Genomic DNA, 461,373 nt, shown 5'->3' with positions numbered 1-461,373 from the left:
ATCCATAATAACAGTATGCGTAAAGACAGGCCACTGATTAAAATTAATTGTGCCACCCTACCTAAAGAGCTGATTGAAAGTGAATTGTTTGGGCATAAAAAAGGGGCGTTTACAGGTGCTGTTGCCGATAAAGTTGGTAAATTCTCGTTAGCCGATGGTGGCACCATTTTTTTAGATGAAATAGGTGAAATGCCGATTGATCTACAACCAAAATTGCTACGTGTATTACAGGAAGGTGAGTTTGATGAATTAGGTGGCAATAAAACTATAAAAGTAAATGTTCGTGTAGTAGCAGCCACCAATAGGCATTTGGAAGACATGATAAAAGAAGGAACGTTTCGCGAAGATTTATATTACCGCCTAAATGTGTTTCCTATTCATAATATTCCTTTGCGCGCCAGAAAAGAGGACATCCCTATGTTGGCACAATACTTTTTAGAAAAATATTCGGCAAAAGCCGGCAAAGCATTTAAACGCTTATCGAAAAAAACGGTTGAAGCCTTAATGGCTTATAACTTTCCGGGCAACATTCGTGAGTTGGAAAATTTAATTGAACGTGCCGTAATTATTGAAAATGGTACTACGCTGAATCCTGGACAATGGATACCACAAACTGATAATATCATTCCAACAGAAGATTTTAAACCGTTCGAAACCATGCAACGCGATTACATTATCGATGTGCTAAATTATACCAATTGGCGTGTGAGTGGAAACAAAGGTGCAGCAACCATTTTAAACATGAATGCCAAAACCTTGTTTGCCAAAATGAAGCGTTTGGGTATAGAGAAAGAGGTGCAGTTAAAGCGTTAAACACATTCTATCTCCTATACTGAGATGGCGTTACCCCGGTATGCTTTTTAAACAATCGCGAAAAGTAAGTGGGATAATCGAATCCTAGGTTGTATCCAATCTCCGCAATGGATTTGTCATAGCTCTGTAATTGATGTTTCGCTTCGATTATGATTTTTTCCTGTATAAGCTCGGATGCCGTTTTGCCGGTATGGTGCTTGATCAAATCACCAAAATAGTTTACGGAAAGGTTCAATTTTTCAGCAAAATAATTTACGGATGGCAATTGGGTATTTCCGTCCGAATAATATTTGTTCAGCTCCTTTTTAAAGGTCATCACCACTTTATTGTACAAGGGTTGTCGGGTTTCAAACTGTCTTTTATAGCATTTACCAATGTAGGTGAAAATGAGGTTACTATAGGCAATGAGCAAATCCAGCTCGTAGGTGTCCTTTTTGTATTCCGTTAGAATTTGTTCATAAAGGGTTTCCAACTGTTGCTGCTCATCTTCGGTTAGGAACAAGGCCTCCCCTATCTCATACTGAAAAAAGCTAAAATCAATATTGTATTCCTGCAACAGCACAGGGGAAATGAGCATATGGTAGCCCTTCCAAGGTTCGGTGGCATCCCATTCAAAAACTTGGTTCGGTTTTACAAAATATAAGAAGGCGGCATCCCGATCGAACTCCGTACTTCCAAAACAGTGCAGACCGGTCACATTGCGTTTAAAGGCCATCATATACCAATCTGTGGTGATGGGTTCACTTTTTAAACGTAGATTTTCAAACTCGTCATACTTTACCACATCGATCAACTCCTTTTTTGGAGCGGTGTACCCAACATAATGATTGAATTCCTTTAAACTTTTAAAATGCGTCATCTCTTAAAAACTAAAATAGACTGTAGTACCAAAGATAGCACTACAGTCCAGTATTTCTAAATTACCTTACGAATAAGACTTGAGACTAAAAGTCTTGTACAGTTGGTCTCAACACAATTTCGTTCACGTCTACATCTGCTGGTTGTTCAATGGCAAAAGCAATGGTTCTGGCCACAGAATCGGCAGGAATAGAAATGGTCTCGTACATATTGTCTACCATTTCAGAACTCTCTTTATGGGTACTTCCGTGTTTCAACTCGGAATCAACAGCACCTGGCTCAATGGAAGTGGTTCTGATATTACCTCCTACTTCTGCACGCAGTCCTTCTGAAATGGCTCGAACGGCAAATTTGGTTCCACTATATACCGTACCCCCCGGTGCAAATACTTTTATTCCTGCTACGGAAGATAGGTTGATAAAGTGCCCGGATTCTTGCTTTTGGAAAATTGGCAGAGCAGCTGCTACCCCGTACAATACACCTTTAACGTTGATGTCTATCATACGGTCCCACTCATCTACCTTCACCTCGCTCATGGGTGCTATAGCCATCAAACCAGCGTTGTTGACCATTACGTCAATTTTACCAAATTCGCTTACTGCTTTGTCCACCAAAGCTTGCACGTCTTCTTTTTTGGTCACATCTGTTGCAATGTATGCCGCCTTACCTTCGTTTTTGGAATTGATTTCTTCCGAAATGTTCTGTAAACGATCTTCTCTTCTGGCACCTAATACAACGTGTGCCCCTTTGGCAGCTAAATAACGTGCGGTAGCTTCACCCAGTCCACTACTGGCACCTGTAATTACTACTACTTTTCCTTTAATGTTATTTTCTAAACTCATAAGAATGTTTTTGAATTATTATTTTAATGATGATACAAAGGTATGGGTAGGTGTTTGTGACAGACTTACACAAAAAAGGGAAATAATGAAACAAATCACGGATTAAGAATTATTTAGCATTTTTTTCGACAACCCTTTACTCCTTGAACCCTTACACCAAAACACCGTTAAATAACGGCAACACTACTTCCGCTATTTTATCCAATGCTTCTTTGACCGGAGTGTCCGATTTTCGCAAATGCAACGCCATGTGGTTTACCCCTGCTTCTTCGTAGCGTTTCAGTAATTCCGTAAGCTTGTTTATCCCTATGGCACCTCCAAACCGATGTGGTCTAAAGTCGGCATTGTCGTCCGTAAGTAGGTTTAAATGAAAGGCAGAAATATAGGGTTTACAGGCTTGGTCGTTGTCGTATAAGGCCTCGCACCACTTCTTTTGCTGCAAATAGGTTTCCTCTGGTGTTCTGGGATAATTGAACCAACCGTTCGCTTCTTTAGCAATCCAATCTATGGACTGTCCCGAGTGGCCGGCAACCACCAAAGGAATTGGGTCCTGGGGTTTGGGATAAACGTCCACACCCGGGTTTAAAAAGGGATAAAACTCGGTTAAATCGCTTTCCAATTTCCAAGCCTCTTGCATAATCTTTAAATGCTCCCGAAACAATTTGGGGCGTTCCTCATAGGCTATTTTATACATAGGAAATTCCACGGGCCTGTCCCCTAGCCCTAAACCCAGCAGCAACCTACCCTTGCTTAAATTTTCAATGGTTGCGGCGGCTTTTGCCAAATGTATGGGTTGATGTAAAGGTGAAACGATAGCGGCCGTTCCCAACAATATATTCTGGGTAGCCGCGGATAAATAACCCAAATAACCGATAGTATCGAACAACTGGGCGCCATCCCCAAAATTGGGATCGTAAACCGGTACTTCCCGTACCCAAACCGATGCAAAACCAGCAGCATCTGCCTGTTGTACCAACTCCAAATGATTTGTCATATCCGGAATACCGAAAGGCCTTCCCGTTTCTCTTCGTTTTTTATCCCCTGCCAAGGACCAATCGTTATCGAGCGGAAATTCTATTCCCAAGGTCATTTTACCGGGTCGGTATAGTTTGTCAAAATTTTTCATAGCAATTCTTTTTTAAGCCAAGGGCCGCAGAACGACCCCTGACTTTTTAATTAAGCGTTCCAGATTTCCTCTGCAGTATACGGGCCGCCTTCAACTTCCCAGAATTTTGCATCCACAAAACGATGGTCTTTGTTAAGGGCCACGATCTTCTCCATATCCGAAGCGCTCAATTCAAATTTTAGGGTATCCAAATTTTCTTGTAATCGGGACACATTGGTAGATTTTGGTATTACCGAAATACCGCGTTGTATGCCCCATTTTAAGGCTACTTGCGCCACTGTCATACCATGGGCCTGGGCAATATCCAGAAGCACCTCACTTTTAAAAAGGTTAAGGGTATCATCTTCTGCCCCACCAGAACCAATAGGTGCGTATGCTGTTAGGTGAATACCCACTTGTTTACAGAAATCTACCAAGGTATCTTGCTGTAAAAACGGGTGTATCTCGATTTGGTTCACTTCTGGTTTCTGTTTTGCCGTTTCCAAAAGAGCCTTCAAATATTGGGTATTGAAATTACTGACACCGATATGCTTGGCCAGTCCTTTTTCCAAAGCTGCTTCCATACCGGCCCAGGTATCGGTCAATGGCACTTCTTCCAAAGGAATGAATTGATCTGCCTTCTCTGGCATTTCAACTCTTTTTTTAAAGGCTACAGGCCAATGGACCAAATAGAGGTCCAAATAATCCAACTGTAGGTCTTTCAGGGTTTTTTCCAAGGCCGGTTGTACGTTGTCCATCCCGTGAGAATCACTCCAAAGCTTGGAGGTAATCCACAGTTCCTCCCTGGTTACCACACCAGAATCAATGGCTTCCGCAATCGCCTTTCCTACTTCTTTTTCGTTTCCGTAGGCTGCCGCACAGTCTATGTGCCTGTACCCCATTTTCAAGGCTTCCAAAACAGCGGTATAAACCTCTTTGGGTTCAGAACGAAAGGTACCAAGCCCTAAAATGGGCATTTGATCGTTATGTTTAAATGATAATGTATGCATCTGTTTATAATTTTTCTTTTTTATATAAAGCCAGTGTAAGTATAAAGCCTACCACCACCAGTATACTCCCTACCCATGGCGTTGCTGCTACGCCCAATGTGGACTCTACTATTAATCCGCCAACATAGGCACCAATAGCTATCCCCACGTTAAAAGCCGCAATGTTCAATGCCGAGGCTACATCTTCTGTGCCCGGCAGGTATTTTTCTGCCATTTTAACCACATACAGTTGCAGTGCGGGTACGTTGGAGAACGCCAAGATTCCCATAAAAAACAAAGTTACTATGGACCAAATAGGACTGCTTGCCGTAAAGTATAGTACCACCAGTACCACGGCTTGCAAAGCAAACATGACCATTAAGGCTTTTCCCGGGGTTTTGTTGGAAACCTTACCCCCAATAATATTGCCCAAGGCAATGGCTATACCGTAGACCAAGAGTAGAACACTGGTCATACTAGCGGAAAATCCGGTAACTTCTTCCAACAAAGGCGCCAAGTAGGTAAAGGTTACAAACGTACCGCCATAACCAAGGGCCGTAATGCCCAACACCAACAGAATAGAAGGGTTTTTGAGTACTTTTAGCTGATCTACCAAACGTAAGGGCGGTGATTTTTTAATATTTGAAGGAACCAAAAAGTAACTGGCCAAGGCCCCGATAACCCCTAAAATGGCAACGCCCACAAAAGTGGCACGCCACCCAAAGTTTTGGCCAATGTACGTACCCAAAGGCACGCCCGTAACAATAGCTACCGTAAGCCCGGCGAACATTATGGAAATAGCAGAAGCCCTTTTATCTTCTGGTACCAGACTGGCCGCTATAGTAGAGCCAATGGAGAAAAAGACCCCATGTGCGAACCCGGTTAAAATGCGTGCCAGTATTAACAAGGTAAAACTAGGCGCAATGGTGGCCAATCCGTTACCGATAATGAACAATAACATAATACCGATCAATAACCGTTTGCGTGCTATTTTACTGGTCAAAGCCGTTAAGACAGGTGCACCAATGGCAACTCCCAAGGCGTACAAACTCACCAACAATCCCGCTGAGGAAATAGAGGTGTTTAAATCGTTGGCTACAGTGGGCAACAAGCCCACGATAACAAACTCTGTAGTTCCAATACCAAAGGCACTAATGGTCAATGCCCATAAGGCCGCTGGTAGACTTTTCTTTTCGGTCTTTGCGTTTAAAACTGCTGAATCCGTAGCCATCTTAGTACGTTGCTTTAACCAGTTCCACAATCTTTTGGGCCGTTAATTTGGCAGAAGCAGGATTTTGACCGGTGACCAAACGCTGGTCCACACTCACTTTTTCTTGCCACATATCGGCTTTATCTATGGTTGCTCCACGTGCTTCCAATTTTGTTTCCAAAAGGAAAGGAACCACTTTTTCTAAGCCTACATTTGCTTCTTCTTCATTGGTAAAAACGCTTAGTGTTTTACCGTTTACCAAATAGGCTCCGTTGGACAATTGAATGTTCACCAATGCGGAAGGTCCGTGACATACGGCCGCCACTATTCCATCATTCTCATAAATACGGGCTGCTATTTTGGCTAATTTCTTGTGATTGGGAAAATCCCACATAGTGCCATGGCCACCGGCATAATAGATTACATCATAATCCCTTGCCTTGATTTTTGAAGGTTTTAGGGTGTTTTTTAGTTTTTGTTGAAAAGTGGTGTCGTTCCAGTATTTTTTATTCACCGGATCTTCCAAATCAAAACCATCTACCGGAGGGTTCCCTCCTTCTGGGCTTACCAAGGTAATGTCGAAATTGTTCTCCTCAAAAACTTCGTAGGCGTGGGTTACCTCACTTAGGTAATAGCCCGTTACCTTGCCCGTATCTCCCAATTCTTGATGACTGGACAGTACCATTAAGACTTTTGTAGTCTTATTGTTATGTTGTGCCGTTCCTAATAGAGCAAATAGTAGCATTGCCACTGTTGTGTTAATTCTTGTTTTCATTTTCTTTATCTTAAATTTTATGTGACAAAGGTGTATGAAAACGAAAGGCTGTGCGAGGAGCTACATCACCATTTTAAAGTGAGATAACACAACCCATAAAAGTGATATACATCACAAAATCTAATTTTTAAAACGGCTCAAAGTTTCCCTGGAAACGCCTAGGTAGGCGGCAATCAATTTTTTAGGAACCCGTTGTAATAATTTGGGGAGTTTGTTTAGTAGTTCATCGTACCGTTCTTCTGCAGATAAAGTTAAAAGGGACAGAATACGCTGTTGCAAGTTGATAAAGCCGTTGTTGGACTTAATCCGATAAAAATTAGCTATGGCGGGAATTTGCTGGCAAATGGATTCCCTACTTTCTAAGGACAGGCAAAAGAATTCGGAATCTTCTATACAATCCACAAAGATGGTGGCCGGTAATTGGTGTTGAAAAGCGAAATAGTCGCTAACCCAGTATTGCTCCATACCAAACTGTAAAATGTGTTCGTTTCCCTTTTGGTCTATAGCATACGATTTTACCAAACCGTTGATAATCCAAAACTCACATTCTACTGGCTGACCTGTCTGGATTAGAAATTGGTGCTTTTTTAATTTCCGATACTCAAAATGAGGCGCTATTTGCTCCCATTCCGCATCCGTTAGGTCAACAATTTCCTCAAAATGTTGTCTTAAGAGGCCATAATTTTCTTGCACGCCAAATTTGTTTTAAGAAGTACAAAGGTAAAATAGTAAATGTTAAATTGCTATCAACTTAAATTAACAAACAGAATCTCTTTTACTGAATTATTCCAACTAAAATCAGTAAAAATGCTTTTCTCACAAAATATGATAGGACAAGCTCATGGACCATATTATTAATTTAATAGCCCGGACCATTTGGTTATGATCGACCTCTAATTTTAGGGAGGAATTCAATCGACCGTTGTCTTTAAACAATCGATTGACCTTCTACATGAGCAGCCATTGTTCCTTTTTAAGGAATAGACGCCTTTTCCTCCTTCCTTCCATTCTTAAACCCTACCTCTTATTGGCTTTATCGGTGTTCAATTGGTAATTACCTGGTGTAAATCCAAACGTTTTCATTAATCGTGTCCAAGTGTTTATTTGAGCTACTGCCAATGTGAGCAAACTAATTTCCGGTTTATCAAAGTGCGTTAACAAAGTCTGAAACAGTTTGTCCGAAATTGAACTGCCCTTCACGTTGGTTACCTCCTCCGTAAATTCGAGTGCCACCCGTTCCCTTTCTAAAAAATAAGGGGTCTCCTGCCACACGCACAAGGAGGAGAGCCTCAATTCGGACTCACCGGAATTTTTAAGTTCTTTGTAGTGCATATCTACACAATAAGCACAACCGTTCAACTGTGCTACTCTTAAGCGCATTAATTCCAAAAGTTTAAAATCAATTGTGGATTTATTGATTATAGCTTCGACTGCCATTAAACTTTCGAACATCCCGGAAGGGATATCCTGAAAACTGATTCGTTCCATAAGTATATTATTTATGGAGCAAAAATAACCCTGAAGACAGCTCCGCTTCCTTAAGATTTCTTAAGAACGTAACTTTTGATTTTTTCTGATCGCACTTAAATATTCAGGGGTTATATCCAGATAAGATGCTATCATATAGAGTGGTACACGTTGAAAAATTTGGGGTAAATTATCCAATAATGTTTGATACCGGGTCTCACGTTTTGTTCTCATATAGAGTTCGTCTCGTTTTTGAATAGCAATGAGCATATTGAGATAAACCTTCCTAAACGCACTGTTAAGCTTTGGTACTTTATGGTACAGTTCTTCCAAATCCTCAAATGAGATCCGTAGTACCACAGTCTGCTCCAAACATTGAATCGCTTGTCTGGACGGTTTTTGCTCAACAAAGCTTTCCAAGGAGGTTACCCACCAATTTTCAATGCCAAAACCCTGGACCTTTTCTTGGCCAGAATCATCTATGGCATATTTTCGAACTAACCCTTTTAGGATAAAAAAGTTATATTCACAAACCTGTTCCTGTTCCAATAAATGCTGCTTGTCCTTGTAGTTTTCAACATCACAGTTTGCATATATAACTTGAATTTCCTCTTCATCAAAATTTTCGTATTTACACAGATAATCTCTAAGTTGATTCAAATACATCCTATTGATATGATGTTAAAAAAGGTTCAATTCTTGGCTTGCAGTAAATCTGGTTTAAAATTAACCTATAAAAATTAAAAAGTCATCGGGGATGCAAACTCCAAAAGTTTCGTTAAACTATTTTTTATTTCTAACCGTTTATTTAGTTTTGTGGTGTAGTTAAATATCAAATGCCAAGAACAAAACAATATAACGAGCAAGAAGTAATCGATAAGGCCATGAATTTATTCTGGCGGAATGGCTACGAAACAACATCTATGCAAATGCTTGAAAAGGAAATGGGCATAAACAAATTTTCCATCTATTCCAGTTTTGGCAGCAAAAATGGAGTGTTCCTAGAAAGTTTGAAACGGTATAAAACTAAATTGAACACTTTATTGGTTAAGTTGGAGAAATCTGATTCAGGAATTTTGGGCATTAAACAGTATTTCTATGATTTTGTTCAATTCAGTAAAGAAACAGAGTTTGGAAAGGGTTGTTTGATAACAAATACAGCCAATGAAATAGGTGAAAATGCGGACATCCAAATCAAGGATTCACTGTCGAGTTTTATGGAGCACGTTAGGCAAGTATTCATCTCGGTCCTAAAAAAGGACGCCTCCAAATCCCAAGAATCACTCAACAGCGAAGCGGATTATTTGCTTATTGCCATGTTTGGACTATCCTCGGCCACCAGAGTGTTCAACGCCGAGCAATTGGAACATTACATAGAGAATATATTCAAAGATCACTGACATTTTTTTTGCAATATATCTAACCTTTCGTTTAGTTTAAATTAACTCCCTATTCGGACATTAAAATAAAGCTTCATCCATAAAAATTGACTTTAGCTTTTTAATTACAAAAGGTTATTCAGAAATAAAAAAAATGTGGTCTCCATTTGGAACCGAAAGGCCCTATAAAGTAACAATGGATCTAATAATAACTAAATGCGCAAAGGAGCGCGAAAATTAAATAAGTAAAACAATAAAAATTCGAATTATGACAACTTTAAAAGTCCACAACATTGAAACAGCTCCAGAAAACAGCAAACCCCTATTGGAAAATTCCAAGAAAGCCTATGGAATGATCCCAGGCTTGCATGGCGTATTGGCAGGAGCCCCGAAAATACTGGAAGCCTACCAAACCCTGCATGAGCTTTTTACCCAAACTTCGTTCAACGAGGAAGAATTAACGGTGGTATGGCAGACCATCAATGTAGAACATGCTTGCCATTACTGCGTACCGGCCCATACCGGAATCGCCAAAATGATGAAGGTCGATGATAACATCACCGAGGCTTTACGCAATGAGACTCCGCTAAAGGATGAAAAACTAGAAGCTTTGAGAACCATGACTCTGACCATTGTAAGAAATCGTGGTCATGTAACACCCGAAGATCTACAAACATTTTATGCCGCGGGATATGGGGAGCAACATGTTTTGGAAATCATATTGGGACTATCGCAAAAAGTAATTAGCAATTATACCAATCATATTGCCAATACTCCTGTAGACGCTGCTTTTGAAAAGTTTGCCTGGTCCAAAGAAAATGTAGTTTCGTAGCCCTATAGTACCCTATTTTTATGTATTGCGATAAACTTTCCGGCACATAGGAAGGTTTATCGCATATTAAAACAATTCGATTATGATAAAGTTGACCGTAATGTACCCCAACAGTCCAAATACACAATTTGATAAGGACTACTATATAAACCAACATAGCAACTTATTAAAAGATCTACTTGGCGAAGCGATAATATCATCCGATATAAACCTTGGGTTATCCGGTGCAAGCCCGGAACAAACTGCTCCGTATGTGGTAATTGCCAATCTTGTCTTTACCTCCCAAGAAGCATTTCAAAATTCCTTTGTGCCAATGGCCGAAAAAATCTTGGCTGACCTTCCCAATTTCACCAATACCCAGCCAGTAGTTCAAATAAGTGAAGTGGTATGAATTCAAGATGACCATACGTGGCCACCCTAAATGGCAATGATTTTTAGAAAAAAACGAATTATCCTAGCAAGTTTTGAAGTGGATAGGTAAGAAAACAAATAAAATATGGTCTTGCGCAAAGATCATCTCAAATCTTACTACCTAACTTTTACCGAACTCTACACCTTTTAGATGGTTTTAAATGAATTCAAACGATATGCACAAACAACAAAAAAACACTGAAAATCAAAAGTTTAACAGTTTTTTATTTTTACATAAATAAGGTAAGTTGGGGTGACTGAATCATGAATTTGATTGTATGTTGTTGTAAATCCAAAACTGACACCGATATTTTAAATCCTGCACACCTTATTACTCCTTTCTGTACAGATTAAGAATAAGTACAAGTCCTCAAAGGATAGAAATAATCAAAACTGTTCAAAAAGTATCAAATATTTTAAAAACAATATCCATGTTATGTAAAATTATGGGCAATCCTCTCAATCTCCATGAACTAGTTATGCCAAAAATTGAATGCCCTTCAATACGAATTTCAATCAACAAACATCAAATCTTGGATGGCTCATTTTTTTGTTTTGGGTGGCCACAACCATCCTCCTCAACCAGTAAGGAACATCGTATTTTACCTTAGAATGAAAGATTCCGATAAATCGGCATTGGAATCGGTTCCCACAAAAATTTTGAATTCACCAGGTTCGGAAACAAATTCCAATTGGGCATCATAGAATTTTAAATCATCCGGAGTCAAGGTAATTGTCACTTCCTTTCGCTCCCCCTTTTTCAGCTTTATTTTTTGGAACCCTTTCAATTGTCGTTTCGGCGGGGTAATGCTTCTGACCACATCCCTCAAATATAGCTGCACCACTTCTTCCCCAGTATGATCACCTGTATTTTTCACCGTAACGGTGGCCGAAATCGATTCTCCCCGACCAATTTCCTTTTTGCTCAGCCTAAGGTCGGAGTATTCAAAAGTGGTATAGCTCAATCCATACCCAAAGGGCAATAAAGGTGTGTTGGGCGCGTCCAGATAGTTCGACCTAAATTTTTGAAACTCCCCACTTTCAGGAGCGGGTCTCCCTGTGACCTTCGCACTATGGTATATAGGAATCTGTCCTACATTTATCGGCCATGTGGCAGTTAATTTACCAGATGGATTATAATCTCCAAATACCACATCGGCAATTGCATTGCCAGCTTCCACACCCGGGTGCCAAACCGCTGGCCCGATTAGAACCTAAACGCTGAATCTCAATATTAACGGGAGGTTTGAAGATATTAGGTAAAACCGGACACCCTATAGGACACCTTTATCCTTGGTTAAATTTGGGCACAAAAAAAACCAGAAAATGCTAATTTTCTAGTTTTTAATTATTTACAGTTACATTTAACATCAAATGCACTGTTTTTTGTCGGGGTGGCAGAACCTGAACCCTGCACCTTGACCCCATGTAAACCAGATATTTATGTTTTATTTTCCAAAATAGGACATCCTATAGGACATCTTCGTGTGGAACTTGGTACTTTCTAGCATCAAATTTAAAGGATTCAATTTAAACTAAACCAAGTTCGTATAAATAAAATCAAAACTTACTGTCCATTCCCAACCGGTCCAATTTTAAGTATGATATTAACTGGAATGGAATGTTTAAGGAAGGCTACTATAATGGTGACGGATGAGGTGATAATGGAATACATCAAGAATCAGGACATGGAGCGAGAAGATGGTGATTTCAGAATCGGTGAATCATAAGCCGACTTACAGTCGGTTCCAAATCTTTCACCTTTAGGCGATAGTAGTTTAACTAAGGAATAGATTCCATTTTTTTTGAAAAGAATAGGTTTTGATGTTCATGGTACGATATAAGAACCTAAACCCTATTTTTTGGCTTTAATGTATAAGAGAGACTTCTTTTCAGACATGCTTCCAAAAGGGCAGGGCAAGACTTCTTCAATGGACTAGCGGTACATTTGGGCCATTTCTACCAGAAGTTGATTCAATTGGCCCTTGTTGTACACTTTTGTTTTCTTGATCAGTGTATGTATGGTTTTAGTGGCTCCAATATCTTTTATGGGATTCCTTTCCAAAATCAATAAATCGGCCACCTTGCCCTCTTCGACACTTCCATAGTAGTCCAAAAGATCAAAGTACTTTGGGCCATTTATCACCGATGTCTGCAATGCCTGCAAAGGTGTAAGTCCTCCATCAACAAAGATTTGAAGTTCATCGTGAAGGGCAAACCCCGGATAAATGTAGGAGTTCAAAAAGCCTGCGTCGGTTCCTGCAATGATGTCCATTCCCGATTCCCGTACCAATGGTAACAAATCGACTGTTTTCCGATACCTATCATGTCTGGCCTCTATCTCTTCTTGAGTGGCCTTGTTTGCCCGTTCTATCCTCCAATCATAGGTTTTTATGAGACCTGGCCCCAAATATTTCAGTTCTGGGTCAGAAAGATGGTCATCCTGTTCCAGGTATGAAATAATTTTGCTCCCAATAAATGTTGGAACCACTGCCGTGCCATTATCGGCCAATTTCCGGTACTTTGCAATGGCCGCGTCCCTATCAAAGGTTTGGTCCAGTTGTATTTGTGCAGTTTCCCGGTCAATCCCACCTTTCTTGAACCTATCAATGATCTCGGCCTCCTGTGAGGATCCAGCCTTTAGCATATAGCCCATATGTTCCACGGTGCGCTGTCCTGCTTCCGAAGCTTCGTTGATGGTCAGTTCAAACGGGATGTGGCCCGAGGTCTTATAGCCCCTTTTAGTGGCCTCCTTGATACTTTTCAGGAACAATTGGGGATCAAGGGCATTGTCCGTGATCTTTACGAAATCCACTTGAAGTTTGTCCAAGGAGTCCAGCGCCCGTAACAGTTCCGGCTCATCTTCAATTTCGAGGTCGCCGGGCCAAATGGAATTCTTTCCCTCCAACTTTGGCCCTGCCGTCAATATGGATGGTCCCAATAAAGTGCCCATCCCAACCTGTTCCTTCCACTTTAATACTTCTGGGCTTATGTCTGCTGCACAATCCCTAACGGTGGTTACCCCGTTGGCAATATATAGTGGTAAAAGGTTTTTATTTTCCGTAATCAGTGTATCGCCTCCCCCAAAGTGTACGTGCATGTCCCATAGGCCGGGAATCACATACTTGTCCTTGGCATCCACGGTCTGTGTCCCCATCCAGTTTTCTGCGGCATCGTATGGTGCAATCCGGGCAATGGTATCCTTATTTATGCCAATGTGCTGCCCTTCTATAATATTGCCCGAGCCGGTATCCACAATGTTCGCATTCTTGATCAGAATGTCGAACTGCGTTTTTGAATCGTTCTCACAGGCCGTAAGCAACAAACTGCCCAGTAAAAATAAACCGATCTTTTTCATTTCCATATTTGGTTAAGGTTTTGATAAGCTATTCTACTTGATCTATAGATGGATGGTTTCCGTTGAAAATCCCATCCCTTTTACATAAGGATAAAGAACGACTTAAATTTAGTGGAAAACAATGCTCCATGGCAACATTTCAGAGCCTTGACTTCAACCTGCAGAGGGTATATGGTGATATTCCCAAGTAGGATGCGACCAATTTATTGGAAACGCGAAGTAAAAAATCTGGATGCATCTTCATAAGAAGCTTTATTTTTTCCAAGGCTGAATACCCTAGGTAGCTATAGATCCGTTTCTGATTGTTCATAAAACTATACTCAAGAATCTTTGGAGTTGCTACCTTTATTCGGACAGAAAGTTTAAGACTGTGTTACCAAATAAATATTTTAGAAACATGAAAAAACGATATTATAGTTCCGAATTAAAGGTAGCAACTCCAGGTCACAACCATCAGACTTTTGCTACAGGTGTACCTTTCAAGCCTTCATCGACCAGCCATCCCATGAACTTTGCAAATGGTCCGATATCCTCTTTCACACTGGCCGATTCCAAAGCTTTCATATATATTTGACGTTCTTCCACCGGTATTACGGTCCAAGGGTAGCCGCCTGAGGCCAACATTACATTCATCAGAAATCGCCCCATTCGTCCATTGCCGTCCATATATGGGTGAATGAACACAAATATAAAGTGCCCCAATACGGCCCTTACCGCTGCATTTTCTTCTTTCTGCAACAGTTCGAACAATTCGGGCATGGCATCCCGTATTGCATCCTTGTTCAAAGGAACGTGCATCGACCCTCCTATATATACCTGATCATTTCGATATCCTGCCAGGTCGGAGGCTTTTAGGATACCCGAGGTCACGCTGGGCGCAAAAAGTTCCCGGTACCAATCCCCATGGTCATTGTCCACCACTTTTCCAGAATTCTCCCCTTGTAGAATACTTTTGATACTTTCACGCACGCGCTGGGAAGCCAACCAATATCCACGGGCCGCCATGGCATCGCGTTGCCTTTTGTCTGCCTCATTATCTTTGGGGTCCCATTCGCCGCTCCTTACCCGTTCAATCAGTTCCACGGTAACCCTATAGCGTTCAATGGATAAGGAATGATATGCATCGGTTACGTACATATCCTCAACTTCCTTCATATATTTATCATGATCTTGTGGAATGCCAGGGGCATCCGGAAAATGTGAAATCACCCCATTGCGCATTTTGTGCCACAGTAAACGAATCCTGTTCACATAGGGAGATTTATCCCTTATGGAGAGGACAACCGGGGGTTTATCCCCAAATGGATCGTTTTCTCGAACATCGTAACCGGCCTTTTGCATTGTCTTGACGATTTCATCCGCCAATGCATCACGCCCAATATTTCTAAAAGCTCCCGCCAATCTCCCGGCAATGGTGGAATGTCCCCCGTCCAACAATAAACCAAGTATTTCCGATGCATCCGGTACCATGGCCAATATGGTGCGCACATCCGTGGTGTTTCCTTTAAACATCCCCGGTGAACAATTTACCAGGGCCGAGGCCAAAGTCAACATTCTGATACCTTCCCATACCATAATCTCCGCTTTTGCCGGCAATGTGGATTTCATGGTGAACATTGAGGTGCCATGCAGCAGTTCCGTGTTGGAATTCGTGCCATTGGTCGCACGGATGATCAATTGTTTGGGAACAGTTTGGTTGCCGGCATGAAGCAATAGGGATTGTTCCGCTGAAATACAATAGGAATCCCCATATCGTTCGGCCAGGTACCGGGCACAGAAACTCCAATAATTGGCATACCATGAGGTACTGTCCCCCTGTTGTTCATCGGGAGGTACGATAATGTACCAACCTTGTATGATCTGTCGAATAAAGCCATTCCCGCTCAACCGTTCCCGATGGACACGACTGAGTTCAGAAGTTTTGATTGCGGTGATACCTTGATCTTGCAATGTTTTTAAAGCTTCAAGGGCCTTGGCCAATTTTTCTTGAGGTGTTGCCATTTTTCTGTACCAATCTTATTGGGCAAACATTATATTTCTATGCTGTTTTGTTATTATATATTTGTGATGTGCTAAAATTATATATTTATGACGTATAAATATTATGTTTTTATGTTAAAAATACAGGGGGAGCCAATTAAAACAGAAATCCACATCCAATATGCTTGATTTTAACGTGCAAAAAACGGTGTCATCTGTAATCTTCGACAGAAAAAATGAGCATAGCAAAGAACACCAATAAGACACTGACCCCGGTCCTCTACAGTAAAATATTGGATTGGTTTTATTTTACCGTTTTTAGTGGTTCTCATTATCCCAAGGTTTAGTTCATGGTTTTGTGAATTATAAAAATTCCCAATGGTGTGGATTCAAAGCCGTGATTGCCCAAATGTCATAAATAACCGGAGCGATGTCAAGAATGGGGGGCATTACGGATCCCTGAGCAAAACTTTTCTGCTCCCTTTCCCTTCATGTAGTTCCATTTCTGAATACTCTCCCTTGGCCAATACGAACTTGGGCAATACGTACACGAACCTTTTGGATTCACCCTTCTTGACCAAAGAGGGCATTTGGTATCGGTGTATTGGCAACCTTTCCAGTCTTTGGTGGGATGCCTTCTTCTTTTTGTTCCCGGTAACGCTATAGACTTTTAGATAGTCCACCTCAAAATCAATGTTCGAATTATTGGACACTTGCATGACCAAGTACGTCTCATTTCCATTGTAGGCCATTTTCTGTAACTGAAGTTTAATGCGCCCTTTTCTCTTGGTGGCCAACCTTTCGTTCTTGGCCTTTAAAAGATAATTACAAAAGCGCTCAAAGTATTCCCTTCGCTTGGCAATACTGTCCAGTTCTTCGTCCTCTTGTTCTTCTTTGCGAATTGTAATCGGTCTTTCAGTGCCAATACTCTCAGAACCGGTAACAAAATGGTTCAACCTGCTGAGTTGTTTCCTGTATTTGAGGATATAGGAATATACCCGTCCATCCTTGGTCAACACCAATAGGTTGCTTTCCTCGCCCGGCTTGGCCTGTACCAAACCAAAGTGCTGCTCCTTTTCCCGGTTATAGCTAAACACAAAATTTGGCGCTCCCACAATGCCCTGACGGATGGGTTCCGAAAAGAACAGGGCCACGTTTTTATGCCCGTTGGCGTAGATGGTGTCCAACACTTCCTGTGCGTTCAATACATTGGCCAATGCCAATAACGGTATAAGAATACGTATTTTCATAAGATAGGTTTTACTGTCCCTTTGGGACTTTTAAAATGAGTCGATAATTATCCATTATGGTCACCTTGACCAGACGGTTGTCCCTTTGGAAGAGTGCCTTGATGCCCCTGACCTGTGGTACCCCACCGATATTGATACCATCAATGGCATCCCCCACCACTTCCCTTCCGGCCTCCGCCCGAAAACTGTTCACCACATAAATTCCCTCACCTCCATCTTCAAAATCATAAGCGGCCAAGGTAACGGGACTGTGGCCCATATGGTCAATGGCGATCAGCACCCTGTTGGGCTTAAAGCTCACAAATCCGTAAATGGCCGTATTTCTTGGAATTACAGTGCCATTGATGACAGCATCTGCCAAGAGCCGCATCCGTAACCGGAAATACTGCCTTACCGTTTGGGTGCCATCCACCCTGACCAAGATCTGGGAATCCGTGGTTCTGGTCACCTCCATGGGCCGTTCCATGGGATTTGAGGCGAAGAACAATTGGTGTTCCAACCCCAATTCCTTGACCTCTATGGATGGATCTTTGGTCTCAATTTCTTTTGTGGTGGTGATGGAATCCGATTTGGTATTGCCCAATGCCACTTTCCCAGTCTTGGGTTTCCGGTATGTCCCTTCCGCATAATCAATGCGCCCTTCGTTGTAGATACTGTCAATAATCCGTATCCTTTTCTTTTCCATCAGGTCCGGGTCATAGACCCCTGTGGAATCCAACAGGCTCTCGTCATAAATGCTCGGGGCGTTGGTCTGCCGTTCTTCCTTGATGGCATCCAAGGCCTCCAGTTTGGTTTTGTACTGCTCCTGCTCCTCCCCCAGTTCCGGTACGGGAATCTGGTTGTTGTCAATTACAGGGTCTTCCCCTTCACCCAGTGCCATCATCGCATAGCCCACAATCAACAGGACCACGCAAAGAATGACTGCCGCGAAAACGATTTTATTTTTCTCTACTTTCATAATTTTCAATTCTTTTTAAAGTGTTTTCAAAAAAGTTGGTGATCAACAGACCATGGGTATTGTTCGGAAAGTTCCGGTCCACATGGATCAGGTTCCCCGTGGTGGTCAGCTCATAGGTATCGGTGACCGACCCCCGGTTGATCTCAAATACGGTGACGGTCTCAAACCTATAGGGTTCCGATTGCAGGTCCATCTTGGATGCAATGCTCCGTACTTTCTGTACCAGGGAATATTGCAGCAAACGGTTATAGACCCCTTCCGCTTTTTTCTGCCGGTAGAGGGCGTCCACCGAAGAATTGCCCAACCAAAGGGCTTTCTCTAAGTTGCTCTCATAGTTACTGGCATCGATTCCATAGAAATAGCGGTGGAACAGTTCCAGATGCGCCTTGGCCTCCACTTCGAGGTTTTCCAATTGGGAGACCATTTTTAATGGGATTACGCTTCCATCCCCGTTGACCACAAAGGCATTGTCCATACTTTCCCTGTGGAGCCCTATGACCATCAGCACCGAGACCATACAGGTCAGTACGGCCCCGATGACCGTGACCAGCACGATAAAGCGGTTGAGCTTTAGGATATTGTATATGTTTTTAAAGGGTGTTTTCATTCTTTATTAAATTTTTTAATGTGCATTGGACATTTATAAATGTGTCTTAGCCACCAAAGAGCTTGAAGGTAAAGGAGGTGGCTTTGCGGTACAGTTTGAACTTCAGGAACACGATGAACCCAATGGAAGCCAGTTCGATCAGTGGCGCAAAAAATTCACTGCCCCAGTCCGTCCCGAACAGGTTGTTCCAAAAGCTTGTATTGATCTCCGTGTACAGGGCATTGACAAAGACATTGACCAAAAAGAAGGCCGGTACCAACATATATACCCCGGTATAGAGCTTAAAGAAGTTATAGGCCAGTCCCCTGAACTTTTCAAACACGGCCAAGCTGATCACCAAGGGAAAGAAGGCCCGCATAATGCCCAACAGGAAAAAGCGTTCCGCCAGGAACAGCGGATAGATGAACAGGTCCATCATCCATAGGAAAATCCCGATAACAAAGGCCAGCACCTTCAACCCGTACAAAGGGGTCACCAAGGCCTCGTACAACAGCGCCAACGCCTTTTTGGCGGCCTCCAGTGCGCCCACATCCCGTTCCAGATCCACATCTTGTAGCTGTAACGGGAGGAGCGCTGGGGCCGTATCTCGGTATTGGGTCTCAATGGACACCAAAATAGCATCAAAGACATCCAACACCTGTGTGGAGAAGATGACCAAGATCACGACGGCAAAGTTCTTGGCCAGTTCCGTGGGGGTCAGCCCCCAGGTATGCCCATCGGTAGCTGCGATGCCTTCGTTGTATTTCTTCAGAATGTTGACCAAAAAGAACAGCACGGCCAGTGCCTTCATGCCCGTAATGGTGTACTGGGCAAAATCACTGTCCATGATGGTCCGGTAGACTGTATCCACATATTCCAATCCTATTCCCAAGAACATAATTCCCTAATATTGTGTTTCGCGATTATTGATCCTGTCCTGCATCTTCCTGAAGGAAATGATCTCCCTATAGCGTCTGGTCTTTACCTCCAGTTCGGCGACCATTTCGTGGGACTGGACTTTCTTTTCCATCAAAATGGCCGTGCGTTCCGCATCGGTCATTTTCAAAAAATCACTGGACAGGATCTGGTTCACAAAATCCAGGTCGTCTATGGCCGTGTCCATGATCTGTTCAAATGAGCGGGATACCAGCTCTACTTCCCCCGCTTTGATATAGGGAGAATTCAAAATATCCCTTACATCTTGCTGTACGGTCCTGAACAAAATCTCATTGTTCTTGGTCAGCTCCTGTAGGGCCTTCAATTGTTTGATTGTATTGCTGACCTTGACGACATTATCCTTTTGCTCTTTTAGAAATTGCACCGTCTTCAACAGCTCTGAGGTCTGTTTGGCCGACTCCACCAGCGATTTGGTCATGCTGATGAAGTTCGTATTGTCATACACCGGCATCCCCTGGGCCGTAGCACGGCCGGGCAGGTATAGGGCCAAGGTCAGGGACAATATCAATGTTAGGGTACTTTTCCTGATGGATTGTTTTTTAGCTGTTCTCATAGGATTTCTTTTTTAGGTGAATAAATGCTTTGATGGCCTGTTCCATATCCCCGGTCTTTTCAAACAGTTCCATGATCTGGTTGTTTTCAAGTCCATCGGTGAGGTAGGCGGCATAGACTTCTGGCGGGACTTCCAAACGGAAGATGTTGCTCTCCTTTCCGATTTTGATAAAGATCTCGGTGTACTTCCGTTCCCCGTTCAGGTTGTTCCGTATGGATTTGAGTTGGTTCAAATCATGATTTGACAGATTGAGCCGCTTTTGCAGTTCATCATAGCCCTTCTCGTTCCGAAGGCTGTATATGACCTGGGTGTTTTCAAGAATACTGGCCGAAGTGGAATTCTGCGGCAGTTGGTTGATGGATTGCAGGATGATACCGATGGCCCCATTTTGCTTCCGGATGGCTTGATAGTAGAATTCTACACTTTCCAAAACGTTGGGAAACTTGAGTTGTTTGGCAAACTCATCGAAAAGGATGATGCCCCGCTCGGAACGGTTCCGCCAGATGGTCCGCTGGATGGCCGACTTGATGAGCTTGAGCATCACGGAGAGGATTTCCTTATTGTCCCTGACTTCGTCCAGTTCAAAGATGATGAGCCGTTTATCCTCTATGGTATAGGTCTGATCGGCCCCAGTATTGAACAGAAAACTGTAGGGACCACCTTCCACATATTCCGAGAGGATGTGCAGAAAATCATAGGTGCTGAAATGGGCCTCCTTGATCTGTAACTCTTGGATAAGGGTATCTTTTTGATGGTCCACAAACTGGTACAATGACGCCAAGGAATGGTGTTCCCGCACAGTTTTGTAGTAATGGAGCAGCACCTTTTTCATGGCCACTTTCCTGCCCTTGGACACTGTATTGCCCTCTGCCAAGAGTTCCAACAGGAATACGGCCAGGTCCTCCAGCCTTTCAGGGGTAAAGTCGCCCTCCCCTGAAACATAAAAAGGGTTGATGCCCAGGTTCTTGCCCTGCTCGTACCTCAGGATGATATGGTCATTCGGGTACAGCTTGGCAAATTTGGCGTAGGAGCCACCCAAATCGATAATGACCAGCCGAGCGTCGGCCTCAAAATATTGACGAAGGATATTGTTCGCCAGAAAGGATTTGCCCTCGCCCGTTGGGGCGAAAATGGCAAAGTTCCGTGCCTTGATACGTTTTTTCCGTTCGTCCCAGACATCCTTCAAGACGGGGATGTTGTGTTGGCGGTCATTGAATAAGATCCCCGAATCATCGGATCTGTAATTCGTGTTGTTGATATACAGGCACAGCGCATGTTTGAGATCCGTGACATACAGATCTTCGTTGGAGAAGTTGGTGGCATGGCAGGGATGCGAGTTCAAAAAGTAGTGCTTGCGTTCCTCGCCATTGGGATGATAGGGCACCATGTCCAATTCCTTGAACTCCCCCTTGATTTTGGAGCCTATCCGTTTTACATGTTCGGTTTCCGGATGCCAAAAAATGATATTGAGATGGCCACGGATAATACGGGATGAGTCATCGGTATTGATCTGGTCCAGGATTTGCTGTACCTTTTTGAGGACCACTTTGTTCCGGGAACCGAAATTGGAACTTTTGCTGAGCTCCTCCACTTTTTTGTCCAGTAGCTTACGCCACTTGTGTTTGTCATCCAGATAGAGGATGTGGTTGATGATGTGGTTCTCGTTAAGGTCCAGTCCCAGGCCATCGATAAACCCTTGGTGAAAGCCAAAGTCATCCGAGGTGAATTTTTCATTGATCTTGCTGCTCTGGACCGTTCCGGCAAAACACCCTTCATTGTTGACGGCTATGGCATCAAAATAATGGTCGCCGATCTCGATATGTTTTTTGCCCAATAAAATGTCCGTATCGAAATCTTGGTTGAAACCATTGTAATAATCGTTCGTATGGGTGAGAATGTCAGCGGGTAGCATGGGCACCAATGACACTTTTTGGCAGTTGTTGATATAGGAAACGGCATCGTTCACCGCGGTGATGAATTCCGCTACCTGCGCATCCAATTTTCGATAATAGCCTTTTTCTGTTTTCCGAAAGGGATTCACATACTTGGAAGCGTTCAGGGCCTTGTCCAAGGGCAGCACAAAGAACAGATGGCTTTGATGGCTCAGGTATTCCCTGCCCTTAAAATAATCATGGGTGGCCTTTTCCAAAAAAGTACGATCGGGTAATTGCCCAGCATCATAGCCCACTTTTTGATATATGTCCTTTTTATGGATGACCGTACCAGTGGGCAGGGATTTGAAAGCCTGGAACCACATACTGTGCAGTTCCTCAAAATCGGGCTCGGAAAGGGAATACACTTCGGGAAAATCCACTTTGTAACAAAGTACTACATTGCCGTTGGAGGCAAACACGGTATGCCCCTGGATATCAAGAATGGGATGATATGAATTTAGGTTGATCTTATCCATAGGAAAGCGGACTTAGTTTTTTATTGCTGATGGTTTGGGGGAAGACCTTTTGGATAGCAAATACATTTGGGTTTTTGGCCAACTGCGCCAATGCCCCGAACAACAGAGCATTGAACAACAGCAGGGCTACGATGACACCAAGACTGAAGGAAAAGATGATGATCAGCAGGGAACCGATGACCGATACCATCATCAGGGCAAACAAGGAAATGGGCAAGCCCTTGATCATGGCCTGCTTGCGGATATTTCTATAGACCTCGTACTTTTTCATCCTAGACCACTATTCCGATGAGATAGGTGAAGATGCCCACCACGGCCCCAGCGATCAGCACAAAGACCAGTACCCGGGTAATCCCTTTTTTCAAATCGGAGTTCTCCCCAAAGAAATGACCGGCATTGAACAAAAAGCCCACCAAAAAGATGACTCCGAGGATAATGGGGAATATCGCCCGAATGGTATCGGAAATATCGTTGACCGAATCCTCGATGCCACCAATCTGGGCAAAAACTGTATTGGAAATTAATAGGGATAACAGAGTGAAGTACAGTGCTTTTTTCATATCAAAAAGTGTTTAAAAATTCGTTTGGTTTTGATATTCGAAAATTACTGTATATTGACACATAAATAGTTGTATACCAGATATTTGTGAATAACATATTCATTGTTATGATTTGGTTTTTATTGCTGCGGATTGGCATCAAAATCTATGTAAAAAGCGGAATGCTATGTTGATAACCTTAAAACCCTGGGTCTGCAAATGCTTCAAAAACGTCAAACTTCGACTTCGCTCAGTTCAAGTTTTTGTCCTTTTGATGTGCAATTTCTATCCGCTTTTTGGTCAGCAAATGCCCCGTAAAGAAATTCTGGTCATTGACCCCGGACATGGTGGGGTGGATTCCGGCACCATTGGGATATATGGAGTTAGGGAAAAGGATGTGGCCTTAAGCGTGGCCAGGGAAATCGTTCGATGGAACCATACCTTTTTGGATGGCAAATACGATATCTATCTCACACGGTACACCGATACCTTGATATCCCTTGGAAATCGCTCCAGATTGGCAAAAGCCTTGCATGCCGATATGTTTGTGTCGCTGCATTGCAACCATGCGGAAAACTCGGAAGCAAATGGTATGGAGGTTTTTGTCCATAATAGGTCCGGACAATATTCTAGGGAAAGTATTCTATTGGGATCATTGATCCTGGATGAAGTGGTACGGAACCTTGGCATCGAACAACGGAGCATTGAATCTGCCAACTTTCAAGTGCTGCGGGAAGTTACCACTTGCGCGTCTGTTTTGGCTGAAATGGCCTTTCTGTCCCACCAGGATGAATCAGGCTATCTATTAAAGGGCAAGAACATCAAAGCCATCGCCTTGGCCATCCTATTGGGCATTGACAATTTTAAAAACCTGGAACTATGAAAGCATTTTTAATGGAAATCATCAAGGTCATCGCAAAACTACTGGGAATGGTGTTCAAACGGCAATGACGTTATTTGCGCTTGTCCTTGCTGTCCTTTTCAAAGGCCACCAGATTGAACATCTGCCGCATGCGGCTCCTTACCCGTTTCCCATAGCGTTCCTCCAACTCCTTGGCATTGAGGTTGGTGGTGCAATGGGTTCGTATATTATGGTTGACAAAAAGCTCGTAGCGCGATAAAAGGATCTCCCCCATCACATTGCAATCCTTTCCATAATGCCTTCCCGTGGGTTCCACGCCAAGGTCATCAAAACAAAAGTACTGCCCGTTGCCGTAATCCTCAATGACCTTGAAACCAATGTGGTTGAACCCAAACACGATATTTCGGCTGGGAATGACAGAATACGGTTTTTGGTAGGGCACCAGGAATTTCAATAGCCGCATCAGACTGGTCTTGCCACAGCCCACGGGCCCGGACAGCAACAGGCCCTTGTTGGGGTCGATGCCGTCCTTTTTGCAGCTGTCATAGTCCTTGATGATATAGTTGCAGAGTTTCAACAATATCCCTCGGTCTTCCTTGTAGATCCTGAACCGTTCCCCGAACATCAGCTTGCCCTTGGCCTCCAGATAGATGAGCATCTTGTCAAAATCATACAGGATGTTGTTGCCGCTCAGCTCCCCCAAGCGGTAGGTCAGGTTGCCCTCCGTGATGATATGTGGATGGTCCAGTTTCATAGTGGTTCCCCGTAATCCTTGTCCGAGGTGGTTTTTAGGTTGTCCCGATGTTGGCCAACCCCATTGGGTTTGTTGTCGTTTTCAAAATCCAACGGAATTAAATTTTTTAAATTTTCCGGTTTGTTATTGTTTTTATGGTTTGTTCTAGTTTGTATATGTTTTATTATAGGTACCAGTGCTTGTCCACTGCTTGTCCCGATATGGGTACGGCTTCGGTACACAGCTTGTTCATCACTTGTCCCAAAATCGAACATCTTGATACGGCTCCCCTTAAAAGGGTTATGGGAAGGGATATATAGCAAATAGTTCCAATGGCTCAACTGCTTGATACATTTATGATAAGTGGACTTGGAACCTATTTTTGAAAAGTCCATGACCTCTTCCCTGTTGATATGGAATTCCTCCCTAAAAAAATTATGGTTCCAAAGCTGAAAAAGGGCTACGTACAGACTGATATGGGTCGGGTTCAAACGGTTGTCCTTTGCAAATTGGTCAAAGACACCGTTCAGGTGTTTGATATAGTTGATGTCCTCCAAACCCCTAGAAGTTCTTGTTGACCTTGTTCCGCTCCAACACTTCCATAATCTCCCGCTGATCGTAATAGAGCACCCCTCCTATCTTGGTATAGGGCAATGTGCCATTGATACGCAAATTCTGTAAGGTTCCCGGGGAAATGCCCAGGAGTTCCCGCACTTCATTGGATTTGATCCATTTCTTGGCCGTTGTGCCGTTGTGGTTTTGCAATAGTTCCTTGATGTCTTCCAAAAGTTCCACTTTGAACTCCATTAGGTCTTCCGAGGTAATAATGGTCGCTCCCATAATTTCTGAGTTTTTAAAAAGAAGGACCACCGCATTACTATCATTTCATTTGATGGCCCTTCCATCGATTTGACTTTCACTGACAAAACTCAAAAAGGTTTTTGGAAAAATTTCCCAAGTTGGTACCAACTTGGGAACGATTTTTTTATCCTATAAATTGTATCGATTCAGGGCCATTTGGACTTTGGTGAGGTCCAAAAAAGTTTGAAAATGGGAAAAATCGGTCCCCAAAACCCCCGAAAACCAAAATTCCCAAGTTGGTACCAACTTGGGAAAAATTAGGGAGCTATTCTTCCAGGGATTCCATCCGCTGGTTGAGCATCTCGATGAGCCGTTCCAAGAACCGTGTCCTACTGCTCTTGCGGGAACGGATATCGATAAAAGTGTGGTAGTAATTGCCCAGATCCACATTGTAGAAGTATTCGAAATGGGAGGCCAGTTCCTTGATGTCAACGGTCCCCCCATTGATGTATTTACTGGTGTGAAGGGCATAGAGGAGCTCGATCAGGTCCGTCTTGCTCCCGGTCCAAAATAATTTTGATGGTTTTTCCATAGGTGTGTTCTTTGTAGGTTCCATATTGTTGTTCAGATCGTCCACTTCCTTTCTCAGGTACACGATGAGCATGTCATAGGCCATGATGGTGGCCACCGTGCCGTCCTGACAGGTGGAGAACTGGTCATCGATCAAAAAGTGAAAGGATTCCAGGGGCATGCGCAGGTCCCGGTTGCCCCGGACAAAATACTGCTCGTCCATGGACATGGCCCCACGCCGGTAATAGTTATAGAATTCCAAGTTGTCGTTGAAGAAGGTCTGCAGCTTATCGATCTGTTGCTGTAGGTATTTGACCTGGGCCACATCCTTTCCCCGCGGGCGTTTGCTCTCTATACTGAAGAGGCGGATGTAATAGATGAGCTTGCTAAAGATCTGCGGCTTGACATGCTTGAAGAAATAGATCTCATCCGCCTGTGTCTCAAAGTCCTTGCCCACAATCTGCTTTTGCAGTTTATGAATGCACTTCTCCACCAGTACGATGCCCTTCTCCGCTTTGTAAAGGATATCGCCGTTCCCACTTTCCAAGGCCTCCAACTGGCCCTCAAATTCTGATAACAGTTTTTGATATTTCATGGCACCGCTCCATTATTGCTGTCCCTCCATGACCCCCAAGAGTTCCAAGATAAAGTTATCACGGGTTTGGATGTATGCATATTTTTCCTGTATGGTCGCGCCAAGCTTCCGCTTCTCAAAGGCAGCGGTCATTCCAAAATCAATTTTCGGAATACCAAGGACTATGGCCCGTTCAATGGTATGATAAAGCAATTGACGATAAACGGCGTATTGCTCCAAGGCACCATAATCCATCCCGACAAAGGCAGGGACGCACACCTGATTCGTATTGGTGTAACAGAACATAACGCCCACTACCCTATCCGGTTCATCAGTGGGGCACAGCATAATAAATTCCCATAAGGGGTTCTCGTTCATCCGATCAAAAAGCGCATCGGGGAAGGAATAAGTATTGAGCCCCAAATTGCGGGACTGCACTTCCCCAAACAGTTTTTTGGCCTGGACCAATTGCACAGCAGTTAGTTTTTGGACCGCCCTGCAATGGACCAAGCCAAGATAGGGCTGTATATCCTTCCTAAAATGCCTCCTGTTTCTGGAAGATAGTGCTCCGATATACTGTTCTATAGAAGGTGTTTCCTGTAGATCAACAGTACAGGAATCGGGCATTTGCACCCGGAGAAAGCCATGTCCGTAAAGATGACTGTTCCAATTGCTTTCCTTGGGAAAATCCCGAAGTACGGTCATTTTCGCCCCTAACTTCCGTTCCTCTTGTTCCATGAACTCCAAAAAAATGTTCATGGTCAGATCGCCCAATGGATGCGCGCTGTCCCAATACACATGGTCTCCTTCAGTGAACAAACTGCCCATGGAAAGTATCATGGACGAAAGATGATAGGGATTTAACCTTCGTTCCTCCTCAATGGATCGGGACACCTCGGAAGGGGCCAACATATCGTCCTTCCAAAGGGAAAAGGTCAAGAAGGTCATCAATATCGGATTTCCATTGACATCCCTTATGATCACATAACGGAACGACCAATTATGTTCTTTTTTTGAATTGCCATGGAACACGGACTCCAGGAATTTCATTCCAGCCCAATCATATACACCCTGTCCGCCCAAACAACGGTTCCATGCTTCCCTATCTACCTGGTTTATGGATTCCTTGGCCTCCAAAGTCAGATCATCCAATGGTCTGCGCTCCTCCCGTGTCTTGGGTTCCAATGTAAAGGCATGGTACACCCTTTCCGGGTTCGTCCCCGTCTCTTCCAAGGCCAAGGGAAAATGGTATGCCATGGCATCGACCAGCCCTTTGATCTCGGCCTTTTCATTATGTCTTGAGATGGTGATTCTCACTCCGGTGTTCTTGACCGGAACCGCTGGAAAGATGCCCAGATTTACATAAAAACCCTCCCCCATCAGGCGGTTGACAAAATTATAGCCCGTTTTGGGCATTCCCGTCCCTATGTAAAATACCGGGGATTCGTTCCGGTCTATCAAGGGAAGCTCCGTAGCTCCCAAACAAGCATTGAAATAATCGATCCGTTCCCGAAGTTCCGCTTGCAGCTCATAGATTTCCTCAGACAGATGAATCTTGGCGGAAGCGATGGCGGCGGCCACGGAAGCGGGTTCCAACTGTGCCGAAAAGGTCAAGGGACCACCAAAGGTCTTGATTTTGTCATATAATTTGGCGTTGGAACAGGCCAACACCGCCCCACTGGCCCCAAAGGTCTTGCTCAGCGTACCGAACAGGAGCACATTTTCGGGCAACTCCCCCAATTGGTCCAATACGTAGCCCGTTCCGTTCTGCCCCACCCAACTCATCCCATGCACATCGTCAAAATAAAAATGCAATTGGGGATATTTTTCGGACAGGTCCATCAACTCCTTAACTGGGGCATAGTCCCCGTACATGGAGTAGATCCCATCCGCCATATACCAAATGTGCCGCTTGGAATCCCGGTACTTCTTGATCTTGTCCTCCAACATCTCCAAATTGTTGTGCCGTATCATTTCAATCGGCACACTCCGTGTTTTGAGCATCTTGGCGGCGTTCTGTACGCTCCAGTGCACCTGATGGTCCAAAATGATGACGTCATCATCATCCACGGCACTGGGGATGACGCCCAAATGGCCCAGAGTGCTGTTCTTGGTAATGATAATGGGATGCCCGTACATTTCCCCAATGGATGATTCCAGCGCTTCGTAAAGCGGATTGGAGATATAGGACTTGGAAAGTGGAAACTGGGTCCCGTATTTATCAATGGCCTCCTTGGCGGCCTCTTTTAATCGGACATCCTGTTCCAGCCCCAAATAACCAGTGGTCCCAAAATGGAACATATCCTTACCGTCCACCCGGATGGTACGCCCCGAAAAGGATTCTCCCCCGGCATAGAGGTGCAGCACCCCGGCCTGTTTTGCATCGGTGAACACTTCATGCACGGTGTTCAAAAAATTGTGGTGTTTGATCTTTGCCATATCGTTTGGTTTAAATTGTCCTAAAAAGTAATGGCAATTGTCAGATTAAATGGTATTCTCAAATCATTTACTCCGTTTCAATCAAGTATTATTCCGTTTCAGTCAAGTCAAATACCTTTAATTTGGCACAGTGTTCCCCATGTTACGATACCGAAAAAAGTATTTTTGTAAATTCAGGGTTTTTACCAGTTTTTGCCACATGAAAAGATCACATGAAAACAAATACGCTGTTTATCTGATGACCGAAGCGTTGATGCACATCATTTATCAAAAAGACCTATGTATCGACCTCAGGGCCGCCCAAATGATTGTCAGAGATCGGATGATGCTCCAAAACGGAAGGGAAATGCCCGTGCTCTGCGACATCCGTGAGGTACGGAGGGTCAATAAACCGGCACGGGACTATTTGGCCTTGGAAGGGTCACAATGGATTACCGCCTTGGCCTTTTTGATCGATCCCCCTGTGACGGATGTGATAAGCAGCATATACTTGGGCACCCATGCACAAACGATCCCCACCCGGTCCTTTACCAAAAAATCCGAGGCCTTGGCCTTTTTAAAAAAACATGGCCAGCAATGAAGTCACAGACCATCAAAACGATCCACTGTTTAAAAACCGACAACCATGCCGAACAACGATGATTTTAGGATAAAGCGCATCCAAAAGATGCTTTTGGAAATGGCCAAGGGCAACTTCTTCTATTCCCTTGAGCCTTCCGATAAAAATGACAATATCGCCTCTTTGGTGGTCATGCTGAACATGGTCAATGAGGAAATAGCGGCAGCCTTTATCCACCAAGGTTTTGCCAATGCGCACAACACTCCGCAATGTATCATCCAACTGTCCCTGATCTTGGACGCCCAAGGTCAAATTGAATTGGTCACCAACGGAACCTGCTCCCTGTTGTCCTGTATGCCGAAGGACCTTATCGGAAAACATATCACCGAACTCATGACCGAAAACTCCCAAAGGACTTGGTCAAAAAAGATGACCAAACATTTGAAACGGGACCGATCGGAAACGGTACTCTTCATGGAATTCATCACAAAGGATGGTCTTTTCCTGGCCAAGGATTGTCAAATATCGGTCTACCAGGCCTTGGATGGCAGCGGACAGAAAATCGTGTTGAACTCCGTTTTCTTTTCCAAAGGGGAACCCTTTGAAACGGGACTGCCCAAAAACAAGCTCAAGGTGACCAAGGGCATCAAGGAGCATAAGGTTACGTTGTCCCCGGAGGACATCCAAATGATCCGGGAGGTCCATGACACGATCCTCAACAATTTGGACAAGGATCTTCCCTCGCTCAAGGACCTCGCCCTCCAGATGGGGACCAACGAGTACAAGCTGAAATATGGTTTCAAACAGATCTATGGCACCACCATCTTCCGTTTCCTGACCCAAGAACGTCTTAGAAAATCAAAGATCCTGATCCAGCACAGCAACCTTTCCCTAAAGGAGATCGCCCATATGAACGGTTTCAAGAGTGCCGCCCATTTCTCCAGGGCCTTTCGGGACAAATACGGCAAGACCCCAACCGATTTAAGGAGGTAACCCCTTCAAAATGCGTAAATTACTCCCTTTGGGTCAAGGAATGCTCCGTTTCAAATAAATTGGACTCCCGAACTTTGTCATATCAAATCAAAAGATATGGTGTCCAAAAAAATATATCGAACCCTTGTCCCCACGGCCAGTTTCCTATTGGTCCTGTTGTTCGTATACACGGCCACCAGCAAACTATTGGACCTGGACACCTTCGAATGGCGGTTGGCACAAATGCCCCACCTCGCTGCCCATGCCGATCTCCTCCAATGGGGAGTTCCCTTTTCGGAACTCACCATAACAGGCCTTCTATTGTTCCCCAAGTTCCGCACCCTTGGGCTGTATGCCAGCTTCGCCCTACTTGGCCTCTTCACGATATACATCATCGCCGTCCTGGCGTCCGATCATCCCACGCCCTGTTCCTGTGGGGGTATCATCTCCACATTGGGGTGGCGCGAACACATTGTATTCAATGGGGCCTTTATGCTCATGGCCCTTGGGGCCATCCTACAGTCCAGACGACAGATTAAATGACCGTCAAAACAAAAAAACTGCGCAGCTGAGGGGAAGCCGAAAACCTCACTTAGAGTAGGCATTCATTTTTAATACATAACATTATGAAAGCTAAATTTTTCAAATTGTTGTTACCGGCCTTTGCCATCATCATGGCGGTCGGCATGGCATTTGCCACGGAAGAGAGCAATAGCACCCAAACGGGCTATTACAACCATCCCATCTTGGGGGTTCAGGCCATCCAGACAGATTGCCCTGAAATCGGTGAAGTGCTCTGTATGGAAGGACAGTGGCAGGTCTTTAAGGACCCTGCACTCACCATTCCATTGTACGAAAGGTTTGAATAGATAACCTTTCAAAACTAAAGGTGTCCCCGAGGGGACACCTTTATCACTAACTCAAAACACAACGAAACTTCAAGCTTCGCAGTCCTTTCCATAAGTTCTGCTTCAATAAAAATGATTTCCTACATCCATTAACCACCGGTCAATTCCTCCAACTTGGCCAAGCACCATGCCCAATGCCCCTTGGATTCCAAATGCTTATGGCGTTTTAAGGATTTCCGCAACAGGCGTTGCAGGTCCAGCAGTTGTTCCATGACGACCCCTAAGGAATGATCGGAATGCACAAAGGCCATCTCATCCACCCCTAATTGGAACCGCTCCTTTTGAAAGTTTTGGTTCCATTTTTCCAAGTACAGCGCTTGAATGGCCTGCTTCCTGGCAGGCACCTGCCCTGTACTCTCCAACAATTCCTTAAAAAGCCGCTGCTGCAGCTCCTCGACATACCAGTCCAATGCCCCTTCAAAGCCCTCTAAGGTTTCCAGATGCTCCAAGCGTTTCATCCGTTGTGGTCTCATCAGTTCCATCAAGAGCAGTTTTTGATAGTTTAGCACAAGATCGGGATGGCTCGAATACCGAATGTCCATGCCCAGGTCGGGGTGGGTCAACCATTGGGGAGGGTCAAAGGCCTGTCCCATAAAATAGTCCATGGCCTCCTGCTGCCTTGTAAAATCAACAGGGGTGTACAGGCTTCCCTCTTGATCCATGGATTTGTAAAACACCTCATAACCTCCGACCATGGAAAGCACATTTCGCATGGTATGGTACCAAAGTTCCAACCCCTGGGCATATATGCGTTTGCTCCGCGCCATATCCGTTCTCCCTTGGTTGGTATCGGGCAAGAGGGCCAATGCCCGCTCCAAATTGGCCAAGGCGCGTTTTGCACCTCCCACGGGATCATTGGTCTCCACCACTTCATTGGTGTTTCCCGGGCCAATGATCTCATAATTACTATCGTTATACCTATACCACGGTACGGAATCCTGCCATCGGATCATTTCTTCCAATCGCTCCGATTTCTGCTTTTTGCCCCATCCCGAGGGGAACTCCGTATACGCCCATTGGATATAGTAGTGGTCTGTGGGACCTACCTTTTGGATCAACAAGTGCGGCGGAACACTGTCTTTGGGCTGTGCCATATTATTGTGCCTGGCATAGGACATCACACTGGGCGTATGTCCCATATCCTTGAGCCACTGCGCATCGCCCATGCGCTCCAAGGGATATTGGAACTCCCCAAAGTGGTTATCCTTGATACCGAGGGCATGCCCGGTCTCATGCGCCACCAAAAATTGGATCAGCTCCCCTGTAAGTTCATCGGGAAAAGGATTGGTCCGCGCCCTTGGGTCCAACGCAGCACAGCGCACAAAATACTCGTCCTGTAACCGCTGCAGTGAAGTCCCCAAGAGGATATCCGACTTTACGATTTCCCCAGAACGATGGTCAACGACCAAAGTGACCGTCCCTCCTCCACCTAACGCTTCTCGGCCCCTGACGTTTTGGTTCCTACCCCATCGGATGACGGAGTTCCCCAAACTACGGTTTTCCCACGCATCCAAACTATCCATCTCCTTTACGATAATGGCATTTGTAAATCCTGCCGCCTCAAACGCAGGGAGCCATTCTAGAACACCGGCCTTGACATAGGGCCTCCATTTCTCGGGAATATCAGGTGATATCAAAAATGTAATGGGCTTTTGGGGCACACTCCGTTCACGGTCCTTAAACTTTTTGGCCAATCGCCATCGCCCTATGCTACCAACCTTATTTTCCGTTTGGTCTCCGGTCCTATCCTGGTCCTCGACCCAATAGGCCATACGGTAGTCATAGGGCCTCGGCTCCATGGGTTCGGGCAATACCAGAAAGCTGAAAAACACGGGTTCCAAAAACGAGACACCCTCCTTGGACAACCCTATCCGGGTTTGCACCATCAGTTCTCCTTCTTTATGCTTCACCCCGACCACCTCGGAGAGATGGCCCAACCGGGGCAAGGAGGACATATGCTGCCAAGGAATCGATTCATCCAATACCACTGACGTCATATCGATACGATAGGCATTCCCATCATATGCCATGATCGGAAATTCCCCAAGAAAGATCCTTTCCAAGGAAATATCCCCATTCATGGGCAACCAGATTCCCATCTCCGACCATACCCGAGGTTGCTCCAAATACAGCCGTTCCCCTTCCTTACGGAACTGCACATGCTTGGAGTCATAAAATTCACTATTTCCGTTACTTGTCCATAATAGGGGTTTTTCCAAAAGGGACGAGGGAACATCGACCCATAATTTGCCCTCCACTACTTGTGCCGTAAGAAAAGGAGTTGCTACATCGGATGCTGTACCATCTAAGTCCTTCGCCATTTGCGAGTAGCCGTGCACCGCCCATAAGGGTATCATCCATACTAGCGTATAAACCAACTTTTTCATCCTATGAATTCTTTTGTCAAACATTAATATCCAGGGTTTTGTGGCAAGAGATTGGGATTGATCTCCAATTCGCTCTCGGGAATGGGCAACAGTATATGGGTATCCTCCCAATTGGCCTTTAAGGGTGCCATCTCCTCCGTAGCACGTCCGGTACGTTTCAGGTCCATCCAGTGAAGCCCCTGCTCCGCAAAGAGTTCCACCCGTCTTTCTTGGTATATGGCCTCCAGCAGTTCCGTTTGCCCGACCAAATTCAGATCCCCCAGACCGGCACGATTGCGCACCGCATTGAGGTCCTGTCGGGCCCCGTCCAGATTGCCCAACTGTGCCCTGGCCTCGGCCCGGATCAGGTATTGCTCCGCCAATCGGAACACAATGGAATGCTCCAAGGATGCCGTTTCATTGAACAACGCCTTGTACTTATGGGCATAGGACAGCGTAAGGGTACCATCGGCATCCGATATCTCATCGGTCCAACGCTCCAAACGGCCATCCCCCACCTCAAAAGCGTCCAACATGGAGGGCGTAAGCGCAAAGCGCTGCCCGGGAATGAACTGAATCACCAATTGATTGGCCTCTTGCGTATTTCTAAGGTCTTCCCCTGGCTTGAACTGCCATATGGTCTCCCCCGATTCCTTCAAAAACACTTGATCCAAATCGGGTTCCAAGGGAAAGGCAGCGATCAATTCCCCAGCAGTGGCAGCGGCCAAATCCCACTGCTGCGTATATAGGGCCATTCGGGCCAACAGGGCACGGGCCACATCGGCATCGGGCACCACCCTATCCCCCACGGGGATATCCCCACCGTCCATCAAAGCGACCGCTTGCTCCAGATCCGCAACAATGGCTTCATACACCAACGCTGCCTCCAAACGTGAAGCGTTGGTGTTCACCACATAATCCGTGGTGGTGATATAGGGAACATCCCCAAAAACACCCACCAGTAAACTGTGCACATAGGCCCGGACAAACAGCGCCTGTCCCTTGTAGCGTTCCACTTCCATCGCACTCAGTCCCTCCGAGGCCTCCAATCCCGCAATGATATCATTGGCGGCATAAATGACCTGATAGCCCTGTGTCCACCATCCCAAAAGCACCGCATTCTGTGGCGTCACCGTATGACGGTACAATTGGACAAAATCACCGTTGAAAGCGTAATAATCCAGCTCATCAGCATAGATGCCCAACAGGGTCGTAAATCCCGAATTCCCGGACACCATCCCATCTTCCCTTAGGGAGAAATAGAGATTGGCCAGGGCCGATTCCACCGTGGAGGGGTCATCGAACACCCTTTGGGCGACCAAGGTATTCTTGGGAGGGTCCACCTCCACAAAATCCGAACAACCAAAGGTGCCCAACAGTACCATCCATAAAAAGGCCTTGCACATCAGGCCCATCAAAAATTGTCTATTGCTATAAAATATCTGTCTCATAATTCATTTGTATAAGGTTAAAATCCCAACTGTAGTCCCAAGGTCAACTGCCGTAACTGCGGTAAACGCACGGTGGAGGGCTGCTCCGGATCGGGCCCGGTATAGTCGGTGATCGTCCAAAGGTTCTGTCCCTGTAGGTATACATTGATGTCCAAGCGATTGCCCAGATTGGGGATCCTATAATTGAGGGTGATGTTCCTAAGACGGATGAAGGATGCATCCGATACCGCCGCATTGCTCCTGGACTGCAGTGCTCCCGTGTCCTCCCCGGGAGCAAGTCCGGCAGAGGCCAATTGTACGGTGGCCTCATCACCCGGCTCTTGCCATCGATCCAACAAACGGATGGGCAGGTTCCTGCGCGCTCCTGGCACCGCAAACGCCCGGAGCTCATTATAGGCCTTTTGTTTCTTGAACTGGAAAAAGAAATCCAGCCCCAAATTGCCCCATCGGATATTTTGCCCAAAACCCCCGTAGAATTCCGGGGCAAGGTCCTCCAACCACTCCCGGTCGCCAAGACTGGTGATCTCCCCGTCCCCGTTGAAGTCCTCGAATTGGTAGATGCCCGTTTCAGGGTCCACCCCAAGGGATTCGTACAATCGAACGATGGTCAAGGGCTCCCCGATGATGTAGCGATCGGCAAAGGTGGAATCTTCCAGACCATCAAAGGCCAACAGTTTATTTTTGGGGACCGTCAAGGTAAAGCGGGTGGACCATCCAAAATCCTTTCCTTGGAACATCATCGCATTGAAATCTACCTCCACCCCGGTATTCTCAACCGTGGCATCAAAATTTCCGGTCAGTTCCGAAAAACCAGTTGTCGCTGCCAAGGGGATACCGATCAACTGGTTGCTGGAGCGGTTCCGAAAAAAGGAGGTCTCCAATCGCAACCTATCACGAAAGAATCCCAGTTCCAGACCCACTTCCAATTTTGTGTTCGACTCCCATCCGAACAAGGGATTGAAAATGCCCGTGGGCTCCAAAATGCTGATACCGTTGTAATCAAAACCCGTCACATCATAGGTGTCCAGAAAGCGGTAATCCCCGATATTGTCACTGCCCGTGGTCCCATAGCTGCCACGAAGCTTCCCAAAGCTCAACAAAGGGCTATTGGCAAAAAGCTTTTCCTCCGAAAACAACCAGGCCAATCCAATGGCCCCAAAATTGCCGAACTGCCTGCCCGGCCCAAATCGGGAAGAACCGTCACGCCTACCCGTCAGGTTCAGGATATAACGGTCCAAGAAGTTGACGTTGACCCTACCGAACACAGCCGTATAGGCATATTCGCTATCGGTGTCCCCCAATACCTCCACGGTACTGGCCGCAGCAAGGTTTTGGATCAACAGGTCATTGGGATATCCGGTCCCCCGTTGCACAAACTGCTGGGCGGTCTCCTTTTGAAAGGTAGACCCCAACAACACCTCTACATCGAAGGTGTTCCATCTGGGCTTCCAACTGATCTGGGGCTCCACGATCCAGGATTCACGATCTGCCGAATTCAGCGTCAAAGAAGAATAGGTCTGTGGCGTCAACCCACGTCCAGGGTTCACTGCGGAACTGGGCAAGGTACGGTAGGAATCCAATTGATACCGATTGTAGCCCAAACTCGTCCTGACCTCAAGATCGGGCAGCAAGGCATAGGACAACAAAGCATTGGAAATCAGCGTATGGCTCGCCTGCCCATACTGTTCCTCAAGTGCGGCATAGGGATTGTCAAAGGTATTGTCCTCCCAATTGAGGTTTCCTTCCCCATCATAGATTTCAGGGGCATTGGGCTCCAGGGTATAGGCCACGTTGGTCAGGTCCGACCGAGGCATCAGATTGTCCTCTCGGGTATAGAGCGTGGACAGATTGATCTTGAAACGCCCATTATCCGATTGATGCGAAATATTGCTGTTCACATTGGCCTTTTTATAATTGGCATCCCCGGGGAATACCGTGGTCTCCTTTAGGTAGGAACCACTAATCAGGAACTGGGTGCGTTCACTGCCCCCGGAAACGGACAATTGCAGATTGTTCCGATAGGCCGTTCGCCCGATCAGCTCGTCCTGCCAATCGGTATACCGGTCATTGTCCCAAGTCTTGATATCGGGCCATGCAAAATCAAAGGCGGGATTATCCAAAAAATCCCCAAAACCATCATTGACCACGCCCTCACGGCGAAGTTCCAAATATTGTTGGGTATTCAACAAATCCAGAAAATTCGTGACCCTTCCCAGCGAAGAGCTCATTTGGGCATTGAAACGGGTCTCCCCGACCCGACCCTTTTTGGTGGTGATCAAGACCACCCCATTGGCCCCACGGGACCCATAAATGGCGGTGGCATCGGCATCCTTGAGCACCTCTATGCTCTCAATGTCGTTGGGGTTGATGGCATTCAGCGGACTGGTGTTCCCGCCCAATATCTGCCCAGAAACATCGTTGGACCCCAAGGACTGTGAACTGATGGGCACCCCGTCCACGATGAAAAGGGGATCGGAAGCCCCATTGATAAAGTTCCTGCCACGGATATCGATGGTAAAGCCCCCACCGGGCACCCCGGTGTTCTGCACGATATTGACCCCGGACAACTGCCCTTGCATGGCGGCCAAGGGATTGCCCACGGGCTGCTTTTCCATCATTTCAGCCTTGATTGTGGCAATGTTCCCGGAACGTTCCCGCTTGGAAACGGTATAGTAACCCGCATTGAGCACTACTTCCCCCAATTGGGTGACATCTTCCTCCATTTGGACGTTGACCACATTCCTAGCCTTGATGCCAACTTTCAAGGGCTTAAAGCCAATGATTGAAAAGTATAGAGTATCTTCAGGATTGGCTTGAATGGTAAACGAACCATCCATATCCGTAATCGTGCCCCGTTGGGTATTCACCACTTGAACACCTACCCCGACGAGCGGGTTTCCGTCAGCATCCGTAACGGCACCGGTAACAGTAGCTTGGGGAGGCGAGGCCAGTGCGGCCTCCAAGGTTTCTGATGGCCACAGAGCCAGCAGCATGTTGATGATCAGGAACAGGGAAATTCTGTTCGCATCTATCCATAGTATCTTCATAATTTTGAGTTGTTTGATTTTTAACAGTTAGTTAGAATTGAATCGTGCCTCTGGACAATTGCTACCCTGTCCGGAGGTTTTTTGTTTGCACTGCCCCCGAAGTCCCGACAATGTCGTAACTTACCTTAGGGCATTTAGGTTCGGACATAGGCCATCCTGTCCAAGGAGCAAACGCTCTCGGAAATAGGATTCCTAAACCAAAAAAGACCATGGTTTCGTGATTGGGCCGATTGCCCTAAAAGTGTAGTCGTTGATTGTGGGACAAAAGGATATCGTGAACCGGAAAAATGTGCAACGTGTATCCCACAACCGTGGCCCAAGGATTAGACGGGATTCTTTGGCTTCTTTCTAAACAGGATATCAAACACCGAGTGCGCGGCCCCAAAAATGGAACAAAAACACGGTGTGAATCCCACAGAAAAAAGTTGCCAAATGTTTCCCATAACCCAGTTGGTTGGGCGATGCTCCGAAAGGACCAAAGAAACCAAACGCTAAGAAGAAAGTTGCAATGAACCAATACACCAAAAAAAGGCGCGGGACTCAACTTATCTAAATAGAGGTACTGGTGATACCGTGCAACGATAAGAGAGCCCACGCCCGGGTCGTGAGCAATCTGCTTATTGTCCTGTTGCAAAAATTACCAGTTTTCTATTTAAGGACTCTAAGCGAAAGCTTCAAATATGTTCTAAACGAAGAATCGCAAATGTATGTATTCAGTTCCAAATATAACGAAATATAAAAATGTAAACCAAATGGCCTACATATTTTTTTACAATTAAATGAAAATTGCAATATGGGTAAGCTAAAACCAGAGGATATTGCATTGAACAATAAAATTGCGCATAGAATCAAGGAATTGCGCATAAATGCTGACCCTAATCAAAAAAGGTTTGCAGAAAATAATGATTTAGAAAGGCAAACTTTAAACAGGTGGGAAAGTGTTAATGATAACCGAGGAGTTTCAATACACACAATCAGTAGGTTTTGCAGAATGGTTAATATAAGCCTAAAAGATTTTTTTGCGTCAGACTCATTTAAAAATCAATAATTCTGGCTTCCTTCAACTTATTGATTTTCTCTTTTTTAAATTTCCTTACAGAATTCGACATTTTCTTGTCTTAGAAAATTCTTACATTTATCGTCATCTCCCCCAAAACTTTATTGAACGACAATAAGGCTATGCTTTGCATTCAATTACAAAACTTGGGTATAGCAAGCCTCTTTGGCAGTATGCGTAAGAAAATTCAGTATATATACAAGTTGGGCACAATTAGGAAAAAATGAAAGAACCTGAAATAGAAAAAGACACAGGCAAGGGCGCAGAAGAGGAGTCCTCGAGCTATGTCCCTGGAAGACCTTATTCCAAACTACGAAGAGAACTAGCTGATGAGGACTTGTCTAATCCAGCAGTTCAAAAATTACTTATCAGTGAAATAGATAAGCTTGAAATACAAGTTTCAGAATTACAGCTAACAGAATCAAAATTTCATAAAGTAGATAAAGAAAAAGCTGTTCTTGAAGAAAAATTGAAAACGCATAATTCTCTAGAAGTCCTATATAGCTTTTGCCTAGCTATTGGTTCAGGACTAATTGGTTTAGCATCTCTTTTTGAAATTGACAAAAAAGGTTGGATATTCTTGGTTTCTGGGGGAGTTTTAATTGTAGGTGGAATTTTATCAAAACTTGTAAAAAAATGGAGCTAAAAATATCTGGAATAAGCGACCGTGGAGTTTTGAAAGAAGAACGAATCGGATTTAATGTGGTTAAAGATTGTGAACTCAAATTTTATCAACTCTTTAGAACAAGCTTTGGTTCTTCTGGAGGTTTTTATAATAAAGCCAAATCTGCATATTGGTTCGCACCAAAAAAGGTTAAAGCTGGAGATAAGATAGTAGTTTATACTAAAAATGGAACTAACAGCTCAAAAGAAAATTCTGATGGCACAACTATATATTGGATATATTGGGGACTTGAAGAACCTATTTTCACCGATGATAAATATGGAATTGTACTAGTGAAAATTGATGATTGGGAATTATCAAAAAACAAATAACTGTGCCCAACAATGGCTCCTATGAAGTAATTGCGTGTTGACACCTACTTATAAAAAACCTCAAGGATTTTCAGTTTGGTGCGTACATGCAAAGTTTCGGACTAAATCACGCAACTACTCACAGCCTAACAATTGGAGTAATTTGAACAAAAGAAATGGATAATTATTTAATTGGAGCTCTTGGTGGACTAATTGGTTCGATTTTGACAGTTGTAATCAGTAAAGGTTTGGAAATATTTCAAAAAAGCAAAGAGCACAAATATGAATTGGAGAAACAATTCTTTTTGAAAAAATTATCAGCAGCCGAAGCTGCTGTGATGCAATATAGTTTGTTTTCAGATGCATTATCACAACTTATGGTTTTGTATGGTCGATATGAAGAATATGAAACTGATGTAGGAAAACAATTGAATGAAAATCTGCTCAATCAAATTGACGAAAAGATTGCTTTGGCAAATAACGCCTCATTTAGTATTGCAAATGCTATTAGTCTCTATTTTGATTTGCAGTCAGACTTTTCTAAAAATCAAATCATTTCAAACTTTTATGACACACTAAATTCATTAGGGCCTTATTCTGACAATGTTGAAAAAACCTTTCATCAATATTTAAATTATAAAGGAACTAAACACGAAAAAGAAGCTTACGATATTTATTTGAATGCAGAGAGGTTTATGGGAGCCGCAATGAAAAACATAGCAGATGGATATCACGTATTTGATAATGAGTTACAAAAGCAAATAATGCAAATACGAACTGAAATGAAAAAATTTGAATACTAAAAAACGACCAACAATAACCTTTCCTCCTTCAGCAGACACGTACACAAGCCCTTGAACAGCGGGAACTATGCTTCGCATTTTAGAATAATGGATAAGGCTACACGAATTGGTGGTAAATGCCAAGGAAAGTTGGGGATATAAACAAATTGGCAGTAATTTAAAAATGGATTTATGGCAAAAAAAACCGATAGAAGTAAGTTAACTGGGAAGTTTACCAAAGCTGCTTCGTCAAATAGCAACAGAGTCCACGTTGTTCCTAGCAAAGATGGATGGTCTGTTAAAAAGGAAGGTGCAACAAGGTCAACAGCCGTAAGACCTACGAAAGAAGGCGCTATAAAAGCTGCTAAAAATGTGAAAAGTGCAGAAAGAATAGTCGTACACAAGAAGGACGGAACTATCCAATCCAATAAAAAGAAAAGATAAATATGGATTCAAAAAGCGTATTTGTCAATTGTCCATTTGATAACGAATATTTTAAATTATTAAAGCCTTTACTTTTTACTTTAATCTACATCGGACTAAAGCCTCGCATTTCGGAAACTTCGGACTCAGGAGAAGTTAGACTTCATAAAATAAAAGAAATGATGGAGGATTCTAAATTCTCAATTCACGATTTATCAAGAATGGAACCTTTGACCGAGGATAAATTACCTAGGTTCAATGTGCCGTTTGAATGTGGTATTGATTTTGGAATTAAACTCTCAAATCCACAGAAATACCAAAACAAAAAATTTCTGATTTTAGAAAAGGAACAGTATAGATATCAAAGAGTAATTTCTGATATTTCTGGAAATGATATTAAAGCTCATAAAAACAATCCAGAGAATATTATTAAAGTCGTGAGAGATTGGTTTAAGCCAACAAATAATGATATTCCGAGACATAAAGAAATGTGGCTTGCATTCAACGAATTTGAATTTGATTATGAAGACATTTTAAAAGAAGAAGGCTATAATCCAAAAGATATATATGAATTGACTTTTAGTGATGTAATTGAATATATGACAAATTGGATTACATCATTTAAGAAGCAATAAAAAATAGTACCAATCGAGTGGATGGCTCCGCCCTTAACTAACGGAGTACACCACTCAAACAACCTAGGCTACCCTTAAAACCGAATGTTTCCATATATTTGGGAATAATACGATTTCCCCTACCCAAAATTAAATACACTTCATGTCCGAAGAACAAAAGAAACTGCTGGAAACGCAATTATGGAACATTGCCAATGAGTTGAGGGGCAAAATGGATGCCGACGAGTTTAGAGATTATATTCTAGGCTTTATTTTCTACAAATACCTTTCCGAAAAACAATACCTATACGCCAATACGTTATTGGAAACCGAGGAAATTAAGGATTATCTTTTGGTCACCGATACTGGCGATCTGGAGGCCATTAAAGAGGAATCCTTATTAAAATTGGGGTACTACCTAAAACCTGATGAACTCTTTAGCTCCATCGCCAAAAAGGGCAATGCCAATACCGAGAACGAGAGCAATTTTATCCTGGCCGATCTGGAAAGCATTCTCAACAGTATTGAGCAAAGCACCATGGGTACGGAAAGCGAGGACGATTTCAACAAACTTTTTGAGGATCTGGACCTGAACAGCACCAAACTGGGCAGAAGTACCGAAGCCCGAAACAGCCTTATCTCCAAAGTGCTGTTTCATTTGGATAAAATAGACTTTGCCTTGGAAGATACCGAGGCGGATGTGCTCGGCGATGCTTACGAGTACCTGATTTCCCAGTTTGCCAGTGGAGCGGGCAAAAAGGCAGGAGAGTTTTATACACCTCAGCAAGTCTCCAAGATACTGGCCAAAATTGTGACCACGGGCAAAAAACGCCTTAAAAGCGTGTACGATCCCACTTGTGGCTCTGGCTCCTTGCTGTTGCGTGTGAGCAGGGAAGTGCCCGTGGATGATTTTTTCGGACAGGAACTCAACCGGACTACCTACAATTTGGCACGGATGAACATGATCTTGCACGATGTCCATTTTAGGCATTTTGACATTAGGCAGGAGGACACGCTGGAACAACCCCAACATTTGGATATGCGCTTTGAGGCCATTGTGGCCAATCCGCCATTTTCAGCCAAATGGAAAGGTAAAAATAACCCCTTGAACGAAAACGACGAGCGTTTTAGCCAATACGGGCGTTTGGCCCCCACTAGTAAGGCCGATTTTGCCTTTGTACAACATATGCTGTACCAATTGGCGGAAAACGGCACCATGGCCTGCGTGTTACCGCATGGTGTATTGTTCAGGGGCAGTGCCGAAGGCACGATTAGGGAATACCTGATAAAGGAACTGAATTATTTGGATGCCGTGATAGGTTTGCCCGCCAATGTCTTCTATGGCACCAGCATCCCCACCTGTATTTTGGTGTTGAGCAAATGCAGGGTACACAACGATGACATTTTGTTTATTGATGCCTCACAGGGTTTTGAAAAAGATGGCAATAAAAACAAACTGAATGCAGCACATATTGATGCCATTATTGATACTTACCGCACCCGAAGTGCCCAAGGCAAATTTAGTTATGTAGCGAGTTTGGACGAGGTGGCCGACAACGATTACAACCTGAACATACCCCGCTATGTGGACTCCTTTGAGGAAGATGAACCTGTGGATTTGGATGCCGTAGCCAATGAACTACAAGCTTTGGAAAAGGATATGGCCGAAACCGATGCGGTGATAGCCGATTTCTGTAAGCAGCTTAATCTTAAAACACCGTTTTAATTATGGAAGAACAAAAACGGGTGCCGAAATTACGGTTTGCTGAGTTTTCGGGGGAATGGAATTATGAGCAATTGGAGAATCATATTGATTTATTATCAGGGTATGCTTTCAAAGGGGATGATATTTCAGAAGATAAAACAGGTACACCTTTACTAAGAGGTATTAATATTACCGAAGGACATATAAGACACAGTGAAGATATAGATAGATATTACACTAATGAAATTGAGAAATTGAAGAAATACATTCTCAAAGAAAATGATTTAGTCTTAGGAATGGATGGTTCAAAAGTTGGTAAGAATGTTGCTTTAATTAACGTAGCTGATGAAGGTTCTCTATTAATACAAAGGGTTTCCAGAGTAAGAGCAAAGAAAACTTCTGATATTAGATTTATTTATTTGAATATTTTTTCAAGTAGATTTCATCGATATGTTGATGTTGTAAACACAAGCTCGGGTATTCCTCATATTAGTGCCAAACAGATTAAGGAATTTAAAATTGGTTTTCCATCCCTTACCGAACAACAAAAAATAGCCTCTTTTCTTTCATCTGTTGATAAAAAAATAGCTCAATTACAACAAAAACAATGTTTGTTGGAAGATTATAAGAAGGGTGTGATTCAAAAAATTTTGAGTTACAAAAAAAGATTAGAAAAATTCAAAGATGATGAAATTAGAAAGGGAAAATTAAAGGATTTCGGATACTTTTATTATGGAAAGGGGGCACCAAAATCTACAATTAAACCTGATGCAGAAACACCTTGTGTTAGATATGGAGAGTTATATAGTACTTATGGTGAAGAAATAAAAGAAATAAAATCTTTTACTAATGTTAAGCCTGAAAATTTGAAATTTAGCAAAGGTGGAGAAGTATTAGTACCTCGTGTAGGAGAAGACCCTTTAGATTTTGCAAACTGTAGTTATTTACCCCTATCTGGGGTAGCTATTGGCGAAATGATTTCTGTATATAATACTGCTGAAAATGGATTGTTTTTGACCTATTACATAAATTCAATGTTAAAAAAACAATTGGCTAAACGTGTTGAAGGCGGGAATGTTTCAAATTTATACTTTAGATATGTTGAAGAAATCGAAATAGCAATACCTTCTGTAGAAGAACAAACCCAAATCGCTAACTTCTTAAGTGCCATCGATACAAAAATAGCTGTGGTAAGCACCCAAATAGAGAAAACCCAAAAGTTTAAAAAAGGGCTGTTGCAGCAGATGTTTGTTTAGAATAATTGACATGATTTTCACCAACGAGAAAAAACTTATCCGAGATGCCAAACGAATCATTGCCCACCACAATGAGGTGTCGAGATTAAAAGGGGAAAACTTTAATGTGTTCTCCATCCTAAAAATGGAGCACAAAGAGAATGGCACACATTCTGCTTTTTTAGGGGAACTACTACAACCAAAAGGCTCACATTTAAAAGGAAATTTGTTTTTAAAGCTGTTTTTAGAAACGGTCGGTGACAGTACTATCGACCTAGATAAAGCCCGTGTTAGATTAGAAAAGGATATAGGAAAACGAGACGATGTTAATCTGAAGGGAGGCAGAGTAGATATTTACATTACCGACCAAGTCAACAGTATATGCATTGAGAATAAAATTTATGCAGCCGACCAGAATGTGCAACTACAGCGCTATTGTAATCATAACAAAGAAAACAACACGGTATACTACTTAACGCTTGGTGGTTCAGATGCTTCAGAGGCGAGTAAAGGAGACTTGGTTGCGGACAAGGACTATTATCTCATATCGTATAAGAACGATATAATAGAATGGCTGGAGGCTTGTTTAAAGGAATCAGCGGAGGACCCAATTCTCAGGGAGTCCATTAAGCAATACATCATTTTACTAAAGAAACTGACCAATCAATTAACCGATAAAGCAATGGAAAAGGAAATGCACAGACTTGTCAAGGAGAATTACAACGCAGCTCAGACTATAAGCAATTTAATTTCTGATGTTGAGTTGGAAATGACCAAACAGTTTGTTGATGAGGTTGCGGAAAGACTTAAAAAGGAGCTGAACGATCATTGGAGAATCGTGGTGGATGATGATTTGAGTCAACCTTGGAAGGGCATAACCATAACCAATGACAAATGGCCAGAAAACATTTCCATCAAACTGGAGGGGGAATCCAAAATACCTTGGCAAAAGTCCATATTTGGCATTATAGCAACTAAAGATAAAGTGGAAAGAACGCCATTAAAAGCAGCTTTGGGACAACATGAATATTTTCAGTCAGACTTTAGGGAAAGCAATATATGGCCGTATTATAGATATATCTTGTATTTCGATAATGTAAGTGACCGTTCCAAACTATTTAACGCCAGCGAACGAGAAGATATAATTGAACGTGTTAAAGCGAAGCTTTTAGAGATATGTGAGGTTAGTGAGGATTCTTTGGCGTCGATGAAGGGAAAAAGTTGAAATAAATTACTTTTCATCATGGATAAATACCAACATAAATTTATTTACAATGAGATTTGGACACTCACCTTTGGTGCAGCATTTCAACGGGCAAATGTGTATGTAAAAGGTGCGAAAAGTGATGAAAAAAAGAAGTTCAAAAAGTACCTTCAAGAATATATTGAAATCAACATATTGCCAATGTATCAGGACAATAAGGTTACTGACGATGAAACACATTTGCATCAAATAAAAAGTGTTTCAGATGCTTCTCACAGTTATCTTGGCAGTAAAATACTATCCAACAACAATAGATTGAATTTTGGTGTCAGTCAAAAACTGCTCAATCTCTTGTTAAAATACCTATGGTGTCTTTTTGATTATCCTGAGCCACCCCATTTTCCACTGGATAGACGCATTCAGGAGTCATTAATTGATTTGTCGAAAAATTCAAATGTTTTGCCCAAGGCCATCGTTAACTGGACTCAGATGCCCGATAGTGGTGATTATATGGCTATCATTGAATACATTAGAGCTAATTTTCTAAAAAACCAGACTTTAGCCCAATTTGAACTGGAACACTTTGAGAGAAGAAGAAATCAGACATAAATGACCACCCAACCCGAATACATATTAGAAGAAAATCTTGTTGAACAGCTACAGGACTTGGGCTATACAAAAGTCAGTATAAACAATGAGGATGCACTGGTTACCAACTTAAAAAAGCAGTTGGAAAAACATAACCAGACCAACTTTTCGGAGTCAGAATTTAAGCAAATACTCAATCAACTCTCAAAAGGTAACATCTATGAAAAGGCCAAAACACTTCGTGACCGTATCACTTATGCAAAAGATAACGGAGAAACGGGTTATGTTGAGTTGATCAACCAAGTGCATTGGTGCAAAAACCAGTATCAGGTCACCCACCAAATCACCATGGAGGGTTCTTACAAAAACCGTTATGATGTTACCATACTCATCAACGGTCTGCCCTTGGTGCAAATAGAGCTGAAAAAACGGGGCCTCGAAATGAAAGAGGCCTTCAATCAAATCAACCGTTATGAGCGGCATTCGTTTGGTTCAGGAAGTGGTTTGTTCCAATACGTGCAGCTCTTTGTCATCAGTAATGGGGTCAACACAAAGTATTTTGCCAACAACCCTGTAAAAGCACGTTCCTTTAAACAAACCTTCTTTTGGGCGGATAGGGAGAACAACATCATTACCCAATTAAGTGAGTTTGCCAAAGCATTTTTGGAGCCATGCCATCTCTCCAAGATGATCACCAAATACATTGTGTTGAACACGGCCAACACCTTAATGGTGCTGCGCCCATACCAGTATTACGCCACAGAGGCGATTGTGGAGCGTGTGAAAAACAGCAACAAATTTGGTTATATATGGCATACCACAGGATCGGGCAAAACATTGACCTCATTTAAAGCGGCTCAAATCCTTACCAATTTAGAGGATGTGCTCAAAGTGGTTTTTGTGGTGGACCGAAAGGATTTGGACTATCAGACCATCAAAGAGTTCAATAGCTTTAGCGAAGGTAGCATTGATGCCACGAACAATACAAGTACTTTGGTGAAACAGCTCTCCGATGACACCAAGCTCATTGTTACCACCATCCAAAAATTGAATACGGCCATTTCCAAACCAAAACACATGACCAAAGTGGATAAGCTAAAAAACGAGCGCATCGTATTTATTTTCGATGAATGCCACCGTAGCCAGTTTGGCGATACCCATAATGCCATTAAAAACTACTTTGGCAATGCCCAAATGTTCGGTTTTACGGGCACTCCCATTTTCGCCGATAATTCAGTAAAAAACAAGCTGGGTAGAAGAACCACAAAGGATTTGTTTGAAGAGTGTCTGCATAAATACGTCATCACCGATGCCATACGGGACAGGAACGTTTTAAAGTTCTCTATCGAGTATATGAACACCGTAAAACCGAAAGATGATGTTGTCGATATAAAAGTGGAGGACATCAATACCGCAGAGGTTTTGGAGGCTCCTGAGCGATTGGAGAACAATGTTGATTTTATAATCAACAATCACAACCGTAAAACCCATAATCGACGTTATACGGCCATTTTTTGCGTTCAGAATGTAAAGACGTTGATAAAGTATTATGAATTGTTTCAAACCAAAAAAGAAGCAAGCGAACACGATTTGAAAGTAGCCACCATCTTCTCCTACCAAGCCAACCAATTGGATGAGGACGCACAGGGCTTTATCCCCGATGAGGATTATGATGATTTTGCGGGCGAACCCCAATCAAGGTACGATACAAAACATACAAGGGATAAATTGGAGGAGTTTATAGCTGATTATAATGGGATGTTCAAAACCAATTATTCCACCAATGAATTTTATTCCTATTACAAGGATATTGGAAAGCGCGTAAAAAATAGAAATGTAGATATATTGTTGGTGGTCAATATGTTTTTGACTGGCTTTGACAGTAAACTGCTCAATACCATTTACGTGGACAAAAACTTAAAGTATCATGGTTTGATCCAAGCGTATTCCCGTACCAACCGTATATTGGATGAAGTTAAATCCCAAGGAAATGTTGTGGCCTTCAGAAACCTTAAAGAACCCACTGACGAGGCCATAACCCTATTTTCCAACAAGGAAGCCATTGAAGAGATCATAGTGCAGCCCTATGAGGATTACATTGAAAAGTTCGATGAAGCCGTTGAGCGTGTAAAGGCCATTGCACCTACCTTTGACAGTGTGAACGATTTGGCTTCTGAAGCAGAAGAACTGGAATTTGTAAAGGCCTTTAGGGAATTGATGCGCGTAAAAAATGTACTTGGCACGTTCACCGAATTTAGTTTTGAGGATTTGGGGATGGATGAGCAAACCTTTGAGAACTACAAGAGCAAGTACTTGGATTTATATGACACCATAAGATCAGAAACGCAGAAGGAGAAAGTATCTATTCTAAACGACATCGATTTTGAACTGGAACTGATCCGAAGGGATGAAATAAATGTCACTTATATTCTGACCCTGTTGGCCAAACTCCACGACTCAGAGCCAAAAGAGCAAGAAGAACAGCGGAAAGCGATCTCGGATATATTGGCCTCGGAAACCCAATTGAGAAGTAAAAAAGAGCTGATCGAGAAATTTATAGCAGAAAATCTACCATTGATAACCGACTCGGAACTGGTAGCCAATGAATTTGAATCCTTTTGGACGGTAGAGAAGAAAAAAGCCATACTTCAATTGGCCAAAGAAGAAAACTTGGATTACCAGAAGTTGGTTGATTTGGTCAGCAATTACCTGTTCACGGAAAAAGAACCCTTACGAGATTCGATTATTGCCGTTATGAACGAAAGACCCAGCCTTAGGGAGAGAGCCACCTCATCTGACAGGATATTGGGTAAGATAAAAGACTTTGTGGAAACCTTTATTGATGGGATGGGGTAGACAGTTCAGAGTAAGAAAGTCCTTTATCATCGCCTGTAATAAAGTTGCCTCCAACCCTTTTTCGTAAATTTACCATATAGTTGCCACACCGCGGTCAAGAATGGGCCAGCACCTTGCGGGTGATGGGGGCACAGACGGCTGATAAAGACAGCGTGGTGTGGCAATGAACCCGCTTTTAAATCACCTACTCCTACCATCGGATAGCATTCTGTTCTCCGACCACTACTTATCAGGTTCAAATATCGACCTGACCTCCCGATGGACTTTTAAATAATGTCGCTCCAAATCCCCTTCCTTGATTTCAAGGGGCTTGGGCAAGCCTTTTGGAATATCCGGTCTTGGAAACTGGACCTTTCGGTCCTTCCCGTCCGCAAAGACCACAAACTCCCCCTGCCTTAACCGAAAAAACACCTCTGCCCTGCGCTTGGACACCTCCTTTTCCCCTTCTGTGATCCGTCGCTCCATACTCAGCCCCGAGCTCTTGCTCACGCTCCTTGTGGGTATTTTCACCAACTCAAAAAAACGTTCGTAATATCGAGCTGTATCGGGATCGTTCACCTTTCCAAAGAACTGATAGGACAGATTGGACAAAATGGCCTTACTGGCCTTATCCCCATACATCATATCGTTCTGAACCTTGTCCTGTAGGACATACACGCTCACAATATCATAACTCCGCAGGGTGGCCGGGATGCGGTGCATGTTCAACAAGCGCAGTGTAGAAGCCTCTTCCAACAGCATGAAGGAAGGTTTGCGGTTTCGTCTTGACATTTGTTTGGAAATGGTATGGGTAATGGTGGCGATCACCGGGGACAGGGAAGCATCTTTTTGTGGATTGTTCACTAAAGCAATGACCGAGGGATGCTTTTCATTATTGATGTCCAATGGAATCTCATCGGCGGACAATACCATAAAAATCTTTCGGGTACTGATCTTTTTGATGGCATTCGCCAAGGTACTCATGACCCCAGCGGTCTGCCGCTCCGACCCCACCCCACTGATAAAGGCATCGGCCATAGCGCGTGAGGTAAGATTCTCCCTCAGAAACTTGATCAGGCTCTTAGTGCCCAATTGTTGGTAGAGGGCCATCAAATGGGGCAGCGTACAAAAATCGGGGTATTCGGTCTTGAGCCGCCATATCAGTCCACTAATCAGTCCTTCCGCTGCATCCTTAAAAAAACGGGAGGTACTGTTCTCATCGGAATCCCGGTGTTCCATCAGGTTTTCCAACAATACCCGGGACACCTCGTGGACACTCTCCTCATCGGGCAGGTAGCGGGGGGCTATGGGATTCACCCGATGGTAGATCGGCCCAAAGGACACGATATGGAAGGGCACCTTTTGATCTTTCCAAAGGGGACAGGCCATTTCCGTGATCTCAAAATCCTTGTAATCGTGGATGACCCCTGAGAAACCTTCTTTTTTAAAATGCTCCAAAAAGCCATAGATGACGCTTTCGGTTTTCCCACTTCCGGCAGAGGCCATCACGGACACGCCCCTGCGAATATTCCCCAGGACCAGGGACCTGCCCTTGACCCTTAATCTGACCTCGAACACCTTGGAAGGTCTAGTGGAATCCTTATAGTAATCCACCAGCCCATAGAGGACAGTATGCAGAAAAAACAAGGGGAGCCACAGGCCCAAGGACTGTTCCAAAAGTATGTCCCAACCCTTCATCCATCCTATGGACAAAACGAGTACCATAAGACCCGCTATAAAGTAAATAAATCCGTTTTTGAGATACCGAATAGCCGCGTAGGATAATCCTCCCCCAAACAACAAACCAATTCCAATTTCAATCCATCCCATGTTTTCCATAGCAACACTGTTTTAAATTCCGATCGACCCCGATTCCAAGGCCTTTCCGATTCCTTTTTTGAGCTGCATCATCGCCTTATAGGCCAATTGGGCCTTGTTGGTGGGGATGGTCGGCACCTTGATGCCCGCCTTGAACAACAATTGCTTGGCCGCCTGCCGTTCATTCGTCGGCAAGCCCAAGAGGGCCGAAAAAAAGCGTTTGGGATCCTTGTCCAAGAGGTTGCGGGCATGATAAGTCTCCACAAAATTTCTTTTGTACCCGAACTGTTTGTCAAAAGTCTTTTCCGCTGCCCTGTAGAACTTATCCCGATCAAAGCCCTGTTTGACGTTCTGTCCATGAAGGGTGGTCTCGGAAGTTCGGAACTTGGAGCCCGGGGAAAGGCTATGGGTATTGGTCCTATCCATTCGGCTGACGATGATATGGATATGGCTTTGGTGGCCCTCCTTGGCCATCCCCGGAACGATGCGCTTGCCGTGCTGTTGGTGGGGGGCTTCCCGTTCCAAGATTTGTATCCGCTCTTGAAGTTGGGCGATATCCCCTTGTCCCCGGCCTTGTTGTATGGCCCTGACCTGGTGTTGGAGTTCCAGTATCTTAGTGGCATTCGCTTGGTTCTCCTTGACTTGCCGGTCCTTTTCAGAATAGGTGCGTTCACGTTCCAGCTTGGCAAAATAGAGGATATCCTTGACGGTCACTTCACGGTCCCGGTAAAAGGAGGCCGCATAGGTATTCATAACCTGCCGGGTGTATTGCCTCAGTTTCTCGGGGTCGTTTCCGATATGCTGGAGTTCCCTTTGGGAAGGGCTCACCACCAGGGAATAGAATTTGGGCTCCCGTTTCTTGAGCTTGGCCGTATTGGCGTCGATCTCGGCAATGACCCGCTCCGCATCGATGTTGTTCTCTTCCTGATTGAAATACCCTTCCTGTAGTTCCGGTTCCCTCCCTTCGTTCTCCTTTTCCAGATAGTTGACAAAATCCCGGGCACTCCCCTTAAAATTGTCCCCCAGTTGTTGGCGTGTGATGGCGATGTACATAATTACTTCTTTTTAAGTTTTGTACGGTATTTTTCAATGGCCTCGGGATTGAGGTCCAATTTGAGGTGGTCCTTCCCAAAGCGGTTGTGGTATACGCTCACATGGTCCAGCACATAGGTAAAATCCTCCTTGAGCTCCTCCATTTGTTCTTCCAAACGGTCATAACGGATCTTGGGCACGGTGACCTCCACATCAAAAGATTCCATCTCCTTGGATGGCTTGGCCTCGGTCAATTGCTGTTCGATAAAATCAAAATCGCTGTCCCATTCCTCATCATCGGATTCCAGTTCCTGCTCAAAGAGGGCCTGGATCATGCTAACGGTGGGCAGGGTCTGTTCCTTTTCAATGCTGCGCATAATGGCGACCATGGCATTGAAGCGGCGTTTGATGAGATATTTGAGACTTGCGATGGTCTCGTGCATCCGTTCGTCCGGGGAGATCCCGTTGTGCTCAAAAAACTCCACCATGGCCAATAGCGTCATGGAATGGGATTTCCCTTGCCGCTTGGAAAAGCCCTTGAATTTGGCGAGCACCGATATTTTGATGCACACGGTCCGAAACGCTTCCTTTTCGTATCCTCTATCCATTTTTAGCTTAAAAATTCCTTGGTTTTATTGGCCCCAGCGGATTTTTACGCTAAAAACGCCAAGGACCCTATTTTTTAAAATATCACAAACCCCCATAAACAGGGGCCTTGCGCAGCAACTATGATCGGAAGGACGCGCGAGCGTGCTACCCTCTTGCTCCTCCTTTTTGTGCAGCGGCCCAAAAAAGCATCGCACAAGCCGTCTTGAAAAGACCGCCGTCCCTTATCATATTATACCTTATGGAGCACGGACTTTGGGAAAGTCAAATCAGGTTGGGATGCCGTGCAAACTGTGCTGCGGTGCAGCATCTTAAATATACCCACATTCCCCGGGGTACAAAAATGCGTTCTGTGGGCAAATGGCATCATTTGCCCACGGAATATATGGAACGGGCATTTCTGGGTTTCCACAACGTCAGGTGTTCCCCCGGAACGCCAAAAAAAAAGACCCTTTTTCAAGGGCCTTGTTCCAGTCAGTCCTCCGATGGGACGGTGTCGGTCTGTTCCCTGTAATATTCATACCGGAATATCCAGAGATTGACCACCAGGGAGTAGGTTTTGTCCACCGTGGCATCAGCTGTCTTTTTGACAACGCTTTTCTTTGGGTGTTTCTTTGCCGGGATCTCCAACGACTTTTTTACAATTGCTTTCATAATACATGATTTTAAGTTATCAATTATTTGATGGCATCCCCGCACCTCCCAAAATTTCAGCTCAAAAGGAAACGGAATAAATAGTGAGGTACGAACGGTTTATGCCGTAGTCTTTTGATGGGAACATTTTTGAAGGGCGAACTTGCGGTCAAATAAGGGATAGGTATTCTTTGGGGTTGCCCAGTACTTTACAAACAAGAATTTCCCAAATTGGTTTTTGGGTGTTCGACCCACCTAAAAACCAACCACGAACCAATAAAAAAGCCCATCATAATGGATGGGCTTGGATAGTGTGTTTAGGGTTCACATATTAAATACAAAATCATAATGGTATAGATTTCGCATGGCTTCCCTTCGACTCCGCTCAGGGCAGGCCCAAGAGGGCTTCATAGTCCTTATCATGGATTTCTGCAAATTGGCGCAATTCGGTCCCGGAACGATATTCCACATCTTCCTTGGAACTGGAAAGCAAACGTTCCTGGGTTTCGCTATCGAGGTTTGTAAAATTCAAATAGACCATGTTTCAATGTTTAAAAATTCATTGTTTACAAATCATAAAGGCTCGGATCGAACCCATCGGGATAGTCCCTTGGGTCATGTTGATATGCTTCTGCATTTTCAGGCTCGGATGTTGTTGTCTTTTCGTCCATTTCTACAACATTTATAGGATTCCGTTATCTGCGAAACTGTAATACCGTCCATCGGGTGCCAGAATGATATGGTCCAATACCTTGACATCAAAAAGCTGTGCGGCCTCTTTGATTTTTTGGGTCAATTGTTTGTCCTGGTAACTTGCCTTGAGCTGCCCAGAGGGATGGTTGTGTGCCAGGATGACCCCCACGGAAAGGGTTTTCAGTACTAGGGCAAACAGGATGCGCACATCCACCAAGGTTCCCGTGATGCCCCCATGGGAGAGCGGATAAATGCCCTTGACCTTGTTGGACTGGTTCAGCAATACGATCTTAAAAGTTTCGTACAGGCCTATGGTCTGATTGTCCCAATTTTGGAACAACAGTTCCGCCACCTCCTTGGAGTTGGTCACCGACAGGGATTTGAGGGTAGAGAGCTTTTCCCGATAACTGATCTGTATTTCGTTGACTTTGAGTTCCATCTTTTTCTTGTTACAGGTTAAAAAAGGAATGGGGCGCCCAATCCAAAGAAAGACAGGGCACCCGTAACCTCTATTCCTCGCTGGTGGTTCCACCCAACAGTAAAATCTCACTCGCTACCACTTCGGTCACATAGCGCTTGTTGCCCTCTTTGTCCTCATAGGATCGGGAGGTCAGTTTTCCCTCAATGGCAAGTTCCTTTCCCTTGATTACAAACTTTTCGATGATGTCGGCGGTCTTGCCCCAGGCGGTCACGTTGTGCCATTCGGTATTGGTGACCTTTTCGCCCTTTTTGTTCCTGTAATGCTCATTGGTCGCCAAGGACAAACGGGCAACTTTTTTGTCATTTTCCAAGTTGGTGATCACTGGGTCTTGCCCCACGTTACCGATCAACTGTACTTTGTTTCTTAAACTGCTCATAATAAAAGGTTTTAAATGCCTGCCCTCTTGGCAGACGGGTTACTGATTTCCCCGTATCTCCATGCAATTGTGTGCGGATTTTAAGGGGTGTTTGTTTGCTTCTTGGGTGCGCAGCACAATAAAAGAAGGGGGTTCAGTCAAGGCTTTTGGGAGGAAATCGGGAGGCTCTGCGACGTGGTTTTTACCGAAGGGCTAAAAACTAGGAAGTGGAAACCCTATTTGTGAGCAAAACCCGCTTGGCCTTGACGGGTTCCATAAGGGCCCTAGGAATTCCTTCCGACCCAGACCCGTGCGAGCGTACGGAAAGTTAAGCGAGCTAAGGGGATGGCGTCCTGATTGGAAGTCCTTGGGCACTGCCCTGTTTTTCGATGCCCCGAAAAACAACCAAAGGCTTCTTTTATTATGAACCCCTTAAAATCACCAGACCAACGACAGGGCTTTAGGAATCCACGAGCAAAGCCCCAAGAAGGGTTTGCCGGGGATGACGTGAAAAAGCACTGGACGTTGGGCTTCCTTGTTTGACCGATTCCTGATAGTATTTAAATGCTTTGATGACCGAACAAAAAAACTCCCGATACTTCAGGTACCGGGAGTCGATGTATTGGCAATGGCGATCCCTTCATGGGTTGTGCCCTCTTGATGACCGACCGGGACACTTAGGCCATGTCAAGGACGGTCTGGAAGAGTTGTTTGTCCAGACGCTCTTGACGTGAAAAGCTTCGTTTCAGGGTACCGTGCAATACGGCATTGAAGGCATTGTAGCCCAACCAGAGGTTTGGGGCAGTGCCCAACAATACGGCCTCATTGTCCAATATGTCGATGACCTCACGGGCCTTTTTGGACGGGTTTGCGTTCTTGTCGCTGCACTCATAACGGAACAGTTTGGTACGTTCCAGCACTTCCCTTACGAAGGTCTTGGTGTCCACCAGTTCGACGGCCATCATTTGGCTGAACCTGTCGGAGATGGTATAGAACTCGTTGTCCATGAACTTTTTGAACAGCCCCTCCATCTCGGGCATGATCAAGTGGGCGCCGTTGGTGCTGTGCTTGATGGAAAAGGCAATCTCTGCCTGTGCCACGTGCAGGCCATTGGAGCATACTTGGCGGTAGAACCCAAAATGTCCCGAGGTGCGCTCGCTCCCATCGTAGGAGTTGGTAAACCGCAGCATGGGCAGAATGGTATCCTCTCCATTGCCCACCGAGAACTGGGAGCTGTCGGAAAGGATAAAGTCCATGCAGAAGGTACGGTCCGAGCGGTTGATGGTCTGGCGGTGGTAGTCAAGACCCGCATCGATGAGCATCTGTTCCGCTTTTTTGAAGAAAAGCTCGTTGGCGATGTGCCCATAGCTCTTGGACACAATATTGACAATCTTGCCATTGCTGACAATGGCGCGTTCCAGCCCTTTACGGGAGGGCATTGGGGTCAGTTCATTTAACGGTCTTACCTGGGTCGGTACGAAGACCTCGTCCTGTTGCAATCTGTCTAAATACATAATCATTGGATTTAAGGTTAAACAATATTTGCATGGAAATCCAAACGGGAGGCAGGCTGTGGAGCGGCAAGGAAACGGAATAAAAAGCGATTGGCGGCTTTATGCCGTCCCTTGTCCGGTGACAGGATGCGACGTTTACCTTGGTGCAAAGGATTGGTCGGGGTGTTGGGCCATGGTGTCATTCAAAGTGGAAAACCATATGATCTGAACCACTTGGGTAAAGACCCGAGTATAAAAGTTTGTTCCGATGTTTTCGATTTATCCCAGCAAAGTGAATCAAGTGGTGGGTTGAGCATATATATCTTAGGCTTTAAAATCAAGGATCATTGATAATCCAAAAAAGCTTATCCAACCAGAATACTAAGGAAAAGAACAAAAACTCCAATAGAAGATCATTCGTTTGGATTCCATCCTTAAGAAAAACGGTCGTGGATAGAAATTACATATTTAAGTATTTGCTTAAATTATTATACAATTGTAATTTAGTTGAAAATCGTTCATATGGATATTCAAAATAGTTGTATCCGGGCAGAGGCCGATCATGTTCAAATATTGAGATGCAAGGAAGATTTGAGCGGCGTTACAACTTCTATCGAGGCAATAAGCAAAGTTATGGCACTGGCCGGCAATGAAGTTCGTTTTAAAATATTGTATTTGTTGCAACGGGAAACAGAACTGTGCCCCTGTGATTTTGCCGATATTTTAGTAATGAGCGTACCGGCTATTTCCCAACATTTACGTAAGATGAAGGATGCAAATGTCATTTCTGCCCGTAGAGCAGGACAAACGATATTATATCGTATTTCAAAGGAAAACCAAGCGTTCTTGGCTGCTATTTTGAGCAATGTGGTCTCTGAAAGGAAAATTGCATAACATGAAAAAAACGATGACATCCAACCGAATGGCATTTACTGGATTATTTTCAGCTTTCGTGGCCTCACTGTGCTGTATCACCCCTGTCTTGGCTCTGCTTTCCGGCACTACTGGAATTGCTTCCACATTTTCTTGGATAGAGCCGTACAGACCTATTTTAATGGGTGTGACCGTTTTGATTCTTGGATTTGCGTGGTATCAAAAATTAAAACCACGTCCACAGGATATTGATTGCGCCTGTGAAGATGATAGACCTAAGTTCATACAATCCAAGACTTTCCTGTTTTTGATTACCATTTTTGCAGGTACAATGTTGGCATTTCCCTACTATTCTAAAATATTTTATCCTAACTCAAATGCCGAGAGGCAAATAGTCTATGTATCTGAAAGTAACGTAAGTGAATTGACTTATTCCATAGAGGGAATGACATGTGCAGGTTGCGAGGCCCATATTGAAAACGAGGTCAACAAACTAGAGGGCATTTTGGAAGTAGATGCAAATTATGGGACATCCCTGACTGTCGTAAAGTTTGATAACAGTAAGGTAAGTGCCAATGATATAGCATCTGCCATTAAAAAAACCGGATATAAGATCATCGAATAATGAAAACTGTGTTAGAATCCACCATTACGTGTCCCAAATGCGGACACCGCAAGAAAGAACTGATGCCGACCACGGCTTGCCAATTCTTTTACGATTGTGAAAATTGCAAGGAGGTTTTAAGGCCAAAAGCGGGCGATTGCTGTGTCTTTTGCTCGTATGGCACCGTTGCCTGTCCATCCGTTCAGGAAGGCTCTCTATGTTGCGAGTAAATTTGAAAAATTATTTGGGGACCACCCTGGGAGCCTCATTACTTTGTTACAAAATTTAAAATCAATGATACCACGAGATTTAAGCAAGGACTTAAAACCGAGGTTGCAAAGTATCAATGGGCAAATAAGCGGTCTCGTTAAAATGCTGGATGAGGATACGGACCCGGAGAAGATACTGATACAGTTCAAGGCAGCCCAGAAGGGACTGGAGAAGGCCTACTTCCTGTTGCTTGACGAAACCTATCGAAAGGCACTTGCCATCAAGATTTCAGAAACCGTGGAAGCCTGCCCTGGGAATTGTGGCAATGAAGACCGTATTGAATTTATCAGGAAGCAGTTCCCTAATCTGGAATTGGACAGTCTTACGGATAAAATGAAGGAAATAGCCTCCCTTAAGGCCAAACTGGAAGACTATAGCGACAAATAAACTTTACCAAAAAGCAATACGATCAATGGCCCAAAAAAAAGGGCCATTTTTTTTTAATATTGTTTGGAGACCACCCTACCCTCCTTCCTACCTTTGATTCGTTGTTTGGATCCGATGACAATGGAAAGAAGAAATAAACAATTCAAAAACAGAAAGATGAAACGTCAAGTAGAAGTTTTTACCGCCAATTGCCCGATCTGTGACCCTGTCGTCGAAATGGTTCGGGAACTGGCTTGCGATGAATGTGAAGTAACCACATACGATTTGGTTGAGCAATTCAGCGATAAGACCTGTCTCGCTAAGATGAATGAATACGGAGTACATAAATTACCAGCGGTTGCGGTCAACGGAAAATTGTTGGATTGTTGTAAGGACTCGTCCATTACCAAAGAAAGATTGACGGAGGCGGGCATTGGACAGACCTCATAAAAACCAGCTAAAAATGATTGTCAAAAAAATCACGAAGTTACCGGTAAGAATCAACTATCTGGTATTGATATTCCAATTGGCTTTCACGGGGGTAGCGGTGGCTCAATGCCACGGCCCCTTGTATGGTCTACAGACCCCGACCCTTGCCAAGGGCGGAGTGGATCTGAATGTGGCTGGTATGACCCTAAGCACGGAAGATGAAACCTTGTATATGTTGCGTTATCTATTTTCCTATGGAATTACCGAAGATTTGCAGGTCAATTTGACCACACCGACAATGATCGGGCGTTTGGATAACGCACCGAGGACCCGGGGCAACAGCAATATGCCCGCAAACGGAGATATCGAGGCTTCTCTTTGGTACCGTTTTTTTTCCAACGCCTTTGGTGTGGGCAAGCGCTTTGAGTCAACCGCTGTTTTTGGTGTTTCCACACCCACCGATGATGTACGCGGACAGGTCAACGTCGGCCAATCCGTACACGCCGCCATTTCAACTGGCTATGCTTCACGGACCTGGTATGGATGGCTCGGGGGAGGATACCACTATTATTTCGGGAAAAACGGCGAACAATTGGGGGATTTGCCCTATGCCTCTGCCGTTGTGGGGTATCGCCCCAATATTTTTATGGGTGATTATCCAAAACCCGATTGGCGCATTTTCATTGAATCGTTGGCCGAGTTTCCCGGTGAGGCCATCTATGAGGGAAACCTGAACGATTCTGGCACGAGAAGCACGAAGGTTCTGGTCGGCCCATCTTTTTTGGGACTGTACGGTGCGTGGGGCATATCCTTTGGCGCTATGTTCCCGGCGGTACAGAACCTGACTCCAGGAGCTGTAAGGGAAAATACCGAGTAGCGATAAATCTGAGCTATTGGTTATAGATAGCGATAAATTTTTAAAAAGTTGAGTATGATGAAAAATAGTGTATTGGTGATAATAATGGTCTTGTTGGTTGTGGACACTCTAAGCGCCCAGATAACCTATGTGGATCAGGAAGTGTACGGGATGGATTGTGCCCCTTGTGCCTATGGCCTGGAACGGGGGCTGAAAAAGATGGACGGTCTTCAGAAGGTCCGTGTCAGTCTCAATGATGGAAGGGCCTATCTTGACCTGGCCGCTGAGAACGAACTCACTTTGGGGGCCATTCAAGAGGAAGTGAAAAAGAACGGGGTTTCCGCTAAAAAAGCAGCGGTGACCGTTTCGGGCAAACTAAGTAAAGAAAATGGCCAATGGTTGGTAGCCAGCCCCCGGGAACAATTTTTGGTGTCGCAAGCCACTTCAACAGAATATCTTGAAAAAATGACGGAGGGCAACGTCACGGTGAGTGGCACAGTGGACGATGTGGAAGATGACAATCTTCCAGGCCAATGGATACTTACGATATCAAAAATGGAACGGATTCAATGAGGACCACTTTAAAATTGATGTTGGGCACAAGCTTGCTTACCTCTTTTCTACCCCTGATGTGCTGTCTTGTGCCCGTATTTTTATCGTTCGGGGCAGGATTGGGAGTTTTGGCCGGAAACTTTGAATGGCTGCATCCCGTACAACCCTATCTGAGCACCTTTTCGGTAGTTGTTCTTGGGATTCCCCACTACAAAAATTTCAAAGGTTCAAGAAAGTGCAACAAAGGGAAACCGTGCAAAAATACCGTTGGCAAACGCAGTATCAGTTCATGGTCTTTATGGACGGTTCCCTCGCTTGTCCTGATTTTTATCGTCTTAAACTACTTATATGAATTCTAAACTAGTTAGTATCCTCTCAATTGTTTTCTTGGTTCTTTTCATATCCGGTTGTAAGAGGCACAAAAAACAGTGGCAGTTTGAACGAAAGATTACGCTTCCCGAAGAATCCCGTCCCTTGGCATTGGCAAAGGATAGGGATGTCATCTGGTTTTCGGACCCCGATTATTTCCGGCTGTATAAAATAGACCTGAACGGAAAAGTATTGGATTCCATCACGGGCATCCAACGACCGATGAACATCCATTTTGAAAAGGGTGCACTTTATATTCCAGAGTTTTTGACCGATTCCATTTGGAAATATAAAAATAGCAGGTTAAGCCCCATGAAAATAAATAAGACTCCACAGGCACCGGCAGGTGTTTCCATATATGGGGACACCATTTTGGTCGTTGATTTTTATAACCATCGTATTATTGTGGAGACCCCTAATAAAAGTTTTACCATCGGTAAACAGGGACATAAGGATGGGAAACTATACTATCCTTATAGATGTAAAGATGAAAAACGGCAAGGTTTACGTGGCTGATGCCTATAACCACAGGATCCATATTTTTGATTTTGAAGGCAACCATATTGCCACCATCGGACAAAATGAGAAAATAAACGTGGCTTCAGGAATTGCTTTAAACGTCAATGAATTGGCCATCACCGACCAAGAAAATAGTCGGGTATTAATTTTTGACCATAAGGGCCAACTGCTTCAGATATTGACAGAAAACATCGTATATCCAACTGATGTTCTGTTCGACAGGAACAAACTTTATATCACAAATTTTAAGGAAAACTCAATTTTAATCTGGTCTTTAAGATAGTAATGTATCACTGGTTCCTTAAAAAATACTTTACGTAACAATAGCATCTTTTTATGAAAACATTTGGTCTATTCTTTCTAAAAAATATTATTGCAGGGCACCTTTAATCGGTTTGATAGGCTAAAGGATTATCAAATCTTGCACCACCAAATAGAGGATATATACCGAATGGAGTTCCGTTAGAAGTTATGTGCTACTCTGAAAAATTGAGCGTTCAACTAAAAATTTACTGAAATCAAGGGGCAATTTTCCGATTTGCTTTCTTGGGACGCTCAGGAATCCAAGCTTCCAATAATCAGGCTCTTCATTTCTTTCAACTCTTTTATTTTCTTATCGATCAACCTTACCTTTTCAAGCATTTTTTGTGATACATTCTCACACGCAGCTGTATTGAATTCCAATAGCCCAAAAAAATCTGAAATCTCATTTAAGGTAACCCCAAAGCCTTTCATTTCATCATTGACAAGAAGTTTTTCCAAAGTTCCATCGGAGTAATTCCTATAACTGTTGCATTCATCTTCCTTTGAGACATCGGCATCAAACCCTTCTTTTATAAAAGCATATGGTATCACCGGAAAACCTTGTTTTCTTGGACAACTGGCCCATTTGCATATACCTTAAAAATAAAGTCTACATTTCGCTTGACCGTTGACTATACTCCACGGTCTATATTTGTAAAGAAAACTTAAAAAATAATGAGCACAAACATCGCATACAAAATCCAACCACTTAAAATTGTAGGTGTTCGCAAACATTCTGTTTATTTGGTCTTTTTAAGTATCTCTTTTCTGGATTCGTTGCGTTTCATAAAATGTTTAATTTATGGGGCTGTATTTCTATAAGTCCCTTTATTAAAAGACCTATTGCCACTTCATTTTCTGCAATCTGACGGCATTGAGGATAGCAAGCAACGCAACACCTACATCAGCAAATACGGCTTCCCACATCGTGGCCAATCCACCTGCACCGAGAATGAGGACAATAACCTTTACACCAAATGCCAACCCAATATTCTGCCAGACAATTCTTCGCGTTGATCGACCAATTTTAATCGCTCTTGCAATCTTACTGGGTTGGTCGGTCTGTATGATAACATCGGCTGTTTCTATAGCAACGTCGCTACCCAAACCACCCATCGCAATACCTACACCACTTGCCGCCAAAACGGGTGCGTCGTTAATGCCATCGCCAATAAATGCGACTTTCGTTTCAGGTTGCTTTTTAAGTTCTTCAACTTCATTCAGTTTATCTTCGGGTAACAACCCACCTTTCGCCCAATCGATATTTAACTCTTTTGCAACTTGTTGAGTTATAGAATCCTTATCGCCGGATAGCATTATAATTTTGGAAATTCCTGAATCCCGAATTTGTTTAATGGCTTGGTGCGCATCATCCTTGAGTTCATCTGCAATGGTTACATAACCTGCAAATTCCCCAGCAATAGACACCATAACGATTGATTCTACAATACCATCTGTTTCCGAGGGGACTTCTATGCGGTTTGAGGTCATCAAAGCCTTGTTACCTACCAACACCGTTTTCCCGTTGACAGTTCCTTTCAATCCCTTTCCGGCAACCTCTGAAACATTAGTCGCTTCATAATCCGAGCCGTCAGCTTTATATTCGAGAATCGCCTTGGCGATAGGATGAGTGGATTGCTCTTCCATCGCCATCAAATACTTCATAAACTCGGTTTCCTCAAATGTGATGGAATTGATTTCCTTGATTTTAAAAACCCCTTTAGTAACAGTTCCTGTTTTGTCCATTACGACCGTGTTCACTTGGGTCATTGCATCGAGAAAGGAAGCACCCTTGAAAAGAATACCGTTGCGGGATGCCGCACCCAATCCGCCAAAATAGCCCAGCGGTATAGAGATGACTAAAGCACAAGGACAGGATATCACAAGGAATATTAATGCTCGATAGAGCCAATCCCTAAAAACATAATCATCTACAAAAAAGTAAGGTAGAAACGTCAGTCCGATGGCAAGGAATACAACGATTGGCGTATAAATCCGAGCAAATTTTCTGATGAACAGTTCGGTCTTTGATTTTCTGGCAGTTGCATTCTGTACCATATCCAGAATTCGTGCAATGGAACTATCCTTGAATTCCTTGGTCGTCTCGATTTCGATTACACCATCAAGGTTGATGCTTCCAGCAAAAACGGTATCGCCTTTAGCAATTGTATCAGGTTTGCTTTCGCCTGTCAAGGCAGCAGTATTAAAAGAACCCTTTTCAGAAAGTATAATGCCATCAAGAGGAACTTTTTCGCCTACACGTACCTGTATCTTTTCACCGATTTCAACAGTCTCGGGATTTACTGAAACAAAATCACCATCACGATAAACCAAAGCCTCATTTGGTCTTACATCGAGTAAGGCTTTTATATTTCCCTTCGCACGGTTAACGGCCGCATTCTGGAACAGTTCGCCCACAGCATAAAATAACATTACGGCTACGCCTTCTGGATATTCGCCGATAGCGAACGCCCCTAAAGTGGCTATGGACATCAAGAAAAATTCGGTAAAGAAATCACCATTTTTAATACTTTTCCAGCCTTCTCTTATCACCGGAAAACCAACAGGGATATAGGCTACCGTGTACCATACTATGCGAATCCATCCTTTGAAGAAAGGAAACGCATCAAAGTAATCAATAGCGATTCCGGCTATCAACATCACAAAGCTGAAAATAGCCGGTAGATAGGTTCTAAAATTTGAAATTTCTTCAGGGCTGCTATGGTTATGGCCATCGTCGTGACTGTGCTCGCCTTGTTGTTTTTTTGGTTCTAAGTCACGTAAGTTTATTTTTTTCTTTTTCATATGTTCTAATCAAGTTTGATATCATTTTAAAAACTACTTCGATAATTTCAATATTCTCAATGCACCGCGCATTACAAAAGTGAAAACGATGCCGCCAATCACTAAATCGGGCCATTTACTATTCAGAAAATAAACCAGCACCCCAGCTACTATAACACCACCATTAACAATAATATCATTGGATGTAAAAATGGCACTTGCCTGCATATGAGCCTCTTGACTCTTTGCCTTGTTGATGAGCCAGAGCGATATCAAATTACCTGCCAATGCGAAAATTGAAACGATAATCATCCATTGAAACAAGGGTGTTTCGGTATTGCTAAAAAACCTTCTCAAGACCTCTGCAAACCCAAGTGTTGCCAATGCCATCTGAAAGTATCCGCTGTATTTCGCAACCTTCTTTTTTCTTGAAATGGCACCGCCTACCGCAAATAGGCTTAATGCATATACGATGGAATCTGCCAGCATATCTAATGAGTCTGCCACAAGACCCATCGAAGAAGAAATCCAACCGGTGGTCATTTCGATAACGAAAAAGCCAAAGTTGATGCCCAAGACCCACCATAGGATTCTTTTTTGTTTGGATTGGTCTTCCATTACGGGTGGTTCGGCTTCTGTGGTTCCTTCTAAGGAATCCCCAAGTTTTAAGCTGGCTATAGACGTTTTTATCGCCTTGACGTCGTCCACGTGATATACTTCCAATTTTCTGTTTGGAATATCAAAATCCAAGTGTTTTACTTGAGCATAAGACTCTAACTTCATCCGAATCATCTGCTCTTCTGAAGGGCAGTCCATTTTAGTTATTATAAAAGTGCTTTTTTTCAAAATCAATCTAATTTGTTCGTTTGTTTATTAAAGTAAATTACTGCTGCATTTTTCGCATATTCCCGTAACCACGAGATTAACATCCTCTGCCAAATATCCATCTGGCAAATTGATATGCGGGATTTTTTGTTCCGTTAAACAAACTGTTTCGTCACAGTTAGTGCAATGAAAATGTAAATGCAAATCCTGTTCTATTTCACAATTACAGCCTTCTTCACAAAGTGCGTATTTAGAGATTCCAGTTCCGTCATCTATGTGATGCACCACGTTTTTTTCTTCAAACGTTTTTAGGGTTCGGTACAATGTGGTTCTATCCGCTTTTGCGAAAGCATTCTCAATATCAGTCAGGGCGATGGCGGCATCCCTATCGGCCATATACTTATAAATCAAGATGCGCATTGCGGTGGGACGCACGTTATGGTCATTTAATGTTTTTTCAATTTCAGTCATTTTGTGCGGTGTTATAATTGATATTTTTAGCTTTATTGTAGGCTTCATAGCCTTCTTTTGCAGCGTACGGAACGATAAGTAATGCCGCCACAGGATCTGCCCACCACCAGCCTAACCAGTTGACCAATAGCAATCCTATAAGTACGACCACGGTTTGGTATAAGCAAATAAAGGTGTCTTTAGCATCAGCCAGCAAGGCTGGACTGTCTAATTTCTTTCCATACTTTCTTTTGAAATAGATCAGGATAGGATTTACAACCAGGGAAACCAATAATATAATCAGTCCCATCGTGCTCCAGTTTGCGGTTTCTTTATTTATAAGCTTTGTAATGGAATCGTAGGAAATGAAAATACAGATGAGCGTAAAGGAAACTGCAATTACGTTTAACGTGATTTTTTGTCTTCGTTTTACTTTTTCTTCATCGATACCTTTAATCTCGCCGTGTAGTCGCCAGCCTAATGTTCCCGCACTAACCACTTCAATCGTGCTGTCCAATCCCCAACCTATCAGAGCCGAACTATTTGCCGTAAATCCTGCTATAAGCGAGACCACCACTTCAATAACATCATAAATAACGTTCCAAATCTGTAGTGTTCTGGCTTCTTTTAAATTTCTTTTTCTTGCCTCTTTCATATCTTTTAATGTTCGTGTTCTGTCTCTCCTTTTTTCATTTCTCCCATAAGGTAATAGGCATTATTGAATGCAAAACGCGTGTTGGAATCTGGGGTTTCAAAAAAACGTATGGCTATCCAGTCACCATCCTTCTCGCCCGTAGTGACTTCTACTGGTATAAAACTCCAAGTGTTGCCTTCCCTTTGCGCTTTAAACACATAATCCCTACCACCTTCTGTAATAATGGCACTTTCTGGTAATGCGGTTTCAGCGGTTTCATCGTTATCAACTTCAATCCTACCTTTAATGTACATTCCTGTGATAAGACCACCACCTTTGTTCTCAATTTCTGCGTGTACGTGCACCGCTTTGGGATCTTGCTCGAAGGTTTTTCCTACTGAATAAATTTCGGCAACGAGTTCCGTTCCTGGTCTTGATTGAACGCTAAATCGTACTTGTTGACCTTTTTTTACCCTATCAACATCTTTTTCGAAAACCATTAAATCTGCGTGTACGTGGTCTGTATCTACTATTTCCATTAGGTTGGTCTGTGGCTCCACATATTGTCCAGTTTTTATAAAAACTTTTTCTACAACCCCTGCAATGGGACTGCGCAATGCAACACGCTGGTAGATAGTGCCATTGCGCACGCCATTCACATTGATGTTGTACTGTCGCAATTGTGCTTCCAGCCCGTTTACCATTGCGGTAGATGACTGATAGTCTGCCGTTGCCTTTTGGAAATTCATACCAGATGCCACACCAGCTTCATAAAGCCTTTTTTGACGTTCGTATTCTTGTTTTAAAAACCGACTGTTGCTGTGTGCATTTAAGTAATCGCTCTGTATCTGTATGATGCTGGGATGTGAGAGATAGGCAACCGCTTGATTTTTTTTCACTTCATCACCTTCTATTACTTCTATGGATGCCACATTTGCTCCTGTTATGGCGGTAATGGATGCTTCGTTTTGGGGTGGTACTTCCAGCGTGCCATTTGCTTCTACATAACCGCTCATATAACGTTGTGAGAGCGTGTCAATTTCCATCTGTAAGGCTTCAAACTGCTGTGCCGTGAGCATTACTTCCTTAGCTTCGCCTGCCATATTATCTTCTTCATCTTCCCCTTCAGAGTGATTTTCTTCTGTTTCAGAATGGGTGGCTTCATCGTGGCCATCTTCAGTTTTTGACTCGCCACAGCTGAATAATGTCAATGCCATAAGCATTGTGGTAATCGGTATATATTTTAATTTTTTCATCTTTTTTTAGTTTTGGAAATATTGTAGTTTAAACAAGGCTTCTAAATAATTATCGAGTGCGTCCAGTGCATCCATTTCGGTCTGTATGGCATCACGTATAATTTGCGTGAATGCTGCATAATCAAGCGCACCTTCTTTGTAGGCGAGCAATGCGCCTTTGCGCTGGTCTATGGCAAGTGGCAGAGCTTCGGTTTTATAGAAAAACCAAGTATCTCGCCATCGTGTATAATTTTGCTGTGCTTGTGTATATTGGGATTGCAGCTCGCGTTGTTTGAATGCGGCATTGGTTTCTGCAATCTGTGCATCCAGTTTAGCAGCTTTTGCGCGGCTGCGGTCTGGGCCAGAAAACAGCGGTATGGAAATCCCTGCCTGATAGGTGTAGAAACCACTATCGCCATTTACACGTTGCAGGCCACCTTGCAGATTAAACTGGGGCAGTAAGCTTGCCCTTGCTGCATCATAGCTTGCTTGTGCTTCGTCTATACGCTTTCGCGAAAGCGATAACTCGGGATGTTCATCCAATGTATCATCAGTCTCTAACACCGAAATTTCGGTAGCTTCAAATTCATCAGCTACGGTGTACATCGTATCTGGTGTCAACCAAAGATTGAGTTTTTGTAATGCGATTAAATAATCTGTTTCTGCCTGCTGAAACCTGTTGGTTATCTGTAACGCTTGATTGCGCGCAGCAGCATATTCCAGTCTCGAAATGGCTTCGACTTCAAAATTGAGTTCTACAGATTGTGCAAATTGACCATAAATGCTGTCCAGTTCTCGATAAAGAACAAATTTCTTCTTTGCCTGAAAAGCTTCTGACCAGGCTTTTTTGACTTCCAGTTCTATCTGGATTTCAGATAGGTCAAAAGCTGTTTCGGCTAACTGGATGCGTTGTTGTTGCAAGCGTTTTTTGGCACCTATTCCCAATAGATCAATATTTTGTTGACCGATACCTATCAAGGTATAAATGCCCTGACCATCTGCCACTTCTTCGCCACCTGTAAATACTTTAGTATTACCGAAGTCATAGGCATTGCCCGTGAGTGCGCTCTGTCTTTCTATTTCGAGTTGGCTCGTCTTGAGTGCTGGATAATTCTCTTTGGCAATTTCTACAGCCCGAGATAAGGTAATGGGTGTAATGCTATCCTGAACAATGAGGTCTGGCACAGGTGCTTGTGTTTGTTGCGCTTTCGCCAAAGCGGTACCACCTAACATAAAACCAAGTATTAAAATCGTGGTCAATGCTTGCGGATTAAACGAACCAATCTTGTTCTGGTCTTTGCGCTCACGTCGCTTTTCTATAAAGATATAGAGTACAGGAAGTACTATCAACGTGAGTAGGGTGGCCGTAAGCATCCCACCAATAACTACCGTAGCGAGCGGTTGTTGCACCTCTGCACCGGCTGATGTGGAAAATGCCATAGGTAAAAACCCAAAAATATCTGTGGTAGCCGTGAGCATAATGGGGCGAATACGTTCTTTAGTCCCTTGAAATATTCTATCCTTTATGCTTGTAACACCTTCTTCCTTTAAAGAATTAAATCGGTTAATAAGTACCAGCCCGTTAAGAACTGCGACACCAAATAGCACAATAAATCCTACACCTGCCGAAATACTAAATGGCATATCTCGAAGCCATAAAGCAAACACACCACCAATGGCCGCCAAGGGTATCGCGATGTAAATCATTAGCGATTGTGAAAAGGATTTTAAGGCAAAGTATAACAGTACAAATATCAAGAACAGGGCGATGGGCACAACAATTGTTAAACGATCCTTAGCGCTTTGTAGGTTTTCAAACTCTCCACCATAGGTAATATAATATCCTGATGGCAAGTCCAGTTCTTCATCTAACTTTTGTTGTATATCTTTTACAACAGACTCCACATCTCTGCCTCGTGCATTTACACCTACATAGGTTCTTCTATACGTATTGTCACGTGAGATTTGCATAGGTCCAGGCACGTATTCAATCTCTGCTATTTCAATAATGGGTACCTGGCTTCCATCCTTAAGATCGATGTACATCGTGCGCAGGTCATCAATACTTTTTCTATGGCTTTCATCAAATCGTACCACCAGATCAAATCGTTTCTCGCCTTCAAAAATGACGCCAGCGGTACCACCTGCAAAAGCAGTACTTATGTAATCATTTACTTTTTGAATATCCAGTCCATATTGCGCCATTTTATCTCGTCTGAACTTTACGGTCATTTGTGGTAGTCCAGCTGTACGTTCTGCACTCACATCGCCCGCGCCAGGAACGGTCTTTATAATAGCTGCCATTTCCTGAACCTTGTCTGATAACACCTCTAAATCTTCGCCATATAGCTTTACTGCAATATCCTCTCTTACGCCTTCTAAAAGCTCATTAAATCTTAATTCGACCGGTTGGGTAAATGATAAATTAACCCCGACGAGTTCATCATCCAGTTTATCCCTTATGGCTTCAATCAAACCTTCTTTAGTAGAAGCAGTTGTCCACTCGTCCATATCCTTATTGAGAATGATGTACATATCTGCAATATCCATAGGCATAGGATCTGTAGGTATATCTGCCACACCTATACGTGCTGTTACCGTTTTAATTTCAGGAAAATTTTCTAATAGGATAGTTTCTATTTTCTTTGAAACTTCAATGGATTCTGTGAGCGAGCTTCCTGGTCTTATAAACGCCTGCATTGCTATATCTCCTTCATCGAGCTGCGGCACAAATTCTCCACCCATATTAGAAAATATAAAACCAGCAATAATAAGTAGAACAGCAGAAGATGATAACACGATAAGCTTAAGCCGCAGTGCACCTTTTAATAATGGCTTATAAGCACTATGTATAGCACCAATAATTTTATCACTTATCTTTTCAAGCCAACGCTCAAATTTGCCAAACCAGCTTTTGGTGTTTTGAACTGGTTTCATAAAAAGCGCAGACATCATTGGGACATAGGTAAGACACAGAATAATTGCACCTATCATAGCAAAACCAAAGGTGTATGCCATCGGTTTGAACATTTTACCTTCTACACCTGTAAGGAAAAGTATAGGTGTAAAAACTATAAGGATAATGATCTGCCCGAAAAAAGCAGAACCCATCATCGTGGTTCCGGCATCATAGGCTACTTTATCCATTACGCCTTGATTGAATTTTAGCTTTCCAGACCTAATCCGTTTTTGGATCTCATACACCGTTCCTTCTATAATAATCACGGCACCATCTATAATAATCCCAAAGTCTATAGCTCCCAAGCTCATTAAGTTTGCCCATACATTAAATTGCTTCATTAATATAAAGGCAAAAAGCAAGGACAACGGTATGGTCGTGGCCGTTATGATGCCACCTCTTAAACTACCCAACAATAAAACAAGGGCAAATATCACGATTAGGGCGCCTTCCAGTAAATTGGTTTTAACGGTATCGGTCGTTCTGGCAATTAGCTCACTACGATCAATGATAGGGGCGATAGTGAGACCTTCTGGCAGGGATTTTTCAATTTCTGCCATACGATTCTTAACATTTTGAATAACCGCATTAGGGTTTGAACCTTTTAGCATCATTATTATTCCTCCCACGGCTTCCTTACCGTCTTGCGTAAAAGCACCATAACGTACCTGATTCCCAAAATGGACGCGTGTTGCAACATCTCCAATAGTTACGGGAATGTTGCCCTCGTTAATAATCGAAATATCTTTAATGTCTTCCAAAGAGCGAATAAGACCTTCACCTCTTATGAAATTTGACATTTTATTTTTTTCTATGTAAGCACCGCCTGTATTCACATTGTTCCGAGCGAGAGCCTCATACACTTGTGAAATACTAATACCCAAACTATTCAACTTATCTGGGTTGACAGTGACCTCGTACTGTTTAATACTGCCTCCATAAGAGTTGACCTCTACCACGCCTTCCAGTAATGTGAGTTGTCGTTTGATAACCCAATCTTGCACGGTGCGCAGTTCCATAGGCGAATACTTGTTTTCAAAACCCTCCTCTGGCTTTATAGTGTATTCATAGATTTGACCTAAACCAGTAGAGATGGGACCCATAGATGGACTTCCAAATTTTTCAGGGATAGATTCGCCCAGTTCGTTTAGTTTTTCCTGTACCAGCTGTCGAGGAAGATAGGTTCCCATATCGTCTTCAAAAACGATAGTAACTACGGAAAGGCCAAAGCGTGAGATAGATCTTATTTCTGTAACGCCTGGTAAATTACCCATAGATAGTTCTACGGGATAGGTTACGAACTGTTCAATATCTTCCGTTCCCAGATTGGGCGATTGCGTGATGACCTGCACCTGATTATTGGTAATATCTGGGACAGACCCAAGGTTTACTGTTGCCATTGACCAAATGCCAACTCCTATAAGAGTCAACGTGAACAGACCAATGATGAATTTGTTATTGATTGAAAAATCAATGATTCTGTTAATCATAGATTAATGTATTAATTCAGTTAAAAAACGAGTTTGCGTTTTCGCGTAGCAAAAACATAGTTGAGCATTCCCATTAGGAAAACTTCAAAAAAGGATATAGTTATCCTATGAAAACTGAATTATGCCCGAGGTGGCTGAAAAAGGGAATGGGGAATATCTTTGCCAAGGTCATCGAAATGGGCAAAGAATTCTTGAGGAATAGCAGGCTGTAGCGGTTGAAATGCAACAAGCCCAAAATTTATCGTGTGAACGTGACAACAATGACATTGACAGAAAGGCGAGCATAACTCACAGTCTTGGTCGTGGTCGCCATCAATATCAATTACTGTAACAACTTGGGTATCATCGGCACTATTTGTCGCATCGCTACAAGGCACTACATTGAGTGCCAAGAAATAAAACGATAAAATGATTGCTACAACTTTCACAATGCAAAGATAAAAATATTTTGGTGCAACTGTGTTGCAAATGATTTTTACAACGAATCAATCACACTTCCGCAAGTCAACATTGCATCGCCATAGTATGGATTTCTTATTTCTTCTTCCATACTTAACCATACCGCACCTTTATTGTTATTTGCCATAGGGCATTTCTGAATGTAATAATTTGTCGAGTTTTCTATGCTCATTGCAATAGGCACGATATTCTCGTTTAGAATGACGAAGTGAGCGCGCTGGTTTTCCAGATTATCATTGTTTGCAATGGCATCCAGCATCTCAATACTTTTGGTTAAATGTTGTTTTTCCATCGTACCTAAATCATCAGTCGATATTGCTTTTAATTTTTCTGATGTCGCTTTCGCGAAAGCGGAAACTTGACTTGCATCGCTTGCTACAAGGGCATCTTTCATTTTGAGATATGATGGTAATGCTTTGTCGAAATCAGAACTAAACGCATTGCTGAAACTCATTTCCATATCGCCCATCATAGCCGATTCATCTGGCATCATCTGTTGATTCATCATTGATTTTTTACCCTGTAATTGAGCAGCTGCATCTACTGTAAATGTTCCATTGGTAACAATTTCATCGCCATTATTTAATCCGGCCGATACTTGGTAAGTTTCGCCAGAGCGATTTCCCAAGGTTACCTCGCGCATTTCAAAAACAGGCTCGTTAGGATTGGTTTTAATATATACCAATGAGCGCTCGCCCGTCCATAGTACAGCACTTGCAGGTACGGTAAGGGTATTTTCCATAGTTTGCGTTGCGCCTTTAACCTTGCCCGTCACAAACATTCCTGGCTTAAACAGGTCATTCTTATTTTGCAGAGTTGCACGTACCGTTATCGTTCGTGTCGCATTATTTAGAATAGGGTCGATGAATGAGATAGTGCCTTCAAATTCCTTATTGGGATAAGCATTGGTCGTGATATTGATTTTTTGCCCAATGTTGAATTGCGCTATTTGATTTTCATAGGCATCAAATTCTGCCCAAACCGAATTGAGGTTGCTCAACTTCACAATAGGCTGTCCTTGATTTACATAATCGCCTTGTGCTGCCATTACTTCTGAAACCGTTCCGGAAACCGTTGCATAAATCCGGAAATTCTCACGTACCGTTCCACTTTCCTCAATAGCATTGATTTGCGTATCTGATAGTTTCCAGTTTTTGAGCTTGCTGCGAACAGCTTTGTATAAAGCAGGTTGCGATTCCTTAAGCGATGCTGCGGTAATCAATTCCTGTTGTGCCGCTACAAGGTCCGGTGCGTAAATGGTTGCCAATAACTGACCACGATTTACTTGCTGACCTTGATAGTTAACGTTGAGTTGTTCTATCCTACCTTTGAAATAGCTGGATTGTACGGTATTGTTTTCTTCGTTTGCCGCTATTTTTCCCGAAAGGGATATCATCCCATCATCATCGCCAGCTTTTGCATTTCCTACAATAGTAGTCTGGATATTTGCTAACGCCATTGCGTTTTCAGTCATTTTTATCTCGTTTGCAGCGAGACCATCTGCACCAGCTTCAGCAGGGATTAAGTCCATTCCACATATTGGGCAATCACCAGCTTCGGGTTGCATAATCTGTGGGTGCATAGAGCACGTCCACATCTGTTCTGCGCTCTCGCCAGAGTGGTCGTGGTCGGACATATCAGACGTATCCTTATTTGCTGCATTGTCTGAGCTATTTCCAAAAATGAGCCAGCCTGCGCCCAAACCTATGATAACGGCTATTGCTATATATAGAATGTTCTTTTTCATAATCTTATTTTTCATTTTCTAAACGCTCAATCATTGCTTTCATTTCAGCAATTTCCCTACGTTGCGCTTTAATGATTTCTTCAGCCAATTTTTTGACTTCAGGGTCTTCAATATCTGCCCGTTCACTTGTTAAAATGGCGATGGAATGGTGTGGTATCATTGCTTTCATCCAAAGTACATCGCCTACGGTTGACTTTTGGTCACGTACGAGTCCTAATGCACCTACAAAGAGAACGATACTTCCCAAGACTATGGCGATATTCTTCTTTTTATTTTGGTACATACCACGCATTGCCACAAACATAATGATGGCCATAGCTGCGATACCAAGGCAGACCATATAAAACCTCGTTAGGCTAAACCAAACGTGGTCCCATTCATAAGTGTTTAAATACATCGTAATGTACATTGCTACAAAAGAGCAAGCGAGCATCGCTACAAAACGTGTGTAATGGTTTTTTGATTTTCCTGAATTTTTGTGTTCGTTTGAATTCATAATTTTTGGTTTTTTTGTTACTAATTATTTAATTTTCTTTTTTAGTTTTCTGATTGATGGGGAACTGATGTACCATAAAACGAAACCGCTTAAGACGGTTATCAATCCCAAAAGTGAAAATGCCCTTAACAACAACGTGTTGAAATTATCCCTTCCCTGATAATCCATAGTATGGGTCATCCATAGAAAATCAAACCAGCGCCAATCCCTGTGTCTCACCGTTTGAAAAGCGCCATTTTCAACCGCCACATAGGCTTTTAAATTTTGTGGTGTCTCATACAAGATTTCATAAGCTGGAAGTGGGCGACCGCGATATTCGTGATGTGACCCTACAGAATCGACTAATTGAATTTTTGCTATTTCTAAATCGTCCAACATATACCTATTTGCAACTTGTTGTGCCTCTTCTTTAGAAATTCCATTTTTCCTTTGTCCCGTTCTTGCATTATAAAGCTGTGCTTCATTAATCCAATAATAAGGTTCATTTGCGATTTCCAGTAGTTCCAAAGATTTTACGGATTCTTTTGTAGCCAGTTGGGATGTACCGAGCAAATTATCAAAAGAGGTCTGCACCGGTGCCGATTTCTTAAAATGGTCACCGTGTATCTCGTCGATGTCCGTCCAGCTGAAATACATCCCGCTAATTGTCCACATCAAAAACTGAATACCTAAAAAGATACCCAAATAGCGGTGTGCTTTTCTAATCCATTTCGCTGTTTTTCTATTTACCATTTTACTTTATTTCAAAAGGAAATTCAATCGTTACTTTTTCCCAACTCATTGAGATTGTTCCTGAAGTCTCTGTTGTTTTGTTTACTTTATACTCTAAATGTTCTTTGATATCTTCAGAAGTTTTAGGTGTTACTTTGAATCGTAATACATCATCATTTTCAGTATAGTCGTCCTTACCGTGTTGGTTCCAATTCCTGTTGAAAATGACAGTCCATTCTTCCTGATTCGGAATTACAAAAAACCCGTATTTTCCAGCTTTCAATTCTTTACCGTCGATTTCTAAATCCTTATTTGTTTCAAGCCAAGTAGCCATATGGGCACCAGCCTGCCAGACTTGGTCGTAAGCCAACAATCCACCGAAAATAATTCTATCCCTTACGCCTGGCGACGAATAATCTATATGGATATGAGCATCACCTATCATAGCCATTGCCGATGTGTGTGGACTTAGGGTTTTTTTGTTCTCAGATTTAGGTTCACTCTGGGTATGATTGTGCTCTGTCTCTATTTTGGTATTATTCTTTTCTTCATTTTTACATCCGCTGACAGCAACTACCAATAGGATTATCAAAATTTTATATTTCATAAGTATTCAATTAGTTAGATTATATGTTTTTACTTTTTAGACGTAATGAGTTGGCAATTACCGATACCGAACTGAAGCTCATCGCCAAAGCCGCAATCATTGGCGATAAGAGTATTCCAAAAAACGGATACAGTAGTCCTGCTGCAATAGGGATACCCAGCGTGTTATAAATCATTGCAAAAAAGAGGTTTTGTTTGATATTGCGCATTACTGCATCACTTAGATTTCTTGCCTTTACGATACCGTGTAAATCGCCTTTCACCAAGGTAATGGCTGCACTTTCAATGGCAACATCCGTACCTGTTCCCATTGCGATACCTACATCACTTTTAGCGAGTGCAGGTGCATCATTGATACCATCGCCTGCCATTGCAACCACCTTGCCTTGCTCTTGTAATTTCTCGACTTCCTGCAATTTGTTTTCCGGTAGCATACTTGCTTGAAAATCGGCAAGGTTAAGCTCATCTGCGACAGCTTGGGCGGTGTCGTGATTATCACCAGTAAGCATAATGACCGCAATTCCCTTATTCTGCAAATCCTTGATAGCTTTTGCACTCGTTTCCTTGATTTTGTCGCCGATAACGACGTAGCCTACAACTTGACCTTCTACAGCGAGATAGGAAACCGTTTTCCCTTGTTTTTGGTAGGATTGTGCCTCGTTTTCCATAGCTTCGGTAAGTGTAGCATTTGCCTGTTCGATCATTTTGGCGTTACCTAAAGCCACTTCTTTATTGTTCACTTCACCTTCAACGCCTTTTCCAGTTACTGCGTTAAATCCATCTGCTTTTAAAAACTCTGCGTTTTGTTCTTTTCCATATTTTACGGTGGCTTCCGCCAGCGGATGTTCACTTTGGCTGTTCAAGGAAACAATGTATTGTAGTACTTCGGTTTCGGTAAACCCCTTCTCAAAAGAACCCACTTTCTCAACTGTAGGTTTTCCTTCAGTTATCGTTCCGGTCTTATCGACAATGAGAGTATCGACCTTATCCATTTTTTCAAGGGCTTCGGCATTTTTAATAAGCACACCATTCTGCGCACCTTTGCCAACGCCGACCATTACAGACATTGGTGTCGCAAGCCCCAAAGCACAGGGACAGGCGATAATTAATACGGCAATCGCATTGACCAAAGCATAAACATAGGCTGGCTCTGGGCCCCAAATTGCCCAAACGGCAAATGTAACAACAGCGATTATAACAACGATTGGCACGAAATATCCCGAAACGGTATCGGCCAACTTTTGGATGGGTGCACGGCTTCGACTGGCATCATTGACCATCTGTATAATCTGTGATAACAAAGTGTCAGACCCAACCTTTTCAGCTTTCATCAAAAAGGACTGATTGCCATTGATAGTTCCGCTACTTACTTTATCATCTACTGATTTGTTTACAGGAATGGGTTCGCCCGTAATCATCGATTCATCTATAGAAGTTTCGCCTTCGGTAATAACGCCATCCACAGGAATCTTATCGCCCGGCTTCACACGTAGGATATCGCCCAATTCAATTTCATCGATGGCCACTTCCTGTTCTTCCCCATCAACTACCTTTATAGCCTTGTTAGGTGCCAATTTTAAAAGTTCCTTGACTGCGGAATTGGTCTTGCTATGCGCACGAGCTTCGAGGACTTGACCAAGTAGAACCAAAGTTAGAATCACCGTAGCAGCCTCAAAATAGACGTGAACCGTACCGGCTTCGGTCTTGAATTGGTCAGGGAAAAAATCGGGTACGAGCATCCCGAACACGCTGAAGAGCCAAGCAACGCCAGCACCGATACCGATAAGCGTAAACATATTTAAGTTCCAAGTCTTTATACTGCGGTAGGCACGTTCAAAGAACATCCAAGTAGCGTAGAATACCACAGGAATAGAAAGCGCAAATTGAATCCAGTTCCAATATTTTAATTCTAAAACATCATATAAGGGGTTGTTGGGCAGCATTTCGGACATTGCAATGATAAAAATGGGCAATGTGAAAGCGACCGCTATCCAGAACTTTTTAAGAAGTTTTTTATAGGTCTTTTCCTCTGCGGATAAATCGGGTTCCATAGGCACTAAATCCATCCCACAAATTGGACAGCTTCCCGGTTCATCCTTAATAATTTCGGGATGCATCGGACAGGTATATTGGGTGTCGGAAGTAGCCGTTAGGTTAACTTCTTCAACCAAATCCATTCCGCAAACAGGACAGTCGCCTGGTTTGTCGTAAGTCTTGTCGCCCTCGCAATGCATCGGACAGTAAAATGTTCCCGTTCCTTGACCTTTGGGTTTCTCAACTTTCTTCTTATCGTGGGTATGCTGATGTTCGCCATTTTGATGGATACTGTATTGCCCACCATCGGCTTTAAGCGCCTCTTGAAATTTCTCTATTGGAATATGGGATTCCATTTCTATGGTCGCTTCGGCTTTTTCTAAATCAACTGTTACTTTTGAAACACCATCCACTTTAGACAGCGTTTCCTCTACGTGACTTCGACAACCATTGCAGGTCATTCCGTGTATGTGGTAGGTGTGTTTCATTTTATGATTGGCTAAAAATTATTTAACATTTCTTGATGATGAATGTGTTTTTACTATCTGCCATTTTTCATCTATCTTCTTAAGGATAGAAGTCGCCACCCCTTTTTTCTTTATGGTTCGAGTATTGGCTTTATCATCGGGATTGAGAACTATGGTGTAGACATAAGTTTCGGTAGTAAACGCATAGGGCAAATCTACTTCTGCATCAATTTCATAATCTGAAAATTCAAACTTCTTGAAATGCCCCAATTCTGGACCCAAATGATGTTCTATATAGTGGGCATAGGTGCCTTCAACACCACCAGATTCAAAAACCTCGGAATCTTCTGTAAATAAGTCAAAAGTACCTTCGGTTGTCAAGTTTTGTAGCGCATCTTTGTAGGTTTTCATTACTTTAAGCACGGCTTGCTTTTCTGTGTTTGTATCTTGTCCGAACACTTGGCTTGTTGCTATTATAATTAATGCGAATATTGTAGTTTTTCTAAGTGCATTCATCCTGTTTATTTTTAAGAATTTTTACTCAAATTCATTTATATCATTATTCATTTTTCTAATATTTTTTATTGTGCCTGACAAGGGAAGGGCTACTAACTAACCAACCATCAACTTTCCCTTCCCATATCAGGACTTTATTCCAAACTGTCTTTTAACGCTGTCATATAATCTATTATCATCCTCTTATCTTCATCTGAAAGAATTGCATCTTTATGAATGAGTGTATAAGAATCCAAGGGCATTTTATCTTCTTCGATTTGGCTTATGATAGACCGAAGTTTACTATTCTTTCGCCGGTCTGAATATGTTGCCCATTCATTAAAATTAAGTTCGTCCTTACCTTCTTGTATGTGATCTTCCAGAAACCAAGCCGCAGGCTGTATCTTACTATACCACGGATAATCTGTATTATTACTGTGGCAATCGTAGCAAGAAACCTGCAACCGATTTTTTATCGTTGCAGGCACTTGATTTTCGACCATAAAATCACTTTGCGGTACATAATCGCTCTCGTTCAGGATTATTGGAAAGAACTGAATCACTACCAATGCCACAAGGGCAAGCCACGCTATGATTTTTAAAAACTTCAATTAGTTGATTTCTCGCTGTACTTTACCGCATTTCAACATTTTATCACCGAAATAGGGGTTTCTAATTTCTTCGTTCATACTAAGCCAAGCACCACCTTTATTGTTATCATACATTGGGCAGAATTGCTCATAAAGCTTCATCCCTGTTCCCGTAATGGCAACCATATCTGTAACATCTTTACTCAATACTTTGAAATGCTCACGCTGATGTTTGATGTCACTTTCTGAAATATGCTCTGCGTGTTCCGTAGCATCTTCGATAATGTCATTCAATTCTGATTTTTCACTTTCAGAATATTTTGATGCATCAAAAGATTTAAGAGATTTAACCAATGTGCCTCCCATTTCCTTTGCTTTATCATTATCATCGCCTACGAGGGCATCTTTAAGACTGAAATAGTCATTAAGAACCGCTTGTGCATTCCCATCTCCGTTCATTGCCATTTCCTTTTTCTCGCTATCATGATGCCCATCGGAATTATCGTGGTTCATTTTTGAATGGTCTTCCTCAGTACTCGTTTCAGAATTGGTACTGCTTTCTGTTTTAGCATCTTTACAAGACACTACTGTTAAGGTTACAAATGCTATTGCAACCACTCCTAATACTAATTTTAATTTGCTCATTTTTTGTTTGTTTAAAAGTTATTAATCGTTTTTTTTAAAATCGGGCTAAAAGACCGCCACCCCAGCCATATCTGTTATTATAATTTCCTTGTATTGAAAAGTTGCGGGATAAGATATATGAAGCTCCAATTAACCATTGAGTTTCACCTTCATAAGATTTGTTATTTTCTAACTCATTGACCCATCCAAAATCTGCTCTGTACTCATATTCACCTTCCAAGAAAATTCTTGGAAAAATCAACAACTCCCTGTCCAGACGTATTCTTGGGCGAAGTTGATGGTCAATACTCACATCCACATTAAACCTATAAGGCGTGAAATATTTAACTCCAACCAATCCCACAGTATTGAATGTATCATAAGAATCTGGTGTTGAAGTTTCAGTATTTACGCCTGCGTACACGCGTACCCAATCATTGAGATATCTATTATAATTCACTTCTATCTCGGCATTTTGGTTATAATCAAACTCGGCACGTAGTCCAAATTCGTTGCGGATGTTGCTCGACATCAATAAAAGTTCATTAAAGTTTGAACCTCCACGAAGCATTCCCCACGAATAGTAATGGTCTGTCTCGTCAATTAGGTTTTGTACTGGATAAGGTTTCATCCTTTCATCTCGTGGTGTATCATAGCTAAATACTCTTGCCATACCACCCATCATATGATATAGTACGTGACAATGAAAGAACCAATCACCATATTCTTCGTTATAAAATTCGATGACCACTTTTTGCATTGGTGGTACGTTAACCGTGTGCTTTAATGGTGAACGCTCTCCATTTTCATTAATCACCCTAAAATAATGACCGTGCAAGTGCATTGGGTGGTGCATCATTGTCAGATTATTTAAGGTAATCCTTGTAACCTCATCACTTTTAATTTTAATTTTGTCTGTTTCCGAAAGTGGTACGCCATTCATACTCCAAACATAGCGCTGCATATTACCTGTTAGATTCAGTAAAATTTCATTTACTGGCACATCAGTCTTAAAAGTGGTGTTTTCCTTTGCCTTTAAAAAATCATAATTGAAATAAGTTTTACGTGTATCATAATTAAATGAAGCGGTGTCCTTTTGCATCGTAGACATCTTATGATTCATTGGCGTCGCATCCTTTTTCATTTCCATATTCATTTCATTCTCCATCTTCATCTGTCCGTCTTTCATATCCATATTCATCTTCATTCCATATTTCTGCATTAGGGCTTCGGGTGTATTTCTATTTTTATTTCCCACTAAAGCAGGTGCACCCATCTTCATATCCATTTTTGCCATTTGCTTCATCATAGCCACTTTATCTGGTCTGTCTATTACAGTTGCTGGATACAATTTTCCGCTACCCAAGTGAATGGATGTACTACCAGAACCATCTTGCGCTGTGGCAGTAATTTCTAAAGTGCCTTCTGGAATGGTTACAATGACATCATAGGTTTCGGCAATTGCAAAAAGAAATCGGTTTTTATATTCTGGTGTTACATCCACACCATCACTCGCAACTATCATCGGGTTACCACCACCAAAATCCACCCAATAATAAGATGAAGCAGATGCATTGATAAAACGTAGTCGTACTTTTTCACCTGTTTTAAACTCTGGATATTCTGCAAGTTTTTTACCATTGGACAAGAACGCAGGATAGTAGATGTCTGCAATATCTGCACCTTCCATTCTATCACGCCAAAAATTAAATTGTGCTCCCAGTGCACCTTCTTTAATCACTCTACTTAATGGTACTGCTGTCCCTTTTTTAACCTGATACCATTCGTTTCCTCGTTTAAGGTTTCGCAACACATTCATTGGTTTTTCGTTGGTCCAGTCAGATAACACTACAACCAAATCTTTGTCGTAGTCCAAAGTCTTTTCTTTAGGATGAATGACGATTGAGCCATAAACTCCTTTTTGCTCTTGTAACATCGTATGGGAATGATACCAATATGTACCAGATTGGTTTATAGGTATTCTATATTGAAATGTAGTATTTGGTTTTATAGGTGGCGTAGTTAAATAAGGCACACCATCATAAAAATTAGGAAGTATTAAACCGTGCCAATGTACAGAGGTTTCTTCATCCATTTTATTGGTTACGTTAATAATGGCAAGGTCACCTTCATTAAATTCTAATGTAGGACCTGGAATGCCACCATTAATTGTCATTCCGTTTGCGGTTACACCTGCAAGGGTTATTTCATTTTCTTCGATAGTAAGGTTATATTCTTTTATGTTTCGACCTTCTTCTTTTCTATCTTCACCATTTGTCCCAACTTGGGCGAATGTAATTGAAGTTAAGAATAAGAGAAGTATTGTGTTAAGTGTTTTCATTGTTTACTTAATTAAATAATTAATGATTGTACTTTGCACATAGTAGGTCTTCACAGATTCTATTTGGTTTATTTGAAACTTTAATTGCAATTCCTGAATGTCCAGCACATCATTAAAATCGATAGTGACGGTCTCATAGTTCTTTACCAGAATTTCTTCGGCATCTTTGGCTTGTTTCAGGTTACGAGCTTGTGTGTTGTATGCTATGCGTCCTTGGTTACGTTGTGATTGCGCTTTCGCGAAAGCGGATTCCAGCACATTCAATCGCTGTTCCCGTTGGGTTTCTATTTCTTGCTGTCGCAGTTCATTTTGCCTTGAAATGGATTTGTAGCGATTGTTGAAAATGGGGATGGAAACCGACACCATCGGCATCAATACATCTTTCCCATTATCGCTGAAATTGACATCGCTGCGTTCCGTTACGGGCAGGTAGTCTAAACCAAAACCAATCATAGGCAAACTCTCGCGCTGGTTGAGCAGTTCAGATTGTGCTACCGATTCATAGAGTTTGTCATATTTGAGCAGTTCGGGATTGAGTGATAGCGCTTCATTAGTATAAAATGGGTCTTCCTGTGGAATTTCCATTTCTGGAACAACGTCAACCGTCATCATTGCATCACGGTTGAGCAAATTGTTAAAAGTCGTTTGTTCTGCTGTAAATTCTTCTTCCAGCACTTCCTTTTGTTGTTGTAATTCATTTTGTCTAATCTGAAGTCGCAACACATCTACGGCACTCGCTTTGCCCACTTCTACAGATGTGAGTGCAAGTCGTTCGTAGGTTTCCAGTAGCTGTATATTTTCATCCAGTACGGCTTGCTTGGCTCTTATGGCAAATAGACGATAATAGGATTGTGCGACCGAAAGTGCCAGCTTACGCTTTGCAATCGTAATGTCCACATATTCGGCATCTGCCATTGCGGTGGCATAATTTTCACGAGCTGTAATAGTACCGAACCACGGCAACATCTGTTTTACGCCTATTCGTGCACGTTGCGCACCCACTCTTGTTTCAGGCTCGCTCACAAAGTAGCCGGCACTTACTTCGGTATTTGGAATCCAGTTGGCTTCGTTTACCTTTTCTTCGGCGATGTTGTATCGCAATTCAAAGGCTTGAATTTCTGGATTGTTGGCTTCAGCTTCCTGAATGTAGGATTGTAATTGTTGCGCTTTCGCGAAAGCAGTAACAAACAAGAACACCAGTATATATTTTAATTTTTTCATCTGTTTGCTTTTTTAAGTTGGTATTCCTTTTTCCAGCTGTACAGGACTGGCAATAGGAAATAGGACGTGACATCGATTATCATTCCGCCAAAAATGGGAATTGCCATCGGTATCATTATATCGCTTCCCTTTCCTGTGGATGTGAGTACGGGAAGTAGTGCCAACACCGTAGTTACAGTAGTCATTAAACATGGACGAATGCGTTTACCTGCGGCTTCCAAAGCGGCGAGACGAATGCCCTTTTTATTGTCTGGTTCGTTGCTTTTGAAAGATTGGTCTAAATAGGTGGCCATTACCACACCATCATCCGTAGCAATACCGAAGAGGGCAATAAAACCTACCCAAACGGCCACACTTAAATTGATGGTTTTCATATTGAACAAGTCCCGCAGATTTTCGCCAAAAAAGCCGAAGTTGAAAAACCAATCTTGCCCGTACAGCCATATCATTATAAAGCCACCTGCAAAGGCCACGGCGATTGCAGTAAACACCATAAGAGACGTAGAGACGGACCTGAACTGGAAATACAAAATCAAGAAAATGACGAGCAAACAAAGCGGTACGACAACCGATAGCGTTTTTTCTGCCCGTAACTGATTTTCATATGTTCCCGTAAAACGATAGCTCACGCCCTGTGGTACGACCAGCGAACCCTTATCAATATTTTGTTGAATCAGCGCTTGGGCATTTTCTACCACATCCACTTCGGCAAAGCCGTCGAGTTTATCAAACAGCACGTAGCCAATTAGAAAAGTGTCTTCACTTTTAATGACTTGTGGACCTTGCTCGTATCGAATTTTAACCAATTCGCCCAACGGTACAGGGCTACCTTTTTCCACTGGAACATAGATATTTTTAAGGTCGTCTGGGTCTGCCCGTAACTCTCGTGGATAACGCACACGCACCGCATAACGCTCACGACCTTCAACAGTTTGCGTGAGTGGCATTCCGCCCACGGCCACTTGAAGGATTTCCTGAACTTCCATTATGGACACACCATATCGAGCCAATTGGTCTCGCTTAATATCTATGAGCAAGTAGGGTTTGCCCACGATTCGGTCTGCAAAAACAGCTTGTTCCTTAACGCCTTCGGCTTGTTTTAGGATATCTTCCAATTCCAGTCCAAAACTTTCAATAGACTTTAAATCGGGACCTTTTACCTTGATGCCCATAGGTGCGCGCATACCTGTTTGTAGCATTACCAGTCGTGTTTCGATAGGTTGCAGCTTGGGTGCCGATGTAACGCCTGGTAATTTGGTTACTCGAACTATCTCGTTCCAAATATCATCTGGACTTTCAATGTCCGGTCGCCAGTTTCGGTAGTACTCGCCATCGTCATCTTCAATCAAGTCTTCGCGTGTAGCAGTCGTTTTTAGCGATGTTTCGGCATAGTTGACGCCTTCATCTATCTCATTGTTTGGGTTGATAATGAATTTGTTATTCTTCAGTACAAATAATCCATCGTCATTGACCTTGTAACGTTGTCGCTCGCCAGAACTATTCCGCATATATTCCGATTTATACTGAATCACATTTTCATACATCGAGAGTGGTGCTGGGTCAAGTGCGCTTTCGGTTCTTCCCGCTTTTCCCACCACGGTTTCAATTTCAGGAATGCTTGCCACAGCCATATCGAGCTGTTGCAGCACACGCTTATTTTCTTCTACACCTGCGTGTGGTAAGGATGTAGGCATCAAAAGAAATGAACCTTCATTGAGTGCTGGCATAAATTCTTTGCCCGTATTTCGCATTATGATGATGCCCAGCGTAAGGACCGTAAGGGGAACGATTAAGAATAGATACCGGTTTTGAAGTGCCCAACGTAAAATACGCTCGTAGTATATTCTGAAAATCGAGAATACACCCAGCAGTCCAAAACAGATGATGGAAACAAATATCAGGTTCATCACGATGCTTCGGTCAAAGCCCAATGGTCGCCAGTATTCTGCTAATAAAACTACGATGGCAATAGATGAAATGATAATATCAAGCAGATTTTTGCGCTTTTTGGAAAGCGTACCACGAATCTTTAAGAACGATGTGATGGCAAAGGCGATAAGAATTAGTCCTAACCAGAATCCGTAAATAATGGCGAGAATTCCCAATAAAACAAGCAAGCCATTAATGGCATACTGTGTACGTTCTCGAACACTCGTCTTACGGAAAAGAAATGCCGCAATGGGTGGAATGAGAAATAGCGCAATGATAAGCGATGCCGTGAGTGCCATTGTTTTGGTAAAGGCAAGCGGACGGAACAGTTTTCCTTCGGCACCTATCATTGTGAATACGGGTAGGAAGCTGATTATGGTCGTCAGTACAGCCGTCAGAATAGCACCAGAAACTTCGGCAGTTGCGTTGTAGATGATTTCGTTCGTGGTGTATTCCTTACCATTTTCATTAAGGCGTAGCTTTTCATCTTCCAAGTGCCGTATCATATTTTCGGCGAGTATTACGCCCACGTCCACCATTGTACCGATGGCAATGGCAATACCGGAAAGTGCGACGATGTTTGCATCTACATTAAAGAGCTTCATCGTGATAAAAACCATCAGAACTGCTACGGGTAACAATCCCGAAATTAGGATGGATGCACGTAGATTGAACACCATAATAATAATGACTAAAATGGTAATCAAGATTTCCAAAGTCAAAGCTTCGTTGAGCGTGCCCAACGTTTCCTGTATGAGTTCGGTACGGTCGTAAAACGGCACGATGGTTACTTGCGAGGTGCGACCATCTGATAAAGTTTTTGTTGGAAGTCCAGAGCTTATTTCGGCAATTTGTGCCTTGACATTATTGATGACTTCCAACGGATTTGCACCGTAGCGAGCGACTACGACACCACCTACGACTTCGGCACCTTCCTTATCGAGAATGCCACGTCTGGCAGCAGGACCCAAATGAACGTTAGCTACGTCTTTAATGCGGATGGAAGTAAAGTTTTCTGAATCAACAACCGCACTTTCAATGTCTGCGATTGACTTGACGTAGCCCAATCCGCGCACGAGATATTCGGCTTGATTTATTTCGAGGGTTTGTGCACCTATATCCTGATTGCTTTGCTTTACGGCTTTGACCACATCGCCCATACTTACATTATATTGACGCATTTTTTCTGGGTCGATATCGACTTGATATTCCTGAACATAACCACCAATGGAAGCCACTTCAGAAACACCGCTTGCAGAGGATAATCCATACTTCACATAATAGTCCTGAATGCTACGCAATTCCTGTAAATCCCATCCGCCAGTTACGTTGCCATCTTTATCGCGACCTTCCAATGTGTACCAAAATATCTGTCCGAGACCTGTGGCATCTGGCCCTAATGATGGGTTGACACCATCGGGCAAGAGGTTTGCAGGAAGTGAGTTCAGTTTTTCAAGAATGCGACTGCGCGACCAATAGAACTCGATATCTTCTTCAAAAATGATATAGATGCTGGAAAACCCAAACATCGAAGAACTACGGATGGTTTTCACGCCTGGAATACCCAAAAGGGAAGTGGTAAGCGGATATGTGATTTGGTCTTCAATATCCTGTGGCGAGCGCCCTTGCCACTTGGTAAAAACAATTTGTTGGTTTTCACCAATGTCTGGAATGGCATCAACGGCAACTGGGTCTGTGGGCAGAAAGCCAGTTTCCCAATTAAAAGGCGCGTTGACCACGCCCCAACCCACGAATAGGGCAAGTAGTAGAACGGCAACAAGTTTGTTTTCTATGAGAAATTTAATGCTCTTATTCAGCATAGCATTTGATTATTAGATAATTGGAATTACGTGTTGCAGAATATGGCAAACACGAGTTTTAGCCCACTACAGCATAGCTATTGGGCTTCATTCAAAAAATCTAACAAATCAAATTAAGAAAGTCTGGTGCAGCACTTGCACATCCCGTTTGACAAAGGGTCGCGGGTAATCTTCAAAAGGAACTTCTTCAGATTCGGTTCCTTCAAATAGGTTTATATAAGAGTATGTAAAAGCAGCGATGAACGTTTGCTGCTCAAAAGAAAGCGTGTCAAAAGATATTTTAAGGTCGTCTTTGCCTTCCTTTACAATTTGCTCGTCAGAACAACAAGATTTCTCAGTCATTTTAGGATTCTCACAACTTTTAACTGGTTGTGCTTTTTCCATTCCACAACCTTCAGCTTTTGAGAATAAACTAAAATCGACCAAATTGTCCCCACAATAATGCATATCCACAGTAAATGACATTGTAGAGAACATCACTACAAAAGCCATCGAAATAGATAATATTTTATGGAAAACCTCTTTCATCGTTGCAAAATTACAAAATTTTGGAATTAACCGCATTACTTTAAGTTAAGTTTAAGGCAATCGATCGATGAAAAGTTTTATAAGGGAATGTTTTATGTCGCAAAAAAACCTTGAAAAACAAAAGCTGTTGTTATATGTGTAACCCTCCCTTTTGTCGGGCTATTTATTGGACGATTTTTTGATCTATTATAGTTCGAATGCAAGAATCTCCTGCTCAAACTCCGACTTTCGTTCCTCCAAGGTATTCTGCAATTGTGTGGTCACCAAATTGATGAGATTGCTGTTGGTTGTCTTGAATTCCAATCCATGGGAATCCCTGATGTAAAATGAACTGGAACCGTCCTGGTTGTAGTTGAACTTGGTGAGTTCTCCAAGGGTCTGGTTCAGGCGTTCCCTGTTGGTCGCCAAGCCTCTCAACTTTTCAAACTTCTGGATCTGGCTGTCGATGCTGATTTTGGGAACCACCACCGGTGCCTTGGCTTCTTTGGTCTTTTCAGTACCATTGGCGCTACCAGTAGCCTCCTTGGTCAGTTGGTCTTTGACATCCTTGTTGGATGCTTTTTGTCTTGTTACCGTTTTCTTGGTTCCGGTCTCTTTTGTTTTTGTTTCCATGTTAAATGAATTTTTAATTAAACAATATTTGAGCATGTAACAAGTGGTAGACAAAATTTTGGAGCGGCAAGGAAACGGAATAAAAAGGGACAAAGGAGCGGCTTTATGCCGTCCCTTGTCCGACAAACTTTTGCGGGCTTAGCTTTCGATGATATTGGTTAAGCTATTAAATTTTATCTTATGATCCGCAGGTTGGCCCCAGGTTTCTGGCCATTCACTACTTCCTTTTCGGGACTTTTTTCGAGAACCGCTTTCAACTGGGCCATATCCTTGCTGATCTTTTTCTCCACCACCCTTGCATATTTTTGGGTGGTCGATAGTTTGGTGTGCCCCAATAGCTTGGATACCGTTTCCAAGGGAACATTGTTCATTAGGGTAATAGTGGTCGCAAAAGTGTGCCTGGCCACATGAAAGGTCAGGTGCTTATCGATTTGTGCCTTGGTGGCAATCACCTTTAGGTATTTGTTTACTTTTTGATTGGAATATACAGGCAATAACGTATGGTCATTATCGACATTGGGATGATTGGAATACTTGTCCAATATGGCCTTGGCATGATACAGCAGGGGAATCCTTACAGGTGTCTTGGTCTTTTTCCGTTTGACATTGATCCACTCTTCTCCATCTATTCCTGTTACAATATCACTTCTCTTTAAGAGCTTGACCTCAATATAGCTTAGGCCTGTATAACAGGCAAAAAGAAATATATCCTTTACAATGGCCTTGCCGCTATCCTTGATTTTAGTGGAAATCAAGCATTGTATTTCGGCCTCTTCCAAAAAATCACTGTCGTAATCCTCGAACTTCATGTTGTACTGGTTGAAGGGGTTTTGGGGGATGCACCTGAACTTGAAGGCTATGCCCACCAATTTCTTGAACCGCTCCATGTGCTTCATGATGCCATTATTGGTCAATGGCTGGGCCTTGTTAATCGGAGGGCAATTTCTAAGGAAGCTCTCGAATTCGACCAAAAATGCATAATCTATAAAGGACAATCTTATGTCCTGTGAGTTGAACTTTTTCTTTACGAACCGTTTTAGGTAGGTTTCCGTGGCCGAGTAGTTCTTGATCGTGCCCTTTGCCAATTTTGGCATTTCATGGGTGCGATGGAATTCGATGATATCCTTTAATGTCCTGACCACCTTGTCCTTTCCAAGGTAGCGCAATTTGATGATCTTTGCGTTGATCACCGCTCCCTCCCCTATTAACTGCCGATGGCACTCCAAGAGTTTGGCGTGAACATCGTCTAGATATCGGTTGATGCTGTTCGCTTCATTGGCACGATGATCGATTTTGCCCAAAATAGGACACCATCGTTCTTCAAAAGTTGATCTATGGACACTGAGGTCGGAATAGCGGCCCTCAAATCTTATACGGGCATAAATGGGAATCCGGCCATCTTTTTTTTTGGCCGTTTTTTTTAGCCAAAAGCTGATACTGAATGAATTAGAGCTATTCATGTGTTTTCGCCTTAAGTGGAACAATCCGTTGAGCGAAAGTCAAATCACACGAAATATCAAATCGGGAAATACAAGATAAGGAATTTCCCCCGACAAAAATAGGACATCATATAGGACATCCTCACCCTTGATTTCAGACCAAAACAAAAAAAACCAGAAAAAATTAATTTTCTGGTTTTCAATTATTTATGGTTTAGTTTGTTGTTAAAAAAACCATGTCTGTCGGGGTGGCAGACCTAGCCTAACACACACAATATACTGTTATTCTGTATTTTATACTCAATTCTCAAATTTTGCACACCTAATTGCACAACAAAACCATCAAGAACTTCGGAGATATAATTTGCTCTCTTTTAGTTCCATTAAGATACAAAAAATCGTAGAAACAATTTTATGATAGCCCCACAATGGTCGGTTATTTAAGTGATGGTATTTGGGGGGTCCAAAACTTAGAAAAACATTCATTCTTAACAAGATAAGACTACTTAATATGAATTGATTTCGTAATTTGAAATATATTATTTCCAATAATTGGCGCAGCATACCCTCAAGAATCTTAAAAATTTGGATGAAAACTGTAAAACTAATTGAAGGAAAACAAAACGGTGAAAATGTTATCATCGTTAGCTTCTATACCAATGAAAAATTGGAGAACCATCTTATGCAACTAAAGGAGTTGAATAGAGACAATTCAAGTGGCAAATTTTATATTAAGAACACGGGGCAAAACTTAAGTCTTGTATTCAACCATATGCGTAAGATAAATTGCTATGTGGACTATACCGAATTAAAGCAAAAGCAAACTGATAAACCTAAAAAGAAAGTAAAACTTTATTTACCGCCCATTGATTCGCTGAACAAACAAAACTTGAATAGGTTCAGGAAGTGGTTGGAGGAAAAGAGATTGAGTCCCAACACCGTGGACACCTATATTGAGGTAACCAGTTTTTTTCTCAGGTACACCATCTTGAAAAATTCAAGAAGCCACTCAAAAAGGTTGGTCGAATCCTTTAATTATGAATTCATAGTCCAGGAAGGAAAATCCATATCATATCAAAACCAATGCATCAACGGCGGAAAGAAGTATTTTTTGTTCAAGGGCATCGATATTGGTGCGTTAAACCTAAGCAGACCGAAGAAAGAGAAAAAACTTCCTGTTGTCCTGAGCAAGGTGGAGGTAAGGTCCATCATCGATGCCACCCACAACCTAAAACATAAAACACTTTTATCCCTCATTTACTCTGGAGGGCTAAGAATAGGTGAAGCTATCAATCTCAGAATCGATGATATTGACAGCAGAAGAATGTTGATACACATAAAAGGCGGAAAAGGAAAAAAAGATAGATACACATTACTTTCCGGGAGTTTTCTTAAGATTCTTCGGGAGTATTATAAACAGTTCAGGCCGAAAGATTATCTGTTTGAAGGTCAAAAGGAATTAAAATATAGTGCCAGCAGTGCTCAAAGCGTTTTAAAAAAGGCTGTTATGAGTTCTGGAATACGGAAAAAGGTTACTCTTCACACGTTAAGGCACAGTTTTGCTACACATTTATTGGAAAGTGGAACCGATATCCGTTATATCCAAGAACTTTTGGGACACAATAATCCTAAGACCACCATGATCTACACCCATGTAACCGAGAATAGTATCAAAAACATCAACAACCCATTCGATGACCTGTAATTATCTATATATTGCATACTGAGAAAATAAAAATGGTAACTATACTGAACAATAATTTAAAAAACTTGGGCATAGCCAACCAAACTGGTGGTATATGCCCAACAAAGTTCAGTATATAATCAAGTTAGGCACAATATAGAACCAACCATATGAAAGAACAAAAACCCGAAGAGGAAAAAATTGAAACTTTCGAAGAAAAGTTTGAAAACTTCATTGGAAAAGCCAAGGAAGAAATCTCAACCTTGAAAACTGAATTAAACGATATTACAGAACTTTATAATGATTTCGTTAAAAAACCAAGTTCTGCTGTATTAAGTAAAGCGGAAAAACTCAATGAAACTTTTGAAAAAGTTAATGAATATAATTCCGAAATATCTGAAATAGAAGAAAAAGTAAGCGACTTCCAGACCAAGATTTTTGGAAAAACACCAGAAGATAAAGAATCTTTGAAATTTAAGTTGGACGACTTAAAGACTCAACACGAAGAATTACACGGAGAATGGGAAGGAAAATACGAAACCTTGACAACCAAAATAGAGGGACTTTTACCAGGAGCTACTTCGGCTGGACTTGCAAAATCATATTATGACCAAAAAAACAGCTATAAATGGCCAAATATTATTTGGTCAGCAGTTTTCACCTTAACAATGGTTGGTATGGTTTACTATGCGATTAAGACTGTAACTGAAAGTGCTGACATCGGAAACGCATTTATGAATATTTTATCAAGAGCACCTTTCTTCATTCCTACAATTTGGCTCGCCTTATTTGCCAGCAAACAACAAAGTCAGAATAGGCGACTTGAACAAGAATATGCTTATAAAGAAAGTTTAGCTAAATCCTACGATGGATATAAAAGAGAAATTGAAAACCTGCCTGAAAGTGAGGAAAAGAATGAAATATTGGAAAAATTAGTTCGCACTATGATTGACACAGCTGGATTCAATCCAAGTTCGACTTTGGAAAAACAATCACATAATGACAAACCACCTATTTTTGGGAGTTTATTCGGTCGAAAAGAAAATGATGAAAAGAATTAAAAAATACTGTGCCTAACAACGGCTATAGTTCATTACGGCTGAAATTCCTAATCGGAATTTCAAGCCTTTTTGCTAAATTTATGGTTACGGCGGAATGATACTCGCGTACCATTCCGTAACGAAACCATAGCCCAAACCGTTAGCTGTAATTATCACTCAAACCCTATAAATAAGCAATAAAATATATGTTCGCACAAGAGTTTAAAGAACACATTTCAAAATTTTCAACATCACCCTTTCTATTTATTGGGTCTGGATTTTCAAGAAGATATTTAGGATTACCAACTTGGGAATTATTACTTATGGAAATTTGCGATGAATTGGGCTTAACTAAACCTTATAATTTCTATAAATCCAATGCTGATTCAAAATTACCAAAAGTTGCTTCTATTATTGGAGAAGACTTCAATGAATTGTGGTGGAGCGGAGAGAAATTTGAAGAAAGTCGTAAAGAATTTTCAAGTTTGGCAGAAACGAAATTTTCGCCTTTAAAATTTGAAGTAGCTAAAAAGATAAAAGCTCAAAAAGAATTATTAAAAGATGATTTAATTGACAAAGAGCTAAAACTTCTCAAGAAAATAAATATAGATGGAGCAATAACTACGAATTGGGACGAGTTGTTGGAAAATATTTTCCCTGAGTTTAACAAGTTCGTTGGACAAGAAGAATTGATATTTTCAGAACTATATTCAATTGGTGAAATATATAAAATACACGGTTGCTCTTCAAAGCCAAATTCATTGATTTTAACAGAGGAGGATTATAATAATTACGAAGAAAGAAATGCCTACCTCGCAGCAAAATTGTTAACTATTTTTATTGAAAACCCTATAATTTTTATAGGTTATAGTTTAGATGATAAAAATATTCAGTCTATTTTAAAATCTATAATAAAGTGTTTAACAAAAGAAAAAATTGAAAAGTTAAAAGACAGGCTTATTTTCTGTCAATGGAATCCGGAACCTATCAAAACAAGCATAATCGATAGCACATTACTAATTTCCGACACAGTTATTCCAATTAAATTAATTACGACAAATGATTTTGTAGAAATATTTACAGTCTTAGCTAATAACAAAAGAAAATTACCTATCAAAATTCTAAGACAAATGAAAGGAATGGTTTACGATTTTGTAAAATCTAACAATTCAAAATCAAAAATATACGTTACTGATAATTTAGAAAATATAGAGAATATTCATAACGCTGAATTTGTGTATGGCGTTGGTCTTAAAGACAGATTTTCAGAAGTTGGGATAAAAGGTATTGAGCTTAAAGATGTTCTTTTAGATGCTATCGAATCAAGAAATTGGGAATCTGACAAAATATCTGAATTGTGCTTACCTTATCTAAACGCTAAGTATATTCCATATTTTAAACATTTGAGAAATGCTGGTTATTTAAATGAAAACAATGAAATTGATGAAGACAATGAAATTGTCGAGTTTTCGCCAGAATTTATTAAAAAAGTTAATGAAGTTAACCCAAAAAGTTTTTATCCTTCGGCAAATTACATAAGAAAAACAAAAGAAATTAACGATAAATATTCATCTTTTACTGAGTTAAAAACTTCAAATAATCAATTGCATATTTTGTTATACACACCTCTATTAGCTTATGACAAAATAGATTTAGAAGAATTATTAAAATATTTACAAGAAAATAAAAAACTTCTTGAAAACAGTACAAATGGAACTCACTTTAGAAAATTAATTTGTTTGTACGATTACCTAAAATATAAAAAATAACTACAGCTAACAATGGCTATAATTCATTGCGGTTGAATTCCTTATCGGAATTCAACGCAAATTTGCTATCTTTCGGCTACGGCGGAAAGAATCCTGCGGATTTTTCCGCAACGAAATCATAGCCGAGACCGTTGTAAGTAATGCCGAAAAACCAAGAAACCAAGTGAATAAAACAATATTTGAAATTACCAAAATGGATTGTCCTTCAGAGGAAAATCTTATCCGAATGAAATTGGACGGAATTTCAAGCATTGCGAATTTGGACTTTGATATTCCGAATCGAAAATTGACCGTTTTTCACAGCGGAGAAATTGACCAAATCGAAAAGTCCGTTATCGAATTGAATTTAGGTGGAAAAAAAATCTCAACGGAACAAACCGACCAAACGGAATTTAAAGAAAACGAAAATCAGAAAAAACTACTTTGGTCTGTACTTGCCATAAATTTTGCTTTTTTCATTATTGAAATGACAACAGGAATTATCTCAAAATCTATGGGACTTGTTGCCGATAGTTTAGATATGCTTGCGGACAGTTTTGTGTACGGAATTAGTTTGTTTGCGGTTGGCGGAACAGTAATAAAGAAAAAACGGATTGCCAAACTTGCTGGATATTTTCAAATAATACTTGCGATTATTGGATTTATAGAAGTCTTGAGAAGATTTTTCGGAAACGAGAAACTTCCCGATTTTTCAACAATGATTATAGTTTCGATTTTTGCACTTATTGCAAACGGAATTTGTCTTTATATTTTGCAAAAGTCAAAGAGCAAAGAAGAAGCACATATGAAAGCGAGTATGATTTTCACTTCGAATGACGTGATTATCAATTTGGGAGTAATTATTGCAGGAATTTTAGTGCATTACTTGAGTTCTAATAAACCTGATTTGATTATCGGAACAATTGTTTTTGCATTGGTAATTCAAGGAGCATTTCGGATTTTGAAATTAAGTAAGTGAACTAAAAAAGCACTACTTACAACAACGTGTATAATTAATGGCTGGTTCTCGCCTACTTACGAAAATCCTCGCGGATTTTCTATTCGGTTTTTATTTGCTTAATTAGGTGCTTAAACACGCCACTAATCATACACAAAACCGTTGTGCGTCACCCTAAAAACCCACCGCACATTTAGCACATTTGGTTTTTCCGACACTCAAAGCCAACGCTAAAAAACCAAAAGAGCTAAATCACCCACCGCTGACAAAGAAGAATTGTTAAAAACTATAATTAAGTATTTGCTTAAATAAGAAAACTATTTGTATTTTTGCTGCGTTATTAAATCCTAAACAAGGAAATTATGGAAAACAATCAATCGTGTATCCGTGTGTTTGCCGACAAGGTTCAAATAGACAATTGTAGAGAAATACTTCAAACCAACGACAAGGCATTCAGTCAACTGAGTGGACTTTTAGCATTGGCAGGAAACGAAGTAAGGTTAAAAATCTTATTTCTCTTAGAAGAAGAAAACGAACTTTGTCCTTGCGACCTTTCAGACATTCTCGGAATGAGCATCCCTGCCGTTTCGCAACACCTCAGAAAACTAAAAGACGGAAACGTCATTGAAGGTAGAAGAGAAGGACAAACCATTTTCTACTCTTTGAAACAGGAGCAACTTACTTTACTTCGTCCATTTTTTAAACACATCATAAACAATTCAAAAAAGGAAACAGTATGAACAAGAAAAACAACAGACTTGTCGGAGCGGGTGTGCTTTCGGCAGTAGCAGCATCACTTTGCTGCATTACACCTGTATTGGCTCTTATTTCAGGAGCTTCAGGAGTGGCATCTACCTTTTCATGGATGGAACCAGCAAGACCTTATCTAATCGGTATCACCGTTTTGGTATTGGGCTTTGCTTGGTATCAGAAACTCAAACCACGAACAGCCGAAGAAATCCAATGTGATTGCGAAGAAGACGAAAAAAAACCCTTTATGCAGACCAAAACATTCTTGGGAATTGTAACCGTGTTTGCAGCCTTGATGCTCGCTTTTCCAAACTATGCACACATTTTCTATCCTTCAAACGACAACAAGGAAGTTGTAATCGTCAATGCTTCTGACATCCAAACGGTAACTTTTGATGTAAAAGGAATGACTTGCAATGGTTGTGCTTCACACGTAGAAAATGATGTGAACAAATTGCCAGGCATTGTTAAGGTAGATGCGATTTATGAAGAAGCGATTGCCAAAGTAGAATTTGACCAAACCAAAGTGAGTATCGCTCAAATTGAAGAAGCCATCAACGGTACAGGTTACAAAGTGGTTGGCAAGAAATAGTATTTTTTTGCCTTTTGTATTTAAGAACTTAATTAAATAATTACACAATGAAAAAGAATTTAATTCTATTGAGTGCTTTGTTCCTAATTGGAATTGCTCAGCTCAATGCACAATGTTGCAAACCGACTGACAATAAAGCACAAACAGCAAATACAACACAGCAAGAAGGTAAGACCCTGCAACTGAAAATCACGGGAATGACTTGTGCAGGTTGTTCCAACCATATTTCAAATGCCCTCAAAGAAGTGGACGGCATTATTGAACACAAAGTGGAATATCCGGGCGATTTGGCAACCATCCAATACGACCCAAAGAAAACAAATCCTGACGCTATCATCAAGGTTATTGAGCAGACAGGCTATAAAGCCGAAATCATTAAGGAAAATCAAAAAGAGAAATCATTATGAACAAAGAAATAATAAAACTTGACATCATAGGAATGACCTGCGACCATTGTGCAACAGGCATTGAAAAATTACTTTCCAAAAATGAAGGTGTAAAAGAAGCTAATGTGAGCTATCCAAAAGCTACTTGCGAATGTTCTTTTGACCCTACCAAAACCAGCAAAGAAGAAATCATTAATACCATCAACGGCACAAAAAACTATCGTGTAAAAAGTGAAATCCCTGATAATGGAAACAGCGGAATTAATCAATTTGATTTAATCATTATCGGTGGCGGTTCGGCTGCATTTTCGGCAGCAATCAAAGCCGAAAGTTTAGGATTATCGACCTTAATGGTAAACGGTGGTTTGGACTTTGGCGGTACTTGTGTCAACGTGGGTTGTGTGCCTTCTAAAAATCTTATTCGTGCAGGCGAGTCGGCTTATCACGCTACACATTCCAACTTTGAAGGCATCAAGCCAAAAGGAGTTGATATTGATTTCGCTCAAATCATCAAAGACAAGAAAAAATTAGTAGCCACACTTCAAGAGAAAAAATATATGGATGTGGTAAGCGATTTTGAAAACCTGACTATGCTAAAAGGTTGGGCAAAATTCAAAGACAACAAAACCATTTTGGTTGATGGCAAGGAATACAAAGCCTTCAAATTTTTAATTGCTGCGGGAGCTACGACCAACATTCCGACTATTGAAGGATTGGACAAAATTGACTACTTGACCAACGTTTCCCTTTTCGACTTGGAAGAAAAACCCGAAAGCTTGACCATTATGGGAGCAGGTTACATAGGTTTGGAAATTGCAATGGCGTACAATCGTTTAGGCGTTAAAGTCCGAATCATTGAATTTACCGACCGTGTTCTACGGACACAAACCCCAGACATCAGTGAAGCATTGGAAACCCAAATGCGAAAAGAAGGCATTGAAATCTTACCTAATTTCAGAGCCGTGAAATTCGAGAAACAAGCGAATGAAACCATCATTCACTGTAAATGTCCTGACGGTTCATTTACGCAAATTATAGAAAAAGGTAAGGTAGTAATTGCCACAGGCACAAAAGCCAATACAAGCCAATTAGGGTTAGATAACATTGGTTTGGAACTCACCAAAAGCGGACATATCGCTGTGAATGAAAAAATGGAAACCAATCTACCTAACATTTACGCAGCAGGTGACGTAACCAACACCCCTGCATTTGTTTATACAGCCGCTTTTGAAGGTAAAATTGCCGTTGAAAATGCGTTCTCAGGAACAGATAATAAAGCCGATTATTCTTCTTTACCTTGGGTGGTGTTTACTGACCCACAAATTGCAGGGGCAGGTTTAGATGAAGCACAGGCAGAATCAAAAGGCATTCCGTTTGAAGTGTCAAAATTGGAATTGAAAGACGTACCGAGAGCCATAGCAGCCAACGACACAAGGGGTTTCATCAAACTCATTCGTAACTCGGAAACTGACAAACTTATAGGTGCAAGAGTAGTCGCACCCGAAGGTGGAGAACTCATACAACAATTAAGTATGGCAATCAAATACGGAATAATGGTGAAAGACTTAGCAGACAGTTTCTACCCTTATTTGACTTTGGGAGAAGGTATAAAATTAGCAGCAATAACTTTCGGAAAAGACGTATCAAAATTAAGTTGCTGTGCCAGTTAATCCGCCCCAAAGGCACACACTCTTGCAAGTCGCACCAGCCAACGCTTGACCAAAACTTGCAAGAGAGAGTGCCTTCCCTACCCCAAAAAATCCTACCTTTGAAAATTGACTAAACCGACTGAAAATAAAGGGCGAACGCACAACATTGTGTATAAGCAATAGCGGGTGAAGTGGTAAAATCAAGGTCTGTGCTTTTAATAAGCTTTGTGCTAAACTGAAAGGTTTGTACTTTCAAATCCGCTATTGCTCATACACGAAACCGTTGTAGCACATTTAATAAACGAATGAAAAAATCAATTCTAATTCTGATTTTAATATCTCTTTCTTGTAAAAGCAAAAAAAATGTACAAGAAAGTGTAAGCTCCCCTTAAAACTGGACTGTTTTAAAATAGAACGATAAAAACCCCAAATCTTACCTCCAACTTTTGCGCATGGATCCTATCGGGTTTTTGTAGCGTTCGGGAAGATAAGCGTGAAGCAAAAACACGTTAGGGCGCAACCTACTTCTTGGATTTCAGTATCCCATATCCTCACCCGCTCCCCTGGCCTTATCAATACCCCTACCAAGAGCCTTGATGATCTTGGCCGCCATTTGTACTTTATTGGTCGGTATGCTGGGTGCTTTGACTCCCATTGTCTTAAGCAGTTTAAAGGCCATGTCCTTTTCCTTGGTGGGCAACCCCATCACCTTGGCAAAGAACTTTCCCGGTTCTTTAGCATGGGCCTTTCTCCCAACATAGGATTCCACATAGTTCCGTTTGAAGCCCGTTGTCCTATCAAAGGTCTTCTCCGCTGCTTGATAAAAACTGTCCCGATTAAACCCTCTCTTGACTGTTTTTCCGTTCAGTTTCACCTCGGATGCCTTGTGCTTGGCCATGGGGGAAAGTGTATAGGTGTTCGTTACGTCTTTCCTGCTGACAATGATATGGATATGGGTCTGTGGTCCTTCTTTTTTCACTCCTGCAGCTACTAGCTGCCCGTTCTGTTTGTGCGGGGCCAATCTTTCCTGCTCTTTGATTCTCTTTTCAAGCTCTTTGACGTTCCCGATGGATTCGCCCCGTTCCACTTTCCGTATCTCGTTCCTGAGCCGTGCTATCTCACCACGGTATGGGGCATTTTCCTGAACCTGTTTGTCAAAGCCCCTATAGGTGCGTTCATGCTCTATCTTTGCATAATATTTAAGGTTCTCGGCCTTGACCTCTTGGTTGCGATGAAAACTCTTGGCATAGTCCTCCATAAGCTTCCTTGTATATTCCCTTAGCAGATTTGGGTCATTGCCGATGGCCTTTAGTTCCCTTTGGTTGGGACTGACCACTATGGAATAGAATTTTGGATCCTTCTGTCTTAACTTGGCCGTATTGGCATCTATTTCCTCAATGACCGTTTGAGGGCTTACGCTGTCATTTTCTTGATCAAAGAACTCTTCCCTCTGTTCTGGCAACCTGTCCTCGTTTTCCTTTTCCAGATAGTCCACATAGTTCCCTACACTGGAGTTGTAGGTACTGCCCATTTTCTGTGCTGAGATGGTAAGGTACATATGCGTTATCTTAATTGATGTTTCAAGCTTTCATAATCCCCAATGCCTATATTGATTTTCAGATATGGCTTTCCCATCATCGGCTCCACCTTCTCCACATTGTTGAGGATTTCATTGCAATGCTTTTTATATTCTTTGAATTCTTGCAATATTCTATCGTGCTCCACTTTTGGAACAGTATTCCTAGGCTCCAGAAAATCCATTCGCTCCACCTGTAACTTAACGGGTTCACGTTTAGGTTTTCTCCCATCCTTTACATAGGCCTCATAAAGTATCAGAACCATTTCATAGGTGGGCCGGATACTGGTCTTTTCCATGTTCTTGATAATGGCAATGAGCCTATCGAATTTTTTCATCATCTTCGCTTCCAATTTTTTGAGACTGTCAAGGATGATCTTTGTTCCCTCTCCAAAAGGGTCGAGGTTGTTCTCCTTGAAGTATTGTATCATTCCATCCAATACCTCACTATGCGATTTGTTGAACTTTTTGGAATAACTGCGAAAACGTGTGGCCGTTTCTTTCTTTACGGTGATATTGGAATAACCACCTGTTCCCTTCTTTGTTCTGCCGTTTGGAGATTGCTTTTCCATAGGTGCGATTTTGTTTTTTAGTGAAATTGCGTCAATTTTTTCGTCAAAAATTTCCAGTGTTTATAGGGCTTCCCAAAGGGTTTACTGTAGATTTCGGAAAAGTCTACAGTAGCCCCTGTTTTTGAACAGTATTCCAAAATCTATTCAATTGACTGGTTTTCAACTTGTTGAAGACCAGAAAACAACCGTGATGGCGCAATCTGCGCATCACCCTCTTGCTATTCCTTCGTCCCGCAAGCGGGACCGAAAGAATACAGCATGATTGAAAATCAGCCGCTGTTCTATTTTTGTTTGCTCAGTACGGATTTTGGGAAAGTCAAATCAAAGAATTTAACCGTACTTAAAATTTGTAGAACCACCTTATAAATTTAGTTTGTTATTCTTAAAAACAGAAATTGGGATTATCCACGTTTGGGTCTTTTTGAAGGTAAAAAAAATGGCTTTAAAAAGATTTGGAAAAGAGAACATCAAATAAGCGAATTGTAGATGGTATACATTTAGGTCTTTTTATAAGTATTATTTTTAAATTCCTTCTTACATTACAAATGAATAAGCTATTGGATACCAATGACACGCTTGTTTCCCCTCTGTATTTATTCTGAGTTTGACCAGTAAGCACATTTATGGGCATTAAAAGAGGGTATTGTGTAATAATTAGCAGTTAACCTGTTACTAATCTAAATAAGTTCCCTCAATTCTTATTTCAACTGTGGAATTAATAACTACTGGAACACGACATTATTGAAGAATAGCGAAGCCTTTAAATCTTAAATAATATGACCAGAAGAAATCCAACTATAAAAACCGAAAGACAAGGTGTCAGATACGTTCAGGGGTTGGTAGAGGACAACCATTGTATTTTCCATGAATTTTCCCTAGGAAACGACCAGGGAAATGATTGTTATATTGAATTTGTCAAAAACGGATATGCCACCAACTACGGGATTTTTGTACAAATAAAGAGTGGCAATAGCTATAAGGATAAGTCGGGTTACAAAATCAAGTCTGACCAGGCCCATTTAAACTACTGGGACAAAGCTCTTACCCTTACAATTGGCATAGTCTATGACCCAGATATTGGGAAAGCCTTTTGGGTTGACATTAGTTCCTACCTATCGAAGCATCCACAAGTACTTCATCAACATTACCACACTATACGTATAGAAAAAGATTATGAGCTTAATGAGCAGTCCTTCCTGAAATTCATGGACTACTGCATCATGTTCAGGGAATATTTCTCCAACTATGCAAACTATGGAAGATCCTTGGAACAGTTTGCCAATGTATCAAATCCCAAGTTATGTTATGAAGGCCTAAAGTCTTTGTATTCCAACCATCGAGAGAAGCCCTCCACTTGGTTTTACATTCTATCAACATTTTCCATGATAACAGCAGAAGGTATAAGGCGGAACATCTTGGAACTACTGAGCAATTATATCAATCCTGATATTTTCTGGCATCGGGATAATTTACATTACCTACCGCCAAACGACACGGTGCAATATCTGCGTCGTTTAATGACCATAGAATTTAGGCACGATGAAGTCTTATTGGCCCTACCCTATATGGAGGATGGAATTACCAGAGGGAGTTTCAGTTACCTAGTTTTTCTAGTGCTGAACATGGTTGGGGACATTCACATGATCTTGAGAGATTTAGCATTCAAACCGGAAATTACCGACGAGAGGCGCAATTTCTGTTTTTGGCTTTACCTACAGACCGCAAAATTCCATTCTATTGAAGACACCTTGCATACAGCCAATGAGTTCTTAGAAAATTTCCCTCTGGCCAAGGATGATGAGGCCATTATGGGTGTAAAAGAAGCCATTGAACATGGCGAGCTTTGGCCCGTTGGACAGTGATTGAATTCTAAAATAACCAAAACAAATAGTACTTATGTCAAAGCCACCTAAACTTAATTCTACATACATATGTATTGCAAATAGAGAAGATGACCTATTGGCTGCTGTTGTTTCATCCCATATAAATTCCAAGGGCGAGTATTCTTTGGTTTTTTCATTCTCTGGAGTCACCAAGGAAAAGGATTCAAAAAGCTTAAATGAAAGGGACGAACATCAGTTATCTAGGTCTAGGGCAACTACATTGGATATTGACTTGGGCAATACCATAAGAAGAATAGGAGGATGTGAATATGTTGTTTTAGTGGGACTAAGTAACAACCAAAAATCATATCTATCGTTTTTAGAGGAAAACAATGTCATTGAAATCAACTCGTTTGCGGATATCGATACATTCTTACAGCCCATAAGTAACCGAGAAGTTTTACCCTGCAAATCCGATCAACTTTATGTAGGCTTACAGTTAGCAGCAACACAGGACAAAGCGATACTTATTGATGAAAATGCGGAGGCAATTGAAGTAGAAAAAAGAAACCAAAATGGTTTGATTGTAGTTGAAAATAATCATTCCATATCTACTGTAGTTGCAACAAACTATGCTATTTCCATCAATGCTGACGTAGAACTTGTAGAGTCTTTTGAATTCCACGAAAAGAAATTTTTGGAATTGATCGAGTCATGGAGAGAAGAGGCAAAAAAGGGCACAGAGCAAACCTCTTTTAAAGAATTAAATTCCCTTCTTTATAGCAGAATAGGTCATATCAACTTCCCAGATTACGATTTTGTCACTTTTTTTACCATAGGTGCGCCCTATTCATTGATCATAGAAAACATAATACCATGTACCTATGTCGGCTTAAACCTCAATCCTGATTTTTTCATTTTCAACAATATCTGTTTTCAAGATCATTTCAATATTGATTCAGCTATAGTATTCTCCCCAAGATTTTTTACTAGGGAGGAAACGGATTTTGTGGTCGATAAACTCAAAGAGAACCATTATGAAGTTAACGCATTAATCAAGGAAGATGCCAGTGCGCATAATCTTGACTATTTTGTAAAAGAATTACCTTTCAACATATTACATCTTTGCAGCCATGGCAATCAAACAGAAGGCCAGTTAATAAAAGAAAAATATGTCGATCAATTTGGAGTGGAGCATATCTTTGAATACGGTATGACCATAGCATTAGCACCAGATCCGAACAAAAAAAACGCAGACGGTGAACCTCTTATCAAAGTCTCAAAGAAAATTTTCCCCAAAAAGCTAGATGGTATTCCTTTTAGGACCAAAGCGTTCAAGGAAAAAAATTACGATCCATCAATATTTCCAAAAATGATTGATACAGTCCCCATAAAGGAAAACCAAATAAGTTCACAGAGGCTGATTCTTGAAAATTCTCATGAAATAGTATGTTATAGATTTAGTCATTTAGGATTTTTCAATCATTTGGCGGCTGGGCACTCACCTTTAATATTCAACAACACATGTTGGTCCGCTTATGATATCAAAAACCATTTCATAGCCGTAAGAGCCAGGGCATACATAGGCACATTATGGAATATTGATAATTCCATTGCTATCAAGACTGCTGAATCATTTTACAATTCCCTGTTTGACAAAGCAATATTAGAGGCTCTTCAAGAATCTTTAGACCATTCGAAGAAAACCAAGGACGAAGGGATCTATGTATATTATGGCCTTCATTTCACAAGACTAAATAAAGGAAGTTCCATGGAAAGAAGTAAAAAAAAGGTTACCCTGGGTCTACTTCGTTCATTGGATACTTGGAAAGGCAATTTAAGCAGGTCCAATGATGATTCCATCAAAGAAAATATTCAGGATTTGATTCAATGGAATGTTTCCATAATTTCAAGAAAATATCGTAAAGAACTTTTAGAAATAATTGGAAAAGAAAAACTCATAGAACTGATAAGAAGTTATAGCAGGATTTAGCCTTACCCTTAGGTTAAAATATTCGCGAATAAGGCACACCCAACTATTGAAGTCACATAAACAAAGTGGAAGTAATTTGAAACACGGAATTGATTATAGCATTGGAACAAAGGTGAATTCATTAAAAATAATATCACTTATGAGCTATATAAATGATATTGTAAGATATAAAATAAAGACCTGCTATAATCGATAATCACTTTACAAGATATGATATTAGGGGCTTGTCTCCTTTAATGGCAACAATTCTATTGCCAATTGCAGTACCTCAACTATATTGTAATCGAAGCCGTTTACATGAAGGGGCGGCTCCACGTCCTCCTGTAGACAGGTAACGCCCAACAACAGCAGTGATCTTGCTTTGCACAGCATCTCGAAGCTGTTGTCGAATTCAAGCCTGCGCACATAGGGCTCCGCTTTTGTACGATGTGCATTGGGCGTTACTAAATCTAGTTCTTCCTTATGATTGAAAATGCCATTATCGATATTGCGTTTGAATATGGACAGCTCCCGATGGAACAGGGTCTTGATGTCCTTGGTGAAAAATGACAATTTTTGGGACAGCTGTTCCAGTTCATTTTTGGTAATTGTGTAGCTATGGGTATAGCGGGCGGATGAATAGGCATCCTCTAATAGGTCTAGCAATTTGCTGTCCATATCGGATTCCATTTGGAACGTGCCACCGAACTTGTCCAACATTTTCAATACATAGCCTTGATGGTTCTTGATGCTATGGCATATCTTTGTCCTCCCGCAGATGAAACGCTCCAATATCCTATAGCCCTGTTCAAAGGTCTGGTGCAGCATAAAGGCACTCTGGGGAAGGTTTCCCAATTCCCTAAAATAACTGGCTCCCTTCCTAAAGGATTTCATTCGCGCCATGTTCCGTTTAAATTCCCTTCTGGCCGTTTCGTAAAGCTTGGTCGGCTCCATGTCAGGAAGGATTATTGGGGAGTTGTCCCCTCCATTTTTGTACACAATGCTGTTTCTATTGCAGTTATTCAAAAAGTACAAGTTGCCCTCTTGGGCTTCTTTTCGTGCATAATTGGTTGCAAAGACACTGTAGCCAACATCGGGGTAAGGTTTCATTATGGCATCGATAACGGGCCGAACCTGCTCGGGAAAGTCCCTTTGGGACGGTCTTGCCAGAATGTCCAGCCGATTTTTAAACAAATGTCCATCCCTACCCCTGTTCAGGTGGATGCAATCAATTTCCAGCTCTTGGGTTATTTTGTCGATGATGAGTTGGTCTGATGTTTTCATAGGTATATTATTTAGTCATGGCGAAGGAGGTCAATATAGGTCTATCAAGTCGGCTATCTTTGTTATGGGGACTGACTCCCTGACCCTTTCCCTAAAGGATGACCGCTCCCATATAGTGCCATTTTTGCCATGTAATACCAATTCAAAATCGTCCAGTCTGGACCGTAACATGGTGACCATTCTATCAGGAATGTCCATTTCGTGGATGTCATTTTTTTTGTTGTCCATCCTGAGCAATAGATATTTGGCATTTACACTGTTCCTTGAAAAGATTGCCCATTCAAAATATCTTACAATCGCAATAGGCTCTTGTCCATTAAGCAGTTCTTTGATCCGTTCGGTTTCCATTTTTCTCCAATGATATGGGATAAAGGAAGCAATGGAATATCATGTACCGAAACAGAATGTCATGTATTGTACCATGGAGGGAGTGTATTTTACGGATGCACAGTATTATTAAAAAATCCTATATTTACGTAATGGAAACAGCTACCAAAAACAACCATATCGGAAGGAAGATAGGCCGCATCAGGGAATTAAGGGGTATGAAACAAGAGGCCCTTGCCATGGAGTTGGGCATCAGCCAACAGGCCATTTCAAACATTGAACAATCAGAGACCATCGAGGATACCAAATTGAAGGAAATTGCCAAGGCCTTGGGAGTGACTCCCGAAGCCATTGAAAACTTTTCGGAAGAAGCTGTTTTCAATATCATAAACAATACTTTTAAAGATAACAGTTCAAACAACAACAATTACCTGTGTACCATAAATCCCTTGGAAAAGATCATTGAACTTTACGAACGTCTCGTCCAAGCTGAAAAGGACAAAGTCGCTTATTTGGAGCAACAGTTGAAAAAATAAAGAATTCAAACCTAATCTTGAATTTTATAGTAAAAAGGAGCAATGGTATTTGCTCCTTCTTTGTTTCATGTAACTACACTTTTTTTGATTGCTTTTTCCTTGAACCTTATCAAAAGATTTCCAATATCCTCACTTATCTTGGATTCCACGACCCTGGCATAAATCTGTGTGGTGGACAGTTTGCTATGCCCAAGAAGTTTCGAGACTGTTTCGATGGGTACACCATTTGACAACATGACGGTTGTCGCAAAGGTATGTCTTGCTACGTGAAAGGTCAGGTTTTTATCGATGTCACAAGAATCCGCTATCTCCTTTAAATAGGCATTGGTCTTTTGATTGGAACTGATGGGCAACAAGCCTTCTTTATTTTCCATTTCCGGACATTGCATATACTTTTCCAAAATTTCCCGTGCCTTTGGGAGCAATGGGACCTTAACGGGCTTGTCCGTTTTTTCACGCTTGGTACTTATCCAATGGTTTCCGTCGATCCCCTTTACAATATTGTCACTGTTCAGTTCTTTCACATCCACATAGGAAAGGCCTGTATAGCATGAGAACACAAAACAGTCCCTTATCCTCTCTAAACGTTCGTTACCCATTTCAGCGCTTTCCAATTGCTCCAGTTCCTCTTCGTCCAGAAACTGCCTATCATATTTGTTATATTTCAATTGGAACTGGTTGAACGGGTTCTTGTCCATCCATTCCAATTTGACGGCAAGGTTGAGCATCTTCTTGAACCTTTCCAGATGTTTCATTACCCCATTGTTGCCCAATAAGAGCCTTTTCTTTGAATCTCTGTAATTGCGTAAAAAATGCTCAAAATCCGTGACAAAGGCATAGTTCAACTGTTTTAGGCGGACATCGTTGACCTTTCTTTTCTTAGACAAAAACCTGTGCAGATACTTTTCCGTCGTATAATAGTTCTTCATCGTCCCTTTTTTCAGGACAATTGACATATTCTCATTATGGTACTTTATAAGTTCCCTTAAGGTCTTGCTGTTGTCATCCTCTCCAAGATAACGGGACTTGATGACATCTGATGAAACAACCTTGTTCCCTTCCAAAAGCTCTTTATGGCAGTCTAACAGTCCACTATAAACGCTGTCCAGATAGGCGTTCAATGCCCTTATTCTCTGTGAACCTCCCCTGCCCCGGTTCCTTGAACTGTCCCATTCCTTGGAGGGAATACTTCTTTTTAGGCTTATCTCAGACCTTTGACCATCCACAGTAATTCGAACATAGATGGATAATTGGTTTGGGACGCTTCTTGATTTTCTGGTAAAGAAAATTACGGTGAAAGTGTGTTTTGATTTCATTTTCCATGACTTTGGTTAAACAATAAATTGTAAAGACGAAAGTCAAATCGTACCCTAAAGTCCTTTCAAGTTAGCACATTCCGGATAAATCGCTGTACACCGAATTGCACACCTTTTATTTGGTTTTAAATAAAATCAAATGAATGCATAAAAAACAAAAAACACTGAAAATCAAATGATTAACAGTGTTTTGTTGTGACCTATTTCTAGGTTCGTCGGGGTGGCAGGCCCATCCCTATAAACGTAAATAGTTGATTTTTAATATTTTACACTATTAACTTAGACCAGTTAACCGAACCCTGAACCGTGTTCAAATCGGCACATCCAGAGGCAAAACTTATGGGAGTTTTACACCACTAACTTAGGCATTTTTTTACTTATTCATCTTTGGAAAATGAAATTCAACGAAAAACAGCGTTTAAAAAAGACAGAAATTTCCTTATTAAAAATATTCCACTATTTTTAAAACGTAACTTTAAAAATAGCCTACTAGCCCAACCTCAATGTTCCAAAACCCATTTTCTTTTGATGGCCGTATACGACGGTTAGAGTATGGTCTAAGTTACTTGATCTACATAATCCTTTACCTCTGTGCGTCATTTTTATGGCAAGAGTTTCCGGCAGCAGCACTCTTTTTTTACCCCTTCATCTCGGTATTGATATGGTTTTTGTTGGCACAAGGCGCCAAACGTTGTCACGACTTGGGGAACAGTGGTTTTTTTCAGTTCATCCCTTTTTATGGTCTTTTAATGTTGTTCCAAGACGCTCAAAATGGCATTAACAAGTACGGACGAAATCCCAAGGAAGTGGTCGTTTCGATGAAAGACCCAGAAGAAAATACCCTAAAGTTTCCATTTGGGAAGCTTTCCATTGGCCACTCTTTGCTACGATTAAGTAGTCCAATCCTTATCAATGTGCTACTGGCAGCAATGCTAATGGAATATCTCAATGTCTCCGACATGGAACTGTTTTTGTATATATCAATTTCAGTTATTCCGTGCCATTTTCTGGCTTTGATAATGAACCATAATTCCCAAGCATTGGAGATTGACGGTAAAGGGCAGTTCAAGGAAAGGGTCATTTACTCCAGTACATTTTATTTTTTAGTTCGGCTGTACACCCTTTATTTCCGGGATACCGAAATTTATGTACAAGCCATCTTTTTTGAATTGATTATTATTGGTCTGTTCCTGTGTCTAACCTATTTTTCCTTTCAGCTTTATAAAGTCATTTTTAGAAAATCTTCCCTCACCTTATGAAAATTAAGCACCATATCATTTTATCCATCATTTTGATAGTGGTCATAATGACGTTTGGCTTTACCTATAAATCTGGAAGCGGTAACAAAGCCATTGTAGCTTGGTCGGAAAGACAATTAGACTGGGATGATTTTAAGTTGGTTCGGTTTATGGATGAAGATTTCGTGGCTACCATTTACTCCTATATTGCCAGCCCTAAATTGATAACCGATAAAAACTCTAGGGTCTATGCCTACATGAACCCCAACCTTTCTGAGCGTTTGAGAAACGAATACGAAGGATATAATGTATTGGTCCATGAACAATACCATTTCAATATTACGGAATATTGCGCAAGATTATTAAGAAAAGAGATTGTGGCAAAAGGGCTTGGTGGTTTATCATATAAAACCATGGAATCCTTGCATAAAAAGTATGCGAAAAAATTGGATAGCTTGCAAGATGTATATGATAGTATTACTGATCATAATGCCAATACGGACCTACAAAGATACTGGGAGCTTCAAATAGACGATTGGCTAAGGGAAACAGCTTACTATGAAAATGAGGATATACTCAGTTATTATGATTTCACAAAGAATCGAACACAATTCTATCGACATATCTATTTCACCCATACAAATAAAGTTTTGACCTCATATCCAGTGGGTGAAAAGGATATTAAATTTGGTGAAACCTATGAGGTGTCCTATCGCAATCTCGATGAGAAGGTCATCAAATTTTATAAAAATGGCAAACTGGTCAATGGAGGGTATTTTAATACCGCAATAACAAGGGTCCTTAAAAACAAGGATGATGTATTTGAGGTTCACTATCTCAACCCTGATGAAAGTTACAATCAAGATTTGGAGATCAGCCTATATAAGACCTATGTTAATGAAGATATGGATAGGACCGTCCATTATTTTAACTATAAGGGTGAAAGGGTCAGCCGGAATTTGGTATATGAAACAAAGTGGAAATATAATCAGGATGAACCGTCCTACATTGCCTCGTATTTTAATCGGAATGGAAAAATCATTCCAAATGATGAGGGAATTTATCAAACAAAGAGAATACTCGATAAAGAGGAAAGAACTATAATTATTGAAAATTTAGATAGGAGGAAGAGATTAAAGAACGATACGGATCTGATCGCCAGATACGAACTGGATTTCGATGATAACCATAAAAAAACCAAATACAGGCTTTATGACGAAAATGGGGAATTCGCTTTTCATTTAGGTGACTACCATTTAACATATGATTATGATGAAAGAGGAAATATGATCCGGGCAAGCTCATTGGACGAAAATGGAAATTATACCTATGACGACAATGGCGCATCGATTTACGAGTATACCTATGACCTTTACGATAGGGAGATTCAGGTCAAAAGGTTCAACAAAGATCATAGACCCATTGTGGCCAATGATGATTATTTTCAAAAAGTTTCCGAATACGATTCACTAGGAAAAATCACGTTTCAAGCTTTTTATTACCCGGGTAAAGTACTCAAATACAATGATACCCAATGGGGAGCGACAAGATTTGTCCATGTTGGGGACAGCATTATCTTGGAATACAATATTGATGCCTACGGGGATACCATTCAGAATGAACACAATATTGCCTTGATCAAGAAAAGGCTTGACAAAAAGAGCTTGGTAGTATCTGAAATTTATTTTGATAAGAAGGGCAATTTTGCAAAAACAAATGATGGTGTGGTGGAGTATAGATACCGATATGATGCGCTAGGTAAGCAGACCGAAACTGCTTGCTACGATTCCATTGGCAATCTTAAAGTTTTTCAGTCTGATGTTGCCATTATCCGATGGGAATATGACCAGAACGGAAACAAGGCAAAGACTACCTACTTCAATCCCCAAAATCAATTGGCGTATGCTGTTGACAGCATTACCTATAACATTTACAAATACAATAGCAAAGGAGGCCTATTAGAGCGTAGTAATTACGATATCAATATGAAACCTGGCTTGATCGATGGCGTATTCAAAACACGCTTCCTTTTAAATCATGCAGGTCTCGATTCGGTTAAATATGAGTACAATGCTAATGGAAAATTGAAATCAGGGGTTGCCATAACCCGATTTTATTATAATAAGTATAACAACCTGACGAGAACCGAATATTTCAATTCCTTGAATCAGAGAACCAAGGACCCAGAAGGTATCAGTGCCATTAACACCATTTATAACAAAAGGCAATATATCACAGGTTATGAATATTTGGATGAACAAAACAGATACACCAATAATTCCAGTGGTATATCGATTCTAACTTGGGTTTTGGATGAACTGGGACATACCTTATCCCATAGCTATTTGGATAAAAACCGTGAGCCTGTAATAGGACCATCCGGCTACTATAAAATTGAATATGAATGGGCCGACATGGGCGAAACCTCGAAAGTAAAGCGATTTGATAAGGACTTATCCCTAATAGAGGATGAGTATGGCACCGCCATATATGAATATACCATGAGGCCTTCCGGTCTGTACATCGAGGTAAGACGTTTTAACAAACAAGGCCAACTTGCCGAAAATAGTCTTGGGGTTGCAATCACACAATATACCCCATATCTGGATGGATTATATTATTTGGAGAAAGAGTTGGATGCCAATAGGGAAATGGTAAACGATACAATCAATAAAACGGCAGAGGAAATTCAGTGAATTTTAATAATTTCCAGAAGACATTGAATCAGTTGTCATAAATCGATGGTTTTGTTCCCTTCCCTAACCCATATGATAGGTACACTCATTGGCACTTGTACTTAAGAGTGTAACTTTAGTTCTTTCAGGAAAATTGACCACCATGAAAAAACCTTTACTTCTATTACTCCTAATTATAGGGCTCCAATGTACCACAGCACAAACCAAATACGATAATCTTTGGAAGGAAGTTGAACAATTTGAACTCGATGGGAAGTTTAAAAGTGCCTCTGAAGTCGTTGACAAGATTCTTAAAAAGAGTAACAGAGCCAACGATAGTGATCAAATCGTCAAGAGCTTTATCTACAAATCCAAGTTCGCTCTTTTGCTTGAGGAAAATGCCCAGCAACAGGTTATCAAAGAAATACAGGGATATATCAACACTTCCAAATTTCCGACCGATGCACTTCTTACATCCGTGTATGCAGGTTTTTTGGAGCAATATCTCGCCCACAATCAATATAAAATCCGAAACAGAACGGAAACTTTAAATAGTGAAGAAACCGATGATTTTGAAAAATGGGATGCCAATACTTTAGTAGCCCATATAGGGAAACTCCACAAACAATCATTACAGCATACCAATGAGCTGAAAGAAATACCGATTGATCAGTTTAAGGCAATTCTAACGGAGAGCAATACCTCCAAAAAGTATAGGCCTACCCTCTACGATTTTTTGATGCATAGGGCCCTGGCCTTCCATAAAATTGACCGATGGTATGTAAATAGGTCTGAAGAACGGTTTTTCCTTAACGACCCCGTGATTTTTGAATCCACGGAAGAATTTGTCAAAGAGCCCTTCAAGACCGTTGACAGTATTTTTTCGAATCAAAGGGCCTTAAAGCTGTTCCAAGAACTGGAAACCTTTCACAAAAACAACGACACCATAGCATATGTAGATGTGGTAATCCAAAGATTGAAGTTTTCAAGGAACAACTCTCCGTTGGAAAATAGAAATCGATTGTATTTGAACGGGTTGCAACGGCTATATGAAAAATATCCTGACCATAGAGTCTCCGGAATCATAGCCTATGAAATCGCGGAAAGCTTGTTCAATGCGACCAATAGCAACAATGCAAAAAATGACCCACTACTTGCGGAACAAAGAATCAGGGCCTATAACTTGTGTAAAGAAGTAATCGATAAATATCCAAACTCGGATGGTGGTCTGCTCTGCAAAATTTTAAAGACCAAGATTGAAAAACAAGAATTGGATATTGAGATGGAGAAAAATATTGTCCACAATAAACCATTTCTTGGAAGGGTCACTTTTAAAAATGTAGATTCCCTTTATATCTCCATATATCCTATCCCCAACGAATATTTTACGGACACCTACTCGTATAAGCGTGACAGTCTTGCACTGAACGTGATCAAAAACACGAAACACATTGCCAATAGGTTTTACAGCCTACAAAAGAAAAAGGATTTCTATAGTCACGACATAGAGATCGACTTTCCTGAACTCCCTATGGGCAGCCACTTGATCATTGCATCCAAAGTTGGAAATCCAATGGCACTCAATGAAATATATGCGTATGAAAAAGTCCAAGCCACAAACTTGGTGTTGCTCTCCACAATGGCTGAGAACAGTCTCGATTTTAAATTACTGGACCGGTCAAACGGACACCCAATTCCGGGAGCCAAACTTACCTTGACCGATGACGAGGACTACGTTAAAATTGGAGAGACCGATGCTAAGGGTTCCTTCTCGGTAAAACGACCTAAAAAAGATTTCTATGATTTAAAAGTCATGGCCATCAAAGAGCATGATACCATTGTAAACTATGATCAAAGGCTGTATTCAAAAAGCAACTATTTCAATAATGAGGATGAGCGTCTGGCCAAAATGTCACTCTTTTTGGACCGAAGTATATATCGTCCGGGGCAAACCCTCTATTTCAAGGGAATCCTAACGGAACAAAAAAAGGGAAAAACCAACGTTGTGCCGAATACTTGGGTCACCTTGTTCATCTATGATGCTAATAATGAGGAAATCAAAGAAATCCGGTTAAAGACCAATGAATTTGGTTCTGTCCATGGACAATATGAGATACCCCGTAATGTACTAACGGGTGAGTTCTTGATCGAAATGGATGAAGATTATGGAACCGATGAAGAGGATGAAGACCCCTACTGGTACAAAATCGATGATTTTGAAATGGCCGAAGTCTATTTCTCGGTGGAGGAATACAAAAGACCGCGTTTTGAAGTGAATTTTGAAGAGGTAAAGGAAAACCTTCTGGTCGGTGATTCCGTTGTGGTCAAGGGTAATGCCAATGCACTACTTGGTATGGCCATTAAAAATGCGAAGGTCCAATACACCGTAAAACGAAATTTGACCTCATTGCGTGGTAGTCTGTACTATCAAAGTGAGGCACAGATCATAGCCCAAGGTGAAGTTGAAACAAATGGGAAAGGAAGCTTTGAAATTCCATTTGTATCCATCCCAGATTCCACCATTTTCAAAACGCACAGGCCCATTTATTCCTATGACATCACAGCAGATGTCACTGACATCAACGGAGAAACAAGGTCCGCCGAAACCACTGTCCGGGTAGGCTATCATAATCTACAGGCCAATCTCAAGATGGCCTCTACATTGAACAAAGAAGAATCCAACAGTATAAGTGTAACGGCTCAAAATCTGAATTCCCAACCTATACCTGCCCAACTGGAGATAAAGATATTTAAGCTAAAAGAACCTGATTATGTATTCCGAAAAAAACCTTGGGGTTTACCAGAAGGGCAGATAATGGAAAAAGAAAGGTATCGACAGCTCTTCCCCCATGAACTATTTGATAGTCTCGACCTAAAGGAACATTGGACCAAAAGAGAAATGGTACTCAGAAAACAAATCGAAACCAATGGTGAGGAAGTTATCGCTTTGGGGGATATGAAGGCATGGCAAGCCGGATCCTATACTATCACACTGACCGCTGTGGACCAGTTAAAAGACACGGTCTCAATTGAACAAGGGTTTGATGTATATGGCAATAACGAGGCATTCGTATCCAAAAGTCAACTTTTTGATTACAAACTTGTCAATAGTGCCTATAAAAGAGATGGCTTCGTACACCTTCAAATTAGTACCGCAGCAGAGAACCTAAAGTTTTTCTTGGACGGTTATTGTAATGAAAAGAAGGTGTACAGCAATGAAATTGACATTAAAAAAGGGACTTCATATATAAAGGTTCCCGTTGAGAAAGGCTTTAAGGACAAATTGGAGTTCAATCTGTATTTTGTAAAATTCAATAGTCTTTACTCCACGCAATTTGCGGTAGATTTTCCCGAAGTCACCAAAGGGCTGACCATCGAAACGATAAGCTTTAGAAATAAACTTGTTCCCGATGCAAAAGAAACATGGAGCTTCAAGATTACCAATTCAGATAACAAGGGTGCCAATGCGGAAGTCTTGGCAAGTATGTACGATACTTCTCTGGACCAATTTAAGCCGCACGATTGGGACAACCGATTTGGACATCAATATTACCGTAGTGCCTATGCACCGAGAATAGATGATGGCTATTCGTTTACAACCACGAATTTTAGAAAGTTCCATTACACGCCACGACTAAACGCACTTACTTTTCTTAAAAACTATCATCAGCTCAACTGGTTTGGACTCGATTTTGGAAGTACCCAATATGATAATGACCGTTATCTCCAAAAACTCAAGCTCAAGACATATCAACCCCCAAAGGCTGAAGGTAACATCAGTGGTATTGTGATGGATTCTGATGGGATACCCCTACCTGGTGTGAACGTAATTGTAAATGGTACCACTTCAGGGACACAGACCGATTTTGATGGTTTTTACTCCATTAATGCCCCGATCGGTTCCGAATTGGTCCTTAGCTACATTGGTTTTAAAAGTGAAATGGTTCCCATCACTCAATCGAACTCCGTGAACATAGCTTTGGAAGAGGATTCCCAAGCTTTGGATGAAGTCGTGATCACAGCTATGGGTGTTCAGCTCAAAAAAGATTTGACAGGTGCGGTTTATATTAATGCCTACAGTATAAGTGCCGATATTGAAAACAAACTTGCTGGTAAAGTGGCCGGAATACAGATTACCGAAGCGGCCGGAAACGCAGGTGCAGGAGCTGAAGTCATCATTCGAGGAATGACCTCCTTGAACTCTAAAAATAGGCCCCTCTTTGTCATTGACGGTGTTCCCATCGAATTTGGTCCAGATGGATTGAATGAAGTGACCATTCTTCCTTCCGACATTGAGGATATCACCGTGTTAAAGGGTGATTCCGCCTCGGCCATTTATGGCTCAAGAGGAGTCAATGGTGTGGTCATCATCACAACAAAAAAAGGTCTTGAAAATGCCCTGCAGGTAGAAACCAGATCTAACCTGAAGGAGACGGCATTTTTCTTGCCCAATCTCACAACGGATTCCAATGGTGCCATCAACATCAATTTTGATTCCCCTCAAGCTTTGACCAAATGGCGGTTTATGATGCTTGCCCATACCAAGGATTTAGAGGTTGGTCGATTGGAAAAAACGGCCGTAACCCAGAAAGACCTGAGCCTAGTTCCAAACTATCCACGTTTTTTAAGGGAAAAGGACACTTTGGTGTTTTCTTCCAAAATCAGTAATCTCACTTCCGATCCGCAATCCGGTGTTGCCATCCTACAACTGTTCGATGCGGAAACCATGAAACCATTGGACCAGAACGTCTTTGGAAATGACCAAACACAAAACTTCAGTATTTCCCCCAACAATGATGTAAACGTTTCTTGGAAGCTCCATATCCCTGAAAACACAAACGCAGTTCAGCTTAAAGTGCTGGCCAAATCAGGTGCTAAAAGTGATGGGGAAAGTATGGTCATTCCCGTTTTGTCCAACAGGATATTGATAACCGAATCTAAACCCATTTGGGTGCTGCCCAATAACACTAAAGAAGTTGTTCTGGAGTCATTGAAAACACAAAGCTCCACATCGCTCCAACATCATCGATTTACATTGGAGTACACTTCAAATCCAGCATGGACCGCCATAAAATCATTGCCCTATCTTATGGAATTCCCCTACGAATGCGCAGAACAGACCTTTTCAAGATTCTATGCCAATGCCATTGCGGAACATATTGTAAACAGCAATCCCCAAATAGCCGAAGTATTTCAGAGTTGGGCAGATACTGGGCAAGAGAAAAGTGCCCTAGAAAAAAATGAAGAATTACAATCCATTTTAATTGCTGAAACACCCTGGGCAAGGGATGCTAAAAATGAAAGTGAAAACAAAGCAAAGTTGGGTAGACTTTTTGAAAAGAACGCCCTAACTGACCATCAAACCCAAGCCTTGAACAAATTGAAAGAGCTGCAGTTGGCTTCTGGAGGTTTCCCATGGTTTGCCGGAGGTCGTGAAAGCAATTTTATCACCAGGCATATAGTGGCCGGATTTGGACACTTGAAAAAGATGAACGTCACGAGTGAAAATAGTTCCTATACCAAGGGACTTACGGGAAGGGCTTTGCAGTATTTGGACATGGAGTTTGTCAAGAACTATAAGCAAAAGCTGAAAGAGGCCGTGGATTCCACCCAAATTGCTTTGAACAATGCCGATATCCATTACCTATATGCCAGAAGTTTCTTTTTGGACAGTCATCCCGTAACCGGAGAACTAAAAACCATACAAGCAAAGTACGTAGCGTTGTGCGAGGAAAAATGGTTGACCAAACCGCTTTATGAGAAAGGATTGACTGCGCTCATCATGAACAGGTATGGCAAGAAGGACATTGCAAAAAAAATCTTGGAGGCTCTCAACGAACAAGCAGTGCACAGTGAAGAGAACGGGATCTATTGGAAGGCAAATAAATCAGGATGGTATTGGTTTCAAGCTCCCATTGAAACGCAGGCGTTGCTCATAGAGGCATTTACCGAAATAGGAGCAACCAATGAAACCATTGATGGTTTAAAGTTATGGTTGCTAAAAAACAAAAGGACGCATCAGTGGGACACCACCAAAGCAACCACGGAAGCCATCTATGCATTGCTCATACAAGGAAACGATTGGTTATCGGTAGCCGACAACACCTCCATCTTGATAGGGGACCAAAAGATCCAAACCAAAAAACTGGATCAGACCGAAAAAGAAGCAGGTACCGGTTATATGAAACTTGTTTGGTCCGAGGAGGAGATATCACCGGAAATGGCAGAGATCAAAATTCAAAATAAGAGCAAGGTTTCCGGATTTGGGGGAATATATTGGCAATACTTCGAGAATTTGGACAAAATCGTTGATGCTGAAGATGGTCCTTTGATGATTGGAAAAAACATATTCCTCACCGAAAAAACCACGGATGGCGAAAAGTTGAGGCCTATTGGTCCAGAATTAAAATTAAACCTTGGTGACCTTATCACAGTTCGATTGGAAATTACTTCCACGGAGGAATTGGAATTTGTACACCTTAAGGATTTAAGAGCTTCTGGTTTAGAGCCCATTGATGTACTCTCTGAATACAAATGGCAAGATGGGTTAGGGTATTATCAATCCACAAAAGATGTCGCGACCCATTTTTTCTTCGACCGTCTCCCGAAGGGGACATACATTCTTGAATATCAGTTGAGGGTCAATAACAGCGGGGACTTTGGTACAGGAATAGCAACTTTGCAAAGTATGTATGCCCCTGAGTTTTCAGGACATTCGAAAGGTGCGAGATTAAAAGTAGAATAATAAATTTAAAATGTAAAAAATGAGAATCGTTCTCCTTGTTATCATTCTACTTCCAATAATTCACAGTTGTAAGCCCAAGGCAAAGTCACAACCTAAAGAGCAATCCTTTTCAAGAATTCATAAGGACGGGTCATGGGGCTATATTGATAATAATGGGGATACCTTGATTCCACTGGACAAGTACGAGTTTTTAAACCCAATCGATGCCGAGGGGATGATATTGGCGCACAGCTCTGGGAAGTCAGGTTATATCAATATCCATCAGGACACACTCATCGATTTCATATATGAACATCTGGGGGTCTTTTCAAATGGTCTGGCTCCGGCCAAAAAAAATGGTAAGTGGGGTTTCCTAGATCGTACAGGGAACATAATCATATCACATAAATTCGATAACGAGAGCTACTTTTATAAATGTGGGCTTGCATCGGCCAAAGTGAATGGAAAATGGGGATTTATCGATCGATCGGGAAATACTGTGGTGCCAATCATCTATGATGGCGCTCGGTACACTAAAATTGATAGTCTGGTCTGTCTACGGATGGGTCAAAAATGGGCTTTCTTCTCCTGTAATGGACAACAATTAACGGATTTCCAATATGATTCATTAACAGGAGGATTGCACAACCAACATAATTATACCTATTTCAAGAACGGTCCGTGTTTGGTAAGTATTGAGGGAAAGTTCGGCTATATCGATGAAAATTTTGAACCAATTCTTCCCTTTGGCAAATTTGAAAAGTACAACGCATTTGATGGCTCAAAAAGGGCCATTGTAAAGACTTCCTCAAAGTTTGGCCTGATCGATCGGGAGGGACAATTTATTCTCATGCCAAAATATGACACCATAGAAAGCTTCCCGTATCCACTAGGGAGATATAAGCTTAGATTTGGTGGATTGTACGGAATATTGGACGCAACCGCAGACCAAATATTGCCGCTTACTTATAGGTCCATAACTCCAAACTATTTCAAGAACGATTCCGTAACCATCGGTACACTGATCTTAAAAGATGACAATGGAAAATTTGGTGTGACCGACCACAATGGAACGCCATTGATACCTATGACATATGATTCCATAGATAAGTTCCAAGAAGTCAATGGTGAAAGTTATGGCATAGTACGCCGCGATGGAAAATATGGTGTCATCGATTCAAAAAACAGGGCGGTCATCCCTATCGAGAATGACTTTATTTATTCGGATAGGTGGATGGAATATTTGATTGTGGAAAAGCAGGGATCCTTTGGTCTCTATACCAAAGGTGGCAAAGAAATTCTCCCTCCCCAATACGACTATCTCAGACCGTGTTATTATGATAAAAACAACAGGTTTATTGCGGGTCAATATGGGAAACTTGGGTTGATCTCCAAAGAAGGGAAAACCATCATACCCTTTGAATATGACTATATTTCAAACTGGGTGGAATACGGTCCAAACGAACATTTTGTGGTAAAGGATGGAAAACACGGTCTTATCGATCGAGATGGGAAGACCACAGTACCACCGGAGTATGACCAAATTATCTACAATAACCCAACATTGATCAAGGTGGAACGTGACGGACGATTTGGTACAATTGACCGAAAAAACAATATAATACACCCAATTAAATATGAGAAAATGTATTGGGAATGGCCTTATATTACAGGACGTCCTCTGGATACCATATTTGTAAAATACAACGGAGTATATTTTGCTACGGATACCCAAGCCAATATCATCGATATGGAAATATCGGAGAAATTTATAGAAGAAAAGTTTCGATACCTATCCAATTGAAGACGAATGAAGCAAGGCCAAGAAGTGCTGAAAGCCCAAAATCTTGCAGGACTAACTTTCTGAGTGTGGCAGGTCCATCCTCCTAAACATAAATAATTGAATTTCAAATATTTACATCGTTAACTCAGACCAGTTAACCGAACCCTGAACCGTGTTCAAATCAGCACATTCAGAGGCAAAACTTATGGAAGTTTTACACTTCTAATTTAAGCATTTTTTTGACAAACAATGACATCACATTTATATGCAATGAAATATTAAACAGTGGGCTCTTGGTTAATCTCAATTGCCGTTGAAGGAAATCCCCTTTCTTTGAGAACTTCTTGAATTCTAGTACAAAGAGCTTTTAAGTAATCCTCATCATAATCTCCAGTAACTAACAAGGCTAATTCCTTCCCGAAAGAAGTGAATTTCTGACCCTGTGTTTGCATCTTAAAGTCTCCTGCTGGCTTACCAAGTCCAACTGTGACTTTTCGATTTAAAAGGGAAAATGAAAACTCATTATCTTTTATTGGGAAAACCATGGTAGCAGGAAAATTATAAACTGTTATAAGGTTTAGGTGATCCAAATAGGCCCCTTGTTTTCTATAAGCATAATCACCGAATCTTTCCTTGAAATATTCCCCCATATAACTGGTTGGTAATAGGAATTCACCCATTTCATTTTTTATGGAGTATTCGACTAAAGCCTTAAGGGCTTGCGCTTCCCTGGTTGACATAAGTTTCAAAGCGTGAATGGCCCTTTTGGAAAATGTCCCAGGCCTCTTTACCTCTCCCGCAAGTAATCTTGCCCAAATAACTTGCATTTCTTCACTGGAAACATCTTCTGCAGACTCAAAAAACTGTATTATCCAATCTTTATCAACGGGGTTATCATCAACTTGTTTTCCCATTAATTCCATTGCCGCTTGTCCAGCAATTAAATCTCTATTGGTTTTCTTCCTATGTTCTCGCAACAGTATTTCCTCCTCTAATTCCAGATAGTATTGTCTTATATTCTTATCACTAATTACAAGCGCATCTACCTTTGCTTTAGCAATGGTTTTAATGGCCTCCGCTTCGGCCTTTGCTTTCTTTCTAATTCTGGTCGGTTCATACAAAACCGATACAGCACAGGTGATGGAGTCAATTAATTTGGTTATCGGTTCTGATAACTTACCAAGTTCTGACAAGGATTCGCTTGACATATTTAATTTTTATTCGGTTGCATTTGAATGAAAAATAGTATTCACGCAGTGGATATCAATATAAAAGCGAACGAAGCAAAGCGCAGTGCTGCAAGCGTCCCAAAACTTACCAAACTAATTTACTGAGCGAGGTAAAATCACTTTTTATTTAAAAGCTTTTCCAAGTAAGCGACCTTATCCTTTTCAGCTTGAACAAGTCGTTCATATAACTCAACCACTTTATCCAATGGATTAAAATTTGGTTGAACATTAATTGCGTTGATTGTTGAACTGTCGTTACTGGTAAAAGTGTTTGAAATAATGTTCAGAACATTCTCTTCCGAAAAATTTTCAATACCTTCTTTGGTGACCCCCAATGCCTTGGCAATTTCTTCCAGTTTCACATCATCTACCTTTTCACTGTTCTCTATGTTTGATACTGCCTGTTGGCTTATGCCCAATTCTTCGGCAAGGGTTTCTTGTTTCATTCCACGGAGTTCCCTGATCCTACTGATCTTTCTGCCTATATGGTTGTTCTTGGTCTTTGTCTGCATATCTCAAATATAGGGTGTTTCGTACAATAATCCGATTGTAAAATACAAAACAGGTTCAATAAAATACAAGTGTCCATGGTGGGGTACTTTGGAATGTGGCCTTAATATGGTCAGTAATTCACGAACCCTTTAAACCATATTCTCATGACACATGGCACAAACATACCGGAAAACTTTGAAAGAGCAGAAGAGCTGTCCGAATTGCTCGACAGCATCCTGAACATCATTACCATTGACAGGGCCTTTCTATCTAAGAAACAAATCGAGGGAAACACCGTATATTATTTCATTACCCTTTTTGTGGATGTCAACAATGACCCACTTCCCAATGAGATCCGTTCACTGGTTGCAAAGAAAGGAAAGAAGCATCCTGATTTCAGGATAAGGGTCTACACGGAGAACCAATCCGAAACAGGCCTTGAAAGGGGAGCACTCTATTTCTTGGAACATTGCTGCCTCGGGAAGACCGTCTTTGCTCATCCCGAGGGGGAGAACATTATGGATTATTCAACCATGGCATATCAGACCCTCATGAAGAGGGCTTCTCGCTATCATAAATCGGAACTGGCAAAAGTAAATGCCTTTGCCAATACTGCGGACATCTTGATTAAGGAAGGGGATTATGCCATTGCCACCTTCAACATGCACCAGGCCTTTGAGCTTTCGTTCCGCTTCATTGAACAGATGTGTATAGGAAGGAGTATGGTTACGCATAGTATCATCAGCCATATCAACTACTGCAAACATTTCTTTCCCACCCTACAACCCTTTTTGGAATCTTCTGGAAATGAAAGCAATGAACTGTTGTTGCTGTTGGAACATGCCTATAGTGTTGCCCGTTATGGCAATGAGTTCGAGATCACAAAAGTAAAGACCATGGCCATCCAATCCCAAATGAAGGAATTTATTCAAGAAGTCGAATCCATTTTCCAAAGACACCTTGACCAGTGCAAAGACCAAATTGAGGGAATCGGAAAGGATTTTGATAAAGCATTTCCAAAAGTGAACGAGATCACAGGGAACAATAATGAGGCTTCGTTTATTGGTCAACTGAAGGAACTGGAAAAAATGTATTTCCATGCCTTGAAGCCCTACCTCCCTGAAAAGGGATTGTACAGCACCGAACTCATTACCGAAGGATACTGTGAAACCTCTTTTATGATCTCCAACCTAATAAAGATCTGCATCGTTGCATTGGAAAATGAATATATCCCTACGCGCATTGTTCCCCAACCCCACCACAATGTAAGTGAGGTTTTGGGATACATACTGGATTTGATACCCCATGATGAAATGGAATTCTTGGACAAGGTCAGAAAACTGCTTTCGGAACAAAAGACAACTGTTGCCGAAGAATCCCATTGATATGAATCCAAACGAAGAAAAGCTAATAAAGGATTTGAGACTTCACTCAAATGACCATTCCCCTACCTTGGTTCCTCATCCATGGTTCAAGGATAAGTACCACCCCACGTTCTTTTATGTTGATGGGCATGCAGATCTTTTGTTGACCGTTCGTGCATTGATATATCTTTCCATGAGGGCAATAAATCCAGATCTTGGCTCTGACGATGTAATGGACAGGAACGAAGAGGAATTCATTCATCAGGCGATGACCATTGCAAACCGATTGATGCCAGTTGGGGAAGAAGCATTGATGGACCATTTGAACCTATTTTATCAGGAAGAAAAGAAGGCTAAAGAAGAGGAATGAAAAGGAATAGCAAAAGCATTATTTCCTCAAATAAGGAGGTGTTTTTATGATTTTTACGCTAAAAATTCCTTGATTTTATTAGGCTGAACGCGTTTTTACGCTAAAAATGGGATTAATCCTAAAATTTCAGATGGTCAAAAGTTTGAATACATATCGATGCTTGATCCTAATGCCAAACAATCATTTTTTCATCAAAAATTCATTGAATTTACTGGGCTGAGAGCATTTTTTCACCAAAAATGGGAAAATGGTCGCTAAAATGAATTCCACATAGAGATACTGCTATAGGTAGCCTTGAACAATCCTCAAAAAAGCATTTTTCCGTGAAAAATTCATTGATTTTACTGGGTTGAGGATACTTTTCCGTGAAAAATGCTTTAATCGCAATTAATTAATATTTTCAAAAATCTTCCTAAAAATGGGCTTTTCCGAAGGAAAATGAATCAATAGCGCCGCGCTTGCGCGCTATCCTCTTGCTGTTCCTTTTTCTTTTGCGTAGCAAAACAAAAAAGAAAAGCATTCAAAAAGGAAAAAATTAAATTTTGGATTATGAGTAAAGGTAATTTCTAATTTAAAATCTCCATGAAGGATTATAACTAGTCAATAAATAACAATCAAAAAATAGAAATAATTGTTTTGAATTACTCTATTGCCGTCATAAAATCATAACTCCACAACTTTGGGTCTAATTGAAGGCGATTAGAAAACCTATCATTGTGAGCGGGATGTATGACTAATGATTTTCTTGAGCCAAAAACGAATTCCCATTTCATGGTTCTGGTAAATAGACAAGCTGCAACTATGTCAATTTCATCCAATTTATAGAACCTTGCAGCTTTTCCCTTGGATTCCAGACTTGAATCATCCCGAGAATTACGAGTTCTTTGAAAATCAATTGAAAGTTTAGAATGATTAAACTGGTTCAAAAAATTATCAGGATTTAAACCATCATGAATTGAGGTATACGATAATTGTGAAGCGCTAAATTCATATCTTGGAATACCGGATTCTCTAAGGTTTTGAGGTAAACGGGAAAACAAGTTTTTCAAGTCTTTTAGAGAGAAATGATTGCTCTTATCTAAATTAACTTGTGTTAATTCTCCTTTATTTAATTGGACGTATCTCAAATAATTAAGGAGGTCATTTTTAGTGCTTATCTTTTGAACTTCAACGTTTTTACATTCAACAATTATCTCTCTTCCATCCAATAACGTGACATAGAAGTCCTTTTCAAAATCATTTTCAGCCTCCTTAAAACTGGTGATTACTTTCTTTTCTTGAAGTGATTTAAAATAATCCTTCAAATGCCTTTCAGCAACAGCTCCTTTCACCGCCATATATGCTCTGGGGTTGTTTTCCAGAACTTCCGCCAAATCATTAGGAGATAAACCACAAAGGTTTTTTAATCTATCTATTTCTGTCATTGGTTTTCCATTCAAAATAATCTATAGGATTGATACCAAGAGATATTGAAATTAATGAGATTACTCTAAAAGTAGCATTGTATTCCTCTCTTGTAGCAATAGATTTCAGGGTCTCAACTGAAATATCAGTATCCTTACTTAATTCTTCATAGGATAATTTCAGCCCAGTTTTAGCTTGGTAATCAAGTAATGCTTGTTTTAAATTAAACCTCAACATATAAATGTATTGTCAATACACTTTATTTGTGTATTTTTGATTATCATTTTTAGTAACATGCAATATAAGATAATTAGTCTTTTTAGTGGAGGTGGTGGTCTCGATTATGGGTTTGAAGCAGCAGGTTTCGATACATCTGTTTGTATCGAAATGGACAAGTGGTCATGCAGAACCCTGCGTCATAATAGAGATTGGACTGTAATTGAAGATCGAATAGAAAATGTATCGTCTAAAGAAATTTTAGAAAAAGGAAAACTAAAAAAGGGTGAGGCATCCTTATTAATTGGCGGGCCTCCCTGTCAACCCTTTTCTAAATCAAGCTATTGGTTCAATGGTGATACAAAAAGATTGAATGACCCACGAGCAAATACTCTAGAACATTATATGAGAGTCCTAAATGATACTCTTCCAAGTGCATTTGTTTTAGAAAATGTTTTTGGATTAGCATATAAAGGAAAAGATGAAGGACTTCAATTTTTAGAGAATGCCTTAGACCTGATTAATAAAAACAATAATGTAAACTATTCTTTCAAATGGAAGGTTTTAAATGCTGCTGACTATGGAGTACCCCAAATTAGAGAAAGAGTTTTTATTGTAGGTCATATTGATGGAAAAGAATTTACTTTTCCACCAAAGTCACACTTCAATCCCCAAAAAAATTCTGGGCAAATTTCAATATTTGATGATCTCGAACCATATACAACGGCCTGGGATTCAATAGGAGATTTAGATTTGGTGGAAAAAGTTCCACTGAAATCCGAAGTTGGTGGTAAATGGGGGAATCTACTTCCCTATATCCCACCAGGAGAGAATTATTTGTACCATACAGAAAGAGGGGAAGGAAGTGAGATTTTTAAATGGCGATCTAGATATTGGAGTTTTCTTTTAAAATTACATCCTGACAGACCAAGTTGGACTATTCAGGCTCAACCTGGCACTTCGATTGGGCCCTTTCATTGGAATAACCGAAGATTGACCATGCGAGAAATGGCAAGAATCCAAACCTTTCCAGATAATGTTGAAATTTTAGGAGGCATATCAAATATTCAAAAACAACTTGGAAATGCAGTTCCGTCTGCTCTGGCTGAGGTTCTAGGAAAGGAAATATTGGAGCAGTTTTTCGACAAAAAAAACAGTTCTACAATTACTTTAATCCCAAATAAAAAGAAAAGATACAAAAGGATTGGTTTTAATAACAGTATCCCTAATAAATATCTCGAAATGTCGGCTGTTGAGTAACGAGCTGTAATTACTGTAACATACTCTTAAGCTATAGGAAAACTAATTGCAATTGAAGTATTGAACAATGTTAGAAATAATATGACAGTTTGTTTAGTTTTATGAAAATATATGGAAAGTATAAAAACAACAGTGAAATTGGCGATTTTCCTGAATGCTCTTTTCTATTAGAACATGGGAGGATTTACAATGTAAATGTCGATTTACCACCAATTTTCGCATTTTCTTATCCACCTAAAAACAAATCGGATTTTGAATTTGAAAAACTGCCATCCGAGAAAGGATTAGCTCCTATTGGTTCAAACTATTTAGTTGAATATATTGGGTCGACTGATTCAATACAAAGAATTTATTTGAAATTAAATCCTTTCCAAGTTTTTCGAATCAAATGGCAACTAAAAAAGTATTTAATTCAGGACAAGGCATTGAAACTTTCTTTAATTGGTGCAATTTTGGGAGTTATTGGAACTTTAGCCACTCAAAAATTAAGCGAATATTTTAAGGAAAAAAACAATTCTGGGACGATAGAAATACAGAAATCAACAGAACAGAATAAAACCCTTATAGAATCAAAAATGGATTCAACTCGTTATAATAAGGCAATATTATCTGATAGTTTAAATTAGATAAAAACTTAAGGTAAAAATGGCTTAATTTACCTATTGACACCAAAAATTGTTCTTTGATGCCCTATTCCCATTTTATTCAATTTACCATGAATAAATGTATTTTTCATTAAACAAAGAGCAAACTAAAATCTAGGTGAGAATTTGAATAATAAACTGATAATCAAAGGTTCTTTAATTACCAATGGTAAAAAATGGTATTTTGGTGAAGAATTATATTCATCTGTTTTACTCTCCGCGTCTCAAAGTTGGATTTCAAATAATTACTCGGCACAAGGAGAATTTTTAAGTGAATTAGAACCTTGGAAAAGGCGAGAGTTTGGAAGAATCAAATCTTCAATATATGCTTATGTCAGTGATTTACATGGGATTTCAATAAATTATTGCTTACTAAGAGAGGTATCTGAAAACAATGACATAGATGTTCATAAAAGAAATCTATACGCTGAACAACTTTTAGAGCAATACTTCACTGTAATAAGGAGTCTTTATGACCATCTGACGGGAGTTATAAAAATCATTCTTTCCGATAAAAACTTAAAGGAATTTCCTGAGACCAACTCTTTGAATAGAATTATCAGATTTTCTAAGAAAAAAACAAATGAGGATAAATTGCCGAATAGGATAAAACAGTTTCTTATTAATGTTGAACCTGACTTATCCGATATAAGAATAATCAGAGATTCAATCATACATAAGGGGAAAGAAATCTTAGTTCGAAGAAGTGATAAAGGTTTGTTCATTAGAATACCCAAAAAAGAGCCATTCGGCACTGACACGATATTACCTAATGTTTTAAACTCCAATTCGTATGAATACCCATTGGAGAGTTACCTTCGAAAGATTACAAAATCCTTTTTCAGAAACTCAGAAGACCTTGGCGTTATAGTTTTAACGGAAATGCTGGAAAGAGAAAAATTTAATTGGCACCTTCATTCAATTACAAATTACTGTATGGAGGATTTTACTAAATTTATTTTAGAATATTAAATGACTTTAACCAATTAAGAACTAAGATTAGAAACAACTCTCTTACTCTACCTGCCTTCCATCTTCTCCATTAATATTCTCATGTCCTCACCAACTTTCCTTTCTAAGACCCTTGCATAGATTTGGGTAGTGGTCAATTTGGTGTGGCCTAGCATTTTGGAAACGGTTTCTATCGGAACTCCATTGGATAGGGTTACCGTTGTGGCAAAAGTGTGCCTGGCAGTATGGAAAGAAATATTCTTATAGATTCCACAAGCCTTTGTAATCTCCTTTAAATAACTGTTGGTCTTTTGGTTGCTCAATACAGGTAGCAACTTTCCATGTATCAATCTTTCATTGCAGTTTTTATATTTATCCAAGATTTGTTTTGCTTTGGGAAGTAAGGGAACCTTGACCGCTTCATCAGTTTTTTCCCTTTTAGTATGGATCCAAAGGTTCCCATCTATACCAAATCTCATATTATCTATATCCAATGCCTTTACATCTCCATAGGCCAATCCTGTATAACATGAAAAAAGAAAGGTGTCCTTGACCCTTTCATAACCCCTTCCTGAAAAAGTTGTTTCCTCAATGAGCCTGAGTTCCCTTTCGGTCAAAAAAGAGCGTTCACTCTTCTTATAATGTTTTTTATAGTTTACAAACGGGTCTTTGTCCAACCATTCCAACCTAACTGCAAGGTTTACCATTTTCCTTAAACGCTCCAAATGTTTCATGGCCCCATTATTGGTACACTTCTTTCCCTTTTGCAGATCAGGCCCATTTATCAAATAGTTCTCAAAATCAGTAATGAACTTATAGTTCAATCGCTTTAAATTGATGTCTTGAAGTCTTCGATTTTGCTCCAAAAACCTTTTGAGATATTTTTCTGTACCATAATAGTTTTTCATGGTTCCCGGGCGAAGCTTACTCTTTTGTGATTCGTAATGATACTTGATAAGCTCCATGAGGGTCTTGTGCTCTTCATCCTGTCCCAGATAACGGGCTTTGATGGCCTGCGAGGTTATAATCTTGTCCTCACGCAACAACTGTTTATGGGTATCCATGATCTCGCCATACACCTCATCCAAATAGCTGTTCAGCAAACGGGCCTTGTGGGTAAGTCCATGAAGTCTGCCCTTATTTTCATCCCATTCATTCACCGAAACATAACGTTTCAGACTTATCTCGGCACGTTTTCCATTGACGGTGATACGGGCATAAATGGTCAATTTTTCAGGGTTGTTGGAAATGTCCCTAGTGAAGATTAGAACCTTTAAAGTGTTGGAATTGCGCATAATACATAATTTTTGGGTTTGACAAAACTGGTTTGCAAAACACCCATAAACAGCGTCAAACTGAAGCTAAATTATGCACAAGAAACGTACCGAACCATTCACCGAACTCTACACCTTTTATATGGTTTTATTTGATGTCAGATGAATGCATAAAAAACAAAAAGCACTGTCAATCAGTCGATTAACAGTGCTTTAATACCACCTATTTAGTGGTTCGTCGGGGTGGCAGGATTCGAACCTGCGACCTCCTGCTCCCAAAGCAGGCGCGATAACCGGGCTACGCTACACCCCGAGGTATTATTTTGGAAATAGCGGAGAGACCGGGACTCGAACCCGGGCAGCACTTACGCGCTGACAGATTAGCAATCTGCTCCGTTACCACTCCGGCACCTCTCCTATTTTTTATGAACGTGCACTCTAAAAATGCGGATGCAAATGTACCTTTTCAGAAACAAGATCGCAACTATTTTTTCATTTTTTTATTACAACTTTTATCATCATCCTGCTATTCAGGATATTCCACCCTTAAATGATAGATATTGGTGAGCTTCTGTTTAAGCACTTTCTTTACCATTTCGATTTCTTTGAGCGTAATATTGGCATTTAAAAACTGATCGGCCTGCATTTGTCCTTTTACAATTTTCTCCACAAACGCATCTATTATACCGTAAGTTGGGTTCTTTAAGCTTTTGGAAGCCGCTTCCACTGCATCCGACATCATTAAAATAGCTGTTTCCTTGGAGAATGGCACGGGTCCTGGATATTTAAAGTTTGCCGAATCGGCATCTTTGTCCAACTCTTGTTGTTTTTTAAAGAAATAATACACCAATGTGGTTCCATGGTGCGTTCGAATAAAATCTATGACCCGATCGGGAACATTATTTTTTCTTGCAATCTCAATACCTTTAATTACGTGGTCTATTATAATCTTTGCACTTTCCTTTGGCGGTAGATCGTCGTGCGGATTTACATTGGTAATCTGATTTTCCGTGAAGTAGGTCGGATTCTCCATTTTTCCAATATCGTGGTATAGCGCACCCACTCTTACCAACATTGCATTTGCCCCGATCTCGTTTGCTGCCGCTTCGGCCAAATTGGCCACTTGCAGGGAATGGTGGAACGTGCCCGGTGCTTTATCCGATAATTCTTTGAGCAATTTGGAGTTGGTGTCGGACAGTTCCAATAACGACACGTCGGATACAAGACCAAAAACTTTTTCGAACATATAAATTAACGGTTGCGCAAAAAGAGTCAAAAGTCCATTCAAAACAAAAACCCCGAACAAAACCCACTCTATATTGTCCAGATTCCCCTCGTGTATGGCATGAAAGGCAAAATATCCCACAATGTAGATCAAGGTAATCTGACCTACCGATATAAATAGATTTGCTCTCTTGTAAAGTTCGGAAGCCGTTAAAATAGTAACAATACCTGCGATTATCTGTAAAAAGATGTATTCAAAGCTGTTGGGTACAACAAAACCAAGAATCAGAACTGTTAGCACATGGACAAAAAGACCCAATCTCGCATCAAAAAAATTCTTTAGCACCAAGGGAAGTATGCACAAAGGCACCATGTAAACAAAATTTTCGTAATGTTTCACCATTAATGTTGTAGCGACGACCATCAACAAAATGTTGAAGAAAATAAAAGTAACCTTATTGTTGTTCAGAAAAATATCGCTTCTGTAGCGTTTCAAAAACAGAAACAATATAATGAGCACCAAGGCCACCAATATCGTGTACCCAAGTAGTATAAAATAATAATTGCTTCCCATCCATAATTCGGACTCATACTCATCCCTAAGGGAGCTCAGCACTTTAAAATCTTCATTCTCTACTATTTCACCTTTTGATATGATCAGTTTTCCTTGGTCCACCTCTCCACGGGTATAGGAAATTTTAGAAAGTTCGTCATTCAGGGCACTCTCGGTTAGAACATTATCATAGAACAAATTGGCTTTAAGGTTGTTCCTGATAATCCCTGACAACCTATCCGTGCCATAACTGTTGGCATCGGACAAATATTCGGTCACTGCTTTTTTGGCGAGCTCTACATTCTGGTAATCATTGGGAGCAATGGGTTGTGCCTCATTATTTTTTACCACCACTGTTGCTCGGGACTGGGGCATATTTTGAAAAATCCCATGGTCATATACATCTGTGAGAACTTCTTCGGCTAAATTTCTCAATGATTCCCGTTGGCTTGATGTAAAAATTTCGGTCTGGAACAAGGTATTTATCCCATTCGAGACTTCTGCCCTCACCTCCGAAACAACAGTTGAACTATACGTGTAGTAATCCGTTTTATTGGTTCGAATGGTAGATTGCTCCTCCTCTACCTCTTGTTGGGTCTTATGTATGGAAAAGTCAATGGGAGCGTATAAATTCTCATATTGCCACGGCTTACCTTTCTGGAATTCGTATTTAAATTTTCCTCCTTTTGGAAAAAAAAACACGATCAAGGCCACCGAGACCACATACAGGAAATACTTGTAGACCAGCGATTGATGTTTGTATACATTGTCCAAAGTTTTTCCCATTCCCTTATTCTATTAGCTTCAAAAATAGAAAATATATAACTAAGAAGTCCGTTGACCGAACTCCCCATTGGTTTGCATTTAAATTTAGTATTTTCGCAGGAGTAAAAATGCACATATGAAAAAAGTTGTAATCGTTTCCGCTGCCAGAACGCCAATAGGTAGTTTTATGGGAGCCCTATCCAGTGTTCCAGCCCCTAAATTAGGTGCAGTTGCCATTAAGGGCGCATTGGAGAAAATCGGCCTTAAGCCCGAACTTGTCGAAGAGGTTTTGATGGGCAATGTGGTACAAGCAGGTACTGGACAGGCACCTGCAAGACAAGCTGCCATTTTTGCCGGAATTCCCAATACTGTTCCTTGTACCACCGTTAATAAAGTTTGTTCTTCCGGAATGAAAACCATTATGCAGGGCGCACAATCCATTGCCCTGGGCGAAAACTCCATAGTTGTTGCCGGTGGTATGGAAAATATGAGTATGATCCCACACTATGTAAATATGAGACAGGGCACCAAATTTGGTCCTGCCACTATGGTGGACGGTATGCAAAAGGACGGTTTGGTCGATGCTTATGATCAAAACGCCATGGGGGTTTGTGCCGATGCCTGCGCAACCGAATATAAGTTTAGTAGAGAAGATCAAGACGCTTACGCGGTTCAATCGTACAAACGCTCAGCCGACGCATGGAAAGCAGGAAAATTCAACAACGAAGTGGTTCCCGTGGAAGTTCCACAGCGAAGAGGCGAGCCAATTGTGGTTAGTGAAGACGAAGAATTCAAAAATATAAAGCTTGAGAAAGTACCCGCTTTGCGACCGGCCTTCTCTAAGGATGGTACGGTAACAGCAGCAAATGCATCCACCATTAACGATGGTGCAGCCGCCGTTGTTTTGATGAGTGAGGAAAAGGCGAATGAACTGGGATTAAAACCTCTTGCAACCATTAAGGGATATGCCGACGCCGCCCACGAACCTGAATGGTTCACCACGGCACCTGCCAAAGCTTTACCAAAAGCACTGGACCGCGCCGGCGTTTCCATAGAAGACATTGATTATTTTGAGTTCAATGAAGCATTTTCAGTGGTCGGATTGGCCAACATGAAGATTCTTGGACTAAATGATTCCAATGTAAACGTAAATGGCGGCGCAGTATCCCTAGGACACCCGCTAGGATGTTCCGGTGCTCGAATCACGATTACCCTGTTGAACATTTTGGAACAAAATAATGCCAAACTTGGGGCTGCGGCCATCTGTAATGGTGGTGGTGGCGCCTCCTCAATTGTTTTGGAAAGAAATTAGTGATTCAAGCCGTACAGTAAATGCAATATGGAATTTGTCCTCTAAGTGTTGTTCCTATACGAACAAATCCGGACGATGGTGCCGAAATGACTTCCCAGTTGTTATACGGGGAGCACTTTAAGGTATTGGAGAAAAGGAAGAAATGGAGCAGGATTCGGTCAGCTTATGACAATTTTGAAGGTTGGACACCCAATAATCAGCTAACCTTTATCGAAGAGCAAACTTTTGAAAGGATACATGCAATGGATCCTCAAAAAATATGTGCCGACGTAATATCCCATATTTGCACGGAAAACGGAATGTTACTGCCCATTCTTATGGGCTCCATGATCAATGCCCCGGAATTGCTGAACCACACTTTTGAAGGAAGCATACATACTGGAAAAACTCCAAAGGAAAGCTTGGTGGATACGGCCATTTTATACTTGAAAGCTCCTTTTTTATCGGGTGGAAAAACTCCTTTTGGTATTGATTGCGCCGGGTTTACTCAAATGGTTTACAAAATAAATGGGCATTCGCTGGCAAGAACCGCCGAAAATCAATCCAAACAAGGTGAAGCCTTGAGCTTTATCGAAGAAAGTGAACCAGGCGACCTTGCTTTTTTTGATAACAACGAAGGGGTGATCGATCATGTTGGCATAATCTTAAAGGACAACTACATTATCCATGTCCATGGTCATGTTCGGATTGATCGGATTGACCACACGGGAATCTTTAATTCCGAAGAGAAACTCTATACCCATCAATTAAGGGTCATTAAAAAAGTGATATAAAAAAAGCCCCGTTTTAGCGGGGCTCTTTTTTTATAGAAGAATTACGATTATTCTCCCAAAAGCTTTTTAATTCTCATGTAGTTATCGTTATCACCCAATGCTCCGTAAATATTCTTCAACTGTGTAAGAATACTTTCATTGTCAGGATTGGATTGTAATGCATCTTCCAAAACTTTGGCTCCCTCTCTAAAAAGGCGGTCCTTTTCATCTTTAAGTTCGTCGTACTTGGCTATGTCCGCCTTAGAAGTTCCCAAAGCATTCATTTCATCGATAAGACCGTTTCCTTCGTTTACATATGTAGTGGAAAGGTTTAATAACGCATTGATGTAACCTGGATCAATGGCCAAAGTCTTTTTGTAGGCATCTCTAGCGTCCTCTAAGTTGCCTTGCTCCATATTTATTACTCCAATGTTGTAAAGCAAGTCAGGATTGTCCGGAGCCATTGCGGAAGCTTGCCCCATCAACTCCTTGAATTTATCTTTTTGCCCCATGGCATAGTATAGGTTGGCTTCTCCAAGCACTAGGTTCACATCATCTGGGTTTTCCGCCCTGGCATCTGCATATGCTTCCACCGCCTTCTCGTTATTGCCCATTTGTTGATAGATCAAGGCAATATTCTTTACGATTTCCGGCTTCTTGGACGGGCTCACCTCTTCCTTAGGGTCTTTGTGCGTTCCGGCTTTTACATATAGATCGCGGGTGGCTTTGTCCATAGTTTCTGTTTCACCGGACTCGACATTAACCGCAGTATAGCTTACAGATTCACCATTATAGCCCAATTCCTTTAGTTCATTATAGTACTTTAAGGCCTCTTCGTAGTTTTGACCATTTACTGCACTACTTGCTGCATAGTACAAATAAACCGTATCCTTAGGGCTTAGTTTATACCCCATGTAAAGCTTTTCGGCAGCCTCACCGAACTTTTTGTTGTTGTTGTCCTCTACTGCAGAGTTAACCAAGTCAGCTGTCATTTGAGACATTTTTTCTTGGGCTACAGCAGTAAATTTGGCTTTGCCACTAGCTTCTTCTACAGCGATTACCTTATTGTAGGCATCTACGGCTGATTGAAAAGCAGAAACGTCACCTTTCTTGGCCAAATCGTAATTGGCGTTTCCTAAAAGCGCGTAATACTCGGCCTGTTCCCTTTCCTTGGCCGAATCGATTGTTGAGGCGGCACTGGTCAAGGCTGCTTTTGCCGCAGCCGCATCACCATTTTTAAGTGCTTTCTCCGCCGCCTTCATCTCATCCTTCTGTGCAAATCCCATTGTGGAAATTCCCATGGCCAGAAGTACAATTATTTTTGTTCTCATGTTAAAAATTCTAATTATTTAGTGTTTATCTATTATTACTTAGTTGAAATTATTCTTTATCCTCGGTGTTATTATCAATAGCTGTGCCATCTTCACCGTTCACCTCGATATCCCTAATGTCCACTTCGTCCACAGGGTCATCTTCTTTCATTACTTTGGCTACCGCGGCAATGGAATCGTTGTCCTTTAAGTTGATCAAGCGGACTCCTTGTGTGGCCCTGCCCATTACCCTAAGATCTTCTACACCCATTCTAATGGCGATTCCTGATTTATTGATAATCATCAAATCATCGGTATCGGTAACATTCTTTATGGCGACAAGTCCTCCGGTTTTCTCGGTAATGGAAATAGTTTTTACACCTTTACCACCTCTATTGGTGATTCGGTAGTCATCAATATTGGATCGTTTTCCGTAACCTCTTTCGGAAACCACCAAAATGTCATCCTCGAAATTATGTACGGATACCATTCCTACCACCTCATCGTTTTCATCTGCCAAGGATACACCTCTTACACCGGACGCGTTTCTACCCATTGGCCTAGTCTTGGACTCCTCAAAACGGATGGCCTTACCGGATTTAAGCCCCAAGAAAATCTGGCTTGTCCCTGTGGTAAGTTTTGCTTCCAATAGCTCATCACCATCTTTGATGGTTATGGCGTTGATTCCATTTTGACGAGGTCTTGAGTATTGCTCCAAGGAAGTCTTTTTAACGGTTCCCTTCTTTGTGGCCATGATCACATAGTGACTGTTCACATAGTCTTCGTCCTTAAGGTCTTGGGTACAGATAAAGGCCTTGACCTTATCATCCTGCTCTATATTGATTAGATTTTGGATAGCCCTTCCTTTTGAAGTTCTACTTCCTTCAGGAATTTCATATACACGCATCCAGAAACATTTTCCTTTCTGTGTAAAGAACAACATGTACTGATGGTTGGTCCCAACAAACAAATGCTCCAAGAAATCCTCGTTCCTTGTGGACGATGCCTTTTGGCCCACCCCGCCCCTGTTCTGGGTCTTATATTCGGTTAGCGAAGTTCGTTTAATGTATCCTGCATGCGAAATGGTTATGACCACTTGCTCATCCGGGATCATGTCCTCTATGCTCAAGTCACCTCCTGCATAGTTGATTTCCGATCTTCTATCATCCCCATACTTTTCTTTTATCTCAAGAAGTTCATCTTTGATGATCTGCATTCTTCGTTCTTTCTTCGCAAGAATATCTTTTAGATCCTCGATGGTCTTCAAAAGTTCGGCATGCTCTTCTCTTAATTTGTCCTGCTCCAGACCGGTAAGTTGACGCAAGCGCATTTCTACGATTGCCTTCGCCTGAACCTCTGTCAATTTAAAGCGTTCGATCAAATTGTTACGGGCCTCCTCTACATTGGAGGACCCTCGGATAATCGCAATTACCTCATCTATATTGTCGGAAGCTATAATGAGTCCTTCCAGGATATGCGCACGATCTTCGGCCTTTTTAAGCTCGAACTTGGTTCTACGGACCACGACATCGTGCCTATGCTCCACAAAATGGTGAATGATGTCCTTTAGGTTCAACAGCTCCGGCCTACCATTGACCAATGCAATATTGTTTACACTAAAAGAGGATTGAAGCGCCGTGTACTTGTACAACATGTTAAGTACGATGTTCGGAATGGCGTCGCGCTTTAAAATGTAAACGATGCGCATACCATTTCTATCGGATTCATCCCGAATGGTAGAAATGCCCTCGATTTTCTTTTCATTAACGAGGTCGGCGGTCTTTTTGATCATATCCGCCTTGTTCACCTGATATGGGATTTCGGTAACCACGATACTCTCTTTACCTTGTACTTCCTCAATAGTGGCCTTTGCACGCATTACCACACGTCCACGACCAGTGTGGAAAGCTTCCTTTACACCATCGTAGCCATAAATAATTCCACCCGTTGGAAAATCCGGGGCTTTAATGTGTGTGATCAGTTCATCTATTTCAATATCATGGTTATCTATGTAGGCAACAGTACCATCCACCACTTCAGATAAATTGTGGGGAGGCATATTGGTTGCCATACCCACAGCGATACCGGATGCCCCGTTCACCAACAAGTTGGGAATACGGGTGGGCAATACGGTAGGTTCTTGGATAGTATCATCAAAATTAAGCTGATGATCTACCGTATCCTTGTCAATATCGGCCAACATTTCTTCGGCGATCTTGCGCATTTTGGCCTCGGTATAACGCATGGCCGCAGGGCTATCGCCATCTACAGAGCCAAAGTTACCTTGACCATCTACCAGCATATACCTGAGACTCCACTCCTGTGCCATTCTCACCATGGTATCATACACAGAAGAATCCCCATGCGGGTGATACTTACCTAAAACCTCCCCTACAATACGGGCCGATTTTTTGTGTGAACTATTGGCCCTTACACCCAAATCGTGCATTCCGTATAGCACTCTCCTATGTACAGGTTTTAAACCATCACGAACATCTGGCAGGGCACGTGACACAATGACCGACATTGAATAATCAATGTAGGCAGATTTCATCTCATCCTCAATATTAATGGGAATTAACTTTTCTCCTTCCGCCATGCTTATTTATTATTGTTTTTTTGTGGTTAAATTATCATGGCAATATACAGAAAATACGAGCCTTTATAGCCCTTTACTAAGACTTTATTAAAAAAATTATCAACAGTTCGGATTGATAACCGAGCTGCTAATAAAGCTTTGTTAAATCCGGTTAAAAAAGTTATTTATTCCGACATTTAGCACTACTTTATCGAATAAGGGTACGGTATTTGCCCATCGTAACAATACTTTTATTAATTTTAATTGCTGAAAAAGAAACGTATGGACGATAATTTCTCCCCCCGCGTAAAAGACGTTATAGCATACAGCAAGGAAGAAGCCCTGAGATTGGGCCATGATTTCATTGGAACGGAACACCTTATGCTGGGTCTTTTAAGAGACGGGAATGGCAAGGCCATAAACATATTGGACGCACTGGACGTGGACTTGGACCACCTTCGCAGAAAGGTGGAAATACTGAGTCCTGCAAATCCCAATACAGGAACAATACAGAAGGATAAAAAAAATCTTCACCTTACGCGCCAAGCGGAAAGAGCATTGAAGACCACCTTCTTGGAGGCAAAGCTTTTCCAAAGTTCCTCCATAAATACAGCGCACCTTTTGCTCTGTATTCTTAGGAACGAGAATGATCCTACAACAAAATTGTTGCACAAGCTAAAAGTGGATTACGACAATGTAAAGGAACAATTCAAATCCATGATCACCAGTGACGATGATTATATTGATTCCCCTCAGGCAGAATCTTTCCCTGGGGACGCTGACGATATGGGCGATAGCAAAGAAAGTTCCTTTGGTTCCGGATCCGCTCCAAAAGGAAACAAAAAATCCAAGACACCGGTCTTGGACAATTTTGGCAGGGACCTCACTCGTTTGGCCGAAGAGAACAAACTCGATCCCGTTGTGGGCAGAGAGAAGGAAATTGAGCGTGTTTCCCAAATATTGAGTCGTAGAAAAAAGAACAACCCATTGCTTATTGGTGAGCCAGGAGTTGGTAAAAGTGCCATTGCCGAAGGTTTGGCACTGCGCATTATCAACAAAAAGGTTTCACGTATTCTTTACAACAAAAGAGTGGTGACCTTGGATTTGGCTTCGTTGGTGGCAGGCACAAAATACCGTGGCCAGTTTGAAGAGCGAATGAAAGCCGTAATGAACGAGTTGGAGAAGAACGACGATATCATCTTGTTCATAGATGAGATACATACCATTGTTGGTGCCGGGGGTGCAACAGGCAGCTTGGATGCTTCCAATATGTTTAAACCCGCATTGGCAAGGGGTGAGATACAATGTATCGGAGCAACTACGCTTGATGAGTATAGACAATATATAGAAAAAGATGGTGCCTTGGAGCGTCGATTCCAAAAGGTTATGGTAGAACCCACTTCCGTGGAAGAGACCATCGAGATTTTGATGAACATCAAAGGGAAGTACGAAGAGCACCATAACGTAAACTATACGGACGACGCCATTATGGCCTGCGTAAAATTGACCAACCGCTACATGACGGACCGCTTTTTACCGGACAAGGCCATCGATGCCTTGGACGAGGCTGGATCAAGAGTGCATATCGTGAACATGGATGTTCCCAAACAAATTCTGGAACTGGAAGGCCAGTTGGAAGACGTTCGCGAACTTAAGAACAGCGTTGTCAAAAAACAGAAATACGAAGAAGCCGCCAAACTTAGAGACGACGAAAAACGTCTCGAAAAAGAATTGGCATCCGCCCAAGAACGCTGGGAAGAGGAAAGCAAGTTACATCGGGAAACGGTCTCCGAGGACAACGTTGCCGACGTGGTTTCCATGATGAGTGGAATACCCGTGAACAGAATTGCCCAGACCGAAAGCAACAAATTGGCAGAACTGCCCAATTTGATCAAAGGCTTTGTAATAGGCCAGGACGAAGCCGTAACCAAAGTTGCACGGGCCATTCAAAGAAACCGTGCCGGACTCAAAGACCCTAACAAACCAATAGGTTCGTTCATTTTCTTGGGACAAACAGGGGTCGGTAAAACCCAATTGGCCAAAATTCTGGCCAAGGAACTGTTCGATTCCGAAGATGCCCTTATTCGCATAGATATGAGCGAGTACATGGAAAAATTCGCCATTTCGAGATTGGTAGGGGCCCCTCCCGGATACGTAGGTTACGAAGAAGGCGGTCAGTTAACGGAAAAAGTACGCCGCAAACCCTATTCCGTAGTATTGTTGGACGAGGTGGAAAAAGCACATCCCGATGTTTTCAATATGCTTTTACAGGTATTGGATGATGGATTCTTGACCGATAGTCTTGGACGTAAGATCGACTTTAGGAACACCATAATTATTATGACCTCCAATATAGGTGCCAGACAGTTAAAAGATTTTGGACAAGGTGTAGGTTTCGGAACCGCTGCAAAAAAGGCACAGGCCGATAGCCATCAAAAAAGTGTAATTGAAAACGCCTTAAAAAAAGCATTTGCCCCGGAATTCCTTAACAGGATCGATGATGTCGTAGTATTCAATGCTTTGGAGAGAGAAGATATCCATAAAATTATCGATATTGAATTGAACAAGCTGTACAAGCGAATCAAGGAAATCGGCTATGATCTGAATCTATCCGAAAAAGCAAAAGACTACATCGCCAACAAAGGGTTCGATAAACAATATGGTGCACGACCTCTTAAAAGAGCCATCCAAAAATATATTGAAGATGCCCTTGCAGAGGAAATAGTGAATTCTAAGTTGGAAGAAGGCGACAGTATTTTTATGGATCTGGACGAGAAAAATGATGAACTCACCATTAAAATAAAAAAGGCCGAGAAATCGCCCGAAGCCGAAAAATAATTTGAAACAACACTTAAAAAAAGCTGACGATCGTCAGCTTTTTTTATGCCCTGTAATTACCATACACACGATATTTTAGCGTTTAATCTATTATTTTTCCTCACGGTGCGCAACCCTCATAATTTCGTTGGCGAGACACTATAATTACTTGGGGATGAAAATTACTTCTAATAAGAAGACGGTTGTGGTACGCGAGTATCAACTGGACATTGGAACCGTTCAGGTTTTCAACAATTATATGGTTGCTTCTTTTGATGAAGGAACAACCATTACCCTAGAAAGGGCTTACCAAATGATCGGCATTTCAGAAATCCATTTTAGAGAAAAGGATTTCGCATACATCAGTTTAAGAAAGAACTCGTACGCCATTGACCCAACGGTATACAATTATTTACGGGGCATGGACAACCTTGTCGCTTTCGCCATTGTTTCCAAAAAGGAAATAGACATGCACAATTTCAATATTGAAAAAATGTTCTACAAAAAGCCTATGGAGTTTTTTATTGAATTCGACAACGCTCTGAGTTGGATCCAGAAAAGATTGAAAGCAAGAAAAAGCAGAAACAGTGCTTAATTCTCATGCTTACCTGGGATTTTCTTTTTGCTCCGCTTCAGGTTTACGGAACAGTTCCGAATAAGCACTACCAATATTGCCCACAATAATCGAAGCCTTTAGAGCTTCATATCCATTTTTGGAAGCGCCAATGTCTCCGGCCAGCCCGTGAAGGTATACCCCAAATATTGCAGCCTCGGCTGGTGGATATCCTTGAGCCAAAAGCCCTGCGACCATTCCGGTTAAAACATCCCCACTTCCTGCAGTTGCCATACCAGGGTTACCTGTGGTATTAACATATCCCTTGCCATTGTACAAAGTAATAGTATGGGCTCCTTTGATTACAACCACCAAGTTATATCGATCAGCAAACGACTTGGCCTTGTCCAACATTTCAAAATCTGATGTCCACGGGCCTATCAGTCGCTCCAACTCCTTGGGATGAGGGGTCAAAATGGACATTTCCGGTACATCTTTAAGCAAATCCCGGTTCTCGGAAAGAATGTTCAATGCATCGGCATCAATAACCATAGGAGAACCTGAACCCTTCAAATAAACAGCCAAAGCCTGGACCGTATCCTCATCCTTGCCCATTCCCACCCCTATGCCAGCAGCAGTTGGACTAAAAGGAATTTCTATCCGTGAAATAATTTTATCCCGGGAACCGGTAAGCACCATAGCTTCGGGCACGGCAGTTTGTAGGGAATGGTAACCACATTTCGGCACAACAGCCGTAACCAGTCCACAACCAACACTCAAACAGGCATTGCACGCCAACTGAACAGCCCCTATTTTTCCATAACTGCCTCCAATAATAACCGCATGTCCATAGGTTCCTTTGTGTGAGAACTTCGACCTGGGTCGGTACATTGGCAAAATCTCCGGTCGCCCTATCAGCTCAAAATCCGTTTCCGTTTTTGCGATAAACTCGGCGTCCAATCCAATATCCAATAGTTCCCATTGATTGGCATACGCACCCGTCTCTGGCAAAAAGAAAATTAATTTGGGCAACTGAAAACTCAACACATAACTAGACCTGATCACATAAGATGGTTCCCAAGGAGATCTATCCACGGGTAATCCAGACGGTACATCCACAGATAGTGTAAAGGCATTGGAAGCATTAATATGGGCTATTAAATTACCGACCCAATCATCGGGAACCCTGTTCAGACCAATTCCAAAAATGGCATCGACAACAATATCCGATTCGGAAATATTGGGTAAACCACTATCGTTATTGATAAAATCCGGCCATACCTTTCCATCCTTCAAGCGTTCCAGGTTCAACAGAAAATCTTCCGAGCGCTTATCACTATAGTTTACCACAAATACGTGAATGGAATAACCATGCTCATGCAATTTTCTGGCCAACACCAAGCCGTCTCCCCCATTGTTACCAATGCCGCAGAACAGTTTTATGTTCACCTGGGTGCCCCGTAAGCGAGCATGCATCCATTCGAACAGTTGTGTGGCCGCCCGTTCCATGAGTGCATCGCTGGTTATCTGTTCTTTTTGAATTGTGGATTTATCAGCTTGATATATTTGATGTGAGGAAAAAATTTTCATTCAGCAATAAAAAATGTGTATTCGTAACAATATCGCAAAAACATCACCAATGATTTGATGAAGTATTCAAAAGTACTACTTTTATCATCTCATTTATAAAGCAATGAACTTAAAAGAAACGGATAACAATCTAAAATTGATGAATACTCCTTCATCTATTTCTACGATTACTACCACCACCCCTTTGGGGTAAGTCTGCTATATATAATTCCGTCCGTTTTAATCTATTTTTTCAATTTTCACAATATCATTTCATCATGAAAGTCTTAAAGTTTGGAGGCACTTCGGTAGCCAATCCAGAGAATATAAATAAGGTAAAATCTATCCTAAAATCACAAAAAAACCACTCCATGGCCGTTGTGGTATCGGCCTTTGGGGGCGTAACCGATCTCCTTCTCAATGCATCAAAACGTGCATCGGAACAAGATGTATCCTATAAAAACTTCGTAAAAGAAATTGAGGACCGACATATAGCCGCCATTCGGGAACTTATTCCGGTAAAATCGCAAAGTGCGGCCCTTAGCAAGGTTAAGAGCGATCTAAACGTGCTGGAAACTTTATTGGAAGGTGCTTTTTTGATCGGTGAACTTACTCCAAAACTATCGGATAAAATTGTAAGCTATGGTGAACTTTTTTCGTCGTTTATTATTAGTGAGTTCTTAAAATCTGAAGGGTTGGACGCCATTTTCAAGGACAGCCGACAACTGATCATAACCGATAATAACTTTGGCAAAGCTACGGTAGATTTTAAACTGACCAATGCCAACTGCGAGAATTTCTTTTCTAAAAACAAACATGGCATTACCTTGTTGCCAGGATTTGTGGCATCCAGCAAAAACGGGGACCTTACCACTTTAGGAAGAGGCGGTTCCGATTATACCGCTGCTATAATCGCTGCCGCAACAAATGCCGATATTTTAGAAATTTGGACCGACGTCAGTGGTATGTACACCGCAAACCCCAAATTGGTGAAGCAGGCCAAATGTGTAGCGTCCATAAGTTATCAAGAAGCCATGGAGCTGTCCCATTTCGGTGCAAAAGTACTCTACCCGCCAACCATACAACCCGTGTTGGGAAAAGCCATACCGATCGCCATAAAAAACACATTCGACCCGGAAAACCCGGGTACGCTCATTTCCCAAAACAACAACGGCAACGGAAAAACAGTAAGAGGCATCAGTCATGTAGGCAATATTAGCCTTCTTTCTCTGGAAGGCCCCGGAATGATTGGTATCCCCGGCATTTCAAAGCGCTTTTTTGAAACCCTCTCGGTAAAGAACATCAGTATTGTATTGATTACCCAAGCATCTTCCGAACACTCCATCTGTGTTGGAATTGCAGATGATGATGCAGATTTGGCCGCAGAGGCGGTAAACGAGACTTTTGAATATGAAATTGCCTCAAAAAGAATAAAGCCCGTAATGGTCGAAAAAGACCTTACCATTGTGGCCCTGGTCGGTGATAATATGAAAAGCCACCAAGGTTTGAGCGGAAAAATGTTCAGCACCTTGGGCAAGAACAATGTAAACATTAGAGCTATTGCGCAAGGGGCATCGGAGCGGAACATCTCCGCAGTCATTAAAAAAGAGGATGTAAAAAAGGCACTGAATTCATTGCACGAGACCTTTTTCGAAGAAAACATCAAACAGCTCAACCTTTTTGTTATGGGAGTGGGCAATGTAGGAGCCAAATTCTTGGAGCAAATCCGTCAACAAAAAAAGTATTTAAAAGAAGAGTTAAAACTAAATGTCCGGGTTATCGGAATCAGCAACTCCAAGAAAATGGTATTTGACGAGAACGGAATTTCCCTAAAAGACTGGAAAAACGCATTGGACCAAGGTGTACGGACAGAAATGGAGGGATTTTTCGAAAAAGTTAGGTCACTTAATTTCCGAAACAGCATTTTTGTGGACAATACGGCAAGTGCTGATGTATCAAAAAGCTATGCCAATTACCTAAAAAATAGTATTTCGGTAGTTACCTGTAATAAGATTGCTTCCTCGTCGGACTTTGCAAACTACAAAGCATTGAAACAATTGGCCAAGGAATACAATGCACCCTATTTGTTCGAGACCAATGTTGGTGCAGGCCTTCCCATTATCGATACCCTAAAGCACTTGATCGCATCCGGTGATAAGGTTCGAAAAATACAGGCTGTTTTATCGGGTAGTTTAAACTTTGTGTTCAATACGTTCAACGATTCCATCACATTCCACGACGTAGTGAAACAAGCTCAGAATCAAGGCTATACCGAACCCGACCCAACCATAGACCTAAGCGGTGTAGATGTAATGCGCAAAATTCTAATCCTAGCACGGGAAAGTGGCCATCAATTGGAGATCGATGATATTGAGAACGATGCTTTTCTGCCCGAAGAAAGCTTGGAGACCAATTCCAACGAAGCCTTTTTTGAAAGTTTGAAAAAGTATGAATCCGATTTTCAAAAAATGTACAAACAAGCCAAAGACGCCGATTGCAAACTTAAATATGTTGCCCAATTTGAAGATGGCAAGGCCAAAGTTGGTCTTCAGCAAATTCCTAAGGGCCATGATTTTTATAATTTGGAGGGCAGCGACAATATTGTGCTGTTTTATACAGACCGATATATAGAGCAACCCTTGATCATTAAGGGTGCCGGTGCCGGTGCCGATGTAACCGCATCGGGTATCTTTGCGGATGTGGTGCGAATCGGAAATTTTTAAACCATGGAAGAAATCAAAGTATTTTGCCCGGCAACCATAGCAAATGTCTCCTGTGGGTTCGATGTGCTCGGATTGGCCCTGGACTCGGTAGGTGACCGGATGACAGTTCGCAAAACATCGGAAAACGGAATCCGAATCACCAAGATTACGGGACAGGACCTACCATTGGCAACCGAAAAAAATGTGGCTGGTGTAGCAGGAACGGCCTTATTGGAAAAAAGCGACTACCAAGGGGGGTTTGAGATCGAGATTGACAAACGTATAAAACCTGGTAGTGGTATTGGAAGCAGTGCCGCCAGTTCCGCAGGTGCCGTTTGGGCCATGAACGAATTATTGAACAGGCCATTTTCCGATCTTGAACTAGTTGAATTTGCCATGCAAGGAGAAAAAATGGCCAGCGATGTGGCCCATGCGGACAACGTAGCACCTGCCGTTTTTGGTGGATTCACATTGGTTCGAAGCTATGATCCCTTGGATATTGTTTCCATACCTACACCTTCGGAGCTGTACGCAACGGTCATTCATCCGCAAATTGAGATTAAGACCTCGGATTCCCGAAAAATTTTAAAAACCACGATTTCCATGCAACAGGGCATACAGCAATGGGGCAATTTAGGAGGATTGATCGCCGGACTGTTCAAAAATGACTACGATCTTATTGGCCGTTCATTGCACGACCATATTGTGGAGCCCATTCGTTCAATTTTGATTCCAGCATTTGATGAAATAAAAACCAACGCCCTAAAATCAGGGGCACTAGGAAGTGGAATTTCGGGCTCTGGACCTTCCATTTTTGCATTGAGCAGAGGAGAAAAAATTGCAAGGCACGTGGCTGATTCCATGACCGAGACCTATCAAAATATCGGAGTGGATTTCGATATCCACATTTCCAAAATCAACAACCAAGGCGTTAAAAAAATTAACTAGTCCCATGAGGTTTTACAGCTTAAACAACCCAACTATCCAAGCTTCGTTCAAAGAAGCCGTAATTGCCGGAATCGCTCCCGATAAAGGATTATATTTTCCAGAAAGCATAACTCCCCTATCTGCCGATTTTTTTGAAAAATTGGACGAGTTGTCCGATCATGAAATTGCATTTAGGGCCATCCATCAATTTGTAAAAGAAGACATACCGGATGTAGACTTAAAAACAATCATTAAAAACACATTGGACTTTGATTTCCCCGTAAAAGAAATTGAGGATAATGTTGCTGTCCTGGAGCTTTTTCATGGCCCAACTATGGCATTTAAAGATGTTGGTGCACGTTTTATGGCCAACTGTCTTGGCTATTTTTCTAAAGGAGGAAAACAGGATGTTACCGTTTTGGTGGCCACTTCCGGAGATACGGGCGGAGCCGTTGCCAATGGTTTTTTGGGGGTTGATGGTGTAAAAGTGGTAATCCTCTACCCGAGTGGAAAAGTAAGCGAAATCCAAGAGAAACAATTGACCACCTTAGGTGAGAACATTGAGGCCATGGAAGTGGATGGCGTTTTTGATGATTGTCAACGCATGGTAAAAACAGCTTTTTTAGATAAAGAAATTACCGATTGTAAACAGCTAACCTCCGCAAACAGCATCAATGTGGCACGATGGCTTCCGCAGCTATTTTACTTTTTGTTTGCATACAAACAGGCCAAAGCTAAAGGGAAAGAAATTGTTTTCTCCGTACCCTCGGGGAATTTCGGAAACATTTGTGCCGGGATGGTAGCTCAAAAATTGGGAATGCCCGTAAAACATTTTGTGGCCTCTACCAACGCAAATAATGTGGTGCCAAAATTTATGGCAAATGGAGTTTACGAGCCAGTGCCATCCGTGGCGACCATTTCCAATGCCATGGATGTGGGAGATCCGAGCAATTTTGTCCGAATCCGGGAATTATATCAAAATAATTTGGACACCTTGCGCAATAACCTTTCGTCCTATTCCTTTTCCGACAAAACCACTAAAACTACCATGGAAAAAGTGCACTCGGAGGCGGGCTATGTTTTAGATCCACATGGAGCCGTTGGCTACTTAGGTTTAAAGGAATACCAAAAAGAACATCCGAACACATTTGGCATTTTCCTGGAAACGGCACATCCTGTTAAGTTTTTGGATGTGGTGGAGGAAACCCTGGGAATACAACCAAAAATTCCAACCCAAATACTACAGGTAATGGACAAAGAGAAAAAATCACATAAAATCTCTGGTTACGAAGAGTTAAAATCCTATTTAATGGATAGTTAGCATTTTTATATCACATTTTAACAAAAGGCTGTTCAAAACATTCTTTTGGAAAAAGTTCCATCTGCAACGAAATCGATAAATTTGCTACAAAACCAGAAGGAATGAAACAGACTGCTCTTACCAAAACGCACGAGGCCCTTGGAGCCAAAATGGTACCTTTTGCGGGTTACAATATGCCCGTTTCTTACGAGGGTGTGAACATTGAACACGAAACTGTACGCAAAGCTGTCGGGGTGTTCGACGTGTCGCATATGGGTGAGTTTTTAATAGAAGGACCAAAGGCATTGGAACTGATCCAAAAAGTATCCACCAACGACGCTTCAAAATTGACCGTGGGCAAAGCACAATATAGTTGTATGCCCAACGAAACCGGTGGGATTGTGGATGACCTTATTATCTATAGGATCAAAGAAGAAACCTACCTTTTGGTGGTGAATGCAGCAAATATTGAGAAAGATTGGAACCATATCTCCAAATACAATGAGGCCATAGGAGCCGAAATGCGAAATATATCCGACGATTATTCCCTGTTGGCCATCCAAGGACCAAAAGCAGTGGAAGCTATGCAATCGTTGACATCTGTGGATCTTTCTGCCATTAAATTCTACAACTTTGTTGTAGGTGATTTTGCCGGTGTTGAGCATGTTATCATATCGGCCACGGGATATACCGGCTCCGGCGGATTTGAAATTTATTGCAAGAATTCCGAAGTAAAACAAGTTTGGGACAAAGTTTTGGAGGCGGGTGCCGATTTTGGTATAAAACCCATCGGTTTGGCAGCACGAGATACCCTGCGCTTGGAAATGGGCTATTGTCTTTACGGAAACGATATCGACGATACCACTTCTCCTTTTGAAGCCGGATTGGGGTGGATAACCAAGTTTACCAAAGCGTTTGTGAACAGCGAAAATCTTTCCATAGAAAAAACAACAGGATCAAAACGAAAACTGGTAGCTTTTCAAATGGAAGAACGTGGCATACCAAGAGCGGGATACCCTATATTGGATGCGGATGGCAAACAAATAGGAAAAGTAACCTCGGGAACCATGTCCCCTTCCCTTTCTAAAGGAATAGGTCTGGGCTATGTAGTAAAAGAGAATGCTGCATTGGACAGTAAAGTGTTCATCCAGATTAGAATTAACAAGGTACCGGCCACCATTGTAAAACTACCATTCTATAAAAATACGTAAGCAGCTTTTGGATAAAAAAAAGATATTGATACTAGGAGCGAGTGGATTTGTAGGCAATGCTATTTACAAAGAACTCTGCTCCTATTTTGATACTTATGGCACCTATTACACCAATAGTGCCTTTGCCACAAATAAACAGTTTTTGAGATATGACCTCGAGGAAGATGATATTTTTCAGATACTGGAGCGTGTACGCCCCCATGTTATAGTATCTGCCCTACGCGGTAATTTTCCGGCCCAGATTCAGGCACATCAGCATCTTATGGAATATTTGGTGAAATCTGATGCCAAACTATATTTTATCTCCTCCGCCAATGTATTCGATGCCTACAGTAAATTCCCATCCTATGAAAATGATAAAACCCTGTCCCTAAGTGTATATGGGCGATTAAAAATCAAAATAGAGAATATGATCATGCGATTGCCCAAAGGAAAAGCGGCAATTCTAAGGGTCCCTATGGTTTTTGGAAACACTTCGCCCAGGATAAAGGAGCTCAAGGAGCATTTGGACAGCAAAGAGCCCATAGAGGTGTTTCCGAACCTGATCATTAATGTTACCAACGACGATAGGCTTACCCAACAAATCCATTACCTCATCAACAGGAACAAAACAGGCATCTTCCATTTGGGCAGTAACGACCTCATCCAGCACGAGGAATTCATTAAAGAGGTCATAGCGCATTTGGGAAATTACCACCCTGTTTACAAAAGGGTGTACACCACTAACGAAGATCGTTATCTGGCGGCCTTGCCCAAAGAGAATATCCTTCCCAAAAATCTTCGTATTAGTTGCCAAGAGATTATCGATCATCATTTACCGGTCTAGTTTTCTTTTGGTGGTTTTATTCGCTATCTTTTCTAAAATCCGAATATGAAAACAATGGACCAAAACGAAATTGAACTGGCTTTGAAAGATTTACCGGGATGGATCTTGGAAAATGGAACGATCACAAAAGCATTCACTTTTACCGATTTTAAAGAGGCTTTTGCCGTAATGACAAGAATTGCTTTTGAATGCGAAGCAAAAAACCATCATCCCAACTGGGAAAATGTGTATAACTCCCTTACGATAAAGCTCAGCACACACGATGCGAACGGAATTACCCGAAAGGATATTGACCTGGCCCTAACCATCGAAAAAATTGTAAGATAAAGTTGAAAGCAATCAACTTGACAAAGGGGCATTTTTTGTTAAATTTGCCCTCATCCAGAATTTAAGATTTTATGGGAAGAGCGTTCGAGTTTAGAAAAGCACGAAAAATGAAACGTTGGGCAGCCATGTCCAAAGCGTTTACCAGAATTGGTAAAGATATTGTAATGGCCGTTAAGGAAGGTGGCCCCGACCCCGATGCCAATGCAAAGCTCCGTGCCGTAATTCAGAATGCCAAGGCAGTAAACATGCCAAAGGACAACATTGAAAGAGCAATCAAAAGAGCTTCCGATAAAAACCAAGGAGATTACAAAGAGGTCCTTTTTGAAGGGTATGCCCCACATGGAATTGCCATTTTGATCGAGACCGCAACCGACAACAATACCAGAACCGTGGCCAATATCCGCAGTTATTTTAATAAATGTAACGGAAGTTTGGGTACATCTGGCTCTGTTGAGTTTATGTTCGACCATACTTGTAACTTTACCATAAAGTCCGAAGGACTTGACCCGGAAGAATTGGAACTCGAAATGATCGATTTTGGTGCTGAGGAAGTGTTTGTGGACGAAGATGGTATCCACATTTATGCACCTTTCGAAAACTTTGGAGCCATTCAAAAAGAATTGGAATCGCGCGAGATAGAAATAATTTCCTCCGGATTCGACCGTATTCCGCAAGTAACCAAAGAACTTAACGAAGAAGAAGCGGCAGATGTGGAAAAGCTTTTGGAAAAAATCGAGGAAGACGACGATGTACAGAACGTGTTCCACAGCATGAAGGAATAAATTCCAAACATCTTAAAAGCAATAGGGCGCGATTAAAATCGCGCCCTATTTAGTATGTACAAAGGTGTTCAACTACGAGATGCTCTGTGCCAATTTAAGAATCTTATCGGCCAAAGATTGTATGGCAGCGGCATAGCGCTCGTCCCACTCTTCCAACCTTTCGGAAGAAGTCAAGGAAATCTCATATTCCAAACCTGGTAACATCCAGGATGCGTAGCCACTAAAAGGGTCCGTGGATGCATATATCGACTTAAACCAAGAGCCATAGTACATGCCCTTTTCATCAATAAAGCTTTTTTCCAAAGCCAACAATTGCTTGTTGATACTTTTAATTTCTTTTTTGGACAACGTACCGGATGCCAAAACATCGGATAGGGCTTTGTTCAAAATTTCAGTGTTATTATCCAACACCTTAATAGATGCTTCAACTTTATCGAAGCCCTTAAATTCTGTATCGAATGCCTTGATCTTTTTAACAGCGTTGGCAAAATGTCCTTTTAAATCAGTGGAATATCTTTTCACGTCATACGGAATAACTTCTGCATTGGCCAACCTCAGAGCCATTAAACCTGCGAACTGCTCTATGGTACCTCCCATTTTAAATTCTGGATCTGCAAAGGTTTTATAATAGTGAAAACTATCGTAATTCGTGTGATAAAGTGTTGGTCCTCCTGCTCCTCCACTAACGGATGGAACACCTACGTGCATATAAAATCCGATATGATCGGAACCTCCTCCCAAGTTTCCAATACGAGGCTCCTCTTTATCGCCCCTCCATTGATCATAGAGTGTTTTATCAGTGTAGGGATAATTTACTTTTTTGGACATTTGGGTAACCAGATTCTTTAATGTCGGAGAAGATGAGGCCCCGAAATTTTTACCGGAAACACCACCGTCAAAATTGAGATAGGCTACAGCTTTAGCACCAAGTTCGTCCCTTAATTGTTCTACCCATTCCGATGATCCGATCACTCCATGCTCTTCCGCATCCCAATGGGCAATAAGAATGGATCTTTTGGGGCCCATACCTTTTTTAACAAGTTTACCAATGGATTCGCTCAAGCCCAACAGCATGGCCGTACCACTGTTAGGATCTGTAGCGCCAAAAGCCCAAGCATCGTAATGGCAACCAAGAATAATCCACTCGTCCGGGTATTCCGTTCCTTTAAAAGTACCTACCACATTGCTCACTCGAACAAACTCTTTGGGCTGATCTACTTTTACACGTACCGTGAGCCCATCTCCCCCTTCTAACCTATATGTAAAGGGCAATCCTCCCTGCCAAGCATTGGGAACAGGTTTTCCCTGCATCCTGCCCAATATTTCCTTTGCCGAACCATAGGGCAATGGCAACACCGGAATGGTATGCAAATCCGTTTCGGAGGGGTCCAACCGATCGACCTTCTTTTTGCCATCCAATGGCAATGCAGGTTCAAATGGGGTCAAAGGATCGCCCTGATAATCCAATGTCAGCACGGAGCCCCTCTGAATGCCGCTCTCGTTATAATTATGTCCGTTGGGGTATACAAGGCCTTTCATGTAACCACTATCTTCTGGGTCGGTGTACATAATAAGTCCTGCAGCACCGTACTGTTCGGCAATCTTGGCCTTGTAACCGCGGAAATTACGACCGTAACGGGCAATAACAATTTTGCCCTTTACATTGACCCCCATCTCCTCCAACTTTTCAAAATCCTCTTTGGTTCCATAATTGGCATATACTACGGTAGAAGTAACATCGCCACTACCGGAATAGGCGTTCCATCCCTTTTCCAAGGTAGGATCCGAGGAAAACTTGTCCTCTGCCAAGATATCCTCTTGTTGATTTAGTGGCATACGCAACGGTGTCACCAATTCCACCGCGGAACTTCCACCTGTTGTGGTCATGTAAATATCATAGGGATATAATTTTACGTCCATTCCCGCATTTTCCATCACACCCGCCATGTATGCCGCAACTTTCTCATTGGCAGCTGTTCCTGCTACGTGGGGCCGTTCCGTTAATGTTTTTAGATGTTCCCTAAATTTTGGATAATCCACTTGGCTTTTAAAGGTCTCCTCCAATTTTTCTTGCTCCTGTAATGAGGCTGGTGTATATCCTTGCCAGTCTTGTGCCGAAATAATTGAAGTGGACATTAAACTGGCCGCTACAAATAGTTTAAAGCAATTTTTAGTTGAGTTTTTTTGAATCATAATTTGATTGGTTATTAGTTGCCTAAATATAAGATATTTCGGCGTCTAAGTCCACCCTCGACCCAAGCTATCTTCGGCTAGTGTTACCATCAAAAATCTTTTCTCGATTTAAGTAGTGGAACCGCCTATTTAATGATGATGATTATAAAATAGGGATACAGGGCACTTAAAAGCTATATTCGCGTACTTTTCCTGTTACGCCTTGGTAGAAGGCGTGAATTTTATCGAAATCCTTTTCTTGATAAGTAGTCGTAAAAAATGGTCGACCTATTTTGATTTCCTTTTTTCCAAAGTCAAAGGCAACCATTACAATAGGTACCTTGGCCTTTTTTGCAATATGATAAAATCCGGTTTTTAAATGGGCGACTTTTTTTCGTGTGCCCTCCGGTGCCAGTGCAAACCTGAAGACCTTTCGTTCATTAAAAACCTGAACAATGCTATCCACGGTATTGGAATTTTTGGAACGATCTACCGGCGCACCTCCGGTCCACCTAAAAAACCATCCGAAGGGCGGTTTGAACAGACTCTTTTTTCCGATATAATTGATTTCTTGGTTTATTACCTTTCTGATCAACAAGCCCAAAAAGAAATCCAACCAATGGGTATGTGGAACCACAATTACAACGCATTTATCCACTTGGGGAAAAGAACCGTTGAGTTTCCATCCCAAAATTTTAAAATATATGAATTTGGCAAGCCTTTGCATGGGCTTCATGTTATTTGTCCATAATCAGATCCGGAACAAATTTTAGATTTTTTGATACAATGCCCGTAACCGTTCCGGGGTCATGATGTTTTTCCAATTCTTGCCCAGAGCATTTTCCCAAAGGGGTTCCAATCCCATCGCAACATTCACCATCACATCAAAATCGTTTTGGGTAAGGTCGGCGCAAACACCTTGTGGCAGTGTAATATTGTGTTTATCCATCATTTTATTGAACAGTTGTACCCCTTCCGAATAAAATTCCTCCAGATGCTGGAAAACCAAACAGTTCCCTATACCGTGCTTAACCCCCAATAAATAAGAAAGTCCGTAGCTCATGGCATGCGCAACACCTACTTGAGAGTAGGCAATACTCATTCCCCCATGCCAAGATGCCATCATTAATTTATCCCTTGATTCTTCGGAGGGAATGTCGTTCAGGTACACTTCCAGACAAAGTTCCATGGCCTTTTCCCCATAACTTTGGCTAAAGGCGTTTAAATATGTTCCGGTCAAAGATTCCACACAGTGAATAAAACAATCCATTCCCGTATAAAACCATTGCTCCTTGGGAACACTTTTGGTGAAATCCGGATCTAAAATAACTTGGTCGAAGGTTGTATAGTCTGAATTTATCCCCAGTTTTTTTTCCGGTCCCAGCAATACTGTGGTTCGGGACACTTCTGCTCCGGTCCCGCTAATGGTAGGTATCCCAACATGATAAAGTGCGGGGTGGCCCACCAAATCCCATCCTTGGTAATCTTTGGCCAATCCTTTGTTGTTCAGTAGTATGGAAACGGCTTTTGCCAAATCCAAAAGGGTACCTCCGCCTATACCGATTATACCGGAGGGCGCCTCTTCATATTTTTGACGTATTTGGGAAACCAACGCATCAACTTGAGCGGTTTTGGGTTCTTCTTCTGCAGAAATAAATATAACCTCGTCGTTGAACAACAGGGGCAAAGTTGACAGGAACTCACTATTTTCGAAATAATCGTCGACCAAAAATATAAACGGTGCTTCCGAACTTGTTCGCTTGGGCAACAAAACATCTCCCAATTGCGAAAAGCTTCCCGCCCCAAAGATTACCTTCGGCACCATTGGAAAGTTCTTGTACATAGTTTTACGGGGCGATGAGGTTTGTTGATTTTTCAAGTTGTTCTCTGTCTTCATTAATTATCCAAATACTTCAAAATATCTTTGATGTTGTTTAATTTGAGATGGTTGTTCACCATTTCATCTTCGGCTACCATCTCATGGGCCCAAGTGGTGTGAAAAGGCACGTGCACGGCCTTTGCTCCTATATTGAGAATAGGAAGGACATCTGATTTCAATGAATTTCCGATCATTAAAAATTCGTTGACATCTATATTCAAATGTTCCAACAAATTACTATAATTATTTTCTTTTTTGTCGCTTAGCACTTCTACATGATGAAAATACTTGGAAAGGCCGGACTTGTCCAATTTTCGTTCCTGGTCCAATAGATCTCCTTTGGTAAGTACTATCAACCTATACTTTCCGGCCAATTTGGATAACACTTCCTCTACTCCGTCCAGCAATTCCACCGGGTGTGCAATCATTTTTTTTCCAAGGTTCAAAATCTCGGAAATGGTCTGTTGCGGTACTTTATTATTGGAGAGGTCCAGTGCGGATTCTATCATGGAGAGCATAAACCCCTTTATCCCGTAGCCATAGCTTTCCAAGTTGGCCATTTCCATCTTGAACAGTTCTTGGTCTATCTTGTTTTTGGTCTCATAGCCGTCCAATAGTTCCGCAAATTTTTCTTCGGTGTCCCTAAAATAGGTTTCGTTTACCCAAAGGGTGTCATCTGCATCAAATCCTATTACTTTTATGTTGGAGAAATCTACTTCCATACCTTTCTAGCTCTTTCCAAATCTTCGGGTGTATCTATTTCGATGCCTGTCACGTGGGTTTCTACCATTTTTATTTTTTTTCCATACTCCAAAAAACGTATGGCCTCAATTTTTTCTTTCGCCTCGAGGGGCAACATTTTCAGCCTTTGAAAATCCATGAGCGCCCTTTTTCTAAAAACGTACACACCTTTATGTTTATAGTAGGTCGCATCCACTTCCTTATCTCTTGGATAGGGAATGGGAGAACGGGAAAAATAGAGCGCAAAACCTTGATTGTCCACAACTACCTTAACCGTATTGGGGTTGGATATTTCTTCCCAATCCGTAATGGGTGTCATCAAGGAGCCAAGGTCGATTTCTTTTTCTTCATCATTTTTGAAGACCTTTATGATCTTCGCCAAACTATCTGCATCAATAAATGGTTCGTCTCCCTGCACATTGATCACAATGTCCACCTCCATATTCTCCACGGCTTCCGCTATTCTATCGCTACCACTCTCATGTGTTTTTTTGCTCATGATCACATTTCCGCCTATGTTTTCTATCACTTCAGAAATGATAGGGCTGTCCGTCACAACGTATACTTCATCAAAAAGACCAGTGTTTACAGCTGCTTCGTATGTGCGCACAATTACGGGCTTACCCCCAAGGTCCTGCATTAGTTTTGCAGGAAACCTTGATGCTTGATAGCGGGCGGGTATCATTGATATTATTTTCACTACTATTTATATATGATTGGATGTTATCTTTTGGGTCTGAGCTTCCTGTAGATCCTGAATATGATCAATAATATGATAATTACAAGAATGGCGGCTATGGGCGGCACTAAGATCGACGCAGTACTTACTGCAACGGCGGTCCCGGTCTCCACCGTGGACACCAATGGGTTGGCCAAGCCTCCCGTTGTTCCGCTAGATGCCAGTCTGCCGGCCGCATTTGCCCCTTTGATCATAGTTGCGGTCCCACCACCTGCAATAATAGCCAAAGACCAAGTGACCACAGGGTCTAAATTGGCAGCAGTAGAAACTACAACTGCGGTACCTGCAATCCCTGCCAAAGGTATGGCTAGACTATCCAAGGCATTGTCCACCCATGGAATAAAATAGGCAAATATCTCTACAATTGTGGCAACCCCCAAGGTTATCAATGCTGTTAGACTACCTATCCATTGCCAGCTTTCGTTGAGTTCCCATACCCCTAAATATGCCGCAAAACTTAGAGCAAAAAGTGGTAAAAAAACACGGAAGCCCACGGAAGCCGCTAAACCAATCCCTAGGAACAAACTTATTAATGTATCTGGTTCTATATTCATGCCGATGTCTAAAATAGGATATTCCTAGTCAAGAAAAAAATCATCCTTAAAACCTATAAGGTATAGTTTTCTTTCGGCCCTGGTAACTGCGGTATACAACCATCTCAAATAATCTTTATCCACCCCATTGGGCAAGTAAGGTTGTTCAACAAAAACGGTATCCCATTGCCCTCCTTGTGATTTATGGCAAGTAATTGCATAAGAAAATTTTACCTGTAGCGCATTGAAGAACTTATTGTTCTTTACCCCTAGAAATTTTTTGTATTTGGATTTTTCGTGGGCGTAGTCCTTCATTACTTCTTGGTAAAGTCTATTGCCGTCTTCGTAAGATAAGGATGGTGTTTCGGCCGTTATAGTGTCGAGTAAAAGAACAGTTTCAAAGGGTTTCTGATTGGGATAATCCACCATTTTTACTTTTACCTCGGCAAACTTGAAACCATAAAGTTCTTTGATCGCAAACAGCTCCAGTACTTCGATTATATCCCCATTGGCTATAAAACCAGCCTCGGAGTTTGGTTTTAGCCAAAAGTAATTGTTCTTGACCACCATCATATAATCGCCTACCGAAATCTCGTTGTCAAGAAAAAGAATACGTTCCCTAATATTTTGGTTGTATAGGTTGGCCCTTTTGTTGGAGCGAACTATGATCGCCGTCTGTTCTTTTCCGTTCTCACTGTAAGAGGAATCAATGGCCTCCTGTATCTCGTTCCCTTCCAACAGGCGCACTATATCCGTGTATGTGCCCAATTCAAACTTGAAGCCGTCAAAAAAATCGGACTGTAGTTGCTCCCTCAGATTGGTTGCATTGTATAGGATTCCGGAGTCATCAGCTTGGCGCATGACTTCGTTCAATTCCAAACACGCTACTTCCTTATTATAGTTTAAGGACAAACGATCTTCATCAAGGGCAGGGCTAAGTTCCAATTTTACAGGGGGCAACTGTGCGGTATCCCCAATCAATATTAATTTACAGTTATGGCCAGAGTGAACATAATGCATAAGATCGTCCAACAAGGAGCCGTTCTCGAACAATTTGGAATCGGCGGGCGAGTCCGGAATCATGGATGCCTCGTCAACAATAAAAATCGTATTCCTGTGCTTGTTCGGAGCTAACACAAATTGGATTCCTCCACCGGTTTGTTTTTTGGGGAAATATATTTTTTTGTGGATGGTGTAAGCTGTATTGCCCGAATAAACCGACATAACTTTTGTTGCCCGCCCTGTCGGCGCCATTAAAACAGCACTCATTTTTACCTTCCATAAACTACTCACCAAGGTAGCGATCAAGGTAGTTTTTCCCGTTCCAGCGAACCCTTTTAAAAGGAAGAGCTCATCCTTTTTTCCATCTAACACAAAGTTAGACAGCTTTTTAAGTGCCAGACCTTGTTTTATGGTAGGTTCGTGCGGAAATTTTTCGTTTAAAATCTTTAAAAATCCTGGTGCGGTAAAATCGTTCATGAGCGCTAAATATAGGGCGCTCTTTTTTAAAGCAAAAAGTTTCGCAATTAAAAAAATATTGTAGATTTGTCTGTAACCACTAAATTAACTTTGAAAGACAGTATCAGATATGTTAAATTTAATTCTTATTGTTGTAATCATATGCCTTGTGACCATAGGGCTTGTATTTTTGATCGATAGATTTTTACCTCAAAAAATAAAGCCGGTACTAGTAATTCTTTTCGGTATTCTAAGTATCTTCCTAGGTTTCAAGATTTACGATTCTATCAACGCCCCCATTGAGTTCAATAAGGTAAGGAACGAAAGGTTCTCAAAAGTGATCGACAAGCTTAAGGACATTAGAGATTCCCAAGAAGCGTACAAAACAGTAAACGGTAAATATGCAGGTGATTTTGAGAGCTTGATCAAGTTTATTGACACTGGGAGCTATACCATTACCACACAGAGGGACTCGTCTTTTATGAGATATGACCGAGCCTATCAAATTGATATGCAACAAGATACAATCATCATCGATACATTGGGCACTGTTAAGGTCAAAGATTCCCTATTTGGTGCGGACACCCGCTACAAAAACATGATGGATGTTCCTTTTGCCCAAAACAACGAAAAGTTTGAAATGAAAGCTGATATTATCGACAAGAGCGGATACAAAGCTCCGGTTTTTGAAGCTAAAGTAAAAAAGAACGTTGTTCTATACGATCAACCGCAAGATTTGGTAGAAAAGGAGAACTCTTACCAAAGTGTGGAAGAAGTAAATGGTACAGAAATTAAAGTTGGTTCCCTAACGGATGTAAGCACCAATGGTAATTGGCCCCCTATTTACGATAGGAAAAAGAATAACTAGTTATAGTACAGAAAGAAACAAATAAGACCTATAGAAAATTGTCCATTCAAGCTGGCTTGAATGGACTTTCTTTTTGTGTAATGGATACCATTACAAATAAAATTCTTGCCTTTGAGCGACAAAGTTTTAAAACTCAGCTCACCCCCTACCTCGTACTAAAAGAGTTGAAAGAAAAACTTAGCAATCAGGAAGAAATTGGGCAAAATTTTTCCGAAGTAATGGTAATACACAAGAACAGTATGTTCAGCTTGGTGCCCAAGCCCATATTTAATGAAGGGGAACTCCCAAACTACCTTAAGTTCAATGCCAAAATAATGGCAAACGACCTTATCGCGTACGATGAAGTCCCAAATCAGGATATCATTAATGTGTATATTCCCTATACCAATATCAACAACTATATTTTTGAGCTTTTTGGAGAATTTGAGTTCAAGCATAGCGGAACGGTTCTAATCAATACCTTGCTCAACCAAAACAGACCTTCTTCCGAACCCATCTGTTATGTTCAGATTGCTGAGCGAGAAATGGAGGTAATGGTAATCTCCAACAAAAAACTGTTGTTCTACAATCAGTTCGAGTACAGCACCAAAGAGGACTTTTTGTACTACCTTTTATTCAGTTTGGAGCAATTACAAATGGATTTGGAAAAAGTGCAGCTCAAACTCTTCGGGACCATAGAAGAAGGAGACCCTATTTACGACCTTTGCTACCAGTACATTAAAAACATTTCAGTATTTGTGCCCGGCAATACGGTTTTTCCTGTAGACCAACTGGAGAACGAGAGTATAGATTTTTCCATTTTAAGTTCTCTCTAAATGAGGATCATATCCGGTAAATACAAAGGGAAGCGCCTCACTGCGCCGAAAAAATTACCTGTTCGCCCAACTACCGACATGGCCAAAGAAGCACTGTTCAACATTTTGAACAATAGGTTTTATTTTGATGAGCTCAATGTGCTCGATCTGTTCTCCGGTACAGGCAACATAAGTTATGAGTTTGCCTCCAGGGGATGCAAAAAGATAACTGCCGTGGACGGACATCAAGGGTGCGTCCGTTATATTGCCCGAACAACACAAGAATTGGATTTTCCCATCGCTACCTTAAAATCCGATGTATATAAATTTTTACAGGCCACTCCAGAAAAGTTCAACCTTATTTTTGCCGACCCACCGTATGATTTTGATAAGGGGCAGTTTTTAAAAATCGCCGACCTGGTTTTTGACAAAGGACTCTTGCTCGAAGACGGTCTCCTTATTATTGAGCATTCCGAACAAACGACTCTTTCCGAGCACCCCAAATTCACGGAGCAGAGAAAATATGGCGGAAGTATTTTCAGTTTTTTTGAAGCTCAATAAAAAGCAGGCCATAAGCCGGATTCTGTAGACCCCAAATCAATGTAGGGAGCTCCTTATCATTTATCTAGACAAATGGTTGCCCAAGTGTTCCAACCGCCTACCCTCCAACTCGAGCGTGCAGCCCTCAAGTGTTGGTTTACATGGCGTTTCACCGCATAGAGTTTGCCGATTTCACTACAGCCGAACTGTACTTGCTTTCTGTTGCACTGGTCCTCGTCTTACAACGGACGGGCGTTACCCGCTATGCCGCACTTTGGCGTCCGGACTTTCCTCTCCAAGCTTGGTTGCCCGTACTTGCAGCGATAAGGTGGCCTGCTGTTTACAAAGGTAGTTCAATTGTTAATAAAAAACAGCTTAACTGTGCTCGAGCAGTCCACTTTGCCCGATCCTATTTTTATATTTGTAATAATTCTATTTTCCCAGCATTGGAACCATTTATAGTATCAGCTAGAAAATATAGACCGCAAACCTTTAAGGATGTGGTGGGGCAGTCCTCCATCACCAATACCTTAATGAACGCCATTGAAAACGATCATTTGGCGCAAGCATTATTATTTTGTGGACCAAGAGGCGTTGGCAAAACCACCTGTGCCCGTATTTTGGCAAAAAAGATAAACCAAGATGGTACAGAAAAGGAAGATGAAGATTTTGCCTTCAATATTTTTGAGTTGGATGCAGCTTCCAACAACTCCGTGGATGACATCCGTAGTTTAATTGATCAGGTACGCATTCCTCCACAAACGGGCAAGTACAAAGTGTATATTATTGATGAGGTGCATATGCTCTCACAATCTGCGTTCAATGCTTTTTTGAAGACTTTGGAGGAACCGCCTAAGCACGCTATTTTTATTCTGGCGACCACCGAAAAACACAAAATTATCCCTACCATATTATCGCGTTGCCAAATCTTCGATTTTAAACGGATCACGGTAAAAGATGCAGCGGAATACCTTAAGCACATTGCCGAACAACAAGGTATACAGGCAGAAGAAAGTGCTTTACATATTATTGCCCAAAAAGCAGATGGGGCCATGCGCGATGCCCTCTCCATTTTTGATAGGGTGGTCAGCTTCTCTGGAAAGGAACTTACCCGTAAGGCGGTCACGGAAAACCTGAATGTCCTTGATTATGATATTTATTTTTCCGCAACAGATTTAATTCTAGAAAACAACATTCCAGAACTTTTGATCCTGTTCAACAGAACCCTTTCCCTTGGGTTCGATGGCCATCATTTTATAAGTGGCCTTGCATCCCACTTTAGAGATCTATTGGTTTGTCAGCATCCGGACACTTTACATCTTATGGAGGTTGGAGACGATGTTAAGCAACAATACCAAGATCAGGCAAAAAAAGTTACCAAAGATTTTCTTTTAAAGGCCATAGACCTTGCCAATGATTGCGACCTAAAGTATAAGAGCAGTAAAAATCAACGGTTATTGGTAGAACTTACCCTTATGAAATTAGCATCCATCACTTACGATGGAGAAAAAAAAAACTCTAATTTCATAATTCCGGCATCACGGTTTACCACACAATCCACGCCCAAAACAAGCGACACGCAGGCAGGTCAATCCAAAGTTCAGACTACAGCTTCCTCGGTGGAAAAAAAAGTCCAACCATCAACGACAGAGGTTAGAACCGTCGAAGAGAAAGTTCCTATGCCCCAACAGGCAGAAACAAAAAAAATCGACTCCCCAAAAGAGGATAACCCGACTCAAAAAATAAACATTAAAAGTCCTAAAAAACGTGTTTCGGGACTTTCGCTGTCCAGTATCAAAATAAAAAAAGAGCACGAGAACATTAAATCCCCAACAGTAAACGAGGAGGATTTACCACACGATACGTTTTTAGAGGTGGACATGCAAAAACATTGGGACGATTTTGTGCAACAGTTGGAAAAACAAGGCCGCAAAATATTGGCTAGCAACCTCCAAACAGATGTTCCCAAAATGAAGAACGAAAATACGATTTGGATCGAGCTTCCCAACAGCACCATGAAAAAGGAAATTGAACGGGAACAAAGTCTGATGCTGGATTACCTTAAACAAAAGTTGAACAATTATTCAATTTCACTCCATATTACGGTGAACGAGGAAGTTGCGAAAAAATTCGCCTTTACCCCAGAGGAGAAATATGAAAAATTGAAGGAGAAAAATCCAAACATCGAGCTCCTTCGCAAAGAGTTCGACCTTGATTTTTAAACATACCGCACAATACTTTTATCTTTGTATCCATAAATTTAAAACTGATACATGTTAGGCCTAAAACTACCAACGGACCCACGATGGGTGAACATTGTTGAAAAGAACATCGAAGAAATTTTGACAGATCATGCCTATTGCGAGCAAAAAGCGGCAAGTACCGCTATTTCCCTGATCATTGGTTTTCCAGAAAAGTCGGAATTGGTAAAGGAAATGACGGCCCTCGCCCGTGAGGAGATGGGGCATTTTAACATGGTCCATGATAAAATTATACAGCGGGGATGGGTATTGGGCCGTGAACGCAAGGATGAGTACGTTATAGAACTAATGAAGTTTTTCCCAAAAGGTGGAAGCAGGGAAACACATTTGGTACACAAACTCTTGTATGCTGCATTGATAGAGGCTCGTAGTTGCGAACGTTTTAGATTGCTATCAGAAGAGATTAACGACGAAGAACTGTCCGAGTTTTATCGCAACTTAATGGTAAGTGAAGCCAATCACTACACCATGTTTTTAAGGTTTGCGCGCAAATACGGAAATCGAGAGGAAGTCGATCAAAAATGGGAAGCGCTGTTGGAACATGAAGCTCAATTAATGAAAGACCTCGGCAAAAAGGAAACCATGCACGGTTAATCCTCTTTATGGTACAAAGTTTTGATCATACCATCGGCAAGACCAATTTTTGGAACAAGAATTTTTTTGGCCTTGCTCCACTTTGCTGCGTTTAAGAATATTTTGGTCGCGGGTATAATTACATCTGCACGGTCTTGATTTAGGCCAAGTTCCGAAATCCTGTCTTCGTAGGCCATACTGTCCAAAAAATGGTATTGGGCATTCAACCAAATATAGGAAAGGGGCTGACCGACCTTTCTACCGGACATTTTGTGCAATTTATTTATGTTTCCGCCAGAACCAATAATTTCGACGGTAGCATCCAAAGGGAGATTGGATTTGATCCAGGTTTTTATCTCGTCCCAAACTGCATCATTCACCAAATTGTTTAAAATCCGGAGCGTGCCTATTTTAAATGATTTGGAAAAAATAGGCAACCCCTTGTCGATTATAGTAAATTCCGTACTACCGCCCCCTACATCCACATACAGGTAGAGCCTATCATTTTTAATAATATCCTTAAGATCGGTCGAGGCAATGATTGATGCTTCCTCTTTACCATCGATGATCTGAATATCGACCCCCGATCCCTTTCTTACCCTAGTTATTACCTGCTTCCCGTTTTTGGCTTCCCTAAGTGCCGAAGTGGCACAGGCCATGTATTTTTCCACACCATAAACGTCCATTAAAAGTTTAAAGGACTGCATGGTCTTTACCAATCGATTGAGGTTCCGTTCGGAGATTTCACCGTTCAAAAAGGCATCTTCCCCCAAACGAACCGGCACCCTGACCAATTCACTTTTTTTGAACTTAGTGGGCCTGTCTTGGTACTCGATTACATTGTTAATCAACAATCTGACCGCGTTGGAACCAATATCGATAGCTGCAAATTTCTTTATTACCAAATCCAGTGATCTTAAGATTCCAGTTTTCGCTTGTAATAATCGTACACTTCAAACTGCGACCTAAACTCGGCCGCTCCCTTGGACCGTTTTCTGTAGGCATTGTCTTGTTTGGCCGAAAATATTCTGGCCTTTGAGTTATCGTTCCAGGAAATCTCAAAAGTATCCAGTAGTTCTTGTCGGATGTCCTCATCATAAATAGGGCAACCCACCTCTACCCTAAAATCCAGGTTACGTGTCATCCAATCTGCGGAGGATATATAAATTTTAGGGTCCCCCCCGTTTCCAAAAATAAATAGCCTAGGGTGTTCCAAAAACTTATCCACTACACTTATGGCCTCAATATTCTCGCTCATTCCCTCGACACCGGGAATTAAGCAGCAGATTCCGCGGACAATCATTTTTATTTTTACCCCGGCCCTACTGGCCTCGTACAGCTTATCTACCATTTTATAGGAGGTAAGACTGTTCATCTTTATTTTAATGTAGGCCTCTTTTCCTTCGCGCGCGCAAGCTATTTCCCTATCGATCAACTTCATAAAAGTTGATTTTGTGTAGTGTGGTGATACGATCAAGTGTTTGTACTTGTTGATCTTGTAATTGGTCTCAAAGAATCCGAACACTTTGTTCATATCCTTTAATATGCCCTGATGGGCGGTAAACAAGGTGTAATCTGTATAGATTTTTGCCGTGGACTCGTTAAAATTACCGGTACTTATAAACCCATATCGTTTTAGCCCGCCATCTTCCTCGCGCTCCACCAAACAGATCTTACTGTGCACCTTTAAGCCGGGCACGCCAAAAATCAACTGTACACCTTCGTCCTGTAGATAATTGGCATATTCGATATTGTTCTGCTCATCGAACCTGGCCTGCAGTTCTATTTGTACGGTTACCTGTTTTCCATTTTTTACCGCGTTTACCAATGCTGATGCTATTTGGCTATCGCTGGCCAATCGATAAATGGTGATTTTAATGCTACGGACTTGGGGGTCCAGGGCCGCCTCGCGCAAAAATTTGGTGACATAACTAAATGTATGGTAAGGTGCATAGATCATATAGTCCTTATGCGCGATAATATCCAACAAACTCCCTTTCATGCTCAGCCCTTTTACCGGCAAAGGTTCTATTTTGTCGTACATAAGGTCTTGGCGCCCCAAGCTCGGAAAACCCATATAATCCCTTCTGTTATGGTAACGTCCACCAGGAATAACACTATCGGTATCCATAATGTCCATTTTTTCCTTTAGGAACTGAAGAGTGTCCTTGTCGATACTTTTATCGTAAACAAAACGAACCGGGTCGCTTATTTTTCTGTGTTCTACACTCGAAGAAATTTTCTCGATAAAACTTTTACTTAAATCATTATCGATATCCAACTCGGCATCTCTGGTAATCTTGATCATGTGCGCGGAAATGGATTCAAAATCGAACATGGTAAAAACACTGTCCAAGCAAAAACGAATAAGATCGTCCAGCATGATTACATAGTCCTTATCTCCCTCTTTGGGCAAAACCACAAAACGGTCGATACCTTTTGGAATTTCGATCAATGCATATCGATTGTGTTTTCCTCCGGGCGAACCGTTCTTCATTACGATCTTTACGGCCAAATAAGCTGCCGTATCCTTCAAAAGTGGAAATTCCGTGAGGTCGTTCAAGATAATGGTCATTAATTCTTGATTCACCTTTTTAAAGAAATAGTCCCTTATAAATTCGGCCTGATTTTGGTTGACCTCGGTTTCTCGAATTATAAAAATGTTCTTCTCCCTAAGCTCTCTGTCAATTTCCTTGAAGATAACCAGACTACGGGCCTGTTGATCGATCACTATTTTGGTGATTTCCTCTAACAAATCTTTGGCCTTTTCTCCCCCTAAAACACTCTTTCCCGTTTTTCCGGCGTCCACGATTCGTTTAACCGTAGCATAGCGAACCTTGAAGAATTCATCCAAATTGTTACTGAAAATCCCTAGAAACCGTAATCGGTCGATCAATGGAACCCTAGGGTCTTTGCTCTCTTGCAGCACCCTGGCGTTAAATTGCAGCCAACTGATTTCCCTGTTGATATATTCGTTCTTTGTTTTTACCATCTATTTTTTCAAGTGTTTTGGAAAGACCATTTGCTTTGTAATGCCCTTGGATATTTTGGACCAATCGTCCACACCAAATGTAATGTGTACAAGTCCTGCCGTGGGAACGTTTTCAATATACTGATCTCCCCATGTATTTGCAAGTGAAGTAAAGGCGTAGTTGTGACCAAATATGGCCACTGTTTTCAAATTGTTGTCCAATCGGTGTACAAACCTCTCCACACTATCTCCCGAAAAATCGTATAACTCATTATTTATTCTAAAATTAGAAAGATCAAATTCAAGATTTCCAACAAAAATCATACTCGTATGCAGTGCACGAATCGCCGGACTGGAATATATAAAATCCATTTGCGGAGCGTGGATTTTAAATGTTTTGGACACCAAATGGGCATCGTTGATACCACGCTCCTTTAAAGGCCTGTCCTTATCGGAAGCATCGTAATCCCAAGAGGATTTCCCATGACGCATCAATATCAGTTGTTTCATCGTTTATAGGATTTAGGGGGCCAACCGTTCTATTTTCCAATCGTAATCATCTTGAAGGGTATATCGTATCCTATCGTGGAGTCTGTTGGGGCGTCCCTGCCAAAATTCTATGGATATGGGCCTTACCAAATAACCTCCCCAATATTCGGGTCGTGGCACTTCCTGTCCTTCATACTTTTGTTCCAGCTCCTTTAGTTTTTTTTCGAGATAGTCCCGGGAAGGCACCACTTCGCTTTGGTCGGAAACCACCGCTCCAAGTTGACTCCCAGTAGGTCGCGATTCAAAATAACCATCGGATAGATTCTCGGCAATTTTTTCTGCTTTGCCCTTTATGATCACTTGACGTTCCATATTTGGCCAAAAAAAGGATAGGCATATGGATGGATTGGCCTCGATGGCCTTGCCTTTTTCACTTTGGTAGTTGGTGTAAAATATAAAGCCCTCGAAAGTAAACTTCTTCATCAGCACTACTCTACTTTTTGGAAATCCATCCAGGCCAAGGGTAGATACCGTCATGGCATTAGGTTCGTCCACTCCGTCCGAGGCTTCAACTTCGTAGAACCATTTTTGGAATTGCTCAAGGGGGTTTTCCATTACGGTTGCCTCGGTCAACTCACTTTTTTCGTAAGATTTTCTATAATTGCTCAGGTCTTTTTGCATGTTGTGAAGTTCGTCAAAAATAGATTCAACTCAAAGCCATGCGCCTGTAAAAGAATGGTAATTTTTTATACTCCAAAGTCAAACTCTTTACCGTCGTCGGCGAGTTCCACTACAGGAAAAACCTCTTTGGCCTCCTTTTTAAAAAGCTCAATTGATCTGTACCTAGTGGAATAATGTCCCAACACCAAAAGACTGGCGTTGGCCTTATGGGCAATTTGAGCTGCCTGTTTGGCCGTGGCATGTTTTGTTTTTTCGCACAAATGCGATTCCGACTCAAGAAAAGTGGATTCGTGATAGAGCACGGTGACATCTTTTATAATGGGCAAAATCCCTTCATTATAAACCGTATCGCTGCAAAAAGCATAACTTTTTGGTGCTGGTGGATCTAAAGTGAGTTGTTTATTGGGCACCGTCTTACCAAACTTATCCACACCATCGACCCCTTCCTTTATTTTAATGAACTGACTTTTATCTACTCCATGTTTTCTGGCCGCATCAATATTCAGAGTCCTGGGCGCTTCTTTTTCTTGAAATAGGAATCCATTGGTATACACTCTGTGAATCAATGGAATGGTACGCACGGTCACCTTTTCGTCTTCGTAGACAATTTCGGATTCTTTCGATTCCAATTCATGGAAGACCAAAGGGTAATTGGTCCAAGAATCGCCCAATTTTAAAAGTAAAGTAATGGCCTGTTTAATGCCTTTTGGACCGTAAATGTGCATTTCTTTATCTCTGCCCAGTAATCGGAAAGTGGATATAAGGCCAGGCAAACCAAAAAAGTGATCGCCATGGAGATGTGAAATAAAAATATGGTTGATTCTGGAGAACTTGATCTTATATTTTCTCAATTGGACTTGGGTCCCTTCACCACAATCGATCAAAAAAAGATGGTTCTTTATTTCGAGTACCTGAGAGGTAGGATTGGTAAATGTTCGTGGTGTAGCGGCATAGCAACCTAACACTGTTAGTTTCACAAATAATAAATTTAAAATGGAAAGTTAAAAATTCCCATTACATTTTAGAGTAATTCAACTTGGATGATTTTACGATAGAAGCCAGCAGTCGAATTATTTGCTCTATTTCGTCATCAACCTTACTAAAATCCAAATCTCCAATTGAATCGGATTCTCTTAAAAGATCCAGCCAATACCTTGTCTCATTTGCTTCTTTTAAAGAAATAGACATCTTATGAATAAAATCTTTTTTGCTTTCAGCATGCTCTGCTTCTCTGACCAATGCACCAATTGCGGTTCCTGACCTCAATAACTGTTTTGACAACACAAACTCCTTTTGCTTTTTTTCCAAATACTTGGTAATCCGCAAAATTTCCAAGGCAAAATCAAAACTCTTCTTTTGTATAGTATTTTGTCTACCCAAGCAATAGCATTTTCAATTCTTCATCTTTAATTTTAAATTCCAAGGTCACGTTCAATTTCTTCCATTTCGATCAGGTCTTTGGCTTCTTGCAAGGTGGGTACCACACTGATCTCTTCCGGTATTTCGTCGTAACCCAGTTTATCTGTAACCAAAACAAAAGATTGTCCTGATGCCTTGTGAGTGTTGGAAATATCCAAAAACTCAAGAATGTTGCTCACCGTCAGCTGGTCAAAGGAAAATAGGTTGATAACTATGTTATCATGCTTTAATTCTGGGTAGGCTTTGTTCAAATTTTCCAGAAAACCAGAAAGGGTTGTGTTCTCTTGGAAAACTATGGTTGTTGTGCCTTCTTTATCGAAAATCATGTCTTACTTAATTTTTGATGCCAATAGGTAAAGTACCGCCATTCGAACGGCCACACCATTCTCAACCTGATGCAAAATAATGGACTGATCGGAATCGGCCACATCGCTGGTAATTTCCACACCTCTATTAATGGGACCTGGATGCATAATCACAATTTCTTTGTCCAAACTGTTCAACAGCTCCTTGTTCACCCCAAACTGTTGGGTGTATTCTCTGGTGGAAGGAAAATAACTGATATCCATCCGTTCGTTCTGTACCCGAAGCATGTTGGCCACATCGCACCATTCCAAGGCTTTTCTCAAATTGGTCTCCACCCCTACACCCAAGGACTCTATGTATTTTGGGATCAATGTTTTTGGGCCACAAACTTTAACATTGGCGCCTTGTAATTTTAAGGCAAATATATTGGAGAGTGCTACTCTGGAATGTAGAATATCACCTACTATCACTACATTCTTACCACCTACGTCGCCCAGTTTCTCTCTAATAGAAAAAGAATCCAACAATGCTTGTGTTGGGTGTTCATGGGCTCCGTCGCCTGCATTTACGATGGAGGCATTTACATGTTGGGATAAAAATATTCCTGCTCCAGGGTTAGGGTGGCGCATCACTACCATATCCACTTTCATGGACAGGATATTATTTACGGTATCAATAAGGGTCTCCCCTTTTTTAACGGAAGATTGTCCTGCCGAGAAATTGACCACATCGGCGGAAAGCCGTTTCTCTGCCAACTCGAAAGATAGTTTTGTTCGGGTACTGTTCTCAAAAAAGATGTTGGCAATGGTAATATCCCGAAGGGTAGGCACCTTTTTAATGGAACGGTTGATGACCTCCTTAAAATGGTCTGCCGTTTCAAAAATGAGCGATATATCCTTTTTGTTCAGATATTTTATTCCCAACAAGTGATTTACACTTAACTCGCTCATTATCTATTATTTGCTTACTAAATATACTTTATCTTCGCCGTCGTTTTCTTGCCACATCACTTTTACTTTTTCTTCGTTTATGGCATCCACTTGTCGGCCCCGGTAGGTCGGCTGAATGGGCAAATGCCTGCTAAATCTACGATCGATCAAGGTCAAAAGTTCAATATTGCTCGGTCTTCCAAAGGATTGAATGGCGGTAAGGGCCGCTCGGATACTTCTTCCTGTGTAAAGAACATCATCTATAAACACTACTTTTTTGTCCTCTACCAAAAAATTCATTTGTGTGGAATTGGCCTTAAGGATTTCCCCTCGTCCAAAATCGTCCCTAAAAAATGTGATGTCCAAGAAACCAAGGTCAATATGTTTGACTTTGTATTCTTTTTTGAGGATTTTCACCAATCTTTCTGCCAAAAAAACGCCTCTGGGCTGAATACCTATGAGTGCGGTATTGGCAAAATCCAAATGGTTTTCCATTAGCTGACAGGCCAACCGGTGCAGTATGATGTTGATTTCCTTTGAAGTAAGCAGTACTTTTTGACTCATATGCTGTGTGCGACCAACTCGGTTGACCACAAAAGTAAGCAATTCTTTAAAATGTTCGGAACATAAAAAAGCCCCGACTGTTTCCAGCGGGGCTTAGTATCATTGAAAAGTCCGATTACTTTTTCTTGGAATCGGCTTCCATCTTGTCTTTCAATGCTTGCAACTGTGAGTTAGCATCTCCAAGGGTCGGAGCAGCTTCGTCGCTAGACGTGGCTCTTTTCTTGGCAGCGGCTTTCACATTTCTGTCTTCTTGCTCTCTAAAGATTGCCGTATGGCTGGCCACAACTCTCTTGAAATCTTTATTGAACTCGATGATCTTGAATTCGGCCTCTTCTCCTTTTACCAATTTCTTGCCGTCTTCTTTTTCCATGTGACGTTGTGGAACAAACCCAACGATGTCCTCGTTGAAGTTGATAGTCGCTCCTTTGTCAACAACCTCTGCAATTGCAGCTTTGTGAATTGTTCCTTCAGCAAACTCCTCGGAGTATTTATCCCAAGGGTTTTCTGTGGTCTGCTTGTGACCAAGGCTCAACTTTCGTCCATCCACGTCCAATTCCAATACTTCCACCTCCAAAGTGTCACCTACGGTAACGAACTCGGATGGGTGCTTGATTTTCTTGGTCCATGAAAGGTCGGAGATATAAATCAAACCATCAATTCCTTCTTCCAACTCTACGAATACACCAAAGTTGGTAAAGTTTCTAACGATTCCTTTATGTCTTGACCCTACAGGATATTTAGTAGTAATATCGGTCCATGGGTCTGGGGTCAATTGCTTGATGCCCAACGACATTTTGCGATCTTCCCTGTCCAAGGTCAATACAACAGCTTCAACTTCATCACCTACGTTTACGAAGTCTTGTGCTGATCTTAGGTGGGTGCTCCACGACATTTCAGAAACGTGGATCAATCCTTCTACGCCTTCGGCAACTTCGATAAATGCACCGTAATCTGCGATTACCACTACCTTACCTTTAACTTTGTCACCTACTTTGATCTCATCGCCAAGGGCATCCCATGGGTGTTTCTCCAATTGTTTAAGACCCAACTGGATTCTAGACTTGTTATCATCGAAGTCCAAGATTACCACGTTCAATTTCTGGTCTAGCTCCACAACCTCGTTCGGATGGTTGATACGGCTCCAGGAAAGATCGGTAATGTGAACCAAACCATCCACACCTCCAAGGTCGATAAATACCCCATAAGATGTAATGTTCTTGACCACACCTTCCAATACTTGACCTTTTTCCAATTGGCCGATGATCTCTTTTTTCTGTTCTTCGATATCCGCTTCGATCAAAGCTTTGTGCGACACCACTACGTTTTTGAACTCGTGGTTGATCTTTACTACTTTGAACTCCATGGTCTTACCTACGTACTGATCGTAATCACGGATAGGCTTTACATCGATCTGGGAACCTGGCAAGAAAGCTTCGATTCCGAATACGTCAACGATCATACCACCTTTGGTACGGCATTTAACGAAACCGGTAACGATTTCTTCTTTGTCGTGTGCGTTGTTGACACGCTCCCAAGCCTTAATGGTTCTAGCCTTACGGTGTGACAATACCAATTGACCGGTTTTGTCTTCGCGAATATCTATAAGTACCTCGACTTTATCCCCAACTTTTAGGTCTGGATTATATCGGAACTCATTTAAGGAAATTACACCTTCGGATTTTGCATTGATGTCGATGATGGCCTCACGGTCAGTCATGTGAACAACTTTTCCTTCCACTACTTCCTCGTCCGCAGTGTCCACAAAGTTTTCCTCCACAAGCGTTTCGAACTCTTTAAGCTTTGTATCGTCTACGCGCTCAATTCCTTCTTCGTACTTGTCCCAGTCAAAATTTTCAAGAAATTCTTGTGGATCTTGTTTGGGCTGTGTTTCTTCTTTTACTACTGGTGCTGCGGCAGTTTCTTCTACCTCAACGTTTTGTTTTTCTTCAGCCATGCTGCTGATTTAAATTTGTATTCCACGTTTTACAAGAGTCAAACAATTACCGCGGAAGTGGTTTTAAATAATTTTCTAGATTCCCTTTTCTCTTGCCTCCTTGTTAAAAAGGTGTGCAAAAATACAATTAAATTATTGATTCACAAAGCCTACACATATGGTTTTCAATGAAAAAATGATTACCTGTAAATGCCGTTCAAAACTAAGGCTTGTATTTAATTGGCTATACCCACGGTTTGGATCAAAACCTTGGATCACTGTGCGATGGAATTCCCATACCGGTATGAAACCTTGTCCTAGAAGCAATATATACGGTTGATCCATTAAAGACCATTAAAAGTATTACAAATAATTCATGGTAAAATATAAGCGGATTGCCTATCTTGAAACCTCTAATTATTAACTGTAAAAAATCTTAATTATGAGTGTAAAAGCAAAATATCAGCCAGTATTGGATCTAGGCGAACAATTAGGCGTTAAAAATGGTGATGTAAATGTTGAGGGAGACATTATTAAAATTAAAGGTACGACCCATACCCAATATGAGAAAAATCTACTGTGGGACAAAATCAAGGAAATCGGCGGAGAAAAACCTTCCGACATCAAGGCCAACATCACCGTTGAAGATGAATCTGTTTACCACAGACATACCGTAAAGAGCGGTGAGTCGTTGAGCAAGATTGCCAAACATTATTATGGCGACCCGATGAAGTACACCAAAATTTTTGATGCTAACACCAATATTTTAAAAGACCCCAATGTAATCCACCCCGATCAGGTTTTGGTGATTCCTAATTTGTAAAACATGGTCAGTTCGAGCGCAGTCGAGAACATATTTATTCATATCTCGACTCCGTCCGATGTGATATTATAAACTAAAAAGGCGCCCTTTGGGCGTCTTTTTACTTGTTATGATGACAGTATCAATTGAAAAGGTGGTTCTATCAATTGATTGGGTACATTCGTCAATTGTTTCTTTTTTATTGTTTAGAAAATACAAGTTTTGCACACGATTGCTTTGGCGTTTCAGACCACAAATTTTCTTGATTTGCCGACAATCATCCAAACAACTGTAATCAACAAACATTAAAAGTGAAAAAACAAGTATCCCTAGTAGTACTCAGTTTAATTGCATTTTTAAAAGTAAATGCACAAGACAATGGAGAATTTGAATTTGGAATACAATCCGGATTGAATTTGGCCAATGTTTCTACCATAGATGGTCAAGACAACGCCAATACTAGAATCTCATTTAATACTGGTATATCCGGTGAATATTACTTTTCTGACCGATGGGGTTTAAAAGGAAAGCTTATCTATGATAGTAAAGGTTGGGCCGATGGCTTTATTAATGATGAAGAGAACAATAACTTTACCGCCACAAATTTTAAATTAAACTATTTGTCCATTCCCATTATGGCAAACTGGCATTTTGGTTCCAATAGAAATTGGTATTTGAATTTTGGTCCGTACTTGGGGCTTTTGATAAGTGCAAAGGATTCAGAATTGGGAATAGATGTAAAAGAAGCCTTTAAAAGTACCGATTTGGGTCTTGCTTTGGGCATTGGATATAAATTTAGAATAAACAACAATACACAATTGTTCTTTGAGTTTGACGGTCAATCTGGATTCGTTGACATTTTTGAAGAAAATCTTGGAGAAACCGTAAGAAACACAAGAAGCAGTTTGAACTTCGGTGTGCTGTTTGGGTTATAGGGACTCTAACATTTATATAAACCAGGTTCAAAATTAGGAGAAGAGTTGTTAATTGGTTCTCATCTAAGTTAGAACCCTACATAAAAGATTATTTTTAAGGCGCCCTTTGGGCGTCTTTTGGTTTTTGAAAAAATAAAACTCAAAAAGGTAAGGGACAGCCATTGTAACCGACTCCGAATTTAAACGTATCCCTTTAGGATAAATCAAAAGTTGGGCACACATCAAAACTTACCATGAAAAATTCATTTTTACTTCTTTTTACCATCCTTTCTCTGGTTTTGAGTTGCGGTAATTCGCAGACAAACAAAATAGTCAACAATCAAACCCTGAATGATGAAAGGATAACGGACACACAATCCGAGCTGATTTTTGAACATAGCAAAGTATTTCCCGATAATACCCAACTTGCATTTGCTCTTATTGAAAATGGCAATGTGAAATTTTACGGTGTCGAAAAAAGGAACGACACCATTTTTACCATTAAAAATCAACAAAATGCATTTGAGATTGGATCTATCACGAAAGTTTTCAATGCTACCCTACTTGCGGACTTTGTTCTGGAAAACAAAGTACAGCTGGACGATTCCATAAACCCCTACTATGATTTTGAGTTCAACAATGGGCAAGACATTACTTTCAAGGCCTTGGCGAACCACACTTCGGGCCTTCCACGCATGCCCTCCAACCTTGACTTTGACATTAGTGACCAAGACCCATTTTCCGATTACGATGCAGAAAAGTTAAAAACATATTTGGCCAACGAAATGGAATTATCTTTCGATGAAGGTGGTGAATATGAATATTCCAATTTAGGTGCTGGACTATTGGGCCATACCTTATCTAAAATTGGAAAAAAAACCTTGAACCAGCTGCTCCAGGAAAGAATATTTTTAAAATATAATATGCCCAACAGCACTATCGGGAGCGAAAATGTATCCACTTTTTTAGTCGAAGGCCAAAGTCCTGAAGGAAAACCTGTGAAAAACTGGAACTTGGCATCGCTATCCGGTGCTGGGGATATAATTTCTACCACAGAAGATCTCTCCAAATTTGTTACGGCCCATTTTGATGACGAGAGTAGAGCTTTGGCACTTACCAGAATCAAGACCCATACCATTAACGATAGATCCAGTGTTGGTTTAGGTTGGCACATACGCACGGAACCATTAGGCGAAAAGTGGATTTGGCATAATGGAGGAACGGGCGGTTATACCTCCTGTTTGGTTATGAACACGGAAAACAAGAATGGGGTTATTGTACTATCCAACGTTTCTGCACTCGGAGACCCCATGATACATATTGACCAACTTTGTTTTGGGCTTATGGATACTCTTTAGATTACCACCTTAAATCAAAAAAAACAACTTCATTTAATCGGTAAACACCAATTTTTATTTGATCAGTGTATTCAAATGAATTATACCTTTACCTTTAAAACTGTACTAGTAGACAGGCTCCTAGATCAGCATATTCCAATTAGATGAAGTTATATTTTCGCATAGCGGACCATAATGATGTAGATTTCCTTTTAATGCTCGAAAAGAAATCGTTCCCTGATTTTCAGCAAACTACAAAGGCCAATCTAAAAAAAGGGATCAAGAGTTCTTTTCAGGAAATAATAATTGTGGAAGATGCAGACATTACAGGTCAAAGGATCGGCTCGGCCATTTTGTTCAAATACAAGCACATGCTCCGGCTGTACTCAATCAGTATTTTACCCGAATTTCGAAATTATGGCATTGGCTCCAAAATTTTAGAACATATAAAAGCATTTGCTTTGTCCAAAAATTTTACGAGCATCACCTTGGAAGTTAGGGCAAAAAATGAAAAACTGGTGGATTGGTATCTCTCCAACGGGTTTTTGGTGATCAAAACACTAAAAGATTATTACCGACCCAACGAAGATGCCCTTAAAATGGGTATGCGAATAGGATCAGCCAGCACAGACCACGACACTAAAAACCTAATCGTTATCGATAGACCTTATTCTTGGGAGAAATCCGAAATAAAGGCAACGGTGATTTCGGTAAAGGATTACATCAATAACCCATTGTACCAGAACAATTCGAATTTTAGGGTTTTTAATTTGTGCAGTTCGTACAAGTATCAAAGTTTTGGGTACTATGTATCTTTACTAGCATCGGCTAGAGGACAGCGCGCCATTCCGAGTTCGTCCACAATTAAAGATGTGCAATTGGCCAATGTGGTACAATCTCTTTCATACGAGCTCAACGAACAAGTAAACCGTGTTCTTGGCAAGGATAAAGGGGAAAGCATCCTATTGGAAGTCTATTTTGGACAAACATCTATTCCTGCATACAAAACATTGGCTACCAAATTGTTCCAGGTTTTTGAAGTCCCATTGTTCTCCATCAATTTTATTAAAGCGGAAAAATGGATCATTAAAAATATAAAAGTCTTGACTTTTAAGGACCTAAACACCGAAAAGAAAGATATGGTGTACCATGCCGCCCAAAAATACTTCAATAAAAAGCGGTACCATTTTCCAAAGTTGAACAATTACAAGTACGATCTTGCCATATTGATCAACCCCTTTGAGGAATATCCGCCATCCAATAAGGAGGCCCTTGAAAAATTCCGCAAAACCGCAAACAAAAAAGGGATGTATGTGGAGTTTATAAGCAAGAACGACATCAACAAAATAAACGAGTTCGACGCACTTTTGATACGCGAAACCACCAATGTAAACCATTATACCTACGAACTTTCTCGTTTGGCCTATGCCGAAGGTTTGGTGGTAATAGACGACCCTTGGTCCATTTTACGGTGTTCGAATAAGATTTATCAGCATGAACTCTTTAAGAAAAATAAAATCAGGACACCCAAGACCATTGCCCTAACAAAAAATATGTCCGAAGATAACATTCTGGAACAGTTGAACTATCCGGCCGTTTTAAAGCAGCCCGATAGCGCATTTTCCTTAGGGGTGATAAAAGTGAACGATAAAACCGAAGCAATACACCAACTAAAGTCCCTTTTTAAAAAAACGGATATGGTAATTGGACAGGAATTTCTATACTCGGACTTCGATTGGAGAATAGGAGTGCTGGACAACAAGCCAATATATGCCTGCAAGTATTTTATGACCAAAGATCATTGGCAAATTTATAATTGGAGCAGCGAAGAGGAAGAAAAGTCCGGCAACCATGAAACCGTGGTCATAGAACAGGTACCGGAACAGATCTTAAATACAGCTGTGAAAGCATCTTCGTTAATTGGGGATGGATTGTACGGGGTAGACCTTAAATTTGTGGACAATAAAGTGTATGTGATAGAGGTAAACGACAACCCGAACATTGATTTTGGGGTAGAGGATGAACTCTTGGGCGATGAACTTTATGCATTGATCATTGATTCTCTGATCAATCGAATTGAGATAATGAAAAATATCCGGCACATTAACTTGATCAAATAACCTTGTTTATAATTTATCTCTTCTGAAGGATACCTTTAGACTTTTTTGGCAATATCGGTCAAAGCGAGATGAATCATCAATTCAAAATGGGCATAGGTAAAGTCAAAACAGGTAAGTATACATCCCGAACTGTAATTGTAATTAAAAATCACGAGCTTTCGTAATCTTTATTAAAATCAATCTATAGTTGAACAGAGCAACAATTACAACATGAAAGCAACAATAACATCAATCCGCTTAAAAGGACCACTGAAATTTTTCGCATTATCGGCTAACGCTCTAAAAGTTATTAAACAGTTAAAAGCAACAAACTGTAAAGATTTTAAAAAAAGAGGATTATGGAATACCCATTACACGATGACCCTATGGGAAAGTGAAAAAGAACTAAAACAATTTACCAAAAGCGGAGCTCATTTAGAGGCGATGAAAATCGGCAAACAGATTGCCCGGGAAATTAGGACCGTAACTGTTGATTCTGAAAAATTACCTAACTGGAAAGAAGCAAAGAAGCTTCTTGAAACGGGACATTCTATTAAATATTAAACCAGACTCTCGTTCGGGCCCTTGAGTAGCACTCTTTTATTTTAAAAAGAATTTCTACGTTTATTGGTTGTGCGCTTACAAGCGCCATTTTCTTTTGCTAACTTGTCGGTGGTTTACAAATTGTATCCATTACAAAGATGCTCGTTCCCATTCTTATTACACTTTATGTAATCATCTCCCTAACAATGGTGATCAGCCTTTTGCTGAACGGTGTACGCCCCAGTAAAACGCTGGCTTGGCTTTTGGCCATATTTACCATCCCAGTGGCAGGCGCACTTCTTTATATTTTATTTGGTCGAAACCGACGGAAAAGCAAAATGTTCTCCCAAAAACATCAAACTGCTCCAAATGATCAATTTAAAAATGAAGATTGTCGTCCAGGGATCTCAGCAAACAAGGAAAAAATAACCTCTTTGATCAGCAATACCTCCAAATGCCCGGTTACCTGTTATAACCATTTAGAATTGCTCAAAGATGGAAGAAACACTTTCGAAAGCATTTTTAATGCCTTGGAGGAAGCCAAAGAGCATATTCATTTGCAATATTATATTTTCGAGGACGGTCTTTTGGCCGATAAATTATTGGAGGTTTTTGAAAGAAAGATAGCCGAAAATGTCACCATTCGCCTCCTTTATGATGGTATTGGCAGCTACTCCCTAAGCAAAAAGTATTTAAAAAAACTCAAGGGCATCGGGGTGGAGACGGCACAGTTCCTACCTTTTAAATTTGGAAGATTCCTTTCTTCCCTTAACTACAGAAACCATAGAAAGATCATAGTGATCGATAATAAGATCGGGTTTACGGGGGGGATCAATATTTCCGACAAATATCTGAAAGGAGATCCCGCTCTGGGCAAATGGCACGATACCCACTTAAAAATTGAAGGCGAAGCTGTGGACTTCCTCAACCGCACTTTTGTAACCGATTGGTTTCTGGCAAGTGCAAAAAAAGTAGATCTGAATACATTAAAGATCTACCGGACGCAAAAAAAATGCACATCGCTCCAAATTGTTCCCAGTAGCCCCGACGACGATTTTGATGTTATGGAGCAAGTGTATTTTTCCATAATAAACAGTGCGGAAAAATACCTCTACATCGTTAATCCCTATATTATTCCCAACCACGCCATTTTACAAGCATTGATCACCGCAGCGCTCAGCGGGGTGGATGTAAAGATATTAATGTCCTCCAGTACCGATATCAAGTTGGTGGATTGGTGTGTACGTGCCTATTTTGAATCTTATCTAAAGGCAGGTATAAAAATTTATCTGTACGAAGAAGGCTTTTTACATAGCAAGGTAATGTTGTGCGACGATGAGATTGCAAGCATTGGAACGGCCAATTTGGACAACAGGAGCCTGCAGCAGAATTATGAGGCACAAGTTTTTGTCTACGACAACGAGCTTTGCCGCAAAATGAAATCCGATTTTTTGTCGGATTGTGATAAGTCCACCCTCTTGTCCGATTACGAAAAATTTAAATCGCGCTCATGGGGCAAAAAACTGATTGAAGGTTTTGCCAAACTTTTAAGTCCGCTTCTATAAAGTGATTGTCTGAAACTCCAATTCGTTTTTACAGCTCCTGCCCTCTTCCCAACAATCCAAGTTATAAATGGTGGTTTCCGCAATGCGCTCAAGCGCCTCTTTGGTTGCAAATGCATGGTGAGGGGTCAATAACACATTCGGCAGATCGATCAACTCTTTCAAAAGCTCGTCGGCAATGCCCGATTTACCGTTATCCTTAAAGAAAACACCCCTTTCCTGTTCATAAACGTCGGTTGCATACCCTCCAAGATTTCCATTTTTAAGGGCGGTTATAACATCATTGGTCTTTACGATCCCACCGCGAGCTGTGTTCACCAACAATGCCCCCTTTTTCATAACGGAGAACAGCGTTTCATTAAAAACATGGTGTGTTTCGTAGGTCAATGGCGTGTTGATACTGATTATATCCGATCTACGGCACAGTACTTCCAAGGGAACATACTCCACTTCGTAATGGTTTTCCAAATACTGGTTACGTTCTATATCGTTCGCCAATACTTTACACCCGAAAGCATGAAAGATCTTTACTAAAATAGAGCCTATTCTACCTGTTCCAAAAATACCCACGGTTTTGCCAAAGATCTCAGTACCGATCAGATTGTCCAACATAAAATTATATTGGTGCACCTGGGCATTGGCCAAAATCAACTTCCGATTTAGTGCCAAAGTAAGTCCCACTGTATGTTCCGCAATGGCATGTGGCGAATATTCCGGAGCGTAAGCGATTTTGAGCCCGATTCGCTTGGCAGACTTAACGCTTACATTATTGTAGCCCGTAGATCGTAGTGTTATATATTTTACTCCCAGATCCTGAAGAATTTCCAGTACCACCAAAGAGGCATCATCATTGGAGAATATACAGATGGCATCGAAGCCAGCTGCCATTACCGCGGTCGTGGTATTGAGCGCTTCCGGCACAAACTTTAAGTTGTGTTTGCCATCGTTCACTTTTTTTAAATATTCTATCTCAAAATCCTTGGCACTGTAAACAAGTACTTTCATGTTTTTTGGTATAACTTGGGTTAATTGAGCGATCTTTTTTGTTTTTTGCGCTTGATAACATCGGACACGATATCAAAAATCCTGATTTTGGACTCCCTATATTTTATAATATAATCGGACACTTCCATGCCCAGATCGTTATGTGTGTCCAAATAGGCGGACTCCATTTTTTCTTGATTGATATCGTCCACCATGATCTGAAGTTGGTTTTCGTGCAATTGTACTTTCTTGAGGAGTTCCACCAACTGTTTCTCCATTTTGTTCAAGTTTTCCACAACAGGCTGAACGGTCTTGAACATATCGGAATCTATAATATCCAAAGTATAATCTTTGACCATATGGTTCAAAAACTGTTGCTCGTCCGCGGCAAATTGCAATTCGGAGAACCATTCTTTGGATTCTTGGTGCAACTCATCTGCACTGAACCATTCCCTAAACTTTCTTTTAATGGGTTTTGCTTCCATAGTATACGTAATTACATTCTTTAATGGTTAATGAGCATGTAACAATCCGGCACAGACCAAAGGAGGTATACCCTTTTGATCATGCCAGCACTAGGGCTTCTTTTTCTTTAGTATAGATCCGGCATATTCGTAAACTTCCTTTTTTTGGTCAAGATAGGATTTGATATAGCCCGTGACATTTGCTTTCAGGTCCAGATGATTTTCGTAGTATTGACTATCGCTTTCTTCTTGGGTACATTCAAAAATACCGCCAAGTCTATTCCCATGTATTTTGATGGATTCCAGTAGCGATGCCCTTTTCTGCTTTGAAGCGTTGAAAAGCTGTTTAAAGTTCTCCAACCGTTCAAACAGGTTGGGCGTTCTTGGTTCAAAAATGTAAGAGTCAAGTAATTTTTGGATAAACACCATCTCGTCCCCGATAAACTGAATGTAAGATTTCCAGTTTTGAAGATCGTCTCGCATCATCTCTATTTTCCTCTGCCATGCCATTATCTTGGAGTTCGATTGAATTTTACCTTTGAAAATAGGGTTTAGCCCTTAGTTTTAAAATGATCTAAATCATTTTGCTCACTTTTATTTACCCGTAGGATATCGGTCGTCCAGACCAAAAGATTGTTTTACCAACGCTTTAAACTGGTTTTGGGACATACTGTCCGTAGTTTTGGTCATCTTTATTTTGTTGGCCAAGCCAGGATGTTTCGTCTGCAAAGCCCCAACCAATTTTTCCGGTGTTTCGGCAGGACCAAATATGGCTATCTCGTCCGCATCGGAAATTTTTTCCGCAATCTTCTCAAAATAGTTTCTTAGTTGATGCTTTTCCTTTTCAAGGTATTTACTGTCCTGAACCACATCTTGCGGACCCCATTTGGTCTTGGATCGGGAACCGCCTCTTGGGTTAAAAAAATCGAGTTCCGATGGAATGGTAAAAAGACTTTCCTTCCCGTTTTCCAATATTACGCCGTTGGCTTCTTGTTTATCCAACCAAATTCCTATCTGTTTCATAGTTACAATTTTTTAGTTATCGTTAAGTTCCAATATGGGCACTTTGGGGTCGTACCCTATTTTTTTCACCAAAGGATTGGTAAGTATGCTTCCAAAAAATAAGTGCTTTCTGTTCAAAAAGGCAATCATATCACATTTGTGCCTATCGACAAATGCGTTGATCCCATCACTGATCTTAGCTGCAGGCTCAAAGTGCATCCGGTACGCTACCCCTTCCAGAATTTCTTGGAGCAATTCCTTATTGCCTTGCTCTTTCCTGTCCAGTTTACCGTCTTTGTTCTTATCAATGTGCAATACATGGATGGTAGCATTGAACAATTGTGACAACTCGATTACATCTGCCATTTCTTTTTTCTTAAAAGGGGATTTATAATCGGTAGGAAAAACAATTTCCTTTGGTTCTTCGAACATATAATTATTGGGCACTGCAATTACGGGGCACTCCCTGATCCGTTCCATTACATTTACAGTATTGGTGCCGAATATCCGAGCCTTGGATTCGGTGATACCTTTGGTTCCCATGATGATCATGTCGATATCTTTTTTATCGACAACATTTCTGATCGCCTCGGTAACACTGTTAAAGGTCGTTATGGTATGAAATTCGTGCTTATGGTTCTGTGGATGGAGTCTGACCATTTGCATTAGTCGCTCCATACCTGCTTCCGCTTCTTGTTTTGCAGCTTCGTAGTACGGTTCGCCTGTTTCCGGGACCCTCATGCTATCCAAGGTGTAGCTGGATATATGGAACGCATTGAGAATATAAAAGTCGCAGTGTACATTTCTATACAACTCCAAGGCGTACCTAATGGCGTTCAATGCATTTTTGGAATAATCGGTAGGCAACAAAATCCTTTTGTCCATACGTAATCTCATTTTCCTGAAATTTAGTATGATTCAATAGGTTATGCCATGATTTTCGTCAACTTTGGCGGTTGGGCAAAATTAAAAAAGGGACTTTTAATTTGGTATTCAGTTCCTTTATAATGCCATTGCCTATAAACTCCAAAAAGAAGTGGTGCGGGTAGTACACCATGCAGAGCATATCTATTTTCCAGAGATCTACAAATTCCAAAATCGTGTTCACCTTGCCATCGAAAATGGGCAACTCGACCTCTTTTCCACTTTTATGGGCAATCGCATTTAAAAATTGGGTTCTGTTCTTTTCGGCAGTATCGTTCCCTTTATTTTCTTGAATGCGCATTGGCACAACAACACTATCCATCAATTCACTAAAAAAAATGATGGCCTTACTATTTTCTTCTGCAATAGGATAGGTATAATTGGATGTAAAAGCCAGTTTATCCACCTTTTTAAAATCGATTTCCAAGGGCACGATCAATACAGGGCAATGGGTTATTTCTCGAACTAACTGCATGGCATTGTTCCCGAACAGAATATGTTTGACTTCTTCTTGTGCCTTGTTTCCAATTACGGTAAGGTCCACTTTGTTTGTTTTGGCATAATCAGCAATCCCCTCGGATAAATCCGAACATAGCGATATTTTTTTATAGTCATGGTTCGAATTCTCTCCTACATCCCTGATCAGCCGATGTACCAATGCATCCAATCCTTGGGCCGATTCCAATTGGGCCTCTTCCTTTTTTGGATCGTTCTTGGTACTGCACACATTTACAATATGAAATGTACTTTTCTTGTTCTTGAACAATTTAGCGGCATAGAACAGCGCATTGTAAGAATTGTTTGAAAAATCGGTGGGTACTAAAATCTGTAACATAATTTAATTATTGGTTATAGGGGAGAACCAAAAAAGGAACTCTGGCATGTAACCCTATATTTTTAATGATCGGTTCTATAAAAAGGCGTTCAATAAATGAGTGTTTGTTTTTCACCATGGCCAACAGTTCGACTTGGGCCTTGTTCTGAAACCCATTGATGCCTTCTATCAGTTCTTGGTCCGGTAAATCGTAGAAAACAGTATTCTCTTCTAACAACATGCCCTGCAAATAGGTTTTGTTCTTTTCTTGATCGGCATCCAATCCGCTTGGCGATGATACATGTAAAACATGCAGTTTAGCATGCCATAGTTTGGAAAGCTTGAGTAAAAAATCAATATTGGCCTTATCGTAATCTACTTCAAAATCGGTTGGAAACAATATATTGTGTGGGGGTTTAAACTCAAAAAACGAGGGTATGGCAAGAATTGGAACACTAGTTCTCTGAATTACATGCACCGTATTGGAGCCAAATAAAATTTCCTTCGCTCCTGTTGCCCCTTGTGTGCCCATTACCACAAAATCGATGTTCTCCTTATTGGTTATGGATGCGATTTCATCTGCCAACGAATTAAAAGCAGCGTGGGTTACATACGTGTGGGTCGGTATATTGAACTGTGCCTTGATTTTTTGCCTTGTTTTTTCCAAAGCTTCTTCGGCTTTGTACTTTTCTGTATCAGGCAATCCCAATTGGCCCGGGCTGCCCAAAGTATAATCGGCCCTGTACACTGGTGGGGTATATGCATGTACCAGATAAAAAATACAAGTGGACTTTTCCAACAGTTTTACTGCATAGGAAATGGCATGGAATGCATTATCTGAAAAATCGGTGGGCAATACAACTCTGAACATAGCTCAATTATTAAAAATCCCTTATCGTAACAAAGCTATTTAGCTAGTTTATTATATACTATGATTTCCATCACCTATCACAAAAACTTGAGGATTATCGGTTTAGGTATCACACACAAAAACCAACCGAACGATTTAATTAAAACACTACTCGTGAATTACGTAAAATGGAATTTTGGTATGAAAACTTATTTGCTCCACTATGGAATCGAACAGAATCTGTTGTATAAAATTTAGGTTTTTGGCCACCATGATCATCATATCGACCTCCCTGCTCTCCGCAAAGCATTGTATGGCCGACTTTACCTTTTGATTGGTAATGGTATGAAAACTGTGCACCTTCGGAAAGGTCTCTTCCATAAAGTCCATAAGATATTCCTTATTTTTCTGTTGCTCTTCACTTAGGGTATCACCATATTTCAAGGCATTCATGATCCTTAGCTTCGCATTGCTGCACTGCACCATTTCCACCATGGGGCGCAAGATCTTTAAGGAATAAAATATATTAAAGTCCGTAGGGAAAGCTATTTCTCGGGGTTTGGACAAATCAACATGTTGCGGAACCACGAGAGTATTGCACTGCACTTTGGTAATAACATCGCCGGCATTGCTCCCCACCACTTTTTCCCGAAAACCGGAAACACCTTTGGTACCCATTACAATAAGATGGATATCTTGTTCTTCCAGATGTTTTTTTATGATCGGAATAAAAAAACCGTACTCGTGCAAAGCGAAAAAAAAGTGATTGGCCTTAGTACTTTTTTTACGTTCCGCCCGTACCAGATCATTCAGTCGCCTTTTAGTATTTTTTCTGGTCTCGTCCGTTTTTTCTTGGAGCGATTCTGCATCAGCTTTGGTATCCAGTAGGGTGCCAACATATAACACGTAGAAATTGCATTCCATTCCGCTGAGCAGCACTTGGGCATACTTTAGCGCCTGAATGGAATTTTCCGAAAAATCCGTGGGGACCAGAATATTCTTCATTTGTCATAAATTGATGGTGCAAGATTGCTATTGATTAAAACAAACGGAATGATAAATATCACTTGCGCTATTTATGACGTGATTTTTTAGTGGACCTGCTCCAATGCCTCTGGTTCCAACACAAGAATATTTCTATTTTCTATGGCAATTAGTCCTTCATGCTTAAAATCGGAAAGGGTTCTGATCAGGCTCTCGGTGGCAATGCCTGCCACTCCGGCCAAATCGCTGCGAGCAATTTTTAATGGTCCACGTTTGTTCTTGTTTATTGCCCGGGAAAAACGCAATAAGGTCTGTGCGGTTTTCTTTCTTACCGAACTATAGGCCATTTGCAGCAATTGTTTTTTAATGTCGGACAAATTATCGGTGATTACATCCATCAGTTCCAAGGAAACGCTTTTATTATCTTCCAAAATTGCCTTGACCTTTTCCTTGGAGATTCCTGCTAACTCAACATCTTCAATGGCAATGGCATATTCCTGATAGGGCAAATGGTCCGTAAGGGATGTAAATCCCAAAAAATCGTCTTCCGAATATATAGCGGTGATCAACTCCTTGCCCTCTTCGTCCAAGGCGCAGCTTTTTATGATCCCTTTTAAAATAAGGTAAACCATATTGGAATGATCTCCTCTATTGTAGATAATGTCGTCCTTGGCGTAAGAAAGCAACTGACCATGGTCGTCAAAAAAGTTTTTGAGCTCGTTCAGAGATCGTATTTCACCCTCCCCATTTTTATTAATGGATTCATTGGATAGTACAGCTTGCATTTGTTCAGCTTTTTCCAGTCGGCAGGTTATGGCTCCCAATAGCTCCTCCTCTTCGAACGGCTTGGTCAAATAGTCATCTGCACCAAGGTTCATACCCCTTCTTACATCTTGCCTTTCCGTTTTTGCCGATATAAATATAAACGGGATATACCTTGTGGATTCCTTTGTAGATAATTCCTCCAATACCTCGTACCCATCCATTTCCGGCATCATGATATCACAAAGAACCAGATCGGGACATTCCTTTATGGCCATTGGAACGGCTATTTTTCCATTTGATGCCGAACATACGGTATAACCGGACAATTCCAACAGTTCCGCTACATTCTCCCGTAGCGAGGTGTCATCCTCAACCAGTAAGATTTTTTTCATTTTCCTTGTTTTTAATTGGTATGTGCAGTGTAAATGTGGATCCTTTTTCCCTGTTACTTTTAAAAGTAACATTGGCATCGAGGTTATGCATATGTTGCCTCACAATATTCAACCCGATTCCGGTTCCTTGAACTGTAAGTACATTGGAGGCCCGGTAGTACCTATCAAAAATAAAGGGTCGGTCTTCTGGTGGTATTCCAAAGCCTTCGTCGACCACCTCAATATTCAATTGTTCTTGCTCCATGGTTACCCTAAGCTCTATATCCGTTTCCTCGGGAGAATATTTTATCGCATTATGGACCAAATTGGATAAGGCCAGAACAAGCATTTTCTCATCAAAATCCAATACAATACCATCGATATTGTTCGGGTATTTTATTCGTTGTCCTTCTTTTAGCAGCATATTGGCATCGTAGATCACCTCATTGATCACCTTGCTCAAGGGGAATGTGGTTAACTCATATTTTACCTTGCCCAGCTCCAACCGTTCTATGGACAAAAAGTCCGTTAGGATACCATCCAAGTACTTTACTTTTGATTTAATAGTGGCAATATGTTTGTCCCTTTTGTTTTGCTGTTCGGATTCGGTGTATTTGGCCAATAACGATGTTGAGGTGAGAATGCTGGTCAACGGCGTCTTAAACTCGTGCGACACCAATGAGAGAAACTTTGTTTTAAGTTCATTGAGCTTCTTTTCGGCCTTTAGGGCCTCTTGCAATTGTTGTGTTCTTTCCTCGACGGTCTTCTCCAGTTGCTGGGTATAATTTTTCCTTTCCGTAATATCCAAAACAATGGCCACAAATACTTTTCGTTTCCCTATAAAGGAAATCTGTAAATGTACCTCAACAGGATAGGTGGATCCATCTTTGCGCTTATGTTCTGTTTCAAACACAACTTTTTGTTTGCGTTTGGACAACAATGGGGAAACCAAACGTCTCATTACCGCTTCCGAAAGGCTCGGTTTAATATCCAACACCGACATTTGTGCCAACTCTTGCATGCTGAAGCCCAAGTTTTTTTGAGCCCCGAGGTTTACATTGATAAAAACCAATGTTTCTGGATCAAAAACATAGATTTCATTTAGGGATTCATCAAAAATTTTAAACCAATAATCTATGGTTTCTTTGGCCTTCTTTTTTTCGGTGATATCCATGATCAAGGCCAATACATACCTTTTACTGTTCAATTTAAAAGGATTGAGGCTTATTTCCAGTGGAAACTCATCCCCATTTTTACATCGACCGACCAAATCCAACCCTTTACCCATCTGCCGGGCCTTTCCATGTTGCATAAAACCAGAAACAAGTTTGCCATGGTCGGCTCTGGAGCTTTTGGGTATCAAAACATCCAATGGTTCGCCGATGAGCTCTCCTTCACCATAGCCGAACATTACATTTGCCGCATGGTTGCTAGCCGTAATACTATGTTGGTCATTCACAATCAGGATTCCCTCAGAAATGATTTCCGATAAAATATCCAGTACATCTATTTCTTTAAATCCTTCCATAACAGCAAATAAATTTACTGATTTACATCATGTAGAAAAACTTTACTGATAAGTATATTTATTGATTGAGCACTTAAACACAAAAGATCATGACACACAGGACGAAAATGGGCAACGAACTATATCAGAATTTGGGGAAACTATTCTATGCCATGGCCATGGCCGATCACAGTGTGCATATGAACGAAATGGAGAAATTTAACGAGGTGGTCCGTGAGCAATGGTTGGAAGTAGATGATATTGAGGACGAATTTGGTGCCGACGCCGCACTGCAGATAATCACCGTTTTTGATGGGCTACTGGAATATGAAAAAGACCCCGAGGAAATTTATGAAGAATTCGAAGCTTTTTATACGGAGCACGAACTGTTATTTACCCCAAAGATCAAAAATTTGGCCATGTCCACTTCGAGAGCGATCACAGCTTCGTTTTATGGCAGCAACAAATCGGAATTGATCTTATTGGGGCGTTTACAGCTGCTTTTTGACCGTTGATCACATTTTTATCGTCATAACAGGCATTTGCGCATGGTTGGAAACATTTTCGGCCAAACTGCCCACAACAAAATGTGCCAGACCTTTTCTACCATGTGTTGGAATTACCAATAGATCGGCATTCTTTTCCTGACAATACTTAAGAATTCCGCGTTCTACACTTGGGCTACTGTAGAAATTAATGTTGACGTCCTTGCCCAGCTCTTTTTTAAAGGCTTCCAGTCTTTTATCCACAATGTCGTATCCAATGAAGTTGGCCCCTGTGGTATTCACATAGACCACTTCTAAACTAGCATTGAACAATTTGGCAAAGGTATCGGCCTTAATATAAGCAGATACACTTTTATTGGCAAAATCAGTGGCCATGACCATTTTCTTTATGGTAAAATCTTGGTGTGGTTTTTTGATCACTATTACCGGAACATTGGATGTACGTACCACTTTTTCCGTATTGGACCCAACAAAAAGCTCGCTTATCCCGCTGGTACCGTGAGACCCCATCACCACCAAATCACAATTTTTCTCTTCGGCCACATTATTTACCTCCTCAAAGTCTTTGTAGTTTTGGATAATGGCCTCTAGCGATATTCCTTTGAGGTATTCTTTTTCTGTATATTGTTTGATTTTATCCTTCGCCAAGTTAAGATAGTATTTGGCTTCTGCCTCCTCTGCGATCTCGGAATTGGCCAGAACCGAATCGGACATTCCGATCATATGAAGCAAAACAATGCCTGCATTATGCTGTTTGGCAATAATGGCGGCTACATGCAAAGCATATTCCGAGTGTTCGGAAAAATCAACGGGAACCAGTATTTTTTTCATAATATCCATGGTTTGCGAAAAATGACATTGGCTACCAAATCAAGTACTGCCTTGTTCGGCAATACCCTGTACCATTTCCATTTTTTTATTTCGACTAAAATTAGGTTTCGTGTATTTTAATTCCAATGATCTAGGTCATATCCAAACCTCGATCGGATTTTACTCCAATCTGTCCAGTTTCTTTTTAAGTGAGGCGACCTCTTGCTGTAAACTTTCCACCTGCCCCAAAAGATGGTGTACGGCTTGTATCCCTTCCGGGTTTATATCGAGGTCATGATGCAGACGCACCATTTTTTCCAAAAGGGGAAGATCGTCCAGGTGGAGCATTCCCGCTTCTTTTTCCTGTTGGACCTGCAAAATTTCGTATTCGTACATGGAATAGATAAAAGATTCGCCTACCCCATGGTTTTCACAAAATGTTTTGATGGATATAAAGTTTTCTTTTTTCATGACTGTGCTATGCTAGATTGGTCTTTGCCAAGGATTCGAAGAGGCTTTTCTGTTCTTGTGTAAGGTGCTTTGGAATTTTAACGGTATAGGTTAAATAGAGGTCCCCAAATTCTCCTTCTTTCTTATATTTAGGAAATCCTTTCCCTTTGAGTTTAACTTTGGTGCCACTATCGGTCCCCGGTGCCAGTTTTAATTTAACCCTACCCGTTAAAGTTTCGACCTGAATATCGCCTCCAAGTACCGCTTTCACCAAAGGAATTTGAACCGTCTTGTACAGGTTTGCTCCATCTCGTTTAAAAGCGGTATGGTTTACAATGAAAAATGTAATGTAAAGGTCCCCGGCAGGGCCTCCATCGATTCCCGGACCTCCATGTCCTTTTATTTTAATGGTCTGTCCGTCCTCGATACCGGCAGGGATGGTCAATCGGATACTTTTTCCGTTAACGGTAAGGGTCTGTTTTTGTGTCGTGTACACATCCATCAACGACAATTGGAGCTGGGCATTGTAATCTTGACCACGAAAATGGACCTTTTGGCCTTTGGAACCAAAACTTGATGCTCCACCGAACATGGACTCGAAAAAATCGGAAAAATCTTGGTTCGACCCTCCAGTGCGACGATAGGTATACCCTTCAAAATCATTTTGTCCAGCATATTGGGTGCGGGATCGCTTGTTTTTTTCAAACGCTTCGGCGTGCTGCCAGTCCTTGCCATATTCGTCGTACTTTTTCCTTTTTTCGGTATCCGAGAGTACCTCATGGGCCTCGTTGACCCGTTTAAAGTTTTTCTCCGCTTCGGCATCATTCGGGTTAAGATCTGGATGATATTTCCTCGCTAATTTGCGATATGCCTTTTTTATTTGTTCGGGCGACGCCTTTTTATCAACCCCCAAAACCTTATAATAATCGATAAACTCCATAAATGGTCACAAAATCTTAGTGGTACAACCTAAAAATCATTTGAATAAAAGATTCTTTCAAATTTTTATAAAAAACTTACTTCTTTCCAATGACCTATATCAGTCAATTGGTTCGCATAGTGGACCTATGGTTTTTCATTTTTATATTTTAGGAACATCCCATACCTTTAAAAAAGAAACAATTTCTATTCAAATGATCATACATCAATTTGACCAGACCAATTCGGTACTCAATACATTTATTTCCGAAATTAGGGATGTGGAGATCCAAAAGGATTCCATGCGTTTTCGAAGAAACATTGAACGAATAGGCGAAGTTCTAGCTTATGAATTGAGTCGGTCCTTGGATTATGAAGCGAGAGAAATACAAACGCCTTTGGGCACCAAAAAAACCTTTGGATGTAAGGACGACCTAGTGCTTTGTTCGGTCCTAAGGGCCGGATTGCCCCTACATCAGGGCATGTTAAATTATTTTGACCGGGCCGAGAATGCCTTTATTTCGGCGTACAGACACCACCCCAACGATGATGATGATTTTGAAGTGATCGTAAAATATTTTGCCGCACCATCTTTGGATGGTAAGGTTTTGGTGCTCACCGACCCCATGCTGGCAACAGGAAAAACTTTGGAGAATGTGCTCAATGCCCTAAAGAGTCATGGAACACCAAAACAGATTCATATCCTATCGGTAATTGGTTCCAAATCTGGGATTGCCAAAGTGGAAAAGGTCTTTCCAAGCGACACTCAACTTTGGATAGCTACTGTGGACGAACACTTAACGAGCAAAGGCTATATTATTCCAGGTCTTGGTGATGCTGGTGATTTAAGTTATGGCCCTAAACTGTAATCTTTTAGGGTTTATAGTATAATTTCAACAACTTCGTGGATGTTCGGGATATGGCAATCCCAACCAAAACTTTCCCGAATTTTATCCTTGTAGGCTTCCATTGCGGACTTTTCGCCATGTACCAGGAACACTTTTTCCGGAACGTTTTTAATGGAGCCCATCCAGTTCACCAACTCACCTTGGTCCGCATGTGCGGATAAGCTTTCCAAGTGGTGTACCTGTGCATTTATGGGTATTGTTTTGCCATAGATCTTGAGTTCTGTCGCTCCTTCGAGAAGTTTTCTTCCACGAGTTTCTTCCGCCTGGTACCCAACAAGTAATATCGAAGTGGATATCATATCGCCCAATTGTTTAATGTAGGTAAGAACCCTTCCTCCCGTTACCATACCGCTACCGGCAATTACAATTTTTGCCCTGGGGTCGTCAATGGTTTCCCAGGTTTCGGCATAAGAACTCACAATATTGATATGGTTACACATATTCCGGTACTCCACGGGTGTAAGTTTATGCCAGTCAGGGTAATGTTCAAATACTTCCAGAACATTGTTGCCCATAGGACTATCCACAAAAATGGGGATATTGGGAATCTTGTTCTTTTTGTAGAGTTTCCACAATTGGTACATGAGCGATTGTAATCGTTCCACCGCAAAAGAAGGTATAATCAAGGTCCCTTTTTTGTACAAGGTATCATTGACCAGCTCTACCAGCTTCTGCCCAACATCCTCTATGGGATGTAGCCTATCTCCATAAGTGCTTTCCACAAATAGATAATCGGCCCATTCGGGTTGTTTTGGTGGATCCAGTAATTCATCTTGCTGCCTTCCCACATCCCCGGAAAAAACCAGGCGTTTACCGAATAGATCAATTTCTATATAGGTTGAACCAATAATATGTCCATTGTACAGGAATCGGGCATCGCAATGCTCGGACAATGAAACTTGCCCGCCTTCGTCGACTTGCTCAAAGAACTTCAAAGCGAAAGCCACATCTTCGGCAGTGTACAATGGCAGCGCCGGATGGTGTTTGCTGTATGCCTCTTTATTTGCTCTTTCTGCCTCTTCCTCTTGTATTTTGGCACTGTCTTCCAGAATGATCCTTGCAATGTCCAAACTTGGTCCGGTCCCTAAAATTTTTCCTCGAAAACCTTGTTTTACCAAAAGAGGCAAATACCCACAATGATCCAGGTGTCCGTGGGTGAGCAAAACATAGTCGATCTGGGAAACATCTATGGGCAAGCGTTCCCAATTTTTTTCCCGTAGCGCCTTAATACCTTGGAACAATCCACAATCCACCAAAATTTTTATTTCTTCGGTGTGCAAATAAAACTTAGATCCCGTAACAGTCCCAGACCCGCCCAAAAAGTGTATTTCCAGTTTATTCATAACGCCTTACGAATTGCACAATGATTTCATTTCTTTAAGAATCCGCTGTTTTCTGCCATTGGATAAGCCCAGGTGGTCTAGGTAAAAACTATCTTTTTCCAATTGCCTGCAAAGCACTACGCCGCGTTCCAGCAAAAACTGTTTTTCCCTACCCGATAATAATGTGGATACGGTGATGGGGTATAACCGCAACCTATCTATCCTTTCCTTAAGTCCATCGCCATCCGGATAGTCCCAGCTCAATAAATACAATCCCACACAATTGCCGTAAGCAAGGGCATCTTTGGTAAATCTTGTGTTGGTCACAACCCAACCAAGGGTGGATGTGTAATTCTTCTCTTTGTTGGATTCCATGGGTGCTTTTACATCTTGGTATCGTGCATTGATATATAATGGTACTTTTACATTGCATTTTAGTCCATCATCTCCATGAAATTTACACTCGATTACGTTCATTGTACCATTTTTAATGGCCAAAACATCTATTTCGTGGGCAACGCAGGTACCGTGGACCATTTCACCAACTTGTGTCTTGTATCCTGAATAATATAGAATCCCACTGATGAACTTTTCAAAAGGAAATCCGGTCGGGCCCAGTTCGTAAATGGCTTTTTTTAATTTGTATTTGAATGCATAAATGGATTTTTTCTTTTTAAGAAGGGCAAATGCTCTATTATGGATTTCCCGGGTCGAAATTCCGGGATACAATTCATCCACTACCCTACTTACGACCTCTTGTACCATTTCTTCGTTGGCACCAGAGTGCTGAAGCGATCTTTCCAATTTATCGATGGAAAACTTGACCTGTTCACCGGAAGATTTAGTAATTTGGAGTTTATTGTTTGCCATATTACTAAAGTAAACATCCTTTTAGGAGAACGGTATGACATTCATCAATTTTACCAATAAGAAGTAATTGGGCCGATTAGAGCCCCCACAGGTATGGCAAAACAAAGAATACCGCAATTGCCATAATTATTATGGACAATATATTCATTAAAAATCCGGTTCGTACCATATCCTGTATACGTAGATAGCCCGAACCAAATACCACAGCATTGGGTGGTGTGGCCACAGGAAGCATAAATGCACAAGATGCGGCCGAAGTACACGCGACCATTAATAAATAAGGGTTTACGCCAAGCGTTATCGCCAACGGTGCCAGTACGGGCAGCATCATGGCGGTAGTGGCCAAATTTGAGGTAACTTCGGTCAAAAAGTTTACACAGGTTATGATCAAAAGCAGTAAAACGAACAATGGCAAGCTTTCAAAAACTGTCATTTGTCCACCAAGATAGTTGGCCAAACCAGTATCCCGGAATCCTTTTGCAATTGCCATACCTCCACCAAACAATAATATGATTCCCCATGGTATTTGTACCGCTTCTCTCCAGTTAATCAAGGGCTCACCTGTTTTATTGGCCGGAATCATAAAAAGGATAATTGCTGCACCTATGGCTATAATGGTATCGTCCATATTGGGCATAAACTGCTGTAACAAGAACGATCTTGTGATCCAACAAAAGGCCGTGAACACAAATACGAACAATACCCGCTTTTCTTCTGTTCCCAAGGGTCCCAATTCGGCCAATAGCCTATTTATTTCTTCTTTGCCCCCTGGAAACCGGGTCTGTTTTAAAGGAAATGCAATTCGAGTAAGATAAAGCCAGGCCAGTATTAAAAGTATAGAAGATACGGGCAGTCCATATTTCATCCATTGCCAAAAGCTAATATCCACGCCGTAGGTCTTCTGAACGAATCCGGCAAATACCAAATTTGGGGGTGTTCCAATTAAAGTTGCAATCCCACCGATCGAAGCGGCATAGGCAATGGCCAGCATTAATAATTTACTGAATATTTTATTTTCATCCTCTGGTGTATCCGGATTGTCCTTTAATTGTTTTACAATGGAAACGGCCATTGGGATTACCATTACGGTTGTTGCCGTATTGGAGATCCACATGGAAAGAAACGCAGTGGCCACCATAAATCCCAATACAATGGTGTACATATTGGTTCCGATGGTTTTAATGATCTGCAGTGCTATCCTCTTATGAAGGTTCCACTTTTCAATAGCTGCCGCCAAAATAAAACCACCCATAAACAGAAAAACATACTTGTGTCCATAGCTCGCAGTGGTATCGCTCAATGCAACAGCATCCAAAAGGGGGAACATTAGTATGGGCAATAAAGCGGTGACCGCAATGGGCAACACTTCAAAAACCCACCATACTCCAATCCACACGGTGGCCGCCAGCACGTTTTTGCCCTGTACGGAGAGTGTTTCATCTTTAAAGAATAACTGAATCAGGATAAAAAGTAGTGGGCCTAATACCAGGCCGAATTTCTTGTAGGACATAGGAGTTGGATAGTTAGTTTTTGTGCAAATAAAAAAGGGATGGTGGCCCTAAAGCTACACCACCCCCTTCCGAAGATTACTAGATTTAGTCGATATTTTCCTTATCCATCCAGTATAGCAAATAAGGAATGTTATATGCATGTGTCCATCCAAAAACACGCAGTCCTTGGTTGGTCTGCCAATTGGTAAATCGTCCCTTGCTCATGGGCAGATTGGATATTCCCAAAAGGTCTTTACTATAGTCTTCTGTTGATTCGTATTCGTCGGGTGATTTTGGCAATTCACCTACTTTAAGTATTTCCGCCCTTGCCAAGGCTTCGTCCAAGTAGCTTTGCTGTCCACTTATCTCATAACCTAGCAATAGAGGGTAAATGGTAGCCAAATACGATTCCATTTCGTGGTTCAATGGAGGTACATCGCGCACCCATCTGGCGTGCTTCAATAGGGCCTTGCGTACTTTTTCATCACCTGTAATCTGTTGATATTTATATAGTCCTTGCGCCACATAGGGCTGGGAATATCCATATCTATCCAACAATAGGTTTCCGCCTTGGCGTTCTTGGAATTCGAGCATTAATCGTACCCTATCGTCCAGCTCATCCTTATATTTCTGCAATTTTGTGGCATCGTACAACTCAACCATATTGAGTACGGACAAATACAACCTTCTACCTCGCAAATCGTGTTCACCCCATATTCGGTTAATGTAGGTGTCTCCTGTCATTTTAGCTACTTCCAAAGCTCTATGGTCGCCTGTTAGATAGTAATCGGCGATCCAACCCTGAATCCAAACGTGTGCACTTAATAACGAATACCAGTGTTCTGCGGCATGTCTTCTACCAATACCCAAATAAGGTGTGGATTCCGGCTCATCCTCAAAGTTCCAAAAGTCGATGGCATCGTTGATCTGACCATAGTATGTGCGTTTTTTGGGCCAGTGTATGTTGTCCACATCCATGGTATGTCTGCTCATGGCTTGGGCCAGTTCAAAATACTTGGGGTCGCCCGTTCGCATAAAATTGGTCCACAACATAAAATCCACTGTGGGCTCGTTGTTGGTCCACTGTACCCAATGGCCGTTATAGTAATAGGTTTTTCCATCACCATAGTTGAACATACCGTACCATGGCTGATTTTTTTGATTGTAGGCCCACCATTGATATCTATATTGAAGGGCATTTTCGAACTCAGTATGTTCGGATGATGCCGGTGCCATATTGCCATACACCTTGGAATTGGTGTACCACTCCGGTGTGGCGTGTGCAACTGGGCTTTCGACTACATAATCCATTTTTTCGGCAACGTCGTTCTTGTTGTCGTGGAAGTAATATATGAACTCGGTAGTTTTGGTTATCCCTTGGGCAAAATTGGACAACATTCCGCCGTCCATGGCCGTATGGTGTCTTTCAAAGCTCATGGGCCCATTCTCTTCCGGCCAAATGCTTCCCAAAAGCAAATTATTGGCGGGATCTACTTTTATCCCTTTGGGATATTCTTTCATAAAGTTCCGTATCCCTACGCCAATTCCCCTTTTGCCATCTGTTACGTTCAACCAACCTTTGGCTCTTTGTGATTTGGCGACTTCTTCTGTTCCTTGGGTTACCGTTGCCTGGAATTCTTCGTCTATTTTGTTTGCACCATCACTATTTTTTGTGGCTTGGCCCAGATAAACATCCCTTAAGGTAGGTGGACTTTTTTTGGCCGGTCCTTTTTGTAGCAATTGTATGGATGAGCCATCGAGACCCGTCTCTTTCATTGTTGATGGAGCGTTATCATTCTTCCAAGAGCCTTCTTGCAATGGCATGGAAACGATTGCATTTTCGTCCAAATGGTATTTTAACTGAAGTCCAATTCCCGCTATTTGATCATTGGGCTGGGTCCAACCTTCGTCGTCGGCTGTGTTCTCCGAAATAATTTTTTCTTTCTGTGTGGCAATATTTGCGTGCTCCCCTTCCTGAATTTTGTGCTTATCCGGAACTCCGGTATACGTCATGGTATGCAACACTTTTATGTAACTTTTTCCTGCATATGCGTGCAGCCAGATGGTAAAAGGCGATAAGTTGTTATCGTCCCTACTGAAGGTATAGGTTCCCTCTATCCTAAAAATGGAATGCATTGGACCTGAGCCTTTTTCACGGAACACTTCATTGATCACCGCTTTGGATGAATCGATACCTGCATCATCGAGTAAATCGAAAAAAGAACCTCTATTACTGCCCGGTGAAGATGCAATCAGCTCTTTCTCTGAAAATTCGCCGTCGTTGTTGGAATCTAAAAAGACTTCATCCAAAAATCCGTCCCCTTTTTTATGAATGTTAAAGGAAATGGCTCCCGTATTTACTTCGATCCCACCACTTGGCCTCATGTTGTTGGCCGATATTATTTTTTCCGTAGGACGCATTGGTACAACTCCTTCACCATACTCCAGCACATAATCTGTGGTTTCTTCGGAGAAGAAAAATACCCACACCCATTTTATACTATCATCGATAGGGCCCCAAGTACTCACTTCTGTGGTCTGGCACGGGATTTCGGTACCATCTGATGTCAGTAAACGAATATGGTCCACTGAGTTTAATTCTCCTTTTGGAAAAGGTATCCCTAAAGTTATGGGCGCCCCTTTTTTATTATTTTCGACTGTAATGCTCAGCTGATTTCCCGCTACTTTGGGTTCAGCACAGGATTGAAGCAGCAAGCATGCCAGAACTAGTGTTAGTAATATTCTCATTGGTTCAGTAAGGTTATTTTTTTAAAGACAAAGTGCAGCAGCACCCAAGATGGGCGAATCCACCAGATCCGAGATTTCTATTTTAAAATTTTCTAATTGCTTTTGGTATGCGAATGTTTTGAGCGCATCATCCAATGCGGATTTAAATAGAGGATGGGCTTTACTTATGGAGCCACCTAGAATTATGGCTTCCGGAGCAAACAAATACAATATGTTCTTTATCGCTTCGCCCAGATGCATACCATATTCTTTAAAGGCAGCGATAGCTTTTATATCATTTTCCAAAGCTTTTGCGTAGAGAATTCTTGCAGATGTACCATAGGCATCTTCAAAAAAGAAACTGCCCGTGTACTGTTCCAAAATTCCATCTTTGTACGATAGCATTCCAACTTCCCCTGCACCACACAAAACTCCGTTGTACAATTTATTTTCTATTATGATTCCCATACCGAGACCGGTTCCCAAGGAAAGGGCTACACAATTTTTATAATCGGTAGCTTTTCCAAAATGCTTTTCTCCCAATGCAAAACAATTGGCATCGTTGTTTAAGAAAACCGGTACATTGAACTTATCCTGTAAGAGTTGCTTTAATGGTACTTTTTTCCAAGATGGAATGTTCTGTACATCGAACACCACGCCGGAATCTGCGTCGACCACTGCCGGCACACCTACGCCAATGGCGGTAACGGAGTCGTTCATCACTTCTTCAATGGTTTCGTATAATTTGACCAGTGAAGTTTCCAGGGAATCATTTTTATCCACCATGGAAAAACCTGTCCGTTCCACTTGTGTTCCCAAAACCCTGCCTGTTTTGATCTTGGTTCCTCCGATATCCACTCCCAAAACTGTTCGTGTTTCTTCTGCCACTAGTCTTTCTTTAAGCTGATGGTTTTATTGTTTACTAAAGGTTTGGCCCAAAATCCGATAGATAGGATAAAGCCCAAAGGAATGATCAGAAAGAACATTCCCGATTGTAGGGACATGATTTCCCCTAGCCCTCCAACTATGAAGGGTATTACGGCTCCACCAGCTATACCGGTACATAAAATTCCGGATAATGATCCATGATGTTCCTTGACTGAATTCAAGGCCAATGAGAATATTATGGAATACATTACAGAGATAAAGAAGCCTACCATTGGGAAGCCGATCAATGCCATTTGGGCGGAACCGGTAAGTGCCACCACCAAGCATATTATGGTAATGGACGTGGCCAAAATCAAGAGTTTTCGGCTATCCATAAACTTGAGCAATAACAATCCCAGTAAACAGCCTACGGTCAACATGGCCCAGAAATAGGATACTGTATTCGCACCTACCGTTTGTGGATCCAGTCCGTGATATTGACTTAGGAACTGTGATATCCAGTTACCTACCCCTTGTTCCGTTCCCACGTAACAAAATATTCCCAGAAAGTAAAGTATGGTCCATTTATTTTTTAAAAGGTCCCAGTAAGAACTACGGTCCCCAGCTTTTTCCTCTTCCGTTTTTTCAAATTTCGGATACTTGGTAAAGAATACATAAAAGAACAAGATCAATGCGATTGCTGCAAAAACGATATACAATGAGGCCCATGGTAAATCTTGTGGGACCCATCCGCGCAATGTTTCTGCCAAGGTATCGTCCGTGTTGTCCTTGCTCACCAAATATTTGTACAAATAGGGACTTAAAAAGGAGGCTGCACCAAATACCAATTGTGCCAGTACCGAGTTGAAGGCAAAATGCTCTTCGCCGCCCGCTACGCGCAACATTGGATTGATAATAACCTGCAATACGGCCATACAACAACCCAATACAAAAAGGGTAATACTAAAAACAGCGTATTGCGGTAATAGGGCAAAACCCAGGGAAGCAAGCGCCATGACCAAAAATGAAACGGATAGTAGTGTCCGTTCACTGTATTTTTCTGATAAAAACCCGGCCGGTATGGACATAATCCCATAGGCTATAAAAAAGGTGAAAGGCAATAATCCTGTCAATGTTAGACTAAGGTCAAAACTGTCCTTTACATCAACGATAATCGAATTAAGGATATTAGTAATGAACGATATCACAAAAAATACGATCATTACCAAGCCTATAATATGTATATACCTTTTGGTCGTGGGCTTGCTGTTCTCCATTTTAATTGGTTGGTTAATTACACTTGGATTTTTCCTGGGTGGTCAATGCCTATTTTCTTATTTAGAACCCAACATTGGGAACATTTCTTTGATTTCCTCTTCGGTAGGTTGCTTTCCGTATTCACAAATTTCGAAAACCTCTACTTGTTTAACTTTTGACACATCTACATTTGGGTACCATTTTTTAACAGCTTCCAATGTGCTTGCATCCGGTTTTCTGTCCATCCATCTTTCTTTTAGCCATGCCAATCTTGCTTTTTCCTCTGTTGGTATGGTAGAAAGGTCTACACCTCTTGTCCAAGGCAACCATTCGAACATCTGGGAATCGTGAGCTGCCAAACCTTTTACTTTTACATCGATTACATCGTCCACAATTACCGCTATATCCTTTATGAATGGATAAGGCTTTTGGAAATGATCGCTCATGTAAAGGAATACCGGGTTCTTTTTTAGTGGTGGGGTATCGGGAGCTACATTGGGAACTATGTTCATGTAAGCTGCATCTTGTACCACTGAACCTGCATTTCTATGGTCTGGGTGATAATCGTTGGGTCTAAGGCCCAAAACAATATCTGCGTTCCAATCACGTATTCTGCGGATTACCTCCAAACGAACATTTAAAGTAGGCAACAATTCACCATCGTGATTGTCCAATACTTCGTACTCTGCAATACCCAATGCCTTAGCGGCATTTACAGATTCTTGTCTTCGCTTTTTGCCTAAAATACCGCCTCCCATTGCATGGTGGCCTGCATCACCATTGGTCAACGATAGGAACTTTACATTATGTCCCATTTTAGCGAACAAAGCTGCAGTTCCACCAAATTTGGAATCACAATCATCCGGGTGTGCTCCGATGGCCAGAATATTCAACACTTTTTTTTGTTGTGCCTGCAATGTTGCCACGGCAAAGCATAAGCAAACAGCCATAATTAACTTTCTCATCTTACTATTTTATTTATTAGGTTATTATTTTATAATTCTGTTCCTGGTCACTTTATAAAAAAGCAACTACACTATTCTTTTTCAACACTTTAAGTTAGTTGATCGTCCATAGGTATAAGTAGGTAATCCATGGTTTGGGACCGATCAAACAAACTAACTTAATGAATGAAAACAAAACATAAACTCACGAATACTTCGTTGTCGATCTTTAGTTTTGCACAAAATTTGGATTGATGTCCATCTCCCTTTGTGGGATATAGAAATATTCTTTTGTGCCTGTTATAAAGTCCTCTGCATCAATTACCTTATCCGTTGCATTGAAACGTTTAAGATCTGCCCATCGATGGTTCTCAAAAGCGAGTTCAACTCTTCTTTCCTGCAACAACTTTTCTTCAAAAGTTCCTGGGCTGGATGCATCGATATCTGCCAATCCTGCTCTATTTCTAACTTCATTTATCAAATCGTAGCTTTCTGATGTTTCACCCAAGGCTTCGGCAAGCATCAACAATACATCGGCATAACGGAACACCACAAAATTGATATCAGAATCGTTTTCTATGGCCAAATCTGATTGATATTTCTTCACATGTAGCTGCTCAACGGTTTCACCTTCAAGGTTTTCGTAAGTAGCTGCCATGGAAACATCATATCTCAAATCTCCATCTTCGTAAGCATCCATCATAGATTGCGTTGGACGGTTTCTACCAAAACCAGATCCGGTCTGCAGATCGGTACTTGGTGAAAAATCGTTGGTAAACAAACTACCTTGACCAATTCCTCCACTGATATACTGCACTTCGAAAATGGACTCTACATTGTTCTCGTTGGACACGCCCCATAGATCCGAATAATTTGGTACTAATTCGTAACCATAGTTGGCAATAATTCTTCTGAGCACGGTTTCTGCGGCGGAATTTTCTCCCAATGTCAACAATACTTTGGCCAACAATGTTGCTGCAGCTCCCTTGGTCGCTTTACCCACTTCGCTTCCGCTGTAGGATACTGGCAAACCTTGTTCTGCAGTGGTCAAGTCGGTGACCAATTGTTGTAGCACTGTAGTTTCGTCCACTTGCGTAAGCTCGTCTCCAGCCACAAATGGGGTCAACTGCAAGGGAATATTGCCAAAACCGATTGCCAAATGGTAGTACATTAAAGATCGAATAAACAATGCTTCACCAGCAAGTTGATCACTAAGTGCTGCGTCCAACTCAACATTTGGAATACGATCCAAGATAACGTTACAATTGGCTATTACCCTGTAAGATTCGCTCCATGCAGAGGTAACCTGCTCGTTCAAGGCGTCTTCGGTAAATGCATTTATTTCGGTATACTGACGTGCCAATCCGGTAGCATCCGGACCTTGATCTGTATTATCGCTTCGCATCTCGAACATGGTCCAATACCCTCTACCATAAACACCAGTGCTTTGAAGACCGGCATAACTGGCGGTAACAGCGGCTTCAAAATCTTCCGCAGTGTTATAGAAGTCCGCCTCGTTCCTATTGGAAATTGGTGCTAGATCGGTAAAATCTTCACTACACCCGGTAAATAGTGCCGTGCATAGCATTATATATAGAATTCGTTTCATTTTTCTCAGTTTTTAGGTTAGAACTTAAGGTTTACGCCCAAGGTAAAGGATTTAGCCAATGGAAATGCTCCATAGTCCTCCCCAGGGGTTAAACTATTCGTGGTAATGCTACTAACCTCTGGGTTATAACCGAGGTAATCGGTAATGGTAAAGAGGTTTGTTCCCGTAACATAGAACCTAAGTTTCTGAATTTTGCTTCCAAAAAACTTATCGGTCGGCAAAGTGTAACCCAAGGTTACATTTCTTAATCGAACATAAGAACCGTCCTCTACTTGAAAAGAAGAAGGTCTATTGTTGTTACCGTGATTTCCGGATACCCTATCCGCCCTTGGCACAGAACCGCTTCCTGGTTGGGATTCCGATATCCAACGGTCATTGAATATGGCATAGGAGTTAAAGTTGGCCTCACCGTTCTTCATGTGTCTTGAAGTCAGGTTTAGAATTTCATTGCCTTCCACACCTTGAATCAAGAAACTGAAATCGATGTTCTTGTAGGTCAGCCTGTTGTTAATACCCCAGTTAAAATCCGGAAAGTAACTTCCTGTTACGGTTCTATCATCTGGAGTGATCTCTCCGTCACCATCGATATCCTTGAATCGGAAATCCCCAGGTGCTGGATCGGGCGCTTGTGTATCGAATGGTGCAGCATCAATCTCAGCTTGGGATTGATATACTCCGTCCACTACATAACCATAGTAGCTACCGATAGGATCTCCTACCCTGGTTACGTGTCGTACACCCGCACTACCTGAAGAATAAATAGGCTCATTGCCCTCGTTCAGGGAAAGTACTTCGTTTTTGTTGGTGGAGAAATTAACATCGGTATTCCAAGTAAAATCCTCACCTACAAAGTTCTTGGTGCTCAAAGCAAGTTCAAAACCTCTGTTTTGTACTTCTCCCAAATTTCTTAAAGTGGTCTCGAAACCAGAAACTGAAGAAATGGCCACGTTAAGCAACAAATCCCTTGTTTTAGTGTCGTAGTAATCGGCCAAAAGGAAAACTCTGTTGTTGAACAACCCTAATTCTATACCTAAATCTATTTGCTCGGATTTTTCCCAAGTTAGGTTTGGGTTTGGAATTGTGCTCTGTACAAGACCATTGATTTGGTTTCCTCCAAGGTTATAGTTCTGAGGCGATAAAAGACCAACAGCCCCATAATTCGGAATCTCAAAGTTACCTGTTTGTCCCCAGCTGGCACGCAATTTAAGTTCGGATATAGTTTCTGAATCCGCCAAAAAGTCCTCTTCGTTCAATCTCCATCCCAAAGAAAAGGAAGGGAAGTATCCTGTTTGGTTGTTTTTACCAAAACGAGAAGATTTATCGGAACGGAAAGTTCCAGTAAACAAATATTTATCCTTGTAACTATAATTCACCCTAAACAAGCTGGACAATAAAGACCACTGCTCTTTAATGGCAGTACCGCCATACACCTGTCCACCACTAACGGTCGGCACAAGATCGTCCGGATAATTATTGGCCAAAACACTTTTCAGGTGTACATTGTCCTTTTGCGCTGTATAACCAACTACTGCGTCTATATAGTGATCGCCGAACTCCTTGGTCCAGTTCAAGGTGTTCTCCCACAACCAGTTGGTCTCCGTAGAAGAAGATGCTTGTCCGTATGGATTCCCATCTGCCGAATTACGATATAACAACGTACTGGCCCTGTAAAAATCTTGGTTGTATAGGTTGATGTAAACCCCACCAAAGGTCTTGAAGCTTAATTCCGGAAGAATATCATAGGTCAAGGCAAGATTACCTCTTGTTTGAAACTGGAATATTTGATCATCCACCGCTTCAATAATGGCCAATGGGTTACTCGCTGTAGTTGTACCTCCTCCTAAATAAGACTGGTTGTTCAGCTGGTTGATTGTTCCATCGGGATTGTATGGAGCAACTGTTGGCGAGTGAACTATACCGGAATATACAATTCCCGGAGGTGTTCCAAAATATGGTGAATTTGCCGGAACTCTTTGGTTCTCTGTCACCGTAGGAGCCAACCTTAGGTCAAGGTTCAGTTTTTCCGTTAATTGGGAATTTACGTTCAACAATACGGAATATCTTTCAAACTTGGCCTTGTCAATAATACCAGTCTGCGAAAAATATCCTGTAGAAGCGTAAAAACTAGTTTTATTTCTTACCGGTGATGCATAGGAAAAGTTATAGCTCTGCACTACCCCTGTCTTGAACATAATATCTTGCCAATCGGTATCGGTTCCATCCCAGTTAAGGAATGATTCCGGCATCTCATAATTAGCATTTCCTCTATCACCAGGACCGATCGGATCATCGACAGATGCTCCCGGAACATCCTGAAGATACGCATTGTTTCTTGCATCTCTCGTAAAATCTATGAGTTCCTCGGCATTCATCAAATCCAATTTGTTGGCTACCGATTGAATACTCACATAAGAATCAAAGGAAAAAACTCCTTCATCATTGTTAGATCCTTTTTTTGTAGTGATCAAAAGAACACCGTTACCACCTCTTGAACCATAAATGGCAGCGGCACTGGCATCTTTCAATACTTGGATAGACTCAATATCATTTGGGTTCAAGGTTGCCAATGGGTTAATTGTAGGAGGCTGAAACGCAGCTCTTTGGCTTGCCACCCCACCCAATTGACTAGATGATGTAAGGTTTCGTGAAATAGGAATCCCATCTACCACGAACAATGGATCGTTTCCCGCAGAAATAGATCCCGAACCCCTAACTCGAATATTCGGTGCAGCACCTGGTTCACCAGAAACTTCTTGCACCTGAACACCTGTTACTTGTCCAATAAGGGCGCTTTCCGGAGTAAGAGCCGGTACTTCGGTTATGGTTTCCGGAGTAATGGAAACCACAGACCCGGTTACTTTTTTCTTTGCCAATGTACCGTATCCAACAACTACTACCTCTTCTAGAGCGGCAGCATCTTGTTCCAGGGTGATATTAACGGAAGTTTGTCCGGCAACATCGACTTCTTTTGCCTTAAAACCAATGTAGGTAACTCTGATTACCGTTACACCGGATGGCATGGTAATTTCGAAATTACCATCAAAATCCGTAGTAGCCCCAACCGTGGTACCCTTTGCTATAATGGTAGCTCCTGCCAACGGAATTCCTGCATTATCCAATACAACCCCGGTTAAGTTGGACTGTGGCGGGTTTTCAGCATTGATCTTCTTTTGTGGAACTAGGCTTTTCAAAGTCTTTTCTTTCTTTTTCACCACTATTTGTCTAGCAATGATCTCAAAAGAAAGGTCGGTACCTTTAAATACCTCTTTTAAGAAATCCTCGATGCAAAGATTTGCACCGTTTACGGTTACTTTTCGGTTTATGTTGACCTCGGTGGCCTCATAAAAGAACTTATAACCTGTTGTTTCTGTGATGGTTTCGAACACATCACTCAATCGTGTGTCATCAAAGTTCGCGGCCACTTTATCATATTGCGCGCAAGACGCTGCATTGACTTGCCCAAACATAAAGAGCAGGAAAAATCCATAAAGCAATTTTTGCCCGAGTTTAGGAACTATGGCACATATAGTCTTGGTTTTTTTCATAATTGAATTAGTCTAGTTAGTAATTTAAGTTTTTTGGTTTCTAAAGGTTTTCACATCATAGGCACTATTCTTTTTTGTTCTTTTTTATTGTTATCGTATTTCCTTCAACTTCGTATTTAAAATGTGTATGTGCTTGTATGGTTCTGAGCACATTATCTATAGATTCCTCATCGAACATACCCGTAAATCTCCGTTCTCCCAATTCTCTGTATTGATTCACGATTTTTATATCGTACTGACGCTGTAAACGATTTATGATCTGTGCCATGGATTCATTTTCAAAAGCCAATATTCCCTTGGTCCACGATATATATGAGGACACATCCACATGTTCCACGATAAAGCCCTTTCCTTCAGATTTGGTAGCTTTTTGCGATGGCACTATCATTTGCAAGTCACTGTTTACCAAACCATTAAACTCACCAACACCAACTGACCCTTCTACCAACACCACTTCGCTTGGACCATCTTCCTTATAGGCGGAAACATTAAATACCGTTCCAAAAACCTGAGTGTACATAGTTTCTGTTTTAACTATGAAAGGTTTTTCGGGGTTTTTCGCTATTTCAAAAAAGCCCTCTCCGTTTAGGGCAACTTCCCGTTTGTCCAAGTTTTCAAAACTGGAAGGATACGTAAGGCTTGAACCAGAATTCAACATCACCACGGAACCGTCTTGCAACGTAACGGAAAGGTTTTTGCCGTAAGGAACCCTAATGGTATTATGAGCAACCTCTCCTTTGTTCTCACCTTCTTCGGTTTGACTCAAAACTCCATTTACAAAAGATACTACCGTATTGCCCTTTTTACTTTTTACCGTAGCATTGGTTTCTGGATCAATGGTCAAAATCTCACCATTATCCAATTGTATGGTAATTTGATTGGGGTCTAAATTCACCTGAATGTCCCCCAACGGGTTCTGATTGAGCAAAAAGTACAGTGAGGAACCTAAAACAATCATGATTACGGCAGCATACTTCCAAACATGCTCTCGCACAAACAACGACCTGATCTTTCTGTTTTCTTTTTCTTTAATGGTATCCAAGAAACTTTCAAAAGCAGCTTCGGTAGCCCAAGGCTTATCTTCGTACTTGACCAAAAAATCTGCCTGCACCAACTTTTTGAACACTTCTGCATTATTTCCCTTTTGAATCCATTCGAACAAAATCGTCAATTCGTCCTGCGAAGCTTCTTGGTTGATGTACCTTGTAATTATTCTTCTGATATCTATCTTGGTCATCTGAGTATTATTGTCACTTTTAAAAGAGACGCAAGATTTTTAAAAAACCCTTACAAGGACTTAAAATTTTAACATTTAAAATGTGAAATCCATGATTAAAGAAGGGTTTTATTGACTATAAAATCCCAGTAATCAGACATTTGAGAAGTAAATAATTATAAAAAAACAGTCAATTGTGCCCTAAGTCGTTTCATGGCCTTGGCCATGTGTACCTCTACTGTTTTAATGGATATTTGAAGTTGTTCCGAGATTTCCCGATATTTTAATCCTTCCCTTTTGCTCATAATGAACACTTTTTTGCATTGTTCGGGCAAATTATCGATCTCTTGCTCTACTTTTTTCAATCGCTCTTCAAAAAGTGAGCTGTCGGTTTCGGCCATTTCCAAATAGGCTTCGTCCTTTAATTTTTCCAAAAGTTGAAATTCTTTCTTCTTTTTGCGTTGTGAGTCGATAAACAAATTATAGGCAATTTTAAATAAATAGCGCTTTAATTTATTTTCGGAAACGGAAAGTTTTCGTCTGTTGTCCCAAATTTTGATGAAAGTCTGTTGGGCAATATCCTCTGCAGCTTTTTGGTTACCCGAAATTGCAGTCATATAATTGCACAACTCCCTATGGTATAGGCCAAACAAGTGGGCATAGGCCTCTTTACAGCCATTTTGCAGCTGTTCAATGAGGTAGGTTTCGTTTGTAAAACTTTTTTGGCCCATTATTTCACCTTTCTTTTTAGGTATGTCACAATCCAAATATTATTCGCATTGGGCAATTTTTTGCCAATTCTCAACATATCATCATTACATAACACAGAACAGTTAGAACAAACCATATGAGGATCTTTTTAAGTTTTCAACAAAAAAAGTACCGACGCCTAATATTCTCTTTTAAAGAGAGAATCTTTAATAAAGGAAAGTTGCTGTTATTTCCTAGATTCGATTAAAAACCAATTGAAATACTACCAAAAAACGTTAACAAATTATAAAAAAAACTTTAATAAAAATATTTTGAGCAATTTTTTTTATGATTTCCTGAAAACCCCCTGAGTTTTTAATCATCTAGATAATGGGGTAAAGTCGAGTCCCTACACAGTATAAAGGAAATACATCTAAGTTTTTAAACTATGATCAACTCTTTTCCTTCTTTAAAACCGAAAGTGGGGAGTTTCTCACAATTCCTAAACTATTGGCCACTCCCAACACAAATACCAACAACGTAATGGCCGGAAGAATTATTGCAAATGGAATCCAGGATGGTGCAAATGCCGTATCAAATAAGACCCATGCCAAAAGTGAGCTTCCGAAAACAGCCAGCACAACGCCCATAAACGCACCTAAAAAGCCTAAAATAGAATACTCGATGGCAATCAATTTTAAAATTTGGTGACCTTTGGCACCCAAAGTCCTGAGCAAGGCTCCCTGTCTTACCCGTTGGTGCTTACTGCTATATATGGCTCCCATAAGAACAGCAATACCAACGAATATGCTGAAGAATGCCATAAAATTGATGACCCAACTTATTTTACCCAATATTTCTTCCAACAAACTTAAGATACGTTTTAAATCTAAGATCGAAACGTTAGGAAATTGTTTGACCAATTGCTGCTGTAGCTTTGCCGAACCCACATCGGTCTTTGTTCTTGTGGTGATTACGCCAAATTGTGGTGCATTTTCCAATACTCCTTTTGGAAATACCACAGAAAAATTAGGTTGTAGCCTGCTCCAATCCACTTCGCGTATACTTTGCACCCGGGTATCCATAATTCTTCCTTGCACATTAAAGGCCACCGGATCTCCAACGCTTACCCTTGCCATTCGTGCAAAGTCACTACTTACTGAAATGGGAATATCGGAATTTGAACTGGCCGTACCCCTCCAACTGCCCTCGATTATTTTTTCCGAGCCGATAAGGGTATCTCTGTATGTAACCCTAAATTCGTGGTTCAGAATCCACCGACCGACTTGGGACGTGGTGTCCTTGCGAATTTCTTCCACGTGTTTTCCGTTGAGTTTTTCCACTCGCATGGTAACAATCGGAATTTGATCAATGACGGGCAAACCTGAATCCGTAATGGTTTTGGATATAGCGCTGACCTGATTGCTCTGTACATCCATAAGAATCATATTTGCGCTGTTTGCACTATCTTCTATGGAGGCTTTTTCCAAAAGCAAATCCTTGGTAAAATATAAGGTACTGATCAAAAATGTTCCTATACCTATGGACAGCACCAAAACCAAAGTCTGATTTTGCGGTCGGAACAGATTCTTTAAACTTTGGCGGGGAATAAAACCCCACGAATCTGGAAAAAACTTCTTCAACAGGGCCATAAAAGCACGGGCAACCGCAGTTAGGACCAAAAACACGGCCAATAAACCTCCAACAAAAGCCAGAGAGCGTTCAAAATTGCCCAACAGCCAATAGGAAAAACACAGTACAAAAAGAACAATGCCCAATCCCACTGCCATTGTAGCCCTTTTTGGACGCGACCTTGTATCCCCCACCACACGCAATGCCTGCAATGGTGAGACATATAAAGTTTTCATCAACGGATATAATGCAAACAAAATGGACATCACCAAGCCTAAGGCGACACCTAGAACCATACTTTGATATGACATGCTAATGTCGACATCCACAGGCAGTAAATCGCCCAAAAGTACCGGGAACAATTGTTGAAGAAGATAACCGACCGTTGTACCCAACAACCCTCCTACAATACCCATGGCTGCAATTTGTATAAAGAAAATCAAGTAACTCTGCCTTTTTGATGCTCCCAAACATTTTAGTACGGCTATGCTCCTTAATTTCATTTGAACATAAATGCCCATGCCACTTGCTATGCCCACACAACCCAAAAGCAAAGCTATAAACCCGACCAGGTTCAGAAACTTGCCAAAGTTTTCGTAGCGTCTGCCCAAACGTCGTGCTTCCGAAATATGGGTATCCAAGTCTGCATCTTCGGCATCCAGCACCGGGGCTAGTTGGTCATTTAACAATACCAAATCTTCATTCTCATCGGCCTTAAAGTAATATTTGTATTCAATTCTACTTCCTGTCTGTACCAGTCCTGTTGCATCTATATATATATAAGGTATAAGAACCGGCGGTGCAATTGCACCAAAAACCGATGTGCTTCCTGGAACATTTTCCAGCGATCCGGCAATAGGGAGTGTAATCGCGCCCAATTTAATGCTGTCCCCTACTTTTAGATCGAGCTGCAGCATTGTGGTTGCATCTACCAATGCTCCACTCTGCACAAAATCTTTGGCTGCTGATTTTGGGATTGTTTCCAATTCACCATAAAATGGAAAACCACCTTCCACTCCCCTAACCTCCAAGAGCTTTGTGCCATTGGAACCGGGGAAAGCTGCCATGGATAAAAAATTGATTTCCTTGGCGTCGGCTCCGCCCAATGAGTCTATAATAGCCCGTACCTTATCGTTGACGGGTTTATCACTTTCGATTAAATAGTCTGCACCCAAAAGTGATTTAGATTGCGAAGCAATGTTCTTTTTTAAAATCCCACTGAACGAGTATACACTGACCACAGCTGCCACTCCCAATGTAATGGAAAAAACGAACAGTATTAGCTTGCCAAAACTTGCTTTACCATCTCGCCATGCCATTTTTACCAACCAAGAAATCCCAGTATTGTTGTTTCCCATTACCCAACTACAGTTTGCTCTATTTTGCCAGACCTTAGCCTTATGCTCTTATCTGTTTTTTTGGCGAGTTCTAGATCATGGGTCACTATCACCAAAGCAGTGCCCTGTTCTTTGTTTAGCTCAAAAAGTAATTGCTCTATTTTTGTCCCAGTCTCATCATCCAAATTTCCTGTTGGTTCGTCCGCAAAAAGAATGGATGGTTTGTTGGCGAAAGCCCTGGCCAGGGCAACCCGTTGTTGTTCTCCTCCGGACAATTGTGAAGGATAATGTCCGGCCCTATCGCCAAGACCGACTTTAACCAAAAGCTCCTTTCCTTGTTGAGCGGCTTTTTTAACCCCTCTTAACTCCAAGGGAACAATAACATTTTCCAAAGCCGTTAATGTGGGCAATAATTGAAAGTCCTGAAAAACAAAACCTACATTCTGATTTCTTAACCGTGCCCTTCCGTCCTCATCCAACTTCAACAAATTTTGGCCACAAAGCCAAATCTTCCCCTCATCAGTAGTATCAAGCCCTGCACAAAGTCCCAACAATGTGGTTTTTCCACTTCCGGATGGCCCAACAATCGCAAAACTTTCTCCGGCATCCACTTCAAAAGACACATTATTCAGAACAGTAAGATCGTGCTCACCGCTCCGGTAGGTTTTAGAGAGGTGTTGAACTTTTAATATCTTTGACATAACTCGTTTTTGGTTAAAACTCTCAAAATACTAAAATGGACAAGTCCAAGAAAATACCAAGCTCCCCTAGGCCGTTAATGTTTTGTTATTTTTTGATCTTACTCTTAATTGGCTGTGGTGACAAATCCGTTAAGAAAGACGCTATCAAGGACCATCCAGCTGAAAAAACCGAAACGATTATGACCGAAGGTTCCGATAAAAAAATTTTATTTTTTGGAGATAGCCTAACCGCAGGTTATGGACTTGAAATGGGTCAGGCCTTTCCAACTTTAATTCAACAAAAAATAGATTCCCTTGATTTGGATTATGCCGTGATAAATGCCGGATTAAGCGGCGAGACCACGGCCAGTGGAAAAAACAGATTGGAATGGGTTCTCGAAGAAAATATTGATATTGTAATTATAGAATTGGGTGCCAACGATGGTCTAAGGGGCATTCCCTTGTCGGAAACAGAGTCCAACCTAAAAAGCATGGTGGATACCGTCCGGGAAACCTTGCCAAACGCAAGGATTATTTTGGCCGGAATGAAAATCCCACCAAACATGGGACCCGAATATACCAAAGAATTTGAAGAAATCTTTCCAAAACTGGCCTCATCCGAAGAAATATATTTAATCCCTTTCCTATTGGAAAATGTGGCAGGCATCCCCCATCTTAACCAAAGTGACGGCATTCACCCAACCATAAAAGGGCAAAAATTGGTTGCCGAAAATGTATGGAAAGTACTGCAACCGATTCTATGAAGCCTTCGTTATTTTTAAAGATAGAATCTTAAAAATCGAAAGGCAAACATATTTCATCCCAATAAAAAACTGTAGTAAGCAATTTATTTTCAATTCAATAGCAAGAGTTAGAATTCTAATTTTTGGGCACAAAACACTTCAATAAAATAAAGCTCCACTATTCTTATTTAGATTAATTATATTTAATTATTTTTGTCAGCGTAACTAAATAATGTAAACTTTCCTGATGAAAAATATCATGTTCTCTGCATTGGTTGTTTTGATTTTCGCCAATGCTTTTTCTCAAACCGAAAAAAAAGATAAAGATCGCGAAGCCATTAAGAATATGTGTGGTTGCTACGAGGTTACTTTTAACTTTGCCGAAACCTTTAATTATGCCAACGATTCCCTATACAAACCCTCTAAAACAAAAGTGGACAAGGGATTGGAGTGGGCACAATTGGTTACTGATGAGGACAACAAGATTTCCATACAACACCTATTACAGGTAGGCAACCCAAATGAGCCCTACATTGTAAAACACTGGAGACAGGATTGGTTGTTCGAGAATACCGACCTGTATAAGTTCAACGCCAATAATGAGTGGACCTACCAACAATTGGACCCGGCAGAAGTTAAAGGTCAGTGGACCCAAAAGGTATATCAAGTGGATGATAGTCCCCGCTACGAAGGTTCCGCCACCTGGGTACACGTAGATGGAAAAAGCTATTGGGAAAATACAACTCCTGCTCCCCTCCCCCGTCGAGAATATACCACCCGAAGCGACTACAATCTGACCATGAGGGGAAACCGCCAGGAAATAACAGATTATGGATGGTTGCACGAACAGGACAACGCAAAGATCATACGTGAAAAGGGGAAAGAAGACTTTGTTTTGGCCAAAGAAAAAGGGTACAATACCTATGTAAAAGTAGATGATAGCCGATGTGCCGGAGCTGCCAAATGGTGGAAGGAAAACCAAGAAAAATGGGCCATGGTTCGCGCCAAATGGGACGAGGTCTACGGCAGAAACACTGATCTACAACTAGAGAACAAAGTGGACAACAAAGTTCTTTTTAAATATTTGTTGGATGAAGAGGCCTACAACGAAAAAGGCAAAATTGATGAGATCATCGAAGCTTTTGTAAAATAACCAATACATGAAATCACTAAAGAAAATACTTTTATTGGGTCTGTTCTTGCCTACTTTTTCCTTGATCGCGCAAAACAGCAATGTTTTACTTGATAGAGCTTTCTGGAAAAGCAACCCAGATGTTGAAACCGTAAAAAACAAAATCAAAGAAGGCAACGACCCTGTGGCGCTCAATGCCAATGCTTTTGATGCAGTGGTGTACGCCCTTTTGGAAAAAGCGGACGACCGGGTTATTACCTATCTATTATCCTTAGAAGGAAATTCCGTGGACAAGAATACCCACGATAGCCGTATTTATCTCCATTGGGCAGCATACGCAGGAAAAATTGAGATGGTAGATTATTTACTGGAAAAAGGTTCTTCGGTGACCGATTTGGACAGTCATGGATACACTCCCTTGGCTTTTGCCGCCAATTCTGGTCAAAAAAATCCAGAACTGTACAATACGTTCGAAAAGCATGGAGTAGTTCTTACCGAAGAAAAAAGCGACAACGGTGCCAACCTTCTTTTATTGGTAGCAGCAGCTCTTAACAATGAAAAAGAGCTCAACTTTTTCCTAAATAAAGGATTCCAGTTGGACAGTAAAGACCAATCAGGCAACGGTATTTTTAATTACGCTGCAAAAAAAGGAAATACTCAATTCCTTGATTTGCTCATATCAAAAGGGGTCGATTATAAAACACCAAACAAGGAAGGTGCCAATGCTTTTCTATTTGCAGCACAAGGAGGGCGTGGATTTAGCAACCCAATATCTGTCTATGAGTATTTAAAAAACCTAGGGTTAAATCCCAATATGGTAACCAAAGATGGTTATACGCCTCTTCACCGTTTGGCCTACAACAATAAGGACAAAGCTATTTTTAATTTGTTCCTTGCGGCCGGAGCAGATGTAAATCAGAAAGATATCAATGGTACTACTCCGTTTATCAATGCTGCTGCCCGAAACAATATAGAGATGGTCAAACTACTGTCAACAGATGTTTCAAACTTCAATGCAAAAAACAACGAAGGGCAGACACCTTTAATGCTCGCCTTGGAAAACAACACTCCCGAAGTGGTGGAATATTTGCTTAACAAAGGCGCCGATGCCACTTTGAGCGACAACTCTGGAAATTCAATGGCCTACTATTGGGCAGCCTCTTATAACGCCAAAAATATAGCAGCCTTTGAAGAAAAAAGAAAGATGTTGGAGAATAAGGATGTGGTATTCGATACGGCACAGGCCGATGGCAATACCTTGTACCATTTGGCGGCCAAGAACAATAACGTATCCCTTGCCAAAAAACTGGATGGTCTTGGTATCAACGTGAATGCCAAAAACGCCGAGGGGCTCACGCCATTGCATTTAGCTGCCATGAAAGCCGAAGATGATACGTTAATGAAGTATTTGATATCAAAAGGTGCCGATATAGACATCAAGACCGACTTTGAGGAAACGGTTTATGATCTGGCCAGTGAAAATGAACTCTTACAACAACAAAACATCGTATTAACCTTTTTAAAGTAAGATGAAAAAATTGATTAAACTAGTTCCTGTACTTGTGCTTGCAGGATTACTGTTCACCGCCTTTGCACCTACCCAGACCAAAACGGTAAAGTGTCTAATCCAAATGACCAATTATACTGGTGAAGGTGCGTATTTGGTGGTTTCTCTCCTTAAACCTGATGGTGAATATGAGCAAACCCTCTATGTCCAAGGTAAGGATAGTGAATGGTACAGTGAAATTCCTGAATGGTGGAAGTTCTATGGCAAATATCGTCCTAATATAGATGGTATTTCCGGTGAAACCATAAGTGGGGGCGAACGTACTGTTACCGTTTTGCAAATACCCGAGGATAAAATTGATAAAGGATATCGTATTCGCTTTGAGACTTCCGTTGAAGATCAGGAGTATTACATGGATGACATCCAATTTGAGCTGACTTCGGATAACCTGAAAAGCAAGAAAGAGGGCAAAGGATTTATTCGCTACGTGCGAATGCTCGCGCAGTAAAAAAGATCTATGACCATATCCATTTGGCGATACAGCCATTTTTTATTGGCTCTGGTTTCATCCGTATTTCTTTTGATTGCTTCCGTTACCGGTGTAATATTGGCCGTGGAACCTATACAGCATCAAGCCAAAGGGTATGCAATCAAGGATTTGGACCAAATTTCGCTGGCAACCACGATCCATGCACTTGATCAAAATTATGAGGAGGTTTTCTCCTTTGAGGTAGAATCATCCCATTTTGTAAAGGCCTCGGTTCTGACCATGGATTTGGAAACACACGATATTTATATCGATCCAAGAACGGGTGAACAACTGGGCATGGTTCAAGACCGACCTGGCATTTATAGTTTTGCCACCAATTTACACCGCTCACTGTTCTTAAAGGGCATTGGGCGGTTTTTTGTGGGGTCAATTTCGTTTTTATTGCTCTTGATCACCCTAACCGGATTGGTGCTGTTGGCCAAGCGACAAGGAGGGATAAAAAAACTGTTCTCCAAGGTACAGCAAGATTATATGGAGCTTCGCTATCATGTAATTTTAAGTCGATGGTTTTTTATCCCGATCATCATCCTTTCCGTTACCGGCGTTTATCTTTCGTTGGAAAAATTCAATTTACTTCCGGACACCAGCACAAAACATTGGGTAGAACAGAAAATCCGGTCCCAGAACAAATACAATAGTGTTCTAAATATCCCTTTCTTCCAAAACACAACACTTCAGGATGTTAGAATGGTAGAGTTTCCTTTTTCCGAGGATCCGGAAGAGTTCTACCAAATCTCACTAAAGTACGAAGAAATCCAGGTAAACCAAGAAACAGGAGACATAGTCGCCAGTGCTTCCTATCCTTTTGTAGCCTTAGCTTCCAGGGTGAGTTTTAACCTGCATACAGGAGAGGGCAGTGTTGTGTGGTCTTTGGTCCTACTTTTGGCAAGCGCTTCGATCTTGTTTTTTATCTATTCCGGGGCTGTGATGTCGGTAAAACGAATAAAACGTGGTAAAAAGCACATTACTTTAAATCAAATGCCGGATAAGGATGAGAGCGAGATTATAATTTTGGTGGGCTCGGAAACCGGAACCACCTACGATTTTGCACTGCAATTATACCGATCAATGAGTTCGACCAATAAAAAAATCTACCTTACCGAGTTGAACCATTACACCACATTCCAAAACGCAGAGCACATTATTATTTTGACCTCTACCTATGGTGAGGGCGATTCCCCGACCAATGCCAGAAAATTTCTGGGTAGGATAAAATCAGTGCATCAACCTAAAGACCTGAACTATTCGGTTGTTGGTTTTGGCTCTACCGAATATCCTGATTATTGCAAATATGCCATTGAAGTGGACAATGCCCTTAACCATCGGGAAAACTTTACACCTCTTTTGCCGCTTCAAAAAATAAATAATGCTGCGTTCTCTACGTTTAATGACTGGGCACAGGAGTGGAGCAAAGCCTCAAAAATTGAATTTTCTTTACGACCCGCTTCAAAAAAACAGAAAAAAATCAAACTTATCCCTTTTGACGTGGTCCACCGCTCGGATTTAAACATTGATGATACCTTTTTACTCAGGCTGAGACCCAAAAACAGTGTTGATTGTACTTCTGGCGATCTGTTGTCCATTTACCCCAAGGGTTCCGATATTGCCCGACAGTATTCGGTAGCTAAAATTGGAAAAGACATCGTTTTAAGTATTAAAAAGCATGATTTCGGCCTTTGTTCAACCTTTCTATCCAAATTGGAGCAAGGAAGCACCCTGATGGCAAGTATCGACAAAAATCCACACTTTCATTTTCCTAAAAAAACACCTTCCGCCATTCTCATTGCAAATGGAACGGGGATTGCACCATTTTTGGGAATGATCCACCAACACAATACTATTAAAATCAGCCTACTCTGGGGGGTGCGTTATACATCTTCCACAGATTTATACCGTGAGTTTATAGAAAATAACATCGGGCACAATACCAATTTTGCTCAATATATCGCTTACTCGAGAGAGGAAAATAAGATGTACGTTCAGGACATGCTTTCCAGACAAGAGGACCATATCTTGAAAACTATAAAAGATGGCGGTTGTATTATGATCTGCGGTTCTTTGGCCATGCTTAGACAAGTGCTGGATGTTTTGGAATCCATACTTTTGGAACACACTGAGCTGGACCTTGATCTACTCCAAAGCAATGGACAATTAAGAATGGATTGTTATTGATTGTATTTCCTGCCTACTTTTGATCAAAAGGCACGTTCGTTGAAACCGTCAATTTCGGTTTACGCGAACGGTAATTCTCCGGTTGGTAATTACCGATGTTGGAGCAATCCGATTGACCTGAACATCCACTGATGGATTATCTGTCGTGATGTTGCCATCTGTTTGATCTTGTGAATTGGTAATGGTATTGGTGTAGGTTACGGATGCATTGTAAATATTATCCAATCGGGTCTTCGCTACCAACGTCATGGTCACCAGTTCGCCTCTACTCATGGTGCCTACATTCCAATTGGGGTAACTGAACGATCCTTTGGATACACTCGCGGACACAAAATCCAGACCGGTGGGCAATAAGTCTGTTATTTGTAGATTGGTAACAGGATCGTGCCCTAGACTTTCCACCGAAATATCGAATGTGACCAGATCCCCTTCATTTACTGAAACATCGACCGTAGATTTATCGAGAACAATATCGGCATCGCAATAGTATACTTCGATCGTATTGGAATCGTAGGTACATGGTCCCCTGGTCACCCGCAAATAATAATCTCCCGCCATACTGGCATTATATGTTGCCGAGGTTGCACCGGGAATCAGAGCTCCGTCCCCGTACCATTGGTAGGCATCAAAGGTTTCCCCACTGGCAATCCCCAATGAGGCACCGGGCAAGCAATAATTACCTGTTATCTGTAAATTTACATCCGGTGCTGTATCAAAACCTGAATAATAACCTGCAATACCTCTTGCTCCATTAAACCCAAAAAATCCAACGGCAATAGGCCCGGTTGACTGAACACTGACATCTCCATTGAGGTTGGGTATATAAAAGGTTTTCCAGTCAGAGCTTCCGGCCACCGTGTTGGCCGAAGGTAATCCTACGGTTCCACTTGCATCGGAAACTACAATATTACTATCTGGTGTAGCGGTAGATGCAATGACCGTAATACCACCTGATACGTTAATACCTGCCGCATCTCGGATATCCGGAATATTGTCCATGGTATCGGTCATAAGGCAGTTAACGGGCGCCACGAAGTTCAATCCTTGGGTATATACTGCACTTGAGCCTGCCATACATTGGTAAGCGTAAACATCTTTGGAGGTTCTAACAAACATATTGGCGCCGACCGTATTTGAGGAGTAATTGCCACTGGGGATTTCAAAATAATCCCCATTGTTAATGGTTGCAATCGGTGTTACCGAACCATTCACATAAATTTCCGTATTGTTTTGGGTACCGATGATCAATGGGAACTCTGTTGCTCCATTGGTGCTTCCATTTCCTCTTACAAAAACATATTCTTTACCAAGTCTGTTTTCGGGCACGGGCTGATCTATTCCTGCATCACGGTTGCTGCTATTGGCTTGCCGTCCATAGTTCAAGGATCCGTTACTGATCACAATATCCTTGTCGGATACAATAGATGCTCCTATCCATCCATCTTCATGGGCCTGGGTCGCATTGTTTCCGATATAGGTCTCAAAAACAAAAGATTCGTTGGCATCCAACACAATTTGGTAGCTGTCCGCGGTAATTCCTGCTCGGTTGGAACCCACTCTAAATTCGCAATTAGGATCGTAACCAAAAATATCTATGGTCGTATTATCTTCCGTGGCCATAATGCCCAAAGTGTTGGATTTTGACACATGGGTTCCCAAGTTGGGCACCCCGCCCCACTTAAAGCTAGTTCCCAAAGCTGCTCGCCCTTTCGATGTTAAAGAAGCGGCTTGCGAACCGGACCTTCCGCGATAGTTTACATAGAATTTGTTCCCGCCCGGTGCAATAAATCGTAATCCTCCATTGGTGAGTACCACTCCTGTATTGCCATCATCCACTAAAGTGATATTGTTGTTTCCATTGGGCAAATTGTACAGCCCAGAACTTGCATTCGAAATCGTGAAAGAAGTTATCGGCGTTCCACTGGTTCCCCGATATACATTTACCGTGAATGGAGTTGTTTCGGGTGTTGACAGGTACACCGATTGCTGTTGTATGGCACCATTATTTTGTCCTTGTCGCAAAGGTGGCAAATAATGGAGGTCGCTCAATTGTGCGAACGACCAGTTTGCCATCATAAAACACAGTATCGCAATCGTTGTTCTAAGCCTCATTTTTCTATATTCTTGACACAAAATAAATACTAGCCTTAAAAAAGCGCAACCTTTGGTTGTAAAAGCCCTAATTCATGTTGCGAATGTCGTTTTTAGGTTAAACTACACTGTTTATTTTCCTCTTCATTTAACGATATAGGGTAAAATGTCCAACAAATTCCCTTTGGTCTTCTATTCCGTTCAATCGGATAATGTACCAATAATCACCTGTTGGCAATCCTTTTAGCTGGTACTCTCCGTTCCACTCATCCTGATTGCCTTTGAATTGGAACAGATTTCTACCGTACCTATCAAATATTTTGATAAATATATTCGGGTACTGCTGAATATTCTTAGGGGCCCAAGTATCGTTCTGCCCATCACCGTCCGGAGTAAAGAAATTTGGGATCTCTATATCTATAAACTCAACAAATATATCCTGCGACACACTACAACCGTTGCCATCTGTAACTGTAATGGTATAGGTATCGGTCGCTGTAATATGGAATTCAGAATCCGAGGTTTCCGGACCTCCATTTATACTATAGGAATAATTACCATCACCTCCTTCTGCAAATGCTTTTATACGGTTGATGTCTTGATCGCTCAACTCCAATGTCAATGGTTCAAAAATGGTTATGTTAAATTCGAACGTATTGATGCATCCATTGCTGTGCAGTGCCGTAATGTAATGTTGCCCTGCCGTCAAATTTTCAAAGTAAGGATCTAATTGCATCTGGTTGGGATCATCGGTATCCAATCCGAAAATCACATCACTGTAAACATCGGAATCTTCGAGTAGAATCCGAACTGCATTGGACGCAGCTCCCATAGTGTCACATTCGTACAATACTTCCGCCTCTCCATTTAAGTTGGCTCCGGCCTGCACTTCGAACACCTCGGCCATTTCACAACCATTGGCATCCCTTACAAACACTACGTGTGTGCCACTGCTCAAATCTTGGTAAGTAAATCGGTCTTGAACAAAATCCGTATCGTTATTGGTATTTAAGCTCGTATAGTATGGAGCTGTACCTCCCGAAATTTGTAATGAAACGGTTCCATCACTACTTCCAAAGCAAATCTCGTTGGTAACGGTTGAGCTTGTTTGTAACTCATCGGGTTCGGTCAATGTGAACTCGATCAATTCAAAACATCCATTGCTGTCCTGTGCGATTACCCGATAATCGCCTGGTGATAAATCATCAAAACTATTCTCGTCCACAAATTGGTTGAGGTTGGGCGATATTGCAAACTGATAATCACCGGATCCGCCCTGTACATCCAGAACCACATTACCATCGTTGGCACCATTACAGCTAATATTGTTAATGGTAGGGGTTACCACCAAAGGTGTAGGCTCTTCTACAACGATCTCTTCCGAGATGACGATACAATCTTCACTTTGCACCCGTACATAATAGCTTCCTGCAGGTAAATCACTGAACCTACCATTGTTTTGATCGGGCCTAACCTGGTTGGTCAAAGCCAAATTAGCAAATAGGGCATACTGGTAATTTCCAAGTCCTCCGTTGGCAAATGCCTCAACAAAAGCCGTACTCTCACCATTACAATTTACTTGTGCCGCCGAGATGTCCAAATCCACGGTAAGGGTTTCTATTGGGGCAATGGTTATTTCGTTGGAAATTGTGGATACACAATTAAAACTATCCCTTATATAATATCTGTAGCTTCCTGCCGTGATATTTTGCAATAGATGTGTATCGGAAGCAACGGTCCCGTTCATTGCGGTAAAGTTAACGCCATCTGTACTCCAAGTATAAGGTGCTGTTCCTCCAGATGCTACCAACAGTAATTCAGCATCCGACTGACAACTTAATGGTTGATGTGTAACCAACATAGCATCTACATCGGTAGGCTGTACTATTTCCACAATACTGGATTCGAAGTCGCAGGCCATATCGTCCGTTACCGAAATACTATAGAACCCTGCTCCCAAATTATCGAAAGTTGGCGATGTTGAGGTTGTGGACGAACTTAACAGTGTTGTTCCCAAAGCATCGGAATATGTATTCAACACATATCGGTAGTTCGTGGTCACATTTCTAGCGTTTAAACTTATGGTCACGGAGGCATCGGTATCTCCCTCGCAAACTAAACCAGTATTGGAAATGGTCCCGGATATGGGGTCGGGCAGCAACAGTTCAAAAGCGTTGTTGAAGACCTGGGTGCATCCCAATGCATCGGTCACGGTTACATTGTACTGTCCGGCAACCAAGGATTGGAACAGATGGCTGTTCACTCCGGTAACACTCGTGGTTGTTCCACTGCCCACATGGGTCAAATCCATGGAATATGGCCCTTGTCCGCCCGCAGGAGAAATTAAAGCACTTCCTTGATCATTGGTACAACCTACATCGGTTAAGTCTATTGGATTCAATGTAACAGGGGCCGAAGGTGTAGCAATACTGAACGATCGCACTTGGCTGCACTCTGGGAATGCATCCTGCACTACTTCAACTACATAATCTCCGGCAGGAACAAATATCGGAGCTGTTGGTCCAAGGTTGATAGATGAACCATTCAATATTGAGGCTCCATCATCGGAGCGATCGGCCGGTGTACCATTGGTATCAAAAATATACCAATGAAAACCTGATGCATAGGAAGCATCCACCAAAGTCAATTGAATACTACCATCGTCCCCAAAACAAACGGCATCGGTCAATTTGTCCACAATTACATCGAAAGTGTTGGGTTCTTCCACCAAATGGTTGATTGTAATTTCACAACCCGTAGCAACGTTCAATACGCCAAAGGTGTGATTTCCTGCTGGAAGATCCACAAATTGATTGGATGCTTGATATACTGCCGATGGCAACAATCTAAATTGATAGTTGGCCGGATCTGTGGCGTAACTTGTTAGGCTACTTGTAACATTAATGGTAACATCCTCGCCCAAATTGGCACAGCTGATCGGATCATCAACGTGAATTGTCGGCGTATTCATTTCATCGAACTCTGGAATATTGACCATAATTTCGGCAGAGCATCCTTTGTTGTCCACCACTCTTGCAATGATATTGCCTCCTGCAAAATCTGCATGGATATAATCTGGGCTTGCTCCTGTTTGGAGCATAGTTGAAGTTGCGTCATCGATAAATTCGTAGCGCACGTATGTGCCACTTCCACCGGAAATGCTAGCAACGTTGATCGTAATTGTGGCATTGTCGGCAGCATTACCTGAAGTACAACCAAATGGATCTACGGTTGGCACATCAAAAGTGATAGGATTGGGTTCTGGAACTACGATGTTCGAAACAACTGTATCACATCCATTTTGACCCACAGCGGTTACCTCATAAATACCTCCAGGTAAATTATTGAAACTATTGGTCGTAGGGTCGAAGACCGCCACATTTGGACTCAATGTATAAGTCAACGGATTAATACCATTGTTGTTCTCTGTGATTGCAATGGTTCCATCCAATGCTCCATTACAAGATACAGCAGTCGGAGTGGCCGTAAAACTTGGCTGGATTGCGGCAGGAACCTCAACGGTGAATGTTCTGGAACATTCAGAACCTTCCACCCCAATGTCGTAAATATTCACGGTATAAGTATCTGCAACCGTTACCAATTCGGTAACTGTGCTGCCGCCCATTGCCTGTCTTCCAACCAAAGTACTGGAAGTACCCAATATTTCATATTCATAAGTGGTGGAACCATTGGTAACATTGATCAAAATTTCAGCTTCGTTACCGGCTCCACAACCTAAAGTTTCTGCCAAGCTAACATTTGCCTGCATGGTCGGGTGTACGGTAACGGTATCTGTAGCGGTACAGCCGTTACTATCCAAAACACTTACTGTGTATGTTCCGGGAACCACATTGGTGAAAGTTCCTCCATTGTTTACATAATTAGCACCTCCGTCCAAAGAGTAATAGAATGGCATGGCGCCTGTGGCCATAACAATATTTACATCGGCCTGGGTATCACAATTATCCACAACAATACTATCTATTGTTGGGTTTGGGGCAAGGTCCAAATGTACGCTTCCCAAACTCTGTGAACATCCATATTGGTCGGCAACAGATACATTATAAGTTCCTGCCGGTGAATTGGCCGGGATTTCGATAGGGTTGTCCAACGTGCCAGAGACTCCAGCAAACCCGGCTGGTCCGGTAACATCATAATAATAGGTTCCTCCACCTCCAGAAATATCCGGGATTTGGATTAGGCCTGGGTTGCTACACGTAATATCCTGCAGTACCGTAGGGCTTCCGGACAAAGCATCCAGTTCCTCCAACGCTTCGTTTTCAGAAGCACTGACACATCCGGAACTTGCGCCATCCTTTTTAGTTACCTCAAGGAAATATTCCCCTTCACCCAAAGCATTGAACGTTAGCGATTGAGGAGAAGAAAATGGAACATTTACGCCGCTTGTAGTTACCACCACAGGCGTACCGGAAGAAATATCGTAGAAGGTCCACTCAATTTCGGAGCCAGGTGACACGGTGTTTTCCACTATGGTGTATTCAATACTTCCATTGTTCAATCCATTACAAGCTGGGGTAATATTGGATGTTATATCAAATGGGTGAACAAAGAGATCATTTACGTTTACATTACTCTGCCTTACACAACCATTGTTGTCCTTAACATAGAACACATAGGTTCTTCCGGGCACCAAACCTGTCCATACATGATTTCCATGACCAGCTGGAACTACTACCGGAGTCCCTGATGAATCATCGATGTTGCCACCTACAATCCATGTTGCCGTAGCGGGATCAAAACTGGAAGGATCGTCCGAATAAGCATATTCGTAGGGTGCCACACCTTCCGATCCCTGGACTTTTACTTGCAACTCATTACAGTTCACGACCACGGCAGAAATGGTAATATCCAGATCATCCAATGGATATGGAATAATAAATTCAGGGAAATCGGTCTGGCAAATTGGATTGCCCGTTCCGTCTACAGTTCTTATGGAAGGATATACAGAATCTCCTGAATTATATCCCCTGAGTTGATCTGTGGCTTGCCAAGTAGCACCACCATCATCACTAAATTCCAGAGTGCCCAAGGTCAATGGATAGTTAACAAAATCAAATCCGAAGTCCATTGGTCCACCTCCACAGTTTGATGGATATCTTCCAATAATATCGGCAGTTAGCTCATCTGGATTATTTATGGTAACCGGGGTTTCCGACAAAGGACAACCGTACGTATCGGAAATATTGATGGTATAATTCCCTGGTGACAGGTTGTAGAATGTATGTGTATTGGACAGCACGTTGTTAAGGGTTTGGTCCGATGCCCCTCCATTGTCCAAATCTACAATCTCGATGGTAAATGGTGCATCCCCAGATGTGATATTCACCGCAATACTACCCATACCATCGTGACATTCTGGTGCTGTTGGCGTTGTTGTGAAGGCCAAAATTGGTGCTGCCGACACGGTAACCGTTTCTTTATATTCACAATAGGGAGCAGTCCCATTGTTGTCTCTTACAAATACATCAAATGTACCTTCGTTTCCGGCGGTAATTGTTTCCGTATTCAACCCTCCAAAATCACCTGCCAAAGGAGTTGATCCTGTGGGCACAAAGGCATACACATAATTTCCATCACCGCCAGTTGGAGTAACGGTAATATTGCCATCTCCACAGCTGGTTACATCCAGCTTATCTACTTGAGCGGTAATCGTGGGCAGAATTACAACGGTCTGCAATACAGGTCCACAGCCATATCCGTCCGCCACTTCTATATCGTAACTACCCTCTGCCAATCCTGTAAACGTATACTCGGTATCGGTAGACGGTGTCGGGGTTATCCATGCCCCTCCATTTATTCTAAAGGTATAATCTCCATTTCCATCGGTAACCGTTGCCGTAATGGTAGCATTGTTCAAACCATCGTAACATGCCGTGGACGAAGTAGTGAAAACAATGGTCTCAGGAGGCGATACCGTAACCGGTGCTGCAGAAAGTACATCGCATCCATTGGCATCCCTTACCCGCACTAAATAATCGCCATCCGCTACATTTAAGAAAATAGGATTAGATTGGTAAGCGACTTCCAAATTCCCCAAGGTATCCTCCAATTGATAGGTATAACCCGGTGTTCCTCCCGTAACTGAAGCTTCTAATGTTGCTCCTGTATTGAAACAGGTATAGTCGGCCGTTAAGTTCAATGAAGGTACTATGGCGGCAGGTTCCGTTAAAGTAGCTGCAAAACTTACCGAACAGGTGGTTTCATCTGCTTTTCTGACCATAACGGTATAGCTTCCATCGGCCAAATTGGATGCCGTTGTCACAGGAGATGACATGGAAGCAATCCAGGTGGCACCTCCATCCAAAGAGTATTCGAATCCTGCCACAGCATCAAAGTTGCCCACTTCAAAAGTAATGGAGCCATCGGCTGCACCGTTACAACTTGGGTCGTCAACGGTCAACAATTGAGCTTCAAATGCTTTATTGGGTTCCACAACCACAATAATATCCTGAGTTTTTTCACAGATTTCCGGCGATTGTACTGCCTGGATATCATCCAAAATTAGGTCGTTGCCAAAGTCACTGTTCAAATTGGTTCTTAATACGATGCCAACAGTAGTATTTGCTCCTGGATTAAAGGTAACTTCTCTAAAATGCCAATCGTCCGCATTTGTGTTTTTAGGGATTTCGTTGGTAGGGATACTAGAAATTACGGTACCCGAGCCATCCACCAACTCTACCAAAACTTCCGGATTGTTTCCATTGCCGGAGGTTACCATAAGGTTATAGGCCCAAAATGAGAAGGTGATATCTTGATTAGGAAGCACCTCTATTCCATTCCTTTCCCAAAGAACACCGAAGTCTCCTGCCAAGGTACTCACATCGATGGCCAAAAAGCGACCATCTGTCAAACCAGTATGGTCGTTAGGACTTCTCCAAGCGGGAATTGGATTGGTCACGAAGTTGGTTACAGTATATTCGCCGTTTACCAAAATACCGGCAGGCCCCAAGTTACATGCTGTTTCTGTTCCATCTTGTGGTTCGTAACAATAACCGGATCCAATCTCTTCAATTTGGGTAGTAATCCCCGTTCCAAAGTTTTCTTGAAAAAGTGTGCTTTGATCCGGAGCGATACTACTGGAGTATCCTACGGTAACTGTATGTGTTCCGTCTCCAATGTTGTTGAATATATTATTATCGACCGGAGTATTGGGCGAACCGTTCAAACTATAGGTATAATCAAAATCCGTTGCGTTGGATGTTCCAATGGAAATGGTAGCCAATCCATCACAAGCATAATCGATTGTGGTTGTAAAGTCTGGGTCTGCTGCCATAGCAGGAACCTCTAATTCCATAGGGTACGTACAACCTAAATTATCCCTAACGACAAGATTGTAATTGCCGGGCATTAAATAACGGTCGTTGGTGGGAACAAAATTACTACCGCCATCAAAACTATAGGTGTACGGGGCTTGTCCTCCACTGGCATTCAATATCTTCACCAACGCACCATTCGGGTCACATGAGGCGTCCTGAACAATGGCCGGCGAGGCCGTCAACCTAAAAGGTTGGTCTATTTCGTAATCAAAATTTTCGACACATCCAGTACCTGCATTACCGCTGGAATCCATTACGGTAATGGTATAAAGTCCGGCAGGCAAGTTGCCAAAATCGTTATTGGTTTGATAAGTAGCTCCACCATCCAAGCTATATTGGTAAGGTGCTGTCCCTCCCGTTACGGATACACTCAAGGTTGCCGTAGATGAATCAGCACATACGATTCCCGAGTGGGTCGCAGATACGGTAAGGCCACCAAGTTCTTCCATTCTCACACTATTGGAGATAGCATAGCAACCATTGTCGTCAAAAACGATGAATTGATAATCACCATCCTCATTTGGGAAATAGGTGGTCGGTGTACCTCTATATCCGAACAAAAAGTTGGTATTGGTCTGCATTTCGGAAGTAGGAACGTCTGACGGGTCGGCATACAAATCCACCCCATCTTTGCTCCAAATGGCCATTTGATAATCCGGGTTCGGAGTACCACCCGAGGGGGTCAGGGTAATTACTCCCGCGGTACAGGTTATATTATCAGTGGTCAATGCGGTAAGCGTCAATTCAGGAATTTCATTTACCGTAATTTGTTTGGTATCGGTACAGCCGTCATCCGTTGTGGTGATTACATTGTAGTTTCCTGGGTTTACATTGTTAAACGTATGGGTGTTGTCCGTAGTTGGATTTTGTTGTGCGATCAAGGTTCCGAGACCACCATTGGAGCCATCGTCCAGCCTAAGTTCGTATTTGTAATTGGGCAGTACGTTCAATGCCTGGATACTTACGGTTCCCAACTGATTGCAATCAGCAGGTGTTGTATCGACATCTACCTGGAAATTTCTTTCCAAGATACCAATATCCTCTGTTTCAAAAATACAGCTTCCTTCTATAGGGTCTCCTGTTGATGGGTTCAATTGAGTTACCTGAACTGTATAAGTACCACTTGTGGTTATATCAAAACTAGGTCCATTGTTGGCAGAAAATGGCACCACAATGTTTCCGTTGGATGCATCTATCAATTGGAACCCGTAATTGGCCCCTACTCCGTTGACTCTAATGTTTCCAGGAGTGCTGCACAAAATATCCGTCGGCGTATAGTCAATATCCAAGGTGTTTTTGAACACGTTGAAATAGAATCGGCTAAAACATCCGTTCTTATAATTGATGACCACTCGATATTTACCACTTTCGGTAACTGTAAAATTGTCTTGCACCACTACATCGCTCCATGTGCACATATTGCTTTTGTTGGCACAATCATCACCTGCATCCGAACAACTGCCTTCGTCCAGTTTTTGCCAAACGATGTCCAGAGCATCGGTTATACCGAGCTGAAGGGTAACTTCATCATTCTCACCACACAAGAATATTTTAGGCAATAAATCACCATCAACGGAACACGTTACGATTTCTCCCTGTATGTTGTTATCTGGATTACTATCGGCATTTACCTGGTTAAAATAGCTTATTATGGGATTGGTCTGTGTGTCGCCAAAACGTTCTACAGTGATAAGCTCTGTCAAATCAGGACAACTTCCTCCTCCTGATTTCTCCACAATGTAGTTTCCAATATTTGTTACCAATAGTGTACTTGGGTCGGCATCACCATCATCCAAGATGGTATCGGCACCATCTATTTGACCATTCCCATTGTTGTCCAATGCCCAAGTATAGGTTGCAAATCCGGAACCTGCCGTTAATAGAGCATCATCTCCACATAATTGAACTGTTCTGGCTTGACCGCAATTGGCCAAGTCGTCCAAAATATTGTTAGTGGCCACTTGTGGGGTTACATCGCACGGGAAATTGGAAGAACCGGGCTCATCGGTGTAAGTGGTTGAATTAACGACCCCTTGGAATGATGCGTAAGCCAAGTTCTGCAACTCGGATGAACAGGCATCGACAAAATCGGAGCAGTTTCCTGAAACGGTCACTGTGATTTTTATGCTATACTCCGGGTCTCCGATTTCTACAAGTGCATCTGGGACCTGGAATTGCAGTGTATTTGTATTGATGTCATAACTATGTGTCGTACCCAAGGCATTGGAAACATCCACATTGTCCAATGTAACATTGTTGGGCAGAATATCGGTTATTGCGAAGTTTGTGGCATCATCGTCCCCGGTATTTTGAAAACGGAGCACATACTGAAAGGTTTGCCCTAAACTGATTCCTTGGCCATTGATATCCACCGCGCTTAAATTTTCGGATGTATTGCCAAGCAATATTTCAGGGGCGTATACTTGGGTGTAAGAGGCAGCATTTACAGTTCCATCGGTTGGGTCCACCACTGGAACTCCAGAACCGTATTCCCCGCCATCTCCGCCGTCGGCATTCTCATCTTTATAAAATTCTACGGCATCGGTACAACCGTCGCCATCACTATCCAAATCGAGTGAATCGGGAATACCATCGGAATCGGTATCGCAGCCTGCTGTTAACAATACGCCCCGCATGTTGGTGGGCCCTACAACATCTTGTCCTATGGACACAGTGTTGTTTCCGGTCGGATCCCAATTTACCACATTTGCTGGCGTGGTCAGGTTCATTGGCTCCAGAGGACCACCCGAGGATCTTGCACCGAATATTTGGAACTCCCCGGCCTGATCTACCACTACACGCAGCAAGGGACTTCCATGTGTTCCTGTAATTGTCCATATATCTGGGTTTCCTCCTTCTCCGTAAGTAGTTCCATCGTTAAAACGGGCAAAATTTCCACTTGCGCCAAGCTGGAACTGTATTTCACCTGCCACATCTACTCCATTGATATTGAAGTTGAACGAGTTATCCAAACTGAAAACGTCGAACACCAAATAGTTGTCGACACTAATCAAACTGCCACTATGCGGGTCACCATTGGATATGTTGAACAAAAGGGTATCGCACTCGTCCTCATCGTAAATACCATCATTGTCATCATCTAGATCGGTGATGTCATTTACCCCATCGTTATCCGAATCGTTGTGAACCACTATACGGGCGGATGGGACATCTTCTGTTATATTGGTATCGGTTTGATCTTGTGTATTTACTGCTGTATTGATCAAACTCAACAAAGGAAGTGTGTCAATTTCATCTGCCTGTACTTCTAGCTCCAAAAAGGCGGTTTCGCCACCATTCAAGGTTCCGATATTCCAAGTGTTTCCACTCCAACTTCCCGTAATTGTGAATGCCGAGACCAAAGTAAGTCCGGCAGGGATATTGTCTGTTATTTGAAGGTTGGTCAATGGTCCATCTCCAAAGTTTCTCACCTTAATTGTAAACGTTGCCGTTTCCCCTTCCATTATTTCAGGTTTATCGACCGTTTTTTCCAGTGCTACGTCGGGATCACAGTACAGGGCCGTTAAGGGTTGTGAATCGTAGGTACATGGCCCTTTGGTTCCTCTAACAAAATAGTCCCCGGCGCGTGTTGCAGCAAAGCTGGGTCCATTGGCCCCAGGTATGGCCACACCATCTTCGTACCATTGGTATGCATCAAAGTTTCCTGTTGCCTCATATATTTCGGACCCCACAAAGCATCCGGTACCTCCCCTAACCTCAAGAGTTACTTCGGGGACCGTATCGAACCCAGAAAAATATCCGGCAACACCCCTGTTCCCGTTATAGCCAAAAAATCCGACGGCTATTGGTCCAGTGGACTGAACGCTGACATCTCCTGTTAGATTTGGAATAAAAAACGTTTTCCAATCTGTAGATCCTGCAACGGGATTAGAGGCAGGAAGTGTTACAGATCCATTTCCATCTGTCACAGAAATATTAGCATCTGGTGTGTTTACGGCCGCGATAATAGTAACTCCCCCGGTAACATTGGTACCGGCCATGTTCCGTATATCGGGAATGTTGTCCATAACATCGGGCAGCAAGCAGTTTACCGGTGCCACAAAGTTCAATCCTTGGGTATAAGCTTTACTATCCCCCCCTATACACTGATAAGCATAAGCGTCTTTTGAGGTTTGTACAAACATATTGGCCCCAGCTGTATTGGATGTATAATAACTACTGGGAATTTCAAAAAATTCACCATTGTCCAGTGTAGCAATAGGTGTTCCCGACCCATTAACGTATACTTGCGTGTTATCGGCGGTGGCAATGATCAAAGGGAATTCTGTCCATCCATTGGAAGCTCCATTGCCCCTAATAAACACATAGTCTTTTCCCAATTTATTTTCGGGCACGGGTTGATCGATTCCCGCGTCACGATTACTATTGTTGGCTTGTCGTCCATAGTTCATGGAACCATTACTGATCACAATATTTTTATCTGAAACAATGGAAGCCCCTATCCAACCATCGCGATGTGCGTTGGAAGGAGAATTCCCTACATAATTTTCAAACACAAAGGACTCGTTGGCGTCCAACGTTACGGTATAAGTGTCGTCGGTAATACCATAGGCATTGTTACCCAATCTAAAACTACAGTTTGGATCGTACCCAAAAACGGTAACCGTGGTATTGTCCTCGGTCGCCATTATTCCCAATGTATTGGATTTTGATACGTGTGAACCCAAATTAGGCACCCCTCCCCATTTAAAACGTGTACCCATCGCCACTCTTCCCTTGGATGTCAGCGATGCTGCTTGGGACCCAGAATATCCGCGATAATTGACGTAAAATTTATTTCCGCTCGGAGATTCGAACCTTAGGCCTGAATTGTTCAGCACAACCCCAGTATTGGAATTGGTAACCAAAGTGATATTGTTATCCCCATTGGGCAAGGTGTATACCGCTGGATTGGTATTTGAAATATTGAAAGTGGCAACCGGTGTTGCACTGGTCCCACGATAGGCATTTACCACAAAAGTTACCGGCTCCGGTGTTGACAGATAGACTGCTTGTTGCTGGACAGCTTCGTTGTTTCGCCCTTGCTTTAAAGGTGGAAGATAATGAAGGTCACTTAACTGGGCTTGTACTTGGTTAAACGCAAAAAACATTAACAAAATGCAAATGCTTTTCAATAAACGATCTGCGTACGAAGAGGTAAAATTGGCCATTTTGAGGTTGGTCTAATGTATTACTTGAAACAAAAAAAGCTCTTAAAGCCCTCGTATACATATTTTTGTTGTCATCTTCGAACTTTGTTGTGTCTAATAGGTCGTTCCTGTTGTTATTCAATTCAAAAAATCTGCATAAAACCTCTTGATCCATACATTATTACAGTTTTTTCCCACAACTATTTAAATTCAATGTTATATGGTCAATTCAATTGGAAGCAATGGCACACAATTATATTATTTAGCCTATCGCCTTTATTAGTTTCAATTAAATGTTCATACCTTTAAAATGCAGTATAATGTCTCCTATACCCTTCAACTCAAGTTGAGTTTCAATAACTGTTTACTATAATAATTACTTTTATAAATCCCTTACTGGAAATAATCAGAAAAGAATTATCTAATTAATTTGATAGTTTATCTTTACGAGAAACATTTAGTTCCAAAAATTTTATCTTAAAAAGAGAACTTTAACCAAAAACCTTTCCTTTTAAAATTATGGTATACACTCAGGAGACTTTTTACTTTGATCATTCCAGTCCAGAAATTCAAAAAATGGTGGAGAGCATTAAAAATTTGGTTTCCGACCAGGAAAAAATCGAGCATTTGTATCTTAAAGTTAGAGACGGTTGGCGTTACAACCCATATAATATTGGATTGACACCTGCGCATTACAAAGCCAGTGCCATTGCCCGAAAAACGGTAGGCCACTGTATCGATAAAGCTATTTTATATGTAGCAGGGCTCCGTGCACTGCACATACCTGCCAGATTACGTTTGGCCAAAGTGGCCAACCATATCGCGACGGAACACTTAGAAGAAACTTTGGGCTCGCACGAAATAGCCCCACATGGTTTGGTAGATGTATTCTTCAATGGCAAATGGTTCAAATGTTCGCCTGCTTTTAACAAAGAGCTCTGTGATCGCTATAATGTTGCTCCCTTGGAGTTTGATGGCACTCAAGACTCCATTTTTCAGGAATATAACAGGGACAACAAACAGTTTATGGAGTATATGGAGGATTACGGTCACTTTGAAGATGTTCCTATTGATTTTATATTCAAAACCTTTCAGGACACCTATCCTGAGGTAAGCAAAAAAATACAAGGTGCAAAAGAGATCAAAATCAAATAACTTTGATCAATTTAAACCTACAGCAAATCATCATAGGCCCAGAGCCGATAACAGTTTCTATTTTCTTTTAGTTTTGATGAGTAGTTGATGAGCTTTTAGTATTTAAAAAAAGAGCACCTAAGAGTTAAAAAACTCCTAGGTGCAAAAACTAAACTCAAAACTGAATTAAATTAACTTGAATTTATTCTCCTACCATTGGATTGGCTTGAATTTCGGATAGAGGGACAGGGAAATAAGAATGTTCCGCTGCACTAAATCCAGATCTGCCGGCCGCTTGCATAGCCTGATCTAACATGCCCCAGCGCCTTAGATCAAAAAATCGTGTTGACTCCAAGGTAAGCTCCATAATACGTTCGTGTATAATCTGTTCCCTCACTTCTTCCTGTGTTGAAGCGGTGGTTGGGGGCATTAAACCATGGACTTCCCGTATTTCATTTATTATTGGTATGGCCAAAGCAGTGCTACCGGTCTCGTTCAGTGCTTCGGCATACATCAATAGTACATCCGCATAGCGCATTAAAGTTAAATTGATTCCAATATAACCGTTGTCCCAAACATAATTGGGCAACCATTTCCTAAAGTATGCACTGCCATCTTTTGCGTCTGGGCTGCCGTAAGTATCGGATACAAGAACATCCCATGTAAATCCTTGCATTGCATTGGTTTCTGTATCATTGTAATAATCATCTTTAAAATAAAGGGTTCCGTACAATCGGTTATCGTACAAACCGTTGGAAGCAATCATCCCCTCGCTCTTCATAAGGTCGACCAAGTCGTAGGAGGCCTCGATACCTCCCCATCCACCAATGCACCAGTCACCAATAAACGCATGTAGTCGGTTAGCGTTCCACGAAGTAGCATCGCCACTCTTAAATTGAAGTTCAAAAACGGCTTCTTGATTGTTTTCGTTCTCGCCATTGAAATTGCCAACAAAATCCGGAAACAAATCATAAACTCCGCTTTCCACCACTTGTTCCAGTGCTGCGACAGCATTATCCATATCTGTGCCCTCTGCGGACGATGCATCTCCGGCTTTATATAGATATGCCTTACCCAAATAGGCCAATGCCGTGCCTTTGGTGGCCCGTCCCGTATCTGCATCGGTACGCGTTTCCGGCAAATTGGATGCCGCTTCTTGGAAATCTTGCAAAATTACTTGCCATGCCTCTGGACGGGTAGACAATGGACTATCCAGGTTATCCGGACTGAGCTCCTCCATCCTTACAATAATCTGCTCGTACAGACTAAGTAATTTGAAATGATAGTACCCTCTCAAAAATTTGGCCTCGGCAATAATCCTGTTCTTATCCGCTTCTGAAATTTGTTCGGGTGTCATTTGACCCACTTTGGATATTACCTGATTTGCAAAATTGAGTCCTTTATAGTTGGTGGTCCAAAGTACATTTAAAAAAGTATGGCCATTGGTATAATTAAAATTGAAGATAGACATCCAATGGGCATAATTAGATGCATCCGGACCTGGTAAGGCGTAATCCGAACGAAAATACTCCACTACAGGTCTTCCTTCTTGCCATCCATCCCAAAAGTTACTTCTTGATTCCAGTTCTGAGTAGGCAGCCACCAGCCCCGATTCAGCATCTTCTACATTTCTCCAAAACGATGAAGACGTTAATTGGTCCGGAGACTGTTGCTCCAAAAATTCATCATCATCACAGGAGAGTATTGCAAACATGAACATGCTTGCGACAAACATTTGTACTATATTTTTCATGTCTTATTCTTTTTAATTAAAATTCCAATTGCATTCCGAAGATGAATGATTTGGTCTTAGGGTACAGGTTTAAATCGATACCTCTTGATAATATGCTCTGGTTCTGCCCGGAGATACTTGCTCCTACTTCTGGATCCAGACCACTATAGTTTGTGAACGTAAATAAGTTCTGCCCGGTCATAAACAACCTTAAACGGTTGATCCCGATCTTCTCCAATGTTGTTCTTGGCAACGAATACCCCAAAGAAATTGTTTTGACCCTTAAATAATCACCATTTTCCAAGAACCTTGTAGATGCACGGTTGTTCCTGTTGGGATCACCGAGCACGGCACGTGGTATGTCTGTGTTGGTGTTATCCGGTGTCCATGCGTTAAGAGCGGATTTTCGGTAATTTCTACCGGTATCCATACTCATTAAACGAAAATCGTTTCCGTTATAAATTTTGGCACCCCCAACGCCTTGGAAGAACACGTTCACATCAAAACCTTTATAATCCGCACTTAGGTTTAAGCTATATTCAAAATCAGGGATTGCGGAACCTTGGTAGACTTCATCATCGGAATTAATGACCCCATCTCCATTTTGATCTACAAAACGGATATCCCCAGGTGCTGCTTCTGGTTGAATCGGTACACCATCTACACTATGCGCATCAATCTCTGCCTGACTCTGGAAAATTCCGTCGGCTACTGGCAAGAAATACGCTCCGGGCTCATAACCGATCTTTGTCTGGTTAACAAAATGATCCGAGCCGAACAACAGCCCAATACCATAAATGGTCTGATCTTCGTTGCTCAACTTGGTTACTTCACTATTAATCGTGGTAAGTGTAGCAAATGCAGAATAATTAAAAGCACCATCTTTATTGGTGTAGCCAATCTCAAATTCCAGCCCACTGTTCTCAAACTCTCCTACATTGACTACGGGATTGTTTACCCCGGCCGCAGGAGATACTACTTTGGTAATCAATAAATCTTCTGTGGAACTATTGTAATAATTAACCGCTCCTGTGAGCTTATTGCCCATCGATGCAAAATCGAGTCCTAAATTATAAGAGGTATTGGTTTCCCATTGAAGGTCGTCGTTCTGTAACTCTCTTGCAATACTTCCTTGGTAAGAGGTCTGTGGATTTCCAAATACGTACCCTCCATCGTCTTGACTTTTACCTTGGGATATCAAAGCAACATAATCGTAGTAGCCCAGTGCACTATCGTTACCGGCCTGTCCCCAACTAAACCTTAGTTTTAAAAAATCGAAAGCATTCTGGTTTTCCATAAAGTTCTCACTGGTAAGTTTCCATCCCAATGCAAAGGATGGGAAAACACCATACTTGTTATTGTTTCCAAATTTTGAACTTCCATCCCTACGTACGCTGGCCTGGAACAGGTATTTGTCATCAAATGCGTAGTTTATTCTTCCAAATTGTGAAGCCAGGCTATATTCTGCATTTGTTCCTTGAGAAAAGAACGTACCATCGTTAAAGGCATTTAGGGTTCTAAAATTGGGATCTAATATTTCGGCAGGAACGCGCTCTTCCACAATGGCTCCATCCTGTACCTCTCGTTGAATCTTGTAGCCTTCGGCCTGGGTATAATTCCATTTGTAAGGTTCTCTAATACGTTGGTAACCTGCCAACAATTGAAAGTCATGCTTTTCATCAATATTGAAATCGTACTTTAAGGTATATTCTTGGTTGTACCTTTTAAACTCATTGTCGTACTCGGATATGAATGCGAACTCTCGGCCTTCTTCCTGTGCCGCCCTTACTTGAAACGGTTTGTGGAAGGCAAACTCGAACGAGTCCCTAACAGAATAGGAAAGGTTGGCGCCGGCCACTAGACCTTTCAGCACTTCGTAGGAAACATTTACGGTGCCTAAAAAGTATTTTGCCTTGTTGTACTGCTCCAAGAATTCGTTTTCGCCAACCGGATTTCTGTGATCGGGCAGATCACCATCCCTATAACCATAACCAGAAGGTTTGGTCTCGTCCAATACCGGGATCAATGGCGAAATAAAGTAAGTTTCACGAAGCGAAAATTTATAAGGTTCCCTGTATGTCTCACTATAATTTAAGTTGGTCTGGATCTTCAGCTTACCTTTGGTAACCCCTAGATTTGCGGTAATACCCTTTTTATTGAACCTAGACCCAATAAGTATACCTTCCTCATCGGCATAGTTCCCTGCAATGGAGTAATTAAAAAATTCGGATGCTCCACTGATACGGGCATTCAACAAATTTAAATATCCCGTTCTATCGGTTTCGTCTACCCAATCGGTGTTAAAATTGGGAGGGTTGGTCACATAGTTCGGCAACTCGGCTCCGGCATTGGCATACATTTGCTGATGAACTTGGACATATCCATCGGCATCCAATAATTCCATAATTTCTCGGGAACTGTTTATACTATAGCTTGAATTTATTTCGACCCTTGGTTTTCCGGACTTACCTTTTTTGGTTGTAATGATCACAACGCCATTGGCTGCTTTTGTTCCATAAATAGCACCCGAAGCGGCATCTTTGAGAACTTCTATGGATTCAATATTGATGGGATCTAGATAATAGGGATCTGCCTGAACCCCGTCTATAATATACAATGGTTGGTTGTTTCCAAAACTTCCCACTCCACGTATAAGAACATCGGAAACGGCACCAGGACTGCCCGAAGAGGAGGTAACCGTTACACCTGAAACCCTACCTTGCAGGGCATCGGTAGGGTTGGTAACCACTACCTTGTTCAGTTCTTCACTTTTTACAGAGCTAATGGCCCCAGTAACATCACTCTTCTTCTGGGTACCATAACCAACAATGACCACCTCATCCAGACCCTGTGCATCTTCCTCAAGTGTTACATTGATCACCGTTTGGTTACCCACAGTTATTTCCTTTGTTAAAAAACCCAGGTAACGGAAGACTAGAATATCTCCCGAACCAGTCGTTTCAATGGTATAATTACCGTCAAAATCGGTTTGTGTACCTGTGGTAGGACTACTTTTGAGGTTAACTGTGGCACCTGGCAATGGGGCTCCGGACGAATCCGTTACTGTTCCGGATACCTGTTGCTGGACCGTTTTTTTCGTAAATTTTATATTATCTGGGGATTTGTTCAATAAAATAGATCCATCCATTGATATTTTGTAGCCAATATTGGCAAAAGCCAGACTTTTGGCCAGTAAATCGCCTATTCTAACCTCTCCTTTTTCCAATTTAACTTTGGGTGCATCTTCAAAAAGGTCAGACTTGTAGATAAAGGAATAATTGGTTTGTTTTCCTATGAGGTCCAATAACTCTTCCACTGTTACTTCCGCATCGGTATTTATAACAACGGTCCTGTTTTGTGAAAAGCCGGTTTTAGCGGTAAATCCAAAGGCGGTAACGCAAAACAAAAAGATAAAGGACCTCATCATGATGATCAATAATTTTTTCCTATAGGATATAGGAATACCATTACATTTAGTTTTCATAAATTTGAAATGTTAGTTAGTTTGTACTAATTAATTGACGGGGATGAGCGTTTAAATTGTCCAGGTCTAAGCCTCATCCCTTTTTTATTCCACTATTATAGTGTTTCCCTCTGTTGTTAACTTTACTTCATTTGTATTTTCGATTATTGTTAAGATTTTTTCTAATTCTTGGTTTCTATTGAACATACCATTGAATTCAATGGCTGCCTTTTCTTGATTTTTTATCTGTATTTCGGCATTGTACCATCTAGAAATGGTCACCAAAATTTCGCCTAATGGCATATCCTTAAAATTGAACAACCCATCTTTCCAGGCAACTATACTGTTTACATCGGCCTTTGCAATCTGAACGGTTCCGGCCAATGGGTCAAACACTGATTGATACCCCGGAGCAAGTTCCTCCGTATTTCCGTTCTGATTCACGGTAACTCGACCATGCACCAAGGCTGTTGACACTTCGCTATCTTCCCGATAGGCCTTAATATTAAACGCCGTTCCTAACACATCCACTTCCTGGCCTTGGGTTTTAACCATAAAATGAGTACCGTTGTGGAGGCTGCTCGGGGAAACCTCAAAATAGGCCTCACCATATACCAATTCAACTTTTCTTGGCTGATGATCCACAAAATTTACGGGATATCTAAGTTGGCTGTCCGAGTTGAGCCACACCTTGGTGCTATCCGAGAGCACAACATAGAACTGACCCCCTCGAGGTATGGTCAGAGTGTTATAGGTTAATCGGGCATTCTCACTGGACCTGCTCTTTTGATAGACCAATTGCTCTCCGTTACTGCTTACATTTTGGCGCATAAAGGAATCCCCTTTTTCCAGGGCGACCTGGGTACCATCCTCCAAGGTCAAGGTTGCTTTATCCGTACCTACCTCGATTTTCTTTTCGGCAACCTGTTGTATAGGAAGTTCGTGCTGCGATTTTTTAAACACCAACGGAAGCGATACGATTAGCAAAATTACCGCTGCAGCTACATATTTTATATAAACTACGTTCCGTTTCTTTCGTTCTATGGCCAATTTTGAACTTAGTTTGGACCAACCTTCATCAATACCAACAGATTCGGGAGATTTTAGATATCCTTTTTCTACCCTATCGAAATAGTTTTTGTGCCGTTCGGATTCAGCTATCCATGCATCAAAAATTTTTCTCTCCTCTTCCGAAAGGGAGTTGTTCAGCTTTTTAAGAATGAGTTTAAATTCCATGCGATTTGACCATATCTCACCACTAAGACAATCAAATCATAAGAATGGGTGACAATTTTTTGACAAAAATTTAAAAAACAGGTTAAAATAAGAGGTTTTTAACAACCCGATATCGCTACTTGGTAAGCAAAACAGCGATTACCGTGATCAATTGTTCAGCAATTCTGATCTTGGCTCGCTTTAATTGTGTCTTTACCGTATTGACGGATATTCCCAGCTCTTCGGCAATGTCCACGTATTTATAATTTTCGATATATTTCATGCGTACAATACGTTGCATCTTAGATGGTAACATTTCAACAACTTTGAGTACTTGATTGTGTATAATGAGTTGATCCTCCTCAGAAAAAACGTCCAACTCGTAATCAGTACCAATAAAATGCTGCATATCCAAAACCTTGGCGCGATCTGTAATTTTTATTGATTTTAGATGATTCAGGCATCTATTGCGAACCATCGTGAAGAGATACGCATTAAAAGAGGTCGCAATTTTAATTTTGGAGGCATTCTCCCATAAATAGATAAAAACCTCCTGTACAATATCTTCACTGATCGATTTTTCGAAAAGATAGCTATCGGCGTACTGAACCAAATCTTCGTAGGTATCCTCAAAAAACCGTTTGAACACAAACTGGTTCTTTTGCTGTATTTCCCGAAAAACCGATAGAGAATCCAAAACAGTACCTAATAAGTTTAGTAGACCAATTAATCAAAAGGACAAACTAATCTAAATAATAATTTAACACAAAAACAATATATTTTTTTATGATTTACAAAATTTTTAAATCTAAACTACAGTATTCTTATTGAATTATAATGATTTTAACCAGATTCAAAAATTTTATTTAATTTGCAGCGTCCACTTTTGTTTTCCCTTTTTTCTTATTTGTACAACTAGATTGTTGTTGAAAATTAGATATGTTTTAATTTCTTAATCATCAACAATGGGCTATTTATATAAATTATTTTGTCGTTCTGGTTTAACGGTGGCCAGCATAGTATTTCTTTTGCTTTGGGGTTGCGAACATCAACCCAAAACAGCTGCAACCAATAGTAAAACCATAGGATTTTCCAAGAATATCCTAGATTTTAGAGGGAATCCCACGACTCCAGAGTCCAGAAATATGCTTATGTACTCGGATCAGGGAGCTTGGTTCGCTTACGGATTTCCATCCAAGGTTACGGATAAATTAGGATTTACCGGGCCTTTTTTAATGACCCAACAAAATGGTGTCTGGTCTGGAAATTCTCTGGCGCAATTAGAGGTTATTTTAGCGGATGGCAACAGGTGGAATCCAACTGAAACCATTCAGAATAGCTATGCCAGCCATTTGGAGCAGCAATTTAAGGATAGGGAACTGGCAATTGTTCAAAAACTGGTTTACCTTTCTCCGCATACGGCTGTTCAACAGACCAGAATAACTAATGTGTCACAAAAACCTATCGCTTTAAACCTACGCTACACAGGTAACCTATTTGCCAATGGTATTGTGTTTTCCACTACGGATCAAGGCCTCCAATTAACATCTGAGCATAGTAACGCAAAAGGGTATATCCGTTTTTTAGACTCCAACACCAAACTAAAGGAAGTAAGAAGCCTAAGCTATACTAGCATGGAACAACATTTAATCTTAGAACCTCAAACTTCTAACGAATCTATTGTGGCACAAAGCTTTATTTTTCCAGAATATGATCCAATAAAGGAAAATAAAGAATTGGATAAAATAAATTTTGATACCGTTCTCCAAGATCGGATCAGGGAAAAAGAAAACCAATTGGATACCCTATTCCAAAATACCGATACGAAATTCAAAGATGATCGATATGCAGAGGTATTGGCCAAAACTTTGTTAACGCTTCAGAACAATTGGCGTGTGCCAGCAGGTGAATTGCGGCACCAAGGCCTTTTTCCCAGTTACCATTACGAATGGTTCCATGGATTTTGGTCTTGGGATTCTTGGAAACATGCGGCCGGACTTTCCTATTTTAACCCGGAATTGGCCAAGGAACAAATAAGAGCGATGTACGACTTTCAATTAGAAGATGGCTTTATCATAGATTGTGTTTATAGGGATACCACAATTGAGCCCCATAATCTAAGAGATACCAAACCACCATTATCTGCTTGGGCGGTATACAAAGTATTTAAAAAGGACCAGGATAAGGGATTTTTAAAAGAAATGTATCCCAAACTAAAAAAATATCATCAATGGTGGTACAACAAAAGAGATCATGACCAAGACGGTATATGCGAATACGGTTCTACGGACGGGACGGTACTAGCGGCAAAATGGGAAAGCGGTATGGATAATGCCATTAGGTTCGATGCGACCCAAATGGTAAAAAACGGAGAAGGTGCATATTCCATGAACCAAGAAAGTGTTGACCTTAATGCCTACTTGTATGCAGAAAAAATATACCTAGCAGAACTGGCAAAGGTCATAGGTAAATCATCAGATCATGAAACTTATATAGCCGAAGCGGAGATGCTGAAATCGAAAATTCAATCACAGTTTTACAATACAGAAGATGGTTGGTTTTACGATACGGACTTGTCCGGTACTACTTTTGTAAAAGGAGCAGGCAGTGAAGGTTGGATTCCTCTTTGGGCAAAAGTAGCTACTCAAGCACAGGCCACTACCATAAAAAATAAAATGATGGACCCCGAAAAATTTTATGTAAAAGTTCCTTTTCAGACCATGTCCAAGGACCATCCAAAGTTTGATCCCATGAACGGTTACTGGAGAGGACCCAATTGGCTGGATCAATCCTATTTTGGCGTAAAGGGATTAAAAAATTATGGATTTGAAGCCGAAGCGCACAAGGCAACCTTGCAAATATTAGAAGGTGCGGAGGGCGTAATGGAAAAAGGAATTTCAATTCGTGAGAACTATCACCCGTTAACGGGAAAAGGGTTGTATGCCAAAAATTTTAGTTGGAGTGCAGCCCATATCATCATGTTGCTAATGGAAGAATAGAATGATTTATAAAGATTTACAGATCAGTACACAACAGGCCTCTGAATTGGCCCTGGAAAAGTTTGGTATAGCCGGTAAAGCAGCACCATTGCCCGGCGAAGTAGATTTTAATTTTAAAATTAATACACAAAAGGGAAATTACATTCTAAAAATATCCCGTCCGGGCGTGGATTCGGCTTATCTGGATTTTCAACAAAAAATACTTCTACATGTAGGAGACACGGACAAAGTAACACCCTACCCAAGAGTGGTAATGGATTTAGAAGGGAACGCCATGGCAAAGTTTAAAGATGCTTCGGGAAGAGAACGTTTTGTTCGGTTGCTAACCTGGGTAGAAGGAAGGGTTTGGAGCCAAGTAAACCCACAAACCAGCGTACTGCGCCACAAACTTGGCATACTGGGCGGAAAACTAACACAAGCGTTATTGGACTTTAGCCATCCCAGCGCCCATCGGGATTTTGAATGGGATGTGGCCCAATCGTTATGGACCCAACAATACCTGCATTTGTTCCAACCGGAAGAGCAAGAAATCCTGGCTTATTTTCAAAATCGATTTCAAAAGAACCTACCCATCTATAACACCCTTCGTAAAAGTGTTGTACACAACGATGCGAATGACAATAACATTATCGTATCCCATGGCTTAAAGGACCCGCAGGTCAAAACGGTTATTGATTTTGGAGATGCGGTCCATACCCAGACCATTAATGACTTGGCGGTAGCTTGTGCATATGCCATTTTGCACCATAAAAATCCCCTGGATGCCGCTTTACCCTTGATTTCGGGATACCATCAATCTTTTTCTCTTTGGGAAGAAGAACTACCCCACCTATATGATCTAATTGCCATGCGGTTGGTGATTTCCGTTACCAAATCTGCTATGAACAAGCTAAAAGAGCCCGGTAATACCTATTTGCTCATCAGTGAAAAACCGGCATGGCAACTATTAAAAAAATGGCACACGATACATCCAGATTTTGCCCATTTCAGTTTTAGAAAGGCATGTGGTTACCAACCCCATCCGGAACAAAAAGCTTTTGAACAATGGGCCCAACAAAACTCTATTGGTCTATCGGAGTTGTTTCCTTCGGAAATACGGCATAAAGCATACCCTTTGGATTTGAGCGTTTCCAGTACGTGGTTGGGGCATCAGCAAGATTTTGAGGATATTCACTATTTTAATTATCGCATAGAACGACTTCTACAAAAACACCCAGACCGAATTCCTGCTGGCGGCTACTTGGAACCGCGTACGGTATACACATCGCCTACTTATGACCAAATTGGGAACCAAGGGCGAGAAAGCCGAACCATACATCTTGGTCTGGATTTTTGGCTACCAGAAGATACGGCGGTACATACCGTGTTGGATGGAGAAGTAATAATTGTAGAAAATGATGCCGGATATAAGGAATATGGTGGACTTGTAGTTCTAAAGCATCAAACCAAAGCATTCGAATTCTACACCCTTTACGGACATTTGTCAGTCCAATCGGTCACGAATTTAAAATTGGGTCAAAAACTTAAGAAGGGGGACCGGATAGGTTATCTGGGCAACATTACCGAAAATGGCAATTGGTCGCCCCATTTGCATTTTCAAGTCATGCTTTCCCTTTTAGGAAATAAAACAGATTTTCCCGGAGTCGCTTATGCTAGAGAAGCGGATATCTGGAAAAGCATTTGTCCAGACCCCAATACGTTGTTCCAGTTAAAAAATTTAGGTACAACAAACAGTATAGCCAACAAAGAGCTCTTGGCACAACGAAAAAAGCATTTAGGAAAAAGCCTGAGCTTAAGTTATAATGAGCCTATAAAAATAGTTAGGGGTGCCGGTGCTTATCTTCTAGACCCATATGGTAACAAGTATTTGGACACCGTAAATAACGTAGCCCATGTAGGTCACGAACATCCTGCTGTAGTAAAGGCAGGCCAAGAACAAATGGCTTTGCTCAATACAAATTCCAGGTATTTACATGAAAATATAGTAACCCTGGCCCAGGCCTTAATAGCAACCTTACCTAAGGAATTAAGTGTTTTGCATTTTGTTAACTCGGGTAGTGAGGCAAACGAACTGGCCATTAGAATGGTAAAGGCCGCCACGGGGCAGAAAGATATTATTGCCTCAGAAGTTGGATACCATGGTAACTCCAACACCTGTATAGACATAAGTTCTTATAAATTTGATGGCAAAGGCGGCAATGGAGCCCCAGAACACACCCATATTTTTCCACTGCCAGATGCATTTAGGGGCAAGTACCGAGGTGCAGACACAGGAGGGCAATATGCGCAAGAGGTGCAAAAGCTTGTTAAAAGCATACAAAAACAGGGAAGAGGTGTTGGGGCCTTGATCGTTGAGCCGATTATTAGCTGTGGCGGACAAATTGAACTGCCCAAAGGATTTTTGTCCCAAGCCTATGCATATGTGAGAAAAGCAGGCGGACTTTGCATATCGGACGAGGTGCAGGTTGGTTGTGGCAGGCCCGGCACTACGTTTTGGGGGTTTCAGTTGCATGGTGTGGTACCAGATATCGTAACCATAGGAAAACCGTTGGGCAATGGACATCCCGTTGCTGCAGTGGCCTGTACGGCCAATGTAGCGGAAAAATTTGCCAACGGCATGGAATATTTCAACACCTTTGGGGGTAATCCCGTCTCCTGCGCAATAGGAACCGCTGTTCTAAAAACGATAAGAACAGAAAAGTTACAACAAAACGCCAAGGAAATTGGTGGTTTCTTAAAACGGGGATTGCAACAGTTGGCCCAAAAATTCCCAATTATTGGAGAAGTACGGGGAGAAGGCTTTTTTCTAGGTTTTGAATTGGTGGACGCTTCACTACGGCCGCTACCAGATCAAACAGAATACTTGGTAAACCGTATGAAGGAGCATTTTATATTAATAAGCAGCGACGGACCGGACCATAATGTGATCAAGATAAAACCGCCAATGGTATTTAATAAGGCCAATGCGGAAGAATTACTGTGCTACCTAGAAAAAATATTAGGAGAAGATTATATGCAAATCCGGTAAACTTATTTAATTTGATGAATTTTAAAAAAATCCTCTTCACGATTACGGCTATAGGATTTTGGGGGTGTGTTCCAAACGAATTGCCAACGATTCCTGCGCAAAAGAACCATTTTGACCACACTGTTTTTGAGGAGAACAAATTGCCTCCAAGGGCCCATTTTTTTGCTTTTGAATCCCAATTCGTTCAAAAAAAGGAAGACTCCAGACGTTTTTTGAATTTAAATGGAAAGTGGAGGTTTCATTTTGTGAAAGATCCAAGGAAAAGACCACTTACTTTTCATCACAACTCTTTTGATGATCGTAAGTGGGAAACGATTTCCGTTCCTGGTAATTGGGAAGTACAAGGATATGACCATCCAATTTATTTGGATGAACGTTACCCATTCGATACCGAATGGCCCAACATCCCTACGGATTATAATCCTGTAGGTAGTTATAGAAAAGAGGTAGTCTTAACCGAAGACATGTTGTCGGAAGAATTGATATTGCATTTTGAAGCCGCAAAATCTGCCATGTATGTTTATATAAACGGAAAATATGTAGGGTATTCCCAAGGTAGTAAGACCCCTGCGGAATTCAACATCTCTAATTATGTTTCCAAGGGAAAAAATCTAATCGCACTACAATTGTTCCGCTGGAGCGATGCCAGTTATTTAGAAAGTCAAGACATGTTGCGAATGAGTGGAATCGAGCGCGGCGTTTATCTCTATAGCAGGCCAAAGGTCCACATAGCAGATCATTATTCCTATACTAATTTGGACGACTCTTATACAAATGGTATTCTTAAAGATACTTTATGGTTAAGGAACACTTTGGATAAAAACGCGCTAAGAAACTTGTCTATTGTGGTACGGAACCAGGAAAAGGTAGTGTTAGAACTCAACAAAACTATTGAAATCCCCAAAGGGCGTACCGTACCCGTAACCTTTGCCGAAAACATAAAAAACGTACAAAAATGGTCTGCGGAAAATCCTGCCCTATATCAGCTCAAAATTAAATTAAGTGATGATATAAACCCTAATAACAATGAATATATTACCACCAAAATAGGGTTTAAGCGGGTAGAAATAAAAGACGCTCAAGTATTGTTCAACGGAGCGCCCCTACAGATAAAAGGTGTTAATAGACACGAGACCGACCCATTTACGGGGCATGTGGTTTCTAAAGAAAGTATGGAACAGGATATTAAATTGATGAAGCAAAATAATATCAATGCCGTAAGAAGTGCTCATTATCCCAACGATCCCTACTGGTTAGAACTTTGTGATCGGTATGGATTGTATGTTGTTGATGAGGCCAATATAGAGAGTCATCCATTGGCAATTCATGATAACACCCAAATAGGGAACGAAAAGAGTTGGTTACCAGCACATATGGCCAGGATAGAACGGATGTATTACAGAGACCGTAACCATCCATCTATCTATTCTTGGTCCTTGGGTAACGAGGCAGGTCACGGCAGTATATTCAAAACAGCCTACCAATGGTTCAAAAATAGGGAAGACAACCGTATTGTACAGTACGAGCCGGCCCAAAAAGGGGACTATACCGACATTTATTGCCCTATGTACCCAAAGCCAAAATACCTAATAGAGCATGGAGAATCCAGTACGGACAAACCAGCAATAATGATAGAATACGCCCATGCCATGGGAAACTCCGTGGGGAACCTACAAGACTATTGGGATATAATAGAGGCATATCCCAGCCTACAGGGAGGTTATATTTGGGACTGGGTGGATCAAGCCTTGGAATATAAGGACAAAAATGGCAACCCCTATTTAGCCTATGGTCACGATTACCATCCAGATTTACCCACAGATGGTAATTTTTTGAATAATGGATTAGTAGATCCATATCGTAATCCACACCCTCATCTAACTGAGGTAAAAAAAGTCTATGAACCGGTACAGTTCAATTATTTGGGAAGAGGCATCCTAGAGGTAACCAATAAAAACTTTTTTACGGATTTTTCAGACAAAACATTCCGGATACGGCTATTGGCAGATGGAAACATCATTAAAGAAATCCATAAGAAAATAAACGTTCTTCCACAAGGCAAAGAAAAGATTGAGGTAAAGCAATTACTTGAAAATTGGCAACAAGGAGTAGAGTATTTTTTAGAAGTTAGCCTGTTACAGGATACGCCAACGGAATTATTGGACAAAGGCTTTGAAATTGGTTGGGATCAATTTGTATTGCAAAACGGAAAAACCACCATACCCAAAACCGGTTCTGATGCCATATTTACCGTAGCTACCTCGGAAAAAAACATTGAAATAACCAACAATGTTGTTTCTCTACAATTAGATAGAGAAAACGGCGATATTATTTCTTGGAAGTTTCAGGGACAAACCATTACCGAAATGCCTATACGACCAAACTTTTGGCGACCACCAACGGACAATGACCTGGGCAATGGAATGGATAAATGGGCAAGATTCTGGCAAGATGCCAGTTATGGATATACTGCTGTGCTAATAGAGGAGCCTAAGCAAATCAATGATCATGTGGCCTACACGGTTCAATATTCTTTGCCTAAAAAAAAGGCTGAAGTAGAGATTCGCTATAAGCTCATGAACAACGGGAACTTACAACTCACCTACCGTTTTGAGCCCAAAAAGAAGGGGTTGCCCCATATTCCAAGATTGGGTCTTTACCTAACCTTGCCCAGGACATTTAATAGGGTCAATTGGTACGGAAAAGGCCCTGAAGAAGGGTATTGGGATAGGCAAACGGGCCTTAAACTTGGAAAATACTCTGGAAATACGACTAAACAATTTCACCGCTATCCAAGGCCCCAAGAAACGGGCAATAAAACTTCAGTAAGGTGGATGGAACTGCGTGCAAATACACTATCCTTAAAAGTAGTTGGTGATACCCTCCTAAATTGCAGTGTTTGGCCTTTTGGGATGAAAGAACTTGATTTTGATTCCAATACAGACGGTGCAGCATCGGCATCAGGTTTGGTGCCAGTAACCAAAAAACATGGAGCGGACATTATGTTGGGAGAAAACCTGCAGTGGAATATAGACTATTTGCAAATGGGCGTTGGCGGCGATAATTCGTGGGGAGCAGAGGTACATGATGAATATAAAATAAAACCCAAAAAGTACAGCTATTCTATAACGCTAATACCTGCTGTATTTAACCATTAAAAAAGGCCGTCTAAAAAGTAGTGAAATGCGCCATTCTGAACTTGTTTCAGGTTGACAGCCATTGACTTTTTAGACAGCCTTATCGTATTTAATTACAGGAATGATTACCAGTAACCTACTAAACCAACCTACCAGTAATTGTTGCCTCTTACTTCAATTATTCTTGTATCGGTCCAAAATTTTGGAAAACAACATCAATTTAAGTTGTGAATAGTTTTTTAAATGCTCCATGTAGCCATCCCTGTTTTTTTCATGTGTATTCAAGTAATAGGCATCACATTCCAAGGTATCGCATTCTATGGCATTTGCCATGTTCCGTTCGTACCGGTATAGGGTCCCCAATCGCAGTTGGTTTTCCCTTTGCAATGCCAATAATCTTTGTTGAAGGCTTGCATTGCCCAAAAGTCGCTTTTCCAATGGGATGAGGTATTGCAACTCTTCATTGATCAGTTCCATGTTATCCGTCCAATTACCTATTTCCAATTTATCCTTTTTACTAAGAATATTGTTTATGGATTCGTGATAATATGGTCTACCTACTTGTTTCATATTACCATGTTTATATCTATAGGTTCGTTTTCTTGCTCAATATGCTCAATGGTCAATTGCTGAACACCTGAAGGAAATTCCCATAAATAGGTATCTCCTTGTGCATAACCAATTACCGATGCCCCCATAGGAGTCAAAATGGAAATATGATTGTTCCTAACATTACTCTTGCTCGGCATTACCAATTTGAATTTCTTGTGCCATCCGTTTTCGGAAGTGATCGTGACCCATGAATTGAAGCGTATGACATCCTTGGGCATATCTTCCCCATCCAAAATCTGTGCTGATTCCATCTCTTCTCTAAGTTTTCCCACAGATCGTTTAAAGGTATCGTCTTTATGGTAACCAGTAAGGTTTATCAGCCGTTTGAGAAGAACATACTCCTTTTTTTCAATTATCAAACTCCCATATTTCATTGTGTCATTCTTATAAAATTATTGTTAACCTCATCATACTTCACTTGGTAATTTTTCCTTGATCAAGGAAAAATACCTCTTTGTACATAGGCTTCTTCAAGTCGCTCAATAGCAATTACAAATGCAGCGGTCCGTGCATCGATTTTCTCGGTTTTTGTTTTTTGCATTACCTTACTAAAGGATTCCCTCATCTTTTTCTCCAGCTTTTCCAACACCTCATCCAGTTGCCAAATCTCTCCGTTACGGTTTTGCAGCCATTCAAAATAACTACCGATGACACCTCCTGAATTACATAAAATGTCCGGGATAATGTCCACCCCATTTTTTAACAGTATTTCTTCGGCCTTTACATCTGTAGGCCCGTTTGCGCCTTCCGCGATAAGGCTTGCCTTTATTTGTGGTGCATTTTTTACCGTAATCTGATTGCCAAGAGCTGCTGGAATACAAATATCACAGTCCAACCCAAAAAAATTAGCGTTATCCACAGGATTGCCACCACTAAAACCTAGTATACTCCCTTTATTGGCCTTGGCATAGTCCAAAAGTTGCTCAGGATGAATACCGGACTCATTGTAAATACTTCCATAGGCGTCTTGTACTGCAGTTAGTAAGGCCCCCTCTTCATGTAGAAAATGGGATGCCCAATATCCAACATTACCAAAACCTTGCACTATGAATTTTTTACCTTTTAGTGAAATGTTCTTGTGTTCCGCCCAAAACTTAATGGTCAAGAAAACACCATACCCTGTAGCTCTATCCCTACCTTCGGAACCACCCGCTCCAATGGGCTTACCGGTTACTACGTGTAAATTCTTGGACCGCTCGTTGGGAGATTTTGTGGACATATAAGTATCCAAGATCCAGGCCATGGTCTGTGGATTGGTGTTTACATCCGGAGCTGGTATATCTAGCTCAGGTCCTATATTGTCACCCAGGGCATAGGTAAACCGTCTGGTGATCCGTTGTAACTCGTCCTGGGAATATTTGGTCGGATCTAGCTGGATTCCTCCTTTGGCTCCACCATAGGGCAATCCTGCCAAAGAAGTTTTCCATGTCATCCACATGGCCAAGGCCCGTGCGGCATCGATATCCACAGTTGGGTGATATCGCAGACCTCCTTTATATGGCCCAAGGGCATTATTATGCTGAACACGGTAGCCTGTAAAAATTTCTACCTCGCCATTATCCATACGGACCGGAAAGTGGACCACAAATTCATTGTTGGTCACTTCAAGGATTTTTCTGATATTCTTGTTTAAATCTATAATGTCAGCGGCATTGTTGAATTGACGCATAACATTATCCAGCATCCCTTGCTTTTTTTGCTTCTTCTCTGATGTTATCGTTGTTGTCATATGTAATTTTAAGATACTTCTACCTTCTTTTTTTGATTGTTAATACATTTCATCCGACATCATTATGGTAGGCTCTTGGTTATCTTCCATAAAATGATGGTATTCGTTGCACAGACTTATCTGGGTCCTTTTTTTGCTCAACGAGCAATACGATCTATGAATACAGGTCGAGCAAAGGCTCCGAACAAATTCGTTCATTGGATTATTGATTTTTAGTTGTATTTGTTTTTTAATGAAGGAAATAACTTGAGATGGACCTATGGTTTCCAGGTCTGTAGATTCCACAATTGTTTTTGACCATCAGGAATTATTCATCTTCAGTCCTTTTGATCGTGCTTTACGGTGATCCTATCATTGTTACCACATTTAGTTCGTTGTTACCAACTTTATTTGGCAACAGTATAACAAATGGCATACCCTTTAAGACACAAAAAAGCTGATTCTGTTCAAGTGCTTAATAATCAGATTATTAAACTTTATGTATGCATTGAAAGTTATATGGGAAGTGGTCACTTTTGAACCAATTGGTCAAAAGCTATCCAAATTAATCCAGTTTGTCCCGGAGGGTTTTACGGGTTATCTGTAAAATTTCGGCTGCTTTGGTCTTGTTGCCTTCGGTATGAGCCAGTACTTTTTGGATGTACCTTTTTTCCATTTCCTTTAAAGGTATCAATTCGTCTTCCGGAAATTGAATTTCGTATTTTAAATAATCTGGCAAATCCTTTATGGAAATATGGCCATCTGCCATGATCACGGCCCGTTGGATCACATTTTCCAGTTCTCTAATATTTCCTGGCCAATCATATCTTTCCAATATATTAAGGGCATCCGGGTCTATGCGCACAAAGCGATCTCTATATTCGATTCCGTACTTTTGGAGAAACTTGTCCACCAATAAAGGAATATCTGACTTTCTATCACGCAATGGAGGCACATTGATCTCAACAACGGTCAATCTATAATATAGATCTTCCCTAAAATTCTTTTTTCTGATTTCCTCCACAAGATCAACATTGGTTGCGGCAACGATCCTTAGTTCTATTTTCTCCACGGTCCTGGAGCCCACTTTTGTAATCTCCTTTTCTTGAAGCGCCCTCAACAGTTTGGTCTGTACATCCAAACTGGCCGTTCCTATCTCATCCAAAAAGAGTGTCCCCCCCGACGCTGCCTGAAAAAATCCATCACGATTTTGGTCGGCCCCAGTAAAAGCACCCTTGGTATATCCGAAGAGTTCAGCTTCTTGAAGATTCTCTGGAATGGCACCACAATTTACGGCCACAAATGGTTTTTTCGCATACTTGCCCGAATAATGAATTGCCCTGGCGACCAGTTCCTTCCCTGTACCGCTTTCCCCATTGATCAAAACAGTGGCCCTGTTGTTCTTAACCCGATCGACAATAGTTTTAACTTGATCAAAAGCCACGGATTCTCCCACCATTTCTTTAAAATGGGCATCTACCCTAATTTTAGTCGCAGAGGACGAAGGTTTGTCTGTTTTACGCCCTTGGGACAATGCTCTATCCACGGCAGTTTTGAGCTCTTCTTTGGTGAAAGGCTTGGTCAAATAATCCATCGCACCCGATTTAACCACTTCCAACGCGCCATCCACAGAGGGGTATCCGGTAACTACCAACTTGGGCATATTTGGATAGTGTTCGTTGGCAAATTTTAATAATTGAACCCCGTCCACTTCGGGCATTTGTATATCCGTTATTAAAAGATCTATAGGTGTATCTTTTAGAATAAACACGGCCTCTTTAACTGAAATTGCTTTAAAAACATGAAAATTCAGGTCCTTTAATCTTCTCGTTAAAAGTTCCAATATCCCAATATCGTCGTCAACGATCAAAATGTTTTCTTTGTGCAGTGCCATATATACCCTTAATTAGGAAACTCAATGGTAAAAATAGTGCCTTTTGGCGTATTGGGTTTGTGGGCAATGGTGCCCTTGTAACTTTTAATTATGCCGTGGACCACGCTCAACCCCAAACCTGTCCCCTCTCCCACCGGTTTGGTAGTATAAAAAGGTTCAAATATTTTATTTTCGATATTCGGAGAAATTCCCTCTCCCTGATCCATAATATTTATAACAGTCGTATTGGTCTTTCCAATGAGTTCTATTTTTATTTCCCCCTGTACCGGTGAATAATAGGCCGCGTTCATTATTAAATTGAAGAACACTTGAGTAAGCTGAACAGTATTGGCACGTATATAAAGATGATCTTGCTCAAAAGCTGTGATGATTTTAAGTTCTTTTGCCCTGAGCGATGGTCCCATTAACCGAACCACATCTTCGATTACCTTGATCAGGTCAACGGGCTCCATTTGATCGGGCATTTCGCAGGTAAAGAACATTAATTTTTTAACGATCTCACGGCTAAAAATGGCATTGTCCATTATTTTTTGCAGGTCTCTTTTGGTCTGTGGATCGGTTGCCCCATCCATCAACAATTCGGCAAATCCCAAAATATTGGCCAACGGGGTATTTAGCTCATGGGCTATTCCGGCAGTAATCTCGCCTAAAATATGAAGTCGATCATTGCGCTCCAATTGTCTTTTAGTTTCCTGCTCCGTATCATGGATTTGCTTGCGCTCAATAAAATTACCTACAGCCAAAGACACATTTTTGAGCAGTGTTTGCTCTTCTTCCAGAAAATCTTCCATGGTGTATTTGGGTGAGGGATAACCTACGGAAATAGTTCCTTCGACCTTGTTGAAGACAATGACATTGCAAGTAAGGCAAACTCTATGTTCGTCGAACCCGCTTGTCTGTACTTGATAATCACCTATGGACAATTTGGTCTCGGCATCGTCCTTAAATTGCCATCCTCGCTTTAAACAATAGGCAATAGCTTCCAACGAAGTAGTGAGCTCATCGTATCCTGAATTTACAATAATGGAAGTTACCTCGTAAAGGCAGGTCAACTCCTTAACACGTTCTTTTAATTTCTGTTCGGTACTTGTCATGGACCACTATTTATTACTGTAAAGTTACAGGGTTTGGAACGAGTTGTACAACGAATGCAAAAATATCGGTTAATAGAAGGTATTGTGTAGGACAATATTTTTATGTCTTATGGCAAATAGGGAGGTGTAATCGTATAGTTAATAATACAAATGCCCGGTATTTCTACCGGGCAAACAACTTAAACGAACTAAACAAGACTAACATGTATTACTCTAAAACTACATGATAGTATTCTTCTGGTTGATCTATATCCGCCCCTAACAATGTTGCGGCAATTTTGGCCACATCTTCCAAGAACATATTTTCTATGAGCATTTCTTTTTCCAAGCCTTTACCATACCCAACAAACCCGGTAGCTATGTCGTGAAAATCTGGGTAATGTCCATGTTTCCCACCTTTTTTGGTACTAATAAAGGGGCCATCGGCATCATTGGTAAAAAAATACCCTTTACTTCCACTAAGAGCTAAAACCGCATTTGGGTCTCCTCCCCTTTTGGCAATTTTATCCCTGTCGATAATTTTAAACGTGGACTTTTCCTCTAAGGGCAATTGATCAAACGCCTCCATTATCTGTTCTATCATTTTTTTGTTATTCGAATCTTTTACATGGAGAAACGTGGACCCTCCTGCGGAATAAAACCAAGCCTTTGGATTATTTTTATTGTATAACCCCATTCTGGCCAAAAGTACATTTGGCGCTATTTGCGAATGTACATCCACAAAACCATGATCACCGGTAACGATAATGGTGGTCTTATCTTCAATGCCGGCTTTTTGCAATGCATCGCGTATTATCCCAATGGCATTATCTGCACCTGATATTGCTTTTCTTACGCCCAGTCCTTTACGACCTACCTTGTGCTGTGCACCATCTGTAATGGGTAGGTGAATCGTTAAAAGGTTAGGTTTATACTCCCTCAAAATATAACCTGCGATCCGTGCCAGGTTTTGATCCATGGACAAGGAAGAGAGATTATAATCGTTTATTTCCAATGTTCCCGTGGCATTCTTTACCACCTCCTCGAACAATCCTTTAGGATTGGCTTTTTGAGCCGTGGCGATTCTTCTGTCCATAGGATTTGTAAAGGACCAAAACTCGGGAATATTATAGTCGATATAGTCCGCATTCACAGAAATTGGCCATGAAACAGCAGCTGTTGTCAATCCTTTTTCTTTAACGGATTGCCACAAGGTTTTGGCCTTGACCTCCTTAAAATCATACACCCAGCCTCCGGAACTTCCGTTTTCGCTCATTTTGGTATTATAAAAAATACCATGTTCTACTGGGGTCTTACCGGTAATCAAAGTAGTATGGGACGGATAGGTTACGGTCGGAAATATACCTGTGACCTCCTTTGCCGCAACTCCTTTATCCACCATTTCCTGAAGGTTTGGTGTGGGCATGGTATTGTCCAGATAAAACTCTGATCGAAATCCATCTATACTTATAATCACTACATGTTCTGGCTTTGTTTGGGCATTTAGGGTCACTACAAGTAGCAACCCCAATACCTTAATTATATTATTGAAACGGAACAACATCTGCTGTGGCTTTATTGTTAACGATAACTTTATTCATATCAAAAGCAACGGTCACGTTTCCTGTAGTTTCATCAACCGTAAAATCGTCCAAACCTGAATTTAAGGGAATAAAACTAGGAATCACCGCCTGTGTGAACGATTCGTCCACATTTGGATTGTTCAATTGTTCTGTTTGTGAAACTGGAAAACGAATACCCAGATCGTTCATTCTTCTTCCTTCGCTAATGAATATTTCTTGCCTTAGCAAATAAGTGAGGTACAACATTTCGTCCACAGAACTAGCTGCTTCAATATCCTCTATGGTAACCTTAGTTCCAGATACGGTATATACTGGAATAAACCCGGCCTGACGGTCCAATACCAGATCATTTTCGAATTCTGAATCGGCATCTGCACGAACGGCAACAGCGGTTAACGGATAGTCCGTTCTGTTTGTTCCATTCCGCAATTCCCGGGAGTCATCTATTTGTGCCACGGGTCTTGCTGCAACCACATCCAATAGATCCAACGCAGTAGCTTTTGCGCTGGCTACATTATTTTCTGCCAAATAGGCTTCCATCAAAATTAGAAATGCCTCTTCTGCCTTTGCCAAGCTAATTGGTTTTTGGTCGGATACAGCGGTGCCCTGATCGTAATATTTAGGGTCTAGGTAATCCAACCTTGGCAACGGAGCAAATCTATTTTGCATACTGGTAAATGTAGCATTTTGCATTTCGTTCACCACTCCGTTTTCACCATCAAAACCGATTGTGAACAAAAATGATTCATCTGCAGTCAATGATTCGGCTATGTTTTTTGCATTGGTCAAATCCCCTAAACGATAATATGCTCTGGCTTGGAACATTTTAAATGCGTTGATATGGTTTGCATCTGTGGCCATATCGATTGCATCTTCAAACTCCTCGATGGCTCCGTTCAGCAAAGTTTTCCAGTCCGATACTGCCCCCAGGGACTCCATTGGCAGACCTACAAAGTTCTCCCCTCCCAATAGAAAGGCGAAACCTTTGCAAAAGTGCATGTAAGCAATGTTTTCTTGGTTAACATTTTCGTCTGCTACGGCTACCGTCTCCAGTCCGTAGGTTGCCATTTCGCGTAATCTTCCGATTTCTTGTTGCAGGTCGTTTACATCAATATCGGTATAATCGATTTGAGGTATATCAAATACCTTGCTGTAAAGGGTGTAATTATTAAAATAATTATCGGACACCATTTCGGTATTGATCAATACTGAATTCATGGTGATGGCCAATTGCCTTTCCAGACCTTTTACCCAACTTTTTGTCGGATCTGGCGTATTCAAATAAATATCCTCGGTTACATTTGGGTTGTCCACGCATGCTCCCAAAAGCATTACGGACAAAACTGCTGTTATTATTTTTGATTTCATTTTTTCGTAATTCAGGGATTATTTAAAATTGATTCGTAATGAGGTTAAAAATTGTCTTGGCGCTGAATAGGTGGCATAAGAAATACCTCCTGTGGATGCACCTCCTTGACCTGTTGCCGCACCACTTATGGTAGCTTCCGGATCAAAGGATGATGAAGTGAAATTCAATGGATTCACTACATTAACGCCAAAGACCACATTATCGAAAACCGTGCTGGATTTTGGTCTTAGGGTATAGCTCATCCCTATATCCCTCACTTTTAAAAAGTCGGTCTTCTCAGTAAATCTGTCTGTAAAATTCAACCAGTTGGAGCGGCCGTTGGCTTCAATTTCAGCAGCTGGTATTTTATCTTCCGATGCTCCATATAAAAACCTGAACTGTTGATCAAAACTGTTGGCAAAACCTCCTTTTTGATAACTTCCATTAGCGTAGAATGAGAAACTGCCATAATTAAAAGTCAGCCCAAGGTTTCCATAAAAATCCGGTAATGTAGTACCTAAATACGACTGAGCCTCTGTGCTTTCCAAAACTCCATTTTCATCAAAAGTTCCGCGATTTCCTCTTATGTATCCTACGGGAAATCCTTCTTCAACCACTGTTTGTATGGTTCTCGCACTGAATCCGTTAATGTTGAATGGTGCGATACCGCCCGAATTTACCACTTCGTTATCCAAGGTATTAACGGAAACATTTAGTCTCAAAGAGCTCTTATCCGTTCTGATTGGTTCTACCACGGCACTAATTTCCCATCCTTTGTTTTCAATCTCACCTACATTGTACAACTGGCTTTGGTCGAATCCGGTCGATGGTGTCGGAGGTACATAGAATAGGGCATCTTCTGTTTTAGCACTATATCTGGATACGGAAAGGTTGACTCGGTTGGCGAACATAGCCAAATCCAGACCAGCTTCGTAGGTCGTAGTTTTTTCTGGTTTTAGATCGTCGTTGCCGGGATTTGCAAAGAACGCAGCTTGTTCTCCCTGAAAACCATTGAAAGCAACTGTTCTCTCGTTTACAAATGCCGGGGGCAAATTACCTGCAACACCATAGCTACCTCTAACCCTGAGTGAATTTAACCAATCGATATTTGCTAAAAATTCTTCTGAACTTGGTAAATAAGAGAATCCTATTTTAGGATAAAACTGTGTACCTATATTGTCTCCAAAAGACGGGTTCCTATCTCCCCTCACACCTAGATCAAAGAACAGTTTATCTTTATAACCAATATTTTCTTGCAGATATACACCGTAGTTCAATACTTCTGTCAAATATTCATCACTGGTTTTTATGGCGGCATCACTTATGGTCCGTGCACCGTCCCTAATGTTGGTTCCCACAAAACGGATTTGGTGGTCCTTGTTTCTGAATAATTGGCCGCCAAATGTGGTTATCAAATTAAAATCTCCTAAATCCCATTTGTGCTGTCCTGTAAATTCCAAGGTAATACCAAAGTACTTTCTATCCACATTGGTAATGCTTCCTTCATCGTTCACTGGAGCTTGAGTTGTATGTGTTAAGTATTCGTTGGTCTGAACGTTCTTATCCGATTGGATTCTATAATCGATACCACCGGTGAATTTGAACTCCAAATTATCCCATGGCATATATTTGAAAGATTGAGAAGTGGTAAAACGATTTACATTTATTTCATTGTCCTGTAATTCTTCCGCTCTGTGGGCAAAAGCTTTAATTTCTTCAAACTCTGCAGCGGTCATCTCATCCAACCTATTATTGAATCCTTTTAAAATAGATGAACCACTCTCCGCAAACCAAAGACCGGTATAACCACCTTGATTTCCGTTCCGGTTACGGTTGTATTGGTTGTTCACAAATATGAAGGAGCTGTTGTACACCACTTTTTCGCCCAGTTGTGCTTTAAATCCTGTACTGAAATCAATTTTTCTATTGGAGTTGTTGTTGGCATATTGAGAACCTTCATTGTCCAAATAATTTCCAGAAAAACTATATCCAAAACCATTATTGCCTCCATTTAGTCCCACATGGTACTTTTGGAACAGGCCTGTTTGGAACAACAGATCTTTGCTTCTATCAAAATAGAGATAATCGGTGGTCGGGGTTTCAATACCTGTTTGCACCTCCAAGGTTACTTTGGTTCCTTGGGCCGTACCTTTTTTGGTGAATATCTGGATTACCCCGTTGGCGGCATCGGAACCGTATAAAGTTGTGGCGGCACCACCATTGATGTATTCGATACGTTCAATGTTGTCCATCGGGATATCCGCAATGGAACTAATGGCCGCACCTTGTGCGCTACCTCCACCCAAAGCACTTCTAGTGTTTAGGTTATCCATTCGAACACCATCAATATAAAATATGGGTGTCGAGCTCAAGAATGCGGAATTTACACCCCTTACGCGCATCAAAGAGGATGCGCCGGCTTGACCACCTGTTAAATTGATCTGTGCGTTGGGCAACTTGGCTGAAAGCAATTGATCTATACGCTGAGATGGAATGTCTTCCAGTTCTTCTGCCTTCAAAACCTCTACTTTACTGGAGATTCTTTTCTTATTGATCCCGGCTCCCTGGCCTGTTACAACCACCTCATCCAACTCCGAAAAACTTGGTTGCAATACAATGTTCAATGCGCTTGCATTGGTCACGGAAACGGTCTGGCTTTCAAAACCTACGTGAGAAAACAGAATTGAAGCAGGGAACCTTTCGATGGTAATGGTAAAATTACCGTCCCAATCCGTCATTGTTCCACTCTTGGTCCCTTTTACAACCAATGAAACCCCGGGCAATGGGGCTCCCGTATCATCCACCACGTTACCGCTAATAGTTGTTTGTTGCTGTACCGCTGTGGGTAGTTTTACCAAAATACCGTTGTGGGTTTTCTTGAATTTTAATCCTGTCTTGTTTTCCAATGAGGTCAATACCTGGTCCAAGGAAGCATTGCTCAATGCGATGCTTACCTTAATATCGGTCAAGTTCTTGTTCTTTGCATAAATAAAATTAACGGCAAGTTCGTCTTCGATAATATGGAAAACATCTTCCACATTTTGATGGGAAATATTAAGGTTGATGGTTTTATTGAACCAAACCCTTTCTGTGCGTTCAAAATTTGAGGCCCAATTAAGTTGCGTGGATAGCAAAAGGACCAACAGTACTAATTTTTTCATTTTTAGATGTTGTACTAAGCGTTACTTTGGTTTGTTATATTTTCTTTGATGGTTTTCATGGCATTGGCCACGTGCTGCTCTACTGTGCGATAAGATATTCCCAATAATTCTGCTATCTCCTTGTATTTGAAACCTTCTATTCTACTCATTTCGAATACACGCCTAGAGCGCTGGGGGACTTTAGCAAGAACCATTGCAATCTTTTTTTGATTTATTCGATTTTGTTCTTGATCAATTAATTCATCTTCATAACTAGGTTGTTGTAAGGTTGATTCTCGAGAATAGTCATGGAATCGGTCCAATGAACGTTCGGACTTTGCTGTTCGCAACAACTTGTTCCGAGCCATTATGTACATGTAGGCCTTTGGCTGTTCAATGTTTTCCAATTGATGACGTTTACTCCACAGATCGATAAATACATCGGCCACTTTTTCTTCCACTATGAGATTGTTCTCCTCGAACATGCTACCAAATCTGCATAGCGGTCCGTAAAATTTTTGATGTAAGACCATCAAAGCGTTGTATTTACCATTTGCCAATTGTTGAAACAATTGTCTATTCTTGGAGTTTGCTACGGAATTGGATTTTTCGGGACTAGTTTTCATTTCTCTTCATCAAATATTCTCTATTCCCTACCTTATCAATCTCAAATCCGGTAATAAACTCAATGGATTCTATAAATTCATTTATCCGTTTGCCCTTAAAAGTTCCTGCCAATGCTTTTTTTGCAATTACGGTATCCGGGCAAGTAAACTTTACGCCATAGTAGTTGTTTATTTTTGGAAGCAAACGTGCTATACTCTCTCCTTTCAGCTCCAAGGTTTCCTGTTTCCAAGCCAATATCTCATCGACATTAAACCGGGTCTTATCAATATTTTTTGTAGAGGGGCTATATATTATCTGTTCACTTGGCATAAGGGTAAGGTTCATACCATTTTCAGGGATCAGAACTTCTACCCTACCGGTCTCGAGGGATACCGTTTTAAGGTGTTCTTTGGTATTTACATTGAATCGGGTCCCCAATACCTTTACTTGGATATTACTGGTCAAAACCTTAAAGGGGGATTCTTTTTTGTGCACTATATCGAAATATGCCTCCCCGTAAAGGTTCACCAACCTGTTCTCCGAAAAATTTTTCGAGTAACTTATTTGGCTGTCCTCATTAAGGATTACCGTTGAACTATCTGGCAATTGAAGTGTTAATCGTTCGCCTGCACCAGTTTTAAATGTTTTAACGGGGTTTTTAAACAAACTTCCACCAATAATAAACAGTCCGACCACGATACTGGCAGCAATAGCCAAAGAAATTCTCTTTGCTCCAATATTGGCAATACTAAATCGCTTTTTTGCTTTGTTCAACTGAAGCTCTGCAGATTCATGGTCTTTGTAGTCCACAGGGTAGTTGTCCCAAATCTCTTTATAAGTGGTATATATTTTCTTGACCTCATCGTTTAGGCTGAGTTCCAATTCGAAAAGGAATCGTTCCTCCCGATTTCCTTCCCCCGCCAAATACCTGGCACAAGCTTCTTCTATTTTTTCCCGTCTCATATATTCGCCCTTCTAAATGGGCTTTGTAATTAAGAGTCGTGAAATTGAGGAATCCCGTAGTGAACAATTTCAAGAAAATGTTAGCAAAAATTGAACTAATTGTTAGCTAGCTTTGACCATTACACACAACAGTTTGGCGTACAATCAATTGCACTCGTTTCCCTTGCAGATTATCAAAATCTAAACATTGGCCAAAGTTTACCTTATTATGATTTTCTATTGTTACGTACAAATTTTATAAGTTTGTATAATGTCTGAACAAAAGAACATACAAGCTCTTAAGTCCCTTAGTATCGATCATGATAGTCCGGTACCCTTACATCTTCAAGTTGAGAAGATATTAAGGGATATGATCAATGACCCGGAATACCAAAATGGTAAATTCCTACCAAAAGAAGTCGACCTGTCCAAACGACTTGGAATTTCAAGAAATACAATTCGGCAAGCCACTAATAGATTGGTTCAAGAAAAATTATTGATAAGGAAAAAAGGGGTAGGTACCAAAGTGGCCAAAAAACAGGTCGAGACCAAACTTTCCAATTGGGTCAGTTTTAGCCAAGAAATGCACGCCCAAGGTATTGACTTCAGAAATTATGAAATCAAGGTATCCCAAATAAAAGCGGACACGGATATTTCTGAGCAGTTAGAGGTAAAGGAGGGACATGAGCTTTTTAAACTGGAACGACTGCGGGGGCTGGACAATGGTCCTTTTGTGTATTTTATAAGTTATTTTCATCCAAGAATTGGTATTACCGGCAATGAGGATTTTGAACGTCACCTATACGATATCCTGGAGCATGAATACCATACCATACCTGTTCTATCCAGAGAGCAGATAAGTGCTATTCTGGCCAATAAATTCCTTGCGGTAAAATTGGGGGTTCCAGTGAACTCGGCCATTCTTCAAAGAAAACGGGTAGTTTACGACCCTGGTAACAGACCTATAGAATACAATATAGGTTTTTACAGGGCCGATCAATTTACTTACAGTATAGATATTAAACGATAGCTTACCGTTCCAATGGAATTTCCAGAAACCTTGGTCGGTAGAGATTGGGGTCTTTTAAAATGTCCGCCCAAAAGTCAAATGAGTTTACATTGTAACTAGCTAAAAGTGTTCCTGGTTTGGATAGATGGGGGTAAGCTTTGGCATTATAGGTAAAATAGGTTTCATTGGTTTCGTTTTCAGTTGTCCTATAAACTATTTCGGGTTCACCGAACGGCCCAACAAGAGACTCTCCAATTTGTATGGCAACTTCTGGCCCCATGGTAAACCGTTGGTAGGTCAATACAATTTTACCATCCAATGTAGGGGATACACTCATTTCATTGGATACATCCCTAGCTATTATGATGGCCTCCCCCATTTCTGGAACCCAATCTTGCCCGTTCCAGAATCTCCATTGATCAAACTTTACATAGTTTTTTGGCTGTACCCTGGCCACCAACAGGCCTTTGGTACCTTCTTGGTTTGATACGGCATAGGTATAAACATAGCCATCTGGATCAGGAGCTCCTGCAGACCTAGTGTTTACATAAATAGCGCTTCCAAATGAAGTCTGGGTCTCCGAATCAAAAAATGGAGTCTCCAGTTGGGCATGATCTAAATACGGAGGTTTACTGCCCTTCGGAATTTGTATTAGGTTTACTCCAACTTGTTGAAAATTAAAGCCTCCTATACCTGTAGTATCCTTTTCCCGAACAGGATAGGCAAAGATATACAGGTTATCATCTCCTTCGGTATTTACAAATCCATCCCCTAACCAATAATAATCATCTGTTTCGGAGTTGGGCGTAATTGGTTTAAAAAGCGCTTTGTCCTTTGGATCTTCACCTTCTTTCCAATGGAAAGAAATTTGACTTTTATTTGGCGTATTACCTTGCAGAATCCCAACGGAATTATTTATCATTTGAAAATCTTCCGGTACTAAAGTTTTACCATCATGATGCCCGATCATGGTATCCCCGAAAGTAAAAAGTGTGATTGTACTATCTGTTGCCGTTACAAATTCTTTACCATCCATAGGAATGCCAAAAATTCCGTCTCCACCGAACCACCCTTCATTTTTAATAAAGAGTTGACTCCATTCTGGTGATACATTGGCAACAGTGGCCTCCGTATTCCCATTATTTCCTTCGGCCGGTTTCTTTTTTGTCTCATCCTTACAGCTTGTGCCGGCCAAGACAATTGATAATGCTCCTGCGGTAATTAAATACTTATTTATCCAGTTTTTCATATACTTTTTTTAAGGTCCAATGTCCGTTACTTATATTTTACTTTTATAAATCTAGGATGATATATACTCGCATCCTTTTGAATATCTTCCCAAAAATTTAGGGTTATTGTGTTATAACTGATCAACAGTTCTCCCGGTTTTGATAAATGATAATGCGCTTTTGCATTGTAAGGGAAAAGTCCATTTTCCTTATATTCAGGACAGGTGTATACTTCATGGATTTGACCAAATGGACCTATAGGACTGGTCCCTACACGGATACCTACCTTATCGGACAGGCCCAGAACCGTAAAAGTTAGCAAGAAATTACCATCCTCTGTTGGTGTTACACTAAGCTCATTGGAAATTGCATTGGTTATTTCCACAACTTCTTCCTTTTGTACCCCCCATGTTTTACCGTTCCAGAATCGCCACTTATTTATATTCTCGATATTTTCTGGTCTGACCCGTGCGGCTATCAAGGATTTTTGTCTTTCCATGATACCGTAGATGTAAACATATCCATCTGGTTTTGGTGCATTGGCTTCTTTAGTGTTCACAAAAAGTCCGCTACCAAAATACACACGCCCTTCTGTTGGGTGCACAAACCCTAAATCGGTCGCAATTTGAGTCGATGCTGCAATTCCTTCTTTAGTAGGTTCTTCAACTTTTAACAATGCTACATTGGTCTGCTCAAAATCAAAAACATTTGGTCCAGTTTTATGCACATGATAGGCAAATACATAAAGTGCGTTGTTTTTTTGATGATTTATAAACCCATCCCCCAACCAAAAATATTCATTGTCCCGAGCATTTTTATTTTTCGGAACAAAATACGAGGTTGGTTTTCCATCACTACCCAAATTATACTCAAAATCGATGGCTGATTTCTTTGGTTCCAATCCCTTCATCCATGCGGTGGTATTGTTCACCATTACATTACCAGGTTTTGGGACATTGTTTATTACTTCTCCAATGTAAGTGTCACTAAAAATAAAGAGGGTCTCCTTATCTGTATCTCCTTGGTTTTCTATTCCGTCCAACGGTATGGTAAATATTCCATCGGCACCAAACCAACCTGTGGTTCGCTCCATTAATGCTGTCCACTCAGGGGCAGGCGATGCCTGAAACTCATATGGATCGGTTTTCCCTGTCGACTCCTCTTGTGACCAAATGTTAGTGTTGGTCAACAATAATATTATTAGAAAGCCTCCTATTTTATATTTAAAATGCATGCGGATCGTATTGATATGTTTTCTTGGAGGTGCCCAACTCAAAATTGTCTGTTCGAAAAGGAAATGCGGGCAGTCCTTCTGTATTTATAAGGTCTAATGGCCCGGGATTGTCCGACCAAGCATATCTTACATACTTTGGGTCATTGACATTCTGATGGTACACCTTTATCGTATTGTTATCGACCAATTCGGCTTTGGCCCATTTAAACTCACCATTCTCGCCAGCTATTGCAAAGCCTCTTAAGTATCCAAACTTATCCTTGCTAGTCAATTTACTTCCATAGGTATCAAACTGAATTAAAATAGATGATTTGGTCAGGCTATGGGACTTATAAACAGGTCCTTTTTTAAGTTCTTCACCGTAATTGTAATGCTTGGCCAATAATGCCAACCTTTTTGCTACTTCTTTTTTATTGTAGGGATGAATATCGTTGGCATCTCCAATATCGATGGCGGTAACAATATCCACATTTTTCAAAATGGAAGCTTTCATTTGGGATTCGCGCAACTCGGCCCAGTTACTGTTTGTAGGTGTTTTATCCTCTTGCTTATAGTTGGCCAATTGTACCACTAGAAATGGCATTTCGGGCTGGTTCCATTTTTCTCGCCAATCCTTAATCATAGCAGGTAACAAGTCGGCATATTCCCCAGCTCTAGCTTCATTGGCTTCTCCCTGGTACCAAATTACCCCTGTGATCGGCAATTTGTGCAAGGGAGCTATACTGGCATTGTACAGGAGCATAGGATGCGAAAAGGGGCTTCCATTGCCTACTTCCGGCTTAGGGAACTTACCACTGTCTATACTTATCCCTTTTTTATATTTCCAAGTACCGTTTAGAATCGGATTTCCCCAAAAAGCATTGGTATAAATCCCTCCTTTGCCACCAGCATCGAAGACCCGTACCGTAAGTATGTTACCTTCTTCCTGAAGAATTTCCTTAGGTGCAGTATAGTTTCTAAAATTGCTTTTTCCAAAAGATTCACCAATTTGGACACCATTGATCCATACCCTATCATAATCATCAATTTGGTTGAGAACAATATTAAAATCATTCTTTAATTGGTCAGTATCCAAATCAAAAGTACGCTTGAACCACATACTACCATCATGAGAGGCATATCCAAATTCACTAAAAAATGCAGGCAGGTTACATTCCTCCCAATCCGAATAGTCATACCCTTGTTCATACCATTTTTCATCCAATCCAGGTCCTTTTAAATAATATTTGCTATCCCATTTTTTTCGGGTTTTATTAAACTCATTTTCTAAAGTTTCATAGCTTTTATTGATTTTGGATATTTTTTCGGTGACCTCATCGAACTGTGGAAAAGTTTTAAGTACATCCATTCCCATCCAAGTTTCTATAGCAGTTGCACCGAGGTTACTGCTGATCAACCCTACAGGAATGTTCTTATCCCTGATCAAGTCTTTTCCAAAAAAATAACCAACAGCACTGAAATTTCTTGCTGTTTCCTTGTTAACTTCCTGCCAAACCGCATTGGACACATTCTCCCTTGGAAGATAATCTTGATCCACCCACACTGAGCACAACCTTAGATTTGGAGCGATGTAATCATCATCCGGAGTTTCCTTATAATTTAGCATGTTGGGTGTATATTGCATATTGGATTGCCCCGCACAAAGCCATAGATCTCCCACCAATACATTATCCAAGACCAGTTTATCTCCCTGCTCTTCTTTAATCTCAAGAATAAAAGGACCTCCGTGGGGCATAGGATCCAAAAGTATTTCCCACTTCCCTTTACTATTGGATTTAACCTTATGGGATTGTTCACCAATAGTTACAGTTATATTGGTTTTTGGCTTGGCCTTTCCTGTAATGGGAATATCCACATTACGGGGCAATATCATATTAGAAGAAAATACCGGTGGCAATTCAACCTGTCCACATACCAGCATGGGTATAAGCATAAGAGTTACCCACAATAATTTTAAATGTGTTTTTATCATAGTGCTTTATTTTTTCCAGCCCATTTCAATTTCTTCCAAAGTTTGTCCGTTGGTCTCCGGAATCATTTTTAAGGTAAATATCCATAGGAAAATGGCGTTGGCCATAAATAGCCAGAAGGTGTATGATGGCCCAAGGTCACTTAACAGTACCGGAGTAAACTGTGATATGAGCATAACCCCGACCCATAGTACCATAACACATATGGACATGGCTACACCTCGTACCTTTGTAGGGAAGATTTCTGAAATGATCACCCAAGGAATCGGTCCTAATGATGATGCGAAACAGGCTACAAATCCCAATATAAAAATGAGCAGCCATGGTCCTTGAAGCGCATTGAAATGATATAGTGAACCTATAACCAAAAGACATATAATCATGCCCATTATTCCCCATAGCAACAACTTTTTTCGCCCGGCCTTGTCTATATATTTAATGGCAACAAAGGTGAATATAGAGTTTATAACGCCAATCAAAACTGTTTGCATTAAGGCAGAATCCACCCCAAAACCAGCAGATTTTAATATTTCCGGCGCATAGTACATTATGGCATTTATTCCTGTAATCTGTGAAAAAAGCGCAAGTACAACACCTATAATGATTGCGGTTCTGAACCCTTTTTCAAACAATTCTGACAATTTGCCTTTTTCCTGCTTTAATGCCATTTGAATTTCTTGGTGGATTTTTAGTGCCTTCTCCCGGGTATTCAATCTTTCCAGTATCATAAGTGCCTTAACATTGTCGCCGTTCTTGGAAAGCCATCTTGGGCTTTCGGGAACAAAAAACAAGGCCACCAAAAACAGTAGTGCAGGTACGGCCTCAGAACCCAACATATACCGCCATCCATATTCAATGTTCCAAGCTTCTCCTCCTGATCGTGCCACTAAATAGTTACAGAAGTACACTATAATTATTCCCAACACAATACCCAGTTGGTACAAAGAGACCAAAGAGCCTCTTTTTTCTGCTGGAGAAATCTCCGAAATATACAATGGTGAAAGCATGGAAGCCGCACCTACTCCTACCCCTCCAATGATTCTTGCGACGACCAAAAGCGTGAAATTTGGCGCCAATAAACACCCGATGGCCGACAGGGCAAATAGCAACGCTGTTATGATCAAGGCTTTTTTACGCCCCATCCTATCCGCTACATATCCGGCTGTCAAAGCTCCAATAACACAGCCTACAATTGCACTGGACACTGCCCATCCTTTTAATGCTGGAGTCAGGGAAAACTTGCTTTCCATAAAACCGATTGCGCCAGAGATCACCGCGGTATCGTACCCGAACAGCAAACCACCTAAAGCGCCAATGGCCGTAATCTTAAAGAGGTAATAGTTTTTATGTGCTTCCATGCTTTATTCTTGTTTATAGACCCGTTTTACTAATTTCTGGCTTAACGTTGGATTCAACCACTTTGGCAGTTCCCGAACCTAAATTTTTGATGGTATAACTGCCTGTGGCGGCCGGTACCACAAATGTCTCCGCATAGTGTACATCCATACTCCTTCCATTTGCCGAAACGCTAATCTTGGTGCCTTCCACTAAATTAAGGATATGACACTGCCCATTGGTCGATACGGTCATTTCACTATCAAATTCATATCTATGGATTTCATAAAAGTGCTTGGGATGTGTTGGCAGTTTAATTATTTTCCAGTCATTGCCCGATTGCAATACTTCTGGCTTGGAGATATACTCCGCTTCCACTCTATCTCCTTGGCATTCCATATTTAGGTTTTGTACTCCACGGGCTATGTTCAAAGGTCTTGGTTTCCCGTCTAAATCCATTCGCATCCAGTCGTACATTTTAAAAGTAAATATGTAAGGGGTACTACTAATTTCCAATACCAAATTGCCTATACCCGAACAGTGCACCGTTCCATTTGGTATTAGGAAAAGATCGTGCTTGTTTGCCTCAAAGGTTTGGACGTAATCCTCAACGTTCATCGGTTTTGCTTCGCTATGACTCTGTTCCAAGGCGTTTTGGAATTCTTCCCTTTTAACTCCTTCATTAAATCCCAAATAGACTTTTGCCCCTGGTTCGGCATCAAGAATATAGTATGTTTCATCTTGGGTAAAATTATGCCCAAAATTTTCTCGCATATACGGTACAGTTGGATGACACTGTACGGATAGGTTCTGTCCATTTACAGTATCCAGGTAATCAAACCTAATCGGAAACTCTGTGCCAAATACACTTGCTGCCTCGCCTAAAATACCTTGATTGTCCTGGAACATTAAAAAGTCAAATGAAACTTCCAGTCTTACCCCATTTTTAGATATCACAATTCCATTTTCTGGGGCGATCAATTCAAAAGACCATGCATAATTTGGAACATCTTGGGCCAATTCCCCAAACCTTTCTTTCATCCAATCGCCGCCCCAAATACCCGGAGAAAACCACGGTCTTGGTCTAAAAGCATGCGAGGTCATTTCTTGTAGGCCTTCCCTTAAGGTGTCACCGGTACACCAGGTGATGTTATTTCCAAACTGCCCATCAACAATAAAATCAATATTCTTTAAAAGTTGTTGCTTGTGTTTATTGAGTACCTGCCAATCTATAAAGTACATTCGCTTGTACTGTTGTTTTTTATCCTCGACCATTACATTGCCCAAATTGGCAACTTGACCAGCTCTGGAACGGAACTGTACTTCGTTCTTTGGTATATCTATATAAACGATAGTTCCATTTTGTCCACTTAAGGCTGCTCCCGGCCCATAAAAAATATTTAACGCTCCTTCCGAACATTGAATTGATTTTACTTTATCTGCATCAAAAAAATCTTCAAGATTTCCTGGGTAAAGTTTTCCAAAAACTGGGTCGTCCCCGCCCAAAAATGGTTCTATCATTTTTTCAATGCACTCGACATCCTTATATGCCGAGGCCATATCATAAGTGACGTGTTCAACATTCCTTTTTTGAAGGGCAGCAGTAAGTTGCCCCATAAACTCCTCCCAGTAGGCTCCCATATAACCATCTATGAGAATACATCCTTCTTTGGGAAGTTCATCAACAAGGTTTTCAACACCCATGGAAACGGTCCCTGTTGCAATCTCAAAAGAGGGGTAAACCGTATAGCCTTCACCTTTTTTAGACTCATCTGCCCGCATCGGCATCACATACTGCTCCGTTTTTCTTTTTGTGTTCAATTTATTCTGTTTAATGGTTAAATGTATAACGGCACCTAATATGGCCGCGTTGGCCGTGCCTTTTGTAATTCGAATACTTGGAGGGATCGCAAAACACGCTTCGAATGCGTTGTTGAACAAGTGATAACTTTTTGAGATACTGCCTCCGATAACAATGGCTTCTGGCTTAAACGAATCCGAAAGCGAGTTCATGACTTCTCCTAAATGCCGTCCGTACTGTTCAAATATATCCTTTGCTTTTAAAGAGGTTTCCGCTTGATCGGCTATTTGTTTTACATTGTCCACGGACGTGCCAAATACTTTAAAGTAAGTATCCAGAAACCATTGGGTAGAAATCCAATCTTCTACTCTTTTTCCTTTAAAAGGAAGGTTATATATGTTACCCTCGTGTGGGATATTATCATCAATTGTGACCACTTCTCCATCGACCACAAAACCTGAACCGATTCCTGTACCTAGAGTTACCCCTAAAACTTTGCCCGTATGAAGATTATTGGAATAGGTCTCCCCTAGTACAAAACTATCAGCATCGTTAAGAAAGGCTATCTGTTCAATAGACTCCAAGGTGTCCTGCAGATGTGCCCACAAAAACAGTTTAAGATTGACTCCATAAAGGGAATCGAACTTATTAAGCCCTCTTATATGTGAAACACCTTGTCCGTAATCGAACGGACCGGGAACGGATACACCAATTCCCCTAATCGGTTTTTGAAAATTTTCAATGGTCTGTCTTATGGATGAAATTAATTGCCTCAATACAGGAAGGGCACTCAATCTACTATCTACTGGAAAGCGATTCACTGTTTCTGTTAGTAAAGACATCGTATCGGCATTAACAACACCCATGGCAAAATGGCTGCCTCCTATATCTATACCGAGATAGTATGTGTTTTTATCCTGCATGGAACCTTTATTCTTTATTGGTTTTAAATTTTATCTGGGCATTCTTGGGCAAAACAACCTTTTTGGTGGATTGTGATAGATAGCCCTCACCGTAATAGAATTCTATTTTTCTTTTTATTCCGTTTTCTAAAGTGATTATCCCAGATTGCGCATGAGCTGGGACTTCTATTTTATTGCCCGATCCTTTCCGGGTTTTATGAACCTGAATACTATCCTTGTTGAGTGAGGACACCAAAAATTCTTTGTCTTGCCCCACAACTTTGACCAAGGCCCTGGCATTCCCGTGTATTAAAAAACCAGTGGCCTTATGGTCCATAGGCACAAAGTTCCCTTTGCCATCCCCTTTTAAAACAAGCCCTAGAAAAGCATCATTCTGCCCATAACCCACTTCGTAATCGTAGAAATTTCCAACGAGGACCGCATCGAGACTGCCATCTTGATCTAAATCAGTAATATTGGTACCCATAACCGGGGCCCATTGAGCTTCCTTTGGTAATTCCTTTAATTTGAATTTACCTTCTCCAAGGTTCTCAACATATATGCTCTTTAGCTGTCTTACTTCTTTCTTAATAGGGTTTTCCTCCATACTGTTCAAAAGAAGATCCTTGATCTCTAGATCGGCATAGGAACGGTAGTTTTTATATGTACTTTTAACGGAAACCATTTGTTCCGCCAATAAATCCCTGGATGCCAAAGGATAACTTTTAAAGTCTCCTTCAGGACTCAAACTATATTGAGAAATAAGTGGGTCTATCTTCCCATCCCTATCAAAATCACCTACATATAGCTCCATCGGGTATTCTTCTGTTGCACTATAAACACTGTTCGTCCCATGGTTTCCAATGATGTAATCCGTATCCCCATCATTATCAAAATCGCCGCCATTGATACTATTCCACCAACCTGTTGAAATGGGCAATTCTATCTTTTCGAAGCTTCCTTTTTTATTTAGATAAATAGTTATCGACATCCACTTTCCAACAACCATAAGATCGGTCCGGCCATCATTGTTCACATCAGTCCAAAGTGCCGAGGAGACCATACCCAATTGTTGTTCACCCAACTTGATCAAGGTTACATCGGAGAATTTGCCTTGGTTATTTTCCAAAACATAGCTTTTGGGAGATACCCCGTAACTTCCAGGTACTACCATTCCCCCAACAAAAAGATCTAGATCCCCGTCCTGATCATAGTCCGAAGCAACTACACAGCTTCCGCTTGTATTTATATTGGGCAAAGCGTCAACGGACAAGGATAAATTTCCTTGACCATCATTTAAATACAATCTATCCTGATAATATCCCGGTTTCATCAATGAAAACTCCGACCCGCCACTGACCACGTAGAGATCATTATCACCATCATTGTCCGCATCAAACCACAAACTGCCAACATCTTCGTGTTCAGCATCCATCCCCAAAGTATTGGCGATAAATTTCCCGTCCATGGTTTGTGTATGAAGTTGACCGGAAAAGTCATGTGAGCCTCCGATGAAAATATCATCCAGACCATCCCCATTGGCATCGGCAACTGCAAGTGAGGGTCCACTAGTAGAGAATTTCTGTGGAATAAGTGGTTCTATATCAAAATCTGAAAATGGAATTTCTTCATGCACAAACTGGAGTAACCCATCTACCTTTGCGAAAATTTGCCCCTCTTCTATATCACTTTTTGGCAAGACTGTTTCGGTAGCATCGGTATATCGAAGTGTTGCGATGGAGTCCATTACTGAATTGCCATAAGATTTTCTCTTTCCATCTGGCCAAACTACCACAAGACTGTCCTTTCTTTTATGCTCTTGAAAGGCAAAATACAGTGAAGGCGCCACACTAGATTGAAATCCACGAGTAGTATAGTTTTCCAAAAATTGAACACTGCCATCTGCATATGCCCATACTTTCGCCCCTATCCCATTTGGATTGGTTTGTGGACCTTCAAAATTTAGCTTTAAACCAGTGCGCTTTCCATCTTCTTGTTGGAGTGAGTTGTTTTTCAGCAAACTGGCTTTTCCATTAATATTGTTAGTCACAATATCCAAATCTCCATCATTGTCCAAGTCTGCGTACACCGCACCATTAGAGAATCCTAGCGACCCTGGTGCCCATTTTAATGATGTATCTTCAAAATTCAGGCTTCCATTGTTCTTGTAAAAGTAGTTTTGGAGTGGAACCTCTGGTAGTTTATTGATACTGGCCAAATATATACTGTCCGCTTCCTCTCGGGTCCTAAATTTGAACTGTTTTCTCCTATATACGATAAAATCCAGATCGGTCATATCTTTCAAGTAGCCCGTGGTAATGAACATATCCTTTAGACCGTCACCATTATAATCCGCCATTAGCCCTCCCCAGCTCCAGTCGGTGCTACTAATCCCCATAAGTTGGCCCACCTCACTGAACGGGGCATGCTTGCCATTGTTCAATTGAAAGGTGTTTCTCATGTATTGGGGTTGATATCCCAAACTTTTACTGAATTCAAATAAGTTATAATTGGGTTTGTTCAGCATTAGCTTTCTGCGGCGATTATCCGACGGCAACATGTCCAACACCAAAATATCGGTAAGGCCATCGTTGTTGATATCCGCAATATCGTTCCCCATGCCATTATGGCTCTGATGGCTGAGATATGCCTTGGTCCGATCTAAAAAAGTTCCATCAGCTTGATTGATATAGAGAATATCATTGGAAATAAAATCGTTGGACACATAGATGTCTGGATACCCATCATGATTAAGATCACTTATCCCAACACCAAGACCAAATCCCTCGACAATAATACCTGCTTCTTGGGAAACCTCTGTAAACGTTGGATGCCCTAATGACCCCACACCATCGTTTCTGTATAGTTTGTCGGTACTTTCAGATTCACCGTTCAGTTTTCTTGGTACAGGATTGTTCATTCCTGTCATTTGGTGCATATGGTTGAGTAAATACATATCTAGATCACCGTCCAGATCATAATCGAAAAAGGCTGCTTGTGTGGAATAAGCAGGGTCTGCCAAACCATATTCCTGGGACATTTCAACAAAGGTTCCATCCTTTTGGTTAATATAGAGCAGGTTCTTACGTTGGTCAGGATCTAAATGCCCGGATCTGCACACATATATGTCCAACCAACCATCTGTATTAATATCCACCATGCTAACACCAGAAGACCACCCTTTAGACGCCAGACCGGATTCCTTGGTAATATCCTTAAACTTTAACCCGCCTTGATTAAGGTACAATTGATTGGAAACTTGGTTTCCGGTAAAAAAAAGATCATCCCATCCATCGTTATCTATATCTCCCACTGCAACACCACCGCCATTGAAATAGTAGATATAGTTAAGGATATTCAAATCATCATCCAAAGGAAGATCATTGGAAAAATGGATTCCGGAAGCCTCGGCAGCAACCGGCTCAAAAAGGTATTCCCCTTGATCAACAGTCTTCTGACAAGAGACCATTAATATCAATAGCGGAAAAGACCAAATTCCAAATATTACCTTCCTTTTTTTCATTGCTGCCTTCTTCCCTACGGAAGCTATTCGTCATTTTTACTATTCAATACCCCAATTGGTATTTGGTTCGGGCCCTAGCTGTAGAATAAGCTCTCCCCCTTTTTGAAATACATCGTGCGTGAACCAATACTTTTGGAGCGGCCTATTATTCAATGTCGCCCCTTGGATATAGGTGTTCTCTTTACTGTTGTCCAAAGTTTTGATGGTAAACTCCTCTCCTTCGTAGTACGTTGGATTAAGTTTTATGGTTATCTCATCAAAGATGGGACTCGTAATTTCGTAGGTCGGTGTGATTGAATTGTTCCCAGTTAAGCTAAAAAGCCCCATGGACATCAAAGCACTTACGCCACTCATTTGACCTTGGTCCTCATCATGACCTCCGTACCCTTGATCTACAGTTGTTGCCCCGTAAGCCTGCTCATTTACCCTTCTCACCCAATATTGTGTGAGCCACGGTTTTTGAACATGGTTGAAAACGTGTGCATTGGAACAACCTGGTTGATTGGCATAACTAACATAACCATCGGAATACCCGAATACAAAATCTTCGGGAGCGGCTTGCTCAAAGGCAAAGTTGAGCTTGTCGGCAAGGGCATCGTTCCCTCCCATAAGCTGGGACAATTTGGATATGCCATGGGAGACCGACCAGGTTCCCTGCCATGCGTTGGACTCTACCCAACCTTGACCAGATAATAAATCCGTGTGCACCCAATTACCCGACTTATCCTTGGGCAATAATAATTTTGAGTCAGAATGAAACAATTTGGTCCATCCTTCCGCTCTCTTGGAGAAATAAGCTTGGTCTTTTGTCCTGCCCATTTTTTTTGCCATCTGGGAAAGTGACCAATCTTGAAAAGACCACTCCAATGTTTTGCCAGCATTACCTGGGCAATACCCATTTTCTATGTAAAATTCAAGGTCTTCCACAGAGTCGCTCATCATACCTCCAGGCATATGATTGTTTTTCATGACCTTAAATGCGTGTTTTGGATTTGTTTTGGTCATCAAATCTTTCATGTAGGTGCTCACCAGCATATTTGTTGCTGGGTTTCCTGTCATTATATACGAATATCCGCCTGCTATGGCGCCTCTAGGTAGCAACCCTCCATTATCCGCATATTGGACCAAGGAGGCCGAAAAATCATCCAAAATTTCGGGCCATGCCAATCCCCAAACAATGTTCAGGTTCCATTGGGTAAGCCATAAGGCATCAAAATTATACATGTTGAACTTTGCCTTGCCATCCTTGTCTCTCGGCAGTGTTCTAACTTTTAAATCGGCCTTGGTAAAGTTACCTTGGCGTTCTCCCTGGGTATAATCGGGATAATCACCACTAACATCATTAAGGATCCTTCTTCCCAAAAGTATATGCCATAAGTCGGTATAAAATTTTTCACGTTGCTGCTCGGTTCCTCCCTTCACCGCAATTCTATCCAGTTTTTCTTCCCATATTTTGAAGGCATCTTCTTTGTAACGGTCAAATTCCCAATGTGGAGCTTCGGTTTGAAGATTTTTACGGGCATTTTCCACGGAGGTATATGAAATGGCAATTTTCATTTGGACCTCTTCCCCTGCCTCCACATCATAATTGGCAGTAACTCCCGTAGTCGGCGCATCCCAATAACTCTGGGTAATACCTGCAAAAACGACGGAATCCCTCCGGGTCATGGTATCGGAGCCTTTTACGGAGCTTACATTGTTAAGGTTCTCTTTGTCCTTCCAACCATCCAAGGATTTAAAGGATTTATCAAATTGAATTACAAAAAACACTTTTACCTTTTCCGGACCGCCCCAAAATCTACCTGCGGACTCAAAAGAACCTTCCAACTCATTTTGATTGACCTTGCGAACATCTGCATTGATCATGGTAGAGTTCCCTAAATATCCTCCTAAATTGGTCAAGATACTGGCCTTGTCCGCTTTTGTGTATTTAAATCGATACAGGGTAGTACGTTTGGTACTGGTAAGCTCTGTCCACACATGGTGCTCTTTAAGATATAGGCGTTGATATCCGGGCATGGCTATTTCATCATCATGACTAAAACTCGACTTCCAACCTTGATCTCCCAAAGTAGGGTCTATATTACCAAGTGTGGGCATAATCTGTATTCCGGAAAGACACCAACCATGAATCTGTTCGAACCCCAACACCTCTGTGGAATTATAGTTGTATCCTCCCCCATATTGATTTTTATTTCGAGTTACAGGTGCTGCAGCTACCATTCCCATTGGGTGTGCCCCGGGCGTGAAGAAAAAATAACGTCCCTTGGCAGATTCTATAAACGGGTTTACCCAAAACAAAGGGTTTTCGCTATCTGTTGGTGATGCGAACACCTCTATTTCGGAAAGTCCCAGGTTAAGCCCTTCTCCATCGGTTACCTCAAAACGTACCCATTCAACAGTTTTAACAGGAAATTCAATTCTTTTGGCATCTCCATTGTTCGGGATGGTGTTTACACGGATAATGGACCCATCACTAAATTTTAGGACACCGCCTGCCGTATGTTCGTCAAGTCCGGGCCGATCATAAATAACTATGGCATTTATGTTTCGAGCACTTTCCCACTCCATTTGAAGCCACGGCAACAGATTAGCTCCCCATGCCTTTCGCTCACCTTTACTGGCCCATTCGCCAATACCGTGCATCCTAATGACACCATCTGTTAAATTGGAAGCTTCACTTCCATGCAATTGTGAGGAAACTTTTAGTTTAGCTTCATCTGCAATGTTCTCCGATGCATCCAACCTTGAACTTGTCAGGGCAAGGAAAATTACAAATACTGCTTTTAACCCTTGATAAAACGTTTTGTTCATTTTAGTAACCTGGATTCTGTGACAAATTTTGGTTAATATCCCTTTCCCGCTGTGGAATAGGCAATAAGTAATGTCGTGTTGATACAGGAACTTCGGGCTTTGCTTCGGAGACCTTTTCTTCCAACTTGCCAAACCGAACCAAATCGAACCATCGGTGACCTTCCCATGTCAACTCCTTTTTTCGTTCTTCCAATATAGCTTCCTTAAAGGCCTCATAACCCATTGCCGATAGATCGGGAAGTACATCTCTTTCTACCCCGTCCGCAAACCTAGCTCTTCTTCTCACTTGGTTAACAGCATCCAAGGCATCGGGAGTGCTGCCGCTATTCTGCTCGTTCAATACCTCGGCGTACATTAAGAGTATATCTGCATACCGAATAAGTTGCAGGTCATTGGCCGTATTATTTACCAAGGGTTCTGCCACTCTATCCCAGTACTTTACAATGTGCGGGGAACTAAACTCCACCAATTCTCCGTTGATAACATCTTCGGACATAAAAGTGACTTCTTTTCTCCTATCCTCATCATCGAAAGAATCGTAGAGGGCCATAGTGGGTATTTCGAGCCCTCCTCCATTGGGTCTTCCATCGTACACACCTCCGGGAAGGGTCCTAAATACCAAATGCCCACCTTCCCAAAGCGTCGTGAACAAATCCGTTCCCTCTAAAAAACTTATTGCAAACAGAACCTCTTTTCCGTTGTTGTTCTCTATCTTGAACACATCTGCATAATCTTCCCAAAGACCGAACCGTCCACTTAACATAATATCTTCCAGTTTGGTCTTGGCAAGCTGAAGGTTTTCCCCTTGTTGAAGCGCTGCCTTGGCCAAATAGGCTTTTGCAGACCAATTAGTGGGCCTACCATTGTCCATTCCTGTTTGTTCTTCTGGAAGACGTTCTTCTGCAATGGTTAAGTCTGCAAAAATCTGTGAATAGACTTCAGATACTGATGCCCTGCCCAAAAATGCACTGGACGTAAAAACAGTCTGGGGTTCCAACTGTAATGGTACTTCTCCGAAAAAGCGCACCAATTCAAAATAAAGAAGCCCTCGCAAAAAATAGGCTTCGCCCAATAAATCGTCTTTGGTTTCCTCGTTCATTTCTATATCCGGGATATTGATAATGGCCATATTGGCTGCATTTATACCTAAATAAAGATTGGACCAAATCTCCAGTGCTATGGTGTTCTCCGGTGTATGTGCCATTGCCGAAAGTTGATTGTAGCCATCTCCTCTATTAAAACTTGTCTCCCCCTCATCCGATAAAAGGGCATTGGCAGTCCAATAATTTGCAAAATAGAGCCCTTTAGAGTTCAATGTTTCATCGAAAGTGGCCCCCAAATGTCCATATATACCGTTTATGGCCAATTTGGCATCTTGTTCTGTTTGGTAAAATGTATCTTCGGTATAAAAGGTCTTCACTTCTTCTTCCAAGGCACTTTCACAACCCATGATCAAAATCAGGGCAGCGAAGTAAATTCTATAATTTTTGAATTGTTTCATGATTTTGATTTTTAAAAGTTTATGTTAAGGCCCAATAGATACGTTCTAGATGTTGGATACCCGCCGAAGTCCGCACCGGCACTCAGATTATTGTTCTGACCTCCAAAACTTACTTCGGGATCGACCCCACTATAATTGGTGATGGTGAACAAGTTTTTCCCTGTAGCATAGAGTCGGAGTTTATTTATGTTCATTTTGGACAGGAACTTACTTGATATGGAATATCCCAAAGTGGCGGATTTTAGCCTTAAATAGGAACCATCCTCAACATAATTATCGGAAAACACAATGTTTCTGGGACCATCCGCGGCCCTAGTATAGGTATTGCTTGGATTTTCCGGTGTCCATCTATTGGAAAATGCTTCCAACAAAACATTTCCCTGTCCATTTAGGTTTTCCAGGTTTATCCTATTAAAGTTGGCTATCTCGTTACCATATACTCCTTGCATAAATACGTTAAGGTCCCAATTATTCCATGTAATCGTGTTGTTGATACCAAAAGTATATTCCGGTATAGGGTTTCCGATAAACGTTCTGTCGTTATCGGCATCGATTACCCCATCCCCGTTCAGGTCCTTATATTTACGTTCTCCTGGAGTAAATGTATCTGTCGCAAAGGTCGGAGTGGTCGCGGGGTCATCGTCCAATTGTATTATTCCATCAGAAACATAGCCGTAAAACGCCCCGATTTCACCACCCTCTTCGAGCAACTGCCAATTGGTTATCCCCAAAATCCCAAAACCTGTGGGAATATTGTCCAAACCGGCCAGGTCCAGTATTTTGTTTTTGTTATATGCCCCTGTTAGGTTTACATCCCAATTAAATCCACCTTGGAACAATTGTGCATTGATGCCCAATTCAACCCCTTGGTTACGAACACTACCGGCATTGACCACACTTTGAATATACCCAGTTTGTGAAGGCACTTGCAGGTTCAACAACAAATCGTCCGTATTCTTCTGGTAAGCATCGATGGTAAGTCCCAACCGGTCATTAAAGAAACCAAGGTCCAATCCAACATTGTATTGTTCGGTACGCTCCCATTTGAGAGCACTATTGGCCGGAGTACTGGGTAATTGTCCCACTACCGCATTGTCGTTAAAAGAATGGTACGTAGGTTTAAATGTTGATTGGGAGGAATATGGTGCGATCGACTCATTTCCTATTATACCATAGCCTAAGCGCAACTTAAGATAGAGGCCCGAGTCTTGAAGAAACTCTTCTTCCGAAACATTCCAAGCGAATGCTCCAGAAGGAAAAAAGCCATACTTGTTTCCATCGCCAAACTTTGATGAGCCGTCTACTCGGGAAGTAACGGTAAAAATATATTTGTTGTCCAAAATATAGTTTACCCTACCGAAGTAAGAAATCAATCGTGATTCTATAATATTGGAATTTACTCCAGGATTTAGGCCAAGTCCCAAATTATTGGAACCAAAATTCTCCGTTGGGAAACCCAAAGCATTGCCAGAAAGGGTCTCTATGTTAAAATCTTGCCATGATGCCCCGACCAAAGCGTTCAACCGATGCCTGTTACTAAATGTGTTGGTATAGGTTACGGTAGTTTCCGCCAAATAACTTGTAGCCGTGTTCTTGGCCTGAGCAGCAAAAGCTCCTGGCGTATTCCCAAAGTCTATTTCCTCTGTCCTAAAGTAAAATTGCTCACTGATATTCATATCCACCCCAAGTGTTGTCTTCAACTGGAATTTCTCTGCAAAATCCCATTTAATGGCCAAATTGTCCAATATCCTTGTTGCCTTACCCTGGCTTTCCGATAAATTTTGATAGGCCACCGGACTTGGAAAATTTGGAATTTGTTCTTGAATATTGTTTACATCGTTTACAAAGGTTCCATCATTCTGCACAATAAAATTACCTTTGGTATAATTTCCTTCAGGATCAAAAACAGGTAACAACGGATTAAACTGGTATGCCCCAGTTATAGCACTACTTGCAACTTCTGTGCCTCCTGTCGTTTCTGTCCTGGCCGTATTGAAATCCGTCTTGTTCAAACTCAAAGAGTTCTCTATGGAAAGCTTTTCTGTAGCTTTAAAATCGAGGTTTACCCTAAAATTGTAACGCTTAAAGTCGGTTTCGATAACTACGCCTTCCTGATCTAAATATGATCCGGAAATAGCGTACTTAATGTCTTGATTACCACCTTTTATGGAAAGGTCATGACTTTTGGTTATGGCTGTCCTAAAAATCTCATCTTGCCAATCTGTACCCGCTCCAAAAGAATTTGGATCTGTATAAAATCTTGGCTCACCGGAACCATTGTACCTGGATTCATTTACATAAAACGCAAACTGTGAGGCATCCAATACATCCAATTTCTGAATAACCTTACTTACTCCAACATAGGTATCATAATTGATTTGAACTTCCCCATTTAACCCGCGTTTGGTAGTAATGATAATTACACCATTGGCGCCCCGAGACCCATAAATAGCGGTAGCAGATGCATCTTTCAACACATCGATGGATGCTATATCGTTTGCACTTAAGGTAGATAAGGCATTAATGGATGGGCCTTCTGCCACACCAGCAGAAAGGTTATCGCTGTTGTTATCTACCGGAAAACCATCTATTACGTACAAGGGCTCGTTACTTGCGTTTATGGAACTACTGCCCCGTATTCGTACGGAAGTAGCTCCTCCCGGCTGACCTGAGGTTTGTGTTAACAACACACCGGAAACCCTACCTTGGACAAAATCATCTGCCGTAGTGGAGCGAACGGCCTCAAGGTCTTCCGACTTTATAGTGGCAATAGATCCGGTAAGGTCCTTCTTGGTCGTACTTCCATAACCTATTATCACTACCTCATCCAATTCGTTCACATCTGTTCTTAACGCTATGTTGATGGTTCGCTGTGTACCCACTGTAACTTCTCGGGAACTGAACCCTTGATAACTAAAAATCAAGATTGCATCCTCATTGGGAACCTCAAGGGTATACTCCCCATCAAAATTTGCCGATGCCCCAATGGACATTCCTTTCACTATCACATTTGCACCTGGTAGCGGAAAACCATCATCCTCTGCCGTGATTACCCCATTTATGGTTATATTTTGTGCAAAGGCAAGTAGATTGCCTAGCATCAAAAAAATGACAAAAAGGCCTTTTATTCTATTTTTCATAATCGTCATGTTTTTAATTTGCACAGTTGGGTATTAGTTGAAAATCTTCACCTGTGTCTGGATTCTTGACCTCGACATCCCCATTCTGGTTTTTAAAACTGAAAGTAATATCTGTTATTTCTTGACTAGGCTGAGCATTAAAAAGTTGTCTTGGCCAAACAGATACATTCCATTGATCGGTGCCAATAGAACGCATTTTAGTTAGGTCGGAAATATCGCATGCTTCCACCGCTTCTCCATCTATAACAGCTTTGGCGCACAGATAAACATCTGTGGCCCCGGATAGGGCGGTTGGTGCGCCTTCGGGTCCTTTTGTTGCATCAAAACCGACATGGATAATATCGTCATAGGTATATTCCGTGGGTTGAAAGGTTACAGGAAATGGAAGTGGGCCACATAAATCGATTACAGGGTTTGCCCCTCCGGTAACTTCCATGCAAGGAGTAAATCTAATATCAGTCTCCCCTTGTGTGATACCGTAGCCGGAAGTACCTACAATGTAACCTAGCTGTGTTTTAATATTTTCTGTCCCTACATCCATGGAAAGCTGAATTTGGCCTGAAAAGTTTACACCATTGGCTCCCGAAACAGTTTGATCGGAAATAAAAACTACCCATTCCACAAGACCATAATTTTCACCAATTCCTGCAAGATCTGTTATAGGTGTCTTATAATCGGGATCAGAGCCATTGGCCAAACGCATGGTCCCATCGCCGTTGTCCGATGTAAAAGAGACCGTTGCGTTCGAAGCGATATCCCATGCTTCCGGAACCAAAACCCCAAACACGATATTATATGATGCATCCTCCGCAGGTGCTACGTCTACATCGATAGTTACATCCATTTGTTCACCAACTGTGACGGACGAAGGTTGGTTTACGTTGGTTATGGTTACGCACATGCTCAACAACAAAAACAATAAAAACAGTGCTTTTGGTTGAAAAATAATGCGCTTTAATTTGTTTAGTTTGTTCTTCATTTTAGTGCATATTGGTTTCTTGTTATTTGCTCAGTGTGTAGGTATATGTATTTGATGAACATCCTAACGGGACGATCACTGTCATCTTATCCGATCCAGAAAGAACGGCTCCTTGAATATCCAAACTGGCACCATCAGAAAAATTTATTTTTGTAGGATACACAGGGTCATCAAAGGACCAATCACCACTGGGGTCACTTAACACAAAGGGAACTGTCTGGCTTGGAAAAGAAAAAGACGAAGGCTCTCCATTCTCATAATCTAGCTGAAGTGAAAAGGATTGAAAATCCATAAGTGCCGTTATGTCGTTTCCATTTTGGAGGACTTGGTCTATTTTCCAATTCCCCTCGATATCAACAACAAACTCGGCAAACCCATCCGGATTCTGCTCAGGGTCGTCATCACAGCCGATAAAGGCTATAATCGACAAGGTCATAATTAATCTTAAGCATTTCATAATTCCAAAGTTTGATAAATAGTTAGTTTACGGTAAGGCCGCTGTGTCAAAAAAAAGAGAAAAAAGGAAGATCGAAGGCTAATTTACCCTGCCCCCATATCACCCTTTTTTCTTTCAGAATTAAACTCAACAACTTAAATAATTATTTTTTGAACACTCTAAACAAAGAACTCTCTTACAGTCTATAAGTGAGAAATCAATATTCATATGTTCATATGTTCATACATATGTTCAAATATAGATCATTATCCCATCTCTCCAAAAAAAAAGTCCTTTTTTTAATTCATTATCATTCTACTGCACGAAGATTTATCAATTTTATAAAATCCACTCAAATAGTTTTCTTTTATGCTTCTTAGGTCTAAAACGGCATAAAACGTTTTCGTAAATTGATAACTCATATATGTTCATATGTTCATACATTTATAAATATTATATATTTGGAACTCAACATTTATTATGTCCACATACTGGCTAACTAACAATAACCCTATATAAATTGACCTATGGATTTCTTAAATGCCGTTTTGGAGGAAGTAATCAACTTTTTTGGAGCTTCCACTGTACTGGATGCGCTAAAAACTGAAAACTATGCTTTTTTTAAAAGTTTTGACGGTATTGTTTCTTGTATTTTTCTCGCTCTTCCCATTTTGCTTATAGCAGAATTCTTTATCGTTCTTTTTAAGGAAAGGGAACAACTAAAAACTTACAGGGTCAACTTTATTATCATTGTTTTTAACCGAATTATTGGTAGAACCTTATCATTGGGGACCATATTTTGGAGCATAGGTTTTTTTCAAGAATATGCCTTGTTCCAAACTTCATATACATGGTATTGGTTTATTTATGGGTATATTATCTGGGAACTGGGCAGCTATATTTATCATTATTTTGGGCATAAGGTGCGTTTGCTTTGGTGCTTGCACTCTCCGCACCATGCTGCAGAGACGATGAATCTTTCCGTAAATCAAGCTCACTTTTTTCTGGAATTTCCCTATGCGGACCTAATACGAACTGCAACTTGTATGCTCTTAGGGGTAGACCCAAAGCTGTTCTTTTCTATTTTAGTTTTGGACATTACTTATGCTACCTTTATACATATTGGGGAACATATTGTAAAAAAAGGGCAGTTTGGTTTTCTTGGAAAGCTCATACTCACTCCATCGCACCATCGTGTACACCATGGTAAAAACCCATTGTATATGGATACCAATTTTTGCAATTTGCTCAATATTTGGGATCGGATTTTTGGCACATACCAAAGTGAAGAGAAAAATCACCCCATTGTATATGGTATAACACGAGAAATGGACCCGGGCAGTTTCTTTGATGTTTATTTTGGCGAATTTAAAGCTCTATTTAAGGATGTTGCCCATGCTCCGGGACTGAAGAACAAACTACTGTATTTGGTTATGCCCCCAGGTTGGAGCCATACCGGGGAGCATCAAACCGCCAAAATTGTTCGACAACGTTTTTTAAATGAACAGCCCAACAGAGACTAAATTTTTACCGGCAACAACAGTCCCGGGCTTAATCCGAGCTCTGTGCATGCCCATAGCTTTCCGGATATAGCACAAGTTTTATTTGGTTTCTTTGGTTCAAATATTCCTTTATAAAGGCATTTACTTTCGAAACTTTTAATTTATTGAGTCTTTTCCCATAATTATTTATTACTGCCAAATCTTGGCCGTGAGTGTATTGAGACTTTAAATAATTTAGCCAATAACTATTTTGTCTCATCCTGATCTCGTGCTGCCTTAAGTTTTGAGCCTTAAACTTATTTAGATCATCTTCATTGGCGCCATCTCTCAGTATTTTTATCAATTCATCCTTTGTGGCACTGATCAACTCTTCCGCACGATCAGGGGCACAACTAAAGGAAATCGACAGTGAGTAATAGGGATTTGGTATGCCCACATGGCTTACAGCAACCGATGGGCTGTAAACTCCACTCTCTTTTTCGCGTAACCGTTTTACCAATCGATCTTCCAAAATTGCTTTAAGAGCTTTTAAGGTCATGTTATTCTCCGGTGAACTTGTATAGTCACCATGAAAAGCCAATACCACTGTTGCTTTGTCCTCCAGTCCTTTATAAACATTTCGCTCAAAAATTCCGGGTATTGGTTTAATACCAACGTCTTTATAGGTTTCTTCACGTCCTGTGGATGGCAATTCCCCAAGGTATTTTGCAATGGGACCGATAATACTGTCTTTTTTAAAACTCCCGACGAATACAAATGTATAATCGCCAAAGTCTTTAAAACGATCTTTATAGAATTTCAAGGCTTTATCCAGATCCACAGTTTTTAATTGCATACTGTCCATTCCTTGTGCCCATGCGCCACGACCTTTCATGGCAACGTTAACACTATCCTGAAAAACCGCGATGGGGTTATCGTATTTATTGGTCAAGGATACCTTATAGTTTTCCAAAATAGTATTAAAGGTAGTCGTATCCTTTCTAGGTCGGGTAAAATAGAGGTACATCAATTTAAGAGCTGTCTCAAAATCCTTGTTTGCTGCATATCCTTTGATTCCTTCTGAATAGGTACCAATATATGGTGATACGGCCAAGGTCTTGCCCGACATTTTTTTATTGAGGTCTATGCTGTTAAAACTTCCCGCACCGGAAGATGCTATAATATTATCGGCCAATTTTGCTGATGGCAAATCTTCTTCATTGGCCAAGGACACACCTCCGGGGCTAAAACCCGAAAATAGGATTTCATCATTTTTAAAATCCGTTTCCTTTAGAACAACTTTGACTCCGTTGTTAAGTGTATATTCTGTTACCCCAACGGATTTTACTCTTTTAGTCGATACAATTGTACCGCCTTTTACAGGCTCGGCCAATAATGGTTCATGATTTCCACTATCTACATAGGCCTCTACACTTCTATCAAAACTGTTCACCCAAGATCTTAAAACATCCTCGTTGGGCAATGCCTCCTTATCTTTCTCGGAAGCTTGCAATAGAATAATTTGGTTTTGATCGGCTACCCAAGACCTTACGGTTTGGTTTAAGTCTTCGAGTGTTATTGCACCTAGCCCCTTCTTATAGAATTCATAGGAATAGTCCATATCCATAAACGCTTCACCATATAAAAAATGTTTAAGGTATTGATTCACGAAGGATTTAGAGGATACATGCTCTTTTTCGTTATAGTTTTTGGTGATGGCATTTATAAAATTCAATTTGACCCTTTCCCATTCCGATTGGGTAAATCCATGTAAAACAGCTCTGTTCACCTGATCCATTACACCATATATGGCAGATTGTAGTTCTTCTGCACTCTTGGCCACCACTTGAACAGTAAAAGCATCTAGGTTCCCAATACCGCCTTGGTACCCCGCATAACTCGCACTTGCTTTTAGATAAGGTGCCGTTCCACTCTCTATTTCCTCTGCAATTCGTAATGCAACAAGATTGTTGATTGCAGACCTGATTATTGCATTTTTAAAATCCCCTTCGGTTTTTATCAGCTTTCTAGGGTGCTTGTACATTACCGTTGCCACGGTGTACGGAAACTCTGGATCGGTAACGATTTTAACCAATGAATTTGTATTTCCGGGCACTGTATATGTTTCTGGTATAACTGTTTCCCCAGATTCGCCCAACTGCCCAAAATAGATCTTAATATAGTCCTCCACCTTATTCTTATCGAAATCACCAACTGCAATTATTCCCTGTAATTGTGGCCGATACCATTTCTTGTAGTAAGCCCTAAGTGTATCGTGTTCAAAATTACGGATGACTTCCATTTTTCCGATCGGGATCCGATCGGCATATCTTGAATTGGCCAAAAGTACGGGAAGAAGTTGCTCGCTCATTCGTTGCGAAGCATTTTTTCCCCGCTGTCTTTCTTCTTCGACTATCACACCTCTTTCCCCATCTATTTCCTCGCTACCAAATACTATATGGCCCGCCCATTCCGAAAGAATTTTGAATGCGGTTTTGAACACTTCCTTATTTTGAGTAGGAACCGGTAATTGATATACGGTTTGATCAAAGCCCGTATACGCATTTAGATCTGCTCCAAAACGCACACCAGCTGCTTGTAGGTAATCGATCAATTCGTTTTTAGGAAAGCTTTTGGTTCCATTAAAAGCCATATGTTCTGTAAAATGGGCCAGCCCCTGCTGTCCATCGGTCTCCTGTAAAGATCCTGCTTTAACTACTAAATAGAGCTCAGCATTTTCGCGTGGCTCGGCATTCTCCCTAATGTAATAGGTCAAGCCATTGGACAACGTATCAACTATTACTTCCCTATCCAATGGAATAGGTTGTTCCGGCACTATGCTGTTTTGCTGGGCAGACCCCATAAAAACATTAAAAATGCAAAAAACAATACTGCTTTTAAAAATGGAATGTACTTGCATGAGTATTCTGTTATTTTCTTTTTCTGATCATAAGTAAACCTGCGCCAATAGCGCCAACAATTAACGGTAGTACCAAGGCATAACCTACTTTTAATGCAACAATCTCCGATCTGGACACTTTTATAACCGTATCTATAGCCCTAGGCCTGGATGTGTTCACGGGATACTTGCCATCGTTCAACCAACGAAAAATCCGCATGGCAAAAGATGAATTTACCGTGTTAAGGTTATTACGGGCCATTTCAGCATTGCTTAAAAAATCCGCATCGCCCACCACCATTATTTTTTGATTCTTTTTACCCACCTTTCTTTCCAAAGTGACCGCCAATGGCATTGCCGCTCTTTTGTCCACTTGGGGGTCAAAGAAAATTCTTTGTGTTTCCAAATCGAATGGCCCTGTTCTATTCCATGCTACCTCTTCATTTGTGGTCATAATAGGTGTAGCCCTAAAGTCGGAGCTGTCCGCTATTTGGATCCCCATAGCTGTTGGAAAGGATACAATTGCTTCGCTATAAAACTTAAAACCATGGTTTTGTGCTTCTGGCGTAAACACCCCTTGGATAAGATCCAAAGAGTAATCTTCACTTTCTTGCAGCAGTGTCCCATGTTGGAACGAAATGCCCAATTTGGACAATATACCGTCTAAATTACCATTTGTTCCCGGTTCGGCCGCGATCAAGAGGTTACCGCCTTGGTCCACATAATCCAATAAGATTTTTTCTTCATCAACGGTGTAGGCTTGTTTTGGGTCTGCCAGAACTAGGGCATCCAAACTATCCGGTATTTTTTTATTCTCCTCCAATAAAATATCTATTGGTTGAAATCCTTGATTTATTAAGGATCCTCTAGTATTGGTGCCATTGATGATTATTTCGTACCCCCCATCTTCCATTTTATGAATACTGCGTTCATTACGACCCTGAACAAAGCCGATATAGGATGGTTTATCTATAATCCTCTTCAATGCAGCGGTAATCTCTGACTCATTGGGGTATGCCCAAATGTCATCGAACATTCGCAAAGGTGTTGTTTTGTCTTTATATTGAATAAACCTGACCAAACGATTGTTTTCTGGAATTAAATCGATTTTTTGTTTGATCTCCTCCGGGGTCAACAAATCGTCAAAATCGAATTTATGAGCAGATGCGGCTTTCTTGGCTTTTTCCAAAAGTGTGGTAGTGGTGTCGTTATACCTTACCAAGGTATCGTAATATGTAATGTATTCCATCTCCAAATCTGGTTTGAACCTTCTATACTTCTCGAAATGGTTCAAATCTTTGATTCTATTTTTTGGTGCCCCTTTGGATGCGCTGTAGTGCACAATGTTCACATAGCTTGTAATCTTCAGTGGAGCTTTCAACCGATCAATAATCTTTTGGGAATACTCTGTTAAGGTTCTATCCTTGAACCTTGTTGTGTCATAGTATCCATTTATGGATGGCAATGAAGATACATATCCTATCGTCACCGGAATTAAAATGGCCAACACATACCTGGCGATACGCAATGATCTTTTTTTGGATTTTCTTTCGTCCTGTAATTTTAATACGGTCAAAATCAAAAACATTCCCATTACCATTAAGAAATAGACAATATCTTTGCTACTGATCAATCCGTTCACCAAATTATCCGTACGTCCCGATATGGATAGCCAATAGGTAATATCGCGAACAAAATCATGGCTTTGCCCAATGTTACCGATAAAGCTCAAAAAGGCCAGAACAGCCAGTGTGCTTATTGCCGACACTACCTGATATGAGGTTAAGCTGGACATAAACAATCCAATGGACGCATACGTACAGATCAACAGATATATTCCCAGTATACCACCCAAAACAAAGGGTATATCCAAGTTCTCGATAGCATGGTTCCCCACCAAAACAAAGCTTAACAGTACCAATGATAACAGTAAGCCATAAATTGCAATGGATAAAAACTTGCCCAATACCATTTGGGGAACGGTAACTGGCGAGGATTGCAATAATTTAATTGATCCACTGCTGGTTTCCCTGCTAAACAGGCCCATTGTGAGCAAAGGAATGTACAGATATAGGTTTTCCTGTATTTTGGCCAAAATTCCGTGCTCCCCGGCAAACAATACTTTGGAAAGTACACTTAAAGGCCTGCCCAACTGCTGGTTGGTTTCCTGAGAATATAATAAGTCTGCAAATATTATTCCGGTTTGTGCAATAAAAATTACCAAAACAAGCCACGCAACGGGCGAATAGAACATTATACTTAGCTCTAATCGAGCAATTCTAAATATTTTTTTCATCTATGGGGTTCAAATAATTGAAGTATCGCCTTTTTAATTTTTTGGAGCCTTACCGGAAAGCTGTGCAAACACACCATCCAAGGATGTTTTCTCGAAATAGATTTCGGTTAAGGACCAGCCCATTTCCACACTATGTTTGATCAATCTTTCTGTAATATTGCCTTTACCTTGGAAAGTAATCCTTACCCTGGAACCATCGATAAAAGAAACACCGGCCACACCTTCGACCTTTAATAGGTCTTGTTCTGCAGGAAGTTCTTTCAGTTCCATGATCAAGGTATTGGGCTCTATATAATTATTAAAGGCATAAAGCGTATCCGCAAATACTATACGACCGTTCTCTACCATCACGATATTGTCGCATGTGGCCTGAACCTCGGACAGGATATGCGTTGATAGTATTACTGCACGGTCTTCGGCAATTTCTTTGATCAGCTTTCGCACTTCCAAAATCTGATTTGGGTCTAATCCATTGGTGGGTTCGTCCAAGACCACCAATTTAGGGTTGTGTATAATTGCCTGCGCCAATCCTACTCTTTGCTGGTATCCCCCAGAAAGGTTTTTTAACACCCGCTTGCTAAAATGTGATATGCCGCACTTTGCTTTAGCGATCTCCAATGCTTCTGGAATCTGCTTTGAAGGTATAGATCGTAAATGTGCACAATGGATCAAATACTCATCAACGGTCAATTCCGTATGAAGTGGCGCTTTTTGAGGTAAAAACCCTATCAATTTTTTGGCTTCTACCGGCTGCTCCCTCATATTGATACCATCTATATAAACTTCGCCCTCTGTTTGATTGATTACGCCGCACAATATGTTCATTGTGGTCGATTTACCTGCTCCATTGGACCCCAACAATCCCATGATACCTTTGTTGAAAACCTCAAAATTAATATCTCTTATCGCCCAATCCCTGCTGTAACGGTGCGATAAATTTTTAACCTTGGCTATACTTATTTTCATTTAATCTTTTATTATCGTTGTTATTTTCTTTTCCTTTTCATCAAAATAGTGGCTCCGGATACGGCAACCAATAATGGTAAAACCCCCATAAGGATTATCTTGATCCAAGAAAGGTCTTTTTGGTCTACTGTAATTGTGTTGTCGATGGCTTCCGGGCGTGTTATATCCACAGGAAATTCACCATTGGCAAACCATTTAAAAATTTGTGTGCCCAAACTAAAGTTGCCAGTCCGTAAATTAAATCGGCTAAATTCTGCATTGCTCAAAAAATCAGCATCGCCAGATACGATGATTTTTTGCTCTTTTCCTTTAATCTCACGACTAAGTGCCATTGATACCGTAACTTCCTCCTCTTGCCCATCGGACAGGTCGAAAGTATGGTCTGGTAAACTAATGCCGATTGATTTTATGATTTTGGCTTTTGTACGAGAAGTATCACCTAAATTTTCAACGTCGTTTGCCACATCTAGATCTAACTTAAATGTTATTGCATTGCTCAATTTTAAGGTTTGGTTATCCCCTGATATTATTTTTTGGGCCTTGGCAATGGTCAATGGAAAGGTGTTAAAATCCGACTTCTCCTTAGTGTGTATTCCCATTGCTCCCGAATGGGCTATTATTGTGTCCCTTGTTAATCGAATTCCTATTTGTTCCGCTTCTGTACTCAACGTTGATTTAAGCACGTGCATTTCCAGGTCTTCAGATTGCTGTGCCAATCGCGCTGTTTCGAACTCAACGCCCAACACATCCAAAATGGGCTGTAGTAGGTGGGCTTTTTTTGGTTCTCCGGCAATCAATAAGTTGCCTCCATTTTTGATATAATCTTGAAGTTTTGTTTGTTGTTCAATCGAGTAAGGCTCTATAGGGTCGGCAATGACCAAAGCTGCAAGAGTATCCGGTATTGTGATATCCGGGGCATTCTCAATTTCGACAACATCAAATCCCTGATTGATCAATGAATTTCTGAAGGTTTTATTATTGGTCAAATCCTCATAGTCGTTGTCCCCGGACTTGATCATACTGCGTTCCCCGTTTCCGGTTAGAACACCAATGACCGGAGGTGAGACCAAAAGTCTTTTAATGGCCGCCGATATCTCTGCTTCACCTGGGTAGGTTATCATATCAAAGAACATTCTAAGACTGGTTGAACGATCTTTATAATTTACCTTTCGCACAAAGGTGTTCCGCTCTGATGACAGGTCTATTTTCTCTCTAATTTCTTCCGGTCTTAGAACCTTTTCGAAATCAATACCGTAAGCAGTGGCCGACCTACTTGCCATTTCTTCGAGTGATTTATACTGAAAGTCCCGTTTTGTAAAGGTAGAATCATAATACATTACATAATCCATACTTAAATTTGGAAGGAAGCGTGTATATTGATCAAACTTACTTTTATCGAAAATCCTGAATTTTGGTGAGCCCAAATGGGCAAAACTGTTAATTATGTTGACGTAAGTGGTTATTTTGAGGTCTCCATCCAATTGGCCAATTATCTCTTTGCTCTTATCCGTTAGAGTCATTTTTTTGAAGCGAGTGGTATCGTAATAGGCATCTACGGAAGGAAGCGAACTAACATACCCTAGGGTAACCACCCCTATGACCAATCCAATATACTTTAGTGTCACCGTTGTAGAACTGGTGGTTTTTCGTCCTTTGTTCAATCGCATAACGGTAAGGGTCAAAAACAAGAAAATCACTAAAAGAAAGTATATAAAATCCTTACTGCTTATAAGACCATTTATAAAGTTATCCGCACGTCCCGATATGGACAACCAATAGGTAATGTCCCTGACCACATCTATGCTCTGGCCTATTGTACCAACAAAATTCAATACAGCCAAAATTGCGAGTGTTCCGATTGCAGCTACAACTTGATAAGGGGTAACACTGCTCATAAAAAGCCCTATGGATGCATAGGCACATATAAGAATGTAAAGTCCTAGAATACCTCCGGAAAGAAATTTAAAATCCATTTCTTCTATACTAAAGGAAGCTACCAGAACCATAAGCAACAATACGGCCACCAGTAAAAGACCATAGCACATCATGGAAAGAAATTTGCCCAAAACGATTTGCTTACTTGTAACCGGGGAAGAAAACAATAGTTTAATGGAGCCCGAGCTCAACTCACGGCTCAACAGCCCCATTGTTAACAATGGTATGTATAAGTACAATTTGTTCTGTATTGCCGAGAAAAAACCATTATGTCCGCCAAATACGCCCACAGTTAGGTCTTTAAGATTTGTTCCCAATTGCTGAGAGGTTTCCTTGGCATCTATCAAATTGGTAAATGTAAGGCCACATTGTACCATAAAAATGATCAGGGTAAGCCACGCAATAGGGGAATAAAAGAGTAGGCCAAGCTCTAGCTTAGCTATTTTGATTATTTTCTTCATTAACAGTAAAACTTTGTTGAGAACTTTAAAGGGTAATTTAAAAGCAATCCCCTGCCCTGAGGGATAACTAATTCAAAAAATGGGCAGGGGATATTCCAGCTTTCTTATAATTGGGTGGCTATCGCCGTAATTTTACCAAAACCGCTGAATATTTCAATATTTGGCGTATCTATATTTCCTATTCCCGTGTTTATATAAGGAAGCAGGTACACACGCCCAGTTGTATCGTCAAATGTGGACATGATCAATGCCTTGTTGTTCAGTGGCATATATTCTCCTGAAAACCTTACCGGGTAGTCTGCTTGCCTATACACTTGAAGAGTGGTTATAGTTTCTCCGGATGGAACCGTGTATCTCTCCTCGATGGTAGGGGTAGCTGTTCCATAAAGTACAGCATATACCTTTGTTGACGTAGCATAATACATTACTTTTTGATCATCCAAGAAAGCAAAGTTTTCCGCCTCGTCTATTCCGGGTGCACCGGTCAAATCGAATTTAGCAATTGGCTTGGGGGCTTCTGGTGTTGGAAACCCGCTCACACCTTCATCAAACGTGAACAGTGCAACTTCCCCTGTTCCATTGTTCTTTAATAGATGCATAAACTCTCCAGTGGTACTCACTCCCGCTGCTAAATTTACATAACCAGGTTGAGTAGTGGGGTCAAATGCCCCGGATGGACTATTTGGGGTAGCATACATAGTGTTGTCGCCAAAAGGCGTAACGGATGGCTGATATACAAACTGACCGTTTACCTCATCGTAAAAACTAATTACCACTATTGGGTTGCTCACTCCATTGGCCGCAATAATATCGGGAGCGGTAAAATCAGAGTCAAAAGGTAGTCCTATTTTTGTTGAAGCCCCCAAATAAGTAGATGTTATTGTTCCATTGGCCAAGTAGAGATCACCTTGGTTGACTCCCCCCAGGGCCTGTGGCTCGTAATTGCTTCTTTCTGCATAAAACAGGTCACCATTGCTACCTCCAATAGTGTAATCCAAAGTATTAATGGTATAAATACTTGTTTCGGTAATACCGAACATAACATCGTCCCGCCCTAATTTGGTATAGCGCATTTGTTTTGTGATACCCGGAATTGTACTCCCGTTGATCGCAGAATAAACATTGTGCTTAACACTTACATCTTCGTAATCTGGCGTAACGGATGGCGACATGATATGACTAATGTCCGTAGTTGCTCCATCTTCTGTATGGGCCACCACCAAACCTTCACCAATATTGTTCAACACTTTTACCGGCCATGCAAAAATGTGGTCCAAATTTGTACGGGTATTCGTAACAGTGTACACGAGTTGATGGAAGTTTCCTGAAAGGTTGGGTTTAAATTCAACTAAAAAATCAAGATCTCTTTCGTTACCGACCACTTCGTATATAGTGTCGTTCGGCTCCAAATTGATTTTCCATTCGTATTCGAGTTCACTCTCCGAAAGCCCTTGATGATCCAATTCGGGAATAACTTTCAAGTTCTCAAATTGATATACGGTAAGTGTTGCCACTCCGGTGGTATCCAGAGTAATATCCGGAATTGCATTTACATCCAATGTACTGTCGTCATCGTAGCAGGAGGATGCAAATAGCCCTATTCCAAAAGCAATTAGGGTTATATATAATAGTTTTTTCATTTTTAAATTTTTAAGGTTATTCTCTGCACTTTTCAATGAAAAAGTTCCGTGAGCGATCAATTTATCGGAACTATGGGTTGTCCAACATTAGGTCCATCATCGTGCAACAATGGAGCGTCTGGATTTTCCTCATTGTACTTTCGTATATAATCTCCAAATTGAACGCCTTTTACCTTGGCCCCTGTTGGTCCAAGAGCCCTATAATCATCAATTGTAAAGCTGGTCATGCCCGTGGATGCCACAAAGGCTCGATAGGCCGCTGTACTCGGGTATCTACAAAAGAAGAATCGGTAATATCTCCAATCCGGAACTATTACTTTATTGGTCCATGTAAAGACATGATCTATGCTTTCTACATTTCCTTTTGTAAAGTCTTCGGAATCCGTTATCTGTAAATGGACCGAGACTTCCGTTGTATCCAGTTGTTTGGCATTGAATACTTTTAAATACAAACGGCCCTCAAATTCACCGGGATCCACAACACCTTGCTGAATCTCGAATAGGTTAGAGCTGGCCGTAGTCAGCGAATCCTGAACAACCTTTACCCTAAAAAAGCGTTCGTTGCTCAATGTATCACCTATGATACGGGTTGGAATTTCGGTAATAAACTCGTTGGAAGGATTTTCCAAAAAGGAATAGCTAGAAACTTCTTGAAGGAAGTTGATTCCACTCAGATCATTCTCAAACTCTCCTATTTCGTCTTTGTCACAAGAACTGATAATGAGCACTGCTCCCAGCAGGATCATTATATTTAATATGTATTTTTTCATTTTTAAAATGATTTCAAAGTTTAGTTTTGTCCAACGAACTGCGCTTCGCTATCCGGATAGGGAAGCACATAAATTTCATCATTTAGCTCTACCGTCTCGGACAGAAAAGGAATCTCGGTCTCTCCTGTACGTTTGTAGAAATAAAAGAGTTGTCCCTCGCTTATAAATTCTTTACGATACTCTTTTCTTAGTTCTTCCCACACGGTTTCGGAGTCGGAATCCAATGGTATGGAATCTAAAATCCCTCTACTGCTCCTAACGGTATTCAAATAGGTTATTGCTTGTTCCAAATTCTCTGAAGCCCAGTAATGTTCTGCCGCGATATAGTACATCTCGGGCAACTTGATCAAAGGCATCTGGTTTGGGTTATTAGTGCCAGACTGAATCAACTTTGTGCTGACCAGACCCCTTGTTTCGGATTTAAGCAATGTATTGAATCGAACATCGGCAAGACCTATATTTACCTGATCGGTCTCAAAAATGCTATCAGCCATTTGCGTGGTAAGGTAAATTGCGTCGTAATTGGTTCCATCATCACTTGCAGTTAAAATAGGGTTTACAATATCGGCAAAGCCATTGATGTCCAAACAGAACAGTACTTCCTGATAAAGAATTGGATCGCCCGCAATAGGATAAGAGTCCGATTGTATAAGCGTTGCCCCCGAATTGGCGATCACTGCTTCCGCCGCCACTGCAGCATCACTGGTATTGCCCTCCCAGAGTAGTTTTCTTGCTTCCAATGCTTTTACCGCATAATAATTCATGCGCTGCTCGCGATTTTCGTAAAACCCGGTTCTATTAACTTCCAAATAATAATCCGCCGGACGATTTTCGTCTTGATAAATAGGATCTTCCTTTAGTAGTTCCAAGGCCATATCTATATCTTCCTGCATACGGTCGAAAGTTTGGGCATAGGTCATCGGTGCTACCAAATCCTTATCAAAATTTACCACATAGGGTATGGTATATTCTCCCATTAGGTTTTGACGTTCTTCCAAGTTTCCATATCCATACAAACGCATAAGATCTAGGTGGACAAACACTCTAAGTCCAAGCAATTCTCCTTTGATTATTGCATAGTTAATAGGGTTCAGTACCTCTTGGTTATCGTCGATATACTCCAAAGCCAAGTTAATATTGGCCAAAATATTATAGGATCTGATCCAAAGTGCATCGACTTGATCGGTTGCCTGTGGCCCTCTATAGTTAAACTGTTGAACCTCATCATATAAAGCCAAAGATGGCAATGTGGCGTATTGTTGTGCCAATAAATCCACCAGGTTCCAGGTCATATCCTTAGCGTAAAGCTTGGGAGATGTCATTCCTAAATAGACGCCCATTAATGCATCTTTAAAACCGTCCTCGTCACTAAATTGCTGATCTGCCGTAATCTTTGCATTGGAGGTTTCGTCCAACCAGTCATCGCTACAGGCAATAACAAGCATACCTACCAGCAAGGTCATTAGTATTTTTTGAATAAATGCTTTCATAATTATAATATTATAGGTTGGCCATTAAAGAGAATGTCATAGATCGGGAGAACGGGTATTGTGTTCCCCTCTCTATTTCTATTGATGAGAACTTGGCTACATCGTTCATGTTAAAACTTAAACGTAACCTATCCAACCCCATGGCTTTGGTTAAACGTGGCTTAAACTCGTAATACACATTAATGGCTGCGATATCCAATTCGTTCCTATCTTGCACAAAACGTGAGGTCGGCCTTGTTTTTTCCTGAAGACTAACAAATACATTGTCCCCGTCTGGATCTACACTATAAGTTCCCAACCTTTTGTAAAGTGCGTGCTGACCCGGGTAGCGCCATCTTCCGGTAAGCACTCGTTCATCCACATTATAGTTCATGTCCACATTTTCCACTTTGTCCACCAATGTTTGGTTATAAAGTTGACCGCCACCTAAATACCTGGCCGTAACACTTATTCCGAAACCTTCGTATTCTCCAGAGAAACCAAAAATCCCTCTGTATTTTGGATTGCTGTTCCCAACAACCACCAAATCGTCGGCGTCCCATTCGTAAGTAGTGCTCCCGTCTTGTTTTACATAGATTTCCTGCCCAGTGGAAGGATCGATTCCCAATGAGGGTACCGCCCAAATAGCATTCATGGACATTCCGCTTTCATACCTGTTCACAGGTCTATTGTTACCTCTGTCCGCAGCTATCTTATCCTGAGCATCGTTAAAGCTTTGTAGGGCATCGGAAAGTTCTATGATCTTGTTCTCATTGGTTGTGATTCCTCCGTTAATGGAAAAATAGTTTCTGCCCCTGGACCACAATAGGTAAGAGATGTTCGCTTCGATACCGCTGTTCTTAACCTTGCCCAAGTTATCTTTAACGCTACTGAAACCGCTATAATACGGTAATGTTATGTCCGTGATCAGGTTTTCGGTATAGCTCTCGTAGTAGTCGTATCGGAGGGTCAGTCCGCCAATCTTTATGTCGAAACCGTTATTAAAATCGAACTTGGTTTCCCACTGAAGTCCCGGGTTGCCCATGTTGAGTGCATAGGATCCAACATTGTCTTGGTATCTTGAATCAAGATAGTATCCGTATGTCACTACAGATTCATTACTATTAAAGTTCTGATTCCCTGTTGATCCCACGGAAGCCCTGATCCTAAATTGTTCGAATGGTGCTTTGGCAAAAAACTTTTCGTTGTGCAGGTTCCACCCCAATCCAACACTCCAGAAATTGGACCATCTTTTATCGTCGCCGAATTGGGAAGACGCGCTGGTCCTGAATGTAAAATCGGATAGGAACCTATTGTCATAAATATATGATCCTACAAACAAGAAACCAACATCCCTGGATACACCACTTATTCCGGTAGGCCTTGAATCAAGAGCGTATGATCGGGCAAAAACAATGTCGTCCATTCTACTACTTGGGAAACCTTCGGCCAGATGAATTACCTCTTCAAATTCCCTTTCGCTTACATTAAAACCAGCATTTCCGAACAACAAATGTTTTCTAAAACTTTTAGAGTACTGCAAGTTAAGATCTCCGTACAGATAACTGCTTTGTCCATTATTTACCTGATAGGATCCTTTTCTGTTCTTGTCTATCAAAGCGTAGTTTTCAAACCTTGTGTGCTCCGATGGATAAAACTCATCTGCCTTGCTCTTTTTTAGATCTATACCTACACGCGCTATAGTTTTTAAAGCAGGTAAGATATTCCACTCCAAATAAAAATTATTGACAAAGTTTAAATAGGTAGACGTGTTTTTAGAATCGAGCAAAGAATTGTAGAGTGGATTGGTATACCTTTCTCCGTTTGGCCCAATCTCTGCGTAGTAGGGAATACTACCATCTGGATTTTTGGCCCTCCAATAAGGGTTCATAATCGCATACTCGTTAAAAGTACCATAAGGTGATTCCTCGCCCACGTTATTGTTTATAGTTGTACTGTTTTTAAAATTGAGGTTCTTCACCCTATAAAATGCGGTAAGATTTCCGCCAATATTCTCTCTGGACGAACCTTTCATTACACCGACACTTTTTCTATAGTTCAAGTTGGCCTGCAGGCGTAAATCCTTGTTGCCCAACTCAACGCCCAAAGAATGTCTGTGCCCAATACCATTCTGTAATGGTTTTGCCATCCAGTCTGTATTAAGTCCTTCGTTGGCCAATTTTAACCTAGATTGGTACAATTGCTGTAGCTCTACCAAACGATCTGGGTTCGCCAAGGAAGGTGTGTAAAGACCGTCTATAAGTTCGGCCTCCAGTTTTTGAAAGGAGTTGGTTAAATTATAACTGGTCAAATCCGGAAGTTCCACATCCAAATTGGCGGTATATGTTACCAATGCATCTTCACCAGATAATTGTTTGGTCTCGATTACCACAACACCGTTGGCGGCCCTAGACCCATAAAGCGCCTTAGAAGCGGCATCTTTAAGTATGGTGATACGCTCCACTCTATTAAAATCCAAATCGAACACCCTTTCTGCAGAAGCTTCAAATCCATTCAGGATAAAAAGGGGTTGGTTCGGATTTCTCAAATAATTTCCCTTTAAATTATCATCTGCGGTACTTCCCGGAAATGTAGAGGTTCCCCTGATCTGTAAATCCGGTAAGTTGTTTGGGTTGGATCCCAAATCAAAATTATCCATCAAACTAATAGATGGATCAATATTCTGTATGGCCTGAAAAACATTTTGGCTTCCCACTTTCCTAAGATCTTCACTGGTAACGGTTACAGTGGCACCTGTATAACTTTCTTCCTTTCTTTCGAAAAATCCGGTTACGACCACCTCCGACAGTTCGGCAAGACTCTCTTCCATTTGGACATCGATAGTAGATTGTATACCCACTTCTATTGCCACGGTTTTATATCCGACATGGCTGAAAAGTAGTGTGTCCGACGGGTTTACAGAAATAGTGTAACGACCATCAAAATCCGTCATCACCCCACTGTTGGTACCCTTGATCACAACATATACACCTATAAAAGGGTTTCCAAATTCATCAATCACCATACCGGTCACTACGGACTGGTCTTCATTTAGGTCAAATTTAGTTTTCAAAGCACCTTTGCTACTTAACAGAACTTGATCCCCGATTACTTTAAACCCTGTAGTAGTACCGTCAAAAACCTGCTGTAGTACCTTTGACATTTCTTGGTTGGTAGCCTTAATGGACAATGTTCGATTTAAGTCAACATCTGTGGTCTTGTAGGCAAACCTATATCGTGTGGAGCTTTCAATTTTATCGATCAGAAAGCTTACAGAAACATTCTCCAAATCTAAGGTAATCAGCTGTTGAGGGCTTACTTTGGCCTGAAAAGAGCTGAATGTGATGAACAATATGAGTAGTGATAGCTTGTTTTTAATACTTTGATTTAGAACATAGGTCAAGCTAAGCCCTTTGTTCCTAAGGAGTTTTTTCATAATTTTGAAGTTAGTAGTGGTTGGTTAAATCACTTAATTACAGATACAATCGGGAGATGTGTCACCATCTTCCGATTTTTTGTTAGATTCTATTCGATCATCATAGGCAATCTTGGTTTTAGTTGATTATTACTTTGTTGTCTTGAATGGTATATTCTAAATCGTATATTTCTTTTAAGTAGGCAAAAACATTGTCTATGGACTCTTTTCCAAAATTGGCACTAAAAGTTTCCTCCCTATTTACAAAGTCTTCATTGGAAATAATAGGGATATTGAAGTGCCTCTCCAATTTCTTTAACATCTCACCGAAAGTCAGGTTCCTAAAAATCAATTCGCCATCCACCCAACGCGTGTAAACGTCGGTAATAACGGTTTGACTGGTTATCTGCTCGGTATTTTTGGTATATGTACCCATTTGTCCCGGTTGGAGCAAAAGCTCTGCTCCCTTACCATTGGAAAAAGAATCCTGTGCAGAAAGTTTAACCGACCCTTCGACCAAGACCACATCGGTCTGGGTATTTTCAGGAAACGCGGTTGCATTAAATTGTGTTCCAAGCACTTCGACCCCTACACCTCCCATATGTACTTTAAAAGGTTGATCGGAACGATGGGCCACCTCGAAATAGGCTTCACCCTCCAAATAAACATCCCTATCCAAACCATCTATAAATTTTACTGGGTATTTAAGCGAACTCCCCGCATTTACATGAACCACGGTTCCGTCCGTTAAGGACAGTTCAAATTTTCGGCCGTATGGAACCTTTAACGTATTGTAGACCGGTATCTCTGATCTTAAATCATTATCATAAGTCAACCTATTGTTCTGTACATTGCCCAAGGATTGACCTCGAACACCTACAACCTGTCCATGGTCTAGGGAATCTAGAACATTTATGGTCCCGTCCTCCATCTCCAATATAATGTGTTCTTGATTGACCAACTTTTCCAAAGTATGTATTTGAGGTTCGGATGTTGTGGCCATAAAGTAAATTCCCAACGAAATAAGAACAACGATCGAAGCCGCAACACTTGTCCAATACTTGGGAATGGATCGCCTTTTGCTTTGTCCAGTTTTAACTTCTAAAATCCTTTGATAAATTTCGTTGGACTTGGCCTCATCTATGGTGTTCGATGAATCCAACAACGACAGCACAGTATCTTCGGATGGCAATTGCAAATCGGCATCCTTTTGTTGTAAAAAACGAATCAGCTCTTCAGACTCCGTTTTACTGCATCGATTTTGCACAAACTTATTGATCAGTTGTTCAAATCGTTTTTGGGAATTCATCAAATATTGGTTTTATCGACGTTGTTCTTAATAATACAGTTGAGCTTCACTTTTGTACTACTCTTAACTTAAAGTTTTTTTAATATTAATTTAAAATCAAAATTAATAGTTTGATTTTCTGAGTATTAATAAATTAAAAAAAGTTGAAATTTAATTGAATAGGATGCTGAAGCTATATGAACAAACCGTCTAAAATCACCAAAAGACATTCAATCTAAAGATAAATTTATTGCGATGAGAACACATAGGGAGATATCCGGATGTGTGTTAAGGTACTCTTTAATATCCGACAATGCCTTGCTCATTTGGTTTTTAACGGTACTAATAGAAATCCCAAGTTCCCTGCTTATATCATCGTAACTCATACCTTTTTCCCTGGACATCTTGAAAATAAGTTGTCGCTTAGCGGGCAAATTGCCAATGGCCTTTTCTCGCAATTCCGCATATTCAGCATTGATCAAATAATCCTCGACATCGTTCCGTGCAAGCTGGCTCTTGTAAAAAATCTCGTCCCGTAATTTATTCGAAGTGGCTGCTTTCTGTAAAAAATTCAACGATTTGTTCTTTGCAATTGTAAATATGTAAGACTTAAAAGAACGATCTGGATTCAAGATTTCGCAATTGACCCAAACAGACATAAAAACTTCTTGTAAAATTTCATCGGCCATTTCTTTGGATTTGACCAATCCTAATGCAAACGCGTGCAGTCCCCTATGGTATTTTTGATACAGAGCATGGAAGGCTTTCTCGTTTCCCCTTATTAGTAGTTCAACCAATAATCTGTCGTTATCATGTGAAGCTTTTGAATCCAAATCTGGCGCATTTAAAATTCTTTCGTGAATCCAGTTTTCTTTTCAAGGACAAAAAACAAGAAAACATTCAGCTTTTTCCAAAAAAACATTAAATATATTTATTTTTTCATCAAATTTCATGAAGGATTACATTAAACTATACTACATACTTTAATTTAACGTAAGCCTGCTCAAAAAATAAAAACAACTATACAGATTGGATTTGCTTATCAAGCTTGCCATATATAGTTTAATGGCCTAACCATAATTACGAATGGTACACCTAAGTTAAAGTATAATTTTCCTAGTCTCTGTGAAATAGGCTGATGGTGAACGTCCAAATCCAACAACAACGATAGCTTTTCCTGCATTTGCCCGAAATTGATTTTTAATTGGACCATAAATAATGATATCTTCGCAGTATCATGGGGTGCCTACTTTGGGCTGAGATTATACCCGGAAGCAAATGCTTCGCACCTGATCCAGGTAATGCTGGCGTAGGGAGTACGGCAAGGTCAGTTTTGACTTGTATTCCGTTTTTTGGGCACCTCATTTTAAAAGTAAACCCAAAAAAATGGAACTTTTCTCCGAAATAGTGTTATTGCAATGGCTGGGCACCGGTTTTGGCGTGGTACAAGTGCTTTTGGCCCGGCAAAACAATGTTCACAATTATCTTTTTGGCATTGTTGCCATTCTTATCAGTATCTGGGTCCTGTACCAATCCAGATTATATGCAGACATACTTTTGAACCTCTATTATTTGATCATGAGCATTTATGGGTGGTTTTATTGGAAACTGGGCAAAAAGGCAATGGAAACCCCTATTTCCAGTTCCAATCGCAAAGAACATAGCATTGCAATAGGCATTGCCATGGGGTGTTTTGCGATAATGGCCTACTGGTTGAGCCAGCATACCGATTCGGATGTACCTTTTTGGGATGCCATTGTTGTCGCTTTTGCCTGGTCGGGGATGTGGTTGATGGCCAAACGAAAAATAGAAAATTGGATATATCTCAACATTAGCAATATTATATCCATACCCCTATTGATCTATAAGGAATTGTATATCTATGCCGGACTTACTGCATTTTTGTTCGCAGTGGCCATATCGGGGTACCTTAAATGGAAACGAATTTTAGAGAAAGATGAAAGTAACAGATTTGCAAGAGCTTGAAGAAATGCATTGTTTCGGAGATGAACTCTCCCCACACGTTCTGGAGTGGATAGGCAAGAACAACCTATGGAACATTTGGGTGCCCAAATCATTTGGCGGGCTGGAAATGTCCTTGCCCAATGGGTTAAAAATGCTCCAATCATTGGCTAGGGCCAATGGTAGTTTGGGTTGGACGGTAACCCTTTGCAGCGGAGCCAATTTTTTTATCGGAAACCTGAACCACGATGTGGCCGAAACGATCTTCAACAAATCGACCACGCCTATCTGTTTTGGTGGGAGTGGCGGAGCTACAGGAACTGCTCAAATAAATGGCAATAACTACGTACTTAACGGAACATGGAAATATGCGACGGGGGCACCATATTTGACTCATTTTACTTTGAACGCAAAAGTTCAGAAAGAGGGCAAGGATGTTCTTTGTAAGGATGGGGCACCAATAATTCGATCCTTTTTGTTGAACAGGCAGGATGTTGCAATTATCAAAGATTGGAATACCATCGGGCTTCGGGCCACGGCTACCCATTCCTTTAGCGTTGACTCCATATTGATTGATGAAAAATATAGCTTTACATATGATCGACTACGCTTGCCTCACTCCATTTTTAGGACGCCCTTTACGGTCTTTGCAGATTTGACCCTATGGGTCAACTATATAGGTATGGCAGAACATTTTTTGAGCGAATCCCTTAAAAGTAATGTCCCCAATCATTTGTTGGATGAGTTCCAACAGATAATCCTAAAAAGTAACAGGATATGCCACAGGTATGCTGTGAAAGTCCATAAGATGGTAACCAACTCCGACAAAATAACAGAACCTTTTGCCTTGGGTCTCCACCAAGAAGCCACCGAACTGGTCCAGCGTCTTAGTGATAAATTTATAAAGGCCTACACCACATTGGGCATACGTGCATGCAGCATTGGACACCCGTTGAACCATATTTTCAATGATTTCTACACCGCCACACAACATCATAACTTTAGTCTGCTAGGCAAACTTTAACCACCACTAGAATGGTTGTTTGGAAACTCCTAAACCAATGTAATTGGCAAAACCATAGCATTTCTTTTGATTTTTTCACCACACAAATCTCAATCCTTGGACATTGATCAATACACCAATGGTTCGTAAAGTTTTTATCTTGGTCTCGATTTTAATGTTTATTTTCCTAAAAATGTTAGTTCTCCCCCAATTTCCCATTCTCTTCTGGTTGTACATCTATTAATGATCGACTGTCGACAGGGATTTTTTTTAACAAGCCGGAGGCATAACAAGATTCTGGATACCTTTGAAAAAGCCGAATGAGAACCAAATTGCACATATTTAAAACTGTAGCCAATCAGTTAAACTTTACCAAGGCTGCCGAACATCTTCATATTTCGCAACCGGCAGTGTCCAAAACCATTAAATCCTTGGAAGAAGAATATAAAACCACCTTTTTTGTCCGTAAAAGAAGTTCTATTGAATTAACAAAGGAAGGAAGGTCATTTCTGGTTTATGTGAACAAAATACTATCTATTTATTCAGAAATGGAAGAGCAATTCATTACTAAAAACGAGCCTTTTCCAAGATCGATCTCATTCGGGGTGAGTACAACCTTTTCCAATTATATAATTCCAAAAATAATCGCAAAGATCAGAGTTCAATTCCCTGAAACAACTTTCAACATTACCAGCGATAATTCCGAAAACATAGAAAAGCTGATCATGAATGAGCAAATCGATTTCGGAATCACAGAAGGTATCATTTCAAATCCCAAACTAGAATTTAAAAAATTAATTAAAGATGAAATTGTTCTGGTCACCAATGCAGCAAATAACTCGTTTAAAAAAAGTAGTATCAGTCTTGAAGAATTAAAAAATATCCCGATAATAGAACGCGAGAAGGGCTCTGGGACCAAAAAGATAATAGATAACTTTCTTTCCAATGAAAAGATTGAAAGCCTAAACACAGTTGTTGTCTTGAACAGCACTGAAGCTATAAAGAATTACCTCTACAACTCCCAAGATTTTGCCCTGGTTTCAATACATTCAATTATTCAAGATCTATCCCAGAACAGGCTTAAGGTCATAGATATTAAAAATGCCAGCATAGAAAGGTGGTTTTATTTAGCAAAAAGAACCGGGTACCTTTCAACCACCATGGATCATATTCAAAAATCCATTCTACAGAATTATAACTATTAGTTATATAAAATAATTATTTAATATACAAATTAGTTATAAACACACTCTACTTTTGTATCTCTAAATTGTACCGATATGAAAGTATATTTTATAAAAGGAATCTACCTATGTATTGTTTCACTTGGATTATTGGGGCAATTAAGCAGTCCAATAGCACTACTGCTGGGCCTGTGTTATTCCTTTTTGTTTGGCAACCCTTTTAAAAGTTACAGTCATAGATTAATTGATTACTTTTTAAAAATCTCCATTGTTGGCCTAGGCTTTGGTATGTTTATACAAGAAACTATTCAAACCAGTAAAGCAGGACTGGGAATCACCTTCTTTTCTATTTTGTTTACACTACTACTAGGACTATCCCTTGCAAAAATTTTAAAGCTGGATCTAAAGTTGGGTCATCTTATTACATCTGGCACTGCTATTTGTGGCGGAAGTGCCATAGCAGCGATTTCCCCTGTAATCAGGGCCAAGAGCAACACTATCAGTGTTGCATTGATCGTTATTTTTTCATTAAATTCAATTGCACTTTTTGTGTTCCCAGCTGTAGGCCAATGGTTGCATCTTACACAAGAACAATTTGGGCTTTGGTGTGCCGTTGCCATCCACGACACAAGTTCTGTGGTGGGGGCGGCGTTGAATTTTGGCGATGAGGCCCTAAGGACCGCGACAACGGTAAAGCTATCCAGAACTCTATGGATTATTCCGTTATCATTTTTTTCAATGTTTCTTTTTAAAACAAAAGGGGAGAAAATTAAAGTTCCTTACTTTATCCTTTTGTTCGTTATGGCCATTATTATCAATTCGCTCCAGATTTTGCCAGTATCCACCACCGCATTTATAGTACTGTTATCGAAACGTTTGTTGGTTACCACACTTTTTATAGTAGGTTCAACAATTTCCTTGAGAGAGTTACAGGCCACAGGAACCAAGCCTATAGTTCTGGCAATGGCTTTATGGGTATTTATTTCACTTTTCTCGCTTTTATATATTGTGTATTAAAACATGTAAAAAACTCGTTCAATACAATTCATTTCTAAGAATGATAATTTTATACAAAAAAGCAGGTTCCCCATTATTAAATCAAGATTGTTACACATCAATATCAAATCCATAACATATGTAAGTTGATTAAAATCCTTGCTTCTTCGTTGGTAAAGCTTGACCTAGGCACAGTGCAAAACTTTAATCATCAGCAAGGCTTCTTTTTGATGCGCATAACGTTTGTTGAGCTTAGCGAGATTGATTCACTATGAAGTCAAATCTTTCGTACAAGGTAAATTTCTATACTAACAAATATCTGCTCGAATTGACTTTTCAAATATATCGGCTGCCCTCAATATTAATAAGTGCTCTAAGCACAGGAATTACAATGAACATCATGATTTTTATGCTGCTCTGTAAGCGAGAACTAGTTATATGCGAAGCTGTCGAAATTCCCATTCAAAAGGCTTCCCTAATGTTTTTATTGATTTTAATCGGCGTAGCTCAAACTTTATGGACTCCTCCTTATATTCCCGCTCTTCGTTGGCACCAATGGTTGTGGTTATGATTTTTAGGGTTCCATTTTCAAAATCGATACTGTGGTCAATTTCATCACCAGTGCCCCGATGACGTTCACTTTTCTCATAAGCAACCAATTCAAAAGACTTGTTTTGAAACCTGAACCTATACGTGTCATTGGACATGTGCCAACTTCCGGCACTGTACCAAAAACGAAAATCTATTTGAAGGTTACCATTGGAGAGGATTTGAAGACCATCCAAAGGCTCGTCCATGGTTGGTACGCTACGATTTATGATAAACGTATTGGATTGCAGTGCCTTTTTGAGTTTTCCATTCCTTTTGCCAAAGTAGATGCCCAACATTCTGGGATTAAGGTCCAGCGTATCAACCCCAAGCCCATCATTGTATTCATAGTTTTCTTTTAGGGTATTTTGTAGGGCAAATACCAAATCCTCACGGCCATCCCCATTTAAGTCCCCTGAAGCTTGCGACAAGACCCGCCAGCCATAAGGAACCAAATCCTGCATTTCCTTTCCTGATCTTGCCAATTCCGGATGGGTTGGATTCTTTTGTGCGCAGAGCCCATGAATTAAAAAGTAGACTAGCAAAAAATATATTTTAATAGAATTCATCTGCCCTTAGTCTTTAGAATCAATTCATTGTTTCTGTACACATATCTCACGTTATCATTGGCTATGGTCACGTTTTCTGAGCCAGGTCCCAAAACCAGCTTGTCCGATTTAAAGGTGAATTCAATACTGTCGTTCCATTCTATTATTGTTATGATTTCGGTCAGATATTTTTCACCATCTCCTTCAATGTCGAGAGTGCCAAGATGTTTTATGGTTCCTTTTTCGAGAATAAAAGCCTCGCCCCCAAATGGATATTCGAATGCCATTTGGCAAATAATGATGATTTTGTTTGATGCATCACTTTTATAAAAATGGGGTTCAAATAGATAGGCGTCACCTATACCTTCTGATTGGTATACTATTTTGTTTGATTCATCCAACATCAAAAGCCTATCGCCCCAATCCGTTTCGGTATCCGGTGATGCGATTTGCCCATCTTCAGGTTGGTAATTTCCAGACACATATTTAAAATTGTCCAATTCAAAGGCATGATTTATATCAAAATTCCCTAGCTGTAGGCCATCTAATTTTTGGGGATGGAATTCGGAAAATAAGACAGCATCAATTTCTGTTTCGGTATAGGTTGTACCATTAAATTTCAGCATTGCCGTTTTTATTTCACTCCTATCGGTAGATACGCAATCCCCGTTTTTATCCTTTGTACTCTCTGAGTAGGTAATTTCTTTGGTAACCCGCAAATCGAAATAGCCGTTGGTCTTTTCTGTACTTTCCACCAATGTTTTCCTTTCCTCTACAAATTCCCCATTACAGTCCCCATCCCATTCGCCACCATTACTTTCAACGGGATAATCGGCGAGCACTTTTAATAAACTATCACCTGATTTCACAAAAAGGGACAGTGTTTTATTGGAATACGGATTAACTCTTGAATGTCCAAAATGCGAAACGTTTAACCCGAAGGCCATTTTGTTTTCTGCAATCTTGAATGGGGTAGCGTTTATTTGAATTTTATTTAGTTCTATGGCATCGGAAACCCAATTATTTGTTTGGGAGCTTTCAAAGTAGTTGTGCGTTATTTTTCCAGAACGGTTGTCCGCAATAACAATGTGGCTGTTGAGGTCAAAATACTGTTCGCCTTCATCCACAACTTCCGGGATGACCACAATGGTTTCGTTGGGATTGTCAGGGTGTTCCAGGGTAGTAATCAAATCGGTCTTTGTTTGCACCCAATCCAATTTCAGGTCCATTAAAACACTGTTGATCAGTGCGAAATTTTCAAAGGAATCGTTCAATTTTTTGGCATCTATTTTTTTAATGGTACCATCACTCCTAATTTCGTATTCAATTTTCTCCACTTCTCTGATGTTGCCCCAAAAGATTTTGTTTACCACTAATTTGTTTTCGCTTATGCGGGAGACTGTTCTGGACATACTTTCGGCAATTTCATCGAAAGCTACTTGTTCGTGATCTATGATGTTCCCCTCAGTATCGTAATTGATTATAATTGTCTCCATTTCATGATCTCCTTTCAAAACGGTTGTCACCAAGGTGTGAAAGTTGTTGGATACTGGAACTTTGTACCTGGCAATGGCCCTGTAGTTGTACCCTTCGGTATTGAAATCAGGATAGATCTGGTCCAATTTCAAAGCTTTGACATCTATCTTATCATAATCGTCTTCATCGATAAAACTGTCAAAATTTGTGTCTTCAATATGTGGCGATTTTTTAGTTTGCATATTGGCAATTACTTCGGCAAAATCCAAAGTCACGCTTTTAGCTGATGTATCCAAAGTCGTTTCAATGATTTCAACGGCGCCTTGGGTGTCGATTTCCGGTTCTTTTTCCGTTTTGGGGACGTCGCCACAGGAGATGGTAAGTGCTAATAAGGCTATGTGATATTGAATTTTCATTTGCTACTTTTTAAAGCTTTACTGTTTAGTCCATTAATGAGGATTTTACGCTCGCTATCTCAAAATTTTCAGCATCCAGAACTGTTAAAGAATAGGTTTCTTCCAGCATTACATTGCCTCCGGCACCGCCACCTTCATTACCAATGGTCAGGTATAAAATCTGTGGGTCATCGGTGCCGTTGATGACCATCTCGTTAAAATCATAATTACTTAAAGTAAAGCCTTCATTGCCCTCAACGCTTAAAACATTATTGGTAAATGTGATTTTAAGGGAATCAAAATTGTCCTGTTTCTTCCATTCGTCCAGTATGTGGTCTTTAAGGGCCAAAACAAAGGTTTGAGGGTCAATATTTTCAACTGCATCAGGATTCATATTGATGTCATCTTCAGATACATCCGATTTTTTGGAATCGACCAAAACAATGTGTTCGGAATCATATTCAAAAACATCGGTCTGTGACCATTGCCATGATTTTGACTCGCGCATATTTATGCCCGTAATCTTATAGCTCACTGTAATTGTTTTCTCGGCTACATTTTTCTGTATCAGAATCTCATCAAAAGTGGTCTGAATGGTAGCTGTGTTGGGTATCGTGGGACAACTCTCCAGCTTTTTTAGGGCGACAGTATCCTTGGCAAACCACTTTCGTAAAAAGTTGAGCTGCTTGTCGGAACATTGGTGTCCCAAATCCAAAGCTGATACTATACGGCACCATAGTACACGTCTGTTTCCATCCGAGTCGTAGCCACCTTCACATTCGTTACCAATATCATAAGCTACAAAGGCCAAGGCCGCTTTTTCTGGTATCGTGATATCATGCAAATAGGATTGGTTGATCACCATGGAACTTACTTCTGCTTTGATTCCTTCATCATAAGCAATTTTGCGAGATAAAAATGTAATCGGCTTGTTACCCGATGCTATTTTTTTGGCATTAATCGCCACCTCCTTCATGTTAACGACTTCCTCGTCCCCAGGATTAACAATGCTATCCATTTTCCATTGAATCACAATCAGGTCACCTTGCCTGAAATTGTAATCTTGATTATTACGCCAGTCCCAATTATAAATCAGTGAAACATCTTCGCCGTTTTTACGACCATTTAGGTACCAATAATCATAATCATCGTTATAATCGTTAAACTCTAGGGTATCGGTATATATTTCATTAAGCAAAACAGGTTCATTGGACCGTAATGCACTAATGAATTTTGTGGGGTTTTTATCCGCTGGAATGGTGTCAACTTTCTCCTGAATTGGTTCTATTTCCTGCACTTTTGTTTCAGGTACTTTTTTCTCTTTAACACCTTGATTACAGGAAACGAGCGAAAGGAACAGTATAAAGATTCGGTATTTCATTTCTTATTCTATATTACGTCAATGACTTTTTCGAGTAAATAAAGCACTATGACAACGAGTACCGTAATGGTCAGCAGTGCCACCAAACGGATAACCATCTTTTTGGGATTGTTTTTCAGTTTCTTTCGTAGGTAAAAGACATCCAACAACACAAAGCAAATTGCTATAGCAGCCCCGACCCATAGTCCTACCTGAATCATTCCAATCTCATAAAACAAATGAAGTAGATACCATAGTCCTTCTTCGCTTACCGTATTGACTCCTAAAAGCAAACGCATATAGCCAATGCCTATGAACAGTGACAACAGAATCCAAAATAGATAGGCCAATATGTGTTTTAAAATTCGCATCTATAACATTTCTTTTGTGCAAACCGTGTCTTTTTCAACTTCATCGGGCATCCCTTTTAGTTTCTCAAAAAAATGGGTGTCAGCCATATTTAGTCCTTGCGTCACATCGCATACATGAATAAAAGCATCTTTTTGATTGCTACTTTGGGTTCTGTATACCGAATTTGTCAGTATCCAACTATTGTCTTTAAAAATTATATGATGGTATGCCTCGTTTAGCCCCCTATCAGGAAATGCTGTTTTAATGAAAAAACCGCCCTGTTCTGCGACCGCATCAACAATTTGGTTGCCTCCATCCTCTGAAAAATTGATGGTTTTTAAGGTGAACTCAAATTCTTCCCCATCATTTAAAAAGAGCAACAGTTCGTCACCTTGATACCGTTCGGAACTTACTATTTTATCGAGTACGCCATCGTTGTTGATGTCGACATCCCTGATAAAAAAGTGCTCGTTTTTCACGTAATCCGATAAGGTGTAGGTGCTATTGGTTTGATCATCTGGAAATGGGTCCGGATTTTCATTGTCATCAAAAAACGCTGTTTCAAATAAATCTTCTAAAATCTGTTTTTTTGAAGCATTTAAATGCGAGACAAACTCGGCATCCAATTTTGGATGTGGCCCATCGAAGAGAAAAAACAGGACCGATTTTGCCCTATCATCACTAAGATCGTTTATCAAATTATATTTCTCGTTTTCCTTAATATGGGTTACGACATGGTGTTGAAAGTAGTTGACCGCATCGGGTTCCCATTGGCCATTCTCACAAATACTGATGATGTTTTTTTCATGGCTAGGGTATTTGTTGGTACGCAACAAATAAAACAAGTATTCAATGTAATGTACACTGTGTTCGTATAGCTCATGGGGAGCATCATTTGGCGTATCCCAGCCAAAATAGCTTTGGAATTGTTTAAAATCTTTAGGAAACTGCCGTAGAAACTCTTGCTCATCCTTATCTTCCATGGATTTATACAGATTTAGGATGCTGATTTCCAATGGATTTTTTTCTTGAACCTCGGCCGGAGCTTCCCATTCGTCCTCGTTTAAGTTTTCTGATGGTTCCACAAGGTTGGTATTCACCGAATCTTTAGCTTTTTGCTCTTTTTCAACACGGTTGTTCCCCTGACCGCAAGACAGCAATAAGATTGCAAAAAAGATGAATAACAACTTCATTTTAAAGCTTTATGGTTAGGATGAATAGGTATCGAAGCCAAATTTTTTAGACTATCGACCTTACTAAATTCCCCTTGATTGAAATAATTGATCTCACCACAGTACACCGTAGAATCATTGGGGCATGGGTTATAGTGAAATTCTGCCAATCGATACTTTTGGTACATGCCCAATTCTTCGGTAACAAAGCCCCCCAGATCTTCTTCATGGTCAATAAAATAACCGGTGCCTGCATCGCCCAAAAAACCAAAGGACATTCCCCCGTATTCATAAAAATAAATGGCTTTTTCTCCAGAATAGGAAAGTGGTTTTCCCGTAGTATGTTCGGTTTTCAGATGCTCCTTTATTTTTTCCTGGATGGCCCGTTCTACCCTATAATAATCCTTGTCAGGGTATTTTACCAAATACAGATTTGGATATACTTGGGACTGAATGAACCGCATATTTTTAAAAAATAGCTGGTCAACGCCTATTCCAATAATGACAACAGCCAACACAAACAACGCTATCAAAATCCTTCTTTTACTTTTTAAGGTCCATTTGAACATCCTAAAAACAAGAACTAGCAGCAGAACTGCCACAATAATCAATAAAATAAGGATAAGTATGAACACAAGATTGGTTTGTTTTACTGGTCAAATGCTTGATTAGCTTTAAAACCATGTATTTATTTATCACTATAAAGGTGATACAAAGGGTTATCCATATCAATTCAATACCAAAAATAGAACCCAATATATACCCCTCCTTATTCTATAACGCTTTATACCGTTTAAATAGTTTATACATTTTGCTTAAACGAGCAACCATGACCTAAAATCGATTGCATTATTAAAACGATGGATTAAATCTAACCCTGTGTGTATGTATTATACTTCATATGCCCGTTTTTGCATTAGGAAAAATATGGTATTACCATAAATAAGATTGCGGATGAGGATGCCAGGTTGTTACTTGTCCCGATCGTACTAGAATAAATAACAAAAAGGGGGAGCCTAAATGTTTTTACACCCTTTAATCTAGTAAAGCAGCATAGATATCTATTAGATAGTTGCCTAATATAATTGATCAGCAGGCTTTGGCCACTGCTCTTTCCAATTCTTCGAAAGCTTTTTGTTGAGCCCCTTTTAACAAGGCACGCTTGATTGACCCCCCTAGAAGCTCTAGCATATTCTTATGAGCTTTTGCGCTATTCCCAAAATAGGCGTTCATCAATTTATTGGGAATGATATGATTTATTTTCACCGTATTTTCATTCACAAAAAATAGTTTTACTGCGTGCATGCCATTTTTTTTAAGCACAATACAATGTGCCATTTGCCCGCTGGTGTCCGTACGTTGTTCCCAGACATCGTATTCTTTTGAACATTCGTAGCCAGAACTTTTTAAAAGTTCATAAATCGCATCCAAATTGGCAAACTCAGGTTTAAGCCGAATTAGATTTTCCATAGTTTTCAATGTTTTTGGTAATAATTTAAAAACCACAGATGGCAAAAACCATCTGTGGCACTAATTTTTATAAATCTGTCCAAGCTCTTACCGGTTTTACAAAGTATATGTTGCCATCTTTACCGCTACCTCCTATTGCACCGGTAGTGAGATTCACGAGTGTTGCAGCGGTCGTATTGATTTCTGTAGAACTCCAATGAAATTGGGTTGTCACTTGCCCTCCATTTGCAGTGGTAGTAGCATTAACAATGCTAATATTTGTATACATTTCAGTTAATTCATCTTCACTGGGCAAAAACCAATCATCATATCCATTTAAATCTAAATTGGAAATTAGTTCAACTACACTTCCAGAAGTTGCACACCCTGACGAAACTATCGCTGCCGTATTTGCTGCTCCTGTGCCTATTGCCGTACCCGTAGCTCCAGTAAGAGTACCGGTACAACCCCATGTACCTGAATAAAATTGGTTGCTTACGGCAACCACCAATCCACTACTATTATTACTAGCAGGATCTATCCAAAAAATGACACCACCATATTTGAATTCCCCAATCTCGTTTACGTCATTAAGTTCAACGAACGCATTGGCGGAAACAGTTTGGATACCATTGCTTACTGAAATAGTGGCCAACATATTGGGGTTGGTCTCAAAATCGAAAAGCGTTTCATCGGCAACTGATAACTCCCCGGTGTTTTGGTCAATGTTAAATGCCCCGGCAGGGTTTTGGAACGTAATGGCATAGGTTAAATTTGAGCCGCTTGCCTGAAGGGTTCCTACAACATCTCCATTAGATGGATTTTCGTCTATGGACAAATCCGTATTTTGGGCAGATACTTCGTCAACATCGTTTAGATTAATGGTAGCCGTAGCGGTAGCTGTTTCCTCACCATCGGTAACAGAAATGTCCGCTGTGATTACAGGGTTGGTTTCAAAGTCGAACAGATTGGGGTCAATGACCGTTAATTCTCCTGTAGCGTTATCTATAGCCATCGCACCCATTGGGTTTTGAGAAGTAATTGAAAAGCTCAAGGTTCCTGTTCCACTGGCCTGAAGGGTACCTAAAACCTGACCATCGGTTGGATTTTCATCAACAGAGGCTGTAAGGTCCTGTGCCGTTACCTCAATTACATTCTCAAGGTTTACCGTTACGGTTACCGGATCATCGGCATCTACAATGGTTACAGTTGCCGTTAAGGTCGGGTTGGTCTCGTAGTCGAACAAAGAAGCGTCTGCAACGGTAAGTTCACCCGTATTTGCATCAATATCCATGGCGCCCTGGGGAGATTGATCAGTTATAGCAAAACCGGAAGCATTGCCCATGGTCTGGAGACTACCGATCACTTGTCCATTAGTCGGATTTTCATCTATGGTCACTTCTAAATTCTGACCGGAAACCTCATTTGTATTATTCAAGTTTATAGTAATGTTCGCTGAATTCTCGGCATTTTCTGCAGTAACCGTTGCGGTAATGGTAGGATAGGTCTCAAAATCGAATAATGCCGAATTGGCTATAGTTAGTTCACCTGTAGAACCATTAACGTCCAACGCTCCGGATGGAGACTGTGACACTATACTGAAATTTATGGCAGAACCTCCTTCAGTTTGTATGGTCCCAATAGTTTCACCGTTACTCGGGTTTTCGTCCAAGGTCAGTTCCAAATTTTGAAGATTAACGCTGTTAGGTTGGTCGTCATCATTGGTACAGCCAATGATAACCAGCATTAAAAAAATCAATACCGTTGTGTAATTCTGAATCTTTTTAATCATTGTTTTGGGTTTAAATGTTTGGGAATTTTTTTTTTATATTAATTAGGTACAGCAAATAATTGCAAGATCATTTGTATTTAGTAGTCCATTTCAAGGAACGATCCGTCCATTTGGTATGAAAAAGTGAAAGAAGTTCCCCCATGTTCGGGTTGCAGTTTTACAATATATTGTGCCTCGTTCGCATTACCGTTCTTGGGATATTTGATAAACGCCATTTCAAGTCTAGGGTTGTTAATGTCTTTTGTTTCGTTTAACTTCTTGCTTGACTTTTCCACGAGCTCTCCTAATCGTCTAAGACCGATCTTTTTATCCAATTGAAACATGAAATCGGCAGCCTTGGTGCCCTGTGGCAGTTCCAAGGATAGTTCCGACGTTTGTTTCCAGTTACCCAAAGAGTAGGTCCACTGCCCCATTTTTAAGGATTCAGGAGCATCGGTCACCGTGGCCGAAATGCTATTGCCAATGGATTCATTATAAATAATGGTTAATTCAGTATAATAGGCATCATCACCAAATTCATTTTTCAGTTCTTTCTCTATACCTGCAAAGCCGTCGGAGGTAGCAGGCTGCTTAGCCACGTCTCCGGAGCAGGAAACCAGCGTTATTGCTATCATTAAAATTGTCAGTTGTATTTTCATTTGTATAATGGTTTTAGTTGATTATTCCTCCTCTGCTCTTCCGAATAGAAGAAACAGGACGCCACCTGCCAGAATTAATACTACCCGGAGCACCCATCCCATGGCAATGCCCCAACTATCTATCCAAGCAAGTAATCCGATGTTATAATTAAAAATTGACAATAGGGCAGAAACTAGGCCCATAGCGGCAAGTACTAGGCCTCCTTGACCTAGTTTGGTTTTGATGCTTTCCATTAAAATTTGATTTTACTCTCCTTATACAAGTACTGCTGGAAAATCTTGATTTTCAGAGCGGACTTAAATAAGAAATGATTTGGTCAGCGTAAATATGGATCAATGGCATTTCTTATAAAATAGCCAATCTATTTTCGTAAACCGGGAATCTTTATCGGTGCGGTATGGGGGAATATGCGTTTTTTACCAACTAGGTATTTCTGGTAACATCAATGCGTGCCGAAGTAATTTCTAATGACCATTGTACTTCAAAAAAGTAGCTATGAACGCTTCCTTTTTTCGGGAAGAAACAGGAACCTTACGACCATTCATTAAATAGATAATACCCGACTTATCGTACTTATCTATGAACTTTAAATTTACCATGTAAGATTGATGGGGCCTTGTGAAATTGCTCCTTTCAAGTGTCTTCTCGTATTCCTTAAGAGGTTTGGATGCCACATATTTTTTATCATTGGTCAAGTAAAATGTGGTATAGCCCTTATCGGATTCGCAGTACAATAATTCATGTAGGTCGATGACCTGAAAACTATCGCTGAGCGATAGGACCAAAGTAGCATCATCTTGATACCAAACCTTTTTTGCGGTATGTATTTGTTGTTTTTGTTCGGCAATAGGTAAGTTCTTTATCTTTTTTAAGGCCAATTCCAACTCCTCCACATCAACTGGTTTTAAAAGATAGTCCACCGCTCCGGCCTTAAGTGCCTTTAATGCGAATTCTTCGTAAGCGGTAATAAATATGGTCTTGAAGCCAAGGTGCTCGGTTTGGTCCAAAAAGTCGAATCCCGTACCGTCTACCAGATTGATATCGAGAAATATCAACTCTGGCCTACAGGCTTTGGAGACCACCACCGCCTCACTAACTGAAGTACATTCACCTATGATTTCCACATTGGTTTCAACCGTTTCCAAAAGATTTATCAAGCCTTTTCTAATATAGGCTTTGTCCTCAACGATAAGTGCTTTCATGAATTCTTTATTATTTTATAGGGTATGATTAAAGTAACTTTGGTTCCTTGCTCGTTACATTTTTTTCTATCCTCGACATAGACAAATCCTGGCATGTTAAAATCTTTGGCCAGGAGGTTCAGTCGCTCACTGGTAATGGTAGTGGCCAACGATTTCTTTTTGGTATTGATTTTACTTGAAATAGCATCGATTCCAATACCATTATCCGTTATCGCACAGCTTAATTTTTTGTTCTTAAAAGAGAGGTGAACCTCTATTCCACGATGTTCTTGATTAATAGAAAATGCATGTTCTATAGCATTTTCAATAAAGGGTTGAATCAGCATAGGCGGAACCAAAAAAAGATTGATGTTTATATTTTCATCTACCACCAAACTATAGTCATAAGGTGGCTTTGCACCCAAATTTTGCAAGATCATATAGTTATCGATGGCATCCAGTTCCTGAATCAGGGGAACGATTTTGTCCCTTGAATTTTCTAGAACAAGTCGTAATAGTTTCGAGAACTTTGATAAATAGGTAATTGATTTTTTTTCTTCCTTGTTCAAGATCATACCCTGCAGTACCGAAAGCGAATTAAATATAAAATGGGGAGTCATTTGTGAGCGCAATAGCCTTTGTTCGGTAATAATGTTTTGATTTTTAATTTTTACGTTCTTGTATTTTTGATAAAAGACCAAAGAACCGGACAGTATAGAGATAACCAAAATACCAATTATGGCCCAGAGGTAATTTTGCTTGGTCCGTTCAAGGTCGTTAGATGTCGTCATAACGGTCTTGGTGAGTTTTAGCTCACGGATACTTGCAGAATCCAATGCCTGTTTGTACTTATATTCGTATTCGAGCCTAGCGACTTTTTCAATATTCTCCTTATTGAAAAGACTATCGTTCAAGACTTTGAATTTCTGGTGGCTCTCGAGGGCTTTTTTATAGTTTTTGGTACGCTCATAAATTTTAGCCAAAAGTCCCAAAGCCTTTTTTTGTGTTTCCAGCACGTCAAGTTCTTTTGAAGTATGATATCCGCTTTTAGCGTACAAGAGTGCCTTTTTATATTCGTTTTCCATGAAATAGGCCTCGGAAATACCCACTTGGCTTATGGCCAATATATTTTTTATGTTAGTATTTTCCGCAATTTCCTTCGCTCTTAAAAAGTTTTGCTGAGCCTTTTTTGAATGGCCCAAGGATAAATTGACCGCTCCTATATTGTTAAAACATATCGCTATTTGTTTTAGATCACCGATTTCTTGGCTCGCATTTAGGGAATGCTGGTAATATGCTAGCGCCTTTACATATTCTTTTTTAGCCGAATATATATTTCCAATATTGCTATTGTTTGCCGCTACCAGCCGTTTGTTTCCTTTTTTCAAGGAAAAATCCAAGGACTGGCCATGTAATACCAATGCTTTTTCCGGTTTTTTAATGGAACTATAGACTGCTCCCAAATCATTGAGCACAATTGCCATGCCCAAGGTGTCCTTGGTTTTACGGTCATACGCCAATGCTCTGTTGTAGTAATCAATGGCCAAGGGAAAATTACCCTGTACCTTATAAACATTAGCCATATTGCTATGCACGAACGAAACACCATCTTGATCATTGAGTGCCTCACTTTGAACCAATGCTTTCTTATAATTCTCAACAGCTTCTTCGTACTTTCCAATCTCGGAATATACGTTGCCCATATTGATCAAAAGGGTAGCCTGCTCTCTCTTATTTCCTATTTTTTTATACGTTTCATAAGCTTTGTTATAAAAAACAATAGCCTCCCCATATTGCGACAAATCATAATACGTGATGCCAAAAGCCGTATAATTGGCGGCCATACCGTCTAAATTATCAATGGAGCGATCAATTGCCAAGGCTTGTTTAAAAAAATCCAAACTTTTATTATAGTTGGACTTTCTGTTTTCTAAAATCCCCTTTAGGTAAAAAACTTTTGCTTTTCCTTTTGGATAATCCAATTCCTTATTTAACCGATCGGCTTTTTCCAAATATGTTTGGGTCAAATACGAATCACTCTGAAAATGGGCAAATGCTAAGTAGTATAGTAAATTTACCTTGGTAGAATCGTTTAGCTTATGGACTTTTAATTGGGCTTTAAGGCTATCAACTTTTTTGTTTTGGGCCTGCGCGATGGTCGAAACCAACAGCAACCCCATAATCATGAATCTACGAGCCAAGGATAAACCCATTACTCCGTGTCTTTTTTCAATACATACTGATGAGAAAAACATACTCAAGATAACACAAGGCTTTATGCGGTTTTAGTACTTATCTTCCCTTTCTTTATAAAAGGGTTTGTATAGAACAAAATACTGGTTTTTAATCTCCTTCCGAAAATAAAAGCGCAATATAATCGACAGAAAACAACTATGAATCTATATATGCAATGTTTGAGTTATTATTTGCCAGGGAAAGACATTTATTTGATCGACACCTTGAAAACAACAATTTTTGATACCTATCCAAAACTGAAACTAAATACGTTAGGTAAGAAAACAAATAAAATATGATCTTGCGCAACGATCATCTCAAATCTTACTACCTAACTTTCACCGAACTCTACACCTTTTAGATGGTTTTAAATGAATTCAATTGAATGCAATAAAAACAAAAAGCACTGTCAATCAGTCAATTGACAGTGCTTTGATATCACCTATTTAGTGGTTCGTCGGGATGACTGGAAGAAAGAGTATTTTACAACGTTCTAACAATCAACACCTTATACTGTGCTCTAATACTGATTAACCGAACTCTAAACTGTCTATAAAACAGCACATTCAGAGGCAAAACTTATGCATGTTTTACAATTCAAATTTACAAAAATAAGATGGTATCATTTGTTCTTAAAAGAAATTAGTACTGAAACAATTCTTTAAACTTGTAAAAAATTCTTTCGGCCACGCTAAGATTCTCAGTGATAATCTCAGCATGCTTCATTTATAATTTGTAAAGATGTTTTCACCTTATTAATTAAAAGTTCAAAATCTAAATTTTCGATAACTTCACCACTTATCAACTTGGAACCCATTCCCACGCAGGCGACCCCTGCTTCGAACCAGCTTCTTAGGTTATCTCTTTCTGTACCTACTCCGCCAGTTGGCATTACGCTCGTCCATGGTTGTGGTCCCTTTATGGCCTTTACAAAGTCAGGACCATAAGTGGACCCTGGAAAAGTTTAATGATCTCCACCCCAAGTTCCTCTGCGCGATTTATCTCGGTACCCTTCGGACAAAATTGTGCGTTCTTTTTATTCGCCAAAAAATAGAAAACCTGATTGACACCCCTTCAATATATATTGTTTATGCTATAAAGTTGCCATTATTTCTTTTTAAAGTGTTTGAAAACATTACGCACATTGCGGTGTTGTTTTAACAATCGGGAAGCTTCGTTTTCATCTACCTGTAGTTCGTCCATCAACATGCGGATGGCCCTATCCACCAATTTTTTATTGGAAAGTTGCATGTCCACCATTCTATTGCCCTTCACGCGACCCAACTTTATCATGATGGAAGTGGAAATCATATTCAGCACGAGTTTTTGTGCGGTCCCTGCTTTCATACGGGTACTGCCGGTCACAAATTCGGGGCCAACCACCAGTTCAATGGGGTATGATACCTCGGCGGCCATGGGCGAATTTACATTGCATACTATACAACCTGTCACCAGACCTTCTTTCTGGGCGGCTTTTAATCCTCCGATGACATAAGGGGTGGTGCCTGATGCCGCTATTCCCAAAAGCACATCACTGGAATGAATATTGAACCCTGACAAATCCTTCCAAGCTTGGTTTTTATCATCCTCCGCATTTTCCACTGCCTTTCTCAAGGCTAGGTCCCCACCTGCAATCAAACCAATGATCACATCGTCATCCACGCCAAAGGTAGGAGGGCATTCGGAAGCATCCAATACGCCCAAACGACCACTGGTTCCTGCACCAATATAGAACAATCGTCCCCCTCGCTCAATGTTTTCAAAAGCTGCATCCACAAAAGCCTTGATGGCCGGTATTGCTCCTTCCACCACTTGGGGAACGGTTTTGTCCACGCTGTTGATGTTGGTCAAAAGCTCAGTGGTATCCATGTTCTCCAAATTGTCAAATAAAGAGGATTGCTCGGTAGTAGGATTGAATATTTTCATTGTTTTTTTCGAATTAATAATAAACCGATTATCGTAAGAGTGGCGATAATTGCTATGGTAAAAAAGCCCATGTCAAAGCCATACTTTTCCTTGGCATAGTTCCCAGCAAAATATGTCATCAAAGGCGTTAGTATACAAATTACAGGAACCCATTTGTCCTTTATGTTAACCTTGGTGAACATGCCCAACAAAAACAAACCCAACAAGGGTCCGTAGGTATACCCCGCCATGGTAAAGACCAAGGAAATAACATCACCCCTACTTCCTGAAAACAGCATTACAATCAGGAATAAAATGGCAGAAAACCCTACGAGGGCCTTATTTTTTAGAGACTTTACTTTTCCCTCCTCTTTTTTGTCAATTTCAAGGAAGTCGTAGGTGAACGAAGTGGTCAAGGCGGTGAGGGCGGAATCCACACTGGAAAACGATGCCGCTATGATTCCTAACAAAAAGCTCACCCCAGCCAATGGCCCCAGATAATTTAGGGTCAAATTTGGAAACAGCGTGTCAGTGTCCAACAACGTTCCATCGGCTGCCCTTGGCAATTGTACCCCATTGTTCTCGGCATAGATATAGAGCAATACCCCCAATCCTAAGAACAAAAACTGTGTTATGGCCAAAATAAGACTATAGGTCAAAGAATTCTTTTGGGCATCCCATTGGTTTTTACAAGTGAGGGTCTTTTGCATCATGTTTTGGTCCAGTCCCATCATTCCAATAGTGATCAAAAAGCCTGAAATGAATTGTTTGTAGAAGTTGTTGGCCGATTTTCCCTCCCATTCAAAAACCTTAAAGTATTGATGTTCCGTCACCGCATGAACGGCATCCCCAAAAGTAAAATTGAATGAATCCATGATGGCCCAAACAGTCAATACCGCGCCTAAAATCAAGAATACGGTCTGTACGGTATCCGTCCAGACAATGGTCTTGATCCCTGATTTATTGGTATACAACCAAACCAGTACCAAAATTACGATCACGGTTACCGCAAAGGGAATGCCCAAGGCGTCAAAAAAAGCAAACTGAAGTATTTTGGCTGCCAACAGCAATCGCAAAGCCGCCCCAAAAGACTGGGAGATTAAGAAAATCAATGAGCCCGATTTGTAGGAGACGTTGCCAAACCTATCCCTGAGATACGCATAAATGGAAACCAATCGCAACCTATAATACAAGGGTATCAACACAAAGGTGATAAACAGATAGCCCAAGACATTCCCCAACACGAATTGGAAAAAATACAGGTTGTTGTTACCCACCATACCGGGCACCGAAACAAAGGTGACCCCGGAAAGTCCGGCCCCAATCATGCCAAAAGCTACCAGAAACCATGGCGACTCTCGGTCCCCCGTAAAAAAGGTTTGGTTACCACTTTTTCTTGATGTGAGGTACGAGATGGCCATCAACAACAAGAAATAGGCTACTATGACCGCAAATACAACTGTTGGTTTCACCGTACGGTTTCTTTTTGTATTTTAATATAGTTGGATACTTTCCAAATTTGATTGGTATTCCGAATAATCTTCCATGGCATCCAATTCTTCCATGGTTCCCTTGGCTTCCACCCATTTTCTAAGTTTATCGGTGCCATTGATGATGTCTATGGGCCAATTTTCATAATCGTACTCGTAGGGAGGGTTCAACCACTCAAAATGGTCTCCCATGTAATGGTGCAGCTCCTGCATCAACCATTGGCCAACCCGCCACGGTTTACAGGTTTTCCGGTCTAGTGTATGCACTTGAAAACCTCCACAGGGTTTATCTGCCTGTTTTTGGAAGGTGGGCAAGAAATTGATAGGTCGTATGGCCACTCCCTGCAATCCACTTTTCGCAAAAGCCTGTGAAAGATAGGTATCCCAATACCCGTAAGGTTCTATTTTGGGATGTCCCATGATCTCCAGTGGTTGGGTGGTTCCCCTACCCTCACTCAAAGTGGTTCCCTCAAACAACACCATCCCGGGAAAGGTAAACGCACTTTCTACTCTGGATAAATTGGGTGAGGGCAGCAACCAAGGTAGCCCGGTGTCTTCATAGTACATTTGTCGGGTCCAGCCTCTCATTTCAATAACCCTGAGTTTGGATTTTGAAGCCGCCCAATACCGCTGATGCATCAAAGCCACTTCGCCAATGGTCATGGCATGGCGCACTGGCATGGGATGGAGCCCGATAAACGACTCAAATTCCATATCCAAAACATTGCCCTCCAAGTCAACCCCATTTAACGGATTGGGTCTGTCCAAAATCACAATTTCAATGTCTTTGGAAACGCACGCATCCAAAATTAGGGTCATGGTGTAGATGTACGTATACATTCGGCACCCTACATCCTGAAGGTCGATGAACAAATGGTCGATATCCTTGAGCATAGCCTCGGTGGGAATCCTTGTTTCAGAATACAACAAGTACACTGGAATGTTGAAATAGGGATGCACGGTATGATCGGTCTCGATCATATTGTCCTGGGCATCGGTGGAAAATCCATGTTGGGGGCCAAAAATTTTGATGAATCGGTCCCTAAAAATCTTTTTGAACCCCAGCGTGGCATGCTGAAGATTTCCATCTACAGAGGCATTATGACACAACAGCGCCACATTGCCCTTAAATTGGGATTGAAGTGCATTGTCCTTCAGCAAAACATCCAAACCTGTCATTATTTTTTTCATGGCCGTTCCTTCATTTTTGTTGAAAAAAAACCAAGCCAAATTCCAGATTTGGCTTGGATACTTAAACTAAAAACTAATCAAAGTTTTTATTAGAGAAACTACTTAATCAAGAAGTTGGGTTTGCAGGCGTACTATCGTTGTTATCACGCTCTGCATTGGGGTACGGATAATAATTTCTATTTCGTTCTGCAGCTGCATCACCGGGACCTGGACGATCAAATCTACGGCTATCCTCCAACCCGAGTCCGGACAGATACAATTCTATTCTGCGGTTCTTATAAATCTCATCCAAAACTGATTGCTGATCTACGGTACCGGCATAGTCTGCCAAGGCAGCACCTACACCAAAGGCATCCTCGCCAGCGGTTTTGTTGCGAACAGCATTCAATTGAATGACCGCATTGTCCAAATCGTTGCTTCTGGCATAGGCCTCGGCCTTTATCAAAAGCATTTCACCTGGGAGGTATACCGGAATCTCATCGGTGTTATTATCAAAGAAGGCGGTTACCTGATAAACGGGAATCGCGGCATCTGGATCTTCGCTGAACACGTAGAAGTCCACACGTTGGTCACCATCCTCCGGAAGTAAATCATCAGGAAGCGCAAATCTGGCATCCTTGGCCTGGGTCACGTTTTGGGAACCGAACCAGAATGCCAACGGATTGGGTATGGCCGCATCATAGGCCCAAGTCGATTGGGCAGATAGGTCCACATCGTCCGCAGCAGCTATAGCAGCGCTATAATTGCCTGCCATCAGATTAAAGCGGGCCAATAGCGCATTGACAGAGTTCTCCAAATCCACAGAACCGATCAATCCTGAAGTAACCTCAGAAGACAATCCAGCATCAATATATCCTTTGGCCTCAGTGAGGTCATCAATGGCATTCTGCAACACCGTTACCCTATCGTTGAAAAGGGCATCTTCGATGATTTCCACAGGAATTTGTTCAAAATACTGAATCAAGGTTCCATGTACCAAAGCTCTGTAAAAAAGTCCATATGCCTTAAGCGTATTACCCACCGAAGTATCATCGGTTGCCGTTTCCGCCGAGGTAATCACCGTAGTGGCCTCTTTGCGGCACAGCATGGCATTGGTCCACATATTGTTCAACAGCTCATTGTCACCCCCAATATCATCTCCCCCCAAAAGCACTTCATTTTCCCCTTGGTTACCGGGGTTGAGCAATTGCAGTTCACTGGTATTCAATCCGGTGATGTTTACAGAAGTATAGATAAGACCGCTACGTTCTGCGCTCCAACGCTGTTGGATACCGTTGATCAAATCCACAAGATTGTCCGTGTTGTTCACAACATCAGGCTCCAAGGTTGAATTGGGATCCAAGTACACCTTGTCACAAGACACTGCCCCAAGAGTCAATGCCGCCAACAGTAAAAATTTATATATTCCTTTCATGTCTTTCATTTTATAGTTTAGTGCTGATTGATAAAGCAAAAGTGCTTGGAATTGGTACGTTACCAAAGTTTACAGCACGCAGTAGATTGGATTGTCCACCAGCGTTGGTCTCAGGGTCAAAACTCCAAAAGTTGTCAAAAGAGATCAGGTTTCTTCCGATCAAGGAAACCTCTACATCTTTAAGCGAGTTGTTGAAAAGCGAATCGAAAGTATAGGATAAGGCTATTTCCCTCAATTTTACGAAGGAACCATCCTCTATTCTAAATTGCTCAATGGGATAAATCCCAGCAATATATCCTCTTGGAAGGTCACCGCTAAGCTCTTGGGCAGACAATCGACCCAAACCAACCCCTTGACGGGTACGTTTATCGGCATCAAACACATCAAATCCCTGTACGGATTCCCACAGCATGGAAAAACCAAAGTTCTTGTACTTCAAGTCGGTTCCAATACCCATGATATAATCTGGGTTGGGGTCACCAATAATTTTTCGAAGCGCATCCCCTGTGGGTTGTCCATTTGCATCACGCTGTGCAATACCCGTAGCAGCATCCCCTCTTTCTTGTTGGGGAACGCCCACAGGCGCACCCGTGTCGGATGGTCCGGACAAAATCAACTCCCCATTGTCATCCTTGGCAAAATACGTTCCGTAGAAAACCCCCAAAGGCTCTCCCTCACGTACAATTGGCGTGGCACCGGCAACAGTGGCCACGGTAATATCACCACCAATGGTCTTTAACACCTTGTTTTTATTGGTACTGAAGTTTACATTCACGTCCCAGGTAAAATCAGGAGTCTTTATAGGGGTTATCCTGGCATAAATCTCCAAACCTTTGTTCTCCATGCTACCCACGTTCTCCGTTCTGGACGCACCACCAATGGAAGGCGCCAAAACCCGGGTCACAATCAAATCTTCAATTTTTTGGCTATAATATGAGAACAACAATCCGGCGCGATCGTTCCAAAAACTTAAATCGGCACCTATTTCAAATTCCTTGGTACGCTCTGGCACCAAGTCTTCGTTACCCAGTCTATTGTTTTGCTGTAAACTTCCCGCTCCCGCAAATTCGTTGGGCGTGTAGCTTCCAAATCTTTCATAAGGTGATATCGCGGTAAGGTTACCCGCCTCTCCGTAGGAAGCCCTCAGTCTTGCCGAGTTGAAGAATCCTTCGGTGTTCCAGAAAGGTTCGTTGGAAATAAGATAAGAACCGGACACTTTTGGATAGAAATTACTTCGGTTGTCCACATCAAAGTTCGTGGCTCCATCCACACGACCTGCAACAGTTAAGAACAACTTGTTGTCATAGGAAAGTGTTTCCTGAAGGAAGAATCCGTAAATGTCCAAATTGGAATCCACTGGATTGTATTGCAAGGGAATGGTAGGCACTCCCGACGCATCGAGCCCTCTTCCTTGGGTGGCATCCAACTCCAATTGACTGGCCTGGAAGCTATACCCTCCTGTTGTGGAAGAGTTCAATGTTTCGCTGATATCCCAGTCATAGTTTGCGGTAATGTCATAGTTCCAGTTAAAAATCTTGGCCTCGGCATCCCCCAAATAGCCATCATTAAAATAGGCGGGGTTAACCCCATCATAAGGGTACACTGGAATGGAGATATGTCCTTTTTGCTTGTAGGTATCCACACCGATGATTTGATCTATGGTAAGATTATCAATAGGTGTGATCTTTACATGTGCATTGGGAATGAATCGGTCCACATTTTGGGTAATATCAAAGGTCTCGATAATACTTAATGGGTTTACCCGGGTAGGTTCCACTGCCAAAAGATTCCCATTGGCATCGCGTTGCGAAAGGTCATACACGTTATTGGTAATGTTCATGGCATTAATGGGACTCCAGAATACGTTACCATCCGGTTTCTCATCGGACTTACTGCTTGAAAAATAGAGTCCTATGTCATAGGAAATCCAATCTGCAACATTATGCCCAAACTTTAACCGGGCGGTAAAACGGTTATAAGTGGTATTTTTAACAATCCCTTCATTACTCGTATAGCCCACAGAGGCCAAATAGTTCATTTTGCTATTCCCATCGCGAACCATAAAGTGGTTATCAGTTCCAAAACCGGTTTGGAAAATATCATCCTGATAATCATAGCGGGTGGTATTGAACTTTTCGGAACTTAAGTTTAAGAAAGGTGTTGCGGTATTTGTGTCGGCATCAAAACCAAAAATGGGCCACAATCTTCCAGCCAAACCGCCTACGGGTACCGTTTCAAATTCCTCCCCGGTTAAATTAAGGTCCAATTTTTTACGAATGGTATTGATATTGATTCCTGTTTTAAAGGTCATTTCTGGACCATTCCCAAAGGATCTTCCTTTTTTGGTGGTAATCACCACCACCCCATTGGAAGCCCTTGAACCATAAATGGCGGCGGCGGCGGCCCCGTTGAGAATATTGATGTTTTCAATGTCATTGGGGTTGATGTCCACCATCCTATTCTGTCCTGGACTTGCATCCCCGGCAGGAACGTTAAGGTTGGTCACATTGGTGGTAAGGTTACTGGCGATCACCCCATCCACCACATAAAGCGGTTCAGAGGAACCTTTAATGGTACTGGGTCCTCTCAAGCGAATGGAAAATCCACCGGCGGGATCTCCCGAGTTTTGGGTGATTTGCGCCCCTGGCACCTTACCTTGTAGTGAGGAAGTAACGCTCACCGGTGCGGCTTCCACCAATTTGGCAGATTGAACCGTGGTAATGGCATTACCCAGTTTTTTCCGTTCTTGGGTCACCGAGGATCCCAAAACAATAACCTCATCCAGTTTATTTGAATCTTCGGTCAAGGAAATTGATAAATTCTGTGTGCTTCCAGTAAGTACCTGTTCTTTGGTTACAAAACCAAGATAGCTGATGACCAAGGTCTTTCCCTCGGCATCAGAAACTTCTAATTGAAAGTTTCCATCAAAATCGGTCACCCCACCTATGGAGGTTCCTTTAATGAAAACATTGGCCCCTGGTAAAGGTTGGCCCGCATTGTCACTTACTGTTCCTGAAACCGTCAAGGTTTGGGCGAATACGGAATTCACCCCCAAGAACAGTGTCAAAAACAGTAACATGTAATTGAGTTTTTTCATACGTTGAGTTCTTTTTGAGCATTTGCAACAAACTTAGCGAGCAATTTTCAATGTTGCAATTTTTTTGCAATTTTTTATTGCAAAAATTAGATTTTATTGCATTATTAAACAACTTTTAATAAAAATTGCTGTTTTTTATTGCATGATTATATTTTATATTTGCGATATGAACAAGACGGAACGACATCAATTCATACTGACCGAAGTTCACCTGCACAATAGGGTAGTTTTGGCCGATCTGGCCAATATGCTCAACGTGTCCATTGATACCGTTCGACGAGATATCAAGGAACTTGATTCCGCCAAAAAGCTGAAAAAGGTACATGGGGGCGCTTTATCGAATGGCTTCAATGCCTATTCTGACCGTTCCAATGATATTTATGAACTGGACAGTAAGGTTTCCATTGCCCAAAAGGCGGTTTCCCTGATCAAGGAAGGGGATGTCGTGTTGATCAGTGGTGGGTCCACCCATTTGGAACTTGTTAAATTGATTCCGAAGAAGTTGTCGCTTACGTTTTTTACGCCCAGTCTTTCCATGGCCATTGAACTATCCCAACGGTTGCCCAAATATCATGAGATTTTTCTAATTGGAGGGAAACTTTCCCGAAGCTCACAATTGACCATTGGAGGTGGATCTATCAATTTACTTTCGGAAATCGAAGCAGATATCTGTTTCTTGGGAACAGGGTACTTGGACGCCAAAAAAGGGATTACGGAAGTGGATTGGGAAATTGCACAAATGAAAAAAGCTATGATCAAGACCTCCAAAAAGGTGGTTTCACTATGTATCTCCCCGAAACTGAACACGTCCAACCGCTACAAAATCTGCGATATTGGAAATCTGGACACCTTGATTACTGAACTGGATCCCAACTCTTCTGTTTTGGACGCCTATCGTATTAGGAGCCTAAAACTATTATAAAACCGTCTTAGGTTTCACAAGGGTACTTGTTCCCTGCTAATTTTTTGAGTTCATAATCCTGCCCATTTCTGATTCCCATTGGTAAAAATCTGTCCTTACAATTCGTCCGATTAAACTTTCTTGGTTGAGTTCTTGCTATTTCTATCATCCTGACCAAGGGACCTGTCCACACAATGCATATTAATCACCCCGGTGCCTTTGTATCAATTGGCAATTTAGCTCCAATCAGACCGCATAAACATGTTTGGTTGATAAGCCATCGGGGTGGCAGGCCCATCCCTTTAAACATAAATAGTTGATTTTCATATTTTTACACCGTTAACTTAGACCAGTTAACCGAACCCTGAACCGTGTTCAAATCGGTACATTCAGAGGCAAAACTTATGGATATTTTGCATTCTTAAAATTAGGAATAAATACTTAATAATTAAGTGTATTCCACTTTTATTTTCTCTTATGGTTTTTCCTTAAAAACTACCACATTTTATAACACTTATTCACTATCTGATTTACTCTGCTATTGGTAAAAACACTGTGTCTAATTTTCCTCCAATAATATTTTACTGTCCTCCAAAATTCTAACTCTGAATTCTTCCTTTAACTCCATGGAAATTGAATCTGTTGAACTGACACTTCTATTTCTTGAATCCCAGCTTTTCTTGCGCTCCCCCTGAAAAACATGGATTACCTCATCTTCCGTGATACTAAAGAATCTGAAACTTTCCGCTGCGATATAATAAGCATGAAGAATTTCAGCATACTTTTTAGACCTATCATACAACAACACAAATCCCTCATAATCGCAATCATACCCTGGGGTATAACAACAATCCTCGAGTGGCTTGTCATATGGATGACATCCAAAAGAATCACCTAATTGTAATACATAATAATACACTTCATATATACCTATATTACCTATCCTAGTGGAATAGAAAGAATTATTTAAGTATATCTCCTTAAATCTTCTTTTGTAATTATCCAATTGCAATTTGTCTTCCAAAATGAAATCGTAATTTGTAATAGAGGGGAGGAATTTCCCATAAGAATCTTCAGTTGAATCGTCCAAAGCCATATTGAGCTTTAAGAAAAACATCCAACTTTCATAGATTGTCTTTCGAGATTGGGTAGAATCCGTATCTTGCAATGCCTTACCGACCTTTTTAGTGAAACTTGTTCTTCTTTTACGATTGGATGACAATTTTAAGAGTGGTGCTGGCCCAAATGGTATGGTAGAATCTATTGGATGGATAACTCCTTTCAAGCTATCGATATAGTTTCCTCGTAAACTCTCGCTTTGTTTTCTTTGTAATGCCAGTTCTTGTTTAGAGGACCAGTTTTCAGTACTATCCATGATAACCGTCAAGGCTTCATCGATGGTCAAGTAATCCACATTTGGTATTTTTTTGTATTTAAACCACCGTTCTTTGGCGATTTCCATGAATTTGTTCCAGATATCCAAACTATCATACTCCATCAGATTCTTTTCCTCTTTCGTAAGGTATTTGGCAAGACTGTCCTTTTGTAATAATTTCTTTCTATATGGAATATTTCTTTTCTCACTAAGCCCTTTTTGTTTTCCGTTGGATTCAGGTTGTCCTTGTTGAATTTCCTGAGGGCTTTGAGAAATTGCGTTCTTCTCTTCAGATTTTTCTCTTTTACAAGACTGAAAAACAACTGTTGCGTAAATTATAAGTACTATATATGGCTTAAACTTTACCAATTTATTCATAATACGTGATTTTTCTTTCCCCGATTAAATAAGGTGTGCCGTCTTCATAGATGATCATTTGAGTCCAATTTCCGTATTCATCTTTAATTGAATATTCATACAATTAAAGATGCCCTAACCTAAGTGAATGAACTCTTTTCTTATAATAACCATCTTCATTGTATTCAAAATAATAGCTATCGTGAATAAATTTCTTCTTCCTTACACCACTTGGATAGAACTCTTCGTACTGAATATCACCCTTAAAATTCTTTCTAACCAAATTTCTCTCAGGATCATATTTGTAGATATAAGAATCATCTTCAATCTTTAGCCCGTTTTCATATTTAGGATGGCGATTGAAAACCTTGGTACTGATTCGGATATCATTACAATCGAAAGGAGTGAAAGAACTGTCAATCTGTTTTATAATGTCATCATATTCATTGTAATTGAAATTCTTTTTTCTGTTAAGCATCCATTCATTTACACAAAATGAGGGGCCATAGTACTTTTGAACAATTATTCTATTTCTTGAATCATATTCAAATTTCTGTTTGTCTTGTTTGATTTTTTTTAATGGAGATTTATATGCATTATATTCTATTCGATTGCCATTTGAATATTTATACTCGTTATAGAACTCAGCGATTGTATCTCCTTGCTTAAATTGCATTGCCCTAATTACATTCCCCGCTTCATCAAATTCTTGTTTTCCTCCACTGCCTGATAGTTTTTTTAAACTGTTGAATAATTTTCCTTTTACTATATCACCATTCTTGAGGATAGGCTCATAGGTGTTCGTTTCAATTTTTTTTACAGGGCCTCTGAGTATAGTATAGTCGTGCTCGCCTCCAACCTTAATTATTTGTGAATTGGAAGTACACCCCATCAGTAAACTTATTGCAATCACTACAAAACCTATCTTTCTATTTAAATACAACATGGTTTGTTATTGAATATAATTGAACATCTGATAAACAAACGGAAGAATAATGAATTGATTATTAAAAGACTATCATTTTTTGTGTGAAAAAACTTTCGTGAATCAAATGTGTCCATATTATATTGCATTAGGTATATAAACCCCAAATCTTACCTCCAACTTTTGCGCATGGATCCTATCGGGTTTTTGAAGTGTTCGGGTAGATAAGCGTAAAGCAAAAACCCGACAGGGCGCAACCTACTTTTTGGTTTTCAATAGCCCATATCCTCACCCGCTCCCCTTGCCTTATCAATGCCCCTTCCAAGGGCTTTGATGATCTTGGCAGCAATTTGCACTTTATTGGTCGGTATACTTGGAGCTTTTACGCCCATTGTTTTAAGTAGTTTAAAGGCCATGTCCTTTTCCTTTGTGGGCAATCCCATGACCTTCGCAAAGAACTTTCCCGGTTCCTTGGTATGGGCCTTTCTCCCAACATAGGATTCCACATAATTCCGTTTGAATCCCGTTGTTTTATCGAAAGTCTTCTCTGCTGCTTGGTAAAAACTGTCCCTATCAAAGCCTCTCTTGACTATCTTCCCGTTCAGTTCAACTTCGGATGCCTTGTGCTTCGCCATTGGGGAAAGCGTATAGGTGTTCGTAACGTCTCTTCTACTCACTATGATATGGATATGGGTCTGTGGCCCTTCTTTTTTCATCCCTGCGGCCACCAATTGCTCGTTCTGTTTATGTGGGGCCAATCTTTCTTGCTCTTTGATACTTTTTTCAAGCTCCTTGACATTCCCGATGGATTCGCCCCGTTCCACCTTCCGTATCTCGTTCCTGAGCCTTGCTATTTCCCCGCGGTAAGGTGCATTTTCCTGAACCTGCTTATCGAAGCCCCGATAGGTGCGTTCATGCTCTATCTTGGCGTAATATTTCAGGTTTTCGGTCTTGACCTCTTGGTTGCGATGGAAACTCTTGGCATAGTCCTCCATGAGCTTCCTTGTATATTCCCTGAGCATGTTTGGGTCATTTCCGATGGACTGTAATTCCCTTTTATTGGGACTGACCACTATGGAATAGAATTTCGGGTCTTTCTGCCTTAGTTTGGCCGTATTGGCATCTATTTCATCAATGACCGTTTGAGGGCTTACGCTGTCATTTTCTTGGTCAAAGAATTCTTCCCTTTGTTCGGGCAACCTTTCTTGGTTCTCCTTTTCCAGATAGTCCACATAGTTCCCTACACTGGAGTTGTAGGTACTTCCCATTTTCTGTGCTGAGATGGTTAGGTACATGAGCGTTATTTTAATTGGTATTTCAGGCTTTCAAAATCCCCGATGCCCATATTGATCTTGAGATAGGGCTTTCCCATCATAGGCTCCACCTTTTCAACACTGCTGAGGATTTCATTGCAGTGCTTTTTATATCTATTGAATTCTTGCAGCATTCTATCATGCTCCGTTTTCGTAACGGTATTCCTAGGCTCCAGAAAATCCATTCGTTCTTCCTGAATTTGGACAGGTTCCCATCTAGGCTTCCTCCCATCCTTTACATAGGCCTCATAAAGAATGAGCACCATTTCATAGGTGGGCCGGATACTGGTCTTTTCCATGTTTTTGATAATGGCGATGAGCCTATCGAATTTTTTCATCATCTGACGCTCCAACTTTTTGATACTGTCAAGGATGATCTTTGTTCCCCCACCAAAAGGGTCAAGGTTGTTCTCCTTGAAGTATTGTATCATTCCATCCAATACCTCGCTATGGGATTTGCTGAATCTTTTGGAATAGATGCGAAAGCGTGTGGCCGTTTCTTTCTTTATGGTGATATTGGAATAACCACCTGTCCCTTTCTTTGTTCTGTCATTGGTTTCTTGCTTTTCCATAGGTGTGATTTTGTTTTTTAGTGAAATTGCGTCAGTTTTTTCGTCAAAAATTTCCAGTGTTTATAGGGCTTCCCAAAAGGTTTACTGTAGATTTCGGAAAAGTCTACTGTAGCCCCTGATTTTGTACAGTATTCCAAAATCCATTCAATTAACTGGTTTTCAACTTGTTGAAGACCCGAAAACAACTGTGATGGCGCAATTTGCGCATCACCCTCTTGCTATTCCGAACAACTCCCATTCAGTCGTAGTTCTGAATACTCTTTTCAATCCCCGATTGCCTTTTATGTTCCTTTTGGTTCATATGGTCTATTAGGTTTTGCATGTCCTCACCTATCTTATGTTCCAGTACCCTTGCATAGATCTGGGTAGTGGACAGTTTGGTATGACCGAGCATTTTGGAAACTGTTTCAATTGGTACACCATTGGAAAGGGTTACCGTTGTTGCAAAAGTGTGCCTGGCTGAATGAAAGGATATGGTTTTGTAAATACCACAGGCCTTAGCAATTTCCTTTAGATATTTGTTTGTCTTCTGGTTGGAAAGCACAGGTAGAATTTTTGTATCGGTCTCTGGACTGTCCCAATACTTTTCGATGATTTCTTTTGCTTTGGGCAATAGGGGAAGTTTTACACTTTCCGATGTTTTTTCCCTTTTGGTATAGATCCATTGATTTCCATCAATACCAAGTACCAGTTGGTTCTTTTCAAGTTCCCGAACATCGATATAAGATAGGCCAGTATAACAGGCGAAAAGGAAAGCATCCTTAACTTTTTCATAGCCTGCCCCGGTGAAGTCCGTTTCTTCAATGAGCCTAAGTTCCCTTTCCGTAAGGTAACTTCGTTCAGTTTTATGAAACCGGAGCTTATAGTTAATGAAGGGGTCTTTGTCCAACCATTCCAACTTAACGCCCAGCTTGACCATTTTCATCAAACGCTCCAAATGTTTCATCGCCCCATTATTGGTACATTTCTTTCCCTTTTGGAGCTGCGGGCCGTTCAATAGATAGTGTTCAAAATCGGTAATGAACTTATAGTTCAATTGTTTCAATCGGATGTCGGGGAGTTTGTATTTGGATTCCAAAAAACGTAGTAGATACTTTTTGGTCCCATAATAGTTCTTCATCGTTCCGGGGCGGAGTACACTCTTTTGGGTTTTATTATGGTACTCGATAAGTTCATGAAGGGTACTATGTTGCTCGTCCTGCCCTAGATAACGGGCTTTGATTGACTGTGCCGTGATCACCTTTTCCTCCCGCAACAATACCTTATGGGTGTCCATTATTGTAGCATACACCTCATCAAGATAGCTGTTCAATAAACGGGCCTTATGGGTAAGTCCATGGAGCCTTCCCTTGTTTTCGTCCCATTCATTCACCGAAACATACCGTTTCAGACTGATTTCTGCCCTCTTCCCATTGACCGTGATACGGGCATAAATGGTCAAGTTTTGGGGGTTATTTGAAATGTCCCGAGTGAAGAGAAGTACTTTTAAAGTGTTGGAATTGCGCATAATACATAACTTTTTGGGTTTGACAAAACAGGTTTGCAAAACACCCATGAACAGCGTCAAACGCTATCTAAATTATGCACAATGAACGTACCGAACCATTCACCGAACCCTACACCTTTTATATGGTTTTAAATGAATTCAATTGAATGCAATAAAAACAAAAAGCACTGTCAATCAGTCAGTTGACAGTGCTTTGATACCACCTATTTAGTGGTTCGTCGGGATGACTGGATTCGAACCAGCGACCACACGCACCCCATGCGTGTACGCTACCAGACTGCGCCACATCCCGAAAAGGGATTGCAAAAATAGAAATTTTGATGATATTTTTAACCGATACCCTTAAAACTTTTTTCTAAAATATAGGTCTACAGTTTTTGCCGATCCTTTTACTCCCGGTACAACGTAAAGTGTCCTACGAACTGTTGCTTTTCATTGTCGTTGGCATAAACCACATACCAATAATCCCCAGTGGGCAAAGGCTTACCTTCATACGTGCCATCCCATTTTTTAACTTGATCTAAGCGGGCCACCACTCTACCGTACCTATCATATATAATTACATCGATAAATGGGAAGTATTCACGATTTTCCGGATACCAATAGTCGTTCATATTATCTCCATCTGGAGTAAAGAAGTTCGGCATTTCCGGCATTCCTTCAAAATCAAACGGCATTATCAGTGTTGCTTCACATCCATTTTGATCTCGCACCATAATCGTTATGTTTGAGTCAACTGTGACATTAAAGGTATTCACCTCTCCGTAGGATTCTCCTTGGAAGAAATATTCATATCCACCAAAACCACCGGTGGCAATGGCCGTAATTTCATCTGGACCGGTTTTTGTGGCTTCCAATGTGAGCGGTTCATATGCATCTATTTCAAATTCCACAAAAGTGACACATCCGTTGGCATGGTATACATATACAGTATGCTCTCCAGCCGGAAGATTCCCGAACGTTCTTTGAGTGGTAGCCAATGTAATATCGTCCACATCTAAAGAAAACAATAAATCCGACAACTGGGACTGGTCCTCAATAGTTATGGTCGTAGTGCTATTGGGAAATATTCCCTCACAACCATATTCAACCATTGGTTCCGCAACAATATCTATCCCTATTCCTATTTCCGCAATAACATTGGTTTGACAACCATTGGCATCCCTAACAAATATGACATAGGTTTCACCTCCCTGAAGATTATCAAAGAACAAACTATCGTTTTGAACGAAATCCGCATCGTCGGCAGAATTTACACTAGTAAAATAAGGAGCGGTACCTCCGGTCACTTCAAGGGTCAGGGTTCCGTTGGCATCGCCCATACAGGTTTCGGGCGTGGTATTGACCACTCCTGCTACCAACTCCATGGGCTGGGTAATCTCTACTGTTCTTGTTATGGTACAACCCAAATCATCTTGAATGATGATGTCGTACGTGCGAGGTGCCAAGTCCGTAAAGGTTTTTCTATTTGGATTTACTGGATCATCCCCTTCAAAAAATTCACTTAAGGTATCCGAAATGGAATATCTAATTTGTCCGGTTCCCCCACTGGCCTCAATAATAATCTGTCCATTCATATCTCCCGCACAAACTACCGGTACAGCTTCCAAATAATCCAATACCAAAGGGTCTTTTGGTTCAATGATAATAGGATCGGATATGGCCTCGCATCCTCCACTTTGAGCAAAAACATAATACGTACCGGGATTCAACTCCCTAAAGATACCCGAGCTTTGTGCAGGACGAACAATTGTTGCAGTCGATGGAGGCAACGTATTGGAGTTTACCAAGGTATATACATAGTTTCCGATACCCCCAAAAGCTTCAGATCGTATTATTCCCGTTGCCTCTCCAGCACAATTAATGGTGGCGTTGGTCAAATCCAAATCGATTACCAAAGGTGCAGCTGGATCTAACGAGATTTGGTTGGATTTCTCAAATGGACATCCATTGGAATTTTGAACATCGTACTGGAACGGCCCTGGATCCAAGGTTATATCTGCGGCAATCTCTACGCTGGTCATTCCAGCCCCGAAAGGCACAAATGGGTCAGTGGTTCCCGATCTTCTATAAAAATAATCCACTCCTGGTTCTGGATTGGTCACAGTAAGTTCCATTCTACCTAAATTTCCGCATCCCGGTGGTTGTAATTCCACTAGTTCGGCAACTACGATTTCGGGGTCTTGAATATCAATGGGAAGGGTTGTAAAACTACAGTTCCACCCATCAAAAATGGTTATGGTATATTCTCCTGCAGACAAATTGGCAAATCTCGGTGTGGTTTGAAGACCACTATTGGTACCGTCCGTAATTCTATTCAATTGATATAAGTAGTTTCCAATTCCCTGTCCTCCAGATTCGTTGAATGCTTCGATTACGGCATTGTTATCGTTGTTACAGGCCAATGGGCTTACCACTTGGATATCTGCAGTTATTGGTGTGGGCAATGGTAGGTCAATGTCGATTGTAGATTCACAACCTCTCAAATCACGCACATTTACGGTGTAGGTATCCGTAGACAAGTTTTCAAAAACGGGGTTGGTGTTCGGATAATCCACCAAAATAGTACCATCCGATGCTACCAATTGATATTCATAGGTACCCCATCCCCCATCACCAGTAGCAGTTATTTCACCAAAACCGGGCACATTACAGGTAACCGGTGATGTCTGAACCGCATCCACCGATAGCGCTCTATCGGGGGAACGAACGGTAGTAACATTACTTACCGCATCACAAAATGGAGTATTCAAGGCTTCGATCCTGACCACCAAGTTTCCGGCAGGTACATTTTGAATAATTTCAGGGCTGTTTATCGGTGCATTGGTATCAAAAGTTCCCGTGACCCCTGTGGATGTTTCAACTCCTGCATTGTCTCGTGTGAAAACCTCATAATTATAAACTCCGCTATAATTATTTATTTCCAGACTTATGGAACCGTCACTACCATTAAAACAGGTTACAGGATCTACTTCTGAGATTACCGCCTCAATATTGTTGTATTCGGGCATAGTGATCGTAGTGGTCAAATATGTACATCCCCCGCTGCCTACATCGGTTACTGCAAAAATATAATCACCTGGTGTGGAAATATCCCAGCTTACCCTATCGCTACCGCCTGAACTTCGTGCGGGCTCCGAACCTAACGGCAAGATTTCCACTTCATAATTTCCTGGGCCTTCGTTCATAATAATATCAATAGAACCGGGACTTACACCTGCTCCTGAAGCATCGCAAGTAATTTGGTTCACATTGTAACTAAAGGTAATGTCTGTTGGCGTATTGATGGTTACCGTGGCGGTTTCTTCACATCCATTTTGATCTCTGGCGGTCAGAATAATGGTTTGGTCCGTACCATTATCAATAACTTCAAAGGTATTGCTGGTCTGGAAATTGGTGCCATCAAATTGTGGCGTACCATCATTCATGCTATACGTATAGGAACCCGAACCTGTTGGGGCGCCGGTGCCATCTCCATTATCATCGGTATAAATAGTTATGGTTGCCGTACTAAATTGATTACTCGATGGGTTACAGCTAAATTCGGTATTGACAGCATTCACCAATAATTCGGTAGGTTCATCTATAATGATGTTGCCTGTTCGATCGGAACAGCCTCTATCCGAAACCACTTCTACCTGATAGGTATCGGGCTGAAGATTATCGAACACAGGTGAACCCTGTGGCCCGGCAATAATATTTGATGTTGATCCTTGATACAAAATATAGCTGATAGGCGTATCGGTGTCACTTCCCGGTTGAAGTTCCACAGTTATCGTCCCGTCATCCGCCCCAAAACAAGTAACATCGCTGCTTGGTGTCGCCGTAATCACTGGAGTGTCCACCAAAGAAACGTTTACTATCGCTTCATCGGAACACAAAGGCATAGTGTTGGAGTTTAAATCCGTAACCAGAATATTGTAATCTCCCGGTAACACGTTCGTAAAAATATTGGTGCTCTGCGCTGGACCAATATTGGTCAATGTGGCGGCATCTCTCAATTGATATTCAAAAGTGCCACTTCCCCCAGTGGTATTCACGGTTATCTCACCATCGCCTGCGTTACAGGTCGGGTACGAGGTAGCATCGGCACTGATCGCAAAGAAATCGAATACATCTGCCGTTACCGTATTGATACATCCATTACCATCCCTAACCGTGATGACGTAGCTTCCTGGATTGGGCACTATAAATGTTGTCCCGGTCTGGAATCCACTACCAATATCGTACTGAAAAGTTTCTTCTGGCAATCCCGAACCTGTTGAAAGTGGGGATACCATATTAATTTGATAACCACTTGTTGCTGTACATTGATTGACTACATCGATCACAGGGTTGGGCACCCCTGCTTCTTGAGTAACGGAAAGTGTTGTGAGCGCAGTACACCCATTGGCATCCTGCACATAAAAATCATAATCGTTCGGGTACGGACCCGGTATTTCAAATGTTGTTTCGGAGGTAAATGTTACTGGCGCAGGGTTCCCTCTTGGCACATAACCGTAGGTATATGGGCCTGTACTCCCAAAACCTCTTACGGTGACCAATGCCCCGACGTTACAGGTGGCCTCCACAAAATTATCGATGGCAATAGATACCGAACTAATATCAATAAAAGCTAAAGTACTTCCACTACAACCATTAGTGTCGTCTGTAACTATAATCTGATAGTTCCCGGGTGCCAAACTTGTAAATGTATCCGTATAAGGTATGGTTTCTCCGCTGAATGATTGGGTAGAAACCGTTGTTCCCGTATCTGTATTTTGCAGGGTTACCGTAAAGTCCCCTGGTGCCGAAATTCCAGAAACTTCATAATCAATAGAACCACTGCCCGCCACATTACACGATGCAGACAAAGAGGTTGCCGTAACGGCCACGGGATTTACAGGGCCAATTGGAGCTATTTCTTGAATATAGGTACAGCCCAAAGCGTCCCTTACTTCCACAAAGTAAGTTACTCCAGGCACCACAAGTCCGGTTACATCGAAAATATCATTACCTGCTCCTGTTCCTGGGGTCCAAATAGGGTCTCCCACTAATCTGAATTCATAAGGCCCTGTTCCTCCCGAGGCCTGAACCCTATATGGAAATACAGTATCGGAACACAATAGCGGTGCTGCATCCAAAGGCGTAAGATTGAGCTGGTTTTGATCAATAACTACCTGATCTCTGTCCTCACACCCTTGAGAATCTGTAGTAATTACGGTATAGTTACCTATGGGTAGATTCGGGAAGTTTACCGTTGTACTTGCCGTTCCTGTAGAAGACGCTACCATTCCCCCAAATTCATCCACTAAAACATAATCATATGGTCCTACACCATTGTTTATGGTAGTGGATATAGATCCATTCACAGATCCTATCGCACAAACGGCATCTGTTGGGGTAGCTGTTGCATCTAATGGATCACTTGGTGCTATGGTTACCGAATATGCCGGACTCACACATCCTCGGCTATCCCTGATTATAAATCCACCATGCACACCAGGTCCGTAACCAGAAAATATATTTTGTGTGCTAAAGGTCGCTCCATTATCGTTACTGAACTCATATGGCGGAACGCCCTGAGTAGTGTCAGGAATCAATTCTACCAATCCACTGGTATTATCCCCACATTGAGTATCCGTGGCCACTGCCGTTCCAGCAATGGTTTCTGGCGGGGAAATGGTCACAGTATTGGTCTCTGTAGTACATCCTCTAGCATCTGTAATCAAGAACTGGAAGGTGGTATCCGAAATTATGGAACCATCGTTGGGAATATTGTACACAAAAGAGTTTCCTGCAATATTGTTGTTATCTGAAGTATATGGAGCACCATTGATGCTCACTTCATATATATCATAATCTCCAGAAGAGGTATATCCATTGCTTATATCCACCTGAATCTGACCAGGAGGTCCTGCACAATCCAATTCTTGGATGGTGGTTGCATTGGCCATTACCTGTGGTTCTATAGTTGCCGTTACGGTGTCTCTACAATCGTTGGCATCCACTACTTGAATGGTATAGGTTCCCGGGGTTAGTCCCGCAAAACTATTGCTAGCTCCCAAGGGACCTCCATTGATCCTATATTGATAGGGCGCCAAACCACCAGAAGCGTTTACCACCAACGTTGCCGCTGTAAAGTTATCATAACAATAGTCCGATGCCACATTGTCCAGAGTCAAAGTCGGTGCAGCGAGTCGAGTCAATGTAAAACTGTCGGTCACGGTACATCCGTTGGCATCCGTTACACTTACTTGATAGGTTCCATCTTGGGACAAATTGGAGAATGTACTGCCATTTTTGGGCCCACGAGTAGATCCATCGGGCTGGGTCAAAGTATACCGATTACCGCCCCAACCGCCAACGGTATTGATACGAACTGCTCCTATGTTTCCGTTTTGACAGCTCATATCGGTAACATCGAGACTAGCTATTGCAAATGCCGTGGCTGGTTCTTCGATGACCAAAGTTGCCGTATCGGTACAATTGGTTTCTTCATCGGTCACTAAAATTACATAACTACCTGCTGTTAATCCCGTTAACGGTAAAATATTGCTGTTCTGGCCCGTGGTTACCGGACCTCCGTCAATACTATAACTATATGTGGTATTGAATCCATCCACCAAAAAACGTCCCTCACCATCAGAATCGCCAACACAGGTAACTACTTTGGTCTGTTGTCCTTGCACCCCAATGGAACTAATATCTGTAATGGCATAATTTTCATCATACGAACAGCCTTCATCATCGGTCACCCTAAAAGTATAGGTCCCTAATCCCAAACCTGGGAACGTGCTGCTGCCTCCATTGTTTACTGCACTGGCTGCAGGGGCGATAATCTCATAAGTATAGGTTCCCGAACCTCCTGTAACCGTTAAGTCCAAAGTGGCGGTTGTGGTGATACAATCCAAACTGGAAATACTAAAACCGATATCCGATGGCTTGTTCAAAGCATTAAAGGTGATATCGGAAAGCGCCTGTACACAGCCATTGGCATCACGAATCATTGGTGTATAAGTTCCAACTCCCAAATTGGGAAATACCGGATTTGCACTAAAACCGGCCCCAACACTATACTCATAAGGAGCCGTTCCTCCACCTACTCCCGAAATGGTGATCTGTCCTCCATTTTCGTCCAAACAGGTCGGTTCGCTGTCCGGGGTAGCTGTAGCGGTAATTGTTGACGGTGTACCGATAGTTGCCGTTTGTGGCGTTGTAGTACAGGAGAACGAGTCTTGCTCGTACCGGAGCACAACATCGTAATTTCCCGGGGCTAAATTGGAGAATACATTACTTATCTGAAAAGTAACTCCGTTATCTACACTATACAGTATTTCGTATCCAAAACCACTGGTCACATTTATGGTAATCCTTCCATCATTGGCTCCTCCGCAATTGGCATCTTCTTCTGTAAAACTAAAAATTGGCGGTGGTATATCCTCTACATCCACTGCTGCGGTTCGTTGGCATCCATTGGCATCCTCCACCAATATATTATATGTACCTGCGGTAGTTACGGAAAAGGTGGAGCTAGAGGTGTAGGTAGAACCAAATGGCCCTCCATCCACACTAAAACGGTAAGGTGCGGTTCCTCCATTGGTGACCACGTTCACATTTACAGAAGCAGCTCCACAACCAAAACTATCCGATGCGGTTGCAGAAACGGCCAAAGGACTTATACCTCCACCGATTGTTATGGGGTCACCATCAATATCGGTTGTAATGGTTTCCGAACAGTTATTGGTTTCCACCCGAATACTATATGTTCCGGGGCTTACATTTGCAAAAGTGTATGTATCCGATCCGTTAGGACCGAAGGTGTCCACAGTAACCCCATTTTTAACCAATCGATAGGTATAAAAACCCGGTACTCCGGAAACAGCGACATCTATACTGCCCAACTCGCCACTACATAAAATATCGTTTGCAGTAACATCTACATTGATGTCCAGATCATCAACGGTGACAAGATTGGAAGGAAAAACACATGCCGTAGCAGAAACATTCTTTAACCGAACGTATACTCGGTAATCGCCTGCAGCCGTGATATCAAAAAAAGGATCGTCTTGAAAAGGTCCGGCAGCACTGTTCAAGCTATATTCATAACCTGCTGGAACATTGGTCACTTCTACCCTGCCCGGATTGCCACAGATGATATCTTCTTTGATCAATTGTGGATTTAATGGGTTTAGTGTGGATTTAAAGTAAAAGTATTGACCGGAATCAACACGCACCCTAAATTCGCCAGCAGTGGAAAGATCAAATGTAGGATCCATACCTACTGTATTCCAAGTACATGCGTTATTTATTGTTGGACAATCATCTACAACTGTAGGGGCACAAGAATTGGGGTCAAGCTGTTGCCATTCGTACAAGTTTCCGGACTGACTTAATGTTAGTGTGCGGATATCACTGGTACCACACAAGAAGAATTTTGCCAAAGTGCTTCCATCGTTCGGACATACCACTTCCTCGTTCGCTCCATTAATTATGGTAGCAAACATTGGAGCAGTCGCGAATAATTCAATATCTTCGGAGGATGCTCTTTGGATCGTAGTGCTGGGAACCTTCTTTTCTGTTTTGGACTCTGTAGTATCGGATACCAAATTAACCAGTATCCTTGTTACATTGGTCTTTGCCAAAACTGTTGAGCCGAAGATTGATATGAACACCAACAACACGACATATAATAAATGCCTTGTTTTTTGTGGGAGCATAGGTTAAGCCTTGTTAAGAAGAACACTCAGATTTGGGGTCTTAATATTCTTTGATAGTAATTTTCTTTTCTTATATAATTCTGATTATCTTAAACACACACGGCACCAAAATATTGCCGTTAATCTATAAAATCTGTTACTTTAACGTAAAAGTATGCAAAAAATTATCCTGATCATCTATTTTTTCGTTGTACTGCTAGGTACATCTTGCGCCCAAACGTCCGATAAAGACATAAAAACTCCCAAATCCCTTGATTTTACTACGGAACTTGTCCAAGGAGGCATACAAAACCCTTGGGGAATGGTTTTTCTGTCCAACACTACCTTTTTGGTTACCGATAAGTCTGGCAAACTGATACTTAGCAAATCTGGAGAAGCCATTGAAGTTGAAAATACACCTTCAATTTATAACCGTGGCCAAGGCGGATTAATGGATATTGAACTGCATCCCGATTATTCCCAAAATGGATGGATATATTTCTCCTACGCTTCGGAAGAGGGAGAAGGAAAAGGTGGAAACACTGCCATTATGCGCGCAAAACTGTCCGGGTACAAATTGATTCAACAAGAGGTATTGTACAAAGCATCACCCAATTCGACCAAAGGGCAACACTTTGGGTCACGCATAGAGTTCGACAACGATGGCTATCTATACTTTTCTGTTGGTGACAGGGGAGACAGAGATGTAAACCCCCAAGACATTACAAGAGATGGAGGCAAGATTTATCGTCTACACGATGATGGTCGGATTCCGAACGACAACCCCTTTGTAAACGAACCCAATGCAAAAAAAGCAATTTACAGTTATGGACACCGCAACCCGCAAGGCCTAGTATTGCATCCAGAAACAGGAGAACTATGGGAGCATGAACACGGCCCAAGAGGTGGTGACGAACTAAATATTGTACAAAAGGGCAAAAACTACGGATGGCCCGTTATTACTTACGGAATAAATTATAGTGGAACACCAATCACCGACGAAACCAGTAGACCGGGCATGGAACAACCCATCCATCAGTGGACACCATCCATTGCTCCGTCCGGTGTTACCATTGTTACTTCGGATAAATATCCTGATTGGCAAGGAAATCTGCTGGTCGGCTCTTTGGCATTCCAATATTTGGAACGATTGGTAGTCGAAAACAACACGGTCACCTATCGAGAAAAATTACTCGATGGTATGGGGCGAGTCCGAAACGTGCGTCAAGCTCCGGATGGTTTTATTTATGTGGGTATCGAAGGGAAGGGAATATTCCGTTTGGTGCCCAAGTAATCGACCCACTACTTTAATGCATCGATGGCCAGCTTAACAGAACCGTATTTTTTGAGTACTTTTTCAGCTTCATCGTAACTAAGACCAAGCTCTTCCATTATGTAGCGCGTGCCCCTGTCCACCAGCTTGGTATTGCTCAACTGCATGTTCACCATTTTATTTCCTTTTACCCTGCCGATGCGAATCATTAGGGCCGTAGAAATCATGTTCAATACCAGTTTTTGACTTGTTCCGCTCTTCATTCGGGTACTTCCTGTTAAAAACTCTGGTCCAACATTTACCTCAATGGGAATATCAACGGATGTGGCCAAAGGCGAACCTGGATTGTTTGTAATTCCACCCGTAAGAATACCATGGGCCTTGGCATCGGCAATTCCACCCAAAACGTATGGTGTTGTACCCGAGGCCGCTATACCCACAAGAACATCATTTTCATTAATATCGTATTCCATGAGGTCTTTCCAAGCCTGTTCGGTATCATCCTCGGCAAACTCCACTGCTTTTCTAATAGCTTGATCACCACCGGCAATGAGTCCGATCACCTTATCGTAGGGCATCCCGAACGTAGGTGGTATTTCGGAAGCGTCTAAAATACCTAATCTCCCACTGGTACCTGCACCAATATAGAAAAGCCTGCCCCCTTTTTCAAAACGTTTGGCAGTCTCATCCACTATTTGGGCTACTTGCGGCAGCACCGACTCCACTGCATCTGCAATCTTTTTATCTTCGTTGTTGATGTTGGCAACTATTTCCAAGGTATCCATTTGGTCCAATCCGTCGTAATTGGATGGCTCCTCCGTAATCTTAATGTGCTTTTCTATCACTATATTATAATATTTGTATGTTCAGATTTTTAAATGCGTCCAGTTTCATGTCCCAAGGTTCCAATTCTGTTATCATTACATCAACTTCTTCTACCCCGCATATTTTATAACGTTGGGTCGACCCGATTTTTTCTGATATGCAAGGCGACACTACTTTTCTTGAACTATGTATCATAGCCTTTTTCATTTGGACTATCTCCCAATCAAATTCCGTTAACCCCTCCATGGGATGAATCGAGTTGGTTCCCAAAAAGCAGATATCCACTTTTATTTCCGACAGCATGTTGATAGCGCTGCCGCCAATGGTAATTTGTGAGTCTTTGGACAATCGGCCCCCAATAAAGATCACTTCAATATTGTCCTTGCTCAAAAGTTGAACTGCAATGGGAAGGCTCGGGGTAAAACATGTGAGTTTTATTTTCGGGGGGAGTTTTCTGGCCAGTTCCAGATTGGTTGTCCCTCCACTCAGTAAAATTACCTGTCCATCCTTAATGAGTCCAAGTGCTTTTTCCGCAATTTGCGATTTTTTTTCTAAGGAATAAATTTTTTTTCCTGTAGGATTATAATTATTAAACCCAAGAGAAACAGCTCCGCCATGCACTTTTTTTAATTGCTTGGAACTATGTAACTCCTTAATATCCCGTCGAATGGTATCCACCGAAACATTTAACCGATCGGCGATATCCGTCAGCAATATTCTGTTGTGGATTCCCACTTCATTCAATATAAACTGGTGTCTTTCTTCTTTTAACATACGTGGGATAAAGTTAAATAAATCCCAAAAACGGAACTAATAACCGCAAAATACTGCAAATAAATGCAGTTTTCAAGTGTAATTGTATATTATTTGCATTTTATTGCATTTAATGCAGTTTTTTGCATACATTTGGAATTAACTTTTCAGCATTTTGCTAGAACCTTATACATTTTGTTATGTACCAGCCTTATCAAGAAGAATTAAGATTTGAGAAAATCCACACCATTATTCATGGAAATTCTGATGTAGCTTCGTTATCCGTTGCCAACGAAATTGCCAGTTTGATCAACCAAAAACAGGAAGAAGGAAAAAAAGCCGTTTTGGGCTTGGCTACGGGCTCAACCCCTGTAAAAGTTTACGATTACCTAGTTCAATTTCATAAAGAAGGACGGTTGAGCTTTAAAAATGTCATCACCTTTAACTTGGATGAGTACTTCCCAATGAAACCGGATTCCATCCATAGCTATGTGAGATTTATGAACGAGCACCTGTTCGATCATATTGATATTGAACCACACAATATCCATATCCCAGATGGTAATATTTCCATGGACGAAATAAGAAAGTACTGTGAGGATTATGAGGAGAAAATTAAAAATGTAGGCGGAATAGACATCCAAATATTGGGTATTGGACGAACGGGTCACATTGGTTTTAACGAACCGGGATCCACATTGAACAGTAAAACCCGTCTGATCCGTTTGGACAGAATGACGAGACTCGATGCCGCAAGCGACTTCTTTGGCGAGGAAAATGTTCCCAAACGAGCCATTACCATGGGAGTCGGTACTATTATGAGTGCCCGTAAAATAATTCTTATGGCTTGGGGCGAAGGAAAGTCCAGCATTGTACAACAAGCCGTAGAGGGAAAAATAAAAGAATCGGTTCCGGCAACCTTCCTTCAGCATCACGACAATTGTGATTTTGTTTTGGACGAAGCGGCTGCATCATCCCTAACCAGAAAAAAGACCCCTTGGTTGGCCACAGAGTGTGACTGGGACGATAAATTGATCAAAACCGCCACCATCTGGCTATCAGAAAAGCTTGGAAAAGCCATTCTAAAATTGACCAACGAGGACTACAACGAATACGGAATGGGCAATCTGATCGCAGAGATCGGTTCCGCAGAACAAATAAACCTAAAGGTTTTTAACCAGTTACAGCACACCATTACGGGCTGGCCAGGAGGAAAACCGAATGCAGACGATAGCCAACGTCCTGAAAGAGCACAACCGCACCCAAAAACTTCCTTGATCTTTAGTCCGCATCCAGATGATGATGTGATTTCGATGGGAGGCACCTTATTGCGCCTGGTAGATCAGGGTCACAATGTACATGTGGCATATCAAACCTCAGGGAACATTGCTGTTTTTGATGATGAAGTAATCCGCTTCTTGGATTTTGCCATAGATGTACAAAAAGACAACAAAGAGCTTAAACAAAAGATAAAGAAAGTTAGAGAATTCTTGGCCAATAAAAAGCCTGGTGAATTGGATAGCCCCGAAGTACAAGAGTTCAAAGGCCTGATCAGAAAAGGAGAGGCTTTGGCCGCTTGTAGATATTGTGGCGTACCGGAAGAGAACGCCCATTTCCAGAACCTTCCGTTCTACGAAACAGGGGCAGTTCGCAAAAAACCACTTTCCGATGAGGATGTACAGTTAACGTACGACTTGCTCAACAAATTGAAGCCGCACCAGATTTTCGCCGCCGGAGATCTGTCGGACCCACACGGAACACATAGAGTATGTCTTCAGATTATTTTTAAGGCACTGGAAAAACTAAAAGAGGACAGGGTAGATTGGATACGGAACTGTTACGTATGGCTGTACCGTGGAGCATGGCAAGAATGGGACATTGCCGATATGGAAATGGCAGTACCGATCGGCCCCAAGGATATGGCCCGTAAGATCACTGCCATCTTTAAACATCAATCCCAAAAGGACAGCGCTATGTTCCCGGGCAACGACGATCGTGAGTTTTGGCAACGCGCCGAACAAAGAAACAAGGACACGGCGAACAGATACAACGAGCTTGGAATGGCAGAATATGAAGCCATGGAGGGATTTGTACGCTATCATTTTTAAAGAATGAACACTAACAACTCGATAAACTAAATTCAATTAAACTACTCAATTTTATGCGAAAACTTCATGACTATTTAGGATTGAGGTTCCGATTGGTGCTATTTGCACTCTTGGTATCAACGCTTTCCGCGTTTGGCCAGAGCCAGTACACTTTTTCTGGAACCGTTACAGAAACCGGAACCAACCTTCCCTTGGCAGGTGCATCGGTTTTTATTGAAAACTCATCATTCGGCACTGTTACCGATTTTGATGGAAACTACACGTTTACTGCAACTCTTGACTCGGGTTCTTACACACTAGTGTTCAGTTCACTAGGATTTACATCACAACGAATATCCATTGATGCCGGTGGGTCAACCACTATTACCAACGACATGGCCTTGGCCGAAGACCTTTTGAGCTTGGACGAGGTAGTTGTTACTGGTAGTGGCGCCGGTGTAAACAAAAGGACTTTAGGGAACGCCATTTCTTCTGTTAAAGCCGAACAATTGGTAGAAAATGGTGCTACACAGATCGATCAGGCCATTTCGGGTAAGATCACCGGCGCATTGGTACAACAAAATTCTGGAGATCCTGCCGGAGGTATCAGTATCCGTTTAAGGGGACCAAGTACCATCGCCGGTAGTTCCGATCCGTTGTATATTATTGATGGAATCATCATTAGCAACTCAAGTAACGAGTTGGTGGACTTAGGGGGAAATGCCCAGAACAGGTTAGCCGACATTAACCCTAACGACATTGAAAAAATCGAGGTAATCAAAGGAGCTGCTGCGGCAGCTATTTATGGTTCTCGAGCAAGTAACGGAGTTGTACAGATCTTTACCAAACAAGGTAGGAGCGGTGAACCCAAGTTTACTTTTATGACCAATGCCCGTATCAATGAACTAAGAAAAGAAATTGATTACAATACAGTACCATTGGCCTGGGAAGTTCCTACGGACCGATCTAACCTGGCAACTTACGAAGTGGACCGTTACAACCTGCAAGATGAGTTGTTCGATACTGGTTTTGGTATAGAAAATTACCTATCCATGACAGGAGGTACAGAAAAAACATCATACTTCCTATCAGCTTCACACCTGGACAACGAAGGAATCATTAAAAACACCGATTTTAAAAGGTACGGTTTTAAAGCGAACATTACCCAAAAGGCTTCGGATTGGCTGGACATTACCGGTGGGTTCAACTACGTTCGCAGTGTAAGCAAGGATGTACCCAATGGTGGTATCAACAACCCATACGGTGCAATAACTGGTTATGTGTTCAGTGACAACTCAATAGACCCGTCACCGGACGAATCCGGGGTATACCCTGTAACCTCTCCATTGGTTCCAAGAACCAATCCTGCAGAAGCAGTGGCTCGTTTCGATTTCGGTCAGAAAACCAATCGTTTTATCACCAGCCTTGCTTTGGATGCAAAGTTCAACGATAACTTAAGTGCCAAATACACTTTTGGTATGGATTACTATAACCAATCGGCAACGGCATACATTCCAATTAACAATACATCTCCAAATGCCGATGGATATGCAAGAAGAGCTGATTTGAACAACTTTCAGTACAACTCTGACCTTAACGTAACGTATAGAACCGAGCTTACTGATGATATTAGGTCAACCTCTACCATTGGCGGATCTTGGCAGTATGAGGAACGCGAGAGCGTTGGCATTAACGCAACAGGGCTTCCTCCATTGGTTCAAACGGCAACAGGTGGAAGTATTTTAGAGCAAGGCGAAAGCCGTTCACAGATCTCTTATTGGGGTGCCTTCTATCAGCAATCATTCTCGTACAAGGACAAAATTTACATCAATGGTGCCGTGCGTATGGACGGAGCTTCTTCTTTTGGAGAAGACGAACGTAACCAATTGTATTTTAAAGCCAGTGGTTCTTACGTAATGTCGGACGAAGAGTTTTGGAAAAACACCTTTGGTGACGCTTTCAACATCTTTAAAGTTAGGGCATCTTGGGGTCAGGCAGGTAACCTTACCGCACTTGGCGCCTATTCAAGATTTACGAATTACAATCCATCAGCATTGACCGGAGCAGTTAGTCTTACTCCAAGCACACTACTTGGTAATGCCGATCTAAAACCCGAAAGACAAGATGAGTTCGAATTAGGTTTCGATTCAGGCTTTATGAACAACCGCTTAGGTATCGAGTTTACTTATTACAAACAAAAAGTAACCGATTTGCTACTGCAAAGGGTACTTGGCCCATCGAGTGGGTTTGGTTCTCGTTTTGAAAACGTTGGTAACTTGGAAAATACCGGTGTTGAAATACTATTGAGAGGAACCCCGATCAAGTCCCAAGATTTTAACTGGGATGTGACCGCTACTTTCTCCAAAAACAAAAACGAGGTTACCAATGTTGCCGGAGGTGGAAGAATTGCGCTTGGAGGAAGTTTCTCTACCAACTACGTAATCGAAGGTGAGCCATTGGGTGTATTCTATCGTCAGTTCTACGCAAGAAACGAAGACGGTTCCATTGCTTTGGATGAAAATGGATACCCATACAGAGGTACAACCGAAGATGGTGAAGCATCCAAGGTAATCGGTGATCCAAATCCAGATTGGTTTGGTTCTATAATCAACGAATTCTCCTATAAAGATTTCGGTCTTAGAGTTCAATTCGACGCCATCCAAGGCTACGATGTTTTCAATTGGAACAGAAGATTGATGGATAACGTAATCTTTGGTGGAGGTGCACAAGTTGGTGCAGAATTGTTAGGTGAGCTTCCCAAAGGATATGGTAGTGCACAAGCTAACATCTTCGAAGAGTTCGTTGAAGATGGTTCTTTTGTAAAACTTAGAGAGGTTGCTTTGAGCTACACCCTTAAACCAAAATGGGATTATATAGACAATGTGAAGTTCAGCCTGGTAGGACGTAACCTGATCTCTTGGGACGACTATTCCGGATGGGACCCAGAAGTAAGTGCTGCCGGACAAAGCAACGGTGTAAGAGGATTTGATTTTGCTACGGTGCCAATACCGAGAACCTACCAGTTAGGTGTAAACGTAAGCTTCTAATCTTAAAAAAATTGACAATGAAATTTTATAGATATTCTACATATAAGCTGATGTTCCTGCTAACCACCGTATTGGCAATCACATCGTGCGAAACAGACTTTGACAATCCAAATGCCGCTGCAAGTGATCAAGTTTTCACTTCCAGGGAAGGGATTTTGGCCACTACAATTGGAATGCAGGAACTGTATTCCACTACCGGTATGCGATATATTATCGAAACCCCTGCAATTACTACAAGAGAAGGAGGAATAACCACTACTTTCCAAAACATGATCGATTTGGAAGACGGTGGGGACATCCCTAATACCAATTCCAATGTAGTGGGATTGTGGACAACAATGCTAAGAGTAGTGGGAATTGCCGAGGACATTGCAGCAAATGCTGCCGAACTCGATATCGATGCAGGGACCAAAAGTGGTTTGATCGCCAATGCGAAACTATTTCACGCCATGAGCATTGGAGCCATGGCTCAGAACTATGAGCAAGTAATTGTGGCGACTTCCGAGGACAACCCTCCTTTCATATCAAGAATTGAAGGGTACAACACCGCAATCGCCTTGTTGAACGAAGCCAAGAGTGCCATCGCTGCAAATCCGATTTCTGCAGAGTTCGAAGCAGAGGTTTTAAGAGGGGATATTGATTTGGAGAACACCATAAATGCCATGTTGGCCAGATTTAATCTGTTTGCGGGCAACTACGATGCGGCCATCGCTGCAGCATCCGAAGTGGACCAAACCTCTAGTTCCGTTTTTACCTACGATACTCAAAACCTAAATCCAATTTGGAGCAGGGTTTTCCAGAACAGCGCTCCGAACTTTAAACCACAGGACAATTTTGGCTTGCCAGCTAGTTTTGTATTCGAAGACGGTGACGGTAGATTTGACTTTTACATGGTTCCTTTGGATGAATTGAACCAAAACCAATTCCCGATCGAAGATTTAGCAGGTTTCTTTAATGCCGACACAGGATCTATTCCAATTTATCTACCGGACGAGATGAACCTGATTATTGCCGAGGCCAATCTAAGAAAATCATCCCCCGATACCGGTGCCGCTGTTACCGCTTTAAATTTAGTGCTAACCGATACCGATGATGTTTTTGGGGTAAATGCCAACGTTTCTGCTTATGATGGGGATACTTCGGTTGCCGTATTGTTGGACGAGGTATACAAAAACAGAAGAGCAGAACTGTTCTTAACAGGAATGAGTTTGGAAGATAGCCGACGATTTGGAAGACCCGACCCGACCCCTACAGTTCAGAATTTTGACGAAGAACGTAATAGAAACTTTTATCCTTACCCTAACACGGAAAGAGATAATAACACCAATACACCAGATGACCCAGCCATCTGATACAATTTTGTTTTAAGTTGTTAGTTGTTTAATTTAATCTTGCAAAAAGGCCTACATTTAGTGCATACGTAGGCCTTTTTTTTCGCTTATATGTTTCGAATTCTATACATAATCCCAGTTTTTATTTTTCTTTCCTGTGCTACCACCAAAGCCCCAAAAGAAGAATTTAGAGGTGTTTGGGTTGCCACTGTGGCCAATATCGATTGGCCCAAAAATCCCAATGACGAAGTAATCAAGAAAAAAAAGGATTACATCCAAATCTTGGACTTCTACCAAAAAATGAACTTCAACGCGTCCATTGTTCAAGTTAGGACCGCAGGAGATGCCCTCTACCCTACTGATTTAGCACCGTGGTCCAGGTATCTGACCGGTAAGGAAGGTGAGGCACCAAAAAAGTTCGATGGACCTCTAAAATGGATGATCGAAGAAACACACAAACGAGGTATGGAATTTCATGCTTGGCTCAATCCGTACAGAGCTACAGTTAGCTTGGACACCACCCAGCTCTCACAAAAGCACGACTTTTTCCAACATCCCGATTGGATCATCAAATACGGAAAAAAATATTACTACAACCCCGGACTGCCAGCGGTACGGGAAAAATTCAATAAAATCATTGAAGAACTGGTCACCAATTATGAAATAGATGCCATTCATTTTGATGATTATTTCTACCCCTACAAAGTTGAAGGGGAAACTTTTGATGATACCGAAAGCTATAAAAAATATGGATTGCCGGGTCAGTCTTTGGAAGATTGGAGAAGAAGCAATGTGGATTCCTTGGTGAAGGATGTGCACAAAACCATCAAAAAACATAAACCTTGGGTACAGTTCGGCATTAGTCCATTTGGCGTTTGGAAAAACAAAAGTACCGACCCTTTGGGCTCCGATACCAAAGCCGGACAAACCACCTATGAAGACCTATATGCCGACCCCGTACTTTGGGTCCAAGAAGGTTGGCTGGATTATTTAGCGCCCCAAGTGTATTGGAGCATGGATTACCCCGTGGCATCACATAAGATTATCACATCTTGGTGGGCCAAAAACACACCCAACACCAATCTATACGTGGGCAATGGCACGTACAAAATCAAAAATAATGCGGACAAGGCTTGGAAGAAAAACAATGAAATTCCCAAGCAGTTGCATTTTGCCCGGGATTTGGATAACATTGACGGTAATATCTTTTTCAGCGCAAAATCCTTGATCGGTCAGCATGAAAAGGTCAACAAAAAACTCCAAAAGAAATTTTACAATCTGCCCGCAAAAAATCCAGGGCCATTAAATCGTGTAGTGCGTGTAGTTCTACTTCCCGCTATCAAATCAGTCGAAGTCAGCAATACAATCATCGATCTATGTGTTTCCCATACGGATAATGTTCCTCGTTTTATAAACCTTTACGTTGTAAAACAAGGCAAAACAGAACTCATTGGAAAAGAATACCTTTCCGAAAGTGAAGTAGAAGGGTGTTATCAATTCAATATTACAAAAAAACATCTACGAAAAGATTTAGTAATCAACATAAGTGATGCATACGGCAACGAAAGCGCTGTGCAGCCACTAAATTTAAAATAGACCACTCATGCACGATATGCTTGTTCGACTTTTGGACCTTCCCGACATTTCTGAGGCGGAAAAAAACCTCTTCGAAAATCACGGTGTAATATTTAAAAGACCCATTAGTCCGGAAAAAAGTATTGTTGTGGATTGGACAAAGAAGCATTTCAGCAAAAATTGGGCGGACGAAACAGAAGTTGCCTTTGCCTCCAAGCCCGTAAACTGCTTTATTGCTCAGCGTGGACAGGAAATTTTAGGTTTCGCTTGTTTTGAAAGTACCGCCAAGAATTTTTTTGGCCCTACCGGTGTCCTAACCGACCAAAGAGGTAAAGGCATTGGTAAAATATTACTGATAAAGGCACTTATGGCCCTCAAAAATATGGGATACACCTATGCAATTATTGGAGGGGTCGGCCCTGCTGGCTATTATGAACAGGCCGTAGGCGCCAAGATCATAGAAAAGTCGGAAAAAAGTATTTATCAAAATCTATTAAAACAGCCTAAATGAATGTAGCTCCAAAAGATAAAAACGCTTGGTTGTGGATTCCTTTTTTATATTTCACTCAGGGAATCCCATACATTCTAGTGGTAACCGTTTCAGTAATTATGTACAAACGATTGGGCATTGGAAATGCAGAAATCGGCCTGTACACAAGTTGGTTATATCTGCCATGGGTAATAAAACCATTATGGAGCCCCTTGGTGGACATTAACGGTACCAAACGAAAGTGGTTCTTGGCCATGCAATTGATTATTTCGTTGGCATTTTTGGGAATCGGACTTTTTCTACCGTCCAACTCGTTCTTTATTATCACCTTAGCGTTTTTCTGGATGGCTGCTTTTGCATCGGCCACAAACGACATTGCCTCCGATGGGTATTATATGATCGGCCTTACACAGAAAAAACAGTCGTTTTTTATAGGACTTCGCAGCACTTTTTACCGTTTGGCCATGGTTACCGGACAAGGACTTTTGGTAATCTTTGCCGGTTTTCTGGAAAATAAATACGGGGACAATACCAAAGCATGGTCTATTACAATGATCTGCGCTGCTGTTTTAATGATCGCTTTGACCATATCCAACTTTTTTACCGCACCAAAATTTGAAGAGCCTGCCTCGCAATCGGATGAAAAACCTGCTGGATTTTTCGAAGTATTCGCCACCTTTTTTAGAAAACATCAAATCGGGGTAGCATTGCTGTTTATCCTAACGTATCGCTTGGGGGAATCCCAATTAGTTAAGATGGCCTCCCCTTTCCTACTGGACGGACTGGAAATGGGCGGATTGGCCTATTCCACCGAAGCCGTGGGCACCATTTATGGCACCGTAGGCGTAATTATGCTATCACTTGGCGGCATTTTGGGCGGTATTTTAATATCTCGGGATGGCCTAAAAAAATGGATGCTTCCCATGCTGCTCGCACTAAATTTGCCCAACGCTCTGTATGCATTGTTGGCCGTTACACAAACGACCAGTATTTACGCAGTGGTGGGCACCGTAATCATAGAACAATTTGGTTATGGTTTCGGTTTTGCAGCATTTATGATGTACCTCATCTATGTGGCAGAAGGAGCTTCGAAAACATCGCACTATGCCATAGCGACCGGTTTTATGGCTCTTGGAATGATGCTGCCCGGAATGCTAAGCGGCTACATACAAGAATGGTTGGGTTATGATGGCTTCTTTATATGGGTGGTAATTGCCGCCTTGCCGGCTTTTATTGTGCTTCGTTATTTAAAATACCCTGCCGATTACGGCAAAAAAACTACCGATTCAAATGATTGATACCCATAGAACATACACACTTACCTCTGAACAACTTTCTTTACAACAAAAGGTAGGGCAATTATTTATGCCTGCCGTATTCATCAACGATACCGAGGAAGAGGTTCAAAAAATGGAAAAATTGATCAAGGATTACCATGTAGGATCCATTTGTTTTTTCCACAGCAGGGCCAGTGCCGCAACCAACTTCGAAGGCAAGAAAAAAGTGGTTCACAACGAAAAAAGCTATGATCGGCTATTGGAGCTTATAAACCGATACCAAAAAGCCGCTCAAATTCCGCTCATCATAGCCATCGATGCTGAATGGGGACTTGCCATGCGCATCGAGAACACACCACAATTTCCTTATGCGATCACATTGGGCGCCCTCAACAATAACAACGAACTTATTTATAAAGTGGGAGAAGCCATCGGGAAAGATTGTAAACATGCAGGCATCCAATGGAATTTGGCCCCCGTGGTCGATATCAACAACAATCCGGAAAATCCTGTTATTGGGTATCGGTCTTTTGGGGACGATAGGGATAGTGTACTCTCCAAGGCAGAAGCATTTCTAAAGGGAATGTCGGAAAGTGGGACTCTTAACTCCATTAAACACTTTCCCGGGCATGGCGATACGGCCACCGACTCCCATTTGGGACTGCCTGTTATCGATAAACCCTTGGATGATCTATTGAAGAATGAACTATATCCTTTTAAAAAACTGATAGATAAAGGGGTCGACTCCGTTATGGTCGGGCATTTGCTCTTGCCACAGATAGATCCCGATCACCCATCCACTACATCATCAAAGATTATTTCCGAGCTACTCCGAAAAGAGTTGGGTTTTAATGGCGTAGTAATTTCCGATGCACTAAATATGCATGCCGTATCCAAAAAGTTCGCTGAAAAAGGGGCGTTGGAAGCGGCTGCGTTTTCTGCTGGTATGGATGTACTATGCTTTACCGAAAATGTGGCGGAAGGCATTACAAGAATCGTAAATAATTCAACTAAAAAACAAATAGAACAAAGCTTTGAAAGGGTTTGGGCATTAAAACAGAAAGTTTTCGCCCCAAATACCGCTGTGCAAACTTCAAATGGGGATACTGTCCAATTAAACAAAGAAATCGCCCAAAATACCATTACGGAGCTTTATGGCAATCCACTCCTGGCAGAAGAAATCAAATCCTCCAACTTCTTGAATGTTTCTATAAGTTCTGGAAAAAAGAACCACTTTTCGGAACAAATAGCGGCACATTCGGGAATACAAGCCATAGATTTGGATACTGCATTGGCATCGGATAAAAAAAATGCCTTGCTGAGTATATTTCCACCCGCTGTAAAACCTAAAGATTTTTTTGGGTTTGATAAGAAGACATTGGCGTTGATCCATAGACTGATTCAAGAAAAAAACATCTTGATCTACCTTTTTGGCAACCCTTACGTGCTCGATATTTTACAATTGGCAGCGAATTCCAATGTAGCATTGATCTATCAGGATTTTCCAGAATTCCAAGAAGTTGCCGTTGAACACTTTTTAGGAAAAATAGAAGCTAAAGGAACACTTCCCATTCAACTGAAAACATTCCAGCTATGAGTGATGAAATCAAAAAATCTTGGCATAAAAATGCCGAAGAATGGGTGAAAATTATTCAAAACAACGCAATTCCATCAAGAAAATATACGAATACGGCCATTCTCGACACACTAAAATCTTTGGATGGTGACTCCTTGGCGGACATTGGCTGCGGAGAAGGTTGGTTATCGCGGGAAATGCACACCTTGGGTTGGAAAACTACAGGAGTAGATGCAATACCAGGCTTAATCGAGCAAGCAAAAAAACAAGGTAACCATTCTTTTGAAGTGTTCACTTTTGAGGATATTATTGACGGAAAAGCAATTCCAAATGCACCTTTTGATGTTGCAGTCTTCAATTTTTGCCTGTATCTAAAAGATGGAACACAAGAGTTGTTTTCCAATACTTTAAAGCAATTAAAAGCAAACGGCGCCATTGTGATTCAGACTTTGCACCCCTATTTTTTGATTGAAAACGGTCTACCTTATCAAAGTCAATGGCTCTCCGATTCTTGGAAAGGCCTGCCGGGCAACTTTACCGACGGACATTCTTGGTATGCTCGGACCATGGAAGATTGGATCGAGGTATTAAATATGGTTGAGCAGAGTAAATTTAGTTTTAAAGAAATCTTGAATAATGAACACAAGCCGATTTCTTTAATCATAGAAATAAGTAATATATGAACACGTATAAAGTCTTGGGACTAATGTCCGGTACTTCTTTGGACGGTCTCGATATTGCCTATTGTCATATTTGGGAAGAGGCCGGAAAATGGAATTTTTCCATTAAAGAAACCGCAGAAATAGATTATTCCGACAAAATGCGGGAACATCTTAAAAACGCCATCCACCTTTCCGAAGAAGACCACGATCAATTGCACAAAGATTATGGAATTTTTTTAGGGCAAAAGACCAAGGAGTTTATAGAAAACTTGAAAGGAGATGTGGATTTTATTGCAAGTCATGGACATACTTCCCATCACAGACCGGAAGAAGGGATTACGTTTCAACTTGGCGATGGTCAACTATTGGCCAACACTTCCGGAAAAAAGGTAGTGTGCGACTTTAGAACTAAAGATGTGTCCCTAAAGGGACAAGGAGCTCCCTTGGTACCCATTGGTGATGAGCTTTTGTTCCATGAGTATGACTTTTGTCTGAATTTGGGCGGCATCAGCAATATTTCTTTTAAAAAGGACGGTAAACGTATAGCCTATGATATTGGTTTGGCCAATATGCCCTTGAACTTTATTACCCATAAAATGGGTATGGCCTATGACGAAGATGGAAAATTGGCACGTTCTGGAAAACTGGACCGGACCATGCTGGACAAACTGAACAACTTGGAGTACTACCAACTGCCCAATCCCAAATCCACGGGCTTTGAATGGTTTTCCTCCGAGATTCTACCAATAATAGAAAGCTCAAAAGCTTCCAATAAAGACCTGTTGCACACATTTATCCACCATAATTGCGAACAAATCGCAAATGCAGTACATCTGCACAAGAACAGTAGCGAAACTGACACCAAATTATTTGCTACGGGAGGGGGTGCACTTAACTCTTTCTTTATCGAAACGCTTCAAGAAAAGTTGGGCAGGGAAATCCAAGTTGTTGTACCTAGCAAAACTTTGATCGCTTATAAGGAAGCCTTGGTTTTTGCTTTAATGGGCGTTTTACGGCTAGAAGGTAAAACAAACGTGTTAAAGTCAGTTACCGGTGCAACGGAGGATTCTTGCAGTGGTGAAATATTCATGCCCGCAAAGGTTTAAGTCGTAGCTACCCTTTTTCTTTTAGGTTTGTTCACCCAAAGAAAAATGGTCAATGCGCACAATCCGCAAATGGCCAGACCGGCAAATAAAGGCCAAACCGTGTCTTTTACGAATTCACCGATAAAAGTGGCTATAGGTATGGACAGTAGAGTGGATACAAATCCGTTAATAGCAGCACCGATACCAGCAATATGACCGATAGGCTCCATGGCAATGGATCGGAAATTTCCCCACATAAACCCAAGACAGAAAAACTGGATGGAAAGAAACCCTACCAAAATATAAATGCTGGGATTTGGTGAGTTCAAAAACAAAATGGAATACAAAATGGCAATAACACAAAAGGCTATAGTGGCCATAAGCGAAAGTTTCCGCATTCCAAAACGCATAACCAGAGTTCCGTTTAAAAAAGTTGAAAGACCTATGGAAATGGCCAATCCTGCAAAAATGTATGGAAACATTTCCTTGAGTGCGTATTGATCTTCAAAAATATGCTGGGCAGAACTTAAATACACCAAAAATGCTCCGGTCACCAGTCCCGATGTCAATGTAAAGGCAACCGTTTCCCTATGTTTGATAAATTCGCGAACACCATCGATAAACACATGCTTAGTGAACGGTATTTTATATTGTGGATGTAAAGTTTCCTTTTGACGTTTCCAAAACCAAATAGCAACAATAAGTACAAATACCAATTGAACGTAGAAGATGGCCTTCCACCCGGCAGCATCCAAGATAAGCTTACCAATGGCAGGAGCCACGACCGGTACCAGAATAAAGAAAGCAACCACAAAAGACATAATTTTTGCCATGTAGTCTCCTTCGTAGGTATCCCGAATTATAGAGATGGAAATGGTTCTTGGAGCGGAAAGTCCAATACCCTGTAAAATTCTTCCGACCACCATAATTTCCAACGAGGGCGCATATAAACAAATAATACTTGCCACTAAAAATATTACGAAACCGACATAAACCACCGGTTTTCTCCCAAAACTATCGGATATGGGGCCAAAAAATAATTGTCCCAGACCAAGACCCAAGAAAATCATGGTGACCAATAACTGGTTATCCGTTGGGTCGGTACTATTAATAGCTTCTCCGATATTGGAAATGGCAGGCAAAATGGCATCTATGGCCAAGGCCACGATGGACATTAAAGCAGCCATCATGGCCACAAACTCAAAATTGGGTTTTTGATTTTGTTTTTGCATCCGGCAAAATTAGTGATACCCAATGGATCGCTAAAGCTTTTAAGAAAGGTTTAATGTTATGGAAACACTTATAACGTTGTAGTTAAAAATAAGTAAAATCAATCCTTGGAATTTTCTCTCGGTTTCGCTCAGGATTCGATGTAAAAAATCAATTTACCCAACAATTCACTTTATAACTACTTCAATATTATTATTTTCCAACCTTAAAGTTGAAACCTCTTAAATCCGGACTAACCTACAACGGAATGTTGCCGTGCTTCTTCCAAGGGGTCTGCACTTCTTTTTTTTCCAACATGGCAAACGTTTTCAACAATTTACTTCGGGTATCCTTTGGTAAGATTACCTCATCAATAAAACCGCGTTTGGCCGCCCTGTACGGATTGGCGAACTTGTCGGCATATTCGGTTTCCTTTTCCTTCAGTTTGGTTTCTGGATCTTCGGCTGCTGCAATTTCACGCCTAAAGATGATCTCACTAGCACCTTTCGCACCCATTACGGCAATTTCGGCAGAAGGCCAAGCATAGTTAAAGTCCGCACCAATGTGTTTGGAGTTCATTACATCATAAGCACCGCCATAGGCTTTGCGTGTAATTACGGTGACTCTTGGCACGGTTGCTTCACTTAAGGCATATAGTAATTTAGCGCCATGCATTATAATTCCGCTCCATTCCTGATCAGTTCCTGGCAAAAATCCGGGAACGTCCACCAGCACCAATAAAGGAATATTAAAGGAATCACAGAATCTCGTAAATCGTGCCGCTTTCCTGGAACTCTTTACACCAAGTACCCCGGCCAAGAACATGGGTTGATTGGCAATTACACCTATACTTCTTCCACCCAACCGGGCAAAACCGGTAATTATGTTTTCCGCATAATCCTTATGGATCTCATAAAACGAGTCTGCGTCGATGATCCCATTGATCACATCGTGCATATCGTAAGGTTTGTTGGGATTATCGGGTACGATCTCCATCAGCTCCTCTCTGGTTTCATCCCCAAGTTCATAGGGCAATAATGGCGTGGTTTCTTTATTGTTTTGAGGAAGATAATCCAATAATTTTCGGATATCGTCCAAACAAGCTGCATCGTTGGTAGAGGTTTTGTGGGCCACTCCCGATTTTACCGCGTGGGTACTTGCCCCGCCCAATTCCTCGGATGTAACGGTTTCGTTTGTTACTGTTTTTACCACATTGGGTCCCGTTACGAACATATAACTGGTTTCCTCTACCATTATAATAAAATCCGTCATGGCGGGAGAATACACTGCACCGCCTGCACAAGGCCCCATGATAGCGGAAATTTGAGGAATTACGCCGGATGCCTGCACATTTCGGTAAAAAATATCGGCATAACCTCCCAAGGACCGAACTCCCTCTTGTATTCTAGCACCTCCCGAATCATTTAAACCAATAATTGGAGCGCCTACCTTCATGGCCAGGTCCATGATCTTACATATTTTTTCGGCGTGTGTTTCCGACAATGCGCCACCAAAAACAGTAAAGTCCTGTGCATACACATAAACCAATCTTCCGTTTACCGTTCCATACCCGGTTACAACGCCGTCCCCGTAATACATTTCCTTGTCCATACCAAAATCGGTGGTACGGTGGGTCACCAAAATTCCCATTTCTTCAAAGGAACCTTCGTCTAAAAAATAAAGGATTCGTTCTCGGGCGGTAAGCTTTTTCTTTTGATGTTGTTTTTCAATCCGTTTTTCGCCACCCCCTAAATGGGCTTCGGCAATTTTTTCTTGTAATGCTTTTATTTTGGGATCCATAGGATTCAGTTTGAAGGTAATCGTACTATTTTTTTATCTTCCAGATATTGATGCAGTGCAACCATTGCGGCAATCTCGGCCTCGTTGCCCATTTGATCCTTTATTTTCTCTGGAGAATAATAATTCTTTACAAAATGGGTATCAAAATTCCCTGATCGGAATGCTTCGTGGGCAAAAACAAAACTTCCAAAGGGCAATGTCGTCTGCACTCCTTTAACTTTATAATTCTGAATTGCTTCGAGCATAAGTTCAATGGCCTCTTCCCTTGTTTTACCATAAGTAATGAGCTTGGATAACATAGGGTCATAGTAAATAGGTATGTCCATGCCCTCCCTAAATCCATTGTCCACCCGAATGCCATCGCCAACGGGCAATTGATAGGTCTCCAAGTTTCCTACACTAGGGAGAAAATCGTTTAAGGGATCTTCCGCATATACCCGTAATTCCACTGCATGTCCTTGAATTTTCAAGTCTTCCTGTTTCATAGGTAGTTCTTCTCCCCGGGCCACTTTTATTTGTAGCTCAACCAAATCCACTCCGGATATTATTTCGGTGACCGGGTGCTCCACTTGCAAACGGGTATTCATTTCCAGAAAGTAAAAATTGTGGTCGGCATCCATTAAAAACTCCACTGTGCCAGCCCCAATATAATCGCATGATTTTGCCACTTTACAAGCAGCAATCCCCATTTCTTTGCGCAGTTCAGGAGTTAGGATGGCCGATGGTGCCTCTTCTACCACTTTTTGGTGGCGACGTTGCACGCTACATTCCCTTTCAAAAAAATGAAGTACGTTTCCGTGGGTATCGGCCATAACCTGAACCTCGATATGCCTGGGAGATGTAACATACTTTTCCACAAAAACGGAACCATCTCCAAAGGCCGAAGTAGCCTCACTAATGGCACGTTGCATTCCGGATTCGAGATCTTCTTCTTTTTCAACGATCCGCATTCCCTTTCCTCCACCACCAGCAGAGGCCTTGATCAACACAGGGTAACCTACTTCATTGGCTATGTCGTGGGCCTTTGCCACATCGGAAATTGCTTCGTCTATACCGGGGACCATAGGAATATCGTAAGCCTTTACCGCTTCCTTGGCGGCCAATTTGCTTCCCATTATTCGAATGGCCTTGGATTTTGGCCCAATAAACGTGATGCCGCTTTTTTCCACAGCCTCGGCAAAATCGGCATTCTCGCTTAAAAACCCGTATCCCGGATGAATACCATCCACATTCAGGCTCCTGGCCACCTCAATTATTTTGTCACCTCGTAAATAAGATTGGTTGGATGGTCCCTCACCAATACAAACCGCCTCATCCGCAAATTGGACATGCGGTGCATTGCGATCTACTTCCGAGAAAACAGCTACGGTCTTTATGCCCATTTTTTTTGCGGTCCTCATTACACGAACTGCAATTTCGCCACGGTTGGCCACTAATATTTTTCTCATGATGTTTTATTGAAATTCTATCAACAATTGTTTCTTTTCAACGGCATCACCTTGCGACACGCCAATTTTTTTTATCACACCATTACGTGGTGAGGTAATTATATTTTCCATTTTCATGGCTTCCAAAATTACCAATTGGTCCTCTTCGGATACTTCTTGGCCTTCCTTTACCAAAATATCCAAAATCAGTCCCGGCATGGGGGCAGCAATGGAGTCTATGTTTTTACCGCCATTGGTGGCAAAGCCCATTTTTTCTATAAGTTCGTCCAGAGGAGTTTGTATGGTGGCCCGATGTTCGCTTCCATCGACACTAATGGTATAAACGCCATTGTTAAAATCGGTCTCCAAGATCTTTACATGGTACGACCTACCCTCCTTTAATAAATGAAAGGTGCCGTTACCGGTTTTGATCAGATCTAACGAAGATATAGTGTCGGTGGAGAGTTTAAAGTCGAAGCCATCCCCTACTTTAACAGAGTATATATTGTCCATAAAAAAGGTTTCCATTGGTTAGCTTGATAAATATAAAGGTTAATGAATAAAAAACCATGTAAAGCTATACCTAATAAGCAGGATAAATTATGACAATCATCATTAATTGTTTTTATTGTAATCATTAATTATGCAGTATACTGGGATAGTTGGGAACAAAATCATTTGTTTATTTTTGACGACAAATTTTAAACTATGTTGATCTTAGGGATAGCAGGGGGCACAGGGTGCGGAAAAACAACGGTTGTAAACCAGATCGTGGAGCAATTGCCCCAAGATGAAGTGGGTATAATATCCCAAGATTCCTATTATAACGATCTTTCCCATTTAAGCAAAGAAGAAAGAGCGAAGGTAAATTTTGACCACCCCAACTCCATAGATTTTGATCTGCTGATCGAGCACATAGAACTATTAAGACAGGGAAAGTCCATAGAAACCCCCATTTATTCGTTCGTGGAAGAAACCCGGATGAAGGAAACCATTACCACACACCCCCGCAAAGTAATGATCGTGGAAGGTATTTTAGTTCTGAGCAACCCCAAATTAAGGGAAATGTTCGACATTAAAATCTATGTGCATGCCGATTCGGATGAACGTTTGATCAGACGGTTACAAAGGGACACCCGCGAACGGGGACATGATTTGGACAAGGTTCTAACAAGGTACCAAACCGCTGTTAAACCCATGCACCTTCAATTTATTGAACCATCCAAGGAGTTTGCGGACATAATTATCCCGAACAACCACTATAATACCGTAGCCGTGGATATTGTTAGAACCATAATCAACAATAAACTTGTATAGGTATGGGGTTAAAGGAATTGAAAAAAAAGAAGTGGTTCAAAATTATGACCAATACCTATATTTTGGTATTGACCATATTCGTGATCTGGATGGCCTTTTTTGATACCAATTCCTTGTTGATCCATTTGGAGCTGGAAAATGAAATAGACAAGCTCGAAAAAGAAAAAGAATTTCTGGAAACTGAAATTGAGAAGGACAAGGAAATCTTAAAAAAAATGTCCGACGATAAAGAATTGGAGAAGTTGGCCCGAGAAAAATATTTTATGAAAAAGGACAACGAAGAAATATTCCTTATCGAATATGAAGACAGCTTAAAGACTAAACAAAAATGAGCGACACTAACTTATTTCAAGAATTTCCCGAAGTCTCCACCAAAGAATGGAAACAAAAAATACAGGTAGACCTTAAAGGCGCAGATTACAACGAAGCATTGGTCTGGGAATCTTTGGAAGGCATCAATGTAAAACCATTTTACAACCAAGATGATCTAAAGGACATTCACTCCTATTCGATGCCCAGCGACCACAAATGGCACATTGGGCAAGCCATTTATGTCGCAGACCCTATCAAAGCCAATTCCAAAGCTCTGGAAATTTTGAAAAAAGGTGTGGAGAGCCTTGTATTTACCATACCAGAGGAATCCATCGATTTTGAAAAATTGCTATCGGGCATCGACAAGACCGGAGTGGTACTTTATTTCAATTTCGAGTTTTTAGCCCTGGAACCTACAAAAAAGCTAGTCTCTCTCCTATCTAAAGAAAAGGCTAAGGCTTATCTGAACATAGACATTATCGGCAATTTGGCCAAAGAAGGCAACTGGTTCTACAATTTGGAAAAAGACCACGATATTTTTACCGAATTGGTGTCATTGGGCACTTCGGACATCTCCTTAATAGGAGTAGATCTATCGCTTTATCAAAATGCTGGAGCAAATATGGTCCAGCAATTGGCCTACGGCTTGGCCCATGCCAACGAATACCTCGACCATTTTGTCAATTCCAAAAAAATCGAGGCACATCTCCCCATTACATTTAAAGTTGCGGTGGGCAGTAATTATTTTTTTGAAATAGCCAAAATAAAAGCACTTCGGTGGCTTTGGAACTCCTTGGCTTCGGAATATGGAATTTCCGGTGAGTGCCATATTATGGCCCAACCCTCCAAACGTAATAAAACACTCTACGATTACAACGTAAACATGCTGCGGACCACATCCGAAAGCATGTCCGCCGTTTTGGGGGGCGCCGACACGATTTCCAATTCGGCATACGATGCCATATACCATAAGGACAATGCATTTGGAGAACGCATAGCCCGCAACCAATTGCTACTTTTAAAAGAAGAAGGGTATTTCTCCGATGCAGCCCAATTCACGGACGGTGCCTATTATATAGAATCGGTAACTCATCAATTGGCGGAAAGGGCCCTTTCACTTTTTAAACAGGTTGAAAAATCCGGAGGTTTTTTGGAAAACTTAAAAAAGGGCAACATCCAACAAAAAATAAAGGAGAGTGCCGAAAAAGAACAGCAACTATTTGATGCAGGAAAGATCGTTTCCCTAGGCACCAATAAATACCAGAACCCACAAGATAGGATGAAAGACGACCTTGAACTCTATCCCTTTGTAAAAACCAAAGCGCGCAAAACCATTATCGAGCCCATTATTGAAAAACGATTGGCCGAAGCCACCGAACAAAAAAGATTGAACGATGAGTAGAAAAGACCTTCAACATCTGGAACTATCTGTCAGGTCGAGTGCAGTCGAGACCCAAAAAAACGGACACGAAAATTTTGCCGCGGGCATTGCCCCTTTCTTGCGTGGCCCCTACTCTACAATGTATGTACGCAGACCATGGACCATTCGCCAGTATGCCGGGTTTTCAACAGCCGAGGAAAGCAACGCCTTTTACCGAAGGAATTTAGAGGCAGGACAAAAAGGACTTTCAGTTGCTTTTGACCTACCCACCCACCGTGGATATGATTCGGACAACGATCGTGTTGTTGGCGATGTGGGCAAAGCGGGAGTTGCCATAGATTCTATCGAGGATATGAAAATCCTGTTCAACGGGATACCTTTGGATAAAATGTCGGTTTCCATGACCATGAACGGGGCCGTAATTCCCATTATGGCCTTTTACATTGTAGCAGGGTTGGAGCAAGGAGTGTCCATGGAGCAACTTTCCGGGACCATCCAAAATGATATTTTGAAAGAATTCATGGTTCGGAATACATACATTTACCCTCCCTCGCCATCCATGCAGATTGTGGCGGATATTTTTGAATTCACCAGCAAACATATGCCTCGATTCAACAGTATCAGTATTTCCGGGTACCATATGCACGAAGCAGGAGCTCCTGCTGCTATGGAATTGGCCTACACCTTGGCCGATGGAGTAGAATATATTAGAACCGGGATAAAGGCAGGACTAAAAATTGATGAGTTCGCTCCTCGCCTATCATTTTTCTGGGGGATCGGAATGAATCATTTCTCCGAAATTGCCAAAATGAGGGCAGGTAGGATGCTCTGGGCCAAATTGGTCGAACAGTTCAACCCGACCAACCCAAAATCATCCATGCTCCGAACACACAGTCAGACCAGTGGCTGGAGCTTAACGGAGCAAGATCCATTCAACAATGTCGCAAGAACTACGATCGAAGCCATGGCGGCAGCATTTGGGGGCACACAAAGTCTTCACACAAATGCCTTGGACGAAGCCATAGCACTGCCAACCGATTTTTCTGCACGGATTGCTCGAAACACACAAATATATCTTCAGCAAGAAACACACATCACTAAAACCGTTGACCCTTGGGCCGGGAGCCATAAAGTGGAACAACTCACCCAAGAAATTGCCGAAAACGCATGGGAATTGATCCAAGAAGTAGAAAAATTGGGCGGCATGACAAAAGCCATTGAAAAAGGTATCCCAAAAATGCGTATTGAAGAGGCCGCAGCCAAAAAACAAGCTCGTATCGACAGTGGACAAGATGTTATTGTAGGAGTGAACAAATACCGCTTGGAAAATGAGGACGACCTTCAAATTTTGGAGGTGGACAATGCCAAGGTGAGAAAACAACAAATGGCGCGTCTTGACGAAATTCGACACAAAAGGGACTCAAAAGCTGTAGAAAAAGCGCTCGATGCAATTCGAATTGCATCGAAAAAAGCCATGAACAACGATTCGGACCGTGGAAATTTGCTAGCTTTAGCAGTAGAAGCAGCTAAATTACGTGCAACCCTCGGCGAAATTAGCGATGCCATGGAGAGTGCATTTGGACGATACAGAGCTAAAATTCAATCTTTTACCGGAGTGTATTCCAAAGAAATTAAAAACGACGCGAGCTTTGAGAAGGCTCGAAAACTGGCAGACAGCTTTGCTGAACAAGAAGGCCGGAGACCTCGTATTATGGTTGCAAAAATGGGTCAAGACGGTCACGACCGTGGAGCCAAAGTCGTTGCCACAGGATATGCCGACCTTGGTTTTGATGTAGATATAGGACCATTGTTCCAAACCCCGGCCGAAGTAGCCAAACAAGCCGTAGAAAACGATGTGCATATCTTAGGAATTTCTTCCTTGGCCGGAGGACACAAGACCTTGGTTCCAGAGGTAGTAAAGGAATTGAGAAAATATGGGCGTGAGGATATTATGGTAATCGTGGGGGGAGTTATCCCAAAGCAAGATTACGACCATTTATTGACAAATGGTGCCGTTGCCGTTTTTGGTCCAGGGACCAAAATAGCCGATGCCGCCACAGAGATGCTGAATATTTTAATGGACTAAAACTTTAAGACTCTACCAATCACAAGTTTAACGTACTTTAACGCAGAATACCGGGTTTATTCACCCACTGTTAACAAATTACATTTTATTGCATCCTAAATAATCGTATTTTTAGCCCCTAACTTACTATGAAATGGGCAAGATTATTGCAATTGCAAACCAAAAGGGTGGTGTAGGCAAAACTACCACTACGGTAAACCTTGCGGCCTCCCTTGGTGTATTGGAAAAAAAGGTATTACTTATTGATGCCGACCCCCAAGCCAATGCAACATCTGGTTTAGGTGTTGACGTGGATTCTGTAGAAAAAGGAACCTATCAGCTTTTGGAACACACCATGAGTGTTGAAGAAGTGACCATACCTACAGATTCCCCGAATGTAGATTTGGTACCTGCACATATTGATTTGGTTGCCATCGAGATCGAATTGGTGGACAAGGACAATCGGGAATACATGCTCAAAGAAGCCTTGAAAAATCTGGGCGATAAGTACGATTTTGTATTGATTGATTGCGCCCCCTCACTAGGCCTATTGACCTTGAACGCACTTACGGCTGCAGACTCCGTAATGATTCCTATACAATGTGAGTATTTTGCCTTGGAAGGTCTTGGCAAACTATTGAACACAGTAAAGAGCGTCCAAAAAATACACAACAACGATTTGGACATCGAGGGCATGCTCTTGACCATGTACGATTCCAGGTTACGACTGTCCAACCAAGTTGTTGAAGAAGTAAAAAAACACTTTGCGGATATGGTCTTCGATACCATTATCCAAAGAAACGTTAGGCTCAGTGAAGCTCCAAGTTACGGGGAGAGCATCATAAAATATGACGCCAGTAGCAAAGGAGCGTCCAATTACCTTAACTTGGCCAACGAAATTTTGAAAAAAAACAAGGAGAAAGTTTAAATGGCGAAAGCAACAAAAAAACAGGCTTTGGGAAGAGGCCTGTCCGCCCTTTTAAAAGACCCGGACAACGATATAAAGTCCGTGTCGGACAAAAATGCGGATCAGGTAATCGGCAATGTAGTGGAACTGGATGTAAATTCCATAGAAGTAAACCCTTTTCAACCTCGTTCCAATTTTAACGACGAAGCACTCGAAGAACTGGCCAGTTCCATACGTGAGTTGGGCATTATACAACCCATAACCGTTAGAAAACTGGACTTTAACAAGTTCCAACTGGTTTCCGGGGAACGTAGGTTCCGTGCTTCAAAATTGGTAGGATTGGAAACTATTCCCGCCTACATCCGCATCGCCAACGATCAGGAATCCTTAGAGATGGCCTTGGTGGAAAACATCCAAAGACAGGATCTTGACCCTATCGAAATCGCGCTCTCCTACCAAAGGTTGATTGATGAAATAGAAATCACCCAAGAAAAATTGAGCGATCGTGTGGGCAAAAAACGTTCCACCATTACCAACTATCTACGATTGTTAAAACTCGACCCCATTATCCAAACGGGTATGAGAGATGGGTTTATAAGCATGGGGCATGGTAGGGCATTGATCAATATCGACAAGAAAAAGGAACAGATAGCGATCTACGAAAAAATTGTATCGGACGGCCTTTCCGTTAGAGCTACGGAACAATTGGTTAAATCGCACAAAAACCCAAAAGCCGCTGCATCCGAGAGCAAAAAAAGTTCGCAGAACGTACCCGGGTTTGTTTCCGAAAGTTTGGATTCCATCAAGAACCGGTTGGCCACCAAAGTGGATATCACCGCCTCGAAGAACGGAAAAGGAAAGATTGTGATACCATTTCATTCCGAAGAAGAATTCCAGCGCATCAAAAAATTATTGACAGGTGAATAAAAACCTCCTTTTATTGCTCTTTGCCTTTTTGATGTTTCAGTCCAGCTTTTCTCAAGAAGAAGAAAAAACTGAGCAGACGAAAAAAACTCCAGATACCGATTCCCTTACCCAAAAAATGGAGGGAGAGGGTGTTACTTTTGAAGAAGTCACAAAAAAAGAGAACATCAACCCATTGGCACCCAGTAAAGCCGCATTCTATTCTGCCATTCTTCCAGGTTTGGGGCAGATATACAACAAACGGTATTGGAAAGCTCCAATAGTCTGGGGAGCTCTGGGAACCAGTATCTATGTGTATTCCTTCAATAATACAGAATATCGCAGGGCAAGAAATGCCTTTAAAAGAAGACTTGCCGGGTTTGCCGACGACGAATTTTATGATATCAATGGGGATGGAAGCGGACCCGATGTATCTTCCGAAGCATTGCAAGAAGCTCAGGAAAGTAGTCAAAGAGACAGGGATTTGGCCTTGGTGATCAGCATTGCACTATACGCCCTTAATATTATCGATGCCAATGTGGATTCCCACCTTAAACAATACAATGTAAGCGATGACCTTGCAGTGGATTTTAACCCCTACATAGAAATTAATCCTTTCACCAATAGGCCAAACTATGGAATGGCTATGGTCATAAAATTTTAGTTTGATGAATATTGGTCTCTTCGGATATGGTAAAATGGGAAAAAAAATCGAGCAAATTGCTCAGGATAGAGGTCATACCATAACCGCAAAAATAAACGATAGCTCGCAGGAAGTTGATTATTCCGCATTCGATGTTGCTATAGATTTTAGCACCCCGGAAGCAGCTTTTGAGAACATAACCCGTTGTTTTAAGCACAAAGTTCCCGTAATTAGTGGCACAACAGGTTGGTTGGAAAAATACGAAGATGCCATCGAGATTTGCAATGCCAACCAGAGCGCCTTTATCTATGCTTCCAATTTTAGTTTGGGAGTCAATATTTTTTTTGAACTTAACAAGAAACTGGCCCAAATGATGGCCGGATTAGACCAGTACAGGGTTTCCATGGAAGAGATCCATCATACCCAAAAGTTGGACGCCCCTAGTGGCACGGCAATTACTCTTGCAGAGGGGATTATTTCAAATTCAACTTACGACAAATGGAAATTAAATGAATCCGGAGACCATATTGTTCCCATAAAATCGATACGGGAAAGTACGGTACCCGGCACCCACACCGTAAACTACGGTAGTGCAGTGGACAACATCCAAATAAAGCACGAAGCGCACAATAGGGAAGGTTTTGCACTGGGTGCGGTTATTGCCTCGGAATGGATTCAAGGAAAAAAGGGCGTTTTTACCATGAGGGATGTGTTAAACCTAAGCTAAAAAACGTAACAAGAATATAGACCAAAGGTCTAACAAAGAAATATTTTAATATGGACGGTACACAGTGGATCATTTTTATCCTGATCATTCAGGTCATCCATTTTTTGGGAACTTGGAAACTATATGTTAAAGCAGGTAGAAAACCTTGGGAAGCGGCCATTCCAATTTATAACGGTATAGTGTTGATGAAAATAATAAATAGGCCATGGTGGTGGGTTTTATTATTGTTCATCCCTATAATCAATTTATTGATGTTCCCTGTAGTGTGGGTCGAAACCATTAGAAGTTTTGGAAAAAACACGTTGGTGGATACCTGGTTGGTAATTCTGACCTTAGGCTTTTACATCTATTACATCAACTATTCTGAAGATGTGGAATACATTAAAGACCGTAGTTTAAAGCCAAAAACAGGTTTGGGCGAGTGGGTAAGCTCTATAGTTTTTGCTATAGTTGCCGCCACATTTGTGCACACCTATTTTATACAACCATACGTAATTCCAACAGGGTCTTTGGAACGTACTTTGCGAGTGGGAGATTTCTTATTTGTAAGTAAGTTTCATTACGGCGCAAGAGTACCCATGACCACGCTGGCCGCACCCATGGTACACGATACGCTACCAGTGCTAAAAACCAGATCGTATTTGGCGGATGTAAATCCAGAAACCCACAAAACCTCGTGGATAAACAAACTGCAATTGCCCTACATGCGATTGCCCGGTTTTGAAAAGGTCAAGAAGAACGATATTGTGGTTTTCAGTTTGCCCGCGGACACCTTGTACCAATTCTTTAAAGCTCAAAAGGCAGTTATAAAACCCATCGATAAAAAATCCAACTATGTAAAACGATGTGTTGGAACACCAGGTGACTCGTTAGAGGTAATTGGCGGGTATGTTTACATTAACGGAGAGCAATTACAGTTATCGGACAGGGCAAAACCTATGTACGTTTATGATGTTTATGCCAAAAATGGGGTGTCCAGTAGATATTTGGAAGAGGTAGATGCCTCCGATTACCTACGAACATACATTGCCACCAACCTCAACGAAGCACAGTACAATGCACTTGTACCATACGTATCCGGGGCAAAAACAGGTAACGATGGAAAAATAGAACTTTACACAAGCGAGAATGGGATACCCACAGAGGTTATCCGGCAATTTAGGATTTCGCTGTCGGAACAAAAACCACGCTCACGTATGGCGAATTTAACCAGTGACATGGTTACTGAGTTAAGAAACAATCCCGCCATTGATTCTGTTGTTCAAACCAACGACCCTAAGGGCATGTACGGTGGCAATACATTTCCGCAAAAGCCTAATTTATATCCTTGGAACAACGACAATTTTGGACCAATTTACATACCCAAGGCCGGTACAACGGTAGAAATCAATTCCAAAACCATTCCGTTGTACAAAAAAATTATTCGCGATTATGAACACAACGATGTCAAGGTTACCGGCAACAAAGTATTGATCAATGGCGAGGAAGCCGATAGCTACACCTTTAAGCAAGATTATTATTGGATGATGGGCGACAATCGCGACCACTCCGAAGACAGCAGGACTTGGGGGTATGTGCCCGAAGACCATATTGTTGGCAAACCCGTATTCCTTTGGATGAGCTTTGATAACTTTAGGCAAGGTATTTCCAATTGGAGGATTCGCTGGGAGCGAGTATTTACCACAGTTGGAGGTAGTGGAGAACCCGTATCCTATTTTTGGTACTTTATTGCCCTTTTGGCAGGTTGGTTCGTATTTGATTTCTTTAGAAAGAAAAAGAAGAAAAAAGCATAGCTAATATTTAATATTGTTGTTCCTTGAAAATTCTGTTGCACCCATCTTATTTTCCGAGTATTGCCACCTTTGCAGCTATTGCTCAATATGAAGTTCTTTGGGAAGCGCACGACAATTTTCAAAAACAGACGTATAGAAATCGCTGCTATATTTCCACGGACAAAGGCAAACACATGCTCAATATCCCAATTAAACACGTTGGCGGTAAAGAAGGGCGTCAAAAATATGCCGATGTTGTTATGGAAAACAGCTACAATTGGAAAAAGGAGCATTGGCGCACCTTGGAGACAGCCTATCGGACCTCTCCCTTTTTCGAGTTTTATGAAGATGACCTAAAAACACTCTTTACCGGACCCGACGAATCACTTTTCCGTTTCAACCAAAAGACGATTTCTTGTATTGCGGACTGTATCGGAATCAAAGTGCCGAACGAAACAACAGATCGATACCAAACAGCGCCTAAAAACCTAATAGATGCCCGTTTTTTGGTCAATGCCAAAAAAGAACAGGTATGGGAGATGGAAACATACACACAAGTATTTGAGGAACGCCATGATTTTATCCCCAATTTGAGTGTGCTGGACCTTTTGTTCAACGAAGGTACCAATACCCTGAGTTATCTAAAAAGCTTCCCTTTAGATCTTAACCCACATGCTTAGGCACATTATCCACTACGGAATACATTTTTTGGTCCCAATCCTTATTGCTCTTTATTTTTTTAAAGACAACAAAATAAAGGTTGCTTTAATACTTTTGGCCGGTATTGTAATTGATTTGGACCACTTGTTTGCCACCCCTCTTTTTGACCCCGATCGTTGCAGCATAGGTTTCCACCCGTTACATAGTGTTTGGGCCGTTTTAGTTTACAGCCTTTTGCCTTTTTTTAAACCGACCAGACTCGTGGGCCTTGCCCTGCTCCTTCATATTATTGCTGATATAGCAGATTGCCTACTCATGTGAAGGCTTTAAGCGCAAGGTGGCCATAACCGGATAGTGATCGGATAATTTCACATCAAAATTTTGATGTGAAACAACCTCAAAATCAGGGTCTGCCAATATATAATCGATACGCAGTGGGAGTTTCCATAAATCGTAGGTCCGACCAAAACCACTTCCGCTTTCCAAGAAAGAATCCTGAAGATTTCCTTTCACTATTTTATAGACGTTGGAAAACTGTGTATTATTAAAATCCCCGCATAAAATATTGGCGTAAGGACTTTTTCTCAAATGTTCTTCAAATATTTTAGCTTGTTCCAATTGTTTTGAGAATGTATCGACCAATCTATGGTAGGTACGCTCAGACTTTTCCCCATCGGAAAAATTATCTGCGCTGGGTACTATACTAAAAGACTGTAAATGCACATTATAAACCCTCACAGTATCGTTGTTCAACGCAATATCTGCATAAATAATGTTGTTTATGGTTCCAGGCAGATTTAAGGAGCCATTGTTTACGATCGGGTATTTAGAAAATATAGCCTGTATAGTTCTTGGTTCTGAGTAAGGAGTCTCACTACGATAGGCGTACTGCGTTAATTGTCGATGGCGTATTCTATTGTGCTCCTGTATACATACAATATCAGGGTTTTGCGTTGTTATAAACTCTACAATACTATCTCCTATCCCTGGCTTTTTTATCCACCCATTCTTGTTGAATCCCCAAGCATTATATGACATGATCTTTAAGTCAGACGGTTTTTCTTCAATTTGATCGGAGTCTTCAAAACCATAAAAGGGACCTAGCAAAACATAACTCACCAATATAGCTATTGCGGAAAGCCAAAACCGCTTATTTAACCTCAACAGCCATAAAAAAAGGAAGAATGTATTAAATATAAAAAGAAAGGGTACGAACAAACTTAATACAGCAATTGGCGAGACAAGCTTAAAAGGCACAAAAGATATAACTCCAGTGATTATTAGCAACAGTGCAACAAGTAAGTTGACCGAAAAAACCGCCTTGACTAATATGGAGGCCGATTTTTTCACAATTTAATCCTCTTTACCGGCTTTAAACAAAAAATCCTTTTCTTCTTTGGATAGGCTCTCATAACCCGATTTACTGATCTTATCCAAAATCGTATCAATTTTCCGTTGTTTAGCTTGTTTATTATATGCCTCCGAATTCTGGGACGCCGATTTTTTCTTGTAGACCGTTTTTAACGGAGCCTTTTTTTCTTTTGGCTTAAAAAGGTCCATGATAGACTGTCTAAATTTGGAAAAACCAGCACCTATATCATTACCTTTATATAACTGTCGTGCATACATATAGCCTAAAAATGCACCGCCCAAGTGGGCCATTCCCCCGCCAATATTCTCTCCCATTCCGATCAGCACCAAATCCTTGATCACCAAAGCCGCGCCGATATACCATAATTTGATATTAAAGAAAATTAGACGAACCTCCTGGTTGGGCAAATAGGCGCACACAAAGATCAAAACAGCGTTCACACCGGCGGAGGCACCGATCAAAGCCGTGTTGGAGTTGATCAAGGTCGGAAAAACGTTGTAGCTTAATAGAAATAGCATGCCGCCCAACATTAACCCTAAAAAATACACATTGATAAATCTTTGTGCATCAAAAAGATTCAGAAATATTCTGCTGGCAAAATACAGCACGATCATATTCCAAAAAATATGTCCCAAGCCAGCATGAAAAAAAGAGTAGGTCACTAAGGACCAGGGTTGCACCAAAAACTCAAAAAAATCCTTGGGCAAATGAAACCAGTGCGAAAACGTTTTACCGAACAATGCTCCCGAAAGTCCATCAACAATAAAAATAAGTATGTTGATGGCAATCAGTTTTTCTGCTATGTTCAGTCTAGCGAACTGATATCTAAGTCCTCCGTTCATCATAAATCAATCCCAACGATTATTGTTAAATTGGTTTTTTTTCCAGTACCACATCATTAAAAATCCTATCAATGCTCCACCGATATGGGCGAAATGGGCCACTCCAGTGTTCACGTTGCCAATACCAAAAATCAAGTCCACAGCGATCAATATCGGAACAAAATATTTTGCCTTTATCGGCACGGGCAAAAAAATGAGCATCAGTTTGGCTTCCGAATACATAAAGGCAAAGGCCACCAAAATACCATAAATTGCCCCGGATGCACCCACTGCTGGGGTGTTAAAGGCCGTTAACATGCTATCAATGGTACTTTTCCCTGCAATATCGTACCAACTAGGGCTATATTGACCATTGGCCAAAATATCCAAAATCTGAGCTCTGGCAATACCTGCACCTTCCAAAGCATTCATTCCTTCGGTAAAAAGGTAGTAATTGACACCTGTATGCAATGCTGCCGATCCCAAACCGGCCGAAAAGTAGAAAAAGAGAAACTTGCTTTTTCCCCATATCTGCTCCAGAGGCGTTCCAAAGGCCCACAGGGCATACATATTGAACAAAATATGCATTAGGTTACCGTGCATAAACATATGGGTAACCACTTGCCACCATTCAAAATTTGGATTTTTTGGAAACCAGAGCGACATCCATTGGTACATTTGGTCCCCATATAAGGATGTAGCAAAAAACATGATCACGTTAATGATCAAAATATGTTTTACTGCTTCGGTAAGTCTACCCATCTAATTGAATTTTTTATCAATATCCCCTTCGGAGATAATGGTATATGTTATTTTTTGAAAAGGACTCAAAGTTGGCTCCTTGCATGCAAAAAGATTGTTCACCAACATTAATTGCGATTCTTGGTCCAAAACATTCCCTGTTTTAACGGCCAAGTTCCTGCTCAGTGCCTTGGCCAACATCTCTGCCTGCGAAATGGAACCATCAGCAAAACCTTCCGTATAATCCGCAATCAAACGGTCCAATACCGTGCCAATTCCACTTTCGGGAACCATCATGGGCACGCCTGTCACTTTTACAGTTTCCTCGTCCAAACTTTGAAAAGCAAAACCAATGTTTGTCAGGCTTTCATGAATTTCTTTGAGCACCGTTAATTCTTGTTGATTGAACGTTAGTTTCAATGGAAACAACAATTGTTGGCTTACGCCTTCTTTTACCGTGATCTCGCCTAAAAACTTTTCAAAAAGAACACGCTCGTGCGCTCTATTTTGATGAATTACCAGCATTCCCGATTTCACCGTGCTCACTACATATTTCCTTCTCAATTGAAAGGTGCTGGCCAAATGCTCCTCAACCTCTTCACTGGAATATAAGGTTCCCTGTTCTTCACTTTCGGATTCGATCACAATGCTGCTAAAGGTATTTTGATCGCTCTGATGACCAAGCCCTTCGTAGAGGTCTTCCCAACCTTTGGCACTCTGTTTTCGAAAACTTCCGCCCCCATTACTTCTTTGTGTCGCAGTTTCTTCAAAAGGATTAAATGCGGCATCCACGGTTACTTTTGGGATTATAGCGCCCTTTTCTTTGTAGGAATAAGGGGTATCCAAGTTTGGGTCGTGATCAAAATCCAAAACTGGTGCCACATTAAATTGCCCTAAGCTATGCTTAATGGTAGACCGTAAAATGGCATACAGCGTATTCTCATCATCAAACTTTACCTCTGTTTTAGTGGGGTGTATGTTGATGTCGATAGAAGATGGATCAACATCCAAATACAAAAAGTAGCCGGGATAAGTGTCGGATTTGATCAAACCTTCGAAAGCTGCCACTACGGCATGGTGCAAATAAGGGCTCTTAATAAATCGGTTGTTGGCAAAAAAGAACTGTTCCCCCCTACTTTTTTTGGCAAATTCGGGCTTACAGATAAAGCCGGAAACTTTAACCACTTCGGTCTCCTCGTTTACTGGCACTAATCGATTTTCCATTTTACTGCCAAAAATATGTACTATACGTTGTCGGGGCTTTGTAATGGGAAGATTAAAGATTTCCGAACCATTATTATAAAAATGGAACTCGATATTGGGATGAACCATGGCCACACGTTGGAATTCATCCGTTATATGCCGAAGTTCTACCTGGTTGGATTTTAAAAAATTACGCCTGGCGGGAATATTAAAAAACAGGTTTTTAACGGAAATAGAGGTTCCCTTTGGCGTTGCGACCACATCTTGGGACACTATTTTACTGCCTTCAATTTTTATTTGTGTCCCGATTTCGTTGACATTGGTCCTTGTTTGCATATCCACATGTGCAATTGCCGCTATGGATGCCAAGGCTTCGCCCCGAAACCCTTTGGTCTGCAAATTGAACAAGTCCTGGGCCGAGGATATTTTGGAAGTTGCATGCCGCTCAAAGGACAATCGAGCGTCGGTTTCGGTCATTCCCACGCCATTATCCACTACTTGAATAAGTGTTTTACCACCGTCCTTAATAATCAATTTTATCGCGGTCGCCCCTGCATCAATGGCATTTTCCATAAGCTCCTTTACAACAGAGGCAGGTCGTTGAACCACCTCCCCTGCGGCTATTTGGTTAGCAACATGGTCCGGTAAAAGTTTAATGATGTCCGCCATTATGGGTTTAGGAATATTGATAGGTCAAAATCGATAATAAACAGGAACACTAACACCAATACGGCCACAATGACCCAAAATCGAAGCTTTAAATTCTTATCGCCTTCGTTCTGTAAATCGTCCATTGCGGAGGTAAACTTATTCTTGAGACCCTTGTTGGAATGCGCCGTAGTCCGGAATTTATCCAACCTGTGCTCAATTTTAAAAGGATTCCCCTCCCCTTTGTAATATCTAGGGGTATAATCGAAGCTTTTGTTTTTTCTAAGTTTTAAAGGGTTTCGCATGGTATCCTTGTCGCTGTAATCTCAAAGGTACTCAAATTAGAAAAAAAGGGTAGACGGTAAGTCCCAAAAAATGTTAACAGACCCTGTATGTTTAGGTTATTAGTGTGCTAGCGGCGCGAATTTATTTGCCCAAAACAGACATCTGAATAGCGGCAATGGCAGCTTCGGTCCCTTTGTTCCCATGCTTTCCTCCACTTCGAGCTCTGGACTGCTCTATGTTATCGTCCGTCAATACGCAGAAAATCACAGGAACATCGTAGGTTACGTTCAAGTCTTTGATCCCTTGGGCGGTAGCACTGCAAACAAAGTCGAAATGACTGGTTTCTCCCCGGATAACACTACCTATGGCAACTATAGCATCCACTTTTTCCGTTTGGATCATTTTTTTGCACCCGAACGTGAGCTCAAAACTTCCGGGTACGTTCCAACGGATAACATTTTCCGAAAGCGCACCGCAATCCAAAAGAGCCTCTTCCGCCCCTTTGTACAGGGCTTCGGTAATTTCATCGTTCCATTCAGAAACAACAATCCCAAACCGAAGTTCTTTCGCGTTTGGGATTTTATTTTTATCGTAAACGGACAAGTTTTTGTTCTCTGTGGCCATGGTTTAGTTTTGTGCCAATCCAATCAGGGCATCCACGTTATTGGCTTCTTGAGAGTTCGGGTATTCTTCTTTAATGCGCTCAAAATATTCCAAAGCTTTGCTTTTGTCCCCCAAGTCCAATGCAACAATACCAGCTTTGTGCAAAAATCTTGGTGCTGTAAATTCGTTATCGCTATGTGCAATGGCTTTTTCGTAATAATCCAAAGCGTCTTCTTGCTGGTTCAACTGGGAAAAAGCATCCCCAATACCCCCTTTGGCCATGGCGCCCATAATATCATCATCAGAAGAGAAACCTTCCAATTGAGCAACCGCTTGATCGTACTGTTTAAGGTTAAGGTAGGTCATGCCCGCCGAATATTTGGCAAGATTGGCGGCCTTGGTACCACTATACTCTTCGATAATATCCAAAAAACCATATTTACCTTGTGCTCCGTTCAGTGCAAGGGTGAACAATGAATCTTTCTCGGTTTCACTTGCCAAAGCTTGGTCAAAATATTGTTGTGGATAAAAAAGCTCGTTCGCTGCTGACGCTTCTTTTGGGTTCTGGATAAATTGATGGTAACCCAAGTAGGCCAAAACTCCCACCGCAATTACGCCAATTACGCCCAAAATATAGTTTTGGTTCTTTTGAACCCATGCTTCGGTTTTGGAAGCGCTCTCGTCCAAAGTATTAAAAACTTCGGCCGTTGTGCTGTCGTGTTCTTCTATCTGAGCTTCCTCTTCCTTATTTTTTGGCTTAAAGCCTCTCTTCTTGTATGTTGCCATCCATCATTTAATTGGTCGCGCAAAAATAAAGTTTTTATCCAAAACCAAAAGGTAATTTATTCGTTATTTTTGAATTCCCTTTTTTAAGGGGCCACCTTTTAATTCCGAATTGTTTCTCTATTTTTTTATGTTTTTAAGACATTTATCTTTAGTCAATTACAAAAATTTTGATTCCAAAACACTGGATTTCGACCCTGTGATCAATTGTTTGGTGGGCGATAACGGTGTGGGAAAGACCAATGTTTTGGATGCAATTTACCACTTGTGTTTTGGGAAAAGCTACTTTAATCCCGTGTCCACCCAAAACATAAAACACAATACTGATTTTTTTGTGGTCGAAGGTGAGTTTGAGAAAAACAGCAGAACGGAAAAAATACTCTGCTCCTTTAAAAAAGGCACAAAAAAAGTGATAAAGCGCAATGGCAAACCTTATGAGAAGTTCTCCGAACATATAGGTTTTTTACCACTTGTGATAATTTCCCCATCGGATCGCGACCTAATTTTAGAAGGGAGCGACACCAGAAGAAAGTTTATGGATGGCGTTATATCCCAATCGGACAAAGTGTATCTGCAAAACCTCATTAAGTACAACAAAGTTGTATCACAGCGAAACTCGCTATTAAAATACTTTGCTGCCAACCGTACGTTCGACCAGGACACCTTGAGTATTTACAACGAACAGTTGTATTCCTTGGGAACGGAAATCCATCAAAAAAGGGTTGAATTCATTAACTCTTTTCTGCCCATTTTTAAGGAGCAATACCAAAATATATCAGAAAAGGACGAACAAATAAATCTTGCCTACGAAAGTCAGTTGAGCAACACCTCCCTTTTATCCCTTTTGGAAAGTAATATTGAAAAAGACCGTGCACTACAATACACTTCGGTCGGGGTGCACAAGGACGATCTTAATTTCACCATTGCCGGTCACCCCATCAAAAAATTTGGAAGTCAGGGACAACAAAAGTCTTTTTTGATCGCCTTAAAATTGGCACAGTTCCATTTTATAAAGCAATTGGCGGACACCACCCCCATTCTATTATTGGATGATATTTTTGACAAATTGGACGAAAATCGCGTAGCGCATATTGTTGGCTTGGTTAAAAACGACAATTTTGGTCAGATTTTTATTAGCGACACCCATGCGGATAGAACAGAAAGCGTTGTTAAAAATATTCATCAGAGCTATAAAATATTTAACTTGTGATAGTATGAAACGAATCCTTTCCATTGTATTGATCATTATGTTTTGGGCGTGTGCGGATTCTTCCATAAACAAAGAGGATTTGCACCACTTGAACGGCTATTGGGAAATTTCAGAAGTAATTTTCCCCGATGGTTCCGTAAAGGAATATGGCATCAATCCGAACATAGATTTCATCCAAGTAAATGATGACCAAGGATATCGTAAAAAAATGAAACCGCAATTTGATGGCACCTACGACACAACAAAAGATGTAGAAAGCTTTCAAATATCGAACATCAACGAATCAGTAATTTTACGCTATTCCACCCCTTTGAGCGAGTGGGAAGAAAAACTGGTACAATTGGATTCCCTTTCGTTTTCGGTAACCAACCAAGAAGGTATTACCTATAAATATAAACGGTTCGAACCCATTAAAATTCCCCAATAATGGCCAAGAGACACAGTTCACATATTCCACTCAGCGAAGCACTGAACGAGTTTATCCAAGAGAACAAGCTCCAAAAGGGAATGGATAAGGTGAACGCCAGGGAGGCATGGACCAACTTGATGGGAAACGGGGTAAACAATTACACCACTGCCGTTGAGCTTAAAAATGAAACTTTGTTTGTTTCTCTTTCCTCCTCCGTACTTCGGGAAGAATTGAGCTTGGGCAAGAGCAAGATCATTAAAATGATCAATGAGGAAATGGGAAAGGAGCTGGTTAAAAAATTGGTTTTACGGTGATCAACTAAAAAACAAAAAAGCCACCTTTTTCAGGTGGCTTTTTTTATATCAATGTTGTATTAAACTAGTAGATTTCCCTTCCTGAAAAGTGGAAAGTCCCTTCGATAGCGGCATTTTCATCACTATCGGAACCGTGAACGGCATTTTCTCCGATGCTGGCAGCGTACAGTTTACGGATGGTTCCTTCTGCTGCTTCCTCTGGGTTGGTTGCCCCTATCAAAGCACGGAAATCGTCCACCGCATTGTCCTTTTCCAAAATGGCCGCCACAATGGGACCCCTTGTCATAAACTCCACCAATTCGCCAAAAAATGGACGCTCCTTGTGGATGGCATAGAATATTTCGGCATCCCTTTTGCTCAATTGTGTGTACTTCATGGCCACAATCTTAAATCCGGCAGCCGTAATTTTATCCAAAATTGCCCCGATATACCCATTTTCTACGGCATCAGGCTTAATCATGGTAAATGTTCTATTTCCAGTCATTTTTTAAATTTTGCGCAAACTTACACTTTTTCGACCAAGGTACAAGGCTCAATAGCTTTGTTTTAACTCTTGGAGCACTGACCCGTTATCTCCCATAATCTTAAACTCAGCCTCCATTTTTTTAATATTTAGGTTGATGATTCCATAGCTTTTATCCGAAACCACCTCTCCTACCCTATATTGGTTCGGCTCTCCGTCAAAGCTAGCATAGGAATGTGTAAGTCCACTACTGGTAAAATCTATCAATGGGTAAGAAAGTCCGGAAACAGCGGTTTTTGAGAATTCTGAAATATGTCGATCTCCGGATAAAATGATAACTCCCTTTGCGCCGGACCGTACAATTATGTTCTCCAATCTCTCAACTTCCAAAGGAAAGTTGCCCCAGGATTCGAAACCATGCTCGCCGGAAAGCACCTGAATGCTGGACATAATCAGGTTAAAATCGGCATCGGACTCGTTGAGCTCGTTTTCCAGCCATTGCCATTGTGCACTCCCCAGTACGGTTGCCGTGGAATCCATCGTTGGTCGGTACCTTTTATTGGTATCTTCACTTTTTAGCAGTTCGCTTCTAAAATATCGGGTATCCAATACGATCACTTTTACTTTTCCAGCCCCTACCTCGTATTCGTGCGCCGCATATACGCCCTCACGGTTTCTCCGTTCACTCTCTTTGGGCACACCCATAAAATCGAGAAACACTTGCTGACTCTCTGCCTTTATGGCAAACTCCGCGCCCCCATCGTTTAGACCAAAATCGTGATCGTCCCATGTTCCGATTATAGGAACCTCTTTTTTTAATTTTGCATATCCCGGAACCGTATCCTGCATGGCATATATAGTTCTCAATCTGTCTACGTCGTCCGTATCCGCGTACACAATATCGCCGCCCCAGACCCAAACATTTGGTTTTTCTGCCAAAATATCGTCCCAAAAAGGATTTGGTTCTTGTGACATATTGCAAGAACCAAAGGCAACCACAAAATCGATGGTCGGAGTTTCTTCGGTTTCATCCTTTTTTTCCTCCTTCTTTTTACAGGATGCAAAAAGAATTACCGCGGCCATTAAAATTTGAAAATGTTTCATGAAGTAATTTTAATCCATCAAAAATACACATTAACCAAGTTACCTCTATATTATATTATTGTATATTTGGCCGCATGAATTCAGCGGATATCACGACAGTAAAATCCATTCTTTCCCAACCTCAGAACATCGTAATCGTACCCCATAGAAACCCAGATGGCGACGCTATGGGATCGTGCTTGGGGCTAAGCGGATTTTTAAAGACCAAAGGACACAATGTCCGTGTTGTTTCCCCTAACGACTATCCAAAATTTTTAAAATGGATGCCGGGGAACGACGAAGTCATCAATTTTGAAAGGGAAAACCCAAAGGCCAAAGAAGCCATTGAAAATGCCTCCGTAATTTTTACCTTGGATTTTAACGACTTTTCCCGGGTTGGACAAATGGCATCGGCCCTGCAAGAGGCCACTGCTGATTTTATTATGATCGATCACCACCAGCAACCTAGCGATTACGCCAAGGTTACCTATTCCGATGTGACCATGAGCTCTACCTGCGAAATGGTATACAACTTTATAGATTTTTTAGGGGAGACCAACGGTATTGATGCAGATATCGCCACTAATCTATATACTGGCATAATGACGGACACCGGTTCTTTTAAGTACCGTTCCACATCCAGCAAAACCCATCGTGTAGTAGCTGACCTTATAGATAAAGGGGCGGACAATATGGCCATCCACCAAGAAGTTTTTGATACCAATTCACCTTCGCGTTTGCACCTTTTGGGCGTTGCATTGAGCAACATGGTGATTTTGCCCGATTACCGTACCGCTTACATTACCTTGACCCAAGACGAACTGGACCAACACGATTTTAAAAAAGGTGATACCGAAGGCTTTGTAAATTATGGCTTAACTTTGGAAGGTATTGTTTTTGCCGTGATTTTTATCGAAAACCGGGAAGAGGGCATCATAAAAATTTCTTTCCGTTCGGTAGGTGATTTTTCCGTAAACGAATTTGCGAGAGAACATTTTAACGGAGGGGGCCACAACAACGCCGCAGGCGGAAGGAGCGAAACCAACATGGAGGAAACCTTATCCAAATTCAATACAATTTTGAAAAGTTATAAAGACCAATTAAACCCATGAGAATTTTCCTAGCCGTACTTGTAGTTGCCATCTTTGTTGGGTGTCAAGGCCCAGAACCAAGAAGACCGGTCGAGGTTAAAACCGGAAGTTTCTTTAAAGAATCCATCGAGCGTACAAAAAAGCTCTTGGCAGAAGAAGAAAAAACGATTCAGGCCATTATCGCCAAAGACACGGCCAACGAGTATGTATCAAGTCCCAACGGGTTTTGGTATTATTATGAGAGCAAAAACGATACGGCCACCTATTTACCCAGAACGGGAGACCAGATTCTGTTCTCCTACAATTTAATGACCCTCGACAACGACACCATTTACTCGGCCAGCGATATTGGGCCAACCTCCCATGTAATAGACAAGCAACAATTGTTTCCCGGACTTCAAAACGCGGTAAAACTTTTAAAGATTAACGAAAAGGTTACGTTTTTGTTCCCATCACCAATGGCCTTTGGGTATCAGGGGGACAATAAAGCTATAGGTCCAAAAACACCCCTCAAATCATCAGTGGAATTACACACAATTATAATAGCTAACGACAGTTTAAATTAAATTTATAGACCATGAAGAAATTAATTTACATCATCCCCCTGTTCCTCCTAGTGATCATAGGTTGCAAATCGAGCAAATATGCCGATTTGGGCGATGGTATCTTTGCCGACATCCAAACCACCAAAGGAGATATTATTATTCAGTTGGAGTTTGAAAAAACCCCGGTAACCGTGGCCAACTTTGTATCCTTGGCAGAAGGTAAAAACCCCTATGTCAATGATGAATACAAGGACAAAAAATTCTATGACGGTATAGTTTTCCACAGGGTGATCAAAGATTTCATGATTCAAGGTGGTGATCCCACCGGAACCGGAAGTGGAAATATTGGATACACTTTTAAAGATGAGTTCAATGATTCCCTGCGCCACTCCAAAAAAGGGATACTATCCATGGCCAACCGAGGGCCAAAAACGAACAGTAGCCAGTTTTTTATCACCCATAAAGAAACACCATGGCTGGATAACAAGCATACCGTTTTTGGCGAAGTGGTCAAAGGAATGGATGTTGTGGACAGCATTGCCAATGTGGAAACCGGAGCAAGTGACAGACCAACCACTGATGTTGTTATGAACCACGTGGAAATTGTTAGAAATGGGAAAGAAGCCAGACAATTTGATGCCATTCAGGTCTTGACCGATTATTTCAAGGAAGCCAAAGAAGCAGAGGCTGCATTTATAAAAATGAAAGAAGATTTGGCCATTCAGTTTGCGGAGCAATTCGAAGAAGCCGAAGAAACCTCCAGCGGACTGCGCATATTGACCTTGGTAGAAGGTAACGGGGAACAACCAAAAATAGGCCAAAAAGCATTGGTCAATTATGCTGGGTGGTTGTTCAATGGAGAATTGTTCGATACCAATATTGAAAAAATAGCAATGGATTTCAACCAGTTGAACCCGGGCAGAAGAGACCAGGGAGGCTACCTACCTTTCCCAATGGATTACAGTCCCGACGCGCAGCTTGCCGCTGGTTTCCGTGAAGGATTGTTGACCATGAAGGTCGGCGATAAGCTCCGTTTGTTCATCCCCCCACATTTGGGATATGGTGACAACGACTATGGCCCCATCCCTGGTGGCTCAACTTTGGTCTTCGACATTGAGGTGGTCGGTATAGAATAAATAAGACCATTCAAATATTGATCAAAAAGCCGTACTTTTCCGTGCGGCTTTTTTATGCCATATATTGCTTCATTTTTAGATGAGACAAAAAACAAAGACCATAATTGCCATTGCCCTGCCGATACAGATTCTGCTGGTAAAATGGTTGGGCAACTTTCCTTCGTTTATTGAAGAATATTACAGTAATGGAATCTACCCGTATATTTCCATTGCTCTGAGAACGCTGTTCGGTTGGATTCCATTCTCTTTTGGAGATGTGCTGTACACTGTATTTACATTTATGGCCGTAAGATATCTTTTTAAACACTGGAAACACATCAAAATGAAACCTTTGTTCTTTCTAAAGGACATTTTGGTGGTGATTTCCTTAGTCTATTTTGCCTTTCATTTTTTATGGGGAATGAACTATCATCGCCAACCGATTGACCATAAATTTGGAATAGAACGCGAATATACAGTGGATGAATTGGTCGATTTCACCCATTTTATTGCAAAAAAAGCAAATCATTACCAGATGGAGTTAACAGGGGATACAATTTCACCGGTACATATCCCCTACACCAAAAAACAGATTTTTTCCAAAACCGAAGAAGCTTACACCAAATTTGAAAAACAGTATCCCAATTTTAAACACAGACACTTGAGTTTAAAATCGTCCATTTACAGTATACCCCTCACATATATGGGTTACGGCGGATATTTAAATCCATTTACCAACGAGGCACAAGTGAACGGAGTCACCCCAAAATTTAGGCTGCCCACAATTAGTTGTCACGAAGTTGGTCACCAATTGGGATATTCCGCAGAGGACGCCACCAATTTTATAGGCTTTTTGGTCACTTCCCACAGTAACGACCCTTATTTCAAGTATTCAGCTTACAATCATGCTTTGGGTTACTGCTTATCCGATCTATATTACAAAGACGAAGAAAAATACAAAGAAGTTGTGGCGAGCATTAACCTTGGGGTCAAGGAAAATTTTAATGAATTGCGCATATTCTGGGAAAAATATAAAAATCCCTTCGAGCCATTGTTCAAATCCGTGTTCAACACTTTTTTAAAGGTAAACAACCAAAAGGAGGGTATAAAAAGTTACAACTCGGTCGTTGGGCTTATGGTCAATTATAAAAAACAGCATTCCATGCAAGATTGAAACTTGTAGAGTACTCCTACAAAGGTTATCTTTAATCCGACTAATTCAATTTTAACCTTATGAAACTTAAAATTTTAGCCCTGTTTCTCTTCATGGGCAGTGTTTCTTTGTTTGCACAGGATTACTTTCCAATTAACGACGGTGTTAAAGCAAAGAAAAACAACAATTACATGGCATTTACCAATGCCAAGATCTACGTTACTCCCACACAAATCATCAACAATGGTACTTTACTGATTCAAAATGGGAAAGTAGTACAAGTGGGAAAATCTGTGACGATTCCTAAAAATGCGGTCATAGAGGACTTGAGCGGAAAATCCATTTATCCGTCATTTATCGATGTATTTTCTGGATTTGGCGTCAAGCTTCCAGAAAAGGCGAACGGTGGGGGCAGGTCCGCACAGTACGGTCCGTCCAGGGAAGGTTTTTACTGGAACGACCATATAATGCCAGAAAATGATGCCATCAACAACTTTAAGTACGATGCCAAAGAGGCCAAAGAATTGAGGGATGCTGGTTTTGGAACCATCAACACCCATATTGAAGATGGAATCGCAAGAGGCACAGGTCTTTTGGTCACACTGAATGACGAAGCGTCCGAAGCGCAACGAATTCTTTCCGATAGATCCGCACAATACTTCTCCTTTAAGAAAAGTCAAGCCTCCAGGCAATCCTACCCAGGTTCTTTGATGGGAGCCATGGCATTGATGCGCCAACTGTATTACGACATGGATTGGTACAGCAAAGGAAATGTAGATACCAAAGACCGTTCCTTGGAAGCATTGATCGCCAATAAGGGAATGACCCAAATCTATGCTGCCGGAGATCAGGGCAACGTTTTGCGGGCCGACAAAATCGGGGACCTCTTTGGAATTCAATACACTATCTTGGGCGGTGGAGACGAATACGAATATATTGATGAAATCAAAGCTACCAATGCCAAGTTGATTCTTCCTCTAAATTTCCCGGATGCCTTTGATGTTTCCGACCCGTTCGAAGCTAAGTACATTGCCCTAAAGGATATGAGACATTGGAATTTAGCACCTACCAACCCCAAGGTTCTGAACGATATGGGTGTAGAGTTCTCCATTACAACGCATGGCCTTAAGTCTCCAAAAGAATTAAAGGAGAAGCTAATGAAAGCCATTGCTTACGGCCTACCCAAGACCAAGGCACTTGAGGCGCTGACCACCGTACCCGCTCAGATTTTGGGCAAATCCAACGAAATTGGTTCATTGCAAGCCGGTAGTCAGGCCAATTTCCTGATTACCTCCGGAGATATATTCGACGAGGGAACCACCCTTTACGAAAACTGGGTCCAAGGGTCTAAAAACGTAATCGAAAACATGGATATCGTCGATATTCGTGGAGACTATAATCTCGCAGTTTCAGGAACCACATACACGGTTTCCATTACCGGTAGTGCAAGCAAGCCTTCTTTGGAAATTAAAAAAGGGGAGGAAACCTTAGATTCCAAAATTGATTATTCCTCGGATTGGGTGAACATTTCCTTTAGTGAGGACAATATGGGATCCTACAGAATGGTAGCCCACATTGAGCCGAACACCCAAACCATTAAAGGAAGCGTTGTACATCCCAATGGGAACGAGACAATGGCCACATTGACAAAAACTTCACCCTTTGAAGAAAAACCCAAGGGCAATGAAGCAGTAGAAAAACCACAATTGATAGCCATGACCTCCCCAAATGTAGGTTATGGTTACAAAGAAAAACCGAAGCAAGAGAACATCCTTTTCCAAAACGCAACCGTTTGGACCGGGGAAGAAATTTTGGAAAACACCGATGTACTTGTAAAAAATGGTAAAATAGATAAGGTAGGTAAAGGGCTTCGTGCCGGAGGAGCTACCGTTGTGGATGCCACAGGCAAGCACCTTACAGCCGGTATTATCGACGAACACACCCATATTGCGGCCTTGGCCATAAACGAAGGAGGTCAAAATTCCTCTGCCGAAGTCCGAATGGAAGATGTAGTCGATGCCAAAGATGTAGCCATATACCGCGATTTGGCCGGAGGAGTGACCACTGCCCAATTGCTGCATGGTTCTGCCAACCCCATTGGAGGACAATCTGCGATTCTACGTTTAAAATGGGGCGAAAGTGCCGATAATATGGTGTTCGAAAACTCACCAAAGTTCATAAAATTCGCCTTGGGGGAAAACGTAAAACAATCCAATTGGGGCAGTTACTCCCGTTTCCCACAAACCAGAATGGGAGTTGAACAGGTGTACACCGATTATTTTCAGCGCGCCAAAGAATATGACGAAAAGAAAAAAAGTGGTCAACCCTATCGCCATGATGAAGAAATGGAAACCCTGGCAGAAATCTTGAACGGGGAACGATTCATCTCTTGCCACTCCTACGTTCAGAGCGAAATCAACATGATGATGAAAGTGGCCGAGAAATTCGGTTTCCGCGTTAACACCTTCACCCACATTTTGGAAGGCTACAAAGTAGCTGATAAAATGGCAGAGCACGGTGCCGGTGGTGGAACGTTCAGCGATTGGTGGGCATACAAGTACGAAGTAAAAGACGCCATACCACACAATGCAGCCATAATGATGAGCCAAGGTGTCACCGTGGCCATAAACAGTGATGATGCCGAAATGTCCAGAAGATTGAACCAAGAAGCTGGAAAGGCAGTAAAGTATGGAGGGTTGTCCGAAATTGAAGCATGGAAAACCGTAACCCTGAACCCAGCAAAATTACTTCACTTGGATGATCGTGTAGGAAGTATTGCCGAAGGTAAAGAAGCTGATGTTGTACTTTGGAGCGACCACCCCTTGTCCGTATATGCCAAGGCAGAAAAAACCTTGATACAAGGTAAAGTCTATTTTGATATTGAAAAAGACAAGCAAATGAGGGACTCCATCAAAAAGGAACGTAACCAATTGATTGGAATGATGCTGAACGAAAAAAATAATGGAGGTAAAACACGTACTCCGGTTCAGAACAAGAAAAGAGAGTTTCACTGTGACAGCCTTTAAAAAGTAAATCATGAAAAAAATATTTTTAATCATAGCAATTGTTTTTGGAGTGTCGCTAAACGCTCAGCAAACCCCAGCTCCTCCTCAATCCGAACAAATAGCCATAATCGGTGCTACGGCCCATATTGGCAACGGAGAGGTTATTGAAAACTGCACCATAGTTTTCAAAGATGGTAAAATCACCGCCATTGGTGCCGATCTTATGGTTCCCACGATAGGCACCATGATCAATGCCGAAGGCAAACACGTATACCCTGGCTTTATCGCTCCGTCCAAATCACTCGGACTGGTAGAGGTCGATGCCGTTAGGGCCAGTGATGATCAAGATGAAATAGGTGAAATGATTCCGCATGTACGGAGCATAATTGCCTATAATGCAGAATCTCAAGTAGTGGAAAGTATGCGTCCCAACGGTGTATTGATCGGACAAGTCACCCCTCAGGGAGGGACCATCTCCGGCACCTCAAGCATTGTTCAGTTCGATGCATGGAACTGGGAGGACGCCTCCATTAAAACAGATGATGGAATCCATTTGAACTGGCCGAACTTTTTTAGAAGAGGCCGATGGTGGATGGGCGAAGAAAGAGGGTTTATCCCCAATAAAGAGTATGGCAAGGAGATGGAGGACATAAAAATGTTCTTTCTTAACTCCATTGCTTATGGCAAAGCAGGCGGAAAAGAGAAAAACCTACCGTTTGCAGCCATGCAAGGACTATTTGATGGGTCTCAACGCCTTTACATACATGCCGATGGTGAAAAGGAGATTACAGATGCCGTTTTGTTGTCCAAGGACATGGGGGTTAAGAATGTGGTGATCATTGGCGGATACCGAGCCAATAAAATTGCCGACCTGTTAAAATCACACAACATTCCTGTGCTTGTAGGTCGTACCCACTCCCTGCCCAATTTTGATGACGACGATTACGATATCACGTACAAATTGCCAAAACTATTGCTGGATGCAGGACTGCTGGTGGGATTACAAAATGAGGACGCGGCCAATTTCCAAACCAGGAATCTTGCATTTTATGCAGGTCAAACCGTAGCGCAAGGCCTGGACAAAGAAACAGCACTTCAATTGATTACAGGCAACACAGCTAAGATCTTAGGGATCGATGACAGGTACGGGACCTTAGAGGAAGGCAAGAGCGCCACTTTGTTCATTTCCGAAGGGGATGCGTTGGACATGCGCACCAATAAACTTTCCAAAGCATATATTGATGGTAGGGACGTTTCCTTGGAAACACACCAAACTGAATTATGGAAAAGATATATGGAAAAATACGATAGGGAAAAAACAGGACAATAAACCAAATAAAAAAGGCGCTCAAATGAGCGCCTTTTTTTTAATTTAATTTTACATCCACATATTGGCCTTCATCCGGTTTGAAGTAAAATGATGCAGGCTTTACTTGCTCACTTAATGTAACTTCCTCAAAACTTACGGTACTTGCAGGCTCTAAAATAGTATCTCCCTCATGTTTATACCAGGTAATTGTCCTGGGCAATTGCAAACCGTTTACGGATTGCCAATCGTTATAATTTATCCATCTCACATTATCGGAGCTCTCCCCAGAACGATAGGTCACCGTATAGCCCAACCAGGTCATTTTATGTGTGTTCGCATCAAAATGGATAAAATACTCATCTTTAGATGAGGCACCAACTCCATTCTTATACCCGATCTTAACCCCAGGATAACTTTTGCCCCCATATTGCAAATCCTTGGTTTCCGAATACATGATACCATCATCTGCCAAAACAAAGGGCATCGCATAGAAATAGAACATTAAATTATGATAGAAGCCTACATCTCCCTTGTAGTTTTCATCGCTATCCAACAACCATGCTTGCTCTCCGTCAAAGCCCATGGTCACAACATCGGTATCGATTCGATCCATTCTTGTCCATAAATCTACTGTATGCGTTTCTGGTCGCTCTGGTTTCGGAAGAACAAAAGACAATGTACGTTGCGCTTTCCACTGCTCTAGTCCTCCATGCGCATCGAAAACCTTTGCTAGGGCCTCTGGGTAATTTGCTTCGTGTTCTGAGACCACTTGCTTTACCGGTGTTTGGATCTCTTTGGTTTTTGTGCTTTGTTTACAGGCAGATAGAGCCAGTAAAAGTAATAGGATGGTTAATTTGTTCATGGTTTACAGTTTATAATTAAGCTAGTTGGTCGAAAACCTCTTATTATAATTACAGGAATATCTATTTTTACCGATCTATGGAAGTTAAACTCATAAGCAGCACCCAAAATTCTTTGGTGAAAAGAATTATGCAGCTCAAAGAAAAATCCCGTGAACGAAAAAAGAGCGGGCTTTTTATCGTTGAAGGGCAAAGGGAAATAGCGTTGGCCCTAAAGGGCGGTTATACCATGCAGACCCTTCTTTTTTGTCCTGAAATTTTGAACAACCCTTCTATTGATACGCTCACCAAGGACGCTTGCCCGGAAATTATAGAAATATCCGAAAATGTCTACGCTAAAATTGCGCACCGTGGTACCACCGAGGGTGTAATCGCCCTGATGAGTGTAAAGGACCATGCATTGCAGAACATTACCTTTACGAACAACACACCTTTGGTTCTCGTGGCCGAAGCTCCAGAAAAACCTGGAAACATTGGCGCACTTTTACGCACGGCCGACGCCGCTGCTGTAGATGCCGTTTTAATAGCAAACCCCAAATCCGACCTATATGGTCCGAACATAATCCGATCCAGTGTTGGTTGCCTTTTTACCAATCAAATTGGCATGGGTACAACGGACCAGATCATTTCTTTTTTACAGACCAACCAAATCAAAATTTATTGTGCCGCATTGACCGCTTCCAAAAATTATGTGGATTGTGATTTTACAGGAGCCTCTGCCCTAGTTATGGGTACGGAGGCCACTGGACTCACCGATACATGGCTCCAAAATTCCGACCAAAACATAATTATTCCGATGCAAGGGGAAATAGACTCCATGAATGTTTCGGTATCCGCTGCAATACTTATATTTGAAGCGAAGCGCCAGCGCGGATTTTAAGCTATGGAAAAAAATACACTCTTTTATGCGATCCTTGCGATTCTAGTAACCCAATATCTGGCACACCAGTTCCTGGAATATCTGAATGCCAAGCGTTTCCAGTCCACATTACCTCCCGAACTGGCCGATGTCTTTGACGAAACCGAGTATCGAAAATCACAACAATATAAACGGGCCAACTACAAATTTGGTCTTATCTCCGATGGCTTTTCCCTTGTACTGACCGTATATTTTTTAGTCCTTGGTGGATTTGAATGGGTAGATCGATTGACCCGTTCCATTACCGAAGATACCATTCCCATGGCATTGCTGTTTTTTGGAATTATAATGTTCGGTAGCGCACTTTTGGGACTCCCTTTTTCGTATTACAAAACTTTTGTGATCGAAGGGGAATATGGCTTTAACAAAACCACTAAATCCACTTTTTTGTCAGATAAAATAAAAGGGACTCTGCTCACTTTGGTTCTGGGAGGAGGTATGCTGGCATTATTTATACTTTTCTACATATCTACAGGCCGAAATTTTTGGATCTTTATGTGGGTAGCTGTCGGGGTCTTTATTTTGTTCATTAATCTGTTCTACAGCCGGTTGATCGTACCACTGTTCAACAAACAGACCCCACTTGAAGAGGGCAGTCTAAAAAAATCCATTGAGGATTATGCAAAAAAGGTGGGTTTTGAGCTTCAAAATATATTTGTAATAGATGGCTCCAAACGTTCCACAAAAGCAAATGCCTATTTTTCGGGATTTGGAAAAGAAAAGCGCATTACCCTGTTCGACACCTTGATCAACGATTTGAACGAGGATGAAATAGTGGCAGTCCTGGCCCATGAGGTTGGCCATTACAAACGAAAACATATTATTGCAAATCTTTTTGCATCGTTATTCACTACAGGTGTTACGCTTTTTATCCTATCGTTGTTCATCAACCATCCAGAAATATCCTTGGCCATTGGCGTATCCACACCAAGTTTTCATGCCGCTTTGGTCGGGTTTGCCTTATTATATAGCCCTATTTCCGAAATAACCGGGTTGATCATGAACTATTTATCGAGGAGATTCGAATTCCAAGCAGATAATTTTGCAAAACGTACATTTGCCGCATCCCCATTGATCTCATCTTTAAAAAAGTTGTCCAAAAAAAGTCTGAGCAACCTCACCCCACATCCGGCCTACGTTTTTGTCCACTACTCACATCCACCTTTAATTGAACGTATCCGAAACCTAAAGGCATAGATTTTGTTGTTTAAAATTTAAGATTGTAGTAAATTTAATATACTATGACAGAGGCTGCGATTGAAAAAGAAAACAAGCAAATTGCGAAGCAGTACAAAGAATTACTTCGCATTAGCTACCAAACACTGACGGACGAGGACAAGAAATTGATTCGATCTGCATTCGATGTGGCCGTAGATGCCCATAAGGATCAACGACGAAAATCCGGTGAGGCCTATATTTTTCACCCTATTGCCGTTGCCAAAATTGTAGCTTCGGAAATTGGTCTGGATGCTGTTTCCATCGCCTCTGCCCTACTGCACGATGTTGTAGAGGACACGGCCTATACACTGGACGATATTGAGCGTATGTTCGGCGAGACAGTGGCGCGGATCGTGGACGGGCTCACCAAGATCGCCCACTTAAAAAAAGATAAGGACATAAGTCAACAAGCAGAGAACTTTAGAAAAATGCTGTTGACGCTTCATGACGATGTCCGTGTAATCATTATCAAAATCGCGGACCGGTACCACAACATGCTCACCATGGATTCCATGCCGGAACACAAACAGGTAAAGATTGCTTCCGAAACACTATATATTTATGCGCCCCTGGCGCACAGAATTGGGCTTTACAATATTAAAACCCATCTTGAGGACCTCTCTTTAAAGTATACAGAGCCAGAGGTTTACAACGATATCCAAGCAAAAATAGAGGACACCGAAGAGGAAAGCTTGGCCTATATCGAAGACTTTGCCAATGTTATCCGGACATCGCTGGACAAAGAAGGTCTTAATTACTACATCAAAGGTAGAATGAAATCCATTTTCTCCATCCGTAAAAAGATGAAGACTCAAAATGTAACTTTTGATGAAGTCTACGATAAGTTCGCAATTCGGATCATCTACAAATCCGATCGCAAGAACGAAAAATTCCTGGCTTGGAAAATCTACTCCATAGTTACCGATCACTTTACCCCAAACCCGATTCGACTTAGGGATTGGATCACCTCTCCCAAATCCACAGGGTACGAAGCTCTGCATATAACGGTAATGGGGCCAAAAGGAAAATGGGTAGAAGTTCAGATTCGTAGTGAGCGTATGCACGAAATTGCAGAAAAAGGCTATGCTGCGCACTTTAAGTACAAACACGGCAACCAAAAGGAACAAGGCATAGAAGAATGGCTAAACAAACTACAGGAAGCACTTGAAAATGCCAATGGCAATGCTGTCGACTTTGTCGAGGAATTTAAACTGAACCTTTATGCCAAGGAAATTTTTGTTTTTACACCCAAAGGAGATTTAAAATCGATGCCCAAAGGTGCCACCGCCCTTGACTTTGCGTTTAACATCCATACCGAAGTAGGATTAAAGACCCGTGGAGCCCGTGTAAACGGAAAGCTGGTCCCGTTGGGCACAAAACTCAGGAGCGGTGATCAAGTGGAGATCATTACCTCGGAAAGTGCCAAACCTACTCAAAGTTGGTTGGATTATGCGCAAACAGCAAGAGCTCGCTCCAAAATTAAATCGTCGTTGAGCGAAGAGAAAAAAGAGGTCGCGGCAGAAGGAAAGGAAATATTGCGACGAAAGTTAAAGGCCCAAAAAATAAACCTGAACGAGGACACCGTCAACAAATTGGTGACCTTTTTCAAGCTAAAAACAAGCTTGGACCTTTTCTATCGTGTCGGTATCGGTGTTATCGACAACGAAAAGCTCAAGGATTTTTCATCATCCTACCATAATGCATTTATCAATTTCTTCAAAAACAAAATCCGAAGAACCCCTACACCAAAAGATGTAGATAAAAACGAGATCACCACCAAATACGACCTACTAGTATTCGGCAAGGAAGAGGAAAGGCTCAACTATAAACTCTCGCAATGCTGCAATCCAATTCCCGGAGATGAGGTGTTTGGATTTGTAAGTGTTAACGATGGCATTAAAGTACACAAAAAGAATTGCCCGAACGCCATATCGCTACAATCCAATTATGCCTACAGAATTATAAGTGCCAAGTGGATAGATTCTTCCCAAGAAGAGTTTTCTGTGGATATTCAAATAACCGGTATCGACAACATGGGATTGGTACAGGATATTACCAAGATCATATCGGAAAACATGCATGTAAACATGCGAAACCTCAACTTTAGTGCGGACGGAGGCACCTTTAAAGGAAAGATAACGCTCGTGGTCAAAAACAATAATATCCTTAAACGACTGATGAACCGTTTAAAGCAAGTTGAAGGAATAGATAAAGTAACAAGAATTTAATTTTTAACTGTACCTTTGTGCATTAGCTATGCAGAAAGCCATGGGAAACAACAAAAATCAGGAAATTGTAAAAAATGTGTTCACCTCGTTCCTAGAGGAGAAAGGACACCGCAAAACTCCTGAGCGCTACGCCATTTTACAGGAAATTTATGAAAGCGACGACCATTTTGACGTAGAATCCCTTTACATCAAAATGAAGACAAAAAACTATAGGGTAAGCCGGGCCACATTGTACAACACCATAGAACTTTTGTTGGAGAGCAAACTGGTTCGCAAGCACCAATTCGGCAAAAACCAGGCACAATACGAAAAGTCTTATTTTGATCGTCAGCACGATCATGTTATCCTAACCGATACAGGAGAGGTAGTGGAGTTCTGTGACCCACGTATCCAATCCATCAAAAAAACCATTGAGGAGGTTTTTGACATTAAAATCAATAATCACTCCTTATATTTCTACGGAACTCGAAACAAAGAAGAAAACCTAACCGAATAACCCACATATTACATGGTAGATTTATTGCTTGGACTCCAATGGGGAGACGAAGGAAAAGGAAAAATTGTTGATGTACTTACCAAGGAATACGATATTATAGCCCGTTTTCAAGGAGGGCCCAATGCAGGCCACACCTTGGAGTTTGATGGTATTAAGCACGTTTTGCATACGATTCCCTCTGGGATTTTTCATAAAAATGCGATCAATATAGTGGGGAACGGAGTCGTCATAGACCCCGTTATCTTTAAAAAAGAACTGGACAATCTCGAAAAATTCAATATCGATATCGAGTCCAAACTGTTCATTTCTCGAAAAGCACACCTGATTCTTCCAACCCATCGTTTGTTGGATGCCGCTTCCGAAGCATCCAAAGGAAAAGCAAAAATCGGTTCCACTTTAAAGGGTATTGGTCCTACCTACATGGACAAAACAGGCCGTAATGGAATGCGTGTTGGCGATTTGGAGTTCGATGATTGGAAAACAAAATACCGTGCCCTTGCCGACAAGCACGAGGCCATGATCGATTTTTACGATGTAGATATCCAGTATAATCTGGAAGAATTGGAGGCAGAATTCTGTGAAGGTGTTGAAACATTGAAAAAATTGACCTTTATAGATAGCGAGGAATACATTTTCAAAGCGCAGGCCGAAGGCAAAAAGATTTTGGCCGAAGGTGCTCAAGGCTCCCTCTTGGACATCGATTTTGGAACCTACCCTTTTGTAACATCCTCGAATACTACCGCCGCCGGAGCGTGCACAGGATTAGGTGTTGCCCCAAACAACATTAAGCGTGTTTTGGGAATTTTTAAAGCCTACACCACCCGTGTGGGAAGCGGCCCGTTCCCTACTGAACTTTTTGATGAGGACGGTGCCAAAATGGCCAAAATAGGCAACGAATTCGGCGCAACAACAGGAAGACCACGTCGTTGTGGATGGTTAGATCTGGTAGCCCTAAAATATGCTGTTCAAATTAATGGTGTAACAGAACTAATGATGATGAAAGCAGACGTTCTTAGTGGCTTTGAATCCATTAAAGTATGTACGGCCTACTCCTATAAAGGAGAGCAAATACAGCATTTGCCCTACAACATAGAGAAAGAGTACGTTACTCCTGTGTACACGGAATTGAAAGGATGGTCCCAGGACCTTACCAAATTGTCCAAGGCAGAGGATATACCTAATACCCTGAACGAATATATCGGGTTCTTGGAAGAGCAGTTGAACGTACCCATTAAAATAGTATCCGTAGGTCCGGACAGGCTTCAAACTATTCATAGGTAAGACTCGGTTTTTTGTTCATTTTTGAGTAATTTAATAGTCCGGTTGTTCCATCACGGACATCATACTCCTACTCAAATGCAATTGACTAAATATCATTACCATGAACAAAATATTGACCCTGCTATTAGTACTGGCAAGTCTTGTTTCCTGCCAAAAGAAAGAGCCAAAATCACTTTCCGTTGCATCTCCAAAAGGAACCAACTCCATAGAGTTTTTTCTATCGGAGAACGGCAATCCATTGTATGTGGTGAATCATAACAACAAAACTGTTATCGATTCCTCTTTGATTGGTTTTGATTTCAAAAATCAAAAATCCTTGAACGGAAATCTGGGCATTATCAATTCAACCACAACCACGGTAGATGAGACTTGGGAAATGCCCTGGGGGGAGCAAAAAGAGGTTGTGAACCAATACAACGAACTCAAAGTTGAGCTCGAAGAGACCCAAGCCCCAAACCGTAAATTCAACATCTATTTTAGGGCTTATGATGATGGTGTAGGTTTCCGGTATGAGTTTTTACCACAACAAGGCGTGGACAGCGTGGCAATAATGGACGAAAACACCCAATTTCAGCTCACAGAGGACTATACGGCATGGTGGATTCCAGGGGATTGGGATATCTACGAACACCGTTATAACACCTCTCTGGTTTCTGAGATAGATGCCATTTCCAAAAGAAACCACCCTGACCTTGCACAGACCTATATTCCAGAAAATGCGGTAAATACACCAGTAACCCTGCGAAACAAAGATGGACTGCACCTGAGTTTCCACGAAGCCAACCTGACCAATTATGCCGGCATGACCTTAAAAGTGGACAATACATCTTTACTATTGACCAGTGAGCTGGTAGGTTCCGATCGACTCGGCCACAAAGTAAAAAGGGCGCTTCCCTTTAAAACACCTTGGCGAACAGTTCAAATTGCGGACAAGGCCACGGAACTTATCGAATCCAAATTGATCGTTAATCTCAACGAACCCAATAAATTGGGCAGTGTAGATTGGTTCGAACCAAAAAAATACGTCGGTATCTGGTGGGAGATGCACCTGGGCAAATCCACCTGGGACTATGCAGGCTCGCAAGACATGAACACATTTACGGAAGATGCCAAACCTACCGGGAAACATGGCGCAACAACCGAAAATACAAAACGCTACATCGACTTTGCTGCAAAAAACAACATTAAAGGTATATTGGTGGAAGGCTGGAATACAGGATGGGAGCATTGGATAGGTTTTGAAGACCGCGAAGGGGTCTTCGATTTTGTAACGCCCTACCCCGATTATGATCTGGAGGGACTTAACAAATACGCCAAAGAAAATGGAGTGGAATTGATAATGCACCACGAAACTTCGGCAGCGCCCCGAACCTATGAGCAGCAGTTGGACACTGCCTATCAGTTAATGAACCAATTGGGCATACATTCCGTAAAAACCGGCTATGTAGGGAAAATAATTCCAAAAGGCGAGTACCACCACGGACAATGGATGGTTAATCATTATAGAAAAGTATTGGAAACAGCGGCCAAATACAACATAGCCATAAATGCCCACGAACCTATAAAAGCAACAGGAATACGAAGAACATACCCAAATGCCATTTCCAGGGAAGGATTAAGAGGCCAAGAATTTAATGCCTGGTCTGCCGATGGTGGCAACCCTGCAGAACATTTGCCCATTGTTGCTTTTACACGAATGTTGGCAGGACCTATAGATTTTACACCCGGTGTTTTTGATATTGAACTCCCTACAAAAGAAAATAACAGGGTCAGCACCACCATTGCCCAACAGTTGGCTCTTTATGTGGTAATCTACAGTCCCGTGCAAATGGCATGCGATCTGCCCGAAAATTATGAAAATCAACCAGCGTTCCAATTTATTAGGGACGTCGGGGTAGATTGGGACCGAACAGAAGTGCTAAATGGAGAAGTTGGTGACTACGTTACCATTGCACGCAAAGAACATGGAACCGGAAATTGGTTTGTTGGCGGTATTACGGATGAAAACGCTAGGGAACTAACTGTTGATTTTGATTTTTTGGACGAGACCAGTAGTTACAAAGCCATTATTTATAAGGATGCCGAAAGTGCAAATTTTAGGACCGACCCTACTGCAATCGACATAGAGAATATAGAAGTAAATAAAAATTCAATCCTCAACATAAAACTTGCCGAAGGGGGAGGCTTTGCCATTAGTTTACTAAAAGAAAACGAGTAGCCTATGTGACTTAAATCACAGATGATACTTGGCAAAATCCGTAACTTTGTACCAAATAAAAATAAGAAGTTATGACAGATAAATTAAATCAAATAGGACTGGACAACAGAGCTTCCAAAGAGCTATCCGACAAGCTGAACGAACTGTTGGCAAACTATCAGATATTTTACATGAACGCACGTGGTTTCCATTGGAACATCAAGGGCGAAAAATTCTTTGAACTACATGCAAAATTCGAAGATCTGTACAACGACTCTTTGGAGAAAATCGATGAAATAGCCGAAAGAATCTTGACCTTAGGGTTTACACCCCTGCACAATTATGAAGATTATTCGGGAATCTCCAAGATAAAGGCCTCCAAAAATGTATCCGGTGGAAAAGACGCCGTTCAGGCCATATTGGATGGATACAAAGTATTGCTTCCATTGGAAAGAGAACTTTTGGAAATGGCCGGTGAATCCAACGACGAAGGCACAGGGGCATTGATGAGCGATTACATTAGAGAACAGGAGAAATTGGTTTGGATGTACTCCGCATTTTTAAACAAATAGACCCCAGCTCACAGAATTGCCGTTGGGCCCTTTGTTCCCAACGGATATCTGGCTTTGGCACTCAAAGACCATTTTAGGATCATTCAGGATTTTGGCACATAAGCTTAAAGTATTGCTGAAATCTTGGATGATTTTATTTTTCAGAAGTATTTAAGTTGTTTCATGGTCTATATTAGCCTCCTTCGGATTTTCCTTAACACCTTCTTTTATGCCATGGTTCAAATCTTCAGACCAACAAGATGTGACGTTCAGCTTGTGGTGAATTGCCAAAGCTTTCTAAACGATTTGTGCCACTTCAGCTAAAAATCCTACTTTTGACCAAAATTAAACGCATTTGAAAAGTATTTTATTTTTCATTTTATCGCTTCTGACTTTTGGTGTTTTCGCACAACAAAACCAACCCAAGGAAGGAAGACAAATAAACATTGTTTACGGGGCCAACTTTACCAAAGATGAGGCCCAGTTTCCAGGTGCATCGATTTTTAGCAAGGATGATGAGCGACAAGTACAGTTTGAACACCAAGGTTCCGACCTTTGGTGTGATATTGCCATATTTTATGCGGAAGAGAATCGATTAAAAGCCATTGGAAATATTCGATTGCAACAAGGGGATTCCATAGAAATGAACAGTGGCAAAATGGATTATGATGGCAACACCAAACTGGCCAAAGCTTGGGAGAAAGTAGACCTTACCAATGGCCAAATGACGTTGACCACGGATACCCTTTATTTTGATAGGGAAAAACAGAAAGCATACTACAATGCCGGAGGCAAGGTTATAGATTCCGCCAATGTGCTCACGAGCATAATCGGCACGTATTTTATGACACCCAAAAAATACCAGTTCCAGCGCAAGGTGCACATAGACAATCCGGATTACATTATCGATTCGGAGCAACTGGACTACTACACCACCTCCAAAAATGCCTATATGTATGGGCCTTCCACCATTACGGGAGAGGAATATAAAATCTATTGTGAGCGCGGTTTCTACGACACCAAAATTGAACAGGGCTACGGCATAAAGAACACCCGAATCGATTACGACAACAAGATCATCGAGGGGGACAGCATTTATTTTGATAAGGCTACCGAATTTGCCTCGGCCACCAACAATATCAAGATCACGGACACTATCAACAATGGGGTGATCAAAGCACACTATGCCGAAGTGCACAAAGCAAAGGATTCCGTTTTTGCCACCAAAAGGGCAGTTTCCATCAATCTGGTACAAAAAGATTCACTTTACATGCATGGCGACACCTTAATGGTAACCGGCAAAGAGGAAGAGCGCATCATCAGGGCATTCAGAAATGCCAAGTTTTACAAAACCGATTTGAGCGGTAAGTCGGATTCCATCCATTTTGATGAAAGAACAGGAATTACCGAACTGATCACCGACCCCATTTTATGGAATGTGGACAACCAGATTACCGGAGATAGCATCCATTTGATATCCGACATGGAGACCGATAAACTGGATTCCCTAAAGGTGATCGAAAACGCTTTCATTATTTCGCTGGATACTATAAGTGGAACGGGTTACAATCAGGCCAAAGGAAAAAATCTGTACGGCAAGTTCATAGAAAACGAACTTAAAATAATCGACCTGGTCCAAAATACCGAGGTAATCTATTATGTCTACAACGACGATGAAGAGCTGATTGGAATAGACAAGACGATTTGCAGTAAAATTAGGCTCCTAATGGCCGATAACGATATCGAGGACATCACCTTCTTTGTAAATCCAGATGGGGATATATTCCCCGAGACCGATTTGCCAGTAGAGAGCCGTAAACTAAAAGGCTTTGTTTGGCGTGGCGATGAACGAATCATGTCCAAAGAGGAAATTTTTGATGAGGACGATAACAATATCGAATTGGTAAAGATCCGGGGCATAGAAAATCCCATTGATATCGATGCCGAAGAAAACGAAAGGCAAAACAACGAGAACGACCCCATTACCGCCCCCAACACCAAGGCGGTAAAACCCAAACAGCCCACGCTAAAAAAGAAAGCGCAAACCCCATAATGTCTAAAAAAGATTTCTTTACATACCAAGCCCAAACCACACCGCATCCATTGGCCTTGGAAGTTTCGCATGCCAAAGGGAGCTATGTTTACGATACCGATGGCAATGCCCATTTGGATTTTGTAGCAGGCGTATCGGCCTGTAGTTTGGGGCATTGCCACCCCAAAGTGGTTGGTGCCATAAAGGCACAACTGGACGAATACATGCATGTTATGGTGTACGGCGAATATGTACAAAAACCAGCCGTGGAATTCTCCAAGCTGCTCTCTTCCCTCCTTCCAAGTAATTTGAACACCACTTATCTGGTCAACTCGGGTACAGAAGCTATGGAAGGAGCCCTAAAATTGGCACGCAGGCACACCGGTCGTTCAGAAATAATTGCGGCCAAAAATGCCTATCACGGGAATACCATGGGCAGTTTAAGCCTAATGGGGCTCGAAGAACGAAAAAGTCCGTTCCGACCTTTGATTCCGGATATAAGGTTTGTTCATTTTAACAATGAAGAAGATCTAAGCAAAATTACAGAAAAAACTGCCGCAGTGGCATTGGAGACCATTCAAGGAGGAGCAGGATTTATAGTACCGAAAAATGATTATTTAGAAAAAGTAAGGGCCCGCTGTAATAAGGTTGGGGCATTACTTATATTGGACGAAATACAGCCCGGGTTTGGTCGAACCGGTAAATTGTTCGCTTTTGAGCATTACAATTGTACTCCGGACATCTTGGTCATCGGCAAAGGAATGGCATCGGGTCTTCCCGTTGGCGCCTTTGTAGCCTCCAAACAGATCATGGCAGACCTTAAAGACAATCCAAAGTTGGGGCATATTACCACTTTTGGGGGCAATCCAGTAATTGCCGCCGCCAGTTTGGCCACCTTAAAAGAAATTACCGAAACGGACCTTATCCATCAAACATTGGCCAAAGAAAAACTGTTCCGTAAATTATTAAAGCACCCTTTGATCAAAGAAATTCGGGGGAAGGGCCTTATGCTCGCCCCCATTATGCAAAACAAGGATGTTACCGATTATCTAATTCTTGAAGCGGCCAAAAAAGGTTTGATACTCTTCTGGCTATTATTTGAGCCAAAAGCTGTGAGAATATCGCCTCCGCTCACCATTTCCATGAAAGAAATCGAAGAAGGTTGCGACCATATTATCAGTATTTTAAATAGCTACCGACCCAATACTGTTAACTAATTTGTTGATAACATACCCCAAAATCGGACTTGAACAGAACCACAAAAGGTTAATTTTAAGTCCATAGTTCAACCAAAAACGTTCCTATGGCGTTAGAATCTAACGAATATCCAGACAAATCCATACACAAATTTGAGTCCATGCTCAAGACGGATGACGTCTATTTCTTTGATGCGGAGGACTTTGAGGAAATTATTCATCATTACTTAAACAATGGCAAGATTGCTTTGGGAAAGAAGGCCATCCAAATCGGGCTGGAACAGCATCCCAATTCCATGGAACTTAAACTTTTAAGAGTGGAAGTATTGGCCTTTGAGGATAAGTTCGAGGCCGCTGAAACCCTTCTGGACGAAATCCAGACCATTAATGTGGCCAACGAGGAAATTTACATCCAACGGGCCAATATCAGGTCCAAGCAAGACAAGCACCAAGAGGCTGTAAACCTCTTGCTTGAAGCACTGCACATTACGGAGCACTCCTTCGATATACATTCCCTATTGGGAATGGAGTATCTATTTATGGATAATTACGAGCAGGCTAAACTTAGCTTTATGCGCTGTGTAGAAATAGACGACCAAGATTACTCGTCCCTGTACAATGTTGTGTATTGTTTTGAATTCTTAGAAGATTTTGATGGTTGTATTTATTATTTGAACGATTATTTGGATCGCAATCCCTATTGTGAAGTCGCCTGGCACCAACTCGGAAAAATGTACTTGGCCAAAAATTTATACTTGGAAGCCCTTACCGCTTTTGACTTTGCCGTTATCTCGGACGATTCCTTCATTGGCGCATATTTTGAAAAAGGCAAAGTGTTGGAAAAGTTGGGCAGGTACAACGAAGCGATCGAAAATTACGAGTCCACCATTTCCATGGATGACCCAACCTCGTATGCGTTTTTACGCTTGGGAAAATGCCATGAAAAATTGGGCAATTTTGATTTGGCCAAATATTACTATTATCACACCGTACACGAAGACCCTTTATTGGACAAGGGATGGTTGGCCATTACCGATTTCCATTTTGGCCAAAAAAACTACGTAAAGGCACTGCACTACATAAACAAAGCAATAAATATAGATGGTGAAAATCCAAAGTACTGGAAAAAGGCCGCCAAGATTTATTTCGCCATGAATAATTTTGACGAAGCCGATTTTGCCTACAAACAAGCTGTAGAACTGGGAAATTATGAGTTACTTACTTGGAAAAACTGGGCAGAGGTGCTCAGTAAAATCGGGGATTACAACTCGGCCATCCAAGTACTGATCCAAGGTTTGGAATTTTACCCGGACAACTCAGAGCTAACTTATAAGTTAGCGGGACTTCATTTAAAAAACAACGACTTGGGCGAAGCAAAAATCATCTTATCCAAGGCTATGAAAATTGATATTGGTAAATTGCGGCAGTTTGAGAAGGAATTCCCAGAATTCATTGAAGTAGATTGGGTGAAAGCATTGGTTTCCAAAATAAAGAAGACAACCAAGTAGCCCGTATATTAATCAATAATATGCAAGCACGTCGTATACTGGACTACGTATTTATAATGCTTAAAGGAATGGCCATGGGTGCCGCAGATGTGGTCCCGGGAGTTTCCGGAGGAACCATTGCCTTTATTTCCGGGATTTATGAAGAACTCATCACTTCCATAAACAATATAAACCTTTCTCTTGTACCCTTGTTCCGTAAAGATGGGGCAAAGGCAGTCTGGAACAAAATCAACGGAAATTTTCTCGCGTCACTTTTTCTTGGGATCTTTATTAGTGTACTCTCTTTAGCAAAATTCCTAAGCTGGCTCTTGGAGAACGAACCGATCTTGCTCTGGTCGTTTTTCTTTGGCCTGGTGGTCGCATCCATTTTTATGGTGGCCAAAGAAATTACCAAATGGAACCTGGGATCCATACTCGTTTTTATTGCTGGTTCGGTATTAGCCTATTTTATCACAGAATTGCCCGTAAACAACAATGTGGAGAGCCTCCCATTTCTTTTCCTATCTGGGGCATTGGCCATTTGCGCCATGATTTTGCCCGGGATTTCCGGAGCCTTTATTCTAGTGCTCTTGGGCTCCTACAAGACCATTTTGGACGCAGTCCACGAAAGGGACATCAAAATAATACTAACCGTGGGCGTTGGGGCAATTTTTGGGCTTTTGAGCTTTGCACGCTTGCTCAAATGGATGTTCAACCACTACAAAAACATAACACTGGCCTTATTGACCGGTTTTATTTTGGGCTCCCTAAATAAAATTTGGCCCTGGAAAAAAGTATTGGAGACCAAAACCTTTGGAGAAAAGATCATTGTTGTAGATGATGTAAATGTGCTTCCGGGAACTTTTGAAGGTGACAATAAATTAATGCTTGCCATTATTCTGGCCGTACTAGGTTTTTCGCTTATTTTTATCTTAGAAAGATCAGCTTCTAAAAAGTAAGTAAAAACGGATGGGGCAAATGCATCAACCTAGAACATTTCTGGATAACTTTTTCTTGGTCGTAAAAGGTCTCTGCATGGGTGCTGCCAACAAGGTCCCAGGGGTTTCTGGAGGCATTGTCGCTTTTGTCGCCGGTTTTTATGAGGAATTTATCTATTCCCTTCAAAAACTAAATTCAAAAGCGCTCAAACTTTTCTTTAATGGAAGGTTCAAAAGCTTTTTCCAATATACCAATGCAAGGTTTTTAGGTTTACTGATATTCGGAATGCTGGTCAGTTATTTTAGTGTTTCCAGAGTTTTGGATTACCTCTTGGACCACAACGAACTCTTTGTTTGGGCCACATTTTTTGGAATGGTAATCGGTTCCATTTACTATATAGGTAAAGATTTTGCCCCATGGAACAAACGGACCATAATAGCCGGAACCATAGGTTTGGTCATCGGGTTGTCCATCAGTTTTTTAAGTCCGGCAAAAGAGAACGATAATTTGGCATTTATCTTTATCTGCGGAATTATAAGTGTTTCCGGAATGACCCTGCCCGGGCTATCCGGTTCTTTTATCTTAATATTATTGGGCAATTATGTGCTGCTTTTGGTCGATTCCGTGAATGCACTCTATGATACTTTTGCGGAGGTTTTCTCGGGAGATTTTAGCTTTGTAAAAAATCCAGAACGTATAAAGATCTTAAAGATCTTAGGTGTTTTCACCCTGGGCTCAGCCGCGGGTTTGGTAACTTTTTCGCATTTGCTCAGTTATGTCCTCAAACATTTTAAGGCCACCACGACTGCTGTATTGCTCGGCTTTATAACCGGCTCTTTGGGCGTGCTTTGGCCATGGAAAAGAACCATTTTTAAATTGAACGGAACAGGCACGCCCTTACTGGACTCCAATGGAGATAAAATAATTTTGAACTACGAACGCTTTTTACCACGGATAGGCTCTCCGGAAACATGGTGGGCCATACTTTTTATAATATTGGGTGTTTTGGTATTATTACTACTGGATTGGTATGGCAAAAACAGAGAGAAAAATGAAAAGATTCGGGCTGCTAGGTAAAAATATATCCTATTCTTTTTCTGAAGGATATTTTGCAAAAAAATTCGAAGAACTAGGGCTTTTAGACCATAGTTACGAAAACTTTGACCTCCAGGACATTGATGAGTTCAGTAGCGTATTGGCCCAAGATCACCTTACAGGTCTAAATGTTACCATTCCTTATAAACAAGCTGTTATCCCATTTTTGGATGAATTGGACCCAAAAGCCGAAAAAATAGGTGCCGTGAACACTATTCAATTTTCCCCCAGCGGACTAAAAGGTTTCAATACGGACGCCTATGGCTTTCAAAAATCGCTCGAGCCTTATCTTAGACCGCACCATAAAAATGCATTGATCTTGGGAACAGGTGGCGCATCCAAAGCTATACGCTTTGTTTTGAACGAGCTTGGTATTGCCAACACTTTTGTGTCCCGGCACAAAAAGCAAAATCAATATACTTACGAGGAGCTAAATGAACAGGTTATAAAAGATAATCAGCTTATAATCAATTGTACACCGCTGGGCACTTACCCCGATATCGAAGACAAACCAAAACTGCCCTATAAGCACATCGGGGCCGGACATTTGCTGTACGACCTTATCTATAATCCGGAGAAAACAGCTTTTTTATCCAAGGGAGAATCGCAAGGGGCCACCATTTGCAATGGATTAAAAATGTTGGAAGGGCAAGCTGAAAAAGCTTGGGAAATCTGGAACAATGCCTAAGAAACATTCATCAATATACAGTTCACTGCCAACCACAGATTCCTGAAATTCACTAAAAGAAGAATCAATACTTTTGGGATTAGACGATTAAGTTGTTAAATTGGCTATAATTTTCATCAATCAACAGCTAAATACGCTACTAATGCAGGAAAACGATGGTAAACTTCAGCATGCTGAAGGTGGAATAGAGGAAACGTCCGAAAACAACAAAGGTCAATTGGAAGAAAGCGCACAAGCCGAACCAAAAACGACCGGGGAAGTTACATCTGAAAGTGAAGCCAAGGAACAACCGGATAACGAATCCCAACAGGCCACCGAAGATGACAAAACGGACGATTCCAATGAACATTTAGATGAAATCGATGAATCCAATGCGGAGGATGCCGAAGATACGGAAAACGAAAAGCGGCACACCATTCCCATGTTGGACTACCACTCCATGTCCATGGAAAATTTGGTGGGCGAATTACAACGCTTGGTAAAAAATGAAAAAGTACAGGCCATCCACAAGCATGTAAGTTCCATTAAATATGAATTTGATCAAAAGTTTCAGGAGTTTCTGGATGAAAAGAAAGAAGAGTTCATAGCCAAGGGTGGCAACGAAATTGATTTTAGGTACAACTCTGTTGCCAAAAGGCAATTCAACGAAGTATATTCCGACTACCGGGAAAAACGCGATCAATACTATAAAAATTTAGACCAATCCCTGAAGGACAACCTTAACAAGCGTTTGAACATCATTGAGGAACTAAAGGGATTAATAGATATCGAAGAAGATATCAATACGACCTACAATAACTTTAAAGACCTACAAAACCGCTGGAAAAATGCAGGGCCGGTGCCACGTGCCAACTACAACGATGTTTGGCGAACGTATCACCACCATATGGAGATCTTTTACGATTTTTTGCACCTCAACCGTGAGCTACGTGATCTTGACTTTAAACACAATCTTGAGGAAAAACAAAAATTGGTAGAACGCGCCGAAGCTTTGGTCGCCGAACCGGATTTGAACAAAGCGTTCAGGGAATTGCAGACACTTCACAAAATCTGGAAAGAAGATGTTGGCCCGGTGGCCAAAGAGCATAGGGAGGAAATTTGGGAAAAGTTCAGCAACGCCACCAAAGCCATGCACCAACGTAGGCAGGAACATTTCCAAGAACTGGAGAAAGTCTATGAAAAAAACCTAGAAAAAAAGCACGAAATAATCGCTTCCATTGCTCAAATAGCTGAGAATGTAGCGAACAACCATCGAGGAATCCAACAACAGATCAAAGAGGTGGAGGCCTTACGCGACGCGTTCTTTAAAGCTGGCAGGGTCCCTCAAAAGGTGAACGAAGAAACTTGGAGCTATTTTAAGGAAACCGTTCGCAAATTCAATAGGAACAAAAATGCTTTTTACAAGAACCAGAAAAAAGAGCAGCAAGTAAATCTGGAAAAGAAAAAAGAATTGTTGGATTTGGCGATTTCTTTAAAAGATAGTGATGATTGGGCGGAGGTTACCCCGCAAATGAAACGTATCCAGCGCGATTGGAAGAAAATAGGCCATGTGCCCAGAAAGTATTCCGATAAAATCTGGAAAGAGTTTAAGGATGCCTGTAATCATTACTTTGATCGTTTACACGCCGAAAAGAATGATGAACACAATGCGGAATTCGAGAACTTTAAAAAGAAGAGCGCATGTTTGGACCGCCTTAAGGCATTCCAGTTAAGTGGTGATAAAAAGAAGGATTTAGAAGATCTAAAGGCATTTTTGACCGAATGGAAACAATATGGCCGAATTCCATACAACAAGAAACACATCAACAGCAAGTTCAATAAAATAATCGATGCCCTCTTCAAGAAATTGGGCATTGGCAAACAAGAATCCGAATTACTTAAATATGGGAACAAGGTTCAAGAACTTGCAAAAACTGAAGATAACCATGCCATTGGCAACGAGCGTGTTTTTGTGAAACGTAAAATAGACGAAGTCAAATCGGAAATACGACAATTGGAGAACAATCTTCAATTTTTCTCTGGTGATTCTGAGGACAACCCCTTGGTGAAGGAGGTCGTTCAAAAATTGAACAAACAAAAAGATGCACTCCAGACTTGGAAGGAAAAAATGAAGAATCTTAATATCCTGGAACACAAACTCAACAAAGAATCCGAAGCGGAGGAAGAATCCGATGGCGGTGAGGAAGAGTAAGGGATTGACCCTTACTCAATTCCATCCACAAAACTTTTGATCACTTTTAATCCAATCCCCTTAAAAAGTACTGGATCAAGTCGGTGGTCGTCACAATTCCTTTTAGTTTATCGCCCTCCACTACGGGCAATGCATGGAATTCCCTATTTGCCAATATCTGTGCGACTTCCTTAATGGTCGCATTGGGGTCTACGCTCACCAAATTGCTTACCATTACCTGAGGAATAGTAAACATATTGTACACAATGGTATCCACCACTTCCTCATGTTCATCAATGGCGTCGGCAAAACTGATCCGCATTAAGTCGGTAAGGCTCAGCATGCCCTTTATATTTTCACCATCCACAACAGGAATATGTCTTATGTTATGTTTTTTAAAAAGTCGTTCAGCGGTCACCAAATCATCTTTGGTGCTCAATGTGACCAGGTTCTTGGTCATTATTTGAGAAACGGGCACACCAATTTTCATCTTTTCAATTGTTTTAATTATATGTAATCAAGTTACCCCAATACGAGGTTGAAAAGTATGATAATTGTCAGTTAATCTTATTTGGCAACGTTTACCGATCTGGTTTCCCTGATCACGGTTACCTTAACTTGACCCGGATAGGTCATATCGGTCTGTATTTTTTGTGAGATTTCGAAAGATAGCTCGGCGGCTTTATCGTCGTTCACTTTCTCACTTTCCACGATTACACGAAGTTCCCTACCAGCTTGTATGGCATATGCTTTTTGCACCCCATGAAAGCCGAAGGCGATATCTTCCAAATCCTTTAGTCGCTGTATGTACGAGTCCAAAACCTGTCTCCTTGCACCTGGTCGGGCACCACTGATCGCATCACAAACTTGAACAATGGGAGATATTAAAGTAGTCATTTCAACTTCGTCGTGGTGAGCTCCGATAGCGTTGCATACTTCCTCTTTTTCACCATATTTCTGTGCCCATTGCATACCTAAGATCGCGTGAGGGGTCTCCACCTCCACTTCGGCCATTGGTACTTTACCTATATCGTGCAAAAGTCCGGCCCTTTTCGCCAATTTAGGGTTTAGGCCAAGTTCGGCGGCCATTACCCCACAGAGCTTGGCAACTTCTCTGGAGTGCTGTAACAAGTTTTGACCGTACGAAGATCTATACTTCATACGTCCTACCGCTTTGATCAGTTCTGGATGAAGGCCATGGATACCCAAATCTATTACGGTACGTTTCCCTATTTCAGCAATCTCTTCATTAATTTGCTTTTCGGTTTTTTTCACAACCTCTTCTATACGTGCTGGGTGAATTCGTCCATCTGTCACCAATCTGTGCAGGGACAAACGGGCCACTTCCCTTCTAACGGAATCAAAACAGGATAAAATAATTGCTTCTGGAGTATCGTCCACAATAATTTCCACTCCGGTCGCCGATTCCAAAGCACGAATATTTCGTCCTTCCCTACCGATTATGCGTCCTTTTACATCGTCGGACTCCAAATTAAACACGGACACACAATTTTCTACTGCTTCCTCCGTACCGATTCGTTGAATAGTGTTTACTACAATCTTTCGAGCCTCCTGCTGTGCGGTCAGTTTGGCCTCTTCCATAGTATTTTGAAGATAGGCCATGGCATCGCTCTTCGCGGTTTCCTTTAATGACTCCAATAACTGGGCCTTAGCATCTTCTGCAGATAGCCCGGATATCACTTCCAACTGTTGTACTTGGCTCTTGTGTAGTTTTTCGACTTCGGCCTGCTTTTTATCAAGAATTTCACTCTTGTGGGATACTTCTTGTATTTTGCCCTGAAGTTGGTCGTTCAACTTTTTATTTTTGGCCAACTCACTGCTCACTTGGGACTCTTTGTCCCTAGTTCTCTTTTCGGCCTCGGCAATTTTCTTGTCCTTATTGATTATAACTTTTTCATGTTCGGCCTTCAGTTCCAAAAATTTTTCCTTTGCCTGGAAAATTTTGTCCTTTTTTATGCCCTCTCCTTCTTTCTTTGCTTCTTTTATGATATCGGCAGCTTCCTTTTTTGCCCCTGCAATGGTCTTGGACGCTTTGCCTTTCTCCATTATCTTTGCAATTGAAAAGCCAATGGCAAGCCCTACAACAGCTGCGACAGCAATTACTACGATATTATCCATGTTTGTTTGTGTTTAGTTAAAAAAAAAGCCCACATAGGCTGAAGTTTTGTACAAACTCCAAATTACAGGTTTAGGGCTAACAGACTGATCAAGGATCCCTATGCAAGTAGGGCCTGCTTTTACAATCTAAACTCACCCTTTTGAATTATAATAGTGTTGAGTTTGTCAAAAAATATTACCTATGTGGGCAGTAACATTATTTTATTTAAAAGAACTTATTCTCCCAGTTTGGAATGTACCAGTTCATCCAATGCCCTGAGCCTTTGCATGGCTGCTTCCGCATTTTCAGAACGATCTATCCCACTCTGCTCAATTTTGGATGCAAATTGTAGGGCACACATGGCCAATACATCTTGCTTGTCCCGAACTGCATAATTTTGCTCAAACTTTTTGGCCAGGTTTTCAATGTTCTTGGCCGCCTTCCGCAATCCTTCTTCTTGCTTGGGGTCTATGGTCAATGGATATACCCTATCGGCAATGGAAAGCTTTATTTTGAGCTTCTCGTTCATATTTCTGTAACTAATCAATCCGCTAGTTTGGCTATGCAAACATCAAGTTCGCGAATCAATGTATTTATCTTGAGCTTAGCTTCTGTTTTACTCGTATTACTACCCAGCATCGTGTTTGCCATTTTAAGGGAATCGTACTTCTCCTCCCATTGGTTCAGAGCGTCGTCCTTGAGTTTGTTTTCATCCTTTAGATGTTCCAATTCAAGCTTTAAATTAGCGTTCAATTGGTGCAACAGCTCCATTTTGTGCAGCAGTTTGCTCACCTTGTTCTCCAAAGAATCCACAATCTCAACAAGTTCGCTCATATATGCAAACAACAATACGTATTACACAAAGTTAACCAACCTAGGACAACCTCGCAATACTTTTTACATTTATTCTTGTTCCGTTTACCAAAGCTTTAGAGCTGTTGCGTTAAATCTTTTCTTAAAACAAAACATTGGTTACTTTCGTAATAGAATTACTGATCTTTTATGCGTAGAACACTATTTTTAGCCTTCTTTTTATTTGCAATTTATCTAGCTGCACAAGAAAAATATCCGCAAAACACATTTCGTTCCCCATTGGACATCCCCTTGGTACTTTCCGGCACCTTTGGTGAACTACGTTCCAACCATTTCCACTCCGGTATGGACCTTAAGACCCAACAAAGGGAAGGCCTCCCGGTTTACGCTATCGAAGATGGCACGGTAACCCGCATCAAAATCTCGCATTGGGGCTACGGTAAGGCACTGTACGTTGCGCATCCCAATGGACATATGTCTGTTTATGCCCACCTTCAAAAATTTGGGCCAGAAATAGAGAAGTACGTAAAAAAAGTGCAGTACCAAAAGCAGTCTTTCGAGGTTGAAATGTTCCCCGATTATGGAGAGTTAAAAGTAGCGAAAGGAGATATTATCGCATTTTCCGGTAACACGGGAGGGTCCGCAGGGCCCCATCTACATTTTGAGATTCGAAACAGTGTAAACGGAAAACCTACCAATCCCCTGCTCTATGGTTACGAAGTAAGGGATGCCACAGACCCGACTTTGCTGGGACTTTTTGCATACCCACTGGCCAAGGGTGCATTGGTAAATCAGAGTGCAGAAAAAATTCAATTGAATTATAAAAAACAAGCAGACGGGTCTTTTTTGGCCGATAAGGTAACGGCGGTCGGTACAATCGGGTTCGGCATCAATAGCTTTGACCGTTTGGATATGGCCGCCAATAAAAATGGCGTATATGCCGTAAAACAAACCGTAAACGGCAAGGTTTATTCTGAATTCGACTTTGACACTTTCTCGTTCGGCGAAACACGGTACATCAACACTTTAATCGATTACGCCCACTTTTATAACCACAGACAGCGCATTCAAAAGTGCTTTAAAGAGCCCTATAACCATTTAAGTATTTACAAGTCCCTTTATAATGATGGTAAAATTGAGATTATCGAAGGTCTGTCCTATACTGTGGAAATCCTTATTTCTGATCTGGCCGGTAACACTACCAAACTCATAATTCCCGTGGAAGGCAAAATGCAAGAGGAGAAAATTGCCAAGAAAAATGACCCTACAGATAATTTCTTGATAGCCAATAAGCCCAATAACTTTGATTTGGGCGCTGCAAAAGTATTTTTTCCCGCTAGCACGTTTTATGAAGATTTCTATATCGACCTTCAAAAAGGAACCGACACCATTACCATACACAACAACAGCGTTGCGGCACACCGAAATTTCACGATCAGTTTCGACCCATCAAAATATACCAAGGAAGAACGAAAACAAATGTTCATTGCCCATCTGGACAGCAAAAAGAGACCATCTTATTCAAAAACCTACAAGAGAGACGGTTCTTTCACCACCCGAACGCGGACTTTGGGCACATACACCCTTGTCAAGGACAGTATTCCTCCTACCATTAGACCAAAGAACTTCAAGGAAAAGCAATGGCTCAGCAACTACAATTACTTGAGTCTACTTATTTCCGATGACCTTAGTGGAATAGATAGTTATTCCGCCACATTGAACGGAAAATGGATTTTGATGGAATACGAACCAAAGACAAACACCATTACCTATAATTTTGAGGACAATATAACCAACGACACGGAATGCGACCTCATAGTTACGGTTACGGACAATGTGGGCAACTCCACTATATTTAGTACCAAGTTTTTCAGGAAATAGGCGTATTTTTGCATTCGAAAAATAATCAAGTACAATTATTTGTTGACCTTTTTCAAGCTCAAAGACCTAATCAACCAGAATTATTTTTTAAAGTATGCCAAACCTTTTACATAGGTGTTGAATTAAATATTGATCCATGAAAAAAATTGTCTTCGTAGTTATTCTTTTGATAACAGGCATTATGTCCGCCCAAAAGAACATTTATGAAAACATCAGGTTTGACCAACTTACCAGTAACCACGAGGTTTTGGCCATAATTCCATTTATTGCCCATTTGGAATTGGAGGAAACGGTAGATAGTGAAGACCTCAAGATTTTGGCAGAAAAAGAAGGGTACGCGGTACAAAATGCATTGGAGACCTATTTTTCCAAACGCAAAAAGCGCAAAAAATTCAATGTGGATTTTCAGAATATAAACAACACCAATGCCATATTGGCCCAAAACGATATCGATTACACCAACATTGATACCTACACCACCAAGGAATTGTGCGAAGTTTTGGATGTAGATGGCATTATCAGCGGCAACCTAAACCTGAACATTTTATTATCCGAAGGCGTACCTACGGATTTTAGCATTTTGGACTACTTTAGCGGAAATGCCAACTATGGCAGAATCGGTGTAAAAATAAGCGATGGCGAAACCGGCAAACTCCTTTGGAAGTACGAAAACGCCATTTCCAAAAAAACAGGTAAAAACACCACCGAACTCATCGATAAAATGATGAAGACCGCCTCCCGAAAATTTCCTTACGACAGAGAAAAACGCAAGAACCGTAATTAATTATCCTTTTTAACTGTTCGCAAACTCTTTGAGGACCTGAACGGTATAATCTATTTCTTCCCTGGTATTGTACATGGAAAAAGAAAAACGAAGACTGGGCTTCTCCTGTTCTTCCCACTCAAGAATTTCGTTGAGCACATGGGATCCTTGACTACTACCTGATTGACAGGCACTCCCCTTGGAACAAGCAATACCTTTCATATCCAAATGGAAAAGCAACATTAGACCTTTCTGTTTATCAAAAGGTAAGCGCACGTTGGCCAAGGTGTAGGTACTTTTCTCCAAATCTCCAGAAAGCCCATTGCACAACGCATCGGGAATTTCTTGTTTGAGCTTTTCCAAAAAGTATTGTTTAAGCGATTTAATAGCCTCTGTTTCTTCCTCTATGTTCTCGTATGCCCTAATAAAAGCCTCTTCCAACCCAACAATATTATGGAAAGGCTCGGTCCCTGCCCTAAAACCGCGTTCTTGGGAACCACCAAAAATCAATGGCTTTAATCCGGAATTTTTTCGGATAAAGGCAAACCCTATTCCTTTGGGCCCATGGAATTTGTGGGCAGCCGCCGTCATAAAATCAATATTTACATTTTGTACATCCCAAGGGTAATGCCCAATGGATTGCACCGTATCGGAATGAAAAAGAGCTTTATTTGCCTTACAAAGTTCGCCAACAGTGCCAATATCCAATATATTGCCTATTTCGTTGTTTACATGCATTAAGCTTACCAACTTTTTGGAATCGCTCTTGTTGAGCAGGCTCTCCAAATGATCCATTTTAGGGTTGCCATTTTCGTCCAGATCCACGTACCAGACATTGATACCGTACTCTTTTTCGAGCTCTTCTACTGTATGTAAGACGGCATGGTGCTCAATTTTAGATGTGATTATGGTCTCAACATCCAGATCCCTCACCGCACATCTCAAAATCATATTGTCCGCCTCTGTTCCTCCAGAGGTGAAAATAATTTCGGAGGGATGGGCATTCAACGTTTTTGCAATGGTCTTTCTGGCCTGTTCAACAGCTGTTTTGGCCGATCTCCCAAAACTGTGGGTGGAAGAAGGGTTTCCATAAAACTGTGCCAATGCCTCTTGCATTCGCTCGATCACTTCTTTTCTAACCTGCGTGGTAGCAGCATTATCCAGATAGACTTTTTGCATGGTTGATTTTACTTTAAACGGGTGTAAAAGTACACGAATTAAGTTAATTTCTTTTAAAGTAAGCTCGGGAATTGGGGTATTAAAATGGAATTGCATTAAATTTGGCGCATGAGAAAAATTTTCTTTCCCTTTCTTTGTTTTGGAGCTCTACTTTCTTGCAGTGATGGCGACCTTGAAATCGAGACCATTGATTTTGACAGTGTAACTTTGGATTACTGCTCCGACCCAACAACCGACGCCAAGAACATTCTTTTTAAGATAAATGAAAGTGAGTCCTTGATTTTGGAACTCCAAAGTGGAGTTTTGAACAATGGCGTTGCCGGGGAAACGGTTACCACCGAAAGTACTGTGCCCGGTCAATCCCAGATCACTTACCGAGTTTTTTCCGATGATGTGGACAGCGATTATTTCTGCAGCGATATTCCGCCCGCACAACCCACTGTTATTGATGAGGTCGAAGCAGAAGATGGCTCTGTGATCATTGAAACCATTGTTGATCCCGATGATGCATCATCATTTTTGCACACCATAAGTTTAAGTGGAATTTCTTTTGTGACCGACAGCGGGGAACGGATCACCAATATTGCGATAAGTGAATTTGGCGAGGTAACCACCAATGTTCCCGATTAAGCGTTCTGGTAAATGTAAACTTCGGTTGCGCCCAAACCATATTTTTGGTAATCGGCATCGTAAAATTTTAGGTTTTCGAACCTATTAAAAAGGTAATGCAGCTCTTCCTTGAGCACCCCCTCGCCCACACCATGTATAAAAACTACTTTTTGAATACGTTTTCGAATGGCAAAATCCAACTGACTCTTCGCGGTCTCCAACTGGATATTTAGCATATCGTAATTGCTCATGCCCTTGCTCGATTTTACCAATTGATGAATATGCAGGTCCACTTCCATTTTCGGTGCGCTTCGCTCTTTGGGCCTCAATACAGGTGAAGTTCTTTTTTTGGGCAGTTCTTTCTGTTTTTTGACTTGAGCAGCTTCAAAATTGGATACAGTAATGTCCCCCTCGATCTTTACAAGGTCGTGGGACATAAATCGCATGGGGAACCCATCATCCGTAAGTATGGCAACCTCATCACCTTCAACCTGTTGAACAATGCCCGCTATGGCTTCGTCCAAAACCTCCACCTTGTCTCCTTTTAAAAATTTGCCCATATTTAATTTCTGTGGTAAAAAATGATGTAAAAATTAAACCTGAATACAAAAATAATAGTATTTTTCGGCCACCACAGTCTATGATGTACCTAACACCAACCATATTCGCCATTGACCTGAAGGACTACATGTTACCTTGCCTTAATAAAAAGTTATTGGGCGTGGATTGTCCCGGTTGTGGTATGCAACGTGCCGTGGATCTGCTCCTACATGGTGATTTTATAGCTGCATTTTATATGTACCCGGCCATTTATCCCATTGTTGCGCTACTCGTTTTTTTACTGGCAAACATCTTTTTTAGTTTTAAACATGCACAGCAGGTAAAATGGTTTTTGTTGTTGTTTACAGCGGGTACCATCATAGTAAGTTACATCATAAAAATGAATAACCTTTTTAATTAAAATCTTTAGATTATGGAACAACAAAAACTTCCAAATGCAACGCTGATCATGGTATTCGGTATTATATCGATAGTTACCTGTTGCTGCTACGGGGTAATCGGTCTAATTTTTGGTGTTATTGGTTTAATATTGGCCAACAAAGCATTGAAACTTTATGCCGAAAACCCAGAAATGTACGATGGTGTACAATCCGTTAAAACCGGTAGAATACTCTCCATTATCGGTATTGTACTAAATGTGCTTTATCTCTTAATGTCCCTATGGGCCATATCTGCTTTTGGATGGGATGCCCTACAGGACCCGCAAAGAATGCAAGAAATTCTTGAACAATATCAATAAAATCAACATATGAACCAACAACCCTTACCCGGGGCAAGTACAGTGTTGACAATGGGGATACTCTCCATTGTCGGCACTTTGTTCTGCTGTGGCCCACTGGGAGCCATATTTAGTATTATTGGCCTTTCAAAAGCTAAATCCGCAAGTAATCTTTACCACCAAAATCCAGAAAGTTATACGGACTTCAGTAATGTAAAAACAGGAAAAATACTGTCATACATAGGGTTGGTGATCGCCTTGATCTATTTGGTGCTCACAATTCTTTACTTTGGATTTATTGTGGCCATGATCACAACAGGAGAATTTAGTGGCGAATTTTAATTCGCCACTTCACTTATAAATTTTAGACGGTACAAACGCAGCTCCTCGTCCTCGTAATCACCATCAAACTCATCTACGGCAGCCGAAATGGAATCGGTATCCGCATCAAGAAAGTAATCATGGATTTCTTCTTGTTGGTCTTCATCCAGAATTTCATCTATCCAGTAACCAATGTTCAACTTGGTACCACTGAACACGATCTGCTCCATTTCTTTGATAAGTTCGGGAAGCTCCAGCCCTTTTGCCGATGCAATATCGTCCAAGGGCAATTTTCTATCCACACTCTGAATTACGTACAGTTTTAAACCCGAATTGGCACCCGTGCTTTTCACTACAAGATCGTCCGGCCTGGTAATTTCGTTCTCATCCACATATTTGGAAATAAGGTCTACGAACGGTTTACCATATTTTTTTGCCTTGCCCTCGCCAACACCCTGAATATTTATTATTTCCTGCATGGTCACTGGGTACTTAAGGGACATATCTTCCAGTGAGGGGTCTTGAAAGACTACAAATGGAGGAACTTCTCTTTTTTGAGCTTCCCTTTTCCTTAGATCTTTGAGCAATTTCAACAAGTTTTCGTCTGCAACGGCTCCATTGGATTTTTCAGGAACGACTATATTTCCTGTATCATCCTTGGAATACACATGATCTTTGGTCATCATAAAAGATTCTGGATTGTCCAAAAACTTTTTGCCGTTTTCTGTTAAATGCAGGATTCCGTATTGCTCGATTTCCTTTTTTAAGAGACCTGCCACCAAAACTTGGCGCGTTAAAGCCATCCAAAATGTTTTGTCCTGTTCTTTTCCTATTCCAAAAAATTCTTTCTCATCGGTTTTATGGGAGGAGATCATCGCATTGGTTTTGCCCACCAGGATACGGACAATTTCTTTGGTCTTGAATTTCTCCTTGGTTTCCTTTACCACGTGCAATAATTTGGTTACTTCCGCTTTGGCCTCTTCTTTAGGTTTTGGGTTTCGGGAGTTATCGTCCATATCGGCGCCTTCACCGTTCACTTCGTCAAAATCCTCACCGAAATAGTGTAGTATAAATTTTCTACGGGACATAGAGGTTTCGGCATAAGCCACAATTTCTTGAAGCAGGGCATTACCGATCTCTTGTTCCGCCACAGGTTTACCGGACATGAATTTTTCCAGTTTTTCCACATCTTTATAGGCGTAATAGGCCAAACAGTGCCCTTCGCCCCCATCCCTACCTGCACGACCAGTTTCCTGATAATAACTTTCTATACTTTTTGGAATATCGTGATGGATCACAAATCGGACATCCGGCTTGTCGATTCCCATTCCAAAAGCAATCGTAGCAACAACCACATCCACTTCCTCCATTAAGAACATATCTTGATACTTGGAACGTGTCTTGGCATCGAAGCCTGCATGGTAGGGCACGGCACTTACCCCGTTTACCTGAAGCACTTGTGCCAATTCTTCTACACGTTTTCTGCTCAAACAATAAATTATACCAGATTTACCCTGATTTTGTTTAACAAAACGGATAATATCGGCATCCACATTCTTGGTTTTGGGACGTACTTCGTAAAATAGATTGGGCCTATTGAACGATGCTTTGAATACCTTGGCATCCGTCATGCCCAAATTTTTAATAATATCCTCTTGCACCTTTGGTGTTGCCGTAGCGGTTAGGCCGATTATGGGAATATTATCTCCCAATCGATTTATAATTCCTCTTAAATTTCGGTATTCGGGCCTAAAGTCGTGGCCCCACTCGGATATACAATGAGCCTCATCCACCGCCACAAAAGAAAGTTTGACCTTTCTTAAAAACTCCACATTTTCTTCCTTGGTCAGTGATTCCGGAGCCACATAGAGCAATTTGGTAACCCCATTTACTATGTCCTGCTTTACTTGTTTTACCTCGGTCTTGGTCAGGGAAGAATTTAACACATGGGCTATTCCATGTTGTTCGGATATTCCGCGAATGGCATCGACCTGGTTTTTCATAAGGGCGATCAATGGGGAAACCACAATGGCGGTCCCCTCTTTCATTAATGCCGGCAATTGGTAACAGAGGGATTTGCCTCCTCCCGTGGGCATAATCACAAAAGTATCGTTATCACTTAGAATGTTTTGGATCACACCTTCTTGTAATCCTTTAAACTTTGAGAAACCAAAATATTTTTTGAGCGAGGAATGCAAATCAGTGTTCGTTAGGCTCATTTCCGCATTTTTCAATTTATTACAAACAACCTAAAAGGTAGTTGAAGCTTTTATTAAACAATACCAATACAGTTAAATCCAATATCATTTTCGAAATAGTCTGTATAAGATAGTTTGATTAGTTTTGTAAACTTAAATATAACACATTCTTTTAGGAATACAATCAGTTAATCCGTTAATTACTTTGAACGACAAAAAGTCAATTTTATCCATAGCAAAGCGGACCCTTGAAATAGAGAGCAAGGCCATTGCAAATTTAATAGGTCTGTTGGACGACCATTTTGAACAAGCGGTTCAGCATATACTTGAATCCGATGGAAGAGTCGTAGTTTCCGGCATTGGTAAAAGCGCCATAATTGCATCAAAAATTGTAGCAACCTTAAATTCTACTGGCACACCTGCAATTTTTATGCATGCCGCCGATGCCATACACGGGGATTTGGGCACTATTCAACAAAATGATGTGGTCATATGCCTTTCTCAGAGCGGGAACACACCAGAAATTAAAGCCTTATTGCCCCTAATTAAGGCGGGCAACCACAAATTGATAGGAATTACAGGAAACATGGATTCCGTTTTAGCCAAACAAGCAGATTTTGTGCTCAACACCTACGTGGAGAAAGAGGCATGCCCCAATAATTTAGCACCCACAACCAGTACTTCGGCCCAAATGGCGGTCGGTGACGCACTGGCCATTTGTTTATTGGAGCTTAAAGGATTCAGCAGCACCGATTTTGCCAAGTACCATCCTGGTGGGGCTTTGGGCAAAAAATTATATTTACGGGTGGCCGATATTGTGCTCAACAATCAAAAACCGCAAGTGGACGTAAATACCAAAGTAAAGGATGTAATCGTCGAAATCTCCGAAAAAATGTTGGGTGTTACCGCCGTTATGGACAAGGACAAAGTGGTAGGAATCGTTACCGATGGCGATGTTAGGAGGATGTTGAGCAAATACGACAATATAAGCGGACTTACCGCAAGGGACATCATGACCTCCAATCCCAAAACAATAGATGTGGATACTTTGGCCGTTAAGGCCCTTAAAATGTTACAAGAACAGAGCATATCGCAACTATTGGCCTTTGACGGTGATTCGTATGCCGGCGTAGTCCATATCCATAACCTTATAAACGAGGGAATCCTATAATGTCTAAAAAAGAGAGAAAAAACCCAGACGAAATGTCCTTTTTGGACCATTTGGAAGAATTGCGCTGGCACTTGGTCCGATCCACATTGGCCGTGGTCATAATTGCGTGTGTCGCCTTTGTTTTTAGAGGCTTTATTTTTGATACTATCTTGTTCGGCCCAAAGAACATGGACTTCCCAACCTATCAATTTTTCTGTAATATAGGAAAGTTGTTCGGGGTAGATTCGGAATTTTGTGGCGACGAAATCCCGTTCACCATTCAAAGTAGATTGATGGCCGGTCAATTCTCCGCACACATCTGGACCTCTATCTGGGCGGGCGTAATTCTCGGATTTCCATATATTTTGTGGGAGTTGTGGAAATTTATCAGCCCCGGACTCTACGAAAACGAAAGAAAACATTCAAAAGGGTTCATTATAACGGCTTCGGGATTGTTTTTCCTTGGTGTATTGTTCGGATACTACATTGTTGCCCCGCTTTCCATCAACTTTTTGGGGTCGTACCAGGTCAGTAAGGAAGTATTGAACGAAATCGACCTGGCTTCTTACATTGGAACGGTCAGGGCCTCCGTAATCGCTTGCGGGATCATGTTTGAGTTGCCCATTGTAATATTTTTCTTGACCAAAGTTGGACTGGTAACCCCCGAAATCCTCAAAAAGTATAGAAAAATAGCTTTGGTGATCATTCTGATTTTATCGGCGATCATTACCCCTCCCGATGTAACCAGCCAAATCATTGTATGTATTCCTGTATTGATTTTGTACCAGGTAAGCATATTTATATCAAAAATGGTAGTAAAAAGCGAAGCTAGAAAAGTAAAAGCTACAAAAAATGGCAAATAATAAAGTAGAAGAGTTCAATGCATATCGCGCCAATATGAACGATAAGCTGCTCGCAGAGAACAACAAGCTCATAAAGCGTATCTTCAACCTGGACACCAACGCCTATATGGAAGGCGCACTGGATGTAAAGACCAAAGAATTGCTGGGTCTGGTCGCCTCGGCCGTGCTGCGATGTGACGATTGTGTGAAATACCACCTCGAAAGCTCCAAAAATGCAGGGGCCAATAAAGAAGAAGTTATGGAAACCTTGGGCATAGCCACTTTGGTAGGCGGAACCATAGTGATTCCGCATTTACGACGAGCGTATGAGTTTTGGGAAGATTTGGAGGAGAGCGAAGCTTAAAAAAATCCAAAAGACCATTCACTAAAAAAAGAATATGTTTAGTTTTGGCAAATTCCTATGAAGCTACGCGCAGAAAATATTATGAAGGCCTATCGAGGCCGAAAAGTTGTCAAAGGCATATCGCTCGAGGTCAATCAGGGTGAAATTGTTGGACTATTGGGGCCCAATGGGGCAGGTAAGACCACATCGTTCTACATGATCGTGGGACTTATTAAACCGAATGGCGGAAACATCTACCTGGACAGTACGGATATCACTAGCTTCCCCATGTACAAAAGGGCACAGCATGGAATTGGCTATTTAGCCCAAGAAGCATCGGTCTTCCGAAAACTCAGCATAGAAAAAAATATATTGAGTGTGTTGCAGCTTACCAAATTGAGCAAAAAAGAACAACACATGAAGATGGAGTCCCTGATCGATGAATTTGGTCTGGGGCATATACGTAAAAACCGTGGGGATTTGCTGTCCGGGGGCGAACGTCGCCGTACCGAGATAGCCCGCGCACTGGCCACAGACCCTAAATTTATTTTATTGGACGAGCCCTTTGCCGGGGTTGACCCTGTTGCGGTAGAGGACATTCAGCGCATCGTGGCCCAATTAAAAAACAAGAACATTGGCATCCTGATCACCGACCATAATGTGCAGGAAACTTTGGCCATTACCGAACGCTCGTACTTAATGTTCGAAGGCGGCATTCTAAAGGCCGGAGTTCCCGAGGAACTTGCCGTTGACGAAATGGTCCGGAAAGTGTATCTGGGGCAAAACTTTGAACTTCGAAAAAAGAAGCTCGACTTTTAAGCTTATTTTTTATTTCTCTTTTTAAGCTCCACTTGAATGGTTGGAGAGAGGCGTGTTAAATGCTTAATAAATCGCATTTTATCCTTAGGTGAGATTACCATACTGCTGTATTTACCGTAGTATACTTCCAACCGGCTCAAAGATGCCGCAGGGGCACTGATCGGATTGTTCGATTCCACTATTCGTGTTATGTCCTTGATCGGTATATTCTTTTTGACCACAAATAAAGAGGTCACCGTTAATATTTCATCCGAAACTGTATAGGAAATGGAGAAAAAAAGAAGTACAAAGACCAGCATAATGGCAAACTGAATTATCACACCGATCAGACTACTCTCCCCAAAAGAACCAACTATCCCGATACCAAAAATCAATAGAACAGGTATCAATAACTCTAGCCCCACTTTGGATGGACACACCACAGCTTCCGTGGAACCATCAAATACGTCCTTATGTTGTTTTTCCTCCTCCATCGATGAGAGACATCAAAATATAAATAAAGATAATCAAGGGTATTGCCAAAAAACGTAGGGTCAACAATAACACCAAACTCCCGATCAAGAACAAATATCGAATACCATTATCCTTAAAGCTTCCGTTCTTAAATTTTAGGGCAAACAATTTAATGGGAGAATTCAATAAATAGGTGCTGATCACTGTAATGATCACTAAAAACCATGGATTTAAGATAATGTTGTTCAAGGTTTCGTTATCATGATACATAAGAATCATGGGCAGCGAAAGAATCAACAAGGCATTTGCTGGAGTAGGGAGACCAACAAAGGAAGAGACTTGGTTCTCGTCCACATTAAATTTGGCCAACCGGTACGCAGATGCCAATGTAATGGCAAAACCAACAAATGGCAATAAGGTCAGTTCGGCATCATGGCCAATAAACCCAAGGTTCCAGCCACCCCTTTCCGCCATACTCAATAGTTGAAACATAACCACCCCGGGCACAAGACCACTGGTAATTACATCGGCCAAAGAATCCAACTGAATACCAATATCACTCTGCACATTTAATGCTCGGGCGGCCAAGCCATCAAAAAAATCGAAGAAAATCCCGATAAATACAAAAAGTGCGGCCCACTCCAAGTGATTTAAAACGGCAAAGACGGTGGCTATGCATCCGCTCAAAACGTTGAGGAGTGTCAAAAAGTTGGGAATATAGGACTTCATGAAATTGGATTTGCGTAAAAATAGTGGAAAAAATAAACTGTTGGCAACGTATGGTGGACCGAGTCGTTTTTATTTAGATATTTGCGCTGATAACGATCAGAATGAAAAAGATATTTCTTCTTTTATCTTTATTTCTCATTACAGGGAATTTTGTTTTCTCCCAAGCACCACAGCTATCGGAAAATTCCAAAGTAAGTCTTTTAACATGTGCAGGGGGCGATGTACTATATTATGCATTTGGACATAGCGCATTTCGGGTACAGGATTCGGTTTTAGGGATTGATGTTGTCTACAACTACGGTACTTTTGACTTTAACCAACCCAATTTTTATTTAAATTTTACCAAGGGAAGGATGATCTATTCCCTTTCCCGAAGAAGTTTTGAGTCGTTTTTGTTTGAATATGAGTTGGAAAAAAGATGGGTAAAAGAGCAAGTTCTAGATTTAAACCTTGAACAACGCAACCAACTCCTTGCATTTTTTGAAGAAAACTATCTCCCCGAAAACCGAGATTACCTGTACGACCCTCTATTGAACAACTGCTCCAGTATTACCGGAGATATTTTAAAAGAACAATTTGGAGATGCTGTGGTATTCGATGGATCATATCTGGAGAAACGATATACTTTTCGGCAATTGGTAAGGCAATTCTTAAATGTAAATACCTGGTCCATGTTCGGCATAGACCTGGCCTTTGGATCCCCTGTGGACAGACAGGCAACCGTACAGGAACATATGTTCTTGCCCTACTATGCCATGGAACAACTACGACATACTACCCTGAACGGGAAACCCCTGGTCAAGAGGGAGCGCACCATTTTGGATTATAACGAACACTCGCAAAGTGGTTTTTTTCCGCTCTCTCCTTTGTTCTGGTTTATGTTGCTCTTGGCGTTTACGGCCATCATCACCTATTTCGACAACAAACATAAGACACGAAGCCGCTGGTTGGACTTTACCCTGTTGTTCATTTCCGGATTGGCCGGCACCTTCCTTTTCTTGTTATGGGTAGCGGCAGATCACACCTCCACACCTTATAATTACAACATACTATGGGCTTTCCCGATAAATTTAGGAGTTGCGTTTGTATTCGTTTTTCAGGATAACATTCCAAAATGGGGCACAAAATATCTATGGTTTGCCCTAAGTTTGATAGTCCTAGTTCTTTTATTATGGATTATCAAAGTTCAGATTTTTTCACCTGTACTTATTCCTTTACTTTTGACCCTGGTCATCCGATACTTGTATATGATCAAGTATTCCAAATTGTAGATTGGCACTCAAAAAACATCCATGAACTTATTAACGGTCGAAAACATATCAAAATCCTATGGAGAACTGGTGCTCTTCTCGGATATTTCCTTTGGAATCAATAAAGACCAAAAGATTGCATTGATTGCCAAAAATGGAAGTGGAAAAACCTCTATTCTCAATATTATGTCGGGAAAGGATACCTCCGAAACCGGTCAGGTGACCACCCGCAAAGGCATTAAAGTCTCTTTTTTGGAACAAGAGCCGGACCTAAATCCCAACTTAACCATTGAACAGACCATATTTACTACGGATAACGAAATCCTAAAAGTAATTGCCGCATACGAAAAAGCGGTGGAAAACCCCGATAACGCAGACCAATACCAAAAGGCCTTCGAAGCAATGGAACGCCTTAATGCCTGGGATTTTGAAACCCAGTACAAGCAAATACTTTTCCAATTACAACTTTCCAACCTCGACGCTAAAGTAAGCACACTTTCGGGCGGACAAAAGAAGCGTTTGGCCCTGGCCAATGCCTTGCTCAACAAACCCGATTTGTTGATTTTGGACGAGCCGACCAACCACTTGGACCTAGAAATGATCGAATGGTTGGAGGCTTATTTTGCAAAAGAGAGCATTACGCTGTTTATGGTGACCCATGATCGATACTTTTTGGACAGGGTTTGTAACGAGATCATTGAATTGGACAATAACCAGCTTTACACCTATAAAGGCAACTATTCATATTACCTTACCGAAAAAGAATCTCGATTGGAGCGCGAAGCAGTAGAGCAACAAAAGACCAAAATGCTCTACAAAAAAGAGCTGGATTGGATGCGAAGGCAACCCAAGGCCCGTACCACAAAATCCAAATCCCGTATCGATGATTTTGCAGAGATCAAAAAACGTGCACATCAACGCCGAACAGAGCACGAAGTCCAATTAGAGCTAAATATGGAGCGCTTGGGCAGTAAAATTTTGGAGCTTCATAACATTTCCAAATCATACGGAGATAAAAAAATACTGGACAAGTTCGACTATAACTTCACCAAAGGTGAACGGGTGGGCATTATTGGCAAGAACGGAACTGGAAAATCTACTTTTTTGAACATCATTACCCAAAACGAGGATGTAGATAACGGAAAGGTTGTGGTCGGGGACACTTTAAGATTTGGTTATTACACCCAAAAAGGAATTCCAGATAAGGATGGCCAAAAGGTTATTGACGTAATTCGAGAGTTTGGGGATTACATTCCTTTAAAAAAAGGACGACAGATTTCCGCACAACAATTATTGGAACGCTTTCTATTTGATCGTAAAAAACAATACGATTTTGTCGAAAAATTGAGCGGTGGTGAACGCAAACGATTGTATTTATGTACTGTCCTGATTCAAAATCCTAATTTTCTTATTCTGGATGAGCCCACCAACGATCTAGATATTGTTACACTTAATGTTCTGGAAAGTTTTTTGTTGGATTTTCCCGGCTGTTTGATCGTGGTTTCGCACGACCGTTATTTTATGGATAAAATCGTAGATCACCTCTTTGTTTTTAGAGGAGAAGGAGTTATTGAAGATTTCCCCGGAAACTATTCGGACTACCGAATCTACGAAAACAGCAAGGTAATCGAGGAACGGGAGAACAAAACAAACTCGATAGAAAAAACAGAAAATAATTGGAGAGACACCAGTGGGGGAAAACTTTCCTATTCGGAACAAAAGGAATACAAACAATTGGAGAAGGACATTCAAAAATTGGAAGAGAAAAAGGTTGAGTTCCAGAACAAGTTCACCGACCCCGATTTGGATGGAGGCGAAATAGCCGATCTTTCCAAAGAGCTCAAAGAAATAACCGATACCATTGAGCAAAAAACAGAACGTTGGTTCGAACTTTCTTCCATTTTAGAAGGGTAAAGATGTGGTTTCGAGTTGTTTCATACCTAAAATTCTTAGTTAAATCCACAAATGAGCATGGCGTGCACTCCCCTTTTGTGTACAATTATGTGACCAAATGTCTTTATTCCAAAAAAAGACTCGACCGGAACAGGAGTATCAATATTTTGCTCAAGACCATAGCTTATTTCAAATTTGAAAGCATCTCAATACCGGACAAACCTGAAATCCAAGATTTGGTAAGACAACATTTTGGTGAAACTCAATTCGATAAAAAGATAATCCATCTTCTTTTTGTGGACGGATTGGATACTGCCTCCTTTAAAAAAATGTTTTCCGAAGAAACTTTGCGGAACAACAGTATTATTTTAATCGATTCCATTTATAAATGTAAAGAAAGTTTGAACCTATGGCACCGATTGATTGCCCAGCCCGAAATTACCGTGAGCATAGACATGTACCATTGTGGTCTTATATCCATACGCAGGGAACAGGTAAAGGAACATTTTACGATTCGAATTTAAAGCGGTAATTTTAGGTTATGGAAAATATTGCGACAGATAACACCATTTGGTACGTACTTGCTGTCTTGGGACTTATTTATCTGGTTGTTTTGTACAGAAACAAAAAAGCTACAAAACGAAGAAAGTCCCGAAAATTTATGGAGGGTAAACGCCAACACGACAAGAACAACAAACAATAATCAATTGACCATTATTAATAGCCAGAGATATAGGTAAACATCCCTGACTACTGACTACTGACTACAGAAAAAATGAAGATCTACACCAAAACTGGAGATAAGGGAAAAACATCTTTATTTACCGGCACACGGGTACCCAAACACCACGTAAGAATAGAGAGTTATGGTACCATAGACGAACTCAACTCCTATTTGGGACTATTGCGCGATCAAGAAATGGATGTGCGCTCAAAACAAACATTGACCCAGATCCAAGAGAAATTATTTACCGTGGGTTCTATTTTGGCCACAGAGCCAAACAAGGACAATAGGTTAAAAATTCCGCGCATAAGTACCGGGGATATAGAATTTTTGGAGAAAGAAATGGACAAAATGAACGAAGCTCTTCCAGAAATGACACATTTTATACTTCCGGGAGGGCATACAACAGTGTCATACTGTCATATTGCGAGAACCGTTTGCCGCCGGGGGGAAAGATTGATTTCTTACTTACATGAAAATGAACCCGTACCGGACAACTTACTATCATATATTAACCGATTATCCGATTATTTGTTCGTATTGGCACGCAAATTGTCGAAGGATTTAAACGCGAAGGAAATAAAATGGATTCCCGAGAAATTGGACCAATAAATTCGCTTTTTTACCCTAATTGTTTTGTTAACCACAAAATAATTTTTAAATAATTGTGTTTTTACTTGACAAATTGGGTTTAAAAATTATTTTTGCAAAAAATTATAAATCAAACCGTTACTATGTACTGGACGTTAGAACTAGCTTCATATTTAAGTGATGCGCCTTGGCCAGCAACCAAAGACGAACTGATAGATTACGCGATTCGAACTGGAGCTCCCCTGGAAGTTGTAGAGAATTTACAATCTATGGAAGAAGAAGGAGGAGAAATATATGAGTCAATTGAGGAAATCTGGCCCGATTATCCCACCGAGGAAGATTACCTCTGGAACGAGGACGAATATTAAATCCTAAAAACACAAACCACATTAAAAAAGTCTCTATTGAGGCTTTTTTTTATGTAATTTTGACAGCCTAGCGAAAGAATTCCATCGTAATCCCATCAATGGAACAGCTTTTGACAATCAATAGAAAAAACATTTCATGAGTTTTATTAATTCCGTACTAAAGGTTTTTGTTGGAGACAAATCGGAGAAGGATGTAAAATCTTTACAACCCTTGGTAAAAGAGATAAAATCCTTTGAGCAACAGCTAGAAGGCCTATCGCATGACGAACTTAGACAAAAAACAGTATCCTTTAAGGCCAAAATCGCCGAAGACTGTAAAGAAATAAACGATAAAATTGCCGAACTACAGGCAGAAGTGGAAAATTCTTCCGATATAGACCGTAACGAGGAAATCTATGCCGAAATAGACAAACTGAACGAGGAAGCCTACAAAATTTCCGAAAAAACGTTGAACGAGATACTTCCCGAAGCCTTTGCCGTAGTTAAGGAAACAGCTAAACGTTTTGCTGCCAACAAAACCATAACCGTTACTGCCAGCGAGTTTGACAGAGCATTATCCGGCGATAAGGATTATGTTTCCTTGGAAGGGGACAAGGCCGTTTGGCAAAATTCATGGGATGCCGCAGGAAAAGAGGTAACCTGGGATATGGTACATTACGATGTACAGCTAATAGGCGGTATTGCGCTACATCAAGGTAAAATTGCCGAGATGCAAACCGGTGAAGGTAAAACATTGGTCGCCACTCTCCCACTCTACTTAAATGCACTTGCAGGAAAAGGAGCGCATTTGGTAACGGTGAACGATTATCTTGCCAAAAGGGACAGTACTTGGATGGCACCTATTTTTGAGTTCCATGGCCTATCCGTAGATTGTATAGACAAGCACACGCCCAATTCCGACGGACGTAGAGCGGCTTACAACGCAGATATCACTTACGGAACAAATAACGAGTTTGGGTTTGATTACCTCCGCGACAATATGGCCCACACTCCAGATGATCTGGTACAGCGACCACACCATTACGCCATTGTGGATGAGGTAGATTCGGTATTGATAGATGATGCCCGTACCCCTTTGATCATTTCAGGACCCGTTCCCGAAGGCGATCGCCACGAGTTCAACGAACTAAAACCACAAGTAGCCAATATTGTACAACAACAGCGACAGCACCTTACCGGAGTACTGGCCGAGGCCAAAAAATTGATCAAGGAAGGAAACACCAAAGAAGGAGGGTTCCTTTTGCTTCGGGTACATCGTGGACTACCAAAAAATAAGGCCCTTATTAAGTTTTTGAGTGAAGAAGGAGTAAAACAGCTGCTTCAGAAAACCGAAAACTTTTACATGCAGGACAACAATAGGGAAATGCCAAAAGTGGATGAGGACCTATTGTTTGTAATCGATGAAAAAAACAACCAGATCGAGTTGACCGATAAAGGAGTGGAATCCATTTCCACCGATCAGGACAAAGAGTTTTTTGTGATGCCAGATATTGGCAGTGAAATAGCAAAAATCGAAAACCAAGGGCTGGAAATCGAAAAAGAAGCTGAGCTCAAAGAAGAACTTTTCAAGGATTTTGCCGTAAAAAGCGAACGTATCCATACCATGACCCAGTTGTTGAAAGCCTATACCCTATTCGAAAAAGATGTGGAGTATGTGGTAATGAACAATAAGGTAATGATCGTGGACGAGCAAACGGGCCGTATTATGGACGGGCGTAGATACTCGGACGGACTCCACCAAGCCATCGAGGCCAAGGAGAACGTAAAAATCGAGGCCATGACCCAGACTTTTGCCACCATTACCCTCCAGAACTACTTTAGAATGTACAACAAGCTTTCTGGTATGACAGGTACAGCGGTGACGGAAGCAGGAGAATTTTGGGAAATCTATGAGTTGGATGTAATGGAAATTCCCACCAACAGACCCATTGCCCGAGACGATAGGCACGATTTGATCTATAAGACCAAGCGAGAAAAATATAACGCCATTATAGAAGAGGTTACAAAACTATCTCAAGCAGGACGACCTGTATTGATCGGTACCACCTCTGTAGAAATATCCGAATTACTGTCCAAATTATTGAGTGTTCGTAAAGTGCCCCACAATGTGCTGAACGCAAAACTCCATAAAAAAGAAGCCGATATCGTGGCAGAAGCCGGTAAAGGTGGCGTGGTAACGATAGCAACCAATATGGCCGGTAGGGGTACGGATATTAAATTATCTCCAGAAGTAAAAGAGGCCGGAGGTTTGGCGATCATCGGTACAGAACGCCACGATTCCAGACGTGTGGACCGACAGTTAAGAGGTCGTTCCGGTCGCCAAGGAGACCCGGGAAGTTCACAGTTCTACGTGTCTTTGGAAGACAATTTAATGCGATTGTTCGGATCGGACCGTGTGGCCAAAATGATGGACCGTATGGGCTTGGAAGACGGAGAAGTGATTCAGCACTCCATGATGACCAAATCCATTGAGCGTGCCCAGAAAAAAGTGGAGGAGAACAACTTTGGTATCCGTAAACGTTTGTTGGAGTATGATGATGTAATGAACGCCCAACGTGAGGTCATCTACAAGAGAAGAAGGCACGCATTGGAAGGTGAGCGCTTAAAAGTGGATATCGCCAATATGATCTACGATACCTGTGAAGCTATCGCCGAGACCAACAAAATGGCGGATGACTACAAAAACTTTGAGTTCGAGCTCATCAAATATTTCTCCATTACCTCGCCTATCAATGAAGAGGAATTCAAGAAAATGAGCTTTCAGCAAATTGCCACTAAAGTCAACGATGAGGCCTATAAGTACTACAAAGAAAAAATGGAACGTAGCGCCACGGTCGCCTTCCAGGTCATCAAAAAAGTATATGAAGATGAGGCCAACAAATTTGAACGTATTGTAGTTCCCTTTACGGATGGAATCAAATCCTTGAACGTTGTTACCAATTTGGAAAAGGCTTACAATACCGATGGAAAACAGTTGATCACGGATTTTGAGAAGAACATCACATTGGCCATCATCGACGATTCGTGGAAAACGCATTTGCGTAAAATGGACGAATTAAAACAGTCCGTACAATTGGCGGTTCACGAGCAAAAAGACCCCTTGTTGATCTATAAGTTCGAAGCATTTGAACTTTTCAAGGAAATGATGGACAAGGTGAACAAAGAAGTCATCTCGTTCCTCTTCAAAGGCGAATTGCCTTCCGAAAACACCAATCAAATCCAGGAAGCTCGAACAGTTCGCAGGCCCAAAGAAAAACTTCAAACAACAAAAGAAGAGATTCCTAACAGCGATGAGCTTGCAGCACAGAACAGGGCCGCAGGCCAAACACAAGGTCAAAGACCGCAAATAACCGAGACCATTGTGCGGGAAAAACCAAAAATTGGGCGAAACGAAAGGGTCACCATTAAAAACGTGATGTCCGGTGAAAGCAAAACAGTGAAATTCAAACAGGCTGAACCCCTGATAGATAAAGGAGAATGGGTACTGGTCAACGACTAAAAAACCCGTCTAAAAAACCACAAAGTGGCAGTTAATATAGCTGCCACTTTTTTTATATAAAAAACATAATTAGATTTACAGCAATAAACACCCCATTAAGCTACCTTTTTGCAAGCATATTCAACTTTAGGCAATAGAGGGACATTCACGCACAGCATATGAGAATTCCTAATAAGGATACATACAGGTTACAAGATAAGATTGATTTGATACTAAAGGTAAATTACAACTCATCCTTCTTTGCTGCCGTTTTTGGCTTGGTCTGCTATTTCTTTTTGGATATAGATGGAGTTATCACCTATACCTTTATAGGTTATGCCGCAATCAACTTAACAAACACACTTTTATACCGGCAGCATAAAAATTTGGTGCTGACCTATAATTTTACATCTATCCTCTCCATGATCGGTGCCATTGTGATCACCATGTACAGTGGAGGGATTCAAAGCCCATTTATTTTTGTTCTCGCCATTATCGTTTTTGCAGGATATGTAACCACTAAGGTATTCGGCCAGTTATATCTAATAATCAATCTGGCCGTGCTCACTTTGCTCTTTCTCTATGATACCGGTGATTTCAGAATTTCGGAAAATACCGTTCCAATGCAGTCAAGGAGCTGGTTCGCCTATTTAAGTGCCGTTTTTGCAGTATATCTTTTGGGAGGTGTCTTTGGCAAGAATTTACTCAGGGCCCACCATCGCCTGTACAAATCCAGAAACGAAATTCAAGACCGTATTGCAGAAAAGGAGACTTTGTTAAAAGAAGTGCACCACCGGGTAAAAAACAATCTTCAAACGGTTTCCAGTCTGTTGAGCCTACAGTCCAGGGCAATCGACGATGACAAGATCAGTAATATCATCAAAAGCAGTCAAAATCGTGTGGTATCCATGGCCATGGTACACGAGATGCTGTACAAGCGAGACGATTATCTTTCAAAAATAGAATTAAAACCATACGTACAAGAACTTTGTGATTATCTGGTACGTTCGGTAAAGGGAAGCGGTACCGATGTAAAGGTAGATTTAGATATTAAAAACTATAAATTAAGTATCGATACCATAATCCCCCTTGGACTTATAATCAACGAAACCATTACCAATGCCTTAAAATATGGTATTGCAGGGGTCCAGAATGGGGAAATCCACGTATCTGTGGACAAAATTGGCGATAACCGTTATAAAATGTACTTAGGGGACAATGGTATTGGATATTCCGAGGAAATCAATCCAAAAACTTCCAATTCACTCGGTTTAAAACTGATTTACAATTTGGCCCGGCAGCTTAGAGGGTCAATTACCAGGGATTACGCAAAACAGGGAACACATTACTCCATTGAGTTTGAAGAAGTAATCGAGCAGTTCAACTCGGTAGATCACTAGGGTATTTATATAAAAAGGTCGGTAAAACCGACCTCTTCATTATTTTTCGTCTCTAAAGTTTCTCATTCTAAGATTTCCTTTGTCTAAAGGAGAATGCTATGGTCGCCAGAACAAACGCAACACCAAAAATCAAAATAAAAGGAATTATAAATGCAAACATGGTGATTAGGCCAATTTAGACTTGTTTCTTTTTGTTTTAAAAGAAAGTTCTTTTTTGATACGTGAGTTCTTAAACTTGTACAATCTTACCATTTGTCTATCCTTTCTGATGCTATTGTTGATTTCTATGTTCAACTCAACACCTTCAGTGATAACATCCACTTTAGTTTCTTTGGAAATGTTCTGGGCAGATGCCATAGTTCCGAAAAAAGCGATTGCGATGATGGTGAAAATTGTCTTCATAGTTCCGATTGTTTTACGATGTAAAATTACTTTCGCAAACAAGCTTAACTGGATTTCCATCGGTCAATGACGTTTTTCCTTCGGTGAATATTTTTTTTTCAGATAAAGTGCATTTTATCCTCGACAACGGTTTTTAAGGTCAAAAACAACATACCGAACGCATGTGCATTTCATCGATGATTTCGCTTTTAGCTCCATTGCAACTTACTGAGGACCAATAAGTTATTTGTAGGAAAAAGATTATATTTTTAGTATAGTGCGTAAGAAATAACAACATCGTTTTGTAATCCTGAACTTATCTACAAACTACCCAACTGTGAAGTAAATTAAAGCGATTAACATTTTTTAACGCCCTTTTCAGTAATAGTTCCTATCTTATTACAACTAAACAAGAAACTAAAATGAACATTGTGAAAACTACATTTCTGACCCTGTTAATTTTGGCTTCCTTAAGTTGCCAATCCAAAACCAAATCCGATAATCAGGAAATTGCACAAAAAGAACAAATCACGCATTCAGTAAAAACAAGTTTAAGTGCCGACCAACTTAAAAATTATGAGACGGCCTACTTTGCAAGTGGGTGCTTTTGGTGCGTTGAAGCTATTTTTGAAAGTGTAAAGGGTGTTAAAGAAGTGTATTCCGGGTATTCGGGCGGGACGGAGAAAAACCCGACCTACGAGCAAGTTTCTTATGGTAGAACCTCCCATGCCGAGGCCGTGGAAATATACTACGACCCAAAAATAATATCGTTTACCCAACTGGTACAGGTGTTTTTTGGTTCTCACGACCCAACCACCCTAAACCGACAGGGACCCGACCGTGGCGCACAATACCGTTCCATTGCTTTTTATAAAAACGAAAAGGAGAAGAAAATCATCAAAGATTACATTGGTGCATTGGAGGCCGAAAATGTTTATGGCGAACGCACCATTGTGACCGAAGTAAAGGTTTTTGATAAATTCTACAGAGCGGAAGAATACCATCAGGATTATGAGAGGCGTAATCCGAACAACAGTTATATCCGTAATGTTTCGGTTCCCAGATTGAACCGTTTCAAGGAAAACTTTCAGTCTTACTTAAAGGAAGATGCTCATTAAGCGATGGGTGGGATAGTTGGCCGGCCAATGCAGAAGAAAATAAATATGATTGAGACTGCCTTGTTGGTATAGGTGATTCTATTTAATGGTAATACAACAAAAATCAATCCTTGAGAACCACCTCGCTGAATTTAGAGTTGATTTTGATGGTCTTGCCATCTTGCTTATGGATATTATAGCCGGTATGTAAATTTCCACCGTACTTTTTTGTAGAACTTAATTTTAACGTTTCTGGGTATTTGAACCCAGACGTGTTCTCGTTCACGGTAATAACATAAGCAGTTTGGGGCAGTTTACAATCCAGTTCACCATTTTCCATAGAGATATCCACTGAATTAAAACTATCGGCTATTCCATCTATTTGCAATAAGCCAAAGGTATTGGTAACCATGGCCTTACTGGCCAATCTACCGATCACCACATTGGACGAAACGGATTTGAGCTTTAGTTCGTTCACCTCTTTTAGATTAACCTTTTCCGAATAGTCGGTACTTAAGCTACCGTAGTTCCAGTTTTTAACCGTTACCGGGGAATATGATACCCGTATGTCGGTGTTTGCCCCATCTATTGTGGAGGCCAGCAAGCTTGCGTAAGACAAGCTTGCATTGATGTTTTTGGCATTCTCCGCCAATTTTACCTCCCCGTGGCGTACATTCATGTTCAGTTTAATGTACTTGGGCATTTTAATGATTATTCGTTTTTTGACTTTGTACTCTTTATGTTTTCCATCGGAAGAGAAGTAGAACACATTTGGGCTTCCATGTATGGTTCGGGCTTCCTCTCTGAGTTGTTTTCTCAGCTCCGCCTGTTCTGCCCGTAACTCTTCCCGCTGCGCACGCATTTCCTCGCGTTGTTCGCGCAATCTTTCGTGCATCTCTTCTCGAACTTTTTCGCGTTCTTCCCTCATCTTCTCCCGCTCTTCACGTAGTTCCTCTCTTTGGGCATCGCGTTCCTCCGCCATTTTTTCCATCTCTTTGCCCCATTCCTCAAAACGCTCTTTATATTCCTTATCGAATGTTTTATCGAACTCCTTTTTCCATTCCTTCATATACTTATCCCCGTCTTTCTTAAAAGCATCGTAATCAAATTCGATGGGCGGCAGGGGAGGCAAGGGCGGCATAGAGGGTATCATTGCAATTTCTGGGATAATAATTTCCGGGATTTCCACATGCTCAATGATCTCAGCTACCGAGGGAATATCGGGAATATCTATATTTACTGTCCTAAAATCAAATGCATAGGGGCTAGCTCCTTGGGTACTGATCTCAATTTCCTGGCTGTTCCCCATAATTTTTACCCGATCTTTATCAAAATATGACTGTGCTTCGTCATCTGCCACACCTTCCAATTCGATTACGGCGGTAATTTCGACCTGATCTTTGCTCCAAGTCTCAAATTCAATATCGGCGTAACTGGTACTAATATTGATTTCGGTATCCTTGTTTACATTAAAGGTTTCCTTGTAGGTTTTGGAATTTTCTTGCGCATGGCAGGAGAACCCGACCATGGCAAGAAGGAATCCACTAAACAATATTTGATGATTCCTGTTCATTTTTTGATGATTTTAATTGATTCAACTTTGATTTTAATTTTTGCAGCAACTGCAGCCTTAGTTGTAAATTATTGATCAAGGCGCTTATAGTTTGATCATTGGGTCCCAATTGGTTCAGCTCCGCGTTCAGTCTTTGGTATTCCGTGTTGAGTTCCGCCAAACGATCCATATAACTCTCCACCAACTCTTTATTTCCTGGGTCATCGGCCAAATCGGCCAATTGCAAATTAATATTGGTTGTGTAATAGGTCTCGATTTTTTTAAGATCCGGCGATAAATCCCCCAGTGAGATACCTTGCCTTTCTTTGTCAGCATTCTCTCGATCCACAACCGTTACCTTTTCTACAGGATCAACCGGTGTATCATTAAAATAAAATAAAGCCAATCCCAAGATTATTACAACAGATGCCGCAATCTGCATCCAAAGGGAGATAACCTTTTTCTTGGGTGGAACCTGGGGCAGTTCCTCTTCCAGCTTCGCAAAAAATCGGTCTTCATGCCCTTGCTTCATTTGGAAGTGTCTCCGCTCCCTCTCTTTTTCGAACATTTTTCTAAGATCACGTGCCATAAGCCATATCTTTTAATTTTTCCTTTAATTGTGCCTTTCCCCTGAGCAATCGGGTTCTGGATGCCGTTTCGGTAATTGCCAATATTTTCGATATCTCCGAATGGTCGTACCCTTCTACCAAAAACAACTGGACAACATATTTATATTTGGATGGCAGTTCCTCGATGGCCTGATTTACCTGTTCCATGGAAATACCTTCTTCTACAGACCAATCATCTTCCTCTGCCACTTGCAGATAACTTTCGTTCAGCTCCACCGTTCGCTGGTGTTTCGATTTTAAATAATCGATACTTCCGTTCACCACAATTCTCTTTAACCAGGCCCCAAAAGTGACATCTCCCTTAAATTGACCAATTCGTTGAAAAGCTTTTATGAACGAATCCTGCAGCACATCTTCAGCATCGTCCGTGTTCTTAAGAAAGCGCATGGCCACGCAGAACATGCCATCGCAATACTGACGGTACAGTTGCATCTGTGCATTGCGGTCGTTGGCCTTGCACTTTTCAACGAGCTCAATATGGAGCGTACTCGGTTCTATGTTTGGTTTTTTAGTTGTTACTGTAATAAGGACGATGCAAAAATTGCAACGTTGCAAATTAGGGTGTTTTTGATTTAATTTTAACAAAAAAGCCCCGTCGATTATCATCAACAGGGCTCATAATTAAAAAGTTACTTAATTTATTCGTCCATCAATAAATTTAAGTGAACGGTAATATTATCTCTTGTGGCCTTGCTGTACGGGCACATTTCGTGAGCTTCATTAATAATGGTCTCCCCCATTTCCTTATCCACAGTGGGCAAATAGGTGTCCAAAGTAACCTCAAGAAAAAAACCTTCTTCCTCTTTGTTCAATGCTACGATAGCAGTTACACTAAAATCGCCCAAATCTTCCACTTTATGCATTTTTGCAACGGCCTCTACAGCTCCGGCATAACATGTGGAGTAAGCCGCGGCAAACAGTTCTTCGGGATTTGTGGATTTAGGATCAGGTTTACCATTGGAATTGGGCATACTGATATCAAAATCCAAAACGCCGTCCTCACTCGTTACATGTCCTGCTCTTCCCCCTGTATTGGTGGCCTTGGCCTCAAAAATAGTCTTCATCTTTTAAAATGTTTATAGGTTCGTAAAAAACCGGCACCGGTTCGGTGCTCGATCATTTTACGAATAAGGTACCAAATTGTAGGCGTAAGTCCGATTAATTGGATATTAAATTTTTGTGAAATGGGTAAACCAAAAAGTAATCGCTATTCCTTTTGTGAGTTCACTTAAACCCGCAAAATCTTTATAAATTCGTACAAACATTAGAAACGTACTCTTGGCAGACGATAATAAGACACCCGTGGACACTATTTCCAGAATTAAGGCGCTCAGAAAACAAGAACTTTCTGCCGATGTCTTGGCCCAAGGTATTTTTAATGGAAACAAGGCCATGCTTGCCAAGGCCATAACGCTGTTGGAAAGCACAAGACCAGCGCATTTTGAAAAAGCCAATACCGTAATTGAAAAATGCTTGGCCCGACCTACGAACAGCATTCGTTTAGGAATCACAGGGGTTCCCGGAGTGGGCAAAAGCTCCTTTATCGAATCTTTGGGAACAACCTTGACCGAACAGGGCAACAAAGTAGCCGTTCTCGCCGTAGACCCTACGAGCTCATTGAGCAAAGGAAGTATTTTGGGGGACAAAACCCGAATGGAAACTTTGGCCAAAGATTCGAATGCTTTTATCCGCCCATCACCATCCGGAACATCCTTGGGCGGTGTTGCGCAAAAGACCCGAGAAAGTATTATTCTTTGTGAAGCCGCTGGCTACAATGTTATTTTGGTAGAAACCGTTGGTGTTGGACAAAGCGAAATTGCCGTTCACAGTATGGTCGATTTTTTCCTTTTATTGAAATTATCTGGTGCTGGCGACGAGCTACAGGGTATAAAACGGGGCATTATGGAAATGGCCGATGCCATTGCCATCAACAAAGCGGATGGCAGCAATTTGGAACATGCCAAGCTGGCCATGACAGAGTTTTCCAGAGCCTTACATCTTTACCCTCCAAAAGCCAATGGGTGGACACCCAAAGTAATGAAGTGTTCCGCAATGGAGAAAACAGGAATTGAAGAAATCTGGGAAATGGTGCAGCGATTTGTAGAGCACAATAGGAAAAATGGCTTTTTTGAAAAGAATCGACAACTCCAAAACAAAAACTGGTTCCTTCAGACCGTGGACGAATACATTAAACAATTTTTCCATCAAAAAGAAACCTTTAAAAAAGAACAGGCCAAGTTCTTGATAGAAATCGAAGAGAACAAAATATCACCGTTCTACGCTGCAAAACTCCTATTGGACAAGATTACCGAGGAACTTTAAATAAAAGCAATAAATTTGCACAGATTTTATACTGAATGAACACCGTCACCGATTCCCTTTTATCCATAGTGGTTCCTTTGTACAACGAGGAGGACAATGTGGTTCTTTTGACCGAAAAAATCAATGAAAGCCTTGATGGGTATAACTATCAAATCATTTATGTAGATGATTTTTCTACGGATAAAACCCGTCAGAAGGTCAAGGAAATGAATGATAAAAAGGTTCATTTGATCGAGTTGAAAAAGAACTATGGCCAAAGTTTGGCCCTTGCCGCCGGAATTGATTATGCCGAGGGCGAATACATCATTACCATGGATGGTGATCTGCAAAACGATCCATCCGACATTCCACAAATGTTATCGTTTGCCATAACCGAAGAATACGATGTGGTAACGGGAATCCGTCAGAAAAGAAAAGATTCGTTGGTTAAAAAAATACCTTCTAAGATTGCCAACTTTTTGGTACGGAGAGTGACTAAATTGGATATTAAAGATAACGGCTGTGCGCTCAAGGTTTTCACCAAGGATATTGCAAAAAGTTTGAATTTATACGGTGAAATGCACCGTTTTATCACGCTTTTAGCCCACTTGGAAGGTGCACAGATCAAACAGGTGCCTGTAAAGCATCATGCAAGGCACGCCGGGGTTTCCAAATATGGTTTGGAGCGTGTTTTTAAAGTTGTGGCCGATATGATGCTGCTACTTTTCATTAGAAAATACTTCCAACGCCCCATTCACCTTTTCGGAATCTTCGGGGTTTTGTTGGTCATCCTCGGGATTTTTATCAATATTTATCTATTGATCGTTAAACTAGGGTTTGATCAAGATATTGGAACCAGACCCTTACTTATTTTTGGAATGATGTTCATTGTTGGGGGAATTCAACTGTTTACCATTGGCATTGTAATGGAGCTCTTGATCCGTACCTACTACGAATCGCAACAGAAAAGACCATATCGCATCAAAAAAATAAGTATAGGTGACGGAAAAGCTGCGTAAAAAGCTAATTACTGCCCTAAAAATTATTGTTAGTGCGGTACTGATTTACTTTATTTTCACCAAAATAGAGTTGAAGGATGTAGTCCAGACCTTAAAAAAAAGCGAGCCTCTTTATTTATTCTTGGCCTTGTTGTTTTTTGTGCTTTCGAAAATAATTTCAGCCTTTAGAACCAACTTGTATTTCCATCAGATGGGTGCAAAAGTGTCTCAATTAAGCAACCTAAAGCTGTATCTGCTGGGCATGTTCTACAACCTCTTTTTACCGGGAGGTATTGGTGGCGATGCTTACAAAGGCTACGTAATTCAAAAAGTGTATCAACCTGGCACCAAAAAAGTAGTGTCCAGTTTATTGCTGGACCGTTTAAGCGGGATGCTGTTACTTTTTATTTATGCCTGCGTGCTTGCTTTGCTTTCCAAAAATGAGTTTTTCCAAAGTTTTTTCTGGTTGATTGTAGCTGCCATTCCGTTGAGTGTTGTGGCATTTTGGTTTGTAAACAAGATATTTTTCACCTCTACCCTGCCCGTATTTTGGAAATCCGTTAGCTTTTCCGCTCTGGTTCAATTGGCACAGTTGGTCTGCGTTCTTTTTGTTTTGAAATCTTTGTCCGTTGATATGGACTTCATTGAATACCTATTTGTTTTCTTAGTATCTTCCATCGTTTCCGTAATTCCATTAACGATTGGGGGAATTGGAAGTAGAGAGGTTACTTTTTTATATGGAGCAAAATGGCTGGGACTGGATGAGAGCACTTCCATTGGCATCAGTTTCACCTTCTTTTTGATTACGGCACTCACCTCCCTTTTTGGTGTAATCTACCACTTTAAAAAGCCACAGCTGGAATCTGTGGACTAATTTAGAAGCACCAAGTGCATTTTATTCAACTTTTCTTTGCGCGATTCGGGATTCAAAAACTTGATCTGTAATCTGGTAATACGAAATTGGTCCACAGTTATTTCATTATCCCAAGCAATTCCGTTTTTTTTCAATAGTTCCAGTTCTTTATCGGTAGCATATACCCAAATATCCTTCATGTTCTTCAAATCTGAAGTGGAAACAATATTGACAGGATTTTGATTATAAAAATCCAAAGCCCAGGTATGTCTTTCGTTAATTTTATAAATGTCATCCACGGGAATATTCCTCTCCTTTACCTGCTGTGCCATATTAGAACCTCCTTGGTATTCGAGTAATTTTGGATAGAAATGGGCATTCATAAAACCATTCAATAAAACTGAGCTAAAAATGGCAACGGTAACAATCTTGGCGTAGACAACTTCCCTTTTTTGAACAAAATAAACCACCATACCTAGTGCCAGCAACAAGAATGCATAGCCATACCAATGTTCCAATTGGAAAACAGTAAAACTTATCAATAAGGTAAAGACAACTACCAATCCCAATATAAAATATTGGATTCCGAGTATCACCTTTGCCATCTTCAATTTTTCCTGCTGATGTAAAACATACAGGAAACCCGCAGATAAAATTGCATATAAAGGCATTAACACATTCATGTAATGCGGCAATTTAAATTGCGCAAAGCTAATGAGCAGGAACAAAATTGAAATTCCACCCACGGTCAAAAATTCCATATTGGTTTTGTAGGAGAACTTGATTTCCCAAAAGGCTTTCACTTTTATCCAATAACCAACCAAAGCAAGGACCGTCCAAGGCAAGAACACCCACAAAAAGGTGTGGAAAAAAAAGAAAAAGTCGCTACTGTTCTTCCCAACGCCCTCGCCACTCATCCGCTCAAAACTTTGTTCCCAAAAAATAAAGAAGATACCGCTGCGGTTATCCTTACCACGAATTACTTTCTCGGGGTGCAAATCAAATTGATGATAATAGGCATATAACATCGGGGTTATCGTCAAACCAAAAACAAGAAGGGCCACCAATAACTTCCAATGGAGCAATCGTTCCCACTTTCGGGTATAGGCCAAATGGCAGAGTATAGAAATTCCAATGACCACGAGGGCAATCTGTCCTTTAGTGGAAAAAGCCATACCCGCTCCCAAAGCACCCAAAGCAATACTTTTTAGTGTTCCTTTTTCGATATATGTGGCCAATTGCCAAATGGAGAATATTGTAAATCCAGTTAAAACGGCATCGGTTCGGACATCAATGTTGGCCAAGACGATGGTCTGGGCCGTCATAAAAATCAATGAGGCAAAACGACCCACATCTTTATTGTAGAGCAATTTTCCCAGACCGTAGCAACTATAGGCGCCCAACAAAGTGGATAAAATACCGGGAATGCGATACGCCCAATCGTGAATTCCAAATATCTTAAAGGAAATTGCGGCCAACCAGTAGTGCATATGAGGCTTGTCCAGATACTCCTCGGGGCCTTTAAAAAGGCTTAGAAAGTCGTTTTCCTGCACCATTCGCATGGCCATAACCGCAAACTGGGCCGAATCGTTCTCGAACAAGGTTGCGAACATTCCAATAAAGTACACCAACACGATCAGCGCAATGTAAAACCAGTATCTGGCAGTTGAGATCATACCACTGTTTTTTGGAAAGCAAATATAGCCAACTTGGCCCATAACCATCCAAAGAGCGACCCGACCAAAGCACCGGTCAGCACATCCAACGGATAGTGCACACCAATATAAATGCGGCTATAGGCCACAATGCAGGCCCAAAGCAGTAATACCCAAGCAATGTATTTCACTTTGTTCCTGAACAAAACTGTAAAGAAAATGGCCGGTCCGAACGAGTTGGCGGCATGGGCAGAAAAATACCCGAATTGACCTCCACAATAACTTTTCACCAAGCGCATTACACTACTCACCTCGGGTTCGTGGCATGGTCGCAAACGACCAATACCGTATTTAAAAAAGTTGGACAATTGGTCGGTACAGGTAATCAACAATGCGATGGACACCAAAATTATCCCGGTTCCTTTCCACCCAAACGTTCGATAGGATAAATAAAGTAATAGAATATAGAGCGGGGCCGAGTTTCTGGTCTTGGTCATAAACATCCAAAAACCATCCCAAGTCTCCGTTCCCAATCCGTTCAGGAACAAAAACAAGTCCTTATCGTATTGCAGCAGTTGTTCGAGCATTACGAGTCGTATCTGGAAACTTCCCTATCGTAAAATGCCGTTGCCGCCTCGACCAGATTTTCAGTTTCATCCATTAGATCGGCCTCATCTTCTTTAGAAAATTCCTCCATCCATTCCACTTCATCATTTTCTAGGTTGATAATAAATCTCGGGTACTCGGTATGGACAATAAAGATGGCCTCGGGATGATCGGTATTATCGGCCAATAAAAATTTAGGTAGTTCCATGTGTTCTTATTTTGATTCCAATCTTGGAATTCGTCTTATTGTGTAATCAATTTCTTGGTCAAAAAGTTAAATCGAAGATACAACATTACCGCCGATGCCGTAAGTCCCGATAAAAGTCCAATCCAAATTCCTGTGCTTTCCAAATCGGTGTGCAATCCCAAATAATAACTGATAGGAAAACCTATCAACCAATACGCAATAAAAGTGATGAGCGTGGGTATCTTCACATCTTGCAAACCGCGCAAGGCTCCCAATACTACTACTTGAAGTCCATCCGAAATCTGAAAAAAAGCAGCAACCAACAGTAATTTGGCAGCAACAATGATCACTTCGGTATTGTCGGCTTGGTTGGCAATATCGCCAACATCCAAATAAATGGTAGGGAACCAATGCCTACCCACCAAGAAAATAGCTGCAAAGACCACTTCCAAAATAAAGGTCAAGAAAAAAATGGATTCTGCGATACGCTTCAAATCTTTATGGTTGCGCAATCCTTTTTGGTTACCGACCCTTACCATTGCAGCAACACTCAGCCCCATTCCCACCATAAACGTCATACTACTCAAGTTCAGGGCAATTTGATTTGCGGCTTGGGCATTCTTACCAAGTACACCGCTCAACCATATGGCAGCGGTAAAAATGGCGACTTCAAAAAACATCTGTAAAGCTGATGGAAACCCTAAACTGATGATTTTACGCATCACTTTTTTCTCGATCTTCTTAAAATTGAATTGGGTCACATAGGATTCAAATTTCTTTTTACGCTTGAGCAAATACCAAATATAGGCAACCATAATCACACGAGATACCAAGGTGCCAACGGCAGCACCGACAATTCCCAATTTTGGAAATCCGAAGGAACCGAAAATAAGCAAATAGTTGAGGGTTATGTTCACCGCATTTGCCAATATTGTGGCATACATGGGATATTTGGTCTGGGAAAGTCCTTCTGAAAATTGTTTAAATGCCTGAAACATGATCAAGGGCACCAAGGAAAAAGCGACCAGATCCAAGTAAGGCAAAGCGAGTTCCACCACTTCCGGAGGCTGTTCCATATGATGGATCAGAGGTTTACAAATCTGTATAAGTCCAAATAGCGATAGTCCTAGTACCGTACAAAGTACCAAACCGTGTTTTAAGGCACTTTTGCCTGCTGCTTGGTCCTTTGCACCATCGGCTTCTGCCACCAATGGCGTAATCGCAGTTGAAAAACCTATGCCAAGCGACATGGCTACAAACACAAAGCTATTTCCCAAAGAAACGGCTGCCAACTCTGCGGTACCCAATTGCCCAACCATAATATTGTCGGCAAAAGCCACAAAGGTATGCCCCAACATCCCCAAAATAACAGGATAGGACAACCTTAGGTTGTAGGCAAACTCTTTAGTATAGTTTTGAAACACTTTGGATAATTAAAAAGGATGGCAAATATAGCCAGATCGGCCATAATTTTTGTCCATCTTTGACTTAGATTATGGATAATTTTCAAAGCTGTTTGGCCTCTTCCCAAAACACATCCATTTCGGCCAAGGTCATATCGCTCATGGTCTTCCCCAACTCTTTGGCTTTTTGTTCCAAATATTGAAAGCGTTTGATGAATTTTTTATTGGTCCGCTCCAACGCATTTTCTGGATTAATTTTCAAGAAACGGGCATAGTTCACCATGGAAAACAGCACATCGCCAAACTCGGACTCCATTTTATCCGCATTATGGGCCTCCACTTCTTCTTGAAGTTCCCCCAGTTCTTCTTTCAACTTTTCAAAAACCTGTTCCGGATGTTCCCAATCAAACCCAACTCCTGCTACCTTATCTTGGATTCGGTTGGCCTTGACTAAGGATGGTAGACCATTGGGCACTCCCTCTAGCACACTCTTTTTGCCTTCTTTTAGTTTGATATTTTCCCAATTTTGCTTTACCTCCTCTTCATTTTCAACCTTCACATCGCCATAAATGTGGGGGTGCCTATTGATGAGTTTCTCACAAATTCCGTTGGCAACATCGGCAATATCAAAATCCTGCGTCTCCGAACCTATTTTGGCATAAAAAACAATGTGCAATAAAATATCTCCCAGTTCTTTTTTGACTTCTTCAAGGTCATTGTCCAAAATGGCATCGCCCAACTCATAGGTTTCTTCGATCGTTAAATGACGAAGTGTTTGCATAGTCTGCTTTTTATCCCATGGACATTGTTCGCGCAGTTCGTCCATAATAGTCAATAAGCGATCTAAAGCTGCCAATTGTTCCGATCTTGTGTTCATGGTATTGGATTTTAACCAAAAATACGAAGTCCAGTTGGTTGAAATTTCATCCTAAAAATTTACTTATGAAAAGTGTCCCTCTATTTTTCAACAAAGAGGACTTACGGAAAAATATCACTATATTCAACGACATTTTTGGGCTAAATACAGTAGAATGAAACAACTATTTATTGCGTTGCTCATACTTCCGTTGACGATGTTGGGGCAAACCGATAATCCTTTTAAAAATGAAGTAAAATCCGTTCAGCAAAAAAACGATTCTCTTTGGGATTCATCTAAACCTACCATTATTTTTACAGGCAGTTCCAGTATTCGTTTATGGAAAGATCTACAAGAACGTTTTCCCGAGCATCAAGTCCTAAATACTGGTTTTGGGGGTTCTCAATTTTCGGACCTCGAACTTTATTTGGATGAACTCATTTTAAACTACGATCCTGTAAAAGTCTTTATCTACGAAGGTGACAACGATATTTTTGAAAGAAAAAGTCCTAGAAAAGTTATAAAAAAAGCAGAGGGCATTCTCCGAACACTCCGGCAAGAAAAACCAAATATGGAGATTGTACTCATTTCTGCAAAGCCAAGTATTTCTCGATGGAAGTTTAGGGGAAAATACCGTCGTTTAAATCGTAAACTCAACAAATTGGCCGCAGAAAACAGTGGAATTGATTTTGTTGATGTTTGGCACCCCATGTTGGACAAAAAAAAGGTGAAACAGGACATTTTTATTGAAGACGGGCTTCACATGAACTCCAAGGGCTACGACATCTGGTACAATGCCATAAAAGATTACATAGACTAAAACAATAAAAGTGATTTATAGATCCATTCTACTGTTCGTTTCCGTGCTCTGTGCAGCAGCATGCCAAACCGAAAAAAAAGAAATTAATTTCCCTAAAACAGATTTAGCGGGTGTTCCCTTAATCCCAAAGCCCATAAAAACCATTTCTACGGGATATGCTTTTGGCCTAGATGCTGGAACAGCTATTTTTACATCCAACTCCGATGCGGGATTCGAAAAGGTAGGAAAGTTTCTTTCCGAGCAGATAAAGTCCAAAACCGGTTTACATATTGGCGTAAATTCAGCTACCGAAGGAACATTGGAGCGCTTGATCTACATCAATCAATCGGATAGTGTGGAATTAAAGGGACCAGAGGCTTATCAGATTTACATTAAAAAGGATTCCATTTTATTGAACGCCAAAACTGCAGCCGGAGCGTTCAGGGGCGTACAAACATTGCGTCAGTTAATTCCTGAAAAAAGTAATGACACATTAACGGATCACCCAATCTGGGTAATTCCATCGGGAAAGATCATCGACGCTCCCAGATTCGAATATCGTGGTTCCATGTTGGATGTGGCCCGGCACTTTTTTACCGTAAAAGAAGTCAAAAAATATATCGACGCCCTTGCATACTACAAATTCAACACCCTGCACCTGCACCTAACAGATGACCAAGGTTGGCGCATTGAAATTAAATCTTGGCCCAAGCTAACCAAAATCGGTGGCGCCAGCGAGGTCGGCGGTGGAGAAGGTGGTTTTTACACTCAAGAACAGTTTAAGGATATTGTAGCCTATGCTGCGGAAAGACATATTACCATTATTCCGGAAATTGATATGCCCGGACACACCAACGCCGCATCCCTAAGCTACCCCTTTTTACATGCCCCAGATGCCGAAACTCCACGCATTAGAACGGACATGAGAGTAGGTTACAGCTCTTTTGATACAAAAAAAGATACCGTATATAGCTTTTTGGATGATGTAATCGGTGAAATTACCGCCATGACTCCCGGTCCATATTTTCACATTGGCGGAGATGAGAGCCATGCCACCAAAAAAAGTGACTATATCCGCTTTGTGGAAAAAGTGCAAAAAATTGTTCGGAAACACAACAAAAGAATGGTCGGTTGGAACGAAATAGTACAAGCAGAACTTGATTCCAGTTCAGTGATTCATTTTTGGAACAAACCTGAATATGCCCTAAAAGCCATTGAAAATGGCTCAAAGGTTATTATGTCGCCAGCAAAAAAAGCCTATTTGGATATGAAGTATGATTCCATATCTGAATATGGACTGAATTGGGCAGGCCTCATTCCGGTTGATATTGCCTACAAATGGGACCCTGGGACTTATGTAGAAAATCTTCCTGAAGAGAATATTCTTGGCATCGAAGCCCCCCTATGGTCCGAAACCATAAGCAATAGTGAAGAGCTGGAATATTTGGCCTTTCCGAGACTTATTGGATATGCGGAATTGGGATGGTCTCCAAGCGAACATCTTGATTGGGATGACTACAAAGAGCGTTTGGCCGCACAGGTTCCCTATCTGGAAGCCATGCAGATCAATTATTACCCAACTAAATTGGTGAACTGGAAAAAGGAATAGTTGTTATTCTTCGTCTTGTGAAGCAGAAACAGTAGGTTCATCTGAATCCTCTTCTTCTTTGACAAAATCGGTGATATTATTGTCAAGAAGGATGTTGTACCACTGTATGATCTTTTTGATGTCACTGGCGTAGACACGATCTTCATCATAATTGGGCAGTACCTCGAAGAAATACTCTTCCAACTCGATTTTGTCCGCCTTATGGCTGATCGATGTTTTGTTGCCTCCTTCTTTCTCTTTGATTTTTTGGAACACTTCCCTCAACGGAAGCTCTTCCTCGAGGGTGTAAATGGCTATTTCGGACAACACGCTTACATTGCTTCTTAATCCAACGGTTACACGTTTGCCATCCAATAGGGATTCGCCAACAAAGCCACCACGGGTTTGGGTCAATAATTTGTAAAGTCCTGGTTTACCTCCAATAGATAAAATCTTGTCTAATGCCATTCAAATAGTAATTTATGGGCGCAAAAATATGTTTTTATCGCAAATAGTGATTTTTTTAACGTGCTTTTTTGATATTGGGAAACCGCATTCGGTAGTCAACGTTTATTTTCCCTTTGGATATTTTGTCCAATCTGTTTTTTAAAAGTCGCTTTTTTAGGGTCGATAGTTTGTCCGTAAACAGAATGCCTTCGATATGGTCGTATTCGTGCTGAATAACTCTGGCCAAAAGCCCATCAAACGTTTCCGTACGTGATTTAAAATCTTCGTCCAAATAGGTTATGGTCACTTCTGGTTTTCGCTTTACATCTTCCCGAACGTCGGGAATGCTCAAGCAACCTTCGTTAAAGTCCCATTCCTTGCCGTTCTCTTCCTCGATCTTGGCATTGATAAAGACTTTTTTGAAACCATTTAGTTTCTCCTGTTCTTCTTTGCTCAAATCCTCATCATCGGAAAAAGGGGTGGTATCTACCATAAAAATTCGAATTGGAAGTCCCACTTGTGGAGCTGCCAATCCAACACCATGTGCATTGTACATGGTCTCCCACATGTTGGCGATCAATTCTTCCAACTTTGGATAATCGGATGCAATATCCTTCGCTTTTTTTCGTAAAACGGGGTCTCCGTAGGCTACTATAGGTAAAATCATAAATTAAAATCTGTTTAAATAGGCCTGCAAAATCAATGTGGCGCTTATTTCATCGACCAAGGCCTTATCCCTTCTTTTCTTCTTTTTCATACCACTGTCCAACATGGACTGGAATGCCATTTTAGAAGTAAACCTTTCATCTTGGCGTTCAACGGGCATAGCTGGAAACTTGGCCGACAACTGCTTTAGGAAGTCTTGGATGAGAGCTTCGGACTCGGAGGCCGTATTGTCCATTTGTTTGGGCAATCCCACCACAAAACGTTCCACCGATTCCTTTTTTATATAGTCTTCCAAAAACTTTAACAGGTCCTTGGTGTCAACGGTGGTCAATCCAGAGGCAATCAACTGAAGCTCATCGGTGACCGCAATTCCCGTACGCACTTTTCCAAAATCCAATGCCAAAACTCTTGCCAAAACAACTTTTTGGCAAAAATAACCTTAAATATGTTATAGCCTTAAAAATGGAGGCCATAATTATATGATGGCACTTATCTTTGTCAAAATTTTAAGAAAAATGACAGGACTTAGAGCATTGATCGAGCAAGCATGGGACAATAGATCATTATTGGAAGACGAAAAGACCCAGATGGCCATTAGAGAAGTAATAGACCTTATTGATCTTGGCGAGCTTCGATGCGCAGAACCCACGGAAAATGGTTGGCAAATAAATGAATGGGTAAAAAAAGCGGTAGTGCTATACTTCCCCATACAAAAAATGGAGGTCCTCGAAGCTGGTATTTTTGAATATCACGACAAGATTCCCTTGAAAAGAGGATACAAAGAAAAAGGTGTTCGTGTGGTACCCCATGCCGTGGCAAGGCACGGAGCTTATATTTCCAAAGGAACCATTTTAATGCCAAGTTATGTAAACATTGGTGCCTATGTGGACGAGGGGACCATGGTGGATACTTGGGCCACGGTGGGCAGTTGTGCTCAAATTGGTAAAAACGTCCATTTAAGTGGTGGTGTAGGTATCGGTGGGGTTTTAGAACCATTGCAAGCTGCTCCAGTAATTATTGAGGACAATGCATTTATCGGCTCCAGATGTATTGTTGTGGAAGGGGTCCGTGTTGAAAAGGAGGCTGTTTTGGGAGCAAATGTGGTTTTAACGGCTTCTACGAAAATTATTGATGTAACAGGGAGTGAGCCTGTTGAACTGAAAGGTCGTGTTCCCGCAAGATCGGTTGTGATACCGGGCAGCTACACCAAAAATTTTCCTGCCGGAGATTACCAAGTGCCATGCGCCTTGATCATTGGCAAACGAAAGGAGAGCACCGACAAGAAAACATCGTTGAACAATGCCTTGCGCGAGCACAATGTTGCAGTTTAGATCAAGGCGTTCCGATCTTCTGATTTTTTAAAAAACGGAATCAAAATATACAGTTTGGGTTGTTTTTTATTAAAATTAAAGCAACCCAAACACTATTCCAGCCTCTACTAAATACATGTCAAAAACTATTTTTAACAAAAACCGGGTAGGGAAACGTCGTTGTCGATTGTTGTAAGAAAAATAAACGGCAAAACAATTTTTACGCCTTTTTTTTGTTATAGATTTGTAAACACCAAAACACTACACCAATAAATATGGCTGGATTACGCACCCCAAAGCAAAAATTATCAGCACTCATAATCACCTATAACGAAATTGGATACATTGAGAAATGTATCGATTCCGTTTCTTTTACTGATGAAATCGTGGTTGTAGACTCTTACAGTACGGACGGCACATACGAGTATCTGTTAAGCCATCCGAAGGTAAGGGTAATTCAAAATCCATTTAAAAATTTTACTGCACAGAAATCCTTTGCGCTAAAGCAATCCTCTAATGATTGGGTCTTGTTTTTAGATGCAGATGAAGTTGTGACCAAAAGTCTGCAAACAGAAATTATTGAAACCATCAATAAGGAAAACGCAGATGAAGCCTATTGGTTCTACCGCCAGTTTATGTTCCAAAACGAGCGATTGAACTTTAGCGGTTGGCAAACAGACAAAAATTATAGATTGTTCCGCAAAAGCAAAGCACATTTCACCGATAAAAAAATAGTTCACGAAACCTTGGTTGTCGATGGAACATCTGGAATTCTCCAAGAAAAGCTTATCCATTATTGCTACAAGGACTATCAGGACTACAAGGGCAAAATGTTGAAATATGGCCAACTAAAAGCAAAAGAGGATTTTTATAGGGAAAAACACTTCAACTACCTTTTAATGATTATAAAGCCAGCGTGGAAATTCTTTAACCACTACATTTTGCGCCTAGGAATTCTTGATGGCAAAAAAGGATGGACTATTTGCTATTTAAACGCCCTTGGTGTTTTGGAGAGGTTCCGAGAATTAAAAAGGTTGGAAAAAAAGAATCAACTGGCCTATTATTTGGTAATGCCATAGTGCGTCCACACCAATTTGTTAGATCTGGTCTCCTTACGTATGGCTTGGTTCTTTGCAATGGATTCGGGCGTTTTATAGCCTCGTTTATGATCTAAATGCACACAAACGGCACTATAGCGCAATTGCTTAGATTTTATTCCAAAATTGAACAAACGTTCACCCAGTTCGCGATCCTGCCCGCCGTATTGCATCCGCTCATCAAAACCGTTCACGTTCAAAATATCCTTCTTCCAACCCGAAGAGTTATGTCCGTTCCAACTAGCGTTCGTCGGAGTTATGGTATTGAGCAATTTAGAGAATAGGCCACTCGCCGTTAGTTTATTGTTTTTAAAAGTTTTTGGAATCCCCTTTTCTTTGAGCCAATGGATGTTAAAGCAGTTTTGTTTTTCAATATCCTCCAGTGTAATCAACTTGGATATGTTCATGGGCAACATGTAGTACCCTCCCGAAATAAAATACCTGGGTTCTTTGTTAATGTAATGCACCTCCACAAAGTCTTCTCTTGGAATACAATCACCATCCGTCATTATAATATACTCCGCATTGCAAGCTTCGACTGCCTTGTTAAGGATCCTTGACTTCTGGAAACCATCGTCCTCCTGCCAAACATGGATAATATTGTAAAAAACATTTTCGGACATCTCATCCAATAATTCTTTGGTCTTTGGACCAGATCCATCATCGGCAATAACCACTTCAAAATCCTTGAAGATTTGGCAATTGAAGCCCCAAAGTACTTTTTTTAACCACTCTTCGGCATTGTACGTACTTATGATTACTGATATTTTCGGAGATTCTTTTTCCTGTGGGTTCATCTTGGCAAAAATAGAAATATTAAATGTTATCTCATATCCTTAATTTTGCGATTCTAAACTTACCATAATGAAGGTTAAGGAACACCTAGTTATCCAACTTAATAATTAGAGGCTGTTTAAATCAAAAACTATCCAATATGAAAATCTGCATTACACGAACAGAAAAACACGCATATTCCGAAACCTTCATTAGGGACCAAATAAAGGAATTCAAATCACTTTGCGAAACATATACCATTCATAGTGGGAGGTATCCGGAGAGAATGGAAAACGGCAGTCTTTTAAACCCATATCTCTTTTGGATTTTTCACAAAATGATAAAAATCCTGGTGGGCAGAAATAACTACTTTAGCGATTATGGAGTAAAAAAATATCTCAATAAAAATAAAATCGATGTTGTCCTAGCGAATTACGGAATGAGTGCATCTCATATGGTCGCCCCTTGTAAAGCCCTGAATATACCCTTAATAGTCATTTTTCATGGACATGATGCAACGGACAAAAAATTACTAAATGAATACAAACACAAATATGTAAAATTGTTTGACTATGCCTCAAACATAATTGTTGTTTCAAACGACATGAAATCACAACTCATTGGACTCGGTGCCCCGAAAAGCAAAATACAAATTATTCCTTGTGGAGTAAATACTTCAATGTTTGAGTCGAACACCGAGCCTGCTCAACAAAAAACATTTCTAGCAGTAGGAAGGTTAACCGCAAAAAAAGGACCATTGTACACAATTAAAGCATTTAATTCAGTCTTACAAAAACATCCGGATTCAAAACTAATTTTTGTAGGGAACAAAAATGGCCTCTACAACGAATGTCAAGATTTGATCTCGAATCTTGGCATAGGAAAATCTGTAACCTTC

377 protein-coding genes, 3 tRNA genes, 2 other RNA genes, 2 pseudogenes and 1 riboswitch (2 of these 385 cut by a window edge) are annotated in these 461,373 nt (G+C 41.3%); of the genes and pseudogenes, 162 read left to right on the top strand and 222 right to left on the bottom strand.

Features of this window, described 5'->3' with window-relative positions; all coding sequences use genetic code 11:
- On the top strand, nucleotides 1–813 hold the 3' end of the coding sequence (locus tag MJO53_RS13465; protein ID WP_252079454.1) for a sigma 54-interacting transcriptional regulator. The gene continues 1,305 nt to the left of window position 1, outside the view; only the last 813 of its 2,118 coding nucleotides appear in the window; its start codon lies off the left edge, out of view; its stop codon occupies nucleotides 811–813.
- Between the two features lie 7 nt (nucleotides 814–820).
- On the opposite strand, the gene MJO53_RS13460 is transcribed toward MJO53_RS13465, so the two are convergent.
- From MJO53_RS13460 to MJO53_RS13420, 9 genes are all read right to left on the bottom strand, one after another.
- Complete coding sequence (locus MJO53_RS13460) at nucleotides 821–1,672, bottom strand: AraC family transcriptional regulator (RefSeq protein ID WP_252079453.1); 852 nt, start codon at nucleotides 1,670–1,672, stop codon at nucleotides 821–823.
- Nucleotides 1,673–1,757: 85 nt separating this feature from the next.
- Entirely contained in the window at nucleotides 1,758–2,513 is a 756-nt protein-coding gene (locus tag MJO53_RS13455) for an SDR family oxidoreductase (protein WP_252079452.1), read from the bottom strand.
- 151 nt (nucleotides 2,514–2,664) lie between these two features.
- Nucleotides 2,665–3,639: a TIGR03571 family LLM class oxidoreductase gene (locus tag MJO53_RS13450; RefSeq protein WP_252079451.1), complete on the bottom strand. Its 975-nt coding sequence runs from the start codon at nucleotides 3,637–3,639 to the stop codon at nucleotides 2,665–2,667.
- 50 nt (nucleotides 3,640–3,689) lie between these two features.
- Entirely contained in the window at nucleotides 3,690–4,628 is a 939-nt protein-coding gene (locus MJO53_RS13445) for an aldo/keto reductase (RefSeq protein WP_252079450.1), read from the bottom strand.
- A 4-nt stretch (nucleotides 4,629–4,632) separates the two neighbouring features.
- On the bottom strand, nucleotides 4,633–5,838 hold the full coding sequence (locus tag MJO53_RS13440; RefSeq protein WP_252079449.1) for an MFS transporter: 1,206 nt from the start codon (nucleotides 5,836–5,838) through the stop codon (nucleotides 4,633–4,635).
- Between the two features lies 1 nt (nucleotide 5,839).
- Complete coding sequence (locus tag MJO53_RS13435) at nucleotides 5,840–6,592, bottom strand: type 1 glutamine amidotransferase domain-containing protein (RefSeq protein ID WP_252079448.1); 753 nt, start codon at nucleotides 6,590–6,592, stop codon at nucleotides 5,840–5,842.
- Between the two features lie 120 nt (nucleotides 6,593–6,712).
- Nucleotides 6,713–7,285, bottom strand: coding sequence for a Crp/Fnr family transcriptional regulator (locus tag MJO53_RS13430; protein ID WP_252079447.1), 573 nt, complete (start codon nucleotides 7,283–7,285; stop codon nucleotides 6,713–6,715).
- 324 nt (nucleotides 7,286–7,609) lie between these two features.
- Nucleotides 7,610–8,080 (bottom strand): carboxymuconolactone decarboxylase family protein, encoded by a 471-nt coding sequence (locus MJO53_RS13425; protein WP_252079446.1) that lies wholly within the window; start codon nucleotides 8,078–8,080, stop codon nucleotides 7,610–7,612.
- A gap of 60 nt (nucleotides 8,081–8,140) precedes the next feature.
- The gene (locus tag MJO53_RS13420; protein WP_252079445.1) at nucleotides 8,141–8,719 is read right to left on the bottom strand and encodes a Crp/Fnr family transcriptional regulator; all 579 of its coding nucleotides are present in this window, start codon (nucleotides 8,717–8,719) and stop codon (nucleotides 8,141–8,143) included.
- Nucleotides 8,720–8,895: 176 nt separating this feature from the next.
- Between MJO53_RS13420 and MJO53_RS13415 the strand changes: the two genes are divergently transcribed.
- From MJO53_RS13415 to MJO53_RS13405, 3 genes are all read left to right on the top strand, one after another.
- Nucleotides 8,896–9,459: a TetR/AcrR family transcriptional regulator gene (locus MJO53_RS13415; RefSeq protein WP_252079444.1), complete on the top strand. Its 564-nt coding sequence runs from the start codon at nucleotides 8,896–8,898 to the stop codon at nucleotides 9,457–9,459.
- A 247-nt stretch (nucleotides 9,460–9,706) separates the two neighbouring features.
- Nucleotides 9,707–10,270, top strand: a complete 564-nt coding sequence (locus tag MJO53_RS13410) for a carboxymuconolactone decarboxylase family protein (protein ID WP_252079443.1) — start codon at nucleotides 9,707–9,709, stop codon at nucleotides 10,268–10,270.
- A gap of 82 nt (nucleotides 10,271–10,352) precedes the next feature.
- On the top strand, nucleotides 10,353–10,661 hold the full coding sequence (locus tag MJO53_RS13405) for an EthD family reductase (RefSeq protein WP_252079442.1): 309 nt from the start codon (nucleotides 10,353–10,355) through the stop codon (nucleotides 10,659–10,661).
- A gap of 622 nt (nucleotides 10,662–11,283) precedes the next feature.
- On the opposite strand, the pseudogene MJO53_RS13400 reads toward MJO53_RS13405, so the two are convergent.
- Nucleotides 11,284–11,877 (bottom strand): annotated as a pseudogene (locus MJO53_RS13400) (fibronectin type III-like domain-contianing protein); the annotation flags it as partial.
- 405 nt (nucleotides 11,878–12,282) lie between these two features.
- On the opposite strand from MJO53_RS13400, the gene MJO53_RS16960 reads away from it, so the two are divergent.
- Complete coding sequence (locus MJO53_RS16960) at nucleotides 12,283–12,411, top strand: hypothetical protein (RefSeq protein WP_286037766.1); 129 nt, start codon at nucleotides 12,283–12,285, stop codon at nucleotides 12,409–12,411.
- A gap of 206 nt (nucleotides 12,412–12,617) precedes the next feature.
- On the opposite strand, the gene MJO53_RS13395 is transcribed toward MJO53_RS16960, so the two are convergent.
- The 10 genes from MJO53_RS13395 to MJO53_RS13350 all read right to left on the bottom strand — a co-directional run bounded on the left by MJO53_RS13395 (nucleotide 12,618) and on the right by MJO53_RS13350 (nucleotide 23,293).
- Entirely contained in the window at nucleotides 12,618–14,039 is a 1,422-nt protein-coding gene (locus tag MJO53_RS13395; protein ID WP_252079441.1) for an amidohydrolase family protein, read from the bottom strand.
- 453 nt (nucleotides 14,040–14,492) lie between these two features.
- Nucleotides 14,493–16,040, bottom strand: coding sequence for a Fic family protein (locus MJO53_RS13390; RefSeq protein ID WP_252079440.1), 1,548 nt, complete (start codon nucleotides 16,038–16,040; stop codon nucleotides 14,493–14,495).
- A gap of 428 nt (nucleotides 16,041–16,468) precedes the next feature.
- Nucleotides 16,469–17,269 (bottom strand): DUF4138 domain-containing protein, encoded by an 801-nt coding sequence (locus tag MJO53_RS13385; RefSeq protein WP_163627927.1) that lies wholly within the window; start codon nucleotides 17,267–17,269, stop codon nucleotides 16,469–16,471.
- Nucleotides 17,270–17,279: 10 nt separating this feature from the next.
- Nucleotides 17,280–18,227 (bottom strand): conjugative transposon protein TraM, encoded by a 948-nt coding sequence (gene traM / locus MJO53_RS13380; RefSeq protein ID WP_252079439.1) that lies wholly within the window; start codon nucleotides 18,225–18,227, stop codon nucleotides 17,280–17,282.
- On the bottom strand, nucleotides 18,208–18,834 hold the full coding sequence (locus MJO53_RS13375; protein ID WP_163627929.1) for a conjugal transfer protein TraK: 627 nt from the start codon (nucleotides 18,832–18,834) through the stop codon (nucleotides 18,208–18,210). The genes traM and MJO53_RS13375 overlap by 20 nt, the downstream gene beginning before the upstream one ends.
- A gap of 46 nt (nucleotides 18,835–18,880) precedes the next feature.
- Nucleotides 18,881–19,711, bottom strand: coding sequence for a hypothetical protein (locus MJO53_RS13370; protein WP_163627930.1), 831 nt, complete (start codon nucleotides 19,709–19,711; stop codon nucleotides 18,881–18,883).
- Between the two features lie 6 nt (nucleotides 19,712–19,717).
- Nucleotides 19,718–20,323, bottom strand: a complete 606-nt coding sequence (locus MJO53_RS13365) for a conjugal transfer protein (RefSeq protein ID WP_252079438.1) — start codon at nucleotides 20,321–20,323, stop codon at nucleotides 19,718–19,720.
- Nucleotides 20,310–22,733, bottom strand: coding sequence for a TraG family conjugative transposon ATPase (locus MJO53_RS13360; protein WP_252079437.1), 2,424 nt, complete (start codon nucleotides 22,731–22,733; stop codon nucleotides 20,310–20,312). The genes MJO53_RS13365 and MJO53_RS13360 overlap by 14 nt, the downstream gene beginning before the upstream one ends.
- Nucleotides 22,726–23,004: a hypothetical protein gene (locus tag MJO53_RS13355; RefSeq protein WP_252079436.1), complete on the bottom strand. Its 279-nt coding sequence runs from the start codon at nucleotides 23,002–23,004 to the stop codon at nucleotides 22,726–22,728. The genes MJO53_RS13360 and MJO53_RS13355 overlap by 8 nt, the downstream gene beginning before the upstream one ends.
- Nucleotide 23,005: 1 nt before the next feature.
- Nucleotides 23,006–23,293, bottom strand: coding sequence for a hypothetical protein (locus MJO53_RS13350; protein WP_127139878.1), 288 nt, complete (start codon nucleotides 23,291–23,293; stop codon nucleotides 23,006–23,008).
- A 253-nt stretch (nucleotides 23,294–23,546) separates the two neighbouring features.
- On the opposite strand from MJO53_RS13350, the gene MJO53_RS13345 reads away from it, so the two are divergent.
- Nucleotides 23,547–24,155: an N-acetylmuramoyl-L-alanine amidase family protein gene (locus MJO53_RS13345; protein WP_127139877.1), complete on the top strand. Its 609-nt coding sequence runs from the start codon at nucleotides 23,547–23,549 to the stop codon at nucleotides 24,153–24,155.
- A 70-nt stretch (nucleotides 24,156–24,225) separates the two neighbouring features.
- On the opposite strand, the gene MJO53_RS13340 is transcribed toward MJO53_RS13345, so the two are convergent.
- From MJO53_RS13340 to MJO53_RS13320, 5 genes are all read right to left on the bottom strand, one after another.
- A complete protein-coding gene (locus MJO53_RS13340) occupies nucleotides 24,226–24,888 on the bottom strand; it encodes an ATPase (protein WP_252079435.1) in 663 nt (220 codons plus the stop codon).
- Nucleotides 24,885–25,424, bottom strand: a complete 540-nt coding sequence (locus MJO53_RS13335) for a hypothetical protein (protein WP_252079434.1) — start codon at nucleotides 25,422–25,424, stop codon at nucleotides 24,885–24,887. Before MJO53_RS13335 ends, MJO53_RS13340 begins: the two co-directional genes overlap by 4 nt.
- Before the next feature lie 4 nt (nucleotides 25,425–25,428).
- Nucleotides 25,429–25,707 carry a helix-turn-helix domain-containing protein gene (locus MJO53_RS13330; protein WP_252079433.1) on the bottom strand — a complete coding sequence of 93 codons (279 nt, stop codon included), beginning with the start codon at nucleotides 25,705–25,707 and terminating at the stop codon, nucleotides 25,429–25,431.
- Between the two features lie 286 nt (nucleotides 25,708–25,993).
- Complete coding sequence (locus MJO53_RS13325; RefSeq protein ID WP_127139874.1) at nucleotides 25,994–26,833, bottom strand: RteC domain-containing protein; 840 nt, start codon at nucleotides 26,831–26,833, stop codon at nucleotides 25,994–25,996.
- Nucleotides 26,834–26,845: 12 nt separating this feature from the next.
- Complete coding sequence (locus MJO53_RS13320; RefSeq protein WP_252079432.1) at nucleotides 26,846–29,251, bottom strand: aminotransferase class I/II-fold pyridoxal phosphate-dependent enzyme; 2,406 nt, start codon at nucleotides 29,249–29,251, stop codon at nucleotides 26,846–26,848.
- Nucleotides 29,252–29,450: 199 nt separating this feature from the next.
- On the opposite strand from MJO53_RS13320, the gene MJO53_RS13315 reads away from it, so the two are divergent.
- The 4 genes from MJO53_RS13315 to MJO53_RS13300 all read left to right on the top strand — a co-directional run bounded on the left by MJO53_RS13315 (nucleotide 29,451) and on the right by MJO53_RS13300 (nucleotide 31,651).
- Nucleotides 29,451–29,831 carry a hypothetical protein gene (locus MJO53_RS13315; RefSeq protein ID WP_252079431.1) on the top strand — a complete coding sequence of 127 codons (381 nt, stop codon included), beginning with the start codon at nucleotides 29,451–29,453 and terminating at the stop codon, nucleotides 29,829–29,831.
- A 45-nt stretch (nucleotides 29,832–29,876) separates the two neighbouring features.
- The gene (locus MJO53_RS13310; protein ID WP_252079430.1) at nucleotides 29,877–30,803 is read left to right on the top strand and encodes an AraC family transcriptional regulator; all 927 of its coding nucleotides are present in this window, start codon (nucleotides 29,877–29,879) and stop codon (nucleotides 30,801–30,803) included.
- A 96-nt stretch (nucleotides 30,804–30,899) separates the two neighbouring features.
- Nucleotides 30,900–31,325, top strand: a complete 426-nt coding sequence (locus tag MJO53_RS13305; protein WP_252079429.1) for a MauE/DoxX family redox-associated membrane protein — start codon at nucleotides 30,900–30,902, stop codon at nucleotides 31,323–31,325.
- An 83-nt stretch (nucleotides 31,326–31,408) separates the two neighbouring features.
- Nucleotides 31,409–31,651 (top strand): DUF6520 family protein, encoded by a 243-nt coding sequence (locus tag MJO53_RS13300; RefSeq protein WP_252079428.1) that lies wholly within the window; start codon nucleotides 31,409–31,411, stop codon nucleotides 31,649–31,651.
- Nucleotides 31,652–31,779: 128 nt separating this feature from the next.
- Here MJO53_RS13300 and MJO53_RS13295 read toward each other — a convergent pair whose 3' ends face one another.
- From MJO53_RS13295 to MJO53_RS13285, 3 genes are read right to left on the bottom strand one after another with little or no spacing between them, the layout of a single operon-like run.
- Complete coding sequence (locus MJO53_RS13295; RefSeq protein ID WP_252079427.1) at nucleotides 31,780–34,077, bottom strand: zinc-dependent metalloprotease; 2,298 nt, start codon at nucleotides 34,075–34,077, stop codon at nucleotides 31,780–31,782.
- A gap of 23 nt (nucleotides 34,078–34,100) precedes the next feature.
- Nucleotides 34,101–35,507, bottom strand: coding sequence for a RagB/SusD family nutrient uptake outer membrane protein (locus MJO53_RS13290; protein WP_252079426.1), 1,407 nt, complete (start codon nucleotides 35,505–35,507; stop codon nucleotides 34,101–34,103).
- A 17-nt stretch (nucleotides 35,508–35,524) separates the two neighbouring features.
- Nucleotides 35,525–38,554 carry a SusC/RagA family TonB-linked outer membrane protein gene (locus tag MJO53_RS13285; protein ID WP_252079425.1) on the bottom strand — a complete coding sequence of 1,010 codons (3,030 nt, stop codon included), beginning with the start codon at nucleotides 38,552–38,554 and terminating at the stop codon, nucleotides 35,525–35,527.
- Nucleotides 38,555–39,347: 793 nt separating this feature from the next.
- On the opposite strand from MJO53_RS13285, the gene MJO53_RS13280 reads away from it, so the two are divergent.
- From MJO53_RS13280 to MJO53_RS13230, 11 genes are all read left to right on the top strand, one after another.
- The gene (locus MJO53_RS13280; protein WP_252079424.1) at nucleotides 39,348–39,602 is read left to right on the top strand and encodes a helix-turn-helix transcriptional regulator; all 255 of its coding nucleotides are present in this window, start codon (nucleotides 39,348–39,350) and stop codon (nucleotides 39,600–39,602) included.
- Between the two features lie 232 nt (nucleotides 39,603–39,834).
- Nucleotides 39,835–40,257, top strand: a complete 423-nt coding sequence (locus tag MJO53_RS13275; RefSeq protein WP_252079423.1) for a hypothetical protein — start codon at nucleotides 39,835–39,837, stop codon at nucleotides 40,255–40,257.
- A complete protein-coding gene (locus MJO53_RS13270) occupies nucleotides 40,248–40,607 on the top strand; it encodes a hypothetical protein (protein WP_252079422.1) in 360 nt (119 codons plus the stop codon). Before MJO53_RS13275 ends, MJO53_RS13270 begins: the two co-directional genes overlap by 10 nt.
- Nucleotides 40,608–40,762: 155 nt before the next feature.
- The gene (locus MJO53_RS13265; RefSeq protein ID WP_252079421.1) at nucleotides 40,763–41,389 is read left to right on the top strand and encodes a hypothetical protein; all 627 of its coding nucleotides are present in this window, start codon (nucleotides 40,763–40,765) and stop codon (nucleotides 41,387–41,389) included.
- Between the two features lie 171 nt (nucleotides 41,390–41,560).
- Nucleotides 41,561–41,812, top strand: a complete 252-nt coding sequence (locus MJO53_RS13260; RefSeq protein WP_252079420.1) for a DUF2188 domain-containing protein — start codon at nucleotides 41,561–41,563, stop codon at nucleotides 41,810–41,812.
- A gap of 2 nt (nucleotides 41,813–41,814) precedes the next feature.
- Complete coding sequence (locus tag MJO53_RS13255) at nucleotides 41,815–42,426, top strand: hypothetical protein (protein WP_252079419.1); 612 nt, start codon at nucleotides 41,815–41,817, stop codon at nucleotides 42,424–42,426.
- 142 nt (nucleotides 42,427–42,568) lie between these two features.
- A complete protein-coding gene (locus MJO53_RS13250) occupies nucleotides 42,569–44,131 on the top strand; it encodes a type I restriction-modification system subunit M (protein WP_252079418.1) in 1,563 nt (520 codons plus the stop codon).
- A 2-nt stretch (nucleotides 44,132–44,133) separates the two neighbouring features.
- Nucleotides 44,134–45,366, top strand: a complete 1,233-nt coding sequence (locus tag MJO53_RS13245) for a restriction endonuclease subunit S (protein ID WP_252079417.1) — start codon at nucleotides 44,134–44,136, stop codon at nucleotides 45,364–45,366.
- Nucleotides 45,367–45,376: 10 nt separating this feature from the next.
- Entirely contained in the window at nucleotides 45,377–46,570 is a 1,194-nt protein-coding gene (locus tag MJO53_RS13240; protein ID WP_252079416.1) for a PD-(D/E)XK nuclease family protein, read from the top strand.
- Nucleotides 46,571–46,588: 18 nt separating this feature from the next.
- The gene (locus MJO53_RS13235; protein WP_252079415.1) at nucleotides 46,589–47,158 is read left to right on the top strand and encodes a hypothetical protein; all 570 of its coding nucleotides are present in this window, start codon (nucleotides 46,589–46,591) and stop codon (nucleotides 47,156–47,158) included.
- On the top strand, nucleotides 47,159–49,993 hold the full coding sequence (locus MJO53_RS13230; RefSeq protein WP_252079414.1) for a type I restriction endonuclease subunit R: 2,835 nt from the start codon (nucleotides 47,159–47,161) through the stop codon (nucleotides 49,991–49,993).
- Between the two features lie 222 nt (nucleotides 49,994–50,215).
- Here the strand turns inward: MJO53_RS13230 and MJO53_RS13225 are convergent, their stop codons facing one another.
- The 8 genes from MJO53_RS13225 to MJO53_RS13190 all read right to left on the bottom strand — a co-directional run bounded on the left by MJO53_RS13225 (nucleotide 50,216) and on the right by MJO53_RS13190 (nucleotide 57,104).
- The gene (locus MJO53_RS13225; protein WP_252079413.1) at nucleotides 50,216–51,811 is read right to left on the bottom strand and encodes a type IV secretory system conjugative DNA transfer family protein; all 1,596 of its coding nucleotides are present in this window, start codon (nucleotides 51,809–51,811) and stop codon (nucleotides 50,216–50,218) included.
- A gap of 12 nt (nucleotides 51,812–51,823) precedes the next feature.
- The gene (gene mobB / locus MJO53_RS13220) at nucleotides 51,824–52,843 is read right to left on the bottom strand and encodes a MobB family relaxase (protein WP_252079412.1); all 1,020 of its coding nucleotides are present in this window, start codon (nucleotides 52,841–52,843) and stop codon (nucleotides 51,824–51,826) included.
- 2 nt (nucleotides 52,844–52,845) lie between these two features.
- Nucleotides 52,846–53,430 (bottom strand): BfmA/BtgA family mobilization protein, encoded by a 585-nt coding sequence (locus MJO53_RS13215; protein ID WP_252079411.1) that lies wholly within the window; start codon nucleotides 53,428–53,430, stop codon nucleotides 52,846–52,848.
- Between the two features lie 472 nt (nucleotides 53,431–53,902).
- Nucleotides 53,903–54,082, bottom strand: coding sequence for a hypothetical protein (locus tag MJO53_RS13210; protein ID WP_127139856.1), 180 nt, complete (start codon nucleotides 54,080–54,082; stop codon nucleotides 53,903–53,905).
- A 364-nt stretch (nucleotides 54,083–54,446) separates the two neighbouring features.
- A complete protein-coding gene (locus MJO53_RS13205; protein ID WP_239057501.1) occupies nucleotides 54,447–54,602 on the bottom strand; it encodes a hypothetical protein in 156 nt (51 codons plus the stop codon).
- A gap of 141 nt (nucleotides 54,603–54,743) precedes the next feature.
- Nucleotides 54,744–55,193, bottom strand: a complete 450-nt coding sequence (locus MJO53_RS13200; protein WP_127139855.1) for a JAB domain-containing protein — start codon at nucleotides 55,191–55,193, stop codon at nucleotides 54,744–54,746.
- A 70-nt stretch (nucleotides 55,194–55,263) separates the two neighbouring features.
- A complete protein-coding gene (locus MJO53_RS13195; protein ID WP_163627718.1) occupies nucleotides 55,264–55,611 on the bottom strand; it encodes a single-stranded DNA-binding protein in 348 nt (115 codons plus the stop codon).
- 656 nt (nucleotides 55,612–56,267) lie between these two features.
- Nucleotides 56,268–57,104 carry a DUF932 domain-containing protein gene (locus MJO53_RS13190; RefSeq protein ID WP_127139853.1) on the bottom strand — a complete coding sequence of 279 codons (837 nt, stop codon included), beginning with the start codon at nucleotides 57,102–57,104 and terminating at the stop codon, nucleotides 56,268–56,270.
- 501 nt (nucleotides 57,105–57,605) lie between these two features.
- Here MJO53_RS13190 and MJO53_RS13185 point away from each other — a divergent pair.
- The 10 genes from MJO53_RS13185 to MJO53_RS13140 all read left to right on the top strand — a co-directional run bounded on the left by MJO53_RS13185 (nucleotide 57,606) and on the right by MJO53_RS13140 (nucleotide 62,204).
- Entirely contained in the window at nucleotides 57,606–57,977 is a 372-nt protein-coding gene (locus tag MJO53_RS13185) for an ArsR/SmtB family transcription factor (RefSeq protein WP_252079410.1), read from the top strand.
- A 1-nt stretch (nucleotide 57,978) separates the two neighbouring features.
- Nucleotides 57,979–58,581, top strand: a complete 603-nt coding sequence (gene merTP, locus MJO53_RS13180; RefSeq protein WP_252079409.1) for a mercuric transport protein MerTP — start codon at nucleotides 57,979–57,981, stop codon at nucleotides 58,579–58,581.
- Nucleotides 58,581–58,790 carry a GDCCVxC domain-containing (seleno)protein gene (locus MJO53_RS13175; RefSeq protein ID WP_127139850.1) on the top strand — a complete coding sequence of 70 codons (210 nt, stop codon included), beginning with the start codon at nucleotides 58,581–58,583 and terminating at the stop codon, nucleotides 58,788–58,790. The genes merTP (MJO53_RS13180) and MJO53_RS13175 overlap by 1 nt, the downstream gene beginning before the upstream one ends.
- Nucleotides 58,791–58,854: 64 nt before the next feature.
- Nucleotides 58,855–59,217: a metal-sensitive transcriptional regulator gene (locus MJO53_RS13170; RefSeq protein ID WP_252079408.1), complete on the top strand. Its 363-nt coding sequence runs from the start codon at nucleotides 58,855–58,857 to the stop codon at nucleotides 59,215–59,217.
- 156 nt (nucleotides 59,218–59,373) lie between these two features.
- Nucleotides 59,374–59,646 (top strand): thioredoxin family protein, encoded by a 273-nt coding sequence (locus MJO53_RS13165; RefSeq protein WP_252079407.1) that lies wholly within the window; start codon nucleotides 59,374–59,376, stop codon nucleotides 59,644–59,646.
- A 13-nt stretch (nucleotides 59,647–59,659) separates the two neighbouring features.
- On the top strand, nucleotides 59,660–60,502 hold the full coding sequence (locus MJO53_RS13160; protein WP_252079406.1) for a hypothetical protein: 843 nt from the start codon (nucleotides 59,660–59,662) through the stop codon (nucleotides 60,500–60,502).
- Between the two features lie 54 nt (nucleotides 60,503–60,556).
- Nucleotides 60,557–61,054 (top strand): heavy-metal-associated domain-containing protein, encoded by a 498-nt coding sequence (locus MJO53_RS13155; protein ID WP_252079405.1) that lies wholly within the window; start codon nucleotides 60,557–60,559, stop codon nucleotides 61,052–61,054.
- Nucleotides 61,015–61,392, top strand: a complete 378-nt coding sequence (locus MJO53_RS13150) for a hypothetical protein (RefSeq protein WP_252079404.1) — start codon at nucleotides 61,015–61,017, stop codon at nucleotides 61,390–61,392. The genes MJO53_RS13155 and MJO53_RS13150 overlap by 40 nt, the downstream gene beginning before the upstream one ends.
- Nucleotides 61,382–61,918, top strand: coding sequence for a hypothetical protein (locus MJO53_RS13145; RefSeq protein WP_252079403.1), 537 nt, complete (start codon nucleotides 61,382–61,384; stop codon nucleotides 61,916–61,918). The genes MJO53_RS13150 and MJO53_RS13145 overlap by 11 nt, the downstream gene beginning before the upstream one ends.
- Nucleotides 61,890–62,204 (top strand): hypothetical protein, encoded by a 315-nt coding sequence (locus MJO53_RS13140; protein WP_252079402.1) that lies wholly within the window; start codon nucleotides 61,890–61,892, stop codon nucleotides 62,202–62,204. Before MJO53_RS13145 ends, MJO53_RS13140 begins: the two co-directional genes overlap by 29 nt.
- Nucleotides 62,205–62,476: 272 nt before the next feature.
- Here MJO53_RS13140 and MJO53_RS13135 read toward each other — a convergent pair whose 3' ends face one another.
- The 23 genes from MJO53_RS13135 to MJO53_RS17000 all read right to left on the bottom strand — a co-directional run bounded on the left by MJO53_RS13135 (nucleotide 62,477) and on the right by MJO53_RS17000 (nucleotide 91,849).
- Nucleotides 62,477–62,776 (bottom strand): MerR family DNA-binding protein, encoded by a 300-nt coding sequence (locus MJO53_RS13135; RefSeq protein ID WP_252079401.1) that lies wholly within the window; start codon nucleotides 62,774–62,776, stop codon nucleotides 62,477–62,479.
- Nucleotides 62,777–63,064: 288 nt separating this feature from the next.
- Nucleotides 63,065–65,029 (bottom strand): heavy metal translocating P-type ATPase, encoded by a 1,965-nt coding sequence (locus MJO53_RS13130; RefSeq protein ID WP_252079400.1) that lies wholly within the window; start codon nucleotides 65,027–65,029, stop codon nucleotides 63,065–63,067.
- 33 nt (nucleotides 65,030–65,062) lie between these two features.
- On the bottom strand, nucleotides 65,063–65,854 hold the full coding sequence (locus MJO53_RS13125; protein ID WP_181898143.1) for a cation transporter: 792 nt from the start codon (nucleotides 65,852–65,854) through the stop codon (nucleotides 65,063–65,065).
- A gap of 27 nt (nucleotides 65,855–65,881) precedes the next feature.
- The gene (locus MJO53_RS13120) at nucleotides 65,882–66,304 is read right to left on the bottom strand and encodes a Fur family transcriptional regulator (RefSeq protein WP_015361364.1); all 423 of its coding nucleotides are present in this window, start codon (nucleotides 66,302–66,304) and stop codon (nucleotides 65,882–65,884) included.
- A complete protein-coding gene (locus MJO53_RS13115) occupies nucleotides 66,297–66,938 on the bottom strand; it encodes a cation diffusion facilitator family transporter (RefSeq protein ID WP_252079399.1) in 642 nt (213 codons plus the stop codon). Before MJO53_RS13115 ends, MJO53_RS13120 begins: the two co-directional genes overlap by 8 nt.
- A gap of 5 nt (nucleotides 66,939–66,943) precedes the next feature.
- Nucleotides 66,944–68,173, bottom strand: coding sequence for an efflux RND transporter periplasmic adaptor subunit (locus tag MJO53_RS13110; RefSeq protein WP_252079398.1), 1,230 nt, complete (start codon nucleotides 68,171–68,173; stop codon nucleotides 66,944–66,946).
- A gap of 6 nt (nucleotides 68,174–68,179) precedes the next feature.
- Entirely contained in the window at nucleotides 68,180–72,601 is a 4,422-nt protein-coding gene (locus tag MJO53_RS13105; RefSeq protein WP_252079397.1) for a CusA/CzcA family heavy metal efflux RND transporter, read from the bottom strand.
- Nucleotides 72,602–72,720: 119 nt separating this feature from the next.
- Nucleotides 72,721–73,029: a DUF6660 family protein gene (locus tag MJO53_RS16970; RefSeq protein WP_313791018.1), complete on the bottom strand. Its 309-nt coding sequence runs from the start codon at nucleotides 73,027–73,029 to the stop codon at nucleotides 72,721–72,723.
- A 47-nt stretch (nucleotides 73,030–73,076) separates the two neighbouring features.
- Nucleotides 73,077–74,807: an efflux RND transporter periplasmic adaptor subunit gene (locus MJO53_RS13100; RefSeq protein WP_252079396.1), complete on the bottom strand. Its 1,731-nt coding sequence runs from the start codon at nucleotides 74,805–74,807 to the stop codon at nucleotides 73,077–73,079.
- A 4-nt stretch (nucleotides 74,808–74,811) separates the two neighbouring features.
- Nucleotides 74,812–75,303 carry a DUF305 domain-containing protein gene (locus MJO53_RS13095; protein ID WP_252079395.1) on the bottom strand — a complete coding sequence of 164 codons (492 nt, stop codon included), beginning with the start codon at nucleotides 75,301–75,303 and terminating at the stop codon, nucleotides 74,812–74,814.
- Between the two features lie 24 nt (nucleotides 75,304–75,327).
- Complete coding sequence (locus MJO53_RS13090) at nucleotides 75,328–76,035, bottom strand: PepSY domain-containing protein (RefSeq protein ID WP_252079394.1); 708 nt, start codon at nucleotides 76,033–76,035, stop codon at nucleotides 75,328–75,330.
- A 1-nt stretch (nucleotide 76,036) separates the two neighbouring features.
- Nucleotides 76,037–76,621, bottom strand: a complete 585-nt coding sequence (locus tag MJO53_RS13085; protein ID WP_133642519.1) for a DUF2911 domain-containing protein — start codon at nucleotides 76,619–76,621, stop codon at nucleotides 76,037–76,039.
- Nucleotides 76,622–76,640: 19 nt separating this feature from the next.
- A complete protein-coding gene (locus MJO53_RS13080) occupies nucleotides 76,641–79,142 on the bottom strand; it encodes a heavy metal translocating P-type ATPase (protein WP_252079393.1) in 2,502 nt (833 codons plus the stop codon).
- Nucleotides 79,143–79,160: 18 nt separating this feature from the next.
- Nucleotides 79,161–79,637 carry a YybH family protein gene (locus MJO53_RS13075; RefSeq protein WP_127139834.1) on the bottom strand — a complete coding sequence of 159 codons (477 nt, stop codon included), beginning with the start codon at nucleotides 79,635–79,637 and terminating at the stop codon, nucleotides 79,161–79,163.
- Nucleotides 79,638–79,771: 134 nt separating this feature from the next.
- Nucleotides 79,772–80,227, bottom strand: a complete 456-nt coding sequence (locus MJO53_RS13070) for a heme-binding domain-containing protein (protein ID WP_127139833.1) — start codon at nucleotides 80,225–80,227, stop codon at nucleotides 79,772–79,774.
- Nucleotides 80,228–80,851 (bottom strand): DUF3347 domain-containing protein, encoded by a 624-nt coding sequence (locus MJO53_RS13065; RefSeq protein ID WP_127139832.1) that lies wholly within the window; start codon nucleotides 80,849–80,851, stop codon nucleotides 80,228–80,230.
- Nucleotides 80,852–80,885: 34 nt separating this feature from the next.
- Complete coding sequence (locus tag MJO53_RS13060; protein ID WP_127139831.1) at nucleotides 80,886–83,171, bottom strand: multicopper oxidase domain-containing protein; 2,286 nt, start codon at nucleotides 83,169–83,171, stop codon at nucleotides 80,886–80,888.
- Nucleotides 83,172–83,174: 3 nt separating this feature from the next.
- Nucleotides 83,175–84,392, bottom strand: a complete 1,218-nt coding sequence (locus MJO53_RS13055) for a TolC family protein (protein ID WP_252079392.1) — start codon at nucleotides 84,390–84,392, stop codon at nucleotides 83,175–83,177.
- A complete protein-coding gene (locus tag MJO53_RS13050) occupies nucleotides 84,389–88,141 on the bottom strand; it encodes an efflux RND transporter permease subunit (protein WP_252079391.1) in 3,753 nt (1,250 codons plus the stop codon). Before MJO53_RS13050 ends, MJO53_RS13055 begins: the two co-directional genes overlap by 4 nt.
- Before the next feature lie 108 nt (nucleotides 88,142–88,249).
- Nucleotides 88,250–88,669 (bottom strand): HYC_CC_PP family protein, encoded by a 420-nt coding sequence (locus MJO53_RS13045; protein ID WP_127139828.1) that lies wholly within the window; start codon nucleotides 88,667–88,669, stop codon nucleotides 88,250–88,252.
- Between the two features lie 186 nt (nucleotides 88,670–88,855).
- Nucleotides 88,856–89,281 (bottom strand): hypothetical protein, encoded by a 426-nt coding sequence (locus MJO53_RS13040; RefSeq protein WP_252079390.1) that lies wholly within the window; start codon nucleotides 89,279–89,281, stop codon nucleotides 88,856–88,858.
- A 173-nt stretch (nucleotides 89,282–89,454) separates the two neighbouring features.
- Entirely contained in the window at nucleotides 89,455–90,741 is a 1,287-nt protein-coding gene (locus MJO53_RS13035; RefSeq protein WP_252079389.1) for a site-specific integrase, read from the bottom strand.
- Between the two features lie 1,048 nt (nucleotides 90,742–91,789).
- A complete protein-coding gene (locus tag MJO53_RS17000; protein WP_420485544.1) occupies nucleotides 91,790–91,849 on the bottom strand; it encodes an LEPR-XLL domain-containing protein in 60 nt (19 codons plus the stop codon).
- Between the two features lie 63 nt (nucleotides 91,850–91,912).
- Here MJO53_RS17000 and MJO53_RS16995 point away from each other — a divergent pair, with 63 nt between their 5' ends.
- From MJO53_RS16995 to merA, 8 genes are all read left to right on the top strand, one after another.
- A complete protein-coding gene (locus MJO53_RS16995) occupies nucleotides 91,913–92,425 on the top strand; it encodes a tyrosine-type recombinase/integrase (RefSeq protein WP_420485543.1) in 513 nt (170 codons plus the stop codon).
- Nucleotides 92,426–92,574: 149 nt separating this feature from the next.
- Nucleotides 92,575–93,465, top strand: coding sequence for a hypothetical protein (locus MJO53_RS13025; RefSeq protein ID WP_252079387.1), 891 nt, complete (start codon nucleotides 92,575–92,577; stop codon nucleotides 93,463–93,465).
- A 185-nt stretch (nucleotides 93,466–93,650) separates the two neighbouring features.
- On the top strand, nucleotides 93,651–95,213 hold the full coding sequence (locus MJO53_RS13020) for an SIR2 family protein (protein ID WP_252079386.1): 1,563 nt from the start codon (nucleotides 93,651–93,653) through the stop codon (nucleotides 95,211–95,213).
- Between the two features lie 163 nt (nucleotides 95,214–95,376).
- Nucleotides 95,377–96,171 (top strand): cation transporter, encoded by a 795-nt coding sequence (locus MJO53_RS13015; protein ID WP_252079385.1) that lies wholly within the window; start codon nucleotides 95,377–95,379, stop codon nucleotides 96,169–96,171.
- 341 nt (nucleotides 96,172–96,512) lie between these two features.
- A complete protein-coding gene (locus MJO53_RS13010) occupies nucleotides 96,513–96,890 on the top strand; it encodes an ArsR/SmtB family transcription factor (RefSeq protein WP_027375684.1) in 378 nt (125 codons plus the stop codon).
- The gene (gene merTP, locus MJO53_RS13005; protein ID WP_027375685.1) at nucleotides 96,887–97,492 is read left to right on the top strand and encodes a mercuric transport protein MerTP; all 606 of its coding nucleotides are present in this window, start codon (nucleotides 96,887–96,889) and stop codon (nucleotides 97,490–97,492) included. Before MJO53_RS13010 ends, merTP (MJO53_RS13005) begins: the two co-directional genes overlap by 4 nt.
- Before the next feature lie 47 nt (nucleotides 97,493–97,539).
- Nucleotides 97,540–97,899 (top strand): heavy-metal-associated domain-containing protein, encoded by a 360-nt coding sequence (locus MJO53_RS13000; protein WP_027375686.1) that lies wholly within the window; start codon nucleotides 97,540–97,542, stop codon nucleotides 97,897–97,899.
- Entirely contained in the window at nucleotides 97,896–99,548 is a 1,653-nt protein-coding gene (gene merA / locus MJO53_RS12995) for a mercury(II) reductase (protein WP_027375687.1), read from the top strand. Before MJO53_RS13000 ends, merA begins: the two co-directional genes overlap by 4 nt.
- Before the next feature lie 514 nt (nucleotides 99,549–100,062).
- On the opposite strand, the gene mobB (MJO53_RS12990) is transcribed toward merA, so the two are convergent.
- Both mobB (MJO53_RS12990) and MJO53_RS12985 read right to left on the bottom strand, forming a co-directional pair.
- The gene (gene mobB, locus MJO53_RS12990; RefSeq protein ID WP_252079384.1) at nucleotides 100,063–101,085 is read right to left on the bottom strand and encodes a MobB family relaxase; all 1,023 of its coding nucleotides are present in this window, start codon (nucleotides 101,083–101,085) and stop codon (nucleotides 100,063–100,065) included.
- A 5-nt stretch (nucleotides 101,086–101,090) separates the two neighbouring features.
- Nucleotides 101,091–101,675, bottom strand: a complete 585-nt coding sequence (locus tag MJO53_RS12985) for a BfmA/BtgA family mobilization protein (protein WP_252079383.1) — start codon at nucleotides 101,673–101,675, stop codon at nucleotides 101,091–101,093.
- Nucleotides 101,676–102,451: 776 nt separating this feature from the next.
- On the opposite strand from MJO53_RS12985, the gene MJO53_RS12980 reads away from it, so the two are divergent.
- Nucleotides 102,452–103,537 carry a DUF4365 domain-containing protein gene (locus MJO53_RS12980; protein WP_252079382.1) on the top strand — a complete coding sequence of 362 codons (1,086 nt, stop codon included), beginning with the start codon at nucleotides 102,452–102,454 and terminating at the stop codon, nucleotides 103,535–103,537.
- A 34-nt stretch (nucleotides 103,538–103,571) separates the two neighbouring features.
- Nucleotides 103,572–105,491, top strand: a complete 1,920-nt coding sequence (locus MJO53_RS12975; protein ID WP_252079381.1) for a CdiA family toxin C-terminal domain-containing protein — start codon at nucleotides 103,572–103,574, stop codon at nucleotides 105,489–105,491.
- Nucleotides 105,492–105,707: 216 nt separating this feature from the next.
- Here MJO53_RS12975 and MJO53_RS12970 read toward each other — a convergent pair whose 3' ends face one another.
- Together MJO53_RS12970 and MJO53_RS12965 are read right to left on the bottom strand one after the other, a co-directional pair.
- Complete coding sequence (locus MJO53_RS12970; RefSeq protein WP_252079380.1) at nucleotides 105,708–106,754, bottom strand: hypothetical protein; 1,047 nt, start codon at nucleotides 106,752–106,754, stop codon at nucleotides 105,708–105,710.
- A 30-nt stretch (nucleotides 106,755–106,784) separates the two neighbouring features.
- Complete coding sequence (locus tag MJO53_RS12965) at nucleotides 106,785–107,102, bottom strand: hypothetical protein (protein ID WP_252079379.1); 318 nt, start codon at nucleotides 107,100–107,102, stop codon at nucleotides 106,785–106,787.
- 131 nt (nucleotides 107,103–107,233) lie between these two features.
- Here MJO53_RS12965 and MJO53_RS12960 point away from each other — a divergent pair, with 131 nt between their 5' ends.
- Entirely contained in the window at nucleotides 107,234–107,617 is a 384-nt protein-coding gene (locus tag MJO53_RS12960) for a helix-turn-helix domain-containing protein (RefSeq protein WP_252079378.1), read from the top strand.
- A 65-nt stretch (nucleotides 107,618–107,682) separates the two neighbouring features.
- Here the strand turns inward: MJO53_RS12960 and MJO53_RS12955 are convergent, their stop codons facing one another.
- Entirely contained in the window at nucleotides 107,683–108,933 is a 1,251-nt protein-coding gene (locus MJO53_RS12955; protein ID WP_252079377.1) for a site-specific integrase, read from the bottom strand.
- A 503-nt stretch (nucleotides 108,934–109,436) separates the two neighbouring features.
- Here MJO53_RS12955 and MJO53_RS12950 point away from each other — a divergent pair.
- From MJO53_RS12950 to MJO53_RS12935, 4 genes are all read left to right on the top strand, one after another.
- Entirely contained in the window at nucleotides 109,437–110,192 is a 756-nt protein-coding gene (locus MJO53_RS12950) for a DUF805 domain-containing protein (protein WP_252079376.1), read from the top strand.
- Entirely contained in the window at nucleotides 110,189–112,867 is a 2,679-nt protein-coding gene (locus MJO53_RS12945) for a hypothetical protein (RefSeq protein ID WP_252079375.1), read from the top strand. The genes MJO53_RS12950 and MJO53_RS12945 overlap by 4 nt, the downstream gene beginning before the upstream one ends.
- A gap of 142 nt (nucleotides 112,868–113,009) precedes the next feature.
- Nucleotides 113,010–119,591, top strand: coding sequence for an alpha-2-macroglobulin family protein (locus MJO53_RS12940; RefSeq protein WP_252079374.1), 6,582 nt, complete (start codon nucleotides 113,010–113,012; stop codon nucleotides 119,589–119,591).
- 19 nt (nucleotides 119,592–119,610) lie between these two features.
- Nucleotides 119,611–121,374: a WG repeat-containing protein gene (locus MJO53_RS12935; RefSeq protein WP_252079373.1), complete on the top strand. Its 1,764-nt coding sequence runs from the start codon at nucleotides 119,611–119,613 to the stop codon at nucleotides 121,372–121,374.
- 257 nt (nucleotides 121,375–121,631) lie between these two features.
- Here MJO53_RS12935 and MJO53_RS12930 read toward each other — a convergent pair whose 3' ends face one another.
- Complete coding sequence (locus MJO53_RS12930) at nucleotides 121,632–122,561, bottom strand: DUF2806 domain-containing protein (RefSeq protein ID WP_252079372.1); 930 nt, start codon at nucleotides 122,559–122,561, stop codon at nucleotides 121,632–121,634.
- Between the two features lie 137 nt (nucleotides 122,562–122,698).
- Nucleotides 122,699–123,094, bottom strand: a complete 396-nt coding sequence (locus MJO53_RS12925; protein ID WP_127137994.1) for a helix-turn-helix domain-containing protein — start codon at nucleotides 123,092–123,094, stop codon at nucleotides 122,699–122,701.
- 144 nt (nucleotides 123,095–123,238) lie between these two features.
- Here MJO53_RS12925 and MJO53_RS12920 point away from each other — a divergent pair, with 144 nt between their 5' ends.
- Nucleotides 123,239–124,459: a HEPN domain-containing protein gene (locus MJO53_RS12920; protein WP_252079371.1), complete on the top strand. Its 1,221-nt coding sequence runs from the start codon at nucleotides 123,239–123,241 to the stop codon at nucleotides 124,457–124,459.
- 1 nt (nucleotide 124,460) lies between these two features.
- On the top strand, nucleotides 124,461–124,808 hold the full coding sequence (locus tag MJO53_RS12915; protein ID WP_252079370.1) for a hypothetical protein: 348 nt from the start codon (nucleotides 124,461–124,463) through the stop codon (nucleotides 124,806–124,808).
- Nucleotides 124,809–125,449: 641 nt separating this feature from the next.
- Here MJO53_RS12915 and MJO53_RS12910 read toward each other — a convergent pair.
- Entirely contained in the window at nucleotides 125,450–126,232 is a 783-nt protein-coding gene (locus tag MJO53_RS12910) for a hypothetical protein (RefSeq protein WP_252079369.1), read from the bottom strand.
- Nucleotides 126,216–126,449, bottom strand: a complete 234-nt coding sequence (locus MJO53_RS12905; RefSeq protein WP_252079368.1) for a helix-turn-helix domain-containing protein — start codon at nucleotides 126,447–126,449, stop codon at nucleotides 126,216–126,218. The genes MJO53_RS12910 and MJO53_RS12905 overlap by 17 nt, the downstream gene beginning before the upstream one ends.
- A gap of 57 nt (nucleotides 126,450–126,506) precedes the next feature.
- On the opposite strand from MJO53_RS12905, the gene MJO53_RS12900 reads away from it, so the two are divergent.
- From MJO53_RS12900 to MJO53_RS12890, 3 genes are all read left to right on the top strand, one after another.
- Entirely contained in the window at nucleotides 126,507–127,688 is a 1,182-nt protein-coding gene (locus MJO53_RS12900; protein WP_252079367.1) for a DNA cytosine methyltransferase, read from the top strand.
- 101 nt (nucleotides 127,689–127,789) lie between these two features.
- Nucleotides 127,790–128,314: a hypothetical protein gene (locus MJO53_RS12895; RefSeq protein ID WP_252079366.1), complete on the top strand. Its 525-nt coding sequence runs from the start codon at nucleotides 127,790–127,792 to the stop codon at nucleotides 128,312–128,314.
- Between the two features lie 144 nt (nucleotides 128,315–128,458).
- The gene (locus tag MJO53_RS12890; protein WP_252079365.1) at nucleotides 128,459–129,304 is read left to right on the top strand and encodes a hypothetical protein; all 846 of its coding nucleotides are present in this window, start codon (nucleotides 128,459–128,461) and stop codon (nucleotides 129,302–129,304) included.
- 47 nt (nucleotides 129,305–129,351) lie between these two features.
- On the opposite strand, the gene MJO53_RS12885 is transcribed toward MJO53_RS12890, so the two are convergent.
- The 4 genes from MJO53_RS12885 to MJO53_RS12870 all read right to left on the bottom strand — a co-directional run bounded on the left by MJO53_RS12885 (nucleotide 129,352) and on the right by MJO53_RS12870 (nucleotide 133,120).
- A complete protein-coding gene (locus MJO53_RS12885) occupies nucleotides 129,352–130,578 on the bottom strand; it encodes a site-specific integrase (RefSeq protein WP_252079364.1) in 1,227 nt (408 codons plus the stop codon).
- Nucleotides 130,579–130,795: 217 nt separating this feature from the next.
- Nucleotides 130,796–130,870 (bottom strand) — tRNA-Pro (locus MJO53_RS12880).
- A gap of 20 nt (nucleotides 130,871–130,890) precedes the next feature.
- Nucleotides 130,891–130,974: transfer RNA gene (locus MJO53_RS12875), tRNA-Ser, on the bottom strand.
- A gap of 109 nt (nucleotides 130,975–131,083) precedes the next feature.
- Nucleotides 131,084–133,120 (bottom strand): HD family phosphohydrolase, encoded by a 2,037-nt coding sequence (locus tag MJO53_RS12870; protein WP_252079363.1) that lies wholly within the window; start codon nucleotides 133,118–133,120, stop codon nucleotides 131,084–131,086.
- A gap of 115 nt (nucleotides 133,121–133,235) precedes the next feature.
- Between MJO53_RS12870 and MJO53_RS12865 the strand changes: the two genes are divergently transcribed.
- Together MJO53_RS12865 and MJO53_RS12860 are read left to right on the top strand one after the other, a co-directional pair.
- On the top strand, nucleotides 133,236–134,411 hold the full coding sequence (locus MJO53_RS12865) for an acetyl-CoA C-acyltransferase (protein WP_224834846.1): 1,176 nt from the start codon (nucleotides 133,236–133,238) through the stop codon (nucleotides 134,409–134,411).
- A 20-nt stretch (nucleotides 134,412–134,431) separates the two neighbouring features.
- Nucleotides 134,432–135,184, top strand: coding sequence for an NlpC/P60 family protein (locus tag MJO53_RS12860; protein WP_224834847.1), 753 nt, complete (start codon nucleotides 134,432–134,434; stop codon nucleotides 135,182–135,184).
- Between the two features lie 47 nt (nucleotides 135,185–135,231).
- Here the strand turns inward: MJO53_RS12860 and MJO53_RS12855 are convergent, their stop codons facing one another.
- Both MJO53_RS12855 and gyrA read right to left on the bottom strand, forming a co-directional pair.
- Nucleotides 135,232–136,494 carry a tetratricopeptide repeat protein gene (locus tag MJO53_RS12855; protein ID WP_224834848.1) on the bottom strand — a complete coding sequence of 421 codons (1,263 nt, stop codon included), beginning with the start codon at nucleotides 136,492–136,494 and terminating at the stop codon, nucleotides 135,232–135,234.
- Nucleotides 136,495–136,543: 49 nt separating this feature from the next.
- On the bottom strand, nucleotides 136,544–139,072 hold the full coding sequence (gene gyrA / locus MJO53_RS12850; RefSeq protein ID WP_224834849.1) for a DNA gyrase subunit A: 2,529 nt from the start codon (nucleotides 139,070–139,072) through the stop codon (nucleotides 136,544–136,546).
- A gap of 261 nt (nucleotides 139,073–139,333) precedes the next feature.
- Between gyrA and MJO53_RS12845 the strand changes: the two genes are divergently transcribed.
- Both MJO53_RS12845 and MJO53_RS12840 read left to right on the top strand, forming a co-directional pair.
- Nucleotides 139,334–141,889, top strand: a complete 2,556-nt coding sequence (locus MJO53_RS12845; protein ID WP_224834850.1) for an ATP-dependent Clp protease ATP-binding subunit — start codon at nucleotides 139,334–139,336, stop codon at nucleotides 141,887–141,889.
- Nucleotides 141,890–142,043: 154 nt separating this feature from the next.
- Nucleotides 142,044–142,463, top strand: coding sequence for an STAS/SEC14 domain-containing protein (locus tag MJO53_RS12840; RefSeq protein ID WP_252079362.1), 420 nt, complete (start codon nucleotides 142,044–142,046; stop codon nucleotides 142,461–142,463).
- Nucleotides 142,464–142,472: 9 nt separating this feature from the next.
- On the opposite strand, the gene MJO53_RS12835 is transcribed toward MJO53_RS12840, so the two are convergent.
- Nucleotides 142,473–144,011 (bottom strand): NAD(P)H-hydrate dehydratase, encoded by a 1,539-nt coding sequence (locus MJO53_RS12835; protein WP_252079361.1) that lies wholly within the window; start codon nucleotides 144,009–144,011, stop codon nucleotides 142,473–142,475.
- 257 nt (nucleotides 144,012–144,268) lie between these two features.
- On the opposite strand from MJO53_RS12835, the gene thrA reads away from it, so the two are divergent.
- From thrA to MJO53_RS12800, 7 genes are all read left to right on the top strand, one after another.
- Nucleotides 144,269–146,713, top strand: coding sequence for a bifunctional aspartate kinase/homoserine dehydrogenase I (gene thrA, locus MJO53_RS12830; protein ID WP_252079360.1), 2,445 nt, complete (start codon nucleotides 144,269–144,271; stop codon nucleotides 146,711–146,713).
- 3 nt (nucleotides 146,714–146,716) lie between these two features.
- Nucleotides 146,717–147,640, top strand: a complete 924-nt coding sequence (locus tag MJO53_RS12825; RefSeq protein ID WP_252079359.1) for a homoserine kinase — start codon at nucleotides 146,717–146,719, stop codon at nucleotides 147,638–147,640.
- Between the two features lie 4 nt (nucleotides 147,641–147,644).
- Nucleotides 147,645–148,940, top strand: a complete 1,296-nt coding sequence (thrC, locus tag MJO53_RS12820; protein ID WP_252079358.1) for a threonine synthase — start codon at nucleotides 147,645–147,647, stop codon at nucleotides 148,938–148,940.
- 101 nt (nucleotides 148,941–149,041) lie between these two features.
- Entirely contained in the window at nucleotides 149,042–150,130 is a 1,089-nt protein-coding gene (gene gcvT / locus MJO53_RS12815) for a glycine cleavage system aminomethyltransferase GcvT (protein WP_224834856.1), read from the top strand.
- Nucleotides 150,131–150,137: 7 nt separating this feature from the next.
- Nucleotides 150,138–150,956 carry a sugar nucleotide-binding protein gene (locus tag MJO53_RS12810; protein WP_252079357.1) on the top strand — a complete coding sequence of 273 codons (819 nt, stop codon included), beginning with the start codon at nucleotides 150,138–150,140 and terminating at the stop codon, nucleotides 150,954–150,956.
- 45 nt (nucleotides 150,957–151,001) lie between these two features.
- On the top strand, nucleotides 151,002–151,283 hold the full coding sequence (locus tag MJO53_RS12805) for a 4a-hydroxytetrahydrobiopterin dehydratase (protein ID WP_224834858.1): 282 nt from the start codon (nucleotides 151,002–151,004) through the stop codon (nucleotides 151,281–151,283).
- A 71-nt stretch (nucleotides 151,284–151,354) separates the two neighbouring features.
- On the top strand, nucleotides 151,355–152,065 hold the full coding sequence (locus MJO53_RS12800; protein ID WP_224834859.1) for a YebC/PmpR family DNA-binding transcriptional regulator: 711 nt from the start codon (nucleotides 151,355–151,357) through the stop codon (nucleotides 152,063–152,065).
- Between the two features lie 72 nt (nucleotides 152,066–152,137).
- On the opposite strand, the gene MJO53_RS12795 is transcribed toward MJO53_RS12800, so the two are convergent.
- From MJO53_RS12795 to MJO53_RS12765, 7 genes are all read right to left on the bottom strand, one after another.
- Nucleotides 152,138–154,258 carry a M28 family peptidase gene (locus MJO53_RS12795; protein ID WP_252079356.1) on the bottom strand — a complete coding sequence of 707 codons (2,121 nt, stop codon included), beginning with the start codon at nucleotides 154,256–154,258 and terminating at the stop codon, nucleotides 152,138–152,140.
- A 166-nt stretch (nucleotides 154,259–154,424) separates the two neighbouring features.
- Nucleotides 154,425–154,964: a 1-acyl-sn-glycerol-3-phosphate acyltransferase gene (locus MJO53_RS12790; protein ID WP_252079355.1), complete on the bottom strand. Its 540-nt coding sequence runs from the start codon at nucleotides 154,962–154,964 to the stop codon at nucleotides 154,425–154,427.
- Nucleotides 154,965–155,006: 42 nt separating this feature from the next.
- On the bottom strand, nucleotides 155,007–156,080 hold the full coding sequence (locus MJO53_RS12785) for an iron-containing alcohol dehydrogenase family protein (RefSeq protein WP_252079354.1): 1,074 nt from the start codon (nucleotides 156,078–156,080) through the stop codon (nucleotides 155,007–155,009).
- Nucleotides 156,081–156,133: 53 nt separating this feature from the next.
- Nucleotides 156,134–156,838: an HAD family hydrolase gene (locus MJO53_RS12780; protein WP_224834863.1), complete on the bottom strand. Its 705-nt coding sequence runs from the start codon at nucleotides 156,836–156,838 to the stop codon at nucleotides 156,134–156,136.
- The gene (gene kdsB / locus MJO53_RS12775) at nucleotides 156,829–157,542 is read right to left on the bottom strand and encodes a 3-deoxy-manno-octulosonate cytidylyltransferase (protein ID WP_252081247.1); all 714 of its coding nucleotides are present in this window, start codon (nucleotides 157,540–157,542) and stop codon (nucleotides 156,829–156,831) included. The genes MJO53_RS12780 and kdsB overlap by 10 nt, the downstream gene beginning before the upstream one ends.
- Nucleotides 157,543–157,580: 38 nt before the next feature.
- A complete protein-coding gene (locus tag MJO53_RS12770) occupies nucleotides 157,581–158,150 on the bottom strand; it encodes a DUF4126 domain-containing protein (protein ID WP_262902797.1) in 570 nt (189 codons plus the stop codon).
- Between the two features lie 24 nt (nucleotides 158,151–158,174).
- Nucleotides 158,175–159,608: an ATP-dependent DNA helicase gene (locus MJO53_RS12765; RefSeq protein ID WP_252079353.1), complete on the bottom strand. Its 1,434-nt coding sequence runs from the start codon at nucleotides 159,606–159,608 to the stop codon at nucleotides 158,175–158,177.
- 196 nt (nucleotides 159,609–159,804) lie between these two features.
- Between MJO53_RS12765 and MJO53_RS12760 the strand changes: the two genes are divergently transcribed.
- From MJO53_RS12760 to MJO53_RS12750, 3 genes are read left to right on the top strand one after another with little or no spacing between them, the layout of a single operon-like run.
- On the top strand, nucleotides 159,805–160,455 hold the full coding sequence (locus MJO53_RS12760; RefSeq protein ID WP_224835645.1) for a hypothetical protein: 651 nt from the start codon (nucleotides 159,805–159,807) through the stop codon (nucleotides 160,453–160,455).
- Nucleotides 160,456–160,457: 2 nt separating this feature from the next.
- Nucleotides 160,458–161,270, top strand: coding sequence for a DUF3822 family protein (locus tag MJO53_RS12755; protein ID WP_224835646.1), 813 nt, complete (start codon nucleotides 160,458–160,460; stop codon nucleotides 161,268–161,270).
- Nucleotides 161,271–161,810, top strand: coding sequence for an RsmD family RNA methyltransferase (locus tag MJO53_RS12750; protein WP_252079351.1), 540 nt, complete (start codon nucleotides 161,271–161,273; stop codon nucleotides 161,808–161,810).
- Here the strand turns inward: MJO53_RS12750 and rnpB are convergent.
- An RNA gene (gene rnpB / locus MJO53_RS12745) (RNase P RNA component class A) lies at nucleotides 161,807–162,129 on the bottom strand. The two genes, MJO53_RS12750 and rnpB, sit on opposite strands and share 4 nt — an antisense overlap.
- A gap of 106 nt (nucleotides 162,130–162,235) precedes the next feature.
- On the opposite strand from rnpB, the gene MJO53_RS12740 reads away from it, so the two are divergent.
- Together MJO53_RS12740 and MJO53_RS12735 are read left to right on the top strand one after the other, a co-directional pair.
- Entirely contained in the window at nucleotides 162,236–164,011 is a 1,776-nt protein-coding gene (locus MJO53_RS12740; protein WP_252079350.1) for a DNA polymerase III subunit gamma/tau, read from the top strand.
- Between the two features lie 51 nt (nucleotides 164,012–164,062).
- Complete coding sequence (locus tag MJO53_RS12735; RefSeq protein ID WP_224834868.1) at nucleotides 164,063–164,644, top strand: tRNA-(ms[2]io[6]A)-hydroxylase; 582 nt, start codon at nucleotides 164,063–164,065, stop codon at nucleotides 164,642–164,644.
- On the opposite strand, the gene MJO53_RS12730 is transcribed toward MJO53_RS12735, so the two are convergent.
- The 10 genes from MJO53_RS12730 to rpsA all read right to left on the bottom strand — a co-directional run bounded on the left by MJO53_RS12730 (nucleotide 164,641) and on the right by rpsA (nucleotide 173,936).
- Entirely contained in the window at nucleotides 164,641–165,528 is an 888-nt protein-coding gene (locus MJO53_RS12730; RefSeq protein ID WP_224834869.1) for a Ppx/GppA phosphatase family protein, read from the bottom strand. The two genes, MJO53_RS12735 and MJO53_RS12730, sit on opposite strands and share 4 nt — an antisense overlap.
- An 11-nt stretch (nucleotides 165,529–165,539) precedes the next feature.
- Nucleotides 165,540–167,615 (bottom strand): polyphosphate kinase 1, encoded by a 2,076-nt coding sequence (gene ppk1, locus MJO53_RS12725; protein ID WP_252079349.1) that lies wholly within the window; start codon nucleotides 167,613–167,615, stop codon nucleotides 165,540–165,542.
- Nucleotides 167,616–168,104, bottom strand: a complete 489-nt coding sequence (locus MJO53_RS12720) for a SixA phosphatase family protein (RefSeq protein ID WP_252079348.1) — start codon at nucleotides 168,102–168,104, stop codon at nucleotides 167,616–167,618.
- A gap of 12 nt (nucleotides 168,105–168,116) precedes the next feature.
- Complete coding sequence (pdxH, locus tag MJO53_RS12715; protein ID WP_252079347.1) at nucleotides 168,117–168,764, bottom strand: pyridoxamine 5'-phosphate oxidase; 648 nt, start codon at nucleotides 168,762–168,764, stop codon at nucleotides 168,117–168,119.
- 65 nt (nucleotides 168,765–168,829) lie between these two features.
- The gene (locus MJO53_RS12710) at nucleotides 168,830–169,741 is read right to left on the bottom strand and encodes a ribonuclease Z (protein WP_252079346.1); all 912 of its coding nucleotides are present in this window, start codon (nucleotides 169,739–169,741) and stop codon (nucleotides 168,830–168,832) included.
- 37 nt (nucleotides 169,742–169,778) lie between these two features.
- Nucleotides 169,779–170,144 (bottom strand): four helix bundle protein, encoded by a 366-nt coding sequence (locus tag MJO53_RS12705; protein WP_286037765.1) that lies wholly within the window; start codon nucleotides 170,142–170,144, stop codon nucleotides 169,779–169,781.
- Between the two features lie 32 nt (nucleotides 170,145–170,176).
- The gene (locus MJO53_RS12700; protein WP_252079345.1) at nucleotides 170,177–170,509 is read right to left on the bottom strand and encodes a ribonuclease Z; all 333 of its coding nucleotides are present in this window, start codon (nucleotides 170,507–170,509) and stop codon (nucleotides 170,177–170,179) included.
- 3 nt (nucleotides 170,510–170,512) lie between these two features.
- Complete coding sequence (locus MJO53_RS12695) at nucleotides 170,513–171,439, bottom strand: aspartate carbamoyltransferase catalytic subunit (protein WP_224834875.1); 927 nt, start codon at nucleotides 171,437–171,439, stop codon at nucleotides 170,513–170,515.
- A gap of 6 nt (nucleotides 171,440–171,445) precedes the next feature.
- Complete coding sequence (gene pyrR / locus MJO53_RS12690; RefSeq protein ID WP_224834876.1) at nucleotides 171,446–171,982, bottom strand: bifunctional pyr operon transcriptional regulator/uracil phosphoribosyltransferase PyrR; 537 nt, start codon at nucleotides 171,980–171,982, stop codon at nucleotides 171,446–171,448.
- 115 nt (nucleotides 171,983–172,097) lie between these two features.
- Nucleotides 172,098–173,936, bottom strand: coding sequence for a 30S ribosomal protein S1 (gene rpsA / locus MJO53_RS12685; RefSeq protein WP_224834877.1), 1,839 nt, complete (start codon nucleotides 173,934–173,936; stop codon nucleotides 172,098–172,100).
- A gap of 421 nt (nucleotides 173,937–174,357) precedes the next feature.
- Between rpsA and MJO53_RS12680 the strand changes: the two genes are divergently transcribed.
- From MJO53_RS12680 to cls, 6 genes are all read left to right on the top strand, one after another.
- Complete coding sequence (locus tag MJO53_RS12680; protein ID WP_224834878.1) at nucleotides 174,358–174,738, top strand: LysM peptidoglycan-binding domain-containing protein; 381 nt, start codon at nucleotides 174,358–174,360, stop codon at nucleotides 174,736–174,738.
- A gap of 290 nt (nucleotides 174,739–175,028) precedes the next feature.
- Nucleotides 175,029–175,652, top strand: coding sequence for a porin family protein (locus MJO53_RS12675; RefSeq protein ID WP_252079344.1), 624 nt, complete (start codon nucleotides 175,029–175,031; stop codon nucleotides 175,650–175,652).
- Between the two features lie 233 nt (nucleotides 175,653–175,885).
- Nucleotides 175,886–176,989 carry a serine hydrolase domain-containing protein gene (locus MJO53_RS12670; protein ID WP_252079343.1) on the top strand — a complete coding sequence of 368 codons (1,104 nt, stop codon included), beginning with the start codon at nucleotides 175,886–175,888 and terminating at the stop codon, nucleotides 176,987–176,989.
- Between the two features lie 143 nt (nucleotides 176,990–177,132).
- Nucleotides 177,133–179,088, top strand: coding sequence for a GNAT family N-acetyltransferase (locus tag MJO53_RS12665; protein ID WP_252079342.1), 1,956 nt, complete (start codon nucleotides 177,133–177,135; stop codon nucleotides 179,086–179,088).
- Between the two features lie 210 nt (nucleotides 179,089–179,298).
- Complete coding sequence (locus MJO53_RS12660; RefSeq protein WP_224834881.1) at nucleotides 179,299–179,631, top strand: DUF3291 domain-containing protein; 333 nt, start codon at nucleotides 179,299–179,301, stop codon at nucleotides 179,629–179,631.
- Between the two features lie 137 nt (nucleotides 179,632–179,768).
- Nucleotides 179,769–181,175, top strand: coding sequence for a cardiolipin synthase (gene cls, locus MJO53_RS12655; RefSeq protein WP_252079341.1), 1,407 nt, complete (start codon nucleotides 179,769–179,771; stop codon nucleotides 181,173–181,175).
- Here the strand turns inward: cls and MJO53_RS12650 are convergent.
- The 10 genes from MJO53_RS12650 to MJO53_RS12605 form a co-directional block, all read right to left on the bottom strand.
- Complete coding sequence (locus MJO53_RS12650; protein WP_252079340.1) at nucleotides 181,170–182,177, bottom strand: 2-hydroxyacid dehydrogenase; 1,008 nt, start codon at nucleotides 182,175–182,177, stop codon at nucleotides 181,170–181,172. The genes cls and MJO53_RS12650 overlap by 6 nt on opposite strands.
- Nucleotides 182,178–182,197: 20 nt before the next feature.
- Nucleotides 182,198–182,641, bottom strand: coding sequence for a hypothetical protein (locus tag MJO53_RS12645; protein WP_252079339.1), 444 nt, complete (start codon nucleotides 182,639–182,641; stop codon nucleotides 182,198–182,200).
- Between the two features lie 90 nt (nucleotides 182,642–182,731).
- The gene (locus tag MJO53_RS12640) at nucleotides 182,732–183,130 is read right to left on the bottom strand and encodes a hypothetical protein (RefSeq protein WP_252079338.1); all 399 of its coding nucleotides are present in this window, start codon (nucleotides 183,128–183,130) and stop codon (nucleotides 182,732–182,734) included.
- Nucleotides 183,131–183,214: 84 nt separating this feature from the next.
- Nucleotides 183,215–183,643 (bottom strand): hypothetical protein, encoded by a 429-nt coding sequence (locus MJO53_RS12635; protein ID WP_252079337.1) that lies wholly within the window; start codon nucleotides 183,641–183,643, stop codon nucleotides 183,215–183,217.
- A gap of 12 nt (nucleotides 183,644–183,655) precedes the next feature.
- On the bottom strand, nucleotides 183,656–184,519 hold the full coding sequence (locus tag MJO53_RS12630) for a universal stress protein (RefSeq protein WP_252079336.1): 864 nt from the start codon (nucleotides 184,517–184,519) through the stop codon (nucleotides 183,656–183,658).
- Between the two features lie 46 nt (nucleotides 184,520–184,565).
- Nucleotides 184,566–185,381 (bottom strand): universal stress protein, encoded by an 816-nt coding sequence (locus MJO53_RS12625; protein WP_252079335.1) that lies wholly within the window; start codon nucleotides 185,379–185,381, stop codon nucleotides 184,566–184,568.
- A 7-nt stretch (nucleotides 185,382–185,388) separates the two neighbouring features.
- On the bottom strand, nucleotides 185,389–186,231 hold the full coding sequence (locus tag MJO53_RS12620; RefSeq protein ID WP_252079334.1) for a universal stress protein: 843 nt from the start codon (nucleotides 186,229–186,231) through the stop codon (nucleotides 185,389–185,391).
- A gap of 147 nt (nucleotides 186,232–186,378) precedes the next feature.
- Complete coding sequence (locus tag MJO53_RS12615) at nucleotides 186,379–187,215, bottom strand: universal stress protein (protein WP_252079333.1); 837 nt, start codon at nucleotides 187,213–187,215, stop codon at nucleotides 186,379–186,381.
- An 86-nt stretch (nucleotides 187,216–187,301) separates the two neighbouring features.
- Entirely contained in the window at nucleotides 187,302–188,351 is a 1,050-nt protein-coding gene (locus tag MJO53_RS12610; protein ID WP_252079332.1) for a response regulator, read from the bottom strand.
- Complete coding sequence (locus MJO53_RS12605) at nucleotides 188,329–189,858, bottom strand: sensor histidine kinase (RefSeq protein ID WP_252079331.1); 1,530 nt, start codon at nucleotides 189,856–189,858, stop codon at nucleotides 188,329–188,331. The genes MJO53_RS12610 and MJO53_RS12605 overlap by 23 nt, the downstream gene beginning before the upstream one ends.
- An 89-nt stretch (nucleotides 189,859–189,947) precedes the next feature.
- On the opposite strand from MJO53_RS12605, the gene MJO53_RS12600 reads away from it, so the two are divergent.
- A complete protein-coding gene (locus tag MJO53_RS12600) occupies nucleotides 189,948–190,352 on the top strand; it encodes a hypothetical protein (protein WP_224834893.1) in 405 nt (134 codons plus the stop codon).
- On the opposite strand, the gene MJO53_RS12595 is transcribed toward MJO53_RS12600, so the two are convergent.
- The 3 genes from MJO53_RS12595 to MJO53_RS12585 all read right to left on the bottom strand — a co-directional run bounded on the left by MJO53_RS12595 (nucleotide 190,353) and on the right by MJO53_RS12585 (nucleotide 192,543).
- Nucleotides 190,353–191,174: a universal stress protein gene (locus tag MJO53_RS12595; RefSeq protein WP_252079330.1), complete on the bottom strand. Its 822-nt coding sequence runs from the start codon at nucleotides 191,172–191,174 to the stop codon at nucleotides 190,353–190,355.
- Between the two features lie 159 nt (nucleotides 191,175–191,333).
- Nucleotides 191,334–191,624 carry a chaperone modulator CbpM gene (locus MJO53_RS12590; protein WP_252079329.1) on the bottom strand — a complete coding sequence of 97 codons (291 nt, stop codon included), beginning with the start codon at nucleotides 191,622–191,624 and terminating at the stop codon, nucleotides 191,334–191,336.
- A 7-nt stretch (nucleotides 191,625–191,631) separates the two neighbouring features.
- On the bottom strand, nucleotides 191,632–192,543 hold the full coding sequence (locus MJO53_RS12585) for a DnaJ C-terminal domain-containing protein (RefSeq protein ID WP_252079328.1): 912 nt from the start codon (nucleotides 192,541–192,543) through the stop codon (nucleotides 191,632–191,634).
- Between the two features lie 193 nt (nucleotides 192,544–192,736).
- Between MJO53_RS12585 and upp the strand changes: the two genes are divergently transcribed.
- Nucleotides 192,737–193,390 carry a uracil phosphoribosyltransferase gene (upp, locus tag MJO53_RS12580; RefSeq protein ID WP_224834897.1) on the top strand — a complete coding sequence of 218 codons (654 nt, stop codon included), beginning with the start codon at nucleotides 192,737–192,739 and terminating at the stop codon, nucleotides 193,388–193,390.
- An 11-nt stretch (nucleotides 193,391–193,401) separates the two neighbouring features.
- Here upp and MJO53_RS12575 read toward each other — a convergent pair whose 3' ends face one another.
- From MJO53_RS12575 to MJO53_RS12515, 13 genes are all read right to left on the bottom strand, one after another.
- Nucleotides 193,402–194,772 carry an MBL fold metallo-hydrolase RNA specificity domain-containing protein gene (locus MJO53_RS12575; RefSeq protein WP_252079327.1) on the bottom strand — a complete coding sequence of 457 codons (1,371 nt, stop codon included), beginning with the start codon at nucleotides 194,770–194,772 and terminating at the stop codon, nucleotides 193,402–193,404.
- A 6-nt stretch (nucleotides 194,773–194,778) separates the two neighbouring features.
- Nucleotides 194,779–195,621, bottom strand: coding sequence for an ATP cone domain-containing protein (locus tag MJO53_RS12570; RefSeq protein ID WP_252079326.1), 843 nt, complete (start codon nucleotides 195,619–195,621; stop codon nucleotides 194,779–194,781).
- Nucleotides 195,622–195,697: 76 nt separating this feature from the next.
- A complete protein-coding gene (locus tag MJO53_RS12565) occupies nucleotides 195,698–197,131 on the bottom strand; it encodes an SLC13 family permease (RefSeq protein ID WP_252079325.1) in 1,434 nt (477 codons plus the stop codon).
- 85 nt (nucleotides 197,132–197,216) lie between these two features.
- Nucleotides 197,217–199,859, bottom strand: a complete 2,643-nt coding sequence (locus MJO53_RS12560; RefSeq protein WP_252079324.1) for a hypothetical protein — start codon at nucleotides 199,857–199,859, stop codon at nucleotides 197,217–197,219.
- 21 nt (nucleotides 199,860–199,880) lie between these two features.
- Nucleotides 199,881–200,726, bottom strand: a complete 846-nt coding sequence (locus MJO53_RS12555) for an ROK family protein (protein WP_252079323.1) — start codon at nucleotides 200,724–200,726, stop codon at nucleotides 199,881–199,883.
- Nucleotides 200,726–201,982, bottom strand: a complete 1,257-nt coding sequence (locus MJO53_RS12550) for an MFS transporter (protein WP_252079322.1) — start codon at nucleotides 201,980–201,982, stop codon at nucleotides 200,726–200,728. Before MJO53_RS12550 ends, MJO53_RS12555 begins: the two co-directional genes overlap by 1 nt.
- A gap of 57 nt (nucleotides 201,983–202,039) precedes the next feature.
- Complete coding sequence (locus MJO53_RS12545) at nucleotides 202,040–202,927, bottom strand: PIG-L deacetylase family protein (RefSeq protein WP_224834904.1); 888 nt, start codon at nucleotides 202,925–202,927, stop codon at nucleotides 202,040–202,042.
- A 208-nt stretch (nucleotides 202,928–203,135) separates the two neighbouring features.
- Nucleotides 203,136–204,515, bottom strand: a complete 1,380-nt coding sequence (locus MJO53_RS12540) for a RagB/SusD family nutrient uptake outer membrane protein (RefSeq protein ID WP_252079321.1) — start codon at nucleotides 204,513–204,515, stop codon at nucleotides 203,136–203,138.
- Nucleotides 204,516–204,532: 17 nt separating this feature from the next.
- Nucleotides 204,533–208,060, bottom strand: coding sequence for a TonB-dependent receptor (locus MJO53_RS12535; RefSeq protein ID WP_252079320.1), 3,528 nt, complete (start codon nucleotides 208,058–208,060; stop codon nucleotides 204,533–204,535).
- Nucleotides 208,061–208,124: 64 nt separating this feature from the next.
- On the bottom strand, nucleotides 208,125–209,297 hold the full coding sequence (locus MJO53_RS12530; RefSeq protein ID WP_252079319.1) for a FecR family protein: 1,173 nt from the start codon (nucleotides 209,295–209,297) through the stop codon (nucleotides 208,125–208,127).
- Between the two features lie 155 nt (nucleotides 209,298–209,452).
- Nucleotides 209,453–210,007: an RNA polymerase sigma factor gene (locus tag MJO53_RS12525; RefSeq protein ID WP_224834908.1), complete on the bottom strand. Its 555-nt coding sequence runs from the start codon at nucleotides 210,005–210,007 to the stop codon at nucleotides 209,453–209,455.
- Nucleotides 210,008–210,418: 411 nt separating this feature from the next.
- A complete protein-coding gene (locus MJO53_RS12520; RefSeq protein WP_252079318.1) occupies nucleotides 210,419–212,956 on the bottom strand; it encodes an ABC transporter permease in 2,538 nt (845 codons plus the stop codon).
- Nucleotides 212,956–213,636 carry an ABC transporter ATP-binding protein gene (locus MJO53_RS12515; RefSeq protein ID WP_252079317.1) on the bottom strand — a complete coding sequence of 227 codons (681 nt, stop codon included), beginning with the start codon at nucleotides 213,634–213,636 and terminating at the stop codon, nucleotides 212,956–212,958. The genes MJO53_RS12520 and MJO53_RS12515 overlap by 1 nt, the downstream gene beginning before the upstream one ends.
- A gap of 35 nt (nucleotides 213,637–213,671) precedes the next feature.
- Between MJO53_RS12515 and MJO53_RS12510 the strand changes: the two genes are divergently transcribed.
- From MJO53_RS12510 to MJO53_RS12490, 5 genes are all read left to right on the top strand, one after another.
- A complete protein-coding gene (locus MJO53_RS12510) occupies nucleotides 213,672–214,379 on the top strand; it encodes an arylesterase (RefSeq protein ID WP_252079316.1) in 708 nt (235 codons plus the stop codon).
- 226 nt (nucleotides 214,380–214,605) lie between these two features.
- Nucleotides 214,606–215,511: a DUF6607 family protein gene (locus MJO53_RS12505; protein WP_252079315.1), complete on the top strand. Its 906-nt coding sequence runs from the start codon at nucleotides 214,606–214,608 to the stop codon at nucleotides 215,509–215,511.
- Between the two features lie 7 nt (nucleotides 215,512–215,518).
- Nucleotides 215,519–217,018 carry an ankyrin repeat domain-containing protein gene (locus MJO53_RS12500; RefSeq protein WP_252079314.1) on the top strand — a complete coding sequence of 500 codons (1,500 nt, stop codon included), beginning with the start codon at nucleotides 215,519–215,521 and terminating at the stop codon, nucleotides 217,016–217,018.
- Between the two features lies 1 nt (nucleotide 217,019).
- The gene (locus MJO53_RS12495) at nucleotides 217,020–217,505 is read left to right on the top strand and encodes a DUF2271 domain-containing protein (protein ID WP_252079313.1); all 486 of its coding nucleotides are present in this window, start codon (nucleotides 217,020–217,022) and stop codon (nucleotides 217,503–217,505) included.
- Between the two features lie 9 nt (nucleotides 217,506–217,514).
- Nucleotides 217,515–219,719: a PepSY domain-containing protein gene (locus MJO53_RS12490; protein WP_252079312.1), complete on the top strand. Its 2,205-nt coding sequence runs from the start codon at nucleotides 217,515–217,517 to the stop codon at nucleotides 219,717–219,719.
- Nucleotides 219,720–219,767: 48 nt separating this feature from the next.
- Here the strand turns inward: MJO53_RS12490 and MJO53_RS12485 are convergent, their stop codons facing one another.
- Together MJO53_RS12485 and MJO53_RS12480 are read right to left on the bottom strand one after the other, a co-directional pair.
- The gene (locus MJO53_RS12485) at nucleotides 219,768–221,831 is read right to left on the bottom strand and encodes a DUF11 domain-containing protein (protein ID WP_252079311.1); all 2,064 of its coding nucleotides are present in this window, start codon (nucleotides 221,829–221,831) and stop codon (nucleotides 219,768–219,770) included.
- Nucleotides 221,832–221,958: 127 nt separating this feature from the next.
- Nucleotides 221,959–234,318 carry a T9SS type B sorting domain-containing protein gene (locus MJO53_RS12480; RefSeq protein WP_252079310.1) on the bottom strand — a complete coding sequence of 4,120 codons (12,360 nt, stop codon included), beginning with the start codon at nucleotides 234,316–234,318 and terminating at the stop codon, nucleotides 221,959–221,961.
- 498 nt (nucleotides 234,319–234,816) lie between these two features.
- On the opposite strand from MJO53_RS12480, the gene MJO53_RS12475 reads away from it, so the two are divergent.
- Entirely contained in the window at nucleotides 234,817–235,452 is a 636-nt protein-coding gene (locus MJO53_RS12475; RefSeq protein ID WP_252079309.1) for a transglutaminase-like domain-containing protein, read from the top strand.
- Nucleotides 235,453–235,633: 181 nt separating this feature from the next.
- On the opposite strand, the gene MJO53_RS12470 is transcribed toward MJO53_RS12475, so the two are convergent.
- From MJO53_RS12470 to MJO53_RS12455, 4 genes are all read right to left on the bottom strand, one after another.
- Entirely contained in the window at nucleotides 235,634–237,184 is a 1,551-nt protein-coding gene (locus MJO53_RS12470; RefSeq protein WP_252079308.1) for a RagB/SusD family nutrient uptake outer membrane protein, read from the bottom strand.
- Nucleotides 237,185–237,200: 16 nt separating this feature from the next.
- Nucleotides 237,201–240,647 (bottom strand): SusC/RagA family TonB-linked outer membrane protein, encoded by a 3,447-nt coding sequence (locus MJO53_RS12465; protein ID WP_252079307.1) that lies wholly within the window; start codon nucleotides 240,645–240,647, stop codon nucleotides 237,201–237,203.
- Nucleotides 240,648–240,731: 84 nt separating this feature from the next.
- Nucleotides 240,732–241,862 (bottom strand): FecR family protein, encoded by a 1,131-nt coding sequence (locus MJO53_RS12460; protein WP_252079306.1) that lies wholly within the window; start codon nucleotides 241,860–241,862, stop codon nucleotides 240,732–240,734.
- 115 nt (nucleotides 241,863–241,977) lie between these two features.
- Nucleotides 241,978–242,538, bottom strand: coding sequence for an RNA polymerase sigma-70 factor (locus MJO53_RS12455; protein ID WP_224834922.1), 561 nt, complete (start codon nucleotides 242,536–242,538; stop codon nucleotides 241,978–241,980).
- Nucleotides 242,539–242,806: 268 nt separating this feature from the next.
- On the opposite strand from MJO53_RS12455, the gene MJO53_RS12450 reads away from it, so the two are divergent.
- From MJO53_RS12450 to MJO53_RS12440, 3 genes are read left to right on the top strand one after another with little or no spacing between them, the layout of a single operon-like run.
- Nucleotides 242,807–244,840, top strand: coding sequence for an MGH1-like glycoside hydrolase domain-containing protein (locus MJO53_RS12450; RefSeq protein ID WP_252079305.1), 2,034 nt, complete (start codon nucleotides 242,807–242,809; stop codon nucleotides 244,838–244,840).
- A gap of 1 nt (nucleotide 244,841) precedes the next feature.
- Nucleotides 244,842–247,868, top strand: a complete 3,027-nt coding sequence (locus tag MJO53_RS12445) for an aminotransferase class III-fold pyridoxal phosphate-dependent enzyme (protein WP_252079304.1) — start codon at nucleotides 244,842–244,844, stop codon at nucleotides 247,866–247,868.
- Between the two features lie 14 nt (nucleotides 247,869–247,882).
- Nucleotides 247,883–251,026: a glycoside hydrolase family 2 TIM barrel-domain containing protein gene (locus MJO53_RS12440; protein WP_252079303.1), complete on the top strand. Its 3,144-nt coding sequence runs from the start codon at nucleotides 247,883–247,885 to the stop codon at nucleotides 251,024–251,026.
- A gap of 153 nt (nucleotides 251,027–251,179) precedes the next feature.
- Here MJO53_RS12440 and MJO53_RS12435 read toward each other — a convergent pair whose 3' ends face one another.
- The 11 genes from MJO53_RS12435 to MJO53_RS12385 form a co-directional block, all read right to left on the bottom strand.
- Nucleotides 251,180–251,575, bottom strand: a complete 396-nt coding sequence (locus MJO53_RS12435; RefSeq protein WP_224834926.1) for a hypothetical protein — start codon at nucleotides 251,573–251,575, stop codon at nucleotides 251,180–251,182.
- Complete coding sequence (locus MJO53_RS12430; protein WP_252079302.1) at nucleotides 251,572–251,991, bottom strand: GreA/GreB family elongation factor; 420 nt, start codon at nucleotides 251,989–251,991, stop codon at nucleotides 251,572–251,574. Before MJO53_RS12430 ends, MJO53_RS12435 begins: the two co-directional genes overlap by 4 nt.
- A gap of 62 nt (nucleotides 251,992–252,053) precedes the next feature.
- Entirely contained in the window at nucleotides 252,054–253,346 is a 1,293-nt protein-coding gene (locus MJO53_RS12425; protein ID WP_252079301.1) for a Glu/Leu/Phe/Val family dehydrogenase, read from the bottom strand.
- A gap of 39 nt (nucleotides 253,347–253,385) precedes the next feature.
- Nucleotides 253,386–253,631, bottom strand: a complete 246-nt coding sequence (locus tag MJO53_RS12420; RefSeq protein ID WP_252079300.1) for a hypothetical protein — start codon at nucleotides 253,629–253,631, stop codon at nucleotides 253,386–253,388.
- Nucleotides 253,632–253,890: 259 nt separating this feature from the next.
- Nucleotides 253,891–255,219: a sigma-54-dependent transcriptional regulator gene (locus tag MJO53_RS12415; RefSeq protein WP_224834930.1), complete on the bottom strand. Its 1,329-nt coding sequence runs from the start codon at nucleotides 255,217–255,219 to the stop codon at nucleotides 253,891–253,893.
- An 8-nt stretch (nucleotides 255,220–255,227) separates the two neighbouring features.
- Complete coding sequence (locus MJO53_RS12410; protein WP_252079299.1) at nucleotides 255,228–256,313, bottom strand: sensor histidine kinase; 1,086 nt, start codon at nucleotides 256,311–256,313, stop codon at nucleotides 255,228–255,230.
- A 208-nt stretch (nucleotides 256,314–256,521) separates the two neighbouring features.
- Nucleotides 256,522–257,823 carry an alkaline phosphatase family protein gene (locus tag MJO53_RS12405; protein ID WP_252079298.1) on the bottom strand — a complete coding sequence of 434 codons (1,302 nt, stop codon included), beginning with the start codon at nucleotides 257,821–257,823 and terminating at the stop codon, nucleotides 256,522–256,524.
- Nucleotides 257,824–257,836: 13 nt separating this feature from the next.
- On the bottom strand, nucleotides 257,837–259,243 hold the full coding sequence (locus MJO53_RS12400) for a tetratricopeptide repeat protein (RefSeq protein ID WP_224834933.1): 1,407 nt from the start codon (nucleotides 259,241–259,243) through the stop codon (nucleotides 257,837–257,839).
- Between the two features lie 18 nt (nucleotides 259,244–259,261).
- Nucleotides 259,262–262,384 (bottom strand): TonB-dependent receptor domain-containing protein, encoded by a 3,123-nt coding sequence (locus tag MJO53_RS12395; RefSeq protein WP_252079297.1) that lies wholly within the window; start codon nucleotides 262,382–262,384, stop codon nucleotides 259,262–259,264.
- 14 nt (nucleotides 262,385–262,398) lie between these two features.
- Nucleotides 262,399–262,989, bottom strand: coding sequence for a sigma-70 family RNA polymerase sigma factor (locus MJO53_RS12390; RefSeq protein WP_224834935.1), 591 nt, complete (start codon nucleotides 262,987–262,989; stop codon nucleotides 262,399–262,401).
- Nucleotides 262,979–263,932, bottom strand: coding sequence for a FecR family protein (locus tag MJO53_RS12385; protein ID WP_252079296.1), 954 nt, complete (start codon nucleotides 263,930–263,932; stop codon nucleotides 262,979–262,981). Before MJO53_RS12385 ends, MJO53_RS12390 begins: the two co-directional genes overlap by 11 nt.
- 250 nt (nucleotides 263,933–264,182) lie before the next feature.
- Between MJO53_RS12385 and MJO53_RS12380 the strand changes: the two genes are divergently transcribed.
- Nucleotides 264,183–264,941: a GntR family transcriptional regulator gene (locus MJO53_RS12380; protein ID WP_224834937.1), complete on the top strand. Its 759-nt coding sequence runs from the start codon at nucleotides 264,183–264,185 to the stop codon at nucleotides 264,939–264,941.
- A 1-nt stretch (nucleotide 264,942) separates the two neighbouring features.
- Here the strand turns inward: MJO53_RS12380 and MJO53_RS12375 are convergent, their stop codons facing one another.
- Genes MJO53_RS12375 through MJO53_RS12325 form a run of 11 tightly spaced genes read right to left on the bottom strand, consistent with a single transcriptional unit; the run spans nucleotide 264,943 to nucleotide 285,805 of the window.
- Complete coding sequence (locus MJO53_RS12375) at nucleotides 264,943–266,169, bottom strand: DUF4185 domain-containing protein (RefSeq protein WP_252079295.1); 1,227 nt, start codon at nucleotides 266,167–266,169, stop codon at nucleotides 264,943–264,945.
- Nucleotides 266,170–266,195: 26 nt separating this feature from the next.
- A complete protein-coding gene (locus tag MJO53_RS12370; RefSeq protein ID WP_252079294.1) occupies nucleotides 266,196–267,383 on the bottom strand; it encodes a DUF4185 domain-containing protein in 1,188 nt (395 codons plus the stop codon).
- Nucleotides 267,373–269,355: a sialate O-acetylesterase gene (locus MJO53_RS12365; RefSeq protein WP_252079293.1), complete on the bottom strand. Its 1,983-nt coding sequence runs from the start codon at nucleotides 269,353–269,355 to the stop codon at nucleotides 267,373–267,375. The genes MJO53_RS12370 and MJO53_RS12365 overlap by 11 nt, the downstream gene beginning before the upstream one ends.
- Before the next feature lie 6 nt (nucleotides 269,356–269,361).
- Nucleotides 269,362–270,711, bottom strand: coding sequence for a sugar porter family MFS transporter (locus tag MJO53_RS12360; RefSeq protein ID WP_252079292.1), 1,350 nt, complete (start codon nucleotides 270,709–270,711; stop codon nucleotides 269,362–269,364).
- A 13-nt stretch (nucleotides 270,712–270,724) separates the two neighbouring features.
- Nucleotides 270,725–273,412 carry an ROK family protein gene (locus MJO53_RS12355; protein WP_252079291.1) on the bottom strand — a complete coding sequence of 896 codons (2,688 nt, stop codon included), beginning with the start codon at nucleotides 273,410–273,412 and terminating at the stop codon, nucleotides 270,725–270,727.
- Between the two features lie 7 nt (nucleotides 273,413–273,419).
- Nucleotides 273,420–276,914, bottom strand: a complete 3,495-nt coding sequence (locus MJO53_RS12350) for a VCBS repeat-containing protein (RefSeq protein ID WP_252079290.1) — start codon at nucleotides 276,912–276,914, stop codon at nucleotides 273,420–273,422.
- 39 nt (nucleotides 276,915–276,953) lie between these two features.
- Entirely contained in the window at nucleotides 276,954–279,728 is a 2,775-nt protein-coding gene (locus MJO53_RS12345; RefSeq protein ID WP_252079289.1) for a GH92 family glycosyl hydrolase, read from the bottom strand.
- A gap of 1 nt (nucleotide 279,729) precedes the next feature.
- Complete coding sequence (locus MJO53_RS12340; RefSeq protein WP_252079288.1) at nucleotides 279,730–281,229, bottom strand: RagB/SusD family nutrient uptake outer membrane protein; 1,500 nt, start codon at nucleotides 281,227–281,229, stop codon at nucleotides 279,730–279,732.
- Nucleotides 281,230–281,240: 11 nt separating this feature from the next.
- Nucleotides 281,241–284,369: a SusC/RagA family TonB-linked outer membrane protein gene (locus MJO53_RS12335; protein WP_252079287.1), complete on the bottom strand. Its 3,129-nt coding sequence runs from the start codon at nucleotides 284,367–284,369 to the stop codon at nucleotides 281,241–281,243.
- 13 nt (nucleotides 284,370–284,382) lie between these two features.
- The gene (locus MJO53_RS12330; protein WP_224834947.1) at nucleotides 284,383–285,348 is read right to left on the bottom strand and encodes a DUF4961 domain-containing protein; all 966 of its coding nucleotides are present in this window, start codon (nucleotides 285,346–285,348) and stop codon (nucleotides 284,383–284,385) included.
- Nucleotides 285,349–285,370: 22 nt separating this feature from the next.
- A complete protein-coding gene (locus MJO53_RS12325) occupies nucleotides 285,371–285,805 on the bottom strand; it encodes a DUF5004 domain-containing protein (RefSeq protein ID WP_252079286.1) in 435 nt (144 codons plus the stop codon).
- Nucleotides 285,806–286,311: 506 nt separating this feature from the next.
- Here MJO53_RS12325 and MJO53_RS12320 point away from each other — a divergent pair.
- A complete protein-coding gene (locus tag MJO53_RS12320; protein ID WP_252079285.1) occupies nucleotides 286,312–287,307 on the top strand; it encodes a sterol desaturase family protein in 996 nt (331 codons plus the stop codon).
- 28 nt (nucleotides 287,308–287,335) lie between these two features.
- Here MJO53_RS12320 and MJO53_RS12315 read toward each other — a convergent pair whose 3' ends face one another.
- From MJO53_RS12315 to MJO53_RS12270, 10 genes are all read right to left on the bottom strand, one after another.
- Nucleotides 287,336–290,185, bottom strand: a complete 2,850-nt coding sequence (locus MJO53_RS12315; RefSeq protein ID WP_252079284.1) for a M16 family metallopeptidase — start codon at nucleotides 290,183–290,185, stop codon at nucleotides 287,336–287,338.
- 10 nt (nucleotides 290,186–290,195) lie between these two features.
- Nucleotides 290,196–292,460 (bottom strand): Gldg family protein, encoded by a 2,265-nt coding sequence (locus tag MJO53_RS12310; RefSeq protein ID WP_252079283.1) that lies wholly within the window; start codon nucleotides 292,458–292,460, stop codon nucleotides 290,196–290,198.
- 33 nt (nucleotides 292,461–292,493) lie between these two features.
- Nucleotides 292,494–293,426, bottom strand: a complete 933-nt coding sequence (locus tag MJO53_RS12305) for an ABC transporter ATP-binding protein (RefSeq protein WP_224834953.1) — start codon at nucleotides 293,424–293,426, stop codon at nucleotides 292,494–292,496.
- Nucleotides 293,427–293,446: 20 nt separating this feature from the next.
- Nucleotides 293,447–295,822, bottom strand: a complete 2,376-nt coding sequence (locus tag MJO53_RS12300) for a Gldg family protein (protein WP_252079282.1) — start codon at nucleotides 295,820–295,822, stop codon at nucleotides 293,447–293,449.
- Between the two features lie 104 nt (nucleotides 295,823–295,926).
- The gene (locus MJO53_RS12295; RefSeq protein ID WP_252079281.1) at nucleotides 295,927–297,462 is read right to left on the bottom strand and encodes a PKD-like family lipoprotein; all 1,536 of its coding nucleotides are present in this window, start codon (nucleotides 297,460–297,462) and stop codon (nucleotides 295,927–295,929) included.
- Nucleotides 297,463–297,518: 56 nt separating this feature from the next.
- Entirely contained in the window at nucleotides 297,519–298,232 is a 714-nt protein-coding gene (locus MJO53_RS12290) for a DUF4843 domain-containing protein (protein WP_224834956.1), read from the bottom strand.
- Nucleotides 298,233–298,252: 20 nt separating this feature from the next.
- Nucleotides 298,253–299,722, bottom strand: a complete 1,470-nt coding sequence (locus tag MJO53_RS12285) for a RagB/SusD family nutrient uptake outer membrane protein (RefSeq protein ID WP_224834957.1) — start codon at nucleotides 299,720–299,722, stop codon at nucleotides 298,253–298,255.
- Nucleotides 299,723–299,732: 10 nt separating this feature from the next.
- Nucleotides 299,733–303,137 carry a SusC/RagA family TonB-linked outer membrane protein gene (locus MJO53_RS12280; RefSeq protein ID WP_252079280.1) on the bottom strand — a complete coding sequence of 1,135 codons (3,405 nt, stop codon included), beginning with the start codon at nucleotides 303,135–303,137 and terminating at the stop codon, nucleotides 299,733–299,735.
- A gap of 118 nt (nucleotides 303,138–303,255) precedes the next feature.
- Nucleotides 303,256–304,425: a FecR family protein gene (locus MJO53_RS12275; protein WP_224834959.1), complete on the bottom strand. Its 1,170-nt coding sequence runs from the start codon at nucleotides 304,423–304,425 to the stop codon at nucleotides 303,256–303,258.
- A 209-nt stretch (nucleotides 304,426–304,634) separates the two neighbouring features.
- Entirely contained in the window at nucleotides 304,635–305,237 is a 603-nt protein-coding gene (locus MJO53_RS12270) for an RNA polymerase sigma-70 factor (RefSeq protein ID WP_224834960.1), read from the bottom strand.
- Nucleotides 305,238–305,634: 397 nt separating this feature from the next.
- Nucleotides 305,635–305,738: riboswitch (TPP riboswitch) on the top strand.
- A 52-nt stretch (nucleotides 305,739–305,790) separates the two neighbouring features.
- Between MJO53_RS12270 and pnuC the strand changes: the two genes are divergently transcribed.
- The 4 genes from pnuC to MJO53_RS12250 all read left to right on the top strand — a co-directional run bounded on the left by pnuC (nucleotide 305,791) and on the right by MJO53_RS12250 (nucleotide 309,570).
- Nucleotides 305,791–306,390, top strand: coding sequence for a nicotinamide riboside transporter PnuC (pnuC, locus tag MJO53_RS12265; protein ID WP_252079279.1), 600 nt, complete (start codon nucleotides 305,791–305,793; stop codon nucleotides 306,388–306,390).
- Nucleotides 306,362–307,390 carry an acyl-CoA dehydrogenase gene (locus MJO53_RS12260; RefSeq protein ID WP_252079278.1) on the top strand — a complete coding sequence of 343 codons (1,029 nt, stop codon included), beginning with the start codon at nucleotides 306,362–306,364 and terminating at the stop codon, nucleotides 307,388–307,390. Before pnuC ends, MJO53_RS12260 begins: the two co-directional genes overlap by 29 nt.
- A 299-nt stretch (nucleotides 307,391–307,689) precedes the next feature.
- On the top strand, nucleotides 307,690–308,574 hold the full coding sequence (locus MJO53_RS12255) for a LysR family transcriptional regulator (protein WP_252079277.1): 885 nt from the start codon (nucleotides 307,690–307,692) through the stop codon (nucleotides 308,572–308,574).
- A gap of 75 nt (nucleotides 308,575–308,649) precedes the next feature.
- On the top strand, nucleotides 308,650–309,570 hold the full coding sequence (locus tag MJO53_RS12250; RefSeq protein ID WP_252079276.1) for a YeiH family protein: 921 nt from the start codon (nucleotides 308,650–308,652) through the stop codon (nucleotides 309,568–309,570).
- Between the two features lie 413 nt (nucleotides 309,571–309,983).
- On the opposite strand, the gene MJO53_RS12245 is transcribed toward MJO53_RS12250, so the two are convergent.
- The 18 genes and pseudogenes from MJO53_RS12245 to MJO53_RS12160 all read right to left on the bottom strand — a co-directional run bounded on the left by MJO53_RS12245 (nucleotide 309,984) and on the right by MJO53_RS12160 (nucleotide 331,832).
- Entirely contained in the window at nucleotides 309,984–310,682 is a 699-nt protein-coding gene (locus MJO53_RS12245; RefSeq protein ID WP_252079275.1) for a hypothetical protein, read from the bottom strand.
- Nucleotides 310,683–310,702: 20 nt separating this feature from the next.
- Nucleotides 310,703–312,577, bottom strand: a complete 1,875-nt coding sequence (locus MJO53_RS12240; protein WP_252079274.1) for a hypothetical protein — start codon at nucleotides 312,575–312,577, stop codon at nucleotides 310,703–310,705.
- Between the two features lie 25 nt (nucleotides 312,578–312,602).
- Nucleotides 312,603–313,937, bottom strand: a complete 1,335-nt coding sequence (locus MJO53_RS12235; protein WP_252079273.1) for a hypothetical protein — start codon at nucleotides 313,935–313,937, stop codon at nucleotides 312,603–312,605.
- 8 nt (nucleotides 313,938–313,945) lie between these two features.
- Complete coding sequence (locus MJO53_RS12230) at nucleotides 313,946–314,287, bottom strand: hypothetical protein (RefSeq protein ID WP_252079272.1); 342 nt, start codon at nucleotides 314,285–314,287, stop codon at nucleotides 313,946–313,948.
- Nucleotides 314,288–315,460, bottom strand: coding sequence for a hypothetical protein (locus tag MJO53_RS12225; protein WP_252079271.1), 1,173 nt, complete (start codon nucleotides 315,458–315,460; stop codon nucleotides 314,288–314,290).
- The gene (locus MJO53_RS12220) at nucleotides 315,457–315,903 is read right to left on the bottom strand and encodes a hypothetical protein (protein WP_252079270.1); all 447 of its coding nucleotides are present in this window, start codon (nucleotides 315,901–315,903) and stop codon (nucleotides 315,457–315,459) included. The genes MJO53_RS12225 and MJO53_RS12220 overlap by 4 nt, the downstream gene beginning before the upstream one ends.
- Before the next feature lie 625 nt (nucleotides 315,904–316,528).
- Nucleotides 316,529–316,909 (bottom strand): hypothetical protein, encoded by a 381-nt coding sequence (locus MJO53_RS12215; protein WP_252079269.1) that lies wholly within the window; start codon nucleotides 316,907–316,909, stop codon nucleotides 316,529–316,531.
- Between the two features lie 67 nt (nucleotides 316,910–316,976).
- Nucleotides 316,977–318,680: a hypothetical protein gene (locus tag MJO53_RS12210; RefSeq protein ID WP_252079268.1), complete on the bottom strand. Its 1,704-nt coding sequence runs from the start codon at nucleotides 318,678–318,680 to the stop codon at nucleotides 316,977–316,979.
- 77 nt (nucleotides 318,681–318,757) lie between these two features.
- Nucleotides 318,758–319,318 carry a hypothetical protein gene (locus MJO53_RS12205; protein ID WP_224834973.1) on the bottom strand — a complete coding sequence of 187 codons (561 nt, stop codon included), beginning with the start codon at nucleotides 319,316–319,318 and terminating at the stop codon, nucleotides 318,758–318,760.
- A 21-nt stretch (nucleotides 319,319–319,339) separates the two neighbouring features.
- Nucleotides 319,340–319,552, bottom strand: a complete 213-nt coding sequence (locus MJO53_RS12200) for a hypothetical protein (RefSeq protein WP_252079267.1) — start codon at nucleotides 319,550–319,552, stop codon at nucleotides 319,340–319,342.
- Between the two features lie 231 nt (nucleotides 319,553–319,783).
- Nucleotides 319,784–320,521 carry a LytR/AlgR family response regulator transcription factor gene (locus MJO53_RS12195; protein ID WP_252079266.1) on the bottom strand — a complete coding sequence of 246 codons (738 nt, stop codon included), beginning with the start codon at nucleotides 320,519–320,521 and terminating at the stop codon, nucleotides 319,784–319,786.
- Nucleotides 320,518–322,713 (bottom strand): tetratricopeptide repeat protein, encoded by a 2,196-nt coding sequence (locus tag MJO53_RS12190; protein ID WP_252079265.1) that lies wholly within the window; start codon nucleotides 322,711–322,713, stop codon nucleotides 320,518–320,520. Before MJO53_RS12190 ends, MJO53_RS12195 begins: the two co-directional genes overlap by 4 nt.
- A 734-nt stretch (nucleotides 322,714–323,447) precedes the next feature.
- A pseudogene (locus tag MJO53_RS12185) lies at nucleotides 323,448–323,755 on the bottom strand (bifunctional 4-hydroxy-2-oxoglutarate aldolase/2-dehydro-3-deoxy-phosphogluconate aldolase); the annotation flags it as partial.
- An 87-nt stretch (nucleotides 323,756–323,842) separates the two neighbouring features.
- Nucleotides 323,843–324,661, bottom strand: coding sequence for an N-acetylmuramic acid 6-phosphate etherase (gene murQ, locus MJO53_RS12180; RefSeq protein WP_225604896.1), 819 nt, complete (start codon nucleotides 324,659–324,661; stop codon nucleotides 323,843–323,845).
- Entirely contained in the window at nucleotides 324,658–326,112 is a 1,455-nt protein-coding gene (locus tag MJO53_RS12175; RefSeq protein WP_225604897.1) for a sodium:solute symporter, read from the bottom strand. The genes murQ (MJO53_RS12180) and MJO53_RS12175 overlap by 4 nt, the downstream gene beginning before the upstream one ends.
- Nucleotides 326,113–326,133: 21 nt before the next feature.
- The gene (locus MJO53_RS12170) at nucleotides 326,134–327,321 is read right to left on the bottom strand and encodes an exo-beta-N-acetylmuramidase NamZ domain-containing protein (RefSeq protein WP_252079264.1); all 1,188 of its coding nucleotides are present in this window, start codon (nucleotides 327,319–327,321) and stop codon (nucleotides 326,134–326,136) included.
- Between the two features lie 106 nt (nucleotides 327,322–327,427).
- Nucleotides 327,428–328,735: a RagB/SusD family nutrient uptake outer membrane protein gene (locus MJO53_RS12165; protein ID WP_252079263.1), complete on the bottom strand. Its 1,308-nt coding sequence runs from the start codon at nucleotides 328,733–328,735 to the stop codon at nucleotides 327,428–327,430.
- Nucleotides 328,736–328,745: 10 nt separating this feature from the next.
- Complete coding sequence (locus MJO53_RS12160; protein WP_225604900.1) at nucleotides 328,746–331,832, bottom strand: SusC/RagA family TonB-linked outer membrane protein; 3,087 nt, start codon at nucleotides 331,830–331,832, stop codon at nucleotides 328,746–328,748.
- 166 nt (nucleotides 331,833–331,998) lie between these two features.
- Here MJO53_RS12160 and MJO53_RS12155 point away from each other — a divergent pair, with 166 nt between their 5' ends.
- On the top strand, nucleotides 331,999–332,754 hold the full coding sequence (locus MJO53_RS12155; RefSeq protein ID WP_252079262.1) for a DeoR/GlpR family DNA-binding transcription regulator: 756 nt from the start codon (nucleotides 331,999–332,001) through the stop codon (nucleotides 332,752–332,754).
- A 538-nt stretch (nucleotides 332,755–333,292) separates the two neighbouring features.
- Here the strand turns inward: MJO53_RS12155 and MJO53_RS12150 are convergent.
- The 7 genes from MJO53_RS12150 to MJO53_RS12120 form a co-directional block, all read right to left on the bottom strand.
- Nucleotides 333,293–334,486, bottom strand: a complete 1,194-nt coding sequence (locus MJO53_RS12150) for a hypothetical protein (protein WP_252079261.1) — start codon at nucleotides 334,484–334,486, stop codon at nucleotides 333,293–333,295.
- Nucleotides 334,487–334,589: 103 nt separating this feature from the next.
- Entirely contained in the window at nucleotides 334,590–335,411 is an 822-nt protein-coding gene (locus MJO53_RS12145; RefSeq protein WP_252079260.1) for a hypothetical protein, read from the bottom strand.
- Between the two features lie 251 nt (nucleotides 335,412–335,662).
- A complete protein-coding gene (mobB, locus tag MJO53_RS12140; protein WP_252079259.1) occupies nucleotides 335,663–336,685 on the bottom strand; it encodes a MobB family relaxase in 1,023 nt (340 codons plus the stop codon).
- A gap of 5 nt (nucleotides 336,686–336,690) precedes the next feature.
- A complete protein-coding gene (locus tag MJO53_RS12135; protein WP_252079258.1) occupies nucleotides 336,691–337,275 on the bottom strand; it encodes a BfmA/BtgA family mobilization protein in 585 nt (194 codons plus the stop codon).
- A 238-nt stretch (nucleotides 337,276–337,513) separates the two neighbouring features.
- On the bottom strand, nucleotides 337,514–338,782 hold the full coding sequence (locus MJO53_RS12130; RefSeq protein WP_252079257.1) for a site-specific integrase: 1,269 nt from the start codon (nucleotides 338,780–338,782) through the stop codon (nucleotides 337,514–337,516).
- A gap of 218 nt (nucleotides 338,783–339,000) precedes the next feature.
- Nucleotides 339,001–339,074, bottom strand: a tRNA-Pro gene (locus tag MJO53_RS12125).
- 97 nt (nucleotides 339,075–339,171) lie between these two features.
- Nucleotides 339,172–347,481 carry a T9SS type B sorting domain-containing protein gene (locus MJO53_RS12120; RefSeq protein WP_252079256.1) on the bottom strand — a complete coding sequence of 2,770 codons (8,310 nt, stop codon included), beginning with the start codon at nucleotides 347,479–347,481 and terminating at the stop codon, nucleotides 339,172–339,174.
- A gap of 154 nt (nucleotides 347,482–347,635) precedes the next feature.
- Between MJO53_RS12120 and MJO53_RS12115 the strand changes: the two genes are divergently transcribed.
- Nucleotides 347,636–348,754 carry a PQQ-dependent sugar dehydrogenase gene (locus MJO53_RS12115; RefSeq protein ID WP_252079255.1) on the top strand — a complete coding sequence of 373 codons (1,119 nt, stop codon included), beginning with the start codon at nucleotides 347,636–347,638 and terminating at the stop codon, nucleotides 348,752–348,754.
- An 8-nt stretch (nucleotides 348,755–348,762) separates the two neighbouring features.
- Here the strand turns inward: MJO53_RS12115 and murQ (MJO53_RS12110) are convergent, their stop codons facing one another.
- Together murQ (MJO53_RS12110) and MJO53_RS12105 are read right to left on the bottom strand one after the other, a co-directional pair.
- A complete protein-coding gene (murQ, locus tag MJO53_RS12110; RefSeq protein ID WP_252081245.1) occupies nucleotides 348,763–349,575 on the bottom strand; it encodes an N-acetylmuramic acid 6-phosphate etherase in 813 nt (270 codons plus the stop codon).
- A 7-nt stretch (nucleotides 349,576–349,582) separates the two neighbouring features.
- A complete protein-coding gene (locus MJO53_RS12105) occupies nucleotides 349,583–350,332 on the bottom strand; it encodes a DeoR/GlpR family DNA-binding transcription regulator (RefSeq protein WP_224835070.1) in 750 nt (249 codons plus the stop codon).
- 179 nt (nucleotides 350,333–350,511) lie between these two features.
- Between MJO53_RS12105 and nagB the strand changes: the two genes are divergently transcribed.
- From nagB to MJO53_RS12060, 9 genes are all read left to right on the top strand, one after another.
- Nucleotides 350,512–352,419 carry a glucosamine-6-phosphate deaminase gene (nagB, locus tag MJO53_RS12100; RefSeq protein ID WP_224835071.1) on the top strand — a complete coding sequence of 636 codons (1,908 nt, stop codon included), beginning with the start codon at nucleotides 350,512–350,514 and terminating at the stop codon, nucleotides 352,417–352,419.
- Between the two features lie 53 nt (nucleotides 352,420–352,472).
- Complete coding sequence (locus MJO53_RS12095; protein WP_224835072.1) at nucleotides 352,473–355,445, top strand: SusC/RagA family TonB-linked outer membrane protein; 2,973 nt, start codon at nucleotides 352,473–352,475, stop codon at nucleotides 355,443–355,445.
- Between the two features lie 17 nt (nucleotides 355,446–355,462).
- The gene (locus MJO53_RS12090) at nucleotides 355,463–356,797 is read left to right on the top strand and encodes a hypothetical protein (RefSeq protein WP_252079254.1); all 1,335 of its coding nucleotides are present in this window, start codon (nucleotides 355,463–355,465) and stop codon (nucleotides 356,795–356,797) included.
- A gap of 90 nt (nucleotides 356,798–356,887) precedes the next feature.
- Nucleotides 356,888–358,372: a glycoside hydrolase family 10 protein gene (locus MJO53_RS12085; RefSeq protein WP_252079253.1), complete on the top strand. Its 1,485-nt coding sequence runs from the start codon at nucleotides 356,888–356,890 to the stop codon at nucleotides 358,370–358,372.
- 7 nt (nucleotides 358,373–358,379) lie between these two features.
- The gene (locus tag MJO53_RS12080) at nucleotides 358,380–358,862 is read left to right on the top strand and encodes a GNAT family N-acetyltransferase (RefSeq protein ID WP_224835075.1); all 483 of its coding nucleotides are present in this window, start codon (nucleotides 358,380–358,382) and stop codon (nucleotides 358,860–358,862) included.
- Nucleotides 358,859–360,139, top strand: coding sequence for an MFS transporter (locus MJO53_RS12075; protein WP_252079252.1), 1,281 nt, complete (start codon nucleotides 358,859–358,861; stop codon nucleotides 360,137–360,139). The genes MJO53_RS12080 and MJO53_RS12075 overlap by 4 nt, the downstream gene beginning before the upstream one ends.
- Nucleotides 360,132–361,715, top strand: a complete 1,584-nt coding sequence (locus MJO53_RS12070) for a glycoside hydrolase family 3 protein (RefSeq protein ID WP_252079251.1) — start codon at nucleotides 360,132–360,134, stop codon at nucleotides 361,713–361,715. Before MJO53_RS12075 ends, MJO53_RS12070 begins: the two co-directional genes overlap by 8 nt.
- Nucleotides 361,712–362,377, top strand: coding sequence for a class I SAM-dependent methyltransferase (locus MJO53_RS12065; RefSeq protein ID WP_252079250.1), 666 nt, complete (start codon nucleotides 361,712–361,714; stop codon nucleotides 362,375–362,377). The genes MJO53_RS12070 and MJO53_RS12065 overlap by 4 nt, the downstream gene beginning before the upstream one ends.
- Nucleotides 362,374–363,462, top strand: coding sequence for an anhydro-N-acetylmuramic acid kinase (locus tag MJO53_RS12060; protein ID WP_252079249.1), 1,089 nt, complete (start codon nucleotides 362,374–362,376; stop codon nucleotides 363,460–363,462). The genes MJO53_RS12065 and MJO53_RS12060 overlap by 4 nt, the downstream gene beginning before the upstream one ends.
- On the opposite strand, the gene MJO53_RS12055 is transcribed toward MJO53_RS12060, so the two are convergent.
- From MJO53_RS12055 to MJO53_RS12040, 4 genes are all read right to left on the bottom strand, one after another.
- Nucleotides 363,459–364,673, bottom strand: a complete 1,215-nt coding sequence (locus MJO53_RS12055) for a multidrug effflux MFS transporter (protein WP_224835080.1) — start codon at nucleotides 364,671–364,673, stop codon at nucleotides 363,459–363,461. The genes MJO53_RS12060 and MJO53_RS12055 overlap by 4 nt on opposite strands.
- Nucleotides 364,674–364,908: 235 nt before the next feature.
- Nucleotides 364,909–366,450: an acyl-CoA carboxylase subunit beta gene (locus tag MJO53_RS12050; RefSeq protein WP_252079248.1), complete on the bottom strand. Its 1,542-nt coding sequence runs from the start codon at nucleotides 366,448–366,450 to the stop codon at nucleotides 364,909–364,911.
- 5 nt (nucleotides 366,451–366,455) lie between these two features.
- A complete protein-coding gene (gene accC / locus MJO53_RS12045; protein ID WP_252079247.1) occupies nucleotides 366,456–367,898 on the bottom strand; it encodes an acetyl-CoA carboxylase biotin carboxylase subunit in 1,443 nt (480 codons plus the stop codon).
- Between the two features lie 6 nt (nucleotides 367,899–367,904).
- Nucleotides 367,905–368,390, bottom strand: coding sequence for an acetyl-CoA carboxylase biotin carboxyl carrier protein subunit (locus tag MJO53_RS12040; protein ID WP_252079246.1), 486 nt, complete (start codon nucleotides 368,388–368,390; stop codon nucleotides 367,905–367,907).
- Nucleotides 368,391–368,585: 195 nt separating this feature from the next.
- Between MJO53_RS12040 and udk the strand changes: the two genes are divergently transcribed.
- From udk to MJO53_RS11985, 11 genes are all read left to right on the top strand, one after another.
- Nucleotides 368,586–369,194: a uridine kinase gene (gene udk / locus MJO53_RS12035; RefSeq protein WP_224835084.1), complete on the top strand. Its 609-nt coding sequence runs from the start codon at nucleotides 368,586–368,588 to the stop codon at nucleotides 369,192–369,194.
- A gap of 2 nt (nucleotides 369,195–369,196) precedes the next feature.
- On the top strand, nucleotides 369,197–369,526 hold the full coding sequence (locus MJO53_RS12030) for an FtsB family cell division protein (protein ID WP_224835085.1): 330 nt from the start codon (nucleotides 369,197–369,199) through the stop codon (nucleotides 369,524–369,526).
- The gene (locus tag MJO53_RS12025; RefSeq protein WP_252079245.1) at nucleotides 369,523–370,908 is read left to right on the top strand and encodes a methylmalonyl-CoA mutase subunit beta; all 1,386 of its coding nucleotides are present in this window, start codon (nucleotides 369,523–369,525) and stop codon (nucleotides 370,906–370,908) included. Before MJO53_RS12030 ends, MJO53_RS12025 begins: the two co-directional genes overlap by 4 nt.
- Nucleotides 370,901–372,973, top strand: a complete 2,073-nt coding sequence (scpA, locus tag MJO53_RS12020) for a methylmalonyl-CoA mutase (protein WP_252079244.1) — start codon at nucleotides 370,901–370,903, stop codon at nucleotides 372,971–372,973. Before MJO53_RS12025 ends, scpA begins: the two co-directional genes overlap by 8 nt.
- Before the next feature lie 133 nt (nucleotides 372,974–373,106).
- On the top strand, nucleotides 373,107–373,880 hold the full coding sequence (locus MJO53_RS12015) for a ParA family protein (RefSeq protein ID WP_224835088.1): 774 nt from the start codon (nucleotides 373,107–373,109) through the stop codon (nucleotides 373,878–373,880).
- Nucleotides 373,881–374,786, top strand: a complete 906-nt coding sequence (locus MJO53_RS12010; RefSeq protein WP_252079243.1) for a ParB/RepB/Spo0J family partition protein — start codon at nucleotides 373,881–373,883, stop codon at nucleotides 374,784–374,786.
- Nucleotides 374,779–375,426, top strand: coding sequence for a DUF5683 domain-containing protein (locus MJO53_RS12005; RefSeq protein ID WP_252079242.1), 648 nt, complete (start codon nucleotides 374,779–374,781; stop codon nucleotides 375,424–375,426). Before MJO53_RS12010 ends, MJO53_RS12005 begins: the two co-directional genes overlap by 8 nt.
- 4 nt (nucleotides 375,427–375,430) lie before the next feature.
- Nucleotides 375,431–376,132, top strand: a complete 702-nt coding sequence (gene dapB, locus MJO53_RS12000) for a 4-hydroxy-tetrahydrodipicolinate reductase (RefSeq protein ID WP_252079241.1) — start codon at nucleotides 375,431–375,433, stop codon at nucleotides 376,130–376,132.
- A gap of 50 nt (nucleotides 376,133–376,182) precedes the next feature.
- On the top strand, nucleotides 376,183–377,925 hold the full coding sequence (lepB, locus tag MJO53_RS11995) for a signal peptidase I (protein ID WP_252079240.1): 1,743 nt from the start codon (nucleotides 376,183–376,185) through the stop codon (nucleotides 377,923–377,925).
- Nucleotides 377,926–377,948: 23 nt separating this feature from the next.
- The gene (locus MJO53_RS11990; protein ID WP_252079239.1) at nucleotides 377,949–378,584 is read left to right on the top strand and encodes a WbqC family protein; all 636 of its coding nucleotides are present in this window, start codon (nucleotides 377,949–377,951) and stop codon (nucleotides 378,582–378,584) included.
- A complete protein-coding gene (locus MJO53_RS11985; protein WP_252079238.1) occupies nucleotides 378,577–378,885 on the top strand; it encodes a DUF6122 family protein in 309 nt (102 codons plus the stop codon). The genes MJO53_RS11990 and MJO53_RS11985 overlap by 8 nt, the downstream gene beginning before the upstream one ends.
- Here MJO53_RS11985 and MJO53_RS11980 read toward each other — a convergent pair.
- From MJO53_RS11980 to MJO53_RS11950, 7 genes are all read right to left on the bottom strand, one after another.
- Nucleotides 378,874–379,683: an endonuclease/exonuclease/phosphatase family protein gene (locus tag MJO53_RS11980; RefSeq protein ID WP_252079237.1), complete on the bottom strand. Its 810-nt coding sequence runs from the start codon at nucleotides 379,681–379,683 to the stop codon at nucleotides 378,874–378,876. The genes MJO53_RS11985 and MJO53_RS11980 overlap by 12 nt on opposite strands.
- A gap of 234 nt (nucleotides 379,684–379,917) precedes the next feature.
- Nucleotides 379,918–380,781 carry a rhomboid family intramembrane serine protease gene (locus tag MJO53_RS11975; RefSeq protein ID WP_224835096.1) on the bottom strand — a complete coding sequence of 288 codons (864 nt, stop codon included), beginning with the start codon at nucleotides 380,779–380,781 and terminating at the stop codon, nucleotides 379,918–379,920.
- A gap of 3 nt (nucleotides 380,782–380,784) precedes the next feature.
- Complete coding sequence (locus MJO53_RS11970; protein ID WP_252079236.1) at nucleotides 380,785–381,519, bottom strand: rhomboid family intramembrane serine protease; 735 nt, start codon at nucleotides 381,517–381,519, stop codon at nucleotides 380,785–380,787.
- Nucleotides 381,520–383,370, bottom strand: a complete 1,851-nt coding sequence (gene mutL / locus MJO53_RS11965) for a DNA mismatch repair endonuclease MutL (RefSeq protein WP_252079235.1) — start codon at nucleotides 383,368–383,370, stop codon at nucleotides 381,520–381,522.
- Complete coding sequence (locus tag MJO53_RS11960; RefSeq protein ID WP_224835099.1) at nucleotides 383,370–383,654, bottom strand: riboflavin synthase subunit beta; 285 nt, start codon at nucleotides 383,652–383,654, stop codon at nucleotides 383,370–383,372. Before MJO53_RS11960 ends, mutL begins: the two co-directional genes overlap by 1 nt.
- A gap of 121 nt (nucleotides 383,655–383,775) precedes the next feature.
- The gene (gene ribH / locus MJO53_RS11955; protein WP_252079234.1) at nucleotides 383,776–384,258 is read right to left on the bottom strand and encodes a 6,7-dimethyl-8-ribityllumazine synthase; all 483 of its coding nucleotides are present in this window, start codon (nucleotides 384,256–384,258) and stop codon (nucleotides 383,776–383,778) included.
- 3 nt (nucleotides 384,259–384,261) lie between these two features.
- Complete coding sequence (locus MJO53_RS11950) at nucleotides 384,262–385,023, bottom strand: tetratricopeptide repeat protein (RefSeq protein WP_224835101.1); 762 nt, start codon at nucleotides 385,021–385,023, stop codon at nucleotides 384,262–384,264.
- Nucleotides 385,024–385,150: 127 nt separating this feature from the next.
- On the opposite strand from MJO53_RS11950, the gene recF reads away from it, so the two are divergent.
- Genes recF through MJO53_RS11935 form a run of 3 tightly spaced genes read left to right on the top strand, consistent with a single transcriptional unit; the run spans nucleotide 385,151 to nucleotide 386,953 of the window.
- Complete coding sequence (gene recF / locus MJO53_RS11945; protein ID WP_252079233.1) at nucleotides 385,151–386,230, top strand: DNA replication/repair protein RecF; 1,080 nt, start codon at nucleotides 385,151–385,153, stop codon at nucleotides 386,228–386,230.
- Between the two features lie 4 nt (nucleotides 386,231–386,234).
- Complete coding sequence (locus tag MJO53_RS11940) at nucleotides 386,235–386,657, top strand: hypothetical protein (RefSeq protein ID WP_252079232.1); 423 nt, start codon at nucleotides 386,235–386,237, stop codon at nucleotides 386,655–386,657.
- Nucleotides 386,657–386,953: a DUF721 domain-containing protein gene (locus MJO53_RS11935; protein WP_224835104.1), complete on the top strand. Its 297-nt coding sequence runs from the start codon at nucleotides 386,657–386,659 to the stop codon at nucleotides 386,951–386,953. The genes MJO53_RS11940 and MJO53_RS11935 overlap by 1 nt, the downstream gene beginning before the upstream one ends.
- 64 nt (nucleotides 386,954–387,017) lie before the next feature.
- Here the strand turns inward: MJO53_RS11935 and MJO53_RS11930 are convergent, their stop codons facing one another.
- A complete protein-coding gene (locus tag MJO53_RS11930) occupies nucleotides 387,018–387,437 on the bottom strand; it encodes a nucleoside-diphosphate kinase (RefSeq protein ID WP_252079231.1) in 420 nt (139 codons plus the stop codon).
- A 48-nt stretch (nucleotides 387,438–387,485) separates the two neighbouring features.
- Entirely contained in the window at nucleotides 387,486–388,520 is a 1,035-nt protein-coding gene (locus MJO53_RS11925; RefSeq protein WP_252079230.1) for an alkaline phosphatase D family protein, read from the bottom strand.
- A gap of 74 nt (nucleotides 388,521–388,594) precedes the next feature.
- Between MJO53_RS11925 and MJO53_RS11920 the strand changes: the two genes are divergently transcribed.
- The 6 genes from MJO53_RS11920 (at nucleotide 388,595) to MJO53_RS11895 (ending at nucleotide 396,738) form a co-directional block, all read left to right on the top strand.
- Nucleotides 388,595–389,611 carry a DHH family phosphoesterase gene (locus MJO53_RS11920; protein ID WP_252079229.1) on the top strand — a complete coding sequence of 339 codons (1,017 nt, stop codon included), beginning with the start codon at nucleotides 388,595–388,597 and terminating at the stop codon, nucleotides 389,609–389,611.
- Nucleotides 389,608–390,156 (top strand): gliding motility-associated peptidyl-prolyl isomerase GldI, encoded by a 549-nt coding sequence (gldI, locus tag MJO53_RS11915; protein WP_252079228.1) that lies wholly within the window; start codon nucleotides 389,608–389,610, stop codon nucleotides 390,154–390,156. The genes MJO53_RS11920 and gldI overlap by 4 nt, the downstream gene beginning before the upstream one ends.
- An 11-nt stretch (nucleotides 390,157–390,167) precedes the next feature.
- Nucleotides 390,168–391,271, top strand: a complete 1,104-nt coding sequence (locus MJO53_RS11910; RefSeq protein WP_224835108.1) for a peptidylprolyl isomerase — start codon at nucleotides 390,168–390,170, stop codon at nucleotides 391,269–391,271.
- Between the two features lie 79 nt (nucleotides 391,272–391,350).
- Nucleotides 391,351–392,424: a DUF3810 domain-containing protein gene (locus MJO53_RS11905; protein WP_252079227.1), complete on the top strand. Its 1,074-nt coding sequence runs from the start codon at nucleotides 391,351–391,353 to the stop codon at nucleotides 392,422–392,424.
- Between the two features lie 59 nt (nucleotides 392,425–392,483).
- Entirely contained in the window at nucleotides 392,484–395,429 is a 2,946-nt protein-coding gene (locus MJO53_RS11900) for an amidohydrolase family protein (RefSeq protein ID WP_252079226.1), read from the top strand.
- A gap of 10 nt (nucleotides 395,430–395,439) precedes the next feature.
- Nucleotides 395,440–396,738, top strand: coding sequence for an amidohydrolase family protein (locus MJO53_RS11895; RefSeq protein WP_252079225.1), 1,299 nt, complete (start codon nucleotides 395,440–395,442; stop codon nucleotides 396,736–396,738).
- A gap of 37 nt (nucleotides 396,739–396,775) precedes the next feature.
- On the opposite strand, the gene MJO53_RS11890 is transcribed toward MJO53_RS11895, so the two are convergent.
- The gene (locus MJO53_RS11890; RefSeq protein WP_252079224.1) at nucleotides 396,776–397,579 is read right to left on the bottom strand and encodes a DUF6503 family protein; all 804 of its coding nucleotides are present in this window, start codon (nucleotides 397,577–397,579) and stop codon (nucleotides 396,776–396,778) included.
- Between the two features lie 77 nt (nucleotides 397,580–397,656).
- On the opposite strand from MJO53_RS11890, the gene MJO53_RS11885 reads away from it, so the two are divergent.
- The 14 genes from MJO53_RS11885 (at nucleotide 397,657) to MJO53_RS11820 (ending at nucleotide 416,095) form a co-directional block, all read left to right on the top strand.
- Complete coding sequence (locus MJO53_RS11885; protein WP_252079223.1) at nucleotides 397,657–398,457, top strand: TrmH family RNA methyltransferase; 801 nt, start codon at nucleotides 397,657–397,659, stop codon at nucleotides 398,455–398,457.
- Nucleotides 398,458–398,460: 3 nt separating this feature from the next.
- Complete coding sequence (locus MJO53_RS11880; protein ID WP_252079222.1) at nucleotides 398,461–399,693, top strand: M48 family metallopeptidase; 1,233 nt, start codon at nucleotides 398,461–398,463, stop codon at nucleotides 399,691–399,693.
- Nucleotides 399,694–399,737: 44 nt separating this feature from the next.
- Complete coding sequence (locus tag MJO53_RS11875; RefSeq protein ID WP_224835115.1) at nucleotides 399,738–401,942, top strand: RelA/SpoT family protein; 2,205 nt, start codon at nucleotides 399,738–399,740, stop codon at nucleotides 401,940–401,942.
- A 40-nt stretch (nucleotides 401,943–401,982) separates the two neighbouring features.
- The gene (locus MJO53_RS11870) at nucleotides 401,983–402,438 is read left to right on the top strand and encodes a Fur family transcriptional regulator (protein WP_224835116.1); all 456 of its coding nucleotides are present in this window, start codon (nucleotides 401,983–401,985) and stop codon (nucleotides 402,436–402,438) included.
- 12 nt (nucleotides 402,439–402,450) lie between these two features.
- The gene (locus MJO53_RS11865) at nucleotides 402,451–403,719 is read left to right on the top strand and encodes an adenylosuccinate synthase (protein ID WP_252079221.1); all 1,269 of its coding nucleotides are present in this window, start codon (nucleotides 402,451–402,453) and stop codon (nucleotides 403,717–403,719) included.
- 100 nt (nucleotides 403,720–403,819) lie between these two features.
- Entirely contained in the window at nucleotides 403,820–405,937 is a 2,118-nt protein-coding gene (locus MJO53_RS11860) for a glycoside hydrolase family 97 protein (RefSeq protein WP_252079220.1), read from the top strand.
- A 71-nt stretch (nucleotides 405,938–406,008) separates the two neighbouring features.
- Nucleotides 406,009–406,488: a Dps family protein gene (locus tag MJO53_RS11855; RefSeq protein WP_252079219.1), complete on the top strand. Its 480-nt coding sequence runs from the start codon at nucleotides 406,009–406,011 to the stop codon at nucleotides 406,486–406,488.
- Between the two features lie 334 nt (nucleotides 406,489–406,822).
- The gene (locus MJO53_RS11850) at nucleotides 406,823–408,520 is read left to right on the top strand and encodes an OstA-like protein (protein ID WP_252079218.1); all 1,698 of its coding nucleotides are present in this window, start codon (nucleotides 406,823–406,825) and stop codon (nucleotides 408,518–408,520) included.
- Nucleotides 408,520–409,716 (top strand): aspartate aminotransferase family protein, encoded by a 1,197-nt coding sequence (locus MJO53_RS11845; protein WP_252079217.1) that lies wholly within the window; start codon nucleotides 408,520–408,522, stop codon nucleotides 409,714–409,716. Before MJO53_RS11850 ends, MJO53_RS11845 begins: the two co-directional genes overlap by 1 nt.
- Nucleotides 409,717–409,802: 86 nt before the next feature.
- Entirely contained in the window at nucleotides 409,803–411,203 is a 1,401-nt protein-coding gene (locus tag MJO53_RS11840; RefSeq protein WP_252079216.1) for a tetratricopeptide repeat protein, read from the top strand.
- Between the two features lie 20 nt (nucleotides 411,204–411,223).
- A complete protein-coding gene (locus MJO53_RS11835; protein WP_252079215.1) occupies nucleotides 411,224–412,141 on the top strand; it encodes a DUF368 domain-containing protein in 918 nt (305 codons plus the stop codon).
- A 19-nt stretch (nucleotides 412,142–412,160) separates the two neighbouring features.
- Entirely contained in the window at nucleotides 412,161–413,198 is a 1,038-nt protein-coding gene (locus MJO53_RS11830) for a DUF368 domain-containing protein (protein WP_252079214.1), read from the top strand.
- Entirely contained in the window at nucleotides 413,173–413,904 is a 732-nt protein-coding gene (locus MJO53_RS11825; RefSeq protein WP_252079213.1) for a shikimate dehydrogenase family protein, read from the top strand. Before MJO53_RS11830 ends, MJO53_RS11825 begins: the two co-directional genes overlap by 26 nt.
- A gap of 142 nt (nucleotides 413,905–414,046) precedes the next feature.
- Entirely contained in the window at nucleotides 414,047–416,095 is a 2,049-nt protein-coding gene (locus MJO53_RS11820) for a DUF349 domain-containing protein (RefSeq protein ID WP_224835126.1), read from the top strand.
- Between the two features lie 46 nt (nucleotides 416,096–416,141).
- On the opposite strand, the gene MJO53_RS11815 is transcribed toward MJO53_RS11820, so the two are convergent.
- The 5 genes from MJO53_RS11815 to MJO53_RS11795 form a co-directional block, all read right to left on the bottom strand.
- The gene (locus tag MJO53_RS11815) at nucleotides 416,142–416,564 is read right to left on the bottom strand and encodes a CBS domain-containing protein (protein WP_224835127.1); all 423 of its coding nucleotides are present in this window, start codon (nucleotides 416,562–416,564) and stop codon (nucleotides 416,142–416,144) included.
- Nucleotides 416,565–416,641: 77 nt separating this feature from the next.
- Nucleotides 416,642–418,213, bottom strand: a complete 1,572-nt coding sequence (gene rny, locus MJO53_RS11810) for a ribonuclease Y (RefSeq protein WP_252079212.1) — start codon at nucleotides 418,211–418,213, stop codon at nucleotides 416,642–416,644.
- Nucleotides 418,214–418,265: 52 nt separating this feature from the next.
- A non-coding RNA gene (gene ssrS / locus MJO53_RS11805) (6S RNA) lies at nucleotides 418,266–418,375 on the bottom strand.
- A gap of 53 nt (nucleotides 418,376–418,428) precedes the next feature.
- Nucleotides 418,429–418,722, bottom strand: coding sequence for a cell division protein ZapA (locus MJO53_RS11800; RefSeq protein WP_224835129.1), 294 nt, complete (start codon nucleotides 418,720–418,722; stop codon nucleotides 418,429–418,431).
- 14 nt (nucleotides 418,723–418,736) lie between these two features.
- A complete protein-coding gene (locus tag MJO53_RS11795) occupies nucleotides 418,737–419,027 on the bottom strand; it encodes a hypothetical protein (protein ID WP_224835130.1) in 291 nt (96 codons plus the stop codon).
- A 168-nt stretch (nucleotides 419,028–419,195) separates the two neighbouring features.
- On the opposite strand from MJO53_RS11795, the gene MJO53_RS11790 reads away from it, so the two are divergent.
- Both MJO53_RS11790 and MJO53_RS11785 read left to right on the top strand, forming a co-directional pair.
- Nucleotides 419,196–420,887, top strand: coding sequence for a M23 family metallopeptidase (locus MJO53_RS11790; RefSeq protein ID WP_252079211.1), 1,692 nt, complete (start codon nucleotides 419,196–419,198; stop codon nucleotides 420,885–420,887).
- A 136-nt stretch (nucleotides 420,888–421,023) separates the two neighbouring features.
- Nucleotides 421,024–421,671: a hypothetical protein gene (locus tag MJO53_RS11785; protein WP_252079210.1), complete on the top strand. Its 648-nt coding sequence runs from the start codon at nucleotides 421,024–421,026 to the stop codon at nucleotides 421,669–421,671.
- 9 nt (nucleotides 421,672–421,680) lie between these two features.
- Here MJO53_RS11785 and MJO53_RS11780 read toward each other — a convergent pair whose 3' ends face one another.
- Nucleotides 421,681–422,829, bottom strand: coding sequence for a cysteine desulfurase family protein (locus MJO53_RS11780; protein ID WP_252079209.1), 1,149 nt, complete (start codon nucleotides 422,827–422,829; stop codon nucleotides 421,681–421,683).
- A gap of 108 nt (nucleotides 422,830–422,937) precedes the next feature.
- Here MJO53_RS11780 and MJO53_RS11775 point away from each other — a divergent pair, with 108 nt between their 5' ends.
- Entirely contained in the window at nucleotides 422,938–423,459 is a 522-nt protein-coding gene (locus MJO53_RS11775; RefSeq protein ID WP_252079208.1) for a hypothetical protein, read from the top strand.
- On the opposite strand, the gene MJO53_RS11770 is transcribed toward MJO53_RS11775, so the two are convergent.
- Nucleotides 423,456–423,998 carry a Smr/MutS family protein gene (locus MJO53_RS11770; RefSeq protein WP_252079207.1) on the bottom strand — a complete coding sequence of 181 codons (543 nt, stop codon included), beginning with the start codon at nucleotides 423,996–423,998 and terminating at the stop codon, nucleotides 423,456–423,458. The genes MJO53_RS11775 and MJO53_RS11770 overlap by 4 nt on opposite strands.
- A gap of 80 nt (nucleotides 423,999–424,078) precedes the next feature.
- Between MJO53_RS11770 and MJO53_RS11765 the strand changes: the two genes are divergently transcribed.
- From MJO53_RS11765 to MJO53_RS11755, 3 genes are read left to right on the top strand one after another with little or no spacing between them, the layout of a single operon-like run.
- Nucleotides 424,079–424,399, top strand: coding sequence for a DUF2752 domain-containing protein (locus tag MJO53_RS11765; protein ID WP_224835136.1), 321 nt, complete (start codon nucleotides 424,079–424,081; stop codon nucleotides 424,397–424,399).
- A 12-nt stretch (nucleotides 424,400–424,411) separates the two neighbouring features.
- Complete coding sequence (locus MJO53_RS11760; protein WP_224835137.1) at nucleotides 424,412–424,738, top strand: CCC motif membrane protein; 327 nt, start codon at nucleotides 424,412–424,414, stop codon at nucleotides 424,736–424,738.
- Between the two features lie 9 nt (nucleotides 424,739–424,747).
- Nucleotides 424,748–425,059 carry a CCC motif membrane protein gene (locus tag MJO53_RS11755; RefSeq protein ID WP_224835138.1) on the top strand — a complete coding sequence of 104 codons (312 nt, stop codon included), beginning with the start codon at nucleotides 424,748–424,750 and terminating at the stop codon, nucleotides 425,057–425,059.
- On the opposite strand, the gene recQ is transcribed toward MJO53_RS11755, so the two are convergent.
- A complete protein-coding gene (gene recQ, locus MJO53_RS11750; RefSeq protein ID WP_252079206.1) occupies nucleotides 425,056–427,257 on the bottom strand; it encodes a DNA helicase RecQ in 2,202 nt (733 codons plus the stop codon). The two genes, MJO53_RS11755 and recQ, sit on opposite strands and share 4 nt — an antisense overlap.
- Before the next feature lie 184 nt (nucleotides 427,258–427,441).
- Between recQ and MJO53_RS11745 the strand changes: the two genes are divergently transcribed.
- From MJO53_RS11745 to lptB, 4 genes are read left to right on the top strand one after another with little or no spacing between them, the layout of a single operon-like run.
- The gene (locus MJO53_RS11745) at nucleotides 427,442–428,407 is read left to right on the top strand and encodes a KpsF/GutQ family sugar-phosphate isomerase (RefSeq protein WP_252079205.1); all 966 of its coding nucleotides are present in this window, start codon (nucleotides 427,442–427,444) and stop codon (nucleotides 428,405–428,407) included.
- Entirely contained in the window at nucleotides 428,407–429,249 is an 843-nt protein-coding gene (tatC, locus tag MJO53_RS11740; protein ID WP_252079204.1) for a twin-arginine translocase subunit TatC, read from the top strand. Before MJO53_RS11745 ends, tatC begins: the two co-directional genes overlap by 1 nt.
- Nucleotides 429,239–429,592: a carboxymuconolactone decarboxylase family protein gene (locus MJO53_RS11735; protein ID WP_252079203.1), complete on the top strand. Its 354-nt coding sequence runs from the start codon at nucleotides 429,239–429,241 to the stop codon at nucleotides 429,590–429,592. The genes tatC and MJO53_RS11735 overlap by 11 nt, the downstream gene beginning before the upstream one ends.
- A gap of 57 nt (nucleotides 429,593–429,649) precedes the next feature.
- On the top strand, nucleotides 429,650–430,390 hold the full coding sequence (lptB, locus tag MJO53_RS11730) for an LPS export ABC transporter ATP-binding protein (protein WP_127024769.1): 741 nt from the start codon (nucleotides 429,650–429,652) through the stop codon (nucleotides 430,388–430,390).
- Between the two features lie 2 nt (nucleotides 430,391–430,392).
- On the opposite strand, the gene MJO53_RS11725 is transcribed toward lptB, so the two are convergent.
- Entirely contained in the window at nucleotides 430,393–430,863 is a 471-nt protein-coding gene (locus MJO53_RS11725; protein WP_252079202.1) for a PH domain-containing protein, read from the bottom strand.
- The gene (locus MJO53_RS11720; protein ID WP_252079201.1) at nucleotides 430,841–431,572 is read right to left on the bottom strand and encodes a CDP-alcohol phosphatidyltransferase family protein; all 732 of its coding nucleotides are present in this window, start codon (nucleotides 431,570–431,572) and stop codon (nucleotides 430,841–430,843) included. The genes MJO53_RS11725 and MJO53_RS11720 overlap by 23 nt, the downstream gene beginning before the upstream one ends.
- 101 nt (nucleotides 431,573–431,673) lie before the next feature.
- Here MJO53_RS11720 and MJO53_RS11715 point away from each other — a divergent pair, with 101 nt between their 5' ends.
- The 8 genes from MJO53_RS11715 (at nucleotide 431,674) to MJO53_RS11680 (ending at nucleotide 441,276) form a co-directional block, all read left to right on the top strand.
- Nucleotides 431,674–432,843 carry a DUF4105 domain-containing protein gene (locus tag MJO53_RS11715; protein ID WP_224835145.1) on the top strand — a complete coding sequence of 390 codons (1,170 nt, stop codon included), beginning with the start codon at nucleotides 431,674–431,676 and terminating at the stop codon, nucleotides 432,841–432,843.
- Between the two features lie 21 nt (nucleotides 432,844–432,864).
- Complete coding sequence (locus tag MJO53_RS11710; RefSeq protein WP_252079200.1) at nucleotides 432,865–434,736, top strand: ABC-F family ATP-binding cassette domain-containing protein; 1,872 nt, start codon at nucleotides 432,865–432,867, stop codon at nucleotides 434,734–434,736.
- Between the two features lie 62 nt (nucleotides 434,737–434,798).
- Nucleotides 434,799–435,239 (top strand): hypothetical protein, encoded by a 441-nt coding sequence (locus MJO53_RS11705; protein WP_224835147.1) that lies wholly within the window; start codon nucleotides 434,799–434,801, stop codon nucleotides 435,237–435,239.
- Nucleotides 435,240–435,256: 17 nt separating this feature from the next.
- Entirely contained in the window at nucleotides 435,257–435,418 is a 162-nt protein-coding gene (locus MJO53_RS11700) for a hypothetical protein (protein ID WP_224835148.1), read from the top strand.
- 72 nt (nucleotides 435,419–435,490) lie between these two features.
- Nucleotides 435,491–436,051: a cob(I)yrinic acid a,c-diamide adenosyltransferase gene (locus MJO53_RS11695; RefSeq protein ID WP_224835149.1), complete on the top strand. Its 561-nt coding sequence runs from the start codon at nucleotides 435,491–435,493 to the stop codon at nucleotides 436,049–436,051.
- Nucleotides 436,052–436,173: 122 nt separating this feature from the next.
- Complete coding sequence (locus tag MJO53_RS11690) at nucleotides 436,174–436,398, top strand: DUF2795 domain-containing protein (protein ID WP_013551418.1); 225 nt, start codon at nucleotides 436,174–436,176, stop codon at nucleotides 436,396–436,398.
- A 136-nt stretch (nucleotides 436,399–436,534) separates the two neighbouring features.
- On the top strand, nucleotides 436,535–439,897 hold the full coding sequence (gene secA, locus MJO53_RS11685) for a preprotein translocase subunit SecA (RefSeq protein WP_252079199.1): 3,363 nt from the start codon (nucleotides 436,535–436,537) through the stop codon (nucleotides 439,895–439,897).
- 158 nt (nucleotides 439,898–440,055) lie between these two features.
- Entirely contained in the window at nucleotides 440,056–441,276 is a 1,221-nt protein-coding gene (locus tag MJO53_RS11680) for a sensor histidine kinase (protein ID WP_252079198.1), read from the top strand.
- A gap of 165 nt (nucleotides 441,277–441,441) precedes the next feature.
- Here MJO53_RS11680 and MJO53_RS11675 read toward each other — a convergent pair whose 3' ends face one another.
- The gene (locus MJO53_RS11675; RefSeq protein WP_224835152.1) at nucleotides 441,442–441,678 is read right to left on the bottom strand and encodes a hypothetical protein; all 237 of its coding nucleotides are present in this window, start codon (nucleotides 441,676–441,678) and stop codon (nucleotides 441,442–441,444) included.
- Between the two features lie 401 nt (nucleotides 441,679–442,079).
- Between MJO53_RS11675 and msrA the strand changes: the two genes are divergently transcribed.
- Entirely contained in the window at nucleotides 442,080–442,775 is a 696-nt protein-coding gene (msrA, locus tag MJO53_RS11670; protein ID WP_224835153.1) for a peptide-methionine (S)-S-oxide reductase MsrA, read from the top strand.
- A 103-nt stretch (nucleotides 442,776–442,878) separates the two neighbouring features.
- Here the strand turns inward: msrA and MJO53_RS11665 are convergent, their stop codons facing one another.
- The 4 genes from MJO53_RS11665 to MJO53_RS11650 form a co-directional block, all read right to left on the bottom strand.
- Nucleotides 442,879–444,327 carry a hypothetical protein gene (locus MJO53_RS11665; protein WP_252079197.1) on the bottom strand — a complete coding sequence of 483 codons (1,449 nt, stop codon included), beginning with the start codon at nucleotides 444,325–444,327 and terminating at the stop codon, nucleotides 442,879–442,881.
- Nucleotides 444,299–444,895 carry a hypothetical protein gene (locus MJO53_RS11660; RefSeq protein WP_252079196.1) on the bottom strand — a complete coding sequence of 199 codons (597 nt, stop codon included), beginning with the start codon at nucleotides 444,893–444,895 and terminating at the stop codon, nucleotides 444,299–444,301. Before MJO53_RS11660 ends, MJO53_RS11665 begins: the two co-directional genes overlap by 29 nt.
- Nucleotides 444,885–445,367: an RNA polymerase sigma factor gene (locus tag MJO53_RS11655; protein ID WP_224835649.1), complete on the bottom strand. Its 483-nt coding sequence runs from the start codon at nucleotides 445,365–445,367 to the stop codon at nucleotides 444,885–444,887. Before MJO53_RS11655 ends, MJO53_RS11660 begins: the two co-directional genes overlap by 11 nt.
- Before the next feature lie 206 nt (nucleotides 445,368–445,573).
- A complete protein-coding gene (locus tag MJO53_RS11650) occupies nucleotides 445,574–445,999 on the bottom strand; it encodes an Ohr family peroxiredoxin (protein WP_224835156.1) in 426 nt (141 codons plus the stop codon).
- A 214-nt stretch (nucleotides 446,000–446,213) separates the two neighbouring features.
- Between MJO53_RS11650 and meaB the strand changes: the two genes are divergently transcribed.
- From meaB to MJO53_RS11635, 3 genes are read left to right on the top strand one after another with little or no spacing between them, the layout of a single operon-like run.
- Nucleotides 446,214–447,257 (top strand): methylmalonyl Co-A mutase-associated GTPase MeaB, encoded by a 1,044-nt coding sequence (gene meaB / locus MJO53_RS11645; protein ID WP_252079195.1) that lies wholly within the window; start codon nucleotides 446,214–446,216, stop codon nucleotides 447,255–447,257.
- 35 nt (nucleotides 447,258–447,292) lie between these two features.
- Entirely contained in the window at nucleotides 447,293–448,255 is a 963-nt protein-coding gene (locus MJO53_RS11640; RefSeq protein ID WP_252079194.1) for a glycosyltransferase family 2 protein, read from the top strand.
- A complete protein-coding gene (locus MJO53_RS11635) occupies nucleotides 448,236–449,108 on the top strand; it encodes a lysylphosphatidylglycerol synthase transmembrane domain-containing protein (protein ID WP_252079193.1) in 873 nt (290 codons plus the stop codon). The genes MJO53_RS11640 and MJO53_RS11635 overlap by 20 nt, the downstream gene beginning before the upstream one ends.
- Here MJO53_RS11635 and MJO53_RS11630 read toward each other — a convergent pair.
- The 5 genes from MJO53_RS11630 to mazG form a co-directional block, all read right to left on the bottom strand.
- On the bottom strand, nucleotides 449,105–450,763 hold the full coding sequence (locus MJO53_RS11630; protein ID WP_252079192.1) for an ArnT family glycosyltransferase: 1,659 nt from the start codon (nucleotides 450,761–450,763) through the stop codon (nucleotides 449,105–449,107). The two genes, MJO53_RS11635 and MJO53_RS11630, sit on opposite strands and share 4 nt — an antisense overlap.
- On the bottom strand, nucleotides 450,760–451,329 hold the full coding sequence (locus MJO53_RS11625; protein WP_252079191.1) for a phosphatase PAP2 family protein: 570 nt from the start codon (nucleotides 451,327–451,329) through the stop codon (nucleotides 450,760–450,762). The genes MJO53_RS11630 and MJO53_RS11625 overlap by 4 nt, the downstream gene beginning before the upstream one ends.
- Nucleotides 451,329–451,556 (bottom strand): hypothetical protein, encoded by a 228-nt coding sequence (locus MJO53_RS11620; RefSeq protein WP_224835162.1) that lies wholly within the window; start codon nucleotides 451,554–451,556, stop codon nucleotides 451,329–451,331. The genes MJO53_RS11625 and MJO53_RS11620 overlap by 1 nt, the downstream gene beginning before the upstream one ends.
- A 35-nt stretch (nucleotides 451,557–451,591) precedes the next feature.
- Entirely contained in the window at nucleotides 451,592–452,959 is a 1,368-nt protein-coding gene (locus MJO53_RS11615) for an MATE family efflux transporter (RefSeq protein ID WP_252079190.1), read from the bottom strand.
- Nucleotides 452,960–453,041: 82 nt separating this feature from the next.
- Nucleotides 453,042–453,815, bottom strand: a complete 774-nt coding sequence (gene mazG, locus MJO53_RS11610; protein WP_252079189.1) for a nucleoside triphosphate pyrophosphohydrolase — start codon at nucleotides 453,813–453,815, stop codon at nucleotides 453,042–453,044.
- Between the two features lie 154 nt (nucleotides 453,816–453,969).
- Here mazG and MJO53_RS11605 point away from each other — a divergent pair, with 154 nt between their 5' ends.
- On the top strand, nucleotides 453,970–454,614 hold the full coding sequence (locus MJO53_RS11605) for a GDSL-type esterase/lipase family protein (RefSeq protein WP_252079188.1): 645 nt from the start codon (nucleotides 453,970–453,972) through the stop codon (nucleotides 454,612–454,614).
- Between the two features lie 10 nt (nucleotides 454,615–454,624).
- Complete coding sequence (locus tag MJO53_RS11600; RefSeq protein ID WP_252079187.1) at nucleotides 454,625–456,202, top strand: beta-N-acetylhexosaminidase; 1,578 nt, start codon at nucleotides 454,625–454,627, stop codon at nucleotides 456,200–456,202.
- 3 nt (nucleotides 456,203–456,205) lie between these two features.
- On the opposite strand, the gene MJO53_RS11595 is transcribed toward MJO53_RS11600, so the two are convergent.
- From MJO53_RS11595 to ruvX, 3 genes are read right to left on the bottom strand one after another with little or no spacing between them, the layout of a single operon-like run.
- Nucleotides 456,206–456,649 carry a DUF5606 domain-containing protein gene (locus MJO53_RS11595; protein ID WP_252079186.1) on the bottom strand — a complete coding sequence of 148 codons (444 nt, stop codon included), beginning with the start codon at nucleotides 456,647–456,649 and terminating at the stop codon, nucleotides 456,206–456,208.
- A gap of 55 nt (nucleotides 456,650–456,704) precedes the next feature.
- A complete protein-coding gene (gene def / locus MJO53_RS11590; protein ID WP_224835169.1) occupies nucleotides 456,705–457,295 on the bottom strand; it encodes a peptide deformylase in 591 nt (196 codons plus the stop codon).
- Nucleotides 457,296–457,298: 3 nt separating this feature from the next.
- The gene (ruvX, locus tag MJO53_RS11585) at nucleotides 457,299–457,709 is read right to left on the bottom strand and encodes a Holliday junction resolvase RuvX (RefSeq protein WP_252079185.1); all 411 of its coding nucleotides are present in this window, start codon (nucleotides 457,707–457,709) and stop codon (nucleotides 457,299–457,301) included.
- Nucleotides 457,710–457,809: 100 nt separating this feature from the next.
- Between ruvX and MJO53_RS11580 the strand changes: the two genes are divergently transcribed.
- Both MJO53_RS11580 and MJO53_RS11575 read left to right on the top strand, forming a co-directional pair.
- Nucleotides 457,810–458,625: a 2,3,4,5-tetrahydropyridine-2,6-dicarboxylate N-succinyltransferase gene (locus MJO53_RS11580; protein ID WP_252079184.1), complete on the top strand. Its 816-nt coding sequence runs from the start codon at nucleotides 457,810–457,812 to the stop codon at nucleotides 458,623–458,625.
- A gap of 254 nt (nucleotides 458,626–458,879) precedes the next feature.
- Complete coding sequence (locus tag MJO53_RS11575) at nucleotides 458,880–459,683, top strand: glycosyltransferase family 2 protein (RefSeq protein WP_252079183.1); 804 nt, start codon at nucleotides 458,880–458,882, stop codon at nucleotides 459,681–459,683.
- On the opposite strand, the gene MJO53_RS11570 is transcribed toward MJO53_RS11575, so the two are convergent.
- Nucleotides 459,665–460,498 carry a glycosyltransferase family 2 protein gene (locus tag MJO53_RS11570; RefSeq protein ID WP_252079182.1) on the bottom strand — a complete coding sequence of 278 codons (834 nt, stop codon included), beginning with the start codon at nucleotides 460,496–460,498 and terminating at the stop codon, nucleotides 459,665–459,667. The genes MJO53_RS11575 and MJO53_RS11570 overlap by 19 nt on opposite strands.
- A 137-nt stretch (nucleotides 460,499–460,635) precedes the next feature.
- Here MJO53_RS11570 and MJO53_RS11565 point away from each other — a divergent pair, with 137 nt between their 5' ends.
- A protein-coding gene (locus MJO53_RS11565; RefSeq protein WP_252079181.1) for a glycosyltransferase family 4 protein crosses the window boundary here: on the top strand, nucleotides 460,636–461,373 show its 5' portion. It continues 384 nt past the right edge of the window; the window shows 738 of its 1,122 coding nt (coding positions 1–738); its start codon is at nucleotides 460,636–460,638; the stop codon falls past the right edge of the window.

It is taken from the genome of Flagellimonas marinaquae (assembly GCF_023716465.1).
In the GTDB taxonomy this organism is placed as follows: Bacteria; Bacteroidota; Bacteroidia; order Flavobacteriales; family Flavobacteriaceae; genus Flagellimonas; species Flagellimonas alginolytica.
This window is presented reverse-complemented; position numbering and strand designations above follow the sequence as displayed.

Excerpts from the sequence above, each read along its gene's own strand:
- MJO53_RS13165 (WP_252079407.1), top strand. The coding sequence starts at position 59,374 with ATGAAACGTCAAGTAGAAGTTTTTACCGCCAATTGCCCGATCTGTGAC.
- MJO53_RS12845 (WP_224834850.1), top strand. The coding sequence starts at position 139,334 with ATGGACGATAATTTCTCCCCCCGCGTAAAAGACGTTATAGCATACAGC.
- MJO53_RS12590 (WP_252079329.1), bottom strand. The coding sequence starts at position 191,624 with ATGAAAAAAGAAAACTTTATATCCATCAAAACATTTTGTGAAAACCAT.
- nagB (WP_224835071.1), top strand. The coding sequence starts at position 350,512 with ATGTACCAGCCTTATCAAGAAGAATTAAGATTTGAGAAAATCCACACC.
- MJO53_RS12285 (WP_224834957.1), bottom strand. The coding sequence starts at position 299,722 with ATGAAAGCATTTATTCAAAAAATACTAATGACCTTGCTGGTAGGTATG.
- MJO53_RS13215 (WP_252079411.1), bottom strand. The coding sequence starts at position 53,430 with ATGGATAGAGGATACGAAAAGGAAGCGTTTCGGACCGTGTGCATCAAA.
- MJO53_RS12410 (WP_252079299.1), bottom strand. The coding sequence starts at position 256,313 with ATGACAAGTACCGAACAGAAATTAAAAGAACGTGTTAAGGAGTTGACC.
- MJO53_RS12160 (WP_225604900.1), bottom strand. The coding sequence starts at position 331,832 with ATGAAAAAACTCAATTACATGTTACTGTTTTTGACACTGTTCTTGGGG.
- MJO53_RS12470 (WP_252079308.1), bottom strand. The coding sequence starts at position 237,184 with ATGAAAAATATAGTACAAATGTTTGTCGCAAGCATGTTCATGTTTGCA.
- MJO53_RS12200 (WP_252079267.1), bottom strand. The coding sequence starts at position 319,552 with ATGGAAAGCATCAAAACCAAACTAGGTCAAGGAGGCCTAGTACTTGCC.
- MJO53_RS13235 (WP_252079415.1), top strand. The coding sequence starts at position 46,589 with ATGGATAAATACCAACATAAATTTATTTACAATGAGATTTGGACACTC.
- MJO53_RS12645 (WP_252079339.1), bottom strand. The coding sequence starts at position 182,641 with ATGGAAGCAAAACCCATTAAAAGAAAGTTTAGGGAATGGTTCAGTGCA.
- MJO53_RS13110 (WP_252079398.1), bottom strand. The coding sequence starts at position 68,173 with ATGAAAAAATTAAAATATATACCGATTACCACAATGCTTATGGCATTG.
- MJO53_RS11665 (WP_252079197.1), bottom strand. The coding sequence starts at position 444,327 with ATGAACAGGAATCATCAAATATTGTTTAGTGGATTCCTTCTTGCCATG.
- MJO53_RS12595 (WP_252079330.1), bottom strand. The coding sequence starts at position 191,174 with ATGAAAAAAATACTGGTTCCCGTTGATTTTTCCGAACACTCGGAATAT.
- rny (WP_252079212.1), bottom strand. The coding sequence starts at position 418,213 with ATGGATAATATCGTAGTAATTGCTGTCGCAGCTGTTGTAGGGCTTGCC.
- MJO53_RS12765 (WP_252079353.1), bottom strand. The coding sequence starts at position 159,608 with ATGAACGATTTTACCGCACCAGGATTTTTAAAGATTTTAAACGAAAAA.
- MJO53_RS11830 (WP_252079214.1), top strand. The coding sequence starts at position 412,161 with ATGCATCAACCTAGAACATTTCTGGATAACTTTTTCTTGGTCGTAAAA.
- scpA (WP_252079244.1), top strand. The coding sequence starts at position 370,901 with ATGAGTAGAAAAGACCTTCAACATCTGGAACTATCTGTCAGGTCGAGT.
- traM (WP_252079439.1), bottom strand. The coding sequence starts at position 18,227 with ATGAAAGTAGAGAAAAATAAAATCGTTTTCGCGGCAGTCATTCTTTGC.
- MJO53_RS12135 (WP_252079258.1), bottom strand. The coding sequence starts at position 337,275 with ATGGAAAAGCAAGAAACCAATGACAGAACAAAGAAAGGGACAGGTGGT.
- MJO53_RS13340 (WP_252079435.1), bottom strand. The coding sequence starts at position 24,888 with ATGAAACTGGACCATCCACATATCATCACGGAGGGCAACCTGACCTAC.
- MJO53_RS12395 (WP_252079297.1), bottom strand. The coding sequence starts at position 262,384 with ATGAAAAAATTAGTACTGTTGGTCCTTTTGCTATCCACGCAACTTAAT.
- MJO53_RS12255 (WP_252079277.1), top strand. The coding sequence starts at position 307,690 with ATGAGAACCAAATTGCACATATTTAAAACTGTAGCCAATCAGTTAAAC.
- MJO53_RS12210 (WP_252079268.1), bottom strand. The coding sequence starts at position 318,680 with ATGATTAAAAAGATTCAGAATTACACAACGGTATTGATTTTTTTAATG.
- MJO53_RS12055 (WP_224835080.1), bottom strand. The coding sequence starts at position 364,673 with ATGCAAAAACAAAATCAAAAACCCAATTTTGAGTTTGTGGCCATGATG.
- MJO53_RS13360 (WP_252079437.1), bottom strand. The coding sequence starts at position 22,733 with ATGGATAAGATCAACCTAAATTCATATCATCCCATTCTTGATATCCAG.
- MJO53_RS13150 (WP_252079404.1), top strand. The coding sequence starts at position 61,015 with ATGGATACTTACGATATCAAAAATGGAACGGATTCAATGAGGACCACT.
- MJO53_RS12935 (WP_252079373.1), top strand. The coding sequence starts at position 119,611 with ATGAGAATCGTTCTCCTTGTTATCATTCTACTTCCAATAATTCACAGT.
- MJO53_RS13200 (WP_127139855.1), bottom strand. The coding sequence starts at position 55,193 with ATGGAACTCAAAGTCAACGAAATACAGATCAGTTATCGGGAAAAGCTC.
- MJO53_RS12015 (WP_224835088.1), top strand. The coding sequence starts at position 373,107 with ATGGGCAAGATTATTGCAATTGCAAACCAAAAGGGTGGTGTAGGCAAA.
- MJO53_RS13185 (WP_252079410.1), top strand. The coding sequence starts at position 57,606 with ATGGATATTCAAAATAGTTGTATCCGGGCAGAGGCCGATCATGTTCAA.
- MJO53_RS12380 (WP_224834937.1), top strand. The coding sequence starts at position 264,183 with ATGTCTGAACAAAAGAACATACAAGCTCTTAAGTCCCTTAGTATCGAT.
- MJO53_RS13325 (WP_127139874.1), bottom strand. The coding sequence starts at position 26,833 with ATGAAATATCAAAAACTGTTATCAGAATTTGAGGGCCAGTTGGAGGCC.
- MJO53_RS11695 (WP_224835149.1), top strand. The coding sequence starts at position 435,491 with ATGAAGATCTACACCAAAACTGGAGATAAGGGAAAAACATCTTTATTT.
- MJO53_RS13290 (WP_252079426.1), bottom strand. The coding sequence starts at position 35,507 with ATGAGACAGATATTTTATAGCAATAGACAATTTTTGATGGGCCTGATG.
- MJO53_RS12620 (WP_252079334.1), bottom strand. The coding sequence starts at position 186,231 with ATGTTCAGAGTTGTATTGCCCACCGATTTTTCAGATAATGCATTCCAT.
- MJO53_RS12835 (WP_252079361.1), bottom strand. The coding sequence starts at position 144,011 with ATGAAAATTTTTTCCTCACATCAAATATATCAAGCTGATAAATCCACA.
- MJO53_RS11895 (WP_252079225.1), top strand. The coding sequence starts at position 395,440 with ATGAAAAAAATATTTTTAATCATAGCAATTGTTTTTGGAGTGTCGCTA.
- MJO53_RS12070 (WP_252079251.1), top strand. The coding sequence starts at position 360,132 with ATGATTGATACCCATAGAACATACACACTTACCTCTGAACAACTTTCT.
- MJO53_RS11815 (WP_224835127.1), bottom strand. The coding sequence starts at position 416,564 with ATGAAAATTGGTGTGCCCGTTTCTCAAATAATGACCAAGAACCTGGTC.
- MJO53_RS12215 (WP_252079269.1), bottom strand. The coding sequence starts at position 316,909 with ATGGAAAATCTAATTCGGCTTAAACCTGAGTTTGCCAATTTGGATGCG.
- rpsA (WP_224834877.1), bottom strand. The coding sequence starts at position 173,936 with ATGGCTGAAGAAAAACAAAACGTTGAGGTAGAAGAAACTGCCGCAGCA.
- MJO53_RS12400 (WP_224834933.1), bottom strand. The coding sequence starts at position 259,243 with ATGAAATCAAAAATAATAACAGCAGTTTTGTCCGTAATGCTTTTGGGA.
- MJO53_RS13345 (WP_127139877.1), top strand. The coding sequence starts at position 23,547 with ATGTGCAATTTCTATCCGCTTTTTGGTCAGCAAATGCCCCGTAAAGAA.
- mutL (WP_252079235.1), bottom strand. The coding sequence starts at position 383,370 with ATGGCGGACATCATTAAACTTTTACCGGACCATGTTGCTAACCAAATA.
- MJO53_RS12980 (WP_252079382.1), top strand. The coding sequence starts at position 102,452 with ATGACCAGAAGAAATCCAACTATAAAAACCGAAAGACAAGGTGTCAGA.
- mobB (WP_252079384.1), bottom strand. The coding sequence starts at position 101,085 with ATGTACCTTACCATCTCAGCACAGAAAATGGGCAGTACCTACAACTCC.
- MJO53_RS13275 (WP_252079423.1), top strand. The coding sequence starts at position 39,835 with ATGAAAGAACCTGAAATAGAAAAAGACACAGGCAAGGGCGCAGAAGAG.
- MJO53_RS12615 (WP_252079333.1), bottom strand. The coding sequence starts at position 187,215 with ATGAAGAATATTCTGGTCCCCACGGATTTTTCGGAAAATTCCATTCAG.
- MJO53_RS11680 (WP_252079198.1), top strand. The coding sequence starts at position 440,056 with ATGAGAATTCCTAATAAGGATACATACAGGTTACAAGATAAGATTGAT.
- upp (WP_224834897.1), top strand. The coding sequence starts at position 192,737 with ATGATCATACATCAATTTGACCAGACCAATTCGGTACTCAATACATTT.
- recF (WP_252079233.1), top strand. The coding sequence starts at position 385,151 with ATGTTTTTAAGACATTTATCTTTAGTCAATTACAAAAATTTTGATTCC.
- MJO53_RS12085 (WP_252079253.1), top strand. The coding sequence starts at position 356,888 with ATGTTTCGAATTCTATACATAATCCCAGTTTTTATTTTTCTTTCCTGT.
- MJO53_RS13415 (WP_252079444.1), top strand. The coding sequence starts at position 8,896 with ATGCCAAGAACAAAACAATATAACGAGCAAGAAGTAATCGATAAGGCC.
- MJO53_RS12965 (WP_252079379.1), bottom strand. The coding sequence starts at position 107,102 with ATGGAAACCGAACGGATCAAAGAACTGCTTAATGGACAAGAGCCTATT.
- pdxH (WP_252079347.1), bottom strand. The coding sequence starts at position 168,764 with ATGCAAAAAGACCTGAGCAATTATAGAAAATCTTACGAAAAAAGTGAG.
- MJO53_RS12770 (WP_262902797.1), bottom strand. The coding sequence starts at position 158,150 with ATGAATATAGAACCAGATACATTAATAAGTTTGTTCCTAGGGATTGGT.
- MJO53_RS12305 (WP_224834953.1), bottom strand. The coding sequence starts at position 293,426 with ATGAAAATAAGTATAGCCAAGGTTAAAAATTTATCGCACCGTTACAGC.
- MJO53_RS12335 (WP_252079287.1), bottom strand. The coding sequence starts at position 284,369 with ATGAAAAATAGAATAAAAGGCCTTTTTGTCATTTTTTTGATGCTAGGC.
- MJO53_RS11595 (WP_252079186.1), bottom strand. The coding sequence starts at position 456,649 with ATGGCATTAGACAAGATTTTATCTATTGGAGGTAAACCAGGACTTTAC.
- MJO53_RS12720 (WP_252079348.1), bottom strand. The coding sequence starts at position 168,104 with ATGAAACAACTGATATTGATGCGTCATGGGAAATCCTCTTGGGATTAC.
- gcvT (WP_224834856.1), top strand. The coding sequence starts at position 149,042 with ATGAAACAGACTGCTCTTACCAAAACGCACGAGGCCCTTGGAGCCAAA.
- MJO53_RS12885 (WP_252079364.1), bottom strand. The coding sequence starts at position 130,578 with ATGCGCAATTCCAACACTTTAAAGGTTCTAATCTTCACTAGGGACATT.
- MJO53_RS12465 (WP_252079307.1), bottom strand. The coding sequence starts at position 240,647 with ATGAAAACTAAATGTAATGGTATTCCTATATCCTATAGGAAAAAATTA.
- MJO53_RS12280 (WP_252079280.1), bottom strand. The coding sequence starts at position 303,137 with ATGAAAAAACTCCTTAGGAACAAAGGGCTTAGCTTGACCTATGTTCTA.
- dapB (WP_252079241.1), top strand. The coding sequence starts at position 375,431 with ATGAATATTGGTCTCTTCGGATATGGTAAAATGGGAAAAAAAATCGAG.
- MJO53_RS12445 (WP_252079304.1), top strand. The coding sequence starts at position 244,842 with ATGATTTATAAAGATTTACAGATCAGTACACAACAGGCCTCTGAATTG.
- MJO53_RS12295 (WP_252079281.1), bottom strand. The coding sequence starts at position 297,462 with ATGAAAAAACTATTATATATAACCCTAATTGCTTTTGGAATAGGGCTA.
- MJO53_RS12350 (WP_252079290.1), bottom strand. The coding sequence starts at position 276,914 with ATGAAAAAAAGGAAGGTAATATTTGGAATTTGGTCTTTTCCGCTATTG.
- MJO53_RS11905 (WP_252079227.1), top strand. The coding sequence starts at position 391,351 with ATGAGACAAAAAACAAAGACCATAATTGCCATTGCCCTGCCGATACAG.
- MJO53_RS13035 (WP_252079389.1), bottom strand. The coding sequence starts at position 90,741 with ATGAATAGCTCTAATTCATTCAGTATCAGCTTTTGGCTAAAAAAAACG.
- MJO53_RS13100 (WP_252079396.1), bottom strand. The coding sequence starts at position 74,807 with ATGAAAAAGAACATTCTATATATAGCAATAGCCGTTATCATAGGTTTG.
- msrA (WP_224835153.1), top strand. The coding sequence starts at position 442,080 with ATGAACATTGTGAAAACTACATTTCTGACCCTGTTAATTTTGGCTTCC.
- MJO53_RS12060 (WP_252079249.1), top strand. The coding sequence starts at position 362,374 with ATGAACACGTATAAAGTCTTGGGACTAATGTCCGGTACTTCTTTGGAC.
- MJO53_RS11760 (WP_224835137.1), top strand. The coding sequence starts at position 424,412 with ATGGAACAACAAAAACTTCCAAATGCAACGCTGATCATGGTATTCGGT.
- MJO53_RS11580 (WP_252079184.1), top strand. The coding sequence starts at position 457,810 with ATGACAGGACTTAGAGCATTGATCGAGCAAGCATGGGACAATAGATCA.
- MJO53_RS13300 (WP_252079428.1), top strand. The coding sequence starts at position 31,409 with ATGAAAGCTAAATTTTTCAAATTGTTGTTACCGGCCTTTGCCATCATC.
- MJO53_RS12225 (WP_252079271.1), bottom strand. The coding sequence starts at position 315,460 with ATGAAGTTGTTATTCATCTTTTTTGCAATCTTATTGCTGTCTTGCGGT.
- MJO53_RS12250 (WP_252079276.1), top strand. The coding sequence starts at position 308,650 with ATGAAAGTATATTTTATAAAAGGAATCTACCTATGTATTGTTTCACTT.
- MJO53_RS12950 (WP_252079376.1), top strand. The coding sequence starts at position 109,437 with ATGTTCCAAAACCCATTTTCTTTTGATGGCCGTATACGACGGTTAGAG.
- MJO53_RS13450 (WP_252079451.1), bottom strand. The coding sequence starts at position 3,639 with ATGAAAAATTTTGACAAACTATACCGACCCGGTAAAATGACCTTGGGA.
- MJO53_RS13365 (WP_252079438.1), bottom strand. The coding sequence starts at position 20,323 with ATGAGAACAGCTAAAAAACAATCCATCAGGAAAAGTACCCTAACATTG.
- MJO53_RS13000 (WP_027375686.1), top strand. The coding sequence starts at position 97,540 with ATGAAAAAGAATTTAATTCTATTGAGTGCTTTGTTCCTAATTGGAATT.
- MJO53_RS12780 (WP_224834863.1), bottom strand. The coding sequence starts at position 156,838 with ATGGAAGTAGATTTCTCCAACATAAAAGTAATAGGATTTGATGCAGAT.
- MJO53_RS12525 (WP_224834908.1), bottom strand. The coding sequence starts at position 210,007 with ATGGGCCAAAAAAGTTTTACAAACGAAACCTACCTCATTGAACAGCTG.
- MJO53_RS12960 (WP_252079378.1), top strand. The coding sequence starts at position 107,234 with ATGGAAACAGCTACCAAAAACAACCATATCGGAAGGAAGATAGGCCGC.
- MJO53_RS12435 (WP_224834926.1), bottom strand. The coding sequence starts at position 251,575 with ATGAAACAAGTAGGTAGACCATATTATCACGAATCCATAAACAATATT.
- MJO53_RS11715 (WP_224835145.1), top strand. The coding sequence starts at position 431,674 with ATGAAAAAGATATTTCTTCTTTTATCTTTATTTCTCATTACAGGGAAT.
- MJO53_RS12975 (WP_252079381.1), top strand. The coding sequence starts at position 103,572 with ATGTCAAAGCCACCTAAACTTAATTCTACATACATATGTATTGCAAAT.
- MJO53_RS12970 (WP_252079380.1), bottom strand. The coding sequence starts at position 106,754 with ATGAAAACATCAGACCAACTCATCATCGACAAAATAACCCAAGAGCTG.
- MJO53_RS12840 (WP_252079362.1), top strand. The coding sequence starts at position 142,044 with ATGAAAATTACTTCTAATAAGAAGACGGTTGTGGTACGCGAGTATCAA.
- MJO53_RS12025 (WP_252079245.1), top strand. The coding sequence starts at position 369,523 with ATGAGCGACACTAACTTATTTCAAGAATTTCCCGAAGTCTCCACCAAA.
- MJO53_RS13170 (WP_252079408.1), top strand. The coding sequence starts at position 58,855 with ATGATACCACGAGATTTAAGCAAGGACTTAAAACCGAGGTTGCAAAGT.
- MJO53_RS11900 (WP_252079226.1), top strand. The coding sequence starts at position 392,484 with ATGAAACTTAAAATTTTAGCCCTGTTTCTCTTCATGGGCAGTGTTTCT.
- MJO53_RS12905 (WP_252079368.1), bottom strand. The coding sequence starts at position 126,449 with ATGTTGAGGTTTAATTTAAAACAAGCATTACTTGATTACCAAGCTAAA.
- MJO53_RS12460 (WP_252079306.1), bottom strand. The coding sequence starts at position 241,862 with ATGGAATTTAAACTCATTCTTAAAAAGCTGAACAACTCCCTTTCGGAA.
- MJO53_RS12955 (WP_252079377.1), bottom strand. The coding sequence starts at position 108,933 with ATGAAATCAAAACACACTTTCACCGTAATTTTCTTTACCAGAAAATCA.
- MJO53_RS11860 (WP_252079220.1), top strand. The coding sequence starts at position 403,820 with ATGAACAAAATATTGACCCTGCTATTAGTACTGGCAAGTCTTGTTTCC.
- MJO53_RS13425 (WP_252079446.1), bottom strand. The coding sequence starts at position 8,080 with ATGGAACGAATCAGTTTTCAGGATATCCCTTCCGGGATGTTCGAAAGT.
- MJO53_RS12130 (WP_252079257.1), bottom strand. The coding sequence starts at position 338,782 with ATGCGCAATTCCAACACTTTAAAAGTACTTCTCTTCACTCGGGACATT.
- MJO53_RS13140 (WP_252079402.1), top strand. The coding sequence starts at position 61,890 with ATGAAAAACGGCAAGGTTTACGTGGCTGATGCCTATAACCACAGGATC.
- MJO53_RS12065 (WP_252079250.1), top strand. The coding sequence starts at position 361,712 with ATGAGTGATGAAATCAAAAAATCTTGGCATAAAAATGCCGAAGAATGG.
- MJO53_RS12635 (WP_252079337.1), bottom strand. The coding sequence starts at position 183,643 with ATGAAACAGATAGGAATTTGGTTGGATAAACAAGAAGCCAACGGCGTA.
- MJO53_RS11660 (WP_252079196.1), bottom strand. The coding sequence starts at position 444,895 with ATGGCACGTGATCTTAGAAAAATGTTCGAAAAAGAGAGGGAGCGGAGA.
- MJO53_RS12235 (WP_252079273.1), bottom strand. The coding sequence starts at position 313,937 with ATGAAATACCGAATCTTTATACTGTTCCTTTCGCTCGTTTCCTGTAAT.
- MJO53_RS12910 (WP_252079369.1), bottom strand. The coding sequence starts at position 126,232 with ATGACAGAAATAGATAGATTAAAAAACCTTTGTGGTTTATCTCCTAAT.
- MJO53_RS13310 (WP_252079430.1), top strand. The coding sequence starts at position 29,877 with ATGCCGAACAACGATGATTTTAGGATAAAGCGCATCCAAAAGATGCTT.
- MJO53_RS12485 (WP_252079311.1), bottom strand. The coding sequence starts at position 221,831 with ATGAGGCTTAGAACAACGATTGCGATACTGTGTTTTATGATGGCAAAC.
- MJO53_RS13240 (WP_252079416.1), top strand. The coding sequence starts at position 45,377 with ATGATTTTCACCAACGAGAAAAAACTTATCCGAGATGCCAAACGAATC.
- MJO53_RS11655 (WP_224835649.1), bottom strand. The coding sequence starts at position 445,367 with ATGCAACTGTACCGTCAGTATTGCGATGGCATGTTCTGCGTGGCCATG.
- MJO53_RS12090 (WP_252079254.1), top strand. The coding sequence starts at position 355,463 with ATGAAATTTTATAGATATTCTACATATAAGCTGATGTTCCTGCTAACC.
- MJO53_RS13040 (WP_252079390.1), bottom strand. The coding sequence starts at position 89,281 with ATGGAAACAAAAACAAAAGAGACCGGAACCAAGAAAACGGTAACAAGA.
- MJO53_RS11835 (WP_252079215.1), top strand. The coding sequence starts at position 411,224 with ATGCAAGCACGTCGTATACTGGACTACGTATTTATAATGCTTAAAGGA.
- MJO53_RS13205 (WP_239057501.1), bottom strand. The coding sequence starts at position 54,602 with ATGGTCTATTTGAATTTTACAAACCTCGATAGCGAAACCCAGGAACGT.
- MJO53_RS12300 (WP_252079282.1), bottom strand. The coding sequence starts at position 295,822 with ATGAAGAAAATAATCAAAATAGCTAAGCTAGAGCTTGGCCTACTCTTT.
- MJO53_RS12520 (WP_252079318.1), bottom strand. The coding sequence starts at position 212,956 with ATGGGAAACAACAATACTGGGATTTCTTGGTTGGTAAAAATGGCATGG.
- MJO53_RS13320 (WP_252079432.1), bottom strand. The coding sequence starts at position 29,251 with ATGGCAAAGATCAAACACCACAATTTTTTGAACACCGTGCATGAAGTG.
- MJO53_RS12290 (WP_224834956.1), bottom strand. The coding sequence starts at position 298,232 with ATGAAAAAATACATATTAAATATAATGATCCTGCTGGGAGCAGTGCTC.
- MJO53_RS11650 (WP_224835156.1), bottom strand. The coding sequence starts at position 445,999 with ATGAAGACTATTTTTGAGGCCAAGGCCACCAATACAGGGGGAAGAGCA.
- MJO53_RS13390 (WP_252079440.1), bottom strand. The coding sequence starts at position 16,040 with ATGGCAACACCTCAAGAAAAATTGGCCAAGGCCCTTGAAGCTTTAAAA.
- MJO53_RS12010 (WP_252079243.1), top strand. The coding sequence starts at position 373,881 with ATGGCGAAAGCAACAAAAAAACAGGCTTTGGGAAGAGGCCTGTCCGCC.
- MJO53_RS13265 (WP_252079421.1), top strand. The coding sequence starts at position 40,763 with ATGGATAATTATTTAATTGGAGCTCTTGGTGGACTAATTGGTTCGATT.
- MJO53_RS13330 (WP_252079433.1), bottom strand. The coding sequence starts at position 25,707 with ATGGGAGCGACCATTATTACCTCGGAAGACCTAATGGAGTTCAAAGTG.
- MJO53_RS13260 (WP_252079420.1), top strand. The coding sequence starts at position 41,561 with ATGGCAAAAAAAACCGATAGAAGTAAGTTAACTGGGAAGTTTACCAAA.
- MJO53_RS11865 (WP_252079221.1), top strand. The coding sequence starts at position 402,451 with ATGGTAGATTTATTGCTTGGACTCCAATGGGGAGACGAAGGAAAAGGA.
- gyrA (WP_224834849.1), bottom strand. The coding sequence starts at position 139,072 with ATGGCGGAAGGAGAAAAGTTAATTCCCATTAATATTGAGGATGAGATG.
- MJO53_RS12505 (WP_252079315.1), top strand. The coding sequence starts at position 214,606 with ATGAAAAATATCATGTTCTCTGCATTGGTTGTTTTGATTTTCGCCAAT.
- MJO53_RS13155 (WP_252079405.1), top strand. The coding sequence starts at position 60,557 with ATGATGAAAAATAGTGTATTGGTGATAATAATGGTCTTGTTGGTTGTG.
- MJO53_RS12825 (WP_252079359.1), top strand. The coding sequence starts at position 146,717 with ATGGAAGAAATCAAAGTATTTTGCCCGGCAACCATAGCAAATGTCTCC.
- MJO53_RS12695 (WP_224834875.1), bottom strand. The coding sequence starts at position 171,439 with ATGAGCGAGTTAAGTGTAAATCACTTGTTGGGAATAAAATATCTGAAC.
- secA (WP_252079199.1), top strand. The coding sequence starts at position 436,535 with ATGAGTTTTATTAATTCCGTACTAAAGGTTTTTGTTGGAGACAAATCG.
- merTP (WP_252079409.1), top strand. The coding sequence starts at position 57,979 with ATGAAAAAAACGATGACATCCAACCGAATGGCATTTACTGGATTATTT.
- recQ (WP_252079206.1), bottom strand. The coding sequence starts at position 427,257 with ATGAGCCTAACGAACACTGATTTGCATTCCTCGCTCAAAAAATATTTT.
- udk (WP_224835084.1), top strand. The coding sequence starts at position 368,586 with ATGTTGATCTTAGGGATAGCAGGGGGCACAGGGTGCGGAAAAACAACG.
- MJO53_RS12640 (WP_252079338.1), bottom strand. The coding sequence starts at position 183,130 with ATGGCATGGCAGAGGAAAATAGAGATGATGCGAGACGATCTTCAAAAC.
- MJO53_RS13455 (WP_252079452.1), bottom strand. The coding sequence starts at position 2,513 with ATGAGTTTAGAAAATAACATTAAAGGAAAAGTAGTAGTAATTACAGGT.
- MJO53_RS13230 (WP_252079414.1), top strand. The coding sequence starts at position 47,159 with ATGACCACCCAACCCGAATACATATTAGAAGAAAATCTTGTTGAACAG.
- MJO53_RS12985 (WP_252079383.1), bottom strand. The coding sequence starts at position 101,675 with ATGGAAAAGCAATCTCCAAACGGCAGAACAAAGAAGGGAACAGGTGGT.
- lptB (WP_127024769.1), top strand. The coding sequence starts at position 429,650 with ATGAAGCTACGCGCAGAAAATATTATGAAGGCCTATCGAGGCCGAAAA.
- MJO53_RS13065 (WP_127139832.1), bottom strand. The coding sequence starts at position 80,851 with ATGAGCAAATTAAAATTAGTATTAGGAGTGGTTGCAATAGCATTTGTA.
- MJO53_RS13385 (WP_163627927.1), bottom strand. The coding sequence starts at position 17,269 with ATGAAAATACGTATTCTTATACCGTTATTGGCATTGGCCAATGTATTG.
- MJO53_RS12550 (WP_252079322.1), bottom strand. The coding sequence starts at position 201,982 with ATGGAGAACAGCAAGCCCACGACCAAAAGGTATATACATATTATAGGC.
- MJO53_RS12240 (WP_252079274.1), bottom strand. The coding sequence starts at position 312,577 with ATGAAAATTCAATATCACATAGCCTTATTAGCACTTACCATCTCCTGT.
- MJO53_RS13460 (WP_252079453.1), bottom strand. The coding sequence starts at position 1,672 with ATGACGCATTTTAAAAGTTTAAAGGAATTCAATCATTATGTTGGGTAC.
- MJO53_RS12450 (WP_252079305.1), top strand. The coding sequence starts at position 242,807 with ATGGGCTATTTATATAAATTATTTTGTCGTTCTGGTTTAACGGTGGCC.
- MJO53_RS12735 (WP_224834868.1), top strand. The coding sequence starts at position 164,063 with ATGTTAGGCCTAAAACTACCAACGGACCCACGATGGGTGAACATTGTT.
- MJO53_RS12050 (WP_252079248.1), bottom strand. The coding sequence starts at position 366,450 with ATGGATCCCAAAATAAAAGCATTACAAGAAAAAATTGCCGAAGCCCAT.
- MJO53_RS12430 (WP_252079302.1), bottom strand. The coding sequence starts at position 251,991 with ATGAAATATGGGAGTTTGATAATTGAAAAAAAGGAGTATGTTCTTCTC.
- MJO53_RS12630 (WP_252079336.1), bottom strand. The coding sequence starts at position 184,519 with ATGAGATTACGTATGGACAAAAGGATTTTGTTGCCTACCGATTATTCC.
- MJO53_RS12340 (WP_252079288.1), bottom strand. The coding sequence starts at position 281,229 with ATGAAACAATTCAAAAATTATAGAATTTACTTCGCTGCCCTGATTTTG.
- MJO53_RS12700 (WP_252079345.1), bottom strand. The coding sequence starts at position 170,509 with ATGATTTTCGATAAAGAAGGCACAACAACCATAGTTTTCCAAGAGAAC.
- MJO53_RS13190 (WP_127139853.1), bottom strand. The coding sequence starts at position 57,104 with ATGTATTTAGACAGATTGCAACAGGACGAGGTCTTCGTACCGACCCAG.
- MJO53_RS12480 (WP_252079310.1), bottom strand. The coding sequence starts at position 234,318 with ATGGCCAATTTTACCTCTTCGTACGCAGATCGTTTATTGAAAAGCATT.
- MJO53_RS11940 (WP_252079232.1), top strand. The coding sequence starts at position 386,235 with ATGAAACGAATCCTTTCCATTGTATTGATCATTATGTTTTGGGCGTGT.
- MJO53_RS11690 (WP_013551418.1), top strand. The coding sequence starts at position 436,174 with ATGTACTGGACGTTAGAACTAGCTTCATATTTAAGTGATGCGCCTTGG.
- MJO53_RS12080 (WP_224835075.1), top strand. The coding sequence starts at position 358,380 with ATGCACGATATGCTTGTTCGACTTTTGGACCTTCCCGACATTTCTGAG.
- MJO53_RS13435 (WP_252079448.1), bottom strand. The coding sequence starts at position 6,592 with ATGAAAACAAGAATTAACACAACAGTGGCAATGCTACTATTTGCTCTA.
- MJO53_RS13090 (WP_252079394.1), bottom strand. The coding sequence starts at position 76,035 with ATGGTAAATAGAAAAACAGCGAAATGGATTAGAAAAGCACACCGCTAT.
- MJO53_RS13245 (WP_252079417.1), top strand. The coding sequence starts at position 44,134 with ATGGAAGAACAAAAACGGGTGCCGAAATTACGGTTTGCTGAGTTTTCG.
- MJO53_RS12440 (WP_252079303.1), top strand. The coding sequence starts at position 247,883 with ATGAATTTTAAAAAAATCCTCTTCACGATTACGGCTATAGGATTTTGG.
- MJO53_RS12320 (WP_252079285.1), top strand. The coding sequence starts at position 286,312 with ATGGATTTCTTAAATGCCGTTTTGGAGGAAGTAATCAACTTTTTTGGA.
- MJO53_RS13410 (WP_252079443.1), top strand. The coding sequence starts at position 9,707 with ATGACAACTTTAAAAGTCCACAACATTGAAACAGCTCCAGAAAACAGC.
- MJO53_RS12570 (WP_252079326.1), bottom strand. The coding sequence starts at position 195,621 with ATGGCAAACAATAAACTCCAAATTACTAAATCTTCCGGTGAACAGGTC.
- MJO53_RS12785 (WP_252079354.1), bottom strand. The coding sequence starts at position 156,080 with ATGTACAAGAACTTTCCAATGGTGCCGAAGGTAATCTTTGGGGCGGGA.
- MJO53_RS13085 (WP_133642519.1), bottom strand. The coding sequence starts at position 76,621 with ATGAAATATAAAATTTTGATAATCCTATTGGTAGTTGCTGTCAGCGGA.
- MJO53_RS13020 (WP_252079386.1), top strand. The coding sequence starts at position 93,651 with ATGTTCGCACAAGAGTTTAAAGAACACATTTCAAAATTTTCAACATCA.
- MJO53_RS11795 (WP_224835130.1), bottom strand. The coding sequence starts at position 419,027 with ATGAGCGAACTTGTTGAGATTGTGGATTCTTTGGAGAACAAGGTGAGC.
- MJO53_RS12795 (WP_252079356.1), bottom strand. The coding sequence starts at position 154,258 with ATGATTCAAAAAAACTCAACTAAAAATTGCTTTAAACTATTTGTAGCG.
- MJO53_RS11625 (WP_252079191.1), bottom strand. The coding sequence starts at position 451,329 with ATGCTCGAACAACTGCTGCAATACGATAAGGACTTGTTTTTGTTCCTG.
- mobB (WP_252079259.1), bottom strand. The coding sequence starts at position 336,685 with ATGTACCTAACCATCTCAGCACAGAAAATGGGAAGTACCTACAACTCC.
- MJO53_RS13375 (WP_163627929.1), bottom strand. The coding sequence starts at position 18,834 with ATGAAAACACCCTTTAAAAACATATACAATATCCTAAAGCTCAACCGC.
- MJO53_RS13025 (WP_252079387.1), top strand. The coding sequence starts at position 92,575 with ATGAAAGAACAAAAACCCGAAGAGGAAAAAATTGAAACTTTCGAAGAA.
- MJO53_RS11870 (WP_224835116.1), top strand. The coding sequence starts at position 401,983 with ATGGGAAACAACAAAAATCAGGAAATTGTAAAAAATGTGTTCACCTCG.
- MJO53_RS13225 (WP_252079413.1), bottom strand. The coding sequence starts at position 51,811 with ATGGAAAACATGGGATGGATTGAAATTGGAATTGGTTTGTTGTTTGGG.
- MJO53_RS16960 (WP_286037766.1), top strand. The coding sequence starts at position 12,283 with ATGATATTAACTGGAATGGAATGTTTAAGGAAGGCTACTATAATGGTG.
- MJO53_RS13270 (WP_252079422.1), top strand. The coding sequence starts at position 40,248 with ATGGAGCTAAAAATATCTGGAATAAGCGACCGTGGAGTTTTGAAAGAA.
- thrC (WP_252079358.1), top strand. The coding sequence starts at position 147,645 with ATGAGGTTTTACAGCTTAAACAACCCAACTATCCAAGCTTCGTTCAAA.
- MJO53_RS12360 (WP_252079292.1), bottom strand. The coding sequence starts at position 270,711 with ATGGAAGCACATAAAAACTATTACCTCTTTAAGATTACGGCCATTGGC.
- MJO53_RS12920 (WP_252079371.1), top strand. The coding sequence starts at position 123,239 with ATGACACATGGCACAAACATACCGGAAAACTTTGAAAGAGCAGAAGAG.
- MJO53_RS12220 (WP_252079270.1), bottom strand. The coding sequence starts at position 315,903 with ATGCGGTTCATTCAGTCCCAAGTATATCCAAATCTGTATTTGGTAAAA.
- MJO53_RS11785 (WP_252079210.1), top strand. The coding sequence starts at position 421,024 with ATGAAAAAAATTGTCTTCGTAGTTATTCTTTTGATAACAGGCATTATG.
- kdsB (WP_252081247.1), bottom strand. The coding sequence starts at position 157,542 with ATGATACCCGCCCGCTATCAAGCATCAAGGTTTCCTGCAAAACTAATG.
- MJO53_RS12115 (WP_252079255.1), top strand. The coding sequence starts at position 347,636 with ATGCAAAAAATTATCCTGATCATCTATTTTTTCGTTGTACTGCTAGGT.
- MJO53_RS12930 (WP_252079372.1), bottom strand. The coding sequence starts at position 122,561 with ATGTCAAGCGAATCCTTGTCAGAACTTGGTAAGTTATCAGAACCGATA.
- MJO53_RS13395 (WP_252079441.1), bottom strand. The coding sequence starts at position 14,039 with ATGAAAAAGATCGGTTTATTTTTACTGGGCAGTTTGTTGCTTACGGCC.
- MJO53_RS12585 (WP_252079328.1), bottom strand. The coding sequence starts at position 192,543 with ATGGAGTTTATCGATTATTATAAGGTTTTGGGGGTTGATAAAAAGGCG.
- MJO53_RS12510 (WP_252079316.1), top strand. The coding sequence starts at position 213,672 with ATGGACAAGTCCAAGAAAATACCAAGCTCCCCTAGGCCGTTAATGTTT.
- MJO53_RS13010 (WP_027375684.1), top strand. The coding sequence starts at position 96,513 with ATGGAAAACAATCAATCGTGTATCCGTGTGTTTGCCGACAAGGTTCAA.
- MJO53_RS13445 (WP_252079450.1), bottom strand. The coding sequence starts at position 4,628 with ATGCATACATTATCATTTAAACATAACGATCAAATGCCCATTTTAGGG.
- mazG (WP_252079189.1), bottom strand. The coding sequence starts at position 453,815 with ATGAACACAAGATCGGAACAATTGGCAGCTTTAGATCGCTTATTGACT.
- MJO53_RS12925 (WP_127137994.1), bottom strand. The coding sequence starts at position 123,094 with ATGCAGACAAAGACCAAGAACAACCATATAGGCAGAAAGATCAGTAGG.
- MJO53_RS11960 (WP_224835099.1), bottom strand. The coding sequence starts at position 383,654 with ATGCGAAACCCTTTAAAACTTAGAAAAAACAAAAGCTTCGATTATACC.
- MJO53_RS13405 (WP_252079442.1), top strand. The coding sequence starts at position 10,353 with ATGATAAAGTTGACCGTAATGTACCCCAACAGTCCAAATACACAATTT.
- MJO53_RS13440 (WP_252079449.1), bottom strand. The coding sequence starts at position 5,838 with ATGGCTACGGATTCAGCAGTTTTAAACGCAAAGACCGAAAAGAAAAGT.
- MJO53_RS12665 (WP_252079342.1), top strand. The coding sequence starts at position 177,133 with ATGAAGTTATATTTTCGCATAGCGGACCATAATGATGTAGATTTCCTT.
- merA (WP_027375687.1), top strand. The coding sequence starts at position 97,896 with ATGAACAAAGAAATAATAAAACTTGACATCATAGGAATGACCTGCGAC.
- MJO53_RS13370 (WP_163627930.1), bottom strand. The coding sequence starts at position 19,711 with ATGTTCTTGGGAATAGGATTGGAATATGTGGATACAGTCTACCGGACC.
- tatC (WP_252079204.1), top strand. The coding sequence starts at position 428,407 with ATGTCTAAAAAAGAGAGAAAAAACCCAGACGAAATGTCCTTTTTGGAC.
- MJO53_RS12855 (WP_224834848.1), bottom strand. The coding sequence starts at position 136,494 with ATGAGAACAAAAATAATTGTACTTCTGGCCATGGGAATTTCCACAATG.
- MJO53_RS11790 (WP_252079211.1), top strand. The coding sequence starts at position 419,196 with ATGCGTAGAACACTATTTTTAGCCTTCTTTTTATTTGCAATTTATCTA.
- MJO53_RS12915 (WP_252079370.1), top strand. The coding sequence starts at position 124,461 with ATGAATCCAAACGAAGAAAAGCTAATAAAGGATTTGAGACTTCACTCA.
- MJO53_RS13160 (WP_252079406.1), top strand. The coding sequence starts at position 59,660 with ATGATTGTCAAAAAAATCACGAAGTTACCGGTAAGAATCAACTATCTG.
- MJO53_RS11575 (WP_252079183.1), top strand. The coding sequence starts at position 458,880 with ATGGCTGGATTACGCACCCCAAAGCAAAAATTATCAGCACTCATAATC.
- MJO53_RS11700 (WP_224835148.1), top strand. The coding sequence starts at position 435,257 with ATGGAAAATATTGCGACAGATAACACCATTTGGTACGTACTTGCTGTC.
- MJO53_RS12095 (WP_224835072.1), top strand. The coding sequence starts at position 352,473 with ATGCGAAAACTTCATGACTATTTAGGATTGAGGTTCCGATTGGTGCTA.
- pnuC (WP_252079279.1), top strand. The coding sequence starts at position 305,791 with ATGGAACTTTTCTCCGAAATAGTGTTATTGCAATGGCTGGGCACCGGT.
- MJO53_RS13060 (WP_127139831.1), bottom strand. The coding sequence starts at position 83,171 with ATGAAAACACTTAACACAATACTTCTCTTATTCTTAACTTCAATTACA.
- MJO53_RS12560 (WP_252079324.1), bottom strand. The coding sequence starts at position 199,859 with ATGAGAATATTACTAACACTAGTTCTGGCATGCTTGCTGCTTCAATCC.
- MJO53_RS13295 (WP_252079427.1), bottom strand. The coding sequence starts at position 34,077 with ATGAAAAAGTTGGTTTATACGCTAGTATGGATGATACCCTTATGGGCG.
- merTP (WP_027375685.1), top strand. The coding sequence starts at position 96,887 with ATGAACAAGAAAAACAACAGACTTGTCGGAGCGGGTGTGCTTTCGGCA.
- thrA (WP_252079360.1), top strand. The coding sequence starts at position 144,269 with ATGAAAGTCTTAAAGTTTGGAGGCACTTCGGTAGCCAATCCAGAGAAT.
- MJO53_RS12605 (WP_252079331.1), bottom strand. The coding sequence starts at position 189,858 with ATGGAAGGATTTAAAGAAATAGATGTACTGGATATTTTATCGGAAATC.
- MJO53_RS12190 (WP_252079265.1), bottom strand. The coding sequence starts at position 322,713 with ATGGGTTTATCCTTGGCTCGTAGATTCATGATTATGGGGTTGCTGTTG.
- MJO53_RS11920 (WP_252079229.1), top strand. The coding sequence starts at position 388,595 with ATGAATTCAGCGGATATCACGACAGTAAAATCCATTCTTTCCCAACCT.
- MJO53_RS11780 (WP_252079209.1), bottom strand. The coding sequence starts at position 422,829 with ATGCAAAAAGTCTATCTGGATAATGCTGCTACCACGCAGGTTAGAAAA.
- MJO53_RS12155 (WP_252079262.1), top strand. The coding sequence starts at position 331,999 with ATGAACAAGACGGAACGACATCAATTCATACTGACCGAAGTTCACCTG.
- MJO53_RS13175 (WP_127139850.1), top strand. The coding sequence starts at position 58,581 with ATGAAAACTGTGTTAGAATCCACCATTACGTGTCCCAAATGCGGACAC.
- MJO53_RS12625 (WP_252079335.1), bottom strand. The coding sequence starts at position 185,381 with ATGTTACAGATTTTAGTACCCACCGATTTTTCAAACAATTCTTACAAT.
- MJO53_RS13120 (WP_015361364.1), bottom strand. The coding sequence starts at position 66,304 with ATGACTGAAATTGAAAAAACATTAAATGACCATAACGTGCGTCCCACC.
- MJO53_RS13130 (WP_252079400.1), bottom strand. The coding sequence starts at position 65,029 with ATGAAAAAGAAAAAAATAAACTTACGTGACTTAGAACCAAAAAAACAA.
- MJO53_RS12195 (WP_252079266.1), bottom strand. The coding sequence starts at position 320,521 with ATGAAAGCACTTATCGTTGAGGACAAAGCCTATATTAGAAAAGGCTTG.
- MJO53_RS12105 (WP_224835070.1), bottom strand. The coding sequence starts at position 350,332 with ATGTTAAAAGAAGAAAGACACCAGTTTATATTGAATGAAGTGGGAATC.
- ppk1 (WP_252079349.1), bottom strand. The coding sequence starts at position 167,615 with ATGGTAAAAACAAAGAACGAATATATCAACAGGGAAATCAGTTGGCTG.
- MJO53_RS13045 (WP_127139828.1), bottom strand. The coding sequence starts at position 88,669 with ATGAAAGAGGTTTTCCATAAAATATTATCTATTTCGATGGCTTTTGTA.
- MJO53_RS12750 (WP_252079351.1), top strand. The coding sequence starts at position 161,271 with ATGAGGATCATATCCGGTAAATACAAAGGGAAGCGCCTCACTGCGCCG.
- MJO53_RS13055 (WP_252079392.1), bottom strand. The coding sequence starts at position 84,392 with ATGAAAAAATTAAAATATATACTGGTGTTCTTGTTTGTTACTGCTTTC.
- MJO53_RS12495 (WP_252079313.1), top strand. The coding sequence starts at position 217,020 with ATGAAAAAATTGATTAAACTAGTTCCTGTACTTGTGCTTGCAGGATTA.
- MJO53_RS11885 (WP_252079223.1), top strand. The coding sequence starts at position 397,657 with ATGGAAGTTAAACTCATAAGCAGCACCCAAAATTCTTTGGTGAAAAGA.
- MJO53_RS12475 (WP_252079309.1), top strand. The coding sequence starts at position 234,817 with ATGGTATACACTCAGGAGACTTTTTACTTTGATCATTCCAGTCCAGAA.
- MJO53_RS11875 (WP_224835115.1), top strand. The coding sequence starts at position 399,738 with ATGACAGAGGCTGCGATTGAAAAAGAAAACAAGCAAATTGCGAAGCAG.
- MJO53_RS12385 (WP_252079296.1), bottom strand. The coding sequence starts at position 263,932 with ATGAGACGGGAAAAAATAGAAGAAGCTTGTGCCAGGTATTTGGCGGGG.
- MJO53_RS11970 (WP_252079236.1), bottom strand. The coding sequence starts at position 381,519 with ATGGGTAGACTTACCGAAGCAGTAAAACATATTTTGATCATTAACGTG.
- MJO53_RS12315 (WP_252079284.1), bottom strand. The coding sequence starts at position 290,185 with ATGCAAGTACATTCCATTTTTAAAAGCAGTATTGTTTTTTGCATTTTT.
- MJO53_RS12860 (WP_224834847.1), top strand. The coding sequence starts at position 134,432 with ATGCAATATGGAATTTGTCCTCTAAGTGTTGTTCCTATACGAACAAAT.
- MJO53_RS11630 (WP_252079192.1), bottom strand. The coding sequence starts at position 450,763 with ATGATCTCAACTGCCAGATACTGGTTTTACATTGCGCTGATCGTGTTG.
- MJO53_RS13350 (WP_127139878.1), bottom strand. The coding sequence starts at position 23,293 with ATGAAAAAAGCACTGTACTTCACTCTGTTATCCCTATTAATTTCCAAT.
- MJO53_RS12895 (WP_252079366.1), top strand. The coding sequence starts at position 127,790 with ATGAAAATATATGGAAAGTATAAAAACAACAGTGAAATTGGCGATTTT.
- MJO53_RS11985 (WP_252079238.1), top strand. The coding sequence starts at position 378,577 with ATGCTTAGGCACATTATCCACTACGGAATACATTTTTTGGTCCCAATC.
- MJO53_RS12535 (WP_252079320.1), bottom strand. The coding sequence starts at position 208,060 with ATGAAAAAAACCAAGACTATATGTGCCATAGTTCCTAAACTCGGGCAA.
- MJO53_RS11640 (WP_252079194.1), top strand. The coding sequence starts at position 447,293 with ATGAACACCGTCACCGATTCCCTTTTATCCATAGTGGTTCCTTTGTAC.
- MJO53_RS12330 (WP_224834947.1), bottom strand. The coding sequence starts at position 285,348 with ATGAAGAACAAACTAAACAAATTAAAGCGCATTATTTTTCAACCAAAA.
- accC (WP_252079247.1), bottom strand. The coding sequence starts at position 367,898 with ATGAGAAAAATATTAGTGGCCAACCGTGGCGAAATTGCAGTTCGTGTA.
- MJO53_RS11765 (WP_224835136.1), top strand. The coding sequence starts at position 424,079 with ATGATGTACCTAACACCAACCATATTCGCCATTGACCTGAAGGACTAC.
- MJO53_RS12680 (WP_224834878.1), top strand. The coding sequence starts at position 174,358 with ATGAGTGTAAAAGCAAAATATCAGCCAGTATTGGATCTAGGCGAACAA.
- MJO53_RS12800 (WP_224834859.1), top strand. The coding sequence starts at position 151,355 with ATGGGAAGAGCGTTCGAGTTTAGAAAAGCACGAAAAATGAAACGTTGG.
- MJO53_RS12945 (WP_252079375.1), top strand. The coding sequence starts at position 110,189 with ATGAAAATTAAGCACCATATCATTTTATCCATCATTTTGATAGTGGTC.
- MJO53_RS12365 (WP_252079293.1), bottom strand. The coding sequence starts at position 269,355 with ATGATAAAAACACATTTAAAATTATTGTGGGTAACTCTTATGCTTATA.
- MJO53_RS13080 (WP_252079393.1), bottom strand. The coding sequence starts at position 79,142 with ATGAAACACACCTACCACATACACGGAATGACCTGCAATGGTTGTCGA.
- MJO53_RS12540 (WP_252079321.1), bottom strand. The coding sequence starts at position 204,515 with ATGAAACGAATTCTATATATAATGCTATGCACGGCACTATTTACCGGG.
- MJO53_RS11720 (WP_252079201.1), bottom strand. The coding sequence starts at position 431,572 with ATGAAGTCCTATATTCCCAACTTTTTGACACTCCTCAACGTTTTGAGC.
- MJO53_RS12120 (WP_252079256.1), bottom strand. The coding sequence starts at position 347,481 with ATGCTCCCACAAAAAACAAGGCATTTATTATATGTCGTGTTGTTGGTG.
- MJO53_RS13095 (WP_252079395.1), bottom strand. The coding sequence starts at position 75,303 with ATGAATTCAAACGAACACAAAAATTCAGGAAAATCAAAAAACCATTAC.
- MJO53_RS12075 (WP_252079252.1), top strand. The coding sequence starts at position 358,859 with ATGAATGTAGCTCCAAAAGATAAAAACGCTTGGTTGTGGATTCCTTTT.
- MJO53_RS12230 (WP_252079272.1), bottom strand. The coding sequence starts at position 314,287 with ATGCGAATTTTAAAACACATATTGGCCTATCTATTTTGGATTCTGTTG.
- MJO53_RS11770 (WP_252079207.1), bottom strand. The coding sequence starts at position 423,998 with ATGGGCAAATTTTTAAAAGGAGACAAGGTGGAGGTTTTGGACGAAGCC.
- MJO53_RS11755 (WP_224835138.1), top strand. The coding sequence starts at position 424,748 with ATGAACCAACAACCCTTACCCGGGGCAAGTACAGTGTTGACAATGGGG.
- MJO53_RS12310 (WP_252079283.1), bottom strand. The coding sequence starts at position 292,460 with ATGAAAAAAATATTTAGAATTGCTCGATTAGAGCTAAGTATAATGTTC.
- MJO53_RS11925 (WP_252079230.1), bottom strand. The coding sequence starts at position 388,520 with ATGAAACATTTTCAAATTTTAATGGCCGCGGTAATTCTTTTTGCATCC.
- MJO53_RS11930 (WP_252079231.1), bottom strand. The coding sequence starts at position 387,437 with ATGACTGGAAATAGAACATTTACCATGATTAAGCCTGATGCCGTAGAA.
- MJO53_RS12610 (WP_252079332.1), bottom strand. The coding sequence starts at position 188,351 with ATGAAAAAAATCTTACTGGTTGAGGATGACACCTCGCTACGGGAGAAT.
- MJO53_RS13145 (WP_252079403.1), top strand. The coding sequence starts at position 61,382 with ATGAATTCTAAACTAGTTAGTATCCTCTCAATTGTTTTCTTGGTTCTT.
- MJO53_RS11820 (WP_224835126.1), top strand. The coding sequence starts at position 414,047 with ATGCAGGAAAACGATGGTAAACTTCAGCATGCTGAAGGTGGAATAGAG.
- MJO53_RS11800 (WP_224835129.1), bottom strand. The coding sequence starts at position 418,722 with ATGAACGAGAAGCTCAAAATAAAGCTTTCCATTGCCGATAGGGTATAT.
- MJO53_RS12355 (WP_252079291.1), bottom strand. The coding sequence starts at position 273,412 with ATGCAGGATAAAAACACATACTATCTCGGTATAGATATAGGAGGCAGC.
- pyrR (WP_224834876.1), bottom strand. The coding sequence starts at position 171,982 with ATGAGTCAAAAAGTACTGCTTACTTCAAAGGAAATCAACATCATACTG.
- cls (WP_252079341.1), top strand. The coding sequence starts at position 179,769 with ATGCTCGTTCCCATTCTTATTACACTTTATGTAATCATCTCCCTAACA.
- MJO53_RS11570 (WP_252079182.1), bottom strand. The coding sequence starts at position 460,498 with ATGAACCCACAGGAAAAAGAATCTCCGAAAATATCAGTAATCATAAGT.
- MJO53_RS11890 (WP_252079224.1), bottom strand. The coding sequence starts at position 397,579 with ATGAACAAATTAACCATCCTATTACTTTTACTGGCTCTATCTGCCTGT.
- MJO53_RS12390 (WP_224834935.1), bottom strand. The coding sequence starts at position 262,989 with ATGAAAACTAGTCCCGAAAAATCCAATTCCGTAGCAAACTCCAAGAAT.
- MJO53_RS13210 (WP_127139856.1), bottom strand. The coding sequence starts at position 54,082 with ATGAAAGCAATTGTAAAAAAGTCGTTGGAGATCCCGGCAAAGAAACAC.
- MJO53_RS11620 (WP_224835162.1), bottom strand. The coding sequence starts at position 451,556 with ATGGAACTACCTAAATTTTTATTGGCCGATAATACCGATCATCCCGAG.
- MJO53_RS13075 (WP_127139834.1), bottom strand. The coding sequence starts at position 79,637 with ATGAATGCACTTAGAAAAACTACAATATTCGCATTAATTATAATAGCA.
- MJO53_RS12170 (WP_252079264.1), bottom strand. The coding sequence starts at position 327,321 with ATGAAAAAAATAATGACAGGTTTGGATGTTTTGCTGAAGGACAATGCA.
- MJO53_RS12260 (WP_252079278.1), top strand. The coding sequence starts at position 306,362 with ATGAAAGTAACAGATTTGCAAGAGCTTGAAGAAATGCATTGTTTCGGA.
- MJO53_RS12150 (WP_252079261.1), bottom strand. The coding sequence starts at position 334,486 with ATGAATAAATTGGTAAAGTTTAAGCCATATATAGTACTTATAATTTAC.
- MJO53_RS12530 (WP_252079319.1), bottom strand. The coding sequence starts at position 209,297 with ATGACCAAGATAGATATCAGAAGAATAATTACAAGGTACATCAACCAA.
- MJO53_RS13355 (WP_252079436.1), bottom strand. The coding sequence starts at position 23,004 with ATGAAAAAGTACGAGGTCTATAGAAATATCCGCAAGCAGGCCATGATC.
- MJO53_RS12660 (WP_224834881.1), top strand. The coding sequence starts at position 179,299 with ATGAAAGCAACAATAACATCAATCCGCTTAAAAGGACCACTGAAATTT.
- MJO53_RS12545 (WP_224834904.1), bottom strand. The coding sequence starts at position 202,927 with ATGAGAAAGTTAATTATGGCTGTTTGCTTATGCTTTGCCGTGGCAACA.
- MJO53_RS13250 (WP_252079418.1), top strand. The coding sequence starts at position 42,569 with ATGTCCGAAGAACAAAAGAAACTGCTGGAAACGCAATTATGGAACATT.
- MJO53_RS12370 (WP_252079294.1), bottom strand. The coding sequence starts at position 267,383 with ATGCATTTTAAATATAAAATAGGAGGCTTTCTAATAATATTATTGTTG.
- mobB (WP_252079412.1), bottom strand. The coding sequence starts at position 52,843 with ATGTACATCGCCATCACACGCCAACAACTGGGGGACAATTTTAAGGGG.
- MJO53_RS12600 (WP_224834893.1), top strand. The coding sequence starts at position 189,948 with ATGACACACAGGACGAAAATGGGCAACGAACTATATCAGAATTTGGGG.
- MJO53_RS12325 (WP_252079286.1), bottom strand. The coding sequence starts at position 285,805 with ATGAAATGCTTAAGATTAATTATGACCTTGTCGATTATAGCCTTTATC.
- MJO53_RS13115 (WP_252079399.1), bottom strand. The coding sequence starts at position 66,938 with ATGAAAGAGGCAAGAAAAAGAAATTTAAAAGAAGCCAGAACACTACAG.
- MJO53_RS11710 (WP_252079200.1), top strand. The coding sequence starts at position 432,865 with ATGAACTTATTAACGGTCGAAAACATATCAAAATCCTATGGAGAACTG.
- MJO53_RS12425 (WP_252079301.1), bottom strand. The coding sequence starts at position 253,346 with ATGACAACAACGATAACATCAGAGAAGAAGCAAAAAAAGCAAGGGATG.
- MJO53_RS12165 (WP_252079263.1), bottom strand. The coding sequence starts at position 328,735 with ATGAAAGGAATATATAAATTTTTACTGTTGGCGGCATTGACTCTTGGG.
- MJO53_RS13315 (WP_252079431.1), top strand. The coding sequence starts at position 29,451 with ATGAAAAGATCACATGAAAACAAATACGCTGTTTATCTGATGACCGAA.
- MJO53_RS12500 (WP_252079314.1), top strand. The coding sequence starts at position 215,519 with ATGAAATCACTAAAGAAAATACTTTTATTGGGTCTGTTCTTGCCTACT.
- murQ (WP_225604896.1), bottom strand. The coding sequence starts at position 324,661 with ATGAAAATATTCAATCCTACTACCGAGCAATCCTCTTTATTTGACAAT.
- MJO53_RS13305 (WP_252079429.1), top strand. The coding sequence starts at position 30,900 with ATGGTGTCCAAAAAAATATATCGAACCCTTGTCCCCACGGCCAGTTTC.
- MJO53_RS11845 (WP_252079217.1), top strand. The coding sequence starts at position 408,520 with ATGTCTAAAAAAGATTTCTTTACATACCAAGCCCAAACCACACCGCAT.
- MJO53_RS13050 (WP_252079391.1), bottom strand. The coding sequence starts at position 88,141 with ATGCTGAATAAGAGCATTAAATTTCTCATAGAAAACAAACTTGTTGCC.
- MJO53_RS11855 (WP_252079219.1), top strand. The coding sequence starts at position 406,009 with ATGACAGATAAATTAAATCAAATAGGACTGGACAACAGAGCTTCCAAA.
- MJO53_RS12865 (WP_224834846.1), top strand. The coding sequence starts at position 133,236 with ATGAAAAAAGTTGTAATCGTTTCCGCTGCCAGAACGCCAATAGGTAGT.
- MJO53_RS11880 (WP_252079222.1), top strand. The coding sequence starts at position 398,461 with ATGGAAAAAAATACACTCTTTTATGCGATCCTTGCGATTCTAGTAACC.
- MJO53_RS11950 (WP_224835101.1), bottom strand. The coding sequence starts at position 385,023 with ATGGCAACATACAAGAAGAGAGGCTTTAAGCCAAAAAATAAGGAAGAG.
- MJO53_RS11840 (WP_252079216.1), top strand. The coding sequence starts at position 409,803 with ATGGCGTTAGAATCTAACGAATATCCAGACAAATCCATACACAAATTT.
- MJO53_RS13105 (WP_252079397.1), bottom strand. The coding sequence starts at position 72,601 with ATGATTAACAGAATCATTGATTTTTCAATCAATAACAAATTCATCATT.
- MJO53_RS11910 (WP_224835108.1), top strand. The coding sequence starts at position 390,168 with ATGAAGAAATTAATTTACATCATCCCCCTGTTCCTCCTAGTGATCATA.
- MJO53_RS13195 (WP_163627718.1), bottom strand. The coding sequence starts at position 55,611 with ATGAGCAGTTTAAGAAACAAAGTACAGTTGATCGGTAACGTGGGGCAA.
- MJO53_RS11975 (WP_224835096.1), bottom strand. The coding sequence starts at position 380,781 with ATGATGAACGGAGGACTTAGATATCAGTTCGCTAGACTGAACATAGCA.
- lepB (WP_252079240.1), top strand. The coding sequence starts at position 376,183 with ATGGACGGTACACAGTGGATCATTTTTATCCTGATCATTCAGGTCATC.
- MJO53_RS11725 (WP_252079202.1), bottom strand. The coding sequence starts at position 430,863 with ATGGAGGAGGAAAAACAACATAAGGACGTATTTGATGGTTCCACGGAA.
- MJO53_RS12900 (WP_252079367.1), top strand. The coding sequence starts at position 126,507 with ATGCAATATAAGATAATTAGTCTTTTTAGTGGAGGTGGTGGTCTCGAT.
- MJO53_RS13280 (WP_252079424.1), top strand. The coding sequence starts at position 39,348 with ATGGGTAAGCTAAAACCAGAGGATATTGCATTGAACAATAAAATTGCG.
- MJO53_RS12145 (WP_252079260.1), bottom strand. The coding sequence starts at position 335,411 with ATGTTGTATTTAAATAGAAAGATAGGTTTTGTAGTGATTGCAATAAGT.
- def (WP_224835169.1), bottom strand. The coding sequence starts at position 457,295 with ATGATTTTACCTATAGTAGCCTACGGAGACCCCGTTTTACGAAAAAAA.
- MJO53_RS12415 (WP_224834930.1), bottom strand. The coding sequence starts at position 255,219 with ATGGCACTGCACAAAGAAAACATTTTGATCGTTGACGACGATATTGGG.
- MJO53_RS12790 (WP_252079355.1), bottom strand. The coding sequence starts at position 154,964 with ATGCAAAGGCTTGCCAAATTCATATATTTTAAAATTTTGGGATGGAAA.
- MJO53_RS12575 (WP_252079327.1), bottom strand. The coding sequence starts at position 194,772 with ATGAATAAACTGGAAATACACTTTTTGGGCGGGTCTGGGACTGTTACG.
- MJO53_RS12275 (WP_224834959.1), bottom strand. The coding sequence starts at position 304,425 with ATGAATTCCCAAAAACGATTTGAACAACTGATCAATAAGTTTGTGCAA.
- MJO53_RS12940 (WP_252079374.1), top strand. The coding sequence starts at position 113,010 with ATGAAAAAACCTTTACTTCTATTACTCCTAATTATAGGGCTCCAATGT.
- MJO53_RS11735 (WP_252079203.1), top strand. The coding sequence starts at position 429,239 with ATGGCAAATAATAAAGTAGAAGAGTTCAATGCATATCGCGCCAATATG.
- MJO53_RS12565 (WP_252079325.1), bottom strand. The coding sequence starts at position 197,131 with ATGTCCTACAAGAAATTCGGCCTGGTATTAGGCCCACTACTTTTTATC.
- gldI (WP_252079228.1), top strand. The coding sequence starts at position 389,608 with ATGAGAATTTTCCTAGCCGTACTTGTAGTTGCCATCTTTGTTGGGTGT.
- MJO53_RS11775 (WP_252079208.1), top strand. The coding sequence starts at position 422,938 with ATGAGAAAAATTTTCTTTCCCTTTCTTTGTTTTGGAGCTCTACTTTCT.
- MJO53_RS12345 (WP_252079289.1), bottom strand. The coding sequence starts at position 279,728 with ATGAACAAAACGTTTTATCAAGGGTTAAAAGCAGTATTTGTAATTTTC.
- ribH (WP_252079234.1), bottom strand. The coding sequence starts at position 384,258 with ATGGCCACAGAGAACAAAAACTTGTCCGTTTACGATAAAAATAAAATC.
- MJO53_RS12030 (WP_224835085.1), top strand. The coding sequence starts at position 369,197 with ATGGGGTTAAAGGAATTGAAAAAAAAGAAGTGGTTCAAAATTATGACC.
- MJO53_RS12375 (WP_252079295.1), bottom strand. The coding sequence starts at position 266,169 with ATGAAAAACTGGATAAATAAGTATTTAATTACCGCAGGAGCATTATCA.
- MJO53_RS12040 (WP_252079246.1), bottom strand. The coding sequence starts at position 368,390 with ATGGACAATATATACTCTGTTAAAGTAGGGGATGGCTTCGACTTTAAA.
- MJO53_RS12515 (WP_252079317.1), bottom strand. The coding sequence starts at position 213,636 with ATGTCAAAGATATTAAAAGTTCAACACCTCTCTAAAACCTACCGGAGC.
- MJO53_RS13285 (WP_252079425.1), bottom strand. The coding sequence starts at position 38,554 with ATGAAGATACTATGGATAGATGCGAACAGAATTTCCCTGTTCCTGATC.
- MJO53_RS12205 (WP_224834973.1), bottom strand. The coding sequence starts at position 319,318 with ATGAAAATACAACTGACAATTTTAATGATAGCAATAACGCTGGTTTCC.
- MJO53_RS12490 (WP_252079312.1), top strand. The coding sequence starts at position 217,515 with ATGACCATATCCATTTGGCGATACAGCCATTTTTTATTGGCTCTGGTT.
- MJO53_RS12670 (WP_252079343.1), top strand. The coding sequence starts at position 175,886 with ATGAAAAATTCATTTTTACTTCTTTTTACCATCCTTTCTCTGGTTTTG.
- MJO53_RS11935 (WP_224835104.1), top strand. The coding sequence starts at position 386,657 with ATGGCCAAGAGACACAGTTCACATATTCCACTCAGCGAAGCACTGAAC.
- MJO53_RS12805 (WP_224834858.1), top strand. The coding sequence starts at position 151,002 with ATGAAAACAATGGACCAAAACGAAATTGAACTGGCTTTGAAAGATTTA.
- MJO53_RS12870 (WP_252079363.1), bottom strand. The coding sequence starts at position 133,120 with ATGGGAAAAACTTTGGACAATGTATACAAACATCAATCGCTGGTCTAC.
- MJO53_RS11825 (WP_252079213.1), top strand. The coding sequence starts at position 413,173 with ATGAAAAGATTCGGGCTGCTAGGTAAAAATATATCCTATTCTTTTTCT.
- MJO53_RS13255 (WP_252079419.1), top strand. The coding sequence starts at position 41,815 with ATGGATTCAAAAAGCGTATTTGTCAATTGTCCATTTGATAACGAATAT.
- MJO53_RS11605 (WP_252079188.1), top strand. The coding sequence starts at position 453,970 with ATGAAACAACTATTTATTGCGTTGCTCATACTTCCGTTGACGATGTTG.
- MJO53_RS11675 (WP_224835152.1), bottom strand. The coding sequence starts at position 441,678 with ATGAAGACAATTTTCACCATCATCGCAATCGCTTTTTTCGGAACTATG.
- MJO53_RS12650 (WP_252079340.1), bottom strand. The coding sequence starts at position 182,177 with ATGAAAGTACTTGTTTACAGTGCCAAGGATTTTGAGATAGAATATTTA.